The organism is Paracoccus sp. R86501, from assembly GCF_042466435.1.
Taxonomy (GTDB): domain Bacteria; phylum Pseudomonadota; class Alphaproteobacteria; order Rhodobacterales; family Rhodobacteraceae; genus Paracoccus.
The window spans coordinates 2,363,309-2,814,483 of record NZ_JAXHPZ010000001.1 but is presented as its reverse complement, the minus strand read 5'-3'; the positions used below and the strand labels follow the sequence as shown (position 1 = coordinate 2,814,483).

The 451,175-nt window shown below is 64.0% G+C and carries 436 protein-coding genes, 3 tRNA genes, 9 pseudogenes and 3 riboswitches (2 of these 451 running past the window's edge); of the genes and pseudogenes, 225 read left to right on the top strand and 223 right to left on the bottom strand.

From position 1 onward, the window contains the following. From hemJ to SJY40_RS13745, 7 genes are all read left to right on the top strand, one after another. A protein-coding gene (hemJ, locus tag SJY40_RS13775) for a protoporphyrinogen oxidase HemJ (RefSeq protein ID WP_378947576.1) crosses the window boundary here: on the top strand, positions 1-106 show its final stretch. 341 nt of this gene lie to the left of the window's left edge; only the last 106 of its 447 coding nucleotides appear in the window; its start codon lies beyond the left edge, outside the window; it ends in the stop codon at positions 104-106. Positions 107-233: 127 nt separating this feature from the next. Further along, entirely contained in the window at positions 234-1,505 is a 1,272-nt protein-coding gene (rho, locus tag SJY40_RS13770; protein WP_378947574.1) for a transcription termination factor Rho, read from the top strand. 10 nt (positions 1,506-1,515) lie between these two features. Continuing rightward, positions 1,516-2,778 carry a tRNA uridine-5-carboxymethylaminomethyl(34) synthesis GTPase MnmE gene (gene mnmE / locus SJY40_RS13765; RefSeq protein ID WP_378947571.1) on the top strand — a complete coding sequence of 421 codons (1,263 nt, stop codon included), beginning with the start codon at positions 1,516-1,518 and terminating at the stop codon, positions 2,776-2,778. Positions 2,779-2,790: 12 nt separating this feature from the next. Beyond that, positions 2,791-4,650, top strand: coding sequence for a tRNA uridine-5-carboxymethylaminomethyl(34) synthesis enzyme MnmG (gene mnmG / locus SJY40_RS13760; protein ID WP_378947569.1), 1,860 nt, complete (start codon positions 2,791-2,793; stop codon positions 4,648-4,650). Continuing rightward, positions 4,647-5,243: a 16S rRNA (guanine(527)-N(7))-methyltransferase RsmG gene (gene rsmG, locus SJY40_RS13755; RefSeq protein ID WP_378947566.1), complete on the top strand. Its 597-nt coding sequence runs from the start codon at positions 4,647-4,649 to the stop codon at positions 5,241-5,243. Before mnmG ends, rsmG begins: the two co-directional genes overlap by 4 nt. Further along, positions 5,236-6,021, top strand: a complete 786-nt coding sequence (locus SJY40_RS13750) for a ParA family protein (protein ID WP_378947564.1) — start codon at positions 5,236-5,238, stop codon at positions 6,019-6,021. The genes rsmG and SJY40_RS13750 overlap by 8 nt, the downstream gene beginning before the upstream one ends. Continuing rightward, on the top strand, positions 6,021-6,926 hold the full coding sequence (locus SJY40_RS13745; protein ID WP_378947561.1) for a ParB/RepB/Spo0J family partition protein: 906 nt from the start codon (positions 6,021-6,023) through the stop codon (positions 6,924-6,926). Before SJY40_RS13750 ends, SJY40_RS13745 begins: the two co-directional genes overlap by 1 nt. Positions 6,927-6,970: 44 nt before the next feature. Here the strand turns inward: SJY40_RS13745 and SJY40_RS13740 are convergent, their stop codons facing one another. The 4 genes from SJY40_RS13740 to rph form a co-directional block, all read right to left on the bottom strand. Beyond that, positions 6,971-7,327, bottom strand: coding sequence for a YbaN family protein (locus SJY40_RS13740; protein ID WP_378947559.1), 357 nt, complete (start codon positions 7,325-7,327; stop codon positions 6,971-6,973). Positions 7,328-7,330: 3 nt separating this feature from the next. Next, positions 7,331-8,497 carry a radical SAM family heme chaperone HemW gene (hemW, locus tag SJY40_RS13735; RefSeq protein ID WP_378947556.1) on the bottom strand — a complete coding sequence of 389 codons (1,167 nt, stop codon included), beginning with the start codon at positions 8,495-8,497 and terminating at the stop codon, positions 7,331-7,333. Between the two features lie 85 nt (positions 8,498-8,582). After that, positions 8,583-9,191 carry an RdgB/HAM1 family non-canonical purine NTP pyrophosphatase gene (rdgB, locus tag SJY40_RS13730; protein ID WP_378947553.1) on the bottom strand — a complete coding sequence of 203 codons (609 nt, stop codon included), beginning with the start codon at positions 9,189-9,191 and terminating at the stop codon, positions 8,583-8,585. Beyond that, complete coding sequence (gene rph / locus SJY40_RS13725) at positions 9,188-9,901, bottom strand: ribonuclease PH (RefSeq protein WP_378947550.1); 714 nt, start codon at positions 9,899-9,901, stop codon at positions 9,188-9,190. The genes rdgB and rph overlap by 4 nt, the downstream gene beginning before the upstream one ends. 72 nt (positions 9,902-9,973) lie before the next feature. On the opposite strand from rph, the gene hrcA reads away from it, so the two are divergent. From hrcA to SJY40_RS13665, 12 genes and pseudogenes are all read left to right on the top strand, one after another. Beyond that, on the top strand, positions 9,974-11,029 hold the full coding sequence (gene hrcA, locus SJY40_RS13720) for a heat-inducible transcriptional repressor HrcA (protein ID WP_378947547.1): 1,056 nt from the start codon (positions 9,974-9,976) through the stop codon (positions 11,027-11,029). 29 nt (positions 11,030-11,058) lie between these two features. After that, a complete protein-coding gene (locus tag SJY40_RS13715) occupies positions 11,059-11,565 on the top strand; it encodes a nucleotide exchange factor GrpE (protein ID WP_378948458.1) in 507 nt (168 codons plus the stop codon). 115 nt (positions 11,566-11,680) lie between these two features. Further along, positions 11,681-12,265, top strand: coding sequence for an S-(hydroxymethyl)glutathione synthase (gene gfa, locus SJY40_RS13710; RefSeq protein WP_378947544.1), 585 nt, complete (start codon positions 11,681-11,683; stop codon positions 12,263-12,265). Between the two features lie 94 nt (positions 12,266-12,359). Beyond that, the gene (locus SJY40_RS13705) at positions 12,360-13,490 is read left to right on the top strand and encodes an S-(hydroxymethyl)glutathione dehydrogenase/class III alcohol dehydrogenase (RefSeq protein WP_378947541.1); all 1,131 of its coding nucleotides are present in this window, start codon (positions 12,360-12,362) and stop codon (positions 13,488-13,490) included. 81 nt (positions 13,491-13,571) lie between these two features. After that, positions 13,572-13,853, top strand: a complete 282-nt coding sequence (locus SJY40_RS13700; protein WP_378947538.1) for an ATP-dependent Clp protease proteolytic subunit — start codon at positions 13,572-13,574, stop codon at positions 13,851-13,853. 1 nt (position 13,854) lies between these two features. Then, on the top strand, positions 13,855-14,211 hold the full coding sequence (locus SJY40_RS13695; RefSeq protein ID WP_378947535.1) for an ATP-dependent Clp protease proteolytic subunit: 357 nt from the start codon (positions 13,855-13,857) through the stop codon (positions 14,209-14,211). Beyond that, positions 14,208-14,729 (top strand): GNAT family N-acetyltransferase, encoded by a 522-nt coding sequence (locus SJY40_RS13690; RefSeq protein WP_378947532.1) that lies wholly within the window; start codon positions 14,208-14,210, stop codon positions 14,727-14,729. Before SJY40_RS13695 ends, SJY40_RS13690 begins: the two co-directional genes overlap by 4 nt. Then, the gene (gene fghA / locus SJY40_RS13685; RefSeq protein WP_378947529.1) at positions 14,719-15,552 is read left to right on the top strand and encodes an S-formylglutathione hydrolase; all 834 of its coding nucleotides are present in this window, start codon (positions 14,719-14,721) and stop codon (positions 15,550-15,552) included. Before SJY40_RS13690 ends, fghA begins: the two co-directional genes overlap by 11 nt. Positions 15,553-15,719: 167 nt before the next feature. Continuing rightward, positions 15,720-17,517, top strand: a pseudogene (locus tag SJY40_RS13680) (methanol/ethanol family PQQ-dependent dehydrogenase); the annotation flags it as partial. A gap of 243 nt (positions 17,518-17,760) precedes the next feature. Then, positions 17,761-18,324 carry a c-type cytochrome, methanol metabolism-related gene (locus tag SJY40_RS13675; protein WP_378947526.1) on the top strand — a complete coding sequence of 188 codons (564 nt, stop codon included), beginning with the start codon at positions 17,761-17,763 and terminating at the stop codon, positions 18,322-18,324. Continuing rightward, positions 18,324-19,139 (top strand): substrate-binding domain-containing protein, encoded by an 816-nt coding sequence (locus SJY40_RS13670; protein WP_378947524.1) that lies wholly within the window; start codon positions 18,324-18,326, stop codon positions 19,137-19,139. Before SJY40_RS13675 ends, SJY40_RS13670 begins: the two co-directional genes overlap by 1 nt. Further along, entirely contained in the window at positions 19,136-19,660 is a 525-nt protein-coding gene (locus SJY40_RS13665) for a PQQ-dependent catabolism-associated CXXCW motif protein (RefSeq protein ID WP_378947521.1), read from the top strand. The genes SJY40_RS13670 and SJY40_RS13665 overlap by 4 nt, the downstream gene beginning before the upstream one ends. On the opposite strand, the gene SJY40_RS13660 is transcribed toward SJY40_RS13665, so the two are convergent. Genes SJY40_RS13660 through SJY40_RS13650 form a run of 3 tightly spaced genes read right to left on the bottom strand, consistent with a single transcriptional unit; the run spans position 19,644 to position 21,639 of the window. Next, on the bottom strand, positions 19,644-20,522 hold the full coding sequence (locus SJY40_RS13660) for a YncE family protein (RefSeq protein WP_378947519.1): 879 nt from the start codon (positions 20,520-20,522) through the stop codon (positions 19,644-19,646). The two genes, SJY40_RS13665 and SJY40_RS13660, sit on opposite strands and share 17 nt — an antisense overlap. 38 nt (positions 20,523-20,560) lie before the next feature. After that, the gene (locus SJY40_RS13655; RefSeq protein WP_378947516.1) at positions 20,561-21,118 is read right to left on the bottom strand and encodes an SRPBCC family protein; all 558 of its coding nucleotides are present in this window, start codon (positions 21,116-21,118) and stop codon (positions 20,561-20,563) included. Then, on the bottom strand, positions 21,115-21,639 hold the full coding sequence (locus SJY40_RS13650) for a DUF3280 domain-containing protein (protein WP_378947514.1): 525 nt from the start codon (positions 21,637-21,639) through the stop codon (positions 21,115-21,117). The genes SJY40_RS13655 and SJY40_RS13650 overlap by 4 nt, the downstream gene beginning before the upstream one ends. A 161-nt stretch (positions 21,640-21,800) precedes the next feature. Here SJY40_RS13650 and SJY40_RS13645 point away from each other — a divergent pair, with 161 nt between their 5' ends. The 6 genes from SJY40_RS13645 to SJY40_RS13620 are packed head-to-tail and all read left to right on the top strand — an operon-like array spanning position 21,801 to position 26,669. Further along, positions 21,801-23,006 carry an ABC transporter substrate-binding protein gene (locus SJY40_RS13645; RefSeq protein ID WP_378947511.1) on the top strand — a complete coding sequence of 402 codons (1,206 nt, stop codon included), beginning with the start codon at positions 21,801-21,803 and terminating at the stop codon, positions 23,004-23,006. Continuing rightward, positions 23,003-23,965 carry a YVTN family beta-propeller repeat protein gene (locus SJY40_RS13640; protein ID WP_378947508.1) on the top strand — a complete coding sequence of 321 codons (963 nt, stop codon included), beginning with the start codon at positions 23,003-23,005 and terminating at the stop codon, positions 23,963-23,965. Before SJY40_RS13645 ends, SJY40_RS13640 begins: the two co-directional genes overlap by 4 nt. A gap of 22 nt (positions 23,966-23,987) precedes the next feature. Next, a complete protein-coding gene (locus tag SJY40_RS13635) occupies positions 23,988-24,551 on the top strand; it encodes a hypothetical protein (protein ID WP_378947505.1) in 564 nt (187 codons plus the stop codon). 2 nt (positions 24,552-24,553) lie between these two features. After that, complete coding sequence (locus tag SJY40_RS13630; protein WP_378947502.1) at positions 24,554-25,279, top strand: ABC transporter ATP-binding protein; 726 nt, start codon at positions 24,554-24,556, stop codon at positions 25,277-25,279. After that, the gene (locus SJY40_RS13625) at positions 25,276-26,079 is read left to right on the top strand and encodes an ABC transporter permease (protein ID WP_378947499.1); all 804 of its coding nucleotides are present in this window, start codon (positions 25,276-25,278) and stop codon (positions 26,077-26,079) included. Before SJY40_RS13630 ends, SJY40_RS13625 begins: the two co-directional genes overlap by 4 nt. Beyond that, on the top strand, positions 26,076-26,669 hold the full coding sequence (locus SJY40_RS13620) for a hypothetical protein (RefSeq protein ID WP_378947497.1): 594 nt from the start codon (positions 26,076-26,078) through the stop codon (positions 26,667-26,669). Before SJY40_RS13625 ends, SJY40_RS13620 begins: the two co-directional genes overlap by 4 nt. 7 nt (positions 26,670-26,676) lie before the next feature. Here SJY40_RS13620 and SJY40_RS13615 read toward each other — a convergent pair whose 3' ends face one another. Further along, positions 26,677-27,657, bottom strand: coding sequence for a glycosyltransferase (locus SJY40_RS13615; RefSeq protein ID WP_378947494.1), 981 nt, complete (start codon positions 27,655-27,657; stop codon positions 26,677-26,679). A gap of 637 nt (positions 27,658-28,294) precedes the next feature. Here SJY40_RS13615 and SJY40_RS13610 point away from each other — a divergent pair. The 3 genes from SJY40_RS13610 to SJY40_RS13600 are packed head-to-tail and all read left to right on the top strand — an operon-like array spanning position 28,295 to position 31,419. Then, positions 28,295-29,482, top strand: coding sequence for a glycosyltransferase (locus SJY40_RS13610; protein ID WP_378947491.1), 1,188 nt, complete (start codon positions 28,295-28,297; stop codon positions 29,480-29,482). A gap of 9 nt (positions 29,483-29,491) precedes the next feature. Beyond that, positions 29,492-30,391, top strand: a complete 900-nt coding sequence (locus SJY40_RS13605; protein WP_378947488.1) for a glycosyltransferase family 2 protein — start codon at positions 29,492-29,494, stop codon at positions 30,389-30,391. Between the two features lie 41 nt (positions 30,392-30,432). Further along, positions 30,433-31,419 (top strand): hypothetical protein, encoded by a 987-nt coding sequence (locus tag SJY40_RS13600; RefSeq protein ID WP_378947486.1) that lies wholly within the window; start codon positions 30,433-30,435, stop codon positions 31,417-31,419. A gap of 185 nt (positions 31,420-31,604) precedes the next feature. Here SJY40_RS13600 and SJY40_RS13595 read toward each other — a convergent pair whose 3' ends face one another. The 5 genes from SJY40_RS13595 to SJY40_RS13575 form a co-directional block, all read right to left on the bottom strand. Continuing rightward, the gene (locus SJY40_RS13595; RefSeq protein WP_378947483.1) at positions 31,605-32,750 is read right to left on the bottom strand and encodes a UDP-galactopyranose mutase; all 1,146 of its coding nucleotides are present in this window, start codon (positions 32,748-32,750) and stop codon (positions 31,605-31,607) included. A gap of 104 nt (positions 32,751-32,854) precedes the next feature. Next, positions 32,855-33,535, bottom strand: a complete 681-nt coding sequence (locus SJY40_RS13590; protein ID WP_378947480.1) for a 5'-nucleotidase, lipoprotein e(P4) family — start codon at positions 33,533-33,535, stop codon at positions 32,855-32,857. 1 nt (position 33,536) lies between these two features. Beyond that, positions 33,537-34,253, bottom strand: a complete 717-nt coding sequence (locus SJY40_RS13585; protein ID WP_378947477.1) for a 5'-nucleotidase, lipoprotein e(P4) family — start codon at positions 34,251-34,253, stop codon at positions 33,537-33,539. A 128-nt stretch (positions 34,254-34,381) separates the two neighbouring features. Beyond that, complete coding sequence (locus SJY40_RS13580) at positions 34,382-35,623, bottom strand: MFS transporter (RefSeq protein ID WP_378947474.1); 1,242 nt, start codon at positions 35,621-35,623, stop codon at positions 34,382-34,384. Positions 35,624-35,708: 85 nt separating this feature from the next. Continuing rightward, on the bottom strand, positions 35,709-36,299 hold the full coding sequence (locus SJY40_RS13575; protein WP_378947471.1) for an outer membrane lipoprotein carrier protein LolA: 591 nt from the start codon (positions 36,297-36,299) through the stop codon (positions 35,709-35,711). Positions 36,300-36,449: 150 nt separating this feature from the next. Between SJY40_RS13575 and SJY40_RS13570 the strand changes: the two genes are divergently transcribed. Both SJY40_RS13570 and SJY40_RS13565 read left to right on the top strand, forming a co-directional pair. Beyond that, a complete protein-coding gene (locus tag SJY40_RS13570; RefSeq protein ID WP_378947468.1) occupies positions 36,450-37,682 on the top strand; it encodes a putative DNA modification/repair radical SAM protein in 1,233 nt (410 codons plus the stop codon). Then, a complete protein-coding gene (locus SJY40_RS13565; protein ID WP_378947465.1) occupies positions 37,682-39,106 on the top strand; it encodes a UdgX family uracil-DNA binding protein in 1,425 nt (474 codons plus the stop codon). Before SJY40_RS13570 ends, SJY40_RS13565 begins: the two co-directional genes overlap by 1 nt. 4 nt (positions 39,107-39,110) lie before the next feature. On the opposite strand, the gene SJY40_RS13560 is transcribed toward SJY40_RS13565, so the two are convergent. Genes SJY40_RS13560 through SJY40_RS13550 form a run of 3 tightly spaced genes read right to left on the bottom strand, consistent with a single transcriptional unit; the run spans position 39,111 to position 42,192 of the window. Further along, the gene (locus SJY40_RS13560) at positions 39,111-40,028 is read right to left on the bottom strand and encodes a glutaminase (protein ID WP_378947462.1); all 918 of its coding nucleotides are present in this window, start codon (positions 40,026-40,028) and stop codon (positions 39,111-39,113) included. Positions 40,029-40,088: 60 nt separating this feature from the next. Next, positions 40,089-41,312 (bottom strand): UbiH/UbiF/VisC/COQ6 family ubiquinone biosynthesis hydroxylase, encoded by a 1,224-nt coding sequence (locus tag SJY40_RS13555; RefSeq protein ID WP_378947459.1) that lies wholly within the window; start codon positions 41,310-41,312, stop codon positions 40,089-40,091. Further along, complete coding sequence (locus SJY40_RS13550) at positions 41,296-42,192, bottom strand: SDR family oxidoreductase (protein WP_378948455.1); 897 nt, start codon at positions 42,190-42,192, stop codon at positions 41,296-41,298. The genes SJY40_RS13555 and SJY40_RS13550 overlap by 17 nt, the downstream gene beginning before the upstream one ends. A 97-nt stretch (positions 42,193-42,289) precedes the next feature. Between SJY40_RS13550 and SJY40_RS13545 the strand changes: the two genes are divergently transcribed. The 3 genes from SJY40_RS13545 (at position 42,290) to SJY40_RS13535 (ending at position 45,229) form a co-directional block, all read left to right on the top strand. Next, positions 42,290-43,774, top strand: a complete 1,485-nt coding sequence (locus SJY40_RS13545; protein ID WP_378947456.1) for an AMP nucleosidase — start codon at positions 42,290-42,292, stop codon at positions 43,772-43,774. Between the two features lie 148 nt (positions 43,775-43,922). After that, positions 43,923-44,222, top strand: a complete 300-nt coding sequence (locus SJY40_RS13540) for an HU family DNA-binding protein (RefSeq protein ID WP_072296707.1) — start codon at positions 43,923-43,925, stop codon at positions 44,220-44,222. 116 nt (positions 44,223-44,338) lie between these two features. Further along, positions 44,339-45,229 (top strand): DMT family transporter, encoded by an 891-nt coding sequence (locus SJY40_RS13535; protein WP_378947452.1) that lies wholly within the window; start codon positions 44,339-44,341, stop codon positions 45,227-45,229. Here the strand turns inward: SJY40_RS13535 and SJY40_RS13530 are convergent. Then, on the bottom strand, positions 45,226-46,614 hold the full coding sequence (locus tag SJY40_RS13530; RefSeq protein ID WP_378947449.1) for an aminotransferase class V-fold PLP-dependent enzyme: 1,389 nt from the start codon (positions 46,612-46,614) through the stop codon (positions 45,226-45,228). The genes SJY40_RS13535 and SJY40_RS13530 overlap by 4 nt on opposite strands. A gap of 91 nt (positions 46,615-46,705) precedes the next feature. Between SJY40_RS13530 and SJY40_RS13525 the strand changes: the two genes are divergently transcribed. The 5 genes from SJY40_RS13525 to pdeM are packed head-to-tail and all read left to right on the top strand — an operon-like array spanning position 46,706 to position 52,782. After that, complete coding sequence (locus tag SJY40_RS13525; RefSeq protein ID WP_378947446.1) at positions 46,706-47,182, top strand: Lrp/AsnC family transcriptional regulator; 477 nt, start codon at positions 46,706-46,708, stop codon at positions 47,180-47,182. Positions 47,183-47,211: 29 nt separating this feature from the next. Next, on the top strand, positions 47,212-48,204 hold the full coding sequence (locus SJY40_RS13520) for a ligase-associated DNA damage response exonuclease (protein WP_378947443.1): 993 nt from the start codon (positions 47,212-47,214) through the stop codon (positions 48,202-48,204). Further along, on the top strand, positions 48,201-49,751 hold the full coding sequence (locus tag SJY40_RS13515) for a cisplatin damage response ATP-dependent DNA ligase (protein WP_378947441.1): 1,551 nt from the start codon (positions 48,201-48,203) through the stop codon (positions 49,749-49,751). The genes SJY40_RS13520 and SJY40_RS13515 overlap by 4 nt, the downstream gene beginning before the upstream one ends. A gap of 2 nt (positions 49,752-49,753) precedes the next feature. Next, complete coding sequence (locus SJY40_RS13510) at positions 49,754-52,123, top strand: ligase-associated DNA damage response DEXH box helicase (RefSeq protein ID WP_378947438.1); 2,370 nt, start codon at positions 49,754-49,756, stop codon at positions 52,121-52,123. After that, positions 52,120-52,782: a ligase-associated DNA damage response endonuclease PdeM gene (pdeM, locus tag SJY40_RS13505; protein ID WP_378947435.1), complete on the top strand. Its 663-nt coding sequence runs from the start codon at positions 52,120-52,122 to the stop codon at positions 52,780-52,782. The genes SJY40_RS13510 and pdeM overlap by 4 nt, the downstream gene beginning before the upstream one ends. 53 nt (positions 52,783-52,835) lie before the next feature. Here the strand turns inward: pdeM and SJY40_RS13500 are convergent, their stop codons facing one another. The 8 genes and pseudogenes from SJY40_RS13500 to mutM all read right to left on the bottom strand — a co-directional run bounded on the left by SJY40_RS13500 (position 52,836) and on the right by mutM (position 62,654). After that, positions 52,836-53,579, bottom strand: a complete 744-nt coding sequence (locus tag SJY40_RS13500) for an outer membrane protein (protein WP_378947432.1) — start codon at positions 53,577-53,579, stop codon at positions 52,836-52,838. A gap of 175 nt (positions 53,580-53,754) precedes the next feature. After that, positions 53,755-56,194 (bottom strand): annotated as a pseudogene (gene gyrB, locus SJY40_RS13495) (DNA topoisomerase (ATP-hydrolyzing) subunit B). 127 nt (positions 56,195-56,321) lie between these two features. After that, the gene (recF, locus tag SJY40_RS13490; protein ID WP_378947429.1) at positions 56,322-57,398 is read right to left on the bottom strand and encodes a DNA replication/repair protein RecF; all 1,077 of its coding nucleotides are present in this window, start codon (positions 57,396-57,398) and stop codon (positions 56,322-56,324) included. Next, positions 57,395-58,513, bottom strand: a complete 1,119-nt coding sequence (gene dnaN / locus SJY40_RS13485; RefSeq protein WP_378947426.1) for a DNA polymerase III subunit beta — start codon at positions 58,511-58,513, stop codon at positions 57,395-57,397. The genes recF and dnaN overlap by 4 nt, the downstream gene beginning before the upstream one ends. Before the next feature lie 96 nt (positions 58,514-58,609). Then, positions 58,610-59,974 (bottom strand): chromosomal replication initiator protein DnaA, encoded by a 1,365-nt coding sequence (dnaA, locus tag SJY40_RS13480; RefSeq protein ID WP_378947423.1) that lies wholly within the window; start codon positions 59,972-59,974, stop codon positions 58,610-58,612. A gap of 563 nt (positions 59,975-60,537) precedes the next feature. Next, the gene (gene rpsT / locus SJY40_RS13475; protein ID WP_378947421.1) at positions 60,538-60,807 is read right to left on the bottom strand and encodes a 30S ribosomal protein S20; all 270 of its coding nucleotides are present in this window, start codon (positions 60,805-60,807) and stop codon (positions 60,538-60,540) included. 154 nt (positions 60,808-60,961) lie between these two features. Next, positions 60,962-61,738, bottom strand: coding sequence for an enoyl-CoA hydratase (locus tag SJY40_RS13470; protein ID WP_378947417.1), 777 nt, complete (start codon positions 61,736-61,738; stop codon positions 60,962-60,964). A gap of 70 nt (positions 61,739-61,808) precedes the next feature. Beyond that, complete coding sequence (gene mutM, locus SJY40_RS13465) at positions 61,809-62,654, bottom strand: bifunctional DNA-formamidopyrimidine glycosylase/DNA-(apurinic or apyrimidinic site) lyase (protein WP_378947414.1); 846 nt, start codon at positions 62,652-62,654, stop codon at positions 61,809-61,811. 101 nt (positions 62,655-62,755) lie between these two features. On the opposite strand from mutM, the gene ubiE reads away from it, so the two are divergent. Both ubiE and ubiB read left to right on the top strand, forming a co-directional pair. Next, entirely contained in the window at positions 62,756-63,502 is a 747-nt protein-coding gene (gene ubiE, locus SJY40_RS13460; protein ID WP_378947411.1) for a bifunctional demethylmenaquinone methyltransferase/2-methoxy-6-polyprenyl-1,4-benzoquinol methylase UbiE, read from the top strand. Between the two features lie 4 nt (positions 63,503-63,506). Continuing rightward, complete coding sequence (gene ubiB / locus SJY40_RS13455) at positions 63,507-65,042, top strand: 2-polyprenylphenol 6-hydroxylase (RefSeq protein ID WP_378947408.1); 1,536 nt, start codon at positions 63,507-63,509, stop codon at positions 65,040-65,042. Here ubiB and SJY40_RS13450 read toward each other — a convergent pair. The 11 genes from SJY40_RS13450 to pqqA form a co-directional block, all read right to left on the bottom strand. Beyond that, positions 65,039-65,377 carry a hypothetical protein gene (locus SJY40_RS13450; protein WP_378947405.1) on the bottom strand — a complete coding sequence of 113 codons (339 nt, stop codon included), beginning with the start codon at positions 65,375-65,377 and terminating at the stop codon, positions 65,039-65,041. The genes ubiB and SJY40_RS13450 overlap by 4 nt on opposite strands. Beyond that, a complete protein-coding gene (locus SJY40_RS13445) occupies positions 65,374-65,985 on the bottom strand; it encodes a hypothetical protein (RefSeq protein ID WP_378947402.1) in 612 nt (203 codons plus the stop codon). Before SJY40_RS13445 ends, SJY40_RS13450 begins: the two co-directional genes overlap by 4 nt. A gap of 84 nt (positions 65,986-66,069) precedes the next feature. Then, positions 66,070-67,392: a hybrid sensor histidine kinase/response regulator gene (locus tag SJY40_RS13440; protein ID WP_378947399.1), complete on the bottom strand. Its 1,323-nt coding sequence runs from the start codon at positions 67,390-67,392 to the stop codon at positions 66,070-66,072. Then, a complete protein-coding gene (locus SJY40_RS13435; RefSeq protein ID WP_378947396.1) occupies positions 67,382-68,545 on the bottom strand; it encodes an FIST N-terminal domain-containing protein in 1,164 nt (387 codons plus the stop codon). Before SJY40_RS13435 ends, SJY40_RS13440 begins: the two co-directional genes overlap by 11 nt. After that, positions 68,545-69,252 (bottom strand): response regulator, encoded by a 708-nt coding sequence (locus SJY40_RS13430; protein ID WP_378947393.1) that lies wholly within the window; start codon positions 69,250-69,252, stop codon positions 68,545-68,547. Before SJY40_RS13430 ends, SJY40_RS13435 begins: the two co-directional genes overlap by 1 nt. A 134-nt stretch (positions 69,253-69,386) precedes the next feature. Further along, positions 69,387-70,178: a quinoprotein dehydrogenase-associated SoxYZ-like carrier gene (locus tag SJY40_RS13425; RefSeq protein ID WP_378947389.1), complete on the bottom strand. Its 792-nt coding sequence runs from the start codon at positions 70,176-70,178 to the stop codon at positions 69,387-69,389. 3 nt (positions 70,179-70,181) lie between these two features. After that, positions 70,182-71,318 (bottom strand): pyrroloquinoline quinone biosynthesis protein PqqE, encoded by a 1,137-nt coding sequence (gene pqqE, locus SJY40_RS13420; RefSeq protein WP_378947386.1) that lies wholly within the window; start codon positions 71,316-71,318, stop codon positions 70,182-70,184. Beyond that, the gene (gene pqqD, locus SJY40_RS13415; protein WP_378947383.1) at positions 71,315-71,608 is read right to left on the bottom strand and encodes a pyrroloquinoline quinone biosynthesis peptide chaperone PqqD; all 294 of its coding nucleotides are present in this window, start codon (positions 71,606-71,608) and stop codon (positions 71,315-71,317) included. Before pqqD ends, pqqE begins: the two co-directional genes overlap by 4 nt. Continuing rightward, on the bottom strand, positions 71,605-72,357 hold the full coding sequence (pqqC, locus tag SJY40_RS13410; protein ID WP_378947380.1) for a pyrroloquinoline-quinone synthase PqqC: 753 nt from the start codon (positions 72,355-72,357) through the stop codon (positions 71,605-71,607). The genes pqqD and pqqC overlap by 4 nt, the downstream gene beginning before the upstream one ends. Next, positions 72,354-73,235, bottom strand: a complete 882-nt coding sequence (gene pqqB / locus SJY40_RS13405) for a pyrroloquinoline quinone biosynthesis protein PqqB (protein ID WP_378947378.1) — start codon at positions 73,233-73,235, stop codon at positions 72,354-72,356. The genes pqqC and pqqB overlap by 4 nt, the downstream gene beginning before the upstream one ends. Before the next feature lie 74 nt (positions 73,236-73,309). Continuing rightward, a complete protein-coding gene (gene pqqA, locus SJY40_RS13400; protein WP_378947375.1) occupies positions 73,310-73,420 on the bottom strand; it encodes a pyrroloquinoline quinone precursor peptide PqqA in 111 nt (36 codons plus the stop codon). A 128-nt stretch (positions 73,421-73,548) separates the two neighbouring features. On the opposite strand from pqqA, the gene SJY40_RS13395 reads away from it, so the two are divergent. The 13 genes from SJY40_RS13395 to SJY40_RS13335 all read left to right on the top strand — a co-directional run bounded on the left by SJY40_RS13395 (position 73,549) and on the right by SJY40_RS13335 (position 87,736). Next, positions 73,549-74,607 carry a quinoprotein relay system zinc metallohydrolase 2 gene (locus SJY40_RS13395; protein ID WP_378947372.1) on the top strand — a complete coding sequence of 353 codons (1,059 nt, stop codon included), beginning with the start codon at positions 73,549-73,551 and terminating at the stop codon, positions 74,605-74,607. A gap of 84 nt (positions 74,608-74,691) precedes the next feature. Next, positions 74,692-76,047 carry an ABC transporter substrate-binding protein gene (locus SJY40_RS13390; protein ID WP_378947370.1) on the top strand — a complete coding sequence of 452 codons (1,356 nt, stop codon included), beginning with the start codon at positions 74,692-74,694 and terminating at the stop codon, positions 76,045-76,047. 68 nt (positions 76,048-76,115) lie between these two features. Then, entirely contained in the window at positions 76,116-77,111 is a 996-nt protein-coding gene (locus SJY40_RS13385; RefSeq protein ID WP_378947367.1) for a carbohydrate ABC transporter permease, read from the top strand. Next, positions 77,111-78,244 carry a carbohydrate ABC transporter permease gene (locus SJY40_RS13380; RefSeq protein ID WP_378947364.1) on the top strand — a complete coding sequence of 378 codons (1,134 nt, stop codon included), beginning with the start codon at positions 77,111-77,113 and terminating at the stop codon, positions 78,242-78,244. Before SJY40_RS13385 ends, SJY40_RS13380 begins: the two co-directional genes overlap by 1 nt. A 10-nt stretch (positions 78,245-78,254) precedes the next feature. Next, complete coding sequence (locus tag SJY40_RS13375; protein ID WP_378947361.1) at positions 78,255-79,781, top strand: alpha-amylase family glycosyl hydrolase; 1,527 nt, start codon at positions 78,255-78,257, stop codon at positions 79,779-79,781. Between the two features lie 16 nt (positions 79,782-79,797). Beyond that, entirely contained in the window at positions 79,798-81,009 is a 1,212-nt protein-coding gene (locus SJY40_RS13370) for an ABC transporter ATP-binding protein (protein ID WP_378947358.1), read from the top strand. 79 nt (positions 81,010-81,088) lie between these two features. Next, on the top strand, positions 81,089-82,045 hold the full coding sequence (locus SJY40_RS13365) for a GAF domain-containing protein (RefSeq protein ID WP_378947355.1): 957 nt from the start codon (positions 81,089-81,091) through the stop codon (positions 82,043-82,045). 128 nt (positions 82,046-82,173) lie between these two features. Continuing rightward, positions 82,174-83,700, top strand: coding sequence for an aldehyde dehydrogenase (adh, locus tag SJY40_RS13360; RefSeq protein ID WP_378947352.1), 1,527 nt, complete (start codon positions 82,174-82,176; stop codon positions 83,698-83,700). A gap of 106 nt (positions 83,701-83,806) precedes the next feature. Beyond that, entirely contained in the window at positions 83,807-84,862 is a 1,056-nt protein-coding gene (locus SJY40_RS13355; RefSeq protein WP_378947349.1) for a DNA topoisomerase IB, read from the top strand. Next, entirely contained in the window at positions 84,859-85,188 is a 330-nt protein-coding gene (locus SJY40_RS13350; protein ID WP_378947346.1) for a DUF779 domain-containing protein, read from the top strand. Before SJY40_RS13355 ends, SJY40_RS13350 begins: the two co-directional genes overlap by 4 nt. A gap of 74 nt (positions 85,189-85,262) precedes the next feature. Continuing rightward, positions 85,263-86,180 carry an N-acetyl-gamma-glutamyl-phosphate reductase gene (argC, locus tag SJY40_RS13345; protein ID WP_378947343.1) on the top strand — a complete coding sequence of 306 codons (918 nt, stop codon included), beginning with the start codon at positions 85,263-85,265 and terminating at the stop codon, positions 86,178-86,180. Positions 86,181-86,298: 118 nt separating this feature from the next. Next, positions 86,299-87,129: a calcium-binding protein gene (locus SJY40_RS13340; protein ID WP_378947340.1), complete on the top strand. Its 831-nt coding sequence runs from the start codon at positions 86,299-86,301 to the stop codon at positions 87,127-87,129. Next, positions 87,083-87,736 carry a calcium-binding protein gene (locus SJY40_RS13335; RefSeq protein ID WP_378947337.1) on the top strand — a complete coding sequence of 218 codons (654 nt, stop codon included), beginning with the start codon at positions 87,083-87,085 and terminating at the stop codon, positions 87,734-87,736. The genes SJY40_RS13340 and SJY40_RS13335 overlap by 47 nt, the downstream gene beginning before the upstream one ends. A gap of 43 nt (positions 87,737-87,779) precedes the next feature. Here the strand turns inward: SJY40_RS13335 and gcvP are convergent, their stop codons facing one another. From gcvP to gcvT, 3 genes are read right to left on the bottom strand one after another with little or no spacing between them, the layout of a single operon-like run. Then, complete coding sequence (gene gcvP / locus SJY40_RS13330) at positions 87,780-90,620, bottom strand: aminomethyl-transferring glycine dehydrogenase (RefSeq protein WP_378947335.1); 2,841 nt, start codon at positions 90,618-90,620, stop codon at positions 87,780-87,782. Positions 90,621-90,675: 55 nt separating this feature from the next. Further along, positions 90,676-91,032 (bottom strand): glycine cleavage system protein GcvH, encoded by a 357-nt coding sequence (gene gcvH, locus SJY40_RS13325; protein WP_378948452.1) that lies wholly within the window; start codon positions 91,030-91,032, stop codon positions 90,676-90,678. Positions 91,033-91,047: 15 nt separating this feature from the next. Beyond that, a complete protein-coding gene (gene gcvT / locus SJY40_RS13320) occupies positions 91,048-92,172 on the bottom strand; it encodes a glycine cleavage system aminomethyltransferase GcvT (protein WP_378947333.1) in 1,125 nt (374 codons plus the stop codon). Positions 92,173-92,317: 145 nt separating this feature from the next. Then, a riboswitch (glycine riboswitch) is annotated at positions 92,318-92,407 on the bottom strand. 117 nt (positions 92,408-92,524) lie between these two features. Between gcvT and SJY40_RS13315 the strand changes: the two genes are divergently transcribed. Further along, entirely contained in the window at positions 92,525-94,198 is a 1,674-nt protein-coding gene (locus SJY40_RS13315; RefSeq protein WP_378947330.1) for a glycosyl transferase family 90, read from the top strand. Here SJY40_RS13315 and SJY40_RS13310 read toward each other — a convergent pair. From SJY40_RS13310 to SJY40_RS13290, 5 genes are all read right to left on the bottom strand, one after another. Continuing rightward, the gene (locus SJY40_RS13310; RefSeq protein WP_378947327.1) at positions 94,195-95,274 is read right to left on the bottom strand and encodes an ABC transporter ATP-binding protein; all 1,080 of its coding nucleotides are present in this window, start codon (positions 95,272-95,274) and stop codon (positions 94,195-94,197) included. The genes SJY40_RS13315 and SJY40_RS13310 overlap by 4 nt on opposite strands. 75 nt (positions 95,275-95,349) lie before the next feature. Continuing rightward, positions 95,350-96,129 carry an SDR family oxidoreductase gene (locus tag SJY40_RS13305; protein ID WP_378948449.1) on the bottom strand — a complete coding sequence of 260 codons (780 nt, stop codon included), beginning with the start codon at positions 96,127-96,129 and terminating at the stop codon, positions 95,350-95,352. Positions 96,130-96,185: 56 nt separating this feature from the next. After that, positions 96,186-96,872, bottom strand: a complete 687-nt coding sequence (gene rpe, locus SJY40_RS13300) for a ribulose-phosphate 3-epimerase (RefSeq protein ID WP_378947324.1) — start codon at positions 96,870-96,872, stop codon at positions 96,186-96,188. 109 nt (positions 96,873-96,981) lie between these two features. After that, a complete protein-coding gene (locus SJY40_RS13295; protein ID WP_378947321.1) occupies positions 96,982-97,650 on the bottom strand; it encodes a flagellar hook capping FlgD N-terminal domain-containing protein in 669 nt (222 codons plus the stop codon). Positions 97,651-97,659: 9 nt separating this feature from the next. Continuing rightward, on the bottom strand, positions 97,660-98,973 hold the full coding sequence (locus SJY40_RS13290; protein WP_378947318.1) for a flagellar hook-length control protein FliK: 1,314 nt from the start codon (positions 98,971-98,973) through the stop codon (positions 97,660-97,662). 100 nt (positions 98,974-99,073) lie between these two features. On the opposite strand from SJY40_RS13290, the gene SJY40_RS13285 reads away from it, so the two are divergent. The 8 genes from SJY40_RS13285 to SJY40_RS13250 all read left to right on the top strand — a co-directional run bounded on the left by SJY40_RS13285 (position 99,074) and on the right by SJY40_RS13250 (position 107,198). After that, the gene (locus SJY40_RS13285) at positions 99,074-99,319 is read left to right on the top strand and encodes a rod-binding protein (RefSeq protein ID WP_378947316.1); all 246 of its coding nucleotides are present in this window, start codon (positions 99,074-99,076) and stop codon (positions 99,317-99,319) included. Continuing rightward, positions 99,316-99,633: a hypothetical protein gene (locus SJY40_RS13280; protein ID WP_378947313.1), complete on the top strand. Its 318-nt coding sequence runs from the start codon at positions 99,316-99,318 to the stop codon at positions 99,631-99,633. Before SJY40_RS13285 ends, SJY40_RS13280 begins: the two co-directional genes overlap by 4 nt. 168 nt (positions 99,634-99,801) lie before the next feature. After that, a complete protein-coding gene (locus tag SJY40_RS13275) occupies positions 99,802-100,650 on the top strand; it encodes a flagellin (RefSeq protein WP_378947310.1) in 849 nt (282 codons plus the stop codon). Between the two features lie 69 nt (positions 100,651-100,719). Next, positions 100,720-101,085, top strand: coding sequence for a flagellar biosynthesis regulator FlaF (flaF, locus tag SJY40_RS13270; protein ID WP_378947307.1), 366 nt, complete (start codon positions 100,720-100,722; stop codon positions 101,083-101,085). After that, positions 101,082-101,486: a flagellar biosynthesis repressor FlbT gene (gene flbT / locus SJY40_RS13265; protein ID WP_378947304.1), complete on the top strand. Its 405-nt coding sequence runs from the start codon at positions 101,082-101,084 to the stop codon at positions 101,484-101,486. The genes flaF and flbT overlap by 4 nt, the downstream gene beginning before the upstream one ends. Positions 101,487-101,490: 4 nt before the next feature. After that, positions 101,491-102,267, top strand: a complete 777-nt coding sequence (locus SJY40_RS13260) for a DUF1217 domain-containing protein (protein WP_378947301.1) — start codon at positions 101,491-101,493, stop codon at positions 102,265-102,267. Between the two features lie 192 nt (positions 102,268-102,459). After that, the gene (gene carB / locus SJY40_RS13255; protein ID WP_378947298.1) at positions 102,460-105,798 is read left to right on the top strand and encodes a carbamoyl-phosphate synthase large subunit; all 3,339 of its coding nucleotides are present in this window, start codon (positions 102,460-102,462) and stop codon (positions 105,796-105,798) included. Between the two features lie 206 nt (positions 105,799-106,004). Then, positions 106,005-107,198, top strand: coding sequence for a CAP domain-containing protein (locus tag SJY40_RS13250; protein ID WP_378947295.1), 1,194 nt, complete (start codon positions 106,005-106,007; stop codon positions 107,196-107,198). On the opposite strand, the gene cobF is transcribed toward SJY40_RS13250, so the two are convergent. The 6 genes from cobF to cbiE form a co-directional block, all read right to left on the bottom strand. After that, the gene (gene cobF / locus SJY40_RS13245; protein ID WP_378947293.1) at positions 107,195-107,932 is read right to left on the bottom strand and encodes a precorrin-6A synthase (deacetylating); all 738 of its coding nucleotides are present in this window, start codon (positions 107,930-107,932) and stop codon (positions 107,195-107,197) included. The two genes, SJY40_RS13250 and cobF, sit on opposite strands and share 4 nt — an antisense overlap. Then, complete coding sequence (locus tag SJY40_RS13240) at positions 107,929-108,594, bottom strand: energy-coupling factor ABC transporter permease (protein ID WP_378947291.1); 666 nt, start codon at positions 108,592-108,594, stop codon at positions 107,929-107,931. Before SJY40_RS13240 ends, cobF begins: the two co-directional genes overlap by 4 nt. A gap of 32 nt (positions 108,595-108,626) precedes the next feature. Beyond that, a riboswitch (cobalamin riboswitch) is annotated at positions 108,627-108,851 on the bottom strand. A 20-nt stretch (positions 108,852-108,871) separates the two neighbouring features. Then, positions 108,872-110,197 carry a cobyrinate a,c-diamide synthase gene (locus SJY40_RS13235; RefSeq protein ID WP_378947288.1) on the bottom strand — a complete coding sequence of 442 codons (1,326 nt, stop codon included), beginning with the start codon at positions 110,195-110,197 and terminating at the stop codon, positions 108,872-108,874. Further along, a complete protein-coding gene (gene cobM / locus SJY40_RS13230; RefSeq protein ID WP_378947285.1) occupies positions 110,194-110,967 on the bottom strand; it encodes a precorrin-4 C(11)-methyltransferase in 774 nt (257 codons plus the stop codon). The genes SJY40_RS13235 and cobM overlap by 4 nt, the downstream gene beginning before the upstream one ends. Next, positions 110,964-111,293, bottom strand: a complete 330-nt coding sequence (locus SJY40_RS13225) for a cobalamin biosynthesis protein (protein WP_378947282.1) — start codon at positions 111,291-111,293, stop codon at positions 110,964-110,966. Before SJY40_RS13225 ends, cobM begins: the two co-directional genes overlap by 4 nt. Then, entirely contained in the window at positions 111,290-112,480 is a 1,191-nt protein-coding gene (gene cbiE, locus SJY40_RS13220; RefSeq protein ID WP_378947279.1) for a precorrin-6y C5,15-methyltransferase (decarboxylating) subunit CbiE, read from the bottom strand. Before cbiE ends, SJY40_RS13225 begins: the two co-directional genes overlap by 4 nt. Between cbiE and SJY40_RS13215 the strand changes: the two genes are divergently transcribed. Further along, positions 112,479-113,222 carry a cobalt-precorrin-6A reductase gene (locus tag SJY40_RS13215; RefSeq protein WP_378947276.1) on the top strand — a complete coding sequence of 248 codons (744 nt, stop codon included), beginning with the start codon at positions 112,479-112,481 and terminating at the stop codon, positions 113,220-113,222. The genes cbiE and SJY40_RS13215 overlap by 2 nt on opposite strands. Here SJY40_RS13215 and cobJ read toward each other — a convergent pair. From cobJ to SJY40_RS13180, 7 genes are read right to left on the bottom strand one after another with little or no spacing between them, the layout of a single operon-like run. Then, on the bottom strand, positions 113,198-113,932 hold the full coding sequence (cobJ, locus tag SJY40_RS13210; RefSeq protein WP_378947273.1) for a precorrin-3B C(17)-methyltransferase: 735 nt from the start codon (positions 113,930-113,932) through the stop codon (positions 113,198-113,200). The two genes, SJY40_RS13215 and cobJ, sit on opposite strands and share 25 nt — an antisense overlap. Continuing rightward, positions 113,929-114,672: a precorrin-2 C(20)-methyltransferase gene (locus tag SJY40_RS13205; protein WP_378947270.1), complete on the bottom strand. Its 744-nt coding sequence runs from the start codon at positions 114,670-114,672 to the stop codon at positions 113,929-113,931. The genes cobJ and SJY40_RS13205 overlap by 4 nt, the downstream gene beginning before the upstream one ends. Positions 114,673-114,677: 5 nt before the next feature. After that, positions 114,678-115,307 carry a precorrin-8X methylmutase gene (locus SJY40_RS13200; protein WP_378947267.1) on the bottom strand — a complete coding sequence of 210 codons (630 nt, stop codon included), beginning with the start codon at positions 115,305-115,307 and terminating at the stop codon, positions 114,678-114,680. Continuing rightward, positions 115,307-116,410, bottom strand: coding sequence for a precorrin-3B synthase (gene cobG, locus SJY40_RS13195; protein WP_378947264.1), 1,104 nt, complete (start codon positions 116,408-116,410; stop codon positions 115,307-115,309). Before cobG ends, SJY40_RS13200 begins: the two co-directional genes overlap by 1 nt. Further along, entirely contained in the window at positions 116,407-119,631 is a 3,225-nt protein-coding gene (cobN, locus tag SJY40_RS13190; protein ID WP_378947262.1) for a cobaltochelatase subunit CobN, read from the bottom strand. The genes cobG and cobN overlap by 4 nt, the downstream gene beginning before the upstream one ends. Next, entirely contained in the window at positions 119,631-120,674 is a 1,044-nt protein-coding gene (gene cobW, locus SJY40_RS13185) for a cobalamin biosynthesis protein CobW (RefSeq protein ID WP_378947259.1), read from the bottom strand. The genes cobN and cobW overlap by 1 nt, the downstream gene beginning before the upstream one ends. A 4-nt stretch (positions 120,675-120,678) precedes the next feature. Continuing rightward, on the bottom strand, positions 120,679-121,032 hold the full coding sequence (locus SJY40_RS13180) for a DUF1636 domain-containing protein (protein WP_378947256.1): 354 nt from the start codon (positions 121,030-121,032) through the stop codon (positions 120,679-120,681). A 102-nt stretch (positions 121,033-121,134) separates the two neighbouring features. After that, positions 121,135-121,352, bottom strand: a riboswitch (cobalamin riboswitch). Between the two features lie 39 nt (positions 121,353-121,391). On the opposite strand from SJY40_RS13180, the gene cobO reads away from it, so the two are divergent. From cobO to SJY40_RS13165, 3 genes are all read left to right on the top strand, one after another. Further along, positions 121,392-122,021 (top strand): cob(I)yrinic acid a,c-diamide adenosyltransferase, encoded by a 630-nt coding sequence (gene cobO / locus SJY40_RS13175; RefSeq protein WP_378947253.1) that lies wholly within the window; start codon positions 121,392-121,394, stop codon positions 122,019-122,021. Between the two features lie 94 nt (positions 122,022-122,115). After that, entirely contained in the window at positions 122,116-122,838 is a 723-nt protein-coding gene (otsB, locus tag SJY40_RS13170; RefSeq protein ID WP_378947250.1) for a trehalose-phosphatase, read from the top strand. A 15-nt stretch (positions 122,839-122,853) separates the two neighbouring features. Further along, positions 122,854-124,206 (top strand): trehalose-6-phosphate synthase, encoded by a 1,353-nt coding sequence (locus SJY40_RS13165; RefSeq protein ID WP_378947247.1) that lies wholly within the window; start codon positions 122,854-122,856, stop codon positions 124,204-124,206. Positions 124,207-124,496: 290 nt separating this feature from the next. Here the strand turns inward: SJY40_RS13165 and aroQ are convergent, their stop codons facing one another. The 3 genes from aroQ to SJY40_RS13150 all read right to left on the bottom strand — a co-directional run bounded on the left by aroQ (position 124,497) and on the right by SJY40_RS13150 (position 127,069). After that, complete coding sequence (gene aroQ, locus SJY40_RS13160) at positions 124,497-124,925, bottom strand: type II 3-dehydroquinate dehydratase (RefSeq protein ID WP_378947244.1); 429 nt, start codon at positions 124,923-124,925, stop codon at positions 124,497-124,499. Positions 124,926-124,954: 29 nt separating this feature from the next. Next, positions 124,955-126,451, bottom strand: a complete 1,497-nt coding sequence (locus tag SJY40_RS13155) for an asparaginase (RefSeq protein WP_378947241.1) — start codon at positions 126,449-126,451, stop codon at positions 124,955-124,957. 72 nt (positions 126,452-126,523) lie between these two features. Beyond that, entirely contained in the window at positions 126,524-127,069 is a 546-nt protein-coding gene (locus SJY40_RS13150) for a DUF924 family protein (protein ID WP_378947238.1), read from the bottom strand. Between the two features lie 176 nt (positions 127,070-127,245). Between SJY40_RS13150 and SJY40_RS13145 the strand changes: the two genes are divergently transcribed. Continuing rightward, the gene (locus SJY40_RS13145; protein ID WP_378947235.1) at positions 127,246-127,851 is read left to right on the top strand and encodes an alpha/beta hydrolase; all 606 of its coding nucleotides are present in this window, start codon (positions 127,246-127,248) and stop codon (positions 127,849-127,851) included. 4 nt (positions 127,852-127,855) lie between these two features. Here the strand turns inward: SJY40_RS13145 and SJY40_RS13140 are convergent, their stop codons facing one another. From SJY40_RS13140 to SJY40_RS13120, 5 genes are all read right to left on the bottom strand, one after another. After that, positions 127,856-128,620, bottom strand: a complete 765-nt coding sequence (locus SJY40_RS13140; protein WP_378947232.1) for a VOC family protein — start codon at positions 128,618-128,620, stop codon at positions 127,856-127,858. A gap of 8 nt (positions 128,621-128,628) precedes the next feature. Beyond that, complete coding sequence (locus SJY40_RS13135) at positions 128,629-129,039, bottom strand: DoxX family protein (RefSeq protein WP_378947229.1); 411 nt, start codon at positions 129,037-129,039, stop codon at positions 128,629-128,631. 106 nt (positions 129,040-129,145) lie between these two features. Further along, a complete protein-coding gene (locus tag SJY40_RS13130; protein ID WP_378947226.1) occupies positions 129,146-130,048 on the bottom strand; it encodes a LysR family transcriptional regulator in 903 nt (300 codons plus the stop codon). Next, a complete protein-coding gene (locus tag SJY40_RS13125) occupies positions 130,049-130,585 on the bottom strand; it encodes an NADPH-dependent FMN reductase (protein WP_378947223.1) in 537 nt (178 codons plus the stop codon). 21 nt (positions 130,586-130,606) lie between these two features. Beyond that, positions 130,607-131,539: a ring-cleaving dioxygenase gene (locus SJY40_RS13120; RefSeq protein ID WP_378947220.1), complete on the bottom strand. Its 933-nt coding sequence runs from the start codon at positions 131,537-131,539 to the stop codon at positions 130,607-130,609. Between the two features lie 124 nt (positions 131,540-131,663). Here SJY40_RS13120 and SJY40_RS13115 point away from each other — a divergent pair, with 124 nt between their 5' ends. Next, complete coding sequence (locus SJY40_RS13115) at positions 131,664-132,584, top strand: LysR family transcriptional regulator (RefSeq protein ID WP_378947217.1); 921 nt, start codon at positions 131,664-131,666, stop codon at positions 132,582-132,584. A gap of 33 nt (positions 132,585-132,617) precedes the next feature. On the opposite strand, the gene SJY40_RS13110 is transcribed toward SJY40_RS13115, so the two are convergent. Continuing rightward, positions 132,618-134,219 carry an alpha-glucosidase family protein gene (locus SJY40_RS13110; protein WP_378947215.1) on the bottom strand — a complete coding sequence of 534 codons (1,602 nt, stop codon included), beginning with the start codon at positions 134,217-134,219 and terminating at the stop codon, positions 132,618-132,620. Between the two features lie 119 nt (positions 134,220-134,338). On the opposite strand from SJY40_RS13110, the gene glgB reads away from it, so the two are divergent. Genes glgB through SJY40_RS13080 form a run of 6 tightly spaced genes read left to right on the top strand, consistent with a single transcriptional unit; the run spans position 134,339 to position 145,599 of the window. Further along, a complete protein-coding gene (gene glgB / locus SJY40_RS13105) occupies positions 134,339-136,525 on the top strand; it encodes a 1,4-alpha-glucan branching protein GlgB (RefSeq protein WP_378947212.1) in 2,187 nt (728 codons plus the stop codon). Between the two features lie 24 nt (positions 136,526-136,549). Next, on the top strand, positions 136,550-137,809 hold the full coding sequence (gene glgC, locus SJY40_RS13100; RefSeq protein ID WP_378947210.1) for a glucose-1-phosphate adenylyltransferase: 1,260 nt from the start codon (positions 136,550-136,552) through the stop codon (positions 137,807-137,809). Further along, positions 137,809-139,233, top strand: coding sequence for a glycogen synthase GlgA (glgA, locus tag SJY40_RS13095; protein ID WP_378947207.1), 1,425 nt, complete (start codon positions 137,809-137,811; stop codon positions 139,231-139,233). The genes glgC and glgA overlap by 1 nt, the downstream gene beginning before the upstream one ends. Continuing rightward, a complete protein-coding gene (gene glgX, locus SJY40_RS13090; protein ID WP_378947205.1) occupies positions 139,233-141,320 on the top strand; it encodes a glycogen debranching protein GlgX in 2,088 nt (695 codons plus the stop codon). The genes glgA and glgX overlap by 1 nt, the downstream gene beginning before the upstream one ends. Then, positions 141,317-143,188 carry an amylosucrase gene (locus SJY40_RS13085; protein ID WP_378947202.1) on the top strand — a complete coding sequence of 624 codons (1,872 nt, stop codon included), beginning with the start codon at positions 141,317-141,319 and terminating at the stop codon, positions 143,186-143,188. Before glgX ends, SJY40_RS13085 begins: the two co-directional genes overlap by 4 nt. 32 nt (positions 143,189-143,220) lie before the next feature. Next, entirely contained in the window at positions 143,221-145,599 is a 2,379-nt protein-coding gene (locus tag SJY40_RS13080) for a glycogen/starch/alpha-glucan phosphorylase (RefSeq protein ID WP_378947199.1), read from the top strand. Here SJY40_RS13080 and SJY40_RS13075 read toward each other — a convergent pair. The 8 genes from SJY40_RS13075 to SJY40_RS13040 all read right to left on the bottom strand — a co-directional run bounded on the left by SJY40_RS13075 (position 145,596) and on the right by SJY40_RS13040 (position 152,904). Continuing rightward, positions 145,596-146,306, bottom strand: coding sequence for an ABC transporter permease (locus tag SJY40_RS13075; protein ID WP_378948446.1), 711 nt, complete (start codon positions 146,304-146,306; stop codon positions 145,596-145,598). The two genes, SJY40_RS13080 and SJY40_RS13075, sit on opposite strands and share 4 nt — an antisense overlap. Before the next feature lie 14 nt (positions 146,307-146,320). After that, the gene (locus SJY40_RS13070; RefSeq protein ID WP_378947196.1) at positions 146,321-147,238 is read right to left on the bottom strand and encodes an ABC transporter ATP-binding protein; all 918 of its coding nucleotides are present in this window, start codon (positions 147,236-147,238) and stop codon (positions 146,321-146,323) included. Beyond that, positions 147,235-148,368 carry an ABC transporter permease gene (locus SJY40_RS13065; RefSeq protein WP_378947193.1) on the bottom strand — a complete coding sequence of 378 codons (1,134 nt, stop codon included), beginning with the start codon at positions 148,366-148,368 and terminating at the stop codon, positions 147,235-147,237. The genes SJY40_RS13070 and SJY40_RS13065 overlap by 4 nt, the downstream gene beginning before the upstream one ends. After that, on the bottom strand, positions 148,368-149,273 hold the full coding sequence (locus SJY40_RS13060) for an ABC transporter substrate-binding protein (RefSeq protein WP_378947190.1): 906 nt from the start codon (positions 149,271-149,273) through the stop codon (positions 148,368-148,370). Before SJY40_RS13060 ends, SJY40_RS13065 begins: the two co-directional genes overlap by 1 nt. 153 nt (positions 149,274-149,426) lie before the next feature. Next, a complete protein-coding gene (locus SJY40_RS13055; protein WP_378947187.1) occupies positions 149,427-150,743 on the bottom strand; it encodes a TRAP transporter large permease subunit in 1,317 nt (438 codons plus the stop codon). Next, on the bottom strand, positions 150,743-151,300 hold the full coding sequence (locus SJY40_RS13050; RefSeq protein WP_378947184.1) for a TRAP transporter small permease subunit: 558 nt from the start codon (positions 151,298-151,300) through the stop codon (positions 150,743-150,745). Before SJY40_RS13050 ends, SJY40_RS13055 begins: the two co-directional genes overlap by 1 nt. A gap of 54 nt (positions 151,301-151,354) precedes the next feature. Next, positions 151,355-152,377 (bottom strand): TRAP transporter substrate-binding protein, encoded by a 1,023-nt coding sequence (locus SJY40_RS13045; protein ID WP_378947182.1) that lies wholly within the window; start codon positions 152,375-152,377, stop codon positions 151,355-151,357. Between the two features lie 23 nt (positions 152,378-152,400). Further along, the gene (locus SJY40_RS13040) at positions 152,401-152,904 is read right to left on the bottom strand and encodes a gluconokinase (RefSeq protein WP_378947179.1); all 504 of its coding nucleotides are present in this window, start codon (positions 152,902-152,904) and stop codon (positions 152,401-152,403) included. 115 nt (positions 152,905-153,019) lie between these two features. Here SJY40_RS13040 and SJY40_RS13035 point away from each other — a divergent pair, with 115 nt between their 5' ends. Then, complete coding sequence (locus tag SJY40_RS13035) at positions 153,020-154,042, top strand: LacI family DNA-binding transcriptional regulator (protein ID WP_378947176.1); 1,023 nt, start codon at positions 153,020-153,022, stop codon at positions 154,040-154,042. On the opposite strand, the gene SJY40_RS13030 is transcribed toward SJY40_RS13035, so the two are convergent. The 3 genes from SJY40_RS13030 to SJY40_RS13020 are packed head-to-tail and all read right to left on the bottom strand — an operon-like array spanning position 154,039 to position 156,915. Beyond that, the gene (locus SJY40_RS13030) at positions 154,039-154,617 is read right to left on the bottom strand and encodes a DUF1190 domain-containing protein (protein WP_378947173.1); all 579 of its coding nucleotides are present in this window, start codon (positions 154,615-154,617) and stop codon (positions 154,039-154,041) included. The two genes, SJY40_RS13035 and SJY40_RS13030, sit on opposite strands and share 4 nt — an antisense overlap. A 19-nt stretch (positions 154,618-154,636) precedes the next feature. Beyond that, a complete protein-coding gene (locus SJY40_RS13025) occupies positions 154,637-155,863 on the bottom strand; it encodes a glutathionylspermidine synthase family protein (protein WP_378947170.1) in 1,227 nt (408 codons plus the stop codon). A gap of 41 nt (positions 155,864-155,904) precedes the next feature. After that, positions 155,905-156,915, bottom strand: coding sequence for a LacI family DNA-binding transcriptional regulator (locus SJY40_RS13020; protein WP_378947167.1), 1,011 nt, complete (start codon positions 156,913-156,915; stop codon positions 155,905-155,907). A gap of 135 nt (positions 156,916-157,050) precedes the next feature. Between SJY40_RS13020 and iolG the strand changes: the two genes are divergently transcribed. The 10 genes from iolG to iolB all read left to right on the top strand — a co-directional run bounded on the left by iolG (position 157,051) and on the right by iolB (position 168,486). Beyond that, positions 157,051-158,055: an inositol 2-dehydrogenase gene (gene iolG, locus SJY40_RS13015; RefSeq protein WP_378947164.1), complete on the top strand. Its 1,005-nt coding sequence runs from the start codon at positions 157,051-157,053 to the stop codon at positions 158,053-158,055. Positions 158,056-158,060: 5 nt separating this feature from the next. Beyond that, on the top strand, positions 158,061-158,873 hold the full coding sequence (locus SJY40_RS13010) for a sugar phosphate isomerase/epimerase family protein (protein WP_378947162.1): 813 nt from the start codon (positions 158,061-158,063) through the stop codon (positions 158,871-158,873). An 84-nt stretch (positions 158,874-158,957) separates the two neighbouring features. Then, a complete protein-coding gene (locus SJY40_RS13005; protein WP_378947159.1) occupies positions 158,958-159,881 on the top strand; it encodes a sugar ABC transporter substrate-binding protein in 924 nt (307 codons plus the stop codon). Between the two features lie 66 nt (positions 159,882-159,947). Then, a complete protein-coding gene (locus SJY40_RS13000) occupies positions 159,948-161,051 on the top strand; it encodes an ABC transporter permease (protein WP_378947156.1) in 1,104 nt (367 codons plus the stop codon). A gap of 1 nt (position 161,052) precedes the next feature. Further along, positions 161,053-161,829: an ATP-binding cassette domain-containing protein gene (locus tag SJY40_RS12995; RefSeq protein ID WP_378947153.1), complete on the top strand. Its 777-nt coding sequence runs from the start codon at positions 161,053-161,055 to the stop codon at positions 161,827-161,829. Beyond that, entirely contained in the window at positions 161,829-162,953 is a 1,125-nt protein-coding gene (locus SJY40_RS12990) for a Gfo/Idh/MocA family protein (RefSeq protein WP_378947150.1), read from the top strand. The genes SJY40_RS12995 and SJY40_RS12990 overlap by 1 nt, the downstream gene beginning before the upstream one ends. Next, positions 162,940-164,859, top strand: coding sequence for a 5-dehydro-2-deoxygluconokinase (iolC, locus tag SJY40_RS12985; RefSeq protein ID WP_378947147.1), 1,920 nt, complete (start codon positions 162,940-162,942; stop codon positions 164,857-164,859). The genes SJY40_RS12990 and iolC overlap by 14 nt, the downstream gene beginning before the upstream one ends. After that, positions 164,856-166,685 carry a 3D-(3,5/4)-trihydroxycyclohexane-1,2-dione acylhydrolase (decyclizing) gene (iolD, locus tag SJY40_RS12980; RefSeq protein ID WP_378947145.1) on the top strand — a complete coding sequence of 610 codons (1,830 nt, stop codon included), beginning with the start codon at positions 164,856-164,858 and terminating at the stop codon, positions 166,683-166,685. The genes iolC and iolD overlap by 4 nt, the downstream gene beginning before the upstream one ends. Beyond that, positions 166,686-167,612, top strand: coding sequence for a myo-inosose-2 dehydratase (iolE, locus tag SJY40_RS12975; RefSeq protein WP_378947142.1), 927 nt, complete (start codon positions 166,686-166,688; stop codon positions 167,610-167,612). Between the two features lie 67 nt (positions 167,613-167,679). Next, on the top strand, positions 167,680-168,486 hold the full coding sequence (gene iolB, locus SJY40_RS12970; protein ID WP_378947139.1) for a 5-deoxy-glucuronate isomerase: 807 nt from the start codon (positions 167,680-167,682) through the stop codon (positions 168,484-168,486). Here iolB and nagA read toward each other — a convergent pair. After that, a complete protein-coding gene (gene nagA / locus SJY40_RS12965; protein ID WP_378947137.1) occupies positions 168,483-169,589 on the bottom strand; it encodes an N-acetylglucosamine-6-phosphate deacetylase in 1,107 nt (368 codons plus the stop codon). The genes iolB and nagA overlap by 4 nt on opposite strands. Next, positions 169,586-170,425 carry a BadF/BadG/BcrA/BcrD ATPase family protein gene (locus tag SJY40_RS12960; RefSeq protein ID WP_378947134.1) on the bottom strand — a complete coding sequence of 280 codons (840 nt, stop codon included), beginning with the start codon at positions 170,423-170,425 and terminating at the stop codon, positions 169,586-169,588. Before SJY40_RS12960 ends, nagA begins: the two co-directional genes overlap by 4 nt. A gap of 119 nt (positions 170,426-170,544) precedes the next feature. On the opposite strand from SJY40_RS12960, the gene SJY40_RS12955 reads away from it, so the two are divergent. Next, a complete protein-coding gene (locus SJY40_RS12955; protein ID WP_378947132.1) occupies positions 170,545-171,141 on the top strand; it encodes an ImuA family protein in 597 nt (198 codons plus the stop codon). On the opposite strand, the gene SJY40_RS12950 is transcribed toward SJY40_RS12955, so the two are convergent. Further along, on the bottom strand, positions 171,096-171,383 hold the full coding sequence (locus SJY40_RS12950; protein ID WP_378947129.1) for a DUF2218 domain-containing protein: 288 nt from the start codon (positions 171,381-171,383) through the stop codon (positions 171,096-171,098). The two genes, SJY40_RS12955 and SJY40_RS12950, sit on opposite strands and share 46 nt — an antisense overlap. Positions 171,384-171,591: 208 nt before the next feature. Between SJY40_RS12950 and SJY40_RS12945 the strand changes: the two genes are divergently transcribed. From SJY40_RS12945 to SJY40_RS12930, 4 genes are read left to right on the top strand one after another with little or no spacing between them, the layout of a single operon-like run. Next, positions 171,592-172,497, top strand: coding sequence for a siderophore ABC transporter substrate-binding protein (locus tag SJY40_RS12945; protein ID WP_378947126.1), 906 nt, complete (start codon positions 171,592-171,594; stop codon positions 172,495-172,497). Beyond that, the gene (locus tag SJY40_RS12940; protein ID WP_378947123.1) at positions 172,497-173,450 is read left to right on the top strand and encodes an ABC transporter permease; all 954 of its coding nucleotides are present in this window, start codon (positions 172,497-172,499) and stop codon (positions 173,448-173,450) included. Before SJY40_RS12945 ends, SJY40_RS12940 begins: the two co-directional genes overlap by 1 nt. Then, the gene (locus SJY40_RS12935) at positions 173,443-174,399 is read left to right on the top strand and encodes an iron chelate uptake ABC transporter family permease subunit (RefSeq protein ID WP_378947120.1); all 957 of its coding nucleotides are present in this window, start codon (positions 173,443-173,445) and stop codon (positions 174,397-174,399) included. Before SJY40_RS12940 ends, SJY40_RS12935 begins: the two co-directional genes overlap by 8 nt. Next, a complete protein-coding gene (locus SJY40_RS12930; RefSeq protein WP_378947117.1) occupies positions 174,396-175,154 on the top strand; it encodes an ABC transporter ATP-binding protein in 759 nt (252 codons plus the stop codon). Before SJY40_RS12935 ends, SJY40_RS12930 begins: the two co-directional genes overlap by 4 nt. Positions 175,155-175,163: 9 nt before the next feature. Here the strand turns inward: SJY40_RS12930 and SJY40_RS12925 are convergent, their stop codons facing one another. Genes SJY40_RS12925 through SJY40_RS12910 form a run of 4 tightly spaced genes read right to left on the bottom strand, consistent with a single transcriptional unit; the run spans position 175,164 to position 177,540 of the window. Next, positions 175,164-176,078: a TonB family protein gene (locus SJY40_RS12925; RefSeq protein WP_378947114.1), complete on the bottom strand. Its 915-nt coding sequence runs from the start codon at positions 176,076-176,078 to the stop codon at positions 175,164-175,166. Beyond that, the gene (locus SJY40_RS12920) at positions 176,075-176,449 is read right to left on the bottom strand and encodes a biopolymer transporter ExbD (RefSeq protein WP_378947111.1); all 375 of its coding nucleotides are present in this window, start codon (positions 176,447-176,449) and stop codon (positions 176,075-176,077) included. The genes SJY40_RS12925 and SJY40_RS12920 overlap by 4 nt, the downstream gene beginning before the upstream one ends. Before the next feature lie 15 nt (positions 176,450-176,464). Next, positions 176,465-176,860, bottom strand: a complete 396-nt coding sequence (locus tag SJY40_RS12915; protein ID WP_378947108.1) for an ExbD/TolR family protein — start codon at positions 176,858-176,860, stop codon at positions 176,465-176,467. Then, positions 176,857-177,540: a MotA/TolQ/ExbB proton channel family protein gene (locus SJY40_RS12910; protein WP_378947105.1), complete on the bottom strand. Its 684-nt coding sequence runs from the start codon at positions 177,538-177,540 to the stop codon at positions 176,857-176,859. The genes SJY40_RS12915 and SJY40_RS12910 overlap by 4 nt, the downstream gene beginning before the upstream one ends. Positions 177,541-177,698: 158 nt before the next feature. Here SJY40_RS12910 and mobA point away from each other — a divergent pair, with 158 nt between their 5' ends. After that, on the top strand, positions 177,699-178,304 hold the full coding sequence (mobA, locus tag SJY40_RS12905; RefSeq protein ID WP_378947102.1) for a molybdenum cofactor guanylyltransferase MobA: 606 nt from the start codon (positions 177,699-177,701) through the stop codon (positions 178,302-178,304). Further along, entirely contained in the window at positions 178,291-179,151 is an 861-nt protein-coding gene (locus tag SJY40_RS12900) for a hypothetical protein (protein ID WP_378947099.1), read from the top strand. The genes mobA and SJY40_RS12900 overlap by 14 nt, the downstream gene beginning before the upstream one ends. Before the next feature lie 7 nt (positions 179,152-179,158). On the opposite strand, the gene SJY40_RS12895 is transcribed toward SJY40_RS12900, so the two are convergent. Continuing rightward, a complete protein-coding gene (locus SJY40_RS12895) occupies positions 179,159-180,184 on the bottom strand; it encodes a LacI family DNA-binding transcriptional regulator (protein ID WP_378947096.1) in 1,026 nt (341 codons plus the stop codon). Positions 180,185-180,406: 222 nt separating this feature from the next. Between SJY40_RS12895 and SJY40_RS12890 the strand changes: the two genes are divergently transcribed. From SJY40_RS12890 to SJY40_RS12860, 7 genes are read left to right on the top strand one after another with little or no spacing between them, the layout of a single operon-like run. Next, on the top strand, positions 180,407-181,729 hold the full coding sequence (locus SJY40_RS12890; protein ID WP_378947093.1) for an NAD(P)/FAD-dependent oxidoreductase: 1,323 nt from the start codon (positions 180,407-180,409) through the stop codon (positions 181,727-181,729). Beyond that, on the top strand, positions 181,726-182,535 hold the full coding sequence (locus SJY40_RS12885) for a DUF1365 domain-containing protein (protein ID WP_378947090.1): 810 nt from the start codon (positions 181,726-181,728) through the stop codon (positions 182,533-182,535). Before SJY40_RS12890 ends, SJY40_RS12885 begins: the two co-directional genes overlap by 4 nt. 9 nt (positions 182,536-182,544) lie before the next feature. Beyond that, on the top strand, positions 182,545-183,705 hold the full coding sequence (locus tag SJY40_RS12880) for a class I SAM-dependent methyltransferase (RefSeq protein ID WP_378947087.1): 1,161 nt from the start codon (positions 182,545-182,547) through the stop codon (positions 183,703-183,705). After that, positions 183,698-184,957 carry an MFS transporter gene (locus SJY40_RS12875; RefSeq protein ID WP_378947085.1) on the top strand — a complete coding sequence of 420 codons (1,260 nt, stop codon included), beginning with the start codon at positions 183,698-183,700 and terminating at the stop codon, positions 184,955-184,957. Before SJY40_RS12880 ends, SJY40_RS12875 begins: the two co-directional genes overlap by 8 nt. Beyond that, the gene (locus SJY40_RS12870; RefSeq protein WP_378947082.1) at positions 184,954-185,700 is read left to right on the top strand and encodes an SDR family NAD(P)-dependent oxidoreductase; all 747 of its coding nucleotides are present in this window, start codon (positions 184,954-184,956) and stop codon (positions 185,698-185,700) included. Before SJY40_RS12875 ends, SJY40_RS12870 begins: the two co-directional genes overlap by 4 nt. Before the next feature lie 3 nt (positions 185,701-185,703). Continuing rightward, entirely contained in the window at positions 185,704-186,423 is a 720-nt protein-coding gene (locus SJY40_RS12865) for a TspO/MBR family protein (protein ID WP_378947079.1), read from the top strand. Further along, complete coding sequence (locus tag SJY40_RS12860) at positions 186,423-186,968, top strand: glutathione peroxidase (protein ID WP_378947076.1); 546 nt, start codon at positions 186,423-186,425, stop codon at positions 186,966-186,968. Before SJY40_RS12865 ends, SJY40_RS12860 begins: the two co-directional genes overlap by 1 nt. 1 nt (position 186,969) lies before the next feature. Here SJY40_RS12860 and SJY40_RS12855 read toward each other — a convergent pair whose 3' ends face one another. Genes SJY40_RS12855 through SJY40_RS12845 form a run of 3 tightly spaced genes read right to left on the bottom strand, consistent with a single transcriptional unit; the run spans position 186,970 to position 189,421 of the window. Continuing rightward, positions 186,970-187,635 (bottom strand): SDR family NAD(P)-dependent oxidoreductase, encoded by a 666-nt coding sequence (locus tag SJY40_RS12855; protein ID WP_378947073.1) that lies wholly within the window; start codon positions 187,633-187,635, stop codon positions 186,970-186,972. After that, entirely contained in the window at positions 187,635-188,033 is a 399-nt protein-coding gene (locus tag SJY40_RS12850) for a DUF2177 family protein (protein ID WP_378947070.1), read from the bottom strand. The genes SJY40_RS12855 and SJY40_RS12850 overlap by 1 nt, the downstream gene beginning before the upstream one ends. An 11-nt stretch (positions 188,034-188,044) precedes the next feature. After that, a complete protein-coding gene (locus tag SJY40_RS12845) occupies positions 188,045-189,421 on the bottom strand; it encodes a cryptochrome/photolyase family protein (protein WP_378947067.1) in 1,377 nt (458 codons plus the stop codon). Positions 189,422-189,571: 150 nt separating this feature from the next. Between SJY40_RS12845 and cobA the strand changes: the two genes are divergently transcribed. Together cobA and SJY40_RS12835 are read left to right on the top strand one after the other, a co-directional pair. Next, a complete protein-coding gene (gene cobA, locus SJY40_RS12840) occupies positions 189,572-190,327 on the top strand; it encodes a uroporphyrinogen-III C-methyltransferase (RefSeq protein ID WP_378947064.1) in 756 nt (251 codons plus the stop codon). Between the two features lie 132 nt (positions 190,328-190,459). Continuing rightward, a complete protein-coding gene (locus tag SJY40_RS12835) occupies positions 190,460-193,972 on the top strand; it encodes a M10 family metallopeptidase C-terminal domain-containing protein (protein ID WP_378947061.1) in 3,513 nt (1,170 codons plus the stop codon). Here the strand turns inward: SJY40_RS12835 and queG are convergent. From queG to mtgA, 3 genes are all read right to left on the bottom strand, one after another. Continuing rightward, positions 193,969-195,051, bottom strand: coding sequence for a tRNA epoxyqueuosine(34) reductase QueG (queG, locus tag SJY40_RS12830; protein WP_378947058.1), 1,083 nt, complete (start codon positions 195,049-195,051; stop codon positions 193,969-193,971). The genes SJY40_RS12835 and queG overlap by 4 nt on opposite strands. Before the next feature lie 16 nt (positions 195,052-195,067). After that, positions 195,068-195,754 (bottom strand): glutathione S-transferase family protein, encoded by a 687-nt coding sequence (locus SJY40_RS12825; protein WP_378947055.1) that lies wholly within the window; start codon positions 195,752-195,754, stop codon positions 195,068-195,070. 78 nt (positions 195,755-195,832) lie between these two features. Continuing rightward, positions 195,833-196,444 carry a monofunctional biosynthetic peptidoglycan transglycosylase gene (mtgA, locus tag SJY40_RS12820; protein WP_378947052.1) on the bottom strand — a complete coding sequence of 204 codons (612 nt, stop codon included), beginning with the start codon at positions 196,442-196,444 and terminating at the stop codon, positions 195,833-195,835. Positions 196,445-196,674: 230 nt separating this feature from the next. Between mtgA and SJY40_RS12815 the strand changes: the two genes are divergently transcribed. Then, positions 196,675-197,025: an MliC family protein gene (locus SJY40_RS12815; RefSeq protein ID WP_378947049.1), complete on the top strand. Its 351-nt coding sequence runs from the start codon at positions 196,675-196,677 to the stop codon at positions 197,023-197,025. Positions 197,026-197,057: 32 nt separating this feature from the next. Here SJY40_RS12815 and gltB read toward each other — a convergent pair whose 3' ends face one another. The 5 genes from gltB to SJY40_RS12790 form a co-directional block, all read right to left on the bottom strand. Further along, the gene (gene gltB / locus SJY40_RS12810) at positions 197,058-201,596 is read right to left on the bottom strand and encodes a glutamate synthase large subunit (protein ID WP_378947047.1); all 4,539 of its coding nucleotides are present in this window, start codon (positions 201,594-201,596) and stop codon (positions 197,058-197,060) included. Next, on the bottom strand, positions 201,593-202,300 hold the full coding sequence (locus SJY40_RS12805) for a hypothetical protein (RefSeq protein WP_378947044.1): 708 nt from the start codon (positions 202,298-202,300) through the stop codon (positions 201,593-201,595). The genes gltB and SJY40_RS12805 overlap by 4 nt, the downstream gene beginning before the upstream one ends. A gap of 7 nt (positions 202,301-202,307) precedes the next feature. Beyond that, the gene (locus SJY40_RS12800; RefSeq protein ID WP_378947042.1) at positions 202,308-203,792 is read right to left on the bottom strand and encodes an NAD(P)-dependent oxidoreductase; all 1,485 of its coding nucleotides are present in this window, start codon (positions 203,790-203,792) and stop codon (positions 202,308-202,310) included. A 149-nt stretch (positions 203,793-203,941) separates the two neighbouring features. After that, positions 203,942-204,745, bottom strand: coding sequence for an undecaprenyl-diphosphate phosphatase (locus SJY40_RS12795; RefSeq protein WP_378947040.1), 804 nt, complete (start codon positions 204,743-204,745; stop codon positions 203,942-203,944). Next, positions 204,745-205,728, bottom strand: coding sequence for a complex I NDUFA9 subunit family protein (locus SJY40_RS12790; protein ID WP_378947037.1), 984 nt, complete (start codon positions 205,726-205,728; stop codon positions 204,745-204,747). The genes SJY40_RS12795 and SJY40_RS12790 overlap by 1 nt, the downstream gene beginning before the upstream one ends. Positions 205,729-205,933: 205 nt before the next feature. On the opposite strand from SJY40_RS12790, the gene SJY40_RS12785 reads away from it, so the two are divergent. Beyond that, positions 205,934-206,018, top strand: a tRNA-Leu gene (locus SJY40_RS12785). A gap of 72 nt (positions 206,019-206,090) precedes the next feature. Here SJY40_RS12785 and SJY40_RS12780 read toward each other — a convergent pair. The 7 genes from SJY40_RS12780 to SJY40_RS12750 all read right to left on the bottom strand — a co-directional run bounded on the left by SJY40_RS12780 (position 206,091) and on the right by SJY40_RS12750 (position 214,075). Next, positions 206,091-206,765, bottom strand: coding sequence for a FadR/GntR family transcriptional regulator (locus SJY40_RS12780; RefSeq protein WP_378947034.1), 675 nt, complete (start codon positions 206,763-206,765; stop codon positions 206,091-206,093). Positions 206,766-206,854: 89 nt separating this feature from the next. Further along, positions 206,855-208,645 (bottom strand): gamma-glutamyltransferase family protein, encoded by a 1,791-nt coding sequence (locus SJY40_RS12775; protein ID WP_378947031.1) that lies wholly within the window; start codon positions 208,643-208,645, stop codon positions 206,855-206,857. Positions 208,646-208,658: 13 nt separating this feature from the next. Next, entirely contained in the window at positions 208,659-209,528 is an 870-nt protein-coding gene (locus tag SJY40_RS12770; RefSeq protein WP_378947028.1) for an ABC transporter permease, read from the bottom strand. Further along, positions 209,528-210,472, bottom strand: coding sequence for an ABC transporter permease (locus SJY40_RS12765; RefSeq protein ID WP_378947026.1), 945 nt, complete (start codon positions 210,470-210,472; stop codon positions 209,528-209,530). Before SJY40_RS12765 ends, SJY40_RS12770 begins: the two co-directional genes overlap by 1 nt. Before the next feature lie 56 nt (positions 210,473-210,528). Continuing rightward, entirely contained in the window at positions 210,529-212,028 is a 1,500-nt protein-coding gene (locus SJY40_RS12760) for an ABC transporter substrate-binding protein (RefSeq protein ID WP_378947023.1), read from the bottom strand. After that, positions 212,025-213,116: an ABC transporter ATP-binding protein gene (locus tag SJY40_RS12755; RefSeq protein WP_378947020.1), complete on the bottom strand. Its 1,092-nt coding sequence runs from the start codon at positions 213,114-213,116 to the stop codon at positions 212,025-212,027. The genes SJY40_RS12760 and SJY40_RS12755 overlap by 4 nt, the downstream gene beginning before the upstream one ends. Beyond that, positions 213,113-214,075 carry an ABC transporter ATP-binding protein gene (locus SJY40_RS12750; RefSeq protein ID WP_378947018.1) on the bottom strand — a complete coding sequence of 321 codons (963 nt, stop codon included), beginning with the start codon at positions 214,073-214,075 and terminating at the stop codon, positions 213,113-213,115. The genes SJY40_RS12755 and SJY40_RS12750 overlap by 4 nt, the downstream gene beginning before the upstream one ends. A 301-nt stretch (positions 214,076-214,376) precedes the next feature. On the opposite strand from SJY40_RS12750, the gene SJY40_RS12745 reads away from it, so the two are divergent. The 8 genes and pseudogenes from SJY40_RS12745 to SJY40_RS12710 all read left to right on the top strand — a co-directional run bounded on the left by SJY40_RS12745 (position 214,377) and on the right by SJY40_RS12710 (position 219,385). Continuing rightward, positions 214,377-214,991 (top strand): ribonuclease D, encoded by a 615-nt coding sequence (locus SJY40_RS12745; RefSeq protein ID WP_378947015.1) that lies wholly within the window; start codon positions 214,377-214,379, stop codon positions 214,989-214,991. Positions 214,992-215,044: 53 nt separating this feature from the next. Continuing rightward, the gene (locus SJY40_RS12740) at positions 215,045-215,989 is read left to right on the top strand and encodes an SIS domain-containing protein (protein WP_378947012.1); all 945 of its coding nucleotides are present in this window, start codon (positions 215,045-215,047) and stop codon (positions 215,987-215,989) included. A gap of 4 nt (positions 215,990-215,993) precedes the next feature. Next, positions 215,994-216,578: a hypothetical protein gene (locus tag SJY40_RS12735; RefSeq protein ID WP_378947009.1), complete on the top strand. Its 585-nt coding sequence runs from the start codon at positions 215,994-215,996 to the stop codon at positions 216,576-216,578. 21 nt (positions 216,579-216,599) lie between these two features. Beyond that, positions 216,600-217,076, top strand: a complete 477-nt coding sequence (lptA, locus tag SJY40_RS12730) for a lipopolysaccharide transport periplasmic protein LptA (RefSeq protein WP_378947006.1) — start codon at positions 216,600-216,602, stop codon at positions 217,074-217,076. Further along, positions 217,076-217,812 (top strand): annotated as a pseudogene (lptB, locus tag SJY40_RS12725) (LPS export ABC transporter ATP-binding protein). Before lptA ends, lptB begins: the two are co-directional and overlap by 1 nt. A 198-nt stretch (positions 217,813-218,010) precedes the next feature. Next, positions 218,011-218,586, top strand: coding sequence for a ribosome hibernation-promoting factor, HPF/YfiA family (gene hpf / locus SJY40_RS12720; RefSeq protein WP_378947003.1), 576 nt, complete (start codon positions 218,011-218,013; stop codon positions 218,584-218,586). Positions 218,587-218,670: 84 nt separating this feature from the next. Beyond that, positions 218,671-219,135: a PTS sugar transporter subunit IIA gene (locus tag SJY40_RS12715; RefSeq protein WP_108500591.1), complete on the top strand. Its 465-nt coding sequence runs from the start codon at positions 218,671-218,673 to the stop codon at positions 219,133-219,135. 61 nt (positions 219,136-219,196) lie between these two features. After that, positions 219,197-219,385 carry a hypothetical protein gene (locus SJY40_RS12710; RefSeq protein ID WP_378947000.1) on the top strand — a complete coding sequence of 63 codons (189 nt, stop codon included), beginning with the start codon at positions 219,197-219,199 and terminating at the stop codon, positions 219,383-219,385. 60 nt (positions 219,386-219,445) lie between these two features. Here the strand turns inward: SJY40_RS12710 and SJY40_RS12705 are convergent, their stop codons facing one another. After that, positions 219,446-220,315 carry a branched-chain amino acid aminotransferase gene (locus SJY40_RS12705; protein WP_378946997.1) on the bottom strand — a complete coding sequence of 290 codons (870 nt, stop codon included), beginning with the start codon at positions 220,313-220,315 and terminating at the stop codon, positions 219,446-219,448. Positions 220,316-220,471: 156 nt separating this feature from the next. Between SJY40_RS12705 and SJY40_RS12700 the strand changes: the two genes are divergently transcribed. From SJY40_RS12700 to SJY40_RS12680, 5 genes are all read left to right on the top strand, one after another. Continuing rightward, positions 220,472-220,990 (top strand): MarR family winged helix-turn-helix transcriptional regulator, encoded by a 519-nt coding sequence (locus tag SJY40_RS12700; protein ID WP_378948443.1) that lies wholly within the window; start codon positions 220,472-220,474, stop codon positions 220,988-220,990. Between the two features lie 7 nt (positions 220,991-220,997). Then, the gene (locus SJY40_RS12695; RefSeq protein ID WP_378946994.1) at positions 220,998-221,705 is read left to right on the top strand and encodes a response regulator; all 708 of its coding nucleotides are present in this window, start codon (positions 220,998-221,000) and stop codon (positions 221,703-221,705) included. Positions 221,706-221,736: 31 nt separating this feature from the next. Continuing rightward, positions 221,737-222,564: a uracil-DNA glycosylase gene (locus tag SJY40_RS12690; RefSeq protein ID WP_378946991.1), complete on the top strand. Its 828-nt coding sequence runs from the start codon at positions 221,737-221,739 to the stop codon at positions 222,562-222,564. A 65-nt stretch (positions 222,565-222,629) separates the two neighbouring features. Further along, entirely contained in the window at positions 222,630-223,952 is a 1,323-nt protein-coding gene (locus tag SJY40_RS12685) for an efflux RND transporter periplasmic adaptor subunit (RefSeq protein WP_378946988.1), read from the top strand. Then, positions 223,945-227,295, top strand: coding sequence for an efflux RND transporter permease subunit (locus tag SJY40_RS12680; RefSeq protein ID WP_378946985.1), 3,351 nt, complete (start codon positions 223,945-223,947; stop codon positions 227,293-227,295). The genes SJY40_RS12685 and SJY40_RS12680 overlap by 8 nt, the downstream gene beginning before the upstream one ends. On the opposite strand, the gene SJY40_RS12675 is transcribed toward SJY40_RS12680, so the two are convergent. Continuing rightward, positions 227,292-228,146 (bottom strand): protein-disulfide reductase DsbD domain-containing protein, encoded by an 855-nt coding sequence (locus tag SJY40_RS12675; RefSeq protein ID WP_378946983.1) that lies wholly within the window; start codon positions 228,144-228,146, stop codon positions 227,292-227,294. The two genes, SJY40_RS12680 and SJY40_RS12675, sit on opposite strands and share 4 nt — an antisense overlap. Positions 228,147-228,250: 104 nt before the next feature. On the opposite strand from SJY40_RS12675, the gene SJY40_RS12670 reads away from it, so the two are divergent. Then, positions 228,251-228,856, top strand: a complete 606-nt coding sequence (locus SJY40_RS12670) for a YqgE/AlgH family protein (protein WP_378946980.1) — start codon at positions 228,251-228,253, stop codon at positions 228,854-228,856. Between the two features lie 86 nt (positions 228,857-228,942). Here SJY40_RS12670 and map read toward each other — a convergent pair whose 3' ends face one another. Beyond that, complete coding sequence (map, locus tag SJY40_RS12665; RefSeq protein WP_378946977.1) at positions 228,943-229,740, bottom strand: type I methionyl aminopeptidase; 798 nt, start codon at positions 229,738-229,740, stop codon at positions 228,943-228,945. Positions 229,741-229,849: 109 nt separating this feature from the next. Between map and SJY40_RS12660 the strand changes: the two genes are divergently transcribed. Both SJY40_RS12660 and SJY40_RS12655 read left to right on the top strand, forming a co-directional pair. Then, the gene (locus SJY40_RS12660) at positions 229,850-230,590 is read left to right on the top strand and encodes a competence/damage-inducible protein A (protein ID WP_378946975.1); all 741 of its coding nucleotides are present in this window, start codon (positions 229,850-229,852) and stop codon (positions 230,588-230,590) included. Then, positions 230,590-231,309: a GNAT family N-acetyltransferase gene (locus SJY40_RS12655; protein ID WP_378946972.1), complete on the top strand. Its 720-nt coding sequence runs from the start codon at positions 230,590-230,592 to the stop codon at positions 231,307-231,309. Before SJY40_RS12660 ends, SJY40_RS12655 begins: the two co-directional genes overlap by 1 nt. Here the strand turns inward: SJY40_RS12655 and kynA are convergent. From kynA to SJY40_RS12600, 11 genes are read right to left on the bottom strand one after another with little or no spacing between them, the layout of a single operon-like run. Then, positions 231,306-232,127 (bottom strand): tryptophan 2,3-dioxygenase, encoded by an 822-nt coding sequence (gene kynA / locus SJY40_RS12650; protein ID WP_378946969.1) that lies wholly within the window; start codon positions 232,125-232,127, stop codon positions 231,306-231,308. The genes SJY40_RS12655 and kynA overlap by 4 nt on opposite strands. Then, positions 232,124-233,743, bottom strand: coding sequence for an AMP-binding protein (locus SJY40_RS12645; RefSeq protein WP_378946966.1), 1,620 nt, complete (start codon positions 233,741-233,743; stop codon positions 232,124-232,126). The genes kynA and SJY40_RS12645 overlap by 4 nt, the downstream gene beginning before the upstream one ends. 20 nt (positions 233,744-233,763) lie before the next feature. Next, complete coding sequence (locus tag SJY40_RS12640; RefSeq protein WP_378946963.1) at positions 233,764-234,159, bottom strand: RidA family protein; 396 nt, start codon at positions 234,157-234,159, stop codon at positions 233,764-233,766. Then, positions 234,152-234,541 carry an acyl-CoA thioesterase gene (locus tag SJY40_RS12635; protein ID WP_378946960.1) on the bottom strand — a complete coding sequence of 130 codons (390 nt, stop codon included), beginning with the start codon at positions 234,539-234,541 and terminating at the stop codon, positions 234,152-234,154. The genes SJY40_RS12640 and SJY40_RS12635 overlap by 8 nt, the downstream gene beginning before the upstream one ends. Then, positions 234,538-235,668, bottom strand: coding sequence for an acyl-CoA dehydrogenase family protein (locus SJY40_RS12630; protein WP_378946957.1), 1,131 nt, complete (start codon positions 235,666-235,668; stop codon positions 234,538-234,540). The genes SJY40_RS12635 and SJY40_RS12630 overlap by 4 nt, the downstream gene beginning before the upstream one ends. Before the next feature lie 58 nt (positions 235,669-235,726). Further along, entirely contained in the window at positions 235,727-236,539 is an 813-nt protein-coding gene (locus SJY40_RS12625; protein ID WP_378946954.1) for an enoyl-CoA hydratase family protein, read from the bottom strand. After that, positions 236,536-236,970 carry a MarR family winged helix-turn-helix transcriptional regulator gene (locus SJY40_RS12620; protein WP_378946951.1) on the bottom strand — a complete coding sequence of 145 codons (435 nt, stop codon included), beginning with the start codon at positions 236,968-236,970 and terminating at the stop codon, positions 236,536-236,538. Before SJY40_RS12620 ends, SJY40_RS12625 begins: the two co-directional genes overlap by 4 nt. Further along, positions 236,967-237,692, bottom strand: a complete 726-nt coding sequence (locus SJY40_RS12615; RefSeq protein ID WP_378946948.1) for an SDR family NAD(P)-dependent oxidoreductase — start codon at positions 237,690-237,692, stop codon at positions 236,967-236,969. Before SJY40_RS12615 ends, SJY40_RS12620 begins: the two co-directional genes overlap by 4 nt. Next, positions 237,689-239,971, bottom strand: a complete 2,283-nt coding sequence (locus tag SJY40_RS12610) for a bifunctional salicylyl-CoA 5-hydroxylase/oxidoreductase (RefSeq protein ID WP_378946945.1) — start codon at positions 239,969-239,971, stop codon at positions 237,689-237,691. Before SJY40_RS12610 ends, SJY40_RS12615 begins: the two co-directional genes overlap by 4 nt. Before the next feature lie 41 nt (positions 239,972-240,012). Then, positions 240,013-241,284, bottom strand: a complete 1,272-nt coding sequence (locus tag SJY40_RS12605; RefSeq protein WP_378946942.1) for a DUF4202 family protein — start codon at positions 241,282-241,284, stop codon at positions 240,013-240,015. 56 nt (positions 241,285-241,340) lie between these two features. Continuing rightward, positions 241,341-242,378 (bottom strand): NAD(P)/FAD-dependent oxidoreductase, encoded by a 1,038-nt coding sequence (locus SJY40_RS12600; protein ID WP_378946939.1) that lies wholly within the window; start codon positions 242,376-242,378, stop codon positions 241,341-241,343. Positions 242,379-242,408: 30 nt separating this feature from the next. On the opposite strand from SJY40_RS12600, the gene mnmD reads away from it, so the two are divergent. After that, positions 242,409-243,089 (top strand): tRNA (5-methylaminomethyl-2-thiouridine)(34)-methyltransferase MnmD, encoded by a 681-nt coding sequence (mnmD, locus tag SJY40_RS12595; protein WP_378946936.1) that lies wholly within the window; start codon positions 242,409-242,411, stop codon positions 243,087-243,089. On the opposite strand, the gene SJY40_RS12590 is transcribed toward mnmD, so the two are convergent. Next, a complete protein-coding gene (locus SJY40_RS12590) occupies positions 243,086-243,808 on the bottom strand; it encodes a rhomboid family intramembrane serine protease (RefSeq protein ID WP_378946933.1) in 723 nt (240 codons plus the stop codon). The two genes, mnmD and SJY40_RS12590, sit on opposite strands and share 4 nt — an antisense overlap. 231 nt (positions 243,809-244,039) lie before the next feature. Between SJY40_RS12590 and SJY40_RS12585 the strand changes: the two genes are divergently transcribed. After that, the gene (locus SJY40_RS12585; protein ID WP_378946929.1) at positions 244,040-244,975 is read left to right on the top strand and encodes an ABC transporter ATP-binding protein; all 936 of its coding nucleotides are present in this window, start codon (positions 244,040-244,042) and stop codon (positions 244,973-244,975) included. Then, positions 244,972-245,742, top strand: coding sequence for an ABC transporter permease (locus SJY40_RS12580; RefSeq protein ID WP_378946927.1), 771 nt, complete (start codon positions 244,972-244,974; stop codon positions 245,740-245,742). Before SJY40_RS12585 ends, SJY40_RS12580 begins: the two co-directional genes overlap by 4 nt. Before the next feature lie 6 nt (positions 245,743-245,748). On the opposite strand, the gene SJY40_RS12575 is transcribed toward SJY40_RS12580, so the two are convergent. Together SJY40_RS12575 and SJY40_RS12570 are read right to left on the bottom strand one after the other, a co-directional pair. Further along, positions 245,749-246,213: a hypothetical protein gene (locus SJY40_RS12575; RefSeq protein WP_378946924.1), complete on the bottom strand. Its 465-nt coding sequence runs from the start codon at positions 246,211-246,213 to the stop codon at positions 245,749-245,751. Positions 246,214-246,267: 54 nt separating this feature from the next. Then, positions 246,268-246,630 (bottom strand): dihydrodipicolinate reductase, encoded by a 363-nt coding sequence (locus SJY40_RS12570; protein ID WP_378946921.1) that lies wholly within the window; start codon positions 246,628-246,630, stop codon positions 246,268-246,270. Between the two features lie 121 nt (positions 246,631-246,751). Here SJY40_RS12570 and rimO point away from each other — a divergent pair, with 121 nt between their 5' ends. From rimO to SJY40_RS12550, 4 genes are all read left to right on the top strand, one after another. Continuing rightward, the gene (rimO, locus tag SJY40_RS12565; RefSeq protein WP_378946918.1) at positions 246,752-248,128 is read left to right on the top strand and encodes a 30S ribosomal protein S12 methylthiotransferase RimO; all 1,377 of its coding nucleotides are present in this window, start codon (positions 246,752-246,754) and stop codon (positions 248,126-248,128) included. Beyond that, positions 248,125-249,000 (top strand): sulfotransferase family protein, encoded by an 876-nt coding sequence (locus tag SJY40_RS12560; RefSeq protein WP_378946915.1) that lies wholly within the window; start codon positions 248,125-248,127, stop codon positions 248,998-249,000. Before rimO ends, SJY40_RS12560 begins: the two co-directional genes overlap by 4 nt. A 61-nt stretch (positions 249,001-249,061) precedes the next feature. Next, a complete protein-coding gene (gene ettA, locus SJY40_RS12555) occupies positions 249,062-250,717 on the top strand; it encodes an energy-dependent translational throttle protein EttA (protein WP_378946912.1) in 1,656 nt (551 codons plus the stop codon). 89 nt (positions 250,718-250,806) lie between these two features. After that, on the top strand, positions 250,807-251,604 hold the full coding sequence (locus SJY40_RS12550; protein WP_378946909.1) for a GIY-YIG nuclease family protein: 798 nt from the start codon (positions 250,807-250,809) through the stop codon (positions 251,602-251,604). 143 nt (positions 251,605-251,747) lie between these two features. On the opposite strand, the gene SJY40_RS12545 is transcribed toward SJY40_RS12550, so the two are convergent. Together SJY40_RS12545 and SJY40_RS12540 are read right to left on the bottom strand one after the other, a co-directional pair. Continuing rightward, entirely contained in the window at positions 251,748-252,281 is a 534-nt protein-coding gene (locus SJY40_RS12545; RefSeq protein WP_378946907.1) for an outer membrane protein, read from the bottom strand. Positions 252,282-252,741: 460 nt separating this feature from the next. Continuing rightward, positions 252,742-253,071, bottom strand: coding sequence for an HNH endonuclease (locus SJY40_RS12540; RefSeq protein ID WP_378946904.1), 330 nt, complete (start codon positions 253,069-253,071; stop codon positions 252,742-252,744). A gap of 59 nt (positions 253,072-253,130) precedes the next feature. Here SJY40_RS12540 and SJY40_RS12535 point away from each other — a divergent pair, with 59 nt between their 5' ends. Continuing rightward, positions 253,131-253,760: a DsbA family protein gene (locus tag SJY40_RS12535; protein WP_378946902.1), complete on the top strand. Its 630-nt coding sequence runs from the start codon at positions 253,131-253,133 to the stop codon at positions 253,758-253,760. On the opposite strand, the gene zapE is transcribed toward SJY40_RS12535, so the two are convergent. Then, positions 253,757-254,860 (bottom strand): cell division protein ZapE, encoded by a 1,104-nt coding sequence (gene zapE, locus SJY40_RS12530; protein WP_378946899.1) that lies wholly within the window; start codon positions 254,858-254,860, stop codon positions 253,757-253,759. The genes SJY40_RS12535 and zapE overlap by 4 nt on opposite strands. A 127-nt stretch (positions 254,861-254,987) precedes the next feature. Here zapE and SJY40_RS12525 point away from each other — a divergent pair, with 127 nt between their 5' ends. Beyond that, positions 254,988-255,614, top strand: a complete 627-nt coding sequence (locus SJY40_RS12525) for a 5'-methylthioadenosine/S-adenosylhomocysteine nucleosidase (protein ID WP_378946896.1) — start codon at positions 254,988-254,990, stop codon at positions 255,612-255,614. A 72-nt stretch (positions 255,615-255,686) separates the two neighbouring features. Then, complete coding sequence (locus tag SJY40_RS12520) at positions 255,687-257,483, top strand: ABC transporter transmembrane domain-containing protein (RefSeq protein WP_378946893.1); 1,797 nt, start codon at positions 255,687-255,689, stop codon at positions 257,481-257,483. A gap of 6 nt (positions 257,484-257,489) precedes the next feature. Here SJY40_RS12520 and SJY40_RS12515 read toward each other — a convergent pair whose 3' ends face one another. Beyond that, entirely contained in the window at positions 257,490-257,996 is a 507-nt protein-coding gene (locus SJY40_RS12515) for a CAP domain-containing protein (protein ID WP_378946890.1), read from the bottom strand. A 172-nt stretch (positions 257,997-258,168) separates the two neighbouring features. Here SJY40_RS12515 and lysM point away from each other — a divergent pair, with 172 nt between their 5' ends. Then, on the top strand, positions 258,169-258,684 hold the full coding sequence (gene lysM, locus SJY40_RS12510; RefSeq protein WP_378946887.1) for a peptidoglycan-binding protein LysM: 516 nt from the start codon (positions 258,169-258,171) through the stop codon (positions 258,682-258,684). 166 nt (positions 258,685-258,850) lie between these two features. Then, positions 258,851-260,734, top strand: coding sequence for an acyl-CoA synthetase (locus SJY40_RS12505; protein WP_378948440.1), 1,884 nt, complete (start codon positions 258,851-258,853; stop codon positions 260,732-260,734). A 13-nt stretch (positions 260,735-260,747) separates the two neighbouring features. Here the strand turns inward: SJY40_RS12505 and SJY40_RS12500 are convergent, their stop codons facing one another. Both SJY40_RS12500 and accD read right to left on the bottom strand, forming a co-directional pair. After that, the gene (locus tag SJY40_RS12500; protein WP_378946884.1) at positions 260,748-262,019 is read right to left on the bottom strand and encodes a bifunctional folylpolyglutamate synthase/dihydrofolate synthase; all 1,272 of its coding nucleotides are present in this window, start codon (positions 262,017-262,019) and stop codon (positions 260,748-260,750) included. A 59-nt stretch (positions 262,020-262,078) separates the two neighbouring features. Next, a complete protein-coding gene (accD, locus tag SJY40_RS12495) occupies positions 262,079-263,005 on the bottom strand; it encodes an acetyl-CoA carboxylase, carboxyltransferase subunit beta (RefSeq protein ID WP_378946881.1) in 927 nt (308 codons plus the stop codon). A 79-nt stretch (positions 263,006-263,084) separates the two neighbouring features. Here accD and cls point away from each other — a divergent pair, with 79 nt between their 5' ends. Beyond that, entirely contained in the window at positions 263,085-264,521 is a 1,437-nt protein-coding gene (cls, locus tag SJY40_RS12490; RefSeq protein WP_378946878.1) for a cardiolipin synthase, read from the top strand. Positions 264,522-264,525: 4 nt separating this feature from the next. Here the strand turns inward: cls and SJY40_RS12485 are convergent, their stop codons facing one another. Further along, complete coding sequence (locus SJY40_RS12485) at positions 264,526-264,987, bottom strand: Lrp/AsnC family transcriptional regulator (RefSeq protein WP_378946875.1); 462 nt, start codon at positions 264,985-264,987, stop codon at positions 264,526-264,528. 118 nt (positions 264,988-265,105) lie between these two features. On the opposite strand from SJY40_RS12485, the gene SJY40_RS12480 reads away from it, so the two are divergent. The 7 genes from SJY40_RS12480 to SJY40_RS12450 all read left to right on the top strand — a co-directional run bounded on the left by SJY40_RS12480 (position 265,106) and on the right by SJY40_RS12450 (position 271,495). Then, positions 265,106-265,897, top strand: coding sequence for a phenylalanine 4-monooxygenase (locus tag SJY40_RS12480; RefSeq protein ID WP_378946872.1), 792 nt, complete (start codon positions 265,106-265,108; stop codon positions 265,895-265,897). Positions 265,898-265,910: 13 nt separating this feature from the next. Continuing rightward, positions 265,911-266,249, top strand: coding sequence for a 4a-hydroxytetrahydrobiopterin dehydratase (locus tag SJY40_RS12475; RefSeq protein ID WP_378946869.1), 339 nt, complete (start codon positions 265,911-265,913; stop codon positions 266,247-266,249). 187 nt (positions 266,250-266,436) lie between these two features. Continuing rightward, positions 266,437-267,222 carry a DUF6478 family protein gene (locus SJY40_RS12470; RefSeq protein WP_378946866.1) on the top strand — a complete coding sequence of 262 codons (786 nt, stop codon included), beginning with the start codon at positions 266,437-266,439 and terminating at the stop codon, positions 267,220-267,222. 10 nt (positions 267,223-267,232) lie between these two features. Continuing rightward, positions 267,233-267,628, top strand: coding sequence for a hypothetical protein (locus tag SJY40_RS12465; protein WP_378946863.1), 396 nt, complete (start codon positions 267,233-267,235; stop codon positions 267,626-267,628). 118 nt (positions 267,629-267,746) lie between these two features. Then, positions 267,747-268,841 carry a carboxynorspermidine decarboxylase gene (gene nspC, locus SJY40_RS12460; protein ID WP_378948437.1) on the top strand — a complete coding sequence of 365 codons (1,095 nt, stop codon included), beginning with the start codon at positions 267,747-267,749 and terminating at the stop codon, positions 268,839-268,841. 40 nt (positions 268,842-268,881) lie between these two features. Beyond that, positions 268,882-270,108 carry a saccharopine dehydrogenase NADP-binding domain-containing protein gene (locus SJY40_RS12455; protein ID WP_378946860.1) on the top strand — a complete coding sequence of 409 codons (1,227 nt, stop codon included), beginning with the start codon at positions 268,882-268,884 and terminating at the stop codon, positions 270,106-270,108. A 166-nt stretch (positions 270,109-270,274) separates the two neighbouring features. Next, complete coding sequence (locus SJY40_RS12450; RefSeq protein ID WP_378946857.1) at positions 270,275-271,495, top strand: AI-2E family transporter; 1,221 nt, start codon at positions 270,275-270,277, stop codon at positions 271,493-271,495. Positions 271,496-271,564: 69 nt separating this feature from the next. Here SJY40_RS12450 and SJY40_RS12445 read toward each other — a convergent pair whose 3' ends face one another. Next, entirely contained in the window at positions 271,565-271,996 is a 432-nt protein-coding gene (locus SJY40_RS12445; protein ID WP_378946854.1) for a pore-forming ESAT-6 family protein, read from the bottom strand. Positions 271,997-272,334: 338 nt separating this feature from the next. Between SJY40_RS12445 and SJY40_RS12440 the strand changes: the two genes are divergently transcribed. Continuing rightward, positions 272,335-272,991, top strand: coding sequence for a hypothetical protein (locus SJY40_RS12440; RefSeq protein ID WP_378946851.1), 657 nt, complete (start codon positions 272,335-272,337; stop codon positions 272,989-272,991). 70 nt (positions 272,992-273,061) lie between these two features. On the opposite strand, the gene SJY40_RS12435 is transcribed toward SJY40_RS12440, so the two are convergent. The 6 genes from SJY40_RS12435 to SJY40_RS12410 all read right to left on the bottom strand — a co-directional run bounded on the left by SJY40_RS12435 (position 273,062) and on the right by SJY40_RS12410 (position 277,484). After that, positions 273,062-274,471 (bottom strand): hypothetical protein, encoded by a 1,410-nt coding sequence (locus tag SJY40_RS12435; protein ID WP_378946849.1) that lies wholly within the window; start codon positions 274,469-274,471, stop codon positions 273,062-273,064. Positions 274,472-275,053: 582 nt separating this feature from the next. Beyond that, positions 275,054-275,458: a Hint domain-containing protein gene (locus SJY40_RS12430; protein WP_378946846.1), complete on the bottom strand. Its 405-nt coding sequence runs from the start codon at positions 275,456-275,458 to the stop codon at positions 275,054-275,056. Positions 275,459-275,516: 58 nt separating this feature from the next. Continuing rightward, complete coding sequence (locus tag SJY40_RS12425; protein ID WP_378946843.1) at positions 275,517-275,933, bottom strand: transposase; 417 nt, start codon at positions 275,931-275,933, stop codon at positions 275,517-275,519. 4 nt (positions 275,934-275,937) lie between these two features. Then, positions 275,938-276,114 (bottom strand): hypothetical protein, encoded by a 177-nt coding sequence (locus SJY40_RS12420; RefSeq protein ID WP_378948434.1) that lies wholly within the window; start codon positions 276,112-276,114, stop codon positions 275,938-275,940. A 3-nt stretch (positions 276,115-276,117) separates the two neighbouring features. Next, positions 276,118-276,297: a hypothetical protein gene (locus SJY40_RS12415; RefSeq protein ID WP_378946840.1), complete on the bottom strand. Its 180-nt coding sequence runs from the start codon at positions 276,295-276,297 to the stop codon at positions 276,118-276,120. A gap of 100 nt (positions 276,298-276,397) precedes the next feature. Then, positions 276,398-277,484 (bottom strand): IS3 family transposase gene (locus SJY40_RS12410; RefSeq protein ID WP_378946837.1). Its coding sequence is split into 2 segments (ribosomal slippage): positions 276,398-277,223 and positions 277,222-277,484, totalling 1,089 coding nucleotides; the frame shifts between segments, so codons are not numbered across the junction. 74 nt (positions 277,485-277,558) lie between these two features. Between SJY40_RS12410 and SJY40_RS12405 the strand changes: the two genes are divergently transcribed. Next, on the top strand, positions 277,559-277,723 hold the full coding sequence (locus tag SJY40_RS12405) for a GSU2403 family nucleotidyltransferase fold protein (protein ID WP_378948431.1): 165 nt from the start codon (positions 277,559-277,561) through the stop codon (positions 277,721-277,723). A 90-nt stretch (positions 277,724-277,813) separates the two neighbouring features. After that, positions 277,814-278,523 (top strand): annotated as a pseudogene (locus SJY40_RS12400) (IS5 family transposase); the annotation flags it as partial. 410 nt (positions 278,524-278,933) lie between these two features. On the opposite strand, the gene SJY40_RS12395 reads toward SJY40_RS12400, so the two are convergent. The 12 genes from SJY40_RS12395 to SJY40_RS12340 all read right to left on the bottom strand — a co-directional run bounded on the left by SJY40_RS12395 (position 278,934) and on the right by SJY40_RS12340 (position 291,541). Further along, positions 278,934-279,251 carry a hypothetical protein gene (locus tag SJY40_RS12395; protein ID WP_378946834.1) on the bottom strand — a complete coding sequence of 106 codons (318 nt, stop codon included), beginning with the start codon at positions 279,249-279,251 and terminating at the stop codon, positions 278,934-278,936. A 509-nt stretch (positions 279,252-279,760) separates the two neighbouring features. Further along, positions 279,761-280,681: an alpha/beta hydrolase gene (locus tag SJY40_RS12390; RefSeq protein WP_378946831.1), complete on the bottom strand. Its 921-nt coding sequence runs from the start codon at positions 280,679-280,681 to the stop codon at positions 279,761-279,763. An 11-nt stretch (positions 280,682-280,692) separates the two neighbouring features. After that, the gene (locus SJY40_RS12385; RefSeq protein WP_378946828.1) at positions 280,693-282,210 is read right to left on the bottom strand and encodes a hypothetical protein; all 1,518 of its coding nucleotides are present in this window, start codon (positions 282,208-282,210) and stop codon (positions 280,693-280,695) included. 4 nt (positions 282,211-282,214) lie between these two features. Further along, positions 282,215-283,081, bottom strand: coding sequence for a hypothetical protein (locus SJY40_RS12380; protein WP_378946826.1), 867 nt, complete (start codon positions 283,079-283,081; stop codon positions 282,215-282,217). Continuing rightward, the gene (locus tag SJY40_RS12375; protein WP_378946823.1) at positions 283,078-284,409 is read right to left on the bottom strand and encodes a DUF3131 domain-containing protein; all 1,332 of its coding nucleotides are present in this window, start codon (positions 284,407-284,409) and stop codon (positions 283,078-283,080) included. The genes SJY40_RS12380 and SJY40_RS12375 overlap by 4 nt, the downstream gene beginning before the upstream one ends. Then, a complete protein-coding gene (locus tag SJY40_RS12370) occupies positions 284,409-286,256 on the bottom strand; it encodes a glycosyltransferase (RefSeq protein ID WP_378946820.1) in 1,848 nt (615 codons plus the stop codon). The genes SJY40_RS12375 and SJY40_RS12370 overlap by 1 nt, the downstream gene beginning before the upstream one ends. Beyond that, the gene (locus SJY40_RS12365; RefSeq protein ID WP_378946818.1) at positions 286,249-287,400 is read right to left on the bottom strand and encodes an acyltransferase; all 1,152 of its coding nucleotides are present in this window, start codon (positions 287,398-287,400) and stop codon (positions 286,249-286,251) included. The genes SJY40_RS12370 and SJY40_RS12365 overlap by 8 nt, the downstream gene beginning before the upstream one ends. Further along, entirely contained in the window at positions 287,397-289,091 is a 1,695-nt protein-coding gene (locus tag SJY40_RS12360) for a DUF3131 domain-containing protein (RefSeq protein ID WP_378946815.1), read from the bottom strand. Before SJY40_RS12360 ends, SJY40_RS12365 begins: the two co-directional genes overlap by 4 nt. Before the next feature lie 11 nt (positions 289,092-289,102). Then, the gene (locus tag SJY40_RS12355) at positions 289,103-289,621 is read right to left on the bottom strand and encodes an Hpt domain-containing protein (RefSeq protein WP_378946812.1); all 519 of its coding nucleotides are present in this window, start codon (positions 289,619-289,621) and stop codon (positions 289,103-289,105) included. Beyond that, positions 289,618-290,034, bottom strand: a complete 417-nt coding sequence (locus tag SJY40_RS12350) for an ATP-binding protein (RefSeq protein WP_378946810.1) — start codon at positions 290,032-290,034, stop codon at positions 289,618-289,620. The genes SJY40_RS12355 and SJY40_RS12350 overlap by 4 nt, the downstream gene beginning before the upstream one ends. After that, the gene (locus tag SJY40_RS12345; RefSeq protein ID WP_378946808.1) at positions 290,034-290,381 is read right to left on the bottom strand and encodes an STAS domain-containing protein; all 348 of its coding nucleotides are present in this window, start codon (positions 290,379-290,381) and stop codon (positions 290,034-290,036) included. Before SJY40_RS12345 ends, SJY40_RS12350 begins: the two co-directional genes overlap by 1 nt. Beyond that, positions 290,378-291,541, bottom strand: coding sequence for a PP2C family protein-serine/threonine phosphatase (locus SJY40_RS12340; protein ID WP_378946805.1), 1,164 nt, complete (start codon positions 291,539-291,541; stop codon positions 290,378-290,380). Before SJY40_RS12340 ends, SJY40_RS12345 begins: the two co-directional genes overlap by 4 nt. Positions 291,542-292,409: 868 nt before the next feature. Here SJY40_RS12340 and SJY40_RS12335 point away from each other — a divergent pair. Further along, positions 292,410-293,534, top strand: coding sequence for a hypothetical protein (locus tag SJY40_RS12335; protein ID WP_378946802.1), 1,125 nt, complete (start codon positions 292,410-292,412; stop codon positions 293,532-293,534). A gap of 467 nt (positions 293,535-294,001) precedes the next feature. On the opposite strand, the gene SJY40_RS12330 is transcribed toward SJY40_RS12335, so the two are convergent. Then, positions 294,002-294,919 (bottom strand): site-specific integrase, encoded by a 918-nt coding sequence (locus tag SJY40_RS12330; RefSeq protein ID WP_378946799.1) that lies wholly within the window; start codon positions 294,917-294,919, stop codon positions 294,002-294,004. Between the two features lie 366 nt (positions 294,920-295,285). On the opposite strand from SJY40_RS12330, the gene SJY40_RS12325 reads away from it, so the two are divergent. The 6 genes from SJY40_RS12325 (at position 295,286) to SJY40_RS12300 (ending at position 303,473) form a co-directional block, all read left to right on the top strand. Then, positions 295,286-295,708 carry a helix-turn-helix domain-containing protein gene (locus tag SJY40_RS12325; protein WP_166187851.1) on the top strand — a complete coding sequence of 141 codons (423 nt, stop codon included), beginning with the start codon at positions 295,286-295,288 and terminating at the stop codon, positions 295,706-295,708. A gap of 386 nt (positions 295,709-296,094) precedes the next feature. Further along, positions 296,095-297,387, top strand: coding sequence for a DNA cytosine methyltransferase (locus SJY40_RS12320; protein ID WP_378946795.1), 1,293 nt, complete (start codon positions 296,095-296,097; stop codon positions 297,385-297,387). A 9-nt stretch (positions 297,388-297,396) separates the two neighbouring features. Next, positions 297,397-298,914, top strand: coding sequence for an ATP-binding protein (locus SJY40_RS12315; RefSeq protein WP_378946792.1), 1,518 nt, complete (start codon positions 297,397-297,399; stop codon positions 298,912-298,914). Continuing rightward, positions 298,911-301,154, top strand: coding sequence for a Z1 domain-containing protein (locus tag SJY40_RS12310; protein ID WP_378946789.1), 2,244 nt, complete (start codon positions 298,911-298,913; stop codon positions 301,152-301,154). The genes SJY40_RS12315 and SJY40_RS12310 overlap by 4 nt, the downstream gene beginning before the upstream one ends. Before the next feature lie 26 nt (positions 301,155-301,180). Further along, positions 301,181-302,122, top strand: a complete 942-nt coding sequence (locus SJY40_RS12305; protein ID WP_378946786.1) for a PD-(D/E)XK motif protein — start codon at positions 301,181-301,183, stop codon at positions 302,120-302,122. 191 nt (positions 302,123-302,313) lie between these two features. Then, a protein-coding gene (locus SJY40_RS12300; RefSeq protein WP_378946783.1) for an IS3 family transposase occupies positions 302,314-303,473 on the top strand; the annotation gives its coding sequence in 2 pieces (ribosomal slippage) (positions 302,314-302,563 and positions 302,563-303,473; 1,161 coding nt in all). A gap of 61 nt (positions 303,474-303,534) precedes the next feature. Here SJY40_RS12300 and SJY40_RS12295 read toward each other — a convergent pair. The 5 genes and pseudogenes from SJY40_RS12295 to SJY40_RS12275 form a co-directional block, all read right to left on the bottom strand. After that, a pseudogene (locus SJY40_RS12295) lies at positions 303,535-303,744 on the bottom strand (transposase); the annotation flags it as partial. A 21-nt stretch (positions 303,745-303,765) separates the two neighbouring features. Next, positions 303,766-304,875 (bottom strand): IS3 family transposase, encoded by a 1,110-nt coding sequence (locus tag SJY40_RS12290; protein WP_378946780.1) that lies wholly within the window; start codon positions 304,873-304,875, stop codon positions 303,766-303,768. After that, positions 304,803-304,955, bottom strand: a pseudogene (locus SJY40_RS12285) (transposase); the annotation flags it as partial. The gene SJY40_RS12290 and the pseudogene SJY40_RS12285, both read right to left, overlap by 73 nt. Next, positions 304,900-305,205: pseudogene (locus SJY40_RS12280) on the bottom strand (DNA adenine methylase); the annotation flags it as partial. The pseudogenes SJY40_RS12280 and SJY40_RS12285, both read right to left, overlap by 56 nt. 231 nt (positions 305,206-305,436) lie before the next feature. After that, a tRNA-Arg gene (locus tag SJY40_RS12275) sits at positions 305,437-305,513 on the bottom strand. A gap of 116 nt (positions 305,514-305,629) precedes the next feature. Here SJY40_RS12275 and SJY40_RS12270 point away from each other — a divergent pair. The 11 genes from SJY40_RS12270 to SJY40_RS12220 all read left to right on the top strand — a co-directional run bounded on the left by SJY40_RS12270 (position 305,630) and on the right by SJY40_RS12220 (position 315,443). Continuing rightward, complete coding sequence (locus tag SJY40_RS12270; protein ID WP_378946778.1) at positions 305,630-306,685, top strand: LacI family DNA-binding transcriptional regulator; 1,056 nt, start codon at positions 305,630-305,632, stop codon at positions 306,683-306,685. Between the two features lie 45 nt (positions 306,686-306,730). Continuing rightward, positions 306,731-307,540, top strand: a complete 810-nt coding sequence (locus tag SJY40_RS12265; RefSeq protein ID WP_378946775.1) for a S49 family peptidase — start codon at positions 306,731-306,733, stop codon at positions 307,538-307,540. A gap of 105 nt (positions 307,541-307,645) precedes the next feature. Further along, a complete protein-coding gene (locus SJY40_RS12260; RefSeq protein WP_378946772.1) occupies positions 307,646-308,569 on the top strand; it encodes a calcium/sodium antiporter in 924 nt (307 codons plus the stop codon). Then, complete coding sequence (locus tag SJY40_RS12255) at positions 308,566-309,342, top strand: SDR family oxidoreductase (protein WP_378946770.1); 777 nt, start codon at positions 308,566-308,568, stop codon at positions 309,340-309,342. The genes SJY40_RS12260 and SJY40_RS12255 overlap by 4 nt, the downstream gene beginning before the upstream one ends. 301 nt (positions 309,343-309,643) lie before the next feature. Next, positions 309,644-311,494 (top strand): excinuclease ABC subunit UvrC, encoded by a 1,851-nt coding sequence (uvrC, locus tag SJY40_RS12250; RefSeq protein ID WP_378946767.1) that lies wholly within the window; start codon positions 309,644-309,646, stop codon positions 311,492-311,494. A 72-nt stretch (positions 311,495-311,566) separates the two neighbouring features. Then, positions 311,567-312,199 carry a CDP-diacylglycerol--glycerol-3-phosphate 3-phosphatidyltransferase gene (gene pgsA, locus SJY40_RS12245; protein WP_378946765.1) on the top strand — a complete coding sequence of 211 codons (633 nt, stop codon included), beginning with the start codon at positions 311,567-311,569 and terminating at the stop codon, positions 312,197-312,199. Further along, complete coding sequence (gene moaD / locus SJY40_RS12240; RefSeq protein ID WP_378946762.1) at positions 312,189-312,440, top strand: molybdopterin converting factor subunit 1; 252 nt, start codon at positions 312,189-312,191, stop codon at positions 312,438-312,440. Before pgsA ends, moaD begins: the two co-directional genes overlap by 11 nt. Positions 312,441-312,444: 4 nt before the next feature. Further along, positions 312,445-312,879 (top strand): molybdenum cofactor biosynthesis protein MoaE, encoded by a 435-nt coding sequence (locus SJY40_RS12235; RefSeq protein WP_378946759.1) that lies wholly within the window; start codon positions 312,445-312,447, stop codon positions 312,877-312,879. Between the two features lie 77 nt (positions 312,880-312,956). Continuing rightward, positions 312,957-313,436 (top strand): hypothetical protein, encoded by a 480-nt coding sequence (locus tag SJY40_RS12230; protein ID WP_378946757.1) that lies wholly within the window; start codon positions 312,957-312,959, stop codon positions 313,434-313,436. A gap of 71 nt (positions 313,437-313,507) precedes the next feature. Then, positions 313,508-314,878 (top strand): glutamate--cysteine ligase, encoded by a 1,371-nt coding sequence (locus tag SJY40_RS12225; protein WP_378946754.1) that lies wholly within the window; start codon positions 313,508-313,510, stop codon positions 314,876-314,878. Positions 314,879-315,059: 181 nt separating this feature from the next. Further along, a complete protein-coding gene (locus tag SJY40_RS12220) occupies positions 315,060-315,443 on the top strand; it encodes a hypothetical protein (RefSeq protein WP_378946751.1) in 384 nt (127 codons plus the stop codon). Between the two features lie 4 nt (positions 315,444-315,447). Here SJY40_RS12220 and plsY read toward each other — a convergent pair whose 3' ends face one another. From plsY to SJY40_RS12205, 3 genes are read right to left on the bottom strand one after another with little or no spacing between them, the layout of a single operon-like run. Beyond that, positions 315,448-316,029 (bottom strand): glycerol-3-phosphate 1-O-acyltransferase PlsY, encoded by a 582-nt coding sequence (plsY, locus tag SJY40_RS12215; protein WP_378946749.1) that lies wholly within the window; start codon positions 316,027-316,029, stop codon positions 315,448-315,450. Next, positions 316,026-317,306, bottom strand: coding sequence for a dihydroorotase (gene pyrC / locus SJY40_RS12210; RefSeq protein WP_378946747.1), 1,281 nt, complete (start codon positions 317,304-317,306; stop codon positions 316,026-316,028). Before pyrC ends, plsY begins: the two co-directional genes overlap by 4 nt. Before the next feature lie 2 nt (positions 317,307-317,308). Continuing rightward, positions 317,309-318,268, bottom strand: coding sequence for an aspartate carbamoyltransferase catalytic subunit (locus SJY40_RS12205; protein ID WP_378946744.1), 960 nt, complete (start codon positions 318,266-318,268; stop codon positions 317,309-317,311). 128 nt (positions 318,269-318,396) lie between these two features. Here SJY40_RS12205 and SJY40_RS12200 point away from each other — a divergent pair, with 128 nt between their 5' ends. From SJY40_RS12200 to SJY40_RS12190, 3 genes are read left to right on the top strand one after another with little or no spacing between them, the layout of a single operon-like run. Next, positions 318,397-319,773: an MATE family efflux transporter gene (locus tag SJY40_RS12200; RefSeq protein ID WP_378946741.1), complete on the top strand. Its 1,377-nt coding sequence runs from the start codon at positions 318,397-318,399 to the stop codon at positions 319,771-319,773. Between the two features lie 30 nt (positions 319,774-319,803). Beyond that, complete coding sequence (locus SJY40_RS12195; protein ID WP_378946738.1) at positions 319,804-320,040, top strand: Lrp/AsnC ligand binding domain-containing protein; 237 nt, start codon at positions 319,804-319,806, stop codon at positions 320,038-320,040. Between the two features lie 40 nt (positions 320,041-320,080). Then, the gene (locus tag SJY40_RS12190) at positions 320,081-321,184 is read left to right on the top strand and encodes a pyridoxal phosphate-dependent aminotransferase (RefSeq protein WP_378946735.1); all 1,104 of its coding nucleotides are present in this window, start codon (positions 320,081-320,083) and stop codon (positions 321,182-321,184) included. Between the two features lie 75 nt (positions 321,185-321,259). Here SJY40_RS12190 and SJY40_RS12185 read toward each other — a convergent pair whose 3' ends face one another. After that, complete coding sequence (locus SJY40_RS12185; RefSeq protein ID WP_378946732.1) at positions 321,260-324,121, bottom strand: valine--tRNA ligase; 2,862 nt, start codon at positions 324,119-324,121, stop codon at positions 321,260-321,262. 268 nt (positions 324,122-324,389) lie between these two features. On the opposite strand from SJY40_RS12185, the gene SJY40_RS12180 reads away from it, so the two are divergent. Beyond that, complete coding sequence (locus tag SJY40_RS12180; protein WP_378946729.1) at positions 324,390-325,544, top strand: type III PLP-dependent enzyme; 1,155 nt, start codon at positions 324,390-324,392, stop codon at positions 325,542-325,544. A 35-nt stretch (positions 325,545-325,579) separates the two neighbouring features. Further along, entirely contained in the window at positions 325,580-326,677 is a 1,098-nt protein-coding gene (locus SJY40_RS12175) for a DUF2235 domain-containing protein (RefSeq protein ID WP_378946726.1), read from the top strand. A 4-nt stretch (positions 326,678-326,681) separates the two neighbouring features. Here SJY40_RS12175 and metF read toward each other — a convergent pair whose 3' ends face one another. Continuing rightward, positions 326,682-327,560, bottom strand: coding sequence for a methylenetetrahydrofolate reductase [NAD(P)H] (gene metF, locus SJY40_RS12170; RefSeq protein WP_378946724.1), 879 nt, complete (start codon positions 327,558-327,560; stop codon positions 326,682-326,684). Positions 327,561-327,652: 92 nt separating this feature from the next. Here metF and SJY40_RS12165 point away from each other — a divergent pair, with 92 nt between their 5' ends. The 3 genes from SJY40_RS12165 to SJY40_RS12155 all read left to right on the top strand — a co-directional run bounded on the left by SJY40_RS12165 (position 327,653) and on the right by SJY40_RS12155 (position 330,498). Further along, entirely contained in the window at positions 327,653-328,567 is a 915-nt protein-coding gene (locus SJY40_RS12165; protein ID WP_378946721.1) for a LysR family transcriptional regulator, read from the top strand. Positions 328,568-328,633: 66 nt separating this feature from the next. Further along, positions 328,634-329,425, top strand: a complete 792-nt coding sequence (locus SJY40_RS12160) for an inositol monophosphatase family protein (protein WP_378948428.1) — start codon at positions 328,634-328,636, stop codon at positions 329,423-329,425. Between the two features lie 116 nt (positions 329,426-329,541). After that, complete coding sequence (locus tag SJY40_RS12155; RefSeq protein ID WP_378946719.1) at positions 329,542-330,498, top strand: DMT family transporter; 957 nt, start codon at positions 329,542-329,544, stop codon at positions 330,496-330,498. Here the strand turns inward: SJY40_RS12155 and SJY40_RS12150 are convergent. Then, positions 330,464-332,536, bottom strand: a complete 2,073-nt coding sequence (locus SJY40_RS12150; RefSeq protein WP_378946716.1) for a transglycosylase SLT domain-containing protein — start codon at positions 332,534-332,536, stop codon at positions 330,464-330,466. The two genes, SJY40_RS12155 and SJY40_RS12150, sit on opposite strands and share 35 nt — an antisense overlap. A 126-nt stretch (positions 332,537-332,662) precedes the next feature. Between SJY40_RS12150 and dapA the strand changes: the two genes are divergently transcribed. The 4 genes from dapA to SJY40_RS12130 all read left to right on the top strand — a co-directional run bounded on the left by dapA (position 332,663) and on the right by SJY40_RS12130 (position 335,141). Next, a complete protein-coding gene (dapA, locus tag SJY40_RS12145) occupies positions 332,663-333,538 on the top strand; it encodes a 4-hydroxy-tetrahydrodipicolinate synthase (RefSeq protein WP_378946713.1) in 876 nt (291 codons plus the stop codon). Positions 333,539-333,685: 147 nt separating this feature from the next. Further along, on the top strand, positions 333,686-334,240 hold the full coding sequence (locus SJY40_RS12140; RefSeq protein ID WP_378946710.1) for a sigma factor: 555 nt from the start codon (positions 333,686-333,688) through the stop codon (positions 334,238-334,240). Beyond that, a complete protein-coding gene (locus SJY40_RS12135) occupies positions 334,237-334,875 on the top strand; it encodes an NrsF family protein (protein ID WP_378946707.1) in 639 nt (212 codons plus the stop codon). The genes SJY40_RS12140 and SJY40_RS12135 overlap by 4 nt, the downstream gene beginning before the upstream one ends. Before the next feature lie 92 nt (positions 334,876-334,967). Beyond that, positions 334,968-335,141 carry a hypothetical protein gene (locus SJY40_RS12130; protein ID WP_378946704.1) on the top strand — a complete coding sequence of 58 codons (174 nt, stop codon included), beginning with the start codon at positions 334,968-334,970 and terminating at the stop codon, positions 335,139-335,141. 13 nt (positions 335,142-335,154) lie between these two features. Here SJY40_RS12130 and SJY40_RS12125 read toward each other — a convergent pair whose 3' ends face one another. The 4 genes from SJY40_RS12125 to SJY40_RS12110 all read right to left on the bottom strand — a co-directional run bounded on the left by SJY40_RS12125 (position 335,155) and on the right by SJY40_RS12110 (position 337,826). Next, entirely contained in the window at positions 335,155-335,754 is a 600-nt protein-coding gene (locus tag SJY40_RS12125; protein WP_378948425.1) for an HNH endonuclease, read from the bottom strand. 170 nt (positions 335,755-335,924) lie between these two features. Further along, complete coding sequence (locus tag SJY40_RS12120) at positions 335,925-336,581, bottom strand: alpha/beta hydrolase (RefSeq protein ID WP_378946701.1); 657 nt, start codon at positions 336,579-336,581, stop codon at positions 335,925-335,927. After that, the gene (locus SJY40_RS12115) at positions 336,578-337,210 is read right to left on the bottom strand and encodes a DNA-3-methyladenine glycosylase family protein (RefSeq protein ID WP_378946699.1); all 633 of its coding nucleotides are present in this window, start codon (positions 337,208-337,210) and stop codon (positions 336,578-336,580) included. Before SJY40_RS12115 ends, SJY40_RS12120 begins: the two co-directional genes overlap by 4 nt. Beyond that, entirely contained in the window at positions 337,203-337,826 is a 624-nt protein-coding gene (locus SJY40_RS12110) for a GntR family transcriptional regulator (protein WP_378946697.1), read from the bottom strand. The genes SJY40_RS12115 and SJY40_RS12110 overlap by 8 nt, the downstream gene beginning before the upstream one ends. A 65-nt stretch (positions 337,827-337,891) precedes the next feature. Here SJY40_RS12110 and SJY40_RS12105 point away from each other — a divergent pair, with 65 nt between their 5' ends. The 4 genes and pseudogenes from SJY40_RS12105 to ilvD all read left to right on the top strand — a co-directional run bounded on the left by SJY40_RS12105 (position 337,892) and on the right by ilvD (position 342,261). After that, positions 337,892-338,569 carry a pyrimidine 5'-nucleotidase gene (locus SJY40_RS12105; RefSeq protein WP_378946694.1) on the top strand — a complete coding sequence of 226 codons (678 nt, stop codon included), beginning with the start codon at positions 337,892-337,894 and terminating at the stop codon, positions 338,567-338,569. Between the two features lie 75 nt (positions 338,570-338,644). After that, positions 338,645-339,842, top strand: a pseudogene (locus SJY40_RS12100) (UbiH/UbiF family hydroxylase). Between the two features lie 100 nt (positions 339,843-339,942). Beyond that, a complete protein-coding gene (locus SJY40_RS12095) occupies positions 339,943-340,257 on the top strand; it encodes a DMT family transporter (protein ID WP_378946691.1) in 315 nt (104 codons plus the stop codon). A 165-nt stretch (positions 340,258-340,422) separates the two neighbouring features. Further along, positions 340,423-342,261, top strand: a complete 1,839-nt coding sequence (gene ilvD, locus SJY40_RS12090) for a dihydroxy-acid dehydratase (protein ID WP_378946688.1) — start codon at positions 340,423-340,425, stop codon at positions 342,259-342,261. Between the two features lie 65 nt (positions 342,262-342,326). Here the strand turns inward: ilvD and SJY40_RS12085 are convergent, their stop codons facing one another. Together SJY40_RS12085 and SJY40_RS12080 are read right to left on the bottom strand one after the other, a co-directional pair. Then, the gene (locus tag SJY40_RS12085) at positions 342,327-342,785 is read right to left on the bottom strand and encodes an Lrp/AsnC family transcriptional regulator (protein WP_378946685.1); all 459 of its coding nucleotides are present in this window, start codon (positions 342,783-342,785) and stop codon (positions 342,327-342,329) included. Then, a complete protein-coding gene (locus SJY40_RS12080) occupies positions 342,782-343,237 on the bottom strand; it encodes an Lrp/AsnC family transcriptional regulator (RefSeq protein WP_378946682.1) in 456 nt (151 codons plus the stop codon). Before SJY40_RS12080 ends, SJY40_RS12085 begins: the two co-directional genes overlap by 4 nt. 127 nt (positions 343,238-343,364) lie before the next feature. Between SJY40_RS12080 and ilvC the strand changes: the two genes are divergently transcribed. Next, complete coding sequence (ilvC, locus tag SJY40_RS12075) at positions 343,365-344,387, top strand: ketol-acid reductoisomerase (RefSeq protein ID WP_378946680.1); 1,023 nt, start codon at positions 343,365-343,367, stop codon at positions 344,385-344,387. Between the two features lie 49 nt (positions 344,388-344,436). Here ilvC and yghU read toward each other — a convergent pair whose 3' ends face one another. Then, positions 344,437-345,303 carry a glutathione-dependent disulfide-bond oxidoreductase gene (gene yghU, locus SJY40_RS12070; protein ID WP_378946677.1) on the bottom strand — a complete coding sequence of 289 codons (867 nt, stop codon included), beginning with the start codon at positions 345,301-345,303 and terminating at the stop codon, positions 344,437-344,439. 106 nt (positions 345,304-345,409) lie between these two features. On the opposite strand from yghU, the gene SJY40_RS12065 reads away from it, so the two are divergent. Next, a complete protein-coding gene (locus SJY40_RS12065; protein ID WP_378946674.1) occupies positions 345,410-346,489 on the top strand; it encodes a PA0069 family radical SAM protein in 1,080 nt (359 codons plus the stop codon). Between the two features lie 4 nt (positions 346,490-346,493). On the opposite strand, the gene bmt is transcribed toward SJY40_RS12065, so the two are convergent. The 4 genes from bmt to rpsF form a co-directional block, all read right to left on the bottom strand. Further along, positions 346,494-347,486, bottom strand: coding sequence for a betaine--homocysteine S-methyltransferase (gene bmt, locus SJY40_RS12060; protein ID WP_378946672.1), 993 nt, complete (start codon positions 347,484-347,486; stop codon positions 346,494-346,496). Positions 347,487-347,648: 162 nt separating this feature from the next. After that, on the bottom strand, positions 347,649-348,236 hold the full coding sequence (gene rplI, locus SJY40_RS12055; RefSeq protein WP_378946669.1) for a 50S ribosomal protein L9: 588 nt from the start codon (positions 348,234-348,236) through the stop codon (positions 347,649-347,651). Positions 348,237-348,248: 12 nt separating this feature from the next. Next, a complete protein-coding gene (gene rpsR, locus SJY40_RS12050) occupies positions 348,249-348,476 on the bottom strand; it encodes a 30S ribosomal protein S18 (protein WP_042247758.1) in 228 nt (75 codons plus the stop codon). A gap of 13 nt (positions 348,477-348,489) precedes the next feature. Beyond that, on the bottom strand, positions 348,490-348,879 hold the full coding sequence (gene rpsF / locus SJY40_RS12045; RefSeq protein WP_378946666.1) for a 30S ribosomal protein S6: 390 nt from the start codon (positions 348,877-348,879) through the stop codon (positions 348,490-348,492). 301 nt (positions 348,880-349,180) lie between these two features. On the opposite strand from rpsF, the gene SJY40_RS12040 reads away from it, so the two are divergent. From SJY40_RS12040 to SJY40_RS12020, 5 genes are all read left to right on the top strand, one after another. Next, a complete protein-coding gene (locus SJY40_RS12040) occupies positions 349,181-349,573 on the top strand; it encodes a rhodanese-like domain-containing protein (RefSeq protein ID WP_378946663.1) in 393 nt (130 codons plus the stop codon). 61 nt (positions 349,574-349,634) lie between these two features. Then, positions 349,635-350,597 carry an agmatinase gene (gene speB, locus SJY40_RS12035; protein WP_378946660.1) on the top strand — a complete coding sequence of 321 codons (963 nt, stop codon included), beginning with the start codon at positions 349,635-349,637 and terminating at the stop codon, positions 350,595-350,597. Between the two features lie 9 nt (positions 350,598-350,606). Beyond that, positions 350,607-351,662 (top strand): peptide chain release factor 1, encoded by a 1,056-nt coding sequence (gene prfA, locus SJY40_RS12030; RefSeq protein WP_378946657.1) that lies wholly within the window; start codon positions 350,607-350,609, stop codon positions 351,660-351,662. Continuing rightward, a complete protein-coding gene (gene prmC, locus SJY40_RS12025; protein ID WP_378946654.1) occupies positions 351,659-352,483 on the top strand; it encodes a peptide chain release factor N(5)-glutamine methyltransferase in 825 nt (274 codons plus the stop codon). Before prfA ends, prmC begins: the two co-directional genes overlap by 4 nt. Positions 352,484-352,808: 325 nt before the next feature. Next, complete coding sequence (locus SJY40_RS12020) at positions 352,809-353,558, top strand: DUF4167 domain-containing protein (RefSeq protein WP_378946652.1); 750 nt, start codon at positions 352,809-352,811, stop codon at positions 353,556-353,558. 75 nt (positions 353,559-353,633) lie between these two features. On the opposite strand, the gene rsmA is transcribed toward SJY40_RS12020, so the two are convergent. Genes rsmA through lptF form a run of 6 tightly spaced genes read right to left on the bottom strand, consistent with a single transcriptional unit; the run spans position 353,634 to position 361,357 of the window. Further along, positions 353,634-354,482 carry a 16S rRNA (adenine(1518)-N(6)/adenine(1519)-N(6))-dimethyltransferase RsmA gene (rsmA, locus tag SJY40_RS12015; protein ID WP_378946649.1) on the bottom strand — a complete coding sequence of 283 codons (849 nt, stop codon included), beginning with the start codon at positions 354,480-354,482 and terminating at the stop codon, positions 353,634-353,636. After that, positions 354,479-355,444 carry a 4-hydroxythreonine-4-phosphate dehydrogenase PdxA gene (pdxA, locus tag SJY40_RS12010; protein ID WP_378946647.1) on the bottom strand — a complete coding sequence of 322 codons (966 nt, stop codon included), beginning with the start codon at positions 355,442-355,444 and terminating at the stop codon, positions 354,479-354,481. The genes rsmA and pdxA overlap by 4 nt, the downstream gene beginning before the upstream one ends. Positions 355,445-355,448: 4 nt before the next feature. Next, positions 355,449-356,714: a peptidylprolyl isomerase gene (locus SJY40_RS12005; RefSeq protein ID WP_378946644.1), complete on the bottom strand. Its 1,266-nt coding sequence runs from the start codon at positions 356,712-356,714 to the stop codon at positions 355,449-355,451. Positions 356,715-356,748: 34 nt separating this feature from the next. Then, a complete protein-coding gene (locus SJY40_RS12000; protein ID WP_378946641.1) occupies positions 356,749-359,133 on the bottom strand; it encodes an LPS-assembly protein LptD in 2,385 nt (794 codons plus the stop codon). Beyond that, the gene (lptG, locus tag SJY40_RS11995) at positions 359,130-360,239 is read right to left on the bottom strand and encodes an LPS export ABC transporter permease LptG (protein WP_378946638.1); all 1,110 of its coding nucleotides are present in this window, start codon (positions 360,237-360,239) and stop codon (positions 359,130-359,132) included. Before lptG ends, SJY40_RS12000 begins: the two co-directional genes overlap by 4 nt. Continuing rightward, on the bottom strand, positions 360,236-361,357 hold the full coding sequence (lptF, locus tag SJY40_RS11990) for an LPS export ABC transporter permease LptF (RefSeq protein ID WP_378946635.1): 1,122 nt from the start codon (positions 361,355-361,357) through the stop codon (positions 360,236-360,238). Before lptF ends, lptG begins: the two co-directional genes overlap by 4 nt. A 113-nt stretch (positions 361,358-361,470) precedes the next feature. On the opposite strand from lptF, the gene SJY40_RS11985 reads away from it, so the two are divergent. Beyond that, complete coding sequence (locus SJY40_RS11985) at positions 361,471-362,940, top strand: leucyl aminopeptidase (RefSeq protein WP_378946632.1); 1,470 nt, start codon at positions 361,471-361,473, stop codon at positions 362,938-362,940. Positions 362,941-363,000: 60 nt separating this feature from the next. Beyond that, on the top strand, positions 363,001-363,450 hold the full coding sequence (locus SJY40_RS11980) for a DNA polymerase III subunit chi (RefSeq protein ID WP_378946629.1): 450 nt from the start codon (positions 363,001-363,003) through the stop codon (positions 363,448-363,450). Here SJY40_RS11980 and urtE read toward each other — a convergent pair. The 15 genes from urtE to SJY40_RS11905 form a co-directional block, all read right to left on the bottom strand. After that, positions 363,447-364,154, bottom strand: coding sequence for an urea ABC transporter ATP-binding subunit UrtE (gene urtE / locus SJY40_RS11975; RefSeq protein WP_378946627.1), 708 nt, complete (start codon positions 364,152-364,154; stop codon positions 363,447-363,449). The two genes, SJY40_RS11980 and urtE, sit on opposite strands and share 4 nt — an antisense overlap. A 1-nt stretch (position 364,155) precedes the next feature. Beyond that, positions 364,156-364,896: an urea ABC transporter ATP-binding protein UrtD gene (urtD, locus tag SJY40_RS11970; protein WP_378946623.1), complete on the bottom strand. Its 741-nt coding sequence runs from the start codon at positions 364,894-364,896 to the stop codon at positions 364,156-364,158. Then, a complete protein-coding gene (gene urtC, locus SJY40_RS11965; RefSeq protein ID WP_378946620.1) occupies positions 364,893-366,068 on the bottom strand; it encodes an urea ABC transporter permease subunit UrtC in 1,176 nt (391 codons plus the stop codon). Before urtC ends, urtD begins: the two co-directional genes overlap by 4 nt. A 3-nt stretch (positions 366,069-366,071) precedes the next feature. Next, on the bottom strand, positions 366,072-367,940 hold the full coding sequence (gene urtB, locus SJY40_RS11960) for an urea ABC transporter permease subunit UrtB (RefSeq protein ID WP_378948422.1): 1,869 nt from the start codon (positions 367,938-367,940) through the stop codon (positions 366,072-366,074). A 102-nt stretch (positions 367,941-368,042) separates the two neighbouring features. Next, entirely contained in the window at positions 368,043-369,326 is a 1,284-nt protein-coding gene (urtA, locus tag SJY40_RS11955) for an urea ABC transporter substrate-binding protein (RefSeq protein WP_378946617.1), read from the bottom strand. Between the two features lie 187 nt (positions 369,327-369,513). Continuing rightward, complete coding sequence (gene ureG / locus SJY40_RS11950) at positions 369,514-370,137, bottom strand: urease accessory protein UreG (protein WP_378946614.1); 624 nt, start codon at positions 370,135-370,137, stop codon at positions 369,514-369,516. Beyond that, positions 370,134-370,814 carry an urease accessory protein UreF gene (locus tag SJY40_RS11945; RefSeq protein ID WP_378946611.1) on the bottom strand — a complete coding sequence of 227 codons (681 nt, stop codon included), beginning with the start codon at positions 370,812-370,814 and terminating at the stop codon, positions 370,134-370,136. Before SJY40_RS11945 ends, ureG begins: the two co-directional genes overlap by 4 nt. Continuing rightward, positions 370,762-371,268, bottom strand: coding sequence for an urease accessory protein UreE (locus SJY40_RS11940; protein WP_378946608.1), 507 nt, complete (start codon positions 371,266-371,268; stop codon positions 370,762-370,764). The genes SJY40_RS11945 and SJY40_RS11940 overlap by 53 nt, the downstream gene beginning before the upstream one ends. A gap of 9 nt (positions 371,269-371,277) precedes the next feature. Beyond that, positions 371,278-372,963, bottom strand: coding sequence for an urease subunit alpha (ureC, locus tag SJY40_RS11935; RefSeq protein ID WP_378946605.1), 1,686 nt, complete (start codon positions 372,961-372,963; stop codon positions 371,278-371,280). Next, positions 372,960-373,268, bottom strand: a complete 309-nt coding sequence (locus SJY40_RS11930; protein WP_378946602.1) for an urease subunit beta — start codon at positions 373,266-373,268, stop codon at positions 372,960-372,962. The genes ureC and SJY40_RS11930 overlap by 4 nt, the downstream gene beginning before the upstream one ends. Next, entirely contained in the window at positions 373,265-373,441 is a 177-nt protein-coding gene (locus SJY40_RS11925) for a hypothetical protein (protein ID WP_378946599.1), read from the bottom strand. Before SJY40_RS11925 ends, SJY40_RS11930 begins: the two co-directional genes overlap by 4 nt. Next, on the bottom strand, positions 373,442-373,750 hold the full coding sequence (locus tag SJY40_RS11920; RefSeq protein WP_378946596.1) for an urease subunit gamma: 309 nt from the start codon (positions 373,748-373,750) through the stop codon (positions 373,442-373,444). Between the two features lies 1 nt (position 373,751). Beyond that, positions 373,752-374,567 (bottom strand): urease accessory protein UreD, encoded by an 816-nt coding sequence (locus tag SJY40_RS11915; protein WP_378946593.1) that lies wholly within the window; start codon positions 374,565-374,567, stop codon positions 373,752-373,754. 124 nt (positions 374,568-374,691) lie between these two features. Beyond that, positions 374,692-375,456, bottom strand: coding sequence for a GNAT family N-acetyltransferase (locus tag SJY40_RS11910; protein WP_378946590.1), 765 nt, complete (start codon positions 375,454-375,456; stop codon positions 374,692-374,694). A 98-nt stretch (positions 375,457-375,554) separates the two neighbouring features. Beyond that, on the bottom strand, positions 375,555-376,637 hold the full coding sequence (locus SJY40_RS11905) for an AI-2E family transporter (protein WP_378946588.1): 1,083 nt from the start codon (positions 376,635-376,637) through the stop codon (positions 375,555-375,557). Between the two features lie 200 nt (positions 376,638-376,837). On the opposite strand from SJY40_RS11905, the gene ndk reads away from it, so the two are divergent. The 5 genes from ndk to dps all read left to right on the top strand — a co-directional run bounded on the left by ndk (position 376,838) and on the right by dps (position 380,124). After that, positions 376,838-377,260 carry a nucleoside-diphosphate kinase gene (gene ndk / locus SJY40_RS11900; RefSeq protein WP_378946585.1) on the top strand — a complete coding sequence of 141 codons (423 nt, stop codon included), beginning with the start codon at positions 376,838-376,840 and terminating at the stop codon, positions 377,258-377,260. A 132-nt stretch (positions 377,261-377,392) separates the two neighbouring features. After that, on the top strand, positions 377,393-378,319 hold the full coding sequence (fabD, locus tag SJY40_RS11895; protein WP_378946582.1) for an ACP S-malonyltransferase: 927 nt from the start codon (positions 377,393-377,395) through the stop codon (positions 378,317-378,319). A 27-nt stretch (positions 378,320-378,346) separates the two neighbouring features. After that, the gene (gene fabG, locus SJY40_RS11890) at positions 378,347-379,084 is read left to right on the top strand and encodes a 3-oxoacyl-ACP reductase FabG (RefSeq protein WP_378948419.1); all 738 of its coding nucleotides are present in this window, start codon (positions 378,347-378,349) and stop codon (positions 379,082-379,084) included. Positions 379,085-379,254: 170 nt separating this feature from the next. Further along, a complete protein-coding gene (locus SJY40_RS11885; RefSeq protein WP_089342680.1) occupies positions 379,255-379,488 on the top strand; it encodes an acyl carrier protein in 234 nt (77 codons plus the stop codon). A 162-nt stretch (positions 379,489-379,650) separates the two neighbouring features. Continuing rightward, positions 379,651-380,124: a DNA starvation/stationary phase protection protein Dps gene (dps, locus tag SJY40_RS11880; protein WP_378946578.1), complete on the top strand. Its 474-nt coding sequence runs from the start codon at positions 379,651-379,653 to the stop codon at positions 380,122-380,124. Positions 380,125-380,185: 61 nt separating this feature from the next. On the opposite strand, the gene SJY40_RS11875 is transcribed toward dps, so the two are convergent. Further along, positions 380,186-381,004, bottom strand: a complete 819-nt coding sequence (locus SJY40_RS11875) for a sulfotransferase family protein (protein WP_378946575.1) — start codon at positions 381,002-381,004, stop codon at positions 380,186-380,188. Positions 381,005-381,174: 170 nt separating this feature from the next. Between SJY40_RS11875 and SJY40_RS11870 the strand changes: the two genes are divergently transcribed. Together SJY40_RS11870 and SJY40_RS11865 are read left to right on the top strand one after the other, a co-directional pair. Next, positions 381,175-382,752, top strand: a complete 1,578-nt coding sequence (locus SJY40_RS11870) for a DUF5928 domain-containing protein (protein ID WP_378946572.1) — start codon at positions 381,175-381,177, stop codon at positions 382,750-382,752. Between the two features lie 12 nt (positions 382,753-382,764). Beyond that, positions 382,765-383,145, top strand: a complete 381-nt coding sequence (locus SJY40_RS11865; RefSeq protein ID WP_378946569.1) for a histidine triad nucleotide-binding protein — start codon at positions 382,765-382,767, stop codon at positions 383,143-383,145. Positions 383,146-383,166: 21 nt separating this feature from the next. Here the strand turns inward: SJY40_RS11865 and SJY40_RS11860 are convergent, their stop codons facing one another. After that, positions 383,167-384,093 (bottom strand): ABC transporter ATP-binding protein, encoded by a 927-nt coding sequence (locus SJY40_RS11860; protein WP_378946566.1) that lies wholly within the window; start codon positions 384,091-384,093, stop codon positions 383,167-383,169. A 151-nt stretch (positions 384,094-384,244) separates the two neighbouring features. Between SJY40_RS11860 and SJY40_RS11855 the strand changes: the two genes are divergently transcribed. After that, positions 384,245-384,433, top strand: coding sequence for a zinc-finger domain-containing protein (locus SJY40_RS11855; protein ID WP_378948416.1), 189 nt, complete (start codon positions 384,245-384,247; stop codon positions 384,431-384,433). A gap of 58 nt (positions 384,434-384,491) precedes the next feature. Here the strand turns inward: SJY40_RS11855 and SJY40_RS11850 are convergent, their stop codons facing one another. Continuing rightward, positions 384,492-384,668, bottom strand: coding sequence for a DUF2256 domain-containing protein (locus SJY40_RS11850; RefSeq protein ID WP_378946563.1), 177 nt, complete (start codon positions 384,666-384,668; stop codon positions 384,492-384,494). Positions 384,669-384,746: 78 nt separating this feature from the next. Here SJY40_RS11850 and polA point away from each other — a divergent pair, with 78 nt between their 5' ends. From polA to queE, 4 genes are all read left to right on the top strand, one after another. Continuing rightward, positions 384,747-387,545: a DNA polymerase I gene (polA, locus tag SJY40_RS11845; RefSeq protein WP_378946560.1), complete on the top strand. Its 2,799-nt coding sequence runs from the start codon at positions 384,747-384,749 to the stop codon at positions 387,543-387,545. A 135-nt stretch (positions 387,546-387,680) separates the two neighbouring features. After that, on the top strand, positions 387,681-388,382 hold the full coding sequence (gene queC / locus SJY40_RS11840; protein ID WP_378946558.1) for a 7-cyano-7-deazaguanine synthase QueC: 702 nt from the start codon (positions 387,681-387,683) through the stop codon (positions 388,380-388,382). After that, positions 388,382-388,735: a 6-carboxytetrahydropterin synthase QueD gene (queD, locus tag SJY40_RS11835; RefSeq protein WP_378946555.1), complete on the top strand. Its 354-nt coding sequence runs from the start codon at positions 388,382-388,384 to the stop codon at positions 388,733-388,735. Before queC ends, queD begins: the two co-directional genes overlap by 1 nt. Next, complete coding sequence (gene queE / locus SJY40_RS11830) at positions 388,732-389,442, top strand: 7-carboxy-7-deazaguanine synthase QueE (RefSeq protein WP_378946552.1); 711 nt, start codon at positions 388,732-388,734, stop codon at positions 389,440-389,442. The genes queD and queE overlap by 4 nt, the downstream gene beginning before the upstream one ends. A 65-nt stretch (positions 389,443-389,507) precedes the next feature. Here the strand turns inward: queE and miaB are convergent, their stop codons facing one another. Continuing rightward, positions 389,508-390,845: a tRNA (N6-isopentenyl adenosine(37)-C2)-methylthiotransferase MiaB gene (gene miaB / locus SJY40_RS11825; RefSeq protein WP_378946549.1), complete on the bottom strand. Its 1,338-nt coding sequence runs from the start codon at positions 390,843-390,845 to the stop codon at positions 389,508-389,510. 62 nt (positions 390,846-390,907) lie between these two features. Between miaB and SJY40_RS11820 the strand changes: the two genes are divergently transcribed. After that, entirely contained in the window at positions 390,908-391,237 is a 330-nt protein-coding gene (locus SJY40_RS11820) for a TfoX/Sxy family DNA transformation protein (protein ID WP_378946546.1), read from the top strand. Between the two features lies 1 nt (position 391,238). Here SJY40_RS11820 and SJY40_RS11815 read toward each other — a convergent pair whose 3' ends face one another. Next, positions 391,239-392,561 carry an alpha/beta hydrolase family protein gene (locus SJY40_RS11815; protein WP_378946543.1) on the bottom strand — a complete coding sequence of 441 codons (1,323 nt, stop codon included), beginning with the start codon at positions 392,559-392,561 and terminating at the stop codon, positions 391,239-391,241. A gap of 154 nt (positions 392,562-392,715) precedes the next feature. Here SJY40_RS11815 and SJY40_RS11810 point away from each other — a divergent pair, with 154 nt between their 5' ends. Further along, positions 392,716-394,077 carry an aminotransferase gene (locus tag SJY40_RS11810; RefSeq protein ID WP_378946540.1) on the top strand — a complete coding sequence of 454 codons (1,362 nt, stop codon included), beginning with the start codon at positions 392,716-392,718 and terminating at the stop codon, positions 394,075-394,077. 57 nt (positions 394,078-394,134) lie between these two features. Here SJY40_RS11810 and SJY40_RS11805 read toward each other — a convergent pair whose 3' ends face one another. Further along, the gene (locus SJY40_RS11805) at positions 394,135-396,267 is read right to left on the bottom strand and encodes a ComEC/Rec2 family competence protein (protein WP_378946537.1); all 2,133 of its coding nucleotides are present in this window, start codon (positions 396,265-396,267) and stop codon (positions 394,135-394,137) included. Between the two features lie 118 nt (positions 396,268-396,385). Between SJY40_RS11805 and gltX the strand changes: the two genes are divergently transcribed. From gltX to SJY40_RS11790, 3 genes are all read left to right on the top strand, one after another. Beyond that, entirely contained in the window at positions 396,386-397,783 is a 1,398-nt protein-coding gene (gene gltX, locus SJY40_RS11800; protein ID WP_378946534.1) for a glutamate--tRNA ligase, read from the top strand. Between the two features lie 77 nt (positions 397,784-397,860). After that, on the top strand, positions 397,861-399,150 hold the full coding sequence (locus tag SJY40_RS11795) for a citrate synthase (RefSeq protein ID WP_378946531.1): 1,290 nt from the start codon (positions 397,861-397,863) through the stop codon (positions 399,148-399,150). A 98-nt stretch (positions 399,151-399,248) separates the two neighbouring features. Further along, positions 399,249-399,914: an SDR family NAD(P)-dependent oxidoreductase gene (locus SJY40_RS11790; protein WP_378946528.1), complete on the top strand. Its 666-nt coding sequence runs from the start codon at positions 399,249-399,251 to the stop codon at positions 399,912-399,914. A 60-nt stretch (positions 399,915-399,974) separates the two neighbouring features. On the opposite strand, the gene SJY40_RS11785 is transcribed toward SJY40_RS11790, so the two are convergent. From SJY40_RS11785 to SJY40_RS11765, 5 genes are all read right to left on the bottom strand, one after another. After that, positions 399,975-401,777, bottom strand: coding sequence for an aminopeptidase P family protein (locus SJY40_RS11785; protein WP_378946525.1), 1,803 nt, complete (start codon positions 401,775-401,777; stop codon positions 399,975-399,977). Then, positions 401,774-402,466: a metal-dependent hydrolase gene (locus SJY40_RS11780; RefSeq protein ID WP_378946522.1), complete on the bottom strand. Its 693-nt coding sequence runs from the start codon at positions 402,464-402,466 to the stop codon at positions 401,774-401,776. The genes SJY40_RS11785 and SJY40_RS11780 overlap by 4 nt, the downstream gene beginning before the upstream one ends. An 81-nt stretch (positions 402,467-402,547) precedes the next feature. Beyond that, positions 402,548-404,287, bottom strand: coding sequence for a single-stranded-DNA-specific exonuclease RecJ (recJ, locus tag SJY40_RS11775; RefSeq protein WP_378946519.1), 1,740 nt, complete (start codon positions 404,285-404,287; stop codon positions 402,548-402,550). A 48-nt stretch (positions 404,288-404,335) separates the two neighbouring features. Next, the gene (gene glpX, locus SJY40_RS11770) at positions 404,336-405,301 is read right to left on the bottom strand and encodes a class II fructose-bisphosphatase (protein WP_378946516.1); all 966 of its coding nucleotides are present in this window, start codon (positions 405,299-405,301) and stop codon (positions 404,336-404,338) included. A gap of 79 nt (positions 405,302-405,380) precedes the next feature. Next, complete coding sequence (locus SJY40_RS11765) at positions 405,381-405,632, bottom strand: BolA family protein (RefSeq protein WP_378948413.1); 252 nt, start codon at positions 405,630-405,632, stop codon at positions 405,381-405,383. Between the two features lie 82 nt (positions 405,633-405,714). On the opposite strand from SJY40_RS11765, the gene SJY40_RS11760 reads away from it, so the two are divergent. Next, positions 405,715-406,344: a J domain-containing protein gene (locus SJY40_RS11760; protein WP_108500418.1), complete on the top strand. Its 630-nt coding sequence runs from the start codon at positions 405,715-405,717 to the stop codon at positions 406,342-406,344. A gap of 35 nt (positions 406,345-406,379) precedes the next feature. On the opposite strand, the gene lnt is transcribed toward SJY40_RS11760, so the two are convergent. Further along, on the bottom strand, positions 406,380-407,921 hold the full coding sequence (gene lnt / locus SJY40_RS11755; RefSeq protein WP_378946512.1) for an apolipoprotein N-acyltransferase: 1,542 nt from the start codon (positions 407,919-407,921) through the stop codon (positions 406,380-406,382). Positions 407,922-408,454: 533 nt separating this feature from the next. Further along, positions 408,455-410,104 (bottom strand): annotated as a pseudogene (locus SJY40_RS11750) (DEAD/DEAH box helicase); the annotation flags it as partial. Between the two features lie 260 nt (positions 410,105-410,364). Here SJY40_RS11750 and SJY40_RS11745 point away from each other — a divergent pair. The 8 genes from SJY40_RS11745 to SJY40_RS11710 all read left to right on the top strand — a co-directional run bounded on the left by SJY40_RS11745 (position 410,365) and on the right by SJY40_RS11710 (position 419,129). Further along, the gene (locus tag SJY40_RS11745) at positions 410,365-412,239 is read left to right on the top strand and encodes a cation:proton antiporter (RefSeq protein ID WP_378946509.1); all 1,875 of its coding nucleotides are present in this window, start codon (positions 410,365-410,367) and stop codon (positions 412,237-412,239) included. Between the two features lie 78 nt (positions 412,240-412,317). Next, positions 412,318-414,060 (top strand): arginine--tRNA ligase, encoded by a 1,743-nt coding sequence (argS, locus tag SJY40_RS11740; RefSeq protein ID WP_378946507.1) that lies wholly within the window; start codon positions 412,318-412,320, stop codon positions 414,058-414,060. A gap of 76 nt (positions 414,061-414,136) precedes the next feature. Continuing rightward, entirely contained in the window at positions 414,137-415,273 is a 1,137-nt protein-coding gene (locus SJY40_RS11735) for an SPOR domain-containing protein (protein WP_378946504.1), read from the top strand. A 10-nt stretch (positions 415,274-415,283) separates the two neighbouring features. After that, on the top strand, positions 415,284-416,273 hold the full coding sequence (locus SJY40_RS11730) for a glycoside hydrolase family 3 N-terminal domain-containing protein (protein ID WP_378946501.1): 990 nt from the start codon (positions 415,284-415,286) through the stop codon (positions 416,271-416,273). Positions 416,274-416,320: 47 nt separating this feature from the next. Continuing rightward, positions 416,321-417,136 (top strand): segregation and condensation protein A, encoded by an 816-nt coding sequence (locus tag SJY40_RS11725; protein WP_378946498.1) that lies wholly within the window; start codon positions 416,321-416,323, stop codon positions 417,134-417,136. Between the two features lie 16 nt (positions 417,137-417,152). Beyond that, positions 417,153-417,770: an SMC-Scp complex subunit ScpB gene (gene scpB, locus SJY40_RS11720; protein ID WP_378946495.1), complete on the top strand. Its 618-nt coding sequence runs from the start codon at positions 417,153-417,155 to the stop codon at positions 417,768-417,770. Between the two features lie 24 nt (positions 417,771-417,794). Then, positions 417,795-417,983, top strand: coding sequence for a hypothetical protein (locus SJY40_RS11715; protein WP_378946492.1), 189 nt, complete (start codon positions 417,795-417,797; stop codon positions 417,981-417,983). A 39-nt stretch (positions 417,984-418,022) separates the two neighbouring features. Next, entirely contained in the window at positions 418,023-419,129 is a 1,107-nt protein-coding gene (locus SJY40_RS11710; RefSeq protein WP_378946489.1) for a class I SAM-dependent RNA methyltransferase, read from the top strand. Here SJY40_RS11710 and SJY40_RS11705 read toward each other — a convergent pair. From SJY40_RS11705 to SJY40_RS11675, 7 genes are all read right to left on the bottom strand, one after another. Further along, positions 419,126-420,196, bottom strand: a complete 1,071-nt coding sequence (locus SJY40_RS11705) for a 2'-deoxycytidine 5'-triphosphate deaminase (protein ID WP_378946486.1) — start codon at positions 420,194-420,196, stop codon at positions 419,126-419,128. The two genes, SJY40_RS11710 and SJY40_RS11705, sit on opposite strands and share 4 nt — an antisense overlap. A gap of 73 nt (positions 420,197-420,269) precedes the next feature. Further along, positions 420,270-420,347: transfer RNA gene (locus tag SJY40_RS11700), tRNA-Pro, on the bottom strand. Between the two features lie 79 nt (positions 420,348-420,426). Further along, entirely contained in the window at positions 420,427-420,867 is a 441-nt protein-coding gene (locus SJY40_RS11695) for a MerR family transcriptional regulator (RefSeq protein ID WP_378946483.1), read from the bottom strand. A gap of 15 nt (positions 420,868-420,882) precedes the next feature. After that, complete coding sequence (ihfA, locus tag SJY40_RS11690) at positions 420,883-421,185, bottom strand: integration host factor subunit alpha (protein WP_108500406.1); 303 nt, start codon at positions 421,183-421,185, stop codon at positions 420,883-420,885. Between the two features lie 116 nt (positions 421,186-421,301). After that, complete coding sequence (gene dctP / locus SJY40_RS11685; protein ID WP_378946480.1) at positions 421,302-422,387, bottom strand: TRAP transporter substrate-binding protein DctP; 1,086 nt, start codon at positions 422,385-422,387, stop codon at positions 421,302-421,304. Positions 422,388-422,411: 24 nt separating this feature from the next. After that, on the bottom strand, positions 422,412-423,734 hold the full coding sequence (locus SJY40_RS11680; protein ID WP_378946478.1) for a TRAP transporter large permease subunit: 1,323 nt from the start codon (positions 423,732-423,734) through the stop codon (positions 422,412-422,414). Continuing rightward, positions 423,724-424,236: a TRAP transporter small permease subunit gene (locus SJY40_RS11675; RefSeq protein ID WP_378946475.1), complete on the bottom strand. Its 513-nt coding sequence runs from the start codon at positions 424,234-424,236 to the stop codon at positions 423,724-423,726. Before SJY40_RS11675 ends, SJY40_RS11680 begins: the two co-directional genes overlap by 11 nt. Positions 424,237-424,386: 150 nt before the next feature. On the opposite strand from SJY40_RS11675, the gene SJY40_RS11670 reads away from it, so the two are divergent. Then, complete coding sequence (locus tag SJY40_RS11670) at positions 424,387-424,665, top strand: DksA/TraR family C4-type zinc finger protein (protein WP_378946473.1); 279 nt, start codon at positions 424,387-424,389, stop codon at positions 424,663-424,665. A 45-nt stretch (positions 424,666-424,710) separates the two neighbouring features. Here SJY40_RS11670 and SJY40_RS11665 read toward each other — a convergent pair whose 3' ends face one another. From SJY40_RS11665 to SJY40_RS11650, 4 genes are all read right to left on the bottom strand, one after another. Continuing rightward, positions 424,711-425,682, bottom strand: coding sequence for a beta-ketoacyl-ACP synthase III (locus SJY40_RS11665; protein WP_378948410.1), 972 nt, complete (start codon positions 425,680-425,682; stop codon positions 424,711-424,713). After that, positions 425,682-426,791: a phosphate acyltransferase PlsX gene (gene plsX, locus SJY40_RS11660; RefSeq protein WP_378946470.1), complete on the bottom strand. Its 1,110-nt coding sequence runs from the start codon at positions 426,789-426,791 to the stop codon at positions 425,682-425,684. The genes SJY40_RS11665 and plsX overlap by 1 nt, the downstream gene beginning before the upstream one ends. Positions 426,792-426,812: 21 nt before the next feature. Beyond that, the gene (rpmF, locus tag SJY40_RS11655; RefSeq protein WP_108500401.1) at positions 426,813-427,019 is read right to left on the bottom strand and encodes a 50S ribosomal protein L32; all 207 of its coding nucleotides are present in this window, start codon (positions 427,017-427,019) and stop codon (positions 426,813-426,815) included. A 257-nt stretch (positions 427,020-427,276) separates the two neighbouring features. Continuing rightward, positions 427,277-427,816: a YceD family protein gene (locus tag SJY40_RS11650; RefSeq protein ID WP_378946467.1), complete on the bottom strand. Its 540-nt coding sequence runs from the start codon at positions 427,814-427,816 to the stop codon at positions 427,277-427,279. A gap of 170 nt (positions 427,817-427,986) precedes the next feature. On the opposite strand from SJY40_RS11650, the gene SJY40_RS11645 reads away from it, so the two are divergent. Further along, positions 427,987-428,436, top strand: coding sequence for an outer membrane protein assembly factor BamE (locus SJY40_RS11645; protein ID WP_378946465.1), 450 nt, complete (start codon positions 427,987-427,989; stop codon positions 428,434-428,436). Positions 428,437-428,458: 22 nt separating this feature from the next. Here the strand turns inward: SJY40_RS11645 and SJY40_RS11640 are convergent, their stop codons facing one another. Continuing rightward, the gene (locus SJY40_RS11640; RefSeq protein WP_378946463.1) at positions 428,459-429,469 is read right to left on the bottom strand and encodes a serine hydrolase domain-containing protein; all 1,011 of its coding nucleotides are present in this window, start codon (positions 429,467-429,469) and stop codon (positions 428,459-428,461) included. Between the two features lie 117 nt (positions 429,470-429,586). On the opposite strand from SJY40_RS11640, the gene SJY40_RS11635 reads away from it, so the two are divergent. Beyond that, positions 429,587-430,330, top strand: a complete 744-nt coding sequence (locus SJY40_RS11635; protein ID WP_378946461.1) for an SseB family protein — start codon at positions 429,587-429,589, stop codon at positions 430,328-430,330. Positions 430,331-430,391: 61 nt separating this feature from the next. Continuing rightward, positions 430,392-431,102, top strand: coding sequence for a CDP-alcohol phosphatidyltransferase family protein (locus tag SJY40_RS11630; RefSeq protein ID WP_378946458.1), 711 nt, complete (start codon positions 430,392-430,394; stop codon positions 431,100-431,102). A 6-nt stretch (positions 431,103-431,108) separates the two neighbouring features. On the opposite strand, the gene SJY40_RS11625 is transcribed toward SJY40_RS11630, so the two are convergent. The 4 genes from SJY40_RS11625 to SJY40_RS11610 all read right to left on the bottom strand — a co-directional run bounded on the left by SJY40_RS11625 (position 431,109) and on the right by SJY40_RS11610 (position 434,843). Beyond that, on the bottom strand, positions 431,109-431,303 hold the full coding sequence (locus SJY40_RS11625; protein WP_378946456.1) for a hypothetical protein: 195 nt from the start codon (positions 431,301-431,303) through the stop codon (positions 431,109-431,111). Positions 431,304-431,418: 115 nt separating this feature from the next. Continuing rightward, positions 431,419-432,696, bottom strand: a complete 1,278-nt coding sequence (gene fucP / locus SJY40_RS11620; RefSeq protein ID WP_378946454.1) for an L-fucose:H+ symporter permease — start codon at positions 432,694-432,696, stop codon at positions 431,419-431,421. A gap of 133 nt (positions 432,697-432,829) precedes the next feature. Next, positions 432,830-434,374 carry an alanine/glycine:cation symporter family protein gene (locus SJY40_RS11615; RefSeq protein WP_378946452.1) on the bottom strand — a complete coding sequence of 515 codons (1,545 nt, stop codon included), beginning with the start codon at positions 434,372-434,374 and terminating at the stop codon, positions 432,830-432,832. A gap of 34 nt (positions 434,375-434,408) precedes the next feature. Then, complete coding sequence (locus SJY40_RS11610; RefSeq protein ID WP_378946450.1) at positions 434,409-434,843, bottom strand: universal stress protein; 435 nt, start codon at positions 434,841-434,843, stop codon at positions 434,409-434,411. 423 nt (positions 434,844-435,266) lie between these two features. Between SJY40_RS11610 and SJY40_RS11605 the strand changes: the two genes are divergently transcribed. From SJY40_RS11605 to SJY40_RS11575, 7 genes are all read left to right on the top strand, one after another. Continuing rightward, positions 435,267-436,829, top strand: a complete 1,563-nt coding sequence (locus tag SJY40_RS11605; protein WP_378946447.1) for a 2-isopropylmalate synthase — start codon at positions 435,267-435,269, stop codon at positions 436,827-436,829. Between the two features lie 212 nt (positions 436,830-437,041). Further along, complete coding sequence (locus tag SJY40_RS11600; protein ID WP_072296401.1) at positions 437,042-438,076, top strand: rod shape-determining protein; 1,035 nt, start codon at positions 437,042-437,044, stop codon at positions 438,074-438,076. 6 nt (positions 438,077-438,082) lie between these two features. Further along, positions 438,083-439,021, top strand: a complete 939-nt coding sequence (mreC, locus tag SJY40_RS11595) for a rod shape-determining protein MreC (RefSeq protein ID WP_378946444.1) — start codon at positions 438,083-438,085, stop codon at positions 439,019-439,021. Beyond that, positions 439,018-439,539, top strand: coding sequence for a rod shape-determining protein MreD (locus SJY40_RS11590; RefSeq protein WP_378946442.1), 522 nt, complete (start codon positions 439,018-439,020; stop codon positions 439,537-439,539). Before mreC ends, SJY40_RS11590 begins: the two co-directional genes overlap by 4 nt. A gap of 13 nt (positions 439,540-439,552) precedes the next feature. Further along, positions 439,553-441,499 carry a penicillin-binding protein 2 gene (mrdA, locus tag SJY40_RS11585; protein WP_378946439.1) on the top strand — a complete coding sequence of 649 codons (1,947 nt, stop codon included), beginning with the start codon at positions 439,553-439,555 and terminating at the stop codon, positions 441,497-441,499. A 7-nt stretch (positions 441,500-441,506) separates the two neighbouring features. Continuing rightward, positions 441,507-442,646, top strand: a complete 1,140-nt coding sequence (gene rodA / locus SJY40_RS11580) for a rod shape-determining protein RodA (protein WP_378946437.1) — start codon at positions 441,507-441,509, stop codon at positions 442,644-442,646. A gap of 4 nt (positions 442,647-442,650) precedes the next feature. Continuing rightward, positions 442,651-443,559, top strand: a complete 909-nt coding sequence (locus SJY40_RS11575) for a 2-hydroxyacid dehydrogenase (RefSeq protein ID WP_378946434.1) — start codon at positions 442,651-442,653, stop codon at positions 443,557-443,559. Here SJY40_RS11575 and SJY40_RS11570 read toward each other — a convergent pair. The 4 genes from SJY40_RS11570 to folK all read right to left on the bottom strand — a co-directional run bounded on the left by SJY40_RS11570 (position 443,556) and on the right by folK (position 447,457). After that, positions 443,556-444,236, bottom strand: a complete 681-nt coding sequence (locus SJY40_RS11570; RefSeq protein WP_378946431.1) for a DUF2062 domain-containing protein — start codon at positions 444,234-444,236, stop codon at positions 443,556-443,558. The genes SJY40_RS11575 and SJY40_RS11570 overlap by 4 nt on opposite strands. A gap of 31 nt (positions 444,237-444,267) precedes the next feature. After that, positions 444,268-446,382, bottom strand: a complete 2,115-nt coding sequence (locus tag SJY40_RS11565; RefSeq protein ID WP_378946428.1) for a RelA/SpoT family protein — start codon at positions 446,380-446,382, stop codon at positions 444,268-444,270. A gap of 47 nt (positions 446,383-446,429) precedes the next feature. Beyond that, on the bottom strand, positions 446,430-446,786 hold the full coding sequence (rpoZ, locus tag SJY40_RS11560; protein ID WP_378946425.1) for a DNA-directed RNA polymerase subunit omega: 357 nt from the start codon (positions 446,784-446,786) through the stop codon (positions 446,430-446,432). Positions 446,787-446,857: 71 nt separating this feature from the next. Further along, positions 446,858-447,457 carry a 2-amino-4-hydroxy-6-hydroxymethyldihydropteridine diphosphokinase gene (gene folK, locus SJY40_RS11555; RefSeq protein ID WP_378946423.1) on the bottom strand — a complete coding sequence of 200 codons (600 nt, stop codon included), beginning with the start codon at positions 447,455-447,457 and terminating at the stop codon, positions 446,858-446,860. A gap of 111 nt (positions 447,458-447,568) precedes the next feature. Between folK and SJY40_RS11550 the strand changes: the two genes are divergently transcribed. From SJY40_RS11550 to SJY40_RS11540, 3 genes are all read left to right on the top strand, one after another. After that, positions 447,569-448,120, top strand: coding sequence for an NYN domain-containing protein (locus SJY40_RS11550; RefSeq protein WP_378946421.1), 552 nt, complete (start codon positions 447,569-447,571; stop codon positions 448,118-448,120). A gap of 8 nt (positions 448,121-448,128) precedes the next feature. Further along, on the top strand, positions 448,129-449,331 hold the full coding sequence (locus SJY40_RS11545) for a nitrate/nitrite transporter (protein ID WP_378946419.1): 1,203 nt from the start codon (positions 448,129-448,131) through the stop codon (positions 449,329-449,331). Between the two features lie 452 nt (positions 449,332-449,783). Further along, positions 449,784-451,175: the 5' portion of a catalase gene (locus SJY40_RS11540; protein WP_378946417.1), read on the top strand. Its footprint extends 633 nt past the window's final position; 1,392 of the gene's 2,025 nt are visible here — the first part of the coding sequence; the start codon lies at positions 449,784-449,786; the stop codon falls past the right edge of the window.

Here is a 451,175-nt window from a genome sequence, read left to right as displayed (position 1 = left end):
CCTGGCCTCCGGAAAGGCGAAATCTGGCAGGAAATACAGGATGATGAACGAATTGCCGACCCTGTTCATGGTCGCGATTGTCACGGCGGTCATCGTCAAGTTCTGATCGAAAAGATTGACTCGCCACGGGCGGCGGCTTAAATGCCCCGCAACCCTGGCCGTCCGGTGCAGGATTCCCAAGACACTTTTCCTGCTCCGAACGATTCGTCGTGCGGCCGAAAGTTTGCGCCAATATGACCGAAGAACGCCTCAATCTCTCTGACCTGAAGGCCAAAAGCCCCGCCGACCTGCTGTCCATGGCAGAGGAATGGGAAATCGAGAACGCCTCGACCATGCGCAAGGGCGAGATGATGTTCTCGATCCTCAAGGAGCATGCCGAGGAGGGCTGGGATATCGGCGGCGAAGGCGTGCTGGAGGTCGTTCAGGACGGATTCGGCTTCCTGCGGTTGACCGAGGCGAACTATCTGCCCGGTCCGGACGACATTTATGTCAGCCCCGACATGATCCGCCAGCATTCGCTGCGGACCGGCGATTCCGTCGAGGGCGTGATCCGCGCGCCTGGCGACAACGAGCGCTATTTCGCGCTGACCAAGGTCGAGCAGATCAACTTCGAGGAGCCGGAAAAGGCCCGTCACAAGGTCGCCTTCGACAACCTGACGCCGCTTTACCCCGACGATCGTCTGACGATGGAGGTCGAAGACCCCACCATCAAGGATCGCAGCGCACGCATCATCGACCTGGTTGCACCCATCGGCAAGGGCCAGCGGTCGCTGATCGTGGCACCGCCGCGCACGGGTAAGACGGTCCTGCTGCAGAACATCGCCAATTCGATCGAGAAAAATCACCCCGAGTGCTATCTGATCGTTCTGCTGATCGACGAACGGCCCGAAGAAGTTACCGACATGCAACGCAGCGTGCGTGGCGAGGTGGTCTCATCGACCTTCGACGAACCGGCCAGCCGGCACGTTGCGGTGTCCGAAATGGTCATCGAAAAGGCCAAACGCTTGGTCGAGCATAAGCGAGATGTAGTGATCCTGCTTGATTCGATCACAAGACTTGGTAGAGCGTTCAACACTGTGGTCCCAAGCTCGGGCAAGGTGCTGACCGGTGGCGTTGACGCCAATGCCTTGCAGCGCCCCAAGCGCTTCTTCGGTGCTGCGCGCAACATCGAAGAAGGCGGCAGCCTGACCATCATCGCAACGGCGCTGATCGACACGGGTTCGCGCATGGATGAAGTCATCTTCGAGGAATTCAAGGGTACGGGTAACAGCGAGATCGTGCTGGACCGCAAGGTCGCCGACAAGCGCGTCTTCCCGGCGATGGATATCCTGAAATCCGGCACGCGGAAGGAAGAATTGCTGGTCAACAGCAAGGATCTTCAGAAGACTTACCTGCTGCGCCGGATTCTGAACCCGATGGGCACCACCGACGCGGTCGAGTTCCTAATTTCGAAACTGAAGCAGACCAAGAGCAACTCCGAGTTCTTCGACTCGATGAACGCCTGACGAGGCAGACATGGACCTGATCTTCGCCGAAGCCACCCCGCCCGGGCGGGGGGGAGTTTCCGTCATTCGACTGAGCGGTGATGGCGCGCGGTCGGCTGCCGAAGCGTTGGTTGGACCCATGAATTCCGCGCGGCATGCTTATTTCCGTGACCTTCGGTCTGGTGATGAGACGATCGACCAGGTTCTGGCAATGTGGTTTGCCAGCGGCCAGAGTTTCACCGGAGAAGAAGTCGCCGAGTTGCATCTGCACGGAGCGCCGGTGATTGTTCGTCGTGTCACCGCGGAATTGTTTGCGTTAGGCGCTCGGATGGCCGAGGCGGGAGAGTTCACCCGACGGGCGTTCCTGAACGGCCGTATGGACTTGGCAGAGATCGAAGGTCTTGGCGATCTTCTCGCGGCTGAAACCGAAGCGCAAAGGCAGTTGGCCATGCGCGCGACCAGCGGAGAATTGGCTAGGAAGACCGAAGAATGGCGATCCTGGTTGATCGAAGCGGGGGCATTCGTCGAGGTCAGTGTAGACTTCGCGGATGAAGATGTTCCCGATGAGGTCCCGGAGCAAGCATATGCATTGATTGAACGACTTTTGACCGCGATCAACGCCGAAATTCATGGATTTTCGGCTGCGGAACGCATCAGACAAGGCTTTGAAGTTGCGATCGTTGGTCCGCCGAACGCTGGAAAATCAAGTCTTTTGAACAGGATAGCAAAAAGGGATGTTGCCATCGTTTCGACGGTTGCAGGCACCACCCGCGATGTTCTTGAGCTGCGGCTAGACCTCAAAGGCCTCTCGGTTACCTTACTTGATACTGCTGGTTTGCGTGAATCCCGGGATGAAGTCGAGATCGTGGGGATAGAACGCGCGCGGAACCGGGCAGCCATTGCCGATCTGCGTTTGCACCTATCAGACGATGGCACCGCTGTTCCTGAATTGTGGCATAACGGTGATATCGTTGTGCGTGGTAAGTCCGATCTGAGCGGAGCAGGTGATGGTGCTATATCCTCTGTGACCGGTGAAGGCGTGGATCATCTGCTGGCGCAGATTTACGAACAGCTTGTCATTCGAGTTGCCGGAGCTGGTATCGTCAGTCACGAGCGCCAGTTGAATGAGCTTCATACGGCAGCAGACTCTTTGTGTGACGTTCAGGGGCTGCCAGTCGAGATTTTGGCCGAAGAACTGCGCAAGTGTGGACATGCTTTGGATAGACTGCTTGGCCGAATCGATGCCGAGGATTATCTTGATAAAATCTTCTCGTCGTTCTGTATCGGGAAATAGGGATTGCTTCACGTGAAACATTTCGACGTCATAGTTATCGGTGCCGGCCACGCTGGAGTTGAAGCTGCCACTGCTGCTGCGCGAATGGGTTCGTCGGTGGCACTGATCACCATGAAGAAGGAAGATATAGGAACCCTATCCTGCAATCCGGCAATTGGCGGTTTGGGTAAAGGACACTTGGTCCGCGAGGTTGACGCGCTTGATGGCGTCATGGGACGCATTGCAGATAAAGCAGGAATTCAATTCAGGTTGCTGAATTGCCGTAAAGGGCCGGCTGTTCAAGGCCCCCGGGCGCAGATGGACCGAAAGATTTATCGTGAAACCGCATGGGATCTTCTTAGTAATTACCCCGGAGTCGAACTGATCTTCGGAGAGGTGGCAGCATTTGAAGGCTGTAAAGATGTAGTCACCGGGGTGTCGATGGCTGACGGACAGCTGTTTTCCGCCAAGGCGACCGTATTGACGACCGGTACCTTCCTGAACGGGATTATTCATATCGGCGATGTTAGCCGTGCTGCTGGTCGTTGGGGGAATGACGCCTCTGTCGGATTGGCAGCTTCGCTAGGTAAATTTGATTTGCCGACGTCTCGGTTGAAAACAGGGACCCCACCGCGTCTTGACGGTCGAACCATAGACTGGGACGCTTTGGAGATGCAGCCCGGTGATGAAGAGCCAGTGGTGTTCTCATATCTTAACGATCAACCGGAAGCCGCTCAAATTTCGTGCGGGATCACACATACCAATCAGCGCACACATGAGATCATCTGCGAAAACTTGCATCGCTCGGCCATGTACGGTGGACATATTTCGGGGCGTGGACCTCGTTATTGCCCATCTATCGAAGATAAGGTCGTTCGCTTTGCCGATAAGGACTCTCACCAGATATTCCTGGAACCTGAGGGCCTTGACGACACAACAGTCTATCCGAACGGTATTTCCACCTCTCTTCCACTGGAAGTGCAGGAGGAATATATTCACTCAATTGTTGGACTTGAGAACGCAGTAATTCTTCAGCCAGGATATGCAGTAGAATACGACTTCGTAGATCCCACTTGTCTAAAGCACAGTTTGGAAGTTGGCTTAGTCAGCCGATTGTTTTTGGCAGGGCAAATCAATGGAACAACCGGTTATGAAGAAGCAGCAGGGCAGGGTCTGGTTGCTGGCTTGAATGCTTCCCTCTCGGCTCAGGGTAAAGAGCCTTACAGCTTCAGTCGGACGGATAGCTATATCGGTGTGATGATTGATGACTTGGTCTCGCGTGGCGTCACTGAACCTTACAGAATGTTCACCTCTCGAGCAGAGTTCCGCCTCAGCCTTCGCGCAGATAATGCAGACCAGCGACTGACGCCCATTGGCATGGAACTAGGATGCATTGGTGGAGAGCGTGTTGCCAGTTTCAAAATTCGGCATGATAGGTACCATCACGCTCGGAGCGTGCTGGAAAGTATTAAGATTTCCCCAAATGAGCTTTCCAGCTGGGGATTGAAGGTTCGCTTGGATGGTCAATTAAGATCTGTTTTCACATTGCTGGGCATGGTGGATATCGACCAGGATACCTTGGATCTGAATGTGCCCTATCTTGCTGATGTTTCACGTGAAACACTGGTACAGCTACGGAATGATGCGCTGTACCATCAATACACAAAACGCCAACAGCGTGACGTCAACGCAATTAAGTCGAGCGAAAATGTCCTTTTGGATCCGAACGAAGAATATCTTGCCGTGGGTGGATTGTCCGCAGAGTTAGCGCGCAAGCTGAATGAGCGACGTCCTACTTCGATTGCAGAAGCAGCCAAGCTGGAGGGTATGACCCCGGCGGCGTTAACCCTTCTGATCGCTTTGACGAAATCCAAGGCACGTCTGTCGGCATGATCAATGTTTCACGTGAAACCGGAGAACTATTTGACGCTTATAAGGCACTTTTGTCGGCTTGGAACCCGAAGATAAATCTCGTGGCAGCGTCAACTTTAGTGGATTTTCGACACCGGCATGTTGAGGATTGCCTCCAGTTAGCTGAGCACTTGCCATCTGCAATCAAAGGTCATTGGGTTGACTTCGGAAGCGGCGGGGGGCTTCCGGGCTTGGTGATGGCGATATTCTATCGCGATATGCCCATACGCTTTACCCTCGTTGAGAGCGATAAACGGAAGTGCCAATTCTTAAAAACGGTTGTCAGAGAGCTTTCGTTGACCAAAGTGCAAGTCGTTAGCGATCGCATTGAAAAAATCGAACCGTTTAATGCTGACTATGCTTCCGCCCGTGCGCTGGCGGCACTCAATCAGCTTCTTAAATTTGTACACCTTCATCTATCGACAGATGGCACAGCGCTTTTGATGAAAGGGCGCAGTTGGAAAGACGAGGTCGAAGTGGCAAGAAACGAATGGCAGTTTGATCTTGAGCATTTTAACAGTACAACCGATCCAGAAGCCGCAATCCTGAAAATATCCGGAGTTTCCCATGCGTGAGCAGCATATCGTCGCAATCGCAAACCAAAAGGGCGGGGTCGGGAAAACGACGACTGCGGTTAATCTCGGGGCAGCACTGGCGCAAGCAGGATGGCCGACCATTCTGGTCGATCTCGATCCTCAGGGAAACGCATCCACGGGCTTGGGTATTGCATCGGACCAGCGCGAATTTACCGTCTATGATCTTTTGACGGGCGAAGCGGGCTTGCTGCAGGCAGCCATGTCAACTGATATTCAGAACCTCAAGGTCGTGCCTGCGACGTCTGACCTGTCTTCAGCAGATGTTGAATTATCGCAGACACAGGATCGGATGCGACTGCTCAGCAAACAGCTGTCCCAAGCTCCGGCCGGCACAATTGTCTTGATCGACTGCCCTCCGGCTTTGGGCTTGCTGACTGTCAATGCAATGGTGGCAGCAACAAGCGTTCTTGTCCCGCTCCAGGCCGAGTTCTATGCGCTTGAAGGGCTTTCGCAATTGCTGGGTACCGTCAAGCATGTCCGCCAGACGGCCAACCCATCGTTGCGGATCAACGGCATTCTTCTCACCATGTCAGACTACCGCAACAACCTGTCCCAGCAGGTTGAGGCAGATGTACGCGAAACCTTGGGTGATTTGGTTTACCCCACTGTTATCCCAAGAAATGTTCGCGTGTCCGAGGCGCCGTCACATGCACAGCCGGTGCTCAGCTACGACCCGAACTCGAAGGGCAGCATCGCCTATCGACAGTTTGCCGACGAATTCTGTGAGCGTTTGAAACTTGTGACGGAGGCTGCCTGATGTCCGACAGCAAAGCTGGTAAGCGTGGCTTGGGCCGCGGTTTGTCTGCCTTGATGGCCGACATGGATCTGTCCGATCCGGCGCCGAATACGCCCACTCCGGCTGTGAAGGACCGGGTCCTTGTCCCGATCGAACAGATCACGGCAAACCCGGATCAGCCTCGTCGCAGTTTCGAGCCGGAAGCGCTTCAGGAACTTGCCGCGTCATTGAAGCAACGCGGAGTTCTTCAGCCGTTGATCGTTCGACCGCACCCGGACGATGCGGGTATCTATCAGATTGTTGCCGGTGAACGTCGTTGGCGTGCGGCGCAGATGGCCCAGCTGCACGAACTTCCGGTCATCATTCGTCAGATGTCTGATACCGAGGTTCTGGAAGTCGCGATCATCGAGAACATTCAGCGCGCTGATCTGAATTCGATCGAAGAGGCCGCCAGTTTTCGGCAACTGATGGATCGCTTCGGTCACACTCAAGAACGCTTGGCCGAAGCTTTGAACAAAAGCCGCAGCCATATCGCCAATCTTTTACGTCTTCTGAACTTGCCCGATTCCGTTCAGGATTTGGTCAAAGATAACAAGCTGAGCGCAGGTCATGCGCGCGCCTTGATCACGGCCCCCAACGCTGCGCAATTGGCGCGACGGGTGATCGAAAAAGGCATGTCCGTTCGTGAAACCGAAGACATGGTCCGCAAGCTGGCGCAGCCACAGCAAGAAAAGCCTCGGGGCAGGTCGAAAGCTGACGGTGAAAAAGACGCTGACACCCGCGCACTGGAAGGCGATCTGAGCGCCCATCTGAAGATGAAAGTTCAGATCAGTCATTCCGGGACGGATGGTGGGGAGCTAGTCATCACCTACAAGGATCTGGATCAACTTGATCAGCTTTGCCAGATGCTTGGCGGCCAGAACTGACGCCTATCTTCCAGGGTTGTTCAGAATAGCTGCCAGAATGGGTGTCATGCGCTAGGTCTGGTCAGCAGAAAGACCGCAACGCAGGTGCAGATCACAGCCTGGGTCATGACCACCCATAGTGGCATGCCTACCCACCACGACAGGCCGACACCGGCTGACATCGCCGAGATCGCCCAGACTTTTGCCTTGTATCCAACGGCGCCGCGCTCCTGCCATGCACGAACCGGGGGACCATAGGTCGGATGGTCAAGAATACGCTGGCGCAGGGCAGGGGACGACCGCGCAAAGGCCCAAGCCGCGACCAGCAGAAAGGGTACCGTCGGTACGACCGGCAACGCGATGCCGATGATGCCCAAGCCCATGAATATCCAGCCGATCGTCAGCCATAATTTGCGGCGCACGGGTCAGATAGCCAGTTCGCGCAGGATCGCATTAAGAACGGGACGCCCAGCATCGGTTGCCTGCAATCTGTCTCCGATCTGGCGAACCATTCCCAGATCGATCAGCGAAGCGACGGACGCAGGGTTGGGCGGCTGACCTGCAAGACTGGCAAAACGGTCCATGTCCATTCCTTCGCTCAGGCGCATCGACATCAGCAGATATTCGGTGGCCATTTCGTCACGGGGGATGAACTCGCGCGGCAGCTCTCCCGTTCCCTGACGTTCGACGGCGTCGATCCAGGCGCCGGGGGCACGCAGGGCTTCGGTGGCAATGCGGCCATGGGGCAGGGTCATCCGGCCATGCGCGCCGGGACCGACGGCGGCCCAATCGCCTTGGCGCCAATAGACAAGGTTGTGACGGCTCTCGGAGCCGGGCGCGGCGTGGTTCGAGATCTCATAGCCGTTCATCCCGGCCTCGGTGCAGATTTCCTGCGTGTCGGCATACATGTCGGCCGACAGGTCGTCGTCAGGCAGGTCGCGCAGCTTGCCGATCTCGGCACGGGCACCAAATGCTGTGCCCGGTTCGATGGTCAGCTGATACAGCGACAGGTGGTCCACCGCCATCGACAACGCCTGGCGCAACTCCGCCCGCCAGGCGGGGCGGTCCTGCCCTTGGCGCGCATAGATCAGGTCAAAGCTGACCCGCCCGAAGGTGTCGCGCGCCACGTCAAAGGCGGCACGTGCCTCGGCCACCGAATGCATCCGGCCCAAGCGGCGCAGATCGTCGTCGTTCAATGCCTGAATGCCCATCGAAAGGCGGTTCACCCCTGCATCGGCAAACCCCTGAAAGCGCGCTTTTTCAACGCTTGTGGGATTCGCCTCGAGCGATATTTCGATGTCATTGGTAAAGCCCCAGCCGGCCTGAGCCGCGCGGATCACGGCATCCACGGTCTCGGGCAGCATCAGCGAAGGCGTGCCGCCGCCGAAAAAGATACTGCCCAGATGGCGGTCGGGAATCTCGGCCGCCAGACGGGCGATCTCGGATGACAGCGCCTTGGCCCATCGGGCCTGATCGACATGGGCGACGACATGGCTGTTGAAGTCGCAATAGGGGCATTTCGCGGCGCAAAAGGGCCAATGGACATACAGCCCAAAGCCACCTGCGCGCCAATCTTCGGAAGTCGGTGTCATGTCGGGAAATCCTGTCCCCCGTCCGGCAGGGGCATCCGTCCTGAATTTGCCGACCCGCCCCGCGAACAGGGACGGGCCGCAGCCGTCAGGTGAAGGCGGCCTTGATCATCTTGTCCACCGCGATGGCGCGATGGCTGAGGGCATTCTTTGCCTCGGAGGACATCTCGCCCAAAGTGACATCGTGACCGTCGGGCATGAAGATCGGGTCATAGCCGTGACCGGCCCCGCCGCGCGGCGGCCAGACGACCTGACCGGGCAGCACGCCTTCGAAGACCTCGTCATGGCCATCGGGCCACATCAGGACCAGTGTGCAGCGGAACTGGGCGTGACGCGGGGTGGGGGCGTTCACGGCCTCCAGCTCGTCCCATGTGCGTTTCATGGCTATCGGGAAATCGCGGCCGTTGCCGGTTTCGGCCCAATCGGCGGTATAGACACCGGGCGCGCCGTTCAGCGCATCGACGCTGATGCCGCTGTCGTCGGAGAGGGCGGGCAGGCCGGTGGCCTCCATCGCGGCGCGGGCCTTGATGCGGGCGTTGCCGATGAAGTTGTCCTCGGTCTCGACAGGTTCGCCAAGGCCCATTTCGGCGGCGCCGACAACCTCGACGCCATAAGGCGACAGCAGGGCGCGCATCTCGGACAGTTTGCCGGCGTTATGCGTGGCGACCAGCAGGCGCTTTTCGGTGAACTTCCTCATGCGATGGCCGCCTTCTGCGCGGCGACCAGATCGGCCATGCCGGTTTCGGCCAGATCCAGCAGCTTGCCCATCTCGTCGCGCGAGAAGGTCGCCCCTTCGGCTGACATCTGCACTTCGATCAGACGCCCCGCACCGGTCAGAACGAAATTGCCATCGGTGCCGGCTTCGCTGTCCTCGGCGTAATCCAGATCGGCCAGCGGCTGGCCCGCATAGATGCCGCAGCTGACGGCGGCCACATGATCAAGGATCGGGTCGGAGGTGATGGTGCCCGCCTTCAGCAGCTTGTTCACCGCCAGACGCAGCGCCACCCAACCGCCGGTGATGGACGCGCAACGCGTGCCGCCATCGGCCTGAATCACATCGCAATCGATGGTGATCTGGCGTTCACCCAGTGCGGAACGGTCGATGCCCGCGCGCAGGCTGCGGCCGATCAGGCGCTGGATTTCCTGCGTGCGGCCGGTCTGCTGGCCCGATGCGGCCTCGCGGCGATTGCGGCTGTTCGTGGCACGGGGCAACATGCCATACTCGGCGGTGACCCAACCAAGGCCGGTGCCCTTCAGAAAGCGCGGCGGGCGATCCTCGATCGAGGCGGTGCACAGGACGTGCGTATCGCCGCAACGGATCAGGCACGACCCTTCGGCGTGGCGCATCACCCCGGTTTCAATTGAAATCGGGCGCATTTCGCTTAGATTCCGGCCAGAGGGGCGCATGATTCATCCTTTTCGTGAAGATTACCTGCCCAATATCGCCCGAGGGCACCGTCACGCAACCCCACGAGGCACATGAGCCAGGAAACGCTGCTGAATCAGCTGAACGACCGGTCCCGCGAAGTCTTTCGCCGGGTCGTCGAAAGTTATCTTGATACGGGCGAACCTGTCGGTTCCCGCACGCTGACGCGTGCACTGACCGAAAAGGTCAGTGCGGCGACAATCCGGAACGTTATGCAAGACCTTGAATTCATGGGTCTTCTGGACAGCCCGCATACCTCGGCGGGGCGGTTGCCATCCCAGCAGGGGCTGCGCCTGTTCGTCAACGGCATGATGGAGGTCGATCAGGTCGCCCCGCAGGACCGCGCGGCCATCGACCAGACGCTTGGCAACGACGACCCGGAAACCGGCGTGCTGCTGGACCGGGTCAGCACGGCATTGTCATCGATCACACGGGGCGCCAGCCTTGTCCTGATGCCCAAGCACGAAGCCCCGATCCGCCATATCGAATTCGTCAGCCTTGGCATCGACCGTGCGCTGGTCGTGCTGGTCTTTGCCGACGGCCATGTCGAAAACCGCATTTTCACCCCGCCGCCCGGCCAGACGCCGTCATCTATGCGCGAGGCGGGAAATTTCCTGAACGCCATGGCCGAGGGCAAGACGCTGGCCGAATTGCGCGGCCATCTGGCCCAGCAGATCAACACGAGGCGGCGCGAACTGGACGTCCTTGCAGCCGAGCTGGTCGAATCGGGCATCGCGCTCTGGGGGGCCGAGGCGGTCGATCCGCGGCTGATCGTCAGGGGACGCTCGAACCTGCTGGACAGCGAGGTTGCCGATCTGGATCGGGTGCGCGTGCTGTTCGACGACCTTGAACGCAAACGCGACATCGTGGATTTTCTGGACCTGACCGAGCGCGGCGAGGGTGTTCGCATCTTCATCGGCTCCGAAAACAAGCTTTTTTCACTTTCGGGTTCCGCTCTGGTCGTTTCACCCTATATGAATGCCGACCGTAAGATTGTAGGCGCGGTTGGAGTCATCGGACCGACCCGGCTGAATTATGGCCGGATCGTGCCGATCGTCGATTATACCGCGCAGCTGGTCGGGCGGGTGCTGTCTGGCCGGAAAGGATGAAGAAGATGACCGAGCAGAACGAACAGCCGATGGAAGAATTTCTGGACGACCCGTTGGTCGCCCAGGATGATGAGGTCGCGCGCCTGACGGCCGAACGCGACGAATTGCGCGACAAATGGATGCGCGCGCTGGCCGATGCGGAAAATTCGCGCAAGCGGGCCGACAAGGACCGTCGCGACGCGGAAAACTATGGTGGCTCGCGCCTGGCGCGGGACCTGCTGCCCGTCTATGACGCGCTGACCCGCGCGCTGGATGCAGCCACCGACGAGCAGCGCGAGGCGGCCTCGGCCCTGATCGAGGGGGTCGATCTGACCCTGCGCGAACTGTCGAACGTCTTCACCAAGCATGGCATCACCATCATCCGCCCCGATCTGGGTGAAAAATTCGACCCCACCTTCCACGAGGCGATGTTCGAGGCCCCCGCGCCCGGCACCACCGCGGGTGAGATCATCCAGGTCATGGACAACGGCTTCCGCCTGCACGACCGCCTGCTGCGCCCCGCCAAGGTCGGCGTGTCATCGACACCGGCAAGCTGAACCACGGGCAGCCCGCACCGGCAATAGTGCGGGCTGCTACCACCTTCCTCTCACTTGCCGAATTTTCCCATCGGCGCGATTTTGACCAATGTCCGGTCAATTGGAGGAGGGGACCATGACCAGCACTGACGGGGTGAGCATTCACCCGGCCGTGGATCACGGCGTCAAACAGGGAAACCCGGGTTTTTCCGGCGGAACCCTGACCTGCCACTGCAGCACGAATCCCGTAAAGGTCAGCGTGGGCGCGCAGACCGCGCATAACCACGTCTGCGGCTGTACCAAGTGCTGGAAACCCGATGGGGCCACCTTCAGCCAGGTTGCGGTGGTGTCGCGCGACAGCGTCCGTATCCTTGAAAACGGCGACAAGCTGCAGATCGTCGATGAAACGGCGGCGATCCAGCGACACCGTTGTCGCGATTGTGGCGTCCATATGATCGGTCGCATCGAAAACAAGGACCATCCGTTCTATGGGCTCGACTTCATGCATACCGAATTGTCCGGGGAAAGCGGCTGGTCTGCGCCGGAATTCGCGGCCTTCGTCAGCTCGGTCATCGAATCCGGGGTCGATCCGTCGCGGATGGACGGCATCAGGTCGCGCCTGCGCGAGCTGGGGCTGGACCCCTATGATGCGCTGTCGCCACCATTGATGGACGCGATCGCGACGCATATCGCCAAGCGTTCGGGTGCCTTGCCCGCCTGAACAGGATCGTCCACAAACATGACATTCAGGCAAGGGGCCGCTCGTTGGCCCCTTGCCCGATCAAAGCCCTACCGGAGCGATAGGAGACGACACTATGAGAACCCGTGCCGCCGTAGCCCTCGAGGCTGGCAAGCCGCTGGAAGTGATGGAGGTCAACCTGGAAGGCCCCAAGGCCGGCGAGGTCATGATCGAGATCAAGGCCACCGGCATCTGCCATACGGATGAATTCACCCGCTCGGGCGACGACCCCGAAGGCATCTTCCCCGCAATTCTGGGCCATGAAGGCGCAGGCGTCGTGGTCGAGGTCGGTGAAGGCGTCACCTCGCTGAAGGTCGGCGACCACGTCATCCCGCTCTATACGCCCGAATGTCGTGAATGCGCGTCCTGCCTATCGGGCAAGACCAACCTGTGCACGCGCATTCGCGCCACGCAGGGCAAGGGCCTGATGCCCGATGGCACCACCCGCTTCAGCATGCTGGATGGCACCCCGATCTATCACTACATGGGTTGCTCGACCTTCGCGAACCACACCGTGCTGCCGGAAATCGCGGTCGCCAAGGTCCGCGAAGACGCGCCCTTCGACAAGATCTGCTATATCGGTTGCGGCGTCACCACCGGCATCGGTGCGGTGATCAACACCGCCAAGGTGGAAATCGGTGCCAAGGCGGTGGTCTTCGGCCTGGGCGGTATCGGGCTGAACGTGATCCAGGGCCTGCGCCTGGCCGGTGCCGACATGATCATCGGCGTCGATCTGAACAATGAAAAGAAGGAAATGGCCGAGCGTTTCGGCATGACCCATTTCGTCAATCCCAAGGAAATCGAAGGCGGCATCGTCCAGCACATCGTCGAGATGACCAAGACCCCCTTCGACCAGATCGGCGGCGCGGATTACAGCTTTGACGCGACGGGCAGCACCAAGGTCATGCGCGACGCGCTGGAATGCACCCACCGCGGTTGGGGCGTCTCGGTCATCATCGGCGTGGCTGCGGCAGGGGCGGAAATCAGCACCCGCCCGTTCCAGCTGGTCACCGGCCGCGTCTGGAAGGGCACGGCCTTCGGCGGCGCGCGCGGGCGGACCGATGTGCCCAAGATCGTCAACTGGTACATGGACGGCAAGATCGAGATCGACCCGATGATCACCCATACGATGCCGCTGGAAGACATCAACAAGGGCTTCGATCTGATGCATAAGGGTGAATCGATCCGCTCGGTCGTCCTTTACTGATCCTTCATGGCTGCTTAGGTAAAAGAACGGCGGGGCCGCACGGTCCCGCCGTCGCCATGAGTAAGAACAAGGAGCAGGCCCATGCGCCATCAGTGGCTGGATGACGACGACGATCACGAAGAAGACGACGACCGCCAGTCCAAGGGCGACAAGGACGGTGGTCTGGGTCTGCCGGAAGGCGACAAGATCGGCAAACTGTACTTCAAGTCGCGCACGGTCATCGTGGCGGGCGCGATCAATGACAAGCTGGCACAGCGCACCGTCGCGCATCTGCTGGCCTTGGCCGAAGACAGCGACGAACCCATCAACATGCTGATCAGCTTCTCCGGGTGGTCACGTGGAATCGGGCGACATGATCCATGACGTGATCAAGTTCATCCGTCCCACCGTGCGCACCATCGGTTCGGGCTGGGTGGCAAGCGCGGGCGCGCTAATCTTTGTCGCGGCGGAAAAGCAGAACCGTTTCTGCCTGCCCAACACGCGCTTCCTGATCCACCAGCCCTCGGGCGGGATTGGCGGGACGACCTCGGACATGATGATCCAGGCCGAACAGGTGCGCCTGATGCGCGACCGTCTGAACCACATCTTTGCCGATGCCACCGGCCAGTCGGTCGAAAAGATCGAGGAAGACACCCACCGCGACTTCTGGCTGAACACGCAAGAGGCGCTGGATTACGGTCTGCTGGGCAAGGTCATCCGCAGCGTGGATGAGCTGGCATGACGACCCGTGGCGGGGCGGTGATCCGCCCCGCAACCCAAAACGACCATGACGCGATCTGGGACATCCTGCGCCCGGTCTATCGCGCCGGAGAAACCTATTGCATGCCGCGCGACGTCGAACCCGACGAAGCGATCGCGGATTGGTTCGCCCATCCTTTCACCGCCTTCGTGGCCGAACTGGATGGCCGCATTCTGGGCACGAGCCATGTCGGCGCCAACCGCCCTGCAGGCGGTTCGCATGTGGCCAACGCGTCTTTTGCCACCCATCCCGACGCACGCGGCAAGGGTATTGCGCGCGGCTTGGTCGAACATGCCAAGACCTGGGCCGCCGATCAGGGTTTCCGGGCGATGCAGTTCAATTTCGTCGTCGCGACGAATGAAGACGCCGTCCATTTGTGGCAGAAAGCCGGATTTGCCATTGTCGGGCGCCTGCCGGCTGCGTTTCTTCACCCCCAGCATGGGCCGGTTAACGGGCTGGTCATGTTCCAGACCTTGAAGGGAGAGACCCATGAGCCTTGAGACCGTTTCCGAAAACCGCAGCTTTGGCGGCACGCAGGGCGTCTATCGCCATCGTTCACAGGCCACCGGGACCGACATGACCTTTGCGGTCTATCTGCCCGAGATGGCCCAATACGGTCGCGTGCCGGTGCTTTGGTATCTGTCGGGCCTGACCTGCACGCATGACAACGCCATGACCAAAGCCGCCGCCCAGCAGTATTGCGACGAAGCCGGCATCGCGATCATCTTCCCAGACACCTCGCCGCGCGGCGAAGGCGTTGCCGATGATGACGCCTATGATCTGGGGCAGGGCGCGGGGTTCTATGTGAACGCCACGCAGGACCCGTGGAAGGCCAACTTCCAGATGTGGCATTACATCGTCCATGAACTGCCCGAACTGGTCGGCGATAATTTCGCCATCGACCGCGATGCCATGGGCATCACCGGTCATTCGATGGGCGGGCATGGTGCGCTGACTATCGCAATGACGCATCCCGAACGCTATCGCAGCGTCTCGGCCTTTGCGCCCATCGCGAATCCCAGTGAATCGGATTGGGGCCGCAAGCAGCTGACCGCATACCTTGGCGAAGACCGCAATGCATGGCGCGCCCATGATGCGACCATCCTGATGCGCGAACGCGGCTATCCCGGCGAAATTCTGATCGACCAGGGCAGCGGCGACCAGTTCCTGGACCTGCTCAAGCCCGAATTGCTGGCGCATGCCATGATGGAACGTCGCCAACCCGGCCAGTTCCGCATGCAGCCGGGCTATGACCACAGCTACTTCTTCGTGCAAAGTTTCATGGCCGATCACGTCTTCTGGCACGCCGACCGCCTGCTGTAAGCCGATTGCAAAAACTTCCCGGACGCCTTGCCGTTTGCCCATCAGACTTTAGGGGCAAAGGGCAGGGCGTTCGATTGACGCAAGGAAATGCGCAACCAACACTTGGGTATGGACAGCCGTGGGAGGAGGAAACACCGCGGCGCAATATCCAGCGGAGGAGCATTTCAATGAAACATCTGTTGAACAGCGCGGCAATCGCGCTGCTTTTGACGGGCGCGTCGGCCTATGCCAACGAAAGCGTTCTGACCGAAACGGCCAAGCCAGAGCAATGGGCCATCCAGACCGGCAACTATGCCAACCAGCGTTATTCCGAACTTGACCAGATCAGCCGCGACAACGTGGGCGACCTGCGGGTCGCATGGTCGTTCTCGACCGGGGTGCTGCGCGGTCACGAAGGTGGTCCGCTGGTCGTGGGCGACATGATGTATGTCCACACGCCCTTCCCCAACAACATCTTCGCGTTGGATCTGTCCGACAACGGCAAGATCGTCTGGCGTCACACGCCCCAGCAGGACCCCGAAGTCATCGCCGTGATGTGCTGCGACACGGTGAACCGCGGCGTGGCCTATGCCGACGGCATGATCCTGTCGCATCAGGCCGACACCACGCTTGTCGCGCTGGACGCCATGACCGGCGAGGAAAAATGGTCGGTCAAGACCGGCGATCCGGCCATCGGCGAAACCAACACCGCGACCGTGCTGCCCGTGGGTGACAAGGTCATCGTCGGCGTATCGGGCGGTGAATATGGCGTTCGCGGTCGCATTACTGCCTATAACCTCTCGGACGGTTCGGAAGCGTGGAAGGCCTATTCGGTCGGCCCCGATGAAGAAATGTTGGTGAACCCCGAAACCACCATGTCGCTGGGTGAACCGATCGGTGCGGACAGCTCGCTGAACAGCTGGGAAGGCGATCAGTGGAAGATCGGCGGCGGCACGACCTGGGGCTGGTTCAGCTATGACCCGGACCTGAATCTGGTCTATTACGGCACCGGCAACCCGTTCGACCTGGAACCCCAGCCAGCGTCCGGGCGACAACAAATGGTCGATGACCATCATGGCCCGCGATGCCGATACCGGCGAGGCCAAGTGGTTCTATCAAAAGACGCCGCATGACGAATGGGACTATGATGGCGTGAACGAAAACATCCTTGTCGATCAGGAAATCGACGGGGAAATGCGCAAGCTGCTGGTGAACTTCGACCGCAACGGCTTCGGCTATACGCTGGACCGTGAAACGGGCGAACTGCTGGTCGCCGAGAAATACGACCCCGCCGTCAACTGGGCGACCCATGTCGAGATGGACAAGGAATCCGATCAATACGGCCGCCCGCAGGTGGTCGCGGATTACTCTACCTCGCAGAATGGCGAAGACAGCAACACCACCGGCGTTTGCCCGGCGGCACTGGGGTCCAAGGACCAGCAACCGGCATCCTATTCGCCGAAGACCGGTCTGTTCTATGTGCCGACCAACCACGTCTGCATGGATTACGAACCCTTCCGCGTCGCCTATACCGCGGGCCAGCCCTATGTCGGCGCGACGCTGTCGATGTATCCGGCACCCGACAGCCATGGCGGCATGGGCAACTTCATCGCTTGGGATGCCACCAAGGGAGAGATCAAGTGGTCGCTGCCCGAACAGTTCTCGGTCTGGTCAGGCGCCCTGTCCACCGCGGGCGATGTCGTCTTCTATGGTACGCTGGAAGGCTATCTGAAGGCCGTCGATGCGGAAACGGGCGACGAGCTTTACAGCTTCAAGACCCCCTCGGGCATCATCGGCAACGTCATGACCTACGAGCGTGAGGGCAAGCAGTATGTCGCCGTCCTCTCGGGAGTGGGTGGCTGGGCCGGTATCGGTCTGGCAGCCGGTCTGACCAATCCCAACGACGGTCTGGGTGCCGTGGGCGGCTATGCCGCGCTCAGCGACTATACCGAACTGGGCGGCCAGCTGACGGTCTTCGAACTGCCGGGTGACGGCAATGCGTTGACTGCAGAACCCGCATCCATGGAACAGCCTGCCACCGAAGGTTCGACCGACGCCCCCGCCGCAGCCCCGGCTGAAGGCGAGGCTCCGGCCGAAGGTGCCACCAACGGCTAATACTTTCGTTCCGCAAAGTGGAAGTTGATCTGTGAAAGGGCCGCCCCGGGGTTAAGCTCGGGGCGGTTCTGTCTGGAGGAGAGCAGGCAGACCATGAATGGGAGGATATCCATGATGAAAGCCATCACCAGCCTGACCGCGCTGGTTCTTGGTGCGACCTTGGCGACAAGTGCCATGGCGCAGACCGAAGCCCAGCCCGAGGCGACATCAGAGGCCGAGGGCGAACAGGGCAGCCACGTTCTGGCCAATGGCCAGACCACCGATGCGGTCGAAATGACGGACGGACGCTGGCGCAACGACGAAGGCATTCCGACCTTCAAGGTCGAAGACGGCGTCGTCGATTTCGCGACCTTCAACGGGTTCCGCCGCTATCACGCAGAATGCCACGTCTGCCACGGCCCCGACGGCGAAGGGTCAACCTATGCCCCGGCGCTGAAGGATTCGGTGCTGCGGATGGATTATTACGACTTTATGGAAGTTGTCGCCTCGGGTCGTCAGGGGACCAATTCGGTCATGCCGGCCTTTGGCACCAACAAGAACGTCTGGTGCTATATCGACGATATCTACACCTATCTGGTTGCCCATGGCACCGAAACCATCGGACGCGGTCGCCCCGCCGAACGTGCCGACAAGCCCGAAGAATACGCCGCGCTTGAAGATTCCTGCATGGAGATGTGATGCGCATCCTTCGTCACGGCCTGATGCTGGCGGTCGTTGCCATGGCGGGAACGGCCGACGCGCAGGTGGCCGATCTGCGGTTGACGACTCAGTTCCGGGTCTGCGCCGATCCGGCGAACGCCCCCGTCACCACCCGCGACGGCACGGGGTTCGAAAACAAGCTGGCCGATTATTTCGGGCAGCTGCTGGATATGCCTGTGACCTATGCCTGGTTTCCGTCAGGCATGGGCTTCATCACCAAGACATTGCGGGCGGGGACCTGCGATGTCGTCATCGGCTATGCTCAGGGCGATGAGATGGTGCAGAACACCAACCATTACTACACCTCGGTCTATGGTCTGGTGACGCGGGGCGACGGCGATCTGGCGCAGGTGGACCGCCTGTCCGATCCGCTGCTGAAGAAGGCCGACATCGGCGTCGTTGCGGGCACGCCGCCCGCGACGCATCTGGCGCGCAACGGGCTGGCCGCAAACATGCGCGGCGCCGATCTGTTCGTCGACCGGCGGGTGAAGAACCCCACAGGTGACATGCTGGACGACATCCGTGCGGGGGACTTGGACATCGCCGTGATGTGGGGGCCCTTGGCGGGCCCCTTGGTCAAGGATGATCCGGACCTGCAATTCACCCCGCTGCTGCACGAAGAGGGCAATCCGAGGCTGTTCTATCGCATCACCATGGGCGTCCGTCTGGGCGAACAGGAATGGAAGCGCCAGTTGAACAGCCTGATCCGGCGCAATCAGGATGGCATCAACCAGATCCTGCATGATGCGGGGGTGCCGCTGGTCGATGATTTCGGCAAGCAGGTGATGCCGTGATCCGTGCGGCGGTGCTGGCGGTGCTGCTGGCGCTGCCTGCTGCCGCGCAGACCGTTCCGGAGCCCGACGGTTATCGCGGCGAACCCTATCGTGCGCCGGTGCCCGCGACCTTGCAGGGTGCGCAGGTCATCGATGGCGCGCGGGCGCTTGATCTGCACGACGCGGGGCAGGCAGTCTTTGTCAACGTCTTCCCCCGGACCCTGCGCCCCGAGGGATTGCCCGAAGGCACGATCTGGCGCGAACCTCCACATCAGACCATCCCCGGCGCAATCTGGCTGTGGAACACCGGCTATGAAGCGCTGTCCCCAGATGAGGAAGCCCGCCTGCGCGACGGATTGACCGCCGCCAAAGGGGGCGATGATCGCCCTCTGGTCATCTTCTGCCGTGCAGATTGCTGGATGAGCTGGAATGCCGCCCGTCGCGCCGTTGAATGGGGCTTTTCGGGCATCCACTGGTTCCCCGGCGGCACGGACGACTGGCTGGCCGAAGGTGGGGCATCGCTGGTCACGGCGGACCCGTGAAGACCCCGAAGGCACGGGGGCCGGACGGCAGATCGACCGTCATGGTCACCGTCAGATCGGTGGCATCGATGATGCTCAGCGTATCGCTGTCCCAATTGGCGACGGCGACCCCGCTGCCATCGGGCAGGGCGGAGATCCCTTCGGGGTAATCGCCGACGGTGATGGTCGCCAGAACCGCATGGCTGGCTGCATCAAAGACGGTGACGGTGCCATCATACTGGTCGGTCACAAAGCCGCGCCCCTCGGCGAAAGCTATGGCATAGGGGTGACTGCCGGTCGGGACCTGCCCAACCAGCAGACCCGCGGCGGGATCGATGACCGACACGCTGTCGCCCATCACATCCGCCGTCCAGATCAGGCCGTCGTGAAACGTAATGCCGAACGGATGCGGTCCCGCCGTTTTGACCCGATGCAGCAAGGCACCGTCATCGGTGGCGAAGATGCTGACCGCGTCGGCATCGCGATCGGCGGTGGCGACCAGCGCCCCATCGGCGCTGACTGCAACACCGGCCGGTGCCGCACCTGTTGCCGATTGCCAGACCATTGCCAGATTACTGTCCAGACGCATCAACCGGGCGCCGAACCAATCGGCGACGAACAAGGCGCCGTCGGGACCGGTGGCGATGCCGAACGCACCCTCACCCAGATTGGCCTGTCGAAGGGGGGTCAAGGTCTTGTCCAGGACATGCAAGCGTCCCGTATTGGCTGCGATGACATACACGCGCCCGCGTTCCGGATCATAGGCGACGGGGGCAGGGGCATCGGGGATGTCCACCTGTGCCGTGATCATCCCCCCGTCCAGATCCACCACCGACAGCGCATTGCCGTTCTGCGAGGTGATGAACGCAAGATCCCCGGCCATGACCGGGGATGCAAGCAGCGCCATCAGCAGGGACAGCCTCACTCGACCTTGCCGAACCGTTCGGCCAATGCGTCCAGACCGGCCATATAGACCCCGTTGACCCCGGCAATGGCGGCATCGTCGTTCAGCTCGGCCGGGGGATCGTTGTTCGGAAAGCCGCGATAGAAGCCGCCCTTCCAGATGACCTCGGCGTGGCCATCCTTGTCCTTGACCATCAGGGTCGAGGAATAATTGGTGACCGGCAGGACCGCGGTATCGACCTCGGTGATCATGTATTTGTAGCTCATCTTGGCATCGTCGATGGCCATCAGCTGTTCGGTGATCGTGGGATCGCCATCGGCTGCCAAGGTCAGCACGCGGGTCGATTCGTCGGGAACATCGGCGGGCGCGCCCTCGGGGGTCATCGCGGTAGATGCAACGACGGGATGCCAGCTCATGTCGTCGAACTTGCCGATCACGTCCCAGACTTCGGCGGGGGTGGCGTCCAGAACCACGGTCTGTTCGGTCTTCAGCCGGGACGGGCCATGCGCGGATGCCGCCCCGGTCAGGGCCATCACCGCGCCAAGCGTCGCTGCAACAAGCTGGGTCTTCCTCATTCCTTCTTATCCTCCCGGAAAATGACGTTCTTCAAAAGGTAACGATAGCCGCGACGAAAGGCGTCATCGGTATTGCCCCGGATATCGACCGCACCCGCCCGCAGGGTCTGGCCCGTTTCGGCGTCGCGGATGCGCAGGTTCACCGATTGGATCAGGTTCGAGGTCTTCTGCACCTCGCCCATGATGGCATAGCGCGATCCCATGTCCGCGGCGATCCGCGTGTCGGCGCCGTTGGAATGGGCGGGGTTCCGGATGCGGGCCGTGGCGGCGGGGTCGGGTTCGGTCAGGGTGAAGCCGCGTTCGGACAAAAGGCCTGCGACGTATTCCTCGGTCATGGCGATGCGGTCGGTTTCATCCTGACGCACGCCATTGATGTCACCCTCGGTCGAGCTGTCGATGTAATGGATGCCGAACCATGTGGCCTTGCCGGGCGGCAGATCCTGCGCCGCCACGCCCCCGGCCGACACCGCCAGCGATGCCGCCACAAGGGCCAGTGCCCGGATATGATGTCGTGCGATCATCTGTCGAACTTGAACCCGGGCGGGGCGGGCCGTCCATAAGACAAAAGCCTGAGACCCCCCAGACCAAGGGTGCAGGGAAAAGTTCCCGATGCGAACGGGAACAATAACCGGCTTGCCGCATGCCCCCCGGACCCGCACCATGACCGACAGGGAGACGAAGAATGTTCAAGGGAATCATGGGGCTTTTGGCCGGTGCCGTGGCATTGGCTCAGCCCGTTCACGCCCAGACCAAGGCCGAAGACCCGGTGGTCATCCGCGCCGCGGTGCTGCGTGTCGACAACCCCGGCCTGCCGCCGATATCGCGGCTGGAACTGCCGCCCGATGATCTGGGCTTTGCCGGCGCGCAGCTGGCTACCGACGACAATGACACGACCGGCCGCTTCATGGGGCAGGACTTCCAGACCGTGACGGTGGCCGCCACGCCCGACACGGCAGCCGACAGCATGCGCGACCTGCTGGATCAGGGCATCCGCTTCATCGTGGTCATGGCGGACGACGACGTCACGCTGGCGCTAGCCGATCAGGTGGGCGACCGAGCCATGCTGATCAACGCGATGGCGCGCGGCGACAACCTGCGGGGCAGCGACTGCCGGATGAACACCATCCATGTCGCGCCAAGCCGGGCGATGCTGGCCGATGCGCTGACGCAGTTCCTGATGTGGAAGAACTGGCCACGCTGGATGCTGATCCACGGCAGCCACCCGCAGGATCAGGCGATGGCCGATGCCTATCGCAGGTCCGCCGCCAAGTTCGGCGCCGACATCGTCGAGGAACGCGAGTTCGAGGATACCGGCGGCGCGCGGCGCACCGACAGTGGCCATGTGCAGGTCCAGTCGCAGATGCCGGTCTTTACCCAACGCGCCGAGGACCATGACATCGTCATCACCGCCGACGAAGCAGATGTCTTTGCCGTCTATCTGCCCTATCTGACATGGGACCCTCGCCCCGTGGCGGGGTCGGCGGGGCTGGTCCCCCGCAGCTGGCATCCCGCGATGGAGGCTTGGGGCGCGACCCAGTTCCAGAACCGCTTCGAGGCCTTGGCCAACCGCCGCATGCGCGAGGCCGACTATCAGGCCTGGCTGTCCCTGCGCATCATCGGCGAGGCTGCAACGCGGACCAATTCCGGCGATCCCGACACCCTGCGCGATTTCATCCTGTCGCCCGATTTCGACGTGGCGGGCTTTAAGGGGCGGGCGCTGACCGTGCGCGACTGGGATCACCAGGTGCGCCAGCCGATCCTGCTGACGACGGGCGATCTGACCACCTCGGTTAGCCCGCAAGAACAATATCTGCATCAGACCAGCCAGCTGGACACGCTGGGCGTGGACCGCGCCGAAACCGAATGCCGCCTTGGGGACCCTTCATGAAACACCTGCTTGTCAGCGCCGCCCTGATCTGCGCGGCTCATCCCGCGCTTGCCAACCGCGTCTTCGTCACCAACGAACGCAGCAACGACATCACCGTGCTAGACGGCGAAAGCTTCGAGGTGATCGGCACCTATCCCGCCGGAAACCGGCCCCGTGGCATCACCATCAGTCCGGACGGGACGGAACTCTATGTCTGTTCATCCGACGATGATCTGGTGCGGGTCTTCGATCCGCAGACGATGGAACAGCTGCACACCCTGCCGTCGGGGCCGGACCCGGAACTGTTCGTGCTGCACCCGTCGGGCAACCCGCTGTTCATCGCCAATGAAGACGATAATATCGTCACCGTCGTCGATACCGAAACCCATCAGATGCTGGCGGAAATCCCGGTCGGCGTCGAACCCGAAGGCATGGGCGTCAGCCCCGATGGCAGCGTCGTCATCAACACATCTGAGACGACGAACATGGCGCATTTCATCGACACGACGACGTTCGAGATCACCGCAAACGTGCTGGTTGACAGCCGCCCCCGCTTTGCCCAATACAACGCCGATGGCAGCAAGCTGTATGTGACGTCGGAAATCGGCGGCACGGTCAGCGTCATCGACCCGTCCACCCAGCAGATCATCAAGAAGATCAGCTTCGACATCAACGGCGTCCTGCCCGAGGCGATCCAGCCCGTCGGAGCCCGCGTCACCGCCGATGGCAAGACCCTGTTCGTGGCGCTTGGCCCTGCCAACCGCGTCGCCGTCATCGATGCGCAGACCGATGAGGTGGTCGATTACCTGCTGGTCGGCCAGCGCGTCTGGCAGCTGGCGTTTTCGCCCGATGAAAAGTTCCTCTACACGACGAATGGCAATTCCAACGATGTCTCGATCATCGATGTGGCTGCCCGCAAGGTCGTCCGTTCTGTTCAGGTCGGACAGCAGCCCTGGGGCGTCGTCGTGGCCCCCGATTGATGCAATGCAAAGGAATTCGACGATGACGATGCAGACAAGCCTGATCCCCTCGCTGGCCATATTGCTGGCCCTTGCCCTTCCGGCAGGCGCGCAGGATACCGCGACGCCGGAACCCTCGGTCGATCAAAGTGCGCAGGTCCAGCCCGATCAGGACGACGACGATGATGATGACGCGACGGGTGACGAAGACGGTGTCTTCGAGGCGGCGGGCAAGTTCGACTACGGCTTTTCCGGCCTTCTGGCGCGCGACAACCGCACCCAGTTGGCGCCGCTGACGCTGGCATCGGGACAGCCGGTCGCAGGCGGGGAATACACGTTGAAATCAGGCGGCTATTACCGGATCGAGATCACGGCCGATGGCAGTCAGGAACTGGCCCTGTCAGGGGGCGATTTCTTCCGCGCCATCTGGATCAATGAAATCGTCATCGGCGATACCGAGATTCGCCCCATGGGCATCCACAGTCTTGAATTCGACAGCGACGGGACGGCGGTGCTCAGCTTTGTGGCAGTGCTGCCGGGGCGCTATACCCTGTCGGTGCCGGGATCGTCGGGCGACAGCCTGCAAGCCGTCTTCAACATCCAGTAACCATGACAGCAGCCGCGCTGGAGATCGACCATGTCAGCCATAATTTTGGCAGCGTTCAGGCGTTGCAGGACGTATCGCTGACCGTCCCGCGCGGCGGCTTTACGGCGCTGCTGGGGGTGAACGGGGCGGGCAAGACGACGCTTTTTTCGCTGATCACGCGGCTTTATAATAACCGCTCGGGCGTGATCCGCGTTGGCGGGCATGACCTGCGCCGCAATCCTTCGCAGGCGCTGGCGCGGCTGGGCGTGGTCTTTCAAAGCCGCGCGATGGACGCCGATCTGACCATCCACCAGAACCTGATCTATCACGCCAGCCTGCATGGCATTCCGGGCCGCCTTGCCCGTCCGCGCATCGCCCAAGTGCTGGAACAGGTCGATCTGGCCGACAAGGCCGATGCCCGCATCACCGCCCTGTCCGGCGGCCAGTCCCGCCGCGCCGAGATCGCCCGCGCCCTGATCCACCGCCCCGACCTGCTGCTGCTGGACGAGGCGACTGTCGGTCTGGACGTGAAATCCCGCGCCGAGGTTCTGGCCCTGACCCGCCGCCTGATCGCCCGCGACGGGGTCTCGGCGCTTTGGGCCACGCATATCATGGACGAAATCGCCCCCGATGACGATCTGGTCGTCCTGCATCGCGGGCAGGTTCTGCGGCAGGGAAAATCCGCTGCCATCGCCGGATCGCAGGGGCTGACGCAGGCATTTCTGGATATGACCGGGGTGGCCCCATGACCGGATGGTTCACCGCCTTTCTTGGCATCAGCCGCCGCGAAACCCTGCGCTTTGTCAACCAGCGCGGGCGCTTCCTTGCGGCACTGGTGCGACCCTTGGTCTGGCTGTTCATCTTTGCCGCCGGGTTCCGCGCCGTGCTGGGCCTGTCGATCACGCCGCCCTATCAGACCTATGTCCTCTACGAGGTCTACGTCACCCCGGGCCTTGTCGCGATGATCCAGCTGTTCAACGGCATGCAATCATCGCTGTCGATGGTCTATGACCGCGAGACGGGGGCCATGCGCACGTTGCTGGTCAGCCCATTCCCCCGCTGGTTCCTGCTGGGGTCCAAGCTGATCGCGGGGGTGATCGTGTCGATCATCCAGGTCTTCACCTTTTTGGCCATCGCGTGGTTCTGGGGCATCACGCCGCCCGGGTGGGGCTATGTCGCGGTGATCCCGGCGCTGATCCTGTCGGGGCTAATGCTGGGGGCGATGGGGCTGTTCCTGTCATCCGCCATCCGGCAGTTGGAAAACTTTGCAGGGGTCATGAACTTCGTGATCTTCCCGATGTTCTTCGCCTCATCCGCGCTCTATCCGCTGTGGCGGATGCGCGAAAGCTCGCCCCTGTTGCACGATATCTGCGCCTTTAACCCCTTCACCCACGCGGTCGAACTGATCCGATTTGCGCTCTATCTGCAGATCAACTGGACCTCGCTTGCGGTGGTTCTAGGATGTTTGGCGGGGTTCTTCGGCGCGGCGGTCTTCATGTATGATCCGCAAAAGGGCCTCTGGGCCCGCCGGAAAGGAGGACCATCTTGATCCGCATCTCCATCCTGCTGGCCCTGCTGGCTGCCGGACCGGTGTTTGCCGCGACCGGCAGCGACCCCGACTGGCCCTGCATTCAACGCAAGCAACCGCATCTGTCGCTGGGCCAGCTGTGGTCCGGACCCGTGCCGGACGATCAGGCGATGGCACTGGCGAATACGCCCGAGATCGCCAGGCTGGCCGCACGTCTGGAACAGCGCCGCCTGCCGCTGGAGGAAGCCACCGCATTGGTTGATGATTTCGCAACGCAGGCCGATGATGCCCGCCTGACGGCGCTGATGCAGGCGATCTTTGCCCTCATCGACCGTGACCGCAGTGCGCTGATCGCGGGCATATCCCGCTATGGCCGCGCGCAGGTCGCCTTGGCCGATCAGATCAAGTCACGCCGCAGCCGTTTCGAAGAACTGCAGGCCGCCCCGACCCCTGATTACGATGCGATTGACACCGAGGAGGAGGCCTTGGATTGGGACATGCGCATCTTCGACGCCCGGCAGAAGTCGCTGACTTACGTCTGCGAAACGCCCGTCATCCTTGAGCAGCGCGCCTTCGCCCTTGGCCGTGCCATCGGCGCGCATCTGGATTAAGACGGGGTCAGTCCGATCCTGATCTGCGCAGGATCTCGGCGTGCGGGCGGTCCAGCTTGCGCGCCAGACCGTCGCGCACCGCCAGATCCAGCATCGCCTGGAAGGTCGCAGCATCATCACCGTAATCGGCAGCCTTGCCGCGCCATTTGCGCAGCAGCACCGGCACCAACGGCCAGAACCAGGGCCCTGCTGCCACGCGATAGGCGATCAGGGCATTGCGATACATGTAGAAGACCTTCCACAAGGGCCGCAGCACCAGCCCCGTCTTACCCTGCAGCGCCATGGTGTCATGTTCGAAACGGACATCGGGGGCAAAGCCGATCCGCAGCCCCTTGCGCCGCATTTGCAAGGTATAAAGCTGGTCGTCGCCATAGATGAACAGCCGCGGGTCGGGCAGGCCGGCCCGTGTCAGAGCCTCGCGCGACAGGAAAAGGCCCACGAAACTGGTCATGTCCACCGCCAGCACCGGACCGCCGTCACGATAATCGGCGTCGCCCAGATGGAAACCTTCGCGGCCCTTGCCAAGCGGCATCCGCGCCAGCGTGCGGATAAAACGGCCAAGGTGCCAGAACGGGTTGCGATAGGGGCGGTTCATCTCGCAGATGGTGCCATCGGGGTGGCGCACGGCGGCGCCGATGGCATCCCAGCCTGACAGGTCCATCCGGGCAAAGGCCTTCATGGCCCCCGGCCGGGGGCGACCGTCGTCGTCCATCACCGCGATCCAATCGGCATCGGTCCGGTCACGCGCGATCTGCATGGCGATGGAAAAGCCGCCCGCACCCCCAAGGTTGCTGTCGCTGCGATGCACGATAAGGCGCGGGTCATCCAGAGCCGCCAGCCATTCCGCCGTCCCGTCGCTTGATGCGTTATCCACCACCACGACATGGCCGACAGGTTCCGCCAGCAGCCGTTGGACGGTCGTCGTCAGCTTGGAAAGCCGGTCGTGGGTCACGACGGCGGCGGCGATGGTAGGCAGGGTCTGCGTCATGCGCGGCTCGATCACGGCTGGGAATGCCAGAAACCTGCATCAAGCCCGGCCAGTTGCCGAAGGCGTTAGCATGATCACGCCGGTTCGGGCAAGCTTGCAGCACGGACGTTCCCGTGCGGGCCTAGACAGTTTCATCGCCCGCATCGACCTGCTATCTGTCGCGCGTCGCATCGTTGTGGCATTCGACAGCCGAAGTGAGATCCGAGACAGCATGACCAGCATGACACCCTCCGCTTCCGGACCGGAAAGCGCGTATATCGACCACGAGATTTCCCAGGCCGTCGATATCTACAAGCGGCTTTACCCCACGCAGTCGCTGACATTCCTGTTTTATCAGGGCAAGGATCCCATCCACGGGGCACCCGGGATCGTCGAAGGGCCGTTTACCTTCCGTCCTCACCATCTTAGCCCCGAATATCTTGGCCAAGCGACCTATCCGGGCGCCCGGGCCGATTCGCCGAATGTCACGATCACACTATCGATTCCTCGTCGACCGACGCCGGTTGAGGCCAAGCAGACTGACGCGGATTGGCTTCCAGTTAGACCCTTGAAGCGGCTGTTCGGTGCATGGCCTGTCGGATACGAAAAAATTCGCTATTTGGCCGAGATGCGGCGTAAAAATCGTCGTGATGCGCGCATGCCGACTGGTAGTTTGTTGCGCGGCGAAGGCTCGGATCATTTCCCCGCGCCCACCCGTCCTCAAAGCGACAAGAAGCCCGCCATCCTGATCGGCATGCACTGGCTGGAGGTGGGCGGCGCGGAAAAGCTGGGCTTCGATACCATCCGCTGGGCGCTCGAGGCGGGGCTGCGGGTCTTCGTCGTCGCCAGCGTTCCGGCATTGCAGCGCCTCCAGGACAAGCTGCCCGACAGCCCCGACGTGACCTTCATCCGGCTGGACCGCTATCTGCCGCATGACAAATGGCCCCGTTTCGTGACCCGCCTGATGATGGATGAGAACATCGGCCTGGTCCACATCCACCACTGCATTCCGCTGTATGAATCCCTGCCGCAGATCCGCGCGACCATGCCTTGGGTCAAGGTCATCGACAGCACGCATATCGTCGAATACGCCGATGGCGGCTATCCGCGGACCTCGGGCGTGTGGTCGGAATTCATCGACATGCATCACGTCATCAGCCGCGAACTGGTCGACTATTACCGCGACAACTTCCAGGTTATCGGCAAGCTGCGGCTTGGCCGCATGCTGGACCGGGCCGAGCCCGCCCGCGAACTGCCCGCGATGAACATGATGCCGGGGCAGGACAGCCTGCGCGTGACCTTCGTGGGCCGGCTCTATTACCAGAAGCGCCCGGTCATCGTGGTCGAGGCCCTGCGCGCGCTGGACAAATGGGCGACGGCGAACGGCGTACAGCTGCGCGGTCGCATCATCGGCGAAGGTCCGTTCCTGGACACGTTGCGGAATTTGCTGAAACGGCACGGGCTGACGACCAAGGTTGAACTTCTGCCCGCGGGATCACCCGTGCCGCAGATCATGGCCGATAGCGATGTCCTGCTGCTGCCCTCGAACAACGAGGGTCTGGCGCTGGTCTGCTATGAGGCGATCGAGCAGGGCTGCATCCCCATTTCCACCGATGTCGGGTCGCAATCCGAGATCGTGCCCGCCGATCTGCTGGTCCCGCTGGAACCTGCCGCCTGCGTCAAGGGCATCGTCACCGCCGTGGACCGCCTGTGGAAGGATCGCGACTTCTGCGACCGTCAGAAGGCCGAACTGCAGGCCGCCTGGACGCGCATCGCCGCCGATCCCACCGCGCATGAAATCCTGATGCCGATCTATCGCGATGCGGCCGACACGACCCAAGAATAGGTGCCCGCCATGCCTGCCCTGAACAAGACCGCGGCGATCATCGTCACCTTCAACCGGTCGCCCAAGCTGCTGAAGGTGCTGGATGCGCTGAACGCCCAGACCCGCCGACCCGACATCGTGCTGGTCGTGGACAACGCCTCGACCGACGACACGCAGACCCTGATGGAGGCCCGTGCGCGCGAGGATGAAAGCCTGCGCTATCTGCGTCTACCCAGGAACGTGGGCGGCGCGGGTGGTTTCCACGCGGGCCTGAAAGCGGCCTACGGGATGGGGGCGCATTACTTCTGGATCTCGGACGACGACGCCTATCCCGAACCCGACGCCATCGAGAAGCTGCTGCACGCCATCACCACCTTCGAGGAAGACCACGCCTGGCGTCCCAGCTTTGCCTGTTCGCGGGTCGAATGGATCGACGGTTCTCTGTGCGAGATGAACACCCCGCGCCCGGTCTGGGACTGGCCGCGGTTTGTCACCGCCGCCCAGAACTGGCCGCTGGTCAACAGCGCGTCATTCGTGTCGGTGCTGATCCCGCGTTGGGCGGTCAGCGAACACGGGCTGCCGATTCCGGATTATTTCATCTGGTTCGACGATGCCGAATACACCCGCCGCATCGCGCGCAGCTATCCCGGCATCTTCGTTCCTGAAAGCGTCGTGATGCATGACACCCCCGACAACCGGGGCGTCAACTTCGGGATGATCGACGACAAGAGCCTGTGGAAATTCAAATACGGCGCCCGGAACGAAACCTCGTTCCGGCGCCGCGAGGGAGGGCTGATCAACGTCCTCGCCTATGCCTATGGCGTCCGTCGCCAGATGAAGAACGCCAATGTCCCCAAGGCACAGCGCCGTCAGATCTATGGCGCGATCCTGAAAGGCCTCAGCTTCCGTCCCCGCATCGAGCGGGTATAAGCTGCACCACCATCCGTATGGAATCCGGACAAGAAAGTTAAATGACGATGCAGACGCTTTATATTCATGTGGGTACTCACAAAACGGCAACCACATGGCTGCAGCATTATCTTGGCAAGAACAGTGAGCGGTTGAATGACTTGGGGTTCTATTACCCGACTTCGGGACGCGTGACGCAGGCCCAGCATCGGTTGGGACAGGCTATCTTCAACCGCAAGGCGCCTAGGGAAAAGCTGGATGGCATCCCCGTATGGGAGCGGTTCAAGCGCGAGATTTCCCAAGTCAAATACCGGAATATCGTCATCAGTTCGGAAGAGTTCGAATGGGTCCAGGATCCGTCGCTGATCAGGAAATTCCTGCCCGATGTCACCATTCGGCCGATCATCTATCTGCGTCGTCAGGATGATTACATCGAGTCGCTCTATGGCCAGCAGATCCGCGATTATCATCCGCGATTGAAGCAGACGATTTCCGAATATCTGCAAACCAGCAAACTTGCGTTTCTTGATTACCAGCGCCTGCTTCAGCAATGGCAGACCGCCGGCGATCAGATGCACATTCGGGTGTTCGACAAGAAATTCATGAAGGACGGTGATGTCGGCGCCGACTTCCTGAACGTGCTTGGCATCGGGTCTGCAGAAGGCTTCGAAGCTCCGTCGGGGCCCGTGATCGACCAGAAGACCAACCTCCATATGGAGGCCTTGGAATTCATGCGTCAGTGCAACAACCTGCCGATGACGGCAGCGCAACACATGCAGTTGACCAATCAGGTGATCCGTTTGGACAAGGTCGCAGCACCGGTCCGGGATAAAGCACGTCTGAGATTGCTGGACTTCCAAACCCGTCAGCAAATCATGGAGCGCTACCGCGGGATGAACAGTGCAATTTCGGCCGCGTATCCGGGCGCAACCGGGCTAAAGCATCTGTTCCAAGATATCGCTGACGACGCCAAGGTTTTTAAACAGGCTTCGGATATCAATACCTTCGATGTCCTGCTCAAGGCGAATAACCTTGTGAAACTGGGCTGATCGGAAGGCCAATTTACATAGGTAATTCTATCTGCAACTTGGCGAATACATGATTGTGGCGTCTACGATTCAGAGTAACCCATGCGTTGTGCTGATCATTCAGGATCTCACATGTTGGCTGCTTGGCAATCAGACTTGACCAATAGACGTTACCGCGCCGATCACGACGCGGTGACGTCGGTTCTTCAGCTGGGATCGGCGACGAAGGCGGGCATCGGTTGGCCGTCGGCTGTCTGTGTCAGGAAGGTCTGGGCGGTGTCCAGCGCTTCCCGGATGGTGACGTCCATGTCCAGATAGCGATAGGTGCCAAGCCGTCCGACGAAGGTCACGCCGGCAGTGTCGCGCGCCATCTGGACGTAATCCGCCAGCAGCGCCTTTTCCTGCACTAGGCGGATCGGATAATAGGGCGTGTCGCCCGGTTCGGCCAGGCGCGAGAATTCACGATAGCAGACGCTGCCCTCGTGGGTTTCCCAAGGGCTGAAGTGCTTGTGTTCGGTGATGCGGGTATAGGGGACCTCGGGGTCGCCATAGTTCATCACCGCGCAGCCCTGATAGTCGCCCTGATAATCGAAGCGCTCGAAATCCAGCGTGCGATAGCCCAAGCGGCCTAAGCGATAGTCGAAATAGCCGTCGAGCGACCCCGACCAGAAGACGTGATCGGCCTTTTCACCCATTTCGGTGGTATAGGGCGTGTCCAGTTCGACGGTGATGCGGGGGTGATCCAGGATCGCCTGAACCAACGCGGTATAGCCGTCCTGCGGCATCCCCTGGAACTGGTGGAAGAAATAGTTGTCGTCATAGTTGAAGCGCACCGGCAGCCGCTTGAGGATCGAGGCGGGCAGTTCGGTCGGCGAACAGCCCCACTGCTTTTCGGTATAGCCCTTGAAGAAGGCGCGATACATCTCGGGGCCGACGAAACGCAGGGCTTGGTCCTCGAAGGTCTGGGGGTCGGTGATCGAGGTGTCGGCCTTGGCCTCGACGAAGGCGCGGGCCTCGTCGGGGCGCAGGGTCTGGCCGAAGAACTGGTTGATCGTCAGCAGGTTGATCGGCAGCGAATAGACGGCGCCCTGCGTCGTGGTCTTGACGCGGTTCTGGAAGGGCATGAAGGTCGCGAAACCGTTGACGTAATTCCAGACCTGCTGATCATCGGTGTGGAAGATATGCGGGCCATAGACATGCATCATGACGCCGGTATCGGCATCGCGTTCGGTGTGGCAGTTTCCGGCGATATGGGGACGCGCATCGATGATGCGGCAATCATGGCCAGCCTCGGCCAGCTGGCGGCCGATCACTGCACCTGACAATCCGGCGCCGACAAGAAGTATCATCATTCAGTCCCCAATATTGCGGATCACGGGGGTGCCATGCCCAAGGGCCGCACCCACCGCCTGCGTTAGCACGAAAGGACGGGGCGATACCATATCGGGGGCGTGGGTCAGGCCGGGATGCGCGGGGCATCCCATGGGCGCAGGTCGGCCTTCATCCAGGTGCCATGCGCAGCATTGGGAAAGACGATCCAGTCCTGCCCGAAACGGTCGGCATGGTCCTCGGCCAGCTGGTGCTGATCGTCCAGCGCCGCGCCGGCGAAGGCGCCGTGGAAGTCATGCAGCGTGTCGCCCAGTTGCAGGATGATCCGGTGGTCGCGTTCGACCGCGGCGCGGCGTTCGGCCTTGGGCGGGCCGAACAGCAGGACCTGATCGGCATGGACCTGCGGCAGGCCCAGATGGGACAGCGTGGCGATGGTGGCCAGCTTGTTTTCATCAAAGCGGTCCGAGACGTAGAAGATCGTGACGCCCAAGCGATCGGCCAGGTCGAAGAAAGCCGCCGCGCCGGGGATCAGGTGCGGGTCGCCCTCGCGTTCCCACAGCTTCCATGTGTCCAGGCTTTCGAACATGCCGTCGTGATGCATGGCCAGTGCCATGACGGCACTGTTGTCCAGGATCGTTTCGTCGATGTCGCTGAGGATCGCCAGCCTCTTGCCCCCGCCCGCCGCGTCGACCGCATCACGCAGCCGCAGCGTGGCCAGGGAATAGCACTGGCGTTGCAGGGCGCGGATCTCGGCCGAGGCCTGTTGATAGCGGACGGCGATGGCGTGGTCGTGGGGCTGGCGGGTCATGTTATTCCCAAGGCTCGATGACGGGTTCGGCGGACCATTCGGTCAGGGGCGCCTCGGACCAGGTGCCATAGCCGGCGTTGGGGAAGACGATCCATTCGGCGCCCCATTTGTCGCCCTGTTCGGTGACCAGATTGCGCTGATCCTCCAGGGGGGTCTTGCGGAAGCCGCCGTCGAAATCATGCAGCGTGTCGCCCAGCAGCAGGACGATCTGGTGATCCTTGCTGACGATCTCGCGGCGTTCGACCTTGGGCGGGCCCAGCAGCAGGACTGACGCATCGCTGACCTGCGGCAGGCCGAGGGCGGTCAGGGTGGCCATGGTATCGACCTTCTGCGCATCCGAACGGTCCGAGACATAGCGGATGGTCACGCCCAGTTCGTCGGCATGGGTCAGAAACTCCATCGCGCCGGGGATCAGCGTCGGCATGCCGTCGCGCTCCCAAGGCAGCCAGGTGTCCCATGCGTCATACATGTGGCAATCGGCCAGATCGCGAGCCAGCAGGGCCGAATTGTCGATGACGGTTTCGTCCAGATCAGTGACGATGGCCAGCTTGGACGGATCCTCGGCGCCCTCGACGGCGGCATCCAGACGCATGGTGGCGATGTTATAGGCCTGTGTCTGCAGGGCGCGCACCTCGGCCGATTGCTGTTGATAGCGCAGGCCCATGGTGAATTCCGCGACCTTGCAGTCGTCCTGTGCCTGCGCGGCGGTGGCGGTCATCAGGGCAATCCCTGCGGCGAAGGCCAGTGTCGGTCGTGCAGTCATGGTCATGGGTCCCATCTGGTCATGGCGTGAATGTCGGCGCCATGACCCTATGCAAGGCTTGACGCAGGGTCAAACGGATGGCGTCAGGCAGCGAGGGGTACGCGGGCAGGGGCCTCGCGGACGGGCAGGTGGATCAGCGCGCTGAAGGCCCCGACACCCACGCCGATCCACCAGACCAGCAGGTAGTCCCCCGAGGCATCGTACAGCCATCCGCCCAGCCAGACGCCCATGAAGGACCCGATCTGGTGGGACAGGAACACGAAACCATAGAGCGTCGCCATATACCGCAGCCCATAGATATAGGCGACCAGCCCCGAGGTCAGCGGCACCGTCGCCAGCCACAGCCCGCCCATCACCAGCGAAAACAGGATCACCGAACCCGGCGTGATGGGGGCAAGGATGAAGGCCGCCGCCGCGATGGTGCGCAGGGTATAGATGCCCGCCAGCAGGTACTTCTTGCTGTAACGCTTGCCCAGCCAGCCCGCCAGAATGGCGCCTGCGATATTGGCCAGCCCGATCATGGAAATCGCCACCGCGCCCAGGGCCGATGTGGTGGTGATGCCCAGACCCGCAAGGATGCCTGCGGGGTTTATGGGGCCGCACATCTCGGTGATCATGGCGGGGAAGTGGGCGGTGATGAAGCCCAGCTGATAGCCGCAGGAAAAGAAGCCCGCGAAGATCATCAGGTAGGACGGATCGCGGAAGGCACGCTTCAGCACGGTGCCAAGGCTGTCCTCCAGTTGGTTGCGGGTGGCGGGTTTGCCATCGCCCAGCATCGGCAGGAACAGCAGCGTCGTCAGGACGATGACGCCGAAGATAATGAAGACCGCCTGCCAGCTGTAGAAACCCAGCAGAACCTCGGCCAGGGGCGCACCGAAGACCTGACCGGCGGACCCCGCAGCGGTGGCGATGCCCAAGGCGAGGCTGCGGTTTTCATCGCTGGCGGCGCGGCCCACGATGGCCAGGATAACGCCGAAGCCGGTGCCGGCGATGCCGAAGCCGACCATCACCTCCAGCAGCTGAATGCCGGCGGCGGTCGTGGCAAAGGCGGTCAGAATCAGGCCCAGACTGTAAAACGCGGCCCCCAGAATGATCGCCCATCTGTCGCCCCACCGTTCGGCCAAGGCCCCGAAGATCGGCTGGCCGATCCCCCAGGCAAGGTTCTGGATGGCGATGGCCAGCGAAAATTCGGCCCGTGGCCAGCCGAAATCGGCGGCGATGGGGATCTGGAAGACCCCGAAGCTGGCGCGCAGGGCAAAGTTGATCAGCAGGATCAGCGATCCGCCGATCAGGATTGGGGTGAAGATGCGCGCGTTCTGGGACATGGCTGCGGCCTTGAAAGGATCAGGGCCGCAGGTTTGCGCGAAGGTCCCATCCGGTCAATCACGCAATTGTATGGTCTCAATCGCCCTAGCGGCGGTTGATCTCGGACCGGATCGAGAAGCGCGATGCCGGGATCGAGCCGCCCTTGGTCATATCGCCAAGGATCACGGTCGTCTTCTGGCCGCTGTCATCGGTGACGATCCACTGGCGCAGTTCCGTCGGGTTCGAGAATACCATCTGGATGTTGCCGTTCTGCGGACGCTTGGGATCCTGCGCGGTCACGATGGTGGCATTGTTCTTTTCGCTGTGGCCGGTGACCATGTTCGCCCGGCCCAGATCGACATTCGCATCCAGAATGATCGACAGCGGCGTCTGCGACAGGGGATACTGCTGGGGACCACCGTTCGACTTGCTGTCGAAGACCGCGACGTTCCCGCCCGAGGCCAGGACCAGCGTGTTGTCGTTGTCATATTCGAAACGCACGCGGCCGGGGCGCTTGATATAGACGGTGCCGGTGGACACGGTCCCGTCGGGGTTGATCTGCGTGAACTCGGACGTCAGCGTCGTCATCTGGTTCAGATAATTCGAGATCTGGGACAGGGGGATACGTTCGGCCAATGCCGGAAAGGCAAGTCCGATGATGAGGGCGGGCGCAAGTGCGAGGGTGCGAATGTTCATGACCCCGATCTTATCCTTTCGCGAAAGCGTTGCACATCACGTCTGGAGGATGGCTGCGCGGCCAACGATCGCGCGGGCGTGACAGTTCCGCGCAGTTTGTTTCAACCCTTAATGCTTGTCGTGAACATATGCGGAACATATATTCCTGTCATGGCACAAAGAACCCTTGATCAGAAACTGGCGATCCTGTCGGACGCGGCGAAATACGATGCATCCTGCGCGTCCAGCGGGACTACGCGGCGCGATTCGCGATCGGGCGGCATCGGATCGGCGGGGGGTACGGGGATCTGTCACGCCTATACGCCGGACGGCCGCTGCATCAGTCTGCTGAAGATCCTGATGACGAACTTCTGCATCTATGACTGCGCCTATTGCATCAATCGCGTCAGCAGCAATGTCGAACGCGCACGGTTTTCCCCCGAAGAGGTGGTGAACCTGACGCTGGAATTCTATCGCCGCAACATGATCGAAGGGTTGTTCCTGTCATCAGGCATCATCCGCAGCCCCGATCAGACGATGGGCGACATGGTCCGCATCGCCAAGATGCTGCGGGTCGATCACGGTTTCAAAGGTTACATCCACCTTAAGACCATTCCCGATGCCGGTGCCGAACTGGTGGCCGAGGCCGGGCTTTACGCCGACCGCCTGTCGGTGAATATCGAACTGCCCCAAGATGCCAGCCTGCGCCAACTGGCCCCCGAAAAGCGTCCCGAAACCATCCGCGCCGCCATGGCCGATGTCCGTCTGGGCCGAGAGGCTGCCAAGGAAAAGACCTTCACCGGCAAGCGCCCGCCGCGTTTCGCACCTGCGGGGCAATCGACGCAGATGATCGTGGGGGCGGATGCGGCGACGGATCGGGATATCCTGAAGACATCCTCGAACCTCTATTCGGGGTATCATCTGAAGCGGGTCTATTATTCTGCCTTCAGCCCTATTCCCGATGCATCGGCCGCGCTGCCGCTGATCAAGCCGCCCCTGATGCGTGAACATCGTCTGTATCAGGCCGATTGGCTGATGCGTTTCTATGGCTTCGATGCTGACGAAATCGGTGCCGCCCACCCGTCGGGGAATCTTGATCTGGCCGTGGACCCCAAGCTGGCATGGGCCTTGGCGAACCGGGGGCATTTCCCCGTCGATGTGCGGAATGCTTCACGTGAAATGCTGCTGCGCGTGCCGGGTTTTGGTACCAAGACTGTGGGCCGCATCCTAGCCGCGCGGCGCAGCGGGGCGGTGCGCTATGCCGATCTGCTGCGGATGGGGGCGATCATGTCCAAGGCGCAGGCCTTCGTGACGCTGCCCGACTGGCATCCCGGCGCGCTGACCGACAGCGACAGCCTGCGCGCCCGCTTCGCCCCCGCGCCCGAACAGCTGTCGCTGTTCTGATGATCCGGGTCGAGCTGCCACGTTTCGACCGGTTCGAGGCATGGCGCGATGCCGCCCGCCATATGGTCGGCGCGGGCATCGCCCCCGACCGCATCACATGGGCCGATCCCGATGCACCCGCCGATCTGTTCGGCAGCGACCCGATGCCGCCCGCAGGCGATGCCAAGGTCACTGCGACCAAGGACTTCCTGACGTTGGCTCGCACCGTTGCCAGCCATTCGGACCCGGAACGCTGGTCTCTGATCTATGCGGCGCTGTGGCGGGCGCAGACCGACCGCGCTTTTCTGGGCAACCCCGCCGACCCGCTGATCGACCGGTTGAACCGGCTGGCCAAATCGGTGCGCCGCGACATCCACAAGATGCACGCCTTCGTGCGGTTTCACGAACTGCCCTCGGACGGCCCGCGCCGCAGCTTCGGTGCCTGGTTCGAACCTGAACACCTGATCCTGCAGGCCGCCACTCCGTTCTTCGCCAAGCGTTTCGCCGACATGGACTGGCTGATCGCCACGCCCGAAGGCATCGCGCGCTTTACCGGCGACACAATTGCCTATGACCCGCCCGCGCCCCGGCCCGACCTGCCCGAGGACGCCAATCACGGACTGTGGCAGACCTATTTCGCCAATATCTTCAATCCGGCCCGCATTAAGACCAATGCCATGCGGTCCGAGATGCCGGTGAAATACTGGAAGAACCTGCCCGAAACGCATCTGATCCCGCAGATGCTCGCCGATGCGCCGCGCCGCGTGCAGGCCATGCGCGACGCAGGTGCCAGCGACGCCCCAGCCTTTGCCGCCAAGGTCACCGCCCGCATCCGTCAACCGCTGGAAGATACGCCGCCCGAGACCTTGGCACAGGCGCAGGATCAGGCCGCCCGCTGCACACGGTGTGATCTGTGCCATGCCGCCACCCAGACCGTCTGGGGGCAGGGCGATCCCGATGCTCGTCTGATGCTGGTGGGCGAGGCGCCGGGCGACCACGAGGATCTCTCGGGCCGCCCCTTCGTCGGTCCCGCGGGACAGCTTCTGCGCCAGACCATGGCGCAGGCGGATATTGATCCCGACAAGGCTTGGCTGACCAATGCGGTCAAGCATTTCCGGTTCACTCCACGCGGCAAGCGCCGGATGCACCAGACCCCCGACCGCCCCCATATCGAACAATGCCGTTGGTGGCTGGGGATCGAACGCGGCTTCGTCGCCCCGGAACTGACCGTGGCCTTGGGTGCGACGGCGGCCTTTGCGCTGACGGGCGACCGGACGCCGCTGACGCCCCGGCGGGGCAAGGTGCAGGCGGGGCTGGATGGCGGGCCGGTGCTGGTCACATGGCATCCCAGCCTGATCCTGCGCCTGCCCGACGACCGCGCCGCCGCCGCGCGGGCCGAATTGCTGGCCGATCTGCGGCAGGCGGGGCGGATGCTGGCGGAGTGACGCCCTAGCCGAAGACCGACCAACCCGTGAACTCGGCCAGCTTCTCGGCGGCAAGTGTGCCTGCGCGCGAATTGCCCCAGCCATCCAGCCCCGGCGACCAGATCGCGATGGACGCGCGGCCCGGCGCGATGACCAGCAACCCGCCGCCAACGCCCGATTTCGCGGGCAGACCGACACGGAAGGCGAAATTGCCCGATCCGTCGTATTGCCCGCAGGTCATCATCAGCGCGTTGATGCGCCGCTGCTTGACGCGCGACAGCAACCCCGGCGCGCAATCCAGACCCGCGATGACGCGGCCCGCGCGGGCCAGCTGGATGCAGGACATCTCGATCGCGCATTGGTGGTAATAGGTGCCGGTGACATGGGCCGGCGGGTTCTTCAGATTGCCGAAGCTGCGCAGGTAATGGGCAAGCGCTGCGTTCCTGTGCCCCGTGGCGGCCTCGGATCTGGCGACGGCCTTGTCGATGTGGATGTCGTTATCCTCGGCGGCGGTGCGCAGGAAGCCGATCACCTCGGACAAGGCCTGCTTGGGGCTGCGACCGGTCAGCAATTCATCGGTCACCACCAGCGCACCGGCGTTGATGAAGGGGTTCCGGGGGCGGCCCTTTTCCTGCTCCAGCAGCAGGATCGAATCAAAGCGGTCGCCCGAAGGCTCGCGCCCGACCCGCAGCCACAGTTGTTCCCCGATGCGCCCCAGCACGCAGGCCAGCGCAAAAACCTTGCTGACCGACTGGATGGAAAACGGCTGTTGCGCCTGTCCGGCAGTCAGCACCTGCCCGTCGGCGGTGGCGACGGCGATGCCGAATTGCGCGGGGTCGATGCGGCCAAGCTCGGGGATGTAATCGGCGACCTTGCCCCAATCGCCGCCCTTGCGGATGTCGCCATCAAGCTTTTGCAGAAAATCATGCAATTCGCCGGTCATGCTGCCCCCTTTGCCCCTATGGGGGGCAGGCTATCGCGCGAAACGGGCCTTGGGGAAAGCCTAAAGCGGGCGTCCGGTCAGCAGGCGCGGCATCGGATCGACCGACAGCCCCGCCGCCTGCCGCATGAAGCCCCGACGCAGGGCGGGCATCGCCGTGACCATCCCCATGCCAAGCCCCCTGACGGCGGAAACCACGGGATTGTCGGTCGCGAACAGCCGATTCACGCTGTCCATGCCAAGCGCCAGCGCCGTCGCATCGAAGCGCCGCCAGGATTGATACCGCTGCAGGACCAGTTCGCTGCCGATATCCTCGCCCCGGCGGGTGGCCTCGACCAGCACCTGCGCAAGGGCGGCCACATCGCGCAGGCCGAGGTTCAGCCCCTGACCGGCGATGGGATGCACCCCATGCGCCGCATCCCCCACCAGCGCCACCCGCGCCACCGCATAGCGGTCGGCCAGCGACAGGCTGAGCGGATAGGAGAACCTTGCCCCCGCCAAGCTGATGTCGCCAAGGAAATCACCGAAACGCGGGCGCAGGACGGACAGAAAATCGGCATCCTCCAGCTGAAGGATCGCTTGCGCATTGGCCTGCGTTTCCGACCAAACGACGCTGCTGCGGTTGCCGGGCAGGGGCAGGATCGCCAAGGGGCCGGTGGCCATGAAATACTGCTGCGCGACGCCGTCATGCGGCAGGTCGTGGTCAAGCGCCGCGACCAGCGCCGTCTGGCCATAGTCCCAGCCCCGGCGCGTGATGCCCGCCCGTTTCGCCACGCCCGATCCGCGCCCGTCCGCGCCCACCAGCATGCGTGCCTGCATCTGGCGGCCGTCCGACAAGGTCACGGTGACGCCCGCCTGATCGACCTGCTGGTCGGTGACGGCAAGGCCGGGCAGATGGGTGACGGTCCCTTGCATCGCATTCAGCAGGGCTTTGTACAGGAAGCGGTCTTCCAGCATGTGGCCGACGGGGCCTTCCTCGGTCTCGGCACTGTCGAAATGCAGGAAGAAGGGCGCCGCCCCTTCGCCAGCACGACCCTGCGATGCCTTGACCTGCCGGATCGGCTGGCTGTTTGGGGCCAGTCCGTCCCACAGCCCCAAGGCCTTCAGCAGCCGTTGCGACGACACCGCCAGCGCATAGGCGCGTCCGTCGAAGGTATCGGTGGCGCGGGCCTCGGCGGGGCGGGGGTCCACAACGGCGACCGACAGGCCGGCCTGCGACAGCGCCAGTGCCAGCGCGGGGCCGTTCAGCCCGCCTCCGGCGATCAGGACATCATGCATCTTGGTCATGTGGCGATCCTTGGTTGGACTGTCGGGGCGTGGTTTCCGTCTGCAGCAGGGCGGCCAGACCGCTGCGATAATCGGGATAAAGCAGCCGCACACCCAACTGCGTCTTGATCCGGTCGTTCCGCACGCGCTTGCTGTCGGCATAGAAGGACCGTGCCATAGGCGACATCTGCGCCTGATCGAAGGGCACGGCGGGGGGCAGGGGGGCGCCCAGCAGGTGGGCCGCATGTGCGATCACGTCCTGCGGCGGGGCCGGATCGTCGTCGCAGAGGTTGAAGACATCGCCGACGCCCGGCTGCTGGATCGAGGCCATCAGCACCTGCGCGATGTCCTGCACATGGATGCGCGAAAACACCTGACCGGGCTTGATGACGCGCCGCGCGGTGCCATCCAGCACCTTCCTGAAGGGGCCGCGGCCGGGGCCATAGATGCCTGCCAGCCGGAAGATGCGCAGCGGCAGGCCGTGGTCGCGGGCAAGCGCCTGCCAGTCGGCCTCGGCGCGGATGCGGGCCTGACCGCGGGGGCCGGATCCGTCCAGCAGGCTGTCTTCGTCCACCCAACCGCCATCACGGTCGCCATAGACGCCGGTGGTGGACAGATAACCCAGCCAGCGCGGCCGCGCGGCGGCGATTTCATCGCGGAAATCCGCCAGCACCGGATCGCCCCGATCACCGGGCGCTGCCGACACAAGGATCGCATCCGCCCGTGCGATGGCATCCGTCAGCGGCGCACGCGGTCCGGGCCACAGCAACGGCTGCGCCCCCGCACCCGCCACGCGTGCGGTATCGCCGCGCGTGGTGCCCGTGACATTCCAGCCCTTCGCCCGCAGCAGGGGCGTCAGATAGCTGGCCGAATAGCCGTGACCGAAAACAAGCATTTCCATGACGCTATCGTAACCCTGCCAATCAGGCAGCGCCAGACGCTTGCCTGTCGCAGGCGGTGCTGGCAGGCTTTGTGCAATCACAAGGACGTAAAGCACCATGACAACGGATTCCCGCTTCCTGCCGGTCGAAAGCCCCGAAACGCCTGCCCGCCGCGAATTCACCGACGCAGCCGAGGCCATCGCCTATCTGCGCACGCTCTATGATCAGGCGACCGGTTTCCTGCTGGCCAATTTCACCCGCATTCTGGAAGGCGACCAGCCGACGGCGCGCTATCGTGCATTTTATCCCGAAATCCGCCTGACGGTGCCGACCCATACCAAGACCGATTCCCGCCTGTCCTTCGGCCATGTCGTCCAGCCGGGCAGCTATGCCGCGACGATCACCCGCCCGGACCTGTTCCAGAACTACCTGATCGAGCAGGTGGGCCTGCTGATCCGCAATCACGGCGTTCCGGTGCGCATCGGACTGTCTGATACGCCGATGCCGGTACATTTCGCCGTCGCCTCGAACAGCGATCTTGCGGTGCCGCAGGAAGGCGTGCTGGCGTTTTCGCTGCGTGATGTCTTCGACGTCCCCGATCTGAACAGCATGAACGACGACATCGTCAACGGCATGGCGGTCCCGCAGCCCGACGGCACGCAATATCTGGCGCCCTTCACCGCGCAGCGCATCGATTATTCGCTGGCGCGCCTGTCGCATTACACCGCAACGGCGGCCGAACATTTCCAGAATTTCGTGCTGTTCACCAACTATCAGTTCTATGTCGATGAATTCGAGGCCTATGCCCGCCGCGTGCTGGCCGATCCGGATGCGGGCTATACCGGTTTCGTCGCGCCCGGGAATCAGGAAATCACCACGGCGGACGGCCAGATCGCGCCGTTGTCCAAGATGCCGCAGATGCCGACCTATCATCTGAAACGCGCGGACGGGCAGGGGATCACGCTGGTCAACATCGGCGTCGGACCGTCCAACGCCAAGACCGCCACCGACCATATCGCGGTGCTGCGCCCCCATGCGTGGCTGATGGTCGGCCATTGCGCGGGCCTGCGCAACAGCCAGTCGCTGGGCGATTTCGTGCTGGCCCATGCCTATCTGCGCGAAGATCACGTGCTGGACGACGATCTGCCGGTCTGGGTGCCGATCCCCGCCCTGGCCGAGGTTCAGGTCGCCCTGCAGGAAGCCGTGGCCGAGGTGACCCAACTGGAAGGGTACGAACTGAAGCGCATCATGCGCACCGGCACCGTGGCCACCATCGACAACCGCAACTGGGAATTGCGCGACCATTCCGGCCCCGTGCACCGGCTGTCGCTGTCGCGCGCGGTTGCGCTGGACATGGAAAGCGCCACGATCGCGGCCAATGGTTTCCGCTTCCGGGTGCCCTATGGCACGCTTTTGTGCGTCAGCGACAAACCTTTGCACGGAGAACTGAAATTGCCCGGCATGGCGACCGATTTCTATCGCACCCAGGTTGCCAACCATCTGCTGATCGGCATCCGCGCCATGGAGAAACTGAGGCAGATGCCGCTGGAAAAGATCCATTCGCGCAAACTGCGTTCCTTCAGCGAGACGGCATTCCTGTAACCCGCCTGCGAAACGCTGCCGGACGCGGGTTTCCGCGTGGAAGGCGAAAAAGGCTTGAACTGCTCGTCAAAACCGTGTGTAGCAGGCGATATGCCGCAAAAGGCGCAATATTTGGGCCCCGTCGGAACAGGGCAAGAGGAGACAGACCATGACTACGGCTGCTGCAAAACCGATGACCAAAACCCAGCTGGTGGCGACGCTCGCCGAAGAAATGGGTTCGGACAAGAAGTCGGCTTCGGCCGCACTGGATGCGATCGTTGCGATCGTGACGCGCGAAGTCGCCGGCGGTGGCGCTGTGACCTTGCCGGGCATCGGCAAGATCGCCTGCCGTGCCCGCCCCGAGCGTCAGGTGCGTAACCCGCAGACGCAGGAAATGATGACCAAGCCTGCCGACAAGCAGGTCAAGGTGACCATCGCCAAGGCACTGAAGGACAGCGTCAACAGCTGATCCCGACTGCATGCCAGTCGAAAGGGGTCGCACCTGCGGGTGCGGCCCCTTTTCTTTGGTCAAGGCCGATACGGTCTGCTAGCCGTTTTGCATGACATGAAGAAAACGGGGCGGGCATGGATTTCAAGGCGTTGGTGATGGGCCTGGGGTTTGCGGTGATGTGGGCATCGGCCTTCACCACCACCCGGATGATCGTGACCGAGGCACCGCCCCTGACCGCACTGGCCCTGCGCTTTGCCCTGTCGGGGGTTCTGGGCGTGCTGATCGCGCTGGCGATGGGGCAGTCCTGGCGTGGCCTGACACGGCCCCAATGGCGTGCGGTCGTCATCCTCGGGTTGTGCCAGAATGCGCTGTATCTGGGTCTGAACTGGATCGCGATGCAGTCGATCGAAGCCAGCCTTGCGTCCATCATCGCCGCCACCATGCCGCTGATGGTCGCCTTCCTTGGCTGGAGCCTGCTTGGCGAACGCCTGCGCCGCCTTGGCGTGGGGGGGCTGGCGCTTGGGGTGGTTGGGGTGGCCATCATCATGGGCGCGCGGCTGCAGGGCGGCAGCGATCCGACCGGCATCGCCCTGTGCTTTGTCGCGGCACTGGCGCTGGCGGTGGCCACGCTGACCGTGCGCGGGGCCAGTTCCGGCGGCAATGTCATGATGATTGTCGGCCTGCAGATGCTGGTCGGCGCGGTGACGCTTGGCATCATCGCGCCGTTCTTCGAAAGCTGGGACATCACCCTGACGCCGCGGCTAGTGGCGGCCTTCCTCTATACGGTGGTGGTGCCGGGCATCGGGGCGACCTTCGTCTGGTTCCTGCTGGTCAGCCGCATCGGCGCGGTGCGCGCGGCGACCTTCCATTTCCTGACGCCGTTCTTCGGCGTGTCGCTGGCGGCGCTGTTGCTGGGGGAAAATCTGGGCGCGGGCGATGTCATCGGCGTGGCGATCATCATGGTCGGCATTCTGGCCGTCCAACTGTCCAAAGCCCCGCCGGTCAAACGCCCGCCCCCCAGCTAGGCCGCGCGGGGGGTAAAGATCGCCGTCGCCGGGTCGCCCTGATAATGCGCCAGATGCGCGGGAGCCTCGGCGCCAAGTCGCATCATCGCGTCCAGAATCGCGTCGATTTCGGCTTCGGGGGTGGCCCAGCACAGGTTCAGGCGGATGAAGCCCGGCTTGTCGATTTCACGGCCCGACAGGATCGCAGTCCGCATGGCCCGTGATTCCGTCGCCCCGATCCCCAGCAGATGGTGCACATAGGGTCCGGCACAGGCACAACCGCCGCGCGCCTGCACGCCATACAGATCAGACAGCATGCGCGTCGCAAGTTGCTGGTGGACCAACCCGCCCGCACCATCGCCCACCCGGAACGCCAGAATCGGCAGGCGCGCGATGTCGTCGCGTCCCAGCATCTGCAGCCCCGTCGCGCCGTGCAGCGCAGCGGTTTTGTCCAGCCAGCGCCGGTGCCGCGCATCGATCCAATCCTGCCCGACATGGTCCTTCAGCGCGAACACCAATCCGGCGCGGATGTCGCCGACCACGTTCGGGGTGCCGGCTTCCTCGCGCGCCTCGACCTGGGTGGCATAGTCGTGACCCGAATCACTGACGAATTTCACCGTCCCGCCCCCCGGCAGGCTGGGCCGATCCGACATCACGGCATCGCGTCGCAGGATCATCACCCCCGAGGCCCCCGGCCCGCCCAGAAACTTATGCGGCGACGTCACCACCGCATCCATTCCCAGCCTCATATCGATCGGCAGATAGGGCGCACCCCCGGCATAGTCCCAGACCATCGCCGCCCCTGCGGCTTTGACCGCCGCCGTAATTGCGGCCACGTCGCTGACCGCCCCCGTCACGTTGGATGCCGCCGACATCGCCACGATGCGCCGACCCTTGCCCTGCAAGGCGCGGTCCAGCGCGTCCATGTCAGGACCGCCCGTCGTGCCCTCGGGCAACTTGATCACCGTCGCACCGCTTTCCCGCCACGGCAGGATGTTCGAATGATGCTCGTAGGGGCCGATGATGACCGTCACGCCCGGACCCGCCTGCAGCAAATGCACCAGCCGGTTGATCCCCGCCGTGGCCCCCGATCCGGTAAAGATCACCGCGTGGTTTGCCCCACCGCCGACGCATCCCAGAATCTGCGCCCGCGCCGCGCGCCGCATGCGAGTCATCACGCCGCCGCAATGGCTGGCCTCGGTGTGGCTATTGGCATACCACGGCAGCACATCCTCCATCACCACCCGCTCGACTTGCCGCAATGCCCGCCCCGAGGCGACGTAATCGGCATAGATCATCCGCCGCGGCCCGAACGGCCCGTCGATCACCGCATCCGCACCGATGATGTCGCGGTGCAGATCCTGCGGGCGCCCCAAAGCTGCGCGAAACTTGTCGAAAATATCCATGCCGTCCCTCATTCATTTGGCGATAAGATGACACGTCGAACTGCAGGTTTTGATTTCTCTGTTGCACAAATACCCATATACTGCGGGTCAAATGAACGAACCTACTCATCAGATCGACGAAATCGACAACCGCATCCTGTCCGCCCTGCAGCAGGACGGCAGCCTGTCGCAACGTGATCTGGCCGACCGGGTCGGCCTGTCGCAGAATGCCTGCTGGCGGCGACTGCAGAAACTGACGGCGGCCGGCATTCTGCAGGGCAACCGTGCGGTCATCGACGCGGCACGTGCGGGGCTGCATCTGACGGTCTTTGTGATGATCCGCACCCGCCACCATGACGACGCATGGGCGGGCCGTTTCCGCGCCCGCGTCGAATCCATCCCCGAGATCACCGAGTTTCATCGCATCGGCGGCGAATGGGACTATATGGCCAAGCTGGTGACCACCTCGATGTCGGGTTACGACCGCTGCTACAAGGCATTGATCCGCGACATGGACCTAGAACGCGTTACCGGCGTTTTCTCGATGGAGACGATCTTCACGGCCCGCCCGCTTCGGCTGCCGCGTTGATTTTCGAGAAACATTTGCCATCGTGGTCCATGCGCGCCGATCAGATATTGCACCCGACCGAGGCCGGTCTTTATTGCCCGCCCGGTGATTTCTACATCGACCCCATCCGCCCGGTCCCCCGCGCGCTGATTACCCACGGCCACGGCGACCACGCCCGCGCGGGGCATGGCGCCGTCATGGCCACCCGCCAGACATTGGAGATCATGGCCATCCGCTATGGCGCGGATTTCACCGAGAGCCGTCAGATCGCTGATGGCCAAATTCGGGTCGGCGATACCACCGTCAGCTTCCATCCGGCAGGGCATATCTTGGGATCGGCCCAGATCGCGGTTCAACCTGACAAGGGACCAAAGATCGTAGTATCCGGCGATTATTGCCGCCGCCCGAACCCCGTTTGTGCGCCTTACGAACCCGTCCCCTGCGATATCTTCGTGACCGAAGCGACCTTTGGTCTGCCCGTCTTCCGCCACCCCGATCCGCTGCAGGAAATGGCCCGTCTGCGCGCCAGCATGGCCGAATTCCCCGAACGACAACACCTGATTGGGGCTTATGCGCTTGGCAAGGCACAGCGGGTGATCTCGCTTGCCCGTCAGGCGGGGATTGACGGGCCTATCGCCATTCACGGCGCGTTGCAGCGGTTGTGTGATTACCACGTCGAACAGGGTATCGACCTTGGCGAATTGATCCCGGCCACCGCCGCCGATGTGCCGGCCCAACTGGTCATCGCGCCCCCGTCGGCCTTTGCCAGCGCATGGGTGCAGCGCTTCCGCGACCCCGTGATCGGCTTCGCCTCGGGCTGGATGCAGGTTCGCGCCCGTGCCCGCCAGCGCGGGGTCGAACTGCCTTTGGTCATCAGCGACCATGTCGATTGGACTCAGGTGACCCAGACCATCCGCGAGCTGGCCCCCTCCGAGGTCTGGATCACCCATGGCAACGAAGACGGGTTGATGCGCTGGTGCGAATTGCACCAGATCGCCGCCCGCCCCCTGCGGCTGGTGGGATACGAGGATGAACCGGAATGAAATCCTTCGCCAACCTTCTGGAGCGCCTTGCCTTCACCGCCGCCCGCAATGCTAAGCTGCGCATCCTGCGGCACTATCTGGAACAGACCCCCGACCCCGATCGTGGCTTTGCCTTGGCCGCGCTGACAGGCGATCTGAAGCTGCGCGCCGTCACGCCCAAGCTGCTTCGCGGGCTGATGGCCGAGCGGGTCGACGAACAGCTGTTCGCGCTGTCCTATGATTTCGTCGGCGATCTGGCCGAAACCATAGCGCTGTTGTGGGATGGCGTCGGCGACGATGACGTCCCCCTGCGCGATGCGGTCGCCTTGCTGTCAGACACGGGCCGCGCGGCGCTGCCCGCTGCGATCAACGCCATGCTGGACCGGCTTGGTCCATCGGAACGCTTGGCCTTCCTGAAGCTGGCCACCGGCAACATGCGCGTGGGGCTGTCGGCCCGCATGGCGCGGCTAGCGCTGGCCGAAATGGGCGACCCACAGGTCAAGGACCTTGAGGAAATCTGGCATGGTCTGACGCCCCCCTATCAGCCGCTGTTCGACTGGATCGCGGGCGGCACGCGGCCCGAACATGCGGCCAAGGCGCCCTTCCGGCCTGTGATGCTGTCCACCCCCGTCGATATGGATCAGCTGCAGGCTCTGGACCCCGCCGACCATATCGCCGAATGGAAATGGGACGGCATCCGCGTTCAGGCGGTCAATGACGACGGTGTGCGCCGCCTGTATTCCCGCACGGGCGAGGATATCAGCGGATCCTTCCCCGACGTGATCGAGGCGCTGAATTTCGATGGTGCCATCGATGGCGAACTGCTGGTCCGGCGCGGCGCCGATGTGGCCCCCTTCGGCGACCTGCAAAAGCGCCTTGGCCGCAAGGTTGTCGGCAAGGCGATGCTGGACAGCCACCCCGCGGGTCTGCGCGTCTATGACCTGATGATCTGGGATGGCCGCGACCTGCGTGACCTGCCGCATCAGGACCGCCGCGCGATCCTGCAACAGGCCGATTTCGGCAGCGACCGGATCGATGTGTCGCCCTTGCTGGATTTCACGACATGGGACGATCTGGCCGCTTTGCGTGCCGATCCGCCCAGCATCGTGATTGAGGGCGTGATGATTAAACGCCGCGACAGCGCCTATGTCGGCGGTCGCCCGCGGGGGCCTTGGTTCAAGTGGAAGCGCGACCCGATGGTGATCGATGCGGTGATGCTTTACGCGCAGCGCGGGCATGGCAAGCGGTCGGGTTTCTACAGCGATTTCACCTTTGGGTTATGGGATGGCGACACGCTGGTCCCCGTCGGCAAAGCCTATTTCGGCTTCACCGATGAGGAACTGCGCGAACTGGACCGCTTTGTCCGCAACAACACCACCGAACGCTTTGGCCCCGTCCGCTCTGTCGCCCCCAAACTGGTGTTGGAAGTTGCATTCGAGGGGCTGAACGCCTCGGCCCGGCACAAATCCGGCGTCGCCATGCGCTTTCCCCGCATCAGTCGCATAAGGTGGGACAAGCCCGCCCCCGAGGCCGACCGGCTGGAGACCCTAAAAGCCATGATTCCGTGACTATGCCCCCGCGTTTTCAGGACTGGTTCACCCGTCAGGGATGGCAGCCGCATCCGCATCAGATCGATCTGTTGCAGGCCAAGGGCGACACGCTGCTGATCGCGCCCACAGGCGGAGGCAAGACGCTGGCAGGTTTTCTGCCGACGCTGGTCGATCTGGCCGAACCGCATCAGGGGATGCATACGCTCTATGTGTCGCCCCTGAAGGCACTGACCGCCGATATTGCCCGCAACCTGTCGCGCCCCGTGGCGGATCTGGGCCTGAATATCCGCATCGAGGATCGCACCGGCGACACCCGTGCCAGCCAGCGCGCGCGCCAAAAGGTCGACCCGCCTGATGTGCTGCTGACCACGCCGGAATCTCTGGCGCTGATGCTGTCCTATGAACTGGCGCCGCGTATTTTTGGCGGTTTGCGCCGCGTGGTGCTGGATGAATTGCACGCGCTGGCAGAAAACAAGCGCGGCGATCAGCTGATGCTGTGCCTTGCGCGGCTGAAGGCGCTGGCCCCCGATGTCACCGTCACGGGCCTGTCCGCCACGGTCGAGGACCCGCAGCGGCTGGCTGATTTCATGGGCGGCGCGCAGATCATCAACGCCGATCCCGGTCCCGATCCCGACATCGCCATGCTGCCGACGACGCGGCCTGCGCCTTGGGCGGGGGGCGGTGGGCATTACGCCGTGCGCGATGTGCTGGCGCAGGTGGCGCAGGCCACCACCACCATCATCTTCATCAACACCCGCGCCCAGGCCGAACTGTTCTTCCAAGCCATTTGGGCCGCCAATGACGACAACCTGCCCATCGGCCTGCACCACGGCAGCCTGTCGCGCGAGGCTCGCCAAAAGGTCGAAGCCGCCATGGCCGCAGGCGAATTGCGTGCCGTGGTGGCGACCGGCAGCCTTGATCTGGGCATCGATTGGGGGGCGGTCGATCTGGTCATTCAGGTCGGTGCGCCCAAGAACGTCAAACGTCTGGTTCAGCGGATCGGGCGGGCGAACCACCGCTATAACGCGCCAAGCCGGGCGCGGATCGTGCCCGCCAACCGCTTCGAGGTGATCGAATGCACCGCCGCCCTGCAGGCCGTGCGCGAACGCGACCTAGACGGCGATCCCCGCGGGCCAGGCCCCTTGGACGTGCTGTGCCAGCATATCCTGCTGACCGCCTGCGCCGGTCCCTTTGACCCCGACGACCTGTTCCGCGAGGTGCGCGAGGCCGGCCCCTATCGCCACCTGACGCAGGAAGATTTCGACGCCTGTCTGGATTTCGCCGAGACCGGCGGATACGCCCTGCGCGCCTATGACCGCTGGCAGCGGCTGATGCTGCGCGACGGGCTGTGGCGGCTGCGCGACCCGCGCGCGACCCGCGATCTGCGTATGAATATCGGCACCATCGTCGAGGCCGAGATGCTGAAGGTCCGTTTCCGCGGCCGCGGTGGCGCCCCCTTGGGCGAGGTCGAGGAAAGCTTCGCCGCCACGCTGGAAACCGGCGACACCTTCCTGATCGGCGGGCAGACGGTGCGTTACGACGGGCTGCGCGACATGGTGGTCGAGGTGACGAAACAGCCGACCCGCGAACCCAAGATCGCGGTGTTTTCGGGGCTGAAGATGGCGACCTCGACCCAGCTGTCGCATCGGGTGCAGGCGCTGATCGGCGACCGCTCGCATCATGATACGCTGCCTGCCGATACCGCCGAATGGCTGGCCTTGCAGGCCGATGTCAGCACCCTGCCGCGTCCCGGCGTGCTGGTCAGCGAAAGCTTTCCGCATCAGGGGCGCTGGCATCTGGCGATCTATGGCTTTGCGGGGCGCAATGCGCTGCAGACGCTTGGCCTGCTGATGACCCGCGTGATGGAGGAGGCGGGCCTTGCCCCCTTGGGGTTTCTGGCCACCGATTATGCGCTGCTGATCTGGTCGCTTGATCCGGTGACCGATCCCGTGCCGCTGCTGGACCGTGATGCCTTGCGTGAAGGTCTGGGCGACTGGCTGGGCCGCAACGCGGTGATGAAACGCAGTTTCCGCAATGTCGCCACCATCGCGGGGCTGATCCAGCGCAACCTTCCGGGACAGCGCAAATCGGGGCGGCAGGCGACGTTTTCCAGCGATATCCTTTACGACACCCTGCGCCGCTATGATCCCGACCACCTGATGCTGCGCATCACCGCCGATGAGGCCCGCCGTGGCCTTGTCGATTTCGACCGGATCGAGGAGATGTTGTCCCGAACCGACCGGTTCGATCACCGTATGCTGGAGCGTGTATCACCCTTGGCAGCGCCGCTGATGCTGGAAAAAGGCCGGGTTCCGATTGCAGGGCAGGGGCGTGAACGCTTGGCCGAGGCCGAAGCCGAGGCCCTGATGGGAGAGGCAGGATTGACATGACGGCGTATGATTTCACCTTTGCCGGGCAGGACCTGCAAGCACGCGCCTCGGGGGCGCTGTTCTGGCCGGAACGGCGCTGGCTGATCGTGGCCGATCTGCATCTGGGAAAATCCGAACGCATGGCGCGGCGCGGCGGTGCGCTGCTGCCACCCTATGAAACGCAGGCGACGCTGGATCGTCTGGGGGCCGAGATCGCCTTGACCGAGCCGACCACAGTCATCAGCCTCGGCGACGGCTTTGACGACGATGCGGCGGGAATGGCACTGCCCGACACCATCTGCCACGCATTGCAAGCCATGGCGCAGGGTCGGGACTGGATCTGGATCAGTGGTAACCATGACCCCGGGGCGTTAAATCCTCGGCTGCCGGGGCGGGTGCTGGCAGAACTGTCCGACACGCTGACCTTCCGTCATGAAGCAGGCTGTGGCCCTGATCTATCGGGGCATTTCCATCCATGTCTGCGGTTGGCCGGACAGCGGCTGCGGTGCTTTCTGAAGGGAAGCGACCACCTGATCCTGCCAGCATTCGGATCCTATACTGGCGGGTTGGCCGTCGATGATCCGGTGCTGCGGCGGCTTGTGCCGCAAGGGCTGGCCATTGCCTGCGCCCATCGGGCAATTCCGGTGCCGATCGGGACGGCAACCCGCAAGCGCGCATGAAAAAGGCCGGCACGCTTATGGCGTACCGGCCCCGAATTCGGATCCCGCCGGGATCAGAAGCGATAGTTCATGCCGACGCGGATGTTGCTATGCGCGGTCGTCGGTTTGGTCTCTGCCGTGACGCCGTCATCAACGGTGAAGCTGGCGGTTTCCTTGCTGAGGTCGCGGTACTGATAGGATGCAAAGACCGACATCTTTTCATTGATCTTGCGCTCGACGCCCAGACCTGCGGCCACGCCGGTGGCGGTGAAGCCATCGGAATAGTTCTCGCCGTCGACCGACAGGTTATAGTCGAAATCACCATGGGCGACACCGAAGGTGCCATAGATCAGCGTGCCCGGCATGACCTCGTAACCGGTCTTCATGACCAGCGTGACAAGGTAGTTCATTTCGGATTCGACAGTCCCGGCAAAGCCGAAGGGCATGATGTCGATTTCGTGGTCAACGCTGCCGGCTTCGATGCCCAGTTCGGGGCCATAGACCCATTTGTCGCGCTGCCAGCGATAGCCGGCGTGGATACCTGCCGAAACGCCCTTCAGATCGGCGTCGCCCAGATCGGTGTCGCGGTCAACCTGTTCGCCGTCCTCGAGGATGGCGATGCCGATTTCGTCATCGGCACCAAAGCTGTAGTTCAGCGAGCCACCGACATAGGCACCGGCCCAATCGCTGGCGACCGGCGCGGGGTCGATCATGATCGGCTCTGCTTCGATGACGGGGGCGACGGCGCCACCGGCGAAGGCAGCCCCGGCACCCAGGATCAGGGCAGTGGTCGTGGCGAACATGGACTTGAGATTCATGGTTAACTCCTGAAACTGCGGGACGCCACTTGCGGGCTTCATCAGCGAAAAACTGCCACTGTTTACAACGAAAGCATGCTTTCAAGCAAACCAAACCAGACAGGCACACCCGATATGACACCAATGGTGGTGGTCGAGCGTGCCAATTTGGCCACAAGGAATTGCCGTGGAAAACTCAGGTATCCAGGTTTTCCACGTTCAGCGCGTTCTGCTGGATGAATTCACGGCGCGGTTCGACGACGTCGCCCATCAGCTTGGTGAACAGATCCTCGGCTTCGGCGACATCCTCGATTCGGACCTGCAGCATGGTGCGGGCGGCCGGGTCCAGCGTGGTTTCCCACAGCTGTTCGGGGTTCATTTCGCCCAGACCTTTGTAGCGTTGCAGCGACAGGCCCTTTTCGCCTTCCAGGAAGATGGCCTGCAGCAGGCCAAGCGGGCCATAAATGGGCTGGTCGCGGTCCTTGCGGATCAGATGCGCGGGCTTGGCATATATGTCCTGCAGGGCCTGGGTCATTTCACCGAGACGGCGGCTTTCACCGCTGCGCAGCATCTGGCCGTCCAGCGTGCGGCTTTCCTCGACACCGCGCAGGGTGCGGATCAGGCTGATGCCCGCGTCCTGCGTGGGACGCCCTTGCCAACCGCGTTCGTACTCCTCGGCGATCAGGTCCAGACGGGCGCTGATGTCATCGGCCACACCCTGCGCGTCATCATCGATGCGCCCCGGACGCAAGGCGCCGGCGATGGCGGCCTGTTCGGTGATATGCGGCGGATAATGGGTCGGGTACAGGCGCAGGATGCGCCGTGCCATGCGCGCTTCCTCGACCACGCGGGCCAGATCGTTGCCGGTGATTTCCTCGCCCGAGGCAAGGCGCAGCCCCGCGCCTTCGACGCCCTGCTGGATCAGATAATCCTCCAGCGCGGCCTCGTTCTTCAGATAGACCTCGGACCGGCCACGACCAACTTTGTAAAGCGGCGGCTGCGCGATATAGAGGTGCCCGCCTTCGATCAGTTCGGGCATCTGGCGGAAGAAGAAGGTCAGCAGCAACGTGCGGATATGCGCGCCATCGACATCGGCGTCGGTCATGATGACGATCTTGTGGTAGCGCAGCTTCTTCAGGCTGAATTCATCGCGCCCGATGCCGGTGCCAAGCGCGGTGATCAGCGTGCCGATCTGGTCGCTGCCCAGCATCCGGTCAAAACGCGCGCGTTCGACGTTCAGGATCTTGCCGCGCAGGGGCAATACAGCCTGATTCTCGGCGCGACCGACCCTGCTTGGCCGAACCACCTGCCGAGTCGCCCTCGACGATGAACAGTTCGGACAGCGAGGGGTCTTTTTCCTGACAGTCGGCCAGCTTGCCGGGCAGGGAGGCCACATCCATCGCCGTCTTGCGGCGGGTCAGTTCGCGCGCCTTGCGCGCGGCTTCGCGGGCCAAGGCGGCCTCGATGATCTTGCCGACGATCTGGCGGGCTTCGGTCGGGTTCTCCTCGAACCATTCGGCCAGCTTTTCGCCGACCAGACCTTCGACCGCCGGGCGCACTTCCGACGAGACCAGCTTGTCCTTGGTCTGGCTCGAGAATTTGGGATCGGGCACCTTCACGGACAGCACGCAGGTCAGGCCTTCACGGGCGTCGTCGCCTGTGAAATCGACCTTCTCCTTCTTGGCGATCCCGCTGTCCTGCGCATATTTGCCGATCACACGGGTCAGCGCCCCACGGAAGCCCGCCATATGGGTGCCGCCATCGCGCTGCGGGATGTTGTTGGTGAAGGGCAGCACCGTTTCGTGATAGCTGTCGTTCCACCACATCGCGACCTCGACGCCGATGCCGTTCTTTTCGCCGGTCATGAAGATCGGTTCGGGCATCACGGCGGTTTTCGACCGGTCCAGATATTTCACGAATTCGCGGACGCCGCCGTCGTAATACAGCTCGGTCTTCTGAAGTTCGGCGTGGCGTTCGTCTTCCAGAATGATGCGGACGCCGCTGTTCAGGAAGGCCAGTTCGCGCAGGCGGTTTTCCAGCGTCTTGAAGACATAGTCCAGATTGCTGAACGTGCCTTCGGGGGTGTTGGTCTTGGCCGAAGCCAGGAAGCGGACCTCGGTCCCCTTTTCCCCCGGCTGTGCGTCACCGACTTCGCGCAGCGATTCCACCGTATCGCCATGTTCGAAGCGGACGTAATATTCCTTGCCGTTGCGCCAGATGCGCAGTTCCAGCCATTCCGACAGGGCATTCACGACCGAAACGCCGACGCCGTGCAAACCGCCCGACACCTTATAGCTGTTCTGGTCGAACTTACCGCCCGCATGCAGCTGGGTCATGATGACCTCGGCGGCGCTGACGCCTTCGGACTGGTGCATGTCCACGGGAATGCCGCGCCCGTTGTCGCGCACGCTGACGCTGCTGTCGGCATGGATCTTGACGTTCACGAAGTCGGCGTGACCGGCCAAGGCTTCGTCGATGCCGTTGTCCACGACCTCATAGACCATGTGATGCAGACCGGACCCGTCGTCCGTATCGCCGATATACATGCCGGGGCGTTTGCGCACGGCCTCCAGTCCCTTGAGAACCTTGATGGAATCGGCGCCGTATTCGGCAGGCTGAGAGGCGGTGTCGGTCATGCGTCGGGCTTCCTGTTCGTCATGCCCCGATATAGTCCTTCGGGGCGGCAAAGTCACGGCTTTGGCAGGGTTTTTCCCCGCAATGGGCGGGTTTTCTGCCGTTCTGTGGCCAAAGGGGCGGGGCTGGTCAAGAAAGGGGCGTCACTTCGGACCGGCCAGCCTGTTTTTCGACCGACAGATGGCGGGCGCTGTCGCCGAAATCGGCGAACAGCTCGGGCCCGGTTCCGGTCAGCAGGCTTTGTGCCGGCAGCGTGCGGATCAGGTCGTAAAGCGCGGCGCGACGGTCGCCGTCCAGATGGGCCGCGACCTCATCCAACAGCAACAGGACGGGCTGGTCGGACAAGGCGCGGGCGTTGGCCATGATCAGCGACAGCAGCAACGCCTTCTGTTCGCCAGTCGAGGACAGAGCCGCAGGCATGTCCTGCGGGCCCCATGTCGCGCCCAGATCGGCACGATGCGGCCCCGTCAGGCTGCGGCCTGCGGCCAGATCGCGCGGGCGCATCGCGGCCATGCGCGCGGCGATGCTGGCGGCGTCGGCGTCATCGGCATGGCCCTCGCCCGGCAGCAGGGTCAGCATCGCCGCCGGAAAGGCGTCCGAGGCCCCCTGCGCCTGCAGGATCGCGGCAATGGCGGATTGGCGGTTATGGGTCAGGGCGGCGCCCGCCTCGGCCATCTGGGTTTCCAGCGCACGATACCAGCCGGGGTCCGACACCTGATCACGCAGCAGCCGGTTGCGCTCGCGCATCGCCTTGTCATAGGCCAGCGCCAGATCGGCGTGATCGGGCATTAGCGACAGCGTCACGCGATCCAGAAAGCGGCGGCGACCTTCGGGGGATTCGGTCCACAAACGATCCATGGCGGGGACCAGCCAGATGACCCGCACCAGCCGCGCCAGCGCGGTCTGCGGCACCGATTTGTCGTCCAAAGTCACGCTGCGGGTCTGATCGGGCGGGGCCTGCGTGCGGACCGCATGATCGCCAAGCGTCGCCGCGATCCGCCATCCCGCATCCTTGCCCTTCAGCGCCTGTTCGGGCGCGGCGGCCCCCCGCAATCCGCGACCGGGCGCCAGCATCGAGACGGCTTCCAGAATGTTGGTCTTGCCCGACCCGTTCGGACCAAAGATCGCCACGGGCCGGTCGTCCAGTTCCAGATCCAGCCGGGGCCAGGACCGGAACTGCGCCAGAGACAGGCGGCTTAACGTCAAACGCGCATCGGCATGACGACATAGACGGCGCTGAGGTCGCTGCCCTCGCGGATCAGGGCCGCATCGCCCGAGCCGTTGAACAGGAAGACGGCATTGTCGCGATCGACCTGATTGGCGATTTCCTGCAGGTATTTGGCGTTGAAGCCGATCTCCAGCGGTTCGTCGTCATAGGCCACGACCAGCTCTTCCTCGGCGGCACCGGAATCGGGGGCATTGACCGACAGGACCAGCTTGTCGGTGTCCAGCGACAGCTTGACGGCGCGCGACCTTTCGCTGCTGACGGTGGCCACGCGGTTGACGGCGCGGGCGAAATCGGTGGCGTCCACTTCCAGCTTGCGGGTGTTGCCCTGCGGGATGACGCGTGAATAATCCGGGAAGGTCCCGTCGATCACCTTCGAGGTCAGGGTGATGGTCGCCGTCGCAAAGCGGATCTTGGTTTCGCTGACCGAAACCGTGATCTCGGCCTCATCCTCATCCAGCAGCTTGCGCAATTCACCGACCGTCTTGCGGGGCACGATGACGCCGGGCATGCCGTCGGCACCTGCGGGCAGGGGCGCATCGATGCGGGCAAGGCGGTGGCCGTCGGTGGCCACGCAGCGCAGGACCGGGCCGTCCTCGGATTTGGCGACATGCATATAGACGCCGTTCAGGTAATAGCGGGTTTCCTCGGTCGAGATGGCGAATTTCGACTTGTCGAACAGGCGGCGAAGCACCTTGGCGGGCGCGGTGAAGGTGGCGCTGTATTCGCTGGTCGCCATGACCGGGAAGTCTTCGCGCGGCAGCGTCGCAAGGCTGAAGCTGGACCGTCCGGCCTGCACGGCCAAGCGACCCGTCGCATCATCCGAGCTGATCTGCACCAGCGCACCATCGGGCAGCTTGCGAGAAATCTCGTTCAGCATCACCGCGCTGACGGTGGTCGATCCGGGGCGCTCGACCTGGGCCGGCGAATGGTCCAGCACCTCGGTGTCCAGATCGGTCGCACGGAAGCTGACGCCGTCAGGGGTCGCTTCGATCAGCACGTTGGCCAGAATCGGGATGGTGTTGCGGCGTTCGACGACGGATTGGGCCTGCGATACGGCCTTGACCAGAACGGCGCGCTCGATCGAGAATTTCATAAGCTTCCCCTGTCATTCAGGCGCATCGGCCGGTTTGTCGGACCTGATGTGTAACCGCCCGCGCGGGCGGTCACAAGAATAACGTGCAGGGGGTGCTTACGCTTCCAGCATCCGCTTCAGAACGGCGATATCTTCGGACATGGCGCTGTCGTCGATGATCAGTTCCTCGATCTTGCGGACGCCGTGCATGATGGTGGTGTGATCGCGACCGCCGAAACGGCGCCCGATTTCCGGCAGTGACCGGCTGGTCAGCTGTTTCGACAGATACATAGCGATCTGGCGCGGGCGGGCGACGTTTCGGGCACGTTTCGGGCCCATCATATCGGCCAGACGGATGTTGTAATGTTCGGCGACCTTGCGCTGGATGTCATCGATGTTGATCTTGCGGTCATTGGTGCGAAGGATGTCGGCCAGACATTCCTGAGCGACCTCCAGCGTGATTTCGCGACGCAGCAGGCTGGCATGGGCGAACAGACGCTGCAGCGCGCCTTCCAGCACACGGACGTTGGTGGTGATTCTGTGCGCCAGGAATTCCAGCACACCGGCACCGATTTCCAGATCGGGCTGCTGGGCGCGGAAGACGGCGGTCTTGGACTGCAGAATGCCAAGGCGCAATTCATAGGTCGTGGGATGCAGATCGACGATCAGACCACAGGACAGGCGCGACTTGATGCGTTCTTCCAGACCCTTGATTTCGGCGGGCGCGCGATCGGCCGAAATGACGATCTGCTTGCCCTGATCGACCAGCGCGTTGAACGTATGGAAGAATTCTTCCTGCGTGCTGTCCTTGCCGGCGATGAACTGCACGTCGTCGACCATCAGCATGTTCACGTTCCGGAACATGCCCTTGAAGTCCATGATGGTGCTTTCGCGCAGCGCCTGCACAAAGCGGTACATGAACTGTTCCGCCGACAGATACAGCACCTGCGCCGAAGGGTGGCGCGTCTGATAATCATGCGCGATGGCATGCATCAGGTGGGTCTTGCCCAGGCCCACGCCGCCGTAAAGGAACAGCGGGTTGAAGCCCACGGGGCCGCCTTCGGACACGCGACGCGCGGCGGCATGTGCCAGCTCGTTCGGCTTGCCGACGACGAAATTCCCGAAGGTATAGCGCGGGTCCAGCGGCGCACCCAGATCGGCACGGGGGGCAACGCGTGCCGTGGGGGCCTGGGCGGGAACATCCGCGGGGGCCGCGGCCTGCGCCGCAGGGCGTGCAGCAGCGCTGCCCACGTCAAAGCGCAGCCGCTCGACGTTTTCACCGGTCCGGTTCAGGACCGACATGATTTCCTTGGCAAAGTGACGGTTCACCCAATCCGAGATGAAGCGCGTCGGGCTGATGAACCGCGCAGCGCCTTCCTCGATGGAGGCAAGGCGAAGCGGCTTGATCCAGTGGTTGTAGTTGTTCGGCCCAACGCTGTTTTCCAGCTCGGCGCATGCCTGACCCCAGATCTTGTCCATCATCTTCCGTATCCCGTGCCTGTCCCCAAATCCCGCCGGTCGATCCGGACGGGACATCGTTCACGCAGCCTGGGCCGTGACGCAGAAAAAAAGGCATCCCCTGCGTCCGATGCCTTCGGTCGCAAGAAGGGCGCCAGCCCGTTTTTCCAGTTCACAGACACAGATCCCGCAGCAGCCGATGGCAGCCGGCAGCACGGAACCCGAGAGCAGAAGAAGAACAGATGTTCAGACTTCGTCACCCGATCGATTTCATGGACGGCAAGTGCCGCCTCCGAGGTTCGACCCGTCCCCCAAACGACGTGAATCGCAAGATGGAAATTAGCCTCAGCGCGACGACCGCTGCAACCGAACTATGCGCTTGACAGCAACTTGGTGAAATCGAATCTGCGAGCCCTTTGACTCCAAAGACAAAAAAACTGACTGTATTGAAAACAAACGATTTTACGGCATTTCGCAGGTGCAGAAATGCAGATCGGGCGCAAAGCAATGCTTGCACCCGATCGATCGTTCCGTGGCCCTACAGCGGCCATATGTCTGGATATTCTTCAACCCAAAGGGGTTGGGAATCAGGCTGCCGACAGCGCCTTAACGCGGGCTGCCAGACGCGACACTTTCCGCGATGCAGTATTCTTGTGCACGATGCCTTTGGTGACGCCGCGCATCAGTTCGGGCTGGGCGTTCTTCAGGGCTTCGCGTGCCGCGTCAACGTTGCCGCTGGCAATCGCTTCTTCGACCTTGCGCAGGTAGGTGCGGATGCGCGAACGGCGGGCTTTGTTGATGTCGGTGCGACGCTCGGTCTGGCGTGCGCGTTTTTTCGACTGGGGCGTATTGGCCATGGGTCAGAATCCTAACGGGTCAGTTGCATTTCGATTGCGCAAAAGCCCCATGGCGCCGCACCCCGAAAGGTACGGTCATGATTCTTGCCTAAGCGGGCCCACACGCATGTAAGGGAGGGCCTATAGGACATGGGGCGAAAAAAGAAAACCCTTTTCAGCGGTCGCGGAACTGGGCTTCGCGTTTTTCAAGGAAAGCGGCCATGCCTTCCTTCTGGTCCTCGGTCGCGAACAGCGCATGGAAAGCGCGGCGTTCGAACAGCAGACCCTCGGCCAGGGTGGTCTCATAGGCGCGATTGACCAATTCCTTCACCGTCTTCACGGCGACCTGCGATTTTTCGGCGATCTTGCGGGCGGCGGTCAGGGCTTCGGGAATCAGCTTGGGGGTGGGGACGACGCGGCTGACCAGCCCCGAGCGTTCTGCTTCGGCGGCATCCATGAAGCGGCCGGTCAGGTTCATGTCCATGGCCTTGGATTTGCCGACGAATCGCGTCAGGCGCTGCGTGCCGCCAATACCGGCGCAGACGCCCAGATTGATCTCGGGCTGGCCGAATTTGGCGTTTTCAGCGCAGATGATGAAGTCGCAGACCATGGCCAATTCGCAGCCGCCACCCAGGGCATAGCCGCTGACGGCGGCAATGATCGGCTTGCGGACGCGGGCGATCTTCTCGATCTGGGCACCGAAGAGGTCCTGTTCGTAAACCTCGACGAAGGATTTCTGCGACATTTCCTTGATGTCGGCGCCGGCGGCGAAAGCCTTTTCGCTGCCGGTCAGCACGATACAACGGACCTTGTCGTTGCGGTCGGCCTCGGCCAAAGCCGCAGACAGCTCGTCCAGAAGCGTGGCGTTCAGCGCGTTCAGCGCCTCGGGACGGTTCAGCCGGATCAGGGCGACCTCGTCCTCGATCTCCACGATGATGGTTTCAAAAGCCATGGGCTTGGACCTCGTTGCCAATTTGCATTGGCATAAGTCCTATCAGCTTGCCCGCCGGAAATCCAAGCGTTCAGCGCTGGCAGTCCGGGCAATAGAAACTGGACCGTCCGGACTGCACGATTCGCGTGATCGTGCCCCCGCAGCCGTCCCGCAGACAGGGCTGGCCTTCGCGATCATAGGTGCGGAAGCTGTGCTGGAAATAGCCCAACTCGCCGCTGGCCTGCCGGTGATCGCGCAAGGATGATCCGCCCGCCGCGATGGCATCGTTCAGCACGTCGCGGATATGGCCCACCAGCACCGTCAGCCGCGCGATGTCGATGCCGCCCGACAGGCTGCGCGGATCGATGCCCGCCCGCCACAGGGATTCGCTGACATAGATGTTGCCCAGCCCCGCGATGATCTTCTGGTCCAGCAGCGCCTGTTTGATCGGCAGGCGGCGGCCCGCCAGACGTGCGGCCAGATAGTCGGGGGTGAAAGTCGCATCGAAAGGTTCGGGGCCCAGATGGTCCAGAAGGGGGTGTGATTCCCCTTCGCGGATCAGATCGACCATGCCGAAGCGGCGCGCGTCGTTGAAGGTGATGGTGGTGCCTGCATCGGTCGTCAGCACGACATGGTCATGGCGCGCGATCACGCCCGGATCGCGGTGAAACCCGGCCAGGCCCGCCCCTTCGACCAGCATCCGGCCCGACATGCCCAGATGCCACAGCACGCTGCCCCCGCGGTCCAGATCGGCCAGCAGGTATTTCGACCGCCGCCGCAGCGAGGTCACGACCGCACCCGTCATCACCTGCACCAGATCGGGCGGCATCGGCCAGCGCAGATCGGGGCGGCGGACCTCGGCGCGGGCGATGCGGGCACCCTCCAGATGGGGCAGCAGGCCACGGCGGACGGTTTCGACTTCGGGCAGTTCGGGCACGCAGGTTCCTTTCGTCGCATTGCACCTGTGGCGCATCGCGGTCATTGTGCCAGCGGCTGGCCGGACTTATCTGGCGATGGAACAGGTAAACGGCAAGCGTGATGACGGATTCAAAGACGACACATTTCGGTTTCCGGACCGTGGACGAAAACGCCAAGGCCGGAATGGTCCATGAGGTGTTTTCCAGCGTCGCGTCGAAATACGACGTGATGAACGATTTGATGAGCGTGGGCATCCACCGCATCTGGAAGACCTCGATGATGGATTGGCTGGCGCCGCGCGACGGTCAGCATCTGCTGGATGTGGCAGGCGGCACGGGCGACGTGGCCTTCCGCTTTCTGGACCGCGCGCCGGGTGGCCGCGTGACGGTCTGCGACATGACCGAATCCATGCTGGTCGAAGGGCGCAAGCGTGCCGATGCCGTGGACAAGGCCGACCGCCTGTCCTGGGTTACGGGCGATGCGATGGCGCTGCCCTTCGCGGATGCGACATTCGACCGCTATACGATCAGCTTCGGCATCCGCAACGTCACCCGCATCCCCGATGCGCTGGCCGAGGCGTATCGCGTGCTGAAACCGGGTGGTCGCCTGATGGTGTTGGAATTTAGCCAGATTCCGGTGCCCGCGATGCAATGGGCCTATGACCGCTACAGCTTCAACGTCATTCCGGCGATGGGCAAGGCGGTGACGGGCGATCGCGACAGCTATCAGTATCTGGTCGAATTGATCCGCCGCTTCCCCGATCAGGACACCTTCGCCCAGATGATCCGCGACGCCGGTTTCGGGCGGGTGCAGTATCGCAACCTGACCATGGGCATCGCCGCCCTGCATTCCGGCTGGAAGTTGTAATCACATGCGCGGCCCCCACAATATCCTGCGCCTGATCCGCACGGGCGCCACCTTCGAACGCACTGGGGCGATGGAGGCGGTGCTGGACGCGGTTCAGGCCCCCGTCCGCCTGCGCGTCGCTGCACGGGTGCTGGGCTGGCCGTTCCGCTGGCTTGGCTACAAGGGCGACCCGAACCTGCCGCCGATCACCCGGGCGATCACCGCGCTTGGGCCGGCCTATATCAAGTTCGGGCAGATCCTCTCGACCCGGGCCGATGTGGTGGGGCCGGAACTGGCGGGTCAGCTGCGGATGCTGCAGGACCGCCTGCCGCCCTTCCCGACCGAGATCGCCAAGCAGGCCATCGCCGCCGAATTGCGTCGCCCCGTTGACCAGATATTCTCCGAGTTTTCCGAACCCGTGGCGGCTGCCTCCATCGCGCAGGTCCACCGCGCCCGTCTGCGCGACACCGGCCAGGAGGTTGCGGTCAAGGTCGTCCGCCCCGGCATCGGCGCCGCCTTCAAGCGCGACATCGATGCCTTCCACTTTGGCGCCCGCATCGTCGAGGTGCTGTCGCCCGGCACGCGCCGCCTGCGCCCCCGCGACGTTGTCAACCACTTCGAACACACCGTGATGGGCGAACAGGATCTGCGTCTGGAAGCCGCCGCCGCATCGGAATTTTCAGAAAACACCGCGCAGGATACTGGTTTCCAGATCCCCATGCCGCATTGGGCCTATTCCTCGCGCAGCGTGCTGACCGCCGATTGGGCCGAGGGGCTGCCGATGGGCGACCCGCAGGCGCTGATCGCCGCGGGGCACGACACGACCGCGCTGGCCCGCAAGGTTATGCAGCTGTTCCTGTCCCATGCCTTGCGCGACGGTTTCTTCCATGCCGACATGCATCACGGCAACCTGAAGGTCGCGGCCAATGGCAATGTCATTGCCTATGACTTCGGCATCATGGGCGAGATCGACGAATACACCCGCCGCGTCTATGCCCAGATCATCTATGGCTTCATCCAGCGCGACTATCGCATGGTGGCCCGGGTCCATTTCGAGGCGGGCTATGTCCCCCGCGACCAGGACGAGGCCGCCTTTGCCCGCGCCTTGCGCGCTGTTGGCGAACCGATCTTCGGCGCCGATGCCAGCCGCATCAGCATGGCCAACCTGCTGTCCTATCTTTTCGAGGTGACGGAACGCTTCGGCATGCCCACAAGGACCGAACTGATCCTGCTGCAGCGCACCATGGTCGTGGTCGAAGGCGTGGCCCGTTCGCTGGACCCGCAGCTGAATATCTGGGACGCGGCCAAGCCTGTTGTGTCGGATTACATCAAGGGCAGCATCGGTCCCAAGGCCGCGCTGCATGATCTGTCCGAAGTGGTCCAGACCATCGGCCGCTATGGCCCGCTGCTGCCGCGCATCGTTGAACAGGCCCTGTGGGAACGCGCCCACCCCGAGGAAGCCCGCCTGACCGTTGTCCAGCCCAAGCCCGCCGTGCCCCTGTGGCTGGTGGCCGTTCTGGCGCTGGCAGCGGGTGCCGGTATCGGGATGGGGCTGGGCTAGAAGCAGATGATCTCGGCCTCGGCCTCGGCGCGGCGCAGGGTGGCGACGGTCTCGTTCATCTGCGCCATGCCCTTGAACATCGAGGACCGTTCGCCGCTGGTCTGCTGCATCCGCAGAATGGTTTCCGCCCCGACATAGCCGTCATAGGGCAGGATCTCGGCGATGCGGTCGATGGCGCAGGAGCAGCGGTCCAGCATTTCACGCGTTCCGCCGTTCGTCGCCATGCAGGTGGTGACATATTCCACCCGCGCATTGGTCGGATAATCGTTCACCGATTGCCCCACCGCCGGAAATGCCATCAGCGCCATGCAGCACCCCGCGGCGATGCGTTTCATTGCAACACCAACGTGTTGCGATAGCCGGGCGCCTGATCCGTTGCTGCCCGAAGTTCGCGGATCGGAGCCTTGGGGTCGTCCATCACGAAGGTCAGAGTCAGCGTCTCGAAGCCCTTCATCCGCGCAGCGTTCTGGTCCTGCGCAAACGGCTGGAATGTGGCGATCTTATGGCCGTCCTGATCGGCGATTTCGCCGCCGCGAAAGATGGCGTCCTTCATGCGGTTGCGGATGTAATGCGGGCTACCTCCGGTCAGCGTCGCCATGTCGCGCACCGTCTGTTCCAGAAAATAGGTCAGCACCGGATCACCCGCCGAAATCGGAAACGGCCCGATCTTGCGGTTCATCGTTCCGCCCTGCTGTTCCAGCTGCAGCACCGGCTGATCGTCCGACGGATCGATGACCTGCGTCATCATCAGGCGGCCATCGGCGGTCGGGCGAAAGCCTTCGGCGGCGGGACCTTCCACGGTCATTTGCCATTCCAGCGTTTCCTGCCCCAGATCCCATGGCCCGCGTTCGGAAAAGACCGCATCGCCCGCCTCGGCGGCAAGGCCCGTATGCGGTGTCGCAAGAGCGGCCCAAAGGGCAATGGCTATGGCGCGTGTGATCATGTCTCGTCCTCCCAAACGTGGTGCCATGATGGGGCAGCGGGCGGGGATCGCAAGCCCTGCCGGGGGTGCTGTCCACCCTTGGTCTTAGGCCAGCAGGCGGCCCAGCATTTCGGCCAGCTCATTAGGGCGGACGGGCTTTTCCAGCAGGTGCACCCCCATGGCCGCGCAGATCCGCGCGATCATCGCGTCGCGGTGGGCGGTGATCATCACGGCGGGCACGGGGCGGTCGGATGCCGCGCGCAGGGCCTCTATGGCCGCGACGCCGGTTTCCCCGTTCTCAAGGTGGTAGTCGGCCAGAATCACGTCGGGGGGTTCGTCGCCCATCGTGGCCAGAGCCTCGGCGGTGTCGCCTGCGATGCGGGGGACCATGCCAAGCCGGTCCTGCAGGATCATCTGATAGCCGCGCCGCATGTCCGGGTCGTTTTCCACGACCAGAGCCACGCGCCCGCGCAGGGCCTGCATGGCGGCATCGGTCGGAGTATCGGGGCGCGTCTCACGGGCATCGACCAGTGGCAGGCCGACGCGGAAGGTCGTGCCCCGCATCGCCTCGGAGCTGAAGCTGATCGGGTGGCCCAGCTTGGCGCAGGCGCGGCGTACGATCGACAGGCCCAGCCCCATGCCGGGCGTCGCCTGATCATGGGTCAGACGCTGAAATTCGTCGAAGATGCGGTTGCGGTCAACGGCGGGGATGCCGATGCCGGTGTCATGAATGGTCAGCCAGCACATGCCGCCACGACGCCGTGCACCGACGATGACCCCACCCTTGTTTGTATATTTGATCGCGTTCGACACAAGGTTTTGTGCAATCCGGCGCAAGAACACCGGATCGCTTTCCACGACCAGATCGGTCGGGCGGAAACCAAGGCGCAGGCCCTTTCCCTCGGCCATAGGCGCGAATTCGGCGGCCAGCCTGCGGAACAGATCGCCCAAGGGCACGGGCTGACGGTTGAACTCGATCCGCTGGCTGTCCAAACGCGAGATGTCCAGGACCGCATGCATCAGCTGTTCCACCGATTCAAAGGCGCTGCCCAGCCTGTCGGTCAGCTCGGTCTGGTGATCGTCCATGGGCGTGTCTGTCAGAGCCGACAGGAACAGCCGCGCCGCCGACAGGGGTTGCAACAGGTCATGGCTGGCCGCGCGCAGGAAGCGGGTCTTGGACCGGTTCGCCTCTTCTGCGGACGCGCGGGCCACGGCCAGTTCGCGGTTGCGCTGGGACAGGTCGGTCATGGCGCGTTCCAGATCGCGGGTGCGGGCCAGAACCTCTTGTTCCAGCGCGACGGCGGCCTGAAACATCGACCAGGCCGAGCCGCGCGACTCCTCCAGCCGGTCGATGCGGTCGATCAGGACTGCGTTGATCCGCTCCAGCTTCTGGATCTGTCGGGCAGGGGTGTCGTCGTCACGCAGCATCGTCGGTCCCGGCTTCGGGCGCCATGAAGGCCAATCCCACGAAGGTCTGGTTCACATGCATGCCGCAATGCTGTTCGCCATAGGTGTTGAACCCGACGATGCGGTACCTGCGATACATCTCGGACATGCGATCGGTCAGACCGGCGCGTTCCAGCGCCAGCCGTCGCAGGATGCAGTCGAAGGCCAGCACCATCAGCGGCGGGCGGGGCAGGGCGTCCAGCGCGTCGCTGAAACCCTGGGTCATGTCCTCGGCGCGGCCAAGGGTCAGGACGGTACCGATGTCGATGGCCGACAGCAGCGACAGGCCGTCGTCCTCGGTCGTGGCGCTGATGGCGCGGACATGGTGTCGGCGACCCATGCGCAGCAGCAGCGGATGGCGGGCGAATTCCGAGGGCGTCAGATTGTCGGGGTGCAGCCCCGTCAGCCGTGCATATTCCAGCGCGGCAGGTTCGGCGTTCAGTTCAAGGATGCGGCGCTTTTCGGGGATGGCTGCGGTGACGACGGCACGGATCGGGGTCGGGCTGAAATGCGCAAAGGTCACCTCCGAGATGTCCAGATCGGTCTCGACCATGATGAAGACGGCGACATTCGACATCACCCGCGATTCCGCCAGCAGCGACGTTCGTTCGAAATCCAGCCCGTCGCCTGCCGACCCCCCGATCACCGGCAGCGAGGGCAGGGCCGCGTCCAGCGTCGCGACCAGCGCGTCCTCTTGACCCGCCAGCCCGTCGACCAGCAGCAGCCCGAACAGGTTGCGTGCGGGGTCGGGGCGGAACGCCCGGTGCAGATGCCGCAGCCCGGCCATCCAATCGGACACCGGCAATGCGGGAATGTCGGGCAGCACCATCGCCCGCGCGCGGAATTGCGCTGCCGGAAAGCCGATGGCCACGACGCTGTCGCTGGCATAGCCCTGCGGCCCGATTTCCCCCGCGGACGAACAGCCCACGATGACGCAATCGGGTGGCAGGTGGTCGCGCATGCCTGCATCCACTTCGGCCAGCTGCTGGCCTTGGGCACCGAACAGCAGCACCAGCGCGGGATTGATGCCGCGCAGACCGTCCAGCAGGGTCAGGACAAGATCGGTCCCGCCGCGGTCGGCCTGCACGGCGACCGGCCCGGATGCGCCCTCCTTCGCCGCCGGGTCGGTATGCATCAGCTGGCCTCGAACAGCCGGATCGAGTTTGCCAGCAGCACCGCCTGCGTCCGCCGGCGGGCGTTGATCTTGGACATGATCGCCGTGATGTGGGTCTTGACCGTGGCCTCGGCGATCGAGAGGTCGTAGCTGATCTCTTTGTTCGCCTTGCCTTTGCAGATCAGTCGCAGGATGTTCATCTGCTGCGGCGTCAGGGATGCAAAGCGCCGGGCCAGTTCGGCACGCGCCTGATCCTCGGCACCATCCTGTTCAGGGCAATAGCCTTCGGGGGTGACATGCTCGCCCTCCCACATGCGGCGCAGGCTGTCGACCAGCGCCTCGCGCGACAGGGATTTGCTGATGTAGCCTTGGGCCCCCGCGGCCATCGCGGCGGAAATCATCGCCCCTTCCAGATCGGCCGAGATCATGGTGATCGGCACGTCGGGCAGCTGGCGGCGCAGGGTCACGATGCCTTCGGCACCGCGCGCGTCGGGCAGGTTCAGGTCCAATATCACGGCATCGGGCGCGCCCTGCGCCCGGATCTGTTCGACGGCGGCAGACAGGCTGCGGGCCGTGCGGACGTTTTTCAGGCCGAAGCTGATCTTCAGTGTCAGCGCCAGCGCATCGCACATCAACGGATGGTCATCGACGATCAGGATTTCACGGACCTGATCGGCGGTGGGTCGCGGTGACGTCGCAGGGCGCGCCTGAATGGCGGCTGCGGTCATGGCATTCCTCCCTGGTTTTCGGCGGCACCCCCTCCTCGAGGTGCTATCCGAAAGGTCAGTTTAGGTCGGGCTGCCCGTAAAGCAAGCGTCATGGCGCGACCTAAGTCGCAATAAGTGCGATTGGTGCTTTGGTCTTAGCCGCTGACAGGCTGGAAGGTTTCGTCCCAGATATTGCCTTCGGTATCCTCGACGTGGACGTGGATGGGCTGGCCATTGGCCTGATAGGCAAAGCGGAAGACCGGATCCTCGGCGACCGAGATCCCGGCCGACATGGTGAACAGCATCTGGTCACCCTGACGCACTTCCAGCGTGTCGATGAAATGCGCGGGAATGTTCAGCAGCGTGTATTGGTCGCGCTGCAGGCCGGAAAAATTCGGATGGCGAATCATCAGCGTGCCGATGTCGCGCCCGTCCTTGGATGATGCACGCCAGCGCATCTGGCCCATGGTGCGCGTCACCTCGGCCATGTTCTTGCCCGCGGGGGCCGAACAGCCGCCTGCCGCTTTCACGAAACGGCCTGCCATCACCTGTGCGCCATCGGCGGTCGTGGCAATGGTCCGCACGTCGGAATAGCGGTCGACACGCACGCGGATTTCGAAGTCCAGTGGCATCAGCGCCTCGCCGAAGGTATATTCGGCAGCCACGGGGGCGGGGTTTTCATCGACGACCACCATCGCGGCGGTCAGCGGGGGCGCGCCTTGGGGTTGCAGCAGATGCACCGGCACGATGGCCGGATCATTGGCGCGATGCGGCGCGGTCAGGTCCAGCACGGCGGCATCGATGGGCGGTTCCGTCGTCAGGCCGACAACGGATTCGCGGATGTCGTCCCATGTGGGCGAGGGTTGCATCGGGTTGTCCGGTGGCGTGCCTTGCGCCCAGACAGGCGTGGCCAGCGCAAGCGCCGCGGCGATCAGCCATGGCTTCATGTCCTATCCTCCCTTTGACATGCGCCGATAGACGAACTCGGTCGTGTCGGCGGCCGCATCCTCCTCGGCCTTTTCGACGATCTGCGCATGAAGCGGTGATTTGGAACAGACCGGGTCGGTTGCCCGCGCATCACCTGCCAAGGCCATAGCTTGGCACCGACAGCCGCCGAAATCCACGTTTTTCCGTTCGCAGCTGGCGCAGGGTTCGGGCATCCATTCCGTACCGCGGAAGGCGTTGAAGCTGTCGGACAGGTGCCAGATGTCCGACAGGCTGCGGTCCTGCACGTTCTCGAACTGCATCCATTTGATCGACTGCGCGGCGTGGCAGGGCAGCACCGTGCCATCCGGCCCGACGTTCAGCCCAAGCGACCCCCAGCCCCCCATGCAGGCCTTGGGATAGACCGCGTGGTGATCGGCGGGGACGTAATCGATGACCATCTGCCCGCGCAGGCGGATGCGGCCCTCGTTGACGATTTTACGGGCCATCGCGGCCTGTTCGCGGGTCGGCATCAGCGCCTTGCGGTTCAGATCGGCCCAACCGTGGAACTGGACGGTCGCCACCTCGATCCGGCGGGCGCCGAGGCGTTCGGCCAGCTCCAGCATGTCGGGCAGGCGGTCCATGTTCTGGCGGTGAACGACGGCATTGATGGTCAGGGGAAAGCCGATTTCGGTGACCCAATCGGCAAAGCCCATCTTCTTGTCCCAGGACCCCGGATGGCCGCTGATGCGGTCGGCCATGTCGGGGCGGATGCCCTGCAAAGACAGCTGGACGTGATCGACCCCCGCCGCGTCCAGCTCCAGCAGACGGTCGCGCGTGATGCCGATGCCGGATGTGATCAGGTTCACATACAGCCCCGCATCCCGCGCATGAGCCACGATCTGCGCCAAGTCACGCCGCGCGCCGGGTTCCCCGCCCGAGATATGGACCTGAAGCACACCCAGATCGGCGGCCTGACGGAAGACGCGGCCCCAGTCGTCGGCGCTGATTTCCGATTTGGCGCGGATCAGATCGACGGGGTTCGAGCAATAGGGGCAGGCCAGCGGGCAGCGATGCGTGATCTCGGCCAGCATCGCCATCGGCAGGCCGGGCATGACCGTGTTGCCGTCAAGGTCGCGCGGCTGTGCGGGCAGATCCTTCATGAGATGTCCCGCAGAAAGACCATGCGCCTCTCGATCAGCCCGGTCAGGAAATCGCGCACGTCGCCGGCGATCTCCTCGACCGGGGCGTCATAGCGGGCGGCCAGGTCGCGGGTGATCTGGTCCAGGCTGCGTGCGCCGTCCAGTTCCGCCAGAATGGCATCGCCGATCTGGTCCAGCTGCATGGCGCGTTCGGGAGCCTGCAGCACGCGAATGCCGCGGATGCGATCGTCCTGCAGGCGGACACCGCGCGGCAAATAGGGGATGTCCTGCGGGGTGATCAGCGGGGTCATGACAGCATCCCTTCGCCCGGTTGCCACGCACCCGGCGGCGTGTTGCCCATGACATAGCCGTTCCACAGCGCATCCAGTTGCGCCCACAGGACATCCGTCTTGAAGACCAGCGCCGCTGCCGCGGCATCCTGCTTTTCGCGGGTGTCGGCATGGGTCAGCACATAGTCCAGCCCGAAGGCGACATCGTCCGGTGCCTCAGTCAGGCGCTTGCGGAAATAGGCCAGGCTGCTGTCATCGGCGAAATCGTAATGCGCCAGCAGGCCTTCGATGCGTTGAGCGTGGATCTTGGGGGCGAACAGCTCGGTCAGGCTGGCGGCGACGGCATCCAGCAGCGGCATGTCGCGGACGAAGCGGACATAGGCGTCCACGGCGAAACGCGTCGCGGGCATGATGCCGACGCCGGATGCGACGTAATCGGGGTCCAGACCCACGGCCTGCGCCAAGGCCAGCCAGCGCCGGATGCCGCCGCCCTCGGTGGTGCCGCCGTCATGATCCTCGATCCGCTTGCGCCAGGCGCGGCGCAGGTCGGGGTCCTCAACGCGGGACATGAAGGCGGCGTCCTTCATCGGAATGCGCGACTGGTACATCCAGCGGTTGATGACCCATGCCCGAACCTCGTCCGGGGTGCAGTCGCCGCCGTGCAGGCGGGCGTGGAATGGGTGGCGGTCGTGGTACCTTTCGGCCCCGATGGCGCGCAGCCGGGCTTCGAAGTCTTCGCGCGATTGCGGTTGGTCCTGAATATCCTTCACGGCACGATCTCCATTCCGTCGCGGCCAACCTGCCATCCTTGCGCCGCAGCCTGTGCAGTCTGCGCGCTGTCCGGATCGGTCAGCGGGTTCGAGTTGTTCATATGCACAAAGAGCCGCTGTCCGATGGTCACCCCATCCAGCGCGGGGATCGTGTCGGTGACGGCCATATGGCCCATCCGGCGACCGGTCTTGACGCCCAGACCCATGCGGATCATCTCGTCATCCTCCCACAGCGTGCCGTCGAACAGCAGGGCATCGGCCCCTTGGATGCGGGCCTTCAGCCAGTCGGGCATGTCGGCGCAGCCGGGGATATAGAACGCCCGCTTGTCGCCCGCCTTCAGTTCGATGCCGACGGTGGTTTCACCCATAAGGCCGGTCTGAACCTCGCCCTGTTCCTGATACAGCGGCACCTTACCCGGCACGGCGAACAGCGTTGCGGTCAGGCCGGGTGCCAGGTCGATGGTCTGGTCCAGCGCAACGGTCCGGCGCGGCACCAGGTCGGCCCGCAGGGCGCCGATCATCGGGTTGGCGGCCAGGGCATCATGGATCGCCTGCGTCGCGAACAGGTCATAGGGCTGGCTTTCGCGCAGCGTCAGCAGCCCCGCCACATGGTCGATATCGCCGTTGGTCACCAGAACCGACCGCAGCGGCATATCGCGCGGGCCGGTCGGATGCAGGGCATGGGTCGCCGCCAGCTGCATGCGGATATCGGGCGAGGCATTCAGGATCGCCCAGTCCCGCCCGTTTGCACTGACCGCGACCGAGCTTTGGGTCAGCGACGGTATCTGCCCCGCACGCGCCGCGTTGCAATTGTCACAGCCGCAATTCCACTGGGGCAATCCGCCACCGGCTGCCGCCCCCAAGATGATGATCCGCATCAGACCCCGCTTGATGAAAAAGGCCCCGTCCGACGGAATCGGACGGGGCCGTCACCTTGCCAGTTCGGCAAAGCTTAGAACAGGACGGGTTCGTCCTCGGCCGGTGCATACATGTTGATTTCCATGCCGCAGGCGATTTCCGTCAGGGTCGGTTTCTTCCAGGCCATATGAATATCCTCCTTCATGTCAGGGTCCGCCACATCGAAGGCGACTGGATTCAAATGTAGATCAGGGGCAGGATGAATCAACCCGACAAAAGTCTTAAGGATAGGTCCGAAGCGGGCGGATCGTGAAAATACTGGGTTTTTTCGGCATGTTTCATCTGATTGTGAACGTCTGTCTGGCCTCGGGACCTGCGAATTGCGCCCCCATGCTGCTGCCTGCCGGCGATGCGGCAACGCAGCAGGCCTGCATGTCGCAGATGCAGCGAATTGCGGATGACTGGCTGGCCACACGCCCGCAGCTGACGGGACAGGCGCCTCGCTGCGTTGACAACGCCGATCTGCCGGCAGTCGCGCTGCGCGAGCTGCAACCCAAAGTGCATGTGTTCCAGGGCGATCCTGTCCAGATGGAACAATCGTCCGACGGCCGCATCGCCAACCTCGGGGTGATCGAAGGCGACGCCAGCATTGCCGTCATTGATGCGGGCGTGTCGCGGGCGCAGGGGCAAGCGATTTATGTCGCCATCAGGCGGATGACGGACAAGCCGATCAGCCATCTGGTCCTGACGCATATGCACCCCGACCATGTGCTTGGCGCGCAGGTGATGGCCGAGGCCGGGGCCACCATCGTCGCCCATCACGCCATGTCGGACGCCCTGCAGTATCGCACCGGCACCTATCTGGAGAACATCCAGCGCCTTTTCCCGCCCGCCGAATGGATCGGCACGGCGGTCGCGCTGCCCGATGTCGGGGTCACGGATCTCGACGCCATTGATCTGGGCGGACGGCGGGTGGAGCTGCGGGCATGGCCCTCGGCGCATACCGACAACGACCTGACGGCGCTGGACGTCACGACGGGGACATTCTTCACCGGCGATCTGGTTTTCCGCGAACTGACACCGGTGGTTGACGGATCGCTTGCGGGATGGCTCTCATGGTTGCAGGGTGAACCGGCGGGGCAGGCACGCATAATCGTGCCGGGCCATGGTGAACCGACTGCGGACTGGGCGCAGGCGCACCGGCCCCAACAGGCATTTTTGAAAGCGCTTGCAGACGCCACCCGCGCCCGGATCGCCGAAGGCATTCCCATGTCCGAGGCCGTGCCGATCATCGCCAAAGACCTGAAATCGTTCGCTCCGGCGTGGAATTCCTTCGACATGACCGTCGCGCGGGACGCCACCGCCGCCTACAAGGAGCTTGAATGGGAATGAGAAGCGTTTGACAGCATCGGCGAAACTGTCGAATGTTCATGACAAAGGGCCGTCGCAAGGTCCGCAGCGTTCAGGGAGGACGACTTGAAGACGACATTGCTGACAACCGCCGCCATCATCGCATTGGGTGCTGGCATCGCGCAGGCTGAACTGGTCATCGAACCGGGCAGCGACGACCGCATCGACTGGGCCAGCCTTGAGGAATTCAAGGCTGCCCATCCCGACCTGGAAGGCGAGAGCTTCGACATCCTGGGTCCTTGGCTGGGGGGCGACCAGGAACTGTTCTCCTCGGTCATCGAATATTTCAACGAGGCGACGGGGGCCCGGGCGAATTACTCCGGTTCGGACAGCTTCGAACAGCAGATCGTCATCGACAGCGAGGCGGGGTCGCCGCCCGACATGGCGGTCTTCCCGCAGCCGGGTCTGGCCGCCGATCTGGCCGCCAAGGGCTTCCTGCGTCCCTTGGGTGATGAAACCGCGCAATGGTTGAAGGACAATTACGCAGCCGGCGACAGCTGGGCCGCGCTTGGCACCTATGCCGACAAGGAGGGCACCGATCAGCTGTTCGCCTTCCCCTACAAGGCCGACGTGAAATCGCTGGTCTGGTACGTCCCCGAAAACTTCGAGGATGCCGGATATGAAATCCCCGAAACCTATGAAGACCTGAAGACCCTGACCCAGCAGATCGCGGATGAGGGCGAGACGCCGTGGTGCATCGGTCTGGGGTCGGGTGGCGCGACCGGCTGGCCCGCAACCGACTGGGTCGAGGACCTGATGCTGCGCACCGCATCCCCCGAGGATTACGACGCCTGGACCAGCAACGACATGCCGTTCAACGACCCCAAGGTCGTCGCGGCCATCGAGGAATTCGGCTGGTTCGCCAAGAACCCCGACTATGTCGCGGGCGGCGTGGGTGCCGTCAGCTCGACCGATTTCCGCGAAAGCCCGGCCGGTCTGTTCGACAGCCCGCCTGCCTGCTACCTGCACCGTCAGGCCAGCTTTATCCCGACCTTCTTCCCCGAAGGCACGGTCGTGGGTGAGGATGCGGACTTCTTCTATATGCCCGCCCCCGCATCGGGTGATCTGGGCCAGCCGGTTCTGGGCGGTGGCACGATGTTTGCCGTGCTGTCGGACAACCCCGCCGCAATGGCCTTCGTCGATTTCCTGAAGACCCCCGCCGCGCATGAAATCTGGATGGCCCAGAAGGGCTTCCTGACGCCCTATACCGGCGCCAACTCCGATGCCTATGGCGACGAGACGCTGAAGCGCATGGGCCAGATCCTGCTGGATGCGACGGTCTTCCGCTTCGACGGCTCGGACCTGATGCCCGGTGCCATCGGCGCAGGCGCATTCTGGACCGGCATGATCGACTTCGTCGGCGGTGCTTCGGCGCAAGAGGTCGCGGACCGCATCCAGGATACATGGGCGTCGCTGGACTGATCACCAAACCGACAAACCGGCGCGGCAGCAGGGTCTGCCGCGCCTTTCGCGACCAAGGGGGGTAGGACATGGAACTGCTATGGTTGGCCGTCAGCACGATCGCCATCGGGGTGTTCGGATGCGTGGCGTGGTTCTGGGGGTCGAACTGGCTGCTGGACCGGATCTATCCCGCCAAGGGCGATAATGCCGGCGACAACATCCGCCGCGCGGGCCAGATCAGGCCGTGGCTGTTCCTGGGGCCCGCCATCCTGTTTCTGGGGATGTATCTGGTCTATCCGGTCTTCGACAGCCTGTGGCGGTCGCTGTTCAATTCGGATGGATCGCGCTTTGTCGGGGTCAACAACTATGTCTGGCTGGTCGGCGACGACAAGTTCCGCGAATCCATGCTGAACAACATGCTGTGGCTGTTGGTCGTACCGGCCCTTGCCACGCTGTTCGGATTGTTGGCGGCGCAGCTGACCGACCGGATCAAATGGGGCAACATCGGCAAATCGCTGATCTTCATGCCGATGGCCATCAGCTTTGTCGGCGCGGGCGTGATCTGGAAATTCATCTATGAATACCGCGCATCCGGCGAAACCCAGATCGGCCTTCTGAACTGGATGGTCACCAAATTCGGGGTCGAGCCGCAGATCTGGCTGACCCTTCCCGGCTGGAACAACTTCTTCCTGATGATCGTGCTGGTCTGGATCCAGACCGGTTTCGCCATGGTCATCCTGTCCGCCGCCCTGCGCGGCATCCCCGAAGAGACCATCGAGGCCGCCGTGCTGGATGGCGCGTCCCCCCTGCAGGTCTTCTTCAAGATCAAGGTGCCGCAGATCATGGGCACCATCGCGGTCGTCTGGACCACCATCACCATCGTCGTGCTGAAGGTCTTCGACATCGTCTTCGTCATGACCAACGGCCAATGGGGCACGCAGGTCTTGGCCAACCTGATGTATGACTGGATGTTCCGCGGCACGCCCGATTACGGGCGCGGATCGGCCATCGCCATCGTGCTGATGATCCTGGTCACGCCGATCATGGTCTGGAACATCTGGAACGCGCGCAAGGAGGTTCGCTGATGGAAGGCATGGCCGGACAGAAGTCTTCGCTGGCATGGGCGGTCAATCTTGCCGCCTTCCTGCTGGTGCTGTTGTGGACCATCCCGACGCTGGGGTTGTTCGTGTCCTCGTTCCGGGATCGTGACCAGATCGCGACCTCGGGGTGGTGGCAGTCGTTTTCGGGTTCCGTCCAGACCGGCTTTGTCCGGTCGGGGACGGGCGATGATCAGGTGCAGCGCGACGGTCTTTATGTGATCGAGGGCAGCGCGCTGGAAGGCACGCAGGAGCTGGTGTCCTGGGGCACCAACGCCCGCATGCCAGACGCCAACGCACCCGGCGACACGGTCGAGATCGATCCCGGCGTCAATCTGACCGTGGCCGAAGACGGCAGCTATCAGATGACCTCGGCCCAGCCGTTTGAGCTGCGGCGCGGCGAACGGATATTCACCACCACGGAATCGCCGCCCAGCTTTACCACCGACAACTATCGGCGCGTGATGACGGCGGGCGGTCTGGGGCGTGCCTTCATGAACACCATGACGGTCACGATCCCCGCGACCGTGATCCCGATCTTGATCGCGGCCTTTGCGGCCTATGCGCTGGCGTGGATGCAGTTTCCGGGCCGAGCGGTTCTGACCGCCTGCGTCGTGGGCCTGCTGGTCGTGCCGCTGCAGGTGGCGCTGATCCCGCTGCTGCGGATGCATAACGATTTGGGCATCGGCAAGGGCTATCTTGGGATCTGGCTGGCCCATACCGGCTTTGGCCTGCCATTGGCGGTCTATCTGCTGCGAAACTATATGGTCGGCCTGCCACGCGAGGTGATCGAAAGCGCCCGCGTCGATGGCGCGACCGAGTTCCAGATCTTCCGCCGCATCATCCTGCCGCTGTCCTTCCCGGCGCTGGCCAGTTTTGCGATCTTCCAGTTCCTGTGGGTCTGGAACGATCTGCTGGTGGCCACGGTCTTTCTGGGCAACACCCGTGAACAGCTTGTGATGACGGGTCTGCTGCGCGAATTGATGGGATCGCGCGGAGGTGAATGGGAGATATTGGCGACCTCTGCGTTCATCTCTATCGCGGTACCGCTGGCGGTGTTCTTCGCGATGCAGAAATACCTGGTCCGCGGATTGCTGGCCGGGTCAGTGAAAGGTGGTTGAATTGACCGAAATGACGACGGATTGGTGGAAGGGCGGCGTGATCTATCAGATCTATCCGCGCAGTTTTCAGGATACGACCGGCGACGGGATCGGCGATCTGACGGGGATCGCGCAGCGACTGCCCTATGTCGCCTCGCTTGGGGTGGATGCGGTCTGGGTGTCGCCCTTCTTCACCTCTCCGATGCGGGACTTCGGCTATGATGTCAGCGATTACCGTGGCATCGATCCGATCTTCGGCAAGATGGACGACTTCGACTGGCTGATCGAACGGGCGCATGAACTGGGCCTGAAGGTGATGATCGATCTGGTGATGTCGCATACCTCGGACCAGCATCCCTGGTTCAAGGAAAGCCGCGCCAGCCGCGACAACCCCAAGGCCGATTGGTATGTCTGGGCTGACCCCAAGCCCGATGGCACGGCACCCAACAACTGGCTGTCGATCTTTGGCGGCAGTGCGTGGCAGTGGGATGCCCGTCGCGAACAATATTACCTGCACAACTTCCTGAATTCGCAGCCCGACCTGAACTTCCACAACCCCGAGGTTCAGGACGCCTTGCTGGAGATGGTCAAGTTCTGGCTGGAAAAGGGTGTGGACGGCTTCCGGCTGGATACGATCAACTTCTATTTCCACGATGCCCAGCTGCGCGACAACCCGCCGCTGGCCAAGGAATTGCGCCGTTCGGATACGGCGCCCGCCGTGAACCCCTATAACCACCAAAGCCACCGCTTCAGCAAATCGCAGCCGGAAAATCTGGCGTTTCTGGAACGGCTGAACCAGACCATCGTGCCCTATGGCGCATCCGTGGTCGGTGAAATCGGCGACAGTGAACGCGCGTTGGAGCTGTTGGAGGAATATACCGGCGTGCCGGGGCGCGTGCAGATGTCCTATGTCTTCGACTTCCTGTCAGGCGACGATCTGCCGGCCAGCCGCATCGTCGAGGTGTTCGAAGGCCTGCTGGCCACCGCGCCAAACGCCTGGCCCTGCTGGGCGATGTCGAACCATGACGTGGTGCGCCATATCAGCCGCTGGAACCTGACGGATCAGGCGGCCAAGGCCTATGCGACTGTGCTAATGTGCCTGCGCGGGTCGGTCTGCCTGTATCAGGGCGAAGAGTTGGGCCTGCCCGAAGCCGAGCTGAAATTCGACGAATTGCGCGATCCCTATGGCATCGAGTTCTGGCCGGAATTCAAGGGCCGCGACGGCTGCCGCACGCCGATGGTCTGGGACATGGGCGTCAACGGCGGCTTTTCGACCAGCCAGCCTTGGCTGCCGGTTCCGCATCAGCATCTGCAGCGCACCGTCGTCGGGCAAGAGGCCGATGCGCAATCCATGCTGCACCACTACCGTTGGGCCATCGGGCTGCGCAACAAGCACAGCGCGCTGCGCCGCGGCACCATGACCGACATCAAATCCGAAGGTCCCGTCCTGTCGTTCCGGCGGGCCGACGACCTTCAGACCCTGCTGATCCGTGCCAACCTTTCGGAAGACGAGGTGGCCGGACTGATGCCGTGGCAGGTCCAGATCATCGAAGGATAAGGGAGAGAGAACCGAAATGGCCGACCTCAAATTGACCAGCCTCGCCAAGTCCTATGGCGATGTCAGCGTGCTGAAGAACATCGATCTGGACATCAAATCCGGCGAGTTCATCGTCTTTGTCGGCCCTTCGGGTTGCGGGAAATCGACGCTGCTGCGGATGATCGCGGGACTGGAACAGATCACCGATGGTGAACTGCAGATCGCGGGGCGGGTGGTCAACGACATCCCGCCCAGCCAGCGCGGCATCGCGATGGTGTTCCAGTCCTACGCGCTTTATCCGCATATGACGGTTCGCGACAACATGGCCTTCGCGCTGAAGATCGCGGGCCAGTCCAAGGACCAGATCAAGGCCGCCACCGACCGCGCGGGCAAGATGCTGCAGCTGACGCCCTATCTGGACCGCCTGCCCAAGGCGCTGTCGGGTGGCCAGCGTCAGCGTGTGGCCATCGGGCGGGCCATCGTGCGCGACCCGCAGGTCTATCTGTTCGACGAGCCGCTCTCGAACCTGGACGCCGCGTTGCGCGTCGCCACCCGCATCGAGATCGCGCAGCTGAAGGCGTCGATGCCGGACCGCACGATGATCTATGTCACCCACGACCAGACCGAGGCGATGACCCTGGCCGACCGCATCGTCGTGCTGGCCGGCGGCGGCATCGCCCAGGTCGGCGCCCCGCTGGAGCTGTACGAACGTCCGGTCAATGAATTCGTGGCCCAGTTCATCGGCAGCCCGGCAATGAACCTGTTGCCGGGACGGGTGAAGGCCGTCGGTCCCGTCACCACGGTCGCGCTGGACGGCGGGCTGGAAGCGCAGGTCGCCATCCCGACCCGCGAAGGCGATCTGGACATGCCGGTCAATCTGGGTGTCCGCCCCGAGGACATGCGCGAGGCCGACGGCCCCGCCCTGTTCGAAGGCACCGTCGATCTGACCGAGGCACTGGGCGAGGTGACGTTACTCTATTTCGGAACCAACGCCGAAACCGTGCCGATCATCGCCAAGCTGCCGGGCATCCACCCCGGTCTGAACGGCCGCAAGGTCCGCCTGACCGCCGATCAGGACGCGCTGCATCTGTTCCACAAGGGGCAGTCGCTTCTGTATCGCGACGGCAACGACCTGCCGCCCTATCAGCCGCGCACCGCGCCTTCGGGCAGCATGGGGGGTGCGCCTGCCAGCCGCGACCATGACGACATGGCCGATGGCGTCATCAAACCGGAAGGCCCCGTGCGCTGATCCCTGCCGGGGTGCGACCAAAGTTCTGCATCGCACCCCGGAAAATCTGCTATGCTTCCCCCACCTTGGGAGGGGGAACATGACGCAACGCAACCACGCCGATCTGGTCGCCGAGCAATCGCAATCGCGCAGCGCAACATCCGCGCTTGCAGCATCGTGGCGACGGTCCATGATGAAACACGGGCTGGACCCGGGCGATCATCGCAGGCCTGACCGTCTTTCCGCATCCGAACTGAAGCATCGTCATCAGGCGATGGATGCCTTCCTGAACGTCGCCGGACCGCAGCTGGACCAGCTTTACGGGCTGGTCGGCCTGTCGGGCTGCAACGTGCTGCTGACCGATGCGCATGGGGTGGTGCTGGACCACCGCGTGTCCGACGCCGATGCGGGGCAATTCCGCGAATGGGGTCTGTGGCGCGGTGCCGACTGGTCCGAGGCCGCACAGGGCACCAACGGCATCGGCACCTGTCTGGCCGAGGGGCGGCAGGTCACCATCCACCGCGACGAACATTTCCGCACCCGCAACACCGGCATGTCCTGCATGGATGCGCCCATCTGGGGGCCTGACGGGCGTCTGCTGGCGGCGCTGGATGTCAGCAGCGCGCGGGCGGATCAGACCGAACGCTATAACCGGCTGATCAGCGCGCAGGTGGCGCAGACCGCGCGGGGGATCGAGGCGATGTTCTTCCGGTCAAGCTTTCCGGATGCGCGCATCGTGGTGGCATCCGACGATCACTCCGATGCGGCGGTGCTGCTGGCGGTGGATAAGGACGATCTGGCCATCGGCGCGACCCGGGCCGCGCGGCGGGTGCTGGGGCTGGAACGCGAAGGCAGGATCCGCCCGCGTCCTGCCGCCGATCTGCTGGGCCGTCAGGACAATCTGACCGGCTTTGATCGCGGCGAACGTGCGGCCGTGATGCGGGCCTTGGCGCGGGCGCAGGGCAATGTGTCGGCGGCGGCGCGGGCCTTGGGGATCGGGCGGGCGACGATGTATCGGCGCATGGCGCGGCTGGGGATCAGCGAAAACCACGGCTGACTGTCCCACCGCTGATACACCTTCTGCGGCGCGGCGCAGATCGCCCGTTGCCGCGAATCGCGCCGCGGCAGACCCTTGGCACATACCCGGATGGGGAGATCCGGGAGAACACCCCAAGGAGGAAACCGATGCCGAACGACCAGACGCATGAATTCAAGGGCGTGGGCGTGATGCCCTTTGCCGCCCGCTATGACAATTTTATCGGCGGCGGTTGGGTCGCCCCGAAGTCGGGCAAGTATTTCACCAACACGACCCCCATCACTGGCGCCCCCATCGGCGAGATCGCGCGCTCGAACGCCGACGACATCGAGGCCGCGCTGGACGCCGCCCATAAGGCCAAGGACGCTTGGGGCAAGGCCTCGACGACGGAACGCTCGAACGCGCTGCTGCGCATTGCCGACCGGATGGAGCAGAACCTGCAGCTGCTGGCGACGGCGGAAACCTGGGACAACGGCAAGCCGATCCGCGAAACCATGGCCGCCGACCTGCCGCTGGCCGTCGATCACTTCCGCTATTTTGCGGGCGTCCTGCGCGCGCAGGAAGGCGGCATCAGCGAGATCGACAATGATACCGTCGCCTATCACTTCCACGAACCGCTTGGCGTCGTGGGCCAGATCATCCCGTGGAACTTTCCGCTGCTGATGGCCTGCTGGAAGCTGGCGCCCGCGCTGGCCGCCGGCAACTGCGTGGTGCTGAAGCCCGCCGAACAGACCCCGGCCACGATCATGGTCTTTGCCGAACTGATCGCCGACATCCTGCCGCCGGGCGTGCTGAACATCGTGAATGGCTTCGGATTGGAGGCCGGCAAGCCGCTGGCATCGAACCCGCGCATCGCCAAGATCGCCTTCACCGGTGAAACCACCACTGGCCGGCTGATCATGCAATATGCGTCCGAAAACCTGATCCCGGTGACGCTGGAACTGGGCGGCAAATCGCCCAACATCTTCTTCGAGGATGTGACGCGTGAAGACGACGATTTCTTCGACAAGGCCATCGAGGGCTTCGTGATGTTCGCGCTGAACCAAGGCGAGGTCTGCACCTGCCCGTCGCGCGCGCTGATCCACGAACGCATCTATGACGAATTCATGGAACGCGCCCTGAAGAGGGTCGAGGCCATCGTGCAGGGTGATCCCCGCGATCAGGCCACGATGATCGGCGCGCAGGCATCATCGGAACAGAAGGAAAAGATCCTCTCCTATTTCGACATCGGCCGCAAAGAAGGCGCCGAGATCCTGACGGGTGGCGAAACCGCCGACCATGGTGGCGAACTGTCGGGCGGCTATTACGTCAAGCCGACGGTCTTCAAGGGCCACAACAAGATGCGGGTCTTCCAAGAGGAAATCTTTGGCCCCGTCGTCTCGGTGACCACCTTCAAAGACCATGACGAGGCGCTGTCGATCGCCAATGACACGCTTTACGGGTTGGGTGCGGGCGTGTGGTCGCGCGATGCCAACACCTGCTATCGCTTTGGCCGTGCCATTCAGGCGGGACGTGTCTGGACCAACTGCTATCACGCCTATCCGGCCCATGCGGCCTTCGGGGGCTACAAGCAGTCGGGCATCGGGCGCGAAAACCACCGGATGATGCTGGACCACTATCAGCAGACCAAGAACATGCTGGTCAGCTATAGCCCCAAGAAGCTTGGCTTCTTCTGATCCGCAGCGGGGGCGGTCAACCGGGACCGCCCCCGGCCTTCGGCAACCGCCGGGGGACCTGCGGCGTTGGGGCAGGACGCATCCCCTCCCTGTCGGACTGCCCCACATGACCCAAGCCAATGTCATCGACCCTCAGGACGCCGCCGAGAGCGCGGGCCTGATCTATGTGAACGACGATATGGCGGGGATCACCCGCGTCCGGGCGGGCAAAGGGTTTTCCTATCGCGACGCCAAGGGCCGCACCATCCGCGACAAGGCCGAACGCAAGCGTCTGGCTGCATTGGCGGTGCCACCTGCCTATGACGAGGTCTGGATTTGCCCCGACCCGCGAGGCCATATCCAGGCGACGGGCCGCGATGCCAAAGGGCGCAAGCAATACCGATACCACCCCGACTTCCGCGAGGTCCGCGACAGTGCCAAATACGACCGCATGCTGGATTTCGCCAAGGCGCTGCCCAGGCTGCGGGCGCAGGTCGATCAGGACATGTCGAGGCGTGGGATGCCCGCCGAAAAGGTGCTGGCGACCATCGTCTATCTGCTGGAACATACGATGATCCGCGTCGGCAATTCCGATTACGTCAAGCAGAACAAGTCGCACGGGCTGACGACGCTACGCGACCGGCATGTCAGCTTTGACGGCAACAAGATCCGCTTCCGGTTTCGCGGCAAAAGCGGCAAGGAATGGGATCTGGGCCTGCGCGACCGGCGGGTGGCACGCATCGTGCGTGCGGCGCAGGACATTCCGGGCCAGCATTTGTTCCAGTATCTGGATGACGAAGGCGGCCGGCATCAGGTCAGCTCGTCTGATGTGAACGCCTATCTGCGCGACATCTCGGGGCGGCAGATCACGGCCAAGGATTTCCGCACGTGGACGGGTACGGTTCTGGCCGCCTTGGCGCTGGCCGAATACGAAAAGGCCGACAGCGACGCGGCCGCCAAGCGCAACATCCGCGATGCCATCGAAACGGTCGCGGCGCGTCTGGGGAACACGCCGACCATCTGCCGCAAATGCTATGTCCATCCACAGATCATCGACGCCTATCTGGCCGATGAACTGAAGCTGGAGCTGCGCGACAGCATCGATGACAACCTGAACAGCGCCGACCTGCGCCGCGAGGAAAAGCAGGTGCTGCGCCTTCTGAAGAAAAGGCTGAAAGCATGAGCACCGTCACCGCCACCCCCGACGCCCTGCAGCTGATCGAGGAGATCGTCGCCGATCATGGCCCCGTCCTGTTCCACCAGTCGGGCGGCTGCTGCGACGGGTCATCGCCCATGTGCTATCCGCAGGGCGATTTCCGCATCGGCGACCGCGACGTGAAGCTGGGTGAGATCGGCGGCGCGCCCTTCTATATCTCGGCCACGCAATACGAGGCATGGAAGCATACCGACCTGATCATCGACGTGGTGGCCGGTCGCGGCGGCATGTTCAGCCTGGATAACGGACGCGAGAAACGCTTTCTGACGCGGTCGCAGATCTGCGAAATCTGACCCCGCGCATGGGCGTTGTGACCGCGACGGCGATCCGCTAGACAGTTGACAACCCTGCAAACGGAGGTTGTCACATGACCCACAGCGTCTTCATCGATGGCGAAGCCGGAACCACCGGCCTTCAGATCCGCGACCGCCTGCTGGGACGCGAGGACATCCGACTGATCCAGATCGACCCCGCCCGCCGCAAGGACGCCGAGGCGCGGGCCGAGGCGTTCCGGACCGCCGATGTGGCGATCCTTTGTCTGCCCGACGATGCCGCGCGTGAAGCGGTCGAACTGACCCGCGACATGGACGTACGGCTGATCGATGCCTCGACGGCGCATCGGATCGATCCCGATTGGGTCTTCGGCTATGCCGAACTGGCCCCCGAAATGCGCGAAATGATCGCGCAGGCGCGTTTCGTCAGCAATCCGGGCTGCTATTCCACCGGCTCGATCGCGATGATCGCACCGCTGGTCGCCGCCGGTCTGATCGAGGAAAACGAGGCCCTGACCATCAATGCCGTCAGCGGCTATACCGGCGGCGGCAAGGCGCTGATCGCGGAATACGAGGCCGGCACCGCCGCCCCGCATTTCGTCTATGGCCTGACGCAGCGCCACAAGCACATCCCGGAAATCATGACCCATGGCGGCCTGCTGATCCAGCCGGTCTTCTCGCCCTCGGTGGGAAATTTCGCGCAAGGCATGGCGGTGCAATTGCCGCTGCATCTGGATGACGAACGCAGCATCGCGGGTCTGCATCAGGCACTGGCCGACCATTACGCCGGTCAGGATTTCGTGCAGGTCGTTTCCGCCGACCAGATCGGCGCGCGCATTGATCCGACCGCGATGAACGGCACCAACGTCATGCAGATCAGCGTCCACGGAGACGAGGATGCGGGCTGCGCCAATGTGATCGCCGTGCTGGACAACCTTGGCAAGGGTGCGTCCGGGGCTGCGGTGCAGAACCTGAACATCATGCTGGGCCTGCCCGAAGGCGCCGGGCTGTAACGCCCGACGTTTCCCTTTGACAGCGGGAAAATCCGGTCGCTATCGTCACAGACTGTAGCGATGTCCGGATTTCCCGCAGTCAGCCTCGGGTGTCCGAGGTTTTTCATGGGAGGCCGGAATGGCAAAACTTACCGCGCGCGACGCGTTCGATCAGGGTAACCTTGATCTGAATGTTCTGGATCGCAATCTGATCGACGCCGAATTCTTCGACAACGTCGATCTGGATCTGGATGGCCAGTTCATCGAAGACGTCTTTCTGGTCACCTATCTGGACAGGGGCAATTATGCCGATGCCGTTCTGGGCGGGTCGAACTTCCGCCTGAATGCCAAGGACGAAATTCTGGGCGACCTGCAGGCGGTCGGCATCTATGCCGACAGCTATCAGGACTGGGAGGTCTACGACTTCAACATCCCGCTGATCGATTTCGTCTCGGCTGCCGAAAGTTCGGACAGGGGGGACGACCGCCGCCTGATCGCCCGCATCATGGGCGGCGACGACCTGTTCCGCCTCAGCCCCGATGACGACCGCGCCATGGGCCTGAACGGTAACGACCGGATGCTGGGCAATGGCGGCGACGACACGCTGGAGGGCAACAACGGTTCCGATACGCTGCTGGGCGGGGCAGGCGATGACATGTTGCAGGGCGGCAATGGCGTGGATGTGCTGCGCGGCGGCGCGGGCGACGATCTGATGTTTGGCGGCAACGGCAGCGACCGGATGTTCGGTGGGGCCGGATCGGATATGCTTGTCCTCGACAACGGCGCTGATGTGCTGAACGGCGGTGGCGGATATGAACTCGCTGTCCTATGTGGGCCCGCGCGATCTGCGCATCAATCTGGCGCAGACCGGCCCGCAGATCACGGGCCTCGGGCGCGACACCCTCACCGACATCGAGTCCATCTTGTCGGGGCGCGGCGACGATCTGCTGAATGGCAACGCGCAGGATAATCTGATCTTCGGCAACTCCGGCGCCGATCGCATCTTCGGCAAGCAGGGCGATGATTTTCTGGACGGCGGGTCCGGCCGCGATGTGGTCAAGGGCGATTTTGGCAATGACACCGTCAGCGGCGGCAATGGCGCCGATCTGGTGGCGGGCGGCGCGGGGCGCGATTGGGTCTATGGCGACAATGGCAACGACCGGGTCGAGGGCAACTTTGGCGCCGACCGACTGTTCGGCGGCAAGGGCAACGACCTGATGATCGGCGGGCGGGGCATGGACATCATGACCGGCGGTCAGGGCGCGGATGAGTTCCGCTTCAACGCGCTGTCGGATTCAGGGCGTTTCCCGGTGGGGGCGGATCTGATCAAGGATTTCAAGGTCGGGGTGGATCGGATCGACCTGTCCGGGATCGATGCCAATGGCCTGCTGCAGGGCAATCAGGCCTTCACGCTGTCCAATGCGGGTGAGCTGACCGGGCAGGCGGGTCAGCTGGCCATCCTGACCGCCGGCAACCAGACGCGGGTGGTGGTGGATGTCGATGGCGATGCCGTCGCCGACATGATGATCCGCCTGAGCGGCCAGCTGGATCTGGGGGCCGACGACTTCATCCTGTGACGGATTGCCCTGCGCAGATTGACTGCGCAGGGCGGTTTTGCGGTTATTCCGCCGCCTCGGCATAGGCCTCCAGCGGGGGGCAGGTGCAGATCAGGTTGCGGTCGCCATGGGCGTTGTCCACGCGCCCGACCGGCGGCCAGTACTTGTCCACGCGGAAGGCACCCGGGGGGAAGCAGCCCTGTTCGCGGCTGTAGGGGCGGTCCCAATCGCGGACCAGATCCTCGACCGTGTGGGGGGCGTGGCGCAGGGGGCTGCTCTCGACCTCGATCCGGCCTTCGGCGACGTCGGTGATTTCGTCCCGGATCGCCAGCAGGGCGGTGATGAAACGGTCGATCTCGGCCTTGGTTTCCGATTCCGTCGGTTCCACCATCAGTGTGCCTGCAACGGGCCAGCTCATGGTGGGGGCGTGGAAGCCATTGTTGACAAGGCGCTTGGCGATGTCGTTGACCGTCACGCCATGTTCGGCAAAGGGGCGGGTGTCGATGATGCATTCATGCGCCACGCGCCCACGGTTGCCCATGAACAGGATCGGATAGGCCCCCGTCAGACGCGCCGCGATGTAATTGGCATTCAGTATCGCCACGCGGGTCGCCTGCGTCAGGCCCTCGCCGCCCATCATCAGGCAATAGGCCCAGCTGATCAGCAGGATCGAGGCACTGCCATAGGGTGCCGCGCTGACCGCGCCGCTGTCATCGTCCTGCGGATCGCCGGGCAGGAAGGGCGCCAGATGCGCGCGCACGCCGATGGGGCCCATGCCGGGGCCGCCGCCGCCATGCGGGATGGCGAAGGTCTTGTGCAGGTTCAGGTGGCTGACATCGCCGCCGATTTCACCCGGCTTCACCAGACCGACCAGCGCGTTCATGTTGGCCCCGTCGATATAGACCTGACCGCCGTGGTCATGGGTGATGTCGCAGACCTGACGCACGGTGTCCTCGAAGACGCCATGGGTGGAGGGATAGGTGATCATCACCGCCGCCAGCCGGTCGCCGGCCTTGGCCGCCTTTTCGGCGAAATCCTCAAGGTCGATATCGCCGTTCGGGGCGGATTTCACCACCACGACCTGCATGCCGCACATCTGCGCGGTGGCGGGGTTGGTGCCATGCGCGCTGACGGGGATCAGGCAGATGTCGCGCTGATCGTCGCCGCGCGAACGGTGATAGGCCTGAATGGTCAGCAGCCCCGCATATTCCCCCTGCGCGCCGCTGTTGGGCTGCATGGAGAACGCATCATAGCCGGTGATGCGGCACAGCTTTTCGACCAGATCGCCGATCGCCTCGTGGTATCCGGCGGCCTGATCGGTGGGCGCGAACGGATGCAGCGCGCCGAATTCGGGCCAGGTGATGGGCATCATCTCGGCGGCGGCGTTCAGCTTCATGGTGCAGCTGCCAAGCGGGATCATCGCGCGGTCCAGTGCCAGATCGCGATCCGACAGGCGGCGCATATAGCGCATCATCTCGGATTCGGCGCGATTCATGTGAAACACCGGATGGGTCAGGTAATCGCTGTCGCGCAGCAGGTCGTCGGGGATGGCGGGCGCGGTGGCGGGCGTGGCAGGCTCGGTGATGCCGAAGGCGTCCAGCAGCTTGGTGATGACGGACGCGTCCGTCGTCTCGTCCACGCTGATGCCGACGCGGTCGCGTCCGACCTTGCGCAGGTTGATGCCCCGGTGACGCGCGGCGGCCATGATGCCTTGCTGGCCAACACCGACGCGCACGGTGATGGTGTCGAAGAAGGCCTCGGGGGCAACATCTGCGCCCGCTTCGCGCAGGGCGTCGGCGATGGTCACGGCATGCAGGTGGACGCGCTGCGCGATGGCGCGCAGACCCACCGGCCCGTGGAACACCGCATAGAAGGACGCCATCACCGCCAACAGCGCCTGCGCGGTGCAGACGTTGCTGGTCGCCTTTTCACGGCGGATATGCTGTTCGCGGGTCTGCAGCGACAGGCGGTATGCCTGATTGCCGGAAGCATCGATGCTGACGCCGACAATCCGCCCCGGCATGGCGCGCTTCAGCGCATCGCGGCAGGACATGAAGGCCGCATGCGGACCGCCATAGCCCATCGGCACGCCGAAACGCTGCGCGGAACCCACAGCGATGTCGGCACCCATCGCGCCCGGTTCCTTCAGCACGCAGAGCGCCAGCAGATCGGTTGCGACAATGGCCAGTGCGCCGGTGCCGTGCAGGGCATCGATATCAGCGGTCAGGTCGCGGACATGGCCATAGGTGCCGGGATACTGGAAGATCGCGCCGAAGACGGCAGCGGGGTCCATGTCCTGCGCGTCGCCTTGGATGACCTGAATGCCCAGGGGGGCGGCGCGGGTCTGGATCACGGCGATGGACTGGGGGTGGAGGTTGCGATCGACGAAGAAGCCCTGCACCTTGGATTTCGACTGGCGGCGCGCCATGGCCATCGCCTCGGCGGCGGCGGTGGCTTCGTCCAGCAGGGACGCGTTCGCCACCGGCAGGCCGGTCAGATCCGCCACCATGGTCTGGAAGTTCAGCAGCGCCTCGAGCCGCCCTTGGGCGATCTCGGGCTGATAGGGGGTATAGGCGGTATACCAGGCCGGGTTTTCCAGGATGTTGCGCTGGATCGCGGGAGGCGTGACGGTGCCGTAATATCCCTGACCGATCAGGCTGGTCATCACGCGATTTTTCGACGCGACCTCCTTCATGCGGGCCAGCAGGCCAGCCTCGGACAGGGCGGGCCAGTCCAGCACGTCTTTCTGGCGGATGGCCGCTGGCACGGTCTGGTCGATCAGCGCATCAAGGCTGTCGGTGCCCACGGCCTTCAGCATCTGCTCCATCTCGGCGGGCGAGGGGCCGATGTGGCGGCGGTTGGCGAAATCGTCGGGGTTGTAGTCGCTTGCAGTCCAGCGGGTCATTCGGGTCACGCTCCTGGCAGGGGGGATGCGGGGGCCGCGCGCCCCCGCCCGGGGATCAATCGACCAATGCCTTATAGGCGGCTTCATCCATGAAGCCCTCGATCGCGGCCGGATCGGCGGGCTTGATGCGGAAGAACCATGCCGTCATCGGGTCGGCATTCACGTCGCCCGGCGCATCGGCCAGCGCCGTGTTGACGGCGGTGATGGTGCCACCGACGGGGGCGGTGATGTCGGATGCGGCCTTAACCGATTCGATGACCACGATCTCGTCTCCGGCGATGACATCGGTGCCTTCCTCGGGCAGTTCGATGAAGACCACGTCGCCCAGCTGTTCGCTGGCGTGCTTGGTGATGCCGACCACAATCTCATCGCCTTCGGCGCGCAGCCATTCGTGGTCGTCGGTGTATTTCAACATGCGGATGATCCTTCAGCGTTTGTAGGAGGGCGTGACGAAAGGCAGTGCGGCGATGGTGACCGGAACGCGCTTGCCGCGCAACTCGGCCCAGATGGTCGTGCCTTCGGAAAGGGTGGCATCAATGATCGCCATGGCGACAGGCCCGCCGACAGATGGGCCAAAGCCCCCCGACCGGACGGTGCCAAGGGCCGTGTCGCCGGTCTGATCGGCAAACAGCACGACGCCTTCGCGGATGGGCGCGCGGCCTTCGGGGCGCAGCCCGCGGCGCGTGGTTGCGGCCCCCGCGTCCAGTTCGGCCAGCACTGCATCATCGCCCGGGAAACCGCCCGCGCGGGGGCCGCCATTGCGGCGGGCCTTCGGGATGGACCAGCCAAGCGCCGCTTGGGCGGGCGTGACCTCGGGGTCCATGTCGTGACCGTAAAGCGGCATCCCGGCCTCCAGCCGCAGGCTGTCGCGGGCGCCAAGGCCGATGGGGGCGACCTGGGGCTGGTCCAGCAGGGCGCGGGCGAAAGCCTCCAGCGTGGTGTCGGGGACCGAGATCTCGAACCCGTCCTCGCCGGTATAGCCTGAGCGCGAGATCCACAGGTCGTGCCCCTGCCAGCCCAATGTCAGGCTGTCCATGAAGCGCATGTCGGTGGCGGCGGGGATCAGGCGGCCAAGGGCGGAGCCTGCGCGGGGGCCTTGCAGCGCGATCAACCCGCGGTCGGTCACCGGTTCCACGCTGACCCCTTCCAATGTCTGCAGATGGGCGATGTCCTGATCGGCGCAGGCGGCATTGACCACCAGCAGGAAGTGGTCGCCGCGATTGGCGAACATCAGGTCGTCCAGAATGCCGCCCCGATCATTGGTGAACAGGCCATAGCGCTGACGCCCCGGCGCAAGGTCCAGCACATTGGCGGGGATCAGCGTTTCCAGCGCCAGCGCAGCGGTCTGGATATTACCGTCCAGCGGACGGACGATCACCTGTCCCATATGGCTGACGTCGAACAGACCGGCGTGTTCGCGGGTGTGCAGATGTTCGTTCATGACACCCTTCGGAAACTGGACGGGCATGTCCCATCCCGCAAAGGGCACCATCCGGGCGCCAAGTTCGACATGGAGGTCGTAAAGACCGGTCCGGCGGGTCGTGTCGGCCATGTGGCCTCCTGCGGTTCTGCCGAAAAGTCGGCATCGGTTGGGCGGACAAAATGCCCGCACGTCGATGCCCCCTCTGTCCCTGCCCGCAATGGGCGCCTGAGATCGTTATCCCTTCGGCGGGCCTTGCGGCCACTCTCCAGAGTTCTTGGGGAAAACGGTCCTTTTGCCTGAGAGTTCGCCGGGGCGGCTGCTCCTTCGGCCCCGGCTGTTCACCGGCTTCTCCCGAATTCCTGAGGCTGGTGCTACTGTCAGGGGGGACGCAAATCAAGCCTTTTGTCGCAGGTCGGGGCGTGGTTGACAGGCAGGGCCGGACGGCCACATCGTTCGGGCAAACCGCATTGCAGGGGTCATCATGTTGCCCAAGTTCTTCCAGATCGGCTTCAACAAATGCGGCACGACCTTCATTGCCAAGCTGTTCGATCTGAACGGCATACCGGCGGTCCACTGGGCCGAAGGGGCGCTGGCCGATGACATCGCCTGGTCAAAACTGGCGGGACGCGCGCCGTTGCAGCGTTGGGCGGGCGACACCGTGGCCTTCACCGATATGGAGTCAGTGCGTTTCCTCAATATGCCCGTGATTGAGGCCTTCAAGGAATACGCCTTCCTTGACACCAGCTTCCCCGGCGCGGTCTTTTTGCTGAATACCCGCAATGTCGATGACTGGGTGGCCAGCCGGTATCTGCACTGGGGCGGGCGCTATGCGCGCAGCTATGCCGCCAGCCTTGGGGTCGGTCTGGCCGATCTGGGCGACATCTGGCGGCAGGAGTGGCACGACCACATCGCCGGGTGCCGCGCCCATTTCGCAGGCCGCGACCGCTTCATCGAGATCGACATCGACGAGGCCACCCCCGACGATTACCGCGTCGCACTGGCGCCCTGGTACGATCTGCCTGTCGCGCCCAAACTGCCCGGGGCCGGGGTGCGCAAGGCGCGCAAGGATTATCCGGTGCGGTTGCAACAGATGCTGGATGCCCCGGTCCCCGCGATTCATGCGGTGCGTCAGGAACGGCTGGCCACGCGGCTGGCGGGGTTCGCGCAACCCGCGCGGCTGTCGGGGCGGGTGGACTGCCCGGGCGATCAGGCCGTCCATCTGGATCTGGACGCCGGGCGGCTGACGAATGCCAAGGGGCGGCAACTGCCGGTCATGCGCGGGCCGGGCGGGCGGTTCTTTCAGGACGCGGGGCACTTTGGCCTGCTGCGCAGCACCTCGACCGCGAATGACATCGCGCAGGTGGCGCAGGGGGGACGATACTGGCTGGACATGCGGCCCGCCTGCCTGACCGGCAGTGTCCAGCCCTCGGGTGGGCCGGTAATCGCGGGGCTGCGTCGCAAGGGGGCCGAGGATGTCTTTCTGTGGCCCGCGCCCTGGCTGCACCGCATTGGCAACCAAGGCTTTCCGGGTGCGCCCTTGGGCGATGATCCGACCTTCGACGACCGTGCCGATGTGGCGGTCTGGCGCGGGCGGTTGTCGGGCTATGCGCAGGACCCCGGCGACGATGATCTGCGCCACTGGGTCGATGGCGCGATAGGCAACAGCCCCGACGCGGGTGCCATTCGCCGCAGTGCCCGCTGGCGGTTTCTTGAACGGCACGCCGGGCTGCCCGGAACCGATCTGGCGCTGCATCCCGACGACCGGACCGCTGGCGCGCTGGCGCGGGTGGGCCTGCCAGCACCGATGCGCGGCGATGCCCCGCAGGGTCGCTATGCCATCAGCATGGGGGGCGGCGATGGCGATGCCGATTTCCTGCCGCTGGCCAACAGCAATGCCGTCGTCCTAAAAGAGGAAGACGGTTGGGAAAGCTTCGCGACCGGCCTGTTCAAGCCTTGGCGGCATTACATTCCGCTGGCCTCGGGCGGGGCGGATCTGGCCGAGCGGCTGGCTTGGGCGCGGGCGAACCGGGATGAATGCAAGCGCATTTCCGGGCGGGCACGGCGCATCTGTGAGGGGCTGGCCGATCCGGCCGGGCGGCGTGCGCATCTGGCGCAGGTTCTGGCGGCCTATCGCGCGGCCAGGGGGCAGGGCTAGCTGCGGGGGAAGACGAAGACCCGGTCGCGGCGCAGCATCAGCCACATCTGCGTGCCGACCGGCGGCAGAAAGACCCCTGGCACGGTCGCGTTCAGACTGATGTTGCCCTGATCGGTGGCGAATTCCACCAACAATTCGCGGCCAAGGTAACGCGCCCGCGTCACCCGCGCCCGCGCCGCCGTGCCGTTTTCCACCGTGGGGGCCGGTCCTTGGCCCGCGCGGTCGAAGTCCAGCTTCAGATGCTGGGGGCGGATGACGATATCGACCTGCGCCCCGTCCGGCATGCCCGGCGTCAGGAACTGGCCGAAGGGCGTATCGGTCAGCGCACCTTGCACGGTGCCCTCCAGCACGTTGATGTCGCTGAAGAATCCCGCCGCCTGCCGATCCACCGGCGCGTTATAGAGGTTATAGGGCGCCCCCTGCTGCACGATGCGCCCCTTGCGCATCAGCAGGATCTGGTCGGCCATGCGCATCGCCTCATGCGGTTCATGGGTGACCAACAAGACGGCGGTGCCCTCTTCCTTCAGCAGGGCAAGGGTTTCGTCGCGAATGCCATCGCGCAGGCGTTCGTCCAGACCTGAGAACGGTTCATCCATCAGCAGCACGCGGGGGCGGGGGGCAAGGGCGCGGGCCAGGGCGACCCGCTGTTGTTCGCCGCCCGACAATTCATGCGGAAAGCTGTCGATATGGGCCGACATGCGCACCCGGTCCAGCAGTTCGGTCACGCGGGCGCGGTTGGCTTTGAAGCCGCCCGCCAGCCCGAAGGCGACGTTGTCGCGGACCGGCAAATGCGGGAACAGCGCGAAATCCTGGAACATCAGCCCGATGGCGCGGCGTTCGGGCGGCACGCGGAAATTCGTGTCGCAGATCAGCTTGCCGTCGACCATGATGCGGCCGCTGTCCTGCATGTCCACGCCCGCGACGATCCGCAGCGTCGTCGATTTGCCGCAGCCCGAAGGTCCCAGCAGGCAGGCGACCTGTCCGGCCTGAACCTGAAAGCTGACGTCATCGACGACCGGCGCGCCATCGAAGGCGCGGGTCAGGCTGTGGACTTCCAGTCTTGGGGGCGTCGTCACGATCTTGGCCTTGGCGCATGGAACGGGTCGGGGGTTGCCTAGCAGGGCGACCCCCGACCCGCAACTGCGGCACCTTTACATCGTGGCGTTCAGCGCGCCGCCATCCAGCAGGATGTTCTGCCCGACGATGAAGCGCGCCTGCTGGCTGCATAAGAAGGCGCAGGTCGCGCCGAAATCCTGCGGGGTGCCATAGGTGCCGGTGGGGATGGTCGCCTCGCGCTGCGTGCGCGCCTCGGACGGGGTGATGCCCTTGGCCTTGGCCACGCCGCCGTCAAGACCCGTTGCGCGATCGGTGTCATGGATGCCCGGCAGGATGTTGTTCACGCAGACGCCCTTGCCCGCGACCTGCCGCGACATGCCCGCAACAAATCCGGTCAGACCGGCGCGCGCCGTGTTCGACAGCCCCAGCACGGCGATGGGTGATTTCACCGATTGCGAGGTGATGTTGACGACCCGGCCCCAGCCCCGGTCCATCATGCCTGGCACCAGCGCCTGCATCAGCGCCACGGCCGACAGCATGTTGGCGTCGATGGCCTTGATGAAGTCGTCGCGGCTCCAATCCTGCCAATCGCCGGGGGGTGGGCCGCCCGCGTTGGTGACAAGGATATCCGCCTGCTGCACGGCATCCAGCACCTTGGCGCGACCTTCGGCGGTGGTGATGTCGGCGGCAACCGGCGTGACGCTGACACCGTATTTCGTGGCGATCTCGTGCGCGGTCTGGGTGATCTCGGATTCGGTCCGGCTGTTGATGACCAGATCGACGCCCGCCGCGGCCAATGCCTCGGCGCAGCCGCGGCCCAACCCTTTGGATGCGGCACAAACCAGCGCCCGTTTTCCCTTGATGCCCAGATCCATCGCGTCCTCCTGCTTGGCTATGTCGGCGGGCAGCAGACGCGCGGGCGGGGCGATTGTCAAACGGCTTCGATGGCCGTCCGGATCGTGCGCATGTTGTCGCCATAGACCGAGGCCTGATCGACCGAGCCGCCCTTGAAGACCGCGGATCCCGCGACCAGCACATCCGCGCCCGCTTTGGCGACCAGCGGTGCCGTGACCGGATCGACGCCGCCATCGACTTGGATGTGGATCGGGCGATCACCGATCATACCGCGCAGGCGGGCGATCTTGTCGATCTGGCTGTGGATGAACTTCTGCCCGCCGAAACCGGGGTTCACCGTCATGACCAGCACCATGTCGGCCATGTCCAACAGGTATTCCACCGCCTCGACCGGGGTGCCGGGGTTCAGGGCGATGCCCGCCTTCTTGCCCGTGGCGCGGATGGCCTGCAGGGTGCGATGGGGATGGGGGCTGGCCTCGACATGGGCGGTGATCATATCGGCGCCGGCCTCGGCATAGGCTTCGATATAGGCATCGACCGGCGCGATCATCAAATGCACGTCCATGAAGGTCTTCACATGCGGGCGGAACGCATTCACGGCGGGCGGTCCGAAGGTCAGGTTCGGGACGAAATGCCCGTCCATGACGTTGACATGCACCCAATCGGCACCCTGATCCTCGATGGCGCGGATCTCGGCGCCGAAGTTGGCGAAATCTGCCGACAGGATCGACGGCGCGATCTTGATGGAGCGGTCAAAGGTCATGGCTGGTCCTTTCTGCGGCGATCCGGGCGCGGCCGGTCTGCGGGCGGATGTCGGCATGGGTTACGGTCGAAACCCGCCCCGCGTCAACAGGCAGGGCACCGCGCGGGCGTCAGGCGGGGTCGCGCAAGGCCGTCACCTGATCCGCGGGTGCCGAGCTGCCGCCCTGGAAGATGACCGATGCCCCATCGCTGCCCAGCTGGGCCTCGGTGATGCGGGCATAGGCGCCGACCTGCGCCTGGTCGATCAGCTCTCCGTTGCGCCAGCTTTCGAGGGTGAAGCTGTAGGTGCCGTCGGGCAGCTTGCCGCCATCCTCTGTCCGGCCATACCAGTTGACCTGGCCGGTTCCCGTGCCGATATCTTCGCGCGTGACGACATTGCCGCTGGCATCGGTGGTGATCAGCTGCACGACATCGGCCTGCGCATGGGGGGCGATGTCCAGCGTCACGGGCGCGTCCCCGAACCAGACGGGGGCGGTGGTGCGGGCCTCCTTGCCGATCCAGCTGGCCATGCTGCCAAGCCCGCCCGATCCGCCTGCACCGGCCATCTGTTCTAAGTACTTGTTGCCAAGCGCCTGCTGTTCGACGCCGGCAAAAGTCGCCAGCTGGATGGCGAAATCCGTGCCCTCCATCGGGTTCAGGGGGTCCTGATTCTTCAGCTGTGCCGTCAGCATGGTCAGGAAGGTCTGGAAATCACCCCCCGCAGCGCCCGAAAACCCCGAGGCGGTCGGCTGCGTGCTGGTTGGTGACAGGGGGGCGGCGGTGGTGATGGCATCGACCATGGGTCTCTCCTATAGCCTGATATCAAGGCGACGGTCGCTGACCGGCGTGGCGGCGACCTGAACGCGTGTGGTCACCGCAATATCGGCATCATCACGGTCCGGCATGGCGCTGTTGGTGTCGCTGTCGCCCCAAGGCCCGCTGCTGTCCTGGCGGAATTCCATATCCGAGGTCTCGATCCCGGCCTCCTGCAGATGCTGGGTCAGAATGTCGGCATTGCGGCGGACCAGATCCAGCGTCTCGGGGCGTTCGGCCCAGATGGTGACATGGCTGCGGTCGGGACCGGACATGACCAGACGCAATCGGCCCAGTTCCTCGGGGGCGAGGGCGATTTCGGTGACATTCTTGCGCGTCGTGACCACGGCCGATGTGACCTGCTGCATCACCGGGCGCGGATCAGCATGGGGCGCGGGGGCATGGGACTGGGCGGTCGGTGTCACGGGGGCGGCATCACGGAGCGGCTGAGGGGATTGGACATCGGGCATGGGCATCTGGTCCGGAACGGCCAAGGCGTCGCGCGTCGCTTGGGGCAAAGGACGCGGCGGGGCCGTCGTGGCGTCCATGACGATTCGCGGGCGGTCGGCGGGGGCGGATTCCTTGCTTTGCACTTCGGGGGTATGGCTGGGCGGCGTCTCTGCCGGCACTGCGGGCTGATCCTTGGCAGGGGGCGTGGGTGCGTTTTGCGGTGTCGCAGCAGCTGGCACCTGAACCGGCGCGGTCGGCATTTGAGGTGTCCGGGCGGGCTGGCCTTGCACGGGCGCAGCTTGCTCGGGTGCGACTGGAATTGGCGCAGCGGGAACAGGGGCCTCCGGTGCCGACGGCGTTGCGGGGGCGGCAACTGGCTGTGGATGGGTGGCAGGCGCGACGTTCTGCGCGACGGGCAGCGGCATATCCGACATTTCGGCCATGTTGACCGGGACATCTGGAGCGCGCGCCTCTGTCTGGTCGGCGTCGGGCAATCCGACAATTTCCACCACCATTGCAGGGGCGGCAACGGGGGCGCTCAAAGACATCTCAACCACATCTGCGACGGGGCCAGGGGCGGGTGCGATCATTGCCTCAAGATCGGCAGGCAGGGTGGATGCAGGGGGCGCAAAATCCGCACTGATGCCACTGGTCTGCTCCAGCCATTGCGCCAGCGGATCACCCTGCGGCATCACGGGTATGGCCGGTGCCAGGGCCCGCGGGGCAACCTGCATGGCGCCCATCGTCCAGTCCAGAAGACCGGGATCGAAGCCCGAATCGACAATGGGCAGTTCCGGCGCAATGCCGGTCGGCATGTCCGCAGACTGGATCGGGCTGGTGATGGCTTGAATCTCAGACATGTCGAACCCCGTGGTTTTTCCCTGTCTATCCCGGATTCCTTACCAATTATTTACGGCTGTCTGCTTATTTGGCCCCATGCAGAAATTGACGGGAAGCCCCATGAAGATCGACCCTATCGTCCCCGCACAGACGACCAGCCCGCAGGCCGTCGTCGCATCCAAACTGGAACAGGCATTTCTGGAGGAAATGCTGAAATACTGCGGCCCTTCGTCGATGAAGGGTGAATTTTCGGGCGGCGCCGGAGAGGATCAGTTCAACAGTTTCCTGACGCGCGAATATGCCGCCAGCCTGGCGGACCGCCTTGATCTGGGGCTGTCGCGTACATCTGTCGGAACCGCGACATGAGCCGCGCCCTGACACGTCAGATCGGCCAGATTCGCGCCGCGCTGCTGGCAGGTGATCCGCAAGCCGCCTTGGCCCGGATCGAGGATCTGGTCCGGACCGCAACCCGTCACGGCATCGATGCCGGCACCCGTCAGGCGCTTGAACCGGCGCTGTCGGAATTGCGCGACCTGGCGCAGGCGTCCCTGTCGGGCGCGCAGCAGGCCGCGGATCAGGTGCGCGCGATCATTCAGGCGGCGCGCAGTCTGCAGACCTATGATTCCCTTGGACGCAGGACGGTCACCACCACGCGGGCCGCATCTCCGCAAAGATTTTGATAAAATGCACCGCAAGGTTTGTTTGAGAGGAGGCCCTGCATTCACTAGTTGTAAATCACCGCCGGTTAGAACGGTGACATGCCAGAAAAGGCGCAGGGCAAAGGCCCGTCCGGTCAGAAGGCCATCAATGCAAACCCCGGTGCAAAGCACCTTTTGACGGAGGACAACATGTCCAGCATTCTGACCAACAACAGCTCGATCGTCGCACTTCAGACCCTGAAGTCGATCAACTCGCAACTGGGTAAAACCCAGAGCGACATCGCGACCGGTAAGTCGGTGGCGAACGCCAAGGACAACTCGGCTGTCTGGGCCATCTCGAAGGTGATGGAAACCGACCAGTCGGCGTTCAAGGCGATCCAGTCGAACCTGAACGTGGCCGACGCCACCGTCGCAACCTCGCGCACAGGGGCCGAACAGGTCACCAACCTGCTGCAGGAAATCAAGGACCTGGCCATTGGTGCAACCGTCAGCACCGCCGATTTCGCCAAGATCGACACCGATATCGACGCCAAGTTCAAGCAGATCGCCTCGGTGATCTCGGGAACGCAGATGAACGGTGTGAACCTGCTGAAGACCGGCACCTCGATGAGCGTCGTGGGTTCGCTGGACCGCGCCAACGGCACTGCAGAAACGACCGCCAACCGTATCGACATCGCATCCGTTGATCTGGAAGGCGGTCTGAATCTGGACCTGACGACTGGCGTGTCTTCGGACTACACCGGCATCAGCGACACGGCGACGGCAGAGGCCATGGTCACGGCGATCGAAACCATGATCGACGCCTCGGTCAAGGGTGCTGCGCAGCTGGGTTCGGACGGCAAGCGCGTCAGTGACCAGGCGAACTTCGTCGGCGAGCTGGGTGACTCGCTGAAGCAGGGTATCGGCTCGCTGGTCGATACCGACATGGAAGAAGCATCCGCCCGCCTGCAGGCGCTGCAGACGCAACAGCAGCTGGGCATCCAGGCGCTGTCGATCGCGAACCAGTCGCCCTCGGCCGTCATGTCGCTGTTCCGCTGATGACAGCACAGGGGGCGCCGAAGCGCGCCCCCTGACCCCCATCACAATTCCAGAACGGGAAACACGACCTTGAACGCGGTAACGCCACTGACCCAGCATGGGTACAAGACAAGCGGCCTGCGCACGGCGCGGGATGCGGAATACGATGTCTTCTCGCGGGTGACGCGCATGATGCGTCAGGCGGGACGGACGGCCGATAACGGTGACACCATCATGGCCGTCCACAAGAACAACGAATTATGGACTTTGCTGGCCATCGACCTTGCAGATCCCGGCAACGGCCTGCCCGATGCCACCAAGGCGGGGCTGCTGTCCCTTGCCAGCTTCTCGATCCGCCACGGCCAGGCCGTCCTTGCGGGCAACGAGGTCTCGGACCCGCTGATCGACATCAACATGACCGTCATGCGCGGCCTGCGCGGCGAGGTTCCCGCATGAGTGGCCTTGTCCTGAAGCTGGCCCCGAACGAGCGGGTGCTGATCAACGGTGCCGTCATCGAAAACGGCGACAGGCGGTCGCGGATCGCCATCAAGACGCCCAATGTGAATGTCCTGCGCTTGCGGGACGCGATCCACCCCGACAAGGCGGCCACGCCGGTGTCGCGCGCCTGCTATATCGCCCAGCTTATCCTGTCGGGCGACGCCGAACCGGGGCAGGGGCGCCAGCAACTGCTGGTCGCTATCGAACAGCTGAGTCAGGTCTTTGAGGATCGTGACAGTCGCCTGTTGCTGGCCGATGCCACACAGGCCGCGATCGAGGAAAACCCGTATCAGGCGATGCGCAAGCTGCGCGAATTGCTGCCGCGAGAAGCCCGCCTTTTCGCCGCAGCAGCAGGATAGCGGCATGAGTGCGATCACCATCGGCATCAGCGGCGTCGCAGGCTGGAAGACCCTTCAGCGTACCGAGGCACGCCAGCTGGAGGTGATCGCCCAGGATCCGGTGGTGGTCCGCTCGACGACCTACTTCAAGGACAATATCGCAAAAGCGGCCAAAGCCGAGGAGCTGGTCAAGGATTACCGCCTGCTGAACACTGCATTGTCCGCCTTTGGCCTGGAGGGTGACATCGCCAACAAGGCGTTCATCCAGAAGGTGCTGGAATCCGATACCAGCGACGAAAGCAGCCTGGTGAACCGGCTGGCCGACAAGCGATATCTGAAGCTGGCCGAGGCTTTCGGGTTCGGCAACCAGGCCCCCGCGGCGGATCTGGCAGAAACCGTGTCACAGGCCTTTGTTCAGCGCGAATATGAAAGGCGTGTGGGCGAAAGCGATGAAAACATGCGCCTTGCCCTGAATGCCACCCGCGAGCTGCAGACCATGCAGGGGCGCAGTTCGACCGACAAGACATTGTGGTACGAGGTGATCGGGAACCAGCCCCTGAAGAAGGTCTTTGAAGGTGCCTTCGGTTTCGGCTCCAGCTATGGCAACCTGCCGGTCGAACGCCAGCTTGAAGAATTCATGGATGCGGCCGAACGCATTCTGGGCAGCTCCAGCTTCAAGGACATCACCACGCCCGAGGTCACGGACAAGCTGATGATGACCTTCATGGCGCGGTCGCAGCTGACAGAAAGCGTGGCACAGAATTGCTATAGCGCGGCGCTGACCCTGCTGACCGGCTTGTGATCTGCATCATCATCCCTGACCTTCCGGAGCTTGGCGCATCGCCCACTTGACGGCCATTGTGATTGCGACAAAGGTGACGCAAGGCCAGTTTTCGGCCCCTTGCTCGCTTGCCGCACCTTGCGTCCAAGCCTTGCTTGGCTATAACCCCGGACGATTTGCCGCGATCCATCATCCAAGCCCGGGGGCAAGACCATGCCGAAAAGAACCGACATCAAATCGATCCTGATCATCGGGGCAGGACCGATCGTCATCGGGCAAGCCTGCGAATTCGACTATTCCGGCGCCCAGGCCTGCAAGGCACTGCGCGAGGAAGGATACCGGGTCATTCTGGTGAACTCGAACCCCGCCACGATCATGACCGACCCGGAAATGGCCGATGCGACCTATATCGAGCCGATCACCCCCGAGGTCGTCGAAAAGATCATCGCCAAGGAACGCCCCGACGCGCTGCTGCCCACGATGGGCGGGCAGACCGGCCTGAACACCGCGCTGGCACTGGCCGACAATGGCGCGTTGAACCGCTATGGGGTCGAGCTGATCGGCGCACAGCGCAGCGCCATCGAAATGGCCGAAGACCGCAAGCTGTTCCGCGAGGCGATGGACCGCATCGGCATTGAGAACCCCAAGGCCACCATCATCGCGGCCCCCAAGCTGGCATCGGGCAAGTTCGACATCAACGCAGGTGTCACCCAGGCCATGGACGCGCTGGAGGAGATCGGCCTGCCCGCCATCATCCGTCCGGCCTTTACCCTTGGCGGTACAGGCGGCGGCGTCGCCTATAACCGCGACGATTACGAACGGATCGTGCGTTCGGGTCTGGATGCCTCACCGATGGCGCAGGTGCTGGTCGACGAATCCCTGCTGGGCTGGAAAGAGTTCGAGATGGAGGTCGTGCGCGACCGCAACGACAATGCCATCATCGTCTGCGCCATCGAAAACGTCGACCCGATGGGCGTCCACACCGGCGACAGCATCACGGTCGCCCCGGCACTGACCCTGACCGACCGCGAATACCAGATCATGCGCAATGGCAGTATCGCCGTTCTGCGCGAAATCGGCGTCGAAACCGGCGGATCGAACGTGCAATGGGCGATCAATCCCGAAGATGGCCGCATGGTCGTGATCGAGATGAACCCCCGTGTGTCGCGCAGCTCGGCGCTGGCGTCGAAGGCCACCGGCTTCCCGATCGCCAAGATCGCCGCGAAACTGGCCGTGGGTTACACGCTGGACGAGTTGGACAACGATATCACCAAGGTGACACCGGCCAGCTTCGAGCCCAGCATCGACTATGTCGTCACCAAGATCCCGCGCTTTGCCTTCGAGAAATTCCCCGGCAGCAAGCCCGACCTGACCACCGCCATGAAGTCCGTGGGCGAGGTCATGGCCATTGGCCGTAGCTTCCACGAATCGCTGCAAAAAGCCTTGTGTTCGATGGAAAACGGGCTGACCGGTCTGGATGAAATCGCCATCGAAGGTGCTGCCGATCAGGGCAAGCCCGCTGTCATCGCGGCGCTGTCCAAGTCCACCCCCGACCGCATTCGCGTCATTGCCGAAGCCATGCGTTTCGGTCTGTCGAACGATGAAATTCAGCGCGTCACCAGCTTTGATCCGTGGTTCCTTGCCCGTATCCGCGAAATCATCGACGCCGAACATATCGTCCGCGAAAACGGTCTGCCGCAGGACGAAGACGGTCTGCGCCAGCTGAAAATGATGGGCTTTACCGATGCCCGTCTGGCGCATCTGACCGACCAGGACGAAGACGCCGTGCGCCGCGCCCGTCGCGCGCTGGACATCCGTCCGGTCTTCAAGCGCATCGACACCTGCGCCGCCGAATTCGAGGCGCAGACCCCCTATATGTATTCGACCTATGAAGCCCCCGCGATGGGCGACGTGGAATGCGAATCCCGCCCGACGGACGCCAAGAAGGTTGTCATTCTGGGCGGCGGTCCGAACCGGATCGGTCAGGGGATCGAGTTCGACTATTGCTGCTGCCACGCCTGCTATGCGCTGACGGATGCGGGCTATGAAACCATCATGGTCAACTGCAACCCGGAAACGGTCAGCACTGACTATGACACCAGCGACCGTCTGTATTTCGAACCGCTGACCTTCGAGCATGTGCTGGAAATTCTGCACACCGAACAGCAGAACGGCACGCTGCACGGCGTCATCGTCCAGTTCGGCGGCCAGACGCCTTTGAAGCTGGCCAACGCGCTGGAGGCCGAGGGCATTCCGATCCTTGGCACCACGCCCGACGCCATCGATCTGGCCGAAGACCGCGAACGTTTCCAGGACCTGCTGAACCGTCTGGACCTGCGCCAGCCGGTCAACGGCATCGCCAGCAGCGGCGAACAGGCCATCGCGATCGCCAATGACATCGGCTTCCCGTTGGTGATCCGCCCCTCTTATGTCCTGGGCGGTCGCGGTATGGAAATCGTGCGCGATATGGACCACCTCAAGCGGTACATCACCGAGGCGGTGAAGGTTTCGGGCAAGAACCCCGTTCTGCTGGACAGCTATCTGTCAGGCGCGATCGAGGTTGATGTCGATGCCCTGTCGGATGGCGAAAACGTTCATGTTGCGGGCATCATGGAGCATATCGAGGAAGCGGGCGTCCACTCCGGCGACAGCGCCTGTTCGCTGCCCCCGCATACGCTGACCCCGGACACCATCGCGGAAATCAAGCGCCAGACCGTCGCCATGGCCCGTGCCCTGCATGTGGTTGGCCTGATGAACGTGCAGTTCGCGCTGAAAGACGGCCAGATCTTCGTCCTGGAGGTGAACCCGCGCGCCAGCCGTACGGTGCCTTTCGTCGCCAAGGCCACCGACAGCGCCATCGCATCGATCGCCGCACGTCTGATGGCGGGCGAGCCGATGTCGAACTTCCCCGAGCGCGCGCCCTATCCCGCGAATGCCGGCCCCGAGGATGATCTGCCCTTCGCCGATCCGCTGACCCTGGCCGATCCGATCACCCCTTGGTTCAGCGTCAAAGAGGCCGTCCTGCCCTTTGCCCGCTTCCCGGGCGTCAACACGCTGCTTGGGCCGGAGATGCGTTCCACCGGCGAAGTCATGGGCTGGGACCGCAATTTTGCGCGGGCCTTCCTGAAGGCGCAGATGGGTGCCGGTGTGGAACTGCCGCATGACGGTTGTATCTTCGTGTCGGTTAAGGATTCGGACAAATCGGACGCACTGGCCGCGGCTGCGCGCGATCTGGTCGCCATGGGCTTCACGCTGATGACCACCTCGGGGACGGCCGATTTCTTGGCCGCTGCCGGTGTGCAGACGCAGCGGGTCAACAAGGTCTATGAAGGGCGCCCTAATATCGTCGACCGGTTGAAGAACGGCGAAATCACCATGGTCCTGAACACGACCGAAGGCGCGCAGGCCATCGCTGACAGCCGCGAAATCCGCGCCGTCGCGCTCTATGACAAGATCCCCTATTTCACCACCGCCGCGGGCAGCATCGCGGCCGTCGCTGCGATCAAGTCGCGTGGCGAAGGTGAAGTGGGCGTCCGCAGCCTTCAGGCCTGAAATTGCAATCGCCGGCCCCCATCCGGGGTCGGCGATTGACCTTTGTCAATCGACCTTGGGTCAAGGTTCGAATCGCGACGATCTTCTGCTAGCACCACCTTGGATTGCAGCCCGCTGCGCCTGGATCGACGGCATTCGATGTATATCGTGTTTGGTCGGTGGCGCCTGATGGGCCAAGATCACCCCATGTGATGCCAGAGGTTCCCATGTCGCAAGCCACCGATGCCGAACGATATTTCCTTGAACTGGTCAACCGCGCGCGTGCGGCGGATGGCCTGCGTCCCGTAACGCTGGAAACCCATCTGAACAATTCGTCGAACAGCCACAGCGGGTGGATGCTGCGCAACGATGTCTTTTCGCATACGGGCGCGGGGGGATCGTCGGCCTCCGACCGGGTCCGCGCCGCCGATTTCCCGCTGGAGGTCAGCTGGCGGGTAACCGAGAATCTGGCCTATGTCTCGGTCGATCGCGACGGATCGCTGCTGGATGAGGTCCAGCAGCTGCATACCAACCTGATGAACAGCCCCGGCCACCGCGCAAATATCCTGGACCCGAATGTCGAATATATCGGCGTCGGTCTGCAGGTCGGCGAATTCGACGGCCATCAGATCCTGATGGCCACGCAGAATTTCGCCTCGACCTTGGGCAATGTGAACCTGGATCTGGCGGCGGGGGTGACGGTCACCCAGATCGACCGCCCCTTCATGGGGGCGATGTCCAAGGCCAATTGGCTGGACGCGCATGAGCCTTTGACTGTCAGTGCCTCGGGGACGGCGGCGGATGATCGGATCGTCAAGGGCGGTGCCGACAATACCCTGTCTGGCTTGGGCGGTGACGACCTGATTGCGGGGGGCGCGGGCGATGACGTTCTGCGCGGCGGTCAGGGTCACGATTTCATCATGGGCCAGAAGGGGAACGACCGACTGCTTGGCCAGAATGGCGACGATGTCCTGTCCGGCGGGACGGGGGCCGACAGGCTGCTGGGGGGTGCGGGCCGCGACCACCTGAAGGGCGACGGCGGAAACGACCGCCTGTTCGGGCAGGCGCACAACGACCGTCTGCTGGGCGGCGGCGGCAATGATACGTTGGATGGCGGCTTTGGCCGCGATACGCTGATCGGCGGTGCGGGGGCTGATCGTCTGACCGGCGGCGGCGGCGCGGATCAGTTCATCTTCGATGGCAACATCGGTCGTGATGTGATCACCGACTTTACCGCCGGTCAGGATCGCCTGCTGATCGCCGAAGCGCTGATCCCGGGCTCGATGGCCGAATTCATGGACGATCATATCCGCCAGACCGCCGATGGTGTGGTCATCGACCTGTCGGGTAACAACCGTATTCTGGTGCAGGGGCAGGATCTGTCGGTTCAGGACGTGGCCGACGACATCTTCCTGTTCTAGGCGCGCGCCAGAAGATAGCAGTCCATGATCCAGCCATGCGCGGTCCGCGCGGCGGCGCGCCTGTCGATGATGCGGGGGCCGACCTGCGCAACCGTGCCATGCTCTAGCATCTGCTGCGGCATGCCGAGGAAGGCGCCCCACCAGATGCGTGTCTGTCCGGGCATCCGGTCGAAGGCGCAGCCGCCGTCCAGCATGACGACCAAGCGATCAACGCCCTCGGGCCAGCCGTGATCGCGCAATTGACGCCCGGTGGTGATCTGCACCGGGGCGCCCAGATCGTTCAGCGGAATGGCATGGGCCGCGCAAAGCGCCTGAATGGCGGTGATGCCGGGAATGACCGAGACCGCCAGATCCAGCCGCGCGGCAATGCGCAGACTGCTGTCATAGAGCGCTGGATCGCCCCAGACCAACAACGCCACCTTGCCGCCATCGGGCAGGTGCCGGTCGATCTGACCGCGCCAGGCATCGGCGATGGCATCGTGCCAGCGATCGACCCCGCCCAGATAGTCGGGGTCGCCCGCGTCGCGGCGCGGCAGGTCGAATTCCGCCAACTGCACCGCCGCTTTGGTCAGATGCCGATCCAGCATGGCACGTCTAATGCCCGCCAGATCGGCCTTGTCGTCCCCCTTCAGCGGGATCAGCACCAGTTCCGCCTGCTGCATGGCGGTGATCGCCTGCAGGGTCAGATGGTCCGGATTGCCCGTGCCGATCCCGATCAGGGTCAGCGAGATCATGCGTAGAGGCGCTGCGTGACCAGCCCGGTCCTGCCCAGCCCGTGCATGGACTTGGCACCAGCCAGCACGGCCAGATCCACCAGCGGTTCAAGCGCGATGACCAGCATGTAGGCTGCGCCGAAGGTCGCGACACCGGACCATGCCTCGACGCCCTGACCATAAAAGGCCCAGAAGGCGACCCATGCGACGACGCCGCCTTGGAAGGCCGTTGACAGCGCCAGTGCCTGACCATAGGTCAGATCGACATAGGCGGTCTTCGGCGCGATGATCCGGCCAGCCAGCGCCGACACCGCAAACAGCGGCACCAGAAGCGAGGTGACGTTCATCCCGTATTGCGGCAGATCGGCGGGTGCAAAGAACAGCCCCTGCGTCAGCAGTCCAAGCGCCAGTCCGATGGCCGCAGGCGCCGCGCCGAACAGCAGGAACAGGGTGGACCCCATGATCAGATGCACCTCGGAGACGCCGACGGGGGCGGTGGGCAGCACCTGGAAGAAGACGAAGGTGGCGATGGTGGCCAGCAGGCTGCGACCTGCCAGCGACAGAAGCCCGCGTTCGCGCAAGGCCTCGAAGGCGATTTTCAGCGTATAGACGCCTGCCGTGGCTGCGGTGGCATAGCCAAGGATCAGCTTGGCGCCAGTCACGACGCCATGTTCGATATGCATGTTCAGTCTCCTGTAGCCGTCATCCCCGACGGCGGGAAAATTGTCTGCATGGCCGGTTTCCTGGCTTGCGGGTCAGCGCGTGGCGTCGGCCTTCCCGGGCCCAAGGCGGCCCAGTGACACAAGTGACGCACGCTCTCCGCATACAGTCGCGGGGGCGGCTGAGGCTTCGGGTGCCGCGATTGGGTCCACCCTTCCTCATTCCCGATGAAGCCCGACGCTTGGGCGTCTTCACGGGCACCATTCAGGGGATCAGATAGACGTGATCGGACCGCGCGCGTCAAGTCGCGGCGGGGGCGATCATGTGAAAGAACGTGCCGGTCACCTGACCGCCATCCGTCGCGCGGAAGGACCCGGTTTCGGGCACCGCCGCGCCATTGGCGTCGGTCACGCGGGCCAGCGGCGCATCCGGCTGGTCGGTGATCGAGGCATAGTGGAATTCATGCCCCCGCAGCGCCTGTTGCCCGATGCCCGGAAAAGGCGCGACCAGATCGGCGCGGCGGTATCCCAGATGCATGCGGCGCTTGTGATAGCTGGTTTCCAGCCCCAGCAGTCCCAGCATGCGGTGGCGTTCGCCCGTGGCATCGACCAGCCCCGCCCCAAGCGCCATGTATCCGCCGCATTCACCATGCACGGGCCGCGTCGCGGCAAAGCGGTGCATGGCGTCGCGGAAATTGTTGGCGGCGGCTAGCCTCGGTGCGTGCAGTTCGGGATAGCCGCCCGGCAGCCAGCAGCAATCGGAGCTGTCATCGGGGGCTTCGTCCGCCAGTGGCGAAAACGGCAGGATCGTCGCGCCCGCCTTGCGCCACGCCTGCAGGACATGAGGATAGGTAAAGCTGAAGGCCGCATCGCGGGCCAGCGCGATCCGCCCCCCCGGTGGCATGATCGGCAGGGGCGCATCGGCATGCGGCAGGGCGCGGCTGGCGGCGGCGGCGATGATGCCGTCCAGATCGCAATGCGCGCTGACGAAATCACCGGCGTGGTCAAGGATCGCCTGCAGTTCCGGCGTTTCTTCGGCCTGCACCAGCCCCAGGTGGCGTTCGGGCAGGGTGATGTTGCCTTGGCGGGGCAGGGCGCCAAGGACGGTGATACCCGCCTCGGCCATGCCTTCGCGGATCAGGGTGTCGTGACGGGGCGAGGCCACGCGGTTCAGCACCACACCCGCAAAGGGCAGATCGGGGCGCAGCGTGGCAAAGCCCCGCGCCACCGCTGCCGCCGATTGCGCCTGACCCGAGACGTCAAGGATCAGCACGACGGGCCAGCCCATCATCTGCGCCACCTCGGCGCTGGATCCGATGCCGGTCTCGCCCGCCTTGGCCACCCCGTCGAACAAACCCATCGACCCCTCGGCCAGAATGATGTCGGCATCGGGCTGGCCGGTGACATGGCCGATGATCCGTCCCGGCTGCATCGCCCAGGCATCCAGATTGAATGACGCTCGCCCGGATGCCGCCGTGTGGAACGCTGGATCGATGTAATCCGGTCCCGACTTGAACGGCTGCACCGCCATGCCCCGCTGTCGCAGTGCGCTCAGCAGGCCCAGCATCAGCATGGTCTTGCCGGTCCCCGAGGCGGGGGCGGAAATCATTAGTCCGGGGGTGCTCATTCGGGAAACCTCGGTTCTGGGCCGACGGGGCGGTATCGGCGGTCGTAATCGGCGGCGTAGAGGCGGCTGTCGTCGAAACCCTCGGCACCAAGGGCGGGGCCGACAAGGATCAGCGCAGTGCGGTCGATGCCTTGGGCATCCTTGGCGATATCGGCCAAGGTTGACCGGATCACCCGCTGGTCTGGCCAACTGGCCCGCCAGACGACGGCGACGGGGCAGTCAGGCCCGTATTGCGGGGTCAGATCGGCCACCACCTGATCCAGCGCGTGGATCGACAGATGGATCGCCAGCGTCGCGCCGGTTGCTGCAAAGGCGGTCAGGCTTTCGCCAGCAGGCATGGATGACGCCCGCCCCGGCGTGCGGGTCAGCACCACCGATTGCGCCAATCCGGGCAGGGTCAGCTCGCTTTCCAGCGCGGCAGCGGCGGCGGCGAAGGATGGCACCCCCGGCACGACCTGTACGGGAATCTCCAGCGTCCGCAGGCGACGCAGCTGTTCGCCCATCGCTGACCAGACCGACAGATCGCCCGAATGCAGCCGCGCCACATCCTGTCCCGCCGCATCGGCCGCCTGCATTTCCGCGACGATCTGGTCAAGGCTGAGGGGCGCCGTGTTCACGATCCTCGCGCCGGGCGGGCAATGGCTCAGCAGGGCAGGCGGCACAAGGCTGCCCGCGTAGAGGCAGACAGGGCAGGCCGCGATCAGGTCGCGCCCGCGCAGGGTGATCAGATCGGCCGCGCCGGGGCCTGCCCCGATGAAATGGATGGTCATGGAACCTCTGCGATGGCGATGGTGAAGCGGCCACAGGCCGAGACGATGCGCGGGCCGGTCAGGCGCGCGCTGGGGCCGGCAGCAACAAGGGCCGCAGCCTCGGCCACCGATCCAGTGGCGTGAAGCGACTGGACGCGCGGGGATTGGGTCGGGGTTTCGACGCCTGCGACCGAGACGATCCGCAGGGGCAGTCCCAACCGGGCCGCCAATGGGCGCAACAGGCCGGCGCGTTCGGGAATGGTGGCCAGCACATCCACATCACCGACCGATCGGGCCAGCGTCTCCAGCGGGGTGTCGGCGCGGCAGCCGATGCCAGCGACCCTCATGCCGTGACCGCCCATTGCACGACGGGACGCGAGGGTTGCCAGCCGCGCATGCCACCCAAGGGGGCCGCGCGGGCGATGTCGATGCGGATCAGATCGCCGCCGCGACGGGCTGACAGGGCGGTCAGCAGGCTTTCTGTCTCCAATGTCACCGCATTGGCCACAAGCCGTGTGCCGGGGGGCATCAGGGGCCAAAGCGCCTCAAACAACGCAGCCGATCCCCCGCCGCCGATGAAAACGGCATCCGGTTCTGGCAGGTCGGACAGCGCATCAGGCGCACGCCCATGAACGGGCGTCACCAGATGACCGACGCCGAAGCTGGCGGAATTCTGGCGGATCAGGTCCAGCCGGTCTGCGCGCGGCTCGATGCAGATGGCCCGCCCCCCCGCCAGCGCCCATTCGACCGAGATCGCCCCCGATCCGCCGCCGATGTCCCACAGTAGCGCACCCGGGCGTGGGGCAAGGGCGGCCAGCGTCATGGCGCGGATGGGGGATTTCGTGATCTGGCCTTGATGCGCGAAATCATCATCGGCGCGACCGGGGACCGTGCCGATCCCCGTGCCGCGCGGCAGGTCAGCGCCGTCGATGGCAATGGCCACGGGGGCGGCGATGTCGTCGGGTTGGATGTCACCCGCACGGGTCCGGCGGATGCGTTCCGCGGGACCGCCAAGACGCTCCATCACCGTCAGCCGCGCAGCCCCGGCCCCTTGGCCACGCAGCCATTCGGCCAGCGCGGCCACCGCCGCTCCGTCGCGCAGGGTCGCGATGATGCGGCAGCCGCGTGCCAGATGCGGGCGCAGCCGCGCGAAGGGCGCTGCGTGCAGGCCAAGCGTCACCGCGTCTTCGGCCCGCCAGCCAAGGCGTGCGCAGGCCAGCGCGATGACGCCCGCAACGGGCAGTGCGACCCATTCATCGGGCGCAAGATGGGCTGCCAGCGTGCCGCCCGCCCCATGCCAGAAGGGATCGCCCGAGGTCAGCACCACCACCCGCCGCCCCCTTGCGGCCAGAACCGGCGCGATGTCGAAGGGCACGGGCCATGGGCGGCCCTTATCCGCGACCCCGGCCAGGGCCAGATGGCGTGGCCCGCCAAAGACCAGATCGGCGGTGGCCAGAGCCTCTCGGCTTGCATCGGGCAGGCCGGGCAGGCCATCTTCGGTCAGACCGATGATCGTCAGCCAAGGCTTATCCATGACACGCATCCTGCTGCTGGGCGGCACATCCGAAGCCAGCGCCATGGCGCGATTGCTGGCGCAGGCGGGCATCAGGGCGCAGTTTTCCTATGCCGGACGCACGGCGGCCCCCGTGGCGCAACCCTTGCCCACGCGGATCGGCGGTTTCGGCGGCATCGATGGTCTGGCGCAGCACCTGCGGCAGGGCGGCTTCACCCATCTGATCGACGCGACCCATCCTTTCGCGGCGCAGATCAGCGGCAATGCGGTCCGCGCGGCCGATATGGCGGGCGTCCCCCTGCTGGTCCTGCAGCGTCCCGCATGGCAGGCGGGCGAGGGCGACGACTGGACCCATATCGCGGACATCACGCAGGCGGCGCAGGCGCTGCCGCCGCAGCGGGCGCATGTCTTTCTGGCCATCGGCAAGCAAAACCTGACCGCCTTCGCAGGCCTGCCGCATCGCTTTCTGCTGCGGCTGGTGGATCGGCCCGACAGCCTGCCCTTGCCGGATGCGCGGGTGGTGATCGCAAGGGGGCCCTTCACGGTGGCGGATGACACGCGGTTGATGCGCGACCATGGCATCACCCATCTGGTCGCCAAGAACGCGGGCGGCACGGGGGCCGAGGCCAAACTGACCGCCGCGCGTGATCTGGGCCTGCGGGTAATCATGATCGACCGCCCCGCCATGCCCGAACGGCATGTGGTCCAGCGTCCTGAACTGGCGATGGCCTGGCTGCATCAGACGGCCCCGCGCGGGGTATAGACCCATTTTCCCACCCGCCGCGTCGCCGAATTGCCGACCAGCACGACGGTCCGCATGTCGGCCATTTCCGGCGTGGCCTGCGACAGGGGCAGGATGGTCAGGGCTTCCTGCGGTGTGGTGACGGCGCGGGCGAAGATGACCAGCGTTTCAGGGGAGCATTCCTGCCGCAGGATATCCAGAACGCGGGCGAATTGATGCGGCCGGCTGGACGACCTGGGGTTATAGAAAGCCATGGCGAAATCGCCCCGCGCGGCGTGGCGCAGGCGGTGCTCGATCAGGTCGAAGGGCTTGAGGTTGTCCGACAGGTTGATGGCGCAGAAATCATGGCCCAAGGGCGCACCCGCACGTGCCGCGGCCGCCAGCATCGCGGTGATGCCGGGCAGGATGCGGATGTCGGTGTCATGCCGGTCGGGGGCATCCTCCAACGCCTCGAACAGGGCGGATGCCATGGCAAAGACGCCGGGATCGCCCGAGGATACGATCACCACCCGTTGGCCATCCGCCGCCATGTCCAGCGCCATGCGCGCGCGGTCCAGCTCGACCCGGTTGTCCGAGGGGTGCAGCGCCAGCCCCGGACGCGCCGCCACCCGCGCGACATAGGGGATATAGCCGATGACATCGGTCGCCTGGTCCAGCGCCAGCGCGACCTGTGGCGTCACCAGCGCATCATCGCCCGGCCCAAGCCCCGCGACGGTGACCCAACCGGTCATTCCGCCACCTGCGGCAGGACCATGGGACGGCGCCCCCGGCCATGCACCATGACGATGGCGAAATAGGGGCAATCGGCATCGGCGACCTCGGCAAGGCGGGCGATGCGCTGGCCGGGCATGGTGCCGCGCTCGATCAGCCAGGCATCCTCAAGGCGGCCGGTCGCGGCCAGCGCGCGGCGGACCTTGGGCAGGTTGCGCCCGGTCTTCATCACCACCAACGCATCGGTGCCCGCGATATGACGACGCAGGTCGGGTTCGGGCAGGGTGCCCATCAGCACGGTCAGCACGTCGTCGCCCCAGGTGATCGGCGTGCCGCTGGCGTTCCAGCATCCCGCCATGCCGGGAATGCCGGGAATGACCTGCATGTCCACGACGTCGCGCAGCCGCACGTAAAGATGCATGAACGAGCCATAGAAAAACGGGTCGCCCTCGCACAGGACCACGACATCGTCGGTCGCGGCCAGATCGCGCAGGCGGGCGGCCCAATCATCATAGAAGGCGGCCAGAAGGTCGTTATAGGCGGGGCTGTCGAAGGGGATTTCCGTGGTGACGGGGTATTCCATCGGGTATTCGTGGGCATCTGGTGCCAGCATGCCCGTGACGATGCGGCGCGCCTGCCCCTGCCGCCCCGGCTTGCGGAAGAAAGCCACGTGGCGCGCGCCGCGGATGGCGCGGTCGGCGCGGACCGAGATCAGATCCGGGTCGCCCGGTCCCAGCCCCGCACAGATGATCTGTCCCATTCGGTTCACTCCTTCCGGCTGGCCAGCGCATTGATCGCGGCGACGGTGATGGCGGACCCGCCAAGGCGGCCCCGCACGATGACCGCAGGCACGGGCGGGGCGGCCATCAGCGCGTCCTTGGATTCCGCCGCGCCGACAAAGCCCACGGGGCAGCCGATGATGGCGGCGGGGCGGGGACAGCCCGGGTCCTCCAGCATGTTCAGCAGGTGGAACAGCGCGGTCGGCGCATTGCCGATGGCAACCAGCGCGCCCGCCAGGTGGGGACGCCACAATTCCAGCGCGGCGGCGCTGCGGGTGTTGCCCATGTCGCGGGCCATGTCGGGCACGCGCGGATCGTTCAGGGTGCAGATGACCGGATTGTCGGCGGGCAGGCGGGCACGGGTGACGCCTTCGCTGACCATGCGCGCATCGCAGAGGATCGGCGCGCCCTTGGCCAGGGCGGCACGGGCGATGGTCGCCATGCCGGGGGTGAAGTGGACATGAGTCTCCAGCCCCACTAGGCCTGCGGCGTGGATCATGCGGGTGACCACGGGTTCCTCATCGGCGTCGAAACGCGTCAGGTCGGCCTCGGACCGGATGGTGGCAAAGGACTGGCGATAGATCGCGGCCCCGTCCTTTTCGTAAACATGCGGCATCAAAGCACCTTTGGCAGTTGGTCGGGGTGAAGTCCGCGCAGGGTGGGCGCATCATGCGCACAGCCATGGCGGATCAGGTCAAAGCCCTGCGGCGTGGCCGTCAGGGTCATGTCGGCCGCACGCGGCCAGCCGCAGCCCTTGGCACAGCCCGACACGTGCAAGACGGCGTCCTGCGGCACAAGCGCGGCCAGGTTGCGGGCCAGCGGGCGCGTAGCGGCATGGGCCTGGGCGCAACCCGGCGCACCGGTGCAGGCACGCACCCGAAGGCGCGGATCACCCGTATCCAGAATCAGCCCGGGCATCGGCGGCAAGTGGCGTGCGCCCTGCACCAGCAGCATCCGCCACGGCGTCAGGCGCAGAGTTCCCAACCTGCCAAGGCGGCGCAGGGTGTCGGGGGGAACCTGTCCGAATTCAAAGCCCGCCAGCACGCCTTGGGGCAGCGAGGCAGGGAAGGCATGTGGGGCGGGCCTGTTGGGCGTGATGTCGGCACGCGGGGTGACACCGCGCGCGATCAGCGCCGCCATGCGTCCGCGACCGTTGCGGGCGCCGCCGCGTTCCAGAAACCAGCGGGCCATGTTGACCGCATCGCGGGGCGTTCCGAGGGCCGCGCCTTGGGCCATTCCCTCGGCGCGCAGGATCAGGCCGTGGCCTGCACGCTCGATCCGGATGTCGGCGGGGTCATGGGTCAGGACAAGGGCGGGACCGGTATCGACGGCAAAGCCGAACTTGGCAGGCAGGGTCAGCGCGCTGGCGGCCAGCGCGGTTTCCAGATCACGCACCAGCGCATCGGTCGCATCGCCGCCAAACGGGGTGACAAGGATATTGCGCCGCGTCTCGGTGGCGATATCGGGGTCGATCAGGTCCAGCGCCCGCAGATCGGCGATCAGCGGCGCATGGCTGTCGGGCGTGACGCCGCGCAGTTGCAGGTTGCCGCGCCCCGTCAGATCGATCAGCCCGTTGCCGTGCAACTGCGCGGCGTCCGCGATCCCCTCGGCTTGATCACGGGACAGCTTTGCGCCACGTGGCTTGATGCGCACGACCCAACCATCGCCGGAGTCCATCGGACGCAGGGCACCGGGGCACCAGCCCTTCACGCCGCTCATGCGTCCGGCCCCAAGCTGGCGGCGATCGAGTTTCGCCGCGTCACCCACAACCCCGCATCATGCAACCGATGGAACAGGTCGCGCATGGCGGCCAATGCGGCGGGATTGGCGTCGGCCATAAAGGCGGTGATCTCGTCGCGCCCCAATGTGCCATCGTGATAGAGGTCGAAGAGATGCGGCGGCACCGCGCCTGCCAGATGGGCAAAGGCCGCCATGTGATCCAGTGTTGCGGCGATTTCAGCCGCGCCACGGAAACCATGCGCGGTCATGGCATCGGCCCAACGCGGGTCGGTGGCGCGGGCGCGGACGGTGCGTGCTATTTCCTCGGTCAGGGTGCGCGCGCGGGGGCGGTCTGGCTGGGTGGCGTCCAGATGATACAGCGCGGGGGCATCCGCGCCGATGCGGGCCATGGCGGCGGCAAAGCCGGCCTCGTGTGCGGCATAATCGGCGGCCAGCAGCAGGTCGCTTTCGGGCAGGTCCTGCGCGTGGACGAAACTGTCGGCGGTTTGCAGGCGGGCTTCGATGCCGCCCCGATCCTGCGTCACGGCACCATCCTGCCCGATGGCCCAGCTGGAGGCAGTGATCCAAGCCTCACCCGCCGCCTGCCTTGCGGCGTCGGTAAAGGTGTCGGGGGCGGTGCCCATGCCAAGCCCGTATTGGCCGGGTTCGGGGCCGAAAACCCGTGCCATGCGCGTGGCATAGGGGTTCATATCGGTGGCCTCCTCACGGTCGGCCAGCGCCTGCGCACCGGTTTCGAACAACTGTGCCAGCACGGGAAACACATCGCGGAACAGGCCCGACACCCGCAGCGTCACGTCGATGCGCGGGCGGTCCAGCAGCGCCAGCGGCACAATTTCCACGCCCGAGACGCGGCCCGATCCTTCGTCCCAGACCGGCGACAGGCCCGCCAGATGCAGGGCCATGGCAAATTCCTCACCCGCGGTGCGCATTGTCGCGCTGCCCCACAGATCGACGACCAAGCCGCGCGGCCAGTCGCCGTGATCCTGCAGATGGCGGCGCAGCAATTCCTCGGCCAGTTTGACCCCTTGGGCGTGTGCGGCGCGGGTCGGAACGGCGCGGGGGTCGGTGGCGAACAGGTTGCGCCCCGTCGGCAGCACATCAAACCGGCCCCGCGCGGGTGACCCAGATGGACCCGCCGCGACATGGCGACCCGACAACGCGGCCAGCAGACCCGCCTGTTCCTGCGGCCCGCATTGACCTTGGCCAAAGATATGCAGACCCTGCCCGTATTGGCTTTCCTTGATGTCACAGACAAAGCGGTCGATGCGGGTGATTGCCTCGGCTTCACTCGCATCGGGCGGAATGCCCAGATCGCGGTCAACGCCAAGCGCGCGCGAGGTGTCGCGGATATCGCCGACCAGCCGGCCGCGGCGGGCAGGGTCCAACCCGTCGGCGGTCGAATATTCATCCAGCAGGCGTTCCAAACCCGCCATGCTGTCGGGCACCACTGCGGCCAGCATCGGCGGTGGCAGATGACCCAAAGTCACCGCTCCAAGGCGGCGCTTGGCCTGCGCGGCCTCGCCCGGATCGTTGACGATGAAGGGATAGATCACCGGCAGCGTCCCCGTCAGCGCCTGCGGCCAGCAGTCGCCCGACAGCGCCACCGATTTGCCCGGCAGCCATTCCAGCGTGCCATGCGCCCCCATGTGGATCATCGCATGCAGCCCTTGGGATCGCAGCCACAGGTAGAACGCCACATAGGCATGGCGCGGCACGCGGGTCAGGTCGTGATAATCGTCGTCGCGATTGGCGCGATGGCTGCGTTCTGGCTGCAGCGCCATCAGCAGCTTGCCCGCGCGGATGGCGGCGAAATGGAAGGCACCGTCCCGCATGTCGGGGTCGGTCTCGGGTGCGCCCCATGCGGCATGCAGATCGTCGCGCAGGGTCGCTGGCAGGGTGGCCAGAGCGGCGCGGTATTCCTCCAGCGGCCATGTGATCCGGTCGCGGGTCAGATCGCCCTGTGCATCCGACACATCATAGCCGTGATCTGCCAGCATCCCCGCCACCCCTTGGGCCGAGGCCAGCGCATCCAGCCCCACCGCATGCGCCATCTGCCAGTCGCGCCCCGGATAGGTGGACAGAACCAGCGCCAGCCTGCGATCTGCGACAGGCGCCGCGCCAAGGAGGTACCATGCGGCAATGCGGTCGGCGGCGGCATCGACCAGTTCCGCATCGGGGCGGTGGGCAAAGCGGGAATATTGCAGGTCGGGGTCGCGCTTGGCGGGGGATTTGAAGCTGATGACACCGGCAAGGATGCGGCCATCGACCTCGGGCAGGACCACGTTCATGGCAAGGTCCGATGGCGACAACCCGCGTTCGGCCTGATGCCATTCGCTGCGGCGGTTGGTGGACAGGGCGACCTGAAAGACGGGGCTGTCAAAGCGGTCGAAGGCGCCGCCAGCTTCGGTATGGGCCGAAAAGCCGGTGGCATTGACGATGGTGGCGGGCGTTTGGGGCAGGGCACCGCGCAGCCATTCGGCAAAGCCGGGTGCTTTCAGCGACGGTGCAAAGGCCCCGCAGGCGTTGAAACCACGTTCACGCAGGGCGTGGATCATCGCATCAATCGCCGCGGTATCGGCGGCAGCCAGCCAACTGCGATAGAAGGTGACCAGCGCCAAGGGGCCGGACGGGGGCGTTTCGATGATGCCCAGTTCGGGGTCATACAGCCCCATCTGCGGCAGGGTCTTGCGCCCCAAAACAGGGGCCGCGTGCAGGCCCGCCGCAATCGCCATCTGCGCCAGCGCCGCTTGGGCTGCCACCGCGCCACCCTGATCGCAATGGCGGCGCAACACGCGCAGCACCGATGCGGGCACGGTAGAGACCTGATCCAGCCGCGCATCATCGCGCCCGTCGGCGGGCAGCACGGCCAGCGCAATGCCGCGCCGACGCGCCAGATCCTGCACGGAGGCAAGACCATAGGGCCAGTAAGCCTCGCCCCCGATCAGGCGGATCAGGATGCCTTTGGCCCCCGACAGCGTCTGGTCCAGATAGGTGTCAACCGACACTGGATGGCGCAGCGCCACAAGGTTGCACAGCCGCAGGGACGGCAGCCCCCCCGCCGCGCGATGCCAGCCCGCCGCGAAGGCGCCAAGATCGCTGTCCGAAAAGGACAGCACCACCAGATCCGCCGGCGACTGGCCGGGGTCATAGGGGGCGTCGGACTGGTCCAGCCCGTGGCGTTCGCGGAAGACGACATGCATCAGGCAGGCACGCCGGTCAGCATGGCGCGGATCGCGTCGGGCTTCACATCGTCATGTTCGGCGATGACCACCAGCTGCGACCGGCGCGGCTGATCGCCCCACGGGCGGTCATATTGGTGCCGCACACGCGCACCCACGGCCTGCACCAGCAGACGCATCGGTTTGCCTTGCACGGCGACATGGCCTTTGACGCGCAGGATGTTCTGTTCGACGGCCAGACGTTCGATGGCCGCGACCAGATGCGCGGGGTCGGTGATTTCGGGCAGGTCGATGATGACGGTGTCGAAATCTTCATGTTCGTGATCGTCATGGCCATCGTGATGGCTGGGGCGGGCGGCCAGGTCGTCTTCGGCGGCGGCGTTGAGGCCAAGGATTACCTGCGGGTCAATCGCGCCCTCGGTCACGGTCAGGATGGGCAGCTTGCGCGGGGCATGGTCCAGAATGGCGGCACGGGCGGCGGCGACACCAGCCTCGCCTGCCAGATCGGCCTTAGTCAGCAGGACGACGTCGGCGCAGGCGATCTGATCCTCGAACACCTCGGACAGGGGCGTTTCGTGGTCAAGGCTGTCATCCGCCTCGCGCTGTGCGTCAACTGCGGCGACATCGGGGGCGAAACGGCCTGCGGCGACGGCTTCGGCATCGGCCAACGCAATCACGCCGTCAACAGTAATGCGCGACCGGATGGCGGGCCAGTCGAATGCCTTTAGCAGCGGTTTCGGCAGCGCCAGCCCCGAGGTCTCGATCAGGATATGGTCGGGCTTCTGCGGCAGGGCCATCAGCCGTTCCAGCGTCGGGATGAAATCATCGGCGACCGTGCAGCAGATGCAGCCGTTCGACAGCTCCATGATGTTTTCGGCAGGGCAATTGTCGTCGGCGCAGCCTTTCAGGATCTCGCCGTCCACACCCATCGTGCCGAATTCATTGACCAGCACGGCCAGTCGCTTGCCCTGCGGGTTCTGCATCAGGTGGCGCACAAGGGTGGTCTTCCCCGCGCCCAGAAAGCCGGTGATCACGGTCACGGGGGTCTTGGTCAGATCGGTCATGGGATCACTCCTGCGGGGGGATGCGGGCAAGGCTCTGCTTGCGGAAGATGGTCGGGCGTTCGCGCCACGGCACGATGCCGTCGCCGCTGGCGGCATAGGCGGCGGCACCCGTGGCGATATCTGCGGCGTCTTCGGGGGTCAGGCGGCCATAGACATAGGACCACTTGCCCGGCCCCGTCAGCGACACCGAGCAGCCCTGCGCACAGGCGGACAGACATTCGACGGGGCGGATTTCCACACCTGCGGGCGGGTCGTCGGACAAGGCCTGATGCAGCACCGCGCCGGGGCGGGGGGCATCGGGGTCGTCCATGGGCACCGTGCCGCGGCAGGTGGTGCAGACATGCAAGATGGCGCGCATTGCGGCCCTTCCCTTAAGCTGTGGCTTCAAGGGTGAAGGCCGAAAGGGGATCGCACGGGGGTCTCCGGCCATCACCTGCCGGTCGCGAAACACCCCGTTCGCCCGTCATCAACAGGTGCTGGCAGGTCTCCCGGCTTGCGGATTCTGGGCTGGGCCCTACGGTCGTCCCACCTTCCCAGCCCATCGGGGGCCAGTGGATCGGGCGACCTTTCCGGTCACGGTCGCGGGGGCGGCTGCGCTTGGGTCGGGCAGTGACGCCTTGCCTGTCGCATTCCCTTTTCACCTGCCATACGACAGGAACCAACACGCGCCGACCAAAGGCCCGCAGCCCCGATTTGTCAACCCGAAGGAGAGATTTGATGTCCCAATCCGACCCCATTCCCGATCAGGATCTGGCCCGGCACGCGCAGAAAATGGCCAAGAAGAAGGCCGCCCGCGACCGGATGATGGAAACCAAGACCGGCGAAAAGGGGCTGATCATCGTCCATACCGGCCCGGGCAAGGGCAAATCCAGCAGCGGCTTCGGCATGATCATGCGCTGCATCGCGCACGACATGCCCTGCGCGGTGGTGCAGTTCATCAAGGGCGCTTGGGACACGGGCGAGCGCCGCCTGCTGACGACGCATTTCGCCGACCTGTGCCAGTTCCACAGCATGGGCGAGGGGTTCACATGGGAAACCCAGGACAAATCCCGCGATATCGCCGCGGCGCAGGCGGGCTGGGAAAAGGCCAAGGATCTGATCCGCGATCCCGATATCCGCATGGTCCTGCTGGATGAAATCAACATCGCCTTCCGCTATGGCTATCTGGATGTCGAACAGGTGCTGGCCTTTCTTGCCGCCGAAAAGCCCCCGATGACCCATGTGGTCCTGACCGGTCGCGGTGCCCCCGACAGCCTGATCGAGGCCGCCGATCTGGTCACCGAGATGACCCAGATCAAGCATCCCTTCCGGTCCGGCATCAAGGCCCAGATCGGGGTCGAGTTCTGAAACCTTGCTGCAATGCGGCACAAAAAGTTGACGTGGGGTCGAACCCGTGACCCGATAGCGGGGTTCACATGATGTCACGATCAAAGGACTGCACATGACCCCGCCCAACCTGCCGAAAGATGCCGCGCTGTTTCTGGATTTCGACGGATGTCTGGTCGATATCGCCGATCGTCCCGATGCGGTCGTCGTCTCGGATGCGCTGCGCGACCGGCTGGCCCGGCTGCACGCGATGCTGGATGGCGCGGTGGCGCTGATCTCGGGTCGGGATGTGGCCGATCTGCGCGGCTTCCTGCCCGATTTCGCGGGCATCGTCGCCGGCAGCCATGGTGCCGAACTGTCGCTGGCCCCCGGCCAGATCGAGGCGGTCCACGACCAGCCCTTCGACGCCGCCGCCCTGCACGCGCGCGCCCATGAACTGGCCCGCCCGCACCCCGCCCTGCTGGTCGAGGAAAAGCCCCATGGCGTCGCGCTGCATTACCGCGCCGACCCGTCGCTGGAAGGCTATGTCCAGCAAGTGATGCAGGACATGCTGCAGGCCAACCCGGGGCTGATGCTGCAACCCTCGAAGATGGCGCTGGAACTGCGTCCGGGCGGTGTGGGCAAGGACAGCGCGCTGGCCGGTCTGATGCAGCGCGCGCCTTTCGCGGGCCGGATGCCGGTCTTTGCAGGCGACGACCACACCGACGAACCCGCCATGCGGCAGGCGCAGACGCTTGGTGGCTTTGCCATCAAGATCGGCGAGGGCGATACCGCCGCCAACCACCGCCTGACCGATCCCGCTGCGCTGGCCGACTGGCTGGACGCGTCGATCAACTGAACCCAAGGAGCCCATATGTCCCGCCTGATCGTCGTCTCGAACCGCCTGCCTCTGGGTGACAATCCGTCCGGCGGATTGGTGGTCGCGCTGGAGGACGCCCTGCGCAATTCCGGCGGCGTGTGGATCGGCTTTTCCGGCGAGGTCACTGAAAATCCGGGCGACAGCCTGCAAGACCACCCCGGCGCACCGTTCCAGCGGCTGTCCTTTGATCTGAATTCACAGGATCACGAACGCTATTACCTTGGGTATTCGAACTCGATCCTCTGGCCGCTGTGCCATGGGCGTCCCGACCTGATGCGGATCAGGCCGGAATATGTCGATGGCTATCGGCAGGTGAACCAGCGCATCGCCGACATGATGCTGCCACACTTGCGCGATGACGACCGGATCTGGGTGCAGGACTATCACCTGTTCCCACTGGCCGCCGAACTGCGCGCGCGGGGCGTCACGGCACCCATCGGGCATTTCCTGCACATTCCCTTCCCAGGCCCCGGCGATTGCGGCGCGCTGCCCAACCCCGAGGAGCTGTTCGACTGGCTGTCCCATTACGATCTGCTGGGCTTTCAGGCCGAACGCGATCTGGGGGCCTTTGCCGAGAGCGGGCGGCAGCTGTCCGACATGGACCATATCTCGGACACCGATTTCCGCCTGTCGGGTCGCAAGCTGAAAGCGGGGGTCTTTCCCATCGGCATCGACGCCGCCGATTTCATCGCCGAAGCGCAGGATGCCCCTGATGCGGACCGGATGCGCAGCCTGACCGGCGCCAAGATGATGATCGGCGTGGATCGGCTGGATTACTCAAAGGGCATCCCGCATCGGTTCCGCGCCTATCAGCTGCTGCTGGACAAGATCCCCGATCTGCACGAACAGATCTCGTTCCTGCAGATCGCGCCCCCCACCCGAGGCGAGGTCGATGCCTATCAGGACATCCGCGAAGAGACCGAGCATCTGGCGGGCCGCATCAACGGCCAGTTCGCCAGCCTGAACTGGACGCCCATCCGCTTTATCCACCGCGCGATGCCGCGTCCGGTGCTAGCGGGCCTGTATCGGCAGGCGCGCATTGGTCTGGTGACGCCGCTGGCCGACGGGATGAACCTTGTCGCCAAGGAATATGTCGCGGCGCAGGACCCCGATGATCCGGGCGTGCTGATCCTGTCGCGCTTTGCCGGTGCCGCCGAAACGATGGATCAGGCGCTGATCATCAACCCCCACGACCCCAGCGATACGGCGGGGGCGATGGCGCAGGCCATGCGGATGACGCTGGACGAACGGCGCGAACGTCACGCCGATCTGCTTAAAGGCGTGGTCGAGAATGACATCGCATGGTGGTCGCGCAGCTATCTGTCCGCCTTGGAGGGTGCTTCCTGACCGGGCAACCGCAGGCGATTCGCATCACGTTTGCTGTTTTGCGCGTCGCGTTTCTGCCCGTTTTGCGGGCAAGGTAGGGAAATCCTGCATGTGGATTGCCCAATTTTCCATCCCCGTGCCGCGCCGCAGCATCAGCGCGTGACGCGATGCAGGGGGTGGTGCATCCTGAAGGTACGAAGCCAAGATGCTTCGGGGCTCCTCCTCCCTTGGTTCGGCAACGGACCACGTCAGGGCCGTCATTCCCACCGCACCTCCTCCTCCCTGCGGTCCGGAATGGCGGTCCTTCGCGTTCAGTCGATCAGCGAAACCACATGGCGTACGGCGGCGGCATAGCCCCGCACGCCCAGACCCGCGATCACCCCGTCCGCCCGCATCGAGACATAGGAATGGTGGCGGAAAGCCTCGCGCTTGTGGACCTGACTGATGTGGATCTCGATCACCGGGCCGTCAAAGGCGTTCAGTGCATCCAGCACCGCGACCGAAGTATGGGTCAGCGCGGCGGGGTTGATGACAATGGCCGCACCGTCAAGGCGGGCTTCGTGAATCCAGTCGATGATCTGGCCTTCCCAGTTCGACTGCAGAAATCGGATCTGGTGGGGGCCGGCGGCGTCGCGGCACAGGTCCTCGACATCGGCCAGCGTGGTGCTGCCATAGATTTCGGGCTGGCGCTGCCCCAGCAGGTTCAGGTTCGGGCCGTTCAGGACATAGATCAGCGACATGGCATTTCCTTGGCAGGTGATGGTCTTTGCTAGCAACCCGTGCGCCTTCTGTCAGCCCTGAAGGGTGCTGCGGTGATGTCGGGGGTCTGACCTGTCGGATCGATCAGCAGCAGGCGGGCGGGGTTTGCCGCAACGGCGATCTGCGCTTGCGGATGGGCCTGCGGGCCGATCCACGACTGTGTGCCATCAGGCGCGATCACCACCAGCCGGTCGTCCAGCATCTGCAAACGCCCCGCTGCACCCGCCTGCCACAGCGTATCATCGCCATCGCACAGCAGCGGCCCCCGGTCCGGGTCATTCGTCAGCGTGACCGGCCCGTCCACCGCACGCAGCGATTGCCCCGGCCACAGCGGTCCTGCGCTGACATCGGGCGCGGCGCATTCGCCCGCAAGGCTGCGCTGCATCAGCGCCCGCAGCGTGGTCCGGTCCCACCCGTGGTGATCTGCCGCCGCCGTCAGGACCGTCAGCTTGGCCAGCGCCGCCACGGGCGTCATGTCCCCGCAGCCGATGGCACCGGTGTCCGCGATCCAGGCCCCGGCGGCATAGTGGAAGGCCCCCACGCGCCCGCCCGTCACGCGGCTGGTGATGACGGTGACGGCATCGGCGTCCCGTGCTGCCTGCAGCGCATCGCGGGTGGCGGGGCTGTTGGGGATGTTGCCCTCGCCAAAGCCCTGCAGGATCAGGCCTGTCGCGCCCGTGGACAGCGCCACCCCGATCAACTGGCCCATCAGCGGACCTGCGGCGGGCACGGCGGGGATCTGGGCGACGTTCTGCGCATCGATGCGATCCGCCACCGCATCCAGCTGGGCGCGGACCAGCGCCATTGCAGCGGGGTTGTCCAGCGCCTGCGCAGGTGTCGCGGGTCCGGTCAGCGGCTGCGCATCGCCCTGCCACGCGCCGATCCCAGCGTGGGCCAGTGGCGGCAGATGCGGGCTGTCGAAAGCTGCGAAATACGTCGTCGAGGACTTCAGCGCCCGGTTCCCCCGCAGCAGCTTGCCGTCGAAGAACAAAGCCACCTCGGGCAGGCGCAGACGGGTCATGGCCAGCGCGCCCGCAAGGTTGCCAAGCGCATCGCTGGCCGCGTTCAGCGCCAGACCATCGGTGGTCTGGACGAACAGCGGCAGCTGCGATCCGGTAACGATCACCGGCTTGGACAGCCTCGCCCGTGCCCGACCCCGTCCGTCCGCCACGTTCAACAGGAAGGACAACGCCGCCGCCGTGTAATCCATGGTGTCTGTGCCATGCAGGATGACAAAGCCGTCATACTGGTCGTACAGATCCAGCACATGGGCTGCCATGCGGCACCAGTCGCGGGGGCGCAGATCGGTGCTGTCCAGCGTTCCGGGGCCTTGGTCTGAAAACCGCAGCCCCGTGTCGAAATCGAGGCTGATCCCCGGCAGGCTGGCCGCCAGCGAGGGCCCCAGCAGGTCCCGCGCCGCCTGCGCGAAGCGGGCCGAGGGCATGGGCGCCAGCGGTGTCCCCGCGCAGGCGATGGTGCCGCCGGTATTGATGACGCAGATCCGCATGATGCCCCCCGTGATGGTCTTTCGCATCCTATAGGGCGGGACGGGGGGCGCGATCCAGCCCCCGCCCCCCAGTCAGAACCCCTTGTGGGTTTCCAGAAAGGCCAGCTCGGCCGGCGTGCTGTCGCGGCCCAGCACGGCATTGCGATGCGGAAAGCGCCCGAATTTCGCGATGATGTCGCGATGTTCGCGCGCGAAATGCAGCGAATGCTGGTTGCCAAGCGCCTTGTACAACTCGACCGAGGTGGTCTGATCGGCCAGATCCTCGGAATGCATGAACGGCAGATAGAAGAACTGGCGGCGCTTGGGGTCCTGCTGCCGGTCATGGCCCAGTTGCAGCGCCTTGCGGGCGTGGTCCAGCGCCAGTTGGTTGCTTTCGAAGCTGCGCGGCGATCCGCGGAACATGTTGCGCGGGAACTGGTCCAGAACGATGCACAGCGCCAGCGCGTCGTCGGGGCTGGCCATCCAACCGTCCAGCTGCCCGTCATGGGCGGCCTGATAGGTGTCGCCGAAGCGCCCGGTGATCTCGGCATCTATCTGATCGGATTTGGCGAACCAGAAGGGCTGCATCCGGTCCGAGAACCAGAAATCCAGAACCTCGGCTGCGGTGCTGACGGGCATGGGGCTTCTCCTGCTGGGGTTGGGTCATGGTGGGCCGTTCGGGCCGCATGGGCAAGCCGCATGGCGTTCGGCAGGGCAGAACGCGGGGTTCGCCAAGGGGTGGTCTGGCGCGAACGGCCGGGGGCGGGCATCTTCAGGTCAACCGTTGTCCAGGCGGGATCACGAAAGGAACCCCGATGCGCGAACTGCCCTTCATCCACAGCCTGCAACAGCCGCAGGACAGCGACGGCAGCACGCTGATCCTGATGCATGGGACCGGCGGGTCGGAAACCGACCTGATGCCGCTGGCCGCCCGCATCGCACCGCGCACGCAACTGCTGGGTCTGCGCGGCAGATCGAACGACGAGGGCGTCGCCCGCTTCTTCCGGCGCCTGTCGATGGATCGCTTCGATCAGGACGACATTCGGACCGAGGCCACAGCTTTTGCCGAATTCTGGCAGAGCGCGATGGATCGATATGATCTGGACCCGGCCAAGGTGACGGTGCTGGGCTATTCCAACGGGGCGAATTTCGCCGCCGCCGTGATGGCGCTGCATCCGCAGCTGATCCCGCGCGCCATCCTGCTGCGCCCGATGCTGGCCTTGCAGGACCCGCCGCTGGTCGATCTGTCGGACGTCCGTGTCTTGGGCCTGCAGGGCGCGCGCGACCCTTACGGCGTCCATGCCCCCGCCTTGCAGGACTGGCTGATCCGCACCGGCGCGCAAGCGAAGATGCAGCGCGTCGATGCGGGGCACGAACTGTCGGCGCAGGACCTGCGGCTGGCTGCCGATTGGCTGGGCTGACGCCTCAGATCATGCGGAAGCTGGTGCCCCAAGGGTCGGTCAGCACCTCTCCGGCGCGGTCGGGGGCGCCGATGACGACCTGCACAAGGCCCGCCATGCGCGGATCGCGCGGACCTGCGCCCTTGCTGTGCCACGCACTGGCGGCAAGATGGTGGTGATAGCCGTTCCAGCCGAACCAGCCCGCATCGGGAAGCGCGAAGCTGTGGGTCAGGTCCAGTTCGCGCGTCAGGAACCGGCTGGCCAGATCGGCGTCGCCCACCTGCAGATGGACATGCCCGATGCTGGTCCCCAGGGGCGCGCCCTGCCAGCTGTCGGTGGTCAGCTGGGACAGGGCGAACAGATCCAGCCGACGGGTGGTCATCTGCACCTGATCACCCACGCGGGGCCAGTCGCTTTCGGGACGGTCGCGATAGATCTCGATGCCGTTGCCTTCGGGGTCGGCCAGATACAGCGCCTCGCTGACGCCATGGTCCGAGGCCCCCGACAGCCGCAGCCCGATGTCATCGGCATGACGCAGCCAGCGCGACAGATCGGCGCGCGAGGGCAGCAGGAACGCCGTGTGATACAGCCCCGCCTGCGAAGGATCGACCGGCAGCGCGGCGGGGTCGGGCAGCAGCGCGACCAGCACGGTGCTGCCCACGCCCAGTTGCAGGCTGTCCCCGTTGCGACCCATGACCCGAAGGCCGATGGCGTTTTCGTAAAAGGCGGTCATGGCGGTCAGGTCACGGACCCGCAGGACGACCTGTTCGATGGTGCGCTTGGGGGACATGATGCGGTCTACTCCTTGCTGATGGCGGCGGCGCCGGGGCCGATCAGCGCCTGAACGATCAGCGCGATGGCCCAGAACGCGGGATATTCCCAACCGCCGCCCTGATTGTTGAAGAAGAAGCCGTTGGCGCCATGCGAAAAGACAATGGTGCCCAGCATCAGCGGCACCAGCGCCAGCGCGACAAGACGCACCTGCAGGCCCAAGATCAGGGCGATGCCGCCCAGCAGTTCGGCTGCGATGGTCAGATAGGCCAGAAAGCCGGGCAGGCCGATTGATCCGAAATATTGCGCCGTACCAGCAGGGGTGAAAACGAAGATCTTCAGCCCCACATGGGCCAGGAACAGGACGCCAAGCGTCACGCGCAGGATCAGCGCTGCAAGGTCGGGGTTGCGAAGGCGGGTGTTCAGGGTGGTCAGCATGGGGTCTTCCTTTCGGGCCCGTGGCGGGCATGTCCCGACCCATATGCCGCATTGCGATCCGCCCGATAATCCGGCCGTCCGGAAGATGATCTGTGACGGATTGGAATCAATCGTCCCATTTGTGATCCGGTCCCCATCTGTCGCGCAGGAAATCGACCAGCAGCCGTACCCGAGTCGGCATGTGGCGGCCCGTGGGCGTGATCGCCATGATCGGGATCTGCTGCGGGGTCATCGCGGGAAACAGCTGCGCCAGCCTGCCGTCCCGCACCGCCGGGGCCGAGATGAAGTCCGGCACCCGCGTGATGCCCAAGCCCGCAATGGTGGCGCTGACGCAGGCCTCGGCGTTGGAAAAGCGCAACCGGCCCGGCAGGGTCAGGGTGACGCGGCGGGTCCCGTCCATCAGTTGCCATTCATCGGGCTGGGCGAAATTCAGGTCGGTGACGATGTCATGGTCGTGCAGGTCGCCGGGCTGCTGCGGCGTGCCGCGCGCCGCCAGATAGTCGGGGGCGGCCACGATCTGGATGCGCATCACCCCCAGCTTGCGCCCGATCAGCGCCGAATCCCGCAATGGCCCCGCGCGGATCGCCAGATCGACGCCCTGTTCGGCCAGGCTGACGATGTTGTCGGTGAAATCGACCTGCAGGGTGACGGCGGGATGGGCGCGGGCAAAATCGTTCAGTGCGGGCATCAGCTGCACCGTCCCGAAGGTCAGCGGCGCGGTCAGCCGCAACAACCCCGAGGGGTTGGCCGCCGCATCGCGCAGGCTGTCATCCAGTTCGTCCATCTGATCCAGAATGGCGGTGATGCGGACCAGATAGGCCTCGCCCTCGGGGGTCAGGCTGATGGCGCGGGTGGTGCGGGTCAGCAGACGGATGCGCAGATGCGTTTCAAGCCGGGACACCAGCTTGGAGGCTTGGCCCGGCGACACCCCCGCCTGCGCCGCCGCCGCGGAAAAGCTGCCCGTGCGGACAACCTGAACGAACATGCGGTCGGCGGTCAGGCGGTCCATTCACAGGCTGTCCGCAAAGCCCGCGACGAAATCATCCAGCCGCTGGCGGGTCTTGTCGTCGGTCAGATTGCCCTGATCGTCAAACAGCTTGCCCGCACCCGCGACCATCAGGCGACCCTCGAACCACGGGCGCATCTGCAGCATGCGCAGCACTGGCAGCCAATGCGCCTGCGCCAGCGTGGTGCCGAAGCCCCCGGGCGATGCGCCGATGACGGCGACCGGCTTCCCCTTGAACAGCGCCATGCCATCGCCGCGCGACATCCAGTCGATGACATTCTTGAAGACGCCGGGGACGCCGTTGTTGTATTCGGGTGTCACCAGCAACAGCCCGTCCGCAGCGGCCAGCTGTTCCTGCAGCGTCACGACGGCGGGAGGCAGGCCGTGGGCGGCCTCGGCGTCGCCATCGTAAAGCGGCACCTTGCTGATATCGCCGATATTCACGGTCACCCCTGACGCGCCATCGCGGGCGGCGCGCAGCAGGCCCGCATTGAAAGACGCCTGACGCAGGCTTCCGGACAGTCCCAGTATCGTCGTCATGGCGTCTTTCCTTTTCGTGGTTCAGACCAAGGGCTTCAGATTGGCCTCGATTGCGGCGCGCTTGCCTTCCAGGAAGGGCGGCAGCGACAGGCCCTGACCCATGCTGTCGCGTGGTTCATCCACGTCAAAGCCCGGACCGTCGGTGGCCAGTTCGAACAGATTGCCACCCGGTTCGCGGAAGTAAAGCGACCGGAAGTAGTAGCGTTCCACCTCGCCCGAGCTGGGGACCCGGTATTTGGCGACGTGATCGGTCCATTCGGTCAGCGCGGCATTGTCGGGCACGCGGAAGGCGACGTGGTGGACGCCACCCGCGCCCTGACGCGCACGGGGCAGGTCAGGCTGGATCGCGACATGCAGTTCGGCCGCCGCACCGCCATCGCCCATTTCAAAGACATGGACCTGACCCTGACCATCCGGGCTGGCATAATCGCGGGTCTTGCGCATGTGCATGACCTGAGTCAGCACGGCCTCGGTCGGGCCCAGTTCAGCAACCGAAATGGTGATCGGCCCAAGCCCGCGGATCTGGTGTTCGGCGGGCACGTCGCTGTCAGCCCAGGGTTCGCCCACGGGCTGGGGGGCGGCGACCAGGCGCAGGCGCTGGCCCTCGGGGTCCTCGACATCAAGGCTGGGGCGACCGTCGATGGTCGTCAGCCGTGCGTCCAGACCCGACAGGCGGTCGGCCCAGTAATCCAGGCTGGCCTCGGCCACGCGCAATCCGGTGCCGGTGATGGCGTTGGTGCCGCGGCGTTCGCGGGCGGCGGGCCAGTCAAAGAAGGTGATGTCGGTGCCGGGCGTGCCCGCGCCATCGGCGAAGAACAGGTGATAGGCCGAGGTGTCGTCCTGATTGACCGTCTTCTTGACGCGGCGCAGGCCAAGCGTCTGGGTATAGAAGCGGTTGTTGGCGGGTGCGTCGGCGGTGATCGCCGTCAGGTGGTGAATGCCGGTCAGTTGCATGAGATGCCCCTTTCGATAAGCGTTGAGGGGAATATGCACACTGCCGCCCGTTCGTGGCACCCGTCGCGCAGGCAACGCCGCGTTCGGTTCTTGCGAACGGTGCATGCCGCGCTATGGTCTTGCGATGACATGGACCCTGACCGATATCCGCACCTTTCTGGCCGTTCTGGATGCGGGCAGCATCTCGGGCGCCGCCGTGCGGGCGGATCTGTCGAAATCGGTCGTCAGCAAGCGCATCAGCGAATTCGAGGCGACGCTGGGCGTGCCGCTGTTCACCCGTCATGCGGGCCGCATCACCCCCACCGACAGCGCATGGGCCTTGGCCGACCGCCTGCGCCCCGCACTGGCCGAGCTGGTCGCAGCCACGGAAAACATCGGCGGGGCGGAAACCCAGTTGCGCGGGCGCCTGGCCATCGCCGCCCCGATGAGCTTCGGCATCCGTCACCTTGGCCCGATCATCGCCGATTTCGCCCGCGCCCATCCCGCGCTGGAGGTGGTGCTGGACTACGACGACCGCAACACCGATCTGGGGCGGGCGGGTTTCGACGTGGCGCTGCGCATCGGGCAGTTGCGCGACAGCAGCCTGATGGCACGGCGGCTGTGTCAGGACCCGCGCGCCTTGGTGGCCAGCCCAGATTATCTGTCGCGTCATGGCGCGATCGACAGTGCCTCCGATCTGGCCGGGCATGACTGCATCGGATACCTGAATGTCCGGCTGTCCGATATCTGGCCCTTCGGCGCGGTCATCCAGCCCCCCGCCCAAGGCCGCATCACCGCGAATAACGGCGAGGCGATGCGGGATATGGCGATCGGCGGGCTGGGGTTGGCGCTGCTGCCGCTGTTCATCGTGCATGATGCGATCAGGGATGGGCGGCTGGTGCAGCTGTTGCCCGACCTGCCGCAGGAGTTGCTGCCGATCAGCGTGGTCTGGCCGCCTACCAGACCGATGCCGCGCAAGACGCGGCTGTTCGTTGATCACATGGTGCAGGCGTTCCAAAGCGCGCCCTTGTGGCAGCAGGGTATCACCCTGCCACCCGAGGCTTGAGAAGACGACCGGAGCTGCCTCCGGTCGTCCTGTTCACATGGTCAGACCCGTGTCGCCCAGTAGCCATGCAAAGCCGTTGGCGGGCAGGGTCAGGGTCTGCCCGTCCAGCGTGGCATGGACGGGGCCGGTCAGGCCGCTGGTATCCGACAGGGTCAGCGTGACGGGGCTGGCCGACAGGTTGAAGACGCAGGTCAGCATCTGGCCCTCATGCGTGCGGGTGAAGGCCAGCACGGGCTCGGGCAGGTCCAGAAACCGCGTATCGCCCCAACGCATCGCGGGCTGAGATTTGCGGAAGGCGATGGTGTCGCGATAGGCCGCCAGCACGCTGTCGTCGCCCTGCTGTCCGGCAACGGCATGTGCGGCCTGCGCATCCTTGACCGGCAACCACGGCTTTGCCTCCGAGAAGCCCGCGTTGGGCTGGCTGGCATCCCATGTCATCGGCGTGCGGCAACCGTCGCGGCCCTTGACCTCGGGCCAGAAGCGCAGGGCGGGGGGGTCGGTCAGTTCTTCATAGACCAGCGTGGTTTCGGTCTGGCCCAGTTCTTCGCCCTGATAGATGCAGATGGTGCCGGGGAAGGACATCAGCATGGCGGCGGATTGGCGCGCCAGCACGTCGGGATCGGCGGCATGGCTGGCCCAACGGCTGACATGGCGCATCACGTCGTGGTTGGAAAAGCTCCAGCAGCTGTGGCCGTCTGGGGCACCGATCTGAACGCCCTCGATGCATGTGCGGAAATGCGCGGCGGTGAAATCGGGGCTGAGCATCTCGAAGCTGTAGCACATGTGCAGGCGGTCGGTGCCGGCGGTGTATTCGGCCATGATGTCGATGGCCGTCTGGCCACCGTCGCCGACCTCTCCGACCATCATGCGGTCGGGGAATTCATCGGTCAGCGCGCGCATCCGTTTCAGGAAAGCGACGTTCTGCGGCTGGTTCTTGGACCGGACATGCATCTGACGCGGATAGGTCTCGGGCCCGTCGTAATCGGGATTGGGCGGGTTCGACCGCAGCTTCTTGTCGTGGAAATAATAGTTGACCGTATCCAGCCGGAAGCCGTCCACGCCGCGTTCCAGCCAGAAGCGCATCGTGTCCAGCAGCGCGTCCTGAACGGCGGGGTTCCACATGTTCAGATCGGGCTGTTCGATCAGGAAATTGTGCAGGTAATACTGCTTGCGGCGCGCATCCCATTCCCACGCCGGACCACCAAAGACCGAAGGCCAGTTGTTGGGCGGCGTCCCGTCGGGGCGCGGATCGGCCCAGACATACCAGTCGGCCTTGGGGTTGTCGCGGCTGCTGCGGCTTTCGGCGAACCAGGCGTGCTTGTCGCTGGAGTGGCTGATCACCTGATCGATGATCACCTTGATGCCCAGTTCATGGGCACGCGCCACCAGCGCGTCGAAATCGGCCAGCGACCCGAACAATGGGTCGATGCCGGTGTAATCGGACACGTCGTATCCCATGTCCTTCTGCGGCGAAGTGAAGATCGGCGACAGCCAGATCGCATCCGCCCCGACCTGTGCTACATGGTCCAGCCTGCGTGTGATGCCCGGCAGATCGCCGATACCGTCGCCATCGCTGTCTTGAAAACTGCGCGGGTAGATCTGATAGATCACCGCATCGCGCCACCATTCCGTCATCGTGCACCTTTCGGTTCGTGAATCCCTTGTCGGACAAGACCACTATAGCCGGATCAAAAACCAGAGGTTAGCGTTAACCTGCCGATTGCCCGAATCTGTGACCCGGATAGAGTGGACCGATGAAAAAAACGACAAAGCCGTCTCTGCCAGATGTCAACGACCAGATCGCACTTGAACGCGGGCGATGCGACGACCCTTTCCGCATCCTGGGCCCGCGGGGCACGGGCAAGGACAGGTGGCTGACGGTCTTTCACCCCGATCTGGCGGCGCTGCGGGTTCTGACCAAGGGCAAGGCGCAGGACCTGCCGCGCGTGGCGGGCGATCTGTTCGCGGGACCCATCCCCGCCGGCGATTATCGCCTGCAGGCCGAAAGCGGTGGCGGGGTGACATGGGATTTCGACGATCCCTATCGCTTTGGTCCGGTTCTTGGCGACATGGACCTGCATCTGCTGGGCGAGGGCACGCACCGCCGTCTGTGGCAGGCGCTTGGGGCGCATGTGATGACCCACGAAGGCGCGCAGGGCACGCATTTCGCGGTCTGGGCGCCGAATGCGCAGCGTGTCTCGGTCGTGGGGCAGTTCAACACATGGGACGGGCGTCGCCATCCGATGCGCCGCCTTGGCGCCAGCGGCGTGTGGGAGATTTTCCTGCCCGATCTGGCCGAAGGCACGCTGTATAAATACGAGATCGTCGATATCAACGGCGCGGTTCTGCAAAAGGCCGACCCCGTCGGTTTCGGCAGCCAGCATCCCCCCGAAAAGGCCAGCGTCGTGCGCGATATCGCGGGCTTTGGCTGGAAAGACGGCGAATGGATGTCGGCCCGCGCGACCGCGCAGGACCGGACCGCGCCGATTTCGGTCTATGAGGTGCATCCGGGCAGCTGGCGTCGCAAATGGGACGATGGCGGGCGGCCCTTGTCCTATAAAGAGATGGCCCGCGATCTGGTCGCCTATGCCAAGGATATGGGCTTTACCCATCTGGAACTAATGCCGGTCAGCGAATTTCCTTTTGACGGATCATGGGGATATCAGCCGGTCGGTCTGTATGCCCCGACGATCCGTTTCGGTCCGCCGCATGAATTCCGCGACCTGGTCGATGCCGCGCATCAGGCGGGTCTGGGCGTGCTGCTGGACTGGGTGCCGGGGCATTTCCCGACGGATGCCCACGGACTGGCCCGGTTTGACGGCACCGCGCTGTATGAACACGAAGACCCGCGCGAAGGCTTCCATCAGGACTGGAACACCCTGATCTATAACTATGGCCGGACCGAGGTTCAGAACTTCCTGATCGCCAATGCCATCTACTGGTTCCAGGAATATCACATCGACGGGCTGCGCGTGGATGCAGTCGCCTCGATGCTGTATCGCGACTATTCGCGCAAGGATGGCGAATGGGTCCCGAACAAGGACGGCGGGCGCGAGAATTACGAGGCCATCGATTTCCTGCAAAAGATGAACATCGCCGCCTATGGCGACACCCCCGGCATCATGACCGTGGCCGAGGAAAGCACATCCTATCCTAAAGTATCCGCCCCCGTGGATGCGGGGGGCTTGGGCTTTGGCTTCAAGTGGAACATGGGCTGGATGAACGACACGCTGCGTTACATGAGCCGCGATCCCGTCCACCGCCGCTATCACCACGACCTGATGAGCTTCGGTCTGATGTATGCCTTCAGCGAGAATTTCATCCTGCCGATCAGCCATGACGAGGTCGTCCACGGCAAGGGCAGCATGCTGCACAAGATGCCCGGCGACGAATGGCAGCAATTCGCGAACCTGCGCGCCTATTACGCCTTCATGTGGGGGCATCCGGGCAAGAAGCTGCTGTTCATGGGCTGCGAATTCGGCCAGCCCGAGGAATGGAACCACAACGGCGAATTGAACTGGCACGCCGCCGGTCAGCCGCTGAACCAAGGCGTGCAATCGCTGGTGCGCGACCTGAACCATCTGTACCGTGACCAGCCCGCCCTGCATGTGAAAGATTGCGACGCCGACGGCTTCCAGTGGATCGCGACCGATCCTGCGCAATCGACCTATGCCTGGATCCGCAAGGGGAACGCGGGCGATCCGCCGGTGGTTGTGGTCTGCAATTTCACGCCCGTCCCGCGCCCCGATTTCCGCATCGGCGTTCCGCAGGCGGGGCGCTGGCACGAGGCGCTGAATTCCGACGCCGCCGTCTATGGTGGCAGCGGCATGGGCAATATGGGCGGGGTGGTCGCCGACGGGGCGGGTCAGGACGGTCAGCCCGCCAGCATGGCGGTGACGCTTCCGCCGCTGTCGGTGGTGATCTTCGTCGCCGATACGTGATTTTCTAAGGGGGAGGATTTCAAGATGGCTGAAAACACGCGTCTGACACGTCGCGCCATGGCATTCGTATTGGCAGGGGGAAGGGGCAGTCGCCTGCAGGAACTGACCGACAGGCGCGTCAAGCCTGCGGTCTATTTCGGGGGCAAGACCCGCATCGTCGATTTCGCATTGTCGAACGCGATGAACAGCGGCATCCGCAAGATCGCCGTGGCGACGCAATACAAGGCGCACAGCCTGATCCGCCATTGCCAGCGCGGCTGGAACTTCTTCCGCGCCGAGCGCAATGAATTTCTGGACATTCTGCCCGCCAGTCAGCGGACCTCGGAACAGCATTGGTATCAGGGGACGGCCGATGCGGTGACGCAGAACATCGACATCGTCGATGATTACGACGTCGATTACATCATCATCCTGGCCGGCGATCACATCTACAAGATGGATTACGAGGTGATGCTGCGCGAACACGTCGAAAGCGGCGCCGATGTCACCGTCGGCTGCCTGACCGTCCCGCGTGAGGAAGCGACGGCCTTCGGCGTCATGGATGTGGACGACAAGGGGCGCATCATCTCGTTCCTTGAAAAGCCCAAGGACCCGCCCGCCATGCCGGGCCATCCCGACAAGGCGTTGGCGTCCATGGGGATCTATGTCTTCAACTGGGCCTTCCTGCGCGACCTGCTGCTGACCGACGCCGAGGACCCGAACTCCAGCCATGATTTCGGCACCGATCTGATCCCCGACATCGTCAAGAACGGCAAGGCGATGGCGCATCGTTTCGACGTGTCCTGCGTGCGGACCCCCGGCGCGCCCGCCTATTGGAAGGACGTCGGCACCGTCGATGCCTTCTGGCAGGCCAATATCGACCTGACGAATTTCACCCCCGAACTGAACCTTTGGGACAGCGACTGGCCGATCTGGACCTATTCCGAAAGCAAGCCGCCGGCCAAGTTCATCCACGACGAAAAGGACCGTCGCGGGGTGGCGATATCGTCGATGGTGTCGGGGGGCTGCATCGTATCGGGCACTGAAATCCGCAATTCGCTGCTGTTCACCGAGGTGCATACCAACTCCTATGCCGTGTTGGATCATGCGGTGGTGCTGCCGTATGTGACCGTCCAGCGACGCGCGCGGTTGCGCAATGTTGTCATCGACCGCGGCGTCATCATTCCCGAAGGCCTGATCGTGGGCGAGGACCCCCTGGATGACGCCAAGTGGTTCCGCGTCAGTGAAAAGGGCGTGACGCTGATCACCCAGGACATGCTGGACAGGCGGGCGGCGTCTTTGTGATGAAGGTTCTGTCAGTTGCTTCGGAATGTGCGCCGCTGATCAAGACCGGTGGTTTGGCCGATGTCGTGGGCGCGCTGCCTGCCGCCCTGACCCAGCAGGGGGTGCAGATGCGCACCCTGCTGCCCGGTTATCCGGCGGTGATGGCGGCGCTGGTGGATCCCGAAACCGTGCTGGGTTTCGATGATCTGTTCGGTGGGCCCGCCAAGGTTCTGGCCAGTAGGATCGCGGGCCTTGACCTGCTGGTGATCGACGCGCCGCATCTTTATGCGCGGCCGGGTAACCCCTATCTGGGGCCGGACGGGCGCGACTGGCCGGACAACCCCGAACGCTTTGCCGCGCTGTCCTGGGTCGGGGCGCATATTGCCGCCAAGGGGGCAGGGGGCTGGCAGCCGCAGGTGCTGCATGGTCACGACTGGCAGGCGGGATTTGCCACGGAATACCTGCGCCAGATGCATGCGGGCCATGTCCGCAGCGTGCTGACCATCCACAACATCGCCTTCAATGGCCCCGCCGATCCGGGCCGCCTGCATTCGCTGCGGCTGGACCCGGGACGTTTCCACAGCGAAGGGTTCGAATTCTGGGGCGCGATCTCGGCCTTGAAGGCGGGGCTGATGGGGGCGGATGCGCTGACCACCGTCTCGCCCAGCTATGCCGCGGAGCTGATGACCCCCGAATTCGGCATGGGGCTGGAAGGGGTCATGCGCCACCGCCGCGCATCGCTGCACGGCATCCTCAACGGCATCGATGAGGACGCCTGGAACCCGGCCACGGACCCGGCCATCACCCCCTATTCCAAACCTGCCGGAAAGACTGCCGCCAAGACCGCGTTGCAGGCCGAGATGGGGCTGCCGCAGGCCGAAGGGCCGCTGTGCGTGATCGTGTCACGGATGACCCATCAAAAGGGGCTGGATCTGGTGTTGGAGACCCTGCCGACGCTGCTGGAACAGGGCGGGCAGCTGGCGCTTCTGGGGTCGGGCGACGCCGATCTGGAACGCGCCTTCCGTGCGGTGGGCGAGGATAATCCCAATGTCGCGGTCCGTATCGGCTATGACGAGGGATTTTCCCATCGGCTGATCGCGGGCGGCGACGCCATCCTTGTCCCGTCGCGCTTTGAACCCTGCGGCCTGACCCAGCTTTACGGGTTGCGCTATGGCACCGTTCCCGTCGTCGCGCTGACGGGGGGACTGGCCGATACCGTCATCAACGCATCACCCGCGGCGCTGGCGCAGAACGTGGCGACCGGCATCCAGTTCGCGCCGGTGACGGCGGGGGCGTTGCGCAATGCGCTGGTGCGGCTTGGCACCCTTTACAAGGACACGGAAACATGGTCCCGGCTTCAGACGAACGCGATGGCGCAGCCGGTGGGCTGGGCGCTGTCGGCAAAGGCCTACGCAGAACTTTACGCCGGACTGACCGCAAGCTGATGAACGACCACTATGCGATGACTGCCGGGCACCCGACGCCGTTGGGGGCGACCTTCGACGGTGCCGGTGTCAATTTTGCCATCTTCTCGAAGCACGCCGAACGGGTGGTGCTGTGCCTGTTCGACGACAAGAACCGCGAAACGCGGGTCGATCTGCCCGAACGTGACGGCCATGTCTGGCACGGCCATATCACCGGGCTGCGCCCCGGTCAGCGATACGGATACCGCGTCCACGGCCCCTATAAGCCGCACGAAGGACACCGCTTCAACCCCAACAAGCTGCTGATCGATCCCTATGCCAAACGGCTGTCGGGACGGCTTGCCCCCCATGATGCGGTCTTCGGTTACCGTGCGGGTCATGCCGATGCCGATCTGTCCTATGACCGCCGCGACAGCGCCACCCATGTGCCACGCAGCGTGGTGGTGGACCCATCCTTCACCTGGGGCGACGACCGTCCCTTGCGCCGCCCCATGACCGACACGGTGATCTACGAGGCGCACGTCAAGGGGCTGACTGCGGGCCGTCCGGGCATTCCGGGGCGCGGCGGCTATCTGGCGATGGCATCCGATCCGATGCTGGACCATCTGAACAAGCTGGGCGTCACCGCGATCGAATTGCTGCCGGTGCAGGCCTTTGCCGACGACCGCTTTTTGGTGGACAAGGGGCTGACGAATTACTGGGGCTATATGTCCTATGGGTTCTTTGCGCCCGAACCGCGGTACATGCGCGACGGCGATATCGCCGAATTCCAGCAGATGGTCGCCCGCTTCCACAAGGCCGGGATCGAGGTCATTCTGGACGTTGTCTACAATCACACCGCCGAGGGCAACCAGATGGGCCCGACGCTGTCCTTCCGCGGGTTGGACAACGCCTCCTATTACCGGCTGGCCGAGGATCGGCGTTTCTATGTCAACGACGCGGGCACCGGGAACGTCTTGGACATGGACAGCCCCTTCACGCTGCGGCTGGTGATGGACAGCCTGCGCTATTGGGTCGAGGTGATGCATGTCAACGGCTTCCGCTTCGATCTGTGCAGCGTGTTGGGCCGCACGCGGGGCGCCTTTGACCGCGACGGGCCGTTCTTCCGTGCGGTACGTCAGGACCCCGTGCTGAACCGCGTGAAACTGATCGCCGAGCCGTGGGACATCGGCGAGGGCGGCTATCAGCTGGGGGCCTATCCTGCGCCTTTCACGGAATGGAACGACCGTTACCGCGACCAGCTGCGCGGGTTCTGGCGCGGCGATGGCGGGTTGATCGGCAAGCTGGCCAAGCGCATTGCCGGATCGGCGGCGCGCTTCGACCATGACGGGCGGGCGGCGACCAGTTCGGTCAACTTCATCTCGGCCCATGACGGGTTCACGCTGATGGATACGGTCAGCTATGCCGACAAGCACAATGAGGCCAACGGCGAGGACAACCGCGACGGCCACAACCACAACCTGTCCGACAACATGGGCGTCGAGGGGCCAAGCGACGATCCCGCCATCATCGCGCGGCGCGACCGCAGGCGACGCAACCTGATCGCATCCCTGATGCTGTCGCAGGGCACGCCGATGCTGTTGGCCGGGGACGAGTTGGGCAATTCGCAGGGCGGCAACAACAACGCCTATTGTCAGGACAATCCCATCGGGTGGGTCGATTGGGACAATGCCGATCCCGATTTCCTGGCCTTCTGCCAGCGGGTTATTGCCTTCCGCAAGGCGCATCCCATCCTGCGCCAGAAGCGGTTCCTGCACAGCCAGCCGCGCGAACAGGACGGGCTGCCGGACCTGTTCTGGCGCCGCGCCGACGGCACCCCCATGCGCCCCGAGGATTGGAACGACCCCGAACTGCGCCTGCTGGCCGCTGAAATGCGGATGGCCTCGGGGACGCCCGCCTATGCCGCGCTGCCGGGGGCGGTCTTTGTCGTTTATAACAACGGCAATGATGAGACCGTCACCATCCCCGACGCCCCCAAAGGCAGCCACTGGCGCCGCCAGCTGGACAGCGCCCGAGACGATGACACAGACATCGCCGCAACCCCCACCCAAGAGATCGCCGCCGAGAGCGTCGTCGTCTTCGTCCTGACCGAGGGATGCCCCGCATGACTGCACCGACCATCTTCGACATGCGCCTGTCGCGCAGTGCCCCCGACCTTTGGCCGATCCTTGAACGGCTTTACGGTGAGCGTGCCGATTACGACGATTTCTGCGCCCAGTTGCAACAGACCCTGCGCGACGGATGGGCGGCGCGTCCGGCCGATCTGAAGCGGCTGGATCTGGCGCGCGATCTGGAGCCCGACTGGTTCCAGCGCCCCCAGATGGTAGGCTATGTCTTCTATGTCAACCGTTTCGCGGGCAATCTGGCGGGGGTGCACGACCGGCTGGACTACCTGCGCGACCTTGGCGTGACCTATGTCCACCTGATGCCCTGCCTGAAGCCGCGCCCCGGCGACAGCGACGGCGGCTATTCGGTGATGGACTACCGGCAGGTGAACCCGGCCTATGGGCGGATGGCCGATCTGACGCGGCTGGCTGGGGCGCTGCGGGCGCGGGGCATGTCGCTTTGCGTGGATCTGGTGCTGAACCATACGGCCAAGGAACATGAATGGGCGCAGGCGGCGGTGGCGGGCGACACCGAATATCAGGACATGTACCTGATGTATGACGACCAGACCCTGCCCAACGCCTATGAACAGAGCCTGATCGAGATCTTTCCCGACACCGCGCCGGGCAGCTTCACCCATTACCCCGATTTCGGCAAATGGGTCTGGACCACCTTCAACGAACATCAATGGGATCTGAATTGGGCCAATCCGCGCGTCTTCCTGGAAATCGTGCGGATCATGCTGAACCTGGCAAACAAGGGCGTCAACGTGCTGCGGCTGGATGCGGTCGCCTTCATGTGGAAGCGCATGGGCACCACCTGTCAGGGCCAGCCCGAGGTGCATCTGCTGCTGCGCGCCCTGCGGGCCTGCACCCGCATCGCCGCCAATTCCGTCCTCCACCTCGAGGAGGCGATCGTCGGGCCGGCCGACATGCTGACCTATTTCGGGCGGGGCGAACATGACGGCAAGGAAGGCAACCTGGCCTATCACAACAGCCTGATGGTCCAGTTCTGGGGCGCGCTTGCCACCCGCGACACGCGGTTGATGACCCATGTGCTGCGCACCCATTTCCCGCCCGTGCTGACCAATGCCACCTATGCGACCTATATCCGCTGCCACGACGACATCGGATGGGCCATCACCGACGAAGATGCCGCGGCGGTGGGCATGTCGGGCGCGGCGCATCGGGCCTTCCTGTCGGATTTCTACGATGGCAGTTTTCCGGGCAGCTTCTCGAACGGGGCGCTGTTTCAGGTGAACCCGGAAACGGGGGACAAGCGGATCTCGGGCAGCTTCGCCTCCATGGCGGGGCTGGAGGGGGCCATGGCGCGGGGCGACCGCGCGGGGATCGACCTGGCCGTCGACCGCATCCTGATGGGCCACGCGTTGATCGCATCCTTCGGGGGGGTGCCGCTGATCTACATGGGCGACGAGTTGGGCCTGCTGAACGACCACGGCTATCGCGACGTGCCCGAACATGCCCATGACAGCCGCTGGATCCACCGCCCCGCGATGGATTGGGACGGCGCCGCGCAGGCGGTCACCGACGAAGGCTCGACCCCGGGGCGCATCCTGCATGGCACGCGCACCATCATGGCACGCCGCAGGTCCTGTGATCGCCTGCACGGCGGGCACCCGACCGAGGTCCTTGATTGCGCAAATGCCGCAGTCTTCGGTTTTGCGCGACGCGCGCCGCAGGGCAGCGTTGTTTGTCTTTTCAACTTCACCGAAAGCTGGCAACACGTCGATGGAAATTGGCTGCGCTTTCAAGGCGTGACCGACATGCGCGACATCCTGTCGGACGCGACGGTGACCTTGCATGACGACACGCTGGTTCTGCCCCCCTATGGCCGTGTCTGGCTGTCCTGACCAAGTGTAAGAGGCCCCAAGTGACCCACGCCTTGACCGCGCAAGACCTGCGCGACCAGATCCTTCATCACCTGACCCATACGCAGGGTCGCGGTCCCGAATTCGCAACCGTTTTCGATTGGCGCATGGCCGTCAGCTATACCGTGCGCGACCAGATGGTCGGGCCTTGGGTGAACGCCATCCGCGCCGCCCGCGATCAGGGCGCCAAGCGGGTCTATTACCTGTCGATGGAGTTTCTGATCGGCCGCATCCTGGGCGATGCGATCATCAACTTGGGGCTGGAACCGGCGATGGGGCAGGCCCTGACCATGCTGGGTCAGGACGAAGACGCCATCCTGCATGACGAACCCGATGCGGCGCTTGGCAACGGCGGGCTGGGTCGTCTGGCGGCCTGCTTCATGGAGTCGCTGTCGTCGTTGAACTGCCCGGCCTTCGGCTATGGCATCCGCTATGAACACGGGCTGTTCCGCCAGCGTTTCGAGGGCGGCCAGCAGGTCGAGACCCCGGAAGACTGGCTGAACCAGCCCCACCCCTGGGAATTCATGCGCATCGACTACAGCTATGACATCGGCTTCAAGGGTCATGTCGATCAGGTCGATGGCCGCGCCGTCTGGCGTCCTGCAGAAAGCGTGCTGGCACGGGCCTATGACACGCCGGTCATCGGTTGGGGCGGCGATTGGGCCAACAGCCTGCGCCTGTGGGGGGCGCATCCGACGACGCTGCTGGACCTGCACCGCTTCAACGCGGGCGACCACACCGCCGCCGCCGAACCCGAGGCGCTGGCCCGAACCCTGTCGCGCGTTCTGTACCCCGACGACACGACCGAGGCGGGCAAGGAACTGCGGCTGAAGCAGGAATACTTCCTGACCTCGGCGGCGTTGCAGGACATCCTGCGCCGCTTCATGTCCGAACATGGCGATCTGGACCTGCTGCCCGAAAAGGTCGCGATCCAGCTGAACGACACCCACCCTGCCATCGCGGGGCCGGAACTGATGCGCCTGCTGATGGATGAACACGGCCTGCCATTCGATCGCGCCATGGTTCTGGCGCGGGGGGTGCTGAACTATACCAACCACACCCTGCTGCCCGAGGCGTTGGAGCGGTGGTCCACATGGCTGATGGGCCGCGTGCTGCCGCGCCACATGCAGATCATCCAGATGATCGACGACGATCACCGCCGCGCCACCGGCAGGCCGAACCACATTGGCATTGTCCACGGCGATCAGGTGCATATGGGGGAACTGGCCTTCATCATGGCGGGCCGGGTGAACGGCGTCTCGGCGCTGCACACCGATCTGGTCAAGGACACGGTCTTTGCCGATCTGCACCGGCTGCACCCCGACCGCATCGTGAACCAGACGAATGGCGTCACCCCGCGCCGCTGGCTGCGCATGGCGAACCCCGCCCTGACACGCCTGCTGGACGACACCATCGGCACCGGCTGGACCCGCGATTTGGATCAGCTGAAAGGGTTGGAGGCCCATGCCGGTGACGCCGCCTTCCGCGACCGGCTGCATGCCGCCAAGCGGGACAACAAGGTGCTGCTGTCGAACGGTCTGCTGGCCGGTCTGGGCATCAAGGCTGACCCGGACGCCATCTTCGACGTGCAGATCAAGCGTATCCATGAATACAAACGCCAGCTGCTGAACATTCTGGAAGCCATCGCTCTGTGGAGCCGCATCCACGACGACCCAAATGGCAATTGGACCCCGCGCGTCAAGATTTTCGGTGGCAAGGCGGCGCCGGGATACTGGCTGGCGAAATCGGTGATCCATCTGATCAACGACGTGGCCGCGACGATCAACAGCGATCCGGTAACGTCGAAGTTCCTGCAGATCGCCTATCCGCCGAATTACAACGTCTCGATGGCCGAGGATCTGATTCCCGCCGCCGATCTATCCGAACAGATCAGCACGGCGGGGAAAGAGGCATCAGGCACCGGCAACATGAAGTTCACCATGAACGGCGCGCTGACCATCGGCACGCTGGACGGGGCCAATGTGGAAATCCGCGAACAGGTCGGGGCCGAGAACTTCTTCCTCTTCGGCATGACCGCCGATCAGGCGGCGGCGGAAAAATCGCGCCCCGGCCATGCCCGCGCCGCGATCGAGCGCAGCGAGGACATGAAGATCGCGCTGCAGCTGATTGCCGAGGGTCGCTTTGGCCGGGCCGAGACCTATTACGGTCTGCTGGATCGCACGTGGAACGATGATCCCTTCCTGGTGGCGTCCGATTTCGATGCCTATTATGCGGCGCAACGTCGGGTCGATGCCGCCTATGCCGATCAGGACGACTGGCACCGCATGGCGGCGCTGAACATCGCACGGTCGGGGTACTTTTCATCGGACCGCACCATCCGCGGCTATATGCAGGATATCTGGGACGCCAAGCCGGTCATCTTGCCGGCTTAGCCGATACGGCGTGCGACACGTCGCGTCAGCGCCTGAAAACCTTCGTGGATCATCACCGCGATGATGCCGACGACCATGCCGCCCTGCAGGACAAAGGCGGTGTTGGACGACAGCAGACCCGCGATGATCACCTCGCCCAGGGTACGGGCGGCGACGGTCGATCCGATCGTCGCCGTCCCAAGCGAGATCACCGCCGTCAGCCGCATCCCCGTCAGGATCACCGGCAAGGCCAAGGGCAGATCGACCTGCCACAGGCGTTGAGAAGGCGTCAGGCCCATGCCGCGTGCGGCTTCGCGGATCTGGGCGGGCTGGTTCGTCAGACCGGCCAGCGTGTTTTCAAAGACCGGCAACAGACCGTACAAAAATAGTGCCACCAGCGTCGGCCCCGCGCCAAAGCCCATGACCGGTACGGCCAGCGCCAGCACGGCCACGGGCGGAAAGGTCTGCCCGACCGAGGTGATCGTTCGCGCCAGCGGCAGGAATTCCCGCCCCGATGGCCGCGTCACCATCACCGCCAGCACCAAGGCCACCAGCGTCGAGGCCGCAACCGCGACCGCCACCAGCGTCAGATGCGACAGGGTCAGCGACCAAAGCGGCGTCTGCGTATAGACCGCCGGCGCACCGTTCCGCGTCATCGGCGCGAACAGCCAGGCAAAGCTGTCGGGGCTGGCCAGAAACGCCAGCAGGAACAGCCCCGCCGCCGCCATCAGGATGCGTCCGGTCACGGGGCGGCCCTTTCGCGCAGAGCGGCCAGGGTGACGACGCCGCCGCCGTCAACTGGCAGGGCGTCGCGGCCGCTCCACAGGCATTCCGCAAGGGCGTCGCGCAGGGTTGCGTCGCGCGGGATGGGGGCGCCTGTGGCGTGACCCTCGGTCGCGATCTGGAAGGCAGGGGTCAGGGACAGCAGGTGGAAGGGGCGCATGTCGGGGCCGATCAACGCTTCGACGAAGGGGGTGGCGGGGCTGCGCAGGATATCGGCGGGCGGTGCGTATTGCAGCAACCGCCCCTGATCCATGACTGCGATCTGATCGCCCAGCAGAATTGCCTCGGTCATGTCATGTGTGACCAGAACCAGCGTGGTGCCCAGCTGGCGCTGGATCTGGCGCAGGTCGGCCTGCGCCTTGGCACGAATGACCGGGTCCAGCGCGCCGAAGGGTTCATCCATCAGCAGAACCTCGGGCCTGGCGGCCAAGGCGCGGGCGACGCCGATGCGCTGCTGCTGACCGCCGGACAGTTCGTGCGGCATGCGGTCGCGAAACGCATCCGGGTCCAGCTGGAACAGCGTCAACAGCTCATCCACCCGTTCGCGGATCTGGTTCGCGGGCCAGCGCAGCAGGCGCGGGACGGTCGCGATATTCTGCCCGACGGTGCGATGCGGGAACAACCCGTGCCCTTGGATGGCATAGCCGATGCCCCGCCGCAGCAATGGGGGCGCGATGCTGCCCGTGTCCTGCCCGTCGATCAATACCCGCCCCGATGTCGGCGTGACCAGACGGTTGATCATCCGCAGCAAAGTCGTCTTGCCCGACCCCGAGGTGCCAACCAGCGCCGCGATCTGTCCGCGTTCGACGGTCAGGCTGACGTCATCGACCACCGGCTTGCCGTCATAGCGTTTGGTCAGATTTTCGATCCGGATCATGCGGGCCTCGTGGTGGGGCGATTCAGGGATTCGACCAGCAGGTCCAGCGCAATACCCGCCACCAACGCCAACCCGATGGTGGGCAGGGCGCCCAGCAACACCAGATCCATTGCGGTCTGGTTTAGGCCCTGAAACACGAAGGTGCCAAAGCCGCCGCCGCCGATCAATCCGGCAATCACGGCCAGCCCGATGTTTTGGACCAGCACGATACGGATGGCGGCCAGCAGAACGGGCAGGGCCAGCGGCACCAGCACCCAAGCCAGCAGTTGAACCCGCGTCAGCCCAAGGCCCACGGCCGCGTCCTGGGTGGCGGGGCTGACGCCCGACAGACCGGTCAGCGTGTTCGAAACCACAGGCAGCAGCGAATAGAGGAACAGCGCCACCAGCGCAGGAAAGACACCGATACCCGCAATGCCCGCCTGTGCGGCCCCCGGGATATTGGCAGCGATCCAGCCGAAAATCGGGATCATGATCCCGAACAGTGCCAGCGACGGAATGGTCTGCAGGATGTTCAGCACCGACAGCACTGGCCCGCGTGCAGGCGGCGATTGGTGGATGGCGATGCCAAGCGGCAGGCCGACCAACAGCGACAGCCCAAGCGACCCGAAAGCCAGAAACAGATGCGCGGCGCCTTCGCGCAAAAAGGCATCGCGGCGGGCGGCGTATTCGCGCATGACCGAGACCTGATCCAGCCACCCCGTCATCAGCACCACAGCGACCAGCGTCACGGCCCCCGCCAGCATCAGCCAACGCCAGTACAGCGCCGGACGCAGACGGGTGATCGCATCGGTCGACATCAGACAGAATGCCAGCAGCAACAGCCAGAAACCGGCAGCCGGGGCAACGCGCGCCAGATCGGGGGCCTGCGCCATCAGGCTTTGCGCAGTGCCGCCAAGGGCCAGCACCACCGTACCCAAGCCTACCAATCCGCCTGCCAATCGCCAGATATGCGACCAGCGCAGGCAGCCGGCCAACAGGATCGCCGCCAGCATTGCGGCCAGCGGCAGGGACATGGCAATGCCGTCGCCCGGCACGATGCGGTTAGCTTTGAACTGCACCAGCGGCAGGATCAGTCCGGCCAGCCCGATCAGGGCAAACAGCAGGCCGGGGCGATCAGGCCGCAGGCTCATCAGTCCAGCAAACCTGCGCGGGTCAGATAGTCGCGGGCGACGGTCTCGGCAGGCTCTCCGCCGATCTGGATGCGGCCGTTCAGCTCCTGAAGCGTCTGCAGGTCAAGTCCGGCAAAGATCGGCGCCAGAATTTCGGGGACCTGCGGGAATTCTTTTAGCACCGAGGCGCGGATGATCGGTGCGGGCTGATAGACGGGCTGGACCGCCTTGTCATCCTCCATCACGACCAGACCTGCGGGGGCAATGCCGCCATCGGTGCCATAGACCATCGCCGCATTGACCCCCGAGGTCTGCTGGGCGGCTGCGGCGATGGTGGCGGCCGTGTCACCGCCCGACAGCTGGATCAGCTGATCGGGCTGCATCTTGAAGCCATAGGTCGATTGGAACGCCGGCAGCGCGGCAGCCGAGGTCACGAATTCGGTCGATGCCGCCAGCTTGATGTCACCACCATCGCTGATCCAGGCACCAAGGTCGGACATGCTGGCAAGGCCGTTTTCCTCGGCCAGATCCTGGCGCAGGGCGATGGCCCAGGTGTTGTTCGCGGGCGCCGGTTGCAGCCAGACGATGTCGTTCTGTTCAAGGTCCAGCTGGGCGACGCGCTGATATCCGGCCTCGGCATCCTTCCAGACCTTGCTGTCGGCTTCGTTGAAGAAGAAGGCGCCGTTGGCGGTATATTCGGGATAGATGTCCACCTGTCCCGAGGTGATCGCGTCGCGCATGATCGGCGTGCCGCCCAGTTGCAGACGTCCCTTTACGGGCAGTCCGGCGTCCTGCAGCGCCATCAGGATGATATTGCCCAGCAGCCCGCCTTCGGTGTCGATCTTGGAGGATACGGTGATGCTTTGGGCCCCTGCTGCGGAACCAAGTCCGAGCAGGGCGGCGGCGATGACGGGGATGGCTTTCATGGGTCGTCCTTTCGTGTCGCGCACGGCGCGCTCCGGCGGTCCATAGTCTGGGTCATGACCCAAATGCGGCGCCGGGGGAAAGGTTCCGGTGGTCGTGCCCATGGCCGGAAAAGGCGCCGGGGCCGGTGGCAAATGCCCCGGCCCCGGAAGGGATCAATAGATGGCGATCATCGGGAAGGCGATCAGCAGCCCCACCGCCAGGATCTGCAGCCCGATGAAGGGCAGAAGGGCGCGGAAGATCTCGCCCAGGGAGATGTCCGGCGGGGTGACCGACTTCAGATAGAAGGCGGCAGGCCCGAAGGGGGGCGACAGGAAGCTGACCTGCATGTTCATCGCGAACAGCACGCCGAACCAGACCGGATCGTAACCAAGGTTGACAATGATCGGCACGAAGATCGGCATGGTCAGCAGCGCGATCCCGACCCAGTCCAGGAACATGCCCAACACGAACAGGATGGCCATCATGAACAGGATGATGATCGTCGGATTGTCGCTGATGCCGGTGATCAGTTCGGACACGAAGTTGATGCCGCCCATCAGGTTGAACACCCCGACCAGCGCCGAAGCACCGATGCCGATCCAGACGATCATGCCGACGGTCTGCAGCGTCTGGATGGAAGCACCGCGCAGCAGGCCCCAGGTGAATTCGCCGCGCACGATGGTTGACAGCAGGACACCCGCCACGCCGACGGCGCTGGCCTCGGTCACCGATGCGATGCCGCCATAGATCGAACCCAGCACCATGACGACCACGACGATCGGCAGGAACAGGCCCTTGAGCAGGCGCAGCTTTTCAGCCGTCGGGACGGCGTCGGTCACGGCAGGGGGCACCGCGCCGGGGGTCAGCCAGGCGCGCATCAGTACGTAGCCGACGTAAAGCAGCGCCAGAAGACCGCCCGGCACGAAGGCCGCCGTGAACAGGTCCCCGATCGAGACGTTGGCCGTCAGGCCATAGATGATCAGCACGATCGACGGCGGAACCATGGTCCCCAGGCTGCCGCCCGCGCAAACGACGCCGATGGCCAGCTTGCGGTCATAGCCTTGCGCCAGCATCTGGGGCAGGGCGATCAGACCCAGCAGCACGACCTCGCCGCCGATGATGCCGGACATGGCGGCCAGAATGACGGCCACGAAGATGGTCTGGACAGCCACGCCGCCACGGATGCGGCCACCGATCAGGCGCATCGCCTCGAACAGGTCGCGCGCGATGCCGCTGCGGTCCAGAATCGCCGCCATCAGCACGAACATCGGCACCGAGACGAAGACGAAGCTGCTGACGAAGGAATAGACACGGCTGGTGATCAGCGGCACGACGTTCGGGCCGAACCAGCCAAGCGCGAAGATCAGCGTGACCAGCAGCGTGACGAAGGCCAGGGGAATACCCGTAACCAGAAGACCCAGAAGCATTGCGAACAGCACCAGCGTGCCGGTCTCAATGCCCAGGGATTGTAGTGAACCGAATATTTCCATCAGCGGGCCCCCATGCCCTGCCCGCGGGCATAGTTGATCGCAAGGATCACGAATTGCACTGCCATGACGATCAGGGCGACCATCAGCAGGATCTTCAGCATGCCGGGGAACGCGGGGTTCCAGGCGCTGCCGGATGTTTCAAGGTGGAAGCTGCCGTCGGGGCGCCATGCGGCGCGCTTGACCATCTGCCAAGCCGCCCATGCAAAGGCGCCGGCAGACAGCGCGCAGACCGCCGAGATCAGCAGGTCGGCCACGCGGCGCGCGGTCGGCGACAGGATGTCATAGATCAGCACGACCCGGATATGGCGGTCGCGCGACGTGCACAGCAGCCCGCCGTAGATGAACGAGATCGCGCAGAGGAACACCGTCGTCTCATGCGCCCAATTGGTCGGGCTGCCGAAGACATAGCGCAGGATGACTTCCTGAATCAGGATCAGCATCGCGACGACCAGCCCCATTGCGGGGATCAGCGCGAAGCGGTCGATCCATCTGCCCAAAAAGCCGGATTGCGCGATGGCGGCATGCTCCTCGCGCGGCATCTCATCGGATGCGGTCATGGTGTTTCCCCTCCCTCGGGTGGGGTCGGGCGCGTGGCCCGACCCGAAGCGTGTTTACTCGACCAGGCCTTTTTCGGTCAGATAGGCGGTCAGCGCGTCATAGACCCGCTGTGCGGCGGGGGACTGGCTGGCGACCTTTTCCCATTCGCCCATGGCGATACCACGGAACTTGGCGCGTTCTTCGTCGGACCAGTCGTGGATGGTGATCTTGCCACCTTCCTTGGCCGTGGCGACGGCTTCCTGATCAGCCTCGGCCAATGCGGCGATCTGGGTGCGGGCAAAGTCGGCGACCGATTGGGTCATCAACTGCTGCATGTCCTCGGGCAGGGTGTCCCACTTGTCCTTGTTCATCGAGATCTCGACCAGGGGCAGCGAGTGGAAGCCCGGATAGATCGGGTGCGGCGCGGTGTCGTTCAGACCCTGTGCCTGGTTCACCGAAAACACCGAATAATCGGCCGCGTCGATGACCTTCTTGTCCAGCGAGGTGAAGACCTCGGAGCCGGGCAGGTTCACGGGCGATGCGCCGGCGGCGGCAAAGACCGACTGGACCAGGCCTTCGGGTGCGCGCAGCTTGACGCCCTTCAGGTCATCCACGGTGTCGATCGGCACCGAGCTGACGAAAGCTTCCAGACCGGGGGTCGATGCGCCGATGAACTGCAGGCCATAGGGGTTCATGATTTCGTTCAGCAGCTCGGAGCCGCCGCCGTTTTCCACGAAGTCCAGCATCTGCTCAGGGTCCGACCATGCACCGACGGGGTTGCCCATCAGGCCGAATGCCGGGTCCTTGCCCGCGAAATAGGACAGGTCGGTGATGTGACCGTCCAGAATGCCGGTGGCGATGGCGTCCTGGGTTTCGTTATGGGCGACGATGGATTCGACGGGCAGCAGGTCGATCTCGATCTTGCCGTCCGAACGTTCCGCAACGTCCTTGGCCCAGCCCTGCTGCAGCATGAAGTTGGGGTTGCCTGCCGGGTCCGAGGACTGGAAGCGGAAGGTGTAATCGGCGGACAGCGCAGGGGCTGCCAGCGCCATCAGCGCGGTGGCGGCCATCAGGCTGCGACGGGTTATGTTGATCATTTGGTTCTCCTCCGGGTGGGTGTTCAGGCAGGCGTGGAAAGTGCCTCGGCTGCCAGTTCGATGATGCGTTCCGGCGCCAGCGCCACGCTGAGCCAAAGCGCGTTTTCCGCCCTGGCGTCAGGTGCCTGAAGCGCGGCCAGTTGGCTGTCGATCAGGCTGGTCGGCATATAGTGGTCCTTGCGGGCGTTCATGCGTTCCTCGATCACGGCACGGTCGCCATGCAGGAAGACGATGTCGATCGGGCCGGTCACGGTCCGCAGTCGGTCGCGATGCGCCAGGCCCAGTGCCGAACACGCCAGCACGGCGCGTTTGGGGGCCGCATTGACCGCCTCGCCCAGCCTGTCCAGCCAGCCCCAACGCATGTCGTCCGTCAAGGGTTGGCCGTCACGCATATGGGCGACGCTGGTGTCGTCGTGATATTCGTCGGCTTCGATGAAGTGACCGCCGAGCTGGTCCGCGATGCCTTGAGCGATGGTCGATTTGCCGACGCCGCAGATACCCATGACCAGTATCGGTCGAAAACCCATGTCGCCTGTCCTCCTGTGGTGCCATCTCCTCGATGACAGCGCAATCATGGATGACAGCGCTGTCATGCGTCAACCCCCTTACTTTTTTTGCGGAACGGGATAACGTGCCGACATCATGGAAAAAACGCGCAAGACCACTCTGTCAGATGTTGCGGCACTTGCCGATGTCAGCCCTATCACGGTGTCGCGGGCACTGCGGGACCCTGAAAAAGTGTCCCCGGATGCGCGTGCGCGAATCACCCGTGCCATCGCCCAACTGGGCTATGTCCCGAACCCTGCGGCACGGGCGTTGGCGTCGGGGCGGACGGATGTTGTGGGGGTAATCATCCCCTCGGTCAGCAACAACGTCTTTGCCGATGTGATGCGCGGGATCTACGACGGGTTGCAGGACAGCCCGCTTGGGGTGCAGCTGGGGACCACGCGCTATTCCCCCCTGACCGAGGAACAGCTGGTCCGCGTCTTCCTGTCCCAGCAGCCTGCCGGATTGATCGTGGCGGGGCATGATCAGTCGCCAGCCGCGCGTGCGCTGTTGCAGGGGGCCGAATGCCCCGTCGTGCAGATCATGGAGGTCGGTCCCCAGCCCATCGATCTGGTCGTGGGGCTGTCGCATTATCAGGCGGCCCGTGACGGGGCGCAGCATCTGCTGGACATGGGATACAAGGCACCGGCCTTTCTGGGTGCGCAGATGGACCCGCGCAGCCAGCGCCGCTTGGCAGGTTTTCGCGATTGTCTGATCGCGGCGGGCATGGGGTCCGACGATCCCGTCGTCACCACGCCCGAGCCGTCATCGGTCAGCCTGGGATGCCGTCTGTTCGCCGATCTGACCGCCACGCGCCCCCAGACCGATGCGGTGTTGTGCAACAACGACGACCTTGCGCTTGGCGTGCTGTTCGAGGCGCAGCGGCGCAACATCCGCATTCCCGACCGCCTTGGTATCTGCGGGTTCAACGACCATGAGATGATGTCCGCCGCCGAACCGCCCCTGACCTCGGTGGAAACCGACCGGTACGAAATGGGGCGCGCCGCCATCCGCCAGATCCGCGACCGGCTGGCGGGCAAGGGGCACCCGCGCGGCCATGCGGTTGATCTGGGCTATCGGCTGGTGCCGCGCGCCAGCACGGCTCGCAGGGGGGGTTAGCCGCCAAAGCTGCTGCGGCTGCCGCCGAAACCGCCGCGCGATCCGGCGGTGGCCCGCGTCATCGGCGCACGACCTGCGGTGGCGGCGGGGCGGGCGAAGTTCTGCGACCCCATCGTGGCACGGCCCGCGTTGCTGCCGAAGTTGGTGGTGCCGGTGGCATTGGTAAAGCCGCCCTGTGCGTTGCGATACATCGGCTGCGATGCCGCCATGCCCGATCCGCCACGTCCCAGCATGTTGCCGATCAGGTAACCGGCCAGCAGCGGCATGAAAATGCCGCCCGACCCGCCACTGCTGACCTGCTGTTCCTCGGACCCGCAATTGCCTTCGCCATGCTGTTCCTCGCAGACCTGCAGGCTGTCATAGCGGGGGGCGGATTCGACGTGCAGCGCCTCGGCCTCGGCAAAGGCCTTGTCGCATTCCTCGACCGAGAACAGCCCGTCCTGCGCGGCCGCAGCCTCGCAGCTGGCCATATCGGGGAAGGCCTGCGCGTCGACCTGTTCTTCGCGGCAGCCCGCGACGGTGAATGCGGCAGCGCCAAGAATGGTCAGCGCGACGGTTCTGGAACGTTTTCTCATATCCCCTCCTTAGCGCGGATCACTCCGCGATGAAATGCGGCTTGAAGCGCGACAGGTCCTGGGTGATCCGCGACCGGTCCTCGCGCATGCCGATGCCGGCGCAGGCATGGCCCACGATCCATGCGCCCACCACCGGGCGGAAGCCGTCGAATTCGGGCAGCGGGTGATAGGCCTGGACGATGCGCGGATGGCGGTCGTAATCGGTGTTCGGGCTGGTTTCAGTGACATCGCCGCCCTCGACGATGCTGATTGAGGCGCCTTCGCGCGAAAAGATCGGCTTGACCACATGGGCCGCGCGGATCTGGTCGGCGACGCGGCCAAAGGCGTCGGCCACATCGGGGGATGCCTGACCGCCCTCGACCAGCGCCTCGGCGATGTCATCGGCAAAGAAGGCCGGCAGCAGGTTCGGGTGGCCTTCGAACATCTGCCACAGGACCGGCAGCAGGCCCTTGTTGGACACGACGGCCTTCCATGCCGGTTCGATGAACAGACAGCCCGCGCCCTTGATGTGCTTTCCGAAATCATCGGCCAGCATGTCTTCCCACGGATACAGCTTGAACATCGTGCCGATGACGCGGTCCTGATCGTCCAGGAACTGCTTGTCCTTGCTGATCGCGATCTTGTTCAGGTCGCTGTAATGCGCGCCCATCCCGGCTTCGCGCGCGGCCCACGCCATCGATTCGACGGTGGCGTAATCTTCCGGCGTGTCGGGCATGGCGGTGAAATGGATGTCTGTGTTCGGCTCGAACAGGTCCTTGAAGCGTTCGATCAAGGCTTCGTGGATGCCGTTGAACTGGTCGGACCCTTCGGGCAGCACGCCCGCGGCCAGTTGGTCTTCCAGCCACTGCCACTGGAACGAGGCGCTTTCATACAGTGATGTCGGCGTGTCGGCGTTGTATTCCAACAGCTTGGCCGGACCCTTGCCGTCATAGGCAAGGTCCATGCGGCCATAGACCTCGGGTTCGTTGCGGGCCCAGCTGTCGGCTATCAGGTCGAAATGCTGTTCGGGGATGCCCAGCTTGGCCATCAACGCCTGATCGCCGACGATATGGGCCACGGCCTCACGCGTCATGGCGTGCAATTCGGTGGCCGGATCCTCCAGATCGTTTTCGATCTGCTCCAGCGTGAACTGATAGGCGGATGTTTCGTCCCAATAGGGTTCGCCATGCATATGGGCGAAGGTGAAACCGGCATCCTCGGCCTTGGCGGCCAGGTCGGGGCGTTCTGGAAGGGTGATCTTGCGCATGTGAAATACCTAGGGCCTGCCCGCCCCAAGAACCAGAGGTCTTAGCTGCTGTCGCGTGCGATAAAACGACCGGGCAGGGCGACATGGTGGGTCAGCTTGCCGTCCAGAACCTCAAGCAGGCATTCGGCCATTGCGGTGATCGGCTGGCGATAGGTTGTCAGCTGATAAGCGGGCGAGCTGGACAACGGAATGTCGTCGAACCCCGTCACCGCAATATCCTGCGGCACCCGCAGCCCAAGTCGATAGCGGATCGCATCCATCGCGCCGATGGCGATGATGTCGTTTTCGCAGACCAGCACGTCGGGCCGGCTGGCCGCGTCGCGGTCCTGCAGCAGCGCCGTCACGCGGTCGATGGCAGGGCCGAAATCATAAGCCGCCGCATTGATCGAGGGCACCACAGTGCCCGTACGTTCCAGCCAGTATTGGGTGAATGTCGATTTGCGGTGCAGCTTGGCCGATTGCGTGTCGGGACCGGCCAGAAAGACCGGGCGGTGATAGCCGCGTTCCAGCAGGTGATCGGCGATCTCTCGCATGGCGATCACATCGTCGCAGGCGATGGTCAGGGTGTCGGGGTTCTGGCTGTAGCGTGCAAAGATCACCAGCTTCTTCAGGCGTCGCGCCCCGAAGGCGGTTTCCAGCACCTTGTCGTCGAACCGGGTGCCGATCACGACAGCCGCATCGACGCGGCGCTGGCTGGCGGCCAGCAAGGCCTCGGATGCGTCGTCGCTGTCGGACATATGCACCAGCAAGGTCGCCCAGCCCCGCGACCACAGGATGCGCGTCAACCGTTCCAGCAGCACCAGCTTATGCGGGTTGTTGAAGTCGTTGGTGATCAGCGCGACCAGATTGGACCGGTCCGACGCCAAGGACGAGGCCAGCAGATCGGGCGCATAGCCCAGCCGTTCGGCGGCGGCCATGACCCTCTCGCGGCTGGTCCGCGAAATCGAGGCGTCCTTTTTGAACGCCCGCGCCACCGTCCAGCGCGACACGCCCGCAGCCGCAGCCACGTCATCAGCCGTCACGCTGCCGTCAAGATCATCCGAATTTGCCATGCCCCAGCTTAACCTGCGCGTCACCGCACCGAAAGGGCTTTGCACGCGCGTGCAGATTTTTGTTGCACGCGCGTGCAAAGTTAGGCAACGTTACGTCACAAACACTGCTGCAGATGATTCGAGGGAGGAGTCAGGATGCTGAAGGTTGCTCTGTTGGGGGCTGGCCGGATTGGTCAGGTCCACGCCAAATCCATAACGCAGACCGAATCCTGCCAGCTTGTGGCCGTGGCCGACGTGAACGTCGCCGCAGCCGAAGCGCTGGCCGCGCAGATCGGCGCCACCGCCTGCACCGTCGATCAGATCATCAATGATCCCGCCATCGACGCCGTGCTGATCGCGACATCGACCGACACCCATTCCGATCTGATCGAACGCGCCACTGCCGCCGGCAAGGCCGTGCTGTGCGAAAAGCCGGTCGATCTGTCGCTGGAACGTGCATTGTCCACGCTGGCCAAGGCCGAGGCGACGGGCAAGCCGGTCATGGTCGGTTTCAACCGCCGCTTCGATCCGAATTTCGCGGCGCTGAAGGCGTCCTTCGACAAGGGCGAGATCGGCAAGGGCGAATTGCTGTCCATCACCTCGTTCGATCCGGCCCCGCCGCCGGTCAGCTATGTCAAGGTCTCGGGCGGGTTGTTCCGTGACATGATGATCCATGATTTCGACATGGCCTGCTGGATCTTCGGCGGCGCCCCCGCCAAGGTCACCGCCACGGGTGCGGCCCTTGTGGACCCCGAAATCGGCGCTGCCGGCGATGTCGATACCGCTGCAGTGACCATGGTCTGGGATGACGGGCGCATCGCGGTCATCAAGAACTCGCGTCGCGCTGGATACGGTTACGACCAGCGCATCGAGATTCTGGGTTCGGAGGGTCTGCTGTCGGCGGCCAATGTGCTGGAAAACACCGTCCAGAAGATCACCACCGCCGGTGCCGTCAGCGCCAAGCCGGTGCATTTCTTTCTGGAACGCTATATGCGCGCCTATCAGGACGAATGGACGGCCTTCCTGGATGCGGTGCAATCGGGCGCGACCATGCCCGTGACGCTGCGTGAAGGCGTCGCCGCCCTTGCCTGCGCCGAGGCCGCGACCAAGTCGATGCAGACCGGCGAAACGGTCGCCGTCACCCCCGACATGCTGGGATGACCGCCATGCGCCCCATCGGATGCTGCACTTGGATCTTCGGCACGAATGACATCGCGGCCATCGCCGCCCGCGCCGCCCGCGCGGGTCTGGACGGTGTCGAGATCCACGGCGATCTGTCGATCGATCCGGTGCAGGCGGGGCGCATCCTGTCCGACCACAGGCTGCGGGCGTTTTCGATCACGCCGGGGGATGCCGATATCAGCCATCCCGACCTGACCATCCGGCAGGGCGCGCTGGATTATTACCGCAAGCTGGTCGATTGGGCCGTGGCAATGGGGCACGCGCCGCGGGTCGGATGCCACGGGTTGGTGCAGCGCATCCGCCCGGTCAGCGACCAGATGCAGGAAAACGACCTGCTGGTGGATAGCGTGTCGCAGATCTGCGCCATGGCCGACGCGGCCCATCTGGATGTCTGCTTCGAGATCCTCAACCGTTATGAAAGCCACCAGATCCGCAGCGTGGCCGAAGGGATAGCCTTGGCCGATGCGGTGGGGGTGGCGAACTTTTCCTTGCTGCCTGACGCATATCACATGAACATCGAGGAAACCGACCCCGCGGCCGCGCTGATGGCCGCAGGGGGACGGATCGGCCTTTATCACCTTGCCGACAGCAATCGCGGCGCGGTGGGTGATGGCCATATCGATTTCGCCGCCCAGTTCCGTGCGCTGGACGCAATTGATTACGCCGGCCCGATGATCGTCGAGCCCGCAGCCCCCGGCCCAGACCCGTTCAACACGAACAAGGGCCCCGGCTTTGAAGATACGCTCGAGGATATGCTGACCCGGTCCGTCCGGGCGATCCGCACCTTGGGCGGCTGAGATCCGCGCGCGCGAAGACGCGCCGGAATACCCCGAGGCTCATGGAGGGGCCGCGGGGATGACCTGAAACCTGGGAGGGAAGACATGACAAAATTCAAAACCGCAGTGGCAACCGCCGCGCTGATGGCGCTTGGCGCACCGGCAATGGCGCAGAACATCATCGTCGTGGCGCATGGCCAGGCGAACGATCCGTTCTGGTCGGTCGTCAAGAACGGCGCGGCCAAGGCCGGCGAACACACCGGCGCGACGGTCGATTTCCGTTCGCCCGAAACCTTTGACATGGTCGCGATGGGCCAGCTGATCGACGCCGCCGTCAATCAGGAACCCGACGGGATCGTCGTGTCGATCCCCGATGCCGATGCGCTTGGGCCGTCAATCGAACGCGCCGTCGATGCGGGCATTCCGGTGATCTCGATGAACGCGGGTTCGGATGTCGCCAAGGAACTGGGCGCGCTGCTGCATGTCGGCCAGTCGGAATTCGACGCGGGCAAGGTCGCGGGCGAAAAGCTGGCCGAAATGGGCGGCAAGAAGGGCATTTGCGTCAACCAGGAGGTCGGCAACGTCTCGCTGGACCAGCGCTGTGCCGGTTTCGCCGAAGGTTTCGGCAATCCGGTGTCGGTCGTGCCGACCCAGAACGACCCGACCGAGGTTCAGTCCAAGATCCGCGCCGCACTGGATAGCGACCCCGAGGTCGATACCGTCCTTGGTCTGGGTGCCAGCCTTGTGGGCGAACCCGCCGTGGCCGCCGTTCAGGCGCTTGGCCGCGACGACGTGATGATCGCCAGCTTCGACCTGTCGGCAGGCTTCCTGCAGGCGGTTGCCGACGGCAAGGCATCCTTCGCCATCGACCAGCAGCAGTATCTGCAGGGCTATCTGCCGGTCGCCTTCCTGGCGCTGAATGCAGAATACGGCTTGATGCCGGGCGGCGACGTGCCCTCGGGTCCGAACCTGGTGATGCAGGACGACGCAGAACAGGTGATCGAGCTGTCCGCACAGGGCATCCGCTGATCCACACCTGACGCGGCGGGCGCGTGACGCGCCCGCCCATTCCAAAAGATAGGGGGAGGGGAACCCATGGCCAATGCCACCGCATCCGCGGACGAGCGGATAAAGACCGAATCCATCACCACGCGCCTGATGAAGCGGCCAGAACTGGGGGCGATCGGCGGGGTGATCCTTGTCACGATCTTCTTCCTGATCACCGCCAGCGGCTCGATGTTCACCTTTGCCGGGATCATGAACTTTCTGACCCCCGCCGCCCAGTTGGGCATCCTCGGCATCGCTGCGGCCATGCTGATGATCGGTGGTGAATTCGACCTGTCGATCGGGTCCATGGTGGCCTTTGCCGGCATGATCTTCGGTGTGCTGGTCGTGAACATGGGCCTGCCGCTGATCTTCGCCATCCCGCTGACCATGGCTTTTGCCGGCGCAATGGGGGCCGTCAACGGTGCCATCGTCCTGCGCACCGGCCTGCCCAGCTTTATCGTCACGCTGGCTTTCCTCTTCATCCTGCGCGGTGCCTCGCTTGTCGGGCTGAAGCTGTTCACCGGCGGTTCCACCCAGCTGCGCGGCGTGCGTGACGCGGTCGAGGGCGACTGGCTGACGCCGTTCTTTTCGGGCGATGCCTTCGGCGGTGCCTTCCAGTGGATGGCCGACAAGGGCTGGATCAACTCGATGAATTCCGGCGCGCCCAAGGTTCCGGGCATCCCCGTCGAAATCCTGTGGTTCGTCGCCATCGCGGCCGTCGCCACCTTCGTTCTGCTGCGCACCCCTGCCGGCAACTGGATCTTTGCGACCGGCGGCGACAAGAACGCAGCCAGCAATTCGGGTGTGCCGGTGCGCAAGGTCAAGATCTCGCTGTTCATGCTGACCGCCTGCGCGGCGGCCATCGTGGCCATCATCACCGTGATCGACACCGGCTCGACCGATGCGCGTCGCGGCTTTATGAAAGAATTCGAGGCGATTATCGCCGCCGTCATCGGGGGCTGCCTGCTGACGGGTGGTTACGGGTCCGCCATTGGTGCCTTCTTCGGGGCGATCATCTTCGGCATGGTCACCATCGGCCTGACCTATACCGGCTTCGACCAGGACTGGTTCCAGGTCTTCCTTGGCGGCATGCTGCTGCTGGCTGTCGTCTTCAACAACGCGATCCGCAAACGCGTGACGGGGGAACGCTGATATGACCGATCCCATCATCCACATGGAAGGCATCAAGAAGCACTTCGGCAATGTCATTGCCCTGAACGGTGTGACCTTCGATGTCCGTCCCGGCGAATGCCACTGCCTGCTTGGCGACAACGGTGCCGGCAAGTTAACCTTCATCAAGACCATGTCTGGCGTCCACAAACCGACCGAAGGCAAGATCATGTTCGAGGGCAAGCCCTTGTCCTTCGACAGCCCCCGCGACGCGATGGAGGCGGGCATCGCCACCGTCTTCCAGGATCTTGCCATGATCCCGCTGATGAGCGTGACCCGCAACTTCTTTATGGGTCGCGAACCGACCAAGGGCCGCTTCATCAAGCGCTTCGATCTGGATGCTGCCAACAAGATCTGCATGGAGGAGATGCGCAAGATGGGCATCAACCTGCGTGCGCCGGATCAGGCCGTTGGCACGCTGTCGGGCGGTGAACGCCAGACCGTCGCCATCGCGCGGGCCGTCCATTTCGGCGCCAAGGTGCTGATCCTGGACGAACCGACCAGTGCGCTTGGCGTGCGCCAGACCTCGAACGTGCTGGCGACGATTGCCCGGGTGCGCAGCCAGGGCGTCGGCGTGGTCTTCATCAGCCACAACGTGCGTCACGCGCTGGCCGTGGGCGACCGCTTCACGGTGCTGAACCGCGGCCAGACCCTTGGCACCGCGCTGAAGGGCGAAATCGACGCCGCCGAACTGCAGGACCTGATGGCCGGCGGGCAGGAACTGGCCAAGCTGGAAGGCAGCCTCGGGGGGACCATCTGATGGTGCAGGCACGACCCTTGGGTGTGGCCCTGATCGGCACCGGGTTCATGGGCAAATGCCATGCGATGGCCTGGCGCAATGTCGCCACGGTCTTCGGCGGTGCCCATCCCCGGTTGCAGGTCCTGTGCGACACGCCGGATCGTGCCGCCGCCATGGCCGAACAATTCGGCTTTCAGCGCGGGACCGATGACTGGCAGCAGGCTGTCAGCGATCCCGCGGTCGATGTGGTCAGCATCACCACCCCCAACGGGCTTCACCGCCCCATGGCCGAGGCCGCGTTGCGGGCCGGCAAGCATGTCTGGCTGGAAAAGCCCATGGCGCTGACATTGGACGATGCGCGCGCCATGGCCGATCTGGCAGCACGCCATCCGGGGCAGGTGACGCTGCTGGGGTACAACTATCTGCGCAGCCCGGCCTTTCAGGCGGCGCGCAACCTGATCGCCGATGGGGCGATCGGGCGTCTGCTGGCGTTTCGCGGCGTCTATGACGAAGACTATTCCGCCGACCCGCTCCTCCCATGGTCCTGGCGGATGACTCACGGGGAAGGGGGCTTGGGTGCCCTTGGCGATCTGGGCTGCCACCTCGTGAGTCTCATGGTGGCGCTGATGGGACCGGTCGATCAGGTCACGGCGATGACCCAGATCGCGGTCCCTCAGCGCCCCTCCCCGAACGGTCCGCGCATGGTGGAAAACGACGACAGCGCCCTTGCGCTGATCCGTTTCGCCAATGGCGCGCAGGGGTCCTTTGCCACGTCCCGCGTGGCGCGGGGCCGCAAATGCCGCCTGCAATGGGAGGTTCACGGCAGCGACGGCACCCTGGTCTTCGATCAGGAAAACATGAACGAATTATGGGTCCACCGGACAGGGGATGCTGGCTTTATGCGGCATCTGTCCGGACCCGATCAGCCCGATTTCGCGGCCTTCTGCCCTGGCGCAGGCCACAACTTCGGGTTCAACGAACAGAAGGTCATCGAATGCCGCGATCTGCTGCGCGCCATCGATGGCGAAAAACCGGCCACGCCCGATTTCGCGGCGGGTCTTGAAATCGAACGGATCATTCACGCGATGGCGGCCTCGGACGGACGCCCGGTAATGATGAAGGAGGATCACCATGAAGACGCTTGATGTTGTGACGATTGGCCGAAGCTCTGTTGATCTTTACGGTCAGCAGGTTGGTGGTCGCCTTGAGGATATGGGGTCCTTTGCCAAATATATCGGCGGCAGCCCGACGAACATCGCCTGCGGGACGTCGCGTCTGGGGCTGCGTTCGGCGGTGATCACCAAGGTGGGCGACGAACACATGGGGCGCTTCATCCGTGAACAGCTGGTGCGCGAAGGCGTCGATGTGCGCGGGGTGGGCACCGATGCCGAGCGGCTGACGGCGCTGGTGATCCTTGGCATCCGCGACGAGGACAGCTTCCCGCTGATCTTCTATCGCCAGGATTGTGCCGACATGGCGCTGTCGGAAGATGACATCGACGAAGCGCTGATCGCCGACACCCGCTGCGTTCTGGCCACCGGCACGCATCTGTCGCACCCGCAGACCGAGGCTGCGGTTCTCAAGGCGCTGGATCTGGCGCGGCAGCATGGCGCCCGCACGGCGCTGGACATCGACTACCGCCCGAATTTGTGGGGCGTGGCCGGGCATGGCGATGGCGAAAGCCGCTTCGTGGAAAGCGCCGCCGTCACCGCGCGTCTGCAAAAGACGCTGCACCGCTTCGACCTGATCGTCGGCACCGAGGAAGAGTTCCACATCGCTGGCGGCACCACCGACACGCTGGCCGCCCTGCGCGCGGTCCGCGCCGTCAGCGATGCCACGCTGGTCTGCAAGCGCGGGGCGGCGGGCGCCGTGGCCTTCGAGGGCGCGATCCCCGACAGCCTTGATGCCGGTCAGGCCGGTCCCGGTTTCCCGATCGAGGTCTTCAACGTGCTGGGCGCGGGCGACGGCTTCTTTTCGGGTCTGCTGAAGGGCTGGATGGACGACGAGACATGGCCGCGCGCGCTGGAATACGCCAATGCCTGCGGGGCCTTCGCGGTCAGCCGCCACGGCTGCACCCCCGCCTATCCCAGCCTCGAGGAACTGCGCTTCTTCCTGGATCGCGGCGTGGTGCGCGCGGATCTGCGCAACGACCCCGATCTGGAACAGATCCATTGGGCGACGAACCGTCAGGGCCGGATGGGCGGCGACTGGTTGACGATGCGGGTCTTCGCCTTCGATCACCGCATCCAGCTGGAGGAGATGGAGGGATATACCCCCGCCAAGGGTGGCGACTTCAAGCAGCTGTGCCTGAAGGCCGCGTTGCAGGTGCAGGACGGGCAGGCGGGCTATGGCATCCTCTGCGACAACCGCATCGGCCGCGCGGCGCTGCATGCCGCCAGCGGCACGGGCCTGTGGATCGGACGTCCCGCCGAATGGCCGGCCTCGCGTCCGTTGACGCTGGAACCCGAACTGGGCGCCGATTGCGGGTCCCTGCAGGAATGGGCGCGCGAGAATGTCGTCAAGGTGCTGTGCTTCTGCCACCCCGACGACGATGCCGCCACCCGCGCCGAGCAGGAAGCGACGGTCGGCAAACTCTATGCCGCCGCGCGCCGCAACGGGCTGGATTTCCTGCTGGAGATCATTCCGTCCAAGGTCGGTCCGGTCGATGACGACACCACCGCGACGCTGATCAACCAGTTCTATGCCGCAGGCATCTTCCCCGACTGGTGGAAGCTGGAACCCCTGACCAGCAAGCAGGCATGGTCCAAGGCCATCGCTGCCATCGAGGCGCATGACAAGAATACCCGCGGCATCGTGGTCCTTGGCTTGGACGCCCCCGAAGACCAGCTGGCCGCCAGCTTTTCGGTCGCCGCCGAATTCCCGCTGGTGCGCGGTTTCGCCGTGGGCCGGACCATCTTTGGCAGCGTGGCCCGCGACTGGCTGGCAGGACGCATCGACGACGCGCAGGCGGTGGCCACGATGGCGCAACGCTATGAAAGACTGTGCAATATCTGGGACGATGCGCGCGCCGCATCGCAGGTGGCAGCATGACGGGTACGATCCGACTGACGGCCGCGCAGGCCATGACCCGCTGGCTGTCGGTGCAGATGACCGAGGACGGCGAACGCTTCATCGACGGGGTCTGGGCGATCTTCGGCCATGGCAACGTCGCGGGTCTGGGCGAGGCGCTGCACGGCATCGGCGACGCGCTGCCGACATGGCGCGGCCAGAACGAACAGACCATGGCCCATGCCGCCATCGCCTATGCCAAGGGGCACGGGCGCAAGCGGGCGCAGGCAATCACCGCATCCATCGGGCCGGGGGCCACGAATATGGTCACCGCCGCGGCGCTGGCGCATGTGAACCGCCTGCCGCTGCTGCTGATCCCCGGCGATGTCTTCGCCAACCGCCGCCCCGATCCCGTTTTGCAGCAGATCGAGGATTTCACCGACGGCACGGTCAGCGCCAACGACTGTTTCCGTCCGGTGGTGCGCTATTTCGACCGCATCACCCGCCCCGAGCATCTTCTCAGCGCGCTGCCGCGTGCGATGCGGGTGATGACCGATCCCGCCGATTGCGGGCCGGTCTGCCTGTCCTTCTGTCAGGACGTGCAGGCCGAGGCCTATGACTGGCCGCAGGCGTTCTTCGAACCGCGCGTCTGGCGCACACGCCGTCCCGCGCCCGATGCGCAGGAACTGGCGCAGGTGACCGACCTGATCCGCGCAGCCAAGGCGCCGGTGATCGTGGCGGGTGGCGGTGTCATCTATTCAGGCGCCGAGGCGGCGCTGGCCGATTTCGCCAGCCGCCACAACATCCCGGTGATCGAGACGCAGGCTGGCAAATCGGCGCTGGCGCAGGACCATCCGATGAACTTCGGCGCGGCAGGGGTCGATGGATCGGCTGCGGCGAATGCGGCGGCGGGCAAGGCGGATCTGGTGATCGGCATCGGCACGCGGCTGCAGGATTTCACCACCGGATCGCGGACGCTGTTTGCCAACGGGCGGTTGGTCAGCATCAACGTCCAGCCCTATGACGCCGCCAAGCACGGTTCGGTCACGCTGGTGGCCGATGCCAAGGTGGCGCTGGAACAGCTGGGCGGCGCTTTAGGCGAACACCGCGCCGATGCGCCCGATGCCGACAGCCGCGCGGCATGGCTGGCGGCGGTGGACGCGCATTGCGCAGCGCCCACGGGCGACGGGCTGCCGACCGATGCGCAGGTGATCGGCGCGGTTCAGCGGGCCTCGACGCCTTCCAGCATCGCCATGTGCGCGGCAGGCACCATGCCCGGCGCGCTGAAGCTGTTGTGGCAGCCCAGTCAGGGTGGCTATCACATGGAATACGGCTTCAGCTGCATGGGCTATGAACTGGCCGGTGCGATGGGCCTGAAGCTGGCCCGCCCCGAGCGCGAGGTTCTGTGCTTCGTGGGTGACGGCAGCTACATGATGGCCAACAGCGAATTGGCCACGGCAGCGATGCGGCGAATTCCCTTCACGGTGATCCTGACCGACAACCGCGGCTATGGCTGCATCAACCGCTTGCAGCAGGCCTGCGGCGGTGCGCCCTTCAACAACATGTATGTCGACAGCCGGATCGAGGTGCAGCCCCAGATCGATTTCGTCGCCCATGCCGGATCGATGGGCGCCCATGCCGTCAAGGCCCGCGACATCGCCGACCTTCAGGCCCAGATCGAGGCGGCACGCGGGCGCGACATCCCTACCGTCATCGTCATCGACACCACCGCCGCCGAAGGGCCCGGTTTCGGCGATGCGGGCAATTGGTGGGACGTCGCCGTCCCCGAAGTGGGCGATACGGACGCGCTGCGCCGCGCCCATCAGAACTATCTTGAACAGGCGGGCCGTCAGGCCACCGTCAACTGAGTGGACACGAACATGATTCTTTACGGCACCAACCCCATCGCCTGGTCGAATGACGATGATCACAGCATCGGCGCGCATTTGTCGCTGGATGATTGCCTGTCCGATTGCCGCACGATCGGCTTTGACGGCATCGAAAAGGGCCACAAGATGCCCAATGAAGGCAGCGCGCTGAAGGCCGCGCTTGGCGAATATGGCCTGCGCTTCGTGGGTGGCTGGCATTCGACCAACATCCTGGCCACCGGCGCGACGCTGGAAACGGAAATGGCGGCACTGGACGTGCATATCGCCATGACCAAGGGCGCGGGCAGCGATGTGGTCGTGCTGTGCGAATGCTCGAACGCGGTGCATGGCAACGATCAGGTCGCGGTGAACGACCGCCCCATCCTGTCGGATGAGGAATGGGACCGCCTGATGGAGGGGCTGAACGCGCTGGCCAGTCATGCGGCGGCGCAGGGCGTGCGCGCCTGCTATCACCATCACATGGGCACCTGCGTGGAAAGCGCCGATGATGTTGACCGCTTCATGGCGGCTGCGGGTCCTGACCTGAAGCTGCTGCTGGACACCGGCCATCTGACCTTCGCGGGCGCGGACCCCGAAGCGGTGGCACAGAAATACATGGACCGCGTCGGCCATATCCACTGCAAGAACGTCCGCGCCGACATCATGGCGCAGGTCCGCAACCAGGGTCTGTCCTTCATCGAGGGCGTGCGCCGCGGGGCCTTCACCGTGCCGGGCGACGTCGAGGGCTGCGTCGATTTCACCGCCGTGCTGAAGGTCGCCGCCAAGGCGGGCTACTCTGGCTGGCTGGTGATCGAGGCCGAACAGGACAGCGCCATCCGCGACCCGCTGCACTATCAGTCGATGGGCCACGAGGCCCTGCGCCGGATGGCACGCGACGCAGGTCTGGACCGCGACGCGGCCGCCTGATCAACATGACGCGGCCAGGGGGACGCCCCCTTCGCCGCACCACATGACTAAACGCAAGGAGCAACCCATGAGCCATCTTCTTCGAAAGCCCCTTGGGCAGCATGGCAAGGTGCATCAGATCACCGCGCAGGATGCCGGATGGCGGCACGTGGGGTTCTCGCTCTATCGGTTGCGGGCGGGCGAAAGCGCCGCCGAGGCGACCGGCAGCAACGAGGTGATCCTGGTCATGGTCGAGGGCAAGGCTGCCGTCACCGCCGCAGGGCAGGATTGGGGTGTGCTGGGCGAGCGGATGGACGTCTTCGAAAAGACCCCGCCGCATTGTCTCTATCTGCCGAACGGGCAGGATTGGGCTGCGACGGCTGAAACCGATTGCGTCATTGCTGTCTGCGCCGCCCCCGGTCATGGCGGGCATGAAGCACGCCGCATCGGCCCCGACGGCATCACGCTGACCGAACGCGGCAAGGGCGGAAACACCCGCCACATCAATAACATCGCCATGGAGGCCGAGGATTATTGCGACAGCCTGCTGGTCACCGAGGTCTTTACCCCCGCAGGCCATTGGTCATCCTATCCCAGCCACCGCCACGATGAGGATGATTTCCCGCGCATCACCTATCTGGAAGAAACCTATTACCACCGCCTGAACCCCGCCAAGGGCTGGGCCGTGCAGCGCGTCTATACCGACGACGGGACGTTGGACGAGGTGATGGCAGTCAAGGATGGTGACGTCGTGCTGGTGCCGCGCGGTCACCACCCCTGCGGCGCGCCCTATGGGTTCGAGCTGTATTACCTGAACGTCATGGCCGGTCCCCGCCGCAACTGGCGCTTTGTTCCCGCCCCCGAGGTCGAGGAGATCATCGCCCGCGACGCCTAGACCGCCAGCGGGCCGCGCAGGGTCAGGTCGTGATCCAGCACGATCAGGTCCGCCCTGCGTCCCGCCGCAATATGGCCGAAGCAGTCATCGGCCCCGATCAGCGCGGCGGGAATGCTGGTCGCCATGGCCAGCGCCCGCGCGGGGCTGGCCCCTGCCGCTATGACCGTCTGCATCGCCCGGTCCAGCCGCAAATCGGCCCCCGCCAGCGTGCCGTCGGGCAGGGTCAGGCGGCCTTCGCGGCGCAGGATCGTGCGGCCATGCAGGTCGAAGCGGTCCATGTCGCTGCCGGCAACCGCCATGCAGTCGCTGACCAGAAACAGCCCCGACGGTCGCGCACGCAGGGCCACCGAAAGCGCCGCCGGATCGACATGGACGCCGTCCGCGATCAGTCCGGCATGGGCATCGCCCGACAGGACCGCGCCGACAAGGCCGGGGGCGCGATGGGCCATCTGGCTCATGGCGTTGAACAGATGGGTGGCAAGGCGCGCGCCGGCGGCGAAACCCGCGCGGGCGGTTTCCAGGCTGCAATCGCTGTGGCCCAGGCTGACCAGCACGCCCGCACGGGTCAGTTGCGCGATCTGTTCTGGCGTCGCCGATTCGGGCGCCAGCGTTACCATCAGCACCGGCAGGTCGCGGGCGGCGGCACACAGCCGCGCCAGATCGTCGTCCTGCATGGGCCGGATCAGGGCGGGGTCATGGGCACCGGCGCGGAGGGGGTCCAGATGCGGTCCCTCAAGATGCAGGCCCAGCAGGCTGGGCGTGCCTGCACGCGCGGCTTGGATGGTGGCGTCGATGACGCTGGCGGTCACCTCCGCGCAGTCGGTGATCAGCGTCGGCAAAACGCCCGCGCAGCCAAGCCCGCGATGGGCGGCGCAGATATGGGCCAGCGCCTTGGCATCCGTGTCGGCCCCGACCATCAGCCCGCCGCCGCCATTCACCTGCAAGTTGACAAAGCCGGGGGCCAGAATGCCGGGGATATGTTCGGCGCCCGTGGGGGCGGCACGGGTGACGCTGGTGATCTGGCCGCCGTCGATGGCAACGGCCATGCCTTCGTGCAATTCGGTGCCGTCGAACAGCAGGTCGGGGATCAGGATGCGGGTCATACCGTGCCCCTTAGGTCCCGCGCCATGGCAAGCGCGCCATCGACCGCAGATCCCTTGGCCGGTTGAACGTCCCAATCCTGCGCCAGCCGCGCGGCATAGAACGGCCCCAGCCCGCCAAGGCAGACCACCGGCAGGCCTTGCCCCTGTTGCAGCACGCGGATGGCATCGGACATCTGGGCCACGGCCTGATCCAGAATATGCAGCGCCGCGGGGTCGTGTGATTCGACCAGCCGCGGGGCAAGGCCCGCGAAATCGGCGGGGGTGGCCTTGGTGCCGAAGGCGATGATGCCGTCGTGACCGCCGAATTCATCGCGGAGCGCCGCCAGAAGCGGGCTGTCGTGGGCAAAGCCATCGTCTGCGCGCATCGCTTGCGCCAGCAGGGTGCGGCCAAGGACGGCACCGCTGCCCTCATCACCCATCAGAAAGCCGCGGCCGCCGTATTGGCGCAATTCGCCCGCGCGCTGGACGGCCAGAACCGATCCGGTGCCGATGGCGACCAGAATGCCGTCTTCGTTCCCCAAGGCACCCCGCGCGGCAGTCACGGCGTCATTGACCACCAGCGTCTGCGCGAAAGGCAGGCTGTGCCGCAGCGCTGCGGCAGGACCGGTAAGGCCGCCCCCCGCGACGCCCAGCACCGCGACCAGATCGGCGGGCGTGGCACCGGCCTGCACCATCGCGCCCGTGGCAGCGGCCAGAATGCTGACCGAGGCCCCATGCGGGTCGGAATTGATGTTGGCAGGACCGCCCTGACCTTGGCCAAGCAGCTGTCCCATGTGATCGCAGATCGCCGCCCGGCAACCTGTCCCACCGCCATCCAGTCCCAGATAAAGCACCATCACGCCTCCTGCGGGCAAGGAACGCCATGGCGTTGCGAATGAAAAGCCCCTTTCATCCGCAACCGGGTTTTCAAACCGCCTATGTTCATGCAATGTTCTTGTCTTGATCAAGGTTCACCATGCTGCCACCCGACCAGACACCCTTCCAGCTTGTGCCCGCCCGCATCCATGAGGTCGAGGGCGCGGGCCGTCATGCCTTTGCCATCTTTCAGGCCGCCCGCCATGCGGGGCCGGTGTTCTGGGTGCGGCCTGCGCGGGATCAGGGCGGCTTTCTGCCCGCCGCGCTGCCCGAGGGGTTGGCCGCGCGCCTCTATCAGGTCCGCGCCCGGTCCGAGGTCGATCTGCTGTGGGCGGTCGAGGAAACCCTGCGCGCACCCCTGACCGGCTTCGTCCTGGCCGAGCCCGAACGTCCGCTGTCCCTGACCGCCGGACGGCGGCTGCAGCTGGCGGCAGAGGCCGGGCGCACCACGGGGCTGATGATGATCGGGGCAGGGGCGGGGTCGAATGCCACCGAAAGCCGCTGGCATTGCAGGCCGGTGGCGGGCACGGGCGGCGACATGGCCAGCCACCGATGGGCGCTGACCAAGAACAAGCGCGGCCAGACGGGGGCATGGCAGGTGGTGTGGGACCCGCAGGACGATCACCTGCGGACCCTTGATCCCGAAGTCGATCAGGCGGGGGCGGACCAGGCCAGCGGCGCCGGATCGTCGCGCTGAGCGAACCGCAGCAGGTGGCTTTCGACGACACCGCGCAGGCGTTCCAGCGCCTCGGCGTCACTGCCCTGCAGCGACAGGTGCAGCCCTTCGGTGGTGGTGGCGATGCGGGCGTCGCCCATTTCAAAGCCCAGAATCACGTGGTCGTCGGCCATGGTCACGGGGATCTTGTGGCCGAAGTGCTTGCCCATCGTGGTCATCAGGCCCGTTGCGCGTTCGGTGGCGAAATCTGCGGTCATCTGCATGGCAGGATCCTTTGACATCCGGCCCCGGAACAGGGGCGATCGACCGTCAGCTAGGGCGGCAAAGTAAATTTGTCAACAAATCGGCGCGATAACCTGACAAAAACCAATGGGCATTCTTTACCTTGGTCCACTGGCAGGCTAGGGCCTTGCCCTGCGCGTCATGACAACCCTTAGGCATAAGCGGCGCGCGTCAATGAAAGGATCTGCCATGCGTCGCATCGCGCTGTCCGGCCTGATGGCCGTCACCCTGTCCTCTGCCGCCCTTGCCCAGGATGTCAGCATCCAGACCGCACAGGGTCCGGTCGAACTGCCTGCCAAGCCGCAGACGGTCGCCGTCTATGACATGGCCGCCCTGGACACGTTGCAGGCGATGGGCGTGACGCCCGCGGGCACCATCGACGAGATCATGGTTCCGGCGCTGCGCGAGGGGGCCAAGGATGCGGCCCATGTCGGCACGTTGTTCGAGCCCGATCTGGAAGCGCTGGCAGGGTTGGCCCCCGATCTGGTCATCGTCGGCGGGCGGTCCTCGACCCAGTTGCAGACAGTGTCGCAGGTGGCGACCGCGATCGACATGACCATCGACACCGATCTGCTGCCCGAAGCCCGCGACCGCATCGACGCCTATGGCACGCTGTTCGGCAAGGAAGACCGCGCCGCCCAGATGCACGCCACGCTGGACGACAAGCTGGCCACCTTGAAAAAGGCCGCCGAGGGACATGACAACGCGATGATCGTGATGACCAACGGTCCCAAGATGTCGGCCTATGGCAAGGATTCGCGCTTTGGCTGGATCTTCGATGCCGCCGGTCTGGCCGAGGCCGCGCCCCATCTGGACAATGCCACCCACGGGCAGGCCATCACCCATGAATTCATCGCCGAGGCCAATCCCGACTGGCTGCTGGTCGTCGACCGCGGTGCTGCCATCGGCGAAGACGGGCAGGGTGCCAAGGCGACGCTGACCTCGGATCTGGTGGCGGGCACGACGGCCTGGTCCAAGGGTCAGGTCGTCTATCTTGATCCGGCGGCGAATTACATTGCGGCGGGCGGATATGGATCGCTGATCGCGACGCTGGACCAGCTGACCAAGGCGCTGACCGACAGCCCCGCAAGCTGATGCGACGGATGCCCGCTCTGCTGATGGCGCTGATCGCGCTGATGCTGGCCAGCCTGACCGTCGGAGCAGCCCATGTCGATCTGCGCGACATCTTCAGCGACAGCCGTGCGATGCTGGTGCTGCTGGAATCACGTCTGCCGCGCACGGTGGCGGTGGCCCTGACTGGGGCCGCGCTGTCGGTGGCCGGCGTGCTGATCCAGGCGCTGGTGCGCAACCGCTTTGTCGGCCCCGACACCGTCGGCACCGCCGAGGGCGCGGCCCTTGGCCTGCTGGGTGTCACCATCCTGTTTCCGACCAGCCCGCTCTGGGTGCGCATGATCGCGGCCAGCCTTGCGGCGATGGTGACCACATGGCTGTTTTTGGGCGTGATCCGCCGCCTTCCTGCGCGTGAGGTGATGTTGATCCCCATTGCCGGGCTGGTGCTGTCGGGCGTGCTGGGGTCGATCGTGACCTTCATCGGCTGGCAGACCGATCTGATGCAATATGTCGGCACCTGGCTGATGAGCGGTGAATTTTCCGGCGTCATCGCGGGGCGCTACGAATTGCTGTGGGTCGCGGCAGGGGCGGCGGGGCTGGCTTGGTTCGCCGCCGACCGCTTTGCGATTCTGGGCCTAGGCGAACAGGTGGCGACGGGGCTGGGGCTGTCTACGGCCTCGGTCATGCGGCTTGGGCTGGCGGTGGTGTCCGTGGTGACGGCGATGGTCGTGACCACGGTGGGCATGATCCCCTTCGTCGGGCTGGTGGTGCCGAACCTGGTATCGCGCGTCATGGGCGACAACCTGCGGGCCTCGCTGCCGGTGGTGGCGCTGTCGGGGGCGGTGCTGGTTCTGGCCTGCGACCTTGCGGGGCGGCTGGTCATCTATCCCTACGAGGTGCCCGCGGGCATGATCCTGGGCATTCTGGGCGCGGCCCTGTTCCTGTGGCTGCTGCATCGCAGGCCCGCCCATGGATAGGCGCGCAACGCTGATGCTGGCTGGTCTGGCCCTGCTGCTGGCGGGGCTGTCGGCGCTGTGGATGTTTCAGGGGCTTGGGGCGGGCAACCGCGGTTTCATCCTGTCGCTGCGCGCAACCAAGCTGGCGGCGCTGGTCACGGTGGCCGTGGCCATCGGCGTGGCCACGGTGCTGTTCCAGACGGTGGCGGCGAACCGGGTGCTGACGCCGTCGATCATGGGGTTCGACGCGCTCTACGTGCTGATGCAGACGCTGATGATCGTTCTGCTGGGCAACGCCGGTTTCGCGGGTCTGCCGGGCAATCTAAAGTTCGGCATCGATGTCGGCGTGATGACCGCGCTGGCCGTGGTGCTGTTCGGCACGCTGCTGGCCAAGGGCGCGCGCGACATTCCGCGGATGATCCTGACCGGGGTGATTCTGGGCGTGCTGTTCCGGTCGGTTTCCGGCTTTCTGGGCCGCGTGCTGGACCCCAATGAATTCGCCGTGGTGCAGGCGGTCAGCTTTGCCAGCTTCAACCGCGTCGATGCGGCGCTGCTGCCCGTCGCGGGGCTGCTGACAGCGGCGGCGGTCGCGGCCGCCATCCGACTGTCGCCGCAGCTGGACGTGCTGGCACTGGGACGCGAATCCGCCGTTTCGCTTGGGCTGCGGTATCGCGCGCTGGTGATGGGCACGCTGGCGCTGGTGGCAATGCTGGTGTCGGTTTCGACCGCGCTGGTGGGGCCGGTGGCCTTCTTCGGGCTGATCGTCGCGGGGCTGGCGCATGGGGCGATGCAAAGCGCGCGTCACGCGGGGCTGATCCCGGCGGCGGGGCTGATCGCGGCCATCCTGCTGGTCGGCGGCCAATGGCTGTTCGAGCGTATCCTGGGCCAGGCCGCCACCCTTTCCGTCGTGGTCGAATTCGCGGGCGGGCTGTTCTTCCTGTATCTTTTGCTGAAAGGCCGTATCCGATGATCCAGATCAGCAATCTTGGCCACAAGATCGGCGGGACGCAGATCCTGCACGACATCTCGACCCGTTTTCCCAAGGGCAAGCTGACGGCGCTGATCGGGCCGAACGGCGCGGGGAAATCGACGCTGCTGCGCCTTGTCGGCCGGTTGGAGCCCCTGCAACAGGGTGCCATCACCGTGGCCGGTCACGACGTGGCCCAGACCCCTACCGCCGATCTGGCCCGCGTCATGGCAATCCTTGGCCAGCAGACCGCCATCGCCAGCCGGTTGCGCCTGTGCGAGCTGGTGGCCTTTGGCCGCTGGCCGCATCATCAGGGCCGTCCCGGCGCGGGGGACCGTGCCAAGGTGGCGCAGGCCATCGACGCCTTTGCGCTGAGCAAGCTGGAGAACCGCTTTCTGGACGAGGTTTCGGGCGGTCAGGCACAGCGCGCCCATATCGCCATGGCCTTCGCGCAGGATACCGAATGGCTGCTGCTGGACGAACCTCTGAACAACCTTGATATGGCCCATGCCCGTGCGCTGATGGCGCGGCTGCGCGATCTGGTTGACCGGCAGGGCCGCAGCGTCGGGTTGGTCGTGCATGAGATCAACTATGCCGCAGCCTGGGCCGATCATGTCATCGCCATGAAGGAAGGCCGCATCGTGGCCGAGGGTGCCCCGGACGATGTGCTGACCGAAGCCGTGCTGTCAGACCTTTACGATGCGCCGATCAGCGTCGGGCGGCACAAGGACCGCCCGCTGGTTCTGCATCACGCCTGAGGCGCGACCTCAGCGCAGGACGAAAGGCTGGCGGAAGGGGACCGAGGCCTTGGTCAGCCCCGCCGGTGCCGCCGGACAGCTGCCGGTGCGCTGCAACGCGCGCTGGATCTGCTGATCGACCCGCGCATTCCCCGTCGAACCGGCCAGCGCGGCACGCTGCACCTGTCCGCTGCGGGCGACGGTGACGTCGATGTACACCTGCTGGCCGCGACCGCCGCTGATCCGCGACAATTGCCGCGACAGACAACGATTGATCTGCGCACCCCATTGCGCCGTCAGATTGGCGCGGGTCTGGGCGCTGATGCCGCCGCCTCCGCCACCCTGGCTTGACCCTTGCGACTGCCCGCCATTGCCCTGACGGCGCGCGGGTTGGGCTTGGGCGGCCTTTGCAGGGGCGGGTTCGCTGCGTTGGGGCGCGGGTGCCGCCTTGGGCTTGGCCTTGGCCTGAACCTGCGGCTTGGGACGGGCCGGCTTGCGATCGGGACGGTCCGAGGATGCCAGTGCCGTCTCGGGCTGGATCTGGGGCGGGGACATCGGCTTCAGTTCCGGCAGGTCCAGCGTCGCCGGATCGATCCGCGTTTCGGGCGGCGGCAGGTTCGGGCGTGCGGCCTCGGGCATGGGTGGGGCCATGTCGGGCAGGGCGGCCAGATCGGGGGCGTCGTCGGCCGCAGTGTCCGGCAGGTCGGGTGTCTCGGGTTCCGGCTGCGCCTGTTCGGGCTGTTCGGCGGTTTCGGGCTCGGTCTCCCACGCCTCGACCAAGGCCTGCGCTTCGGGGCCGCCGGCGGACAGGGTTGCGGGGGGCGCATCCATCGCCTCGCCCCGTTCCAACTGATCCTGCGGCAGCATCAGCGCCGCCGCCGAGACATGCAGCGCGGCGGCGATGGTGAAGAAGCCCGCCGTTTCGAAGGTGCGACGCGAGATCATGGCTGGCCCTTGTTGACCACAAGCTGCGCCCCGGCGTCCGTCGCCTGTCGCAGCTGTTTGAGATGGGCCGCCAGCCTGGCCGCCGGGGCCGAGGCATCGGCGCGGATCTGCACCGGGCCATCGTCAGTGCGTGCCGCGATCAGCGGCCAGACGTCCTCGCCCCGCGCCTCGTTCCAGGCAAGTTCGCCCGTGGCCGAGACGTAAAGCACGTCCTGCGCCTGCGTGCGGATGTCCGAACTGCTGTCGGGTGGCGCCACCGGAAAGGGCGTCGAGGGCGAGATCTGCGCCGTCAGCAGGAAGAAGATCAGCAGCAGGAAGACGACGTTGATCATGGGGATGATCAATTCGCCGCGCGGCCGGCGCTTGGGCATGTCGATATGCATGAGCTATTCCACCAGGATCATATTGGTGACGCCGCCTGCGCGCAGCAGGTCCATCACGGCCACCAGCCGCTGCAGGTCGGCCCCGTCGCGCGGGCGAAGGATTACGGCATCGCCGGGTTTGGGCAGCAGTTCGGCAACGGCGGCGGCAAGGTCGGGCGGGGCGGTAGTCGTGCCGTTCAGCAGCACCGTATCGGGGGTCACATCGACCAGACGGGGGGCGCCCTGCCATTCGGTGGCCCCGCCCTCGGCACCGCCCGCGATGGGCAGCGCGACATCCATGCCAAAGCGCGATGCCAGCATGAAGAAGATCAGCAGCAGGAAGACGACATCGATCATCGGCGTCAGCGACATCCGACGCGGGTGCCGCCTTGGCCCCAGATCGAAACCGTCCTCGGTCATTCCGCGGCCTGCAGCAGCTTGGCGCGGGCAGGGGCGGCATCGCGCTTGACGAAGACGCGGGTGGCCAGGTCTTCAAGGTCGGATTGCAGGCGGTCGCTGATGCTTTCGAACCACGACAGCGCCACGCCCGCCGGAATGGCCACGGCCATGCCCGCCGCCGTGGTCAGCAGCGCGACCCAGATGCCGCCCGCCAGATCCGACGGGTCGGCCTGATTGCCCGACGTCTGCAGCACCTGAAACGCCGAGATCATGCCCAGCACCGTGCCCAAAAGGCCCAGCAACGGTGCGATTGTGGCGATCAGCTCCAGCGCGCGCAGGCCTTCACGCGAACGGTACAGTGTCTGGCGGGCGACGCGGGCGGTTTCCTCACGCGCGGCCTGATCGTCGAAGGCCGGGTCCAGCGAGGTGCCGATGGCCGCCTGCGCCACACGCGCCCGCGCCGAGGGACGGCCCCGCACCTGATCCAGCGCGGCGCGGCGGTCGCCCTGCGCCCAAAGCTCCAGCGCGCGGCGTGAATGGCTGCCGCCCCAGACCCCCAGCCGCCACAGCGACAGCACCTTCCACAGCACCACCGCCAGCAGGATCACCGAGAGCGCCGCGATCAGCCACATCGTCCAGCCGCCGTCCCGGATCATCGCGAAAAGGGGAATGGCGGCCAGTGTCGTCCCGAGATCGGTCATGGGTCGGTTCCTGATGCTTGGGCGGTGCACGACCGCAGGGATGGAAGGGGGCCAGAGGGCTGCGTTTCGAAAGCCGATACCGTAATCCTAGTAAAGATGTCAAGAATAGGCGCGGGCCGCCCCTTGTCTTGGCGGCCCGCCCACGTCAAGGATTGCCCATGAACATGCCAATCGTCATTCTTGCAGGCGGTCGGGCCACCCGGATGGGCGGTCAGGACAAGCCATTGCTGCTGCTGCGCGGCCAGACGCTGCTGTCGATCATTCTGGACCGCCTGCAGGGACAGGGTAGTCCGGTGGCGCTGAACGCGAATGGCGATCCGGCCCGCTTTGCGCAATACGGCCTGCCGGTCCTGCCCGACAGCCTGCCCGAATACCCCGGCCCGCTGGCGGGGATTCTGGTGGCGATGGAATGGGCGGCCTCGCAGGGGGCGGCGCAGGTGGTGACGGTGGCGGGGGACACCCCGCTGTTTCCACGCGATCTGGTGGCGGGACTGACGCGAGCCGCGGTGCCTGCGGGGCTAGCGCTGGCGGCGACGCGGGATGGCGGGGTGCTGCGCGACCATCCGACCTTCGGGATGTGGCCGGTGGATCTGCGTGATGATCTGCGCGCGACGCTGGCGCAGGGACAGGGCCGCGTGCGCAGCTTTACCGCGCGACACGGGGCGGTGCAGGCGGTCTGGGATGCCATGCCGCATGATCCATTCGCCAATATCAATACGCCCGATGACCTGACCCGAACCGAGGCGCAGCTTGCCGCGCTTTGACCGCATCCTGATCGTCAACTGGTCGGCGGCGGGGACGCCCTGCCGGGGTGCGAACTCTATCTGGATCGGCAGCGATGGTGACGAAGCGCTGAATCCCGAAACCCGCAAACGTGCCTGGAAGCTGCTGGGCTGCCAGCTGTCGCGCGCCCGCAATGCGGGGCAGCGGGTGCTGATCGGCGTCGATTTCGCCTTTGGGCATCCCTCAGGCGTGGCCGCGATGGTCACGGGGCAAGCTGCCGCCATGGCGCTGTGGGACCATCTGGCGGCGCTGCATCAGGATGACGACCGCAACGCCAGCAACTATCGCGATCTGGCGGCGCAGATGAACCGGCAGATCGGCAGGCCGGTCTTTTGGGGCAACGGGCGCAAGCAGCAGATTGCGGATCTGCCGCGCCTGAAGCCGCCTGCCCACCCCGATCTGCCCGAACATCGCGCGACCGAAGCCACCATCACCGGCGCCCGCCCCAAATCACCCTTCCAGCTGGCCGGCGCAGGCAGCGTCGGGGCGCAAAGCCTGACGGGGATTCCCTGGCTGGCCCGGCTGCGCGACCGGCAGGATGCCCGCGTCTGGCCTTTTCAGGACTGGCAGGATGCGCCGGTGGTGCTGGCCGAGGTCTATCCCTCGATCATCGGGGGGCAGCTGCGGGGGGCGTCGGGGTTCGACTGTCCGGATCAAGCGCAGGTGACGGTGCTGGCTCAGGCACTGCGGCGGTTGGATGACGCGGATGCGCTGCTGCCGATCTTCGCCCCCGATCCCCGCATCACCGACCTGATGGCCGAGGGTCAGATTCTTGGCACGGGCCATGAAGCCGCATTGCGCGATGCGGCGGCGCAGGTTCTGACCTGAACCTCCCTCAGGACGCGGGCGGGGCGGTCGAGCGGCCAACGACCAGTTCGGCCTCCAGCAGTTCCTCGGTCGGGGGGGCGGTCTTGTCGGCGACGCGTTCGATCAGCCGCGCGGCACAACGCTGACCCGCCAATCGCACAGGCGACCGCATCGCGGTGAAAAACGGCACCGTGTCGCGATTGGCGTAATAGGACAGGTCGTCGTCGAAGGTCACCACCGACAGGTCGCGGCCCAAAACGATGCCGCGTTCCTCGACCGCCTGACGGATGCCGGTGGCGATGGTCGTGGCCGCGCAAAGGATGGCCGTCGGCGGTTCGGGCATATCCAGCAGCCGCAACGCCTGCGCATAGCCATAGGCCGCCGTCATCTCGGCCGAAAACATCAGTTCGGGATCGGGTGTCAGCCCCGCGTCGCGCAGCGCCTTTTGATACCCCTGCCGACGGCGGTGGGCGAAATCCAGACGTTCGTCCCCGTTCAACAGGGCGATGCGCCGATGCCCCAGCTGCAGCAGGAAACCCGCCGCGCGTTCGAAGGCGCGCTGGTTGTTCACATCCACCCAGGAATACGGCCCCGAATGCCCGCTGACGCGCCCATGCACCACATAGGGCAGGCCGATGCTGTCCAGCAGCGCCAGCCGCGTGTCGTCATGGCGGGGGAACTGGACGATGACACCGCTGATCAGCCCCTTGGACTTCAACCCGCGATAGGCCTGCGCCTGATCGTCGTCGGGCACCATCGACAGGTTGATGTCAAAGCGGCGGGCGGCACATTCCTCGCCCACGCCGGCCAGGAAATCGGCATAGATCGGGTTCACGATCTCGTTCCGGCCAGTCACCGGGATCACGCAGCCGATGATGCTGGCGTGGCCCGTGGCCAGGAAACGCGCATGGGCATTGGGGCTGTAGCCGTGCAGGCGCGCGGCCTCGGTCAGGCGGGCACGGGTACGTTCGTTGACCTCGGGGTGGCCGTTCAGGGCCCGGCTGACGGTGGTCTGCGACATGCCGACCAGCTTGGCGAATTCCTTAAGCGTCATGTTCGTCCGCATCTTGCCGCAACTTGCCGCGGCGGGTTGTCGCGGCGGGTCCGGTGGTGGTTCCCATCAATGCAGGTTTCACCCCAACATGGCAACAGTTTCGCGCTTTCAATGGGTTCGCGCAATCGCGGTTGACTTTCCGCCCCCCACCGACCGAAGTCGCAAGGTGCAACCTTTTCCCGGCCCTGTCCGTGTCTTGGCACCAAGAGCAGGAGACAGACCGTGACCGACCCTTCCCAGTTCCGCCCCGCCCCCCGCATGTCCAGTCCGGGTCCCCGCGCCCGCATCGCCGTCATCGGGGGTGGCATCTCGGGGCTGGGGGCCGCCTGGCTGCTGGACCCGCATCACGACGTGACCCTGTTCGAGGCCGAGACCCGCCCCGGCGGCCATGCCCGCACCGTCGAGGCGCTGGGCACCCCCGTCGATACCGGCTTCATCGTCTGCAACCGCCGGACCTATCCGCTGTTCATCCCGATGCTTGAACATCTGGGCGTGGCCTTGGAAAAGTCCGACATGACGTTTTCGGCCAGCTTCGGGGGCGGGCGCTATGAATACGGGACGGCCACGACGGCGGCGCTGTTTGCCCAGAAGATCCGCGCGCTGGACCCGCGTCACCTGATCATGCTGCGCGACATTCTGCGGTTTTTCCGCAGCGCCAACGAGTTTCAGTCCAGCGGGCTGACGCTTGGCGACATGCTGGATCAGCTGCGCCTTGGCCGTGATTTCCGCGAGATGTTCCTGCAGCCGATTTCCGGCGCGATCTGGTCAACGCCCGCGGGCGGCATGCTGGATTTTCCGGCCGCCAGCTTCGTGCGCTTCTTCGATAACCATGGCCTGCTGTCGGTCAGCGGCCAGCCCGACTGGCTGACGGTGACGGGCGGGTCGCGCGCCTATGTGCGGGCGATCATCGAGGGCATGCGCGGCAAGGTCCGCCTGGGGGCGCCGGTCTTCAAGGTCATCCGTCACGCGCAGGGGGTCACTATCGTCACCCCCAACGGCCCGCAGGAATTCGACCGCGTCGTCATGGCCGCCCATGCGCCCCAGAACCTTGCGATGCTGGATCATCCCGACGCGCAGGAGCGGGCCATTCTTGGCGCCTTCCGCACCCAGCCCAACCGCATGGTGCTGCATTCGGACGAACGCCTGATGCCGCGTCGCCGCGCAGCATGGGCGTCGTGGAATTACATCACGCAGGAAAAGCGTCCTGTGGCCGACCGGCCGATCAGCTTGTCCTATTGGATGAACCGCCTGCAGAATCTGGATACGCCGAAACCGCTGATCGTGACGCTGAATCCGGAATTCGAACCGCGCGAGATCCATGATCAGGCGATGCTGGCCCATCCGCAGTTCGACGATGCCGCCATGGCCGCGCAGCTGAGGTTGCCCTCGATCCAGGGGCGCGGCGGGGTCTATCACGCCGGCGCCTGGACGCGCTATGGTTTCCACGAGGATGGCCTGCTGTCCGCCCTGCGCGTGGCACAGGCGATGGGGATCGAATGGCCCCTTGGGCTGGACCCATGGGCCGAGGAGGCACAGGCTGCATGATCGATCTGTGGGAAGGCGCGCTGATCGACACCCGCATCTGGCATGGCCGGCGGGGCGATGTGGCGCGTGATTTCCGCTATCGGGCGATCTATCTGGCGGTGCCAGTGACCGGCTTCGACGCGGGCGACCTGCCCGTCGCGGTGGATCGCGCATCCCCATGGCAGCTGCGTCGCCGTGATTTCGGCGCGCGGGACGGGTCGTCGTTGCAGGGCTTCATCATGGGGCTGCTGGAACCTGCGGGTCTGTCGGACGCCCGCCACGTCACGCTGGTCACTACGCCGCGCACTTCGGGTTACGGCTTCAATCCGGTCAGCTTCTGGCTGTGCCGCGATAATGCAGGCGATCTGCGCGCAGTGCTGGCCGAGGTGTCGAACACCTTTGGCGAACGTCATCTCTATCTGTGCCACCGCCCCGATCTGGGACCCATCACCAACAGCGACCGGATGACGGGGGACAAGCTGTTCCATGTCTCTCCCTTCCTACCGCGGTCGGGGCATTACGTGTTCCGCTTTGACGCGGGGCCGGACCGTTTCGGTGCTTGGGTCAACTGGATCGGCGCGGATGGGGCGGTGCGGCTGGGGACGTCGATGGTTGGACCGGCGCGGGCGATAACGCCGCGCGCCGTCCGCGCCGCCGCCCTGCGCCACCCGTTTCAGGCACAGCGGATCATGGCACTGATCCACTGGCAGGCCGCGCAACTTTTCAGGCGCGGCGTCCGTTATTTGAACAAGCCCGTGCAGAAGGCCGTCAAGGTCTCGGACGCGGCCACGTTGGATCGTGGCAAGGGATCACACGACAGGGGATGACCAATCACGATGCTGCTGCAAGGACGACTGTCACGCCAGTTTCTGGAAACCGCCGAGCGTATCGAACGCGGCACGCTGACCATCACCACGCCTGACGGGGCGATCCATGCCTTTGGCGGTGTGCATCCCGGCCCCGATGCGCAGCTGATCATCCACGACTGGCGCATGGTGCCCGCATTGGCGGCCAAGGGCGATATCGGCATGACCGAAGCCTATCGCGACGGCTGGTGCGACACCCCCGATCTTGAGGCTTTGCTGACCGTTGCCCTGCTGAACGAGGACGTGCTGGACCGCTATATCTATGGCAACCGGTTGCAGGCGATGGCGACCAAGGCGCTCTATTTCTTCAACCGCAACACCAAGGCCGGGTCGCGTCGCAACATTCAGGCGCATTACGATCTGGGCAACCAGTTCTATGGCCTTTGGCTGGATGACAGCATGACCTACAGCTCGGGCATCTATGCGCCGGGCGACGATCTGACGGCGGCCCAGCACCGCAAATACGACCGCATCATCGACAATCTGTCGGGCAATTCGGGTCGTTTGCTGGAGGTCGGCTGCGGATGGGGCGGCTTCGCCGAACGCGCCATGGCACGCGGTGATTTCGCGCCCAAGGGTCTGACCCTGTCGGTCGAACAGGCGGAATACGCCCGCAACCGTCTGGGCCAAGGTGCCGATATCGCGCTGCAGGATTACCGCGACGAGGCCGGGAAATACGACCACGTCGTCTCGATCGAGATGTTCGAGGCTGTGGGTGAAAAGTTCTGGCCGGTCTATTTCGGCAAGCTGGGCCATGTGCTGGCCGACAAGGGCCGCGCGATGATCCAGACGATCACCGTCGCCGACCGATACTTTGAACGTTATCGCAGCGGCCCGGACATGATCCGCAGCTTTATCTTCCCCGGCGGCATGCTGCCCTCGCCCACGCGTTTCCAAGCTGAGGCCGCCCGCGCCGGCCTGCGGGTCGAGGACAGCTTCGGCTTTGGCCGCGACTATGCCCGCACCTTGCGCGAATGGCTGGTGCGCTTCGACGCTGCCCTGCCGCAGATCCGCAGCCTAGGCTTCGACGATGCCTTCATCCGCGTCTGGCGCTTCTATCTGGCCGCCTGCGCGGCGTCGTTCGAAGTTGGCCGCACCGACGTGATCCAGTACCGCCTTGCCCATGCGTGATCCCCTTCGGCCAGCGGACCCTCCGCGGGCCGAGGTTCTGGCCTATGGTGCGCTGGCAGCACCCTTGGCCTTTGGTGGCTTACCGCTGTACATCCACGCGCCCGATTATTATGCCGCCGATCTGGGCGTGGGGCTGGCTGCCCTTGGCATCGTGCTGGCCGCGCTGCGGGCCGTCGATGCCGTGCAGGACCCGTTGGTCGGTTGGGCGGGCGACCGCTGGCCCCATGCGCGGCCCGCGATGATGGTGGCGGGCGCGGTGGCGCTGGTCGCCGGAGTCGCGGGGCTGTTCACCCCCATGGGCCTGCCCCTGCTGGTCTGGTTCGCGCTGATGATGGTGCTGGCTAGCTTGGGACACAGTCTGATTTCCGTGAACCTGATGACCTATGGCGGCGTCTGGCGCGACGCCCCCGCCGCCAAGGCCCGCATCAGCGGTTTTCGCGAAGGCTTCGGTCTGGCGGGGCTAATCTTAGCAGTCTCGCTGCCTGCGGGGCTGGCGGTCGCGGTGGGCCGTCAGGCGTCGCTGCTGGCGCTGGCGGCGGTTCTGGCGGTCGGCATGGCGATCTGCCTGCCCCTGTTCTTGCGCTGGCAATCAACAGCGCGGTTCGATCTGACGGCCGCCCCGGACGCGGCACAGCCAAGCCTGCGGACGTTCGCCCCTTTCTATGCCGTTGCGGGGCTGGTCCTGCTGTCGGCGGCCTTTCCTGCCGCGTTAATCCTGATGCTGGTCCGCGACCTGCTGGGGGCCGAGGATCTGGCCGGGGTCTTCCTGCTGGCCTATTTCGTGGCCGCTTTGCCGGGGGCCGCGCTTGCCAGCCATCTGGCAGGGCGCTTCGGGGCCGTGCGCGTCTGGACGGGTGCGCTGATCCTGTCGGTCGCGGGCTTTGCCAGCGCATTGGCGCTTGGGCCGGGAACGGTGGGGCTGTTCTTTGTCATCTGCCTGCTGACGGGTCTGACCTTTGGGGCCGATCTGGTCCTGCCGCCAGCGATCCTCTCGGCGCGGATCGGCGCCACGGGCAGTGCGGGGGCCGCCACGCGCGCCCACGCAGGGCTGGCATTCCTGACCAAGGCGGCGCTGGCACTGGCGGGGGCGATTGCGCTGCCGCTGCTGGCACAGGCGGGGTTCCGGCCCGCTGCGCCCAATCCGGAACAGGCGCTGGACGCGCTGCGTTGGACCTATGCGGGCCTGCCGCTGGTGCTGCGTGCGCTGGCCATCGGCCTGCTGATCCAATTTCACCGGAAGGGCCGGATATGAGCAGCGACAAGACCCCCGAACGCATCTGGATCATCGGCGCCAGCGACGGCATCGGGCAGGCGCTGGCCAAGGCGTGGTCGGCCAAGGGCGCGCATGTGATCCTGTCCGCCCGCAGCCGCGAGCCGCTGGAAAAGCTGGCCGCGCAACTGGGCAACGCTAGTGTACAGGTGCTGGATGTGGCCGACCGGGCCAGCATTCAGACCGCCGCCGATGCCATCACCGCCGAAGGCCCCGTGGACCGCATCGTTCATCTGGCCGCCATGTACGACCCGGGCCGCATCGCCGATCTGGACCCCGACAAGGCGGCCCAAATCGTCACCGTGAACCTGACCGGCAGCTTTCACATCGCCCAGATCGGGCCCAAGGTCCTGCGCAAGGGCGGGCAACTGGCGCTGACCGGATCGGTTGCAGGTTATGTCGGCCTGCCGCAGGGGCAGATCTATTCAGCCTCCAAGGCGGGGGTCATCAATCTGGCCGAATCGCTGCGGGCGGAACGCACCGATCTGGATATCCGTTTGATCTGTCCGGGTTTTGTGGAAACGCGCCTGACGGAAAAGAACGACTTCAAGATGCCCGCCATTATCAAGCCCGAGGAAGCCGCCAAGGCCATCATGAAGGGCCTGAACGGCGGCAGCTTCGAGATCCACTTCCCCCACCGCCTGACCCGCTCGCTGAAGGTGATCCGCGCCTTGCCCTATGCACTGTCGATGCGCCTGACCCGTCGCCTCAGCCGCGAGGAGTGATCCATGACGAACCGCACCTATGCCATCCTTGTCCTGATCGCAGCGGTGGCTTTCGCCGTCTCGCCCGCGATCTTCCCGGGCTTTGCCGGTTACAGCGCCGATCTGTTCCCGATCCCGCAGCAGGACCCGCCCGTGCAGCCCGCAGGCTGGGCGTTCTCGATCTGGGGGGTAATTTATCTGTGGCTGATCGTGGGGGCGGCTTTCGGCCTGTGGAAGCGCGCCGGGGATGACGATTGGGCGACCATGCGGCCCGCCCTTCTGGGCAGCCTTGCCGTCGGCTTCCTGTGGATCCCGGTGGCGCAGGTGCTGCCGGGGCTGGCGACGCTGATGATCCTTGTGATGATGGCGCTGGCGGTCGCGGCCATGCTGTGGGCCGGTCGCCGCGACCCGTGGTTCGAGGGACATCCCGTCGCGCTCTATACAGGCTGGCTGACGGCGGCATCGGGCGTGTCCATCGGCATCTGGCTGGCAGGGCATGGGATCATGTCGCAGCAATGGGCGGCGGTTTTGTGCCTGATCGGCGTCTGCGCGCTGGCACTGGCGATCATGGCGATGCGGCCCGACGAATGGGCCTATCCCTTGGCCGTGATCTGGGCTTTTATCGGGGTGATCGCCGCCAATATCGCGGCGGGCAACACGATCATCACCGTCCTGGCGCTGATCGGTGCGGCCGCCCTGGCTTTCCGCGCCGTGACGGGCCTGAAGCGAAAAGGTCATGCCTGATGAAACGCCGCCTGTTCCTGTCGTTGGCCACGGCCATCTCGGCCCTCGGGCTGTCGCCCGCAGCATCGCGCGCGGCCGAGGCGCCGGATTTCAGCTTTCCTTCGATCGACGGCGGAGAATATGACACCCGCGACTGGCGCGGCAGGCCGGTGCTGGTGGTGAACACGGCCTCGCTCTGCGGCTTTGCGGGGCAGCTGACCGACATGCAGGCCCTGCATGAGGAATACGCCGACAAGGGGCTGGTCGTGCTGGCCGTGCCCTCGGATGATTTCAACCAAGAATTGGACAGCAGCAAGGAGGTCAGCGAATACTGCCAGATGGAATATGGCATCACCCTGCCGATGACCGACATCCTGCCGGTGGCCAAGGGCGATGTTCACCCCTTCTATGCTTGGGTTCGCGATCAGACGGGCTTTGTCCCGAAGTGGAACTTTAACAAGGTGCTGATCGGCCCGGATGGCGCGATTCTTGGCAGCTGGGGGTCGTTTACCAAGCCCGGCGGCCCGCAGATCAGCAGCGCCTTTACCCCCTATCTGAAGGGCTAGGTCACCAAGGCACCCGTTCACCCTTCCAGTCATAGAAGCCGCCGCTGTCGTTGGATTTTAATCCGTCAATCACCGACAGCAGGGCCTGCGCGCTGCGTTCGGGCGTGATGGTCGGATAGCGCGCGGCGTATTTCGCGGTCAGCGGGGTTTCGACGGTGCCGGGGTGCAGGGCCACCAGAATCGCGTGGCGATTGCGGCGTTTGTATTCGATGGCGGCGGTATGGATGATCTGGTTCTGGGCGGCCTTGGCGGCGCGATAGGATACCCAACCCCCCAGACCGTTGTCCCCGATCGACCCCACCCGTGCCGAGAGCGAGGCAAGGACCGACCGTCGGTCATCCGCTAGCAGCGGTGCGAAATGCTGGATCACCAAGGCGACCCCCGTGGCGTTCAACGCGAATTGCGCCGCCATCGCCTGCGCATCCAGCGCGTCCATCGACTTTTCGGGCTGATGACCGCCAACGACCAGCGCGCCCGTGGCATTGAAGATCAGGTCGAAGCGATGGTCCGACAGGCGGGCGGCATGGTCGCACAGGCTCTGCGGATCTGTCAGGTCCAGTCCGTCGTCGCGCCGCGACAGGCCAAGGACATCAGCCCCATCCGCACGCAACTGCTGGCACAGGGCCGCGCCGATCCCGCCCGAAGCCCCGATGATCAGCGCCCGCATCATGCGAAGGCACGGGTGATCATCACGCCCGCCCAGGCCGAGGCCCCCGTCAGCGCGCCGCCCCACAGCGTGTCGGTGATCACCTGTTCCCACGACCAGTCGCGCAGTGTGGCCAGATTGGTGAACTCATAGGTGCCATAGCACATCAACCCGATCAGCGCGCCTGCGATCAGGGCTTGCGCGGGCTGACCGGCCTTCAGTGCCGGGACCGACACGAAATACAGAACCCCGACGATATAAAGCGAATAGAAGAAGGTCGCCGGACCCACGCGGAAAGGATCGGCCAGCAGGTCGCCCACATGGCGTTCGAAGACCGGGCGGATCAGCTTGCTGATGCCAACCGCGTCCACCGCCAGAAAGATGACCAGTGTCGAGACATAGAGGATGACCATTTGCATCGTTTGTTCCTTCAGGATTTCACGGTTTCATAAGCATCAAGCGCACGCGCCCGCCCTTCGGCCAAGGAAATGGCAGGGGTGGGTTTGTGGGTCAGGTCGATCTGCCACGAGCGGGGGGTGGCTGCGGCAAATTGCTTGGCGCCCTCGGCGTTGGGGTGCAGCCAGTGGTCGCGGTATCTTGCCTTGCCGTCGAACTTGTCGCCTTGGGTTTCAGGGTTGAACACCCGGAAGAAGGGCGAGGCATCGGGCCCGCAACCCGCCACCCACTGCCAGTTCATCGCGTTCGAGGCCGCGTCCCAATCGATCAGGCAACGCGCGAACCAGTCCAGTCCCACGCGCCAATCGGTCAACAGATGCTTGGTCAGATAGCTGCCGGTGATCATGCGGACGCGGTTGTGCATCTGGCCGGTGACGTAAAGTTCGCGCATGCCGGCATCGACCATCTGCACGCCGGTATGACCGCGCCGCCAGTCCTGCGCGTCGTTGTTGTCACGCTTCCACGGGAAATCCTGCCATTCGGGGCGCCATGGAGTGCTGGCCATATCGGGGGCCTCGTGGAACAATTCGCGGGCAAAGTCGCGCCAGCACAATTCCGACAGGAAATGGTCGATGCCCTTCTGGCCGTCCTGAAACGCCGGTTGGCAATGCCGCCAGATGCGACGGGCGCTGATCTCGCCCACCGCCAGCGCATCCGACAGGTTCGAGGTCGCGCGCGGTCGCCACGGCTGGTCGCGGTGTTCCTTGTAATCGGGCAAGGTGCCGTCCAGAAATTCGTCCAGCCGGGTCATCGCCTCGTCTTCGCCGGGGCGGATGTGATCTGCCATGACGTCCCAGCCCCGGTCCATGGCGGCGCGGGCTTCGGGCCAGTCGGTGCCGTCGCTGTCGGGCCAACTGTCGGGGGAAGATATCGTCGGGGTCGGCAGGGGCGGGGCGATGTCCGTCTGGCGTACCGCCTTCCAGAAGGGGGTGAACACCTTGTAGACGCCCCCCGTCTTGGTCAGCACCGAAGCGCGGGGGACCAGATCGGCCAGTTCGTGCAGATGCAGGGATGCACCGCTGCGTTCGACCGCCGCCTGTAACCCGTGATCGCTGGCAAAGGGGAAGCCGACGGTGGTATGAACCGCGCTGGCACCCGTTTCGCGGGCGATCTGTTCAAGAACCTGCGCGGGATCGCCCCGACGCACGATCAGGCGGCTGTGGCGCTGGCGCAGCGAAGCCTCCAGCCGGGGCAGGGACATGGCCTGACGTTGGGCGCTGGCAGGATGGTCGCGGGCCTCGGCGGGATCAAGGATCACCAGCGGGATCACGTCGCCATCCTTGGCGGCGGCAACAAGCGCGGGGTGGTCGTCCAGCCGCAGAACCCGCCTGAACCAGCAGATCACCGTCATTGCATTCTCCTTGTTGCCTACCCTGACATCACGCATCACGGCGGGGAAAGTTTCATCCGGGGCGCGACTTGCATTCCCGATGCGCGGCATTGTCACACCCGCGCGGGGTGGTATAGCTGTCCCCATACCCGACGCAGAGGCCCCCAGACATTGCCCGATCACGCCCCCCGCCCCGGTTTCGTCTCGCTTGTTTCGGCGGGGCCGGGTGATCCCGAACTGCTGACGCTGAAGGCCGCGCGCTTGTTGTCGCAGGCGGATGTGGTGCTGTTCGACGATCTGGCTTCGGGACCGGTGCTGGACCATGCGGCCCCCGAGGCCGAACTGATCGCAGTCGGCAAGCGCGCGGGTCGCCCCTCGGCCAAGCAAGAGGCGGTGAACGAGCTGATTATCCAGCACGCCCGCGCCGGCAAGCAAGTCGTTCGGCTGAAATCGGGCGATGCAGGCATCTTCGGACGGCTCGAGGAAGAGCTGATTGCCCTGACGCAGGCAAATATTCCCTTCGAAATCGTGCCTGGCGTAACGTCAGCCAGTGCGGCTGCGGCGGCGATCGGCATGCCCCTGACCCGGCGTCTGACGGCGCGGCGCGTCCAGTTCGTGACCGGGGCCGATGTGACGGGGCATCTGCCCGGCGACATCAATTGGGCGGCGCTGGCCGATCCGGCGGTCACCACGGTGGTCTTTATGGGGCAGCGCAGTTTTCCCAAGCTGGCCCAAGGGCTTGCCGAACACGGCCTGCCCGGTACCACGCCCGCCGTCTTTGCCGAGGCCGTGGGCTACCCCACGCAGCGCCTGGTCCGTACCACCATCGACGGGCTGGCCCGGATGATGCAGGACGGGCCCGTAAGCCAGCCTGGGCTGATCATCTATGGCCCCCTGGCATTGCCCGTCGAGCCCCCGGAAGCCTGAATTTCAAGGGGCCGCGCCGCGGCGGATGCCTAAAATGCAAGGGAACATGGGCTAGCCAAAGGGATAGGTTAAGCCCATCTTTAGCCTATCCCAAGTCACCCCGCGGCCTATGCGGCACATATCCGAAATGTCATGATCGAGTATCGTCACGTGACCACCTTTGGTGTCGCGCAACAACGTTGGCTGTCCAACATCACCGACCTTGCCATGGTCGAGGTCGATGGACAGATGATGCTGGTCGCGGCAACGCAGCTGGGCGGCGGGATCAGCAGCTATGCGGTGACGGCACCCGACAAGCAGATCACCGCGCTGCGCAACCGGGCCTATCTGGACAATGCCACCTATCAGGGCCCGCCGCAGCTGTCGGTCATCGACCTGAACAACCGCAGCATGGTCCATGTCGTGCAGATGGGCGGCATCGCGGATCAGGCGACGGAACTGCGCGCCGACAATGGCGCGCTGGGCCAGTTCCAGGCGCTGTTCAAGAACGACCTTGGCAAATCGCTGACGGCCCTGGGGCAGGTCCAGACCGCGCAGGGAAACATCATCTACTCCGCGCAGGATGGCGGCATGCGCCTGCAGACGCATCTGGTCGGGGCCGACGGCAAGCTGACGGTCCGTGGTCAGGTCGATCTGCCGGTTCCGCAGGGCAGTGTGGATGCCACGCTGGACCGCATCGTGGATGTCGCGGTCAACGGCCAGCAGATGCTGATCGCGGTTTCGGCGGCGGGGAACTTCATCTCGACCCATCTGATGTCGGCAACGGGTGCCTTGGGCGCGGCCACGCTGCATGTGGCGGCGCAGGGGGCGGGCTATGACACGCCGACCGATCTGCGCACGGTCGTGTCGGGCGGACGGACATTCGTCGTGGTGGCCGGGTCGGGTTCGGGGTCGTTGACGGTCTTCCGTCTGGACGCCAAGGGTCAGTTGACCACCACCGATCATGTGCTGGACGAAGGCTCGACCCGCTTCCAGTCGGTCACCGCGCTTGAAACGGTGCAGATGGGGGGCCGCAGCTTCGTCTTCGCGGGCGGGGCCGATGACGGGATCTCGGTCTTCACCGTGCTGCCCGACGGGCGTCTGCTGCATCTTGAAACCATCGTGGATACGGATGCCATGACACTGGCCGATGTCAGCGACATCGAGGCGCTGGTGCGCGACGGTCAGATCATGCTGTTCGTCGCCTCATCGACCGAGACGGGCATCACCCAGCTGGCGTTTCAGCCCGGTCCGATCGGCGCGACCGGCTTTGCGGGTGCGGGTACCGTGAAGGGAGGCAATGGTGGCAACCTTCTGGTGGCCGGCGCGGCAACCACCCGGCTGGAAGGGGGGAACGGCGACGATATCCTGGTCGCCGGAGGCCGCTCGATCACATTGGTGGGGGGGACGGGTGCCGATACCTTCGTGCCGTCGCGGTTGCAGGGGCGCATCACGATTCTGGATTATGAACACGGGGTCAACCGCCTGGACCTGTCGATGCTGGGCACCATCCGCAGCATCTGGCAGCTGCGCTTCATCCCGACTGCAAACGGCGTGATGATCATCTATGGCGAAACGATTCTGGACATCCAGACCCGCGATGGGCGTTCGCTGACCATTGCGGACTTCTCGAACGAGATGTTCCCGATTGCCCATTACGACATGCCCGACATCGACCCCGAGGATATCGACCCCGACGGCACCCCGACCGATCAGCCCGAATGGCTGTTCGGCACCGCGAACGCCGACCGCCTGCTGGGTGCGGCGGGACCGCAGATGATCAATGCGGGGGCGGGGAATGATACCGTCTCGGGCGGTTCGGGCAACGACACCCTGAAGGGAGAGGCTGGCCACGACGTTCTGCGCGGCGGTTCGGGCAACGACCAACTGTGGGGCGGCACGGGGCGCGACACGCTGTTCGGCGATCAGGGCAACGATCTGCTCTACGGCGATGACGACGATGATGTGCTTTACGGCGATGCAGGCGATGACACGCTTTATGGCGGGGCGGGCAACGACCTGATCTATGGCGGCGACGGCAATGATGTCCTTTATGGCGATGACGGCAACGACACCCTGTCGGGGGGTGCAGGCGACGACTGGCTGCAGGTCTTTCTGGGTGACAATCGGTTGCTGGGTGATGCAGGCAATGACACGCTGATCGGTGGCGCGGGGGCCGACCATCTGTCCGGCGGAAACGACAACGACAGCCTGTCGGGGCAGGGTGGCAACGACTTGATCTATGGCGACGCGGGCCATGACACCCTGATGGGCGATGACGGCAACGACACGCTTTACGGTGGTGATGGCAACGACCTCCTGCAGGGCGGCGCGGGTCGTGACAGCCTGATGGGTGATGATGGCGACGACCTGATCTATGGCGGTGCCGATAACGACAAGCTGCAGGGCGGCGGCGGCAATGACACGCTGGCGGGGGATGATGGCGATGATATCCTTCTGGGGCAACAGGGTGCCGATCTGCTGAACGGCGGCACTGGTCGTGATACGCTGCGCGGTGATGTCGGTGACGATACGCTGTTCGGCGGCGACGACTTCGATTTCCTCTACGGCGGCGGCGGTGATGATCTGCTCTATGGCGAATCGGGTGATGACACGCTGTTCGGCAATGCGGGCAACGATCTGCTGTTCGGTGGTCTTGGAAACGACCGCCTGATCGGCGGCGGCGGCGATGATACCCTGCACGGCGACGAGGGTGATGATTTCCTGCGCGGGACCACGGGGCGGAACTGGCTTTACGGTGGCGACGGCAACGACACGTTGGAGGGCGGCAAGCAGAACGACCGTCTGTTCGGCGATGCGGGCAACGACAGGCTTCTGGGCGGGCAGGGCAATGACATCCTGAAGGGCGGCAGCGGCAATGACCGCCTGTTCGGCCACAAAGGCAATGACACGCTGTTCGGGCAGGGTGGCGACGACAAGTTGATGGGAAACGGCGGCAACGACCGCCTGATCGGCAATGGTGGCAACGACACGCTGACCACTTTTGGCGGCAACAACTATTTGTCGGGCGGTCGCGGCAACGATCTTCTGAAGACCGGCGGCGGCAATGACACCCTGTTGGGCGGTGCGGGCAATGACACGCTGCGCGCAGGTGGCGGGAACGACCTGCTGCGCGGCGGCGGGCAGGATGACGAACTCTATGGCGGCGGTGGTCGGGACACCCTGGACGGGGGCAACGGTCGGGACGTCCTCTATGGTCAGGGTGGCAACGACGTGCTGAACGGCGGTGGGGGCAACGACCGCCTGTTCGGCCAGTTCGGTGCCGACCGCATGACCGGCGGCGCGGGCAACGACACGCTAAAGGGCGGCGGCGGCAATGACACGCTAATCGGAAATACAGGTGCCGACCGGTTGGAGGGTGGTGCGGGGCGCGACATCTTCCGCTTTACCAAGGCCGCCGACAGCCGGGTGAATGCCGCCGACCTGATCACCGACTTCCAACCCGGCATGGACCGCCTGGACCTGCGCCCGCTCAACCTGTCCCATGCCAGCGACGGTGATTTCCGGGGCGGCAGGTCGCTGCACTGGGAACATGCCGGATCACAGACCCATCTGCTGATCGACCTGAACGGCGACCATCAGGCCGACATGCTGATCCGGCTGGACGGCACGCTGACCCTGACAGGCGACGACTTCCTGCTTTAACCTGCCAGCCGCGCCACGGCCCATCCTGCAGCATCCGCCACCGTCGGATCTGGATCGCGGCATAACCCCTGCGCCACACCCACCAGCGACAAATCCCCCGAATTGCCGATCGCATAGAGCACATTGCGCACGAAACGGTCCCGTCCGATGCGTTTGATCGGACTGCCGGAAAACCGCGCGCGAAATCCAGCGTCATCCAGCATCGCCAGCTCGGCCAGAGGCGGTGCCTCGATGATCCCGCGATAGCGCATCTCGGACCCCGATTGCGCGAACTTGTTCCACGGACAGACCGCCAGGCAGTCGTCGCAGCCATAAATACGGTTGCCCATCAGCGGGCGCAGCTCGGGATCGACGGGGCCTTTGTGTTCGATCGTCAGATAGGAAATGCAGCGCCGCGCATCCAGCTGGAACGGCGCCGGAAAGGCCCCCGTTGGGCAGACATCCAGACAGGCGCGGCAGGACCCACAGTGTTCCTCTTGAGGGGCATCGGGCGGCAGCGGCAGGGTCGAAAAGATCGCACCCAGAAAGAACCAGCTGCCAAGATCGCGCGACAGCAGGTTGGTATGCTTGCCCTGCCAGCCCAGTCCCGCCGCCTGCGCCAAGGGCTTCTCCATCACCGGCGCGGTGTCCACAAAGACCTTGATCTGATGGCCCGGTGATTTCTCCAGCATCCAGCGCCCAAGCCGCTTCAGCCGTTTCTTGACCAGATCGTGGTAATCCTTGCCTTGGGCATAGACGCTGACCGCCGCCCGGTCGGGCTGATCCAGCACGGCCAGGGGGTCGTGGTCCGGGGTATAGAGTTCGGCCAGCATGATGACCGACCGCGCCTCGGGCCACAGGGCTTGCGGATTGCCACGCCAATGTGTCCGCTCGGCCATCCAGTCCATCTGACCGTGATGCCCGGCTTCAAGAAATGCCGCCAAGCGACCGGCCAGTTCGGGCACGGCATCGGTGGTGGTGACCCCCATGCGCGAAAAGCCGACGGCCTTCGCCTCGGCCTCGATCTCGGCCTTCTTGGTTGCCCAAATACCCTCGGGGGGTCCGGGGGGCGAAGCGCCCCCGGCGGTCGCGGGACGCATCCCGCCCCCCTCGGGCTTATCCGAAGTCCAGCTCGGCATAATGCGCGGCCGGATGGATGCCCGGTACCTGATCGGCCAGGACCGATCTGAACGCCGGGCGCGATTTGATCGTCGCATACCAGTCGCGCAGCATCTCGGACCGGTCCCAATCGACGTCCGAGATGTAATCGAGGCAAGAGAAATGCGCCGCCGCCGTGAAATCCGCCAGACTGATCGCATTCCCGCCCAGCCAGCGCCGGGTTTCCAGCAGCGTCGAGAGATAGTCGATATGTTCCTTGATCGCCCTCAGCCCATCCTTGACGACGCGGCTGTCGGGATATCCGGTCCGCATAACCTTCTTCCAGACCCGTTCGTTCAGGATCGGCTGGGTCACTTCGGCATGGAACTTGTCATCGAACCAGGCGCACAGCCGGCGCACCTCATGGCGTTCCAGCGGCGTGCCGGGCATCAGCGAAGGCGAGGGCATCGCCTCGTCCAGATATTCAACGATCGCCTGGCTTTCCGACAGCAGGTTCCCGCGATAACGCAGGACCGGCAGCTTGCCGGCGGGGTTCCGGCGCTTCAGGTCGGGGGGGCTTTCCCAATAGCGCTCCTCGACCAGTTCGACCTCGATCTTCTTTTCTGCCAACACAAGGCGGACCTTGCGGCAATAGGGGGACAGCGCCGTGTGATACAGTCGCGTGGTCTGCGTATTGTTGTTCATGGACTGCTCGAGACCTTTGTTTCTTATCGCAACGCCATCTTGATACGCGCCAGCATGGCCGCTTTCAACCGACGGGCGTCAGGGTGTCATGTCGCGTTGGAAACAATCCGCCCGGCCATCGCGTCCGATGGTGGCGGCCCCGTCGGCGATGGCCCGCGACCGCGCCGATGCGGCATGCGGGCTGCGGGTGCGGGGGGCGGGCAGGATGGCCGCCAACCGCGCGGCCTGCACGCGGGTCAGGCGGTCGGGGGTGGTGGCGAAATATTCGCGGGCGGCGGCCTTGATCCCGAAGATGCCCGGACCGAATTCCGCGATGTTCAGATAGACCTCGAGGATGCGCGACTTGGACCACAGACCTTCGATCATAGGGGTCAGGGCGGTCTCGACCGCCTTGCGACCCCAGCTGCGGGTCTGCCACAGATAGGCGTTCTTGGCGGTCTGCTGCGTCAGCGTCGAAGCCCCCCGGCTGGAGCCGGAGGCGACGACCTTGCGAATTTCGGTCATGTCGAACCCCCAGTGGCCGCAGAAATTCGCATCCTCGGCGGCAACGACCGACCTGCGCATGACCGGCGCGATGCGGGTCAGCGGTACCCATTCACGATCCACCAGCGGGTCGCGCTGCGCCGCCCCGACCATCGTCCAAGTCAGCGGCGGATTCAAAAAGGCATAGAGCGTGACCGACCCGGCCATGACCAGCACCGCCCTAAGCAGAAGAAAACGTAGCCAGAACAAAGCAAGCCCCCGCCATGCGCGTCGACGGCGCGGTGGCGGGGGGGCGTCGTTGAATGGGGCCTCGGGCGGGCTGCGGGGAATCATGCTGGCATGTCCCACGCAGCGCGCCCAAGCGTCAAGTTCCCTGACCTTGTCATGCCCACGCCGCTGCGCGATCTTGCAGGGCCAACAACGTGAAAGGACAGGATATGCGCAGACAGATCGGGGCGGCGATGGCGGTGATCATCACCTGCGGTGCGGCCCATGCGCAGATGGCCCTGACGCTGCCGTTGCCGTCCGATGCGACCGTGACCGCCACGCAATATCAATGCGACGGCGGGCGTGATCTGGCGGTTCGCTATGTCAACGCCGGTGCCAACAGGCTGGCCGTCATTCCGTTGGAGGGTGAGGAACTGCTGTTCGCGAATGTCGTTGCGGCCTCGGGTGCGCGTTACGTGTCGGGGATGTGGCAATGGTGGGTCAAGGGGAAGCAGGCGACCCTGACGCGCGCCGATGACGTGGACATCACCTGCCAGGCGATCGCCGACCCGGAAAATTGAGAAAGCGGCCCCGAGGGGCCGCTTTCAAGATCTTATTCGGCAGGAACCGCGTTGGGTTCCTGCACCGCCTGAATGGGGTGGGGCAGGGCCGACAGCATTTCCTTGGGGCAGACCTGCAGGAAGTTGCCCTTTTCGCGATCCCAGTTCGACAGGATGTCGTCTGCGCGGCGCGAACCGGTTTCCTTCAGGTGGCGTTCGATCAGCGTCTTCAGCTGGTCTTCCCAATGCTCTTGCGTGACCGGGCACATGACCAGCGTCTCGGGGTTGATGTAATCGCGCGCCAGACCTTCCGGATCATAGAGATAGGCCATGCCGCCGGTCATCCCGGCACCGAAGTTGGCGCCAATGCGACCCAGGATCACCGCCACACCGCCGGTCATATATTCGCAACCGTTGCTGCCACAGCCCTCGATTACCACCGATGCACCGCTGTTGCGGACGCCAAAGCGTTCGCCTGCACGGCCAGCCGCGAACAGAAAGCCGTTCGTGGCACCGTAAAGCACAGTGTTGCCGATGATGGTGTTGTCGGCGGCGACCAGCGGGCTGGCCATTGGCGGACGCACCACGATGGTACCGCCCGACAGACCTTTGCCGACGTAATCGTTGGCATCGCCCGACACCTCGATCTTCAGGCCCGGAGCCGCGAAGGCGCCAAGGGACTGACCGGCACTGCCCGTCAGACGGACCGTCAGGTGATCCGGCTGCAGGTTGTTCCGCATGCCGAACTTCTGGACGATCATGCTGGACGTGCGCGTGCCGACCGTGCGCTGCGTGTTCCGCACGGCATAGGACAGCTGCATCTTTTCGCCGTCTTCAAAGAAGCGCGCGGCGTCCTTGACGATTTCGCTGTCCAGCGTTTCCAGAACCGCATTGCGCGGCTTGGTGCGGTCATAGACGATCTTTTCCGCCCCATCGACGGTGATCAGCAGCGGGTTCAGGTCCAGATCGTCAAGGTTGGCAGCGCCACGGCTGACCTGCGTCAGCAGATCGGCACGGCCAATCACCTCGTCCAAGGACCGTGCACCGATGTCGGCCAGGATCTCGCGGACTTCCTGAGCATAGAAGGTGATCAGGTTGACGACCTTATCCGCCGAGCCGGTGAACATCGAGCGCAGCTTTTCGTCCTGCGTGCAGACGCCCACTGGACAGGTGTTCGACTGGCACTGACGGACCATGATGCAGCCCATGGCGATCAGCGCGGCGGTGCCGATGCCATATTCCTCGGCACCCATCATCGCAGCCATGACGATGTCACGGCCCGTGCGCAGACCGCCATCGGTGCGCAGGGTGACGCGTTCGCGCAGGCGGTTCATGGCCAGAACCTGATGCGCTTCAGTCAGACCCATTTCCCACGGCAAACCGGCGAATTTTACCGATGTCGCAGGGCTGGCACCGGTACCGCCGTTATGGCCCGAAATCAGGATTACGTCGGCTTTCGCCTTGGCCACACCTGCCGCAATCGTGCCGACGCCCGAAGAGGCCACCAGTTTCACGGTGATCTTGGCGCGCGGGTTGATCTGTTTCAGGTCATAGATCAGCTGCGCCAGATCCTCGATCGAGTAGATGTCGTGGTGCGGCGGCGGCGAAATCAGCGTCACGCCGGGGGTCGAGTGACGCAGCCGTGCGATCAGCTTGGTCACCTTCATGCCGGGCAGCTGGCCACCCTCGCCGGGCTTGGCACCCTGCGCGACCTTGATCTCCAGTTCCTCGCAGGCGTTCAGATATTCGGCGGTGACGCCGAAACGACCCGAGGCGACCTGCTTGATCTTGGCGCAGGGGTTGTCACCGTTGGGCAGCGGGTGGCTGTGCGCCGGATCTTCGCCGCCCTCGCCGCTGTCGGATTTCGCACCGATGCGGTTCATGGCGATGTTCAGCGTCATATGCGCCTCGGGCGACAGGGCGCCAAGGGACATGCCGGGCGTCACGAAACGCTTGCGGATGCTGGTGATGCTTTCGACTTCCTCGATCGGGACCGATTTGCCAAGCGGCTTGATGTCCAGAAGGTCGCGGATGTGGATCGGCGGGTTCGCCCGCATCGTGGCGCTGAACTGCTTCCAGATATCATAGCTGGCCTTTTCACAGGCCACCTGTAGCATCTTCATGGTGTTGGCTTCCCAAGCATGCTTTTCGCCCGCGCGACGCAGCTTGTAGAAACCGCCCACCGGCAGCATGTCGGTGTCCTTGGTATGATAGGCTTTCTGGTGCAGCGCCTCCAGCTTGGCCTGAAGACCGTGCAGACCGATGCCGGAAATGCGCGACTGCATGCCGGGGAAATATTCGGCAACCATGGCGCGCGACAGACCAACGGCCTCGAAATTCAGACCGCCGCGATAGGACGACAGGACCGAGATGCCCATCTTGGCCATGATCTTCAGAAGACCCGCGTCGATCGAGGTGCGGTAACGACGCATGTTGTCGATCAGCGAACCGGTCAGCAGACCGCGCTCGATCCGGTCATTGATCGAATCCTGCGCCAGATAGGGGTTCACGGTGGTCGCGCCACTGCCGATCAGCACCGCAAAGTAATGCGGGTCGATGCATTCGGCCGATTGCACGTTGACCGAACAGAAGGTCCGCAGACCCTCGCGCGTCAGCCAGCTGTGGACCGAGCTGGTCGCAAGGATCATCGGCATCGGGACGCGCGACGGGCCTTGGCCCTTGTCGGTCAGCACCAGATGGCCGGCACCGGAACGCACGGCATCCTCGGCTTCGGCACGGATGCGGGCCAGACCTTCGCCAAGGGCGTCGGGGCCTGCGTCATCGGCAAAGGTGCAGTCGATATAGGTGACGGTTTCCCCGAACATCCGCACCATCTCGGCGAATTCGCCGTTGGCGATGAAGGGGCTTTCCAGCACCACGATCTCGGTCTGGCTGCTGCTTTCGTCCAGCACGTTCTTGAGGTTGCCGAACCGCGTCTTCAACGACATCACACGCGTTTCGCGCAGACTGTCGATGGGCGGATTGGTGACCTGGCTGAAGTTCTGGCGGAAGAAGTGGCTCATGGGGCGGTACTGGTTGGACAGGACCGCGGGCGGCGTGTCGTCACCCATTGAGGCGATGGCTTCCTTGCCGTCTTCGGCCATGGGGGCCAGGACGTGTTCCAGTTCCTCCATGGTGAAACCGGCGGCTGCCTGACGGCGACGCAATTCGTCACCCGTGTGCAGCGCCTTTTCCGGCAGGTCGCGCATGATGTCGTTCAGCTCGACGACCTTCTCGATCCACTCGCCGAAGGGCTGGCTGGCCGACAGGCGGTCCTTGATCTCCGTGTCGTGGTACAGCTTGCCGTCCCACATATCGACGGCGATCATCTGCCCCGGACCAAGCGCGCCCTTTTCGACGACATTGCTTTCGTTGACCGGCACCATGCCCATTTCCGAACCCGCGATCAGCAGGTTGTCGCCCGTCACGACATAGCGCATCGGCCGCAAACCGTTGCGGTCCAGACCGCCGCAGACCCAACGACCATCGGTCATGGCAAGGGCGGCGGGGCCGTCCCAAGGCTCCATCACGGCGTTGCAATAGGCGTACATGTCGGCCCATGCCTGCGGCATGTCGGTCGTGGCCTTGGACCAGCTTTCCGGCACCAGCATGGTCTTGGTCATCGGCGCGGAGCGACCCGAACGGACCAGAACCTCGAAGACCGAATCCAGCGCGGCACTGTCCGACGATCCTGCGGGCACGATCGGCTTGATGTCTTCGGCGGCTTCGCCGAACGCGCTGGAGGCCATGCGGATTTCATGGCTGCGCAACCAGTTCAGGTTGCCCTTCAGCGTGTTGATCTCACCGTTATGGGCCAGCATGCGGAAGGGCTGGGCCAGCCACCACTGCGGGAAGGTGTTGGTCGAATAACGCTGGTGATAGATCGCGAAGGACGATTCGAAACGCTCGTCCTTGAGGTCGGGATAGAATTCCGCGACCTGTTCGGCCAGCATCATGCCCTTGTAGATGATCGAGCGGCAGGACAGCGAACAGAAATACAGCTGCGGCACCTGCGCCGCGATGGCGGCCTTTTCGATGCGGCGGCGGATGACATACAGCTCACGCTCGAACTGGACGTGGTCGATGTCCTTTTCGCAGCGGATCAGGATCTGCTCGATTTCCGGACGGGTCGCATTGGCCTTTTCGCCCAGCACGCTGGTATCGACCGGAACGTGGCGCCAGCCATAGATATAGTGGCCCATCCGCAGGACTTCGGATTCTACGATGGTCCGGCAGGCTTCCTGCGCGGCGAAATTCGTGCGCGGCAGGAAGACCTGGCCGACCGCGATCAGCTTGTCCTGATCGGGTTCATGGCCAGTGCGGCGGACTTGGTCATAGAAGAAGGGGACCGGGATCTGGACGTGGATGCCCGCGCCGTCGCCGGTCTTGCCGTCGGCATCGACCGCGCCGCGGTGCCAGATGGCCTTCAGCGCGTCGATGCCCGATTGCACGACCTTGCGGCTGGCCTTGCCGTCGATGTTGACCACCAGGCCGACGCCGCAGGACGAATGTTCGTCCTCGTCGCGGTACAGGCTGTTCTTGGCCATCCAGTCGCGGCGGGCCTGCTCTTGTTCTTGCCAATCGTTGTTCATGATGCGGCCCTTTCCTGCAAGATCTGCGTCAGCAATTGATCGCAGTCGAATTGTGGGGTGGTGTCGCCAAAACCGGCCTCTTCGGGGAAGGTGAAGAGAACGGGGCTGTCATTCGTCTTGGTCTGTTCGCCGTCGGCGCCGGTGCGCGATTCGATGCCACCGTAGAAACGTCCGAATTCGCGGCTGATATATTGCGTGCCGCGGCGTTCGCTGACCAGTTTGCCGTCCGGTCCTGTGGTGGTCAGGCGAAACTCGGTCCGTTCCAGCTGCTGGCCGTCGATCTGGACGGTTTCGCCCGTCAGGACGTCAAAGCCCTTCTGGTTCAGGACCAGACCGTCGCTGGCGCGGGTGTCGAAATCGAATTCGTCGCGTCCCGTCTTCAGCAGGTTCGAAAAGCTGGCCTCGTCGCGGGCCCCCTCGACCAGCCGGTCGGTGATGCCTGACATGGGCGAGGCGCTTTCGATCCAACGGGTTTCTTCGTCGATGATCGAGGTGTGGAACAGCCCGTTTTTCCCGAAGATGGCGCTGCGCTGGTATCCCTCGGGATCGGCGTCGCAGATGTAATACTGGCTGACCGAGCAGCCGCGGTTCTGCACCGTGACCTGCAGGTTGCATCCGGCGGGCGGCGTGAAGGTCGCCGCCTGCAGGGGCAGGGTGGTCAGGGCCAGCGCTGCCAGAAATGATGTCGCAAGATGCTGCATCATGGCGACCTTACTGCGCAGCCACGCGGGCGTCGCCCGCAAGGAAATGCGCGATCGAGGCGGCAGCCTCGCGGCCGTCACGGATGGCCCAGACCACAAGGCTGGCACCGCGAACGATGTCGCCCACCGCAAACACGCCCGGAAGCGAGGTGTGATGCGTTTCGAAGTTCGCCTTGATGGTGCCCCAACGGGTCACTTCCAGACCATCGACGCCCCACAGTTTGGGCAGGTCTTCGGGTTCGAAACCAAGGGCCTTGATGACCAGTTCGGCGGGCTCGTCGTAATCGGCGCCCTCGATCAGTTCGGGGCTTTGGCGGCCGCTGACATCGGGCTGGCCAAGGCGCATCTTCTGGATGCGCACGGATGCGATCTGCGGGTTGCCCGCCACGTCGCGTTCCTGTGCGGTCGCCATGTCGCCGGTCACATGGCCGGTGAACTGGCCCGGCGCCGACAGCCAGACGAATTCGACGCCCTCTTCTTCGGCGTTCTGCACTTCGCGCTGCGATCCCGGCATGTTGGTGCGGTCACGACGGTAAAGGCATTTGACCGATTGCGCGCCCTGACGGATGGCCGTGCGAACACAGTCCATCGCGGTGTCGCCACCGCCGATGACCACGACGCGCTTGCCGTTGGCGTTCAACTCTCCGTCGTCGAAGTCCGGAACATCGTCGCCAAAGTCGATCTTGTTGCTGGCGGTCAGGTAATCGATGGCACGCACGACGCCGCCGGCATCGGTATTGTCGATATCCAGATCGCGGGTCTTGTAGACGCCCGTGGCGATCAGCACCGCGTCATGCTTGCCGCGGATGGCGTCAAAGCTGATGTCTTCGCCCACGTTGCAGTTCAACACAAATTCCACGCCGCTGTCGGCCAGCAGCTGGTTGCGGCGCATGACGACGTCCTTCTCCAGCTTGAAGCCGGGGATGCCATAGGTCATCAGCCCGCCCGCGCGGTCGTAACGGTCATAGATGGTGACCTGGAAACCCTGACGGCGCAGCATGTCGGCCGCAGCCAGTCCGCCCGGTCCGGCACCGATGATACCCACTGATTCGGCACGTTCCTGATCGGGGGTGAAGGGCTGGACCCAGCCGTTTTCCCATGCGGTGTCGGTGATGTATTTTTCGACCGCGCCGATGGTGACGGTGCCGTGGCCGGATTGTTCGATGACGCAATTGCCTTCGCACAGGCGATCCTGGGGGCAGATGCGTCCGCAGATTTCAGGGAAGGTATTGGTGGCCTGGCTGACCTGATAGGCCTCGAGCAGACGACCTTCGGCGGTCAGGCGCAACCAGTCGGGGATATTGTTGTGCAGCGGGCAATGCGACTGGCAATAGGGGACGCCGCATTGGCTGCAGCGGCTGGACTGCTCGGTCGCCTTGGCATCGGCAAATTCGCGATAGATTTCGTGGAAATCCTCACTGCGCTCATCAGCCGAGCGTTTCTCGGGCATTTCGCGCGGTGTCGAGGTGAACTTGAGCATCTTTTGCGTGGCCATGGCTGCGCTGTCTCCCTACAGGACCTTCCGCAGCTGGCTTAAACCAAGGCATTTGCAATGAAAAGTCAGCAGTGCTGACCTAAATGCCAGTTTTTCGCGTTGGCGGCCATAAATTTAGGGCCGCCAACGAAATAATGCGTCAGCTTTACTTACCTACCAGCGGCCAAGGACAGCAAAACCACGGTTCCCGCGATGATCCGCCACCAGGCGAACAGCGCATAGCCATGCTTGGACACATAGCCCAGCAACCAGCGCACGACCAGAATGGCGCTGATGAAGGCGGTGACAAAGCCGACGGCAATGTTTCCCAAGGCAGCTGCATCAAGGATATCGCGATTCTTGATCAGGTCCAAAGTGAATGCGCCCAGCATCGTCGGCATGGCCAGAAAGAAGCTGAATTCGGCGGCGGATCGCTTGTCCGCGCCCATCAACAAGGCACCGACGATGGTCGCGCCCGAACGTGAGACGCCCGGGATCATCGCGATGCACTGGAAGAAGCCGATCTTCAGCGCCATGCCCAAGGGGAAATCCTCGGCCCGGTGATAGACGGGCGCGGTCGCGCGCCGATCGACCCATAGCATGATGAATCCGCCAAGGATCAGCATGACCGCGATCAGCATCGGCGTCTCGAACAGCACCGTCTTGATGAAGTCATGCGCCAGAAGGCCGATGACCACGGCAGGCAGGAAGGCCAGCAGCACCGCGGCGACAAAGCGGCGGGCGGTGGGGTCATGGGGGGCATCGGTCAGGATCTGCCAGATGCGCGTGGCATAGACGCCCAGAATGGCGACGATGGCGCCCAGCTGGATCACCACCTCGAAGGCGCGTCCGGGCGAATCGAAGCCCAGAAAATGCCCGGCCAGCAGAACGTGGCCGGTCGATGAGACCGGAATGAATTCGGTCAGGCCCTCGAGGATACCCAGGACCGCCGCAACAATCGTGTTATGTTCCATCAGTGGTTGCGCAGGTTCTTGGCGGAGTCCTTGATGGCGTCATATTGACCCGAAGGCCGGAAACGCCACAGATAATCGTCCAGAACCGCCTCGGCCGCGACGGGCTGGATGCCCAGATCGGCAAATCCCCTGGCGTCATCGCTGACGACATTGTCTTCACGCAGCAACGCCAGCTGGTCGCTGCTGAGAGGGTTTGTGAACAGCCCGCCGGTCAGCGTCTGCGCGACCCCCAGACCCATCGATCCCAGCTTGGCCAGGCCGAAGGGCATGTTCGCCACCAGCTTGCGGCGATGGGTGGCCTTCAGCACCTGATCGACGATCTGGCGCAGGGTCAGCACGTCGGGGCCGCCCAGTTCATAGATGCCGGGGGCTGCGGCGCCGGTCGCGCCCATGACGGCGGCGCGGGCGACATCCTCGACATAGACCGGCTGCATGCGGGTCTTGCCGCCGACGATGGGCATCACCGGACCCATGCGGGTCATGCCGGCAAAGCGGTTATAGAAGTTGTCATCTGCGCCGAAGATCACCGAGGGCCGCAGCACGACCGCATCGGGGAACTGTGCCAGCACGGCTTCTTCGCCGCGCGACTTGGCGGCGATGTACTTGCTGTCGGATTCCGTGTCGATGCCCAGCCCCGAGATATGGACCAGATGCGACAGGCCCAGTTCCGTGGCGATGCGGGCGATATGTCCGGCACCCTCGTGGAACACGTTGGAAAAGGTGCTCTTGCCTTCGGGCGACAGGATGTTGACGCAATTGACGGCGGCATCGGCCCCGGTCAGGGCGGCGCGGACGGATGCCTCGCTGCGGATGTTGCACAGGACGGGGGTGACCTGCCCGACCGCGCCATAGGTGCGGGTGAACAGCGCCTCGTCGGGGCGGCGGACCGCAACCCGGACGCGCCAGCCTTCCTTTGCCATCAGCCGGGCAACCTGCCGACCGACAAAGCCAGACCCGCCAAAGATCGTGACCAGTTTCGCCATGGGCGTCTCGCCTCCTTACGTGCCGATTGTTGCCGTGATCCTTACTCATAGGTGGGGGCTGCGGCAAGGCGGCACGGGCGCGCAGGCCATGTCCTGCATGGTGTTTCGCCGGTCCGATGTCGATTTCGCAAAAAACTTTCGCAAACATGTCGGAATCGCATTGACGCCCCCCGTAACTGTCTTTAATCAGCCGCTTACACCACCTGCCCAGGTGGCGGAATTGGTAGACGCGCACGGTTCAGGTCCGTGTGCCGCAAGGCGTGGAGGTTCGAGTCCTCTCCTGGGCACCATTAAAAAACCCCCGCAAGCTTCGTGCTTGCGGGGGTTTTTCTTTGGTCGGACGGCTGGTCGCGAAGAAGCCGCTACTTACTGTAAATCGCCGAGGCGACGAAATCTATGTGCAGGCGTTGTGCCAGATCCGCACCTGCTGCGTCACCTTCGGCGATCGCGTTGAATATCTGTTGGTGCTGTTGCCCAAGGATTCGCATTACTTCCGGCACATTGGTTTCGGCGCGCCGTGCGCGCCAACCGGCCTGTTGGCGCATCCCGCGGATCAGGTCGAAAATTTCAAGGAACAGCGGGTTTCTAGCCAGTTCAGCGATGCGGTAGTGAAAAACCTCATCCGCCAGATCATAGTCCTGCGCCGAATGGGCATCGCGTGACCTTTGCATCAAAAGCCGCAGTTGTTCGATATCACCACCCGAGGCATGCGTAGCGGCCAGCCGCGCCAGATGTGGTTCGATTTGACGACGGACGTCCATCAATTGTTCAAGGCTCAGACGTTCGGCCATCAACCGTTGTCGCCCATTGTCGGTCCGTGTCGGGGGGGTGACGAACGTACCCTGACCATGGCGGCGAAATACCGTGCCGCGTCGTTGCAGTTCGTCCAGGGCCAGACGCAGACGCCTGCGGGACACGTTCAGCATCTGAGTCAGAGCGCGCTCCGGCGGCAGCCTGCCGCCGGAGTGGATTGCCTGCTCCATGACAGGGGTCAGAGCATCGATTACCGTGCCAAGATCGTCAGTTGACGTGTCCATGTTCCCGCTCCGGTTTTTCGGTGTCCGCTTATTGATTTGACTTCCGCAAAGCGCAAGCGGGCGCGCCTTGCCCTTGTGGTTGGTCTTGCCTAGCGCCCGACAGCGTAGGCCTGCATCAGGCGCGGGGTGGCGGCGGCGGTCAGCATGCCGTCGGCTTCGCGGCGGGCGGCGGTCAGGCGACCGATGCTCCAGGATTCTGCGACGGTGACTTTATGGCCGCGGGCGCGCAGGTCGCTGATGACGGTGTTGCCTAGGCTGGGTTCGACCATCAATGCGCCGGGGACTGCGTCGCGGGGATAGAAGCTGCTTTGAAAATGTGCGGTATGGAACAGCGGCGCATCCATGCCCTGCTGCATCGACAGCCCGTGATGGACATAGCGCAGGAACCAGATCAGCTGCCATTGGTCCTGCTGGTCGCCGCCCGGTGTCCCGAAGGCGATCCGCGTGCCGTCCTTTTCCGCCAGCGATGGCGTCAGCGTCGTGCGTGGCCGTGCCCCCGGTGTAAGCGATGTCGGCAACCCTTCACGCAGCCAGAACATCTGCGCGCGGCTGTTCAGCGGAAAGCCGAGGCCCGGAATGACAGGGCTGGATTGCAGCCAGCCGCCCGAGGGGGTAGCGCTGACCATATTGCCCCATTGGTCGATAACATCGATATGCACCGTATCGCCGCGCTTTTCGGTCAGATGCGCCATGGTCGGTTCGCCCGCGCTGGCCCCGCGGGCGGCATTGAAATCAGTAGCGGCGCGCAGGATGGCGTCTTCGGCCAGATGTTCGAATCCATCGATACGCCCCGGGCGCTGGTCCATGCTGGCGGTATCGCCGATCAGCTTGGCGCGTTCGGCGCCGTATTCGGGCGACAGCAGGGCATTCATCGGGATGTCGAAGAAGTCGGGGTCACCATAATAAGCCTCGCGGTCGGCATAGGCCAGTTTCATCGCCTCGGTCACGGTATGGACGAATTCGGCGCCCATCGGGTCCATCGCCGCCAGATCGAAGTTCTTGAGGATCTGCAGCCCTTGTAGCATCACCGGCCCCTGCGACCAGGGGGCGGTCTTGTGGACGGTCCAGCCGTGATAGTCGATCGAAAGGGTATCCTCCCAGCTGGCCTGCCATTCGGCGAGATCCTGACGCGACAGCACAGCGGAATGCGCGGTGCCGGACACGTCCATCACCTTTGCATCGGCCAAGTAGTCGCAGATCGCATCGGCCACGAAGCCCTGCGACCATGCCTTGCGGGCGGCGTCGATCCGCGCCTCGCGCGTGTCGCCGGTGGCGGCATCGACCAGACCCTGCCACGTGGCGGCCAGATCGCGGTTGCGGAACAGCGCCCATTCGGTCGGGGCCTGATCGCCCGGCAGCCATGTCTGCGCGCTGCTGGGCCATTCGCTGCGGAAGAAATCGGCCAGCCCCGCGATGGTGTTGGCCACGCGCGGCAGCATCGGATGGCCGTCGCGGGCATAGCCGATGGCGGGGGCCATGACGTCCGCAACTTCTAGGCTGCCATGATCACGCAGCATCAGCATCCAGCCGTCGAAGGCGCCGGGCACCACGGTGGCCAGCAGGCCCGATCCGGGGATCAGCCCGTCGCCGAAATGTTCGCGGTAATGGTCCATCGTCGCACCCTTGGGGGCCACGCCTTGGGCGCAGAGCACGCGGGTCCGGCCCGTTTCGGCGTCGTGGATGATGGCCGGCAGATCGCCTGCGGGGCCGTTCAGATGCGGCTCGACCACCTGCAGGACAAGGGCGGTGGCGACGGCGGCGTCGAAGGCATTGCCGCCGCGTTCCAAGATACCCATCCCCGTCTGCGAGGCGATCCAATGGGTCGAGGCGACGGTACCGAAGGTGCCGCGGATGTCGGGGCGGGTGGTGAAATTGCTCATGTCGAAAATCCTGTCAGTCTTCGCGCGGGTCCAGCGCATCGCGCAGCCCGTCGCCCAAAAGGTTGAAACCCAGCACCACAAGGAAGATCGCGATGCCCGGCCACATGGCCATCCAAGGGGCCTGGGTCATAAAGTTCTTGGCGGTGTTCAGCATAGCGCCCCAGCTGGGCGCGGGGGGCTGCTGCCCCAGCCCCAGAAAGGACAGCGACGCCTCGGCGATGATGGCGCTGGCGATGGTCAGCGTGGCCTGCACCAGGACCGGGGGCAGGACGTTGGGAAAGATGTAGCGGCGCAGGATCACGGGGGTGCGCAAGCCGATGGCATGGGCGCTTTCGACGTAATCCTCGGCGGCGACGCTGATGGCCTGGCCGCGCGTCAGGCGGATGAAGACGGGCGTCGCGGCGATCCCGATGGCGATCATCGCATTGGTCAGCGACGGCCCCAAGAAGGCGGCTAGCGCGATGGCAAGGATCAGGAAGGGGATCGCCAGCAGCGCCTCGGTGCAGCGCGAAATGACGGCATCGGTCCAGCCGCCGAAATAGCCCGCAAGAATGCCAAGCGGCACGCCGATGGCGATGGCGATGGCCACCGACACCACGCCCGCCATCAGTGAGGCCCGTGCCCCCCAGATCATGCGGGACAACTGGTCACGACCCAGTTCATCCGTGCCCAGCCAATGCGCCGCCGATGGTGGCTGGCGAATTGCCCCCCAATCGGTGGCTGCGGGGTCGGGGAAGGGCAGGATTGGGGCGGCGATTGCCAGCAGGGCAAACACGCCCACGATAATGGCGCCCAGCAATGCGCTGCGATGGCCACGCAGCTTGCGCCACGCGCGGGATTGGGGGCGGCGGGCCAGTACCGGATCAGCGGTCATATCGGTCATCAGCCTACCCTCAGTCGCGGATTCAAAAGGACGTAGGCCGCGTCAGCCGCAAGGTTCATCAGCATGAAGCCAAGCGCTGTGACCAGCACCACCCCCTGCACGACGGCATAATCGCGGTTGAAGACTGCATCGACGACCATCTTGCCGAAGCCCGGAATGGTGAAAATTTGCTCGGTCAGGACCGCGCCCGCGATCAATTCGCCGAACAACAGGGCCGCCAACGTCACGACCGGGGTCAGGGCGTTGCGAAAGGCGTGATGCATGACCACGGTGTGTTCCGCCAAGCCCTTGGCGCGGGCGGTTCGGACGTAATCCTGTCGCAAGACGCCCAGCATGGCGGACCGCGTGTGCCGCATCAGCGACGCCGCAAGTGCAGTTCCCAAGACAAAGGAAGGCATGAGCATGGTTTTGATGGATTGCACTGCATCCTCGGTCAGCGGGACATAGCCTGATGCGGGCAACAGTTGCCATTTCACCGACACCAGCAGGATAAGCATGATCCCCAGCCAGAAGTTCGGGATCGACAGCCCCGAAAGCGCCACGATATTGGCAACGTAATCCGTCGCCGTGCCCTTTTTGACCGCCGACAGGATGCCCGCAGGAATTCCGATCACGGTGGCAAAGATCATCGACATCACCGCCAGCTGGATCGTGACCGGCAGCTTGGAGGCGATCATTTCGGTGACTGGCAGGCCGGTGCGGATCGATTGTCCCAGATCGCCTTGCAATGCGCCTTTGACCCACATCAGATATTGCATCCAGATCGGGTCGTTCAGGTGATACAATTCGCGCAGGCGGTTCAGCGTTTCGGGGTCGCGATCCTCGCCCGCAAGGGCCAGAACCGGATCGCCGGGCAGCATCTTCTGCAGCGCGAAGACGAAGATCGAAATCAGGATCAGGGTCGGAATCGAGATCAGCAATCTGCGGATCAGGTATGACAGCATCGCTTGTGGCCTTGCATTCGGGTGGGGTCGGGCGGGGATGCCGCCCGACCGTCAGGTCATTCCGACAGGCTGACGTCTTCCAGGCGGATCATCCCGTCGGGATTGGGCGCGAAGCCCTGCACCTTGTCCGAGACGCCATAGAGCCAGGCCTCGTTGTACAGATAGAACAGCGGCTTGTCGGCGTTCAGGATCTGGTTGGCCTGATGGTACAGGTCCTGACGTTCGGCCTGATCGCTGACGGCGCGGGCCTCGGCGAGAATGCGGTTGACTTCGGGGTTGGAATATTTGCCGTCATTGAAGCCGCCATCGGTCGAGACGAAGCCAAGGATGTTGCCATCCGGATCGATCCGGCCCGACCAGCCGACCTGACTTGCTTCAAAATCACCCGCGGCCTGATCCGACAACATCGTGGCGAATTCCTTTGCGACCAACTTGACCTGAATGCCGGCCTCGGCGGCCATGGCCTGAATCATCTGGACGACCTGTTGGTTTTCGGGCCGGTTAGGGGCCTGTAATTCCAGTTCCAGGCCATCGGGGTAACCGGCCTCGGCCATCAGTTCCTTGGCCTTTTCAACATCGCGTTCCTGCACGGGGAAGGCATTATCAAAATACGGGCTGGCTGCGGATGAAAACTGACTGGCCGAGGCGTTCAGCCCCGAAAAGACCACTTGGTTGATTGCCTCGCGGTCGATGGACAGGGACAGGGCCTCGCGCAGGCGGGCATCCTGACCGAAGGGGTTGTCGGCACGGTCGCCATTGCCGGTATTGAACGTAATGCCCTGATAGCCAAGCCCATCGGCGCGTTCATACTTCAGGTTGCTTCTGCCTTTGACGGTTTCCACATCGGTAGCAGCAAGGCGGTTGATCATGTTCAGATCGCCCGATTGCAGGTTGGCCAGACGCACGGTCGAATCCGGAATCGGCAGATAGGTCACTGCGTCCAGCTTGATGGCATCGGCGTTCCAGTAATCGGCGAATTTCTCCAGCTCGATCTTGTCTTGGGACACGCGGTTCACGAATTTGAACGGGCCCGAACAGACTGGTGCTGCGGCCATATCGTCAAAGGCCGCCGGCGACATCATCATGCCCGAACGATCCGCCAGCTGCGCCAGCAGAGGCGCGTCGGGGGCCGACAGATGCAGTTTCAGATGGGTGGCATCCACCACCTCGACCTGTTCGATCGAGCTGACTTCCGATTTGCGCACGCTGTCTTCCAGCGTTTGGGACCGCTCGATATTGGCTTTGACAGCCTCGGCGTCGAAGGGGGTGCCGTCATGGAAGACCACGCCGTCGCGCAGGGTCATATCCACCGTCAGGCCATCTTCGCTGACGGTCCAACCGGTCGCCAGTTGCGGCACCAGATCCAGTTCGGGCGAAACGTCGATCAGCTTGTCGCACATCGCGGTAAAGACGATGCGGCCAACAAAGGTGCGGCTGCGATCGGGGTCCAGCGCGTCGGGGTCGCTTTCGAGCCCAATTTTCAACGTCTGGGCCTGTACGGCCATGGCCGTCGTTCCCAAAAGGGCCGCCAGTATAAGGGTCTTGTGAAGTGTCATTCCGTAACCTCCTGTCGGGTCTTGTTTTCGTTATCGGTCAGTGCCTGCCGGTACAGCCGGAACCGTTCATTGGCGCCATCGCTGCGCGGGGCAGGAGCGGGAATGGCTGCATCATCCGGCGCAATCTCGCGCCAGCGGATGCAGGCGACGTTTGTGCCTGTGCCGGTATCTTCCAACGGCGGACGCGCATCGGCGCATCGGCTTTCGACAAAGGGACAGCGCGTGCGGAAATGACAGCCCGAAGGCGGGTCCATCGGGCTGGGTGTTTCCCCCTTTAGGGACAACTTTTCGGTACTGCCTTCAGGGCCGGGAATCGCCGACAGCAGGGCACGGGTATAGGGGTGGCGCGGGTTTTCGAAAATCGCATCGGTGGTGCCGGTTTCTACGATGCGGCCCAGATACATGACGGCGACGCGGTCGCTCATCTGTCGGATCACGGCAAGGTCATGGGCGATAACCACCAGCGTCAGGCCCAGCTGGTCACGCAAATCTGACAGCAAATTCACTACCTGCGCCTGAACGCTGACATCCAGCGCGCTGACGGGCTCATCACCGATCAGAACCTTAGGGCCAGATGCCAAGGCGCGGGCAATCCCGATACGCTGGCGCTGGCCGCCGCTGAATTCATGCGGATAGCGGTCCATATGTTCGGGGCGCAACCCGACCTGACGCAGCAGGCGCGCGACTTCGGACCGGCGGTCGGCGGCGCGCATGTCGGGGCGGTGCGCCTCTAGCGGTTCGCCGACAAGGCGGGCGACCGACAGGCGGGGGTTCAGCGAACTGAAGGGGTCCTGAAAGATGAACTGCACGTCACGGCGCATGTCCCGCAGATCGCAGCCCGTCACTTTGGACATATCGCGCCCATCGATGGTGATCTGACCTTCCGAGGGGGTCAGCAACCGCATCAGCAGCCGCGCAAGGGTAGATTTGCCGCATCCCGATTCCCCGACAATGGCAAAAGTCTCGCCTTCGTTCACCGTCAAATCGACACCATCGACCGCATGCAGCAGCTTGGGCTTTTTGAATGTGCTGCCGCCCACCGGAAAGCGTTTGGCCAAATTGTTGACCCTGATCATTTCGCGGGTCATGCGGCCCCCTGTTGCGTGACATCCAATGGCGCGAAATGGCAGGCGACGTGGTGGTCGGGCCCAAGTGGCACCAAGGGCGGGGTTGTGGCGCAGGCCGGCTGGGCAAAGGGGCAACGCGTGGAAAAGCGGCAGCCCTGCGGCATTGTCTCAATTGACGGCACGATACCGGGCACGGTGGACAGCCGCGTTCGTGCGCCGCGCAAGGGCGGGACGGATGACATCAGCCCGATGGTATAGGGATGCTGGGGGTCACCGAAGATCGCCCCGACCGGCCCTTTTTCCACGACACGCCCCGCATACATGACCGCAACTGTGGTGGCGATTTCTGCCACCACCCCCAGATCATGGGTGATCAGGATGGTGCCCATGCGGCCTTCGGATTGCAGCTGGCCGATCAGGTCCAGAATCTGCGCCTGAATTGTGACATCCAGCGCCGTTGTCGGTTCATCCGCAATCAGCAGGTCAGGATTGTTGACCAGCGCCATCGCAATCATCACCCGCTGGCGCATGCCGCCCGACATCTGGTGGGGATAATCGCACATCCGCCGTTCAGGGGCGGGAATGCCGACGCTGCGCAGCATGGCCAGCGCCTGATCGCGACCGTCGCCTTTGTTGTGACGCCGCCAGCCTTCGGCAATCTGTTCGCCGATACGATGGGCGGGGTTCAGGCTGGACATGGGTTCCTGAAAAATCATGCCAATGCGGGTGCCGCGCAATTTTGCCAGGTGATCCTGATCGGACAGGGCCACATCCTGACCGTCAAACAGCATCCGCCCCGACACGCCGGTCTGCAGTTTGGGAGCCAGCAGGCCCATCAGCGCAAGCGAGGTCAGGCTTTTGCCGCAACCGGACTCGCCAACAATGCAGAGTGTTTCGCCCCGTTTTACCGACAGTGAGATACCGTCCAGAAGTGGGGCGGAGTGAGGTGCGATGCGCAAGGAAAGATCGTGCAGATCCATCAGCGTCGTGACTGGAGGGTGTATGTTTTTCACGCAATGAACCAATTTATGATTGGTTCACCCTATCTTCGGCAGGCTACCATGCAATAAAAAGTTTGCGCAACGTGCAATAATATACGGGATTGCCTGCTGTTTGATCAGAACTGTGACCAGATTCGATACAGGCTTTGTCAGTTCCCTCGGGGGAACCTTGCGGCTTCGGGATGATTTTCACTGGATCGGAACGCCCGTTTCTGGTCAGAGAGGAGCCATAAAGGCTGACCCTGCACCCGAGGATCGGCGACAAAAGGCAGGACCGGCAATGAGCATCCATCTGTATCCCAATGACCTTCCCGACGATCTGGTGCTTGGCCCCGTCGTCGCCATCGATACCGAGACGATGGGTCTGGACCCCCGCCGCGACCGTCTTTGCCTCGTGCAACTGTCGTCGGGCGACGGAGAGGCGCATCTGGTCCAGATCGACCGCGGCCAGACCGAGGCGCCGAACCTGACCAAGGTGCTGACCGATCCCAAGATCCTGAAGCTGTTCCACTATGGCCGCTTCGACGTGGCGGCGCTGGAAAACGCCTTCGGGGTCGTGACCTCGCCCGTCTGGTGCACCAAGATCGCGTCCAAGCTGGTGCGGACCTTCACCGACCGGCACGGCCTGAAGATGCTGCTGTCGGAACTGGTCAACGTCGATGTCAGCAAGCAGCAGCAGACCAGCGACTGGGGCGCCGAGGATCTGACCGATGCGCAGCTGGAATATGCGGCCTCGGACGTGCTGCACCTTCACAAGCTGAAAGAGGCGCTGGAAGCGCGCTTGCGGCGTGAAAACCGCTTGGGTCTGGCGCAGGCGTGCTTTGACTTTCTGCCGGCGCGTGCCCATCTGGATCTGCTTGGGTGGTCGGACGACAAGGATATCTTCAACCACTGACACGACAGGCGGCCCTTTGCGGGGATGCCTTGGAAACACTGCGGGGCGGGCATATGGCTGATTATATCGACACGGCGCGGCGCGTCATCCAGACCGAGATCGACGGCCTCTCTGCCTTGGCGCAGGGGCTGGACCGTCAGTTCACCCGCGCGGTCGAGATGCTGCTGGCCGTCAAGGGTCGTGTCATCGTGTCGGGGATGGGCAAATCGGGCCATGTCGGGCGCAAGATCGCAGCGACGCTGGCCTCGACCGGAACGCCGGCGCAATTCGTGCATCCGGCCGAGGCCAGCCACGGCGATCTGGGCATGGTGACCCGCGACGATCTGGCGCTGGTCCTGTCCAACAGCGGCGAAACGCCGGAACTGGCCGACATGATCGCCCATACCCGCCGTTTCAACATTCCGCTGATCGGGGTGGCTGCGCGGCCGCAATCGACGCTGATGCGGCAGGCGGATCTGGGGCTGCTGCTGCCCGCCGCGGCCGAGGCCTGCGGCAACGGCATCGTGCCCACCACCTCGACCACCATGACTCTGGCGCTTGGCGATGCCTTGGCCATCGCGCTGATGGAGCATCGTGAATTCACCCCCGAACATTTCCGCACCTTCCATCCCGGCGGCAAGCTGGGCGCGCTGCTGGCCAAGGTGGGCGACCTGATGCACCGCGACATGCCGCTGGTCGATCAGGCTGCCCCCATGTCCGAGGCGCTGCTGGTCATCAGCCAGAAGGGCTATGGCGTGACGGGGGTGACGGATGCCTCGGGGGCGCTGGTGGGCATCATCACCGATGGCGACCTGCGGCGTCACATGCAGGGCCTGCTGGATCTGGATGCGGCGTCGGTGATGACCCGCGCGCCGCGCACCATCGCGCCCGAAGCGCTGGCCGAGGCCGCGCTGGCGCAGATGCAGGATCGCAAGATCACCTGTCTGTTCGCACAGTCGGACGGCGTGCCGCAGGGCATCCTGCACATCCACGACTGCCTGCGCGCCGGGCTGGTCTGAGGCCATGAACCGCACCCGCATCGTCCGCTGGCTGAGGGTCCTGCTGCCGCTGGTGGCGCTGGTGATGTTGTCCACCATGTTCCTGCTGTCGCGCGGATCGGACAGCGAATCGCGCATCCCCTATGCCGAGGTGGACGCGCAGGCCGCGGCCCGCGACGGGCGGATCGTCGGGCCGGAATACATGGGCGTGACCGATGACGGTGTGCAGATGTCGCTGCGCGCCAACAGCGTCACGCCGGATCAGGCGGGCGAGGGCGGTCAGGCAAGCGACCTGCGTCTGGACTGGCAGCGCCCCGATGGCGTCACCGCCGACGTCACGGCCCCCGCAGGCGGGGCGGGTGACGGCGTCGTCCAGCTGACGGGCGGGGTGGTCATGTCGACCTCGACCGGGTGGCAGGTCCGCAGCAGCCAGTTGCAGGCGCAGACCGACCGATCCATCATCACCGCCGATCAGGGCATCGAGGCCGACGCCCCCTTCGGCACCCTGCGCGCCGACCGCATGCGCCTTGCCCCGCAAGAGGATGCGGGCGACGACAGCCCTGCGATATTGAATTTCTCGGGCGGTGTCCGTCTGATATACCAGCCCTGACCCCTTGCAAGGAACGACCACATGCTTCGCCCCCTGCTGATCGCCCTGGCGGTTCTTGCCGCGCCCGCCTCTGCCCAGAACATCACCTTCGGCGGCATGAAGGCCGATGTCTCGGCCCCGGTCGAGGTGGCATCCGACAATCTGACGGTCAACCAGACCGACGGCAGCGCCCTGTTCGAGGGCAACGTCGTCATCGGTCAGGGCGAGATGCGCCTGTCGGCCGATCAGGTCACCGTCCAATATGCCGAAGGCGGGCAGAACCGCATCCAGTCGCTGACCGCCACCGGCAATGTCACCCTGGTCAGCGGCCCCGACGCCGCCGAGGCGCAGCGCGCCGTCTATGACGTCGAGGGTGGCAATGTCGTGCTGACCGGCGACGTGCTGTTGAGCCAGGGCCAGAACGTCCTCAGCGGCGACAAGGTCACGGTCGATCTGGCCACGGGTGCCGCACAGGTCAACGGCCGCGTCCGTTCGGTCCTGCAGCCGGGTGCCAACTGATGGTGGATGCGGCCAAGGGGCTGGATGTCCGCAACCTGCGCAAATCCTATCGCAACCGGCTGGTGATCCGCGATGTCTCGGTCAGCCTGAACCGGGGCGAGGTCGTGGCCTTGCTGGGGCCGAACGGATCGGGCAAGACGACCTGCTTTTACTGCATCGCGGGGCTGGTCACGCCCGATGCCGGACAGGTCAAGATCGATGAGCGCGATGCCACCCGCCTGCCGATGTTCCGCCGCGCACGCATGGGCATCGGCTATCTGCCACAAGAGATGTCGATCTTTCGCGGGCTGACGGTCGAACAGAACATCATGGCCGTGCTGGAGGTCGCCGTCCCCGATCACCGTCATCGCCGCGATCGCCTTGAGGAACTGCTGGCCGATTTTTCCATCACCCACCTGCGCCATGCCTCGGCGATGGCGCTGTCGGGGGGGAGCGCAGGCGGGCGGAAATCGCGCGCTGTCTTGCCTCGGACCCCAGTTTCCTGCTGCTGGACGAACCCTTCGCGGGCGTCGATCCCATCGCCGTGGGCGAGATCCGCACCCTGGTCCATGCGCTGAAATCGCGCGGTATCGGCGTGCTGATCACCGATCATAACGTGCGCGAGACCTTGGGCATCGTCGATCGTGCCTATATCCTGCATGATGGTCACGTCCTGATGTCGGGCAGCACCGAACAGATCGTCGCCGATCCCAAGGTGCGCCAGGTCTATCTGGGCGAAGATTTCCGCATGGGCTGATTTTGCCCAACCGCGCGGTCTGCATCGAAGAATCCTGTTCACGCCCTTGTGGGACCCGTTGACAGATCCGGTTCGCTGTCACCAAATTGAATCATGCGGGCCGGACTGATGACATGGCCCGTGACACCCGTTCCCGCCGTCGCCGGCTGCTTTCAACGGGCCGACGCATGCAGGACGGGCAACCGGAGAGGAAATACGATGCGCTACACCATCAGCGGAAAACACATCGATGTCGGAGACGCCCTGACCACCCACGTCAAGACCGAGCTGGGCGAGACGATCGAAAAGTATTCGCAGCGTCCCACCGACGCGGCCGTGACATTTTCCAAGGATGCCCACCAGTTCCTGTGTGATTCCGTCGTCCACCTGTCCACCGGATTGAACGTGACGGCCCGCGGTGTGGCCAACGACATCTATGCCGCCTTCGAGGCCTGCCGCGAAAAGATGGACAAGCAGCTTCGCCGCTACAAGCGCCGCCTCAAGGATCACCACAAGGAAAGCGCCGGCCCTGTTGTCTTCGGTCAGGCGGACAGTTATGTCCTCTCCGCTGACGAGGATGCTTGGGAATCGCAGGACAGTGGTCTGCAGCCCATCATCATCGCGGAAATGGAATTGCGCGTCCCCACCCTGTCGGTCGGTGATGCCGTGATGCAGATGGAGCTTTCGGGAACCCCGCTTCTGGTGTTCCGCAACGAGAAACATGGCGGCGTCAATGTCGTCCATCGCCGTGATGACGGCAATGTAGGATGGATCGATCCTCGCGGGAATGGCTAGTGCCGACGCGATGTGACGCTTGAATGACTGGGCCGCCCCCGAAATCCCTTTCGGGGGCGCACAGCATGGGAAAGACACTGGACAATGCAACTGAGTGAAATCCTCCGACCCGGGGCTGTGCGTTCATTGGGGCAGATCACCTCGAAGAAGCGGCTGTTCCAGGAACTGGCCGATCTGGCGCATGCCGAATACGGGCTGGTCGCTTCGGAAGTGCTGGATGCGCTGCAGGAACGCGAAAGCCTGGGGCCGACGGGTGTCGGGCAGGGGGTCGCCCTGCCCCACGCACGGTTGCACGGGCTGGATCAGGTGGCCGGGATGTTCCTGCGCCTGGACAAGCCGATGGATTTCGATGCCGTCGATCGCCAGCCGGTCGATCTGGTCTTTGCCCTTCTGGCCCCCGAAAGCAGCGGCGTCGATCACCTCAAGGCGCTGGCCCTGGTGTCACGGACGCTGCGCGATACGGACCTGCGTGCCAAGCTGCGCGCCAATGACGATCCCGTCGCCCTGCACGCCGTTTTGTCGGCCGCGCAAGGCATCAAGGCCGCCTGAGGGATCCCGGCGCTTTGAAAATGGCCGAATTGGCCCTATGATGGTCCGCAGGAGGGCCACCATGACAAAGCATCTTGCCGATCAGCCACGCACGCAGGGCACCGCCCGCCTGCGCGAATTCCTCAAGCAGGAGCGCGCGGCGTCGGTGCATCCTGCCATTCGCAGCCTGCACAGCCAGCCCAAGACGCGCGACGACGCCAGCCGCAAGACCAGCGAATATGCGCGGATCGCACGCGGCCAGACCACTTGACCCCATGCAAAAGGGCCGCCCTTGCCGGGGCGGCCCTTCGTTCTTCATCCGGCGATGGGATCAGGCGCGGACCAGCGCCTCATAGCTTTCGGCGACGTCGCGGGTGATCTGGCCGACCTCGAAGTTCCAGTCGCCGATCTGGCCCACGGGGGTCACTTCAGCTGCGGTGCCGGTCAGCCAGCATTCGCTGAAGCCCGACAGTTCCTCGGGCAGGATGCGGCGTTCGTGGACGGTGAAACCCTTGTCCTTCAGCATCTGGATGACCGTCTGACGGGTGATGCCGTTCAGGAAGCGATCGGCTAGGGGGGTGTGGATCTCTCCGTCCTTGACAAAGAAGATGTTGGCGCCTGTGGCTTCAGCGACGTAACCCTCCCAGTCCATGAACAGCGCGTCCGAACAGCCTTTGGCCTCGGCCGCATGCTTGGACATGGTGCAGATCATGTAAAGACCGGCCGCCTTGGCTGCGGTCGGGATGGTTTCGGGGCTGGGGCGCTTCCATTTGGCAACGTCCAGTTTCGCGCCCTGCCATTTGGCATCGCCGTAATAGCTGCCCCATTCCCACGCGGCGACGGCCATGCAGACCGGGTTGCGCGCAGCCGAGACACCCATGTCCAGCCCCGACCCGCGCCATGCGACCACGCGCACATAGGCGTTTTCAAAGCCGTTGGCCTTCAGCACCGCTTCCTTGGCCGCGTCGATCTCATCCGCGGTATAGGGGATGGGCATATCCAGCAACCGGCCCGATTCGATCAGGCGCAGCGAGTGTTCATGGCTTTTGAAAATCTTGCCGTCATAGCACCGCTCACCCTCGAATACCGAAGAGGCGTAATGCATCGCATGTGACAGGATATGCACATTTGCGTCGCGCCAGTCGACCAGTTCCCCGTTCATCCAGATCTTGCCGTCGCGATCGTCGTAAGCCGCCGTCATGTCTTTCTCCATCCGCCGCCCGATTTTACGATTCTTGCGTATGTCAGGGCGGATTTGGCACGTTTGTTACGCAAGATGGTTGACGGCTAGCAATCACCGTTTAGAAAGTCAACAAGACTGCCCTATGGCGGCGATCAACAGGACAGGATGGAACGGATGCAGGACAAGGCGCGGATTCAGACCATGATGGGCGAGGATCTGCTGTTTCTGACAGACGACCAGCTGCGCCGCGGGATCGAAGCGATGTTCTTTGCCTATCGCGCCTTTACCGCCGATCCCGACATCATCCTGGCCGATATGGATTACGGGCGCGCCCATCACCGGGCGCTGCATTTCATCAACCGCGATCCCGGCCTGACGGTCACATCGCTGCTGGCAGTGCTGGGTGTGACCAAGCAATCGCTGAACCGCGTGCTGCGGACCCTGATCGAGGACGGGCTGGTGGACAGCCGCATCGGGCGGCGCGACCGTCGCGAACGCCAACTGTATCTGACCGCCGCCGGCACCGCCCTTGAGCGCCGCCTGACCGAGGCGCAGCGTGCAAGGATGCGTCAGGCCTATCGCACGGCGGGACCCCAAGCGGTGGCGGGTTTCCGGCAGGTTCTGGAAGCGATGATGGACCCCGAGACGCGGGCGCAGTATCAGGCGCTGAAGGATCTTCCCGAAGACCGCTGAGGCCCCCATGACCGCACCCGACGCCCATCTGCTGATCGTTGACGACGACGAACGCATCCGCGCCCTGCTGGCGCGGTTCCTGCGCAAGAACGGCTATATGGTCAGCATGGCCCGCGATGCTGCGCAGGCGCGCCGTCTGCTGGCCGGTCTGGAATTCGACATGATCGTGCTGGACGTGATGATGCCGGGCGAGGACGGCCTGGCCCTGACCCGCGATCTGCGCACCCGCATCCAGACCCCCATCCTGCTGCTGACCGCCAAGGGCGAGATCGAGGACCGCATCACCGGTCTTGAAAGCGGGGCCGACGACTATCTGGCCAAACCCTTCGAGCCGCGCGAATTGCTGCTGCGCATCGGCGCCATCCTGCGCCGCGTTCCCGCCGCCGAGGTCGCCCAGCCCAAGTTCCTGACGCTTGGCCCGCTGCGCTATGACACCGAAAAGGGCGAATTGTGGCAGGGTGATACCCCCATGCGCCTGACCGGCACCGAAACCGCGCTGCTGCGCCGCCTTGCTGCCAGCCGTGGTCAGCCCGTCAGCCGCACCGAACTGATCGAGGATCTGGGTCGCGGCGGCAATGGCGATGAACCCGAGGGCGGCGAACGCGCCATCGACGTCCAGATGACCCGCCTGCGCCGCAAGATCGAACCCGATCCGCGCGAACCGCGCTTTTTGCAGACGGTGCGCGGCACCGGCTATATGCTGGTGGTGGACTAGTTCCGCCCGTGGCCCTAGCTTGCGGCCTGTGATGGACGGGGCAACATATCAGGGAATCGCGCTGGACGGCGACGCGGCACTTGCGTTGCTGGAATGGCAGATGGAAATGGGCGCGGATGTGCCCGTCATGGATGAACCCGTTGACCGGTTCGATCTGCCCGCACGCGTGGCCGCCCCCGACCTGCCGCCCATAGCCGTTCAGGCGACCCCTGCCATTCCCCCCATCCCGACCGAGGCCGACGACCGCGCCGAACGCCTGTCGCAGGCCGAGGCGCTGGCTGCCGGGGCCGGATCGCTGGCGGAACTGGCCGAGGTGCAGGAACGCTTTGACGGGATCGAACTGAAGAAGGGCGCGCGGAACTTCTGCTTTGCCGACGGCAACCCCAAGGCGCGCGTTCTGATTCTGGGCGAGGCACCCGGCGACGAGGAAGACCGTCAGGGCCGACCCTTTGTCGGGCGCGCGGGTCGGTTGCTGGACCAGATGTTCGGGGCCATCGGCATGGCACGCGATGCCGCTGATGCGGAAAAGGCGATCTATATTACCAACGTCCTGACGTGGCGGCCCCCCGGCAACCGCGATCCGCATGCGGACGAAATCCAGACCAGCCTGCCGTTCATCCGCCGCCACATCCAACTGGCCGATCCCGACGTGATCGTGCTGATGGGCAACATCGCCTGTCAGGCCGCGCTGGAAAAACGCGGCATCCTGCGGCTGCGCGGTCAATGGACGCAGGCCTTCGGGCGTCCGGCGCTGCCGATGACGCATCCCGCCTATCTGCTGCGCAACCCCGCCGCCAAGCGCGAGGCGTGGTCGGACCTTCTGTCGCTGTCGGCGCGGCTGGAATCGCTTTCCGTTTAGGTTCCGTTTCCCCATCATGGGGTATCCGGACCGTCCGACATATGGACTTTTGACGCATGCGATTCATGACACGCGGCCTGATGGGGCTGTTTCTGACCTTCCTGACACTGGCCCTGCTGTTTCTGGCGGGGTTTCTGCTGTGGCAGGCCAGCCGGACGGGTGACGCGGATGCGCGCCCCGGGCGGGGGCCGTCGGAACAGGTCTATGTCGCGCGGTTGCTGACGGTCACGCCGGGGCAGGTCCAGCCGCAGTTGCAGGTCTATGGCAGCATCCAGTCGCGGCGCGAACTGCAACTGCGGGCGGGCGCCTCGGGGCGGGTGGTCGAACTGGCCGATGCCCTGCAGGAGGGCGGCACCGTCGCGGCGGGGCAGCTCTTGGCGCGGATCGATCCGTCCTCGGCGCAGGCGGCGCTGGACAGCGGACAGGCCGAACGCGACGATGCCCAAGGCATGCTGGGCGACGCCGGACGCGCCGTCCTGATCGCAGAGCAGGATCTGGCCGCTGCCGAACGCCAGGCCGAACTGCGCGAGGCTGCAGTGACCCGCCAGCAGGAACTGTCGGGGCGCGGGCTTGGCACCAGCCTTGATCGGGAAACGGCGGAACTGGCGGCATCGACGGCGGAACAGGCGGTCATCAGCCGCCGCGCCGCGCTGGCCGATGCCGAAAGCGCCGTCACCGCCGCCGAAAACGCCCTGCGCCGGTCCGAGATCGCCCTGTCCGAGGCGCGCCGCGAATTGGCCGACACGGAACTGCGCGCCGATTTCGACGGGCGCGTCACCGACGTGACCGTCGTCCAAGGCGGGCTGGTCAGCCTGAACGAACAGATCGCCACCATCATCGACCCCGATGCGCTGGAGGTGCAGATCCCGCTGTCGCTGGACCAGTTCGCGCGCCTTGTCGGCGCGGATGGCCAGCTGGGCGAGCATCCGGTGACTGTGCTGCTGGACGGCAGTGCGGGGCAGCTGACCGCACAGGCACAATTGGACCGCGCGGCGGCATCGGTCGCCGAAGGCAGCGCCGGTCGTATCGTCTTTGCGCGCGTGACCGGTGACGGCGCGGCGCTGCGTCCGGGCGATTTCGTCCGCAGCAATATCACCGAACCGATGGTCGAGGGTGCGGCCCTGATCCCCGCCACGGCGGTCGGTGCCGATGGTGCCGTGCTGGTGGCGGGCGATGACGACCGTCTACAGGCCATTCCCGTCACGGTCCTGCGGCGTCAGGGTGACGATGTCATCATCCGCGTGCCCCCCGAACTGGCCGGTGGCCGGATCGTGGCGGAACGCGCGCCGCAGCTGGGCACCGGCATCCGCATCCGCGACGCCGAAGCCCCCGAGGAACCCGCGCCCGACCGGCAGGCACAACGCGCCGAGGGCCAGGGTCGTGGCTAGGTCGCGCGGCATCCTGTCGCTGTTCGTCCGCCACAAGACGTTGGCGAACCTTGTGCTGGCGGTCATGGTGGTCGCGGGCCTCTATTCCGCGCCGCGCCTGCGGGCGCAGTTCTTCCCCGACACGGTGGTCCAGCAGATCGACGTGACCGTCCGGTGGGACGGGGCAGGGGCCGATGACGTCGACCGATCCGTTGTGGGCGTGCTGGAACCCGCGCTGATGGGTGTCGAGGGGGTCGAGCTGACCGAAAGCCAGGCGACCCAAGGCTCGGCCCGCCTGCGGCTGGAGTTCGAGCCGGGATGGGACATGTCCCGCGCCTCGTCCGAGGTGGAAACCGCCATCAGCGCCGCAGGCGATCTGCCCGAAGGCGCCGATGACCCCGAGATCACCCGTCGCGCGTGGCGCGATTCCGTGGCCGATGTGGTCATCTCGGGGCCCGTCGGTCTGGCGCAGCTGGGGCGTATCGCGGACGATCTGTCCAACCGGCTTTATGCACGCGGGGTGACGCGGATTTCCACTGCGGGGCTGTCGGCGCCTGAAACACTGGTCGAGTTGCGCATGGCCGATCTGATCCGCCACGACCTGACGATGGAGGAGGTCGCGACCGTGATCGGTGCCGCCGCCGCAGCCACCCCCGCAGGCGATATCGCATCGGGCACGGCGCGGGTGCGGACCGGATCGGAAACCCGCGACCCTTCGGCGGTGGCGGCACTGGTGCTGAAGGCACTGCCTGACGGAACGCAGCTGACCGTGGGGGATGTGGCGGATGTGACTGACAGCGGCATCGACCGCGACATGGCCTATTTCGTCGATGGCAACCCCGCCGTGACCATCGCCGTGCAGCGCAGCGCCACGGGCGACGCCATCGGCATGCAGCGCCAGGTCGAGGATGCCGTGGCCCAGATGATGCCGACCCTGCCGCAGGGCGTCGGCATCGAACTGGTGCGCGCGCGGGCCGAGCTGATCTCGGCCCGGCTGGACCTGCTGCTGGACAATGCCGTTCTGGGGCTGGCGCTGGTGCTGGGGCTGCTGTTCCTGTTCCTGAATGCGCGCACCGCCATCTGGGTGGCGGCGGGCATTCCTGCCTCGCTGCTGGCGGCGGTCGCGTTGATGTATGCGGCGGGGATGACGATCAACATGATCTCGCTGTTCGCGCTGATCCTGACATTGGGGATCATCGTCAACGATGCGATCGTGGTGGGCGAACATGCCGATTACCGTGCCCGCAAGCTGGGCGAGCCGCCGCAGGTCGCCGCCGAACGCGCGGCGATGCGGATGGGGGCGCCCGTGGTGTCCTCGACCCTGACCACCGTCATCGCCTTTGCGGGGCTGGTCATGATCGGCGGGCGTTTCGGGCGGTTGGTCGGGGATATTCCGCTGACGGTGATCATGGTGCTGATCGCGTCGCTGGTGGAATGCTTCCTGATCCTGCCCAACCACATGGCCCATGCGCTGGCCCATACAGCCAAGGATCGCTGGTACGACCGGCCCTCGAAACTGATGAACCGCTGGCTGGACCGCTTTGTCGCGGGCGTCATGCGGCCCCTGACGCGCCTTGTGCTGGGCTGGCGCTATCCAGTTCTGGCGATGGTGGTGGTGGGGCTGTCGTGGTCGGCGGCCTCGCTGATGTCGGGCAAGGTGCCGTGGCGGTTCTTCGATGCGCCCGAACAGGGCAGCGTCGCGGGCAATTTCGCCATGCTGCCCGGGTCGGACCGCGACGATACGCTGCGGGTCATGGGTCTGGTGCAGGTGGCGGTTGAACAGGTCTCCGCGGAATACCAGCAGGAATACGGGCTGAACCCCGTGACCCATGTGATGACCATGGTGGGCGGCAATGCGGGGCGTCCGCTGCCCGGGGCCGACACCAAGGACGAGGATCTGCTGGGCGCCGTCCAGCTGGAACTGATCGACCCCGACTTCCGCCCCTATTCCAGCTTCGAATTCGTCCAATCCCTGCAAGAGGCCATGCCGACCGATCCGCGTCTGGAAACGATCAGCTTCCGCGGATCACGGTCGGGGCCGGGGGGCGATGCCATCTCGGTCCGCATGACCGGGGCCGATGCGACGGGGCTGAAGGCCGCCTCCGAAGCGCTGAAGCAGCGGCTGTCGCAATTCCCCGAGGTTTCGGCGCTGGAAGACAGCATGGATTACGACAAGGACGAACTGGCCCTGAACCTGACCCCGCAGGGCGAGGCGCTTGGCTTCACCACCCAGACCCTTGCGCGCGAATTGCGCCAGCGACTTGGCGGGATCGAGGCCGCGACCTTCCCCGTCGGCACCCGCACCGGCGCCATCACCGTCGAACTGCCCGAGGAAGACCGCCGCGGCGATTTTCTAGACAGCATGCTGATGCGGACGTCTTCGGGGCAATGGGTGCCGCTGTCGGACATCGTGACCGTCACCTCCGAGGCCGGATTTTCCGTCGTGCGTCGTGAAAACGGCGAAAGGATGATCTCGGTCACGGGGGACATTTCGGGGGATGATCCGGCGCGGGCGGCGCAGATCACCCAAGAATTGCAGCAGGTCCTGCTGCCTGACATCGCGGCGGAATTCGGCGTCACCTATGACCTGACCGGCCTCTCCGAGCAGGAGAACGAGTTCCTGACCGACGCGCTGACCGGCTTTGGGCTGGCACTGGCGGGGATCTATATGGTGCTGGCCTGGATCTTCTCCAGCTGGTCGCGACCGATGGTGGTGATGTCGGTCATCCCCTTCGGGCTGATCGGTGCGGTCTGGGGGCATGACGCTTGGCAGTTGCCGCTGAGCATGTTCTCGATCGTCGGGCTGATCGGCATGTCGGGGATCATCATCAACGATTCCATCGTGCTGATTTCTACCATCGACGAATATGCCGCCGACCGTGGCCTGCGTCCGGCCATCATGGATGCGGTGGCCGACCGCTTCCGCCCCGTGCTGCTGACGACGGCGACGACGGTTCTGGGGCTGGCGCCGCTGCTCTATGAACGCTCGTCGCAGGCGCTGTTCCTGAAGCCGACGGTGGTGACGCTGGCCTATGGGCTGGCCTTCGGGATGGTGCTGGTGTTGCTGGTCGTGCCGGCGGTGCTGGCCATCGGGGCCGACATCGGCGGTGCGATCCGCGGGTTCCGGCGCGGGCTGTCCATGACGCGTGCGCCCCGGGTGCAGCGCGCGATGTGGATGGGGGCCGTCGGTGCCGCGCTGGCCTTCGGGGTCAGCTTGTTGCCGGTGGTGGCGGCGCGCGTGGCGGGATGGACGCTGCCTGATTGGTGGCCCGTCGCGGGTCTGGGCGGGGCGATGGCGCTTTATCTGCTGTTGCTGGTGGCAGTCATGGCGGGGGCGGCGGCGGTGATGCGCCGCACGACCTAGTCGCGCGGGTCGCAGCCGCGGGTCTCGAACCCCTTGGGGTCGGTCTCTGGCGCCACGATCATGGTGACGCGCAGGTCGTCGGTATCCACATCGAAAGGCTTGCCGGATGGCGCGACCATCTCGACCGTCGCGCGATTGGCCTTGTCGATCTGCGCCGAGGAGATCCAGACCTGCGGATGGCCTGGCAGTTCGATCGCGGCCATGCCGGTGTCGGGAACGGGCAGATCGACACTGAGCCGCATGCCATCGTCCAATTCGGTGACGCGACAGGCGGGGCGGTCGGGCAGCGGCTGCGATTGCGATTGCATTGCCGCCTTGATCCTGGGGTCGTGGTCGGTCCCCGAAGGGGGGGCGGCCAGATCAAGCTGCGCGGGAACGCAGATAGATTCGCATAACCCGATCTCGATCCGGGTTTCGATGTGAACGGGCTGGCCCGGGGTCGCCGCATGGGCGGTGAAGGGCAGGACCAGCCGGTCGTGATAGCCCAAGTCCAGCTGGTCGCCCGACCGGATCGCCTGCGGAGTTGGCCAGTGGAAGGTCACATCCGCAAGGTTGCGCGACCCCTGCCAGTCGAAATGCGGGGGCAGGCCGCTGTCGCCGGGCGTGCGCCAATAGGTCTTCCACCCGGGCTGCAACCGCAGCTCCAGCGCCATGACGCGGTCGCCCTTGTCATCGGTCCACCCGGGCAGCAGGCGGGCCGAGTCCAGCCCCGGCGGCAGTTCTGTCGCGGGGGCGGCCTGCGACCGCCACGGCGTTGCCGTCAGCGCAGCTTGGGCAAGGGCCGGGGTGCCGGTGGTCAGGCTGCCGGCGATCAGGAAAAAGGCGGCGGCGATCGGGGGGATGCGTGTCATGCCCATGACCTAGCGGGTCGGGGATATGGCTGGGAAGTCACAAATGCGCGTGAACCTTGCAAGATCGCGTCGCAACCCCGATCTTGGTGGGCAAAGGAGAGCAGATGAGCAACACCCCCGACGTGACGCCCCAGACCGAAACGGAGAACGCGAACCTGACCGGCAAGATCCTGATCGCCATGCCCGGCATGACCGATCAGCGCTTCGAGAGATCGGTGGTTCTGGTCTGCGCCCATTCCGATGATGGCGCGATGGGGCTGGTCCTGAACCACCCTCTGCCGGAAATCGACTTTGGCGAACTGCTGGAACAGCTGGGCATCGAAGTCGAGGAAACCGCCCGCCCGGTGCAGATCCGCTTTGGCGGGCCGGTCGAACCGGGGCGCGGCTTCGTGCTGCATAAGGTCGCCGAACACGGGCAGGACCCCGAAGGGCGCATGCGTATCGGCCATGCTCTGGCGATGACCACGACCCGCGACATCCTTGAGGATCTGGCGCAGGGGCAGGGGCCTGAGCCTGCGGTGCTGGCACTGGGCTATGCAGGATGGGGGCCGGGGCAGCTGGAATCCGAGATGCTGGCCAATGGCTGGCTGACCGGCGAGAGTGCCGAGGATCTGATCTTCGATCAGGCGAATGACGACAAATGGCAGCGGGCGTTGCGGGCGCAGGGGATCGACCCCTCGGTCCTGTCCGCGGCGGCCGGTCGGGCCTGAAAGTCGCGCCCGATTGCGTCCCGCGACGGGCCGGGGGGCCAGCCCCCCGGACCCCCCCGGTGTCGCGCATGGGGGTCGGTCGGCCTTCAGCCGAGGTCGGGGAAGAACCTGTCCGAGGGGGTGAATATCTCGAACCCGTCGGCGGTCACGCCGATCGAATGTTCGAATTGTGCCGAAAGCGACTTGTCGCGCGTCACGGCAGTCCAGTCGTCAGCCAGGACCTTGGTTTCGGGGCGGCCCAAGTTGATCATCGGTTCGATGGTGAAGAACATGCCTTCCTCGAGAACCGGCCCTTTGCCCGCGCGACCGAAATGCAGCACGTTCGGCGGGGCGTGGAAGACCTTGCCGATGCCGTGGCCGCAGAAATCGCGCACGACGGACATGCGCTGCCCTTCGGCATAGGTCTGGATCGCCGCGCCGATGTCGCCGAAGGTGGCGCCGGGACGGACAACCTCGATCCCCTTCATCAGCGCGTCATGGGTGACCTTCAGTAGGCGCTGCGCCTTCAAGGGGGCCTTGCCGGCCACGTACATGCGGCTGGTGTCGCCGAACCAGCCGTCCACGATCACCGTCACGTCGATATTGGCGATGTCGCCTTCCTTCAGTACCTTGTCGCCGGGAATGCCGTGGCAGACGACGTGGTTCACGCTGATGCAGCTGGCATGCTGATAGCCGCGATACCCGATGGTGGCCGAGGTGGCGCCTAGTTCCGTGATGCGGTTGCGGATGAAATCGTCAAGCACAGCCGTGGTGACGCCGGGTTCGACCAGCGGCCCGACCTCGTCCAGGATCTGCGCGGCGATCGCACCCGCCTTGTGCATGCCTGCGGAATCCTCGGGCATGTGAATGCGGATACCCTCTTTGGTGATACGGCCATCGTCCATCGCTGATCCTTTCTTCATTCCTGCTAGATAGATGCCCGAGGCCACTTGTTCCAGCCCTTCGCGCAGGCATAGAAAGATGCACAACATTTCAAGCCAAGGGGCAGTGCAGATGCAGTCGGACAACCCTACCGCCGCGATTCTGGTGATCGGAGACGAAATTCTGTCGGGACGCACCCGCGAAGGCAACGCCCACCATCTGGCTCAGGTGCTGACGGCGACCGGCTTCGATTTGCAGGAAATTCGTGTCGTGGCAGATGATCACGACCGCATCGTCCAGACCATTCGCGAATACGACAAGTCGCTTGGCGGCAAATACGACCTGCTGTTCACATCAGGGGGGATCGGCCCGACGCATGACGACATCACCGCCGATGCCGTTGCCGACGCCCATGGCACGACGGTCGAAATTCATCCCGATGCCCGCGCGATCCTGCAGGACCGCTGCGACCGCATGGGGACCGAACTGACGGAAAACCGTCTGCGCATGGCCCGTATCCCGGTGGGTGCGACGCTGATCGACAATTCTGTGTCGGGCGCGCCGGGCTTTTCCATCGGCAACACCCATGTGATGGCCGGCGTGCCCGAGGTGTTCCGCGGCATGGTCGCCTGGCTGGTCCCGAACCTGCCCGGCGGTCGCCCGGTGCAATCCCTGACCATCGAGGTCCGCCGCGGCGAAAGCGACGTGGCCGAGGATCTGAAGGCCGTCGCCGCCGATTTCGCCGATCTGTCGCTTGGGTCCTATCCCTTCCGCGATGACACCGGCTGGGGCACGAACCTTGTGGTGCGCGGCCTGGATCAGGCCCGCGTCGAACAGGGCATGACAGCCCTGAAGGCGCGTCTGTCGCTGTAATGGGACGGCCCGATCCCGATCTGGCCCGCGCGTTCGAGGAAACCTGGCCTGCCGCCGAAACCGTCCGCTGTGGCGGGTTTATCGTCGGGCGCGGGCTTGGTGCGGGCGGGCGTGTCAGTTCGGGGTTGGCAGATGGGCCCTGGACGCCGGACGATATCGAGGCGGCCTGCGCGCAGCATGTGGCATGGGGTCAGCGCCCCCTGTTCCGCGCATGGGATGATCAGGGCGATCTAATTGACGCATTGACCGCGCGCGGGTTTGCGGTGGAAATCCCGACCTTGGTGATGTCCGCGCCGGTGGCGTCCCTGACCGACCGGCCATTGCCGCCTGTGACTACCTTTACCGTCTGGCCGCCCATGGCGATCCAGCGGCAGATCTGGGGTGCGGGCAATATCAACCCGGCGCGGCAGGCGGTGATGGACCGCGTGACCCAGCCCAAGGCCGCCATTCTTGGCCGCATTCAGGACCGCGCCGCAGGCAGCGCCTTTGTTGCGGTGCATGGCCCCGTCGCCATGGTCCACGGGGTCGAGGTTCTGGCCCCCTTCCGCAGACAGGGTCTGGCCGGTTGGATGATGCGTCAGGCCGCCTTCTGGGCTGCTGAACATGGCGCGACCCGCATCGGGCTGGCGGTCAGCCGTGCCAATCAGGCGGCGCAGGCGACCTATGCCAGCATGGGTTTCAGCGTGAACGGCAGCTATGCTTATTACGGGCGGGACTAAAGTTCCGTCCGCAATTCCCACAGGTCGGGATACAAGACCACATCCAGCATTCGTCGCAGATAGCTGACGCCCGATGTGCCGCCCGACCCGCGCTTGAACCCGATGACCCGTTCGACCGTGGTGACATGGTTGAAGCGCCAGCGGCGGAAGTAATCTTCGAAATCGACCAGCTTTTCGGCCAGTTCGTACAGTTCCCAGTATTTCGCAGGGTCGCGATAGACCTGCGCCCATGCCGCGCGCGCGGCGGGGTCGGCGTGATGCGGTTTGTCCAGTTCGGCGCGTGCGGGCACATCGAAACCCGCGTCGCGCAGCCGGTCCAGCACGACGTCGTAAAGCGATGGTGACGCCGCCTCGGTCCGCAGAGCTGCGGCCAGTTCGGGGCGGTGTTCGTGCGGGCCGATCATCGCCATGTTGCGATTGCCCGCCACGAATTCGATCATTCGGTATTGGAACGACTGGAAGCCGCTGCTTTGCGCAAGTGAAGGCCGGAATTCGGTATATTCACTGGGCGTCATCGTCCGCAGCACGTCCCACGCGCTGTTCAACTGCTCCATGATGCGCGAGACGCGCGACAGCATCTTGAAGGCCGGGCGCAGATCGCCTGCCGCGATGCTGGCGCGGGCGGCGGACATTTCGTGCAGGGCCAGCTTCATCCACAGCTCACTGGTCTGATGCTGGATGACGAACAGCATTTCGTCATGGGCATCCGACAGCGGGTGCTGTGCGGTCAGGATCTTGTCCAGCCCCAGATAATCGCCATAGGACATGCGCCCGTCAAAGGACATCTGGGCGCCTTCGGACGCGGGATCATAGGTCATTGCTTCAGCCTGAATCGTTGAATCTTGCCCGTCTGGGTTTTTGGCAATGCGTCGCAAAAGACCACACTGCGCGGATATTTGAAGGGTGCGATGCTGTCCTTGACGTGACGCTGCAACCGTTCGCTGGTGGCCTGATCGGGGGTGACACCATCGGCCAGCACGACATGGGCCTGTACAATCTGGCCACGATCCGCGTCTGCCACGCCGATCACGGCGCATTCGGCCACATCCGGATGGGCCAGCAAGGCCGCCTCGACATCGGGCCCGGCGATATTATAGCCCGCCGAGACGATGATATCGTCGCAACGCGCCGCAAAGTGGAAGCGCCCGTCATCATCCTGCCAGAAGGTGTCGCCGGTCAGGTTCCAGCCATCCTTGACATATTCACCCTGCCGCGGATCGTCCAGATAACGGCAGCCGATGGGGCCGATGACAGCCAGACGGCCCATCTCGCCACGCGGCACTTCGGCCCCGTCATCGCCGATGATGCGGGCGCGATAGCCTTGCACGGGACGACCCGTGCAGCCAGGGTGGCTGTCATCCAGACGGTTGGTCAAAAAGATGTGCAACATCTCGGTCGCGCCGATGCCGTCCAGCATCGGCTTGCCGGTGCGGTCGTGCCAATCCTGCCAGACGGGGGCGGGCAGGGTTTCGCCCGCGCTGACGGCCACGCGCAGGCTGGACAGATCCGCCCCCTGATCCATCGCTCGCAGCATGACGCGATAGGCGGTCGGCGCGGTGAAACAGATGGTGGCGCGGTGTTCTTCGATGATCTTGATCATGTTGGGCGGCGATGCGTTTTCCAGCAGCACCGCGCTGGCCCCGAAGCGCAACGGAAAGACCGCCAGCCCGCCCAGACCAAAGGTAAACGCCAGTGGCGGGCTGCCCACAAAGACATCATCGGGGGTGACGGACAGAACCTCGCGCGCATAGCCATCAGCGATGATCAGCAGGTCGCGGTGGAAATGCATCGTGGCTTTCGGTTCGCCCGTCAACCCCGAGGTCATGCCCAGCAGCGCCACATCATCGCGCCCCGTCCGCACGGCGTCGAAGCGCACCGGCTTGGTCAGGGCCGCGCGGTCCAGTTCGGCGTCATGGTTGGCAGTGCCGTCAAAACCGATCACGGTGTTCAGCAGCGGCGACGCCTTGGCGGTGGCGACCATCTCCTCCATCAGGCGCGTGTCGCAAAGTGCGAAGGCGACCTGAGCCTTATCGACGATTTGGCCCAATTCCTTGGCGCGCAGCATCGGCATGGTGTTCACGACCACCGCGCCTGCCTTGGTCGCGGCCAGCCAGCAGGCGACCATCGCGGGGTTGTTGGCCGACCGGATCAGCACGCGGTTGCCGGGTTTCACGCCGTAATCGCTGACCAGCGCATGGGCCAGCCGGTTGGTCCAATCCGACAGCTCCTTATAGGTGCGCGCCCGCCCGTTTCCCACCAGCGCGATGCGGTCGCCAAAGCCGCGTTCGACCATGCGGTCGGTCAGTTCGGCCCCGACATTCAGCCAGTCGGGATAGTCATAGCCGGACAGGTCGATCACCGGCCATTGATCGGGCGGCGGCAGGTGGTCGCGCGTAAAGCTGTCCTGATGTCCGCTTGGTCCCAAGGCTGGCATGATGATCCCCTGCTGTGGTTTCAGTCCGGTACGACGGCTGTGGCTTCGATCTCGACCTTGGCACGATCCTCGACCAGCGCCACGATCTGCACCAAGGCCATGGCGGGATAATGGCGTCCGATGACGGCGCGGTAGGCGGCACCGATTTCGCGCAGGGCATCCAGATATTCGTGCTTGTCGGTGACATACCAAGTCAGGCGGACGATATGTTCGGGACCTGCGCCACCTTCGGCCAGCACGGCGACGATGTTTTCCAGCACCTGCCGGACCTGACCGGCAAAATCATCGGTCTGGAACTGCTGATCGGCATCCCAACCGATCAACCCGCCGGTATAGATAGTTCGCCCGCGCGCCATAATGCCATTGGCATAGCCTATGGCGCGCTTCCAATGTGCGGGGTGGAGGGGTTCATGCATGGTAATCCTCCAACGTGGCACGGAAATCACCGGGCCAGGGCGAGGGGGTGAAATCGCGCGCCATCCAGACGACGGTGCTGCGTGCCTCCAGCCGGTCCTCGGCGCGGATCAGGAAACGCGCGCTGCTGGTGCCCAGATGTTCGACCTGCAGATCCCATTGGATGCGATCCCCAAGCCGCGACGGCTTCTTGAAATCCATCTGCAGGCTGACCGTCGGCATGCCCTGACCTGCGGCCATCATCGGGCCGAAGCCGTGGCCGATCACTTCAAGGAAGAAGTTTTCCACCATGTGATTCACCATTTCCGCATAGCGGGGGTAAAAGACGATGCCCGCCGGATCGCAGTGGCAGAATTCGATGGCAATAGTGCGGGAATAGATCATGATCCCTCCAACACGCTGCGGGCGATGATCAGTTTTTGCACATCGCTGGCCCCTTCATAGATGCGCAAGGCGCGGATTTCGCGGTAAAGGCTTTCGACCTGCATGCCGACGCGGACGCCGTCGCCGCCGAACAGTTGCACCGCTTGGTCGATGACCTGCTGGGCAGCCTCGGTCGCGTACAGCTTGGCCATCGCCGCTTCGCGCGTGATACGGGGGGCGCCCCGATCCTTGGCCCATGCGGCGCGATAGACCAGCAAGGCGGCGGCATCGATCTTGAGCGCCATATCGGCCAGATGGCCCTGAACCATCTGCAAATCCGACATCGGCGCGCCGAACAGCTGGCGTTCGCGGACGCGGGTCAGGGCTTCGTCCAACGCACGGCGGGCAAAGCCCAAGGCCGCGGCCCCGACGGTCGGGCGGAAATGGTCCAGAACCGTCATGGCGATGCGGAAACCTTGCCCCGCCTGACCGATCAGCGCATCGGCAGACAGGTGCACATCCGTCAGCCGCAGATGGGCCAGCGGGTGGGGGGCCATCACCTCGATCCGGTCGACGACCTGCAGACCCGGCGTGTCGGCGGGCAACAAAAAGGCCGACAGACCCTTGGCGCCCGCAGCCTCGCCCGTGCGGGCAATAATGACATAGATGTCAGCGATACCCCCGTTCGAGATATAGGTCTTTTCCCCCTCCAGCACCCAGTGATCACCATCGCGTCGCGCGGTGGTGGCCGTCCGTGCCACATCCGACCCCGATCCCGGCTCGGTCAGCGCAAAACCCGAAATCGCATCGCCCGCCCGCGTCCGGTCCAGCCACGCCCGCTGTCCGTCGCTGCCAAACAGAGTGACGGCCCCCATGCCTAGCCCCTGCATCGCAAAGGCGAAATCGGCCAGCCCGTCATGGCGGGCCAGCGTTTCGCGGCTAATGCACAGCGCCCGGATGTCCAGCGCCGCCCCGCCGGAATGGCGCAGCCAGCCGCCCCGACCCAAGGCCCCGACCAGCCCGCGACAGGCCGCATCCACATCACTGTGATCGACGGGCAAATGCGCGGCACACCATGCCTCAAGCTCTGCCGCCAACACACGGTGGCGATCCTCGAAAAACGGCCAGTCCAGAAAGCTGCGATCCATCTTCTCTGTTGTCCCAAATACCCTCGGGGGGTCCGGGGGGCGAAGCGCCCCCGGGCTGTCAGTTTCCTTCGAACACCGGTGTCTCTTTGGCGACGAAGGCGTGATAGGCGCGCTCGAAATCGCGGGTCTTCATGCAGATGGCCTGCGCCTGCGCTTCGGCCTCGATGGCTTGATCCAGACCCATGTTCCATTCCTGGTTCAGTTGGGTCTTGGTGATGCCATGCGCCCAGACTGGCCCGTCGGCGATCTGCCGCGCCAGCGCCATCGCTGCGCTTTCCACGTCATCATGCAGACTGTTCCAGAACCCCCAGCGTGCGCCCTCATCGGCGCGCAGCAGACGGCCCGTGTACAGCAGCTCCGCCGCGCGGCCTTGACCGATAATCCGAGGCAGCATCGCGCAGGCACCCATGTCGCATCCGGCCAATCCGACCTTGGTGAACAGGAAGGCCGCCTTGGCCGATGGTGCCGCCAGCCGCAGGTCCGAAGCCATGGCCATGATCGCGCCCGCCCCCACGCAGATGCCCTCGACGGCTGCGATGACGGGCTTGTTGCAATGGATCATCGCCTTGACCAGCTCGCCGGTCATGCGGGTAAAGGCCAGCAGCTCGGGCATCTCCATCCCCACCAGCGGGCCGATGATTTCATGCACATCACCACCCGAGCAGAAATTGCCGCCATTGCTGGCGATCACGACCACATCCACATCATCGGCATGGGCCAGATCGCGGAAATGGGCGGCCAGTTCGGCATAGCTGTCGAAGGTGAGCGGGTTCTTGCGCTCGGGGCGGTTCAGGCGGATCACGCCGATGCGGTCGGTCACCTGCCACAGGAAATGCCGCGGGCTGCGGTTGGCCATCGTCACGGAGGTCATGGTGTTCCTCCGGCGCGGGACAGGATCGCGCGCATCATGTCCAGATCCTCCTGCCCGAGATTGGCGAAGATGGCATCGACCTCGGCCTCATGGCCGCGGGCCATGGTTTCGAAGGCGGTGCGTCCGGCGGGCGTCAGGCGCACACGGATGCGGCGGCGGTCGCCATCCTCGGCCTCGCGTTTGGCCATGCCGTCGGCCTCCAGCCGGTCCACCACGGCGGTGGCATTCCCGTTCGAGACCAGCAGCATCCGCGACAGTTCCGACATCGTCACCCCGTCGCGGCACCGCCACAGCGCCGCCATCACGTCGAACCGCGGCAGGGTCGAGGCATGTTCGCGCCGCAGGTAATCCCGCAACCGGTTTTCCGCCCCGCGCGTCATGGCCAGAATGCGGATCCATGTCTTGAGGCGGTCCTTGGAAAGATCGCTCATGGGCCTTCGCCGCCGTCGATGGTGATCGCCTGACCGTTCATGGCGCCCGACCCCTCCAGCGCCAGCCACAAGGCCGCCGCCGTCACATCCGATGGCGGGATCAGCTTGCCCTGCGGGTTGCGTCCGGCGATGCCCGCGATGGCCGCCGCGCGGTCGCGGCCGGTCTTGGCCATGACGTTGTCGATGCTGCGCTGGGTCATCTCGGTGTCCAGGTATCCGGGGCAGATGGCGTTGACGGTGATGTCCTTCTTGGCGACCTCTTGCGCCAAGGACCGCACCAGACCCATCACGCCATGCTTGCTGGCCGCATAAGGCGCGGCATAGGCGGCCCCGCGCAGCCCTGCGATCGAACAGATGGCAATCAGCCGTCCGCCCGGACCCATCTGGGCCAGGCCCTGCTGGAAGGTCAGAAAGACACCCGTCAGGTTGACCGCGATGATGCGGTTCCAGTGATCCATGGTGACCTTGCCGAAAGGCGCGGCCTCGGCGATGCCGGCATTGGCGATGACGATCTGGCAGGGGCCGGCTTCGGCAAAGACGCGGGCCACCTGATCGGGGTCGCTGACATCGCCCGCGACGGCGCGGATGCGGCCCCCCGCGATGCGGTCCAGTTTGGCGCGGTCGCGTCCGGTGATGACGACGTCATGGCCGCGTTCGGCGAAGGCGCGGGCCATGTCGGCGCCCGTGCCGCTGCCGCCGCCGGTGATCAGGACGGTGCTCATGCGCGGATCTCCTCGGATTGTTTCTGGGCAAGGCGGCGGGCCTGGTCGCCGCCTGCAAGATAGGGCAGGGGCCATGGGGTGCCCGTGTCGCCGAGCGCGGTCGCGGCATGCAGCGTCCAATAGGGGTCGGCCAGATGCGGGCGCGCCAGACAGACAAGATCGGCCCGCCCCGCCATCAGGATCGAGTTCACCTGATCGGCCTCGGTGATATTGCCGACGGCCATTGTGGCGATGCCCGCCTGATTGCGGATGCGGTCGGAAAACGGCGTCTGGAACATCCGACCATAGACGGGCTTGGCATCGGGCGTGGTCTGCCCCGCCGACACGTCGATGATATCGGCCCCCGCATCATGGAAGGCGCGGGCGATGGCCACGGCATCATCGGGGGTGATGCCGTCGTCGGTCCAATCCGTGGCCGAGATGCGCACCGCCATCGGCTTATGTTCGGGCCATGCGGCGCGCATCGCGGCCAGCACCTGCAAGGGCCAGCGCAGCCGGTTTTCCAGACTGCCGCCATAGTCGTCGGTGCGCCGGTTCGACACCGGCGACAGGAAGCTGCTGAGCAGATAGCCATGGGCCGCGTGCAGTTCGATCATGTCGAAGCCTGCCGCATCCGCCATATGGGTCGCGCCGACGAACTGTCCGCGCACGACATCCATATCCGCCTGCGTCATTTCACGCGGGTTGGCATTGTCGTCGGACCAGGGCAGGACCGAGGCCGATATCAGCGGCCAGTTGCCTTCGGCCAAGGGCTTGTCCATCCCTTCCCACCCGATGCGGGTGCTGCCCTTGCGACCGGCATGGCCGATCTGGCAGCAGATCTTCGCGTCGGTTTCGCTGTGGACAAAATCGACGATGCGCGTCCAGGCCGCCTGATGTTCGGGGGCGTAGAGGCCCGGACAACCCGGCGTGATGCGGCCATCGGCGCTGACGCAGGTCATCTCGGTATAGACCAGCCCCGCGCCGCCCTTGGCGCGTTCACCGTAATGGACCAGATGCCAGTCGGTCGGGCAGCCGTCCTGCGCCTTGTATTGCGCCATGGGCGACACGACGATGCGGTTTTTCAGCGTCATGTCGCGCAGGCGGAACGGGGCGAACATCGGCGCGCGTCCGGTCTGGCCCCCTGCCTGTTGCTGGAACCAATCCTCGGCCCGGCGCACCCAATCCGGGTCGCGCAGGCGCAGGTTTTCATGGCTGATGCGCTGGCTGCGGGTCAGCAGGGAATAGGTGAACTGGATGGGGTGCAGGTCGAAGTAACGCTCGACCTCTTCGAACCATTCCAGGCTGTTGCGGGCAGCGGATTGCAGGCGCAGCACCTCGACCCGACGTTCGTCCTGATAGCGCTGGAAGGCACCTTCCAGTGTGGGTTCGCTGTGCAGGTAATCGGCCAGCGCGATGGCGCTGTCCAAGGCCAGCCGCGTCCCCGATCCGATCGAGAAATGCCCCGTCGCCGCCGCATCCCCCATCAGCACCACGTTTTCATGATACCAGCGGTCGCAGACCACCCGCGGGAAATTCATCCAGACCGCCGATCCGCGCAGATGTTCGGCATTCGACATCAGCTTGTGACCGCCCAGATGGTCGGCAAAGACCGCGCGGCAGGTCTCGACGATGTCTTCCTTGGTCATGGTTTCGAAACCGAAGCCGTCCCAGGTGTCCTGGCTGCATTCGACGATGAAGGTCGCAGTGTCGTCGTCGAAGGAATAGACATGCGCCCACATCCAGCCATGCGGCGTCTTTTCGAAGATAAAGGTGAAGGCGTCGTCGAATTTCTGGTGCGTGCCCAGCCAGATGAACTTGCAGAGGCGCATGTCGATATCAGGGCGGAAGGTTTCGGCATATTCGGCGCGCACCCGGCTGTTCAGCCCGTCGGCGGCCACCACCAGATCGTAATCGCGGCGATAGCTTTCGGCAGGGCCGAACTCGGTCTCGAACTGCATGGTGACGCCCAGTTCGCGGGCGCGGTCCTGAAGTAGCGTCAGCAGCTTCTTGCGACCGATACCGGCGAACCCATGCCCGCCCGACACATCGCGCTGACCGTCGCGGATGACGGCGATATCGTCCCAATAGATGAAGTTGTCGCGGATCGCCTTGGTGGAGGGCGGGTCGTTCTTTTCCATCCGCGCCAGCGCGTCATCTGACAGGACCACGCCCCAGCCGAAGGTGTCGTTGGCGCGGTTGCGTTCCAGCACCGTCACATCATGCGACGGGTCCCGCAGCTTCATCGAGATCGCGAAGTAAAGGCCCGCAGGCCCGCCGCCCAGACACAGGATCTTCATCGGATGCCTCCCACTTGGGGAAGGCTGGCATGGGTCCAATTTTATTTCAAGCTTGAAATTTCATTGGCGATCGACTGCGCGATCATCGCAGGCGTTTCGGGCGACAGGCCGATGGGGTCCAGCCGTGGACCGTCAAAGCCCGCCTGATCCAGCGCCTGCGGCAGGTCCTGCGTGACATGTTCGGCCCGCAGTGCGAACAGCGGCAGGCTGACGGCGCGGTCCAGGCCGCGGGCGGCATCTGCGATGAAAGGTTCCTGTTCGACAAAGCCGGTCACCACGCGGGCGAAATGCGGGGCAAGCGTGTTGGCCAATGCAGTGGTAATGTCAAAGCTGGCCTGCGACCGCTGCGACCCATGCGCCGACAGCATCAGCATGGTGTCCGCAATGTCCCAGCCCTGAGCGGTCGCGGCCTGCGCCACCTTTTCCACGATCAGCGCGGGCAGGCCCGGATCGGTGCCAAAGGGGCGCATGATATGCGCGCCGGGGGCACCTGCGGCGGTCAGGCGGCGGGGCAGTTCGCTGCCGGTGAACCAACCCTCGGCCATGAACATCGGATAGATGATTGCATCGCTGGTGGCGGTCTTGGACAGCGCCTCGGGCATGGCAAGGGTCGCGCCCATGACCTGCAGGCCGGGCAGGTGGGGGGCGACAGCGGCGGCCAGATCCTCGATCGCCTGTTGCTGGGGGGCAGGGTCGCCGGGCTGGCCGTGGGACACGATCACCACGCGGGTCAGGGTCCGCGTCTGATCGGCCTGCCGGAACAGTTCGGCAAAGGCGGGGGGCATTTCGAATTCCTGCAGGGCGCGGGCGCGTGCATCAGCCGACATCTTGCGGGCGGTTTTTTCGATGATGCGGGGCATCTTTTCGTCCGGCTGCTCGGCCATGAAATCGCCCAGATACCAACGGATGAAGGTAAAGCAGATCACATCCTCAAGCGCCTGGACCTGCGGGTCGCGCTTGATGCCCTGCTTGGTCAGCATCTTGCGCGCACGGTCGATATCGTCATCCCCATAACCCGCATCGGCCATGATCCCGGCGATGCGTTCGGCATGACGACGCCCCTGTTCCTGACGCCATTTCAGGTATCCGGGCCGCCCCATCGGATAGCTGTCGCGCGGCAGGGTCCAGCGTTCGATATGCTGGCCGCGGCAGGCGATGCGCAGCACGTCGTCGGCATCGGGGAACATGCGCTGTTGTTCCGCCGTCATCCGCTGACCGTAGAGTAGGTTGGCGGGGGTGCCGTCTTCCAGCTTGGGGTCGTGGGTGTTGGCGGCATCGATGGCGACAAAGGCGTGATCAAGCTGGGTGGTCATGCGCGGCTCCGGATGGTTTGGGGCAGTGTGGCGTGGCGGGGGTGGCGACGCAAGGATCAGGGCAGGGCGACCAGATCGGGCAGATCGGTCCGCCCGTCCAGAACCACGTCGGCGGCCATGCGGGCGATGACGGGGGCCATGCCGAAGCCGATCTTGAAGCCGCCGTTCACGATCAGATGGCCGGGGCGGTCGGGCCAGGGCGCCAGAACCGGCGCACGACTGCGGGCGCGGGGGCGGATGCCCGCCCATCGTTCCAGAACCGGCGCATCGGCCAAGGCAGGGCACATCGCGCGGGCGCGGACCAGCAGGTCGTCGATCTGGTGGTCGGTGCGGTCATGGTCGAAGGTGTTTTCCGAAGTCGATCCCACCGCGACCGTCCCGTCAAAATGCGGGGTGACATACATGCCGTTGTCAAAAACCTGCGGGCTGTCGGGGGCGGCGTGATCAAGGCTGGCCGACTGGCCCTTGACGCCTTGGCCGATCTTGCGACCAAGCGCCTCGTTCAGGTCATGCAGCCCTGCCGTGCCGGTGGCCCAGACCATTTGCGGGGCATCCACCGGCGCGGGCTGGCCCAGCACGATCTCTCCGCCGCGTGCAGTGATGGCGGCGGCAAGGGCGGCAAGGGCGGCGCGCGGATGGATGCGGGCGGTCATGCGGTCCATCAGCCAGATGCCGGAGGGGCTGTCGGGGATGATTTTGGTATCGGGGGCTTGCGTCAGGAACATGCCCAGATCGGCGGGCCAGTTCTGCTGCGCGCCCTTGATGCGGTCCTGCAGGCGGTCGGCGGTGGCCTGATCGGGCACGGGCTGCAGGCGGCCCGTGCGGCCATAGCCCGTGGGCAGGCCCGAGACATCCTCGACCTCGGCCCAGAAATCGGGCGCGGCCAGCAGGCTTTCCAGTTGCATCGCCTTTTTGGCGTTCCAGCCGTCGGGGGCATGCGGGGCCAACGCGCCGACCTGCCCGCCGGATGGACCTGCACCCACGCGGTCCAGTTCATGCACGCGCACGCGCGCGCCACGGCGGGTCATCTCCCACGCGCAGGACAGGCCCGAAATGCCCGCCCCCGCCAGATGGATCACGCTGTCCCTTGCCAAATCCGCATCCTTTCCCGAAAGCTGCCCTGCATGAACGACCTAGCCCACCAGACGCCCGAAGGCGACCCGCAGCTGGACTGGAAAGATGGCGGCATTCCCGTCTCGACCCGGTTCGACGACCCCTATTTCAGCCTGGCGGGGGGGCTGGCGGAAACGCGCCATGTCTTTCTGGCCGGCAACGACCTGCCGGCAAGGCTGGTGCCCGGTTTTCACGTGGCCGAGCTGGGCTTCGGCACGGGGCTGAACCTGTTGGCGCTGGCGCAGATCGCCACGGTGCCCATCCGAATGACCAGTTTCGAGGCTTATCCGATGGGCGTGGCCCAGTTGGAACAGGCCCATGCCGCATTTCCCGAACTGGCGCATCTTGCCGCACAGTTGCGGGCGGAATGGGGGCAATCGCGGATGCAGGTGGGGCAAGTCTTGGTCGAGGTTGTTCTGGGCGACGTGGCAGTGACGTTGCCGGACTGGACCGGACGGGCCGATGCGTGGTTTCTGGACGGCTTCTCGCCCGCCAAGAACCCGCAGATGTGGAGCGATACGATCATGGTGCAGGTCGGGCAACACACGGCCCTGGGCGGCAGCTTTGCCACCTATACCGCCGCAGGCCACGTCCGCCGCGCCTTGCAGCAGGCCGGGTTCACCGTAGATCGCCGCCCCGGTTTCGGCAGCAAACGGCACATGAGCGTCGGTTGCATGCCGACGGGAACCTAGCGGCGCGTAACGCGTGGAATGCGGGTGTATTCGGCCTGCGGATGCGGCGGCTGGCCATGCGTGCGGCGCCAGAACGCCGTACCGCCCCGGCGCAGGAACATCGGCAGTGCCAGCACGACACCTGCAAAGAAGCCGCCGGCATGGGCCCAATAGGCCACGCCGCCGCCCGCGCCATCCACGGTAAAGCCACCAAAGACCTGCAGCCCGAACCACAGGCCCAGCATCACCCAAGCGGGCAGGGTGAACACCTTGAAGAACACGATGAAGATCACAAGGATGTCCACTTTGGCGCGGGGGAACAGCAGCAGATATCCCCCCATCACGCCAGCGATCGCCCCTGACGCCCCAACCATCGGAATGTCCGAATAGGGTGCCGCTGCGATCTGGGCCCCTGCCGCTGCAAGCCCTGCCAGCAGATAGAAGGCCAGAAATCCGATCCGGCCCATCTGCTCTTCCAGATTGTCACCGAATATCCACAGGAACAGCATATTCCCTGCCAGATGCATGAAGCCCGCATGCAGGAACATATGGGTCAGCAAACCGTAAAGCAGTTCGTTATTAGTGATCGCCAAAGGATACAGCGCCAGATAGGCCCAAACCGTCGATCCGGTCTGACTGCCGGGCAGGGTCAGGACATAGATCACGATATTGATCGCAATCAGGGTCCATGTGACGATCGGACGGATGGAAGACGGGTTGTGATCCCTGATCGGAAACATCTGTGCAGTGATCCCTGGGGCGATTGTCGCGGGTTGCGCGACTGTGGCGTGGGCCCGCCGGTCCTGCAAGCGCGCTGCTGCCCGGACGGCTGTCCTATACCCTTGAACCCTGCGGGGTATTTGCGGGGCCAAGGCACGGACCCGGCGTCTTGGGCTGGCAAAACGGCGTGTGAATACCTATCTGCGGCGCGGGCCCATGCGACCCGTCTGCACAAAATTGGAGAATGGCGCATGAGCGCGATCATAGAAATCGACCATCTGTCGAAGCAATATGACAGTGGCACAAAGGCGCTGGACGACGTGTCCCTGTCCATCGAGGAAGGCGAGATCATCGCCCTTCTGGGGCCGAACGGCGCGGGCAAGACGACGCTGATCTCGGTCATCTGCGGGTTGGTGGTGCCGACAAGCGGCACCGTCCGCGTCGGCGGTCACGACATCCGCACCGACTGGCGCGCCGCGCGCAAGATGATCGGGCTGGTCCCGCAGGAAATCGCGCTGGAGCCTTTCGAAAAGGTCATCAACTGCGTGCGCTTCACCCGCCGCCTCTATGGCATGCCGCCCGATGATGCCTATCTGGAACGCATCCTGCGCGCCCTGTCGCTGTGGGACAAGCGCGACGCCGCCACCCGCGAACTGTCGGGCGGCATGAAGCGCCGCGTGCTGATCGCCAAGGCGCTGTCGCATAACCCCAAGGTGCTGTTCCTTGACGAACCGACCGCCGGCGTCAACGTCGCCCTGCGGCGCGAGATGTGGCAGGTGGTGGGCGAGCTGCGCCGCGAAGGCGTGACCATCATCCTGACCACCCACTATCTGGAAGAGGCCGAGGAGATGGCCGACCGCGTCGGTGTCATCGCTAAGGGTCAACTGCTGCTGGTCAAGCCGACCGCCCAGCTGATGGGCGAATTCGGGCGCAAGACCCTGACCATCGAACTGGACGCGCCCTTGGACCGCATCCCCGACGATATGGCGGACCCCAATCTGACGCTGTCGGATGACGGTCGCCAGCTGGCCTTCGATTACGACACCAAGGCCGAACGCACCGGCATCGCCCGGCTGCTGGGGGAACTGGCGGCGCGCGACATCACGGTGCGCGACGTGTCCACGCGACAATCCAGTCTGGAAGAGGTCTTCATCTCGCTGGTCGACGAATCGGAGAATGCGGCATGAACATGGTCAACTGGCACGGCGTCTGGTCCATCTATCACCACGAGATGACCCGCTTTTTCCGCACCATCTGGCAGTCACTGGCATCGCCCGTTGTTTCGACGGTCCTCTATTTCGTGGTCTTCGGCGCGGCCATCGGCGGGCGCATCCAATCGGTCGAGGGCGTACCTTACGGCGCCTTCATCGTGCCCGGTCTGATGATGCTGACGGTGCTGCAACAGGCGGTCAGCAATGCCAGCTTCGGCATCTATTTCCCGAAGTTCAGCGGCACGATCTATGAATATCTGGTCTCACCCGTCGGCTGGATCGAGGTCACCCTGGGCTTTGTCGGCGCCGCCGCGACCAAGGCGATCCTGATTGCGCTGGTGATCCTGCTGACCAGTTTCGGCTTTGTCGGCGTCCACATCCTGCATCCCTTCTGGATGATCGCCTTCCTGCTGCTTAGCGCGGTGGGTTTCAGCCTGCTGGGGTTCATCATCGGGCTTTGGGCGAAAAGCTTCGAACAGCTGCAGATCGTGCCGATGATGGTCATCATGCCGCTGGTCTTTCTTGGCGGGGCCTTCTACTCGGCCAGCATGCTGCCGCCCTTCTGGGGGGCCGTGGCCAAGCTGAACCCGGTTCTCTACCTGATCTCGGGGTTCCGGTGGGCGTTCTTCGGTCTGGCCGACGTGCCTGTCGGGGCGTCGCTGGTTGCGGTGGCCGCGATGGTGGTCGTCTGTCTGGCCGTCATCCGCTGGATCTTTGCCACCGGCTGGCGCCTGCGCGAATGACGCCGGTCACTTCTTCCGCAGGCTGTCGCAAATGCGCGCCTGCGGGTCCAGCCGGACATAGTCCTGCGCGCTGATCTTCTGCATCTCCAGCGACCGGTTCCAGCCTGCAAACCACCGTTCGCGGATGCCGTTGCGATAAAAATTCCCCATGATCTGATCGACATAGGGTGGGATGATCTGCGTTCCCTGAATGCGCGGGGCGTGAAAGCCGATCGTCGCGCCCGGTCCAAGGCAGGCGCGCGGCAGCGTCGTCAGCATCGTGCAGGCCGACCGGCAATAACCACGGATGCGGATCGTCTTGCCGGTCCCGTCCAGCTGCTGGCGGGTCTGGACCATCTGAAGCACATTGCCGCCGCGGTCATCGACCACGTCGATGAACTGGCCCCGATGCTTGATATCGGCATGGGCTTGCGCCGACAGCAGCGGCGTCAAAAGGGTCATCAGGGCGAATGTCGCGGCGCGTGTCATCATGCGGCTATCTTGCGCGGTGCGGTGGCCAAGGGAAATCACGATCCGGCGAAGCGCCTATCTGATGCGCAATGTGGCGGTGTCGCCCGTTCCCTTGTCCGAGGTGAAGCGCAGGCTGTCGCCGGTGCGTTCGACCAGCTGGCAGTTGCGCGGCCAACTGCGGCTGCCCCAAGCCAGCGTCCGGCAGAACCAGCCCTTGTCCCACGCCCAATCGCCGGTGACATCCGCACCAAAGGCGCTGCCGCCGATGCGCCCGTCCGGCATGACGACCAGCGCCACCCCAAGGGTCGTCAGGCGACGCTGATCGACGGCCGAGATGAAATCCTGACGCGTGGTGATACGTTCGGACAAGGCGGGGGCGGCGGTCAGTGCCAGCAGCGCGACGGCAAGCAGGCTGCGGCGGGGCAGGGCGGATGGCATCGGTCGGTCCCTCGATCAGCGGCATGATGTTCTCAAGCACGCGCAACGGGGCGAAAAGTTGCAGCGGGTGCGACGCAAGGGATGTCTTTTCCCGCGACATCGAATCGCCTATACGCAGCCGATGCACACAAATCCGCCCGAACTTCGCCCCGACCTTGCCCGCGCCCGTATTCCCGATGACCGTCCCGGTGATCGGCGCGACGGACAGCCGACCATCGGCATGGTCAGCCTTGGCTGCCCCAAGGCGCTGGTCGACAGCGAACGCATCCTGACGCGCCTGCGGGCCGAGGGTTATGCCATCAGCGCCGATTATCAGGGCGCGGATGCGGTCATCGTGAACACCTGCGGATTTCTGGACAGCGCCAAGGCCGAAAGCCTCGATGCCATCGGCGAGGCGCTGAACGAAAACGGTCGCGTCATCGTCACCGGCTGTCTGGGGGCGGAACCCGAATACATCACCGGCGCGCATCCCAAGGTGCTGGCCGTGACGGGGCCGCATCAATACGAACTGGTGCTGGATGCCGTCCACAAGGCCGTGCCGCCGTCGCCCGATCCCTTCATCGACCTGCTGCCGGCCAGCGGGGTCAGCCTGACGCCGCGGCACTACAGCTATCTGAAGATCTCGGAAGGCTGCAATCACAAGTGCAAGTTCTGCATCATCCCCGACATGCGTGGCCGTCTGGTCAGCCGCCCCGCCCATGCCATCGTGCGCGAGGCTGAAAAGCTGGTGCAGGCGGGCGTCAAGGAACTGCTGGTCATCAGCCAGGACACCAGCGCCTATGGTCTGGACCGCAAGCATGAAACCGAACGCGGGCATCGCGCGCATATCACCGATCTGGCGCGTGATCTGGGGTCGCTTGGGGCCTGGGTGCGGATGCATTACGTCTATCCCTATCCGCATGTGCGCGACATGATCCCGCTGATGGCGGACGGTCTGGTGCTGCCCTATTTGGACATCCCGTTCCAGCACGCTCATCCCGATGTGCTGAAGCGCATGGCCCGCCCCGCCGCTGCGGCCAAAACGCTGGACGAGATCGCCGCATGGCGCAACATCTGCCCCGAGATCACCCTGCGCTCGACCTTCATCGTAGGTTACCCGGGCGAGACCGAGGCTGAATTCCAGACCCTGCTGGACTGGCTGGACGAGGCGCAGCTGGATCGCGTCGGTGCGTTCCAATACGAAAACGTCGCGGGTGCGCGGGCGAACCTTCTGCCCGACCATGTCGATCCGCACGTCAAGCAGGAACGCTTCGAACGCTTCATGGAAAAGGCCCAGGCCATCAGCGCCGCCAAGCTGGAAGCCAAGGTCGGCACGCGTCTGGATGTCATCGTCAACAGCATCGACGAAGACGGCGCCACCTGCCGGACCAAGGCCGATGCGCCCGAAATCGACGGCAATCTTTTCATCGACGAAGGGTTTGACGCCCTGAAACCCGGTGATATCGTCAGCGTGACCGTTGATGAAGCCAGCGATTACGACCTGTGGGGGCATGTGTGAACCTGAACGCGCCGCTTGAGTGGGACCCCGAAGGGAAGCCTCGCAAGCCGCGCATCGTCGGGATCGGCGCCCAGAAGGCCGGCACCAGCTGGCTGTCGGAAATGCTGGCCCAGCACCCCAAGATCTGGACCCCGCCCTTCAAGGAGGTCCAGTTCTTTAACCACCGCTTTGTTCCCGAACACCGCAAGTGGCTGCCGTGGCACTACCGCCGCAGCAAGGAAAACCTGATCAGCAGGCATCTGACGCGCAACATCCCCATCGATCCCGATCTGGGCCGTTACCTGAAACGGATCACCACCGGCGAGATGTTCACCGAAAAATGGTATCGCGGCATCTTTGCACCCGCCCCCAAGGGCACCCGCCCCATCGACATCACGCCCGAATATTCGACCCTGCCCGACGAGGGCGTGGCCTTCATGGCCGATTTCCTGCCCAATGCGCAGTTCATCTATATCATGCGCCATCCGGTCGATCGTGCCGTATCGCAGCTGAAGATGAACCTGCGGCGCGCGGGTCGCAATCCCGACAGTCTGGCCGCCTGGATGCGCGAGATCGAGGACCCCGTCCTGATGGATCGCGGCGATTACGCGGCCTATCTGCCGCGCTGGCAGGCGCGTTTTGGTCCCGACCGGCTGCTGGTGCTGCCCTTTGGCCAGATCGCCCGCGACCCCGAGGCCCTGCTGCGCCGGGTCGAGACGTTCCTGGGTCTGCCGCCCGCCACCTACAAGGGCATGCGCAAGAAGGTCTTTGCGTCGCCCGACGGTTTCGCCGTCCCCGACGAGGCCCGCGCCGCGCTGCGCGACAAGCTGCAACCCCAGTTCGATTTCCTTGAATCGAACATGGATGCGGCTTTTCTGGACGATATCCGCTGACCTTTCACCGGTCGGCATTTTCGCCTAAACAGCCCCATAACCTTTTCCAGGAGAATTCCCCATGGCGGCCTATCAGTTCGTCTATCACATGGACGGTGTGTCCAAGACCTATCCCGGCGGAAAGAAGGTCTTTGAAAACATCCGTCTGAACTTCCTTCCCGGCGTCAAGATCGGCGTCGTCGGCGTCAACGGCGCCGGTAAATCGACCCTGCTGCGCGTCATGGCGGGCTGGGACAAGGACTTCACCGGCGAGGCGTGGGCCGCCAAGGGCGCGACCGTCGGCTATCTGCCGCAGGAACCGCAGCTGGACGAGAGCCTGGACGTGCGCGGCAACGTCATGCTGGGCGTCGCGGCCAAGCAGGCCAAGCTGGAACGCTATAACGATCTGGCGATGAACTACTCGGATGAAACCGCCGAGGAAATGGCCGCCCTGCAGGACCAGATCGACGCCGAGAACCTGTGGGATCTGGATAGCCAGATCGATGTTGCGATGGAGGCCCTGCGCTGCCCCGCCGACGACGCTGATGTCAGCACCCTGTCGGGTGGTGAGCGTCGCCGCGTCGCGCTGTGCAAGCTGTTGCTGGAAGCGCCCGACATGCTGCTGTTGGACGAACCGACCAACCACCTGGACGCGGAAACCATCGCCTGGCTGCAAAAGCACCTGGTCGAATACAAGGGCACGATCCTCTGCGTGACCCACGACCGCTACTTCTTGGACGATATCACCAGCTGGATCCTGGAACTGGATCGCGGCCGCGGCATCCCCTACGAAGGCAATTATTCCGCCTGGCTGGAACAGAAGGCCAAGCGCCTCTCGCAGGAAGCGCGCGAGGACAAGTCCAAGCAGAAGGTTCTGGAACGCGAACTGGAATGGATCCGTGCCGGTGCCAAGGCGCGTCAGGCGAAATCCAAGGCCCGGATCAGCGCCTATAACGAAATGGCCGGTCAGTCCGAACGTGAAAAGCTGGCGCGTGCCCAGATCATCATCCCCAACGGCGAACGCCTTGGCGGCAAGGTGATCGAGGTCGAAGGCCTGAAAAAGGCCATGGGCGACAAGCTGCTGATCGAGAATCTGGACTTTGCCCTGCCTCCCGGCGGCATCGTCGGCGTCATCGGTCCGAACGGCGCGGGCAAATCCACCCTGTTCCGCATGCTGACCGGCAACGAACAGCCCGACGAAGGCACGATCACCTGGGGCGATACGGTGCATCTGTCCTATGTCAACCAGTCGCGCGACGCGCTTGGCGACAATGCGACCGTGTGGGAAGAAATCTCGGGCGGGGCCGAGCAGATCCAGTTGGGCGACGCCCAGATGAACAGCCGCGCCTATTGCAGCGCCTTCAACTTCAAGGGCGGCGATCAGCAGAAGAAGGTCGGCCAGCTGTCCGGCGGTGAGCGTAACCGCGTCCACATGGCCAAGCTGCTGAAATCGGGCGGCAACGTGCTGCTGCTGGACGAACCGACCAACGATCTGGACGTGGAAACGCTGCAGGCGCTGGAAGCGGCACTGGATGATTTCGCCGGCTGCGCGGTCATCATCAGCCACGACCGCTTCTTCCTTGACCGCCTGTGCACGCATATCCTGGCCTTCGAAGGCGACGCTCATGTCGAATGGTTCGAAGGCAACTTCGAAGCCTATGAGGAAGACAAGATCCGCCGCCTTGGCCCGGATGCGGTCGAACCCAAGCGTGTAAAATACAAGAAGTTCACGCGCTGATGTGAAAGGGCCGGTCCGTAAGACTGTATCTGGCAGAAGGCTCCGCCACGGGCATCCTGACCGCCGAGATCATCAATTGGACCGGCCATGTGCTTGCCTCGCCCCGGACCCGGCTGGATGCCGCGATCAAGCGCGAGGAGCTGAACCGCACAGGTGTCTATCTCCTTCATGGCGACAGCCATGAGGGGGACCTTCCGTCGGTCTATGTCGGTGAGGGCGACAGCATCATGTCGCGGCTGAAAGCCCATGCCACCGATCCCGACAAGGATTTTTGGGACCGTTTCGTTGCCATCACCAGCAAGGACATGAACCTGACCAAGGCCCATGTCCGCTATCTGGAAGGCAAGTTGATCGGACTGCTGCAGGCGGCGCGCAAATGCAGGGTCGTCAACAGAACGCAACCCGAATTCGAGCGGCTTCCCGAAGCGGATATCGCCGATATGGACAGCTTTCTGGACGAGATCCAGCTGATCCTGCCCGTCATCGGCATCGATGTTTTGCGGCGGCCCGCGACCGCCGCCCCTTTGCCGCCCGTACCCGAAGTGCAGGCCGTGACCTTCCGCATCGATCACCCTGCCAAGGGCATTGCGGCGACCGCGACCGAGGTCGATGGAGAGTTCGTCGTTTTGTCCGGCTCGACCGGCAGCCTGCAAGTGTCGCCATCTTTCAGCGACAAGGCACGGATGACGCGCGATCAGGCGAAGGAAAGCGGGCGCATCGTGGTTTCGGGCAGCCGAAATTTCACCCTGCGTGAGGATATGGCCTTTGGCAGCCCATCGGCGGCCTCGGTCTTTCTGTTCGGCACGTCGCGGAACGGGCGGACGGACTGGCTGGTCTCGGACGGTTTGGAAACCTATGCCGCCTTCAAGGCCAGACAGTTGAACTGACGGCCCCATTGTTCACGACATGAAAAAAGCCGCCCCTCGGGGCGGCTTTTTCGTCAGGTGATGGCCGCCTAAGCGGCCACCGTCCTGATCAGAAGTGGTAGGACGCGCGGACCTGCACCATGTCGGTGTCCAGGTCCAGATCGTCAACGTTGTTGAACATCGCTGAAGTCCTGCTTGGTGTACTCGGCGCCGACGGTGAACATTTCGGTGACTTTGTAGTCAGCACCGATACCGTAGGTGACGTCGGTTTCCGACAGATCGTCGTCGCCCGAGATGTGGGCGGCGCCCAGGGTCACGTAGGGCAGGAAGCGGCCCAGGTCGTAACCGGCACGTGCGCGCAGACGGGTCAGGTCGGCTTCGCCGCCATCGTTGTCCAGGTCGATTTTGTTGTAGTCAAGTTCGCCACCCAGGACGTACTTGCCGAAATCGTAGTTATAGCCACCGTGCACACCGTAGGCGTCGAAGTCGTTGTCTTCTTCAGCGCCGTCGAACGAAGCGGTTGCGGTGCCCTGGCCGTACTGCAGACCGGCGTAGAAGCCGCTCCAGTCCGAAGCGTCCATCGTCACGACGGGTGCGACTTCGACGGGTGCCGCGTCAACGACGGGGGCGGTATAGCCGCCTGCGTTGGCTGCGCCGGCTGCGATCAGGGATGCGATGGCTGCGGTAACGAATTTCATGATAGTCTCCAAACTCTCGTTGTGAGGCTGATCTAGTCCTGCCATCCGGCGGATTGAAGATCGCTGCAAAGGCCCCTGTGGTCGGGCGTGTCGCAGGCGCAACCACGATGATGTGATGGATCCGTGATCGGCAAATGCCTTTACGTCGGCCCGGCGATGTGACGCGGGTCAAGTGTCGGAACGCGCCCAAGGGCGGATACGGGCCGAAGAATGGCCTCCATGCATCAAATATCAGTGGATTTGCGCAAGGTTTTAACCTTTGCGCAGACGGGCGGATCTGCGGCCCGATGCCGCTGTCGGCGGGTTCCCGGGGCTCACGCTGTTGGGAATGTGGTTGATATCGGGGGTAAAAACGGTCGTCTGCCTGCGTTCCGCAGCTTGAAACGTTAAGGAATGCGACATCGGGATACTTGCACTCTCCGCAAAATGAGAGACGGCATCGCGGGCCAGAGTCGTGGCACTAACGTACTTTGCCCGTGAAACCCGGCGGGCGTCGGGCCACCCATTCCAAAAAGCGCGCCATGTCGGGATGGGCGCGCAGGGCCTCGGGGGTGTTCAGCGTGCGGGCCAGTTCGGTTTCGCGGAACGTCTTGTGGATGGTCTTGTGGCAGATGTGGTGCAGCAGCACCGTTTCCCCGCGCTTGCCGCCGCGCAGCTTGGGGATCAGGTGGTGGCGGCTTTGCGGGACATCGGGGGGAATCGGGCGTTCGCACAGCGGGCAGACGGGGTCGGGGGCCTGCAGGTCTGACGCCAACGTGACGTCTTGGGGGGCAGGGCGTTGTTTACGCATGCGACAACCTTCGGTTAGCTGGTCCCCATGTGATCCCGCCCCTCGCGAAAGGACAACCCATGCTGACCCGTCGTTTCATTCTGGCCAGTGCAGGTGCCACCGCCGCGCTTGGCGCGCTGCCCGCATCCGCCGCCGAGCGTGACAACCCCATGCCCGAGGACCTGCGCAAATCGCTGGAACGCGATCCGACCGCGCCCGTGCTTGGCAATGGCGATGGCAATATCACCCTGACCGAGTTCTTTGACTATAACTGCCAGTATTGCCGAAAGATGCTGCCCCTGATGTCGCAGCTGGTGCGCGAGGATCCGCAGCTGCGGCTGGTCTATCGCGAATGGCCGGTTTTTGGTGCGGATTCGGAATTTGCCGCCAAGGCGTCGCTGGCGTCCCTGCAGCAGGGCAAATACTGGCAGTTCCACGCCGCCCTGATGTCCATGAAGGGCCGGGCCGAGGAAGCCAGCGTCATGCGCATCGCCCGTCAGGTCGGTCTGGACGAGACCCGCCTGCGCGAAGACATGCAGGGCGAAGCCCCCGAACGCCATGTCACCATGAGCTTCCTTCTGGGCGATCACATGGGTCTGCGCGGCACACCCAGCTTCATCTGCGGCGACGAGGTCGTCTTCGGTGAAATGGACCTGCAGGAATTGCGCGACCTTGTGGCGCGGGGCCGCAAGACCCTGGGCGTCGCCTAGCGCGCGCCCCAGGCTGCGTCCTGCATTTCGCGAAGGCGGCTGGCGGTGCGTTCGAATTCGAAGCTGCCCTCGCCTTCGTTATACAGTTGTTCGGGTTCGTCGGCGGCACTGGCGATCAGGCGGACCTTGGCCTCGTAGAGGGCATCGACCAGCGTGACGAAGCGCTTGGCCTCGTTATAGTTCGACCCCGACAGGCGCGGCACGCCGTCGATCAGCAGCACATCGACCGCCCGCGCCACGGCCAGGTAATCGGCCGGTCCAAGCGGCTTGTCGCACAGGTCCCAGAAGCTGACGCGCGCCACGCGACCCGCATGGGCGGGCAGTTCGACCTGTCGGCCCTTGACCTCGATATGCAAAGGCGTGGCTTCGGTGCCGCCGGTCAGATCGGCCCAGATGGCATCCAAGGCGGCGCGGGCCTGCGCATTGGCGGGCGTGAACCAGACCTGCCCACCGGCGCTGCGGTTCTGGCGATAGTCGGTTTCACTGTCCAGACAGGTGACCTGCATGCGTTCGCGGATCAAGTCGATGAAGGGCAGGAACAACTGGCGGTTCAGCCCGTGCTTATACAGATCCTCGGGGATGCGGTTCGAGGTGGTGACGACGACCACCCCCTGTTCGAACAGCACCTGAAACAGACGCCCGACGATCATCGCATCGGCGATATCGGTGATCTGCATTTCGTCGAAACACAGCAGCCGGACCTGTGATGCGACCTGCATGGCGACGGGGCGGACGGTGTCCTGTTCGCCGCGCTTGCGGGCCTCGTCCAGCCCGGCTTGGATTTCCTGCATGAATTCGTGGAAATGCACGCGGCGGTTGGGAATGTCGCCCGCGGCCTCGGCCATCAGGTCCATCAGCATGGATTTCCCGCGCCCGACGCCACCCCACAGATACAGCCCCTTGACCGACGCCGCTGCGGGGGCTGCGTTGCCCACACCCAGAAACGCCCGCCAGGTCGATCGCTTGGGGGCCTGTGCCGGGGCCTGATCCATATCGTTCAGAACCCGGTCCATCAGGGGCAGCACGGTTTCCTGCGCGGGATCGGGGCGCAGAACGCCCTCGGCCACGCGCTGGCGATAGAGATCGCTGACCTTGCCCATGCTTATCCCCTTTTTGACGGTCAAAGACCTGCCACAGGGGCGGCTGCGCCCGCAAGGGGCCATCGCGCTTGACCGGATGGCGGGGGGCGGGCAAACCCCCAAGGGAACCCCTTGCCGCAGGTGATGAATGACCACCCCCGATACGCTTGCCGATCTGCCCGTCCTGTTCGTGATGGCGGCACAGCCGGAATACGGCCCCGCCCTGCAGGCCCGCATCACGCCCCTGATGACCGGCATCGGCCCCGTCGAGGCCGCGACCCAGCTGACCGCCGCCCTGGCGGGCATGGTCGAAAAGCCGCGGTTGATCGTGTCTCTGGGATCGGCGGGATCGGCGCGGCTGGCGCAGACGCAGGTCTATCAGGTGGGGGCGGTGGCCTATCGCGACATGGATGCCTCGGCGCTTGGGTTCGAGCGCGGCTGCACGCCGCTGCTGGATCTGCCCGCGGTGGTCGATCTGCCGCATCGCATTCCGGACATCCCCGTGGCCAGTCTTGCCACCGGCGCCAGCATCGTCAGTGGCGCGGGTTACGCGGGCATCGCGCAGGACATGGTCGATATGGAGACCTTCGCCATCCTGCGCGTCTGCCAGCATTTCGACCTGCCGCTGATCGGGTTGCGCGGTATTTCCGACGGGGCCGAGGATCTGCGCGGCCTGTCGGATTGGACGCAATATCTGGAGGTCATCGACGGCAGGCTGGCACAGGCGGTCGATGCGCTGCAGGACGCCTTGGCCTGTGGCGCGATCAGGGTATGACGAAGCGTCCGCTTGTCCTTTGAGGGCGTGCATCCTACACCGAAACCCCCGCAAGACAGGCAGGAACAGGCAATGAGACGCGGCGCAAGCACCATCGAAGACCGACCCACCAGCAAAAAGGTGGGGGCGCTTGGCGCATTGTGGCCCTTTGTCCGGCCCTACCGCATTCAGGTGCTGCTGGCGCTGCTGGCGCTGGCCTGCACATCCGGCATCAGTCTGATCCTGCCCTTGGCCGTGCGCCGCGTCGTGGATAATTTCGACGATGGCGCGGGTCTGCTGGACAAGTATTTCGGTGCCGCGCTGATGATCGTCGGACTGTTGGCGGTGGGCACGGCGGCGCGCTATTTCTTCGTGACGCGGCTTGGCGAACGGGTCGTCGCCGACATCCGCAAGGCGGTCTATGGCCGTGTGATCACGCTGTCGCCCGCCTTTTTCGAACGCGTCATGACCGGCGAGATCCTGTCGCGCATCACCACCGACACGACGCTGATCCAATCGGTCGTCGGGTCGTCGCTGTCCATCGCGCTGCGCAATATGCTGATCCTTGCCGGGGGGATGGCGATGCTGGCATGGACCTCGCTGAAGCTGATGGGGCTGGTGCTGTTGATCGTGCCCGCCATCCTGATCCCGATCATCGTGCTGGGGCGCCGTCTGCGCGCCCTGTCGCGGGCCAATCAGGACTGGATCGCCGTGTCGTCGGGCACTGCATCCGAGACCCTGCTGGCCGCGCAGACGGTCCAAGCCTATACGCATGAGGCCCGCAGCATCGCCCGTTTCGACGGCGTCACCGAACAAAGCTTCGACGTCGCCCTGACCCGCATCCGCACCCGCGCGATCATGACCGCCATCGTCATCTTCCTGATCTTTGCGGGCGTCATCGGCGTCTTGTGGATCGGCGCGCGCGACGTGCGCGAGGGGGTGATGACCGCGGGTCAGCTGGTGCAATTTGTGATCTATGCGATCCTTGTCGCCAGCTCGACCGGGGCGCTGTCGGAAATCTGGGGTGAATTGCAGCGGGCCGCCGGCGCGACCGAGCGTCTGGCCGAGCTATTGTCCGCCGATGACGTCCTGCAGGACCCCGCCGATCCGGTGGCGATTCCGGTGCCCTTGCGGGGTGAGATCGCGCTGCAGAACGTCAGCTTCCGCTTTCCGACCCGCCCCGATGCGCCTGCGCTGGACGGCATCGACCTGACCATCCGACCCGGCGAAACCGTGGCGCTGGTCGGTCCCTCGGGGGCTGGCAAGACGACGGTGATCCAGCTGATCCAGCGGTTCTGGGACCCCGTACAGGGGCGCGTGACGCTGGACGGCGTCGATCTGCGTGACATGCGCCGCACCGATTTTCGCGCCCAGATGGCGCTGGTGCCGCAGGATCCGGTGATTTTCGCGGCCTCGGCTGCCGACAACATCCGCCTTGGTAAGCCCGAGGCGACGGACGCACAGGTGATGGCCGCAGCGCAGGCGGCCCATGCGCATGACTTCATCGCGGCGCTGCCGGATGGATATGACACCGCGCTTGGCGAACGCGGCGTGATGCTGTCGGGTGGTCAGCGCCAGCGCGTGGCGATTGCCCGTGCCATCCTGCGCGATGCCCCCGTGCTGCTGCTGGACGAGGCAACAAGCGCGCTGGATGCGGAATCGGAATCGCTGGTCCAGACCGCCGTGAACCGGCTGGCCGAAGGGCGCACCACCATCGTCGTCGCCCACCGGCTGGCCACCGTGAAGAAGGCCGACCGGATCGTCGTGCTGGATCAGGGTCGGATCGTGGCGCAGGGAACGCATGACGATCTGGTGGCGCAGGGCGGACTTTACGCCCGCCTTGCCCGGATGCAGTTCACCGATGGCCCGCAGGCCACCGACGCGGCTTGAGGGGCGCTATTTCTCGGCGGCATAGACGGCGGCCCAATATTGGGTGCGCCCGTCTGCGCCGATGGCACGTCCGATGCCGAATTCCTTGACCTGCGGCAGCAGGAGATTAGCGCGATGGCCGGGCGATTTCTGCCATTCCATCAGCACGCGGTCGGTGTCGAAAGGACCGGCGGCGATGTTTTCGGCGGTGATGCGGGTGTCATAGCCCCGCGCCTTGACCCGCTCGGCCGGCCCCGAGGTCGCGGACCCGCTGTGGGTCATCTGACCCCGCCTTGCCATGTCGCAGGCATGATCGGCTGCGACCTGAGCCAGCAGGCTGTTGGCCCGCACCTGCGGCAGACCCGCCGCGCTGCGTGCCCTGTTCGTCGCATTGGCGCCGGTGGCATTCAGCACCGCATTGGTCGGCTTGCAGCTGACCGCGCCATCCGTGGGGGCGGTGCTGGGGGCTTGGGTGCAGGCGACCAGCGCCAGCAGGGATATGGGGGCGATCAGGCGGGACGGTTTCAGGGTCATCGGCTTTCCTTGTGTCGTGGCGCGCGGGTTCTGCACCAGCTTGCCGAATACAATCAAGGGTTGACCATCCCGGGGATCGGCGCATTTTTTCCTACTATTTTGCATCCTGTCGGTGTGAACTGCGTTAAGTGTCTGGGCTGAAAGGCCCGATAACCATTCAAGAGGTGACAAGATGGCTTTGTGGGAATTCGTGAAAGACGCCGGGAAATCGGTCTTCGGCAAGGCCGAGGCCGCCACGCCCCCTGCACCCAAGGATGAAAAGCCTGACGCACAACCTGCAAAATCAGCCCCCAAGGCCGCCGCGCCGTCGGATACCGATCGCAAGGTCGCAGCGCTCAAGGCCGAGTTGCGGGCCTTGGACATGGATGGCGGCGATGTGCATCTGCGGTTGCGCGGCGACACGGTGGTGCTGGAAACCAAGGAAGCCACCCGCGAACAGATGGAAAAGCTGATTTTGGCCGTCGGCAACATCGAAGGCATCGCCAACGTCGAGGCCGACCTGCCCGAGGCCGAGACCCCGCCCGTCTTCCACACCGTCCAGAAGGGCGAAACCCTGTCGGCCATCGCCAAGCAACATCTGGGCAGCGCCAACAAGTATCACGCCATCTTCGAGGCCAACCGCCCGATGCTGAGCGACCCCGACAAGATCTATCCGGGTCAGGTCCTGCGCATCCCCAAGGACGCCTGACCCATCCCCGACCGGTCCGGATGGCCGCAAACGCCGCGACGTCGCGACAGGTGACGCGGCGTTCTGCCACATCCATGCGTGGCTTGATCTTGCCCGGACCGGTCAATTCGGACCATCCTGCGCGTCAGGGAGGAGCCGTGTGATGCGGCTCGTGAAGGAGGAAATGATGGGCAAGTTCAGCAACTACGCGGATCGCGATCGGGTCGAGTCCGAGGGGGATTACGCGTCCCGCGACCTTCCCGTCACGCTTTACGATTTCGTCTCGCGCACTGCGGCGCGTTATCCGGACCGTCCGGCGATCTCGTTCCAGTTGCTGTCCGGCCCGCGCGATCCTGCGACCACGCTGACATGGAAGAAGCTGCTGGAGCGGGTGACCGAAACCGCGAACCTGTTCCGCAGCCTTGGCGTCGGGCCCGACGACACCGTCGCCTATCTGCTGCCCAACAGCATCGAAACGCCCGTCGTTCTGCTGGCCGGCGCGACGGCAGGTATCGTCAATCCGATCAACCCGCTGCTGGACGCTGGCCAGATCGCGGGCATCCTGCGTGAAACCAATGCCAAGGTTCTTGTCACGCTGAAGCCCTTCCCCAAGACCGATGTCGCCCAGAAGGCCGCCGAAGCCGTCGCCCAAGCCCCCGGCGTCACCCATATCGTACAGGTCGATCTGAACCGCCATCTGCGCGGGGTGAAGCGGTTCATCGTGCCGCTGATCCGGCCCAAGGTGAAGACGCGCCACCATGCCAAGGTCGTCGATTTTGAAGCGGCTGCCAGCGGACAGAATCACCGGCGGCTGGAGTTCGACCTGCCGCAGCAGGACCGTGTCGCGGCCTATTTCCACACCGGCGGCACGACCGGCACGCCCAAGGTGGCGCAGCACAAGTACTCCGGCATGATCTACAACGGCTGGCTGGGCGGCGAGCTGCTGTTCGACGAGACCGACGTGCTGATGTGTCCGCTGCCGATGTTCCACGTCTTTGCGGCCTATCCGGTGCTGATGGCCTGCATCGCGTCCGGGGCGCATCTGGTGATGCCGACGCCTGCGGGCTATCGCGGCGATGGCGTCTTCGACAACTTCTGGAAGCTGATCGAACGCTGGCAGGCGACCTTCCTGATCACCGTACCCACGGCTATCGCGGCCCTGATGCAGCGCCCAGTCAATGCCGATGTCAGTTCGCTGAAGACGGCGATTTCCGGTTCGGCGCCCCTGCCGATCGAACTGTACAACCGCTTCAAGGCCGCCACCGGGGTGGAGATCGCCGAAGGCTACGGTCTGACCGAGGCGACCTGCCTTGTCAGCTGCAACCCGGTGGACGGGCTGAAAAAGGTCGGCTCGGTCGGCATTCCGCTACCCTATACCGACGTGCGCATCCTGCATCACGACGATCAGGGCAATGCCACCGATTGCGGTACCGACACCGTGGGCGAAATCTGCGTGTCGAACCCCGGCGTCTTCCCCGGCTCGACCTATACCGAGGCCGACAAGAACCATAAGCTGTTTTCGCGTGACCGCTATCTGCGGACAGGCGATCTGGGGCGGATCGATACGGATGGCTATCTGTGGATCACCGGTCGCGCCAAGGATCTGATCATCCGCGGCGGTCACAACATCGACCCCGCCGAGATCGAGGAAGGCCTGCTGTCCCATCCTGCCGTGGCCTTCGTCGGCGCCATCGGCCAGCCCGACAGCTTTGCGGGCGAAATTCCCTGCGCATATGTCGAACTGGTGGCGGATGCGCAGGTGACGGTCGACCAGCTGTGCGACCATGCCAAGGCGCATATCCACGAACGCGCCGCCATCCCCAAGCATATCGAGATCCTGCCTGAACTGCCCAAGACCGCCGTGGGCAAGATCTTCAAGCCCGACCTGCGCCGCCTTGCCATCAAGCGCGTCTATGACGATGCGCTGAAGGGAACGGGCAGCCATGTCGTCGAAGTGCGCGAGGACAAGAAACGCGGGCTGGTCGCCATGCTGTCGCGCGATGGCAAGACCGATGAGGATAAGGTCCGCACCACCTTGGGTCAGTTCACCTGCGCATGGGACTGGGCATAGGGGCCATGGCCCCTTAGCCGTTTTCGCGCAAGATCCGCCCCGCCAGATACAGCGATCCGCAGATCAGGATACGCGCTGACGGGGTCTGCGCCACGATCCGGGCGATGGCGTCCGTCACATCGCCCGCGGCGAAAGTGGTCATGCCGACCTGACGCGCGGCCTCGGCCGTGTCGCGGGCGGGCAGGGTGTTGGCTTCGCCGGGGATATCGATGGCGGTCAGGCTGGCGGCATGTTCGGCCAGCGGGCGCAGATAGCCGGTGATATCCTTGGTGTTCAGCATCCCGCAGACCAGATGCGTCGGGCGCGGGGGCATGGCGGCCAGGGTCGCCGCCACCGCCTGACCGCCCGCCGGATTATGCCCGCCGTCCAGCCACAGCTGCGCATCGGGACCGGCCAGATCGACCAGCGGCCCATGGCGCAGCAGCTGCATCCGTGCGGGCCATTCGGCCTGCGTCACTGCGGCCAGCGCCATCGCATCCGTCGCGCCCAGCTGCCGCAGCGCGGCCAGCGTGGTCCCAGCGTTCTGCACCTGATGGTCGCCGATCAGATTGGGCATCGGCAGGTCCCATAGACCGTGATCATCCTGGAAAATCATCCCGTCGCGGTCGCGCTGGATCATCCAGTGCTGGCCATAGGCGATGATCGGAGCGGTCAGCCCTTGGGCTCGGGCCTCGATCACCTGCAGGGCTGGGTCTTGTTGCGGGCCGACAATGCAAGGCACCTGCCGTTTTATGATGCCGGCCTTTTCGCCCGCGATTAGGGGCAGGGTATCGCCCAGATATTGCGTGTGGTCGATGCTGACGGGCGTGATGACGGTCAGGGCCGGATGGTCAACGACATTCGTCGCGTCCAGCCGTCCGCCCAGGCCTACCTCCAGCAGGGTGTAATCGGCCGGGCTGCGCGAAAAGGCCAGGAAGGCGGCGGCGGTCGTGATCTCGAAGAAGGTGATCGGCTGGCCGTCGTTGGCGACCTCGCATTCCTCCAGCGTGGCGGCCAAGGCATCTTCGCTGATCAGATCGCCCGCCAGCCGGATGCGTTCGTGGAAATGCGCCAGATGCGGCGAGGTATAGGCGTGGACGCGCTTGCCCCCCGCCTGCAGCCCTGCACGGATCATCGCCTGCGTGCTGCCCTTGCCGTTGGTGCCCGCAATATGGATCACCGGCGGGATGTGGCGTTCGGGGTTGCCCAAGGCCGCCAGCAGCCGCTGCATGCGGTCCAGCGACAGGTCGATGACCTTGGGGTGCAACGCCATCAGGCGGGCAAGGATGGCGTCGGATTGGCTCATGTCAGATCACGCCGGGGCTGCCCCCGGGCCCCCCAGGTGTCATGTCACGGGTGTCAGGGTCAGTCGGCTTTGGTCAGGTCCTGCGGGATGGCAGGGGCCTCGACCGTGGGGGCGGGCAGATCGGCGCGCGTCGGCGCAGGCATGCCGCCCAGCATCCGCAGGATCGAGACCAGTTCGTCGCGCAGCTTGCTGCGGTGGGTTACCCGGTCCAGCATGCCATGTTCCAGCAGGTATTCGGCGCGCTGGAAGCCTTCGGGCAGCTTTTCGCGGATGGTCTGTTCGATGACGCGGGGGCCTGCGAAGCAGATCAGCGCATTGGGTTCGGCAATGTGGATGTCGCCCAGCATGGCATAGCTGGCGGTGACGCCGCCCGTCGTCGGGTGGGTCAGCACCACGATATAGGGAATGCCGGCTTCCTTCAGCATCTCGACCGCGACGGTCGTACGGGGCATCTGCATCAGCGACAGGATGCCTTCCTGCATGCGCGCGCCACCTGCGGCGGAAAACAGCACCAGCGGCTTGCCGGTCTGCACGGCGCGTTCGGCGGCGGCGATGATGGCGTTGCCGACATACATCCCCATCGACCCGCCCATGAAGCTGAAGTCCTGGCCCACGGCGATGACCGGCGTGCGGCCCATTTCGCCTTCGGCCACCAGCATCGCCTCTTTTTCGCCGGTCTTGCGCTGTGCGGCTTTCATCCGGTCGGGATATTTCTTCTGGTCGCGGAATTGCAGCGGATCGGAGATCGGTTCGGGGACCTTGACCTCGATGAAGGCACCGCCGTCGAACATCGCGGTAAAGCGTTCGCGGGGCGTGATCGCCATATGGTGGTCGCAATTCGTGCAGACGTTCAGATTGTCGGCCAATTCGCGGTGAAACAGCATCGTTCCGCATTCGGGACATTTGGTCCACAGGTTCTCGGGCACTTCACGACGCGAGAAGAGCGAGTTGATATGCGGGCGGACGTAGTTGGTGATCCAGTTCATCGCGGACGGCCTTGGCTGTTTCAGCCTCTCAGATAGGCCGCGACGCGGGGAATTGCAATTGCCCGGTGGCCCAAGGATGATGCGCCCCATGTGGGCGACGATCTTCTTCCTGATGCACAGCGCGCTGTCGCTGGCGATCATCGTGCGGGTGCTGTTGCGCCCGCGGATGGAGCCGTCGGTCCGGCTGGTCTGGATCATGGTGGTCGAGGCGGTGCCGCTGCTGGGCGTTCTGGCCTATCTGCTGTTCGGCGAGATCCGCATGAACCACGCCGAGGTCCAACGCATGGCCGATGTCCGCGACCGGCTGACCGGCATGTGGACCGACAGCCCCGCCCAGCTGAGCGACCCGCCCGACCATGCGCAGCCGGTGATCGCGGCCAATGAATCGGTCGGCGGGATGGCGGCACTGACCGGCAACCGCATGACCCTGTTGTCCGAAGGCGACGAGGCGATCGACCGCATCGTCAGCGCCATCGACCGGGCGCGCGATCATGTCCACCTGCTGTTCTATATCTGGCTGCCCGACATCAGCGGCACCAAGGTCGCCGAGGCGATCATCCGCGCCGAGGGTCGGGGCGTGCAATGTCGCATCATCGTCGATGCGCTTGGATCGCGTGGCCTGGTCCGCTCGCCCCTGTGGGACCGGATGCAGCAGGTGGGGGCGGAATGCGTGACGGCTTTCCCCTGGGGCCTGCCCTTCATCAGCGTGCTGTTCCAGCGGCTGGACCTGCGCAACCACCGCAAGATCATCGTCATCGATAACAATCTGGCCTTCACCGGCAGCCGCAATTGCGCTGACGCCGCCTTTGCGGTCAAGGCGCGCTTCGCCCCTTGGGTCGATCTGCTGGTTCAGGTCGAGGGGCCGGTGGTGCGCCAGCTGCAAGCGGTCTTTCTGGGCGACTGGATGAGCTATACCGGACGCGACCTGGGTCACATGCTGCAGTTGGTGCCCGCGGTGCCGGGGGCTGCGACGGCGGCGCAGGTGGTGGCGACGGGGCCGGACCTGCGGGCGGGCAGCGTGTCGGATTGCCTCGCGGGGATGCTGTATGCCGCGCGGCACAACGTGGTGGTGACTACGCCCTATTATGTCCCCGATGCGGCGTTGGATGCTGCCATTCGCGCGGCGGCGCGGCGGGGCGTGCAGGTGACGATGATCCTGCCCGCCCGCAACGACAGCCTGATCGTGGGGGCCACGGCGCAGGGCTTCTATCACGGGTTGCTGGCCGCGGGCGTGCGGCTGATGCTGTTCGAGCCGGGGCTGCTGCATGCCAAGGTGATGACCGTCAACGGGCGCATGGCCATGCTGGGCAGCGCCAATCTGGACCGCCGCAGCTTCGAGCTGAACTACGAGGTCAACATGGCCATCTTCGATCCGGAACTGGTCGGCCAGCTCGAGGCGCGCCAGCTGAGCTATGTCGGGCGGGCGCGGCCGATCACCCTGGATCAGGTCCGCGGCTGGAGCCCGCTGCGCCGTCTGCGCAACAACCTGATGGCCTTGGCCGCGCCGCTGCTGTGACCGATCAGACGGGAAGGGCGGTGCGGTATTTCGTCTGGCGCAGCACGAAATGCGTCACCGTGCTGCGGATGATGCCAAGGGGCAGCATGCGGCGCATCAGGAAATGTTCCAGTCCCTCGGGGTCGGCGGCCACGATCTTAAGCTGATAGTCCGAGGTGCCGGTGATGGTCGCGCATTCCATGATCTGATCCTCGGACTGCACAAAGCGGTCGAAGCGCGCCAGCGTCGCCTCGGTATGGTCCAGCAATGAGACCTGCACATGCGCCATCGCATGCAGCCCCGCCTTGGCGGGGGCGACGATGGCCACCTTCCGCTGGATGACGCCATCCTCGGTCAGGCGGCGCAGCCGGCGCCACGCGGGGGATGACGACAACCCCGCCGCATCGGCCAGCGCCTGTGTGGACAGCGTGGCATCATCCTGAAGCAGCCGAAGGATACGGCGGTCGATCTCGTCCAGCGGGGGCATGGCATGCCTTTCTGTGGCGTTTAAGTGGAACCTTATGCCCCAAGATGCTTGTTGTGGCGCATATCCGGCAAGGTTTTTCCCCGCCCTGCGGTAATCTGGACCTCAGGGAGGATATGTCATGCCGAAATCGACCGAATATGATGCCAAGCATGCCGACATGGACGGCTTCATCGCCTATGACGCCGAGGAGGATGCCGTCTGGCGCGACCTTTACGCCCAGCAGCTGCCCGCCGTGCGCCGCCACATGGCCACGCCCTATCTGCGGGGGCTGGACCTTTTGCAGATGCCCACCGACCGCGTGCCGCAATGTCCCGATATCTCGGACCGTCTGGGGACGCTGACCGGATGGCGGGTCGAGCCCGTGCCCGCCCTGATCGGCTTTGGGCGGTTCTTCGGGATGCTGGCCGACAAGGCCTTTCCCGCCGCCAGCTTCATCCGCAAGCGCAAGCATTTCGATTACATCGAAGAGCCCGACATCTTCCACGAGATCTTCGGCCATACGCCGCTGCTGACCGATCCGGCCTTTGCTGCCTTCAGCCAGGCCATCGGGCAGGCGGGCACGCGATGCGACAAGGGGGATTATGCCTGGCTGATCCGGCTCTACTGGTTCTCGATCGAATTCGGGCTGATGCGGCAGGACGGCGAATTGAAGGCTTTGGGCAGCGGGCTTGCCAGTTCGGTGACGGAACTGCCATGGTCCTTGTCCGGACAGCCCGAACTGAGGCCCTTCGACGTGATCGACATCCTGCGCACGCCCTATCGGATCGACATCCACCAGCCGGTCTATTTCGTAATCGAGGATCTGGACGATCTGTTCGCAGCCGCCCGTCGCGATCTGCTGGCTGACATCGCCCATGCACGCAGCCTCGGGCTGCACGAACCGAAATATCCGCCCAAGGCCGCCGCCTGAAAGGATCCCCGCCATGACCACCTGCAATCTGGCCGACAAGACCTGCGAACCCTGCACGGGCGGTGTCGCCCCCTATGACGTCGCCACCGCACGCGACCATGTGGCGCAGCTGACCGACTGGACGCTGTCCGAGGACGCGACGCAGATCACCCGTCGCTTCGACTACAAGGGCTTTGCCAAGGCGGTCGAGATGGCCAATCTGGCCGCATGGCTGGGCAACAAGCAGGGCCACCACCCCGATATCGCCTTTGGATGGGGCTATTGCGCCGTGACCTTCACCACCCACGAAGCCGGTGGCCTGACCGAAAACGACCTGATCTGCGCTGCACGGCTGGACGAATTGACGGCTTAGGAACGCCCCTGCGGTTGCAGAAGGCTTGTTCCGATCCCGATCTGCCGCTATTCCTGCAGGGGATTGTGTAAGGGGCTGTCACGGTTGGTGGTTCGTCGGGCCAGGGCGCTGCGAACCGGGTTTTCCGCCCGTGTCGCCGCACCGGCGTTGCAACCCCTGCACGGACGAACAAGCAGGGGCATCCGGCATGGCGCGTCATGAACAAGGCTGGCTTTCACGGCGCATCCGTGCGCGCGGGGCGCGTCAATGGCAGGGCCTGCTGGACCGGGCGCAGCGCCGCAACGGCCCGGTTCCCGGCGACCTCCGCGATGAGGCCCGCGATCTGCAGCAGATCCTGACCCGTTACCTGCACACCACCGAAATCCGGTCATTGGGCGCCCGCGATTCGCTGTCGCGGATGGAACTGCCGGCGGGCACCGACTGGCGCTGGCGGCCCGAGATCCTGCGCGCCCGCAACGCCACGCCCGCCCTTGTCGCCCCGCCCAGTGGCCGCTGGCTGTCCGACGAGGTGGCGCTGTTTCACGATTGCCCGCAGCGTGCGCTGATCCTTCGCCAGTCCCGCAACCGCCGCGCCACAGACCTGTCGGATTATGCGCTGGCGTTGGAGGTGATGGGCTTCGAGGGCAGCTTCCTGTCGTTTTCACTGGGCTTTCCGGCCGAGGCGCTGGAAGGTTTGGGCGGTCACCACATCATCCGGCTGGAGGCGACGTTGCAATCGGAACGCGCGATCACCGTCTATGCCCGCCTGAACATCCAGCAGGGGCCGAATACCGAAAAGATCCTGCGCCAGATGGGCGACCCGATCGAAGGGGCGACCTGCAACCGCGTCGTCGAATTCGACCTTGGCTATGCCGAGATGTCCCAACGCTCGGTCGAGAAGGTCTGGGTGGATGTGATCTTCGAGGCCCCTTCCATGAATGCCGTGGCGCTGCGGGACGTGATCCTGTCCCGCCATGCCCGCGCCCAGATCTGAGGAGACGACCATGATGCAATTCGAAAGCCGCGGTCTGAAGGGCGGGTTGTGGCGCGGTCGCCTGACCCATCCGCAGGGCGCCCCCGCCCGCATCATCCTGATCCAGCACGGCGAGGTTCTGGCCGAGGGACGCATGACCCCCGACGGCGATGATGCGTCCCTGATCGAGGTCGATCTGCCCCGCGATGTCCTGTCGGACGGGGTCCAGACGCTGCTGCTGCGCGCCGACGCGGGCGCGTCGGGCGACGAACCCCATCCCGATGCCGAACTGCTGGCGCGCATGCCGCTGTTGGCCGGACATCCGCTGGACGAGGATCTGACCACCGAGATCACCGCCCTGCGCGCCGAGCTGGAGCTGATGAAGCGCGAATTGCGCCGTTTCGCATCCCGGGTTCTGGCTGGCTGAGCCACTGCGCCGCCCTTCATCGCGACGTCATGCTTCCTTGCGAAAAGCGGGGGGCATGGCTATATCGCGTGCTTCGTGACCGCACCCCGCGCTTGAATGATAAGGTTCGCCCATGACTTTGCCTCAGACGCCCCACTATCTGATCGACATGGCGAAACTGCGCGCCAACATGGAAAAGGTCGCATGGCTGCGCGAAGCATCGGGCGCCAAGGCCTTGCTGGCGCTGAAATGCTTTGCCACATGGTCGACCTTTGACCTGATGCGCGACTACATGGACGGCACCACGTCGTCGTCGCTTTACGAACTGCATCTGGGGCACGAGAAATTCGGCAAGGAAACCCATGCCTATTCCGTGGCTTGGGCCGATCACGAAATCGACGAAGCGGTGGGTTACGCCGATAAAATCATCTTCAACAGCCTGTCCCAGCTGGATCGCTATGCCGATAAAGCCAAGGATATCGCGATGGGCCTGCGCCTGAACCCGCGGTTTTCCACCAGCGGCTTCGATCTGGCCGACCCCGCGCGCCCCTTCAGCCGCCTTGGCGAATGGGACATGGAACGTCTGGAAACTGCGCTGGACCGCATCAGCGGCGTGATGATCCATTACAACTGTGAAAACGGCGATTTCGACCTGTTCGACCGCCAGTTGACCCGGATCGAGGATGAATTCGGGCCGCTGCTGAAGCGTCTGGATTGGGTCAGCCTTGGTGGCGGCATCCATTTCACCGGCGAAGGCTATCCCCTGCAGCGTCTGGCCGACCGGCTGAAGGCGTTTCAGGACCGCTTTGGTGTGCAGGCCTTCCTTGAACCGGGCGAAGCCAGCATCACCCAGACCACCACGCTTGAGGTCAGCGTTCTGGACATCATCAACAACGGCAAGGACGTCGCCATCGTCAACAGCAGCACCGAGGCCCATATGCTGGACCTGCTGATCTATCGCGAAGACGCCAAGCTGCCCAAGACCGGCGATCACAGTTATCAGATCGCGGGCAAGACCTGCCTTGCAGGCGATATTTTCGGCGAGGCGCGCTTTCAGCAGCCCTTGCAGATCGGTGACCGGATCAGCATCCAGGATGCGGCCGGTTACACCATGGTCAAGAAGAACTGGTTCAATGGCGTGGCCATGCCCGCCATTGCCCTGAAGGAAGAGGACGGAACGATCCGCACGGTTCGCAGCTTTTCCTATGACGATTACAAAGGCAGCCTGTCGTAAAGGCCACCCATCCTCTGCCACCCTGTGAAAGGAGACAGAATTGGCGAATAAGAACGTGCTCATCATCGGTGCCGGGGGCGTGGCGCAAGTTACCGCCCACAAGGTCGCGCAATGGGCGGGCGAATTCGGCGATCTGCATATCGCGAACCGCACGCAATCCAAGGCCGATGCCATCATCGACAGCCTGCGCGACAAGGGCCATGACATGCCCTTCACCAGCCACGCGCTGGACGCCATGGACAGTGACGCGGTCGAGGCGCTGATCCGCAAGATCGACGCAAAGATCGTGATCAACGTGGGCACGGCCTTCATCAACATGACCGTGCTGGAGGGCTGCATCCGCACTGGAGCCGCCTATATCGATACGGCCATCCATGAAGATCCGGCCAAGATCTGCGAAACGCCCCCCTGGTATGGCAATTACGAATGGAAACGCCGCGAGGATGTGGCCAAGGCCGGCATGACCGCCGTTCTGGGCGCAGGCTTCGATCCGGGCGTCGTCAACGCCTATGCGCGTCTGGCCGAGGATGAATATTTCGACAAGATCGACAGCATCGATATCGTCAACATCAACGCCGGTTCTCATGGTCGCTGGTTCGCCACCAATTTCGACCCCGAGATCAACTTCCGCGAATTCACCGGCACGGTCTATTCTTGGCAGGGCGGCGAATGGCAGACGAACAAGATGTTCGAGGTCGGCCGCGAATGGGATCTGCCCGTCGTCGGCAAGCGCAACGCCTATCTGTCGGGCCATGATGAGGTTCACAGCCTGTCCGCCCGTTACAAGGACGCCGATGTGCGGTTCTGGATGGGCTTTGGCGAACATTACATTAACGTCTTCACCGTGCTGCAGAACCTTGGCCTGCTGTCCGAACAGCCCGTCAAGCTTGCCAATGGCGAAGAGGTCGTGCCGCTGAAGGTCGTCAAGGCCGTTCTGCCCGATCCCGCCAGCCTTGCGCCTGATTACGAGGGCAAGACCTGCATCGGCGATCTGGTCAAAGGCACCCGCGACGGCAAACCGGGCGAAGTGTTCATCTATAACGTCGCCGACCACAAGGACGCTTATACCGAGGTCGGTAGCCAGGGCATCAGCTATACCGCTGGCGTGCCCCCGGTCGCGGCCGCGATCCTGATTGCGCGTGGTCCTTGGGACGTCAAGAAGATGGCCAACGTCGAGGAACTGCCCGCGCGGCCGTTCCTGGAACTGCTGGGCGACATGGGTCTGCCGACACGCGTCATCGACGCCACGGGTGACCACGCCATCTGATGGTTCCCCAATAAGAGACTGATCTTTGTTATCCCCCACGGCGGGCCGGAACATCCGGCCCGCCGCTTGCGTTCGCACCCCGAATGAAATGCACCCAAGGCGTTGGGGGACGCGGTGCTGAACGGGGGTTATGATGCCTGGTCCTGAAGGACACCTATTTCCACGCGTGCCGCAAAAGGAAAACAGCTCGGTTCCGCGCATGGCCAATTGGGCCGTGATCGGAATCTTTCTGATTCTGGCCTTTTCGGCACTGGCGGCTGGTCGCGATTTTCTGATGCCTGTGACAATGGCGCTGCTGTTGTTCTTTGTCTTCACGCCGCTGCGTCGCTTTGCACGTCGGCGCGGGGTGCCCGATGGGGCGACCGCGCTTGGCGTGACCGTGTCGATCATGCTGGCCGTGGCGATTCTGGCCTATGCGGCCAGTGGTCCGATCAGTCGCGCCATGAACAACATGCCGATCATCAGCCAACAGCTGGAGGCCAAGTTCGACAGCGTCCGCGATTCCGTCGCGGACCTGCGCGACGCGGCACAACGCATCGACGAGGCGCAAGAGGTTGCCCCCGACGACGGTGATGAGCCTTCGATCAAGGTGGAGCAGCGCGGTGAAACCACCCTTGGCACCGTCGTCAAATCCGCGCCCCTGCTTCTGGGCCAGACCTTCTTCACGCTGATCCTGCTGTTCTTCATGATCGCATCGGGTGATCTGCTGTATCTGAAGATCGTGCAAAGCTTCGACCGGATGCGCGACAAACGCGGCGCCTATCTGGCCCTGCGCGAGATCGAGGATTCGCTTGGCAACTATCTGGGCGCGATCACTGTCATCAACGCGGGCCTTGGCCTTGCGGTGGGTCTTTCGATGTGGGCTTGGGGCATGCCGGGGGCGCTGCTGTTCGGGCTCGGGGCCTTCGTGCTGAACTTCATCCCCTATCTGGGCGCCATCACCGGCGTGGCGATTTCGGGGTTGGTGGCATTGGTGGTCATGCCGGGGCTGTTCTGGCCGGGGATGGTGGCACTGACCTACCTGGGTCTGACATCGCTGGAAGGGCAGATCATCACGCCCTATTTCGTATCGCGCCGCTTGCAGATGAACACGGTGGTGGTCTTTTTGGCCGTCGCACTGTGGGCATGGTTGTGGTCGGTTCTGGGCATGGTGATCGCCGTGCCGGTTCTGGTCGTGCTGCGCGTTCTGGCCGATCATGTCCCCGGATGGGAGAAGTTCGGCAACTTCCTGGCCGGCGACGAACCCCCCGCGCTTGAGGATGACGATCAGGAAGACGCCCGCGATCTGGTCGAAGCCGGAGCCGAGGCCGAGGATGAGGCCGCCGCCCGCCAGGTCACCGCCGAGGTCGCCCGCACCCATGGTGCTCCCGACGCGGCGGACCCCTGATCAGGACCCCGCAATGCAAAACGCGGGCCGTGATGACGGCCCGCGTTTCCTGATGTCATGGTCGGCGGATCAGCCCGCGGGGGTTGCGGGGGCTGCGTGGTTCACGGCAGCTTCGATCTGCTTGCAGGTCTGTTCGACGTTGCTGTTCTGGCTTTCGGCGGCATCGCTCAGCGACATTTCAGCGTCACCGATGGCAACGGTGCCCTCAGAACCCTTTTCTTCGGCGGTCTTGCCAGTGGCTTCATCGCCTTCGGGCAGCATGCCGATCAGGCTGGCCTGCGCGTTAACGGCTTCCTGTCCGGAAAAGCCCTGTTCCTGACAATACTTGAGAATGCCCAGCTGATTGCGTGCGGCCTCATAGGTGGCGGCGGCATCCATCGCCTGCGGCGCGGGCGCGTCGGTTGCCTCGGCCTTGGCTGCCGGGGCTTCGGTATCCTGTGCCATCACGGCAACGGGGGCGGTCAGTCCAAGGCCAACGGCCAATGCGATATGGCGGATCATGCGATTTCTCCTTTTCCGTCATCTTAGCGTCTTCCGGCCTTGCGGCTTTGCGGCGCATGACAATCAGCTAGGTACCTTTGCGGGGAATTGCCCGTTCGAAATCGACGGGGCGGCGAATGTGGCGAAAGCTTGCCGCGCAGCGCCGTTTTGACGGGGGGCGATCGGCAGGTTCCGGCCATATGGCCGTCGCGGGGTCGAAAAACCGCGTGTTTTCAAGCACGTTCAGGTGAGCCGCACGTGATGTGCCGTCGGCTGGTGGCAAAGCTGCCCTAAAGGACAGGGGAACGATTCTGATGGTCGGCGGCGTTATCACTGCAATCACACGACGGAGAACGCAGATGTTCAATTCCTCGATCAAGACCCTGATGCTGGGCGGCAAGGCCGCCGCAATCGCCGCGCTGATGGCTGGTACTGCCATGGCCGAAACCACCATCATCTCGACCCCCACGGGCAATAACGTTCTGGCCACCGAAAGCGCGATGGACGCGGAACAGTCCAAAGGCATGGTCTGGGCCGACGACTTCCCCGTGCTGGAAGAGGTCGAGAACAATGACGCCATCATCGACACGATGATCGGGCAGGGGTTCACCGACCTCAAGATCACCCGCAAGGGGCCGATGCTGACCGTGACCGGCCAGCGCGCCGGTGTGCCGACCGAGCTGGTCTACAGCACCGCAAACGGTCGTCTGGTTTCGGTGGATGGTGTCGAAACCCAGGATCGCTCCGTCGAAGGCACGCCTTCAATCGCGGACCGCATGATGGACAATGTGGCCGACGGTGACGGCAATGCCGAAACGGCCGATGACGTCATGGGCACCGACACCTTGGGTGGCACCACGGAAACCGGAACGGACGCAGGCGCCGATCTGGGGGAAGCGGACGGTACCAGCCCCGGCATGGGCGCCGATGCCGACAGCAGCAGCGATACGGGCAGCGATGCCGGTTCGGACGGCAGCTCGGACGGCGGTTTCGAGGGCGGCGACAGCACCAACTGATCGTCTGTATCACAGATGAAGGATGGCCGGGCCGCAACGCCCGGCCTTTTTCATGACCCAGGTTGTGCTATCACAGGATCCCCACAGCCACGGCCAGTGACGTCCCAATGGTCCAGATCACCGCGACCCCGATGCTGTAGGTCCAGTTCCACCGCAGCCCTACGGTAAAGGCCGACCGCCCGACCAGCGACGCAGCATAGGCCACCGTCGTGATGAAAGGCGAAAAGCACATCACCGCTGACCAGATGCCGATCAGCAGCGTCGCAATGGCGGTATCCGACAGTCCGGGGATTGCCAGCTGGCTGCCAAGGCTGCCCAGCACCGATGCAGTGATGATCGGATTGATCCCGATGCAGCCCAGACCGAACAGCAGGCCCGCGAAAATCCACAGGACGGGCAGGGCGGTCAGCTGCAGGTCGATGGCCAGCAGGCGAATCGCTTCGGTGGGCATGACCTCGACGACCAGCACCGACAGCAGGCCGGCGGAAGCGAACACGCCCAGTTCGGATGCGGCAAGTGGAAAGCGTGAAACCGACGTGCCCAGCACCTGCGTCGTGGCGGACCAGGCCTTGCGCCCCCCGGTCCAGGCGGCCCACCCGAGGCTATAGCTGGGTACCACCAGCAGCAGAGATTGCTGAAATGACAGCGACGTTTGCGCATTCAGCATGATGACCGCCATCCCCAGCAGTGCCACATGCAGCAACAGCAGCCAGACCGCGCGCCTATCGGCGGGATCGGGGGGTGTCGCCGCCCGCGCTACGACCCGCCCCCGCGGCGCGGTCACACGGTCCAGCATCCAGCCATAGCCTGCGCAAAGAAACGACAGCGCAAACCCAAGCGGCGCGAAATCCAGATAGTCCAGCGAAGGCATCGAGATCAGCAGCGAATTGACCGCGAAGCCCATCGGTGACCACAGCGCCACCAGCGAAAACCCCCTCGTCACCGCCAGGGTCATGCGGCGGAACTTGACCTCTTGCAGGTCGGGGGGCAGATGCGCCGAACCCGTCGCCATCGCCCGCATCGCCATATCCAGCAGAATGGCCAGCCCGCCTAGATTGATCAGCGTTCCGAAAATATGCCCGCCAAAGTTCAGTGCAAGATAGCGCCGCCCCGGCGGCTGCGCGGTCAGATAGCGACCGGCGCGCTCGATCTCGGGGGCGGCTGCGGCGGCGGTGCGCAGCACCCCCAGCAAGGCCAGCAGCGAGGCCAGAAAGACCGCGCGCTCCAACGCATGACCAAAGACATGCACGCCCACCTCCTGCCACAGCGCGATGCCGACCAGCGCTGCAGCCAGCACCATCGGCACGATGCTGACGGCGGTCAGCTGCCGCCATGTCACCGCGAAAAACACCACCAGCGCAGCCCCTGCGGCAAAGGCCATCCATTCGATCGGCTGGAAGATCTGGAACAGCCCCGTCGCGATCACCACGCAGATGCAGGTCCGGGCGATGATGTCGGGCAGCTTGGCGGTGGATGTCATAGGACGGCGTTCCTTGGGCGGACTGGCCGCCATGCAGTTCGCCGCGCAGCCTTTCAGAGCCGTCCGGAAAGGGGAAGGGGCCGCGGGCTTGCACAATCAATAAGGGGGGGCAGCAGGATTAACGCCGGTCGCCGGGTACCTGACAGTGGCTGCATCGCCTTGCAATCAGTGGGTTTCGGGTCGCGTCAATGGCAGTGTGATTTGGCAAAGCAGATTTAGGCATGATCCTTGCAGCCGCGTTTCTGACCCGCTTGCAGCGCGCTATAGGTCATCGAATTGTCGTCGATGGTATCGTCCAACAATCGGCCAATGCCTTATTTTCAGTCCGGCACTGAATACGGCGCCGCTTTATACTTAGCCAGCTGGCCAGATGCTGACCGTTCTGCGCATGCCGTTCCGCCAGCCGACGCCCATGCGCCCCGAGGCCAGCTTCGCCGCCACAATGGCGACGTGGTCTTGGTCCCGCAGCTGCGGGAACAGGGCAGATATCTCGTCTCGCGCAGCGGCGCCGACCGGGCGGATCGCTTCGGGTTCGGTAAAGAGCGACCCGGTTTCCGCACCGTTCGAGGTGACGATCTGATGCTACTCAAACAGCAGATGGAAATATTTGACCCCTTCTTTGCAATCATGCGGATCGACGCCTTCGATCAAAAGCAGCTGTTTGGCGACGACCAGCACCTCGGTCGTGCCGAACATCCGCGTCGCGATCCGTGATGTGACCAGAATGCGATGCTGCGGTGATGCGATCAGATCGGTCGAAGGCTTGCCGTGCCCCAAAGCTTTCGTCTTGCTGCAAATCGGTCGGAACTGTGGGTTGGTCGCCATCTGGCGAGCGCTGATCCGGCGGACGGGTTGATAGCCATTTGCTTTAGCAGTGATCAGATCGCCGACCTTGATATCCTCGACCGCGACAGGTCCCTTCGGCGTTAGCAGCAGACTGCCCCTTGCAAAGCGAAAGGGCGGATCCACGTCGAAATCATAACCCATCGCACGGATGTTCGCCGACTGAGCTACTCTTCATTTTTTGGACAGGATCTGGCGTAATTTAAGCGACTCGTTGCACCAACTGATCGGGTTGGTTGATATCATTCCTTTGCCAACAAACCCCCGCCGGTGGCTTGCCGCCCAAGGCCGAGTGAGGCCGCTGATGGTTGTGGAAGGTTATCCATTTCCGGATGGCCGCCTTCGTCTTTGATCCGGTTTCCCAGTCATGAAGGTAGACGCACTCGTATATCAGGGTGCGCCACAACCTCTCGATGAAGATGTTGTCGAGGAACCGGCCTTTCCCATCCATCGATATCCGGACGCCCGATCGACGAAGCCGATCCGTCCAAGCAAAAGACGTGAACTGGGATCCTTGATGGGTATTCATGATCTTGGGCGGCCCGAACTTGTGGATGGCCTCGGTCAGCGCTTCGACACAGAAGTCATTCGACCCTGTTCTTGAACCGATGGCGAACACGGTCTCATTCCAGCATGTTCGAGATCCGCCAGGACAGAACCTTGTGGGTATGCCAGTCCATGATCGCCACGATGTAGAGGAACCCGCGCCGCATGGGCTTCTGGTAAATCGGCATCAATCCTATGAGGCGCATCAGCCGCCGGATGCGCTTTTCGTTCACCAGGTGGCCGTCGTTGCGCAGGTGTCAGGTCATCTGCCGAACGCCGAAGAATGGCGTCCCCGGAAACTGCTCGTCGATCCGCCGCATCAGACCGAGGTTCTGCTCAGACCCGCCCTTGGGCATGTAGTAGAAAGACCAGCGCGCGATTGACAGCAGCTTGCACTGCTGGCCGATCCACAAGTCCGGGTGATCCGGCTCGATCATGTCGTTCGGCATTGTCTCTCGGAACAATGGTGTTCCAATGCTTCATCACTTCCCGTCCCAAGGTAATCCCCCCATTTTTACGGGGGCTTGGTCGTAGAATTTACGCGGCCATCTTCAGTTTCTGGGCGGGTGTCATCCCGCCATTGCCCATGTTGGGGCGTTCGTGGTTGTAGGACCAGAGCCACTCGGTGGCAATCTGCTGAACCTCCTCGATGCTTTCGAAAATGTACAGATCCAGCCATTCGTGTCTGACCGTTCGATTGTAGCGCTCGACATAGGCGTTCTGCTGGGGCTTGCCGGGCTGGATGTGGGCCAAGGTGATGCCCCTGTTCTTAGCCCATTCCATGAGGGTGCCGCTGATATATTCCGGGCCGTTATCGACTCGAATTGTTCCAGGAGCACCGCGCCATTCGATAATTTGATTAAGGGCCCGGACGACGCGTTCGGCGGGCAGAGAGAAGTCGATCTCGATGCCCAGGCCCTCGCGGTTGAAATCGTCCAGGACATTCAGCAGCCGAAACTGGCGACCGTCGCCGAGGCGATCCGCCATGAAATCCATCGACCAGACCTCGTTCGGTGCGTCCGGCACAGCAAGCTCGTCCGGTTTGTCCCGCTTCAACCGTTTGCGCGGCTTGATCCTGAGGTTCAACTCCAGTTCGCGGTAGATCCGGTAGACTCGCTTATGGTTCCAGCCATGACCTTGGACATTCCTCACGTACAGGAAGCATAGGCCGAAGCCCCAGGTCTTCTTCGCTGCTGTCAGCCCCAGCAGCAGAGCCGCGATCTGCTCATTCTCGTCATCGAGCTTCGGGCTGTATCGGTAGCAGGTCTCGCTGACATCAAACGCCCGGCACGCCAGCGCGATGCTGACGCCTTTCATCGCCACCGTTTTCACGGCCAGCTCTCGGCGTTGAGTTGGCCGGACATTTTTTTCCGAGCGCTTCCTTCAGCAGGTCGTTCTGCATGCTGACATCCGCATACATGCGCTTCAGCCGCCGGTTCTCCTCGGCCATCACCTTCATCTCGGAAATCAGGCTCGCATCCATGCCGCCATACTTCGCGCGCCATTTGTACAGCGTGGCGCTGCTAATGCCATGTTCGCGGCAAAGTTCGGCAGCTGGAACGCCGCCTTCCATCTGTCGTAGCACGCCCATGATCTGGGCTTCTGTGAAACGTGTCTTCTTCATTGGAATCTCCTCGTTCATCCTGCCGAGAAAATTCTACTTCCGCATCCCCTTAAGATCGGGGGGGATTACCACAGATCCCTCGACACAAGCGTTTTGCCATACAAAAGTTGATGGTTGCCAGCAGGCGACACGACGGCAGGGACAGATCGCAAGCTCGGAAGGATCGTGCTCGGGCCGGGTTTCGCACTCGCGTCTTCGCCGAAGGCCGTCGAGGCGATCTAGCTGAGGTCTACGAGTAGGCGCATTCTCAAGGTGAAGAGTGCCTCGGCTCAGGATGCATTGATTTCCGTTTCACAGTGTGATTCACGGCTCGGAAACGGAGCGGTGACATGAGCGACCTTTTCTGGCTGACTGACGCGCAGATGGCACGCATGGCCCCCTATTTTCCGAAGTCTCACGGCAGGCCACGCGTCGATGACAGGCGAGTTCTTTGCGGGATTGTCTTCATGATCCGCAATGGCTTGCGCTGCCGTGATGCCCCTACCACCTACGGGCCCCACTAGACGCTTTGCAATCGTTGGAGGCGTTGGAGCGGGAAGGGCATTTTTGCTCGGATGATGGCGGGACTTGCTGCCGAACACGGTGAAGATGAGACCGTGATGATAGACGCGACATACTTGAAGGCACATCGCACAGCGATCAGTATGGCCGTCAAAAAGTGGGGCGTGGTCGCCTGATCGGCCGTACCAAAGGGTTCAAGGGAAAAAGAAACTGTCCGGTGGACAGTTTTGCCCGAGAACGGAACACAAAGCTGCACGCGATTCGCGACAGCTGGGGACGACCGATCGACCTGTTCATCACCGCCGGTCAGGTGAGCGATCATATCGGCGCACGGGCGCTGCTCGGCGGCCTGCCAAACGTCAAATAGCTGCCTGGCGATCGCGGTTATGATGCTGACTGGTTGAGAGACGCGTCGCAGGACAAGGGGATACGCGCCTGCGTCTCCTGTCGGAAGCAACGCAAGACGCCGGTCAAGTATGACAAGCGACGCGACAAGCGGCGAAGTCGTATCGAGATCATGTTCGGCAGGCTCAAGGATTGAAGGCGCGTGGCAATGCGATACGACAGATATCCGAAGATCTTCCTCTCGGCCGTCAACGCATGCGTTGACCCCGCGCAGCAACCGTCATCTATTGATTATAAATCCTGATCCGAGGCCTGATCGTCGCAAGCCTGAAGCGTATGCCGGACGCAATGAGGCTCCTGCCTAATCTTCGGTAGGTCGGGGCAGCGCGATAGGACAGTCTTCTAATGGGGAGATTTACGCATGGGGCAGTGAAACCAGCTGGAAGAATTTGGTGAGGCATCCAACAATCGTTCGCTGCTCCTGCGAACTATAGGCCAAAGCCTAAGTTGCAAAGTCGGCCTCGGCTATTCTTTCCTGCCCGCGCCACAGGACGAAAAGACCGGTCAGCACGATCAGGACTGAGCCTGCCAACATGCCCATGGTTAGCGTCTCACCGAACAGGGCACGCCCAGGGCGATGCCGAACAAGAGCCGAATGTAGCGGAACGGCATGACCGCCGATACATCGCCCGTGCGCATCGCCTTCATCAGGCAAGAGTAAGGCCCGATACCCACAAGAATGGTGCCTGATAGCAGCAATGCGGCATGGGCATTGGGAAGCAGAGATGCTTCGTTCTGCCAGAGAGAAAATATCAGACCCGCCACCGCCAGCGCCAGAAAGCCGTAGAGGCCGAGAATGGCGGTGCTCAGGCTCTTAAAAGCGGCCCGGCTGGCGAGGTCGCGACCTGCAAAGCCAAGCATGCCGATGACCGCCAGAACCGATAGCGCCGAGAGGTCTTCCGTTTCAGCGCGGATAATAGTGAAACCAGAAGGCGTCTAAGAAAATCGGGGCTATTCATACCTTCAGGCAGCGGGCCCTAAAGGGGGGCTGCCCGACAGGGTTTACAGCCGTTCTAGGAGTGGTTTCACGATCATGATTCACCTTCTTGTCAACGGGCACGAGCTCTCTGTAAAGACATAGATCACGTCGGGCCAGACGTGGGACTATTTTGGTTTGGATCCGGTGATGGGCGACAATCTCTCCCGCCTGAGCGTGCTGCCGGTGATCCCAATTCGCAAATCACGCGTAAACCGTTCGATGTATCCTCTAGGGGGCGTGGTTGAGCGCTGCTCCAACTTGCACGAGAACGCGAGACGTGTCTCAAACCGCTACGAGAATACGACAGAGAACTGCCTCTGCTTCATTGATATCATGTCGATCCGTCTCTGGCTGCACCATTTGTCAGCATGACCACACAGAGGCATCAAAGTTACTCGCCATATCCGCGCGTCAGCACTGCGTCGATATGCAGGAGGGCATCCTGCAACGATGCGCGCCAGAATGGCCAGTCATGACTACCCTCGGATACGCGAAACCTGTGTCGGATGCCGGCATCGCGCAGCGTAATGTGCAGGTCGGCTGTGGCCTCGAAAAAGGGATCATCGGCGCCGATATCGAAATAGAGCCGTGGAATGCGTGCGAAGCGCGTCGTATCCGTGGCCTCGATCAAGGATGCCGGGTTCAGATCATCCCATGTCGCCGTCAAGCGGTCCGGCCCTGACAAGTCCGGTCCCAGCACAGTCGCGAAACGCGACGCATAGCCTTGATCCGACAGGTCCAACAGTTGCTGATCCGTACGGAATGAGGCGCTGAGCGCTGCAATTCCTGCGAACTGGTCCGGGTGGCGCAGTTGATAGATGGTTGCAGCCATCCCTCCCATCGACATCCCAAGAATGGCCCGCCCCTCGGGGGTCCCTATGGTGCGGTAGCGACTTTCGATACCCGGGATGAAATCCTGCATGAACATCTGCTGCCAGCGCTGCTGGCCGTCGGCGTCATCCAGAAAGTAGGTCGCCACCTCATTGCCTGCGTCGCGCCGCCCGTCCGGAGCGACCGCGATCAGTGGCCTGATCTGCCCATCGGTTATCAGCTTGTCCAGGATTTGGTCGATGCCCGCCAGCGTGAACCAGTCCAGGGGCTGACCCGTCCCGCCACCATGCAGCAGATACAGCACCGGATAATCGCGACCCCGTTCCTGATAACCGGGGGGCAGATAAACGGAATAGGCGACGGGCCTGTTCAGTATCGGGCTGGGCAGGACATTCTGCGTGCGGACATCGGCGCGCAAAGGCGCTGCAGTCAGCGTGAAAAGGGTGGACGCGAAAAGGGCAAGCAAGGATCTGGCGAACATCCGACGCTCCTTCAGAAGATCAGTTTATAGGACATGGATACGCCGCCGCCCAGCAGGCCCGGTCCGGGATTTGAACCGCGATTCCATGGCCAGCGATTGCTGCTGTAATTCGAATAATTCAGCTGGATCCGGTCATTCACCCGATAGCTGGCCGTATAGGTGTAATCGGGGTTCCAGGGTTCCTGCACGCCCGAGGGATAGAGGTAGGTCGTCAGGCCCACCCGCAGCTTTTCCGTCACCGACATCCCGCAAGCCAGACTAAGCAATTCATTCGTCGGATTGGGCAGACCGAACCCGAACGAGCAATTCGCGGTCTTTTCGAAAGGCAGCCTCACCTCCGGCAGTTTATAGCTGCCGCGGAAACTGCCATCGAACAGCGACGACACGACATCCGCCCCCGCACCCGAGAACCGCGCGCTGTAGCTGGAATAGCTGATGTTCAGCTTTTCGGTCGCCTTGAAGTTGATGGAATAGGTGAAATCCGGGTCCCAAGGGGCCTGCTGGCCCGAGATGGGGAAATGCACCAGCGCAAGGTTCATCGAAAGGCGGTCGTTGATCCGCGCGCTGCAGCCAAGGCTGACCCGCAGCTTGCCATAGCGCGTGTCCTGATTGCGGTGATCGACATATTGCAGCCCCGCACCGCTGGTGATCGAACAATTCAGGCGAAAACGCTCGGCCAGAGTCTGGGGCTTTTCGGGTTCGGGTGCGGCAGGTCGTACGGCGGATGTCGGCGCGGCGGCTGTGATCTGGCCCGGGGCCGCGACGGGGGCGGGCGCTGCTGGCGGGGGCTTCGGCGGCGCGGGCGGTGTGCAAGCGTCGGGATAATAGGGGTCAGGCTCGGCGCAATCGATATCGCCGGACAGGAATGCCACGCGCTCGACAGGAGTTTCCGGTTCTGCCTCGGGTGCGGTAAGGACTGTGTCCGGGGTGGCATCATCCGTTGGCGGAATTTCGGGCGGGTCGGGTGCGGGCGGGCCTGCAGGCTGGGGCGGCGCAGGTGGTGGCGGAGGCGGCGTGCCGCTGCCGGCCAACACCCATTTCGCCAGATATTGTGCCAGCTCGAGACCGTCGATCACGGGGGGCAGGTCGGGCTTGGGTGCTCCGATTGCTGGAACGGTCATCAAAACCCCCGCATCCGATGAAATCGAGCAGGATTGCGCCAAGGTGCAGCGGACCGTGTATTCGCCATTCGCGCGATCATCATCGGGCAGCACGATGGCCGATCCGTCGGGGAACAAGCGATAGCTCCAGCCTTGCAGGCTGCCTGTCTGAGCGCGCGACCAGGCAAAGACGTTGGGGGTATCGGTCAGGACCTCTTGCGCGCCGGGGACTGCAGGGTCGTTCGTTTTGACGATAACGGGTTCGGGCAGATCCAGATGCCACGCCAAGGGAGGCGAGGGCTGCATGACAGGGGCCGCTGGTTCGACGATATTGTCGGGCATGTCTTCGAAGGGCACGGCGAATGCGGGTTGCAAGCTGGCCAGAAACCCAACTGCGCCGCATTGCAATTTGCGCCTGACCCGCTTCATGATCCTAGTCTTTGCACATCTTTGCGTTCATGGCACGGATTGCGGCCTCGGGCTGCAGGTTCGCGGCCTCGGGGCCAAGGGCCGCGGCAAGGGCCTGCCGTGTCCGCGCGCCCAACACGCCATCATCGCCACCCGGATCCTGCCCGTCGGCCTGCAGCAGGCGCTGCAAGGTCTGCACGGTCGAGGTGCCGGGGGTGATCTCGGACAGGCCGCAGGTCGCATCCGGCAGGATCGAGGGGCCACGTTCACTGGTCGAGGCAGGGGTGTCTGCAGCGGTGGGTTCATTCTGCGCGATGTCGGGGGTGGCGGCGGGACGTTCGGCGTCGAAATCGGAGTCGGGGCCTGCGGATGGCACCGTGGCATCGGGGATCGATGCCTGTTCCGCGCCCGCAGCCGTTGCCAGGGCCGCGCCCGATGACAGGCTGCGGTCCCGATCCGTCACGCCCGCATCTTCGGGCAGGCCATCCAGAGCGGCAGGGGTGGCACGCTGGAAATCGGCGGCTGTCACGTCCTCGCCCAACAGGCAGCGGCCTAGGTTGGTGGCGATGGCGGTTGCGGCAGGATCGGGGGTGCCCTTGGTTTCTTGACTGCAACTTTCGGTTCCGGCATCGCAAAGCACATCGATCTGCCACTGGGGCGCATCGCGGCTGTCGGCCAGATTGGCGGTCATATCCGGAAACAGCTTATAGACGAAACCCGCGACGCGGCCCTGCTGCCACAAACCGGGATAGCGGGCCGAAGGGACATCCGCGTATTCGCGCTGAACGTCCTGGGCGCCGGGCAGGGGTGTGTCGAAGGCCGCGCCGATACAGGGGGCGGAAAATGCGGCCCCCGGCAGGGTCAGGGCGGTGATCAGGATGAGGCCCCTCATTTCGGCATCCGCATCAGAGGGCCGGTCGCCTTGAAGGACAGCGATGCCAGAACGACCGCATTGGTGTTCGCAGTGACCGATCCATTGACGCCGCCGGTCGCCTCATAGATGCCCTCGGGCCAGCCCTTTTCGGGATCCACCATCGGGATGATTGCCTGAACCAGCTCGGCCGTATAATCGGTGCCGAACAACGCGTCCCACCCGAAGGCGGCCTTGGTCGCCATGGTGCGCCGGCTGTCGATCCGCTCGCCCTGGAATGTCAGGACGGCCCAATCCGCCCCCGCGCCCCAGACTGTGGCATAGGCGAAATAGGGTTCCTCGCTCAGGTGCGATTCCGTGACGGCGGTCAGCTGGCCGGTCTGTTCGAAGCGCGCCTGCTGCGCCTTGTAGATCGCGGTCGCAAACCGATGAGAGCGGGCATCGAACCCGAATTCCAGACCATCGAACAGATAGGGTTCGCTGACGACAAAGGCGGGGGTCGTGGCGCGGTGCATGCGGGTATCGACCGGGATCGGCTGGTCCAGCACGGTGCGGATCATCAGATTGTCGCTGACCTCATAGGCGCGATAGACATCGTAACCGTGCAACATCATCGCTTTGGCGGCGTATTGTTCGTATCCGACACGGCCTTCCTGATCGTGACGCACCTCGTTTCCCGCGATGTTGGTGCCGATCAGTTCGCCGTCGCGCACCATGCGGTCCAGCGACCACCGGTTCGTCACCGCAGCAATGGACGGTGCCAGATCGGGATGTGCCTGCTGCGCCAGCCCGAATGCCGACATGATCCGCGCCAAGTCCAGCGCAGACCAGCCCAGTCCCAGTTCCGAGGGTTTGTTGGCGTAATCGACCAGTTCCAGCGTGCGGGTGTTATAGGCCTTGTTGGGCAAGGCGTCCTCGAACAGGCGCATCTTGCCGATGCTGTCCAGCACGCGGGCGATGCGGTCGCGGGCCTCGGGGGCGTCGATCAGGGCCAGACGCTCGGCCGAGAGGATCGCCACGATATAGGATCCGGTTTCCCACATGGTGGTCGAGGGATAGTCGTTCACCGAATTGGCAAGGCCCGTCGTCTGGTCGGTGTTGTTGACGAAATAGGTCCAGGCGATGCGGGCATGTTCCATGTCCTGCGCGGTGCTTTCGCCCTTGATCGCCAGCGGCAGCGGGGTGATGTCCTCGAATGTCTGCATCAGATCCTGACCTGTTCCTGCTGTCCCACGGGTCGAGCGTTCGCCCAGATCCTCCAGCCACATCACCAGCAACAGGCCCGCGACAAGGCCGACGATAAAGATGATATGCCCGCGGGCGCGGATAAGATTCTGGCGAAAGCCCATCAGGATACCTCTGACATGTCGGTTGTTGCGGGCGGCTGCCACAGCGCGGCGCGGATGATGCCGGCCATGGCGATACAGTTGTTCAGCCCCCACAGGGCATTGGTCACGACGCCGGTTACACTGTGCGACGTGTCGGCCATCAGCAGCGCGCCCAGACCCCAGACAACGCCCGCTGCTGTCAGGCCAACCACGGCCAACTGCGGGCGCACCAACTTGAGGAAGCGCCCCGCGCTGCGATCCTTTGGCGTGACCTTGAAGACGATCCGCTGGCCCCGCAGCACCGTCCACAGCGCGCGCAGCCCAAGCGGGAAGAAGGCCAGATAGCTGGACTTGGCCGCATATCCCGCGATGCCCCAGGTGCCCACCATCATCGCCAGCTCAAGCGAGATGATGAAGGGGATGACATGAACGAAGAACTGGTTGGAGTAGGCCGAAACAGGCGCAACCCCCGTGAACAGATAGACGATGGGCGCGAAGAGGAAGATGACGTTCCACAGCGCACCCAGATAGGAATAGAAGGTCGCACCATACATCAGCCGCTGCGGAATGGTCAGGCCGCGCCGGAACAGTGGATTGTCATTGACCAGGATATCGACGCTGCCACCGGCATATTTGAAGCGCTGGATGGTCCAGGTCATCAGGTCTTGCGGCGACAGCATTCTGGATTCGACATAAGGATGCTGGAAGGATTTCCATCCCCGTTCGCGGTCCGAATGCAGCACGATCGAGGTGAAGATGTCTTCCGAGACGTGGAACCGATAGGGGGCCAGGATCTCGGCGCTGACGGCCTCGGTGCGGATGGCGTCCAGCAAATCGGGGGCGACGTTGCGTTCGCGGGTCTCGAGGGTGATCTCCTCCTCGGCGGCGATGACGCGGCGTTCGACCTTGGCACCGAAGGCGCGCAGGGCGGCCTCCATCACGGCTTCACGGCGATGGATGGACCCCGCGCCGCAGCAGAACGAGGCATTCACGCGGTTCCGGCGGCGCTGGATTATGTCGTAAAACATCTGCGGATCGTTGACGAAAGGATCGCGGCCGACCCACCATTCCCCCGCGACCTTTTCCACGGCGTTCCCGAACTTGCGGCCCCAAGGCCCGAGGCGGTCCGACAGCGCTTCGGGCAGGCGTCGGCCCTGCGGCAGGTCATAGAACCATTGCGGCGTCTGCACCCATGCCATCTGCGGATCGCGGAAATATCCGAGGGTGCGGGACAGCATCGTCGGGAAGGGGCGGGTGTCGGCGTCGCAGATCAGCAGGAAATCCCCTGATGTCTGCTCCATCGCGTTACGCAGGTTGCCGGCCTTATAGCCTTCGTTGGTATCGCGGGTGATATAGCCGACGCCTTCCTCCATCGCGACCGCGCGCATTTCGGGGCGGCGGCCATCGTCCAGCACATGGATGCGGATGTCGATCGGATGGGGATAGTCCATGGCCTTTGCATCAATGATCCCAAGACGAACCAGCTCGGGGTCTTCGTTATAGGTTGCGAACAACACATCGACAGAGATGGGGCGACCCGCCTCGGAGGTGCCCGGATCGACGTCTTCGATCAGCGCGGGCGCATCGCGCAAGCGGATCGGCTGATCGCGCCACAGGTTGAAGACGAAAAGCAGCAGCCCGATATAGGCCAGCGTTTCCGCAAGCGCCAAGGTGGCGGCGAACCACAGGGCGTCCGGGTTCAGCGAATGCATCCAGCGCCAACCAATATACCACCCCCCGATGACCAGCGATATCGTCGCCAGAAACTGCCACAGCATTTCCCGCCCGGGGGAATAGGGCAGCGGTTCGGGCGGGCGCCGGTTCTCGAACGCGCGGAAATAGTCGTCGGTCATATCGGCCTTATCCATTCGTCGCCTCGGGCGTGCGGCTGCGGGCCCAAGGGGCGGGACCCAGCCCGATTGTCCAGGCCGTCAGCTTGATCCGTTCCAGCACCATGGACAGCCCAAGGGCGGCGGGCAGAACCACGACAAAGCGGCTGATGACCAGCGTGCCCGGCGACATCATCCCGGCCAGTCCTGATTTGATCACCGCGATGTCGAACAGGTCGATCAGCAGCGGATGCACCAGATAGACGCCAAAGGTGTATTTCGCCGCCCGCGACCATTTCGGGGACCAGTTGCTGAACTGGCTGCCCATGAAAATGCAGAAGATCAGCAGGGGCATCAGGAAATGCCCATAATAATCCCACCCCGTCCGCACCGGAAATTCGCCCTTCAGAAGGGCGTGTCCAAAGAAGGGCAGGGTGGCCAGATAGGCCAGCGACACCAGATACAAGGCACCACGGCGGATCAGGCGGGTCTCGCCTCGGGGGAGGCCGTCCTTCCACAAGGAATACAGCGCAAAGGCCGCAAGACCATAGCCGACATAGCCCCAGACCTTTGTGATCCGCACCAGATAGTCGCGGGCCAGTGGTGCGATATCGATGGAGTAAAGGAACCCCTGCACGTGATCCATCGCGCCCAAGGTCGCAAACAGCATCACGCCCAGGATCGGATAGCGCAGCGCCAGACGCATCACCGGATAGAACAGGAAGATGGCGAACAGCGTCGGCAGGAAGTGCATGTGGTATTGCGATTTGCCCAGCAGGAAATACGCGACCCATGTTTTGATCTGGGCGATCTGTTCCAGATATTGCGGGGCATAGCCGAAGGCCTCGGCTTTGACCAAACGGAACAGGCCATAGAACACGGTCCAGAAGGCGAAAGGCACCAGCAGGCGGTTGGCCTGCGTCAGGATGGCATCGCGATAGGTCGGGCGGTGACGGTCGATCCGCAGCGCCATCAGAAACAGCGAGAAGAAGAAGAACATCTCGGAGCCCGAGAATTCCCCGACCGAGCGCAGGAAGACCGGAACGACCCTTTCACCCACGGTCGCATCGGGGAACGGCTGGCCCGCAAAATTGGTGGTGCTGTGGATCAGCACGACGCCCACCGCCGCGCAGACACGGTTGGCGTCGAACCAGACCATACGCGATGCAGCAGATCGGCTCATTGCGTGCTCCAATCGGCGCGGCAGGCTGCAGGCAGGACCAGACGCGGTTCGGGCTTGGCGAAGACCTGTTCCTCGGGGCGGCAATCGGTGGCGGCTATGCCGTTCTCACGATCAAGGGGTTTGCAATATTTGAACTCCTCCCACGGGACGGCGGGCTTGATCTCGACGGCATTCGCGCAGGAACAGCAGGTGATTTCCTCGACCATCGGTTCGGGCAGGCATTTGTTGGCGCGGATATCGGTGCCTGAATAGGCCATGTCCCAGAAGCTGGTATTGGTGTTCTTGAACTGCATGATCGGGCCCTGCACCTTGTACAGCAGGGCTGCCAGAATGATGCCGTTGTTGTTGGCGGTCTGCAGCGGGATATAGCCGTTACCGTTTTCGTAAAGCCCTTCGTAGAAGCCGCCCTCTTCCTCGGACAGGTCGGCGACGGTCTCGAACAGCAGGTCGGTATAGGGCACGTCCCACAGTGCCCACATGCCGATCGCGGCCTTGGCGGCAACGGCTGCGCGGTCGGGCTGATAGACGTCGCTGGGGTCCAGCGTGTTCCACGGATAGCCATCTGCAAAGATCGAGTCGTAGACGAAATAGGGTTTCCCCTCGACCTGATGTTCGGACCGCGCGGTGATGATGCCGGTCTGTTCGAAGCGGCGCTGCTGGACCAGGAAGATGCGATGGGCGAATTCGGCCCGCCAGCCTTGCGACGCGACGCCCGGACCGTCGGGGTCGTCGATGGGCAGGTCCCAGCCCATTTCCAACCCGTCCAGCAGATAGCTTTCGGTCAGGACATAGTTCTGGTTGTGGAACACCCGCGGGTCGCGGCCATCATAGGGCACATCGACGTCATAGATGTTGGTATAGGCCAGCGGCGCGGGGTCCAGCGCGCCCGCGACATCGAACCCCCACAGGGCAAAGCCCTTGGCGGCATATTCCTCGTATCCCAAACGGCCTTCCTGCACATAGCGGGTTTCGCCCTGACCGTTCACGATCGACCCGAACAGGCGGCCGTCATCCTCGACGATGTTGCAATAGTTCCAGCGCATCGGCACGTTGTCCACGCCGTTGGCCAGATAGGGATAGCGTTCCTTCAGGATCCGCAGCCAGACCAGCATCCGGCCCATGTCCAGCACCGAAAAGCCGACCTCGCCGGGCTGGTTGGCATAGTTCACCTTCTCGCCCGTCTCGGTGTTATAGACCTTGTTGGGGGCCTCGCCGCGATACAGGTCCAGATTGCGCAGGGTGCCGATCAGCTTGGTCGCGCGGCGGTCGAATTCGCGCTTGTCGATGATGCCCAGCTCATGCGCCGACACCAGCGCGCTGATATAGGATGCCGTGTCCCACAGCGTCGTCGAGGGATAGGACCCGACTGCGTTCACCAGCCCCGTATCCGGCTGGAAACGCTTGACGAAATAGCTCCATGCGGTGCGGGCCATGGCCATCTCGCGGTCGGTCAGCGCGCCATGCCGTCCGAAATACCCGTTTTCCGCAGGCTTTTCCGAGAACATCAGCTCCTGCCGTTCCTGCGTCGCAGGGTCCGTCAGCGCCTTGGGCAGATCGATCGTCGGCGCGGGGGGCACGACCGTATCCTGCGGCTGTTCGGCATCCTGCGACAGCGCGGGGTGCGAGAATTGATCCGATGCCAGCAGGATCAACAGCGATGTCGTCAACACGGCAGAACGGAGCAGGGGCATGGCTATCCTTTCTAAGATGCCGCGGGCGCGCCGGGCGGGTTTTCGGCCTGAAGGGTCGCCAGTTTGGCGCGCAATTCCTGTATGTCGTCGATCAGTTCCTGCAAGGCGGCGGGGCTTTCGACCGTTGCGTCATCCAGCTTGTCCAGCGCGCGACTGCGTTCGGCCAGATCGGTGCAGCCCAAGGTCGAGGCGATGCCGACGATTGAATGCAGCGACCTTTTCTGTTGCTGGCCAGCAGTTTCGGTATCGTCGGGGGCAGCGTTGTCCTGCAGGACGGCCAGATGCCGGTCCAGATCCTCGATCGCGGCACCGAACATCAGCAGGGCGACGTCTTGCCCGAATTCGTGGCGAAGTTCAGCCATGCGCGCCCGCAGTCGCGTCATGTCGATGGCCTCGGGACGTGTCCCGCCGACGGGCGTCTGCAGCTGTTCCGAGACGCGCCCCAACAGGCCTTTGCAGCAATAGACAAGGCTTGCGGCTGCCAGCACCAGAAAGACAATTGCCAGGATCAGGGCATTGGTTGCCGTCATTGCGGCGCATCCCTGTTGAAGATCATTTCCAACTGGTTGCCGCCATCACCGGGCAGAAACGAGATGTGGTCCGCCAGCAGGCTGATCAAAGGCACACCCCGGCCACTTTCGGCCATCTCGTCGATCTCATGCGGCTGGGGGACGTTTTCATAAAGGTCGTCGGGCGCCCTATTGCCGGCATCGACGATCCGGATACGCAGGTGGTCGGGTTGGATATCCAAGGTAACCACGATGGGCTTGTCGGGGTCCGGCGAAACAGCGTGCTGGACGGCGTTGGTCAACGCCTCCATGACCGCGATCTCGAATGAGGACATCTTGTCATCCGACAGCACGCCCGATGCCAATTCCGTCAGCCGGGCCAGCATCCCGTCAAGCCGATCAAGATCGGTCTGCATGTGCAGGATATGTTCCATCACATACGCTCACTCAGGGCGGCGGCGGCGGCGGCACTGTTGGGATAGGTGGGAAAGACCTTGTCCATGCGGGTAATGCGGAACATTTTGTCCACGCTGCCCGACAGACCGCAAACGACGATTTCCCCACGGTTGCCAAGACGCTTGAGGACGCCGACCAGTGCGCCGATGGCCGATGAGTTGACGAACGAGACCCCGCCAAGATCGACCACAAGGCGGTATTCGCCCTTGTCGATCAGTTGCCACATCTCGTCCTTGAAGGTCGTGGCGTTGGCGGCGGTCAGCCGGTCCGTGGCGGGGTTGACCACGCAGATCTGTCCATCGCCCCCGTGCTTAACCTTGATCATCCTGCTTGCATCCTTTCGCATACGACAATCGAAAGATCGTCCTCCAGCTGCACCCCGCCACGCCAGCGCGACAAGGCGTCTATCATCTTGTCCGGTATGGTGGCCGGATCGTGTGAATTTTCCGTCAGGAACCTGTTCACACCCTCATCATCGAAGGGCTGGCCAGCCGGGCTTTCAGCCTCCAATGCGCCGTCCGAGACAAGAACCAGAACGTGATCGGGCGGGAACGGCACCTGCTCGGTTTCGAAATCGGCGCGCGGCAGCAGGGCAACGGGAAAGCCGCCCGGTCCGACGGGATGACAATCACCCTTCGGCCCGACCATGAAACCCGACGGATAGCCCGCCTGGCAATAGTGAAGCGTATTGGAATGTTGATCCAGCACGCCGCAGAACATGGTGAAGTAATCGCTGCTGTCATCGCGGAAAAAGCGGGCGTTCAGAAAACGCACCAATGCGGCGGGGTCGGGCTTGCCCTGGGCATTCAGGGCGCGCTGACGGAACAGTTCCGCCGTTAGCATATGACCCAAGGCCACCGACATCAGCGAGGCATGAATCCCGTGACCGGCCACATCGATCGCGTAGAATCCCAGAACCCCCGGAGCCAGCTCGAAATAGGCGAACATATCGCCCGCCAGGATGTTCGAGGCCATCAACGCGGAATGGAACCGGCATTGTCCGATCTGGGCATGCGGGGCGGGCAGCATCCTCCGCTGCGCTTCGGCTGCATCGCGCAGGTCGGTTTCGATCTGTTCCTTGGCGGCAAGCAGGTTTGCCTCCCGCTCGGCCAGCAGCTGTTCGTGGCGCATCAGACGATCGACCGACCTGACACGTGCGGTCAGACTGGCGGTGTCCAGGGGCTTGGCCATAAAGTCGTCGATACCGGCATCCAGCGCGCGTTCGCGCTGCTGCCGCTGATCCCGCCCGGTTACCATCAGGATATGGATATAGGCGCCGCTCTGTTCGGCACGGATCTGGCGGGTCAGTTCGATTCCGTCAAGGCCGGGCATGTCCAGATCGCATATCAGGATCTGCGCCCCCAGCTCATGGAGCAGGTTCAGCGCACTGATGCCGTTATCGGCCTCATAGGGGTCATAGCCCAATTTTCGCAAAATCGCCGAGGTATACGCACGTTGCAGGCGATCATCATCAGCGACGATCACTTTGCGGGATATGTGCTTTTGGACGATAGGGCAGTGTTGCATGGTGACCTAATTGAACAAAAGGATGAAAAAATACATTTGAATTGCACTTTTCACACCATGATCACCAAATCGCGAATCAAATGCCACCAGTAACAGTCAGCTTGGTGAAAAACTCAAAGCACCGTGCCATCACTGCCACCGCATTTCGTTATCTGAGGTTCTGTGGTGTAACTTGATTGATGGCCGATGCTGCCCTGTCTCCCTCGATCGCTTCATCCCACGCCGGCTGTGCGTGGCGATCCAGGCGCAGTGCTTCATTTGAGCGATGACTCCAGCGTTGACAGTCTTTTGGAGTGTGCGTTCAAAAAATTCAGAATGACGGCGTAGGTAATTGGGTCAACTATGGAATGATGCCATCTGCCGCGATGCCAGCAATGGCTTGATCTTTCAGGATTTGGTTGAGCAAATCGAACGCCCCTCGGGCGTGTCGTTAACATGGCTTCCGATGATCTCATTGGCTTGAGCATCTGGTGTTGTCCGGCAACAGGGCATGCAGCGCGTGCCGCCGAAAAGCGACGGTGATCGCCTGTTCTACCTTGGTCGAGATCGTCGAACGCAGTCATCTTGGCTGGGTTTCAACATCTGGTACCTGTACCATTTCGAAACCGCCTTCGAGTTGATCCCCAGTTCTAGGCTCAACCTCGCGAGCGAAGCTTGCAATCGCTGTATTGCTGCTCTGACGAAGTGCGTGGTCGTGGCGCTTCCGTGACGAACTTGTCCCATAGGGCATCTTTCCATTCCCTTGAAAGCATCACACCATCGAACCGTGGGATCAAACACCTAGGGGACGATGCCCGGTCAGCTCCCGGAAGATTCATGGGCCGCGATGGCGATGCGCGGGCATTGGCAGATGCGCGAGATGGTGATCTGCGCCAGACACGGCGCGCTGTTGGTGCCTCTCTGGACGGCGCAGCATCCGACCGCACGAAATGATCTCACAGCCCGGCTGACCGAGATCTTGCCGAAGATTCTCTCGCGGGACATGGATGGGCCGGCGGCTGTTCCGACCGCGTATGACCTATGGCTGGAACAGCGGCTGGAGCGGGGAGAGGATCCGACTCGGCTCTCGGGTCACAGCCTTTATGCCGCGACGACCTTCTGTCGCTCGCTCGGGGGCGAGGTGCTGCGCATCAAAGGGCATGATGCTGCTGATCCACAGACTTTCCGGCACGCCTCGCTGGCTGTGGGGTTCGATGTCGTGCGGCGTGGTGTCGAGGCCATTCGAGATGCCCTTCACGATCTGGCTGCGGGGGCGAACGGCTTTCTGAATGAGCCCCAGAAGGCATTCGGATCACTCTGGAAGGAGATGAGGGACTACCATCAGGACAATGAAGCGTTCGAGCCGTTTGCGGACATCCTTCTGGGCGTGGTTCTGGAGATCTGGCCCATCGCGGAAGGGGCCGTTCTGCTGGGACAGAAGGTCTCGCACAGGAAACTCCATTCGGTCACGACGGCTGCGATGGCGTTGCGCGTTACCGAACGGCGGCTGCGTCCGTTGCTGGTCGAGGCCGGTATTATTGCAGCAGACGATCCGCGACCGGACAGCCGTTCCGTCTTCGATGCGCAGTCGCATGGCGTGACGCTTGGCGTGATCGGATCATTGGTAACGGACCCGCAGATGCGCCGCGCTGTCGGCATGACCGAGGCTGAGCTGCGCTCCTTGGAGCAGGACGGCGTCCTGCAGCCCCGCACGCGCCTGCCGGGCGCGCGGCTTCGCTGGCTGGAGGCGGATGGAAAGGCGCTCGTCGATGAGTTGAACGCGCTGGCCGATACGGACACCGGAACCGCCAAATGGGAAACCATTCAGATGGCGCAGGCCAACAGCAAGGTCGCAGTGGGGCGAATTATTGCCGCCATTCGGGCGAGAAAGATCCGCGTTCGTGTCCCAGCGGGCAACGCGTCCTATCATGGGTTCAAGGTCTGCCGGAGCGAGTTCGGGGCAATCGAATAGACGCCGCGCTAGGTTCAGCTGCTGAGAACGTGCAGACAAGGCGGAGCAGAAAATAGGACGACACTGCAAGGCCGCTGAGCTGGTGCTGGATTCTCCACAGGATTAAATTATCAAGGATCAGCATCTTAGGGCGATTTGTTGGTCGCGCTGCATAAATCTCTTGACGCCGGGTGTGCACAGGAATGGAAAAACGTGCACTCTTATGCTTCATTGTCAACAGCGACTGAATTGGTGACCCCGACAGGACTTGAACCTGTAACCTGCCCCTTAGGAGGGATGCGTTCATAACGCTATTCCTTCTTTGATTTCTGTTGTTTGGGTGTTTGTACAGCGTCATCCTGTACATGGTTTGTACGAAAACGGGCTCTTACATCGGCCTCATCCGTCTCCGCATGGGCATAAATGCGCATGGGTAAATTGGGGTCTGACCAGCGTCCTGCCTTGGCTGCCGTGACAGGATCAACACCTTATCGAACCACAAGTTCAGTAAAGAACCCATGCCGACCAGCTGGGTGTGCAGACAAGTATTGGATGCCCGCCCGCTTGCAGATGGTCTTCCATCGCGTGTTGTAGCCTGTCGAGCTGCCATAGCCGAAAACACGCGGCTTCATGAGCTTGCCTGTCTTACGGTTCTTGGGTCGCTTCGCGGGCAAGGCCAACAACTCGTCCATCATCTGCGGCGAGACAGTAATCCAGCTCTCTGGATGCCCCTTCTGGGCCTTTACCCTGACTTTGTTCTCGGCAGGGCGCAGATCGTCAGGCTCCAGTGACACGGCCTGATCAATCCGCGCCGCAGTCTCGAACATGAACCGCACCAACGCCGCGTTGTATGGATCGGCTGCCCGACAGAAGGCTTCTATCCATACCCTGTCCGCTGGAGTGCGCTCGACGCGGCTTGGCTTCCCTCTGCGCTTATCCTGCGCAATCCGTTCAAACCTGTCATAGGGCTTCACTCGGATCAGAGGTGTTCCAATCAACTCGTGCGCGTTGTTGATCACTGCACTGGCAGGCGTGACGATCTCCCGCCACCACGTGTCGGTTGAGGCCATCGGTTTCCATTTTGGCCCGAGCCCCTTCAACAATGCACCCGAGATGGCATTCAGCGGTATATCGCCAATTTCTTGCACGATCGGAATGAGCCTTTCGGCATCATCTTTGGATGCGTTGTACAGCAAGATAGCATCAGAGAATGTCTTGCTGACTTCGTCGCCGACCACATGGCGGCGTATCTGAAATTCTGTCTCAGGCGTTATCCAGTCCCGCGCGCCTGCTTCTGTAGATGCCTTAGTGCTTCGCCGGTATGGGCCTGCGATGCGCCTGCCGTTGTACTCGACCCAACCCTTGGCCCAGTAGAAGTGACCCCTCTTGTAGATTTGGAGCGGCATGACTGACCTCCTTCAAAAATTGTATCGATCTGCGCAGGTGTGATCAGCATGGTCCGCCCAAGTCGATAGAACGCGCCCGTCTCATTCGCCCGCTCTCGCAGTGTGCGCTCGGAAATCTCAATCTCCCGGTCGGCCATGATCTCAACCCATTGAACTGGTGTCTTCCCGAGCCCCAGGATTTGCGAGTTGTCTGTTTTGTCGATCTCTGCCATTTCAGTCATCCTTATTCGGTCGGGTCGAATTTTCTGTACGCATGGAATTGCTTGTTCCGCACCTTCCGACGTGGTCAGATGGGATTGTATGTAATTATACGTCATTTTGTGCAGTTTTTCGCGATGTGACAGTTTCGTCAATAGGAAGCCTTGCATGGCGCAGGATTCTAGGTCTGTCTTCACTTCCATGGGTGCGCGCCTTGCGATTGCGCGCAATGAGGTCGGCCTGACTCAAACCGCTATGGCGGAGGCGATTGGGGTCTCTCATCGCGCATATCACAGCTATGAAAAGGGCCAGCGCGGCCTGCCGGTTGAAGCTCTAGTCGCTATGGCTGATCGGTTCGACGTGGACGCCGCCTGGATACTGTTAGGAACCAAAGCGGTCCGCGCAGCCCATGACTTCGACGCACTCAAGAGGATCGAGACTTCGCTCGACCAGCACCTCAATCAAGAGGCCATCAAGATCAGAAGTGAAAAACGCGGGGCCATCGTCGCCCGCTGGTATCAGTCACACGTCGAAGGGCGCGAAGTGACCGACGACGACGTTCACACCTGGATCGAGCTTGTAAGGGAGTAAATTATGAACGGACCATCCAAGCAATGGCGGCACTTGAGGCTGGCCGCGTTAGATCGTGCATGCCGCGAAACAATTGAACCGCTCGCACCTCTTTACACAATCCATGCTGCTGTTTGCGTCTTATATCTGGTTGGGTTTCTGCGATTTCGGCTTTTCGATTACTCCGTTGATGCGGGTTGGTTGATCACGCTGCAAATAACTCTGGTGTTTCTTGCGGGAATTCTTGTTCCGATATTGACGGGTTCAGTCTTCACACTCCACTTTTTCAGCCGTAGATTGCAAAGACTGACAAATGGATAAACCCTTTGTCAGCCGGCAATTGATCCATGTTTGAGTAAATGGACGGAATTTTCAGAGCGCTTTGCGCGAATTAGCTCGAGGTAACGATGAAGTTTATTGATCTTTTTGCGGGTTTGGGAGGCTTCCATCGCGCGCTTGCAAATCTGGGTCACGACTGTGTTTTGGCTTCTGAGCTAAATTCCGAACTTATCGATTTATATGAGTTGAACCACGGCATACGTCCGAAAGGCGATATCACAAAAGTACCCGTAGATGAAATTCCAAAGCATGACATGTTGTGTGCAGGTTTTCCATGTCAACCATTCTCGAAAGCAGGAGCCCAGCTTGGGCGTGACTATCCGGGCTCTGGAACGTTGTTTGACGATGTTCTGCGCATTCTTAAGTTTCGACGCCCGGGTCATGTCATTCTAGAAAACGTCCCTAATCTACTACGTCACGAAGGAGGTAGAACTTGGGCTGGAATGGAGGCGGAACTTACCAAAATCGGTTACGATGTTAAATCGACGCTTCTTTCGCCTCATATGTTTGGTGTGCCGCAAGTTCGTGAGCGTGCGATTATTGTCGCCAAACAAGGCAAAGAGTCATTGTCGGAATTTGTTTGGCCAGGCCGACGCCGTTCGCGTGATGAGTTAGACATTCGTGAAGTTCTTGAAGAACGCCCAAATGATGCAAAATACCTGCCCGACACTTTTATCGCCTATCTCGATGCATGGCAGCGGTTCCTGGACATCTACCCCGATGACATGCCGATGCCTTCATTCCCAATATGGGCCAAAGAGTTTGGGGCCAGCTACCCTTATGTAGGCCATACGCCGAGTTCGCTTCCTCCCCATGCCTTGAAAGGGCTTCGGGGTTCTTTTGGGGAATTACTAAATGGTCACTACGAAGATGACTGGAAAAACCTGCCACCTTACGCGAAGACTAACCAGTCAAAATTCCCAGGTTGGAAGGAGCAATTCATAGCGCAGAACAGGGAAATATATGGTTTTGACCCAGCATCTTTCGATGCCTGGCTACCTTCCATACACCCCTTCGCCCCCAGCTTTCAGAAGCTGGAGTGGAACTGGAAAGACGGACCTCGAGAAATTCGCAAAGGCATAATTCAGTTTAGAGCTTCCGGAATCCGGGTGAAACGTCCAACAGTCGCACCTTCGCTTGTGGCATTAACCACTAGTCAGGTTCCAGTTATCGGTTGGGAGGAAAGATATATGACGGTTCGGGAGTGTGCTCGGCTTCAGAGCATGGGCTCATTCGCACACATGCCTAAGACTCGTCAGGCAGCATACAAGGCATTGGGAAATGCAGTTAATGTCGATGTTATTCAAGCAGTTGCCTCTCGATTGCTGGGGCACGACAGCCCTAATCCTACGACACATTGAGACATAGAAATGAGTAGTCCAAAGGTTCCAATCAATCCGGGAGTCAGCGTCCTCGGCATTTTCAAACACCTAAACTACAAAGAGTGGTTTGCGATTGCCGAATTTGTAGACAACGCGGTGCAGAGTTTTCAAGCTAACCGCGAAGCGCTGGCGACAGTCGGCTCAAACAGCCTCACGGTCAAAATTGACATAGACGACAACAGGGTCATGAGAATTTCTGACAACGCCGCTGGCATTCCGCTAGTAGAGTTTCCGCGTGCTTTTCGTCCCGCCCAAGCACCTGAAGAGGCATCAGGTCTGTCTGAGTTTGGCATGGGTATGAAATCGGCTGCTTGCTGGTTCGCACCCCGGTGGTCGGTGCGCACTAAAGCGCTTGGAGAAGTTGTCGAAAGAACGGTCACCTTTGATGTTGCAAGCATCGTAAGTAGCTCAACGGAGGAGCTAATTGCTGAAGAGAAGAACTCAGGAAAAGACGCTCACTATACCGTTGTTGAGCTCCGAGATGTAGTTCGCATTCCTCGCACAAAGACGCTTGGAAAAATCAAGGAGCACCTAACCGACATCTACCGACAGTTTCTTCGAGAAGGTTGGCTAAATCTTGTCGTAAAAGGTGAAGCTCTTAAAGTAGACGAACCCATCGTCCTTCAACAACCTCCGGACTGGGACAAGGATGCGGAGCCGATCTACTGGCGCAAAGAGATCGATTTTGACTTTGGCGAAGGAAAAAGCGCTAAGGGATTCGCAGCTCTCTTTGCGACGGCCCGGACCCGTCGAGCCGGCTTTGCGCTTTTCCGCCGCGGTCAACTAATACAGGGAAGTGGGGATGAGGGATTTAAGCCTTCTGTGATCTTCGGGAGTCCTAACAGCTTTCGCCGTCAACGCTTGTTTGGCGAACTTGAACTCGAAGGGTTCGAAGTCTCACATACGAAGGATGGATTTCAATGGGAAGAGGAGGAGCAAGACGCATTTTTGGAACTCTTGAAGGATCGCCTTGCTGAAAGCCCTATCCCTCTCCTCAAACAGGCTGATGACTTCCGAGCACGGAAGTCGAAGCTTGATCTAGAGAGAGTTGTTCAGAAAGCGGCTCAGGAAACGGCTCGTGACGCTGAGCGGGGAATGGCAGCGGCTGCCGAACCAGATGACATCCATTCGAAAACTGTAGCTGAGGAAGAAGATGCAACTGTTCTTGCACTAGCGGATGAGGTTTTCACTGCAAGGATAGATGGGCAGGCATGGGAAGTTCACGTCCAACCGACGACTGACGATGCGGAGAAAGACTGGCTGCGAATTCTTGATAGTCAACTTGAGGACGGTACTCGGAAAATCGTCATACGAGTATCAGCTCATCATCCATTCAATGTACGCTTTGTCGATGATGATGAGAGAGCTTGGCAGGCAATGCTTCGGACTGCAGCGGCTGTGGCAATCGGACAGGTGCTGGCAAAACTTGGTAATGCAGATGCTAATGTGGGGGCATCCGCAACGGTAAGAGGTCTGAATAAAGCGCTAAGAGGAATGAGTGAATGAAGAGTGAAACAGGTACTGCGACGATCAACACAACTCTGCCAGTCGGCGGTATGTGGAATCCAATTGAAGGTGAAGAAACCGGAGGGCTACTTCGGCGGACATTCCCGGACGATGCTGAAGCAAGGCGGATGCTTGCAGAGGCGTCGCGAGGCATACTCTCTCGATGCTCTGAACCAATGGGTCCAAAAAGGGCAGATGCAGGTCTTGCGATAGGCTATGTCCAGAGCGGAAAGACGCTTTCGTTCACGACGGTCGCAGCGCTTGCCAAAGATAATGGCTACGCAATGGTTATCCTAATCGGAGGTACTTCGCTCTATCTGCTCAGTCAGACTGAGGGCCGACTGGTCAAGGACCTGCAACTTGATAAGAAGCGAACGTGGCTGCACGTGCTTGGGCCACGGGGAGGCGGAAGTGCGGCAACCAAAGAATCAAGAATTTCTGCTGATGCGCAAACAATCCAAAGCGCTTTAGATGAGTGGGATGATGAGGAATGCGACCCAGATGAGCGTAGAACTGTCGTAGTAACAGTAATGAAGCACGCGGGAAATTTGGCATCACTTGAGAAATTGATTGGCAAACTCCGAATGCCAAATGCTCCGGTTCTAATAATTGATGATGAAGCCGATCAGGCAAGTCTTGACGGTAACGCTGGGTCAAAAAAGACAACGAAGCCGACCGCCACATTTGCTTCCATTGACTCGCTACGTTCGTCAGTTGGAGCGAAATGCAGCCATACCTTTCTACAATACACTGCAACTCCCCAAGCAAACCTGTTGATTGATATTAGCGATGCACTTTCTCCATCATTTGTGAGGATACTCGAACCAGGTGGCGCGTATGTTGGCGGGCGGGAGCTGTTCCTAGAACGTGAGAAAGACCATCTTCGACGGATACCAGCGAACGAAGTCAACGACGCGCTTGATGCTGATGCGGGACCTCCGCTAAGCCTCAGAGATGCTTTGGCATGCTTTCTGGTCGGTATTTCGGCCGACTATGAAAGTGGCTTCACCAAAGAACCGGGTGCAAACCGCTCAATGTTAATCCATCCATCTCGATTGACGGGCGACCATGCCAGGCTTCGAGAATGGGTTGAACGCATGAAATCGGATTGGCTTGAACTGCTGCAGGATGATGCCAAAGTCTTAGCTTATGAAGAAAGAGATGCATTAGACAGCGTTCTTAGGAAGGCCCATGATGATCTGATCCAAACGGACAGTAAGCTGCCGCCCTTAGAAGATCTAGTTCCCCATATGCGTCTGGCACTAAGACGAACAGAAATCCTTGAGCTAAATAAAGGTGCTCCGCCAGTACCGTGGGCACGGCATTTTTCCTTCATCTTGATTGGAGGCCAAGCTATCGAGCGGGGCTTTACCGTAGAAGGTTTGACGATAACACATTTGGCTAGAAGTCGCGGACAAGGTCTTGCAGACGCTATCCAGCAACGTGCGAGGTTTTTCGGGTATAAGCGCGGTTATTTAGGTCGAATTCGTATTTGGATCGATGACGCTACCCGAGAGGATTTCAAGAACTATGCGCGCCACGAACTGGACCTTCGAGGTCGATTGGAACCAATTGCTAACATCGGCCAACCACTTAGGGTTTGGAGGCGGGAATTTCTTCTCGATCCGCAGTTACGGGCTACGCGGCGCAACGTGCTTTCTAGGGCTGTAAAACAAAGACGCTTAAACGAAGAGTGGCTTACGCTGGACCGCCCGGCACTTTCCGGGAATGATTTGCTCGACAATAGACGACTTCTTAAAACGATTGCCGCCAAACTTTCTTTTCAAGAAGACCAGGGGCATCCCAATCGCACTCTCGAGCAACGGCACTTAATTTCTGACCCTTTGAAGCTCTCAGATTTCATGGCGTTCTTGGCTGATATACGGGTTTCGGACAGCGATCAGCGCGACCTACTCTACGGTGCAATGTTGCAGCTTGACGCATATGCCGAGAAACATGGTGGAGATCGACCGGCGCGCATCTATCAGATGGGCAAAGGCAATCCTCGGGATCGAAAAATTACCTCCGGCAAAATCGCGCAATTGTATCAAGGTCGCAACCCACGAACAGGCATGCCCATTTATCCGGGTGACCGCGAGATCATGGTTAGAGATGAACCTTCTCTTCAGGTGCACGTTCTTCAGACGAAGGATGGCGCATTCCGACAAATACCGGCCTTTGCTCTTTGGATTCCTGCTGAATATGCGGTCGGAACTCTAGTTCAATCGGGTGCAAGCTAGTGACGCCGCAAAGCTTGCAGGAACTTTTGAACGATCTTGATCGTCCGACATCGGCAACTTTCAGCATCGCAGTCGCTCTTAGATCACCGATGGCTTACTTTGCAATCAACTCAGCGGGACGGCCTGCACTTTTGGTAGAAACCTCAAGCCCTGCAACTCGCGAGGTGGTTCGTCGGGGTTTGCGATTGCAGCATAGAGCATCTTGCAATGTCGAGATTGATGGCGCTATTCGAGAAATAACGGCATCACTCGTAGCCTGTGAGTCCGATGATCCAAACTTACAGAGTGCGTTTGTTTCGATTAGTGAAATTGTGTTGTCACGACTTACGGCCGCGAACAAGTCTCAAGTCGTGAGCATTTTGGAAGAACTGGTCGAGCTCCTTGAAAGACCCGGAGAACCAAGCCGCGAGGGTGCCATAGGTCTATTTGCGGAGTTGCTAGTTTTGTATTTGTCAAAAAATGCGATGCAAGCCGTCCGCTCTTGGCGCGTTACGCCCTCAGATCGCCATGACATGGTCTGTGGTGACGGTTACATTGAGGTGAAAGCTTCTGGAACGCGTGACCGACGCCATTTGTTTTCTTTAGAACAATTCATCGTGGATAGCGGTAAGAATGCGTTCGTCGCTTCCACTCATGTCCTAGAAGCTGCAGGTGGAACATCCGTGCGCAGCCTCGCGGCCAGAGTGAAAGAAAGGGTCGCTCACGATGCTAACTTAGCTATGAAAGTAGAGCGTGCGCTGATCACCATTATGGGACTCCCAAACGGTAGTGAGGCAACCTTTGACGAAGCATACGCTACTACCAAACTGCGGTGGTATGACATGAAAGACTTGCCCGCGATCCGAACCGTGCCATCGCATATTGATCAAGTCAGATTTCGCGTTGATCTGGCCCCCCTCCCATCGCTGACCGTAGCCGAAGTAATGCAACGAGAACATTCGCTACTTCCATGTTTACCAGTTGAATAGAAGTTGCATCAACCGGGGTAAACTTTGCATACGGTAATAAAAACTTGCAAAAACGGCGCTCCTACAGGAGTGCTCGGTGAGCAGCTATTACTGCTTCAGAACGTACCTATAACTGGGGTAATCCTGACCTGCCCCCCGCGAAATCCCTCACCGTAATGTAGAGTCTGCGCCAACTCTTAGGGAGCAGACACATGAGAAAGAGCCGTTTCACCGAGGCGCAGATCATCGGGATGATCAAGGAACAGAAAGCCGGCATGCCGACGGCAGAGGTGTGCCGTAGGCATGGCCTCAGCCCTGCAACGTTCTACAAGTTCAAGTCCCAGTATGGCGGGATGGAGGTGTCCGAGGCGGCCAGATTGAAATCGCTCGAAGACGAGAACGCCAAACTCAAGCGCCTGCTGGCCGATATTATGCTGGACAACGTCGTCCTAAAAGACCTGCTGGGAAAGAGCTGACGACATTGATCAAGCGGCGAGACGCGGCGCTTCGGGTGATACGGGATCATGATATCTCGCAGCGCCGAGCCTGCAGGCTGGTCGGTGTCGATCCAAAGACAGTCCGGCGAGAACGCCCGCCGGACAGTGTCGAGATCCGCAAGGAGATGCAGGAGATCGCCGGAAAGCGACGTCGGTTCGGTTATCGCCGGATCGGCGTGCTTCTAGAACGCAAGGGCATGATCATGAACCACAAGAAGCTCTACAGGATCTACCGCGAGGAAGGGCTGTCCGTGCAAAAACGACGCGGTCGCAAGCGAGCGCGTGGCACAAGAATCCCGATGCCATCGGCTGCGGGCGTCAACGCGCGCTGGTCGTTGGACTTTGTCTCCGACAGCTTCGGTGCCTCGCGGAAGTTCCGGATCCTCGCCGTGATCGACGACTGCACGCGTGAATGCCTGTGCCTTGTCGCGGACACCAGCCTGTCCGGCGCACGGGTCGTCCGGGAACTCAGTGCCCTGATCCGGCTCTACGGCAAGCCAGGCTGCATTGTCAGCGATAATGGAACCGAGTTCACCAGTCGGGCGATCCTGAAATGGGCCGACGAGAACGAGGTGTCGTGGCATTACATCGATCCGGGTAAGCCACAGCAGAACGCCTTCGTTGAAAGCTTCAACGGTAGCCTCAGGGATGAACTGCTGAACGAGGAAATCTTCGACAGCCTGGATGACGCGCGGCGCAAGCTGGCCCTGTGGCGCTACGACTATAACACGGTCAGGCCGCACTCGTCCTTGGGTAACCAGACGCCGCAGCAAGCGCGCCGTGCGCTTGAGCATTTTGAGGGCTCCGCGCCCGGCGCACTTGCGCCAGGAAGAGCAACCGAATACCCAGATCCAACCTGCAAACTCTCGTTATGAATGAGGGACCAGCAGGGGGCAGGTCAATCCCCCCATTTTTACGGGGGCTTGGTCGTAGAATTTACGCGGCCATCTTCAGTTTCTGGGCGGGTGTCATCCCGCCATTGCCCATGTTGGGGCGTTCGTGGTTGTAAGACCAGAGCCACTCGGTGGCAATCTGCTGAACCTCCTCAATTCTTTCGAAAATGTACAGATCCAGCCATTCGTGTCTGACCGTTCGATTGTAGCGCTCGACATAGGCGTTCTGCTGGGGCTTGCCGGGCTGGATGTGGGCTGACCTGCCACGGGTCTTTCATCCAGCCGCGACCGGAGTCCAAGGGTTGTTTACGCCGATTGGCGCAGGTTGAGCAATCGCCCGACGCGCGGAGCTTTCATCTCGCGCAGCGGGGCGGGCGATTGCGGTAGTCAAAGTCCGCGCGTAGTCGGCCGGGGTTTCGTAACCCAAAGCCGAATGCGGGCGTTCGGTGTTGTAGTCGGTGGCCCAGGCCGAGATCACAACCCGAGCGTGAGCCAGGTTGCGAAACATGGTTTCATTGAGCAGTTCATCGCGCGTCCGCCCGTTGAAACTCTCCACGAAGCCATTCTGCATTGGTTTTCCAGGCGCGATGTAATGCCATTCGACCCTGTTCTCGGAGCACCACCGCAGTATGGCGTTCGAGGTCAGTTCCGTCCCATTGTCCGAAACAATCATGCCGGGCTTCCCGCGCCGCTCGATCAGGGCCGAAAGCTCACGGGCAACACGCCGTCCTGAGATTGAGGTGCCCGGGATCGCCGCGAGGCATTCCCGGGTGACGTCGTCGACCACGTTGAGCACCCGAAAACGCTGGCCACTGGCGAATTGGTCATGGACGAAATCCAGCGACCAGCGCGCATTGGCACGGGCTTCGACCAAGATAGGGGCCCGTGTTCCGACCGCCTTACGCCGGGCCTTCCGTTTGCGCACCGTCAGGCCTTCCTCGCGGTAGAGCCGATAGATCCGGTTAATCCCGGACGGCTCGCCCTCGCGGCGCAGCAGCACGAAGAGCCGCCGATAGCCGAACCGTCGACGGTCGTTGGCCAGTTCGCGCAGACGGCCACGCAGCTCCGTATCCGGAGCACGCTGCGCCTGATAACGGACCATCTTACGATCCGCCCCGGCAATCCGGCACGCCCGCCGTTCCGAGAGCCCGAGCAAGGACCTCAGATGCGCGACCGCCTCGCGCTTCACGGCAGGCGCTACCACTTTTTTGAAACCAGTTCCTTCATCGCCGCCAAGTCCAACATCTGCTCGGCCAGCAGCTTCTTCAGCTTGGCATTCTCGTCTTCGAGCGCCTTCAACCGCTTTGCCTCCGGCACTGTCATGCCGCCAAACTTGGCCTTCCAGTTGTAGAAGGTCCCTTCCGACATGCCGTACATGCGGCACAGGTCTGCGCACTTCGCGCCGGCCTCATGCTCGGCCAAGATGCCGATGATCTGCTCGTCCGTAAATCTCGTTCGCTTCATTGTCCGTCCTCAAGTTGGATCGGACTCTAATCGATGGTGGAGAAAAAATCCCGTGGCAGGTCAGAACAAATATTGCGTCGGGGTTTTCTCGAATTTGAGTATAACACTCTATAAGTCTGTCGTTGCTGTCCGCCAGAATAGCCTTGCGAGGTTGCATGCGAAAGAAGACTGAGCCGCCCCCGAGGAAGGGTTCAATGTATCTCCCGCTACACCCTGGGAATAGGTTCCAGTGACGCTCCACAAGCCAGCGCTTCCCCCCCGGCCCATTTCAAGAATGGCATCGCTGCTGATGGCGGATGTTGCTGTTGCACTAAGGCAGATGACACAAATCTATTTCCTAATAAACGCCGGCCTTCAATCTATAGGCGAATGGCAACTGACACGGCAATAGTTCGATAAGCGCACGGCCTATAAGGAACATCATTTGGTTCAGCGGACCTAAAAGCAAATCCCAAATCAAGAACTAAGTCATTGTAATTTCTGGTGACCCCGACTGGATTCGAACCAGTAACCTGCCCCTTAGGAGGGGGCTGCTCTATCCAGTTGAGCCACGGGGCCGCCTGATGCAACGTTTAACGGCCCGGGCAGGGTTTTGGCAAGCGGCTGCTTGGTCATGGTTGTCGCTGCGTGATGGTTTCGCTAACATCCTCTGACCCATTTGAAGAACCGGTCCCATGATCCCCACACGCCCGCGCCGCCCTCTGACCCTTCGTGATGTGTCCGAGGCATCGGGCGTGTCCGAGATGACCGTCAGCCGCGTGCTGCGCAACCGGGGCGATGTCTCGGCGGCGACGCGCGAAAAGGTGCTGACCGCGGCCAAGATGCTGGGCTATGTCCCCAACAAGATTGCGGGCGGACTGGCCAGCCAGCGGGTCAACCTGATTGCGGTCGTCATTCCGTCGCTGTCGAACCTGGTCTTTCCCGATGTGCTGGGCGGGATTTCGGCGGAACTGGACGATACCGGCCTGCAGCCGGTGATCGGCGTCACCAACTATTCCCCCGCGCGCGAGGAGATGGTGCTGTACGACATGTTGTCGTGGCGGCCCTCGGGTGTGATTCTGGCGGGGCTGGAACACAGCAAGGCATCGCGTGCCATGCTGCAGAACAGCGGCATTCCGGTGATCGAGATCATGGACGTGGATGGCGAAGGCATCGATACGCTGGTCGGCATCAGCCATATCCGCGCGGGGCGCGAGATGGCCGACCGCATTCTGGCCGCAGGCTATCGCCGGATCGGCTTTGTCGGCACCCATATGCCGGAAGACCACCGTGCCCGCAAACGCCTGCTGGGCTTCGAAGAAGGTCTGGCCCGCGCCGGTATCCAGCTGGAGGCGCGTGAATATTACCAAGGCGGGTCGTCGCTGTTGAAGGGCCGCGAACTGACCGAGCGCATTTTGTCGCGCGCGCCGGAACTGGATTTCCTCTATTTCTCGAACGACATGATCGGGGCGGGCGGGCTACTGCATTGCATCGACAAGGGCTATGACGTTCCGGGCCGGATCGGGCTGGCGGGCTTCAACGGCGTCGATCTGCTGGACGGGCTGCCCATGCGACTTGCCACGACCGATGCGCGCCGCGTCGATGTCGGCCGTCGCGCCGCACGTCTGGTGGCAGGCAAGGACACCGGCCCCGAGGATCGCATCATCGCGCTGAACCCGACCTTCATTCCCGGCGACACCATTCGCGATCCGCAGTCGCGCGGACCCTTGGACCGCGACATTCCGGCCTGATCGCAGCGGCTTGTGATGGCGGCGGCTTGTGCCTATCTGTCAGCCATGGATATTCCGTTTGTCAGCCGCATGATGTCCCGCCGGCCGCGTATCGCGGTCATTCGCCTGTCCGGCACCATTGGTGGATCGGGAAGGGGGGGCGGCCTGAACGACGCTGCCCTTGCCCCCATGATCGAGCGGGCGTTCCGAAAGGGAAAACCCGTGGCGGTGGCGCTGATCGTCAATTCGCCCGGCGGATCGCCCGTCCAGTCGTCCCTGATCGCCGCGCGCATTCGCAGGCTGGCGGATGAACTGGACATTCCCGTCCATGCCTTCGTGGAAGATGTGGCGGCCTCGGGCGGTTATTGGCTGGCCTGTGCGGCTGACCGGATCTGGGCGGACGACAGCTCGATCCTGGGGTCGATCGGGGTGATCTCGGCAGGCTTCGGCTTTGATCAGCTGATCGGGAAATGGGGGATCGAGCGGCGGGTCCATACGGCCGGTGCCTCGAAGTCAACGCTGGACCCGTTCCGCCCGCAGGACCCGCAGGATGTGGAGCGCCTGCGCGGCATCCTCGACCCCATCCACGACGCCTTCAAGGCCCATGTCCGCGACCGCCGCGGCATGCGTCTGGCTCAGGATCGCGATCTGTTCACCGGAGAGTTCTGGGCCGGTCGTCAGGCGGTCGAGCTGGGTCTGGCCGATGGCATCGCCCATCTGGTGCCCAAGATGCGGGCGCTGTTCGGCGAAAAGGTCCGTTTTCAGGTCCACGGCATCCGCAAACCGCTGTTCCGCCGCCTTGGTCTTTCGGCCGAGGCGCTGATCGATGCCGCCGAGGAACGCGCGGCCTTCCAGACCTTCGGCACCCGCGGATGAGCATCCGCATCGTTCTTGTCTTTCTGCTGGTCATGGTGGCCATGGCACTTGTGCGCGGTCCGGCCTTTCGCCGGGCGCTGAAGAAATATCTGGGGATCGGACCACGTGATCGTTGACATCTTGCTTGTGCTGGGCGGCCTTGCCCTGCTGGTTCTGGGCGGTGACCTGCTGGTGAAGGGTGCCGTCAATCTGGCGCTTCGACTGGGGATCACACCGTTGGTCGTGGGCCTGACGGTTGTGGCCTTCGGCACCTCGGCGCCCGAACTGCTGGTGTCGCTGTCGGCGGCCCTTGGCGGGTCCAGCGGCATCGCGCTTGGCAATGTGGTCGGGTCGAACATCGCCAATGTGCTGGTGATTCTTGGCTTCACCTCGCTTGTGGCTGTGGTGACGACCAAGGGGCACGACCTGCGCGAAAGCTGGGCGATGATGATGGGGGCCTCGGTCCTGCTGATCAGTCTGGCGACGACGGGCCGCATCGGCATGTGGGGCGGCATCGTTTTGCTGCTGGCGTTGGTCGCGGTCCTGTGGCGGCAGCTGTCCACGGGGCGTGTGGATGATGACGACATCGAGGGCGCCGAACCCGGTGCTCGCGGGTTGCGCATCGCGATGTGGCTGGGCGGCGGTCTGATCGCGCTGCCGCTTGGCGCCAACCTGTTGGTCAACGGGGCCACGCAGATCGCGCAGGAATTCGGCATCAGCGATACGGTCATCGGCCTGACGCTGGTGGCCATCGGAACCTCGCTGCCCGAACTGGCGGCGTCGGTCGCGGCGGCGCTGAAGGGGCGGGCGGACATGGCGCTTGGCAATGTGGTCGGCTCGAACATCTTCAACATTCTGGCGATTCTGGGGATCACCTCGGTCGTGACACCCTTGCAGATACCGCCCGAAATGCTGCGGCTGGACCTGTGGGTGATGCTGGGCACTTCGGCGCTGCTGGCGCCCTTCCTGTTCAAGGGCATCGCCCTGACCCGACGCGTCGGTGCGATGCTGCTGGCAGGCTATGCCGCCTATGTCTGGGTGCTGCTGTGACCGTCGCGCTGGTCACCGGAGCCGCCAAAAGGCTGGGCCGGCAGATGGCGCTGTATCTGGCCGAGCGTGGCTTTGACGTTGCCATTCATTACGCCGGATCGCAGCAAGATGCCGAACGGACCGCTGCAGATGCCCGCGCCCTTGGCGTCAATGCGCAGCTGTTTCAGGCCGACCTGCTGGACGCCGATGCAACGGCGGCGCTGATCCCACGGATCGCGCAGGCGATGGGCCAGCTGGGGGTTCTGGTCAACAACGCCTCGATCTTCGACTATGACAACATTCACAGCGCCACGATGGATGATTGGGACCGCAACATCGGGTCGAACCTGCGCGCGCCCTTCCAGCTGATCCAAGGCTTTGCCGCGCAGGCCCCGAAAGCGGCGCCCGATGAAAACGGCGAACCGCAAGCGCAGGCGCTGGTCGTGAACATGGTCGATCAGCGGGTGCTGAAACCCACGCCCGAATTCATGACCTATTCGCTGGCCAAGGCGGGGCTGTGGTCGCTGACCCGCACCGCCGCGCAGGCTTTGGCACCCGATATCCGTGTGAATGCCATCGGCCCCGGCCCGACGCTGATCGGCGCACGTCAAAGCCAGGCGCATTTCGACGCGCAGCGTGCGGGCACCGTGCTGAAACGCGGTTCGGACCCGGCCGGCATCACGCAGGCGCTTGGCTATTTCCTGGATGCCCGCGCCGTCACCGGTCAGCTGATCTGTGTGGACGGAGGGCAACATCTTGCCTGGCAGACCCCCGACATCATCGGCCGCGATTAGGACCGAAACGGGCCGTTCGCTGCATCTTGTCCACGCAAAGCGGTCAAGCGGCTATATCTTGCGAATCCGGCAGGAGGTTTCTATCCACAATCGCCCTGAATAATAATTATCTAATGAAAACAAAGGTGTTCTTAATTGCCTAATTTGTGGGCAAGTTCATGGAACTGTAACGTTTGCTGGCCGACTCGGGTATCCCTCACAGGCCGCCCACAGAATTATCCACAGATTCCGTGGAAAGCTTTCACCTTGCACCGGCCCTGCGGAACTTGCAGCAGCCCCCCAGAATCACTTTCTTAACGACATGACCCAGAAAACCGGCCACGACCTGATCCACGACTATCTTCGCACCATCGACGGCAGCCCCGGCGTGTACCGGATGCTGGATGCCAATCAGGCGGTGCTTTACGTCGGCAAGGCGCGCGATCTGCGGGCGCGGGTGTCGAATTATGCGCGGCCATCGGGCCATTCGGGGCGGATCGCGCGGATGATCCGTGAAACCGCCAGCATGATGTTCCTGACGACCAACACCGAAACCGAAGCGCTGCTGCTGGAACAGAACCTGATCAAACAGCTGAAGCCGCGCTACAATGTGCTGCTGCGTGACGACAAGTCGTTCCCGAACATCCTTGTCGCCAAGTCGCATGAATACCCGCAGATCAAGAAGCATCGCGGTGCGCGGTCGGAAAAGGGCGATTACTATGGCCCCTTCGCCAGCGCGGGCGCGGTCAATCGCACGCTGACCCAGTTGCAGCGGGTGTTCTTACTGCGCAACTGCACCGACAGCACCTTCGAATCCCGCACGCGTCCCTGCCTGCTGTTCCAGATCAAGCGCTGCAGCGGTCCCTGCGTCGGTCGCATCAGCGCGCCCGATTACAACGCGCTGGTCAATGATGCCGAACGCTTCCTGCAGGGCAAATCCACGACCATTCAGGCCGATCTGAAGACCGAGATGGCCAAGGCGGCCGAGGATATGGAATACGAACGCGCCGCCGCGCTGCGCGACCGCATCAAGGCGCTGACTGCCGTGCAATCGGTGCAGGCCATCAACCCCAAGGGCGTGGCCGAGGCCGACATCATCGCCCTGCACATGGAGGGCGGGCAGGCCTGTGTGCAGGTCTTCTTTATCCGCGGCAACCAGAGCTGGGGCAACCGCGACTTCTATCCGCGGCTTGGCGGCGCTGAATCCCCCGATGAGGTGATGCAGGCCTTCGTCATGCAGTTCTATGACGACAAGCCGCCCCCGCGGCTGATCCTGCTGTCCCATCCGGCCGAAGACCCCGATCTGACCGCCGACGTGCTGTCGGAACGCGCGGGCCGCAAGGTCGAGGTTCTGGTCCCGCAGCGTGGCGAAAAATCCGAGCTGGTGACCAACGCCGCCCGCAACGCCCGCGAAAGCCTTGCCCGCCGCATGTCCGAAAGCGCCACCCAGATGCGTCTGCTGGAGGGCGTGGCCGAGGCCTTCGACCTGCCGACCACCCCGCGCCGGATCGAGGTCTATGACAACAGCCACATCATGGGCACCAATGCCGTCGGTGGAATGATCGTCGCCGGCGCCGAAGGGTTCATCAAAAGCCAGTACCGCAAGTTCAACATCAAGGGCACCGAGATCACCCCCGGCGACGATTTCGGCATGATGAAAGAGGTCCTGACCCGCCGCTTTGCCCGACTGCTGAAGGAAGACCCCGATCGCCAGTCCGAAGCATGGCCCGACCTGCTGCTGATCGATGGCGGCGCGGGGCAGGTCAGCGCGGTGGCGGAGATCATGGCCGAAATGGGCGTGGAAGACATCGCCATGATCGGCGTCGCCAAAGGTCAGGACCGCGACCATGGCAAGGAGGAATTCCACCGCATCGGCCAGCGCCCCTTTGCCCTGCGCATGAACGATCCAGTGCTGTATTTCCTGCAGCGCCTGCGCGACGAGGCGCACCGTTGGGCCATCGGCACCCACCGCGCCAAGCGTGCGAAATCGGCGATGGCCAACCCGCTGGACGAAATCGCCGGTGTCGGCGCGGCCCGCAAACGCGCGCTGCTGACGCATTTCGGCAGCGCCAAGGCCGTAGGTCGCGCCGGTCTGGCGGACTTGCAGGCGGTGGATGGCATCTCGGCGGCGATGGCGCAGAAGGTCTATGACCATTTCCACGTGAAAGGCTGATCCTGCGACAAGTTGATCGACGGGGCCGCCTTGCCTCTTTCAAACCGGCGCAGCACCGACTAGCTTGCGGTCATGCGCTGGACCCTGCCTAACATATTGACCCTCATGCGTCTTTGCGCGGCCCCGGCCGTGCCATTGATGTTCCTGTATTTCCAACGGCCTTGGGCGGATTGGGCAGCGCTGACGCTGTTCCTGCTGGCGGCCATCACCGATTGGTTCGATGGCTATCTGGCCCGTGCCTGGAAACAGGAAAGCCGCTTCGGCGCCGCCATGGACCCCATCGCCGACAAGGCCATGGTGGTGATCGCGCTGGTGGTCATCACCGGCTATTCCGGCATGAACCCCTGGCTGATCCTGCCCGTGACCGTCATCCTGTTCCGCGAGGTTTTCGTATCCGGCCTGCGCGAATTCCTTGGCGACAAATCCCGCAAGCTGGCCGTGACCAATTTGGCCAAGTGGAAGACCACGCTGCAGATGGTTGCCATCGCCGTGCTGTTTCTGGGCACCGGCCTGTCCTATGTCGCGCAGGGCCAATCGCCGCGCGTCGGTGAAACCGGCATCATCTGGTCGTCCAGCCTGGATGCCGTGGCGACCCACATCGGCCTGATCCTGATCTGGATCGCCGCGGGGCTGACGGCATGGACGGGCTGGGATTATTTCATCAAGGCGCTGCCCTATCTGCGGGAACCGGCCAATGACGCTTGAGATCCTCTATTTCGCATGGCTGCGCGAACGCGTGGGCCAGCCCCGCGAAACCGTCACTACAAATGCCGCAACCGTCCGCGACCTGATCGCCGAACTGATGGCGGCCTCCGAAGGCCACGTCGCTGCGTTTTCGGATATGGCATCGCTGCGCTGCGCGGTCGATCAGCAACTGGCCGATCTGGACAGCCCGATCGCGGATGCGCGCGAGGTTGCTTTCTTCCCCCCGATGACCGGCGGCTGACCCCATGACCGCCCGCGTCCAGACAGCCCCCTTCGATCTTGCCGCCGAAATCGACGGCTTCGGTGCAGGCGCGGGGGCCATCGTCACCTTCACCGGCGTGGTCCGCGACGACACCGGACTGATGGCCGCGCTGGATATCGAACATTACCCCGGCATGACCGAACGCGCCCTGCAGGATTACGGCGATCAGGCTGCAAAGCGGTTTCAGCTGTCCGACTGGCGCATCATCCACCGCCATGGCCGCATTCCGGTGGGCGACACGATCATGATGGTCGCCACCGCCGCCCGCCACCGCCATGCGGCCTTCCAAGGCGCCGACTACCTGATGGACTGGCTGAAATCCCGTGCGCCCTTCTGGAAGCGTGAAATCGCGCAGGACGGCACCGCCACTTGGGTCGATGCCAAATCCACCGATGAGGATGCACTGAACCGCTGGTGATCTTCTCGGTTGCCCAAATACCCCGATCCCGCCCTTTCCACAGGAGCCAGCCCATCCGTCCCGAACTGCGCCAATGGTTGTCCGACCGGGCCGAGATGCTGGTCTTTGCTGCCGTCTTTCTGGCGGGGCTCTATGTCGCCTTGCTGGGCGGCTGGTTTCTGGCGCTGGTGGGGGGCTGCGTCATGCTGATCGGCGGCGTTCTGGCGATCGGCGCCTTCCGCCGCAGCCCGTTCCGCCGGCCCATCGGTGCCCCCGGCGTGGTCGAGGTGGTCGAGGGCGCCATCCGCTATTACGGCGCGACCGAACGCGGAGGAGAGATTGCTTTGCGCGATCTGTCGGAAATCCGCCTGCTGCGCGTCGAAGGCCGCGCCCATTGGCGGCTGCGCAGCATCGGTGCCGAGGCTTTGCTAGTCCCCGCGGATGCAGCGGGGGCGGCGGCGCTGGCCGATGCCTTCACCGCATTGCCGGGGCTGGACATGGGAATGGTGTCATCCGCGCTGGCGCAAGTGGCCGACAAGGATGACGCAATCCGCACCGTTTGGCGTAGGCCGGTCTGACGCGACTTGACTTGGCCTGTCACGATTGCCACCTGTGACCGACACGGAAACGCCAGAGAGGCCTCAAACCCATGTCCATTCCACAGCAGGGCGGAGGCCCCATCGAACACCGCGATCAGCTGGCCGCCTATATCGCCAGCGGCGAAAAGCCCAAGGATCAGTGGCGTATCGGGACGGAGCACGAAAAATTCGGCTATGACGATGTCAACAAGCTGCCGCTGCCCTACGAAGGCCGGGCCTCGATCACGGCGATGCTGGAAGGCCTGCGCGACCGCTTCAACTGGACGCCGGTGCTGGAAGCGGGAAACCTGATCGGTCTGGAACGCGACGGCGCGAATGTCAGCCTCGAACCGGGCGGCCAGCTGGAGTTGTCCGGCGCGCCCCTGGAAACCATCCACCAGACCTGCGACGAGGTGAACCGCCATCTGGCCGAGGTCGAGGCCGTGGCCGCCGACATCGGCGCGGGCTTCATCGGTCTGGGCGCGGCCCCGATCTGGTCGCAGGATCAGATGCCGATGATGCCCAAGGGGCGCTATCGCCTGATGACCGACTACATGGGCAGTGTCGGCACGCTTGGCACGCAGATGATGTACCGAACCTGCACGGTTCAGGTGAACCTCGATTTCGCATCCGAAGCCGACATGGTCCAGAAGATGCGCGTGGCCTTGGCCTTGCAGCCGGTTGCGACGGCGCTGTTCGCCAATTCGCCCTTCCTAGACAACAAGCCCAACGGCATGAAATCCTGGCGTGCCCATATCTGGCAGAACCTCGATGCGGCCCGGACCGGCATGCTGCCCTTCGTCTTCGAGGACGGCTTCGGATACGAGGCGTGGGTCGATTACGTCTTGGATGTGCCGATGTATTTCGTCTATCGCGACGGAAAATACATCAACGCGCTTGGCCAGAGCTTCCGCGATTTCCTGAAAGGCCAGCTGCCCGCCCTGCCGGGCGAGGTGCCGACCCTGTCGGATTGGGCCGATCACATGACCACCGTCTTCCCCGAAGCCCGCGTCAAGAAATACATCGAGATGCGCGGCGCGGATGGCGGCCCGTGGCGTCGCCTTTGCGCGCTGCCCGCGTTGTGGGTCGGCCTGACCTATGACCAGCAGGCGCTGGATGCGGCGACCGATCTGATCAAGGGCTGGGAAGCCGAAACCCGCGAGGGTCTGCGCATCGCTGCCGGTCGCGACGGGTTGCAGGGGCAGGTGGGCAAGATCAACCTGCACGACCTGTCGCGCGAGGTTCTGGCCATCGCCGAGCAGGGGCTGAAGAACCGCGCCCGCCCCGGCAATGACGGGCTGGTCCCCGATGAGACGCATTTCCTGAATGCGCTGAAGGAAAGCGTCGACAGCGGCAAGGTCCCCTCGGATGAATTGCTGGAGAAGTATCGCGGCGAATGGGCCGGTGATCTGAGCCGCATCTATGACGAGTACTCCTACTGACGCGCTGATTGCGTCCCGCGAGGGCCGGGGGCGCTGCGCCCCCCGGACCCCCCGCACGCCGCCCTTGGCCCATGTTGCACGCGAAGGTGAGGATGCCGCCGCTTGAATTGGCTGCGTCTTGGTGGCACGCGTGTCGCGTGACCTGAACAGGATGTGGGGCAAGGCGATGCGGGCAAGTTTGATGCAATGGGTTGGCCGGATGGTGGCCGTGGTCTTTGCCTTGGGCGTGGCGTCGCTGATCGCCGCCATCGTGCTGCAGCTGCGTCAGGCCGAGGGCGTGCCGCCGATGTCGGTGTTTCTGGGCGTCACCGGACTGGCCATGCTGATCCTGCTGGCGGGGGCCTGCCTTGCATTGATCTCGATCGCGACCTCGGCGCGACAAAGCGCCGAGGCGCTGCGCCGCATGTCGCTGCGCGGGGGCGAATTACGTGCGGTGGGTCCTGCGACCGAAGCGGCTGCCCCCTTCACGCCGACCAGCTTTGCGGCCCCGGCGGCGGTTCCCCAACAGCCCGCCCCGGTGCGGCCCGCGCGTCCGGCGGGACGGTCGCTGGTCGCTGAACGCTGAAGCGTCACTTGCGGCCGATGCGGGGTTCGGTCCCCGACATCAGGCGGCGGATGTTGGCGTGATGGCGGATCAGGATCAGCGCCGTCATGAAGCAGGTGACGGCGACCAGATCGCCGCGTCCCGTCACCAGCGCGACGATCGGCACCGCCACGGCGGCCACCAGCGCGCTGAGGCTACTGATCCGGGTGACAGCGGCGGTCAGCGCCCAGGTGGCGCAGGCGATCAGGCCCAGGGGCCAGTGCAGCGCCAGCACCGTCCCAAGGAAGGTCGCCACGCCCTTGCCGCCTTTGAAGCCCAGCCAGATGGGGAAGCAATGCCCCAGGAAGGCCGCGCCCCCTGCCACCATCGCCGCGCCGTCGCCCGCGAAGTGGCGCGCCAGCAGCACGGCGATTGCGCCCTTGCCGCTGTCCAGCAGCAGGGTGGCAAGGGCCGCGGGCTTGTTGCCGGTCCGCAGCACATTGGTCGCGCCGATATTGCCCGACCCGATCTGGCGCAGATCGCCCAGGCCCAGGGCGCGGGTGATGACCAGCCCGAAGGGCACCGATCCCAGCAGATAGCCGAAGAGCGTCCAGAGGATCAGGGTCATGCGCTTTCTCCGAAGACGCGGCGGCCCGCGACCCATGTGCCCATCACGCGGCCCTGCATGCGGGCGCCGTCGAAGGGGGTGTTCTTGGATTTCGACAGCAGCGCGAAGCGGTCCATCAGGAAGGGCGCGTCGGGGTCGAAGAGGATCAGGTCGGCAGGGGCGCCATCGCACAGGCGGCCTGCGGGCAGGCCCAGCCTGCGGGCGGGGTTCAGCGACATCGCGCGGAACAGCTGCGGCAGGGACAGCCCGCCCTGATGATAGAGACGAAGCGCCGCGGGAAGCAGGGTCTGAAGGCCGACGGCGCCGGGGGCGGCGGCCTCGAAGGGCAGGCGCTTGGATTCCTCGTCCTGCGGGGTGTGGAAGCTGGCGATGACGTCGATCACGCCATCGGCCACGGCCTGCACCATCGCCTGACGGTCGTCCTCGGACCGCAGGGGCGGGGTGAAGCGGAAGAAGGTGCGGTAATCGCCTACGTCGAATTCGTTCAGCGTCAGGTGATGGATCGAGATCCCCGCCGTCACATCCAGCCCCGCCTTGCGGGCGCGTTCCAGCGCGGGCAGCGACGCCGCCGTGGTGATCTGATCGGCATGCCAGCGGCATTTGGTCATGGCGACCAGTGCCAGATCGCGGTCAAGACCCATCACCTCGGCCATCGGCGATACGGCGGGGATGCCGTAAAGCGATGCGAACTTGCCGCTGGTGGCTGCGGCGCCTCCGGACAGGCCAGCCTCTTGCGGGTGGCCGACGATCAGGGCGTTCAAGCCGCGCGCATAGGTCATGCAGCGGGTCAGCAGCTTGGTGTCGCGCACGACGCGCACGCCATCGGTGAAGGCCACAGCGCCCAGATCGGTCAGAAAGCCGATCTCGACCATTTCACGGCCTTCGCGCGATTTGGTCAGGGCGGCCATGTGGTGGATGTTGACGGGGGCATCGGCGGCGCGGCGAGCGACGAATTCCAGCGCCTCGGGGGTATCGATGGGGGGCAGGGTGTCGGGACGGGCGATGATGGTCGTCACGCCGCCAGCCGCCGCCGCCAGACCGGCGCTGCGGAAGCTTTCCTTGTGACGCTCACCGGGTTCGCCGATCTTGACGCCCCAATCGACGATGCCGGGGGCCAGCGCGCGGCCACGACAATCGATGACGGTCGCACCTTCGGGGGCGGCATCATCAGGCCCGCCGCGGCCGACGATGACCCCGTCGCGGACCAGCAAGCTGCCCATGTCGTCGGTCTGGGCCTCGGGGTCGATCAGGCGAGCATTGGTAAAGAACTGGTCCATGATCAAGCCTCGCCCTCGGCAATGCGGCCGCGTTCGGCGCGCAGGTTTCGTGCCAGCAGGTCCAGCGCGGCCATACGGACGGCGACGCCCATCTCGACCTGATCCTGAATGACGCTGCGGTTGATGTCATCGGCGATGGTGCCGTCGATCTCCACGCCGCGGTTCATCGGGCCGGGATGCATAACGATGGCGTCAGGTGCGGCCAGCGCCAGCTTTTCGGCGTCCAAGCCCCAACGGTGGTAATATTCGCGTTCGGACGGAATAAAGCCGCCGTCCATGCGTTCGCGCTGCAGGCGCAGCATCATGACGACATCGGCACCCTTCAGACCCTCGTGCATGTCTTCATACAGCTCGACCCCCATATCGGCGGCGCCGGCAGGCATCAGCGTCGACGGCCCGATCAGGCGGATTCGGTTTTCCATCTTGCCCAGCAGGATCAGGTTCGACCGCGCCACGCGGCTGTGGGCGATGTCGCCGCAGATGGCGATGGTCAGGCGGTGCAGGCGGCCCTTGGCGCGGCGGATGGTCAGCGCGTCCAGCAGGGCCTGCGTCGGGTGTTCATGCCGCCCGTCGCCCGCGTTGATGACGGCGCAGTTCACCTTTTCGGCCAGCAGGTTCACCGCACCGGAATTGGGGTGGCGTACGACCAGCAGGTCGGGCTGCATGGCGTTCAGGGTCAGAGCGGTGTCGATCAGCGTCTCGCCCTTCTTCACCGATGACTGGCTGACGGCCATGTTCATCACGTCGGCCCCAAGCCGCTTGCCTGCCAGTTCGAAGCTGGCCTGCGTGCGGGTCGAGTTCTCGAAGAACATGTTGATCTGGGTCATGCCCGCCAGCGCATCGGAATGCTTGACGGTCCTGCGGTTCAGCGCGGCATATTCCTGGGCCAGGTCCAGCAACGACACGATCTCGGCGGGTTTGAGATGGTCGATGCCCAGCAGGTGACGGGCGCGAAAGCTCATGTTCAGCCTTTCAGTCGGGGGTGCGCGATCTATCGCAGATGGCGGGCCGTGCGGCAAGCGGGCAGGGCATTTGCAGGTGGTGCAAAGATCGCTTGCCCGGTGGGGTCCGCGCGGATATTGCGGGCAGTATGCAAATGTCCCGGTATCGCCCTCATATCCTTGCGACCCTGTCGCTTGGCCTGCCGCTGATCGGCAGCCATCTTGCCCGCATGGCCATCGGCGTGGGCGACACCGTCATGATCGGCTGGTACGGGGTCGAACCCCTTGCTGCGCTGATCATCGCGGGGTCTTTTTTCCATATCCTGTTTTTCCTTGGCATGGGCTTCGGCACCGGCGTGATGGGGCTGATCGCCAGCCATATCGCCAGCGGCAACGAAACCGAGGTTCGCCGCGGTGCCCGCATGGCCCTGTGGCTGTCGGCGGGCTTTGCACTGCTGACCATGCCGCTGATGTGGTTTTCCGAACCGATCCTGCTGTCGCTTGGCCAGACGCCGATGGTCTCGGCCTTGGCGCAGGATTATCTGCGGATCGCGGGCTGGGGCCTTGGGGTCGTGCTGGGCCAGCTGACGCTGAACTCCTATCTGGCGGCGCTGGAACGCACGCAGGTGGTGATGTGGGTGACGCTGGCGGGCCTGCCGCTGAACGTGGCGCTGAACTGGGTTCTGATCTTCGGCAATCTTGGCGCGCCCGAACTGGGCGTGCAGGGCGCGGCCATCGCCAGCCTGACGGTGCAGATCATCCAGCTGGTGCTGCTGGTTCTTTATGCCCGCTGGCTCCCCATTGCGCGGCATTACCACCTGTTCCAGCGCTTCTGGCGCCCCGACTGGCAGGCCATGGCGCAGATCGCCCGCATCGGCTGGCCCATCGGCGTCACCATGGTGGCCGAGGGCGGGCTGTTCGTCGCCTCGAACATCATGATGGGCTGGATCGGCATTCCGCAGCTGGCAGCCCATGGGATCGCGCTGCAGATCACCTCGATCACCTTCATGGCGCATCTGGGGCTGTCCAATGCCGCCACCGTGCGGGTGGGGCAGGCCAAGGGACGCGGCGACCGCGCGTGGATGCGCGATGCGGCCATCACCGTCATCTGGATGTCGCTGGTCTTCGCCGCCATCGCCATCACAATCTATCTGCTGTTCCGCCATCAGCTGGTGCGGATGTATCTGGACCCCAACGACCCGCAGGCGGCGCTGATCGTGACCATCGGGGCCAGCCTGTTGCTGTACGCGGCGCTGTTCCAGCTGACCGATGCGTTTCAGGTCATCGCGCTTGGCTTCCTGCGCGGGGTCCATGACACGAATGTGCCCATGTGGATGGCGGGCTTCAGCTATTGGGGGGTCGGCATGCCGGTCGCCTATCTGTTGGCCTTCCCGCTGGGGTTCGGTCCGGCGGGGCTGTGGCTAGGGCTGTGCGTCGGGCTGACGCTGGCGGCCATCCTGCTGATGTGGCGGTTCTGGCGCGGCCATGCGCGGGGGGACTGGACCCTGCCGCGCGCCGCGGTCTAACCTGCGCCGACCGACCATCCGGAGGATATCATGCGCCCTGTTTTCGTCCAGTTCCGCTGCGAGCCCGGCAAGACCTATCAGGTCGCCGAGGCCATCTATGACCGAGAGATCGTGTCCGAGCTGTATTCCACATCCGGCGATTACGATCTGATGGCCAAGGTCTATATCCCCGAGGATCAGGATGTCGGTCGCTTCCTGTCCGACAAGCTGTTCGACATTCCCCATATCAGCCGCACGCTGACCACGATGACCTTCCGCGCCTTCTGACCCCTTGCAGGACGGGGCAGGTTGCGGGCATCTATCACCCATGACCAGATTTGCCCCCATCCCCGCCTCGCTTCCCTCGACCGTTCCCTTCGTCGGCCCCGAAACGCTTGAACGCCAGCGTGGCAAGCCTTTCGGCGCGCGCCTTGGTGCCAATGAAAACGGTTTCGGCCCCAGCCCGCACGCCATTCAGGCCATGCGCGACGCGGTGTCCGACATCTGGAAATACGGCGATGCCCCCAGCCATGATCTGCGCAACGCGCTGGCCGCCCAGTTGGGCGCACACCCTGAAAACATCGTGATGGGTGAAGGCATCGACGGCCTTCTGGGCGTTCTGGTCCGCCTGATGGTCGGGCCGGGCGATGCCGTGGTGACATCGGAAGGGGCCTATCCGACCTTCAACTACCACGTGAACGGCTATGCAGGCGTGCTGCACAAGGCACCTTACAAGGACGATCACGAGGACCCGCAGGCCCTGATCGATCTGGCACATAAGACCGGCGCGCGGTTGGTCTATCTGGCCAATCCCGACAACCCGATGGGCAGCTGGCATTCCGGCCAAGTGATCGAAGCGATGCTGGACCAACTGCCCGCCGATTGCCTGCTGATCCTGGATGAGGCTTATGTCGAATTCGCCCCGCAGGATGCCATCCCCACGATCAGCGCCGATGATCCGCGCGTCATCCGCATGCGCACCTTCAGCAAGGCTTACGGACTGGCAGGCGCGCGGATCGGCTATGCCATCGGCGCGCCGGATTTGATTGCGGGCTTCGATCGCATCCGCAATCATTTCGGCGTGAACAGCATCGCGCAGGTCGGCGCGCTTGCAGCATTGGCCGATACCGAATGGCTGGCCCATGTGCAGGATCAGGTGGCAATATCGCGCGACCGCATCGGCCAGATCGCGCGCCAGAACGGGTTGAAGGCGCTGCCCTCGGCCACGAATTTCGTTGCCGTCGATACGGGTCGCGACGGCACCTATGCCGCAAATCTGGTCAAGGCATTGCAGGATCGCGGCGTCTTCATCCGCATGCCGGGCGTCGCGCCCTTGAACCGCTGCATCCGCATCAGCTGCGGTCCCGCCCAGGAACTGGACCTGCTGTCCGTCGTCCTGCCCAAGGCGCTGGACGAGGTGAGCGCCGCCTAAACCTTCTTGGTTGTCCAAATACCCCCGCCGGAGGCACCTGCCATCAAGACAGGCACCCCCGGCGAGGGGCCGTGATCACATCGCTGCCAACTGATCCAGCGCCGCCGCAAGCCGCGCGATATCGTCGTCCAAGGCCGCCAGCTTGGCGCGGGTTTCCTCGATCACCTCGGCTTCGGCATTCTCGACGAACTTGGGGTTCGACAGACGCTTGCGCAGCCCTTCGGCATCCTTCACCGACTTCGCTTGCGACTTTTGCAAACGCGCGGTTTCGGCGGCGACATCGATCACGTCGCCGATCGGCAGCGCGAAACTGGCCCCTTGGGCCGACACGGCGATCATGCCCTTGCCTGCCTGACCATCGACGGGCGTGTTGACTCGTGCCAAGCGCTCGATCAGTGGGCCATTGGCCTGCAAGGCGGCCTGGGCGGCGGCGTCGGCCTCGGTCACGATCAGGTCCAGTTTCGCACCGGCCGGAACGCCCATCTGCGAACGGGCCGAACGCACGGCCTCGATCAGGGCGATGACCCAGTTCATCTGGCGGTCGGCATCCGCGTCGATCAGGTCGGACCCCAATTCGGGCCAGTCGCCGTGCACCAGCATGCCTTGCCGCTCACCGGTCAGACTCCACAGCTCTTCGGTGACGAAGGGCATGATCGGGTGCAGCATCAGATAGCACTGGTCCAGCACCCAGCCCATGGTCTCGCGCGTTTCATCGGCATGCTCACCATCAAACAGCGGTTTGGCAAATTCCACATACCAGTCGCAGACCTTGCCCCAGACAAATGCATAAAGCCCGGTCGCCGCATCGTTGAAGCGATAGGAGGCCAGCGCCTCGTCGGTCGCCATCAGGATGCGGGCAGTTTCGCCGATGATCCAGCGGTTCACGGTATAAGTCGGCGTCGGACGTGCCGCACCGCCGCGCACGCCGTTCATTTCCGCAAAGCGGGTGGCGTTCCAGATCTTGGTGACAAAGTTGCGGTTCACCTCGACGTGCTTTGGCCCCAGCTTGGGGTCGCGGCCCATCGCGGCCATGCCGGTCAGGGTAAAGCGCAGCGCATCAGCCCCGAAATCATCGACAAGCGTCAGCGGATCGATGACGTTGCCCTTGGACTTGGACATCTTGGCGCCCTTTTCATCGCGCACCAGCCCGTGGACATAGACGGTGTGGAAGGGGATGTCCTTCACCACCTCCAACTGCATCATCATCATCCGGGCCACCCAGAAGAAGATGATGTCGAAGCCGGTGACCAACACGTCGGTCGGGAAATACTTCTCCAGTTCCGGCGTCGGTTCCGGCCAGCCAAGCGTGCCGATGGGCCAGAGGCCACTGCTGAACCATGTGTCCAGAACGTCGGGGTCGCGGGTCAGCACCTTGCCGGGCGCCTTGGCCTGCGCCTCGGCTTCCGAGGGCGCGCAATACTGGTTGCCGTCCTCGTCGTACCAGACGGGGATCTGGTGGCCCCACCACAGCTGGCGGGAAATGGTCCAGGGCTCGATATTCTCAAGCCAGTTGAAATAGACCTTCTTGTGCTGCTCGGGCAGGATCTGGGTGCGGCCCGACCGCACCGCGTCCAGCGCGGGGCCGACGATGCGTTGGGTGTCCACGAACCATTGGTCGGTCAGCATCGGTTCAATCACCACGCCGGACCGGTCGCCAAAGGGCTGCATGATCGGCTTGTTGTCGATGACGGGGCGGCGCTCCAGATGTTCGGCGCCGGTTTCCTTTTCGATTTCCTTGTGCAGATAGGTCACGGCCAGGCCGTCGGCGGTGATCTGGTCGATCACACGCTTGCGGGCCTCGAACCGGTCCAGACCGCGCAGGTCGTCAGGCACAAGGTTCACGTTGCTGACATCGCCGACGTCTTCGCCATTCGACGCATGGGACGCGATTTCCGCGCTTTCGGCATAGGACAACCCGTCGACACGCATCGCGCCCTTGGTGTCCAGCAATGCGTACAGTGGGATGTTGTTGCGCTTGGCGACTTCGTAGTCGTTGAAGTCATGCGCGCCGGTGATCTTGACCGCGCCGGACCCGAAATCGGGATCGGGATATTCATCGGTGATGATCGGGATCAGGCGGCGCTGTTCCTTGGGGCCGACCGGAATTTCCACCAGCTTGCCGACGATGGGGGCATAGCGGGCGTCATCCGGATGCACCGCAACCGCACCGTCGCCCAGCATGGTTTCGGGGCGGGTCGTGGCGATGCTGATATAGTCGCGCGTCTCGCGCAGGGTGACGGTGCCGTCCTCGCCACGCTCGACGTATTCATATGTCGCGCCACCGGCCAGCGGGTATTTGAAGTGCCACATATGGCCGGGGGTCTCGCGGTTCTCGACCTCCAGATCGCTGATGGCGGTTTCGAAATGCGGGTCCCAGTTCACCAGACGCTTGCCGCGATAGATGATGCCCTTGTCGTACAGATCGACAAAGACCCGGATCACGGCGTCATGGAAGTTGCCTTCCTGACCGGCGGGCGCACCGGGGGCACCCGACATGGTGAACGCATTGCGCGACCAGTCGCAGGATGCCCCAAGGCGCTTCAGCTGGTTGATGATCGTGTCGCCGGATTCCTGCTTCCAGTCCCAGATCTTTTCGACAAAGGCATCGCGGCCGATTTCGCGACGGCCCGGTTCGCCGCGCTGCGCCATCTGGCGTTCGACGACCATCTGGGTGGCGATGCCCGCGTGGTCCTGACCGGGCTGCCACAGCGTGTCGAAACCGCGCATCCGGTGCCAGCGGACAAGGATGTCCTGCAGCGTGTTGTTGAAGGCGTGGCCTATGTGGAGGCTGCCGGTGACGTTGGGGGGCGGGATCATCACCGTGAAGGTTTCACTGCGCTTGGCATTGGCCCCTGCCGCGAAGGCATTGGTCTGTTCCCATTCGGCGCTGATCCGGGCCTCGGCGGCCTTGGCGTCAAAGCTTTTGTCCATCGTCATCGTCGCGATCCCCTTTGTTGAGGGTGGATTAGCGAATGCGGGGCGAAAGGCCAAGTCCAACGCGCCCCCCGGATGCGGCGATCAGGCGCGAAATCTGGCCGCCGGGGGGCCGCGGCTGTTGATTTCGGGGGAATGGCGTGCTTGTCGTCGTAACATCTGCGCCAACGGGCATTTCGGGTCTTGGCAAGGCCGGGGCCGGAACCCTAAGGCGCAAGGCTGGGTTTGTATCACTAATCTGCGACAGCTTGCCTGTGCGAAAGGAACCGCAATGGGACAACAGAAGACCGTCTGGGACAATCCGGCGGATGTCATTCGCCATCTCGCTCCGGAACATCCGGTCATGGTCTTTGCGCCGACGGTCCTGCAGGACCGGGCGCGTCAGTTCATCGACGGTTTCCCGGGTCTTGTGACCTATGCGGTGAAATCCAACCCCGATGAGGTGGTGATCCAGAATCTGGTCGCGGCGGGCATCAAGGGTTTCGACGTCGCATCCCCGTTCGAGATCGATCTGATCGGCCGCATGGCCCCCGATGCCGCGCGCCATTACCACAACCCCGTCCGCGCCGGATCCGAAATCGCCCATGCGGTCGAGGTCGGCATCAGATCCTGGTCGGTGGACAGCAAGTCGGAACTGGACAAGCTGTTCGCGCAGCTGCCCACCCATATCGGCGATCAGGGGGTCGAGATCTCACCCCGGTTCAAGCTGCCGGTGCTGGGGGCGGCCTATGACTTCGGGTCCAAGTTCGGCGCATCGCCCGAACTGGCCGCTGAACTGCTGGCCGAGGTTGCACGGCGTGGCTATGTGCCCTCGCTGACCTTCCATCCGGGGACGCAATGCACCGACCCCATCGCGTGGGAAAGCTATATCCGCGTCGCTAAGGACATCTGCAACATGGCAGGCGTCATGGCCGTGCGCCTGAACGTCGGCGGCGGTTTCCCGTCGCATCGCGCCGTCGGTGTCGAACCCGATCTGGAATCCATCTTCCAGGAAATCGGCGATACCGCGACCGAGATGTTCGGCGATGACGCCCCTGCGCTGGTCTGCGAACCGGGCCGCGGTCTGTGCGCCGACGCGTTTTCGCTGATCACCCGCATCAAGGGCATCCGCGACGGCGTCAACGTCTTCCTGAACGACGGCGTCTATGGCGGGCTGGCCGAACTGCCGATCATCGGCAACATCGACCGGATCGAGGTGCTGGATCCGCAGGGCAATCCGCGCACCGGCGATGCCTCGGGGCGGGTGATCTTCGGGCCGACCTGCGACAGCGTCAACCGCCTGCCGGGCGAATTGGGTCTGCCCGCCGACACGCAGGAAGGCGACTATGTCATCTTCCACGGGGCCGGTGCCTATTCCACGGTCACCAACACGCGCTTCAACGGCTTTGGCGCCATGACGCGCGCGACCGTGATGCAACTGTCATAACCTCTGGTTCATGCCCTCATGCTAGGCTTGGGGGCATGAAGACGATTCGACCCGCGACGACCCATATCATTCTGATGGACGGCACATTCGCCTCGCTTGCCGAAGGGCGGCGCAGTTCTATCGGACGCATCCATCGGCTGCTGACGGGGCAACTGGGACTGCCGCCCATCGCGGGGCGCATCCGCATCCATTACGCCATGGGGCAGCAGTGGAACCACTGGCGGACGCTGCATGAACTGGTGATGGGCACCACGCTGGAGGCGCGGATCACCAAGGCCTATGGCTGGCTGGCGACGGCCTATCAGCCGGGCGACCGGATTTTCATGGTGGGCTATTCGCGCGGCGGTTTCGCGGTGCGCAGTCTTGCAGGGATGATCGGGCGGCTTGGCCTGCTGACGCCCCGCCATGCGACTGAACGCAACATCCGGCTGGCGTGGCGGCTGTATCAGCGCGGGTCCTCGGACCGGGCGCTGGCGGGCTTCGCGCGGCGGTGCCATCCGGCGGCCCCCATCCGCATGGTGGGCTGTTTCGACACGGTCATGGCGCTTGGCATCCGCCTGCCATTGCTGTGGATGCTGACCGAGCCGCGCTTCCGTTTCCACAATGCCCATCTGGGCGAGGGCATCGAACACGCCTTTCAGGCCCTGGCGCTGGATGAAACCCGCGCCGCCTTCGCCCCGATGCTGTGGGACGAGGATCACGCCGCCGGCCGGATCGAGCAGATGTGGTTCCGCGGCGCACATCCCGACATCGGCGGTCAGCTGTCGGGTTTTGAATTCGCGCGACCGTTGTCGAATATTCCGCTGACTTGGATGCTGGAACGGGCCGAGGGGATCGGATTGCAGCTGCCTGTCGGGTGGCACGGGCTGTTTGCCTGCGATGCCGATGCGCCGGCCATCGGGTCCTGGCGCAACTGGGGCAAGGCGTTTCTGGCCCGCACCCCGCGCCTTGTCGGCCGCTATCGCTCCGAGGCGCTGCACCCGACGGTGGCGCTGCCCTATGTCGGTCCCGCACAGCTGGTCAACCATCTGGCGCCGGCGGTGACTTCACCGCCAGAAGACGTCGCCATCCCGCGAATGCCCCCGATCAGCAGCCCCACCAACATCGGGCCCGCCGGTCACGCGGGCCAGTGATGGATCAGGCAACCGCTTCAAGCGCCGCCTTGGGCCGCACGCCAAGGGCGGCGCAGACATCGCGGGTCAGTTCAGGACGGTTCAGCGTATAGAAGTGCAGCCGGTCCACACCGCCCGCGATCAGCGTTTCGCACAGATCGACGCAGATGCCGGTGGCCAGCTGGCGTTGGGCATCGGCCCCGTCCAATGCGGCCAGATCAAAGGCCTCATGCGCCCAATCGGGGACGGTGGTGTTGCACATGGCGGCGAAACGCTTGGTGCCCGCCCAGCTTTGGATCGGCAGGATGCCCGGCACGATGGGGGCGTCGATCCCCGCCGCCGCGCATTTGTCGCGGAAGCGGAAGAAGGTGTCGGCGTCGAAGAAGAACTGGGTGATGGCGCTGGTGGCCCCCGCCTCCACCTTGCGCTTCAGCCATGCGACATCGGCATCGGTGTCGGGGCTGTCGGGGTGGGGCTCGGGATAGGCACCGACGCGGATGTTCATGTCGCCGCGCGCGGCAATCGCCTCGATCAGCTCGACCGAGTTGTTGAACCCGTCCTGATGGGCGGTGAAACCGTCAGCGCCCTTGGGGGCATCGCCGCGCAGCGCCACGATGTCGCGGATGCCGGCATCCGCGTAATCCTGCACGATCTTCATGGTTTCTTCGCGGGTCGCCTCGACGCAGGTCAGATGGGCCGCCACCTGCAGCCCGAACTGGCGGTTGATGGTGGTCACGGCCTCATGGGTCAGCTTGCGGGTCGTGCCGCCCGCGCCATAGGTGACGGAGACGAATTCCGGCCCAAGGGGTGCCAGCGCCCGCGCGGTTTCCCACAGCCGGAACGAGGCATCCAGCGTCTTGGGCGGGAAGAACTCGAAGCTGATCTTGGGGTCTTGGCGGGTCATGTCGGTATCCTTTCGGTTCGCAGGACTTGTGCCACGATGCATGGCGTGAGACAAATTCATAATCTTCAAGATAAACCTGAGCGGAATTCATCATGCATCTTGAGCTGCGTCACCTGCGCACCGTTCACGCCGTCCACGCGCAGGGCGGTCTGGCCCGCGCCGCCGAGGTTCTGAACATCACCCAAAGCGCGCTGTCCCATCAGGTCAAGGCGCTGGAGGAACAGGCCGGGGTCGAATTGTTCGTCCGCCGGGCCAAGCCGATGCGGCTGTCGGCGGCGGGCATGCGCCTGTTGCGTCTGGCCGAACAGGTGCTGCCGCTGGTCGCCGCGACCGAGGCCGAGTTCAAGGGCGTCGAGGCCGGCCGCATCGGGCGGCTGCACATCGCCATGGAATGCCACGCCTGCTTCGACTGGCTGCTGCCGGTGCTGGACATCTTCCGCCGCGCTTGGCCCGATGTGGACGTGGACATCCGTCAGCGGCTGGCCTTTGGCGCGCTGCCTGCCTTAGTGCGCGAGGAGGTGGACCTGGTCATCTCCTCGGACCCCGAGGATCTGCCGGGCATCACATTCCAACCGCTGTTCGATTACGCGCCGACGCTGATGGTGCCCGCCGGGCATCCGCTGGTCGCCAAGGGCTATGCCGATCCCGAAGATCTGGCGGGTGAAACGCTGATCCACTATCCGATGGACCGGGCGCGGCTGGACGTCTTCAGCCAGTTCCTGACGCCTGCGGGTGTCGAACCCACGCGCACCCGCACCGTGGAACTGACCGCCGTGGCCGTCATGCTGGTGGCCTCGGGGCGCGGTGTGGCGGTGATGCCGGACTGGGTTCTGCGCCGCGAAAGCGCCAATCCGGAACTGGCGCTGCTGCCGCTTGGGGCGGGCGGGGTGCGTCGCAGGCTCTATGCGGCGGTGCGCGAAGATGACCTGTCGCAGCCCTATATGGCCCATGTGTTGCGGCTTTCACGCACCGAACCCCTGCGAATGCTGCGCGGTGCTGCGGCGTGACGTGCCTTTCGCTTCACATTCCGCGTCACAGCCTCTATGACGCGCCAACCCCTTTTTCCGGAGCATGTGATGGCAAGCGCCAATCTGAACGTCATGGTCAAGGCCGCCCGCAAGGCCGGGCGCGGCCTCGTCAAGGACTTTCGTGAAGTTGAAAACCTGCAGGTCAGCGTCAAGGGCGCCGGTGATTTCGTCACCCGTGCCGACCGCGAGGCCGAACGCCTGATCAAGGAAGAGCTGCAGAACGCTCGTCCCAGCTATGGCTGGTTGGGTCAGGAAACCGGCGAACAGGCCAGCGACGACCCCACCCGCCGCTGGATCGTGGACCCGCTGGACGGGACGTCGAACTTCCTGCACGGCCTGCCGCATTGGGGCGTCAGCATCGCGCTGGAGCATAAGGGCGAGATTGTCGCCGCCGTGGTCTTCGACGCTGCCAAGGACGAATTGTTCATGGCCGAAAAGGGCGGCGGGGCGTTCATGAACGACCAGCGCCTGCGCGTTTCGGGCCGCACCCGGATGTCCGAATCGGTCTTTTCGACCGGCATCCCCCATGCCAGCAGCGGTCCCTTACCCGCGTCGCTGCAGGATCTGGCCCGTCTGATGCCGGTGTCGGGCGGCGTGCGCAGCTTTGGCGTGCCTTCGCTGAACCTGTGCTATGTCGCGGCCGGTCGCTTCGACGGCTATTGGGAACGCGGCACCAAGCCTTGGGAAGTCGCAGCCGGCATCCTGATGGTCCGCGAGGCCGGTGGCTTTGTCGAGGGTATCCGCGACGGCGACAGCCCGCTGGAATCGGGCCGCATCATTGCCGCCAACCCGACCCTGCTGGAACCCTTCGCCAAGGTCGTCCGCAGCCGCGACTGACCCGGACAGATGCAGACATGACACGCGGGCGGGATTGCACATCGTGCAGATCCGCCCGCGCTTGACCTTAGGTCGCATGGGGCGCAACAGGGGGCCGTGTTCCTGAAAGCGATTACATGCCCGAAGATCATTCCCATCCCCCCTATGCCGCATCCGCCGCCACTGCATCGGCCCCGCCGCCGCTGCCGCCCTTGATGGCGCGGCCCGCGCAGGACCGTACCGGTTTGGCCATCTTCCTGATGTGCGCGGTCAGTTTCATCTTTGCATTGCAGGACGGGTTTTCGCGCGTTCTCGGGTCGGAATATCCGCCTGTCCTGATCGTGATGATCCGCTATTGGGTCTTTGCGCTCTTCGTCATCGCGCTGGTGTCGCGCCAGCCCGGCGGTCTGAAACGCGCGATCCGCACCAAGCGCCCGCTGACCCAGATCGCCCGCGGCGTCATCCTTGCGCTTGAGGTGCTGCTGATGGTCGAGGCCTTCGTGCGCCTCGGCCTGATCGAGACCCACGCCGTCTTCGCCGTCTATCCGCTGCTCGTCGCGGCGCTGTCCGGGCCTGTCCTAGGCGAAAAGGTCGGATGGCGGCGCTGGACGGCCATCGGGCTGGGCTTTGCGGGCATCATCGTCATTCTGAACCCCGGCGGTGGCGTCATGTCGCTGGCCGCATTGCTGCCCTTCGCGGCGGCGGGGATGTTCGCGCTTTACGGGCTGCTGACGCGACATGTGTCGCGGGACGATCCGGCGATGGTCAGCTTTTTCTGGACCGGCATTTCCGGTGCGGTGGCCATCACGCTGGTCGGCATCTGGGACTGGCAATGGCTGGCACCGACCGACTGGATCTGGATGGGGTGCCTCTGCGTCTGCGGCATGACCTCGCATTACCTGATGATCCGCAGCTATGAGCTGGCCGAGGCATCGGCGCTGCAGCCCTTTGCCTATACCCAGCTGGTCTGGGTCAGCTTCATCGGCGTCTGGCTGTTCGACGAAACCCTGCGCCACAATGTCGTGGTGGGCGCCGCCATCGTCGTGGCGGCGGGGATCTTCACCTTGTGGCGGCAGCGTCAGAAGGCAGGTTAGGGCCGAAGAACACCGGCTGGCGCGGCCCGATGACGGGCCGTGCGGGCGGGCGCACCGACAGCGCCAGTGTCAGACGCAGCGGCGGCGGCGGCATCAAGCCGCCCCCCGACAGGTCCCAACGGGTCACTACCGGCGCGGGCTTGCCGTGGATCCGGGCGCGATAGACGGGCAGGGCCTCGGCCACGCGCATGACATAATTGCGGGTTTCGTCAAAGGGGATCAGCTCGACCCATTCTACCGGATCGGCATCACGGCGCAGGTCGCCGAAATCATCCAGCCAGCGCGCCGGACGCCCCGGCCCGGCGTTATACCCCGAGGCGATCAGCGCCACCGAGGCCCCAAAGCGATCCGCCAGCCCCATCAGATAGGCCGACCCGAGGCTGGCGTTATAGGCCGCATCCGAGGACAGCCGCGCCAGATCATAGGGCAGGTCCAGCTTGCGGGCCATCTGTTCGGCGGTGCCGGGCATCAGCTGCATCAGCCCCTGCGCGCCGACATGGCTGCTGGCGGTGAAATTGAATTCCAATTCCTGACGCGCGATGGCCATGACCAGTTCGGGCGGGGGGCCGAGGTCGCGGTCCTCTAGGCCCGTCAGCGGAAATTGCGCGGCGGGCCAGATGACGCCCTGATTGGCCGATTGCTTGGCCAGACGCAGGGCGTGCCAAGGGGCGTTCGCCTCAAACATCAGGCGGGACATGCGGGCGATGTCTTCGGGGTCGGCGTTCTGGGCGGCATGCAAAAAGAAGCGCTGCGCCTCGTCCCGCCTGCCCGATGCGATCAGCCACAGACCGGCGCGGAACAAACCGTTTTCGCGCAGATCGCTGCCGCGCCAGTCGGGCAGGGTGTCGATGGCGGGGCCGGTGACGGCATATTCGGGGGGCAGGGGGGTGCCCACCTGCTCCATCGCCAGCTGACCGTAATAGACGCCGGGGAAGGCTGCGGCGTCTTCAAAGGCGCGGCGAGCGGCGCGGGTGTCGTCCAACGCCTGATGCGCGCGGCCCTGCCAGTAATATGCGCGGGCCTTGCTGATCGCCGATCCGACGACGGTTTCCAGATGCAGGAAATGATCCAGCGCGACCTGCGGCTGGCCGGTCTTCAGGGCGGCAAAACCCGCTAGCCATTCCAGATCGGAATAATGGCGGTTGTCCGGCTCCAGATGATGGGGCGCGGCCAGATCCAGCGCGCGTTGCCAGTCGCCGCGACGCATGGCCAGCCGCGCGTAATCGACCCGCATCTGCGCCCAACGGTCGGGGTTGCGCAGATCCTCGGCCGAGGAAGCCTGCAGCATCAGGTCCTGCGCCGCGTCATGCATCTTGGCGCGGACCCGCCACAGGAAGCGGTCCATCGTCAGCCCCGCATCGGCACGCTGGCCTTCGGGCAGGGCAAGGATCAGATCATCCACGCCCTGCCGTCCCGATTGCAGGGCCACGCGCGCCCGGACCAGCGGTTGCAGGGCGGGCGACAGGCGGGGGATCAGACGCTCGGCCTGTTCCCATTCGCCCGCGTCCAGCATGGCGGTGGCGCGGGCGGGGATCAGCGGCGTCAGCTCGGTCTCGGGATCGTCCAGCAGGGCGGTTTCTTCGGCCGCGGTCATGGGGGCCAGGGTGAAGAACAGCGCGCGTTCGGCCCGCGCCTTGCGGCTGGACAGAACCGCGGTCAGGGCGTTCAGGCCCGACAGGGTCGTCGGGTGGCGGTTTTCGAACCAGTCGCGGATGTCATCGGGGTCGTCACCGGCGCGCAGCTTCGCCTCGCCCTGACGATAGATGGTTTCCAGCCCCGGCCAACCCGGATTTTCACGCAGGAAATCAGCATAATCGGCAAAGCTGCCATAGCCCGCACGAAGCGCCTGCCAGCCGACCATCGCCTCGGCCAGGGGGCCTGCGCGCAGGGCGGCGTCGCGTGCCGTGACCCAATTGCGGCTGTCGGCGGCGGCAAGGGCCAGCGCCATGGCGCCAGCGTCCTCGGCCTGCGCGGGGGCGGTGGCAAGGGGAAGGACCGCGATCAGGCCCGCATAGAACATGTCACGCATAAGTCGCATCGGCATCCTGTCTGATCGGCAATCGCACGCTGCGCAATTCACAACCTTGGCAAGTTCCCCATCCGGGGATAGTGAGGTCCGCGAAAACCAACGTCTAGCTTTGCAGACCAACCACAGGAGCGTGTCATGTTCAAAGGGTCACTGCCAGCCCTCGTCACGCCGTTCGACCAGGACGGCGAACTGGATCTGGTCGCGCTGAAAAAGCTGGTCGAATGGCATATCGACCAAGGCAGCCACGGTCTGGTGCCGGTCGGCACCACCGGTGAAAGCCCCACGCTGACCCATGCCGAACACCGCCTTGTCATCGAAGAGGTCGTGCAGGCCGTCGGCGGCCGCATTCCGGTCATTGCGGGCGCGGGGTCGAATTCCACCCGCGAAGGCATCGGCCTGATCCAGCACGCGGCCGAGGTCGGTGCCGATGCGGCGCTGGTCGTCACCCCCTATTACAACAAGCCGACGCAATCGGGGCTGATCGCGCATTACACCGCCCTGACCGAGGCCTGCGACCTGCCGATCATCATCTATAACATTCCGGGCCGTTCGGTCGTGGACATGATGCCCGAAACCATGGGCGTGCTTTCGCAGATCCCGTCGATCATCGGGGTCAAGGACGCCACCGGCAAGCTGGAGCGTGTCAGCAGCCAACGTCTGACCTGCGGCAAGGATTTCGTCCAGCTGTCGGGCGAGGATGCGACCGCGCTTGGCTTCAACGCGCATGGCGGCGTGGGCTGCATCAGCGTCACCGCCAACGTCGCCCCCAAGCTGTGTTCGCAGTTCCAAGAGGCAACGCTGCGTGGCGATTACGCGGCGGCGCTGGAATATCAGGACAAGCTGATGCCGCTGCATATCGCCATCTTCATCGAACCGGGGTTGGTCGGTGCGAAATACGCCATGTCCCGTCTGGGCATGTGCGATGAACGCGTCCGCCTGCCATTGACCCCCTTGACCGAGCCGACGCGCCGCCTGATCGATGCCGCGCTGGAACATGCGGGTTTGCTGTAAGCACCCGTTCGGACGGGGGGCGCCCCCGTCCGCGATCCTTTTCCCGATGCCCGCGACGTGACCCCGAATTGCCATCCGGGTGCTGTCCTTTCGAAAATCGCGTGCCATGGTGTAACGCGATGGCCCCCGCATGCGTAAGGACAGTCGATGACGATGAAGGACGGCAGGGACGACGAATGGTCAACATGGATGCGTGCGGCCATTGCCGGCGACCAAACCGCCTATCGTCGGGTTCTGACGGCCATGACGCCGGTTCTGCGCGGGATCGTCCGTGCGCGGTCCGGTGTCATGGACGCAAGCTTGTGCGAGGATGTGGTGCAGGAAACTCTTTTGGCGATTCACGTGAAGCGCGCGACATGGGACACGGCGATGCCGCTGCGTCCTTGGGTCTATGCCATCGCGCGGCACAAGCTGATCGACGCCTTCCGCAAGCGCGGGCGGGCGGTCCATGTGCCGGTGGATGATTTTGCGGAAACGCTGCCCGCCGCAGATGCCCCCGACGGGCTTGAGCTGCGCGATGCGGGTCTGCTGATCGACCGCCTTCAGGACCGCGATGCCGCCCTGTTGCGCTGTCTGGCCATCGAGGCGCACGGGCAGGATGAATGCGGCCGGCGTCTTGGTCTGGCCCCCGGAACGCTGCGGGTGGCGCTGCACCGTGCGCTGCAGCGATTGGCGAGACTGCGACAGGAGGATGGGCTGTGAAAACCGATGATCTGGTCGAACTGATCGCAATGGACGGCGTCACGCAAGGACCTGCGGCACCCAGGGTGATTTCCGCGGCTGCGGGTCTGCTGGCCCTGACAGGCGGCATCGTCATCGGAGTGCTTGGTCTGCGCGCCGATCTGGTGGCGGCGATGGGCGATCCTGTGACGGCGCTGAAGTGGCTGATCCCCTTGGCGCTGATGGCGGCGGGTGCCTTTGCGGCGGTCCGTTTGACCCATCCCGAACGCTCTACCCCGGTCATGGTCCGCAATCTGATCGCGGTCATCGCCATCGGCGCAGTGGCGTGGTGGCTGGCGCAGGCCATGGGTCTGCCGGACGGGCAGGTCGTGCCGCGCAGTCTTGGCAATTCGGCAATGGTCTGTCTGGGCTCGATCGCGGTGATCTCGGGGCCGGCGCTGGTTGCGGTGCTGTACCTGCTGCGGGCGGGGGCCAGTTCCGCGCCGATGATCAGCGGAGCCTTGGCGGGGCTGGGCGTGGCGGGGGCGGCCACGGCCATCTATGCCCTGCATTGCAACGAGGACGCGCCCCTGTTCTTCATCATGTGGTACGGCCTGGGCATCGGGCTAGTGACGGCGGCGGGCGCCATGGCAGGGCGACGACTGCTGCGCTGGTAGGCCGATCGGCGGGGAAGTTCCGGCGATTTGACGCACGGGGTTTTCAATGCGGGCGATAGGTCCCATATTGATCGCAAGGAGAGGAGTGTCCCATGCCGTTGACCCATTTCCTGATGCTGATCGCCGCGGTCGTTCTGGGGGCCGCCCTGACGCTGTGGATCAGCATTGCCGCAGGTTGGTCGCCCATCGCTGTGCCGCTGCTGGCGCTAAGTGCGGCGTTGCTGGTGCATCTGAACCACCGCAGCGGGCATGATCACGACGGTTGATGATGGCGGCTGATCAGCTGTCCAGTTCCGCGTCCCAATACAGAAAATCCATCCAGCTGTCGTGCAGGTGATTCGGCGGAAAACGCCGTCCAATGGCGTGCATTTCATCCGAAGTCGGCTGCTTGGCCGGTTTGCGCAGATGCATGCCGGAATGGCGCAGGCTGCGGTTGGCCTTGCGCAGGTTGCAAGGCGAACATGCAGCGACGACGTTTTCCCAGCTGGTGACGCCGCCGCGCGACCGGGGCACGACGTGATCGAAGGTCAGATCGCCCTTGCCTCCGCAATACTGGCAGCAGAATTCGTCCCGCAGAAATAAATTGAAGCGCGTGAATGCCACGCGCTTCTGGGGTCTGACATAATCTTTGAGGACGACAACCGAAGGGATCCGGAAGGCCTGTCGCTGACTTCGGACCTCCTGGTCGTATTCGGCGATGATCTGGACGCGGTCCAGGAAGACGGCCTTGATCGCTTCTTGCCAAGGCCACAGCGACAGAGGGTAATAGCTGAGTGGCCTGTAGTCGGCGTTCAGCACCAGCGCCGGAAAATGGCGCAGATTGGCCGGTTCGCGCACGAATTGCGTCCGGAATTCGCTGTGGTGATGATCGTCCAGCATGTCGCCCTTCCACCTGCGCGGTGGTGGTGTGACCAGCGCGCCCGTCAAATCCATGGCTCGACTATATATCGCGACGGGCATCTGGCAAGCCTGCGCGTCCGATCCGGCCCGGGGACCAGATTAGACGCCCGCGATGACAGCAGCGTGACAGGTGAAAGGCAGAGGACTGCCTAGCGCGGCAGCCGTTCATGCAAGAAGGACAGCGCCGCAGACAGCCCGTCTTGGGAAATGCCATGGGCGGTGCCCTTCATGACATGGCCATAGACGGTAAAGCCTGCGTTCTGCAGCGCGGTGCCTGCCAGATCCATGTCGGCGAAGGGCACGACCGGGTCCTGATCGCCATGGATCAGCAGCACCGGCGGCTTGACGCGAGTCTCGGCCTGCAAGGTCTCAGGCGTCAGCAGACGACCCGAAAAGCCGACGATGCCGGCGATTTCGGCGTCGCGGCGGGGGGCGACATGCAGCGACATCATCGTGCCCTGCGAGAAGCCCACCAGCGCCAGCCGGTCGGGGGTCAGGCCCTCATCGGCCAGCACCTTGTCAATGAAGGCGTTCAGGGCGATGGCGGCCTCGGCCATTCCGGCCTGGGCCTGTGCCTCGGAGGATCCATCCAGCCACGGGATGGGGAACCACTGGAAGCCCATCGGATTGCCGGTGCAAGGCTGCGGCGCGTTCGGGGCATAGAAGGCAGTATCAGGCAGATGCGGGGCCAGCGGATCGGCCAGACCCAACAGGTCGGCCCCGTCGGCGCCATAGCCATGCACGAAGATCACGACCGAGCGTGCCTTGGCGGGCCCCTTGCGGGCGGATGTCAGCGGTGCGGTCATGATGTTCCCTCGCGTCCTTTGGCCAAGCGGTAATAGGCCCACAGCCCCCGTGCCGCAACCGCACGCCATGGACGCCATGGTTCGGCCAGCTGCCGCAGCACGGCTGGCGTGGGGCGGGCGGGCAGGTCGTACATGATGCGCGCGGCCTCTTGCAGGGCCAGATCGCCGGCGGCGATGACATCGGCGCGGCCAAGGGCGAATTTCAGATAGATCTCGGCGGTCCAGATGCCGATGCCGGGCAGGGCGATCAGACGGGCGATGGCCGCATCGTCGGGCATGTCGCGCAGGGCGTGCCAATCGATCCCGGCATTGGCGATGCCACGTAGATAACGCTGCTTGGCCCGCGACAGCCCCGCCGCGCGCAGGTCCTCGTCGCTGGCATCGCAGATGGCGGCTTCGGTCAGCAGTCCCGCATCCTGCATCCGGCCCCAGATGGCGCCCGCCGCCGCGATCGAGATCTGCTGGCCGACGATGGCGCTGGCGATGGCTTCGAACCCGTCGTCGCGGCGGCGCAGGGGCAGGGGGCCAAGTTCTGGCAGGGTCTTCGCCCAGATGGGGCAGGCGCGGGCCAGATGCGCGCAGCCTTCGTCGATATCGGCTTGGGTGGTGATGATCCGTGCCTCAGGCACCTTCGCGCGCTTCCAGCTTCAGCCGCGTTTCCCATGCCATCGAGATATGCTGCCGCAGCGCCTGATCGGCGGCATCGGCATCGCCTGCGGCAATCGCCTCGACAATGCGGGCATGTTCGGCCAGCGCGGTTTCGCTGCGGCCTTCGGCGGCAAGCGAAGTGCGGGCCATCAGTGCCATGGTGCGGTGGACCAGATCAAGCTGCTGCACCAGATAGCGGTTGTGGGATGCCAGATGGATCTGGCGGTGGAAGCGTTTGTTGGCGCGGGCCAAGGCCTCGGGGTCGCCTGCGGATTTGTGGTCTTCCGCAACCATATGGGCCAGCACGCGGGTTTCTTCGGGCGTGGCGTGGCGGGCGGCAAGGCGTGCGGCCAGGGCCTCCAGCTCGGCGCGGACGACATAGAGTTCCGCCAGCTGGTTGTGATCCAGCGACGCCACGATCAGGCTGCGCCCGTCCCGGACCAGCATGGCTTGGGTCTCCAGCCGCTGCAGCGCCTCGCGCACGGGGGTGCGCGACACGCCGAAGCGTTCCGCCAGTTCGGATTCGACCAGCCGGTCGCCCGGGCGATAGGTGCCGCTTTCGATCGCGGTCAGGATCAAGGAATAGGCGTCTTTCATGGGCGACACGATTGGCCTTGCTGCGGCGAATTGCAAGCATCCCCGCGCCAAGCTATGGGAGATACATGGATTTTTCTCATGTTCGTGTCTGGATCTTCGATCTGGACAACACCCTTTACCCGCCCGAAGCCCAGCTGTTTTCCCAGATCGAGCTGCGGATGACGGCCTATATGATGCACGTGCTGGGTGTCCCGCAGGGCGATGCCGACCGGCTGCGGGCGGAATACTGGCGGCTGCACGGCACCACGCTGGCGGGGCTGATGGCCGAACATGACGTGGATGCGGGGCATTATCTGGCCGACGTGCATGACATCGATTTTTCGGTGTTGGATCCCGCGCCTGAACTGGCCCACGCGATCGCCGCGCTGCCGGGTCGGCGGATCATCCACACCAATGGCGATGCCACCTATGCGCGGCGCGTTCTGGCGGCGCGGGGGCTGGCCGATCCGGCCCTGTTCGAAGCCGTCTTCGGGATCGAGGAAACCGGCTTCCACCCCAAGCCCGCCGCCACGGCCTTTGACCGCGTGCTGAATTCCGCGGGGATCGACCCGCGACAGGCGGCTTTCTTCGAGGACGACCCCCGCAACCTGGCGATCCCCCATGCGTTGGGGATGCGGACGGTTCTGGTGGGGCAGGGGCGGCATGGTCCCGACGCGCTGGAAGGCGTGACCGATCACGGGCCGCATGTGGAATATCGGACCGACGATCTGACCGCATTCCTGCGCGGTCTGACGCGTGAGTGACGACCTGCGACAGCCGGACATCTGGCCCCTGCGCAGGAATGGGGACAGGATGGATGCCAGCAAAGGGGCAAGGCCATGACGGGCAAGATCGACGATATCGACATCCTGATCTCGGGCGGCGGAATCGCCGGTCTGATCACGGCGGGGGCTTTCGGGGCCGAGGGGTTCTCGGTCCTCTGCGTCGAACCCCGCGCCGCTTGTCACCGATGAAGGCGCGGCGGGGGCCGACCTGCGGTCCACGGCGTTCCTGACGCCCTCGGTGCAACTGCTGGAACAGATCGGGCTTTGGGAACGGCTGGCGCCTCATGCGACGGCCCTGCAGGTCATGCGGATCGTGGATGCAGGCGGCGCGGAACCGACCCCGCGCCTGACGCGTGACTTCGATGCCGCCGAGATCGGCGACCAACCCTTTGGCTGGAATCTGCCCAACTGGCTGCTGCGGCGGGAGATCTCGGCCCGTTTGCAGCAATTGCAGACGGTGCGTTTCCAGCCCGGCACGGGCACCGCAGGCGTGGTCGCGCGCGACGAAGGGGCCATCGTGACCTTGTCGGACGGTCGCCGGATCAAGGCGCGGCTGCTGGTCGGGGCGGACGGGCGCAACTCGCCGGTGCGTCAGGCGCTTGGGATCGGGGTCCGCACGTTGCGCTATGGTCAGAAGGCGCTGGCCTTTGCGGTGACGCATGACCAGCCGCATCACAATGTCTCGACCGAGGTGCATCGGTCGGGCGGGCCCTTCACGCTGGTGCCGCTGCCGGACCGCGACGGAAAACCCTCATCCGCGATTGTCTGGATGGAGAATGGCCGCGAAACCGCCCGCTTGGCCGCCCTGCCGCCCGAAGAATTCGAGGCCGAGGTGAATGCGCGTTCCGCGGGCGTGCTGGGGCATTTGCGCGTGGCCACCCGCCTGACCGAATGGCCGATCATCAGCCAGATCGCCGACCGCTTTACCGGTCCCCGCACCGCGCTGATCGCCGAGGCCGCCCACGTTCTGCCGCCCATCGGCGCGCAGGGGCTGAACATGAGCCTTGCCGATCTGGGTGCCCTGCTGGAGTTGTCGAAGGCCGATCCCGGCAGTGCGGAATCACTGGCAAAATTCGAGCGAACGCGCCGTCCCGAAGCCCATGCGCGGATGCTGGGCATCGACGCGCTGAACCGTGCCAGTCAGGCGCAGATGCGCCCGCTGCGCGACCTGCGTGCGGCGGCATTGGGCGGGCTTTACGGCATCGCGCCGATGCGCCGGTTGATGATGAAGGCGGGACTGGGTCTGCGCTGACCTTGATCGGGGTCGGGGTCGCACATAGGTCGGGTGCCCGGGGACGACCCCGGCACGAAGTGGAACCTCCGGGACGGCCCGGTCCGAACCGGAGCGGGTGATGCCCTGGATCCAGCTTTTCTTCGCGGGCCTTCTTGAGGTCGTCTGGTCCACCGCCATGAAGCAATCGCATGGCTTCAGCAGGCTTGCGCCCACGGCGGTGATGCTGGTCGGGATGGTCGCATCCTTCTGGCTGCTGTCGCTGGCGATGCGCAGCCTGCCATTGGGAACGGCCTATGCGGTCTGGACCGGTATTGGCGCCATTGGCAGCCTTGCGGTCGGCATGGCCCTGATGGGTGAGCCGATCACGCCGCTGAGCATTCTGGCGGCGACGCTGATTCTGGCGGGGATCGTCCTGATGAAGGTCGCGTCCTGACACCGCCATTGCGTCCCGCGACGGCCGGGGGACTGCATCCCCCGGACCCCCTGCAGGGGGTTTCTGACCCCAAAGGGACCGAAAACCATGCAAACGACGTGCTTTGGGTAATTTCATTCCGCCAAGCACAGTGCTAAACGCAACGGCAGCCAAAGGAGATCAGCCATGCCCGCCTATCGTTCCCGCACAACCACTCATGGCCGCAACATGGCAGGCGCGCGTGGCCTGTGGCGTGCGACCGGCGTGAAGGACAGCGATTTCGGCAAGCCGATCATCGCCATCGTCAACAGCTTTACGCAGTTCGTTCCCGGCCACGTCCACCTGAAGGATCTGGGCCAGATGGTCGCCCGCGAGGTTGAGGCCGCTGGCGGGATCGCCAAGGAATTCAACACCATCGCCGTGGATGACGGCATCGCGATGGGCCATGACGGTATGCTCTATTCGCTGCCCTCGCGTGAAGTGATTGCTGACAGCGTCGAATACATGGTCAACGCGCATTGCGCCGATGCGATGGTCTGCATCAGCAACTGCGACAAGATCACGCCGGGCATGCTGATGGCATCCCTGCGCCTGAACATCCCCACCGTCTTCGTGTCGGGCGGCCCGATGGAGGCCGGCAAGCTGGTCTTGGAAGACGGCAAGCTGAAGGCGCTGGATCTGGTCGATGCCATGGTCGCCGCCGCCGACAATTCGTATTCCGACGAACAGGTCGAGGCGATCGAGCGCTCGGCATGCCCCACCTGCGGGTCCTGTTCGGGCATGTTCACCGCCAATTCAATGAACTGCCTGACCGAGGCTTTGGGCCTGTCCCTGCCGGGCAACGGCTCCACCTTGGCCACCCATGCCGACCGTCAGCGCCTGTTCGTCGAAGCGGGCCACCTGATCGTCGATCTGGCACGCCGTCATTATGAAGGCGATGATTTCTCGGTTCTGCCGCGCAACGTCGCCAATTTCGCGGCCTTCGAAAACGCCATGACACTGGATATCGCCATGGGCGGGTCCACCAATACGGTGCTGCACCTGTTGGCCGCCGCGCATGAGGCAGGCATCGATTTCACCATGTCCGACATCGACCGCCTGTCGCGGCAGGTTCCGGTGCTGTGCAAGGTCGCGCCTGCCAAGGACGATGTCCATATGGAGGATGTCCACCGTGCGGGCGGGATCATGGCGATCCTTGGTCAGCTGGATAAGGCAGGCCTACTGGATACATCCGTGGGCAGCGTGCATTCGGGAACGCTGGCGCAGGCGCTGGACCGTTGGGACGTGTCGCGCACCCAGTCCGAGGCCGTGCATGATTTCTATCGCGCGGCACCCGGTGGCGTGCCGACGCAGGTCGCATTCTCGCAAAGCCAGCGTTTTGAAACCGTCGATCTTGACCGTGAAAACGGCGTCATCCGCAGCGCGGAACATGCGTTTTCCAAGGATGGTGGTCTGGCGGTGCTTTACGGCAACCTGGCCGAGGATGGCTGCATCGTGAAAACCGCGGGCGTGGACGAATCGATCCTGAAGTTCGAAGGGCCTGCCCATATCTTCGAAAGTCAGGATGACAGCGTCAGTGCCATCCTGACCGGCAAGGTCAAACCCGGAGAGGTCGTGCTGATCCGCTACGAAGGTCCGCGCGGCGGGCCGGGAATGCAGGAAATGCTGTATCCGACCAGCTATCTGAAATCCAAAGGGCTGGGCAAGGAATGCGCGCTTGTGACCGATGGCCGCTTCTCGGGTGGGTCGTCGGGCTTGTCGATCGGCCACGTCTCGCCCGAGGCTGCCGAAGGCGGCACCATCGGACTGGCCGAACAGGGCGACCTGATCCGCATCGACATTCCGAACCGCTTGATCGAACTGGTCGTCGACGATGCCACCTTGGCCGCCCGCCGCGAAAAGCGCGAAGCTGCCGGCTGGAAGCCTGAAAAGCCGCGCAAGCGTCAGGTTTCGACCGCGCTGCGGGCCTATGCGGCCATGACCACCAGTGCTGCCAAGGGTGCGGTGCGGATGATTCCGGACTGATCTTCTCGGTTGTCCAAATACCCAATCAACGCAGGCCCCCCCGCGATGCGGCATCGGGGCCTGCGCTATCCCAACGGCCCCGGTCGTCTTTCTTCGGACAGCATGACGTTCGCCTCGACCTGACCGATGCCGGGCAGAGTCATGATGCGCCGACGCAGGATGCGTTCGAAATCGGTGATGTCGCGGGCGGTGATGCGCAGGCGGTAATCGAACTGGCCCAGAACGTGCTGGACAAGCTGCACCTCGGGAATGGCAGTGACGGCGCGTTCGAAATCCTCAAGGCTGGTGCGGCCCTTGGCGGCAAGGCGGATGCCCAGAAAGACCGTGACGCCAAACCCCAAGGCGGCATTGTCCAGCATCACCCGCCGACCCGCGATGATGCCGTGATCGGTAAGCCGCTTGATGCGCCGCCAAGCTGCGGGTTGGCCGATGCCCACGGCTCGACCGACCTGCGCGGCACTTTGGATGGCATCCTGCACCACGATGCGCAGAATGGCGCGGTCGGTGTCGTCCAGATCGGTCACAGGGCCAGATCCTCGCTGTCCTTGATGGTGGAAACCAGCATCAGTGCATCGATATCGGCGATATGGGGCAGGGTCAGGATGCGATCGCGATAGACCTGCTGCCAATGCGCCATGTCGCGGGCAATCACCGACAAGCGCCAATCGACACTGCCCAGAAAGCTCTGGATCTCGATCACCTCGGGGACGTCGCGGACGGCTGCCAGGAATTCGTCGAAGGCGCGGGGGTTCGTCTTGTCCAAGGTGAAGCGCAGGCTGACCTGAACCTCCCACCCCAAGGCGCGCCAGTCAATGCGGGCCTGAACGCCCTTCAGCACCCCGGCCTCGCGCAGGCGTTCGATGCGCCGCCACAGGCTGGCGGTGGTGACGCCTGCCCGTTCGGCCAACTGGGCGTTCGATGCCGAGGGGTCCGCCATCATGTGGCGAAGTATGCGGCGATCCGTATCGTCAGGCATGAATTTCATATCTTAGGCTATAAACAAGCATGATCCTTTCCGAAAGATTGAAAATCATGTGGCGATTGCACGATGTCATCGGTGTTTGCGGGCTATAACCATGTCAGCAGATAAGAAGGATTTCATCATGCGCGTTTACTACGACCGCGATTGCGACGTGAACCTCATCAAAGAGATGAAGGTCGCTATTCTTGGCTATGGCAGCCAAGGCCATGCCCATGCGCTGAACCTGCGCGATTCGGGTGCCAAGAACGTCGTCGTCGCTCTGCGCGAAGGCAGCCCCTCGGCCGCCAAGGCCGAAGGCGAGGGCCTGAAGGTCATGGGCATCGCCGAAGCGGCCGCATGGTGCGATGTCATCATGTTCACTATGCCCGACGAGCTGCAGGCCGAGACCTACAAGAAATACGTCCATGACAACCTGCGCGACGGCGCGGCGATCGCCTTCGCCCACGGCCTGAACGTGCACTTCGGCCTGATCGAGCCGAAGCCCGGCGTCGATGTCATCATGATGGCCCCCAAGGGCCCCGGCCACACTGTCCGCGGAGAATACGTCAAGGGCGGCGGCGTGCCCTGCCTGGTCGCGATCCATCAGGACGCTTCGGGCAAGGCCATGGATATCGGCCTGTCCTATTGCTCGGCCATCGGCGGCGGCCGTTCGGGCATCATCGAGACCAACTTCCGCGAAGAATGCGAAACCGACCTGTTCGGCGAACAAGCCGTTCTGTGCGGTGGTCTGGTCGAGCTGATCCGCTGCGGCTTCGAAACGCTGGTCGAAGCGGGCTATGCCCCCGAGATGGCCTATTTCGAGTGCCTGCACGAAGTGAAGCTGATCGTCGACCTGATCTATGAAGGCGGCATCGCCAACATGGACTACTCGATCTCGAACACGGCGGAATACGGCCAGTATGTCACCGGCCCGCGCATCCTGCCCTACGAGGAAACCAAGGCCCGCATGAAGGCAGTTCTGACCGACATCCAGCAGGGCAAATTCGTCCGCGACTTCATGCTGGAAAACCAGGTTGGCCAGCCGACGCTGAAAGCCTCGCGCCGTTCGAACGACGAACATCAGATCGAACAGGTCGGTGCCAAGCTGCGCGAAATGATGCCCTGGATCTCTAAGGGCAAGATGGTTGACAAGGCCCGCAACTGATCTGCGGACCTGCTGATTTGGAAAGCCCGGGCAATCGCCCGGGCTTTTTTCATTTCTCCAGCTTGTCTTGCGTGCGGGTCTGGAAGTCCGACGCGTCATGGCGTTCATGCAGCTGCTTGGACAGGTCGCCCGAGGTCGCGTTGACCATCACGCCGCGCTGGACGGCGGGGCGGGCGGCAATCTCCTGCTGCCAGCGGTGCAGGTTCTTGTAGCTGGCGGCATCAAGGAAGGTCGCGGCATCGCCATAGGCGCCACCGGTGATTAGGCGACCATACCAGGGGAAAATCGCCATGTCGGCAATGGTGTATTCATCGCCCGCGATGAAGCGGTTGTCGGCCAGGCGTTGGTCCAGCAGGTCCAGCTGACGCTTGACCTCCATGGTAAAGCGGTCGATGGCATATTCGATCTTGACCGGCGCATAGGCATAGAAATGCCCGAAGCCGCCGCCCAGATAGGGGCCTGCGCCCATCTGCCAGAACAGCCAGTTCAGCGTCTCGGTCCGCGCGGCATGGTCCTTGGGCAGGAAGGCTCCGAATTTCTCGGCCAGATACAGCAGGATTGATCCGCTTTCGAAGACGCGCTGCGCGGGCGTCACCGAATGGTCCATCAGCGCCGGGATCTTGGAATTCGGGTTCACGTCCACGAAGCCGCTGGAAAACTGGTCGCCCTCGCCGATATCGATCAGCCAGGCATCGTATTCCGCGCCGGCATGCCCTGCCTCCAGCAGCTCCTCCAGCATGATGGTCACCTTCTGGCCGTTCGGCGTGGCCAGCGAATAAAGCTGCAGCGGGTGCTTGCCGACCGACAGTTCCTTGTCGTGCGTCTTGCCTGCCGTGGGGCGGTTGATGCTGGCGAATTTGCCTCCGTTTTCCTTGCCGGGTGTCCAGACCTTGGGCGGGGTATAGTCTTCGGTCATATGATGTCCTGTCGTTGACTGACCCTCAAGATGTGGTGGGGTTTGCCAAACATCAACCCGCGGCGGGGACTTGGCAAATGTTCCGCTTATGTTCTATAATGGCGCCATGCTTCCCCCGCGCGATCCCGACGAACGCCTGAAGGCCCGTGGCGCAGACACCCGCCCCGACGGACGGTTCGAAGCATTGGCCCGCGAACGTCAGGACGACGGCTGGGACATCCCCGAAGACGACCACCTGTTGCGCACACAGATCACCATGGAACGCCCGCGCAGCATCATCACGCGGAACACCTCGCCGGATGTGCCGTTCGACCGGTCGATCAACCCCTATCGCGGTTGCGAGCATGGCTGCATCTATTGCTATGCGCGGCCCAGCCACGCCTATCTGGGCCTGTCGCCGGGGCTGGATTTCGAAACCTGCATCACCGCCAAGGAAGGCGCTGCGGACCTGCTGGAACGGGAATTGGGGCGGCCCAGCTATAAGCCCGCGCCGATCGCGCTTGGGACCAACACCGACCCCTATCAGCCGGCCGAGGCGAAGCTGGCGATCATGCCCGGCATCCTGCGAGTGCTGCGCGACTGGAACCACCCCGCGACGCTGATCACGCGGGGGCAGACGGTGCTGCGCGATCTGGACCTCTGGGCCGAGCTGGCGGCGCGCGACATGGCGACGGTGGGGGTCAGCATCACGACGCTGGATCCGGCCCTTGCCCGCGCGATGGAGCCACGCGCGCCGACCCCCGCGACCCGTCTGCGAATGATCCGGGACCTGTCCCGCGCGGGTGTGCCCGTCCGCGTCATGGTCGCCCCCGTCATCCCCGTGCTGACCGAACCCGAGATCGAGGCCATCCTGACCGCCGCGCGCGAGGCCGGGGCCACCACCGCCAGCATGATCCCCGTCCGCCTGCCGCACGAAGTCGCGCCGCTGTTTCGCGACTGGCTGGAACGCCACCGGCCCGGCATGGCCGCCCATGTGATGAACCGCATTCAGGCGATGCGCGGCGGGCGCGACAACGATCCGCGCTTTGGTCACAGGTTCCGGGGCGAAGGGGTGGAGGCGCAGCTGGCGATGCAGCGCTTCCGGCTGGCCCGCAAGCGGCTTGGCTATCGCGAAGGGCAGCCGGCGCTGGATTGCAGCCGCTTTGGCCGCCCGCCCAGGGCAGGCGACCAGATGTCGTTGTTCTGAAGGGTCAGTGGCGGCGGCCGATGATCTGGCCCTCGGTCCCGTCATTGGCCGAGCTGAACGGCCCCAGCAGCATGGTGATCTGTTCCAGCGTCGGGCGGGGACCGGCGGGCCGCGTCTCCAGCGCCTCGCGCATGGCGCGCAGATGTTCGGGCATGGTGCCGCAGCAGCCGCCGATGACCCGCACGCCCATGTCGCGGGCCAGGACGGCGTAATCGGCCATCAGTTCGGGGGTGCCGTCGTAATGGATGTTGCCGTCATGCATGTGCGGGACGCCCGCATTGCCCTTGGCGATGATCGGGCGTTCATTGCCCGATGCGACAAACCCTGTCACCGTGCGCAACAGGTCCGATGCCCCGATGCCGCAATTCGCGCCATAGGCCACGGGCGGGTTCGGCAGACGTTCCACCGCCGATGACAGCTCGGCCGAGGTGGTGCCCATGATCGTACGCCCCGCCGTGTCGAAGCTGAGCGATCCGCACCAGGCCATGTCAACCAGACGCGCGGCTTCGGCTGCGGCCTTCATCTCATCGATGGAACTCAGCGTCTCGACCCAGAGGATGTCCGCCCCGCCGTCTTTCAGCGCCTGCGCCTGTTCGTGGAACATCTCGGTCGCGCGGGCGCGGGTCAGGCTGCCCATGGGGGCCATGAATTCGCCGATGGGACCCATACTGCCCGCCACGATGACCTTGCGGCCCGCGCGGTCGGCCTGATCGCGGGCGATGCTGGCGGCAAGGCGGTTCAGCTCGGTCACGCGGTGGGATGCGCCTTGCAGATGCAACCGGCTGGCATTGGCGCCAAAGCTGTTGGTCAGGAACAGATCGGATCCGGCCTCGATGGCGCTGCGATGCAGGGCGGCGATGCGGTCGGGATGGCTGGCGTTCCACATCTCGGGCGGGGTTGCGCCGTCCAGACCCATGTTGAACAGGGCGGTTCCCGTCGCCCCGTCGGCCAGCACGAAAGGGGCGGTTTCCAGCATCCGGCTGAGCGCGTCGGTCATCGTCTTATCCTTCGCAGGCAGGGTCATCGACCCCGTGTCGGGATCCGAAAGCATCAAGTCCATGTCAAATAAAGCCATGTGGTGGAACAATTTTTACATGAACGTATGAAAAACCGCGCCGGTTTCCCGGCGCGGTCGATTTAGTCCGAAGATGTCCATCGATCAGTTGCGATCGTCGTCGCCTTCGTCATCGTTGGCACCGCCGATGTCGTCGAACAGTTCGGCGATCTCGAATTCGGCTTCGGCATCTGCCTCGGCAGCCATGTCCTGAATCGACTTGCCCTGCGCCTGCAGTTCAGCCTCTTCGTTGGAGCGTGCGACGTTCATGGTGATCGTCGCTTCGACTTCCGGGTGCAGAACGACGGTGACGTCGTGCATGCCCAGGTACTTGATCGGCTCGCGCAGGACGACCTGCTTGCGATCGACCGAGAAGCCGGCTTCGGTGGCCGCGTCGGCTGCGTCACGGGTCGTGACCGAACCGTAAAGCGCGCCCGAATCGGAAGCCGAGCGGATGACGACGAAAGCTTCGCCGTCCAGCTTGGCTGCGATCTTTTCGGCGTCTGCCTTGGATTCCGCGTTGCGGGTTTCCAGCTGAGCCTTCTGGCCTTCGAATGCCTTGATGTTGGCGTCCGAAGCGCGCAGAGCCTTTTTCTGCGGCAGCAGGAAGTTACGGGCATAGCCCTGTTTCACGTTGACGACTTCGCCCATCTGGCCAAGTTTCGCCACGCGTTCCAGCAGGATGACTTGCATGTGTTAGTCTCCTTACTTCACGACGTAGGGCAGCAGGGCAAGGAAGCGTGCGCGCTTGATGGCGCGAGCCAGCTCACGTTGCTTCTTGGCCGAGACAGCGGTGATGCGCGAAGGCACGATTTTGCCGCGTTCGCTGATATAGCGCTGCAGCAGACGGGTGTCTTTATAGTCGATCGCAGGTGCGTTGTCGCCCGAGAAGGGGCAGACTTTGCGACGACGGAAGAACGGTTTGTTCGCCATGTCTCAGATCTCCTCAGTTCCGCTCGCGGCGTTCGCCGCGGTCACCACGGTCGCCGCCACGGGGACGATCGCCACGCTCTTCGCGCTTCTGCATCTGGACCGAGGGGCCTTCCTGATGCTCGTCCACGCGGATGGTCATCACGCGCATCACGTCATCATGCAGGCGGGCCAGGCGTTCCATTTCCAGCACGGCCGACGACGGGGCGTCGGTGCGCAGGAAGGCGTAATGGCCCTTGCGGTTCTTGTTGATCTTGTAGGCCAGGGTGCGGACACCCCAGTATTCGTGTTCGACGACCTTGCCACCATTGTCGGCAAGAATGGTCGAGAAGTGTTCGATCAGCCCTTCGGCCTGCGTGTTCGACAGGTCCTGGCGGGCGATCAGCACATGCTCATACAGAGACATGGCGATCCTTTCGAATTATAGCGCATTTCATCGACGGGTCGTCCCTTCCGCACCCGTCACGAGAGGCTGCGCAGTTTCTGGATACAGGCGGAAGGATGGGGCTTCATAGCAGCGATTGCTGATGATGCAAGGTGATTCGGGCGGCTGACGGCGCCTTCCGCGGGGGAATGCCGCAAGGGGGCGACGCGTCCGGCATTTCCGGTGCGAAAGATAACTGTCCGCCATGCCACGTCGCATGGACCCCGATGCAGGCGGCCAGAGTTGAGGTGATACCTGCCAACCAGTTCGAGGAGCCTTTGACATGCAGACAGAAAATATCGGACCCGGCAGGCTGGAAACATGGACCGTCGCCGAAGTCGCGGCCGCCGTGAAAGCCGATGAGATCGCGCTGATCGATGTGCGCACCCCTGCGGAATACATGTTCGAACAGATCCAAGGTGCGCTGCTGGCGCCCATGGCTTTCATTGTGCCCGAACGACTGCCCTTGGGCGGCGACAAGCCGGTGGTGCTCTATTGCGGGTCTTCCATGCGGTCGGAAAAGGTGGCACGGCAGATTCTGACCACGGGAGTGACAGACCGTATCGCGCACATGCAGGGCGGGTTTGCCGCGTGGAAAGAGGCCGGCCAGCCTTATCGCGGCACGGATATGGCATCGGGGGCGCCGGTGGTGGCGCCTGCGGGCAAGTCCGGCTGATGACCTCTTGCGGGGGCGGGGGCTGCAGGGCAGTCTGAGCGCCGCAATCAAGGGGATGACGATGGCGCTGGAAGACGCAAAGACGCAAGTGGATCAGGCCTTCACGCGGGCTGATCCGCGCGGCCTGTCGTTCGAGAACGCCTTTGGCGGCGCCACCAGCTTTTTGCGCCGTCGTTACACCAAGGACCTGACCGGGGTGGATGTGGCCGTCACGGGCGTCCCCTTCGATCAGGCCGTCACCCACCGCCCCGGCACGCGCTTTGGCCCCCGCGCCATCCGCGAGGCATCGACCCTGCAGGCCTTCGACGCGCCATACGGCTGGGGCTATGACCCGCTAAGCGTTCTGAACGTCGCCGATTACGGTGACATGCCTTTCGATTACGCCAATATCCGCGATGTTCCCGCCCGCGTTACCGCCCACATCGGCACGATCATGGATGCGGGGGCCGCCCCCATCACGCTTGGCGGCGATCATTTCATCACGCTGCCGATCCTGCGCGCCATGGCCGAACGCCACGGCCCCGTTGCGCTGATCCAGTTCGATGCCCATTCCGACACATGGGTCGATGACGACCCCGACCGCATCGACCACGGCACCTTCCTTTATAAGGCCATCAAGCAGGGGCTGGTTGATCCCGCCGCCTGCGTCAGCATTGGCATCCGCACCGACAACCCCGACACGTTGGGCGTGACCATCCTTGATGCGCCATCGGTGCATCAGGACGGGGTGCAGGCCACGCTGGATCGTATCCGCGCGGTTGTGGGCGACCGCCCGGTTTACATCACCTTCGATATCGACGCGTTGGACCCCGCCTTTGCGCCCGGCACCGGCACGCCGGTCTGGGGCGGGCTGGCCAGCTGGCAGGCGGCGGCGCTGTTGCGCGGGCTGGCGGGCATCAACATGATCGGCGGCGACGTGGTCGAAGTCTCGCCCCCCTATGACACCACCGGCGCGACAGCCATTGCGGGTGCGCATGTCGCGTTCGAGCTGATCGCGCTTTACGGTTGGAACAGGCGCGGGTAACCCGAAACCATGTTGCCCCAAGATCGCCTTGCCCAGATCACCCAACGGTTCGAGTATCTCGAAGCGCAGTTGAACGCTGGTGCCGCGCCCGACCAGATCGCCAAGATCAGCCGCGAATATGCCGAACTGAAGCCCGTTGTCGAAGGGATCGCCCATTGGCGCGATGCCACCGACGCCTTGGCCGAGGCCAAGGCCATGCTCTCCGACCCCGAGATGCGCGAACTGGCCGAGGACGAGCTACGCCGCCTGAACGCCGAACTGCCCGATCTGGAACAGCAGCTGCGCGTGGCACTGTTGCCCAAGGATGCCGCCGACGCACGTCCCGCCATTCTGGAAATCCGCCCCGGCACCGGCGGGGATGAGGCGGCCTTGTTCGCGGGCAACCTTTTGTCGATGTATCGTCGCCATTCCGAACAGCAGGGCTGGGATTTCCAGATGCTGGAGCTGACCCAGACCGAACTGGGCGGCGTCAAGGAGGCCATGGCCCGCATCGCCGGTGACGGTGTCTTTGCGCGGCTGAAATACGAATCCGGCGTGCACCGCGTCCAGCGCGTTCCCGAAACCGAATCGGGCGGGCGCATCCACACCAGCGCCGCCACCGTCGCCGTCCTGCCCGAAGCCGCCGAAGATGTTGAAATCGACATTCCCGCAGGTGACATCCGCATCGACACCATGCGTGCCAGCGGCGCAGGCGGCCAGCATGTCAACACCACCGACAGCGCCGTCCGTATCACCCATCTGCCCACCGGCATCGTCGTGACCAGCAGTGAAAAGTCCCAGCACCAGAACCGCGCCAATGCCATGGCCGTGCTGCGGGCGCGGCTTTACGACATGCAGCGCCAGAAGGCCGATGACGAACGCGCCGCCGACCGCAAATCACAGGTCGGCAGCGGCGATCGCAGCGAACGCATCCGCACCTATAACTTCCCGCAGGGCCGCATGACCGATCACCGCATCAACCTGACGCTCTATTCACTGGACAAGATCATGACCGGCGACATCTCGGAAATCATCGATGCCCTGACCGCCCATGATCAGGCGGCCCGTCTGGCGGACGCCGAATGAAGCTGTCGCAGGCGCAGGCCGATGGCGCCTCACTTCTGCGCGCCGCCGGGATCGAGGGCGCATCGCGCGATGCCGACCGCATCCTTGCCGCCGTTCTGGACATGGAACCGGGCCGCCTGCGCATCACCGAAGACCGTGATCTGACCGCCGATGAAGCGGCGCGTTTCAACAAGGGCATCGCCGCGCGTGCCTTGCATCAGCCCGTGGCGCAGATCGTCGGCTTTCGCGATTTCTGGGCGCATCGCTTCAAAGTGACACGCGACACGCTGGACCCGCGCCCCGAAACCGAGGCGCTGGTCGAGGCCGCCTTGGCCCGCCCGTGGAAGACGGTGCTGGATCTGGGTACGGGGACGGGCGCGATCCTGATCTCGCTGTTGGCGGCGCGGGCAGGGACGACTGGCATCGGCACTGATATTTCCGAAAAGGCTCTGGAGGTTGCGCGTCATAACGCCCGCCGTATCGGCGTGAATGCGCGGTTCCGGCAGGCTGATTGGTATCAGGGCATCAGCGGCAGCTTCGATCTGATCGTCTCGAACCCGCCCTATATCGCGGCGGATGAAATGGCGGGGCTGTCATCGGATGTGCGCGACTGGGAACCCCGTCAGGCGCTGACCGACAATGCCGACGGCCTGACCGCCTATCGCGCCATTGCGGCAGGGGCGCCGGCCATGCTGACCCCGCAAGGCATCGTCCTGACCGAGATCGGCCCCACCCAGGGCCGGGCAGTCGCGGCACTGTTCGCGGACCGCGGCGCAACCACCGCCGTACTGCCCGATCTGGATGGCCGCGACAGGGTCGTGCTTGCGGAATTCGGCCGCTGATCAGCCCTTTCCCGCGCAAATGCCGCATTTCGGGCAGTTTTTGCTTGTCATGTCTGGGGTGGCATGGTTAGTCGGCAACGTGCAGCAGGCCGACAGCCACTGCACGGTCAGCCTGACACTGCCAATTCCGACAGGGCGCGCAACGCGCCGTTGCTGGGGCGAGGCAGGGCTGAACGGAGAGGACAATCACGCCCCCGTAGCCATCCGACACCGCCGTCCAGTTCACTCTGGCACCCCTGCGATCAGAAACATTACAGACAGACTGATGAGATCATCAAAATCCCGTTCGCGTAGCAAATCTAATCGCCAACGTTCGCTTGGCAACGTGGTCAACCGTGTCTTCGACAGCTCGGGGCCCGAGGGCAAGGTGCGTGGCACCCCTCAGCAAATCATCGAAAAATACCTGACCCTGGCACGGGACGCCCAGTTGTCCCATGACCGTGTCGCGGAACAAAGCTTCCTGCAGCATGCCGAACACTACACGCGCATGCTGGGCGAAGCCCAACGCGAGATGGCCGAACGTCAGGGCCAGCCGAATGGCCAGAACAACCGTCAGGACGATGACGGCGGCTATTCGAACCACGGCTATGGCACCGGCCATAACGCCAGCAATCACAGCAATAACAACAACAACGGTGGTGGTGGCAACAACAACGGCCATCAGGGATCGCGCAACGATCAGCGCGGCGACCAGCGTAGTGAGCAAGGTGATGGCGGCAATGGCGGCCAGAACCAGCGTCGCGACAACAACCGTGACCAGCAGAACCGCCAGCCGCGCCATGATCAGACCGATCAACCGGCCGAGGCTGCACCCGAACCCGTTCAGGCCCCCGCGCCTCAGCAGCCCAGCCTGCCTGATGCCGTTGCCGCCAGCGACGAGGATCAGTCGGCAGCCGTGACCACGCCGGAAACGGAGCCCGCGCCCAAACCCGCGCGTGCCCGCAGTTCGCGTCCCCGCACGCCGCGCAGCCCGACGGGCACGACGACGCGCAGCCGCCGCAAGCCGGTGGCCGAGGATGGCGCCGCACCCGCCGCCGAAGCGCCTGCACCCAAGGACAGCAACGACGCCGAGTGATCGGCGTCTGCATCGAAACGACAAAGGGGCCGCAGCATCGCTGACGGCCCCTTTTTCATGCGGTTACGGGTGGTCTTAGTTGGCAGCGCGGGCCGTGGACAGGGCGCGGGCCAATGCGCAGAAACGCTCGAGGTCGATTTCCTCGGCGCGGGCGGTTGGGGGGATGTCGCAAGCCAGCAGCAGGTCTTCGATGCCGGGATGCAGGCCCTTCAGGCTGGCACGCAGCATCTTGCGGCGCTGGTTGAAGGCGGCACCGGTGACCTGCGACAGCACCCCAGGATCGGCGGGATAGCGCGGTTCCGGCAGCGCGGTCAGATGGACGACGGCGGAATGGACCTTGGGGGCGGGGACGAAGGCTTCGGGGGGCAGATGCATGACGATGCTGGCATCGGCGCGCCACTGCGCCAGCAGCGCCAGACGGCCATAGGCCTTCGATCCGGGCTTGGCGACGATCCGCTCGGCGACCTCTTTCTGGAACATCAGCGTCAGGGACTGCCAGAAAGGCGGCCATGCCCGGGGCGTCAGCCAGCGGATCAGCAGTTCGGTCCCGACATTATAGGGCAGGTTCGCGGCGATGCGGATCGGGCCGGTCAGATGGGCCAGCGGGTCGATATCCAGCGCATCGCCGTTGATGATGGTCAGGCGCCCGGGATAGGCGGCCGAGATCTCCTCAAGCGCGGGAATGGCGCGGGGGTCTTTCTCGATCGCCAGCACATGACGCGCGCCTTGCGCCAGCAGGCCGCGGGTCAGGCCTCCGGGGCCGGGGCCGATCTCCAGCACGTCGCAATTCTTCAGATCGCCCGCCAGACGCGCGATTTTCGACGTCAGGTTCAGGTCCAGCAGAAAGTTCTGGCCCAGCTGTTTCTTGGCGCGCAGGTCATGGGCGGTGATGACGTCGCGCAGCGGTGGCAGATTGTCGATCATTTGCGGGCCTTTGCCATGTCGCGCGCCATCTTCAGCGCCGCGATGGTAGATGAGGGATCGGCCAGACCCTTGCCCGCGATATCGAAAGCAGTGCCATGATCGGGTGAGGTGCGGATGAAGGGCAGGCCAAGCGTCACATTGACGCCACCCGCGAAATCCAGCGTCTTGATCGGGATCAGCCCCTGATCGTGATAGGCGCAGACCGCCGCATCATAACGCGCGCGGGCCGGGGCGTGGAACATCGTGTCGGCGGGCATAGGGCCGGTCAGGTTCAGCCCTTGGGCGCGCAGATCGTCCAGCAGCGGGATGATCATGTCGCGTTCCTGCAAGCCCATCGTGCCGCCTTCGCCTGCGTGGGGGTTCAGCCCTGCCACCGCGATGCGCGGGGCCGGAACGCCGAAATCGCGGATCATCGCGGCATGGGTAATGCGGATTGCCTGTTCCAGCACGTCGCGGGTCAGAGCGGCGGGTACATCAGCCAGCGGGATGTGGATGGTCGCGGGCACCACGCGGCAGGGCGGCGTCACCGTGGTCGAGGCCAGCATCATCACCACCGGCACATCGCCGCCCAGATGCGCCAGATATTCGGTATGTCCAGGGAAGGGGAAACCCGCGCCCTCTTTCAGCGCCTGCTTGCTGATCGGCGCGGTGGTGATGCCCGCCACCTGACCCTGCATCGCAAGATCGACGGCGCGGGCGATCACGTCGATCACCCCTTGGGCATTAGCCGGATCGGGACGACCCGGCGTGGCGGGGGCTGCGAAGTCATGGCGCAGGACGGGAAGGTGCCCCGCCGGAACCGCGTCACCCGGATGATCGACTGCCGTCCACAGGGTGCCGTCGGGCAAGTGGCGCGGATCACCCATCCAGACCAGATCGACACCGCCGGCCAAGGCCAGAGGTGCCAGTTCGGGGCCGACGCCCGCAGGTTCGCCACAGGTCAGCAGGATGCGTTGCGACATCGGATCAGGGCCGCCGGATGACCGCATCGGCACGCAGATCGGCCAGCAGGCCTTCGGCGGCGGTGTTGATCTTGTCGTTGAACAGCTGATCCTTGACGGCCTCGCGGTCGGGGATGCCGCCGGTCTGGGGGATGGCGTTTTCGACACCGTCCTCGGGCAGGGCGGTGGTCGGAACCTCGGCTTGGGCGGCAAGGGCAGGCTGGCGCGAACACAGCATGACCAGCTCGGCGCCCGCGCCCATCGGGACGACGCCGGCCTCATCCGCGTCAAGCGATGCCAGCCGTGATGCGATCAGCGTCGGGATGGCGGCCTGCGATTGCGTCTGGCGCTGGACCTGCGCCGCAGCCTGCGGGCCGGCGTCGGAATAAAGTTCGTCGCAGCTGCGGGTGCGGGCGGCCAGGGCCGAGGCTTCGGCGACCGAGGTCATGCGCAGTGTCAGATAATCCAGCACCTGTTCGCGCGCGCCCGGACGCAGCGACCCTTGCGCATCGCGCAGCAGGAACAGCACCACCGCACCATCGACGGGCAAGGGCTGGGTGATCTGACCGGGCTGCAGTGCCGTCAGGATGGGGCGCAGCGACGGCGGCAGATTTTCCAGCGGCAGCGTGCCTAGCTGCCCCCCGGCCTGTGCCGAGGGCGAGGCCGAATACTGGCGTGCAGCTTGCGCGAATTGCTCCGGCGTCGGGTTCGATCCCACGATCCGCTGTGCCAGTTGCAGCGCCTGCTGTTCCTGACCCGGAGGTGCGGGGATGATCAGTTCCGACAGCGACACGCGGTCGATAATGGGCGTTTCGATGACCCGCTTCAGCTGCTGGTCGATTTCGGCATCCGATACGTTGATCTGGCTGACCAGCCGTGCCCGTACCACATCGCGCCAGACGGTCCCGGCTTCGACGAAATCGCGAAAGACCCCGGCCTCGATGCCGGCGCCTTCCAGACGGGCGATGAAGGTGGCCGAATCCAGACCGGCACGACCGGCGAATTCCTCCATCCCGCGCTGCAGGTTTTCGGGCGTGATGGTCACGCCGATCTGCTTGGCGGCCTGCACGCGCAGGCGGTCGTCGATCAGCGCCTGTTCGGCGACCTGTGCCGAGGTGTCGGGCGCGCCGATCACCTTCATGAAGCGCTGGCGCTGGTCGACCTCGTACCGCGTGACGGCGCTGTCGTTGACGTAGACGACCGGCTGGAACAGGTTCTGTGCCATGACGGGCGTGATCGCGCCGGTGGCCACCACCGCCGCCAAGGCGATACCGGATAGGAAATGCCGCATCTGCTGCCCTCAATCTTGGTTCTTGCCGGGCAGATTAGCGCATGCAGCTGCGCCGCGCCACCGTGCCCGATCCGTCTTGTTGCTGTCCGAACCCGCCCAAACGCACCGACAGGTCGAAACTGGTTTCCGCCCGCACCGTATCGGAACTGGTAAAGCGCCGCGACAGGCCGGTTTCCACGGTGATGCATTCGTTGCGATAGGCGACTTCCAGGCTGGCTTCCTGCGCGCGATCGGCCACGAAATCATAGCGGGTCTCTGCCGTGCCCCACCAGCCGTCCTTGATCTGCCAGCCGATGTTGGCGGCCAGTTCGCTGGCGTCGTCGTCGCGGCCTTCGTCTTCGTCGCTGTCGATCCAAAGGTATCCCGCCGAAACCTGCAGGTCGTCGCGCAGCCACCCCATCCGCAATTCGTTGCGCGAGATGCGGAAGCTGTCGTCGAACAAGGCACGGTTGGCCACGGCCAGCCCCGTGCCGCTGTCGTAATGCGCCGCCAGCAACCAGTCCGAGCGCGAACCGCCGAGCGGCGAATCGACCGCGAAATTATCGGCGCCGCGCGCGCGCACCACCCGTCCGCCTGTCACGCCAAGCGACCAGCCGGTCGGGTCGATCCGCGTCCAGGTCGCGCCGATATTGGCGCGCAACCCGGTTTCGCGCAGGTCGTGGCCCGGAAAGCGGCTGACCGAAAAGAGGTTCCCCTCGTCGAATTCGATCAGGCGGCTGTCTTCGTTCGGGATGTCGTCATCGCGGCCGCGCGGGGAGTACAGCACCTGCACCACCGGCTCGACGATATGGGTGGCGTTCCCGCGGGTGGTTGACAGCGGCCAGCGCAATTCGACGCCGACCTGCGGATCGACGCGGGTGACCAGCTTGTCAAAGCGGCTGTCCTGACCGATGCGATAGATGTCGGCGTCGATCCCAGCCAGTGCGGCCGCGACCACGCCGCCGGGCAGGATGGTGCTGCGCCGCCAGTTGACGCCCACCGACCCGCGCGCCACGTCGCGTCCGATGATGTCGTCGTCCGAGGGGCGGCGGTGGGCATGGGCGGACCATTCCAGCACTGCCTCGCCGCCGATATAGGCGGGCGTCAGGCGGCGGCGCCAGATGACATCGGCGACCTGCGCCGGCGAGGTGGCGTCATCTTCGTCGTCACGCAGGCTGTCGTAATTGCCGACCCGGCCCCAAACCATCTTGTCGCGGCGCACGCGTTCCAGCGATACGCCGCTCCACAGCCGGTCGGCGTCGGTGACGTCGTAATCCAGCAGATAGGCCCGGTCGGACGCCGTCTGGATCTGCACCCCCAGCCGGTATCCGCGCGGAATGTCGAACCGTGCCGCACCGAAGAAATACCCCCGCGTGTCGCCCGGGCGGATGTCGTCGCGGCTGATCGCGCCGTTCCATTCCAGCCCGCCGTTGGCAAAGGCCTGACGATAGCGCAGTTCCAGCGTGGTGGTGCGGTTGACCGACAGATAGGGCGTCAGCGTCACATCAGCGCTGTCGCCAAGCGTCTGGAAATAGGGCAGCTTGACCCCGAACCCCAACCCCGAGGTCGTGCGGATCATCGGCCGCAGAAAACCCGATTGCCGGTCCACGGTCGGATCGGGCGCCGAGACCATGAAGGGCGCGGCGGCGATGGGGATGCCGAAAGCACGCAGCTGCGGGTGGTCGAAGGTGATGCGCTGCGCCTCGGCGTCATGGGTGATCTTACGGGCGCGGATTTCCCACAGGGGCGTCGGGTTCGACGCGCAGATCTGGCAGGATGAAGCGACGACATCGGTCAGCTCGGTGATGCGGCCATTGTCGCGTCGCTCCAACCGGTTCGAGGCCATCTGCAATTCACGGTTCAGCACCAGCCGGGCGCCATTGACGATGCCGTCCTGCAATTCACGGTCCAGCTGGGCGCTGTCGGCGATCAGGATTGGATTTTCGTCCGGGTCGGCACCGGGGCGGGACAGGTGGATCGGTCCCTCGATGGTCAGATCGCCGGATGCGCCGTCCACGATGATCCGCGATGCGATCAGCCGGTTGCCCTGATACCAGACCACCACGCCCCCTGCGGCGATCAGCGTCCGGTCGCCCTTGACCAGCACATTGTCGGCCAGCACCGTCGCGGCACCCTGATCGCCACCCGCGCGCGTGCCGTCCAGCGTCACCGCCACATCGGGTTCCGCCGTCGCGGGCGCGTTCGAGGTCGGCGTCCGGTCGCCCACCGGGTTGCTGCCCAGCTGCTGGGACGCGGGCGCCAGCGCCGAGACCCCCCGCGTCGCCGTCAGCGCCGTTCCCGGCATGTCGGGCATCGCGGGCATGCCCGTGGCCTCGTCGAACATCGATTGCGCGGCGGCAGGGGCGACCAGGGCGGTCGCACCCAGCATTGCCATGGCAAAGGCACGGCCCAGTCCCGAAGCGTGAATGCGCAAGCTCATCCGTCCTCTCGTTTCAGTATCAGGGCCAAGGCGAAAAGCGCGCCGACCAAAGGCGGGGTCCATGCGGCCATGGTGGGGGTAATCTGGCCGTTGTCCCCAAGAATTTGCGCCAGATTGCGCAAGAAGAACAGGGCAATCCCCGCAGCGAAAGCCATCAGGACGGCGACTCCGGTATTTCGGCCACGCACATGCTGCATGGTGAAGGCGGCGGCGATGATGACCATGGCGGCCATCAGGAAGGGGCGGGCCAGCTCCATCTGGAACCAGGTGCTGTGGCGGGCGGCGGAAAAGCCCGCGCGCTCCAACCCGGCGATAAAGGCGGGCAGCTGCCAGACCGGTATGGAGTCGGGTCTTCCAAAACCGTCACGGATGCGCTGCGCGGTCAGGTCGCTGTCCAGCCGCATGCTGTCGCTGCGGGTGACGGAGGCCTGCGGGTTCGGCTGATCCAGGGCGAAATCGCTGACATCCGTCAGTTCCCACGCGCCGGGGGTCAGGCGAGCCTCGCGCGCTTCGATGCGGCGGATGGGACCGGCATCTGGGCCGAAGACCAGAAAGCTGGCATCATAAAGCGTGACGGCATCGGGGCTGGTGCGGCGGGCACGGATGACGATCTGTCCGCTATCCGTGCCATCGGCCTGCATGCTCTGTCGCAACCAGACGGCGCTGTCACCGACGCTGACGGTCTGCTGGCCCTGACGGTCGATCTGGGCCACGGCCTCGTCGTAATACTGGCCGGTGGCGGCGACCAGCGGGTTGATCAGCCCCACGGCCAAGCAGCCCAGCAAAATGGCCGACACCACGGGTGCGCGCAGCAGCTTGATCCCCGACCGCCCCGAGGCCCGGATCGCCACCATTTCCGAACTGCGGGCCAGGTTCAGGAACATGGCGATGGCCGCCAGCACGGTGATCAGCGGCAGGATGGAATAGAAGCTGTCGGCGATGTTCAGCGCCGACAGGCGTGCGGCACCGGACAGGCCGATGTCGCGGTCGGAAAAGCGGCGGATCATCTCGATCATGTCGACAAGGAACAGGATCAGCAGAAAGACCCCCGCCACCGTCAGGAAACTGCGCAGGAAACGCCGCGCGACATAGCAGGCCAGAATCATGACGCGACTCCCTTGGGTCCGCGGGGACGTGACGCCAGCCACAACAGGCCCGCACACAGCAGTGCCCCGACCAGCGCGGGCAGATACAGCAATGGCCACAGCGCCAAGTTCCGACCCACCTGATTAGCGGCGGCATTCGACAGGAACTGGATCAGGATCAGCCCGGCGATCGCCCATCCCACCTGCCGCCAGACGCCAAAGCGGGAAAAACCGCCGATCAGCAGCGTGGCAAAGCCCAGCATCGCGGCAATCGGTGACAACAGCGGCTGGGCGATGCGTTCATGCGCCTCGCGCCTTGCAGCGGCGGCGGTTTCGCCGGTGGCCTGCAACAGGTCCTGATCGGGCGTCAGCAGACGCAGCGTGCCGTAATCGCGCAGGTCGCGTCCCTTGCTGCTGCCCCCCGCGAACATGCCGCCGATGTCATAGCTGAATTCCTGGAAGCGCGTCACCGACAGGTCCGGCCCCGTCGCGCGGATGGTCATGGTCTGGGCCATGCCCTGCAACAGCACCAGCACGGGACCGGTGTCGGTCCGCACGACCAGAGCCTCTTGCGCGGTATAGATCACCTGACGGTCGGGGTTGCGGGCGTCCTCGATGAACAGGTCCAGCAGGCGTCCGTCGGATGCGATGTCGCGGATGAACAGCGTCACCCCTTCGGCCGGATACTGGAACGATCCGGGGCGCAGGAACTGGGCGGTCACGTTTTCGGCGATCTCGGACGACCGGTCGGCCAGACGGGCGCGGGCCATTGGCACCAGCCCGTGGACCAGCACCGCCACCATCAATCCGACCGTCAGGCCAAAGACCAGCACAGGTCGCGCAAGCCGCCATGGCGACAGGCCCGCGGCCTGCATGGCGACCAGTTCGGATTCGCCCGACAGGCGGTTCGTCCCGTAAGCCGTCGCCGCAAAGGCCGCGACCGGCAGCACCACGGAAATCACCAAGGGCAAGGTCAGCGCCGTGAATTCCAGCACCACCAGCGCCGTCTGGCCATCATTCAGCAGGTCGTCGAACAGGCTGACCGCGCGGTTGATCCAATAGACGGAAACCAGCACCAGCGCGAAGAAGCCGAACAATGTCAGCATCAGACCAAGGACGTATTTGTCGATCCGGGGCATGCCGTGCCTTTCCGCGCGTGACGTTCATTCCTGCTTAGCTGCAAGGGCGGCTCTGGAAAAGAGGCGGGCGCAGGTCTAGGTTCAGTGGCAACAAGACGTGAGGATCTTTTTCGATGACCCAACCTGTTGAAATCAGCTTTACCGATACTGCCCCCGAAAAGCTTGCCGAACATGAGGGCCGCATCGCGCTGGTCCTGACGGCGACGGACCGTCTTCCCGGCAAGCTGCCCCGCCCGACGCGCGAGGCGGCGACCCGCGCGCTGGAATCCAAGGCCGGTCAGGCGCTGAAGCCCGGTCAGGTGCTGGAACTGGCTTTCCCCGCCGGCATGGTGGCTGAATTGCTGATGCTGGTGATGTTGCCGCACGGATCGACCCAGTCCGAGGCACGCCGCGCTGGTGCCGCCATCGGATCGCGTCTGGGCAAGGTGCATACGCTGGTGATGGCGGGCGGTCATGCGCAGGCCAATGACATCGCGCTGGGTCTGGCGTTGCGCAGCTATGACTTCGGGGCCTATCACACCGACCGCGACGATGCCGACGAGGCCCGCCCTCAGGTCACCTTCCTTGTCAAAAAGCCCGAGGAACTGGCCAAGGTCGCATCCGATGCCGCTGCTCTGGCCGAGGGTGTGTTCTTCACCCGCGATCTGGTCAACGAACCCGCCAACGTCCTGACCACCAGCGATTTCGCCGACCGCCTGCAGGCGATGGAGGAGATCGGTCTGGAAGTCGAGGTTCTGGACGAAGACGAACTGCAGGCCTTGGGCATGCGCGCGTTGCTGGCCGTCGGTCAGGGCAGCGAATCGCCGTCCAAGGTCGTGGTCATGCGCTGGAACGGTGGCGGAGACGAGGCACCGCTGGCGCTGGTCGGCAAGGGCGTGGTGTTCGATACGGGCGGCATTTCCATCAAGCCGGCGGCGGGCATGGAAGACATGACCATGGACATGGGCGGCGCGGGCGTCGTTGCGGGCGTGATGCGCACCGTGGCACTGCGTCGGGCCAAGGCCAATGTCGTGGGTCTGGTCGGGTTGGTCGAAAACATGCCCGACGGCAAGGCGCAGCGTCCGGGCGATATCGTCAAATCCATGAAGGGCGATACGATCGAGGTCATCAACACCGACGCCGAGGGCCGTATGGTTCTGGCCGACGTGCTTTGGTACGCGCAAGAACGGTTCGAGCCCAAGGCCATCGTCGATCTGGCCACCCTGACCGGTGCGGTCATCATCGCGCTGGGCCATGACAACGCGGGCGTCTTCTGCAACGACGACACCTTCGCCGACCAGATCCTGTCGGCCGCGAAATCCGAGGGCGAGGGCGCATGGCGTCTGCCGTTGGGCAAGCCCTATGACGATCTGATCAAGTCGCGTCTGGCCGACATGAAGAACACCGGCGGGCGCGCGGCGGGGTCGATCACGGCGGCGCAGTTCCTGCAGCGCTTCATCAAGCCAGGTCAGGCTTGGGCGCATCTGGATATCGCGGGTGTGGCGCTGCCGCCCTCGGCCACCGATCTGGCCCCCAAGGGTGCCACGGGTTGGGGCGTGATGACGCTGGACCGTCTGGTCCGCGACCAGTTCGAAACCAAGTGATCATGTTTTTGATCATCACCGCGTCCGGCACCCGCCGGTCGCGGCGGGCTGCGTGATCTAATGGGGAACGCGCTGTTCTATCATCTGACACGCTCGCCCGCCGAACAGCTGGTGCCGGTCCTGCTGGGCAAGGCGCTGGCTGCCGGTTGGCGCTGCGAATTGCGTGCCGGTGATGCGCAGCGGCTGGAACGTCTGGACCAGCATCTGTGGCAAGACGACGGCTTTCTGCCGCATGGCATGGCGGGCGGTCCACATGATGCGCGCCAGCCGGTGCTGCTGACGGTGGCTGGTCAACAGGCGGGGAATGATCCGGCCTGCCTGATGGCGCTGGACGGAGTGGCGGTGATGCCTGATGAAATGACCCGCCTTGACCGCGCCTGCATCATCTTCGACGGCGGCGATGACACCGCGACCGCCCGCGCCCGCGATCAATGGCGCGAACTGACCGGCGCGGGCATCGAGGCGCAATACTGGTCCGAGGAATCGGGCCGCTGGGAACGCAAACGCTAGGCTGCGGCGTGGCCTGCCAGCCGCGCATGCAGATCCTCGCGCCGCAGGTCGGCCTTCGGGCCCTGCATGACGGCGCGGCCACGCTCCATCACCAAAAAATCGTCGCCTAGGTCCCAAGCAAAGTCGAAGAACTGTTCGACCAGCACGATGGCCATATCGCCACGATCGCGCAGGGCGGCGATGACACGCCCGATCTGGGCGATGATATTGGGCTGGATCCCTTCGGTCGGTTCGTCCAGCAGCAGGACGCGCGGCTTGGTGATCAGGGCGCGGGCGATGGCCAGCTGTTGCTGCTGACCGCCCGACAGATCGCCGCCGCGTCGGTGCGACATCTCGGCCAGAACCGGAAAGCTGTCGAAGATCTCCTGCGGGATCCGGCGTTCGGTGCGGGGCAGGCAGGCAAAGCCGGTCTCCATGTTTTCCTGCACGGTCAGCATCGGAAAGATCGCGCGGCCCTGTGGGACATAGCCGATGCCAAGCCGCGCCATCTGCTGGGCGGTCACACGGCCCAAAGGCTTGCCGTCCATGGTGATCTCTCCGCCTGACCGGGGATGGCGTCCGGCCAGCAGGTTCATCAGGGATGTCTTGCCCACCCCGTTGTTGCCCATCACGCAGGTGACGGTTCCAAGGCGCGCCTGCAGGTCGATCCCGTGCAGGATCTGGCTGCCGCCGTAATGCAGGGTCAGGTTCGTCGCGTTCAGCATGTCATCGCCCCAGATAGACGTCGATGACGTCGGGATTGCGGGTCACATGGTCCAGTGACCCCTCGGCCAGAACCGATCCCTGATGCAGGACGGTCACCTTGCAGTTCAGGCGGCGCACAAAGTCCATGTCATGTTCGACGACGACCACGGCGCGGGTCTGTGCCAATCGCACCAGCAGCGCCGTGGTCAGTTCGCGTTCGGCCAGCGTCATGCCCGCGGCCGGTTCATCGACCAGCAACAGGCGTGGTTCCTGTGCCAGCAGCATGCCGATTTCCAGCCATTGCTTCTGACCATGGCTTAATTGACCCGCCTGACGGTGGATGTGGTCGGACAGACCAACCTCGGCGGCCAGTTCGATGACGCGGGCACCGGTGATGGGGGCGGGGCGCCATGCCAGCACCGCAAAGGGGTTGCGGTTGGCCTTCAGGGCCATGACCAGATTGTCCTCGACCGTCTGATCCTCGAATACGGTGGGGCGCTGGAACTTGCGGCCGACACCGGCGCGGGCGATCTGCAATTCGGTCATTTTCAGCAGGGATTTCGATGTTTCACCCCACAGGACCTCGCCCTTGTCGGGGCGGGTCTTGCCGGTGACGATATCCATGAAGGTCGTTTTTCCCGCCCCGTTCGGGCCGATCACCGCACGCAATTCGCGTTCGCCGATGTTGAAGGACAGGTTGTTGATGGCGCGGAACCCGTCAAAGCTGACCGAGACTCCGCTGACTTCCAGAAGCGCGCTCATGCCTTGTCCTTTTTGCGGGGCATCAGGTCGAAGATGCCGGCGATGCCCTTGGGGGCGAACAGGGTGACCAGCACGAAGGAAAGCCCCAGTGCCACCTGCCACCAATCGACCCATTTGATGACATAGCCGGGCAGGGCGATGTCGGGTGCCCGCCCGCCAGTGAACCAGCTGGACAGAAGCGACACGACAACCGCGCCGATGATCGCGCCATACAGCCGTCCCCGACCGCCGATGGCGACCCAGACCGCCAGATAAATGGATGCGATGGGCATCATTTCCGCAGGATTGATGATGCCTGCCTGCGGGTAATACAGCGCGCCCGCGATGGCGGTGATCATGGCGGCAAGGGTAAAGACGACCAGCTTGAAGCCTTCGACCGGATAGCCAAGGAAACGCACGCGGGTTTCATCATCGCGAATGGCGCGGATCACGCTGCCGAATTTACCGCTGACCACCCAAGCGGCCAGCACATAGCACAGCGCCAAGGCCACAGCCGACGCCCAGAGGAACCAGACCGAAACCTTGGCCTGACCGACGCCCTCCAGTCCCGGCAGGTTCTGCAGCCCTGACAGCCCATTGTTGCCGCGAAAGCCGCTGTCGTTCTGGAACAGCCACAGCGCCAGTGCCAGCGTCATCGCCTGCGTCAGGATCGACAGATAGACGCCGTTCACGCGGCTGCGGAAGGCCAGCCAGCCGAAGACCAGCGCCAGCAGCCCCGGCACCGCCACGACCAGCATCAGTTGCAGCGGCAGCGAATGGGCAAAGGCCCATGTGGTCGGCAGATCAGCCGAACCGACGACGCCGAAAATCTGGTTTGCGGTGGCCTGCTGCAGCTCCAACGGGGTGGGCGGAATGGGGTTTTGCGCCAGCGATGCGGCGACGATGTCTTCCGTGCGGGCATACATTAGCCATTGGCCGATCATATAGCCGCCAAGGGCAAAGAACGCCATCTGGCCCAGTGACAGGATGCCCAGATAGCCCCAGACCAGATCCATGGCGACGGCGGCCAGTGCCAGGCACAACGTCTTGCCCAGCACCTTGACCATCGATGTCGGAATGGCGCCGTTGCCATAAGCGTGGCTGAGGAAGGTGACTGCCAGCGTAAAGACCGCCAGCACGGCCAGAACCGGCAGGACCGATTTGTTGCGCAGGATGAAGGGGGTTCGCGTCATGGCCTATGCCTCCGCCGCGCGGCCCTTTTGCGGGATGATCCCACGGGGCCGGAACTGGATGAAGATGATGATGAACAGGATCATGAAGGTCTGCGCCGCCAGCGTGTTGCCGGGGTTCAGCGATTCGATGACCTTGGACAGCCCGCCGATCAGCGCAGCCCCAGCCAGCGTGCCCCAGATGTTGCCGACACCGCCGACGACCACCGTCATGAAGCTTTGGACGATATAGCCCTGACCCAGTTCGGATGTGACCTGCGCGAACAGACCGATGGCGACGCCCGCGATGCCCGCGATGCCGGACCCCAGGCCGAAGGTCATCATGGCGATGCGGTCGGGGTTGATGCCCATGCTGGCTGCCATGCCGGGGTTCTGGGTGACGGCGCGGACCTCTAGCCCCAGTCTTGTGCGCTTCATGATGAACAGGAACAGCCCAAGAAAAAGCAGCGCCAGCACGAAGATCGCCACACGGATCGAGCTGATCGAGATCACGTCGTTGATGGTAATCGACCCCTCCAGCCACGCAGGCGCGGTCAGCGGGCGGGCCTGCGTGCCGAAGATATTCTTGGCCAGCTGCTGCAGCGCGATGGACACGCCGAAGGTCGCCAGCAGGGTCTCCAACGGGCGATGGGCCAGATGGCGGATCACCAGCCGGTAAAGGATCACCCCCGCCGCAAAGGTCACCGCAAAGGCCAGCGGCAGCGCCACGATCAGTGACAGCGTGCGATCCGCGATCAGCGTCTGCACGGTATAGGCGGTATAAGCGCCCAGCATGATGAATTCGCCATGCGCCATATTAATGACCCGCATGACGCCGAAGGTGACGGCCAGACCGATCGCCGCCAGGAAATAGATGGATGCCAGCGACAGCGCGTCCAGCCCCAGATCGACGCCCTTCATCGCGCCCAGACGGACCTCGGCGCTGACCTGCGCGGTGCGGGCGGCGTCGGTCACGTCGCTGTCAGGTTCCGCGTAAAGCTGGAAGAAGCGATGGGCGGCCAGCGCCTCACGCGCTTCGGATTCGGTGGCGGCGGGGGGGACGGCGTTCGAGGCCTCCAGCGCATCATAGGTGGCGTCGCGAATGGCTGGGTCGCCCAGATCGGCGACGGGGGTGCCTGCGACCTTGCCATCGACGATATTGGCGGCCAGCGCGGCCCGTTGTTCGTCCGAGGTCATGAAGGGCTGCAATGCGTTCATATCCACCAGGGCCGACAGGGCATCGGTGCGGGGTAGATCGTCACCAATGGTCAGTTCGCGCGCGACATTGCCCTGCGGCATGTCGGTATCGGCCACCAGCCGCGTGGCCAGCAGCGGGTTCAGCACGGCGCGAAAGTCCAGCGCGACGTCACCGGCCATCGCCTCGATCGCGGCGATGCGGGCGGCGGGGTCGGTGCCGTGCTGAATTGTCATCAGCTTTTCCAGCCGTGCCTTGCGGGCGGCCAGCGCCGGATCGGGGTCGTCCAGCGCGGCGCGCAGGGGGGCCAGTTGATCGGCATTGCCCGACCGTGCCAGCGTATCCAGCGCCATGGCGCGACGCGCGGGGTCGGGGTCCTTCAGCTGGCTGGCGACCAGCGCGCTTTCGATGACGCCGCGCACGCCAGAGTTGGGGCGCAGGGGGCGGTCATCCGGCGCAGGGGCGGCATCACCGGTCAGCGCATCGACCGCCGCATCACCGTCGATGATCAGCAGGCTGCCGCTTTCCGTCAGCACCAATTGGCGGTCCGCCCATGCCTGCAACAACGCCAGACCCTGCGGGCCAGTGGCCGCGATCCGGTTAACCAGCGGCCCCACCGTCCTGCGCGAGGGCTTTTCGATCTGGTCGATGCTGTCGGCCACGACCGTTTCCAGCGATTGGGCGAGGGCGGCAAGGGGCATCAGCAGCGCCGCGACAAGGGCTGCAATCAGGCGGAACCGGGGCACGATGGGGGTATCCTTCCGAAACAGGGGTCGGGCGGCGCAAGGCCGCCCGACGTCAGGTCAGTAATTCGACTGCTTCTGCACGCAGGCACCGGTATCGGTGTTGATCATGCCGCAGTCCTTTTCGGCCCAATCGGCGTCCAGCACGGCGGATTCGGGCAGGAAGTCGGTCCAGGCATCACCGGCGACAGGCTCGGTCTGGCTGACGATATCGAACTGGCCATCCTCGCGGATCTCACCGATCAGGACGGGCTTGGTGATGTGGTGGTTGGGCAGGACCTGCGCGGTGCCGCCGGTCAGGTTCGGAACCTCGACGCCGACGATGGCGTCAAGGACCGGGTCCACGTCGGTGGTGCCTGCGGCCTCGACGGCGGCGACCCATGCGTTGAAGCCGATCATCGTGGCCTCCATCGGGTCGTTGGTCACGCGCTTGTCGTCGCCGGTGAATTCATGCCAGGCGGTGATGAATTCGTCGTTCTGATCGCTTTCGGCGGTCTCGAAGTAGTTCCAAGCCGCCATGTGGCCGACAAGGTTGGCGGTATCCAGACCCGACAGCTCTTCCTCGCCCACGGAAAAGGCCATGACGGGGATGTCGTCGGCGGAAACGCCTGCCGCAGCCAGTTCTTTGTAGAAGCCGACGTTCGCATCGCCGTTGATGGTCGACACGACGCCGACCTTCTTGCCGTCCGCCCCAAGCGCCACGACATCGGCGACGATCTTGGACCAGTCGCTGTGTCCGAAGGGGGTGTAGTTGACGAAGATATCCTCATCCGCGACGCCGTTCGACTTCAGATAGGCGTCCAGAATGTTGTTCGTCGTGCGGGGATAAACGTAATCCGTGCCCAGCAGCGCCCATTTCTCGACGCCCAGCTCCTCGGTCATGTAATCGACGGCGGGGATCGCCTGCTGGTTCGGCGCGGCACCGGTATAGATGACGTTCTTGGACGATTCCTCGCCCTCGTATTGCACGGGATAGAACAGCAGGCCGTTCAGCTCCTCGATCACCGGAAGGACGGATTTGCGGCTGACCGACGTCCAGCAGCCGAAGATCGCATCCACGTCGCTGACGGTCAGCAATTCGCGGGCCTTTTCCGCAAACAGCGGCCAGTCGGATGCCGGATCGACGACCACCGCCTCCAGCGGGCGACCAAGGACGCCGCCCTTGGCGTTCTGCTGTTCGACCAGCATCAGAACGGTGTCCTTCAGCGTGGTTTCGGAAATGGCCATCGTGCCTGACAGCGAATGCAGCACGCCGATCTTGATGGGTTCGCCCTCTTGGGCCCAAGCGCCGCCCGCCGCCGTCAAGGCGCTGGTCAGCAACAACATTCTGGTAAATCCGGTCATGTTACCCTTTCCTGCCGGCTCTGCGGCCGGTCTCCCTGTCAATCTTTTGGGGCTTTGGCCCTCGCGGTTTCAAAAGGACGTGAAAACCGTGCAGTTGGATAGGAAAGGGGCAGTGTTCCTGGGGCAGATGCGCGATCTGGCGCGCGGGCAGGCAGGCTGCGGGGCAGCTGCCTGCACCTTGGGCAGTTCAGAGTGCCGTGGGGGTCAACCCGCCCTGTTCGATCAGGAAATCGACGATCTGCTGCACGCCGCCGCCATGACGCAGCTGCGCCATCACCACGGGACGCGTGCCCCGTGCCGCCCGTGCATCGCTTTCCAGCAGGGTGGCATCGACGCCGACATGGGGCGCAAGGTCGGTCTTGTTCACCACCAGCAGATCGGACCGCGCCAGCCCCGGCCCCCGCTTGCGCGGGATGTCCTGACCGGCGGCAGTGTCGATGACATAGATGGTCAGATCGGCCAGTTCCGGGCTGAAGGTCGCGGCCAAGTTGTCGCCACCCGATTCGATCAGCACCAGGTCCAGATCCGGGAAAGCCGCGTTCAGATCGGCGATGGCGGCAAGGTTGATGCTGGCATCCTCGCGGATGGCGGTATGGGGACAGCCGCCGGTCTCGACCCCGCGGATGCGTTCCACGGGCAGAACCTGTGCGCGCATCAGGGCCTCGGCATCTTCGCGGGTATAGATGTCGTTGGTGACGACGGCCATCGACAGACGCGGGGCCAGCGCGCGGGCCAGCTGTTCGGTCAGCGTGGTCTTGCCCGCACCGACGGGGCCGCCGATGCCGACGCGGAGGGGTCCGTTCAGGCTCATGATCTAAAGATCCTTGTAGTCATGGTTTCGTGGCGCATCTGGGCGATATCCGCCCCCCAAGTGGCGCTGGCCAGATCATCGGGGGTGGCGGTGGCTGCAACGGTTGCGCGGGTCAGGATGGCGGGATGCATGGCGGCCAGCATCTTTTGCCCCTGCACCGGCCCCAAGGGCATAAAGCGCACGGCGGCGCTGATCTGCGCCTGCACCTGCGCCAGCAGATATGCGGCGATGATTTCGGGCGCGGGCAAGGGCATGTCGGCACAGGCGCGGCCAAAGGCGACGGGCAGGGTGGCCGGCGTCTGGTCACGGCCCGTCAGCGCGGCGACATTGGCGGCAAAGGCGGTGCCCTGTTCGACCGTTTCTGACAACCGTTCGGCTGTCAGGCAGGCTGCGCGGGCCAGATCGTCCAGCGTGCCGTGATCGGCATCAGGGGCCAGCGCCAGCGCCACCAGCACCGCATCGGTCCAGCCCGCGCCGTGATCCAGCCAGTCGGCCAGCCATTGCGGCAGGGTCGCGCGTGTGGCCGCGCCCTGATCCATCGCGAATTCCAACCCCTGCGACCAGGCAAAGCCGCCCACCGGAAAGGCGGGCGACAGGAATTGCGCCAGTTGCAGGCGGGCGGTTTCAGGCGTGGTCATGATGGTGGTGGTCGTGCCCATGATTATGCCCGTGGTCATGGCTGTGCGTGTCGGGACCGTGATCATGGCCGAAGGTGCGCCCGTGGCCATAGGCACCGCCTTCGGGGGTGAAGGGGGCTTCGGTCAGGGTCAGATCAGCGCCCAGCTGTTCCAGCATCGCCTGCAATACGTGGTCCTGACGGATGACCAGATGGTCGTCCTTGATCTGGCAGGGCGTGTGGCGGTTGCCGATATGCCAGGCCAGACGCGGCAGGGGCCCGCGGACAAGGATCACCGGCTCGGGGGCGGCGACGACTGCGATGCGGCGGCCATCGGACAGAGCGAAGGCATCGCCGTCGTTCACGCTGGTCACCTCGGGCAGGTCCAGCAGGAAGTCACCGGCCTCCGACGTCAGGCGTTTGCGGCGCAGCAGGCGGGCGTCGTAATCCAGACTGACCTGCCCGTCAAAGGGGCCGTCCGCCGCGCGGATCACCGAATGGGAATGGATCGTCATATCTTGTCCTCAGAACAGGAAATAGCGCTGCGCCATCGGCAGTTCGCTGGCGGGTTCGCAGGTCAGAAGCACGCCATCGGCACGAACCTCATAGGTTTCGGGGTCGACCTCGATCTCGGGCATGGCGTTGTTCAGCACCATATCGGATTTGCCGATGTCGCGGGTGTGTTCCACGGGAATCAATGTTTTGGACAGATTGCCCGCTGCCCCTGCATCCAGCCCCGCCTGACTGATGAACATGGCCGAGGCGCGGCCCGTATGCCCCCACATTGGACGGCTGAAGACCGGCTGGACGGGGATGGACCCGTTCGGGTCGCCCATCTGCGCCACGCTGATCTGGCCGCCGACCAGCACCATCTCGGGCTTTACGCCGAAGAAGGCGGGCGACCACAGGACCAGATCGGCGCGCTTGCCCGCCGTGATCGACCCGATATGGGCGCTGACGCCATGGGCCACGGCGGGGTTGATGGTGTATTTGGCGATATAGCGGCGGGCGCGCAGGTTGTCGTTTTCGCCCGTTTCGCCCTCCAGTCGTCCACGCTGGCGGCGCATCTTGTCGGCGGTCTGCCATGTGCGGATGATGACCTCGCCGATCCGGCCCATGGCCTGGCTGTCGGAGGAGATGACCGAAAACGCGCCCAGATCGTGCAGGATATCCTCGGCTGCGATGGTTTCGCGGCGGATACGGGATTCGGCGAAGGCCACGTCCTCGGGGACGCGGCGGTCCAGATGGTGGCAGACCATCAGCATGTCGAGGTGTTCCTCGATCGTGTTTCGCGTATAGGGTCGCGTCGGGTTCGTGGACGATGGCAGGACGTTGCCCATGCCGACCATGCGGATGATGTCGGGGGCATGACCGCCGCCCGCGCCTTCGGTGTGATAAGCGTGGATGGTGCGGCCCGCGATGGCAGCCATCGTATCCTCGACAAAGCCGGATTCGTTCAGCGTGTCGGTATGGATCATCACCTGCACGTCCATCTTGTCGGCGACGCTGAGGCAGGTGTCGATGGCGGCGGGGGTGGTGCCCCAGTCTTCGTGCAGCTTCAGCGCGCAGGCACCGGCGCGGACCTGTTCCTCCAGGGGCGCGGGTTGGCTGGCATTGCCCTTGCCCGCGATGCCGATGTTAACGGGCAGTTCGGCGCAGGCCTCCAGCATGCGGGCGATGTGCCAAGGGCCGGGGGTGCAGGTGGTGGCCAGCGTGCCATGCGCAGGACCGGTGCCGCCGCCCAGCAGGGTGGTGACGCCCGAATGCAGCGCGTGTTCGACCTGCTGCGGGCAGATATAGTGGATGTGGCAGTCGAAGCCGCCCGGCGTCAGGATGCGGCCTTCGCCCGCGATGATCTCGGTCCCCGGACCGATGATCAGCGTCACGCCGGGCTGCGTGTCGGGGTTGCCGGCTTTGCCGATGCCCGCGATGCGCCCGTCGCGCAGGCCGACATCGGCCTTGGTGATGCCCTGATGGTCAAAGACGACGACGCCGGTGATGACCGTATCCATCGCGCCATCGGCCCGCGTGACCTGAGATTGCCCCATGCCGTCGCGCACGACCTTGCCGCCGCCGAATTTCACCTCTTCGCCTGCAATGGTCAGGTCGCGTTCGACCTGGATCAGCAGCTCGGTGTCGGCAAGGCGGATGCGGTCGCCGGTGGTGGGGCCGTAAAGCGCCGCGTAATCGGCGCGTGAAAGCGTGGTCATGTCAGCGCCCCCATGATGTCCTTGCGAAAGCCCTGCACGATGCGGTCACCGGCATAGGCCACCAATGTGACCTGCCGCGACTGGCCCGGTTCGAACCGGACGGCGGTGCCAGCAGCAATCGCCAGACGCATGCCGCGGGCGGCTTGGCGGTCGAAATCCAGACCGGGGTTGGTTTCGGCGAAATGGTAATGGCTGCCGACCTGGATAGGCCGGTCGCCGGTATTGGCCACCATCAGATCGATGGTCGGGCGTCCCTCGTTCAGGGTGATGTCGCCATCGGCGGGCAGGATTTCACCAGGGATCATGACCGCCCCCGATACCAGAGCCATGCGACCACGCCCGCCGTTGCCACCAGCCCCAGCATGATCAGGTGGTCGGCTTCGGTCAGCAGATGCGTGGGGGCGGAATGGCTGTGATCGCCCTGATGGGCGAATGCGACGGAAGGGGACAGAACGGCAACGGTGATAAGGGCGCGCATTTACAGGCTCCGGATGGGGTGGTGGACGGTGATAAGCTTGGTGCCGTCGGGAAAGGTGGCTTCGACCTGCACGGATTCGATCATGTCGGGGATGCCCGGCATGCATTGGTCTGCGGTGATGACATGGGCACCAGCCTGCATCAGGTCGGCGACGCTGCGACCGTCGCGGGCGCCCTCGACGACGAAATCGGTGATCAGGGCGATGGCCTCGGGGTGGTTCAGCTTGACGCCGCGTTCAAGGCGGCCACGCGCGACCATGGCCGCGACGGATATCAACAGTTTCTCGCGTTCGCGGGGGGAAAGGTTCATGTCAGACCTGCCAGATACGGGGAAGGGGATCAGGACGCAGCGCGCCCAGCAGTCGGTTCACCTGCCGCCGCAGCGGCCAGTTGTCATGGGACAGGATGCGCAGACACAGCCGCCCGGGCAGGGCACTGGCGGCGGCGGTCACGCCCGGTTCGTCCAGCACTGCCCGCGCACGCGGCAGCAGGTCGGCGGCATCGGCGGCGATGATCGCCATGCTGGCCATGACCCGCGCGCCATCCAGCATGGCGGGGTCGTTCAGGCGGGACAGGGCGGCATCATCAAGCGCCAGCGCGTCATGGTGGATCACCCGGCCATCGCGGCGCACCACGCGGCGGTCGCGCAGGTGCAGGTGGCTGATGGTTTCACCCATGGCCAGGCGGCCCAGAACTAGGATCTCCAGCAGCATGCAGCCCGCGTCGCCCGCCAGATCGACCTGCGTGTCGCGTTCCAGCCGGGCATTGTCATAGAGGATGGTTTCCTGTGGCAGCCAGTCCAGCCAGCCGCCCTTGCCGACGCTCAGCGCGACCTGTGCACGGGCAGGGGCATCATTGGCGCGATAGGCGCGTTCGGCGGTCTGGGTCGTCGCCAGGGCCCGCGTGCCATCCCGCAGATCGACCGCAAAGCGCAACTTATCCCCCGATGCCAACCCGCCCGAGGTGTTCAGGAACACAATTTCCGGCAGGCCCTTGGTCATGCGCGGCAGTTGCGCCTTGGCCGAGCCTTGCTGCGCCAGATCGATCAGCCCGCGCGGTCCCATGACGACATGCGCCGCCCCATGGCTGCGCTGCATCTTGGTCGCATGTGTGGCTGTGTCGAACATATGGGCAAGGGGCGCGCGGGGGCGGGCAAGGTCAACCGCGTTCGGCGCGGATGTTGCTTGCCATGCGGGCATCGGGCGGGCCGTTGCATGTGAAACGGGCAGATTGCCTGCGCGGTAGGCGAAGTCAGGCTGGCTGGTCCAGCATCGCGTGCAACAGGCGTTTGCGCGCGGGTGGGATGGCGCGAATTTCCACACCGGTAAAGACATGCATGGTCCGCAGCGCCGGATCGACGACGGCATGGTCGCTGACCCAGCCCCCCATCGCCAGATAGCTGCGCAGCAGTGGCGGCATGGCGGCCATCGCCTGCCGCGGGTCGGGTTTGCGCAACCGCAGGGCGCGGGCAAAGCGGAAGACCTTGGGCGCCTTGACGCGGGGCCACCAGCGGCGCGGGGCCAGATGGCGTTCCTTCAGCATGGCAAAGGCCTCGGCGTGGGGTTCGGGTTCGCAGCCGGTGAAGCTGGAGCATCCGAACAGCATCTCGACCCCGGTCTGATCGACGAAACGGGTCAGCGCCGCCCAGGCCAGCCGCACGATATTGGGGTCATGGATGTCGGGATGGATGCAAAAGCGCCCCATTTCGACCATGGGGCCATCGAAGCTGCCCAAGGCCGCCAAGTCATAAAATTGCGCGGAATAGCTGCGGGCGATCTGGGAACCGTCGCTCAGCGGCAGAAAGCGGAAACAGCAGATCAGCCGCCCCGTCGCCAGCTGTTCGATCATCATGTGGCTGCAGTCGTCGTCCAGCGCGTCGCGGTCCAGGCTGACGCCATCGTCGTCCTGCCCCTCACGCGCCATGAAGCAGGTCCAGCGCAGCCGCTGGGTGGCCTGCAGATCGGCGGGCGTTTCCGCCAGACGTGCCCGATAAAGACCCTTGGTGATCGGCTGCATGGCGTGACCCCTGGCTGAACCTGTGGAGAGTATACTCCGCCCATGTGTCGAAATCACGAAATGCCGACGGGTGGCAGGAAAAAGACGCGTCCCCTGCCTTAGCTGTCGCCATCTTCCGTGTCGCCAAGGATACCCTCGATATAGATGCGGCGGACCAGCAGCATCGTCACGATCAGCAGCGGGGCCGCCAGAATCACCCCGGCAAAGCCGAACAGGGCGCCAAAGGCCATGATGGCGATGATGGTCAGGGCCGGGGGCAGCTGCACGGCAAAGCGCTGGATCAGGGGCATCAGCAGATTGCCCTCGAACATCTGGATGGCCGTGAACAGCAGAGCCACATAGAGCGCGGTGTCAAAGCCTTGGGACAGCGAAAACAGCGCCGCGATGCCACCCGAAAATACCGGCCCGATGATCGGCACGATGTTGGTGATGCCCGCGATCAGCGCCAGCAGCAGCGCCAGCGGCACGCCCAGCAACCACAGCCCGATGCCCGCCAGCACGGCGACGATGGCCATGTCCAGCGCTTGGCCCGCCATCCAGCGGCCCAACTGGCCGCCCAGCTCGGCCATGATGTGGCGGGCACGGGTGCGGTGGCCGGGGGGCACCAGCCTGATGGCGCCGCGGCGATAGGTCGGTGCCTCGAGCGCGACGAAGATTGCCACCATCAGCATCAGCAGCACCGATGAGAGCCCGCCGATCACCATGTCGACCATGCCCGTCAGACGGCCCATGATGTCGGGCAGGTTGCTGGCCAACTTGGATGCGCCTTCCTCCATCTGGTCCGAGGCCTGCACCTGATCGCTGATCGCCGAGGCGATGACATTCCCCGACGCCCATTCCCGCACGCGGTCCCACGACTTGGGCAGACCCTGCACCAGCTGCCCGAACTGATCGGCGACAGGTTGTCCCGCCAGCATCACCACCCCGGCGACGACCGCCACGAAGGCCAGCACCACGGCCAGCACCCCCAGCTTGACGTTCAGTCCCAGATGGCGGTGCAATCCTTGCGCACCCGCACGCAGGGCGATGGCGATCAGCACCGCGCCAAAGCCCAGCATCACGATATTGGACCAGAACCACAGCGCGGCGATCAGGATCGCGACGGCGGCGGCGGTGGCAAAGGTGCCAAGGGTCAGGCGGCGCGGTTCGGCCTGCGGTCGTTCGGAAAAGGTCTGGGGCATATGTGGGATCCTTGGACGGCGGGGCTTTGCGTGTCCAACCGCGGCTGGCCCCTGCGGTTCCCCCGGGATCTGCGAAACGCATGTTCCATTCGGGGCCATGACATGCCCGGCGTCTTGCCCGATGCGGGCGAGCCTGTTATTCGGACGCGGATTTCAGTTCACGGCGGGCATGTCCCGCCTGTCAGACAAGGTATGACCCAATGGCCACCGAACGCACCCTTTCCATCATCAAGCCCGACGCTACCCGCCGCAACCTGACCGGCAAGATCAACGCCAAGTTCGAAGATGCCGGCCTGCGCATCGTCGCGCAAAAGCGCCTGCACCTGTCAACCGCTCAGGCCGGCAAGTTCTACGAAGTCCACAAGGATCGCCCCTTCTATGGCGAACTGGTCGACTTCATGGCATCCGAGCCGGTCGTCGTTCAGGTTCTGGAAGGCGAGAACGCCATTGCCAAGAACCGCGAAGTGATGGGCGCAACGAACCCCGAAAAGGCCGATGCCGGCACCATCCGCAAGGAATTCGCACTGTCGATGGGCGAAAACTCGGTCCACGGTTCGGACGCCCCCGAAACCGCTGCGGAAGAGATCGCCTTCTTCTTCTCGGGTCTTGAACTGGTCGGCTGATCGCCACTTGTGATGGACCGGAAAGGGGCCCCTTCGGGGGCCCTTTTTCATGCGCGGATCATGGGCTTGGTTGCGGGAAGGTGGCGGGCAGGCTATTGCCATAAGCAACGATCAATCAATTTGGGGGCCAAGATGCGGGCATTCGTGTTTCCGGGACAAGGGGCGCAGACCGTCGGCATGGGGCGTGAACTGGCCGAGGCCTATCCCGCCGCGCGCGACGTTTTCGACGAAGTGGACGAGGCGCTTGGGGAAAAGCTGTCCGCCCTGATCTGGGAAGGCGATGCCGAAACGCTGACCCTGACGCAGAACGCGCAGCCGGCACTGATGGCGACCTCGATCGCGGCCTTCCGCGCGATGGAAGCCGAAGGCATCAACATCAATGACGCCGATTTCGTGGCCGGACATTCGCTTGGCGAATATTCCGCGCTTTGCGCCGCCGGTTCACTGACGCTGTCGGACACCGCCCGCCTGCTGCGCCTGCGCGGACAGGCCATGCAAGAGGCCGTGCCCGTGGGCATCGGCGCCATGGCCGCCATCTTGGGACTGGATTTCGAAACCGTGGACCGCATCGCCCGCGATGTGGGTGGCGATGAGGTCGTGCAGGCCGCCAATGACAATGATCCGGGTCAGGTTGTGATCTCGGGGCATAAGGGTGCGGTCGAACAGGCCATGGCCGCGATGAAGGAAGCCGGTGCCAAGCGGGCGCTGCTGTTGCCGGTCTCGGCGCCCTTCCATTCGGTGCTGATGCAGCCCGCCGCCGCTGTCATGGCGGATGCGCTGGCAGGCGTCAACATCCAGGCCCCCGCCGTGCCGCTGATTGCCAATGTGCGCGCCGAACCGGTGATCGAGCCGGGCGCCATCCGCCGTCTGCTGGTCGAACAGGTCACCGGCACCGTGCGCTGGCGCGAGTCGATGGCCAATCTGGCCGAAGGCGGCGTGACCGAGTTTTGGGAAATCGGCGCGGGCAAAGCGCTGTCGGGCATGATCAAGCGCATCGTCAAGGACGCGGCCGTCCGCAACATCGGCGCACCCGCCGATATCGCGGCGCTGAAGGCATAAGACATGACACGAATGGATGAGGCGAAGATGTTCGATCTGACGGGTAAGACGGCGCTGGTGACGGGCGCTTCGGGCGGTATCGGCGGCGCGATCGCCACGGCGCTGCATGGCGCGGGGGCGACCGTCGCCCTGTCCGGCACGCGCGAGGCACCCTTGCGCGAACTGGCCGACAAGTTGGGCGACCGCGCGCATGTGGTTCTGGCCAATCTGGGCGATCCCGAATCGGTGGCAGCCCTTCCCAAGGCCGCGGCCGAGGCGATGGGCAGCATCGACGTGCTGGTCAACAACGCCGGCATCACGCGCGACAACCTGTTCATGCGCATGTCCGACGACGAATGGGCACAGGTGATGGATGTGAACCTGACCAGCGTCTTCAAGCTGTCGCGGTCGGTTCTGCGCGGCATGATGAAGGCGCGGTGGGGGCGGATCGTCAACATCACCTCGGTCGTGGGGTCCACGGGCAATCCGGGGCAGGGCAACTATGCCGCCGCCAAGGCGGGTCTGGTCGGCATGTCGAAATCGCTGGCCTATGAGGTCGCAAGCCGTGGCATCACCGTGAACTGCGTGGCCCCCGGTTTCATCGCCACGCCGATGACTGACAAGCTGACCGACGACCAGAAATCCAAGATCCTGACCCAGATCCCGGCAGGCCAGATGGGCAGCCCGGATGATATCGGCGCGGCGGTGCTGTATCTGGCCAGCCCGCAGGCAGGTTACGTCACCGGCACCACCTTGCATGTGAATGGCGGCATGGCGATGATCTGACGGGCCTTGGCCCGCATGCAACGTCACGCAGGAACTGTTGCGAAAGCGGTTGCATGAAGGTTCATGGGTGCTATATCCCCGGCTTTAGCAGCAGGGGAACCGCCCTGTGCTGAATCGGGCCGCTTGCCCGTGCAAAAAATGGGCGGATGCCCGCGAAATGAGGATATGACATGAGCGATATCGCTGATCGCGTGAAGAAGATCGTAGTCGAGCACCTGGGTGTTGACGAAGACAAAGTGGTCGAAGCCGCTTCGTTCATCGACGATCTGGGCGCAGACAGCCTCGACACCGTCGAGCTGGTTATGGCCTTCGAAGAAGAGTTCGGGATCGAAATCCCCGACGACGCCGCAGAAACCATCCAGACGGTTGGCGACGCAGTGAGCTTCATCAAGGGCGCGGTCTGATCCGACGCCTTTGGTTGCCCCGTCAGGGGCAACGTCCAAGACGGCGCTTCCCGCAAGGGGGCGCCGTTTTTTCATGTCCGGTTTCCTGATGCCCATGCGATGGGTGGAACCTGCGTCATGCCGTTCGGGTTGTAGGCCCGAATGACGACAAAGGAGCTTATCATGGCTGTGAACGTGAAGGGGCTGACCGACAACGCCCGCAAGACCGCGATCTCGGAACTGAACGCCCGTCTGGCCGATGGTCTGGCGCTGTCGCTGGCCATCAAGCAGGCGCATTGGAACATGAAGGGCATCAACTTCATCGCCGTGCATGAATTTCTGGACGGCGTCTACGCGCGGCTGAACGAACATCTGGACGTCTTTGCCGAGCGGATCCAGATCCTGGACGGCGTTGCGGTCGGGACGGCCGAGAACATCGCCAAGGAATCGACGCTGAAGCCCTATCCGACCGATGTGACCAAGGCCAACGATCACATCAAGGAACTTTGCGACCGCCTGCGCGACCACGGTGAGAACCTGCGCAAGGCCATCGACACCACTGATGAGGCCGGCGAGGCGAATACCGCCGACATCTTCACCGCCGCATCACGGACGGCGGACAAGGACCTGTGGTTCCTGGAAAGCCATCTGGAATAACTGCGGTTCGAACGAATAAGGGCGCCCCACGGGGCGCCCTTTTTTACATCGTGTGTTCAGATCAGCGACCTAGCTTGGCGTGAACCTCGGGGATATCCACCTCGGCCACGGGGAACTTGTTGTCCGGATCGTCGAAGTCGTATTTGAACAGCTGGAAATCATCCTTGTAGATTTCCCAGATCAGATGCCGCGACAGGTCGTCGAAATACTCGCTGACCTTATGCGCGCGCTTGGGGCCGTGCCCTTCGGATTCGTTGAAGCGCGGCACCTGGTCCAGATCGATCCGAACCTTGGTATCAGCCTGATCCAGCACCTTTTGCATCCCGTCGTTGAAGGATTCGGTGTGGAAGATCCGGTCGTACCGCCCACCGTTCACGATGAAGGTCGAGATATGGCCCGACATGGCCGACCAATGGATATCAGGCTCCATAGGTTTGCGGAAACGGATGGTATCGCGGGTGAACAGCAGGAACCGGCGGAAGCTGGCGACCTGATCGAACTCGAAGCCGTTTTCCGGGCTGCCGACATCGATTCCATAACGCTGGATCAATTGGGGCACCAGATTGCCACGGTAACGACGGCCATTGCGCTGGATGCCGGCGATCTTGTCGAAGAACGACGACAGCAGGCGCGCATACGGGTTGCGGACACAAGTGAAGGTCACGGCCTCATGGGCGCGGACGGCGCGTTCGATGGGCTCGTGGCTGTTTTCCTGGGCCCATTTGTGCATGCCCTCGGTCGCGTCGTGGATATCGCCATCGAAAAAGCGCCCATGATCCGAATGGAACATGATCTGCCCGATGGTCGAGCATGCGCATTTTGGCACGACCCGATAGATCATGCTTTCACTTTCCGTCATCCAAACGCCGGGGAAACCCATACGCGTAATACTCCGAGATTGTGGGCATCTGACCTGACGAATATAGGCTGACGGGTCGTGCTGCTTGTCCCAACGTTAAAAATGGTTACACACTCAAAGCAAAACTGACAGAGATTTTCAACGTCTTACGTCAATGCTCGTACAATTGGTCCGGGGGAGGTCTTCGAAACATGGCGCGGATTGCCTTCATCCTGCTGACACATAAGGATCCGCAGGGCGTGATCGATCAGGCGCGACGTCTGACGGCCACCGGAGATTTCGTCTCGATCCATTTCGACAAGCGCGCCCCCGCCGCGATGTTCCAGCAGATCAAGGATGCGCTTGGCGATCATCCGGGCGTCGCCTTCGCGCAGCGCAGGCTGAAATGCGGGTGGGGGGAATGGTCGCTGGTCGCCGCCACGCTGGAGGCCCTGCGCGCCGCCGAGGCCGCCTTTCCCCAAGCCACGCATTTCTACATGCTGTCGGGCGATTGCATGCCCATCAAATCCGGCGAATTCGCGCGGTCCTTTCTGGACGCCGAGGATTGCGATTACGTAGAGAGCTTCGATTATTTCAAAAGCGACTGGATCAAGACCGGCTTCAAGGAAGAGCGCCTGATCTATCGCCACTGGTTCAACGAACGCACCCAGAAGTGGCTGTTCTATACCAGCTTCAATTTGCAGAAACGCTTTGGGATGACGCGGCAGGTGCCCCGCGATCTGCAGGTGATGATCGGGTCACAATGGTGGTGCTTGCGCCGCCAAACCATCGAGGCGATCCTGGACCTGATCCGCCAGCGACCCGAGATCCCGCGCTTTTTCAGCACCACCTGGATTCCGGATGAAACCTTTTTCCAGACGCTGGTGTCCCACGTCGTTCCCAAGACCCAGATCCGCACACGCACGCTGACCTTCCTGATCTTCACCGATTACGGGATGCCGGTGACATTCTACAACGACCATTACGATCTGCTGCTGCGGCAGGATTATCTGTTCGCCCGCAAGATCAGCCCCGAGGCGCTGGAGCTGCGCGAAAGGCTGGGCGCGCTGTGGCAGGCGATCGGCCAGAACTTTCCCATCGCCGCCGAAGGGCGCCGTCTGTTCAGCTTTCTGACGGGGCGGGGGCGTATCGGGCGGCGTTTCGCGCCGCGTTTCTGGGAAACCGACGGCAGTCTGGGCAATAATCGCGTGGCACATATCATCGTGGCGAAGAAGTGGCATATCGCCAAGCGCCTGACCGCCGCTACGCGGTATCACACCGACATTCCCGCCGTGGATTACGTCTTCAACGAAGCCGAGGCGAACCTGCCGGAAATGGGCGGCGTCGAATCCTCGGTCGGCAAGCGGGAACGCCACCGCAGGGCGCTGGTCAAGCTGATGTTCGACCAGTTCGACACCGGCAGGCTGGCATTCTGCGTCGATCCCTCGGCACTGAGCCTGATCAGCGATTTCGCCAACGACCGGTCCGAGGTGCGGGTGCTGTTTATCGAAAGCGTTTTCGACGACGACTATGTGCGCGGGCATATGGGGCGCGTGGGTCTGGTGGCCGATGACGCCCCGCAGGCGCAGGTGGAAAGCCTGCTGCCCATCGTGCGCAACGACCTGCAGCACGAGGCCGATCGCCTGAAAGAGGCCGGCCTCAGCCATCTGTCCATCATCTCGGAAAAGGCCGTCCCCGAGGAAAACGCCAAGGCGCTGGCCAGCTTTTTCAAGATCCCGGCCGATCAGGCCCGCACGCTGGCGGAAACGCCGCATCTGTTCGACGACTAGAAAGGTTTCCCTATGGGTTTCGCCTATGACGACAGCAACATCTTCGCCAAGATCCTGCGCGGAGAGATCCCGAACGACACAGTGGCCGAAAACGATCACGCGCTGGCCTTTCGCGACATCTCGCCCAAGGCACCGCACCATGTGCTGGTGATCCCGAAGGGCGCCTATGTCAGCTTCGACGATTTTTCGGCCAATGCCTCGGATGCCGAGATCGCGGGCTTCATGCGGCTATGCGCCAAGGTCGTCGCGTCCGAGGGTATCGGTCTTGAGGATGGCGACGGTTTCCGCGCCATCACCAATGCCGGCGAACATGGCGTGCAAGAGGTTCCGCATTTCCACCTGCACATCATGGGCGGGCGGATGATGGGGCCGATGGTCAGCCTGCGCGACTGACCTGCCCGCCGCGCGGCAGGGTCACTTGCCGCGCGTCAGTTCGACGAAGACATCTTCCAGATCGGGCTGTTCGGTCGCGACGTCCAGAATCGGGATGCCTGCATCGCGCAGCGCGTCCAGCACCTGATCGGCCCGCAGCTTCGACGGAGGATAGGTGATGGCCAGCCGCCCGTCGGTCCGGCGTTCGTGGCGCACACCTTGGGGCAGGGCGGGCAGGGTGACCGGGCCGCCGGTGTCCAGTACCAGCGTCTTGCCATCGGTCCGCGACAGCAAATCGCGGGTGTTCTGACGCACCACCAGTTCGCCGTGGTTGATGATGGCGATTTCGTCGCACATCTGTTCGGCCTCTTCCAGATAATGCGTGGTCAGGATGATGGTCATGCCCTGTTCGTTCAGCTTGCGCACATTGGCCCACAGCATCTCGCGCAGGGTGATGTCCACGCCCGCCGTCGGTTCGTCCAGCACAAGGATTTGCGGGCGGTGGACCAGCGCCTTGGCCAGCAACAGCCGCCGTTTCATCCCGCCCGACAGATTGCGGGCATAGGCATTGGCCTGATCGGTCAGGCCGACCAGTTCCAGCAGCTCATCCGTCCAGCGTTCGGATTTCGGGACGCCGTAAAGACCCGCCTGCACCTCGAGGCTGGCGCGGGGGGTGAAGAAGGGGTCCATGTTCAGTTCCTGCGGCATGACTCCGATGGCGGCCCGCGACTGGCGCGGGTTCACATCCTGATCGAAGCCCCAGATGACCACCTGTCCCGCGGTCTTGTTCACCAGACCGGCCAGAATGTTGATCATGGTGGATTTGCCCGCACCATTCGGACCCAGCAGGCCGAAGATGCTGCCCGCCCTGATGGTCAGGTCCACCCCCTTCAGCGCGTGTTTGGCAGGTGCGTTGCCTTGGGCGGCATAGGTCTTGCGAAGACCGGTGATCTGAAGGGCGTCGGGCATGGGGCAATCCTTGCAGTGCTTGCGAAGGCAGGCGGCGCTGCGCTATTGGATGGGTTAGACCAGATGAAGCCCGCCGCCACAAGAAGGCCAGCCCATGACCCAACACGTTACGCCCGAAACGCCTCTGTTAACCGAAACCGGAGCCGAGGCGATGAACTTGCCCGCGCCCGTGACCGAAGTGGTCACCAAATGGCGCGTCAGCTGTGATGGCGACGATGGCGCGGGGCTGGGCCATCCGCGCGTCTGGCTGGCCATCGCGCCGGAAGCGGGCTTTGTCGATTGCGGTTATTGCGACAAACGCTTCGTCATCGACCGCGCGCACGCCCACGACGACCACTGAAGACGACGGCCCTTGATGCCCGAGCGGCAGGCCTTGCCAGCCCCCATCGAGGGGGCCGTCAAGGCCGGGTGGCTTCGCCACCTTTCCCCGACCTTCGGGCGTCGTTCCGGCAACGGTCGGAACAGTATTTGACCTGATCCCAATCTTTCGCCCATTTCTTGCGCCATGCGAATGGCAAGCCGCAGGTCGCGCAGGTCTTGTGGGGCAGGTCGGCCTTGCGGCGCATCTTGGGCATCTGTCGCGTTCTTTCGGCATCTGGAGATTTCGGCGCGGGCGTGGCAGAAGACATGCCTGACCACAGGGGAAGTTGAGCATGAGCGACGCATTCGGCAAGGGCTGCCACCTGCATCTGATCGACGGATCGGCCTTCATCTTCCGCGCCTATCACGCGCTGCCGCCGTTGACGCGGAAATCCGACGGCCTGCCGATGGGGGCTGTCGCGGGGTTCTGCAACATGCTGTGGCGCTATGTCCAGAACGAGGATGGGAGCAGCGCGCCGACCCATGCGGCGGTGATCTTCGACCATTCGTCGAAGACGTTCCGCAACGAGATTTATCCCCAATACAAGGCGAACCGCCCCGAGGCCCCCGAGGATCTGCGCCCGCAATTCCCGCTGACCCGGGACGCGACCCGCGCCTTCAACATCGCCTGCATCGAGACCGAAGGGTACGAGGCCGATGACATCATCGCCGCCCTGTCCTGCAAGGCGCGCGATGCGGGTGGCAGCGTCACCATCATCAGCAGCGACAAGGACCTGATGCAGCTGGTCGGCAACGGCGTCGATATGCTGGACCCGATCAAGAACAAGCTGATCGGCCCCGACGAGGTGATGGAGAAATTCGGCGTTGGCCCAGACCGCGTCATCGACGTGCAGGCGCTGGCAGGCGATGCGGTCAACAACGTCCCCGGCGCGCCCGGCATCGGCATCAAGACCGCTGCCCTGCTGATCAACGAATATGGCGATCTGGATGCGCTGCTGGAACGCGCGGGTGAGATCAAACAGCCCAAGCGTCGCCAGACCCTGATCGACCATGCCGAACAGATCCGCATCAGCCGCCGTCTGGTCGCGCTGGATTGCGACACGCCGCTGGATTTCACGCTGGACAGTCTGGAAGTGCGCGACCCCGATCCGCAGACCCTGCTGGACTTCCTGTCGCTGATGGAGCTGCGGACCTTGACGAACCGCATTGCCGACAAGCTGGGCGCCGAGGCCCCTGCGATCGTCACGCCCCCCGTGGCCGATGCGCCCGCCGCCCCTGAACAGCCCGCCATCGACACCGCAGCCTATGAGACCGTGACCGATATGGCCGCGCTGGATAACTGGATCGCCGCCATCCGCGATGCAGGACAGGTGGCCATCGATACCGAAACGACGGGTCTGGATGAAATGCGCGCCGATCTGGTCGGCATTTCGCTGGCCGTTGCACCTGGCAAGGCCTGCTATGTCCCGCTTGGCCATGTCGCGGGTGGCGACGATCTGTTCGGCAAATCCGCACTGGTCGAAGGCCAGCTGGATACGCGGGCCGTGTTGGCCGCGTTGAAGCCGCTGCTGGAAGACGCCTCGATCCTGAAGATCGGGCAGAACCTGAAATATGACTGGAAGATTCTGGCACGTCTGGGCATCCAGATGACGCCCTTGGCCGACACGATGCTGATGTCCTATGCGTTGAACGCGGGCACGCATAATCACGGCATGGACGAACTGGCGGAACGCTATCTTGGCCATAAATGCATTCCCATCAAGGAACTGATCGGCTCGGGCAAAAGCCAGATCCACTTCGGGCAGGTGGCGATCGACAAGGCCGCCCCCTATGCGGCTGAAGACGCCGATGTCACCCTGCGCCTTTACCAGCATTTCCTGCCGATGCTGCCCGACCAGCAGGTGATGACCGCCTATCAGACGCTGGAGCGCCCGATGATCCCGGTGCTGGCCGAAATGGAGATGACGGGCATCCGCGTCGATGGTGCCACCCTGAACCAGATGTCGAACGTTTTCGCCCAGAAATTGGCCCAGCTGGAGGATGAGATCCACGAACTGGCCGGCGAAAAATTCAACATCGGCAGCCCCAAGCAGCTGGGCGAAATCCTGTTCGACCGGATGGGCATGCAAGGCGGCAAGCAGGGCAAGACCGGTGCCTTTTCCACCAGCGCCGATGTTCTGGAAGACTTGGCAGCCGAAGGGCACGATCTGCCCGCCCGCGTCCTTGATTGGCGCCAGATCAGCAAGCTGAAATCGACCTATACCGACGCGCTGCAGACCTATGTGAACCCGGAAACCGGGCGCGTCCATACCAGCTATTCCATCACCGGCGCGCAGACGGGGCGCTTGGCCTCAAGCGAGCCGAACCTGCAGAATATCCCGATCCGTTCCGAGGAAGGCCGCCGCATCCGTCAGGCCTTCGTCGCCCCCGACGGCTACAAGCTGGTCAGCCTGGACTACAGCCAGATCGAACTGCGGATTCTGGCCCATGTCGCGGATATTCCGGCGCTGAAGCAGGCGTTCCGCGACGATATCGACATCCACGCCATGACCGCCAGCCAGATGTTCGGCGTCCCGGTCGAAGGCATGGACCCCATGATTCGCCGTCAGGCCAAGGCGATCAACTTTGGCGTCATCTATGGCATCTCGGGGTTCGGGCTGTCGCGCAACCTGCGCATCCCGCGGGCCGAGGCGCAAAGCTTCATCGACACCTATTTCGAACGCTTCCCCGAAATCCGCGCCTATATGGACAAGACGGTGGCCGACGCGAAACGGGACGGCTTTGTGCGGACCATGTTCGGGCGGCGCATCAACACGCCCGGCATCAACCAGTCCGGCCCCGCCGCAGGTGGCGCACGCCGTGCGGCGATCAACGCGCCGATCCAGGGGGCAGCCGCCGACATCATCCGCCGCGCCATGATCCGCATGCCCGATGCCATCAAGGATCTGCCCGCACGCATGCTGTTGCAGGTCCATGACGAACTGGTCTTCGAGGTGCGCGACGATGCTGTCGATGATCTGATCAAGGTCGCCCGCGACATCATGGAAAACGCCGCCGAGCCTGTCCTGAAACTCTCTGTTCCACTGACGGTCGAGGCGGGGCAGGGCCTGAACTGGGCCGACGCGCACTAAGGCCCGCATTTCTCGGTTGTCTAAATACCCATGAAGGGCGGGGTCTTCCCCGCCCTTCACTTTTAGCACGCCCGCTGATAATCGGCACGCACCCGGTCGCAGCCTACCCGGGTCACAAAAACAAGGGTTACAGATATGAAGACCACACTCGTCTGCTCTGGCGGACTCGATTCCGTTTCTTTGGCGCATAGCCTTGCCGGGCAGGGCAAGCTGTCGCGCATTGTCAGCTTCGATTACGGCCAGCGCCACCGCAAGGAACTGGACTTTGCCGCCGCCTGCGCCCGGCGCCTTGGCGTGCCGTTTCATCTGGTCGATCTGTCGGGCCTTGGCGCCGCGTTGTCGGGTTCTGCCCTGACCGATGACATCGACGTTCCCGACGGCCATTACGCCGAGGAAACGATGCGTGTCACCGTCGTTCCCAACCGCAACCCGATCATGCTGACCATCGCCTTCGGTATTGCTGCGGCCAATGGCGATGATGCGGTCGCGGCGGCTGTGCATGGGGGCGATCACTTCATCTATCCCGATTGCCGCCCGGCCTTTACGGATGCCTTTGGTGCCATGCAAAAGGCGGCGCTGGACGGCTATGCCGATATCGATCTGCATGTTCCCTTCGTCCACGCGACCAAGGCCGACATCGTGGCCGAGGGCGCGCGCCATAACACGCCGTTTGCCGAAACATGGTCCTGTTACAAGGGCGGCGACCGTCACTGCGGACGCTGTGGCACCTGCGTCGAACGGCGCGAGGCTTTCCATCTGGCGGGCGTCAACGACCCCACCGAATACGCCGATCCCGATTACTGGCAAGCGGCCATCGCCGCGCATGAGGGGGCGTAATGTACAGGATCAGCAAGGAATTCCACTTCAGTGCCTCGCATCAGCTGACGCATCTGCCGGGCGATCATCAATGCGCGCGGCTGCACGGGCATAATTACATCGTGGTGGTCGAACTGGCGTCGGCCGATCTGAACAGCGACGGATTCGTGCGCGACTACCATGAACTGAAGCCGCTGAAGGATTACATCGACGGGACCTTCGATCACCGCCATCTGAACGACGTGCTGGAAGGTCCCTCGACTGCCGAAAACATGGCGCGGCATTTCTTTGACTGGTGCAAGGCCCGCTGGCCCGAAACCACTGCCGTCAAGATCAGCGAGACGCCCAAGACCTGGGCCGAGTATCGCCCATGACCCGCCTTCGCATCGCTGAAATCTTTGGCCCCACCATTCAGGGCGAGGGCGCGCTGATCGGCGAACCCACCATCTTTGTCCGCGCTGGTGGCTGTGACTACCGCTGCAGCTGGTGTGATTCGATGCATGCCGTGGACAGCGCCTTCCGAGAGGCATGGGCCCCGTTGGAGCCTGTACAGGTCTGGGAAAAGGTGCGCGATCTGTCGGGCGGGGTACCGCTGACGGTCTCGATTTCAGGCGGGAATCCGGCGATTCAGGATTTCGGGCCGGTGATCGCGATGGGCAAGCGCGATGGCTATCGCTTTGCCTGCGAAACCCAAGGGTCGATCGCGCGGCCTTGGTTCGGCGATCTGGATATGCTGGCCCTCAGCCCCAAGCCACCTTCCAGCGATCAGGTGGTGGATTGGGATGCGCTCGAGGCTTGCGTGCAAGCGGGACGGACGGCGCGCCAGACGGTGATCAAGATCGTGATCTTTGACGACATCGATTACGAATGGGCGAAGGATGCCGCTGCCCGCTATCCCGATCTGCCGCTGTATCTGCAGCCCGGCAACCCCGAGGTCGATCCCGAAGTGCCGGTGGCGGCGCAGGATGTGGCCGACCGGGTGCTGTGGCTGGTGGAAAAGGTCACCTCGGACCGGTGGTTCCGGGCGCGGGTCCTGCCGCAATTGCACGTCATGCTGTGGGGAAACCTGCGCGGGGTCTGATTGCGTCCCGCGACGCCGGGGGGCTTGCCGCCCCCCGGACCCCCCGCGCCGCACCATTGGCAATGTCAGGTCAGCAATTCGCCGCGCAGCGAGTTCGAGCGGCTTTCGACGATCCGCACCTGGACCAGATCGCCGGGCTGCGCCTGCGGGGCATCCACGAATACCGGATGCAGGTAATCCGACTTGCCGATCATCTGGCCCGTTTCGCGACCCGGCTTTTCGAACAGCACGCCGAGCGTGCGCCCGACCATGTCCTGCTGGACGGCCTGTTGTTGGCGACCCAGCAGCGCTTGAAGTTCGTGCAGCCGGGCGTCTGCGACGGCTGCTTCGACCTCGGGGCGGTCATAGGCGGTGGTGCCGGGGCGGGGCGAGTATTTGAAGCTGAAGGCCGTGCCAAAGCCCACCTGTTCCACCAGCCGCAGGGTGGCGGCGTGGTCCTGATCGGTCTCGCCCGGGAAGCCGACGATGAAATCACTGGTCATCAGGATGTCGGGGCGCGCGGCGCGGATGCGGTCGATCAGGCGCAGATACTGTTCGGCCGTATGCTTGCGGTTCATCGCCTTCAGGATGCGGTCGCTGCCCGATTGGACCGGCAGATGCAGATAGGGCATCAGCTGCGGCACATCGCCATGTGCGGCGATCAGGTCATCGGCCATGTCGTTGGGGTGACTGGTGGTATAGCGGATACGGTCCAGCCCGTCGATTTCGGCGATGGCGCGGATCAGGCGGCCAAAGCCCCATTCGCGGCCATCGGGACCGACCCCGTGCCAGCCATTCACGTTCTGGCCCAGCAGGGTCAATTCACGCACGCCGCGGGCGACCAGATTGCGCGCCTCGGAGAGGATGCGGTCGACGGGGCGGCTGACCTCGGCCCCGCGGGTATAGGGGACGACGCAGAAGGCGCAGAATTTGTCGCAGCCTTCCTGCACCGTCAAAAACGCAGCGGGCGCGCGGCGGGTGGCCATGCGTTCGGGCAGGTGATCGAATTTGTCTTCGGCCGGAAAATCGGTGTCGATGCTGGGGCCTTCGCCCCGCGCCATCGCGGGCAGCCGGTGATAGGATTGCGGCCCGACGACCAGATCGACCTGAGGCATGCGGCGGGTGATCTCGGCGCCCTCGGCCTGGGCCACGCAGCCTGCGACGCCGATCTTCATGTCAGGCTTGGCGACCTTCAGCGACCGCAGGCGGCCCAGGTCCGAATACAGCTTTTCAGCCGCCTTTTCGCGAATGTGGCAGGTGTTCAGCAGGACCATGTCGGCCTGCGCCTGATCTTCGGTCAGGACATAGCCTTCTGCGCCCATGGCCTCGGCCATGCGCTGGCTGTCATAGACGTTCATCTGACAGCCGTAGGTCTTGATGAAAAGTTTCTTGGCCGCCGGTGCGGTCTGGGCTTGATCGGTCATGCCACACTGTCCTTGGGGTTCGCGCGCTGGTACAGGAAATCTGGGCTTTTGGGAAGGCTGCCATGGACAGCGATCTGGTCACGATTCGCAATATCGGTCCCGCCACGGCGGCGTCGCTGATGGCGGTGGGCATCCCTGATGCGGCCACCTTGCGGGCGATGGGGGCGGATGCCGCCTATCGCGCCCTGCTGGTCGGGGGCGAGCGTCCGCATTTCATCGGCTATTACGTCATGCACATGGCGCTGCAGGGTCGCCCGTGGAACGATTGCAAGGGCGACGAAAAGACCGCCCTGCGCGCGCGTTTCGATGCGCTGGTCGCAGAGGTCCGGGGCGGCGCCCTGTCCGGCATCGAGGCCGAACTGGATGCCATAGGCCTGCGCCGCCCCGGCTAGATCATTCGCCCTTGGCGTGGGTTTCGAACCGCAGGCCCTTGGCGCTGCGATCGGGGAAGCCCGCCCAATAGGTGTTTTCGGCAGTCGGCTTGCCGTCGTCGTCCAGCGCCTGAACACCGTCATCCGAGGCAGGTGTCAGGTCCAGAAAGCGCGCCTTGTCCTGATCGCCCTTCAGATGCAGGTCGAAATAGGCCGTGGCGAAATGCTGCAGGATGTTGTTCATCCGCACCGTGTCCCAGACCGCATCGGCGTAATGGTCGAAGGGAGCGCGGCCCAGGCTTTCCGAGTGCTTCCAGGATTCGACCGGCGCGGGCATGGCGGCGGCGGCGTTGTGATTGGCATCGTTGAAGGTCAGCAGGTGGCGCGTGGTGCCTGTGGTCTGGTCGAAGATCTGGCGGATGGCATCATATTGCGACACGTCGTCGGCGCTGCCCGCGACCAGCATCAGCGGCTTTTCGAAACCGGCCAGACCCTCGGCGTCCCAGAATTCGTATTGGCGACCCCAAGGGGCGACGGCCATCACGGCCTTGACGCGCGGATCGACCAGATCGGCATGTTCGTCACTGCCCGCCTGCAGCCGCGACAGCAGCTGTTGCGGCGGAATGAAGCGTTCAGGCTGGTCGCGCTGGACGGCGGTTTCCGTCACGCCCGCACCGCCGAAGATCATCGCACCATAGCCGCCCATGGAATAGCCGACGACGCCCGTGTTGTCGGCATCGGTGATCGCGCCGAGGTCGTCATCCAAGGCTGCCATGCTGTCCAGCAGGAACCGCTGATCCACCGCACGGTTCACCAGGGTCGAGGTGAAAGGCCCCATATCGTCATAAGTGCTTTCGGGATGATCGGCCGCGACGACGACATAGCCCTTGGATGCCATGTTCTCGGCCAGATGGCTTAGAAGATAGCGGTTGCCGGGAAAGCCGTGGGACACGATCAGCAGGGGGAAGCTGCCATCCGCGGGCGTGGCGTCGCGGCTGGCGCGGCCATGCAGCTGGATCTGCGTCTCGCCGTCGCGAAGCATGGTGTCGTAATCGATGCCGGGCGCGGTGCCCTGGGCTGCGGGATACCAGATCTCGGCGGGCAGGGTGCGGGGGCCGCGCGGCGGCGTGCCCGTCGCGGTGGTGGCCTTGACGTCGATGCGGTCGGGGTCGGTGAATTCCGCCGCCCTGACGCCCACGGGGAAGGGGCCATAGGGGGCCAGTTCCGGCGCGTCGGGGCGGATCAGGTCGATGCGGTTCACTGGCGCGTCCTTCGCGGTATCCTGTGCGGCAAGCGGTGCGGCGCAGGCCATCACCGCCGCGGCGGCCATCATCAGCTGTCTCATGCGGGGTCCTCCTCGGGGAATGTGCAGACTGTGCATGTGGTCGGGCCGCCTGACAAGGCTGACGAACGGTCAGGCGGCCCCGTTCACAGGCCCCATTGAACGCGCGCTGCGGCGCGGATAGCCTGCCCGCAAGATCCGGTTGAGGAGCATCACCATGAAGACACCGCAAAGCTGGGAAGCGCGCGCAGACGAATATTCCCTTTACGGGTTCACCGACCTGCCCAGCGTTCACAAACGCGGCGCGGTCGTTCTGACCCATGGCGAAGGCCCCTATGTGGTCGATGTGAACGGCAACCGCTATCTGGATGCCAACTCGGGCCTGTGGAACATGGTCGCGGGCTTTGACCACAAGGGTCTGGCCCAAGCCGCCAAGGATCAATACGACCGCTTTCCGGGCTATCACGCCTTCTTCGGGCGCATGTCCGACCAGACGGTGATGCTGTCGGAAAAGCTGGTCGAGGTCTCGCCGTTTTCCAGCGGCAAGGTGTTCTATACGAACTCGGGGTCGGAAGCGAACGACACCATGGTCAAGATGCTGTGGTTCATGCACGCATCCGAAGGCAACCCGCAGAAGCGCAAGATCATCACCCGCTGGAACGCCTATCACGGCGTGACGGCGGTGTCGGCCAGCATGACCGGCAAACCCTATAATGAGGTCTTCGGCCTGCCGCTGCCGGGCTTCATCCATGTCGGCTGCCCGCATTATTGGCGCTATGGCGCCGAGGGCGAGACCGAGGATCAGTTCACCGCCCGCCTTGCGCGCGAGCTGGAGGAGACGATCCAGAAGGAAGGCGCCGACACCATCGCGGGCTTCTTTGCCGAACCCGTGCAGGGCGCGGGCGGGGTCATACCGCCCTCGCAGGGGTATTTCCAGGCGGTTATGCCGATCCTGAAGAAATACGGCATCCCCATGATCTCGGACGAGGTGATCACCGGCTTCGGGCGCACGGGCAACACTTGGGGCGCACAGACCTATGACTTGATGCCAGATGCGATCATCAGTTCGAAAAACCTGACGGCGGGGCTGTTCCCGATGGGCGCGGTCATCCTGGGGCCGGAACTGGCCGAGCGCCTGCAGGCCGCGATCGAGAAGATTGAGGAATTCCCGCATGGCTTCACCGCCTCGGGGCATCCGGTCGGCTGCGCGGTGGCGCTGAAGGCCATCGACGTGGTGATGAACGAGGGGCTGGCCGAGAACGTCCGCAACCTTGCCCCGCGTTTCGAGGACAACCTGCGCCAGCTGGCCCAGAACCCCAACATCGGCGAATATCGCGGCGTGGGCTTCATGTGGGCGCTGGAGGCGGTCAAGGACAAGGCCACCAAGACCCCCTTCGACGGGTCGCTGTCGGTCAGCGAACGCATTGCCAACACCTGTACCGACATGGGGCTGATCTGCCGGCCCCTGGGCCAGTCCATCGTCCTCTGCCCGCCCTTCATCATGACCGAGGCGCAGATGGACGAGATGTTCGAAAAGCTGGACAAGGCGCTGGGCAAGGTCTTCGCCGAAGTCGCCTGATTTCCCCGCGACGACATCGCGACGCCCGGCCCGTAAAACGGTCGGGCGTTCGTCGTTTCAGCGCAGCCGCAGGGGGGACATGTCGCCCTGTCGCCAAACGGGTGTGCCTTGTCTGAAGTCGATCGCCACGGCCCCCGTGCGCCGCAGGCTGGCAGGATCGAACAGCAGGCAGGCGGGGCGCTTCAGGTCCAGCTTTTCGGCCACCACGACGATGCGCTTGGGCTTGCATGCATCGCGCGCGCGGTCGCCGGACCCCTTGCCGGTCAGGTGCCACAGCTGCCAGCCATCGGGCAGCGCGGCCCATCGGTCCCGTTTGTCGCCCTGCCATGCAGGGCGGGCGGCGGATGTTTCCTGCGTGTCCATGTCGCCATCTTCCTGCAGCCAGGACGAGATGACGAAGGCGCCGCCCTTGGGCTTGGACACCGCGCGGCCCTGATCGGTCATCAGGCCCACGGCCTCGCCCTCGGGGGCGATCAGGATCAGGGGGCGATGGGCGGTGGCCCAGATGGCAGCGGATGCGACCATCATCGCCATGCCCACCGCCAGCCCGCAGGTCTGTGCCATGTTGCGATGGGCCTTGTCGCGCCAACACAGGATGGCCAGCACGGCGCCGAACTCCATCATCGGGATGACGGTGGCGGGGGGCTTGGCGACGGCCATGACCGCGCCGCCAAGGCCCGCCACATATTCCGCAACCAGCAGCATCCATTGCGTGCCGATCCCCATGACCCACAGGGCAGGTGCCTCGGCCCCGACCAGTGCCAGCACCGCGCCGATGACGCCTGCGGGCATGACCAGCGTGCCCATGACCGGAACCGCCAGCAGGTTTGCCAGCAGGCCGTATTGCGCCATCCGGTTGAAATGCGCCGCCGCAATGGGCGAGGTGGCCAGCGCTGCCACCAGAGAGGACACCACCAGCATCGCCACCGGCTTGATCCACCACGGGAACCACGGCGCGATCCGCGACCAAGGGCCATAGCTGATGATCAGGGCGATGGTGGCGGCAAAGCTCATCTGGAAGCCCGCGCCGGTGACGGCCTCGGGGGTGAGGATCAGGATGACGGTGCCTGCCAGCGCCACCGACCGGAAGGATATCGCCCGCCTGTCGGCCAGGATCGCCCCCAGCATGACGGCCACCATGACGAAGGCGCGTTCCGTCGCCACACCTCCGCCCGACAGCCACAGATAGGCCGCCGCTGCTGCCAGCGCGCCCCCCGCGGCCCATTTGTGCAGGGGCCGACCCAGCCCGATCCCCGCGCCCTGAACCACCACGGTCAGCAACCGCAGCCCGGAATAGACGAAGCCCGCCAGCATCCCCATGTGCAGCCCCGAAATCGAGATGATGTGATAGAGGTTCGAGGCCCGCATTATCTCGTTCGTCTGTTCCGAGATGCCCGACCGGTCGCCGGTCATCAGCGCCGAGGCCACGCCGCCCGCCTGCCCACCAATCCGGTCGCGGATGGCGGCGCTGACCTTCAGCCGCGCACGGTGCAACCACCAGATGCCCCCCGCAGGCTGCGCCACCGCCATGATCGGCGTGCGGGAATAGCCGACCGCGCCCAGTTCCTGAAACCACGCATAGGTGCGGAAATCGAAGCTGCCCGGCGCTGCGGGCGGGGATGGCGGCCCCAGGTGCCCTGTCAGCATCACCCGCTGACCAAGGGGCGGCAGTTGCGCATCGGGGTCCATCAAAGAAAGGCGCACCTTGGCGGGGGTCCGGTCGGGGGACAGGTCGCGCAAGACCACCTGATCCAGCGTCACCCGCATCCGGTCGCGCGAGGATCGGTCGATCTCGGTCACGCGGCCTTCGACGGGACCGTAATAGCGCCATTCCAGCACGGGGGCCGCGACATGGGCCGCGCGCCAACCCGCCAGCCCGACCCCAAGCGCCATCAGCATCACCGCCAGCGACCCCAGATGCAGCGCATCGGCCATCTGCCAGCCGATCCTGCCCCGCGCGGCGATGCGATGGGCCGACAGCGCCAACGCCAGCGATCCCGCGACCACCGCGGCCAACGCGACCCATTGCCCTGTGTTCAACAGGGCCGGCCGCCAGAACCACAGGGCGATCCCCACCGACAACAGCACCGGCACCCATGGGAACAGCCCCGCACGCGCGGCGGCGGCGGGGCGGGGGCGAAAGGCGGTGGCATGGCGGGTCGTCGGGGCCGCGCCCGTTTGGGGCAACATCCTTGTCCTTTCGCGGCCTGTTGATTATCAATTGCGCTCAAGGATGGCACGGCGACCGTTACCAAAGCGTTAACGCCCGATCGCCCGTGTCGCATCACGATATTTTCCGAAGGCTCCCATGTCCGATACCCCCTCAGTCGTCACCCGTTTCGCCCCTTCGCCCACCGGGTATCTGCATGTCGGTGGGGCGCGCACGGCGCTGTTCAACTGGCTTTATGCCCGCGGTCGCGGCGGCAAGTTCCTGCTGCGGATCGAGGATACCGACCGCGCCCGGTCCACCCCCGAAGCCACCGCCGCCATCCTGAAGGGGCTGGAGTGGCTGGGGCTGGACTGGGACGGCGAACCCGTCAGCCAGTTCGAACGCAAGGACCGCCATGCCGAGGTCGCCAACCAGATGCTGGCGGCGGGCAAGGCCTACAAATGCTTTTCCACCACCGATGAAATAGCCGCATGGCGCGAAGAAAACCCCCGTCAGCCCTTCATCAGCCCGTGGCGCGATGCAACGGAGCTGTCGGACGCGCCCTATGCGATCCGCCTGAAGGCCCCGCGCGACGGTGAAACGGTGATCGCTGACGAAGTGCAGGGCGATGTGCGCGTGGCCAACGACCAGCTGGACGACATGGTCCTGCTGCGCAGCGATGGCACGCCGACCTATATGCTGGCCGTGGTGGTGGACGATCACGATATGGGCGTGACTCATGTCGTGCGCGGCGATGACCACCTGACCAACACCGCCCGCCAGATCCAGATCTATGATGCGATGGGCTGGGACCGTCCGGTCTTTGCCCATATCCCGCTGATCCACGGCGAGGACGGCAAGAAGCTGTCCAAGCGTCACGGCGCTGTCGGCCTGCATGAATTCGCGGCCCTGGGATACCCGCCCGCCGCGATGCGCAACTATCTGGCCCGCCTTGGCTGGAGCCATGGCGACGACGAGCTGTTCGACGATGCGCAGGCCCGCGAATGGTTCGACCTGTCGGGCATCGGCCGTGCGCCCGCGCGTCTGGATTTCAAGAAGCTGGAACATGTCAGCGGCCATCATATCGGCCAGATGGCCGATGCCGATGTCATGGCGGCGTTGCATGATTACGTTACGGAATCGAACAGCGAACCCCTGACGCAGGTGCAGCATCAGCGCATCGAAGCAGCCATGCCGGCGCTGAAGGAAAAGGCCAGAACGCTGCCCGCCCTGTTGACGCAGGCGCGCTTTGCGCTGGTCGAACGGCCCATTCAGGTCGATGACAAGGCGGCCAAGAATCTGGACTCGGTATCCCGTGGTATGCTGAAATCATTGACTGCCGCAGTGCAGAATGCTAGCTGGACCCGAGACGAGCTGGAGGGGGCTGCCAAGCAGATCGCGGAACAACACGGCGTGGGCCTTGGCAAGATCGCCGGCCCCTTGCGGGCCGCCCTGGCAGGGACCAGCGCAACCCCCAGTGTGTTCGACATGATGATTGCGCTTGGCCGCGACGAAACGCTGGCCCGGCTTCAGGACCAGACCGATTTGGCAGGCTGAAGCCTGCTTTCACTTGTCCGCATGGCCTGCCTGTTTTCACGACGGGCCATGCGGCTTAGCCGGAAAGGACGTACAGGATGGCAGACAAGAGCGCCAAACTGCGAATCAACGATCAGGATTACGAACTTCCGATCCTCAGCCCGACGCAGGGGCCGGATGTATTGGACATCCGCAAGCTGTACGGCCAGGCCGACGTCTTTACCTATGACCCCGGCTTCACCTCGACCGCCAGCTGCGACAGCACCATCACCTTCATCGATGGCGACAAGGGTGAACTGTGGTACCGCGGCTATCCCATCGAACAGCTGGCCGGTCAGTCCAACTATCTGGAGGTCTGCTATCTGCTGCTTTACGGCGAACTGCCGACCAAGACCCAGATGGAAGACTTCCGCACCCGCGTGACGCGTCACACGATGGTGCACGAACAGATGCACAACTTCTTCCGCGGGTTCCGCCGCGATGCGCATCCGATGGCCACGATGGTCGGCGTCGTGGGGGCCATGTCGGCCTTCTATCATGACAGCACCGACATCGGCGACAGCTGGCAGCGCGAGGTCGCCTCGATCCGCCTGATCGCCAAGCTGCCGACGATTGCCGCGATGGCCTATAAATATTCGATCGGCCAGCCCTTCGTCTATCCCGACAACGAGCTGGATTACGCGTCGAACTTCCTGAACATGTGCTTCTCGGTCCCGGCCGAGAAATACAAGGTCAACCCGGCCTTGGCGCGTGCCATGGACCGTATCTTCACGCTGCATGCCGATCACGAACAGAACGCCTCGACCTCGACGGTGCGTCTGGCCGGGTCGTCGGGCGCGAACCCCTTCGCCTGTATCGCTGCGGGCATCGCCTGCCTGTGGGGTCCGGCACATGGCGGCGCCAACCAGGCCTGCCTGGAAATGCTGCGCGAGATCGGCGCCGTCAACCGCATTCCGGAATTCATCGCCCGTGCCAAGGACAAGGACGATCCGTTCCGCCTGATGGGCTTCGGTCACCGCGTCTACAAGAACTTCGACCCGCGTGCGAACGTGATGAAGGAATTGGCCGACGAGGTTCTGGATCTGCTGGGCGTTGGCGACAACCCCACCCTGCAGGTCGCCAAGGAGCTGGAGCGGATCGCCCTTGAGGACGAGTATTTCGTCAGCAAGAAGCTGTATCCGAACGTCGATTTCTATTCGGGCATCATCCTTGAGGCCATGGGCTTCCCCACCTCGATGTTCACGCCGATCTTCGCGCTGTCGCGCACCGTCGGCTGGATTGCCCAGTGGAAAGAGATGATCGGCGATCCGCAGAACAAGATCGGCCGCCCGCGTCAGCTGTATGTCGGTTCGGAAAAGCGCGATTACGTCGATTTCTCGAAGCGCTGAGATCTGTCGATGACTGGAAAGGGGCCCGTTCGCGGGCCCTTTTTCATGGGGCAACGAAGGGCTTGCGTGACGGGCGTGGCAATGGCAATGGATCGGGCATGAGTGAACATGATCAGGCAAAAGCGCCCAAGCTGGCGTTGGTGACAGGGGCCTCGCGGGGTCTGGGGGCAGCCTTGGCCGAGGAACTGGCGGGGCGTGGATATCACGTGCTGGCGGTGGCCCGGACCGTAGGCGGCCTTGAGGAATTGGACAACCGCATCCGCACGGCGGGCGGGCAGGCGACGCTGGCGCCGATGGATATCGGCGACGCGGCCGCAATGCAGCAGATGGCGAAGGCCATCGAGGGGCGTTGGGGCGGTCTGGACCTCTGGGCGCATTGCGCCGTCCATGCGGCACCCATGTCGCCCGCCCCCCATATCGAAGGCCGCGACTGGTCCAAGTCGATGCTGATGAACGTCGAGGTGACGCGCGGCTTGATCGCCTTGCTGGAGCCTCTGCTGCGCCGCAATGATGGGACGTCGATTTTCTTCGACGATCCGCGTGGCGGGCAGAAGTTCTTTGGCGCCTATGGGGCGACGAAGGCCGCGCAGATCGCGCTGGTCCGGTCGTGGCAGGCGGAAACGGCCCGCATGGGACCGCGCGTGGTGATCGACAGCCCGGCGCCCATGCCGACCGCGACCCGCGCCCGTTTCTTCCCCGGCGAGGATCGCGACCAACTGACGTCTTGTCAGTCCGAGGCCAAGCGCATCCTGAACGCGCTGTAGCATTGCGTCCCGCGACGGGCGGGGGGCTGCCCGCCCCCCGCACCCCCCGGGCGTCGCGTTTCAGGTCAAGGGTTGCGTTGCGGTTTCTAGCCAGGCGCGATCCGTGTCGTCCAGATCGCCCGACAGCGCCACGCGCACCTGCGCGTGATAGCCGTCCAGCCACTCACGATCAGCCGTTGAAAGCACCGAGGTATCAATCAGACGCCGGTCGATGGGGCATAGCGTCAGCGTGCTGAAGCCCAGCATGTTACGGTTTGGCTCGGACCGGGCGGGTTCGACGGCGATCAGGTTCTCGATGCGGATGCCGAAGGCGCCTTCACGATAATAACCGGGTTCGTTTGACAGGATCATGCCCTCTTCCAGCGCGATATCGCTGGCGCGGCTGACGCGGATGGGGCCTTCATGGACGCAAAGCGCCGCGCCCACGCCGTGTCCGGTGCCGTGATCGAAATCCAGACCCTGCGCCCAAAGATGCTGGCGGGCCAATGCGTCCAGATGACCGCCCGTGACACCTTTCGGGAAGCGCGCCTGGCTAAGGGCGATCATGCCGCGCAGCACGGCCGTATAGGGTCCGATCGCATCTTTGTTGACCGTCCCGATGGGCACCGTGCGGGTGATGTCCGTGGTGCCGCAATCATATTGCCCGCCGCTGTCGATCAGCAGCAGATCGCCATCCGCGATGGGGCGGTTGGTTGCCTGCGAGACGCGATAATGGACGATGGCGCCATTCGGACCCGCGCCCATGATGGTGTCAAAGCTGATATCGGTGATGCCCTGTTCCCGGCGGAACTGTTCCAGCTGGCGGACGACGTCGATCTCGGACAGCGTGCCGGGGCGCTGACGGTCCAGCCACGACAGCAGGCGAACCATGGCGATGCCGTCCTGGTGGTGGGCCTTGCGCATGCCCGACAGCTCGGGGTCGTTCTTGCGGGCCTTGGGCAGGATGGCGGGGTCGGGGCCGCGGGCGATGTCAGTGCCCGCTGCTTCCAAGATGCGGAAGGCGGCCTCGGGGGCGGTGGCGGGATCAAGGCGCACGGGGCCTTCCAGATCGGTCAGCGCGGCGGAAAGCGCCTCGGGCGGCAGGATGGTGACCTGATTGCCCAGATGGGCGCGGGTCGCCTCATCGAATTTGGCGGGATCGGCGAAGAGCGCCAGATCGCCGTGATCGGACAGGACGGCAAAGGACTGCACGATGGGGTTCTTGGGGACGTCGCTGCCGCGGATGTTCAGCAGCCATGAAATCGAATCCGGCAGCGACATGAAGGCGGCGGCCTGACCTGTGGCCTTCAGTTCGGCGGCAAGCCGGGCACGCTTGTCGGCAGCTGTTTCGCCTGCCCATTCGGCGGGGTGGATGCGGGCATGTCCGACGGGGGCCGCGGGGCGGTCCGGCCAGACGGCATCAACGGGGTTCTGGTCGATGGCGATCAGGCCGATGTTGCTGCCCTCCAGCGCACGCTCCATCCCCTCGATTTCCTTGCGGGTGTGCAGCCAGGGATCGAAGCCCACGCGCCCGCCCTTGGGCAGCGCCTCGCGCAGCCAGTCCGAGGGGCGGGTTTCGGGCCAAGGGACCGGCGTGAAATGGGCGGCGTCGATCTGGCTGCGTACCTGCACGCGATAACGGCCGTCGATGAAGACGCCCGCGCGGTCCGTCGTGACGATGGCAAAGCCCGCACTGCCGGTAAAGCCCGTCAGCCAGGCCAGCCGCGCATCGGCATCGGCGACATATTCGCCCTGATGCGCATCGGCGCGGGGCACGATGAAACCCGCCAGATCCTGATCGCGCAGGGTCGCGCGCAGGTCGGACAGGCGCTGCGGGTGGTTATTGCCACCTGCGGGGTCGTCGAACGTCTGGAAGCTGCTCATAGGTTGATGGCCTTCATGATCTGCGGTTCGATCACCTGCACGTCGGGCAGGGCCTGCACCATCACCGACGCGTCCTGTTCCAGCGCATCGAAGGTCTTGTAGTGGCAGGGGATCACCGTCTTGAAGTTGAAATAGCGTTTGGCGGCATAGCTGGCGCGGGTCATGTCCATGGTGAAATGGCCACCTGCGCAGAGAATGCCGATGTCGGGTTTGTGCAGATCGCCCATCCAGTCCATGTCGGCCATGATGTCGGTATCGCCCGACAGATAGATGACGTGACCTTCGGCGGCGATCATGTAGCCCGCCTCGGCACCCGCATAGATCGGCCCGTCCGGACCACTGAGCGAGCTGGAGTGGCTGGCATTGACCATGGTCACCTGCACGCCCGCCAGATCGACGGTGCCGCCCTTGTTGAAGCCGATGCCTGCGATCTTGTGTTCCGATTCCCAGAAGCTGATCAGGTCGAAGATGCCCACGACCGGGACATTCAATTCGCGGGCCAATGACAGGGCATCGCCGCTGTGATCGCCATGACCGTGGGTCAGCAGGATATGGGTCGCGCCTTGGACCGCCTGATCGCGCTGGTCCTGTGGAAAAGCGGGGTTTCCGGTCATCCACGGGTCGATCAGGATTACGGCATCCCCGGTTTCCAGTCGAAAGCCGGAATGGCCAAGCCAAGTCAGTTTCATCATGGGCTCCTGTGGTATTGGCAATGTTGCGGGCAGGTTAGGCGCAGTGACACCAACCCGCAACGGCCCCTTGGGGTTGCCTTAGACCGCGGGGGCGGCATCGTCCAAGCGCAGGCGCAGGCGTTCGCGCCCGCCCCATGTTGACAGCTCCAGCTTGCCCGCAAGGTGAAAGCGGCGGCCCTTTGCCCCGATCAGCGAGGGGCCAAGCGGGCCGTCCATGGCACCCCATGCGACGGCCTCCATCGCGGGGGCGCCGGGGGTGCGGAAGGACAGGCGCAGGTGCCGGTCGCCCATAGTCGAGGCGCTGTCGATCACCTGATCGGCAAAGGCGAAACGCGGGGCGGGGGCGGCCTGACCATAGGGGCCAGCATCCTCCAGCATCTTGAACATCTGCGTCGTGGCACCTGCCGTCTCCAGCAGGCCGGAAATCCGCAGATCGCCGCCACCCGTTCGGCCCGCCAGATCGCGTTCCAGAAGGTCCGAAAGGCGGTCCATCGCGGCGGGGATCTTGTCTTCAGCGACCGTCAGACCAGCGGCCATTTCATGCCCACCGCCCTTGATCAGCAGCCCTTCGCGGGCCAACCGCTGGATGGCACGGCCCAGATCGACGCCGGGCACCGAGCGGGCCGAGCCCTTGCCGATGCCGCCTTCGACCCCGATCACCACGGATGGCAGGTCGGTGGCCTCTTTCACGCGGGCGGCCACGATGCCGACGACGCCCGGATGCCAGCCCTGACCGGCGGCCCATGAAAGGCGGCTGTCCATGCGGGCCTCGACCTGAGCCAGGGCCTCGGTGCGGACGGCGGCTTCGATGGCGCGGCGGTCGCGGTTCAGGTCGTCCAACTGCTTGGCCAGCTGCGCCGCCTGCGCCGGATCGCGGGCGGCCAGACATTGCGCGCCCAGATCGGCACGTCCCACGCGGCCCCCGGCATTGATGCGGGGTCCCAGCAGGAACCCAAGGTGGAAGGCCGCGGGCGGGCCGTCCAGACGGGCAATATCCGACAGCGCGACCAGCCCCGGCCGCTGCCGCCGCGCCATGACCGCCAGTCCTGCCCGCACGAAGGCGCGGTTCACGCCGACCAGCGGCGCGACATCGGCGACGGTCGCCAGCGCCACCAGATCCAGCATGGCCATCAGATCGGGCTGCGGCAGGCCCTTGTCGCGCAGGATGCGCCCGCATTGCACCAGCGTCAGGAACACGACGCCCGCGGCGCAGAGGTGGCCAAGGCTGCCGTCTTCGTCCACGCGGTTGGGGTTCACCACGGCCAGCGCGGGGGGCAGGGTCTCGCCGCCCAAGTGGTGGTCCAGCACGATGACTTCTGCGCCCTTGGCCGCCGCCAGCGCGTCATGGCTGAGGGTGCCGCAGTCTACGCAGATGATCAGGTCGTGTTCGGCGGCCAGCGCCGCCATGGCAGGTTCGTTCGGGCCATAGCCCTCGTCAATGCGGTCGGGAATATAGAGCGTCGCCTTGCGCCCCTGTTGGTGCAGCCAGTCGATCAGCAGTGCGGCAGAGGTGCCGCCATCGACGTCGTAATCGGCAAAGATGGCGATGCGTTCGCCCTTTACTGCCGCCTGAACGATGCGTGCGGCCGCCACCTCCATGTCGCGTAGGACCAATGGGTCGGGCAGCAGATCACGCAGCTTGGGCGTCAGGAAGGCCTGCGCGTCCATCGGCTCGACCCCGCGTTCGGCCAGCACGCGGGCCACGGGCAGCGGCAGGGTCGCCTGTTGGGCCAGCCCCTCGGCGCGGCGTTCCAGTTCGGCGGCGGGTCCGATCCAGCGCCGCCCCGTGACCGATGTGTCGATGCCCAGGAATGCCACGTCGCGCCCACCTTTGTCTTGAAACGAATGAAGTCGCCCGTCCTTAACCTAGTTCAACGGGTTGCGGTAGGTCATGCGCCGGACCGATCCGGTGGCCGATCGCATCAGGATGGTCTCGGTCGTCAGGAAGCCCGGTTCGCGCTGGACGCCGGCCACGACATGGCCGTCCGTCACCCCTGTCGCGGCAAAGATGACATCGCCGCGCACCATGTCGTTCAGGTCAAAGATGCGGTCGGGCTGGGTCAGCCCCGCCGCACGGGCCTGCGCACGTTCATCGTCGCGGCGCAGGGCAAGCCGTCCCCAGATCTGTCCGCCCATGCATTTCAGCGCGCAGGCGGCCAGGACGCCCTCGGGGGCGCCACCGATGCCCATGTAGACGTTGACACCGGTCAGGTCGCGTTCGGCGACATGGATGACGCCCGGAATGTCGCCGTCCGAGATCAGACGGATCGCCGCTCCTGCCTGCCGCAGTTCGGCGATCATGTCTTCGTGGCGGGGGCGTTCCAGAATGCAGACGGTGATGTCGCCGACATCGCATCCACGGGCCTGCGCCAACACCCGCACGCGTTCGGCGGGGGGCATGTCCAGACCGATCAGATCGGTTGCATAGCCCGGACCGATGGCCAGCTTTTCCATGTAAAGCTGCGGCACCTGCAGCAGGCAGCCTTCGGGGGCCATGGCAGCGACCGTCATCGCATTGGCCATGCCCTTGGCGGTCAGGGTGCTGCCTTCCAGCGGGTCCAGCGCGATATCCACCGCGGGGCCGTCGCCGGTGCCCACGACCTCGCCGGTGAACAGATGCGGGGACTGGCCGGGGTCGCCTTCGCCGATGACGATGCGGCCCTTGATGTCCATCTGCATCAGCTGGTCGTGCATGGCGGATGCGGCGGCCTGATGGGCGGCGCGTTCGTCGCCCCGCCCGATGAACCGGGCCGAGCCATGTGCTGCTGCCTCGCTGACGCGGGCCAGCGCCAGCGACAGCAGTCGGTCGTTGAAATCCTTTGGCGCTGTCATCTGCCCCGTCCCTTGTCCCCATCCCCGACCGCTTCTAGGGGGGCTGCCGCAGGGCGACAAGGCTGGGGGCGCTAACGGGTCAGCTTTCGCTGAGTTCCAGCGCCAGCGCGTGGACGCGGGGCACGATGTCGCCAAGCGTGTCATGGACCAGCCGGTGCTTCTGCAACCGCGTCAGGCCCGCGAAGGCCGGGCTGGCCAGACGGATGCGGAAATGGCTTTCGCCACCCTCGCGGAAACCGGAATGGCCGCGGTGGCTTTCGCTTTCGTCGAAGATTTCCAGCTGCGTGGGGGTCAGGCCTTGCAGCCGCTCTGTCATCTCATCTGCGATCATCCGCATAACCTTTCGTCAAGCCCTTTCATGTGCCGCCAAATAGCATAAACTGCCGCCTCCGAGTCGCAAAGGTGCCCCGCTCATGAGCAAGAACGACCCGTTTGGTTTCGACATTTCGGCTGCCAAGGACAAGAAGCGCAAGTCCAAAGGCCGCCGAGGGATGTCTGGTGCCTTCGAAACCTCGACCCGCGTGTGCGAACGCGAGGGTTGTGACGAACCCGGCCAGTATCGCGCGCCCAAGAACCCGCGGAATCTGGACGATTATTTCTGGTTCTGTAAAGAACACGTCCGGGAATACAACGCCAACTGGAACTACTTCCAAGGTCAGTCCGAGGAGGAATTCCAGCAGTTCATCGACAATGCCACGGTCTGGGAACGGCCCACCAAGCCCTTCCGCAAAAGCACCGAGGAACAGAAATGGGCCCGCCACGGCGTCAGCGATCCGCATGAAATCCTGGGTGCCAATGGCACCGCCCCCGAGGCCCGTGCACAAGTCAGCACCCGCAAGCTGCCGCCGACCGAACGTCGCGCGCTGGACATCCTGGAAGCCAAGGACAGCTGGACCCGCCCCGAGATCCGCAAGAAGTACAAATCGCTGGTCAAGGATCTGCACCCCGACATGAACGGCGGCGACCGTTCCGACGAGGATCGCCTGTCCGAGGTGGTCTGGGCTTGGGATCAGATCAAGGACAGCCGCTTCATCCGCGACTGAATTCGGCGGGGGCGGTCTTCCGCCCCCTATTGCCGCTATGCCCGCCTTGGGCGCAGGCGCAGCGTCGCCAGCAGCATCACCCCCAGCAGCACCAGCAGCGGCGCATTGCCCATCCTGATCCAGAAGGTCGGGGGCAGGGCGCCGGGCAGGGCCGCGTCGATCTTGCCCATCTGCCGCATGCCCAGACTGTCGCGGATGCGGCCCTTGGCGTCGATCATGGCACTGACACCGGTGTTCGCGGCCCGGGCTACCGGTAGCCCGCTTTCGATCGCACGCAACCGCGCCTGCGCCAGATGCTGATACGGCCCCGAGATATTGCCGAACCACGCGTCATTCGTCGCCTGCAGGATCCATGCGGGACGGGTGGGCAGGTTGCGCAGGTGCTGGGGGAAGATCGCCTCATAGCAGATCAGCGGCTGGAAAGGCGGAATGCCCGGTTCGTCGAGGACCTGCGGCCCGGCCCCCGAGGCATAGCCGTTGCCCTGCTGCGCGGCGAAGGCACCGATGCCAAAGCGCGCCAACTGGTCGCCCCACGGGATGTATTCACCGAAGGGCACAAGGTGGAACTTGTCATAGATCTGACCGACCTGACCGCCCGGTCGGATCATCGCAAGGCTGTTATAATAGCGCATCCCGTCGCGCCGCTGGATGCCCATGGCCAAGGGCGCACCCGCCGCCTGCGATATGGCGGGCAGGATTGCGGCCGCATCCTCCAACAGGAAATTCACCGCCGTTTCGGGCCAGACGACCAGATCGCGCGGCCCCGGTTCGCCCGACAGCGTCAGCAGGCGTTCGAAGAAGACCTGCGACCATTCGGGGTCCCATTTCAGGTGCTGGGTGGCGTCGGGCTGAACGATGCGGACGGTCAGGTCGGTATCGGCGGGTTCAGGTGATGCCAGCCGCGACAGACCAAAGGCCCAAGCCGCCCCCACCGACAGGATCACCGCGACCGCCCCCGGCAGATGCGCCGCCAGCCGGTGCCAAGCGGGGCGCCACAGCAGCGCGGGCAGGGTGGCCAGTGCCAGCGTCAGCGTGGACAGGCCCAAGGCGCCGCCCCATGCCGCAATCTGGGCCACGGGGGTGTCGATCCACGCATGGCCGATCAATGCCCACGGAAAGCCGGTGAAGATCCAGCCGCGCAGCCAATCCGACAGGGCCAAGGCGCTGGCGATGCCCGCGGCCTGCCAACGCCAGCTGCGCGACCAGATCGCCGCCAGCCATGCGGGCAAGGCCCAGAACAGCGCCCCGCCAAGTGCCATCAGCACCAGCGCGAAGGGGGCCATCCAGCCATAGACCTCGGGCTCGACCAGGAAAGGCTCGACGATCCAGAATAGTGCCAAGGCGAACCAGCCGAAGCCGGCGGCAAGCCCGTGCCAGAAAACGGCGGCCGGTCGCCCTCGCGCCAGCCGCCAAATCAGGATCGAGAATGCGATGGGCGTCGCGGCCCATATGCCGAAGGGCGCAAGGCCCAAGGCGGCGATCGCGCCCAGCAGCAGATCGGGCCAAAGCTGTCGCAGGGACGGTCGGCCCCTGCGATGCAGCCGTGGCGGGATCTGGCCGGACCGACGCAGGGTCATCAGGCGTCGGAGGTCGTGTCCCCGGCCGAAGCGTCAGCAGTTGCCTCGACATCGGCTTTCTTGCGACGGGTGCGCTTGGGCTTTTCGGCCACGGCTTCCTCGGGGGCGTCATCCGTCTTCTTGCGACGGGTGCGTTTGGGCTTGGGGGTCTCCTCGGCGGTGGTATCCGTCGCGGGGGTTGCCTCGGCTGCCGGTTTGGCCGCGGGCTTGCGGGTCCGCGTGCGCTTGGGCTTTTCGGCAACAGGCTCGGCTGCGGCCTCTGCTTGGGGTTCGGCCGGGGCTTCAGTCTGAGCTTCGGTCGCGGCGGCGGCCGGCTCGGCTTTCTTGCGGCTGCGCGTGCGCTTGGGCTTGGCGGGTGCCTCGGCCTCGTCGCCCGTCGGGGCGGCGGGGGCGACATCCTGCGTCGCAGCGGGGGCCTCAGCCGCGGGGGCATCGGTCACCGGCGTTTCGACGGCTGCTGCCTCGGCTGCCTTGTCGGCGGCGGATTTGCGGCGGCTGCGGGTGCGCTTGGGCTTCTGCTCGGGGTTTGCGGCCTCGGGCTGGGCCTTGGGGGCCTCCTCGGGGCGTTCTTCGCGTTCCTCGGGCATGGGCGAGATGCGCAACTCGACCGTCATGAAGCGCGGGACATGGTCGCCCATGCCGACGATCTGCTGACCGCGGTTGCCGTCATTGCCACCCCGGCGCCCGTCGCGACGGTTGTTGTCACGGCGGTTGTCGTCACGGTTGCCGCCGTCGCGACGGTTGTCGTCGCGGCGATTATCATCACGGCGGGTGGGTTCGGCTGCGGCGGGACGGGCGTCCTGACGCGGCTGGCTTTCCTTGCGGGGCTGATCGACGGCCTCGGGCATGGCAACCTCGGGTTTGACGGCTTCTGGCGTGGGGGTTTCGGCGGGGCGAGGCGCGGATGTCGCCTCGGGGGTCTTGGCGGATTTCTGTTCGCTGTCGTCACGCTTGCCACGGCGGCTGCGCTGACGGCTTGCAGGCTTGCGTTCCTCGGGTCCGGCTTCGGCGGGATCGACGGCTTTTGCCGCCGCGCCACCGGGAATGTCGCTGCGGGGCAGGCTGGTTTTCAGCAGCGCCTCGATGGCGGTCAGGTATTTTTCGTCCGAAGGCGTCGAGATGCTGATCGCGGTGCCAAGACGGCCCGCGCGACCGGTGCGGCCGATGCGGTGGACGTAATCCTCGGCATGGCTGGGCAGGTCATAGTTGAAGACATGGCTGACCGCCGGAATGTCCAACCCGCGGGCCGCGACATCGGATGCCACCAGCAGACGCAGCTTGCCGTCGCGGAAAGATTCCAGCGTGCGGGTCCGCTGGCTCTGTTCCAGATCGCCATGGATGGGCGCGGCGTCATAGCCGTATTTGCCAAGCGATTTCGCGACGATATCCACATCCGTCTTGCGGTTGCAGAAGATGATCGCGTTCTTCAGGCCTTCGCCCTCGGCTTCGATCAGCGTGCGCAGCAGGTCGCGCTTCTGCTTGGCAGCGGTGTCGCGGCGTGCGGGGGTCAGTTCGACCAGACGCTGCGTGATGGTTTCGCTGGCCGAGGCCTGACGCGCGATCTCGATGCGTTCCGGCGCGTGCAGGAAGGTGTTGGTGATGCGTTCGATTTCGGGCGCCATGGTGGCGCTGAAGAACAACGTCTGACGGGTAAAGGGCGTCAGCTGGAAGATGCGTTCGATATCGGGGATGAAGCCCATGTCCAGCATGCGGTCGGCTTCGTCCACGACCATGATCTGCACGCCGGTCAGCAACAGCTTGCCACGTTCGAAATGGTCCAGCAGGCGACCCGGCGTCGCGATCAGCACGTCCACGCCGCGGTCGATCAGCTTGTCCTGTTCGCCAAAGCTGACGCCACCGATCAGCAGCGCCTTGGTCAGGCGGGTGTGCTTGGCATAGGTGTCGAAGTTTTCGGCGACCTGCGCTGCCAGTTCGCGCGTCGGGCACAGCACAAGGCTGCGCGGCATGCGCGCGCGCGCGCGACCACGGCCCAGCATGGTGATCATCGGCAGCGTGAAGCTGGCGGTCTTGCCTGTCCCCGTCTGCGCGATCCCCAGCACGTCGCGGCCTTCCAGTGCGGGCGGGATCGCCCCTTGCTGGATGGGCGTCGGGCTTTCATAGCCGGCCTCGGTAACGGCCTTCAGCACTTTGGGATCAAGCTTCAGATCAGAGAATTTGGTCATAGGGGGCTTTCCATTAGCCACGCCATCCTTAGGCGCGATGCGTTCCATGCCGCGCGCCTGTCTGGCGCAAGCGCGGCAAAGTTGGGACGCAATTTCTGACGCCCCGCCTTCTTGCCTGCCGGATGCAGGCCCGCATCGCCTAGACCAAAGCCGTTGCCACGTCAATCTATCCCTAAGATGGCAGACGTCCGGAACCCCCGATGCTAGTTAGGGCTTTGGAACGAAAGAGACGCGAAAGGGCGGCAATGGACAGTGGTGTGATGCAGGTGCTTAGCCCTGTGCAAGTGGTGGCGCTGGTTGGCGTTCTTGGCGTGGGTGCGCAATGGGTGGCGTGGCGGTTCCGCCTGCCGGCGATTGTGCTGATGCTGGGGATCGGTCTTCTGGTCGGCCCGGTCATGGGGCTGTTCCTGCCTGATCGCGATCTTGGCCCCATCTACAAGCCCCTGATCAGCGTCGCCGTCGCCATCATCCTGTTCGAGGGTGGCCTGACGCTGGAATACCACCGTCTGCGCGATGCCAAGGGGCCTGTCCGGCGTCTTGTCTATCTGGGCGCGCCGCTTGGCTGGCTGCTGTCCACGTTGGTCCTGTGGCTGGCCGTGGGACTGTCCTGGCAATCGGCGGCGGTCTTTGGTGGCGTCATGGTCGTCACCGGTCCCACCGTCATCGCGCCGATGCTGCGACAGGCGCGGCTGCGTGCCCGTCCTGCACAGGTGCTGCAGTGGGAAGCCATCATCAACGACCCGCTTGGCGCGCTGATCGCCGTCCTGGTGCTGGAGCTGGTCATGGTGCTGGAAACCGGCCTGTCCGCGGGCGAGGCGATCTGGGTCCTGGGATCGGGCATCGGCTTTGCCATCCTTGCGGGTCTGGCTTCGGGCAAGGGGATGGAGATCGCCTTCCGCCGCGCTTGGGTCCCCGAATACATGAAAGTGCCGGTGCTGTTCGTCACCGTCATCGCCATTTTCGCTGTGTCGGACAGTATCCTGCATGAATCGGGCCTGCTGGCCGTGACCATCATGGGCATGTTCCTGGCGAACGCGAAACTGTCCTCCTATACCGAGCTGCACCGTTTCAAGGAACATGCCACGATCCTGCTGGTGTCGGGCGTCTTCGTGCTGATGGCGGCCTCGCTTGATTTCTCGACGCTGACGCAGTTGACGTGGCGCGCGGCGTTGTTCGTGCTGTTGACGGTGGTTATGGTGCGTCCGCTGCAGGTACTGTTGCCGCTGATCGGCAGCAACCTGCCCATGAAGGAACGCTGGCTGATCGCATTGACCGGTCCGCGTGGCGTGGTCATGGTTGCGATCTCGGGGCTGTTCGGCGATCAGCTGGTCGCCGCAGGCATCGAGGATGGTGGCCTGCTGGCGCCGCTGTCCTTCATCATCGTGCTGGCGACGGTCATCATCCACGGCTTTACGCTGGCACCGCTGGCGCGCCGCATGAACCTGTCGGGCGCGGAAAGCCCCGGCCTGCTGATCGTCGGCGGTTCGCCCTTTGCGGTCGCCTTGGCGCAGGCGTTGGAGAAGGCGGGGGTCAATCCGCTGATCGCCGACACCAACCGCCAGCATCTGACCAAGGCGCGGCATGCGGGCATCCCGACCTTCTATGGCGATATTCTGGGCGAGGCTGCGGAACATCAGGTCGAATTCATCGCCTATCCCTCGGTTCTGACGGCGTCGGACAATGATGCCTACAACACGCTGGTGGCCACCGATCTGGGGCCGGAAATGGGCCGCGACGCCATCTGGCAGCTTAGCCGCGTCAAGGACAATTCCCGCCATTCGCTGCCTGCCCAGCTGGGTGGCCAGCGCGTCAACGGCAAGCTGACCTTCGAGGACGTCAACCAGCGGCTTGCCGAAGGTTGGAGCCTGCGCAGCACCCGCCTGACCGATGAATACGACCTCGAGGATTGGGAAGCCGAACGTCCGGGCGCCGAACCCTTCGTGGTGGTGTCGAAATCCAGCGGGCTGCGCTTTATCGGACCCGACCAGCCGGTCGGCGCGCAATCAGGCGATTGGGTCACGGCCTTCCTGCCGCCGGAACTGTCGGCGGCACGCGACGCCGCCGCCCGCGCCCTGGCCGAAGAGGCAGGTGATGTCGCCAAGGAGCAGCGCGAGAAGAAGGAAAAAGGCACCTGAACCGCGCGCAGGGGGGCTTTCGGTTGACCTTACCCGATCTGTGGCGTTAACCCGCAGGGGTCAATCAGGAAGCTTATGATGAACCTATTCACCGATCTTCGCGGCGTCGTCGTCGAGGCGCTTGACCAGATGGCCACGGCGGGCGAATTGCCCGCTGGCCTCGATTACGGCAACGTCACGGTGGAACCTCCGCGCGATCCGGCGCATGGCGACATGGCGACCAATGCCGCGATGGTGCTGGCCAAGCCCGCAGGCATGAAGCCCCGCGACATCGCCGACAGGCTGGCCGCCCGCCTGACCGATCCGCGCATTGCCGCAGCCGAGGTTGCGGGTCCGGGCTTTCTGAACCTGCGCCTGTCGCCCACCGTCTGGCAGGGTGTCGTTGCTTCGGCCCTAAAGTCGGGGGCCGATTTCGGACGCTCGGACATGGGAGCCAACCTGAAGATCAACGTCGAATTCGTCAGCGCCAACCCAACCGGCCCGATGCATGTGGGCCATGTGCGTGGCGCGGTCTTCGGCGATGCGCTGGCACGTCTGCTGGACTTTTCCGGCCATGACGTGACGCGTGAATATTACATCAACGATGGTGGCGCGCAGGTCGATGTGCTGGCGCGTTCGGCCTTCGAACGCTACCGCGAGGCCAACGGGCTGGAGCCCGAGATCCGCGAAGGTCTGTATCCCGGTGATTATCTGATCCCGGTCGGTGCGGCGCTGAAGGAAAAATACGGCGACAGCCTGCTGGACCGTCCCGAAGACGAATGGCTGCAGGACATCCGCGAATTCGCCACTCAAGCCATGATGGAGATGATCCGTGGCGATCTGGCGGCGCTTGGTGTGCAGATGGACGTCTATTCCAGCGAAAAAGCGCTTTATGGCACCGGCCGGATCGAGGATGCGATCGCGCGTCTGGAAAGCCAGGGCCTGATCTATCGCGGTGTGCTGGAGCCCCCGAAAGGCAAGCTGCCCGAGGATTGGGAAGCCCGCGAACAGCTGCTGTTCCGGTCATCCGCGCATGGAGATGATGTGGACCGTCCGATCCAGAAATCGGACGGCGCGTGGACCTATTTCGCACCCGACATCGCCTATCACTGGGATAAGATCGACCGTGGTTTCGACCAGCTGATCGACGTCTTCGGGGCCGATCATGGCGGTTACGTCAAGCGCATGAACGCCGCCGTCAAGGCGCTGTCCAACGGTCGCGTGCCGCTGGACGTCAAGCTGATCCAGCTGGTCAAGCTGTATAAGAACGGCGAGCCCTTCAAGATGTCCAAGCGGGCAGGGACCTTCGTCACCCTGCGTGACGTGGTCGAGGAAGCGGGCGCCGATGTGACCCGCTTCATCATGCTGACCCGCAAGAACGATGCCGCGCTGGACTTCGATTTCGCCAAGGTGCTGGAACAGTCCAAGGACAACCCCGTCTGGTACGTCCAATACGCCAGCGCCCGTGTCCATTCGGTCCTGCGCCGCGCGACCGAGGCGGGAATCGATGTCAGCGATTCTGCCCTTGCCGGCGCCGATCTGTCGGTTCTGGCCCATCCGGCCGAACTGGAACTGGCCCGCAAGGTCGCAGAATGGCCGCGTCTGGTGGAACATGCCGCCCGCGCGCATGAGCCGCATCGCATCGCTTTCTTCCTTTATGAGATCGCGTCGGACCTGCATTCCCTTTGGAATCGTGGCAATGATGACCATTCCTTGCGCTTTGTGCAGGATGGCGATGCTGCAACCAGCCAAGGAAAAATTGCGCTGGTGCGGGCCGTTGGCGTTGTTATTTCATGCGGTCTGGGTATTCTTGGCGTCGCTCCTGCAGAAGAAATGCGCTGACGAACAGTGCCGCTGCGGGACATGCTAGAGCAGGCACAACGTTAATCCGGAACAACCGGCAGGCAGGCAGACAGACATGGCAGTGATGGATTTCCGCGAAGGCGGCTATGTGTTCTCGCGTCACAAGGTGAAGCGCGAATTCCAGTATGACCAGCAGGGATGGGACGAAGCCCAGGCCCAGGGGCAGGCCGATCCCCGACACGGTGCGTCCGTGGCGGGGGACGGGTTGCAGGTCCGGCTGGCGCGGTTGACCCATTACGTCGGCGCGGTCGCCTCGGTCGGGCTGATGATCGGTCTGCTGGCCTGGGGTTGGCAGCTGGTGTCGCGCGACGTGTCGGGCGTGCCCGTCATCCGCGCCGTTCAGGGCGAGGCGCGCACCACCCCCGACGAACCGGGTGGCAAGCTGACCAATCACACCGGACTGGCCGTGAACACCGTCGCCGGCGGCGATACCGCATCGCCCGCCCAGCAGGTCGCCATTGCACCCGGTGGCACCGATCTGGCCGATGATGATGTCGCCATGGGCGAATTGGGCGCAACGGCGCGCGAACCGTCGAATACCTCGGAAACGCCGCTAACCTTCGCAGGTGATCCGATCGTGCCGATGTCCGACAACGAAGCCGCCGCCAAGGCCGCTGCCGACGCCGAACGCGCCTTGGCTGACCAAGCCGTGGCCGAGGCCGCCATCATCGACGCTCCTGCCAGCGAAGGCGCGGTAACCGGTGTCGTGACCGATGAAAACGGTGTGCCGACCCAAGCCGATGCCATCGCCGAAGCGCTGGCTCAGGCGCAGGCCGAGGCGAACCCCGGCGTGCTGGTCGCCTCGACCCGTCCCGCGCCTCGTCCTCGCGTGACCCGCGTCGCATCGGCAGCCCCTGCCGCAGCCGCCGCCCAGCAGACCGAGGCCAAGCCGGCCCCTGCCGAAAAGCCTGCCGACAAACCGGCGGCCGCCATTGCCAGCTCGGCCAGCGGTCCGGTGGTTCAGGTCGGTGCCTTCGACAGCAGCGCGATTGCCGAGAACCAATGGTCGCGCCTGTCGGGCAAGAATTCGTCGCTGTTCTCCGGCAAGTCGCCGGTGATCCAGCAGCATGACAGCAACGGGCGCAGCTTCTGGCGTCTGCGGGTCGCGGGCTTCGGCTCGCTCAGCGAGGCACGGCAGTTCTGCTCGGCGCTGAAATCCTCGGGGACCGATTGCTTGGCCTTGGGCGGGTGATCGCAGCCGCATGACCCATAATGCCACGATTCTGGGCGGCATCGCCGGGACGTCCCTGACGCCCGACGAAGCCGCCTTTTTCCGCAATGCCGACCCGTGGGGCTTTATCCTGTTCGGCCGCAATGTCGAGACCCCCGACCAGCTGCGCCGCCTGACGGGCGACTTGCGCGATGCCGTGGGTCGCGATGCCGTCATCACCGTCGATCAGGAAGGCGGGCGCGTCCAGCGTCTGCGCGGTCCGAATTGGATGGACTGGCCTGCACCGCTGGATCAGGCTGGGGCAGGGGCGCGGGCCATGTGGCTGCGCTATCACCTGATTGGTCAGGAACTGCGCGCCGTTGGCATCGACAGCAATTGCGCGCCGACGCTGGACGTGGCCCAAGACGATACGCATCCATTTTTGCGCAATCGTTGTTTCGGCACCGATCCGGCCCGTGTGGCTGAACTGGGGCGTGCGGCGGCGGAGGGAATGCTGGCCGCGGGCGTTCTGCCGGTGGTCAAGCATATGCCCGGCCACGGCCGCGCCATCGCCGATAGCCATCACGACCTGCCGACCGTCACAGCGGCAGAGGCCGATCTGGACAGCCTGGATTTCGCGCCCTTCCGCGATCTGGCCGACCTGCCGATGGGCATGACCGCGCATATCCGCTTTACCGATCTGGATGATGCGCCCGCCACGGCATCGCGCCGGATGATCGGGCTGATCCGGGACCGCATCGGTTTCGACGGGCTGCTGATGACCGATGACATCACCATGAATGCGCTGTCTGGCACACAGGCCGAACGCGCGGCGGGGTCCATCGCGGCTGGCTGCGATCTGGTGCTGCACTGCAATGGCTCGGTCGTCAACATGGAGCCGGTGGTTCAGGCGGCGGGTGCGATGACGCCGGACGCCCTGCGCCGTGCCGATGCCGCGCTGGCCCGCCGCCACACCCCGCAGGACGCCGATATCGTGGCCCTGATGGCCGAATGGCGCGACCTGACCGGCACGCCTGCTTGACAGGTCAGGGTGCAGGCCGGACCCTGCGCCCGCAAACAGGAGGCCGCGTGCCCAAGCAACCCACAGACGTGCCCTATCTGACCCCAGTTCCCGACGGGCCGGACGCCGTGGCCCAACGCCGCGCGGATGAGGCGTTGATCGTCGATGTGGACGGTTACGAAGGCCCGCTGGACCTGCTTTTGACCATGGCGCGGTCGCAGAAGGTCGATCTGATGACCATCTCGGTCCTGGAACTGGCCGAGCAATATTTGGCCTTCGTTGAAAAGGCCCGCACACTGAGGATCGAACTGGCGGCGGATTATCTGGTCATGGCCGCTTGGCTGGCCTTCCTGAAATCACGCCTGCTGCTGCCCCCTGACCCGGATGAGGACGGCCCTTCGGCCGAGGAAATGGCCGATCATCTGGCCTTCCAGCTGGAACGTCTGGCGGCGATGCGGCAGGTGGCGACGCAGCTGATGGGACGCGATCGCCTTGGCATCAGCCGCTTTGCCCGGGGTGAACCCGACGAGGTCGCCCGCACAAGGCGCACGCAATACACCGCCAGCTTGATCGATCTGATGCGCGCCTATGCACGGCTAAAGACGCGCGACGAATTCCGCCCCTATGCCTTTGATCGCAAGGACATCTTCACGATGGAACAGGCGCTTGACCGCCTGCGCAAGATGATCGGCTTCGCAGGGGAATGGACCGATCTGTCGGTCTTTCTGCCCCAAGGGTGGGAGGCCGACACCCCGCGCAGGCGCAGCGCCACGGCGGCCACCTTCGCGGCCTCGTTGGAGCTTGCACGTCAGGGCCGGCTGGAGATACGGCAGGCCGAAACCTTCGCCCCCATCAGCTATCGCCAGAGACCCCATGAGCCCTGATTTTCCGCCCCCCCCGATGCATCAGCAGGAACGCATGGTCGAGGCGATCCTGTTCGCGGCGACCGCCCCCGTCACCATGCGCGACCTGATCGCCCGCATGCCGTTGGGTTGCGATCCTGCCGAGGCGATGGCCGCCTTGCGCCGGACCTATCAGGGGCGGGGCGTCGTAGTCGAACATCTGGGCGACGGCTATGCCCTGCGCACCGCGCCCGACTTATCCTTCCTGCTGCAGACAGAGACCGTCGATACCCGCCGCTTGTCGCGCGCCGCGATCGAGACCTTGGCCATCATCGCCTATCACCAGCCGGTCACCCGCGCCGAGATCGAGGAGATTCGCGGCGTCGCCGTCAGCCGCGGCACGCTGGACCAGCTGATCGAGATGGAATGGGTCCGCATGGGCCGCCGCCGCATGTCGCCGGGCCGTCCCGCCACCTTTGTGGTCACCGACGGGTTTCTGGATCACTTCGGGTTGGAATCATCACGTGACCTGCCCGGCCTGTCGGAATTGCGTGCCGCCGGTCTGCTGGATTCGCGTCCGCCCGCTGAAGGTCTGTCCATGCCCCTTGCTAGGGACGATGAGGATGACGATATTGATCCGGTGGATCCCCCCGAGGATCTGTTCGAGGATGAATGAAGGGGCGCGCCAATGAACATGAACATGCTGATCAACATGTTTACCAAGCTGATCGCACGCAAGGCGATGAACTGGGGCATCAACAAGGGCGTCGACACCTTCGCCCGCAAGGGTGACCCGACGGATGCGGGCGGTAACAAGCAGCGCCCCAACCAGCAGACCAAGAATATCGCCAAGCGGATGAAGACCCTTGGCCGCATGACGCGCCGCTGAGGCTTTGCTTTCCCCGCGACCCGCGCTAGGGCTGCTGGCATGAGCGACAATCATTTCGATATCTTCTTGGTGGCGACGCCGGGTCTTGAAGCCCCCTTGGCAGCCGAAGCTGCTGCCTTGGGCTGGCAACCGGTGATCCAGCCGGGCGGCGTGACCATTCAGGGCGGTTGGACCGATGTCCGCCGCGCCAACCTGATGTTGCGCGGCGCGACCCGTGTGCTGGCGCGCATCGGCAGCTTTCGTGCCATGCATCTGGCCCAGCTGGACAAGCGCGCGCGCAAGTTCCCCTGGGCCGAGATCCTGCGCCCCGATCAGCCGGTCAAGGTCGAGGCGGTCTGCAAAGCCTCGAAGATCTATCACGCGGGGGCTGCGACGCAGCGGATCGAACGCGCCATCACCGAAGAACTGGGCGCCCCCATCGCCGCCGACGCGCCGATGACCATCAAGACCCGGATCGAGGATGATCTGGTTACCTTCAGCATCGATACGACGGGCGAATCCCTGCACAAGCGCGGCCATAAAGTCGCCGTCGCCAAAGCGCCGATGCGCGAGACCATGGCCGCGATGTTCCTGTCCGAGATGGGCTTTGACGGCACGCAATCTGTGCTGGACCCGATGTGCGGGTCGGGCACCTTCCTGCTGGAGGCTGCCGAGATCGCCGCAGGACTGGCCCCCGGCCGCAGCCGCAGCTTTGCTTTCGAAGGGCTGGCCAACCACGATCCCGCCGCATGGGAACAGATGAAGGCGCAGGTCGCCCGTCGTCCCGTCACCACCGCCTTTTTCGGCAGCGACCGCGACCCCGGTGCCATCCGAATGAGCCGCGCGAACGCCGAACGTGCGGGCGTCGATGATCTGATCACCTTCGAGGCCTGCCAGATCGCCGATCTGCAACGCCCCGATTGCGAACCGGGCATCGTCATCCTGAACCCGCCCTATGGGGCGCGGATCGGCAACAAGGGCCCGCTGTTCGGTCTGCACGGCAATATGGGTGAGGTGTTCCGCGCCCGCTTCCAAGGCTGGCGCATCGGTATCGTCACCAGCGAGGCTGGGTTGGCGAAAGCGACCGGACTGCCCTTCAAGCCCGCAGGCCCGATCGTGGCGCATGGCGGGCTGAAGGTCCGCCTGTGGCAGACAGCGCCGCTTTAGCGGAACTGTTTGGCCAGCTTCAGGCCCTGACCCTGATAATTCGACTTGATCCCTTCGCCGTAAAGGCGCTCGGGGCGGGTCGCCATGCGTTCATAGACAAGGCGTCCGACGACCTGCCCGTGTTCCAGCACGAAGGGCGCCTCGTGACAGCGGACCTCAAGCACGCCGCGCGCGCCGGTGCCCGTATCACCGATACCGAAGCCCGGATCGAAGAAGCCCGCGTAATGGACGCGGAACTCGCCAACCATCGCCAGATAGGGGGCCATCTCGGCGGCGTAATCGGCGGGGATCGCCACTGATTCGCGGCTGACGAGGATATAGAAGGCGCCGGGGTCCAGAATCAGGCGCCCTTCGGTGCTGTGCAATTCGTCCCAGAATTCCGATGCCGGGTATTCGCCGATGCGGTCCAGATCGATGACGCCGCTGTGCGGGCGGGCGCGATAGCCGACCAGATCACCCGCCGTGGGGCGCAGATCGACCGAGAAACCCAAGCCCTGATCGATCAGCGGCTGACCGTCGCCCACCAAGGGCTGATCGTCATGCAGGTCGCGCAGCTGGTCATCCGACAGCACGGCCTGCCCACGGCGCAGACGCAGCTGGTTCAGACGCATGCCAGGGCGGACCAGAACGGAAAAGCTGCGCGGGCAGATCTCGGCATAAAGGGGGCCGTCATAGCCTTCGGGCAGGCGGTCGAATTCGGTGCCATCGTCGGTCACCAGCCGTGTCAGCAGGTCCAGACGCCCGGTCGAGGATTTGGCATTCGCCACCGCCGTCAGCCCCTGGGGCAGTGTGATGCGTTCCTGCAGCGGCACCAGATAGACGCATCCACGTTCCAACACGGCACCGCCCGACAGGTCCATTTCATGCATCTGCAGATCATCCAGACGGTCCGCAATGCGCTTGCCGCGACCGGCAAGAAAGCTGGCCCGCAGGCGATAGGCGGTCTGCCCAAGCCGCAGGTCAAGCGAGGCTGGCTGGATCTGTTCGGGAATGATCGGGGCATCAGCGCTGATGACGCCGGACGCGATCAGCTGCTGGATCTCACTGTCGGGAAGGACACCGTTCATCCGAGGCTTCTCCTGATCGCAGGGCTAGATAAGGGAAACGCCCACTCTCGGATGAGAATGGGCGTTTTCGGAATGGTCGGGCCGGCGAGATTCGAACTCGCGGCCTTCCGTCCCCCAGACGGACGCGCTAACCAGGCTGCGCCACGGCCCGACGCGCTTCGTATAGTGCGATCCGGCAGGGATGCACAAGGCCCCCCGAACGGAAATCTTTGCGAAATCGCAATGACCTGTCACGAAATTCGCGTCATCGTCCGTGCAAGGCGTATGGCGACGGGGCGTGCGGCCTGCCAACGGGCGTCGCGGGGTGCGATATGGCGCAATCTGCGGCTGAGATCGGTCAATCGGGTCAGCCAGTCGATCCTGACGGGGGGCGGCATGGTTTCCCGCAGGCGCAGCAGCCGGGCAGTTCCAAGGGTTCGGACGGACTGGCCCTTGTCGTTGACGATCTGCTTGCGCGCACCGCGAATCGTTAGACCCTGATCACGCAACAATTCGCAGATGCCGGCGGCCAGCGCGATATCGGCGGGGCGATAATACCGCCGCCCGTCGCCACGCTTCATCGGGCGCAACAGGGTGAACTGCGTTTCCCAATAGCGCAGGACATGGGGCGCCACGCCGACCAGTTTGGCGACCTCGCCGATCGATCGGAATGCCTCTGCGCTTTTCGCCATCTTGTCGGTCAGATCCTATCGCTTGTTGCCCTCGGCCACGCGGTCCTTCATCAGGTGCGACGGCCTGAAGGACAAGACCCTGCGCGGCGTGATCGGCACCTCTTCCCCGGTTTTGGGGTTGCGACCGATGCGTTCATTCTTGTCGCGCACCGAAAAAGTGCCGAAAGACGAGATCTTGACCTGCTCGCCACGCACCAGCGCATCCGAGATGTGGTCCAGAACGCTTTCGACCAACTGTGCCGATTCGTGGCGGGACAATCCGACTTCGCGGAATACCGCCTCGGCCAGGTCCATACGGGTCAGAGTCTTATAGCCCATGGTCAGTCCTCTTGGATTGGGGGGAAGGATGGGTCTCTTTATGTCCCCTGTCAACGAGAAGGGCGGGGAAACTGTTCCCCGCCCGATACTTGGCCATGTTTCGGAAAGGCGTCAGATCACTCGGCGCAGGCCTGGATTTCGGCCAGGTCGGGCCCGTTCGGCGTGCGGCCCAGGTTGAAGGGTGCCGAAGCTTCGCGCCAGCTGCCATAATCCTGCAGGTAGGCCAGCTGGCTTGCATAGACCTTGGCCGACAACGGGTTCGCGCAGGCGACCTCGGTGATGGTTTCATTGGCCAGTTCCTGCACACGTTCCAGCGCGGCATCGTCCAGACGGGTGATCTCGGTCCCGGCTTCCTGGAATTGGGCATAGGCTTCGGTTGCGCGCTTTTCGGTGAAGGACAGCGACCAGAGCATGGTCGATTCCGCTGCAATCTCCAGCCGTTCGCGGGTTTCGTCGTCCAGCGCGTCCCATGCGCCCTTGTTGATCATCACCCCGAAGATGGATGACGACTGGTGCCAGCCGGGCGTTGACCAGTATTTCGTGACCTGCTGGAAACCGCCCGAGAAGTTGACGTTCGGGGTCGAGAACTCCGCCCCGTCGATCACGCCGCGTTCCAGCGACTGATAGATCTCGCCACCCGCCATGCTGACCTGGTTGCCGCCCAGTTTTTCCAGCAGCTTGCCCTGCTCAAGACCCGACAGGCGCAGGCGCAGACCCTGCAGGTCGTCCAGCGTGCGGATCGGCTGGCTGACAGTACGGAAACCCGATTCGTTGTTGGTCACGCCATAAGGCAGATAGACCATGCCGAACTTGCCATAGACCTCGTTATACAGGTCCTTGCCGCCCCATTCCTGAATCCAGTTCACGTAATCGACGGCGTTGAACAGGCTGGCCGTGGTAGCCAGCGGCGAGAATGCCGAATCACGTCCCGCCCAATATCCCGGCCAATCGGCGCCTGCCTGAATGGTCCCGGATTCGACGGCGCCGAAAACCTCGCCTGCGGGGACAAGGCTGCCGCCGTCGAAGAATTCGATGGTCAGCTTGTCGTCATCGACCAGCTTGTTGGCCAGTTCGACCCAATGCTTGTCCAGCTCGATCAGTTCGAGGCTGGAGGGCCATGTGGTGGTCATCGTCCAGTTTTCGGACAGGGCCGGGGTGGCGACGGTCAGCGCAAGGGCCGCCGTGGTCAGCAGATGTTTCATGTTATCCTCCTCAGGGTGAAAATATCAGCCGTACAGAACGGCAGGCAGCCATGTGACCAGCGCCGGGAACAGGATCATCATCGCGCACATCAGCAGGACCAGCCCGATGAAGGGCAGGACGCCCATGATGATGTCGGCGGTCTTGATCTCGGGCGGGGCGATGGCGCGCATGTAGAACAGCGCATAGCCGAAGGGCGGCGACAGGAAGCTGGTCTGCAGCACGACCGCCATCAGGACGACGAACCAAAGCGGATCGATGCCCATTTCCCCGACCAGCGGCAGGAAGATCGGGAAGGACAGCAGCACGATGCCCGTCCAGTCCAGGAACATCCCCAGAATGAAGACGACCAGCAGCATGACGGCGATCAGCGTATAGGGATCATCGGCCAACCCGCGGATCAGGTCCTGACTGGCGCGCAGACCGCCGGTGATGTTGAAGACACCGGTGAAGGCCGTGGCCCCGATGACGATGAACAGGATCATGGCGCTGGTGCGTCCGGTTTCCGTCAGCGCGGAATAGAAGGTTTTCCATTTGAAGCGCCCGCGCATGATGACGATCAGCAGGGCCAGCACGGCACCGATGGCGCTGGCCTCGGTCGCGGTGGCGATACCGGCCAGCAGCGACCCCAAGATCCCAAGGATCAGGATCAGCGGCGGCACCGCCTCTATCAGCAGCATGCGCCACATGGCACCGCGGCTGATCTTGTCGGCGTCCGCGACCTTGGGGGCCCATTCGGGTTTGAACCACGCGATGACGGCGACATAGGCCGCATACATCACGCCCAGCAGCATGCCCGGAACCATTGCGCCCGCAAACAGCTGGCCGACCGACAGGCCCGGCGCATAAGAGGCCATCAGGATCAGCATGATCGACGGCGGGATCAGGATGCCCAAACAGCCCGATGCCGCGATCAGACCCGTCGCCAGCCGCTTGTCATAGCCGTATTGCAGCATCGGGCGCAGGGCCATCATGCCCATGACGGTGATGGATGCGCCGATGATCCCCGTCGTTGCGGCCAGCAGGATCGAGATGAAGACGACCGCCAATCCCAGCCCGCCGGTGACGCGGGACATCAGGTGGCGCAATGCCTCGAACATGCGGTCGGTGACGCCGCTGTCGGACAGAAACCGCGCCATCAGCACGAACAGGGGAATGGCGATCAGGACGTAATTGTCCAGCACATCGCCGAAGATGCGGTTGATGACGATGCCCAGCACCATCGGCTTGCCCGCGATCAGCGCGCCCAGAACGGCCGTTCCGCCCAGAACCATCGCCAGCGGATGACCCATGAACAGGCCCAGCAGCAGCAGGCCCGACATGATCAGCGCAATCGTTTCACCCGACATCATGCGGCTCCAGATGTTCGGCCCGGTTCAGGACCAGTTTCAGAACCTCGCTGACGCCTTGGATCAGCAGCAGGACGGCGGCCACGAACATGGCCATCTTCAGCGGATAGACGGGCAGCTGCACCGCGCCATAGGTCAGTTCGCCCTGACGCCAGGACGTGATCGCAAAGGACCAGCTGCGGGTGGCAAAGACCCATGCGAAGGGAAAGAAGAAGATCAGATAGCCCGCGATCTCGACCAGGCGGCGGGTCAGGCCGGTTAGATGCGAGGTGACCAGATCGACGCGAACATGGGCCTGATGACGCAGCGCGTAACCACCCAGCATCACGAAATAAAATCCGTAAAGCTGCTTGGTGACATCGAAGGCCCAACGTGTCGGTTGCCCCAGCACATAGCGCATGAAGACGTCATAGATGATCATGGCGGCAAAAATGAGCGCGATGACAGAGACGATCCGTCCAACGATCTCATTTATACCGTCGATCAGACGGATAATCGGCAAATTATGGACCCTCCCCAAAGTCGCGGGCGCGTTTTTCTGCACCTGCACGGGGTAGTGTTTCCAATGCTCACGCGGGTGTCAACTGCATCGCGGCATTTGCAACCGGCAGGGGCAGTCCCCATTTGTCTTGCAGCAGAATAGGAGACGATCATGGCTGGAGGTTGGGCCCACGACGGCGCCGTCAATGAACAGATCGAAATCAGCACTGCGGAAGCGGTTGCACGCGCGCGGCAGAACGCGGCACGGCGGGCCGCGCAGGGCGACAGCGCGGAATTCTGCGCCGAATGCGACGAACCCATTCCCGAGGCGCGCCGTCAGGCTTTGCCGGGGGTCAAACTGTGCATTGAATGTCAGGGCGGCCATGACAAATCGCGCCGCGTCGCGGGCGGGATAAATCGTCGTGCCAGCAAAGATGCGCTGCTGAAATAAAAAACGGCCCCGCGAAGGGCCGTTCATGTCGTCCGGTCGTGCCGTTTACCAGCGCAGGACCACCGAGCCCCAGCTGAGACCACCGCCGATCGCCTCGGTCACCAGCAGATCGCCCTGCTTGAAGCGGCCCTGCAGATTGGCCACCGACAGTGCCAAGGGGATGGATGCCGCTGAGGTGTTGCCGTGATCGGCGACGGTCAGCACGACCTTCTCCATCGGCAGGCCCATCTTATGGGCAGTCGAGGTGATGATGCGCAGGTTTGCCTGATGCGGGACCAGCCAATCGACGTCCTTGTCGGTCAGCCCGGCCTTGCCCAAGGACGTCGCCGCCGTCTTGGAAAGCTTTTCCACCGCGTGGCGGAAAACCAGGTTCCCTTGCATGCGCAACTGTCCTGCGGTGCCGGTCGAAGATACGCCGCCATCTACGTAAAGCAGATCGCGATGCGTGCCGTCGCTGTTCAGATCCGCCGCAAGGATGCCGCGATCATCGCTGGTGCCAGCGGCGTCCTGCGCTTCCAGCACGACAGCGCCCGCGCCATCGCCGAAGAGCACGCAGGTGCTGCGGTCGGTCCAGTCCATGATGCGGGAAAACGTCTCGGCTCCGATGACCAGAATGCGCTCGGCCATGCCGGCGCGGATCATCGCATCGGCATTGGCCAGTGCAAAGACGAAGCCTGCGCAGACGGCCTGCACGTCATAGGCAAAGCCGCGCTTGATGCCCAATCCCGCCTGAACCATCGTTCCCACCGAGGGGAAGGTCAGATCCGGCGTGGATGTCGCGACGATGATGCCGTCGATCTGGTCGGCGGCAATGCCCGCGTTCTCCAGCGCCGCGCGGGCGGCACGGATGCCCAGATCGCTGGTGGTCTGACCTTCGGCGGCGAAGTGGCGACGTTCGATCCCGGTGCGGGACCGGATCCATTCGTCGCTGGTGTCCAGCCGTTCTTCGAACCAGCTGTTTTCCACGATGCGTTCGGGCAGATAATGTCCGCTGCCCCGGATGACCGAACGTCGAATCAAGACGATGCTCCTGTCTCGGCCGCGCCGGACGAGGCTGCTGCACTCTGGGCGACGCGGGCGGCCAGACGGTCCTGAAAGCCCGACTTGGCCAGCGTAAAGGCCAGCTTGATCGCGGCGGAGACCCCCGTCGCATCGGCAGAGCCGTGCGATTTCACGACGGTGCCATTCAGGCCAAGGAAGATCCCGCCGTTCACACGGCGCGGATCAATGCGTTTCTGCAAACGTTTCAGCGAGGTCATCGCCAGAACGGCGGCGAATTTCGACATCACGGAATTCGAAAAGGCGTCCTTGAGGAACGCACCGACCAGCTTGGCAGTGCCTTCGCCGGTCTTCAATGCGACATTACCTGTGAAACCGTCGGTGACGATCACATCCACGCGCGTCGAGGGCAGATCACCGCCTTCAACGAAGCCGACATAGTCGAAGTTGCCGTCGCGTGCCGCCTGTTCGATCAGCTCGTGCGCCTGCTTCAGTTCCTGACGGCCCTTATGTTCCTCGGTGCCGACATTCAGCAGGCCGACCCGCGGGTTTTCCAACCCAAGGCCGTTGCGGGCATAGGAAGTGCCCATCAGGGCGTATTGCAACAGGTCATGCGCGTCGGCGCGAATGTCGGCGCCCACGTCCAGCATGATGTTGAAACCCTGCGGGTTCAGCGATGGCCACAGGCAGGCGATGGCAGGGCGATTGACACCCGGCAGCTTGCGCAGCCGCAACATCGACAGCGCCATCAGCGCACCGGTGTTGCCACAGGACACGGCGACTTGCGCCTCGCCCTGCTTGACCGATTCGATGGTCGACCACATCGACGTGCCAGCGCCTTTGCGGACGATCTGGCTGGGTTTGTCGTCCATCGTGACGACCGATTCCGTGTGACGGATGTCGCAGCGACCTTCCAGCGACTTGCGGCGGGCGATCAACCCACGCAATTCGGCTTCATCGCCATGGACGATGAAGCGAATTTCGGGGTTCTTGTCGGCACTTTCGGCCATGCCCGCGACCACGACCGATGGGCCGCGATCGCCGCCCATGGCGTCAACCGAAATCACCACGCCACCCTTGTCATCCAAGGGGTGCGAGGGGTTTGTGGTCGCTGCTTCGTCGATCATATGGATCCGGCGCGGGCCCTATCAGGCTGCGTCGTCGTCCAGGTCGATCTCGCTGGCCTGCGCGACGACTTCGCGGTCGGCATAATGGCCGCAGGACGGGCAAACGTGATGCGGACGCTTCAGTTCGCCGCAGTTCGTGCATTCATTCGGGTTGCCCGCAACCAGGGCATCATGCGCGCGGCGCATGTTACGCTTCGAGCGGGTTACGCGATTCTGAGGGACAGCCATGTCACCACCTCGAGTTGTCAGGGTGCGGCGCCGAAACGCAGGAACACCGTGGATTTGAATTCGTAAATGAACCGCGCAGATACGGCATCACGGCCGCGCCCGCAAGCCCTCGTGGGGGTGCCATGGGGCGAATTGCGCAGGGTCACGGGCCAAATAGCCCCATATTCGCGGTCAGACAGGGTGCGCCGGGCGTTTTGCGGCGGCGCTGTGGCCCCCGTGCCACGCCTGCGCCGCCCCGATGTCATCCCCGGCGGGGATCAGGATTCGCCGTCGTCCTTCTTCAGCAGCTGATCCAGCCCCGCAAAGGGGCGGCGGGTGTCGGGGGTGGGTTCCGCTGCGACATCGGGGGCCACGACATCCAGACGCGCACCCTCGGCACGGGGGTATTCGGGCAGGGCAAGGCTGAGCGCCTCGACCATGATGGCGGTCAGGTCGATGAAGTTACCAAGCGGTTCAAGGGTCTCGTCCAGCATCTCGGCCTCTTCGGCGTTAACATCGGGCATATGCGGGGTAAAACGGATGCGGACATCTTCGGCGATGTCGCTGCGTACCGGCTTCAGCGTCACCACGCAGGGCTGGATCACGCGGGCCTGCAGCTTGCCGGTCAGCAGCCAGCCGTCGCGGCCTTCGGCGCTGACCTTGCCTTCAAAATTCAGGCGCGACAGCCCGTCCAGTCCAAGTTCGGTGGCGATATCGGCGCGGGGCTGGTCACCGGGGCGCAGATGGAAGGTGGTCGCCGTATTCGGGTTCAGATGCGCGACGCGCAGGCGTTGCGGATGCGATTCGGGGGCGGTCATGGGGGGCCTCGGGGGTTCGTGCGGGAATTGTCGTGCGGATGCGGCGTAGCTTTGGCGGGCAGGCTGCGCAATGCAGCGACCCGCCCCGCCGATTGATATTCTTGAGCAGGGTGCCCGAGTTTGCTAGGCAGGGCGAGCCGCGTCAACCGCCCCAAGGAGGGAACCTGCCCATGACCGCCATCAGAAGCCTGATGACACTGGCGTTTCTTGCCGTCCTCGGGCTTGCCGCCTGCGCTCCGGTCTATCGCAACCACGGATATGTGCCACCGGAGCTGGATCTGGCGCAGGTCGTCGTGGGGCAGACCACCATGGATGAACTGCCCGGATTGATCGGACGCCCTTCGGCGCAGGGTCTGCTGACCGGGTCGGGCTGGTACTATGTCGGATCGCGCTGGCGCCGCTATGGTCCCGCCCCCTCGCAAGAGGTCGAGCGTCAGGTCGTCGCCGTATCCTTTACCCCCACGGGCGTCGTCAGCAATGTCGAACGCTTCGGGCAGGAACGTGGCCGCGTCGTCACCCTGTCGCGCCGCGTGACCGAGGGCAGCATCACCGAGGTGTCGTTGATCGGCCAGCTGCTGGGCAACCTGGGCAACTTCCAGGCGGGCGACTTCGTCGACTGATGACCAAAGGGGCGCGCGCCGTTCAGATGGCGCGCACCACGCTGTCGGCCAGTCGGTTCAGACTGATTCGATATCCGTTGTCCGCCGACGGCTGATCGGGGTCCGATGTCATGGCGATCGCCACGGCGGGGCGCGTCAGCGTCGCGGGCATCACGTAAAGCATCTGACCGCCGTATCCCCATGCACAACGCGCGGGCCTGCTGCCGATGCGGGTCAGGAACCAGCCGTATCCATAGCCCTGTCCGGTAAAGACCGAGGTCGTGCGTCGTTGCCAGCTGTCGTGCAGCCATGATGCCGGAATGACCTGACGGCCCGCCGCCTTGCCCTGCCGCGCGCAGCAGGCGCCAAAGGCCAGCAGCGACCGCGTGGTCATCGCCATCTGGTTGCCGCCCATATAGATGCCCTGCGGATCACGGTCCCATCCGGTGATCCTGAACCCCGGGATCTGTCCCAGCCAGTCGCGGGCCACATCCAGCAGCGGCCGTCCCGTCACCCGCGTCAGGATCGCCGCCACCAGATGCGTCGAGGCGGTCGAATATTGCATCCGCCCGCCCGGATCCTGCGTGAAGGGTGCGGCCAGCGCCGCGCGGACCCAATTGCCGCTGCCGACCCATCGCCCATAGTTCGGACCCGACTGGCGTTCCAGACCCGCCTGCATGGACAGCAGTTGGCCGATGGTCACCTCGGCCAGACGCGGATCGGGATCGGCGGGCAGGTCGGACCGCAGCAGGGGCGCGATCTTCTGGTCCGGTCCCTCCAGCAAGCCCTTGCCGATGGCGATGCCCGCCAGCGCCGAGATGATAGATTTCGAGGCAGACTTGATGTTTGTCGGATTGTCCGGGGTAAAGCCGTGATAGCCTTGGGCCGCGACCTCATGGCCGCCGTCGTCGTCGTCGCACCAGATGGCGACGTTGCGCAGCGCCTGCAGCTGTTCGGCCTGATCCAGAATGGGGCCAAGCCCGGCCTGGGCAAGATTCGGGGCCGCCAGAACGGGCGCCAGTGCGGCGGTCAGGATAAGTGTGCGTCGGTTCATCCAAGGAATATGGTCGGATTTTTGCACGCGGCGCAATCATGCAATATCCTTGCGGGACTTGTTCCGCCCCCGCCGCGCGATTAGGGCAGGGAAAACCCCAACCCGAGGGCCTTTGCGATGACCGCTCTGGATGATCTTGCCACCGTTCCCTTCCACGACGCCGATGCGCCGCAGCGGGCCCGCATGCTGTCGCGACTGGCCGATACCGAAGTTTCGGTCGCACTGATGCGCGAGCCTCTGCGCGATCAGGTCGAACTGAAGCTGTTCGAACTGGAAGGGGCGCGCATGGCAATCGCCTGTGACGGCGAAGACCGGCTGGCGGATTTCTTTGGTCAGGCGGTCGCCTATGCCGCAATGCCGGGGCGGGTGCTGGCGTCGCTGCTGAAGGCCGACGGGGCGGGGCTGCTGGTCAATCCGGGCCATCCCTCGCAGATGATGCTGGATGCGGCGACGCTGGACTGGCTGACCGGCGCGCTGGAAAGCGCCCCGCACGAGGATGAGGCCCGCATGCGTCTTGTCACCCCCGATGCCAGCACGGTGGCGGTGCTGTCCGGACCGCTTGGTGACCGGCTGGCCGACATGCGCGGGCTGATCGCGGGCGCGGCGCTGGTGGGGGTCGCGGGGCAGGACGGGCAGGCGGCATCGCACCTGCTGCTGATCTCGGGGGCGCCGGCCGATCGGCAGGCCGCCATCGCCAAGGCCCTGTCCGAGGCGCTGGCCTTCCTGCCCCCGCAGCCGGGCGGCATCGACATCAGTTTTGCCGAAGCCGTCGCCCCCTCGGGCGCGCTGATCTTTGACCTGACGCTGCCCGAACCTGTGGTGGCCCCGCCCAAACCCAAGGGGCCGCCGATCCTGCGCTAAGCGCCCCCGCGGCGCGCCCTGTGCGGTTGCACCGCGTTGCGCAACCTGCGACAACCTGCGCATGCAGATCCAACACAAAGCCCTGTCCGTCCATCTTCTGACCGCTACGGGCGCGGTCCTGTCCATGCTGGCCATGCTGGCCGCCGCCAATGGCGAATGGGCGCTGATGTTCCTGTGGCTTGTCGTGGCCTTCGTGGTCGACGGCATCGATGGCCCGCTTGCACGTCGCTATGACGTCAAGACGAACTTCCCCGCCTATGACGGGGTGCTGATGGATCTGATCATCGATTATCTGACCTATGTCTTCATCCCGGCTTTCGCGCTGTTCCAGTCGGGACTGCTGTCGGGCTGGACGGGATGGTTCGCCAATGTGGTCATCGTCTTCGGCAGCGTGGTCTATTTCGCGGATACGCGGATGAAGACCAAGGACAATTCCTTTGCCGGCTTCCCCGGCTGCTGGAACATGGTCGTGCTGGTGCTGTTTGCCACCGAGCCGCATTGGACGGTGATTCTGGCCATCGTGACCGCACTCAGCATCGCGATGTTCACGAACATCAAGTTCATCCACCCCGTCAGGACCGAGCGTTGGCGCCCCGTGTCGCTGACCATAGCCATTTTGTGGGTGTTGTTCGCGGGGCGTGCGGCATGGGTCGATTTCCATCCGTCAAGCTGGGCGATCTGGGGGTTGGTGCTGACGTCCGTGTGGCTGTTGCTGGCAGGTGCGGTGCAACAGCTGGTCCCGCAAAAGCGGCAGGACAAGCGTCAGGCCTGAGTTGTCTCAGGCCTGGGCGGGTTGCATGCGGGTGCGGCTGCGTGCAGCCAGGCGCTTGCGCAGACGGCGCAGCGTGGGGAAGGCGGCGTTCAACGCGCCGATCTCGTGGGGCAGCAGCATGAAGCGGCGACCTTGCGGGCTTTTCTGCGCTATCAGACGCTGGCCTTGTGCCGAATTGTAAATTCCGAACTGTCCAAGCATGGGGCGTTCCTTTCGTTTCAGGTTCCCCCCTAATGTTGGCGCTATCGGTGGTGGGGACAAGCCGGATAACGGACAGGTCCGCCTTGCACTCACCGCATGGCGGAACGCGCAGGGATCACCCTGCGCGGTCACCCGATTTCAGGTCGAAAAGGCCATATCCCGCGACAACCAGGAAGCACAGGCCCGGCACCACATAGGACACGGCCGCGCCATAGACGTCCATCACCCCGCCATGCACCAGCGGCATCACGGCACCGCCAAGGATAGCCATGACCAGCCCCGCCGAGCCGAACTTGGTGTCGGTGCCAAGGCCGTGCAGCGCAAGGCCGTAGATGGTCGGGAACATCAGCGACAGGCAGGCCGACAGGGCGACCACGGCCCAGACACCCAGGATGCCGGGTCCGCTGGCGGCAAAGAAGCACAACGCCGTGCCCGCAAGCGCCATCACCATCAACAGCAGCGCCGGACGCACCACGCCCATCAGGCCGACCATCACGAAGCGCGAGATCAGGAAGACGATCAGGCTGGCCTGCAGATACCAGCCGGCCTGCGCCTCGCTGCCCTGCAGTGATTCCATCACGTATTGGATGGTGAAGGTCCAGACGCAGGTCTGGGCGGCGACGTTGAAGAACTGGGCCGCGACGCCGAAGACATAGTGGCGGTTCGACAGCAGGCGGCGCAGCGTGGCGCGGAAATGCACCGGCGTGTCGTGTTCCTCGACCTGTTCGTAATGGGTGGGCATGCGCTTGAACGCGATGGCGACCCAGATGGCCAGAAGCACGAAGGCGAAGCCCACATAGGGAACCATGACGGCCTGCAACTCGGCCTGCTGGACGGCGCGCAGGGCCTCGGGGGCCATGGCGGCACGATCATCGGCGGACGCGGTGTTCAGCTGGGGCAGAATCAGCGTTGCGGCCAGAAAGACGCCGATGTTGGTGCCGACCGGATTGAAGGCCTGCGCAAAGTTCAGACGGCGCGTGGCGTTGTCCTCCGGTCCCATCGCCATGACGAAGGGGTTGGCCGAAGTTTCCAGAATCGACAGGCCACCGGCCAGCAGGAACAGCGCCAGCAGGAAGAAGCCGAAGGTCATCGCATGGGCGGCCGGATAGAACATGAACGCGCCAAGGATCGCGCAGCCCAGTCCGGTCAGGATGCCGGTGCGATAGGAAAAGCGGCGGTTGATGAAGGCCGCGGGCAGGGCCAGCAGGAAATATGCGCCGTAATAGGCAAACTGGACGAACGAAGCCTGCAGCGTCGACATCGAGAAGACGCGCGAAAAGACCTGCACCAGCGGGTCGGTCATGTTCGCGGCGATGCCCCATGCGGCAAAACAGGTCACCAACAGGGCGAACGGCAAACGCATCCCCTGATAAACGAAGCTGTGTTTGGTCACGTGCCGATCCTCTCTCTCGCGTGCGATGCGTCGCGTCCTGCCACATATTCGCAAGGGGGGCCACTGGGGATCGCATCAAAAAAGGGGCGGGCGCCATCAGCGCCCGCCCCGGTTGTGGTCAACTGACGGCCGGTCAGTCGTACTTGCGGATCTCGCCCGCTTTGAGGCGACCCAGATAGCGCGACATCTCGGCCTTGACGATCGGCATCAGCAGATACAGCGCCAGGATGTTGACGACGGCCATGGCAAAGATCGCCGCATCCGAGAAGTCGATGACCGGGCCCAGACCTGCCGAAGCGCCGATGATGACAAAGATGCAGAAGATGATCTTGAAGATCAGTTCCTTGGTCTGGCCTTCGCCGAAGAGGAACGTCCATGCCTTCAACCCGTAATAGCTCCAGGAGATCATGGTCGAGAAGGCGAACAACACCACAGCGACGACCAGGATATAGCGGAACCACCCGAACGAGCTGCTGAACGCCGCCGAGGTCAGGGCCACGCCGCTGTTGTCGCCGACGGTGCGGATCGCGGTGCCGGCCTCGTTCAGGACGAACATCCCGGTTTCGGGGTCGGTGACCAGCTGGCCGGTGATGATGATGACCAGCGCCGTCATGGTGCAGATCACGACGGTGTCGATGAAGGGCTCCAGCAGCGAGACGAAGCCCTCGGTGACGGGTTCCTTGGTGCGCACGGCGCTGTGGGCGATGGCGGCCGAACCGACGCCCGCCTCGTTCGAGAAGGCGGCGCGGCGGAAGCCTTGGATCAGCGCGCCGATGGCACCGCCGACGACACCGTCATTGGTGAAGGCGCCGGCGAAGATCTGGCCGAAGGCAGAACCGATCATGTCATAGTTCATGGCGATGATGATCAGCGCCGTGCCGACATAGAGCGCGGCCATGAAGGGCACGATCTTCTCGGTCACGCTGGCGATGGATTTCAGACCGCCGACGATGACCAGGAAGACGATGACCGCCATGACGACGCCCGTGATCCAGCCGGGATAGTCGCCCACGACATTGATGATCTGGGCATGCGCTTGGTTCGACTGGAACATGTTCCCGCCACCGAACGACCCGAGGATACAGAAGATAGCGAACAGAACGGCCAGAATCTTGCCGCCCGGCATGCCGCGTTCGGCAAAGCCTTTGGTCATGTAATACATCGGACCGCCCGAGACGGTGCCGTCCGCGTATTCATTGCGGTATTTCACGCCAAGCGTACATTCGGTGAACTTGGTCGCCATGCCCAGCAGACCCGCCAGAATCATCCAGAAGGTCGCGCCCGGACCGCCGATGCCCACGGCCACCGCGACGCCCGCGATGTTGCCAAGACCCACGGTTCCCGACAGGGCGGTCGTCAGCGCCTGGAAGTGGCTGACCTCGCCCGCGTCATTGGGGTCGGAATAATCGCCCCGCACCAGAGCGATCGCATGGCCGAAGAAGCGCAGCTGCACCAATCCGAAGTAGATGGTGAAGATGATCGCCGCGATCACCAGCCAGCCGACGATCCAGGGGAAGTTTGTCCCCGGAAAGTTGGAAAATATCAGGCTGACGAACCAGCCTGTCGAATTGGCGAAGACCGTGTTGATGGTCTCGTCGATCCCCTGCGCGGCGACGGGTCCTGCGGCCAGACTGGCCGCCATGCCCGCCGTCATCAGCGCCTTCGTGGAATGTTTCATGATATGGATGTCCTTGGTTGATGACGCGCTGGCTTCAGGGGACGATGACGACCGGCACCGGCGCGACCTGCGCCAGCGTGGCTGCGACCGATCCGAAGATGCGGGTGGCAAAGCCCGAATTGCCCATCCGGCCGATGAAGATCATGGCGACATCGGCGTCCTTGGCGACGCGGCACAGCGTTTCGGCGATATGGCCGTATCGCATGGTGGTTTCGAAGGGGATGCCGGCTTCCTCCATGCGTTTCATCACGGGACGCATGACGGCTGTTTCCGCGCGCAGCAGTTCCTCCTTGCGGCGACGATGGCGTTCTTCCAGCTCGCTCGGGGTCAGAAAGCTGTAGGGCGACCATTCCAGAACATGGGCGATCAGCAGGCTGTCGCCCTGCGCCTGCGCCCGGGTGATGGCGAAATCAAGCGCCCGCAGCGATGCATCGCTGCCGTCGAAACCGACGACCAGTTTGCGTGACATCTTACCCTCATCTGTTGGATTTCGTTTCTTTATGTCGGTGCTGAAAGGATAGGCACAGCTTTTCGTCAGGGCCAGAGAAAATGTAGCGATACATCTTTGCCGCCCTTTACCCACCGGTCCGATGCCCGCACTTCGGGCAGGGCCGCAGCGCAGCGGGCAGGGTACAGCCGGGGCATCCGCGAATTTTTGGCTTTCCAATCGCGGGTCGGCCCTGCATATTCGCCCCATGATCCGGAAGCACCAAATCGCCGCCGCCATCCTAGCGCCCCAAGGGGCGCTTCCGGCCGTGCATCTCCGTGGTCTGTTGCGTCTTACGCTGCGCTGAGCGGGTCGTCCGGGCCGCCGCTCAGTCAGGTTCATGGTCCGGGTTCATCCCAAGACATGCATGACGCCCGATGACGGGCCGTAAGAAAGACCAGACAGATGACCGACAACAACCGCGTCGTAATCTTTGACACCACGCTGCGCGACGGCGAGCAATCGCCCGGCGCCACGATGTCCCATGCCGAAAAGCTGGAAATCGCCGGCATGCTGGACGAAATGGGAGTCGATGTGATCGAGGCCGGCTTCCCCATCGCATCCGAAGGCGATTTCGCCGCCGTCTCCGAGATCGCCAAGATGGCCAAGACCAGCACCATCTGCGGCCTTGCCCGCGCCCAACTGCCCGACATCGACCGCTGCTGGGAGGCTGTGAAGCACGCCAAAAGCCCGCGTATCCACACCTTCATCGGCACCTCGCCGCTGCACCGCGCCATTCCCAATCTGGACATGGACCAGATGGCCGATCGCATCCACCAGACCGTCACCCATGCGCGCAACCTGTGCGACAACGTGCAATGGTCGCCCATGGACGCCACGCGGACCGAGCATGATTATCTGTGCCGCGTCGTCGAAATCGCCATCAAGGCCGGTGCCACGACGATCAACATCCCCGACACAGTCGGCTATACCGCGCCGCGTGAAAGCGCCGAGCTGATCCGCATGCTGCTGGAACGTGTGCCGGGCGCCGATGACATCATCTTTGCCACGCATTGTCACAACGACCTTGGCATGGCGACCGCCAATTCGCTGGCCGCGGTCGAAGCGGGCGCCCGCCAGATCGAATGCACCATAAACGGTCTGGGCGAACGCGCCGGCAACACCGCGCTGGAAGAGGTCGTGATGGCCATGCGGGTGCGCAACGACATCATGCCCTTCCAGACCGGCATCGACACGACCAAGATCATGGGCATCTCGCGCCGCGTGGCGTCGGTGTCGGGTTTCCCGGTCCAGTTCAACAAGGCCATCGTCGGCAAGAACGCCTTCCTGCACGAATTGGGCATCCATCAGGATGGCGTGCTGAAAAACGTCGAGACCTTCGAGATCATGCGCCCCGCCGACATCGGCCTGACCGAAAACAACATTGCGATGGGCAAGCATTCGGGGCGCGCAGCCCTGCGCGCCAAGCTTGCCGATCTGGGATACGAGGTTGGCGACAACCAGCTGAAGGACATCTTTGTCCGCTTCAAGGCGCTGGCCGACCGCAAGAAAGAGGTCTTCGACGAAGACATCATCGCGCTGGTTCTGGATGCCGCGGCCAACACGCAGGACGATCACCTGCAGGTCAAGCATCTGCGCGTTGTCTGCGGCAGCGACGGCCAGTCGGCGCAGCTGACCATGACCGTCGATGGCGTGGAAAAGCAGGCCGAAACCACCGGCGACGGTCCGGTCGATGCCTGCTTCAAGGCTGTCCGCCAGATCTTCCCGCATGAAGCGCGGCTGCAGCTGTACCAGGTGCATGCCGTGACCGAGGGCACCGACGCGCAGGCCACCGTCAGCGTCCGGATGGAGGAGGAGGGCCGCATCGTCACCGGTCAGGCCGCCGACACGGACACGATTCTGGCATCGGTCAAAGCCTATATCGGTGCGCTGAACCGGCTGATTCTGCGCCGCGCCATGACCGCGCAGGGCAGCGACGCCAAGCAGATCAGCATGTATTCGCATTGATCGGCCACGGCCCGGACACCTGCGGTCCGGGCCGTTTCGTTCCGCGCAAGAAGCCGCCATTGCCGTGTTTTGTATGCATCGGGGCTTTTCGCCTGCGGGACAGGGTTCTATACGGAGCCAAGCCTGCAGGGGCGATTCAGGGCTTTTTATGGCCCAAAGACTGATTTCAAAGCAGGGCAGGCCGGGCCAACCGGCGCGAAAAGGATACGGGCATGGCATTCGGCGGTTTGTTTTCGACCGACATCGCAATCGACCTCGGGACGGCGAACACGCTGATCTATGTCAAGGGCAAGGGCATCATCCTGAACGAGCCCTCGGTCGTGGCCTATCACGTCAAGGACGGCAAGCGTCAGGTTCTGGCGGTGGGCGAGGACGCCAAGCTGATGCTGGGCCGCACGCCCGGCAGCATCGAGGCCATCCGCCCGATGCGCGAAGGCGTCATCGCCGATTTCGACAGCGCCGAGCAGATGATCAAGCACTTCATCAAGAAGGTCTTCAAGCGCACGACGTTTTCCAAGCCCAAGATCATCGTCTGCGTGCCCCACGGCGCCACGCCGGTTGAAAAGCGTGCGATCCGCCAGTCGGTCCTGTCCGCAGGTGCCCGCAAGGCCGGCCTGATCGCCGAACCCATCGCCGCGGCCATCGGTGCGGGCATGCCCATCACCGAACCGACCGGCAGCATGGTCGTCGATATCGGTGGCGGCACCACCGAAGTGGCGGTCCTGTCGCTTGGCGACGTGGTCTATGCCCGCTCGGTCCGGATCGGTGGCGACCGGATGGACGAATCGATCATCAACTATCTGCGCCGCAACCAGAACATGCTGATCGGTGATTCGACCGCCGAGCGCATCAAGACCAGCATCGGCACTGCCCGTATGCCCGACGATGGCCGTGGCGCGACGCTGATGGTGCGCGGCCGCGACCTGCTGAACGGTATCCCCAAGGAAATCGAAGTCAGCCAGGCCATGATCGCCGAAGCCCTGACCGAGCCGGTTCAGGCCATCTGCGAGGCCGTGATGGTCGCGCTGGAAGCCACGCCCCCGGATCTGGCCGCCGACATCGTCGATCGCGGTGTGATGCTGACCGGTGGCGGCGCGATGCTGGGCGAACTGGATCTGGCGCTGCGCGAGCAGACCGGCCTGTCGATCAGCCTTGCCGACCAGCCCATGAGCTGCGTCGCACTTGGCACCGGCAAGGCGCTGGAGTTCGAGAAGCAGTTGCGCCACGTCATCGACTACGACAGCTGATCGCTTATGGCCCGCAAGGGACCAGATTTCGCGACCCCGGTCCGGCGCGTCCTGATCGCGCTGATGGCGCTTGCGCTGTTGGCGCTGTTCCTGTTCTGGCGCATCGACAGTCCGCGCGCCGAACAGATGCGCACCGCGATGATCGACCGGATCGTGCCGCGTTTCGAATGGGCCTTGGTGCCGGTGACCCGCGTGTCCGAAATGGTCGCGGGCTTCCAGAGCTATGCCCGGCTTTACGAACAGAACCAGGAATTGCGCCGCGAACTGCAGCGCATGTCCGCCTGGAAGGAAGCCGCCGTCCAGCTGGAACAGGAAAACAGCAAGCTGCTGGCCCAGAACAACGTCCGGCTTGATCCGGCGCTGACCAGCGTGACCGGCGTGGTGACGATGGACAGCGGCTCGGCCTTTCGCCAGTCGGTGCTGCTGAACGTCGGCGCGCGTGACGGCATCATCGAAGGCTGGGCCACGATGGACGGCCTTGGGCTGGTGGGGCGCATCGCGGGCGTGGGTCAGCGGACCAGCCGCGTTGTGCTGCTGACCGACCCTTCGTCGCGCATCCCGGTGGTGGTCCAGCCGACGGGCGAACGGGCGCTGGCCACGGGCGACAACACGCCGCTGCCGGTGCTGGAATTCATCGAATCGGGCGACAACGTGCGGCCGGGCGACCGGATCGTCACCTCGGGCGATGGCGGGGTCTTCCCGCCGGGGCTGCTGGTGGGGCAGGTGGCGCAGGGTGCCGACGGGCGGATGCGCGTGCGCATGGCCGCCGACTATGGCCGACTTGAGTTCCTGCGCGTCCTGCGGTCCCATCCCGCCGAGGCCGTCGTTGATACCACCGCCGTCATCCGCCGCGGCCCCGAAGGCTTTATCGGCCCCATGCTGCCCGACAGCCCCGTCGAGGCCGCATCCGCCACCGATGCGCTGGATCCGGGCACCTCGCCATGATCCAGTTGCCAAGCCGCAGCTTCGTGACCGGCACGGCAGTCTTCCTGCTGTCGGCGGCGGTCCTGCTGTTCATCCGCCTACTGCCGCTGAAGGGCGGCATCATGGGATGGCCCGGTCCCGACATGATGCTGGCGCTGATCCTGGCTTGGGTCCTGCGTCGTCCCGACCAGCTGTCCGCCCCCGTCATCGTCGCCGCCGTGTTGATTGAGGACGTCCTGCTGATGCGCCCGCTTGGGCTGTGGACTGCCTTCGTTCTGATCGGCAGCGAGGCTGCACGAGTTCGAGAGCACCGTTGGCGCGACCAGCCATTCATGGTTGAATGGTTGCGGGTGACCACCCTGATCGGTCTGATGATGCTGGGAAACCGTCTGGTCCAGATCCTGTTCGTGCTGCCGGTCCCGGCGCTTGGTCAGGTGATCCTGCAGTTTCTGGCGACCGTGCTGGTCTATCCTCTGGTGATCTTTGTGGCGCGCTGGTTGCTGGGCCTGCGTCGTGCAGGTCGCCCCGAGGGAGCGTAAGAAGGGTTCCGGGATGAAAAAATCGCAACGTGATATCGTTGACAGCAACCGTGGCATCACGCGACGGGGCCTGCTGCTGGCAGGCATCCAGATCGGCACCGTGACGACGCTGGCGCTGAAGATGCGGTCGATGCAGCTGGATCATGCCGATGAATACCGGATGCTGGCGGATGGCAACTCGATCAAGATCAGACTGCTGCCACCGTCGCGCGGGCTGATTCTGGACCGCACGGGCCTGATCATCGCTGGCAACGAACAGAATTACCGCGTGACCCTGACACGAGAGGAATTGGGCGGCGACGTCGAGCCGGTTCTGCGGCGGCTGGCGCAGCTGATCCCGATCAGCGATGCCCGGATGGAGGAATTGCGCGACGAATTCTCCAAGCGCAGCGCCATTACCGCCATCGTGCTGGCCGACCGCCTGTCGTGGGAACAGTTCAGCACCATTGCGGTCAATGCGCCGTCCCTGCCGGGGGTGACGCCGGAATCCGCGCTGTCGCGGGCCTATCCACGCGCAGGCGATCTGGCGCATGTCATGGGCTATGTCGGGCCGGTGTCCGATTACGATCTGTCGCGGATCGAGGACCCCGATCCCGTCCTGCGGCTGCCCGACTTCCAGTTGGGCAAGATCGGCGTCGAGGGCCGGCTGGAGGAGGTCCTGCGTGGCAAGGCCGGCGCCCGCCGCGTCGAAGTGAACAGCACCGGTCGCGAAATGCGCCAGCTGTCGCGGCAAGAGGGCGAACAGGGCGCGACCGTGCAGCTGACCGTCGATGCCAAGCTGCAGAATTACTGCGCGCAGCGTTTGGGTCAGGAAAGCGCCGCTGCCGTGGTCATGGATTGCCATACGGGCGAACTGGTGGCGATCAGTTCGTCGCCCAGCTTCGACCCGAACAAATTCGTGCGCGGGATTTCGACGACCGATTACCGCGGGCTGATGGATCACGATCATCGTCCGCTGGCCGACAAGACGGTGCAGGGTGTCTATCCCCCCGGTTCGACCTTCAAGCTGGTGACCCTTCTGGCGGGGCTGGAGGCCGGGGTGATCAATTCCGGCAGCCGCTTCTTCTGTCCGGGCTATACCGAACTGGGCGGTCGCCGCTTCCACTGCTGGAGCAGGGGCGGGCACGGCACCGTCGATGCGGTGAAAAGCCTGCAGGAAAGCTGTGACGTCTATTACTACGAACTGGCGCAGCGGGTGGGCATCGACCGCATGGCGATCATGGCGCGCAAGCTGGGCATCGGGGTGAAACACGACCTGCCGATGTCGGCGGTGTCCGAAGGGATCGCCCCGGACCGCGCATGGAAGCAGGCTCGCTATGATCAGGCGTGGCAGATCGGCGACAGCCTGAACGCCTCGATCGGGCAGGGCTATGTGCTGGCCTCGCCCTTGCAGCTGGCGGTGATGACGGCGCGTGTCGCATCGGGGCGCAAGATCGATCCGCAGCTGATCCGGTCGGTCGATGGCGTCAAGAAGCTGCCGACGGAGTTTCCGCCGCTGGACATCAGCGAGGCCTCGTTGAAGGTGGCGCGCGCGGGCATGGACGCGGTGATGAACAGCGCCCGCGGCACCGCCCGCAAGGCCCGGATCGAGCGTGAGGAATGGCGCATGGTCGGCAAGACCGGCACCAGTCAGGTCCGCAACATCACCGCCGCCGAACGTGCCCGCGGGGTGATTTCCAACGACCAGCTGCCGTGGGAACGTCGCGACCACGCGCTGTTTGTCTGCTATGCCCCCTATGATGCGCCGCGCTATGCCGTGTCGGTCGTGGTGGAACATGGCGGCGGCGGATCGACGGTTGCGGCCCCCATCGCGCGCGACATCCTGCTGTTTGCGCTGAACGGAGGCCTGCCGCCGCTGGATTCCGTCCCCTCGAACCAGCGCGCCGCCATGGAAGAACGTCACAACGCCATGCAGCTTTACACGCCCGAGGCCCCGCGCCCCGGCCGCAGCCGCGCCTGAGGGGCCCATGTCATATCTGGACTATAAGGTCGCACAGGTCCCCACCGGGCTGCGCAAGGTCTTCTTCATCAACTGGCCGCTGGTCCTGTTGATCACCGCCGTCTGCTGCATCGGGTTCCTGATGCTCTATTCCGTGGCGGGCGGAGAGATCGAGACATGGGCCCAGCCCCAGATGTACCGCTTTGCCGTGGGCATGGTCATCATGCTGGGGCTGGCCTTCGTGCCCATGTGGTTCTGGCGCGGGATATCCGTGTCGGCCTATGTGGTCTGCTTCCTGCTGCTGGTGGCGGTGGATCTGTTCGGTGCCATCGGCATGGGCGCGCAGCGCTGGATCGACATCGGCCCCATCCGTCTGCAACCGTCCGAGTTGATGAAGATCTCTCAGGTTTTGCTGCTGGCGGCCTATTACGACTGGCTGGACCTGAAGAAGGTGTCGCGCCCGCTGTGGGTGCTTATCCCGGTGGTGCTGATCCTTGCGCCGACGGCGCTGGTGCTGATGCAGCCCGACCTTGGCACCTCGATCATGCTGATCACCGGCGGAGGCATCGTGATGTTCGCCGCGGGGGTGTCGCTGTGGTATTTCGGCGTGGTCGTCGGCGCGGGCGTCGGCGCCGTCTATGCCGTGATGCAATCGCGCGGCACCGACTGGCAGCTGCTGAAGGAATACCAGTTCCGCCGCATCGACACCTTCCTCGACCCCACCGCCGATCCGCTTGGCGCGGGCTACAACATCATCCAGAGCCAGATCGCCTTGGGCTCGGGCGGTTGGTCGGGGCGCGGCTTCATGCAGGGCACGCAGTCGCGGCTGAACTTCCTGCCCGAAAAGCACACCGATTTCATCTTCACCGTCCTGTCCGAGGAGTTCGGCTTTATCGGCGCCTTTTCCCTGCTGGCGCTCTATATGCTGATCGTCGGGTTCTGCCTCTATTCTGCGCTTTCGAACCGCGACCGTTTTGCCAGCCTGATCACCATCGGCATCAGCGGCACGTTCTTCCTGTATTTCGCCATCAACATGGCGACCGTCATGGGGCTGCTGCCGGCCAAGGGCTCGCCCCTGCCGCTGGTCAGCTATGGTGGCACGTCGCTGATGATCCTGATGCTGGGCTTTGGTCTGGTGCAATCGGCCCATGTCCACAGACCGAGGTGACGCCATGAAAGTCCGCTTTTCCGCATCCCCCGCAGCCTGGGACGAATGGGCACCGGCCCTGCGCGCCATCGATCCGGGGATGGACCTGCACCGTGACGGTGACCCGGCCAGCTTCGACGCGATCATCTATGCCCCGGGCGGCGATATCACCGATTTCACCCCCTATGTGAACGTCCGCCTGATCCAGAGCCTCTGGGCAGGGGTCGAGCGGATCATCACCAACGACACCCTGACACAGCCTCTGGCGCGGATGGTCGATCCGGGGCTGGCGCAGGGCATGGCGGAATACTGCACGGGCTGGGCGATGCGGGCGCATCTTGGCATGGACGGCTATGCTCAGGACGGTACATGGCGCAACGGCCAGATCCCGCCACTGGCGACGGAACGCACAGTCACCATCCTTGGCATGGGTGAGCTGGGCAAATCCGCGGCGGCCATGCTGGGGGGCGTGGGGTTTTCGGTCACGGGGGTCAGCAACTCGGGGCGGGCGGTGCCGGGGATCGCCATGCATCCGCTGTCCGGACTGGATCAGGTGCTGGCAGGATCACAGATCCTGATCTGTCTGCTGCCCGACACACCCGTTACGCGAAACCTGCTGGATGCCCGCAGGCTGGCCCTGCTGCCCAAGGGGGCGTGGATCATCAATGCGGGTCGTGGCACGCTGATCGATGATGATGCCCTGCTGCAGGGGCTGCAGGGCGGTCGCCCGGCCCATGCGGTGCTGGATGTGTTCCGGACCGAACCGTTGCCCCGCGACCACCCCTTCTGGTCGCATCCGGGCATCACCGTGACCCCGCATGTCGCCGCCGACACCCGCCCCGCGACGGCTGCGAGGGGCGCTGTGGACAACCTGCACCGCGCCATGTCAGGGCAGCCGGTCGCCAATCTGGTTGATCGCAGCAAGGGGTACTAAGGCCGGGGCGGCGTGTCGTCCTTGTCCAGCAGCGCCGCCGCGCGTTGCAGCGCCAGCGCCGCGGCCCGCTGCGAGGCACGCTCGATCCGGTCGGCCATCTTCTTTTCACGCCGCCTCTGATAGGCGCGGAAGACCGGCACGGTCACGTAATGTACCCCGACCGAGACGACCAGCCCCAGGATCGTCCCGCCCACGACATAGGGCCAGAAGATCTGGAAGAAGAAATCATGCAGCATGTTCCAATGCGCGACCTTGGGTCCGAACATGGAATGGATGTTGTGCCAGATTTCGCCGGTGGCGCGGGAAAATTCCCGAAAGATGAAATGCGGTGACAGATCGCCCTTAAGTCCCAGAATGTGACGGCCCACCGCGGTCGAGGCGAAGGCGATGAAGGGCAGCGTCACCGGATTGCCGATGAAGGTCGCCAGCAGGGCCGCAAGGATGTTGCCGCCGATGATCCAGGCCGTCGCCGCCGCCGACAGGAAGTGGAACCCGAAAAGCGGCGTGAAGGATACGAAGACACCCGCTGCCACGCCGCGCGCGATGCGATGCGGCTGGTCGGGCAGGCGGCGCAGGCGGTACATCACGTACCTTGTGGCCCGACGCCATCCGCCGCGCGGATAGATCATCTCGCTGGCGATCTGCCCGTAGCTGCGCGGTTTGCGTCGTTTGAACAAGTGACACCCGATCTGTGATGGCCCGCCGGCCTTAGGGTTTCAGCGCAGGATCGCGGATACGTTCGACATGGGCGACATCGCTTTCCGCCTCGAGCGCGGTCAGCAGGTTGTGCAGATGTTCGTGGTCCCGCAACTCCAGATCGACCTCGATGCGATAGAAATCCGACTTGCGCGTGATGAATTCCAAGTTCGAGATATTCGCCCCCTGCGCCCCGATCAAGGTGCAGATGCGCCCCAGCACGCCCGCGTCATGCCGGATGGTCAGATGCAGCATGCTTGAATAGGCGGCGGGATGGCGGCCTTCGCGCCATTGCAGGTTGACCCAACGGTCGGGGCTGTCTTCGAATTCGGCCAGAACCGGGCAGTCGATGGCATGGATGACCACGCCCGCCCCGCGATAGGTGATGCCGACGATGCGTTCGCCCGGCAGCGGGTTGCAGCAGGGGGCGCGCTTGAAATTGGCGTCAGCCTCCAGACCGGCGAAGGGGCGTTTGCTGTCGATTTCGTCGTGGTGATCGGCCAGTTCGGGATAGAGGACGCCCAGAACCTCTTTAGCAGAGTTTTCGGCGCTGCCGATGCGGGCCAGCAATTCTTCGGCGGATGGCAGGCCCATCTGCTTGGCGGCGGTGCGCAGCGCCTTGTCGGTCACCTTGCGCCCGACATGTTCGAAACTGACGCGGACCAGTTCACGCCCCAGGCGAATGAAGCGGTCGCGGTCTTCTTCGCGCAGGGATCGCCGGATCGCGGCCTTGGCCCGACCCGTGACGACGATGTCCAGCCACGTCATCTGCGGGCGTTGGCCGCTGGCAGCGATGATGTCAACCGACTGGCCGTTGCGCAGGCGGGTCCACAGCGGCACACGGATGCCGTCGATCTTGGCGCCCACGCAGGAATTGCCAAGCCGCGTGTGGATGGCATAGGCGAAATCGATGGGTGTCGCGCCGCGTGGCAGCTGCATCACGTCGCCCTTGGGGGTGAAGCAGAAGACCTGATCCTGATACATCTCCATCTTGACGTGTTCGAGGAATTCGTTGTGATCCTCGGTGTCGAAGCGGTCGTTCAGGCTGGCGATCCATTCGGCGGGATCGACGGCAAAGGGATTGCGGGTGCGGACGCCGTCGCGATAGGCCCAATGCGCCGCGACACCGGCTTCGGCGACCTCATGCATCTGGCGGGTGCGGATCTGGATTTCGACCCGCTTGCCGTCACGCCCCGAAACCGTCGTGTGGATCGAGCGGTAGCCGTTCGATTTGGGCTGGCTGATGTAATCCTTGAACCGGCCCGGCACGGCGCGCCAGCGGTGGTGGATGACGCCCAGCACGCGATAGCAGTCCATTTCGCTGCGGGTGATGATGCGAAAGCCATAGATGTCGGACAGCCGCGAAAACGCCAACTGCTTTTCCTGCATCTTGCGCCAGACGCTGAAGGGCTTTTTCGCGCGCCCGAAGACGTCGGCATCGATGTTTTCGCGTTCCAGTTCCGCACGAATATCGGCCGTGATCTGGCCGATGATGTCGCCGCTGTCTTTCTGCAGGCTGACGAAACGGCGGATGATCGAACTGCGGGCTTCGGGGTTGATGACCTTGAAGGCCAGGTCCTCCAGCTCCTCGCGCATCCACTGCATGCCCATCCGGCCTGCCAGGGGGGCATAGATGTCCATCGTCTCGCGCGCCTTCTTGACCTGCTTGTCGGGACGCATGGACCGGATGGTGCGCATGTTGTGCAGCCGGTCTGCCAGCTTGACCAGGATGACCCGCATGTCGCGCGACATGGCCATGAACAGCTTGCGGAAGTTCTCGGCCTGCTTGGACTGGGTGCTGGACAGTTCCAGGTTGGTCAGCTTGGTCACGCCATCGACAAGCTCGGCGATCTCGGGGCTGAACATGCCCGCGACCTCTTCCTTGGTCGAGCGGGTGTCCTCGATCGTATCGTGCAGAAGGGCGGTGATGATGGTGGCATCATCCAGCCGCATTTCGGTCAGGATGGCAGCGACGGCGATGGGATGGGTGAAATAGGGTTCGCCGGAATGGCGGAACTGGCCCTCATGCATCCGCATGCCATATTCATAGGCGTCGCGGATCAGGGCGGCATTGCTGCGCGGGTTGTAGTTTCGCACCAGGGCAAGCAGATCCTCGACGTCAATCATGATAGTGTCGAAGACCTCGTCTGCCCTGTGCTTTCGTTCTTGTGGTATCAGCCGCGCTGGTTGGCTTCCAGCATCATCCGCAGCATCCGCTCTTCCGATTCCTCGTCGGCGGGCTTGGGACGATCCACTTCGGCACCCAGCAGAAGCGCCATGGCGTCTTCTTCCGGCTCATCGACCTCGATCTGGGTCTGGGTCAATTCGATCATCCGCTCGCGCAGATCATCGACGGGCTGGGTTTCATCCGCGATCTCGCGCAGGGCGACGACCGGGTTCTTGTCGTTGTCGCGATCAACAGTCGGCGCAGAGCCGGCCGTGATTTCGCGGGCGCGATGCGAGGCGAGCATCACCAGATCAAAGCGGTTGGGAACTTTGTCGACGCAGTCTTCAACCGTTACGCGGGCCATGAATCACCTGTGCAGTTGCGAATCGGATATTCGGGGCGAAAAAGGACTGATGGGCAGAAGCGGGCGCTTTGTCAAGCCAAAGCGCCCATATCATCGGCGTTCAGGGGCGTCATTCCGTCCATCGCATCGGGCGGCAGATCGGCCAGCATCCGGGCCACGTCATGTCCGGTCAGGGGGTGACGCCAAGCGGGTGCGATCTCGGCCAGGGGGCCAAGGACGAAGCCGCGGTCCTGCAGGCGCGGGTGGGGCAGGATCAGCTGGTCGGGTGCGCGCCTGCGCTGCTGGTCGGGGGGCAGGTCGATCCAGTCGCGCAGCATGGCCGCATCGGGGACGATCAGCCCGTCCAGCGCGATCAGGTCCAGATCCAGCACACGCGCCGACCAGCGGCCCGTGCTGCGGTCGCGGCCAAAATCTGCCTCAATCTTGTGCAGTTCCGCAAGCAGCGCCGTGGGCGGCAGGGGCGATGTGACGACGGCGACCGCATTTGCAAAATCGGGACCGCTGCCCGCAGGATAGGCCGGGGTCCGCCAGAAACGGCTGACGGAAGATATTGAAATGTCACGATGTTCGTGCAAGATAGTCAATGCGCTGCGCAGGCTGTTCCACAGGTCCTGTGACGGGCCCGGAAGGTTTGCGCCAAGCGCAACGATACCAAAAGACAGGTTAACCACAGTTTCCCCTTCGTCCTACAGGTAACATGGCGTGAATTGAATACGATCGGGTCCCTCACCCCGCACGTTCGATAGGCGCCTTGTCCTTACAAGTCCACCAAAGGCAACAAGATGTTTTACAAAGACGACAGATTGGCGATCTTCATAGACGGCGCGAACCTCTATGCGGCCGCGAAAGCGCTTGGTTTCGACATTGATTACAAGCTGCTGCGACAGGAATTCGACCGGCGTGGCAAGTTGACCCGTGCCTATTACTATACCGCTCTGGTCGAGGGTGACGAATATTCGCCCATCCGCCCGCTGGTCGACTGGCTGCATTACAACGGCTTCTGTGTCGTGACGAAACCGGCGCGCGAATACACCGATGCCCAGGGCCGTCGCAAGATCAAGGGCAACATGGACATCGAGCTGACCGTCAACGCGATGGAGCTGGCGCCGCATCTGGATCACGTGGTCATCTTCTCGGGTGATGGCGACTTCCGCCCCCTGATCGAGTCGCTGCAGCGCAAGGGTGTGCGGGTTTCCGTCGTCTCCACGATCCGCAGCCAGCCGCCGATGATTGCCGACGACCTGCGACGCCAGGCCGACAACTTCATCGAGCTTGAGGCCCTGCGCGACATCATCGGTCGCCCGCCGCGCGAACCTCAACAGGTCGAGACCTGATTTCCGCCGTGCCGGATCGCTGGCGGGCGCTGGCACTGATCTGTGCCGGCGTGATCGGTGCCATGGCCTGCTGGTTTTCCACCACGGCCATCGGGCCGGATCTGGCGCTGCACTGGGGGCTGTCGAACACGCAGGCGGCCTGGCTGACCAATGCGGTGCAGATCGGTTTCGTGCTGGGCGCGCTGGCGGCCTCGGCGGTGAACCTGCCCGACATCATGCCGGTGACGCGGTTGATCACCCTTGCGGCCCTGTTGACCGCGCTGGCAAATGCCGCCGTTCTGCTGGAGCCGGGCTTCGGCGGGCTGCTGCTGGCGCGTCTGGCAACGGGCTTTGCCTTGGCGGGCGTCTATCCCCCCGCGCTGAAGCTGATGGCCACATGGTTCGTCAAGGGTCGCGGGTTGGCGATGGGCCTGCTGGTGGGCGCGCTGACGCTTGGATCGGCCATGCCGCATCTGCTGCGTGCCTTGGGGCAGGGGCTGGATTGGCGGCTTGTGGTCGCGGGGGCCAGCATCGCCGCGCTGTCCTCGGCCGCGATCTTTGGCCTGACGGTGCGCGAAGGGCCGCATGGCTTCGCCCGCGCCAGTTTCGATCCCCGCCAGACCCTGGCCGTGCTGCGCGACCGCCCCGTCCGCTTGGCCAATCTGGGATACTTCGGCCACATGTGGGAGCTTTATGCTATGTGGGCCTGGTTCCTGTCCTTTGCCATCGCCGCCATGCAGGCGGGGCGACTGCCTGCGGGCAGCGCCTCGGTGTTGACCTTTGCGGTGATCGCGGCGGGGGTCATCGGCTGCGCGATTGGCGGCTGGTTGTCGGATCGCATCGGGCGATGCCTGACCACGGCGGGCATGATGACGGTATCGGGTGCCTGCACGGTGCTGATCTGTCTGGCGTGGGGCGGGCCCGTCTGGCTGCTGGTGGCGGTGGCCATCATCTGGGGCATCAGCATCATCGGCGACAGCGCCCAGTTCTCGGCCGCCGTGACCGAGCTGTCGGACCCGCGCCTTGTCGGCACCGCGCTGACCATGCAGTTGGCCTTGGGCTTTGCGCTGACGGTGGTGGCGATCTGGCTGATGCCGCATGTGGCGGTGTTGCTGGGGGGATGGCGATGGGCGTTTCTGGCGCTGCTGCCCGGTCCGACAATCGGAACCTGGGCGATGCTGCGCCTGCGCGGCCTGCCTGCGGCCGCCAGAATGGCTGCCGGTCGCCGCTGAAAGGGTGGTGGTGCGGACGGCGGGACTTGAACCCGCACTTCCTTACGGAAAACAGATTTTCGTACCACTTCGACTTTCGCCGCCGCCGTTCCGGCGTTCGTGGTCTGGACTATCCCTTCACCGTCACCCCGCATGGGGTCCCAGGTGCCGCCCGTCTAGTCTCTACACCTTCCCGATCGCTCGGGCTTGGCTCGGGATTGGCACGGGGTTTCCCCCTCAGCTTTCCCCGAATTTGAGCGGTTCTACTCCGCCGGTTTCCCGACGGGCACTCCAAATCTTAAAGTCTGGTGCGTCTACCGATTTCGCCACGTCCGCGTGACCATCCCTGCGTATGGCAAAGGATGCCCCTGTCGGCAAGGGACTTGATGATTATCATGCGCAGATTGCGGGAACTGGCAGCTTCGCCCGCAAGTTGTCCACCCAGATGCGCAAGCAGCATGAAGGAGGCCAGCATGTCCGACATCACCGATCAGCACGGCAAAGCAGGCGAATTGCACCAGCGGGGCGGCGAAACGCTGACCACCAATCAGGGCATTCCCATTTCCGACAACCAGAACAGCCTGAAGGCCGGCGCCAAGGGGCCGACCCTTCTGGAAGATTTCGTTCTGCGCGAAAAGATTTTCCACTTTGACCACGAACGTATCCCGGAGCGTATCGTCCACGCCCGCGGTTCGGGTGCGCATGGCTATTTCGAATGTACCGATCCCATTCCGGAACTGACTTCGGCCAGCATGCTGTCGAAAAAGACCAAGATCCCGGTCTTCACGCGCTTCTCCACGGTGGCAGGCGGCGCAGGCAGCGTCGATACGCCTCGTGACGTGCGCGGTTTTTCGGTCAAGTTCTATACCGAGGAAGGCAATTGGGATCTGGTCGGCAACGACATTCCGGTCTTCTTCATCCAGGATGCAATCAAGTTCCCCGACCTGATCCATGCCGTCAAAATGGAAGCCGACAAGGGCTATCCGCAGGCCGCCAGCGCCCATGATACCTTCTGGGACTTTGTGTCGCTGATGCCCGAATCCATGCATATGGTCATGTGGGCCATGTCGGATCGCGGCCTGCCGCGCAGTCTGCGCATGATCGAAGGCTTTGGCGTCCACACCTTCCGTCTGGTGAATGCTGAAGGCAAATCGACCTTCGTCAAGTTCCACTGGAAGCCCAAGCTGGGTCTGCAAAGCCAGGTCTGGAACGAAGCCGTCAAGACCGCCGGTGCCAATCAGGATTACCACCGTCAGGACCTGTGGGAAGCCATCGAGGCTGGCGATTATCCCGAATGGGAACTGGGCATCCAGACGTTCGACGCCGAATGGGCCGCCAAGCAGCCCTATGACGTGCTGGACGCGACCAAGCTGATCCCCGAAGAGGACATCCCCGTCCGCATCGTCGGGCGCATGGTTCTGGACCGCAACCCGGACAACTTCTTTGCCGAGACTGAGCAGGTGGCCTTCTGCCCCGCCAATATCGTGCCCGGCATCGACTTCACCGACGATCCGCTGCTGCAGGGTCGCCTGTTCAGCTATCTGGACACGCAGAAATCGCGTCTGGGGACGGCGAACTTCCACCAGATCCCGATCAACGCGCCGAAATGCCCGATGCACAACTTCCAGCGTGACGGCATGATGCAAATGGCCGTGCCCAAGGGCCGCGCCAATTACGAACCCAACAGCCTGCATCAGGCGGGCGAGGATCCTGGTCCCCGTGCATCGGATCAGGGCTTCAAGACGGTCAAGAAGATGACCGATCTGGGCAACGAACCTGATCAGAAGCTGCGCGTGCGTCCGGAACTGTTCGGCGATCACTATAGCCAGGCGCGGATGTTCTATCGCAGCCAGACCGAGCCCGAA

Bases quoted from the DNA above. Each gene is read 5' to 3' on its own strand.
- rho (WP_378947574.1), top strand. From the start codon at position 234: ATGACCGAAGAACGCCTCAATCTCTCTGACCTGAAGGCCAAAAGCCCC.
- mnmE (WP_378947571.1), top strand. From the start codon at position 1,516: ATGGACCTGATCTTCGCCGAAGCCACCCCGCCCGGGCGGGGGGGAGTT.
- rsmG (WP_378947566.1), top strand. From the start codon at position 4,647: ATGATCAATGTTTCACGTGAAACCGGAGAACTATTTGACGCTTATAAG.
- SJY40_RS13750 (WP_378947564.1), top strand. From the start codon at position 5,236: ATGCGTGAGCAGCATATCGTCGCAATCGCAAACCAAAAGGGCGGGGTC.
- SJY40_RS13745 (WP_378947561.1), top strand. From the start codon at position 6,021: ATGTCCGACAGCAAAGCTGGTAAGCGTGGCTTGGGCCGCGGTTTGTCT.
- hemW (WP_378947556.1), bottom strand. From the start codon at position 8,497: ATGACACCGACTTCCGAAGATTGGCGCGCAGGTGGCTTTGGGCTGTAT.
- rdgB (WP_378947553.1), bottom strand. From the start codon at position 9,191: ATGAGGAAGTTCACCGAAAAGCGCCTGCTGGTCGCCACGCATAACGCC.
- rph (WP_378947550.1), bottom strand. From the start codon at position 9,901: ATGCGCCCCTCTGGCCGGAATCTAAGCGAAATGCGCCCGATTTCAATT.
- hrcA (WP_378947547.1), top strand. From the start codon at position 9,974: ATGAGCCAGGAAACGCTGCTGAATCAGCTGAACGACCGGTCCCGCGAA.
- SJY40_RS13715 (WP_378948458.1), top strand. From the start codon at position 11,059: ATGGAAGAATTTCTGGACGACCCGTTGGTCGCCCAGGATGATGAGGTC.
- gfa (WP_378947544.1), top strand. From the start codon at position 11,681: ATGACCAGCACTGACGGGGTGAGCATTCACCCGGCCGTGGATCACGGC.
- SJY40_RS13705 (WP_378947541.1), top strand. From the start codon at position 12,360: ATGAGAACCCGTGCCGCCGTAGCCCTCGAGGCTGGCAAGCCGCTGGAA.
- SJY40_RS13700 (WP_378947538.1), top strand. From the start codon at position 13,572: ATGCGCCATCAGTGGCTGGATGACGACGACGATCACGAAGAAGACGAC.
- SJY40_RS13690 (WP_378947532.1), top strand. From the start codon at position 14,208: ATGACGACCCGTGGCGGGGCGGTGATCCGCCCCGCAACCCAAAACGAC.
- fghA (WP_378947529.1), top strand. From the start codon at position 14,719: ATGAGCCTTGAGACCGTTTCCGAAAACCGCAGCTTTGGCGGCACGCAG.
- SJY40_RS13675 (WP_378947526.1), top strand. From the start codon at position 17,761: ATGAAAGCCATCACCAGCCTGACCGCGCTGGTTCTTGGTGCGACCTTG.
- SJY40_RS13670 (WP_378947524.1), top strand. From the start codon at position 18,324: ATGCGCATCCTTCGTCACGGCCTGATGCTGGCGGTCGTTGCCATGGCG.
- SJY40_RS13660 (WP_378947519.1), bottom strand. From the start codon at position 20,522: ATGGCCGGGGATCTTGCGTTCATCACCTCGCAGAACGGCAATGCGCTG.
- SJY40_RS13655 (WP_378947516.1), bottom strand. From the start codon at position 21,118: ATGAGGAAGACCCAGCTTGTTGCAGCGACGCTTGGCGCGGTGATGGCC.
- SJY40_RS13650 (WP_378947514.1), bottom strand. From the start codon at position 21,639: ATGATCGCACGACATCATATCCGGGCACTGGCCCTTGTGGCGGCATCG.
- SJY40_RS13645 (WP_378947511.1), top strand. From the start codon at position 21,801: ATGTTCAAGGGAATCATGGGGCTTTTGGCCGGTGCCGTGGCATTGGCT.
- SJY40_RS13640 (WP_378947508.1), top strand. From the start codon at position 23,003: ATGAAACACCTGCTTGTCAGCGCCGCCCTGATCTGCGCGGCTCATCCC.
- SJY40_RS13635 (WP_378947505.1), top strand. From the start codon at position 23,988: ATGACGATGCAGACAAGCCTGATCCCCTCGCTGGCCATATTGCTGGCC.
- SJY40_RS13630 (WP_378947502.1), top strand. From the start codon at position 24,554: ATGACAGCAGCCGCGCTGGAGATCGACCATGTCAGCCATAATTTTGGC.
- SJY40_RS13625 (WP_378947499.1), top strand. From the start codon at position 25,276: ATGACCGGATGGTTCACCGCCTTTCTTGGCATCAGCCGCCGCGAAACC.
- SJY40_RS13615 (WP_378947494.1), bottom strand. From the start codon at position 27,657: ATGACGCAGACCCTGCCTACCATCGCCGCCGCCGTCGTGACCCACGAC.
- SJY40_RS13610 (WP_378947491.1), top strand. From the start codon at position 28,295: ATGCCGACTGGTAGTTTGTTGCGCGGCGAAGGCTCGGATCATTTCCCC.
- SJY40_RS13605 (WP_378947488.1), top strand. From the start codon at position 29,492: ATGCCTGCCCTGAACAAGACCGCGGCGATCATCGTCACCTTCAACCGG.
- SJY40_RS13600 (WP_378947486.1), top strand. From the start codon at position 30,433: ATGACGATGCAGACGCTTTATATTCATGTGGGTACTCACAAAACGGCA.
- SJY40_RS13595 (WP_378947483.1), bottom strand. From the start codon at position 32,750: ATGATGATACTTCTTGTCGGCGCCGGATTGTCAGGTGCAGTGATCGGC.
- SJY40_RS13590 (WP_378947480.1), bottom strand. From the start codon at position 33,535: ATGACCCGCCAGCCCCACGACCACGCCATCGCCGTCCGCTATCAACAG.
- SJY40_RS13585 (WP_378947477.1), bottom strand. From the start codon at position 34,253: ATGACCGCCACCGCCGCGCAGGCACAGGACGACTGCAAGGTCGCGGAA.
- SJY40_RS13580 (WP_378947474.1), bottom strand. From the start codon at position 35,623: ATGTCCCAGAACGCGCGCATCTTCACCCCAATCCTGATCGGCGGATCG.
- SJY40_RS13575 (WP_378947471.1), bottom strand. From the start codon at position 36,299: ATGAACATTCGCACCCTCGCACTTGCGCCCGCCCTCATCATCGGACTT.
- SJY40_RS13570 (WP_378947468.1), top strand. From the start codon at position 36,450: ATGGCACAAAGAACCCTTGATCAGAAACTGGCGATCCTGTCGGACGCG.
- SJY40_RS13565 (WP_378947465.1), top strand. From the start codon at position 37,682: ATGATCCGGGTCGAGCTGCCACGTTTCGACCGGTTCGAGGCATGGCGC.
- SJY40_RS13560 (WP_378947462.1), bottom strand. From the start codon at position 40,028: ATGACCGGCGAATTGCATGATTTTCTGCAAAAGCTTGATGGCGACATC.
- SJY40_RS13555 (WP_378947459.1), bottom strand. From the start codon at position 41,312: ATGACCAAGATGCATGATGTCCTGATCGCCGGAGGCGGGCTGAACGGC.
- SJY40_RS13550 (WP_378948455.1), bottom strand. From the start codon at position 42,192: ATGGAAATGCTTGTTTTCGGTCACGGCTATTCGGCCAGCTATCTGACG.
- SJY40_RS13545 (WP_378947456.1), top strand. From the start codon at position 42,290: ATGACAACGGATTCCCGCTTCCTGCCGGTCGAAAGCCCCGAAACGCCT.
- SJY40_RS13540 (WP_072296707.1), top strand. From the start codon at position 43,923: ATGACTACGGCTGCTGCAAAACCGATGACCAAAACCCAGCTGGTGGCG.
- SJY40_RS13535 (WP_378947452.1), top strand. From the start codon at position 44,339: ATGGATTTCAAGGCGTTGGTGATGGGCCTGGGGTTTGCGGTGATGTGG.
- SJY40_RS13530 (WP_378947449.1), bottom strand. From the start codon at position 46,614: ATGGATATTTTCGACAAGTTTCGCGCAGCTTTGGGGCGCCCGCAGGAT.
- SJY40_RS13525 (WP_378947446.1), top strand. From the start codon at position 46,706: ATGAACGAACCTACTCATCAGATCGACGAAATCGACAACCGCATCCTG.
- SJY40_RS13520 (WP_378947443.1), top strand. From the start codon at position 47,212: ATGCGCGCCGATCAGATATTGCACCCGACCGAGGCCGGTCTTTATTGC.
- SJY40_RS13515 (WP_378947441.1), top strand. From the start codon at position 48,201: ATGAAATCCTTCGCCAACCTTCTGGAGCGCCTTGCCTTCACCGCCGCC.
- SJY40_RS13510 (WP_378947438.1), top strand. From the start codon at position 49,754: ATGCCCCCGCGTTTTCAGGACTGGTTCACCCGTCAGGGATGGCAGCCG.
- pdeM (WP_378947435.1), top strand. From the start codon at position 52,120: ATGACGGCGTATGATTTCACCTTTGCCGGGCAGGACCTGCAAGCACGC.
- SJY40_RS13500 (WP_378947432.1), bottom strand. From the start codon at position 53,579: ATGAATCTCAAGTCCATGTTCGCCACGACCACTGCCCTGATCCTGGGT.
- dnaN (WP_378947426.1), bottom strand. From the start codon at position 58,513: ATGAAATTCTCGATCGAGCGCGCCGTTCTGGTCAAGGCCGTATCGCAG.
- dnaA (WP_378947423.1), bottom strand. From the start codon at position 59,974: ATGATGGACAAGATCTGGGGTCAGGCATGCGCCGAGCTGGAAAACAGC.
- rpsT (WP_378947421.1), bottom strand. From the start codon at position 60,807: ATGGCCAATACGCCCCAGTCGAAAAAACGCGCACGCCAGACCGAGCGT.
- SJY40_RS13470 (WP_378947417.1), bottom strand. From the start codon at position 61,738: ATGGCTTTTGAAACCATCATCGTGGAGATCGAGGACGAGGTCGCCCTG.
- ubiE (WP_378947411.1), top strand. From the start codon at position 62,756: ATGACGGATTCAAAGACGACACATTTCGGTTTCCGGACCGTGGACGAA.
- ubiB (WP_378947408.1), top strand. From the start codon at position 63,507: ATGCGCGGCCCCCACAATATCCTGCGCCTGATCCGCACGGGCGCCACC.
- SJY40_RS13450 (WP_378947405.1), bottom strand. From the start codon at position 65,377: ATGAAACGCATCGCCGCGGGGTGCTGCATGGCGCTGATGGCATTTCCG.
- SJY40_RS13445 (WP_378947402.1), bottom strand. From the start codon at position 65,985: ATGATCACACGCGCCATAGCCATTGCCCTTTGGGCCGCTCTTGCGACA.
- SJY40_RS13440 (WP_378947399.1), bottom strand. From the start codon at position 67,392: ATGCTGCGTGACGACGACACCCCTGCCCGACAGATCCAGAAGCTGGAG.
- SJY40_RS13435 (WP_378947396.1), bottom strand. From the start codon at position 68,545: ATGCATACCGACCCGGCGGCGAAGGAGGGCGCATCCGGGCCGGTCGCC.
- SJY40_RS13430 (WP_378947393.1), bottom strand. From the start codon at position 69,252: ATGACCGCAGCCGCCATTCAGGCGCGCCCTGCGACGTCACCGCGACCC.
- SJY40_RS13425 (WP_378947389.1), bottom strand. From the start codon at position 70,178: ATGAAGCCATGGCTGATCGCCGCGGCGCTTGCGCTGGCCACGCCTGTC.
- pqqE (WP_378947386.1), bottom strand. From the start codon at position 71,318: ATGAAGGATCTGCCCGCACAGCCGCGCGACCTTGACGGCAACACGGTC.
- pqqD (WP_378947383.1), bottom strand. From the start codon at position 71,608: ATGACCCCGCTGATCACCCCGCAGGACATCCCCTATTTGCCGCGCGGT.
- pqqB (WP_378947378.1), bottom strand. From the start codon at position 73,235: ATGCGGATCATCATCTTGGGGGCGGCAGCCGGTGGCGGATTGCCCCAG.
- pqqA (WP_378947375.1), bottom strand. From the start codon at position 73,420: ATGAAGGAGGATATTCATATGGCCTGGAAGAAACCGACCCTGACGGAA.
- SJY40_RS13395 (WP_378947372.1), top strand. From the start codon at position 73,549: ATGTTTCATCTGATTGTGAACGTCTGTCTGGCCTCGGGACCTGCGAAT.
- SJY40_RS13385 (WP_378947367.1), top strand. From the start codon at position 76,116: ATGGAACTGCTATGGTTGGCCGTCAGCACGATCGCCATCGGGGTGTTC.
- SJY40_RS13380 (WP_378947364.1), top strand. From the start codon at position 77,111: ATGGAAGGCATGGCCGGACAGAAGTCTTCGCTGGCATGGGCGGTCAAT.
- SJY40_RS13375 (WP_378947361.1), top strand. From the start codon at position 78,255: ATGACGACGGATTGGTGGAAGGGCGGCGTGATCTATCAGATCTATCCG.
- SJY40_RS13370 (WP_378947358.1), top strand. From the start codon at position 79,798: ATGGCCGACCTCAAATTGACCAGCCTCGCCAAGTCCTATGGCGATGTC.
- SJY40_RS13365 (WP_378947355.1), top strand. From the start codon at position 81,089: ATGACGCAACGCAACCACGCCGATCTGGTCGCCGAGCAATCGCAATCG.
- adh (WP_378947352.1), top strand. From the start codon at position 82,174: ATGCCGAACGACCAGACGCATGAATTCAAGGGCGTGGGCGTGATGCCC.
- SJY40_RS13355 (WP_378947349.1), top strand. From the start codon at position 83,807: ATGACCCAAGCCAATGTCATCGACCCTCAGGACGCCGCCGAGAGCGCG.
- SJY40_RS13350 (WP_378947346.1), top strand. From the start codon at position 84,859: ATGAGCACCGTCACCGCCACCCCCGACGCCCTGCAGCTGATCGAGGAG.
- argC (WP_378947343.1), top strand. From the start codon at position 85,263: ATGACCCACAGCGTCTTCATCGATGGCGAAGCCGGAACCACCGGCCTT.
- SJY40_RS13340 (WP_378947340.1), top strand. From the start codon at position 86,299: ATGGCAAAACTTACCGCGCGCGACGCGTTCGATCAGGGTAACCTTGAT.
- gcvP (WP_378947335.1), bottom strand. From the start codon at position 90,620: ATGACCCGCTGGACTGCAAGCGACTACAACCCCGACGATTTCGCCAAC.
- gcvT (WP_378947333.1), bottom strand. From the start codon at position 92,172: ATGGCCGACACGACCCGCCGGACCGGTCTTTACGACCTCCATGTCGAA.
- SJY40_RS13315 (WP_378947330.1), top strand. From the start codon at position 92,525: ATGTTGCCCAAGTTCTTCCAGATCGGCTTCAACAAATGCGGCACGACC.
- SJY40_RS13305 (WP_378948449.1), bottom strand. From the start codon at position 96,129: ATGGATCTGGGCATCAAGGGAAAACGGGCGCTGGTTTGTGCCGCATCC.
- rpe (WP_378947324.1), bottom strand. From the start codon at position 96,872: ATGACCTTTGACCGCTCCATCAAGATCGCGCCGTCGATCCTGTCGGCA.
- SJY40_RS13295 (WP_378947321.1), bottom strand. From the start codon at position 97,650: ATGGTCGATGCCATCACCACCGCCGCCCCCCTGTCACCAACCAGCACG.
- SJY40_RS13290 (WP_378947318.1), bottom strand. From the start codon at position 98,973: ATGTCTGAGATTCAAGCCATCACCAGCCCGATCCAGTCTGCGGACATG.
- SJY40_RS13285 (WP_378947316.1), top strand. From the start codon at position 99,074: ATGAAGATCGACCCTATCGTCCCCGCACAGACGACCAGCCCGCAGGCC.
- SJY40_RS13280 (WP_378947313.1), top strand. From the start codon at position 99,316: ATGAGCCGCGCCCTGACACGTCAGATCGGCCAGATTCGCGCCGCGCTG.
- SJY40_RS13275 (WP_378947310.1), top strand. From the start codon at position 99,802: ATGTCCAGCATTCTGACCAACAACAGCTCGATCGTCGCACTTCAGACC.
- flbT (WP_378947304.1), top strand. From the start codon at position 101,082: ATGAGTGGCCTTGTCCTGAAGCTGGCCCCGAACGAGCGGGTGCTGATC.
- SJY40_RS13260 (WP_378947301.1), top strand. From the start codon at position 101,491: ATGAGTGCGATCACCATCGGCATCAGCGGCGTCGCAGGCTGGAAGACC.
- carB (WP_378947298.1), top strand. From the start codon at position 102,460: ATGCCGAAAAGAACCGACATCAAATCGATCCTGATCATCGGGGCAGGA.
- SJY40_RS13250 (WP_378947295.1), top strand. From the start codon at position 106,005: ATGTCGCAAGCCACCGATGCCGAACGATATTTCCTTGAACTGGTCAAC.
- cobF (WP_378947293.1), bottom strand. From the start codon at position 107,932: ATGATCTCGCTGACCCTGATCGGGATCGGCACGGGCAATCCGGACCAT.
- SJY40_RS13240 (WP_378947291.1), bottom strand. From the start codon at position 108,594: ATGCATATCGAACATGGCGTCGTGACTGGCGCCAAGCTGATCCTTGGC.
- SJY40_RS13235 (WP_378947288.1), bottom strand. From the start codon at position 110,197: ATGAGCACCCCCGGACTAATGATTTCCGCCCCCGCCTCGGGGACCGGC.
- cobM (WP_378947285.1), bottom strand. From the start codon at position 110,967: ATGACCATCCATTTCATCGGGGCAGGCCCCGGCGCGGCCGATCTGATC.
- SJY40_RS13225 (WP_378947282.1), bottom strand. From the start codon at position 111,293: ATGAGGGTCGCTGGCATCGGCTGCCGCGCCGACACCCCGCTGGAGACG.
- SJY40_RS13215 (WP_378947276.1), top strand. From the start codon at position 112,479: ATGACACGCATCCTGCTGCTGGGCGGCACATCCGAAGCCAGCGCCATG.
- cbiE (WP_378947279.1), bottom strand. From the start codon at position 112,480: ATGGATAAGCCTTGGCTGACGATCATCGGTCTGACCGAAGATGGCCTG.
- cobJ (WP_378947273.1), bottom strand. From the start codon at position 113,932: ATGACCGGTTGGGTCACCGTCGCGGGGCTTGGGCCGGGCGATGATGCG.
- SJY40_RS13205 (WP_378947270.1), bottom strand. From the start codon at position 114,672: ATGGGACAGATCATCTGTGCGGGGCTGGGACCGGGCGACCCGGATCTG.
- SJY40_RS13200 (WP_378947267.1), bottom strand. From the start codon at position 115,307: ATGCCGCATGTTTACGAAAAGGACGGGGCCGCGATCTATCGCCAGTCC.
- cobG (WP_378947264.1), bottom strand. From the start codon at position 116,410: ATGAGCGGCGTGAAGGGCTGGTGCCCCGGTGCCCTGCGTCCGATGGAC.
- cobN (WP_378947262.1), bottom strand. From the start codon at position 119,631: ATGCATGTCGTCTTCCGCGAACGCCACGGGCTGGACCAGTCCGACGCC.
- cobW (WP_378947259.1), bottom strand. From the start codon at position 120,674: ATGACCGATCTGACCAAGACCCCCGTGACCGTGATCACCGGCTTTCTG.
- SJY40_RS13180 (WP_378947256.1), bottom strand. From the start codon at position 121,032: ATGCGCGCCATCTTGCATGTCTGCACCACCTGCCGCGGCACGGTGCCC.
- cobO (WP_378947253.1), top strand. From the start codon at position 121,392: ATGTCCCAATCCGACCCCATTCCCGATCAGGATCTGGCCCGGCACGCG.
- otsB (WP_378947250.1), top strand. From the start codon at position 122,116: ATGACCCCGCCCAACCTGCCGAAAGATGCCGCGCTGTTTCTGGATTTC.
- SJY40_RS13165 (WP_378947247.1), top strand. From the start codon at position 122,854: ATGTCCCGCCTGATCGTCGTCTCGAACCGCCTGCCTCTGGGTGACAAT.
- aroQ (WP_378947244.1), bottom strand. From the start codon at position 124,925: ATGTCGCTGATCTATGTCCTGAACGGCCCGAACCTGAACCTGCTGGGG.
- SJY40_RS13155 (WP_378947241.1), bottom strand. From the start codon at position 126,451: ATGCGGATCTGCGTCATCAATACCGGCGGCACCATCGCCTGCGCGGGG.
- SJY40_RS13150 (WP_378947238.1), bottom strand. From the start codon at position 127,069: ATGCCCGTCAGCACCGCAGCCGAGGTTCTGGATTTCTGGTTCTCGGAC.
- SJY40_RS13145 (WP_378947235.1), top strand. From the start codon at position 127,246: ATGCGCGAACTGCCCTTCATCCACAGCCTGCAACAGCCGCAGGACAGC.
- SJY40_RS13140 (WP_378947232.1), bottom strand. From the start codon at position 128,620: ATGTCCCCCAAGCGCACCATCGAACAGGTCGTCCTGCGGGTCCGTGAC.
- SJY40_RS13135 (WP_378947229.1), bottom strand. From the start codon at position 129,039: ATGCTGACCACCCTGAACACCCGCCTTCGCAACCCCGACCTTGCAGCG.
- SJY40_RS13130 (WP_378947226.1), bottom strand. From the start codon at position 130,048: ATGGACCGCCTGACCGCCGACCGCATGTTCGTTCAGGTTGTCCGCACG.
- SJY40_RS13125 (WP_378947223.1), bottom strand. From the start codon at position 130,585: ATGACGACGATACTGGGACTGTCCGGAAGCCTGCGTCAGGCGTCTTTC.
- SJY40_RS13120 (WP_378947220.1), bottom strand. From the start codon at position 131,539: ATGCAACTGACCGGCATTCACCACCTGACGGCGATCACCGCCGACGCA.
- SJY40_RS13115 (WP_378947217.1), top strand. From the start codon at position 131,664: ATGACATGGACCCTGACCGATATCCGCACCTTTCTGGCCGTTCTGGAT.
- SJY40_RS13110 (WP_378947215.1), bottom strand. From the start codon at position 134,219: ATGACGGAATGGTGGCGCGATGCGGTGATCTATCAGATCTACCCGCGC.
- glgB (WP_378947212.1), top strand. From the start codon at position 134,339: ATGAAAAAAACGACAAAGCCGTCTCTGCCAGATGTCAACGACCAGATC.
- glgC (WP_378947210.1), top strand. From the start codon at position 136,550: ATGGCTGAAAACACGCGTCTGACACGTCGCGCCATGGCATTCGTATTG.
- glgA (WP_378947207.1), top strand. From the start codon at position 137,809: ATGAAGGTTCTGTCAGTTGCTTCGGAATGTGCGCCGCTGATCAAGACC.
- glgX (WP_378947205.1), top strand. From the start codon at position 139,233: ATGAACGACCACTATGCGATGACTGCCGGGCACCCGACGCCGTTGGGG.
- SJY40_RS13085 (WP_378947202.1), top strand. From the start codon at position 141,317: ATGACTGCACCGACCATCTTCGACATGCGCCTGTCGCGCAGTGCCCCC.
- SJY40_RS13075 (WP_378948446.1), bottom strand. From the start codon at position 146,306: ATGGCGGCGGCGGGGCTGTTCCTGCTGGCGTTTCTGGCCAGCCCCGAC.
- SJY40_RS13070 (WP_378947196.1), bottom strand. From the start codon at position 147,238: ATGATCCGGATCGAAAATCTGACCAAACGCTATGACGGCAAGCCGGTG.
- SJY40_RS13065 (WP_378947193.1), bottom strand. From the start codon at position 148,368: ATGAGCCTGCGGCCTGATCGCCCCGGCCTGCTGTTTGCCCTGATCGGG.
- SJY40_RS13060 (WP_378947190.1), bottom strand. From the start codon at position 149,273: ATGAAAGCCATCCCCGTCATCGCCGCCGCCCTGCTCGGACTTGGTTCC.
- SJY40_RS13055 (WP_378947187.1), bottom strand. From the start codon at position 150,743: ATGGAAATATTCGGTTCACTACAATCCCTGGGCATTGAGACCGGCACG.
- SJY40_RS13050 (WP_378947184.1), bottom strand. From the start codon at position 151,300: ATGACCGCATCCGATGAGATGCCGCGCGAGGAGCATGCCGCCATCGCG.
- SJY40_RS13045 (WP_378947182.1), bottom strand. From the start codon at position 152,377: ATGATCAACATAACCCGTCGCAGCCTGATGGCCGCCACCGCGCTGATG.
- SJY40_RS13040 (WP_378947179.1), bottom strand. From the start codon at position 152,904: ATGGGTTTTCGACCGATACTGGTCATGGGTATCTGCGGCGTCGGCAAA.
- SJY40_RS13035 (WP_378947176.1), top strand. From the start codon at position 153,020: ATGGAAAAAACGCGCAAGACCACTCTGTCAGATGTTGCGGCACTTGCC.
- SJY40_RS13030 (WP_378947173.1), bottom strand. From the start codon at position 154,617: ATGAGAAAACGTTCCAGAACCGTCGCGCTGACCATTCTTGGCGCTGCC.
- SJY40_RS13025 (WP_378947170.1), bottom strand. From the start codon at position 155,863: ATGCGCAAGATCACCCTTCCAGAACGCCCCGACCTGGCCGCCAAGGCC.
- SJY40_RS13020 (WP_378947167.1), bottom strand. From the start codon at position 156,915: ATGGCAAATTCGGATGATCTTGACGGCAGCGTGACGGCTGATGACGTG.
- iolG (WP_378947164.1), top strand. From the start codon at position 157,051: ATGCTGAAGGTTGCTCTGTTGGGGGCTGGCCGGATTGGTCAGGTCCAC.
- SJY40_RS13010 (WP_378947162.1), top strand. From the start codon at position 158,061: ATGCGCCCCATCGGATGCTGCACTTGGATCTTCGGCACGAATGACATC.
- SJY40_RS13005 (WP_378947159.1), top strand. From the start codon at position 158,958: ATGACAAAATTCAAAACCGCAGTGGCAACCGCCGCGCTGATGGCGCTT.
- SJY40_RS13000 (WP_378947156.1), top strand. From the start codon at position 159,948: ATGGCCAATGCCACCGCATCCGCGGACGAGCGGATAAAGACCGAATCC.
- SJY40_RS12995 (WP_378947153.1), top strand. From the start codon at position 161,053: ATGACCGATCCCATCATCCACATGGAAGGCATCAAGAAGCACTTCGGC.
- SJY40_RS12990 (WP_378947150.1), top strand. From the start codon at position 161,829: ATGGTGCAGGCACGACCCTTGGGTGTGGCCCTGATCGGCACCGGGTTC.
- iolC (WP_378947147.1), top strand. From the start codon at position 162,940: ATGAAGACGCTTGATGTTGTGACGATTGGCCGAAGCTCTGTTGATCTT.
- iolD (WP_378947145.1), top strand. From the start codon at position 164,856: ATGACGGGTACGATCCGACTGACGGCCGCGCAGGCCATGACCCGCTGG.
- iolB (WP_378947139.1), top strand. From the start codon at position 167,680: ATGAGCCATCTTCTTCGAAAGCCCCTTGGGCAGCATGGCAAGGTGCAT.
- nagA (WP_378947137.1), bottom strand. From the start codon at position 169,589: ATGACCCGCATCCTGATCCCCGACCTGCTGTTCGACGGCACCGAATTG.
- SJY40_RS12960 (WP_378947134.1), bottom strand. From the start codon at position 170,425: ATGGTGCTTTATCTGGGACTGGATGGCGGTGGGACAGGTTGCCGGGCG.
- SJY40_RS12955 (WP_378947132.1), top strand. From the start codon at position 170,545: ATGCTGCCACCCGACCAGACACCCTTCCAGCTTGTGCCCGCCCGCATC.
- SJY40_RS12950 (WP_378947129.1), bottom strand. From the start codon at position 171,383: ATGCAGATGACCGCAGATTTCGCCACCGAACGCGCAACGGGCCTGATG.
- SJY40_RS12945 (WP_378947126.1), top strand. From the start codon at position 171,592: ATGCGTCGCATCGCGCTGTCCGGCCTGATGGCCGTCACCCTGTCCTCT.
- SJY40_RS12940 (WP_378947123.1), top strand. From the start codon at position 172,497: ATGCGACGGATGCCCGCTCTGCTGATGGCGCTGATCGCGCTGATGCTG.
- SJY40_RS12935 (WP_378947120.1), top strand. From the start codon at position 173,443: ATGGATAGGCGCGCAACGCTGATGCTGGCTGGTCTGGCCCTGCTGCTG.
- SJY40_RS12930 (WP_378947117.1), top strand. From the start codon at position 174,396: ATGATCCAGATCAGCAATCTTGGCCACAAGATCGGCGGGACGCAGATC.
- SJY40_RS12925 (WP_378947114.1), bottom strand. From the start codon at position 176,078: ATGATCTCGCGTCGCACCTTCGAAACGGCGGGCTTCTTCACCATCGCC.
- SJY40_RS12920 (WP_378947111.1), bottom strand. From the start codon at position 176,449: ATGCCCAAGCGCCGGCCGCGCGGCGAATTGATCATCCCCATGATCAAC.
- SJY40_RS12915 (WP_378947108.1), bottom strand. From the start codon at position 176,860: ATGACCGAGGACGGTTTCGATCTGGGGCCAAGGCGGCACCCGCGTCGG.
- SJY40_RS12910 (WP_378947105.1), bottom strand. From the start codon at position 177,540: ATGACCGATCTCGGGACGACACTGGCCGCCATTCCCCTTTTCGCGATG.
- mobA (WP_378947102.1), top strand. From the start codon at position 177,699: ATGAACATGCCAATCGTCATTCTTGCAGGCGGTCGGGCCACCCGGATG.
- SJY40_RS12895 (WP_378947096.1), bottom strand. From the start codon at position 180,184: ATGACGCTTAAGGAATTCGCCAAGCTGGTCGGCATGTCGCAGACCACC.
- SJY40_RS12885 (WP_378947090.1), top strand. From the start codon at position 181,726: ATGATCGATCTGTGGGAAGGCGCGCTGATCGACACCCGCATCTGGCAT.
- SJY40_RS12880 (WP_378947087.1), top strand. From the start codon at position 182,545: ATGCTGCTGCAAGGACGACTGTCACGCCAGTTTCTGGAAACCGCCGAG.
- SJY40_RS12875 (WP_378947085.1), top strand. From the start codon at position 183,698: ATGCGTGATCCCCTTCGGCCAGCGGACCCTCCGCGGGCCGAGGTTCTG.
- SJY40_RS12870 (WP_378947082.1), top strand. From the start codon at position 184,954: ATGAGCAGCGACAAGACCCCCGAACGCATCTGGATCATCGGCGCCAGC.
- SJY40_RS12865 (WP_378947079.1), top strand. From the start codon at position 185,704: ATGACGAACCGCACCTATGCCATCCTTGTCCTGATCGCAGCGGTGGCT.
- SJY40_RS12860 (WP_378947076.1), top strand. From the start codon at position 186,423: ATGAAACGCCGCCTGTTCCTGTCGTTGGCCACGGCCATCTCGGCCCTC.
- SJY40_RS12855 (WP_378947073.1), bottom strand. From the start codon at position 187,635: ATGCGGGCGCTGATCATCGGGGCTTCGGGCGGGATCGGCGCGGCCCTG.
- SJY40_RS12850 (WP_378947070.1), bottom strand. From the start codon at position 188,033: ATGCAAATGGTCATCCTCTATGTCTCGACACTGGTCATCTTTCTGGCG.
- SJY40_RS12845 (WP_378947067.1), bottom strand. From the start codon at position 189,421: ATGACGGTGATCTGCTGGTTCAGGCGGGTTCTGCGGCTGGACGACCAC.
- SJY40_RS12835 (WP_378947061.1), top strand. From the start codon at position 190,460: ATGATCGAGTATCGTCACGTGACCACCTTTGGTGTCGCGCAACAACGT.
- queG (WP_378947058.1), bottom strand. From the start codon at position 195,051: ATGCGTCCCGCGACCGCCGGGGGCGCTTCGCCCCCCGGACCCCCCGAG.
- SJY40_RS12825 (WP_378947055.1), bottom strand. From the start codon at position 195,754: ATGAACAACAATACGCAGACCACGCGACTGTATCACACGGCGCTGTCC.
- mtgA (WP_378947052.1), bottom strand. From the start codon at position 196,444: ATGGCCGGGTCGGTCACGCTCTATGCCTTTTTGAATCCGCCGCTGACT.
- SJY40_RS12815 (WP_378947049.1), top strand. From the start codon at position 196,675: ATGCGCAGACAGATCGGGGCGGCGATGGCGGTGATCATCACCTGCGGT.
- gltB (WP_378947047.1), bottom strand. From the start codon at position 201,596: ATGAACAACGATTGGCAAGAACAAGAGCAGGCCCGCCGCGACTGGATG.
- SJY40_RS12805 (WP_378947044.1), bottom strand. From the start codon at position 202,300: ATGATGCAGCATCTTGCGACATCATTTCTGGCAGCGCTGGCCCTGACC.
- SJY40_RS12800 (WP_378947042.1), bottom strand. From the start codon at position 203,792: ATGGCCACGCAAAAGATGCTCAAGTTCACCTCGACACCGCGCGAAATG.
- SJY40_RS12795 (WP_378947040.1), bottom strand. From the start codon at position 204,745: ATGGAACATAACACGATTGTTGCGGCGGTCCTGGGTATCCTCGAGGGC.
- SJY40_RS12790 (WP_378947037.1), bottom strand. From the start codon at position 205,728: ATGGCGAAACTGGTCACGATCTTTGGCGGGTCTGGCTTTGTCGGTCGG.
- SJY40_RS12780 (WP_378947034.1), bottom strand. From the start codon at position 206,765: ATGGACACGTCAACTGACGATCTTGGCACGGTAATCGATGCTCTGACC.
- SJY40_RS12775 (WP_378947031.1), bottom strand. From the start codon at position 208,645: ATGAGCAATTTCACCACCCGCCCCGACATCCGCGGCACCTTCGGTACC.
- SJY40_RS12770 (WP_378947028.1), bottom strand. From the start codon at position 209,528: ATGACCGATATGACCGCTGATCCGGTACTGGCCCGCCGCCCCCAATCC.
- SJY40_RS12765 (WP_378947026.1), bottom strand. From the start codon at position 210,472: ATGCTGTCATACCTGATCCGCAGATTGCTGATCTCGATTCCGACCCTG.
- SJY40_RS12760 (WP_378947023.1), bottom strand. From the start codon at position 212,028: ATGACACTTCACAAGACCCTTATACTGGCGGCCCTTTTGGGAACGACG.
- SJY40_RS12755 (WP_378947020.1), bottom strand. From the start codon at position 213,116: ATGACCCGCGAAATGATCAGGGTCAACAATTTGGCCAAACGCTTTCCG.
- SJY40_RS12750 (WP_378947018.1), bottom strand. From the start codon at position 214,075: ATGGATCTGCACGATCTTTCCTTGCGCATCGCACCTCACTCCGCCCCA.
- SJY40_RS12745 (WP_378947015.1), top strand. From the start codon at position 214,377: ATGAGCATCCATCTGTATCCCAATGACCTTCCCGACGATCTGGTGCTT.
- SJY40_RS12740 (WP_378947012.1), top strand. From the start codon at position 215,045: ATGGCTGATTATATCGACACGGCGCGGCGCGTCATCCAGACCGAGATC.
- SJY40_RS12735 (WP_378947009.1), top strand. From the start codon at position 215,994: ATGAACCGCACCCGCATCGTCCGCTGGCTGAGGGTCCTGCTGCCGCTG.
- lptA (WP_378947006.1), top strand. From the start codon at position 216,600: ATGCTTCGCCCCCTGCTGATCGCCCTGGCGGTTCTTGCCGCGCCCGCC.
- hpf (WP_378947003.1), top strand. From the start codon at position 218,011: ATGCGCTACACCATCAGCGGAAAACACATCGATGTCGGAGACGCCCTG.
- SJY40_RS12715 (WP_108500591.1), top strand. From the start codon at position 218,671: ATGCAACTGAGTGAAATCCTCCGACCCGGGGCTGTGCGTTCATTGGGG.
- SJY40_RS12710 (WP_378947000.1), top strand. From the start codon at position 219,197: ATGACAAAGCATCTTGCCGATCAGCCACGCACGCAGGGCACCGCCCGC.
- SJY40_RS12705 (WP_378946997.1), bottom strand. From the start codon at position 220,315: ATGACGGCGGCTTACGACGATCGCGACGGCAAGATCTGGATGAACGGG.
- SJY40_RS12700 (WP_378948443.1), top strand. From the start codon at position 220,472: ATGCAGGACAAGGCGCGGATTCAGACCATGATGGGCGAGGATCTGCTG.
- SJY40_RS12695 (WP_378946994.1), top strand. From the start codon at position 220,998: ATGACCGCACCCGACGCCCATCTGCTGATCGTTGACGACGACGAACGC.
- SJY40_RS12690 (WP_378946991.1), top strand. From the start codon at position 221,737: ATGGACGGGGCAACATATCAGGGAATCGCGCTGGACGGCGACGCGGCA.
- SJY40_RS12685 (WP_378946988.1), top strand. From the start codon at position 222,630: ATGACACGCGGCCTGATGGGGCTGTTTCTGACCTTCCTGACACTGGCC.
- SJY40_RS12675 (WP_378946983.1), bottom strand. From the start codon at position 228,146: ATGACACGCATCCCCCCGATCGCCGCCGCCTTTTTCCTGATCGCCGGC.
- SJY40_RS12670 (WP_378946980.1), top strand. From the start codon at position 228,251: ATGAGCAACACCCCCGACGTGACGCCCCAGACCGAAACGGAGAACGCG.
- map (WP_378946977.1), bottom strand. From the start codon at position 229,740: ATGGACGATGGCCGTATCACCAAAGAGGGTATCCGCATTCACATGCCC.
- SJY40_RS12660 (WP_378946975.1), top strand. From the start codon at position 229,850: ATGCAGTCGGACAACCCTACCGCCGCGATTCTGGTGATCGGAGACGAA.
- SJY40_RS12655 (WP_378946972.1), top strand. From the start codon at position 230,590: ATGGGACGGCCCGATCCCGATCTGGCCCGCGCGTTCGAGGAAACCTGG.
- kynA (WP_378946969.1), bottom strand. From the start codon at position 232,127: ATGACCTATGATCCCGCGTCCGAAGGCGCCCAGATGTCCTTTGACGGG.
- SJY40_RS12645 (WP_378946966.1), bottom strand. From the start codon at position 233,743: ATGCCAGCCTTGGGACCAAGCGGACATCAGGACAGCTTTACGCGCGAC.
- SJY40_RS12640 (WP_378946963.1), bottom strand. From the start codon at position 234,159: ATGCATGAACCCCTCCACCCCGCACATTGGAAGCGCGCCATAGGCTAT.
- SJY40_RS12635 (WP_378946960.1), bottom strand. From the start codon at position 234,541: ATGATCTATTCCCGCACTATTGCCATCGAATTCTGCCACTGCGATCCG.
- SJY40_RS12630 (WP_378946957.1), bottom strand. From the start codon at position 235,668: ATGGATCGCAGCTTTCTGGACTGGCCGTTTTTCGAGGATCGCCACCGT.
- SJY40_RS12625 (WP_378946954.1), bottom strand. From the start codon at position 236,539: ATGACCTCCGTGACGATGGCCAACCGCAGCCCGCGGCATTTCCTGTGG.
- SJY40_RS12620 (WP_378946951.1), bottom strand. From the start codon at position 236,970: ATGAGCGATCTTTCCAAGGACCGCCTCAAGACATGGATCCGCATTCTG.
- SJY40_RS12615 (WP_378946948.1), bottom strand. From the start codon at position 237,692: ATGAGCACCGTCCTGATCACCGGCGGCGGCAGCGGCACGGGCGCCGAC.
- SJY40_RS12610 (WP_378946945.1), bottom strand. From the start codon at position 239,971: ATGAAGATCCTGTGTCTGGGCGGCGGGCCTGCGGGCCTTTACTTCGCG.
- SJY40_RS12605 (WP_378946942.1), bottom strand. From the start codon at position 241,284: ATGACCACCCAGCTTGATCACGCCTTTGTCGCCATCGATGCCGCCAAC.
- mnmD (WP_378946936.1), top strand. From the start codon at position 242,409: ATGAACGACCTAGCCCACCAGACGCCCGAAGGCGACCCGCAGCTGGAC.
- SJY40_RS12590 (WP_378946933.1), bottom strand. From the start codon at position 243,808: ATGTTTCCGATCAGGGATCACAACCCGTCTTCCATCCGTCCGATCGTC.
- SJY40_RS12585 (WP_378946929.1), top strand. From the start codon at position 244,040: ATGAGCGCGATCATAGAAATCGACCATCTGTCGAAGCAATATGACAGT.
- SJY40_RS12580 (WP_378946927.1), top strand. From the start codon at position 244,972: ATGAACATGGTCAACTGGCACGGCGTCTGGTCCATCTATCACCACGAG.
- SJY40_RS12575 (WP_378946924.1), bottom strand. From the start codon at position 246,213: ATGATGACACGCGCCGCGACATTCGCCCTGATGACCCTTTTGACGCCG.
- SJY40_RS12570 (WP_378946921.1), bottom strand. From the start codon at position 246,630: ATGCCATCCGCCCTGCCCCGCCGCAGCCTGCTTGCCGTCGCGCTGCTG.
- rimO (WP_378946918.1), top strand. From the start codon at position 246,752: ATGCACACAAATCCGCCCGAACTTCGCCCCGACCTTGCCCGCGCCCGT.
- ettA (WP_378946912.1), top strand. From the start codon at position 249,062: ATGGCGGCCTATCAGTTCGTCTATCACATGGACGGTGTGTCCAAGACC.
- SJY40_RS12545 (WP_378946907.1), bottom strand. From the start codon at position 252,281: ATGAAATTCGTTACCGCAGCCATCGCATCCCTGATCGCAGCCGGCGCA.
- SJY40_RS12540 (WP_378946904.1), bottom strand. From the start codon at position 253,071: ATGCGTAAACAACGCCCTGCCCCCCAAGACGTCACGTTGGCGTCAGAC.
- SJY40_RS12535 (WP_378946902.1), top strand. From the start codon at position 253,131: ATGCTGACCCGTCGTTTCATTCTGGCCAGTGCAGGTGCCACCGCCGCG.
- zapE (WP_378946899.1), bottom strand. From the start codon at position 254,860: ATGGGCAAGGTCAGCGATCTCTATCGCCAGCGCGTGGCCGAGGGCGTT.
- SJY40_RS12525 (WP_378946896.1), top strand. From the start codon at position 254,988: ATGACCACCCCCGATACGCTTGCCGATCTGCCCGTCCTGTTCGTGATG.
- SJY40_RS12520 (WP_378946893.1), top strand. From the start codon at position 255,687: ATGAGACGCGGCGCAAGCACCATCGAAGACCGACCCACCAGCAAAAAG.
- SJY40_RS12515 (WP_378946890.1), bottom strand. From the start codon at position 257,996: ATGACCCTGAAACCGTCCCGCCTGATCGCCCCCATATCCCTGCTGGCG.
- lysM (WP_378946887.1), top strand. From the start codon at position 258,169: ATGGCTTTGTGGGAATTCGTGAAAGACGCCGGGAAATCGGTCTTCGGC.
- SJY40_RS12505 (WP_378948440.1), top strand. From the start codon at position 258,851: ATGGGCAAGTTCAGCAACTACGCGGATCGCGATCGGGTCGAGTCCGAG.
- SJY40_RS12500 (WP_378946884.1), bottom strand. From the start codon at position 262,019: ATGAGCCAATCCGACGCCATCCTTGCCCGCCTGATGGCGTTGCACCCC.
- accD (WP_378946881.1), bottom strand. From the start codon at position 263,005: ATGAACTGGATCACCAACTACGTCCGCCCGCATATCAACTCGCTCTTC.
- cls (WP_378946878.1), top strand. From the start codon at position 263,085: ATGCGCCCCATGTGGGCGACGATCTTCTTCCTGATGCACAGCGCGCTG.
- SJY40_RS12485 (WP_378946875.1), bottom strand. From the start codon at position 264,987: ATGCCCCCGCTGGACGAGATCGACCGCCGTATCCTTCGGCTGCTTCAG.
- SJY40_RS12480 (WP_378946872.1), top strand. From the start codon at position 265,106: ATGCCGAAATCGACCGAATATGATGCCAAGCATGCCGACATGGACGGC.
- SJY40_RS12475 (WP_378946869.1), top strand. From the start codon at position 265,911: ATGACCACCTGCAATCTGGCCGACAAGACCTGCGAACCCTGCACGGGC.
- SJY40_RS12470 (WP_378946866.1), top strand. From the start codon at position 266,437: ATGGCGCGTCATGAACAAGGCTGGCTTTCACGGCGCATCCGTGCGCGC.
- SJY40_RS12465 (WP_378946863.1), top strand. From the start codon at position 267,233: ATGATGCAATTCGAAAGCCGCGGTCTGAAGGGCGGGTTGTGGCGCGGT.
- SJY40_RS12445 (WP_378946854.1), bottom strand. From the start codon at position 271,996: ATGATCCGCCATATCGCATTGGCCGTTGGCCTTGGACTGACCGCCCCC.
- SJY40_RS12440 (WP_378946851.1), top strand. From the start codon at position 272,335: ATGTTCAATTCCTCGATCAAGACCCTGATGCTGGGCGGCAAGGCCGCC.
- SJY40_RS12435 (WP_378946849.1), bottom strand. From the start codon at position 274,471: ATGACATCCACCGCCAAGCTGCCCGACATCATCGCCCGGACCTGCATC.
- SJY40_RS12430 (WP_378946846.1), bottom strand. From the start codon at position 275,458: ATGGGTTATGATTTCGACGTGGATCCGCCCTTTCGCTTTGCAAGGGGC.
- SJY40_RS12415 (WP_378946840.1), bottom strand. From the start codon at position 276,297: ATGATCGAGCCGGATCACCCGGACTTGTGGATCGGCCAGCAGTGCAAG.
- SJY40_RS12395 (WP_378946834.1), bottom strand. From the start codon at position 279,251: ATGCTTGGCTTTGCAGGTCGCGACCTCGCCAGCCGGGCCGCTTTTAAG.
- SJY40_RS12390 (WP_378946831.1), bottom strand. From the start codon at position 280,681: ATGTTCGCCAGATCCTTGCTTGCCCTTTTCGCGTCCACCCTTTTCACG.
- SJY40_RS12385 (WP_378946828.1), bottom strand. From the start codon at position 282,210: ATGAAGCGGGTCAGGCGCAAATTGCAATGCGGCGCAGTTGGGTTTCTG.
- SJY40_RS12380 (WP_378946826.1), bottom strand. From the start codon at position 283,081: ATGAGGGGCCTCATCCTGATCACCGCCCTGACCCTGCCGGGGGCCGCA.
- SJY40_RS12375 (WP_378946823.1), bottom strand. From the start codon at position 284,409: ATGGGCTTTCGCCAGAATCTTATCCGCGCCCGCGGGCATATCATCTTT.
- SJY40_RS12370 (WP_378946820.1), bottom strand. From the start codon at position 286,256: ATGGATAAGGCCGATATGACCGACGACTATTTCCGCGCGTTCGAGAAC.
- SJY40_RS12365 (WP_378946818.1), bottom strand. From the start codon at position 287,400: ATGAGCCGATCTGCTGCATCGCGTATGGTCTGGTTCGACGCCAACCGT.
- SJY40_RS12360 (WP_378946815.1), bottom strand. From the start codon at position 289,091: ATGCCCCTGCTCCGTTCTGCCGTGTTGACGACATCGCTGTTGATCCTG.
- SJY40_RS12355 (WP_378946812.1), bottom strand. From the start codon at position 289,621: ATGACGGCAACCAATGCCCTGATCCTGGCAATTGTCTTTCTGGTGCTG.
- SJY40_RS12350 (WP_378946810.1), bottom strand. From the start codon at position 290,034: ATGGAACATATCCTGCACATGCAGACCGATCTTGATCGGCTTGACGGG.
- SJY40_RS12345 (WP_378946808.1), bottom strand. From the start codon at position 290,381: ATGATCAAGGTTAAGCACGGGGGCGATGGACAGATCTGCGTGGTCAAC.
- SJY40_RS12335 (WP_378946802.1), top strand. From the start codon at position 292,410: ATGGCGATGCGCGGGCATTGGCAGATGCGCGAGATGGTGATCTGCGCC.
- SJY40_RS12330 (WP_378946799.1), bottom strand. From the start codon at position 294,919: ATGCCGCTCCAAATCTACAAGAGGGGTCACTTCTACTGGGCCAAGGGT.
- SJY40_RS12325 (WP_166187851.1), top strand. From the start codon at position 295,286: ATGGCGCAGGATTCTAGGTCTGTCTTCACTTCCATGGGTGCGCGCCTT.
- SJY40_RS12320 (WP_378946795.1), top strand. From the start codon at position 296,095: ATGAAGTTTATTGATCTTTTTGCGGGTTTGGGAGGCTTCCATCGCGCG.
- SJY40_RS12315 (WP_378946792.1), top strand. From the start codon at position 297,397: ATGAGTAGTCCAAAGGTTCCAATCAATCCGGGAGTCAGCGTCCTCGGC.
- SJY40_RS12310 (WP_378946789.1), top strand. From the start codon at position 298,911: ATGAAGAGTGAAACAGGTACTGCGACGATCAACACAACTCTGCCAGTC.
- SJY40_RS12270 (WP_378946778.1), top strand. From the start codon at position 305,630: ATGATCCCCACACGCCCGCGCCGCCCTCTGACCCTTCGTGATGTGTCC.
- SJY40_RS12265 (WP_378946775.1), top strand. From the start codon at position 306,731: ATGGATATTCCGTTTGTCAGCCGCATGATGTCCCGCCGGCCGCGTATC.
- uvrC (WP_378946767.1), top strand. From the start codon at position 309,644: ATGACCCAGAAAACCGGCCACGACCTGATCCACGACTATCTTCGCACC.
- pgsA (WP_378946765.1), top strand. From the start codon at position 311,567: ATGCGCTGGACCCTGCCTAACATATTGACCCTCATGCGTCTTTGCGCG.
- moaD (WP_378946762.1), top strand. From the start codon at position 312,189: ATGACGCTTGAGATCCTCTATTTCGCATGGCTGCGCGAACGCGTGGGC.
- SJY40_RS12235 (WP_378946759.1), top strand. From the start codon at position 312,445: ATGACCGCCCGCGTCCAGACAGCCCCCTTCGATCTTGCCGCCGAAATC.
- SJY40_RS12225 (WP_378946754.1), top strand. From the start codon at position 313,508: ATGTCCATTCCACAGCAGGGCGGAGGCCCCATCGAACACCGCGATCAG.
- SJY40_RS12220 (WP_378946751.1), top strand. From the start codon at position 315,060: ATGCAATGGGTTGGCCGGATGGTGGCCGTGGTCTTTGCCTTGGGCGTG.
- plsY (WP_378946749.1), bottom strand. From the start codon at position 316,029: ATGACCCTGATCCTCTGGACGCTCTTCGGCTATCTGCTGGGATCGGTG.
- pyrC (WP_378946747.1), bottom strand. From the start codon at position 317,306: ATGGACCAGTTCTTTACCAATGCTCGCCTGATCGACCCCGAGGCCCAG.
- SJY40_RS12205 (WP_378946744.1), bottom strand. From the start codon at position 318,268: ATGAGCTTTCGCGCCCGTCACCTGCTGGGCATCGACCATCTCAAACCC.
- SJY40_RS12200 (WP_378946741.1), top strand. From the start codon at position 318,397: ATGCAAATGTCCCGGTATCGCCCTCATATCCTTGCGACCCTGTCGCTT.
- SJY40_RS12195 (WP_378946738.1), top strand. From the start codon at position 319,804: ATGCGCCCTGTTTTCGTCCAGTTCCGCTGCGAGCCCGGCAAGACCTAT.
- SJY40_RS12190 (WP_378946735.1), top strand. From the start codon at position 320,081: ATGACCAGATTTGCCCCCATCCCCGCCTCGCTTCCCTCGACCGTTCCC.
- SJY40_RS12185 (WP_378946732.1), bottom strand. From the start codon at position 324,121: ATGACGATGGACAAAAGCTTTGACGCCAAGGCCGCCGAGGCCCGGATC.
- SJY40_RS12180 (WP_378946729.1), top strand. From the start codon at position 324,390: ATGGGACAACAGAAGACCGTCTGGGACAATCCGGCGGATGTCATTCGC.
- SJY40_RS12175 (WP_378946726.1), top strand. From the start codon at position 325,580: ATGAAGACGATTCGACCCGCGACGACCCATATCATTCTGATGGACGGC.
- metF (WP_378946724.1), bottom strand. From the start codon at position 327,560: ATGACCCGCCAAGACCCCAAGATCAGCTTCGAGTTCTTCCCGCCCAAG.
- SJY40_RS12165 (WP_378946721.1), top strand. From the start codon at position 327,653: ATGCATCTTGAGCTGCGTCACCTGCGCACCGTTCACGCCGTCCACGCG.
- SJY40_RS12155 (WP_378946719.1), top strand. From the start codon at position 329,542: ATGCCCGAAGATCATTCCCATCCCCCCTATGCCGCATCCGCCGCCACT.
- SJY40_RS12150 (WP_378946716.1), bottom strand. From the start codon at position 332,536: ATGCGACTTATGCGTGACATGTTCTATGCGGGCCTGATCGCGGTCCTT.
- dapA (WP_378946713.1), top strand. From the start codon at position 332,663: ATGTTCAAAGGGTCACTGCCAGCCCTCGTCACGCCGTTCGACCAGGAC.
- SJY40_RS12140 (WP_378946710.1), top strand. From the start codon at position 333,686: ATGACGATGAAGGACGGCAGGGACGACGAATGGTCAACATGGATGCGT.
- SJY40_RS12130 (WP_378946704.1), top strand. From the start codon at position 334,968: ATGCCGTTGACCCATTTCCTGATGCTGATCGCCGCGGTCGTTCTGGGG.
- SJY40_RS12125 (WP_378948425.1), bottom strand. From the start codon at position 335,754: ATGCTGGACGATCATCACCACAGCGAATTCCGGACGCAATTCGTGCGC.
- SJY40_RS12120 (WP_378946701.1), bottom strand. From the start codon at position 336,581: ATGACCGCACCGCTGACATCCGCCCGCAAGGGGCCCGCCAAGGCACGC.
- SJY40_RS12110 (WP_378946697.1), bottom strand. From the start codon at position 337,826: ATGAAAGACGCCTATTCCTTGATCCTGACCGCGATCGAAAGCGGCACC.
- SJY40_RS12105 (WP_378946694.1), top strand. From the start codon at position 337,892: ATGGATTTTTCTCATGTTCGTGTCTGGATCTTCGATCTGGACAACACC.
- SJY40_RS12095 (WP_378946691.1), top strand. From the start codon at position 339,943: ATGCCCTGGATCCAGCTTTTCTTCGCGGGCCTTCTTGAGGTCGTCTGG.
- ilvD (WP_378946688.1), top strand. From the start codon at position 340,423: ATGCCCGCCTATCGTTCCCGCACAACCACTCATGGCCGCAACATGGCA.
- SJY40_RS12080 (WP_378946682.1), bottom strand. From the start codon at position 343,237: ATGCCTGACGATACGGATCGCCGCATACTTCGCCACATGATGGCGGAC.
- ilvC (WP_378946680.1), top strand. From the start codon at position 343,365: ATGCGCGTTTACTACGACCGCGATTGCGACGTGAACCTCATCAAAGAG.
- yghU (WP_378946677.1), bottom strand. From the start codon at position 345,303: ATGACCGAAGACTATACCCCGCCCAAGGTCTGGACACCCGGCAAGGAA.
- SJY40_RS12065 (WP_378946674.1), top strand. From the start codon at position 345,410: ATGCTTCCCCCGCGCGATCCCGACGAACGCCTGAAGGCCCGTGGCGCA.
- bmt (WP_378946672.1), bottom strand. From the start codon at position 347,486: ATGACCGACGCGCTCAGCCGGATGCTGGAAACCGCCCCTTTCGTGCTG.
- rplI (WP_378946669.1), bottom strand. From the start codon at position 348,236: ATGCAAGTCATCCTGCTGGAACGCGTGGCGAAACTTGGCCAGATGGGC.
- rpsR (WP_042247758.1), bottom strand. From the start codon at position 348,476: ATGGCGAACAAACCGTTCTTCCGTCGTCGCAAAGTCTGCCCCTTCTCG.
- rpsF (WP_378946666.1), bottom strand. From the start codon at position 348,879: ATGTCTCTGTATGAGCATGTGCTGATCGCCCGCCAGGACCTGTCGAAC.
- SJY40_RS12040 (WP_378946663.1), top strand. From the start codon at position 349,181: ATGCAGACAGAAAATATCGGACCCGGCAGGCTGGAAACATGGACCGTC.
- speB (WP_378946660.1), top strand. From the start codon at position 349,635: ATGGCGCTGGAAGACGCAAAGACGCAAGTGGATCAGGCCTTCACGCGG.
- prfA (WP_378946657.1), top strand. From the start codon at position 350,607: ATGTTGCCCCAAGATCGCCTTGCCCAGATCACCCAACGGTTCGAGTAT.
- prmC (WP_378946654.1), top strand. From the start codon at position 351,659: ATGAAGCTGTCGCAGGCGCAGGCCGATGGCGCCTCACTTCTGCGCGCC.
- rsmA (WP_378946649.1), bottom strand. From the start codon at position 354,482: ATGATCGACAATCTGCCACCGCTGCGCGACGTCATCACCGCCCATGAC.
- pdxA (WP_378946647.1), bottom strand. From the start codon at position 355,444: ATGTCGCAACGCATCCTGCTGACCTGTGGCGAACCTGCGGGCGTCGGC.
- SJY40_RS12005 (WP_378946644.1), bottom strand. From the start codon at position 356,714: ATGCGGCATTTCCTATCCGGTATCGCCTTGGCGGCGGTGGTGGCCACC.
- SJY40_RS12000 (WP_378946641.1), bottom strand. From the start codon at position 359,133: ATGAGCTTGCGCATTCACGCTTCGGGACTGGGCCGTGCCTTTGCCATG.
- lptG (WP_378946638.1), bottom strand. From the start codon at position 360,239: ATGATTCTGGCCTGCTATGTCGCGCGGCGTTTCCTGCGCAGTTTCCTG.
- lptF (WP_378946635.1), bottom strand. From the start codon at position 361,357: ATGCCCCGGATCGACAAATACGTCCTTGGTCTGATGCTGACATTGTTC.
- SJY40_RS11985 (WP_378946632.1), top strand. From the start codon at position 361,471: ATGACCCAACCTGTTGAAATCAGCTTTACCGATACTGCCCCCGAAAAG.
- SJY40_RS11980 (WP_378946629.1), top strand. From the start codon at position 363,001: ATGGGGAACGCGCTGTTCTATCATCTGACACGCTCGCCCGCCGAACAG.
- urtE (WP_378946627.1), bottom strand. From the start codon at position 364,154: ATGCTGAACGCGACGAACCTGACCCTGCATTACGGCGGCAGCCAGATC.
- urtD (WP_378946623.1), bottom strand. From the start codon at position 364,896: ATGAGCGCGCTTCTGGAAGTCAGCGGAGTCTCGGTCAGCTTTGACGGG.
- urtC (WP_378946620.1), bottom strand. From the start codon at position 366,068: ATGACGCGAACCCCCTTCATCCTGCGCAACAAATCGGTCCTGCCGGTT.
- urtB (WP_378948422.1), bottom strand. From the start codon at position 367,940: ATGCCCCTTGCCGCCCTCGCCCAATCGCTGGAAACGGTCGTGGCCGAC.
- urtA (WP_378946617.1), bottom strand. From the start codon at position 369,326: ATGACCGGATTTACCAGAATGTTGTTGCTGACCAGCGCCTTGACGGCG.
- ureG (WP_378946614.1), bottom strand. From the start codon at position 370,137: ATGAGCCTGAACGGACCCCTCCGCGTCGGCATCGGCGGCCCCGTCGGT.
- SJY40_RS11945 (WP_378946611.1), bottom strand. From the start codon at position 370,814: ATGACCACGGGCATAATCATGGGCACGACCACCACCATCATGACCACG.
- SJY40_RS11940 (WP_378946608.1), bottom strand. From the start codon at position 371,268: ATGACGATCCATTCCCATTCGGTGATCCGCGCGGCGGACGGCCCCTTT.
- ureC (WP_378946605.1), bottom strand. From the start codon at position 372,963: ATGACCACGCTTTCACGCGCCGATTACGCGGCGCTTTACGGCCCCACC.
- SJY40_RS11930 (WP_378946602.1), bottom strand. From the start codon at position 373,268: ATGATCCCTGGTGAAATCCTGCCCGCCGATGGCGACATCACCCTGAAC.
- SJY40_RS11925 (WP_378946599.1), bottom strand. From the start codon at position 373,441: ATGCGCGCCCTTATCACCGTTGCCGTTCTGTCCCCTTCCGTCGCATTC.
- SJY40_RS11920 (WP_378946596.1), bottom strand. From the start codon at position 373,750: ATGAACCTTTCCCCCCGCGAACGCGAGAAACTGTTGATATCCGTCGCG.
- SJY40_RS11915 (WP_378946593.1), bottom strand. From the start codon at position 374,567: ATGTTCGACACAGCCACACATGCGACCAAGATGCAGCGCAGCCATGGG.
- SJY40_RS11910 (WP_378946590.1), bottom strand. From the start codon at position 375,456: ATGCAGCCGATCACCAAGGGTCTTTATCGGGCACGTCTGGCGGAAACG.
- SJY40_RS11905 (WP_378946588.1), bottom strand. From the start codon at position 376,637: ATGCCCCAGACCTTTTCCGAACGACCGCAGGCCGAACCGCGCCGCCTG.
- ndk (WP_378946585.1), top strand. From the start codon at position 376,838: ATGGCCACCGAACGCACCCTTTCCATCATCAAGCCCGACGCTACCCGC.
- fabD (WP_378946582.1), top strand. From the start codon at position 377,393: ATGCGGGCATTCGTGTTTCCGGGACAAGGGGCGCAGACCGTCGGCATG.
- fabG (WP_378948419.1), top strand. From the start codon at position 378,347: ATGTTCGATCTGACGGGTAAGACGGCGCTGGTGACGGGCGCTTCGGGC.
- SJY40_RS11885 (WP_089342680.1), top strand. From the start codon at position 379,255: ATGAGCGATATCGCTGATCGCGTGAAGAAGATCGTAGTCGAGCACCTG.
- dps (WP_378946578.1), top strand. From the start codon at position 379,651: ATGGCTGTGAACGTGAAGGGGCTGACCGACAACGCCCGCAAGACCGCG.
- SJY40_RS11875 (WP_378946575.1), bottom strand. From the start codon at position 381,004: ATGGGTTTCCCCGGCGTTTGGATGACGGAAAGTGAAAGCATGATCTAT.
- SJY40_RS11870 (WP_378946572.1), top strand. From the start codon at position 381,175: ATGGCGCGGATTGCCTTCATCCTGCTGACACATAAGGATCCGCAGGGC.
- SJY40_RS11865 (WP_378946569.1), top strand. From the start codon at position 382,765: ATGGGTTTCGCCTATGACGACAGCAACATCTTCGCCAAGATCCTGCGC.
- SJY40_RS11860 (WP_378946566.1), bottom strand. From the start codon at position 384,093: ATGCCCGACGCCCTTCAGATCACCGGTCTTCGCAAGACCTATGCCGCC.
- SJY40_RS11855 (WP_378948416.1), top strand. From the start codon at position 384,245: ATGAACTTGCCCGCGCCCGTGACCGAAGTGGTCACCAAATGGCGCGTC.
- SJY40_RS11850 (WP_378946563.1), bottom strand. From the start codon at position 384,668: ATGCCCAAGATGCGCCGCAAGGCCGACCTGCCCCACAAGACCTGCGCG.
- polA (WP_378946560.1), top strand. From the start codon at position 384,747: ATGAGCGACGCATTCGGCAAGGGCTGCCACCTGCATCTGATCGACGGA.
- queC (WP_378946558.1), top strand. From the start codon at position 387,681: ATGAAGACCACACTCGTCTGCTCTGGCGGACTCGATTCCGTTTCTTTG.
- queD (WP_378946555.1), top strand. From the start codon at position 388,382: ATGTACAGGATCAGCAAGGAATTCCACTTCAGTGCCTCGCATCAGCTG.
- queE (WP_378946552.1), top strand. From the start codon at position 388,732: ATGACCCGCCTTCGCATCGCTGAAATCTTTGGCCCCACCATTCAGGGC.
- miaB (WP_378946549.1), bottom strand. From the start codon at position 390,845: ATGACCGATCAAGCCCAGACCGCACCGGCGGCCAAGAAACTTTTCATC.
- SJY40_RS11820 (WP_378946546.1), top strand. From the start codon at position 390,908: ATGGACAGCGATCTGGTCACGATTCGCAATATCGGTCCCGCCACGGCG.
- SJY40_RS11815 (WP_378946543.1), bottom strand. From the start codon at position 392,561: ATGAGACAGCTGATGATGGCCGCCGCGGCGGTGATGGCCTGCGCCGCA.
- SJY40_RS11810 (WP_378946540.1), top strand. From the start codon at position 392,716: ATGAAGACACCGCAAAGCTGGGAAGCGCGCGCAGACGAATATTCCCTT.
- SJY40_RS11805 (WP_378946537.1), bottom strand. From the start codon at position 396,267: ATGTTGCCCCAAACGGGCGCGGCCCCGACGACCCGCCATGCCACCGCC.
- gltX (WP_378946534.1), top strand. From the start codon at position 396,386: ATGTCCGATACCCCCTCAGTCGTCACCCGTTTCGCCCCTTCGCCCACC.
- SJY40_RS11795 (WP_378946531.1), top strand. From the start codon at position 397,861: ATGGCAGACAAGAGCGCCAAACTGCGAATCAACGATCAGGATTACGAA.
- SJY40_RS11790 (WP_378946528.1), top strand. From the start codon at position 399,249: ATGAGTGAACATGATCAGGCAAAAGCGCCCAAGCTGGCGTTGGTGACA.
- SJY40_RS11785 (WP_378946525.1), bottom strand. From the start codon at position 401,777: ATGAGCAGCTTCCAGACGTTCGACGACCCCGCAGGTGGCAATAACCAC.
- SJY40_RS11780 (WP_378946522.1), bottom strand. From the start codon at position 402,466: ATGAAACTGACTTGGCTTGGCCATTCCGGCTTTCGACTGGAAACCGGG.
- glpX (WP_378946516.1), bottom strand. From the start codon at position 405,301: ATGACAGCGCCAAAGGATTTCAACGACCGACTGCTGTCGCTGGCGCTG.
- SJY40_RS11765 (WP_378948413.1), bottom strand. From the start codon at position 405,632: ATGATCGCAGATGAGATGACAGAGCGGCTGCAAGGCCTGACCCCCACG.
- SJY40_RS11760 (WP_108500418.1), top strand. From the start codon at position 405,715: ATGAGCAAGAACGACCCGTTTGGTTTCGACATTTCGGCTGCCAAGGAC.
- lnt (WP_378946512.1), bottom strand. From the start codon at position 407,921: ATGACCCTGCGTCGGTCCGGCCAGATCCCGCCACGGCTGCATCGCAGG.
- SJY40_RS11745 (WP_378946509.1), top strand. From the start codon at position 410,365: ATGCAGGTGCTTAGCCCTGTGCAAGTGGTGGCGCTGGTTGGCGTTCTT.
- argS (WP_378946507.1), top strand. From the start codon at position 412,318: ATGAACCTATTCACCGATCTTCGCGGCGTCGTCGTCGAGGCGCTTGAC.
- SJY40_RS11735 (WP_378946504.1), top strand. From the start codon at position 414,137: ATGGCAGTGATGGATTTCCGCGAAGGCGGCTATGTGTTCTCGCGTCAC.
- SJY40_RS11730 (WP_378946501.1), top strand. From the start codon at position 415,284: ATGACCCATAATGCCACGATTCTGGGCGGCATCGCCGGGACGTCCCTG.
- scpB (WP_378946495.1), top strand. From the start codon at position 417,153: ATGCATCAGCAGGAACGCATGGTCGAGGCGATCCTGTTCGCGGCGACC.
- SJY40_RS11715 (WP_378946492.1), top strand. From the start codon at position 417,795: ATGCTGATCAACATGTTTACCAAGCTGATCGCACGCAAGGCGATGAAC.
- SJY40_RS11710 (WP_378946489.1), top strand. From the start codon at position 418,023: ATGAGCGACAATCATTTCGATATCTTCTTGGTGGCGACGCCGGGTCTT.
- SJY40_RS11705 (WP_378946486.1), bottom strand. From the start codon at position 420,196: ATGAACGGTGTCCTTCCCGACAGTGAGATCCAGCAGCTGATCGCGTCC.
- SJY40_RS11695 (WP_378946483.1), bottom strand. From the start codon at position 420,867: ATGGCGAAAAGCGCAGAGGCATTCCGATCGATCGGCGAGGTCGCCAAA.
- ihfA (WP_108500406.1), bottom strand. From the start codon at position 421,185: ATGGGCTATAAGACTCTGACCCGTATGGACCTGGCCGAGGCGGTATTC.
- dctP (WP_378946480.1), bottom strand. From the start codon at position 422,387: ATGAAACATCTGCTGACCACGGCGGCCCTTGCGCTGACCGTCGCCACC.
- SJY40_RS11680 (WP_378946478.1), bottom strand. From the start codon at position 423,734: ATGTCGGGTGAAACGATTGCGCTGATCATGTCGGGCCTGCTGCTGCTG.
- SJY40_RS11670 (WP_378946473.1), top strand. From the start codon at position 424,387: ATGGCTGGAGGTTGGGCCCACGACGGCGCCGTCAATGAACAGATCGAA.
- plsX (WP_378946470.1), bottom strand. From the start codon at position 426,791: ATGATCGACGAAGCAGCGACCACAAACCCCTCGCACCCCTTGGATGAC.
- rpmF (WP_108500401.1), bottom strand. From the start codon at position 427,019: ATGGCTGTCCCTCAGAATCGCGTAACCCGCTCGAAGCGTAACATGCGC.
- SJY40_RS11650 (WP_378946467.1), bottom strand. From the start codon at position 427,816: ATGACCGCCCCCGAATCGCATCCGCAACGCCTGCGCGTCGCGCATCTG.
- SJY40_RS11645 (WP_378946465.1), top strand. From the start codon at position 427,987: ATGACCGCCATCAGAAGCCTGATGACACTGGCGTTTCTTGCCGTCCTC.
- SJY40_RS11640 (WP_378946463.1), bottom strand. From the start codon at position 429,469: ATGAACCGACGCACACTTATCCTGACCGCCGCACTGGCGCCCGTTCTG.
- SJY40_RS11635 (WP_378946461.1), top strand. From the start codon at position 429,587: ATGACCGCTCTGGATGATCTTGCCACCGTTCCCTTCCACGACGCCGAT.
- SJY40_RS11630 (WP_378946458.1), top strand. From the start codon at position 430,392: ATGCAGATCCAACACAAAGCCCTGTCCGTCCATCTTCTGACCGCTACG.
- SJY40_RS11625 (WP_378946456.1), bottom strand. From the start codon at position 431,303: ATGCTTGGACAGTTCGGAATTTACAATTCGGCACAAGGCCAGCGTCTG.
- SJY40_RS11615 (WP_378946452.1), bottom strand. From the start codon at position 434,374: ATGAAACATTCCACGAAGGCGCTGATGACGGCGGGCATGGCGGCCAGT.
- SJY40_RS11610 (WP_378946450.1), bottom strand. From the start codon at position 434,843: ATGTCACGCAAACTGGTCGTCGGTTTCGACGGCAGCGATGCATCGCTG.
- SJY40_RS11605 (WP_378946447.1), top strand. From the start codon at position 435,267: ATGACCGACAACAACCGCGTCGTAATCTTTGACACCACGCTGCGCGAC.
- SJY40_RS11600 (WP_072296401.1), top strand. From the start codon at position 437,042: ATGGCATTCGGCGGTTTGTTTTCGACCGACATCGCAATCGACCTCGGG.
- mreC (WP_378946444.1), top strand. From the start codon at position 438,083: ATGGCCCGCAAGGGACCAGATTTCGCGACCCCGGTCCGGCGCGTCCTG.
- SJY40_RS11590 (WP_378946442.1), top strand. From the start codon at position 439,018: ATGATCCAGTTGCCAAGCCGCAGCTTCGTGACCGGCACGGCAGTCTTC.
- mrdA (WP_378946439.1), top strand. From the start codon at position 439,553: ATGAAAAAATCGCAACGTGATATCGTTGACAGCAACCGTGGCATCACG.
- rodA (WP_378946437.1), top strand. From the start codon at position 441,507: ATGTCATATCTGGACTATAAGGTCGCACAGGTCCCCACCGGGCTGCGC.
- SJY40_RS11575 (WP_378946434.1), top strand. From the start codon at position 442,651: ATGAAAGTCCGCTTTTCCGCATCCCCCGCAGCCTGGGACGAATGGGCA.
- SJY40_RS11565 (WP_378946428.1), bottom strand. From the start codon at position 446,382: ATGATTGACGTCGAGGATCTGCTTGCCCTGGTGCGAAACTACAACCCG.
- rpoZ (WP_378946425.1), bottom strand. From the start codon at position 446,786: ATGGCCCGCGTAACGGTTGAAGACTGCGTCGACAAAGTTCCCAACCGC.
- SJY40_RS11550 (WP_378946421.1), top strand. From the start codon at position 447,569: ATGTTTTACAAAGACGACAGATTGGCGATCTTCATAGACGGCGCGAAC.